A 461,373-nucleotide genomic window follows, 5' to 3' on the forward strand; every position below is an offset into this window, starting at 1 on the left:
GATATAGACTTGTCCAGATCCATCGATATGGGTAAATTTCAAAGCGTTTGAGACCAAGTTTTGGATCACCGAGGTTATCATATTAATATCAGCAAATACTTTGAGTTGGCTTGGCGTATTGTCGACCAGCTGTATATTTTTTTTCATTGCCAATGTAATCAACACATCATAAACAATACGCGTGACTTGCTTCAGTTCAAAATTAATCGGGTGATATACAAAACGTCCGCCTTCAGCCATCGCCCAATTCAACAGGCTTTCTAATAAGTTATATGTAGAGTTGGCGGTATCATGTAAGTAATCCGCGATATTCTGAATACTTGACTCATCTAAAGTATCTCGCTCTTGCGACAAAACTTCAGAAAAACCCAACAGACCATGGAATGGCGCACGTAAATCATGCGCAATAATTTGGAAAAATTTTGTTTTACTAAAATTTAAAGCGGATTGCTGTTCATATTGTTCTTTAAGCTCTTCATTTTCTAGCCGAATTTCTATAATCCGAATAATGCCCATCGCGAATTCATGGACTAATTCTAATTGTTCCTCTACAAATGCATCTGTTTCGTTATCAAATAAGATAAGTTGACCAATCGAAACCCCATCATCCAACTTGAGATCATAGGCGATCACTCGTGAATGATTCACACCCAATGCACGAATATGTTGTGAAAATTTTAAATAATTTTCATGTTTCGCGCCCAATGAGCTACTGCCATTAAAGTATTTCAGCAAAGTTGCGTCTTTTTTCGCATGAAATGCTTTAAAACCTTGTGGTGATGAGTGCCAAATATAAGGCTCATCATGAAAAGCCAAGATTCCAGATTCGGCAAGCAACAGACCACGAGCAAACTTCAATAATCCCTCAACCTGACTTTTGGGCGTAAAGACCCCCAATAGCAAGGACAGTTTGCAAGCACTAAGCTGATCTGCTTGATCGACTTCTATTAATTCTAATTTCATGCTTGAATCCATACGGAAAATTAATACTCAATAATCCTGAATTAATGTCGAATGATGGAGTATATCTATTATTCTAAATAAATCAGTTAGTCCAAAAAAGTCAGTTACTTACCAACCCTTTCTGAAGAGGTACAAAAATCATTCAGATAGTGATTAGACTAATACATTAAATTACGGATAGAAAGAGATTTTATATCATTTAATTTTTTAAAAATCACAGGCAATAAAAAACCCCAAGGCTTAAAATGCTTGGGGTTTTTTAGAATTTGGTCCCGAGGGTCGGACTCGAACCGACACATCATCTCTGATAGTGGATTTTGAATCCACCGCGTCTACCAATTTCACCACCTCGGGAAAGGTTGTGATCCGTATATTAGCGATTTTATTTTTCTTGTCAATAATATGTTTAGACAAGTGTTTACTTTTAAATCAATAGCTTTGTTTTTGCTGTATAAATCATCAATTTCAACGCCAAAATAAAAAAAAGATTATACTAGCCACAAATTTTTTTGCTGTTTAAGCCTTATTTCATGATGCAACTTTCAGATTTTAATTTTGAACTCCCTGACCAATTGATCGCCCGCTATCCTTTAGAAAGTCGTAGTGCTTCTCGTCTTCTACACCTCAAAGCCAATGGTGAATATCAAGATCTACATTTCACCGATATTATCGACCTGTTTGATGAAGGTGATCTCTTGGTGCTGAATGACACCAAAGTGATGAAAGCACGACTCAAAGGCAAACGTGCCACAGGTGGAGCAATTGAAGTGCTGGTTGAACGAATGCTCGATCAGCATGTTGCACACTGTCATATTAAATCAAGTAACTCCCCTAAAGCTGGCGCTGAACTGTTTATAGGCGTCGATGAAGTTAAGGTAACGGTAACAGGCCGTCATGAAAATTTATTTGTGGTTGAGTTTTCGCAACCGATATTAGAAGTCTTAGATCAATACGGCGCACTTCCTATCCCGCCTTACTTCAATCGTGAAGCTGAAGAAATTGATACGGTTCGTTATCAGACAGTATTTAATGATCCCACCAAAATTGCCAGCGTAGCAGCGCCAACAGCCAGTTTACATTTTGATGATGCCTTACTCTTAAAGTTGCAAGAAAAAGGCATCCAACGCACATTTGTAACTTTGCATGTGGGTGCAGGGACATTCTTACCTGTACGTACTGATGATATTGAAAATCATATTATGCATAGCGAATGGTGTGATGTGCCTGAAGCAACAGTTCAACAGATTCGTGAAACACAAGCTCGCGGCAATAAAGTGATCGCCATTGGTACAACTGCAACGCGCGCATTAGAAAGTGCAGCTCAAGCCTGTGGTGGTAAAATTGGTGCTTGGACGGGTGATACGCAAATTTTCATTTATCCTGGTTATCAGTTCTGTGTCGTGGATCGTTTAATTACCAACTTCCATTTACCTGAATCTACTTTACTGATGCTGGTTTCAGCACTGTCTAATCGCGACAACATCATGAATGCTTATCAACATGCCGTGGACAGCCAATACCGCTTCTTTAGTTATGGCGACGCCATGTTAGTCGACAAAGCTCAGCCATCAAGCTAAATAAGCTAGAACATCATCCCGCCGATCAATACAATAACGGCTTCGTCTAAAAAATTTAAATCCGTAGACTTTGCAGCGTATTGTTCGGCAAATGATATTCGTCGACCAAACATGAGTTGAATAGCATGTTTGGAATGACTCACTTCAAAAAAATATAAAAATAGATACACACTAATTTTAAGCTTGGTTGCACCATTTCCCCCGCTCTTTAGGTTATTTCTAAAGGCTATTTGTACGTTGAATGGTGTATTACTTAGATAAAATTTTAATGATATTGCAAATTTTCAAAATAGCGATGAACTCAGATTTACTTTAGCGAGTCGATAATCCACAATTACCTTCAGCACCTACATAAAACAACTAAAATTGAGATATCAATGTTTGATTTAAAATTTAGCCAATCTGAGTATTTAGCAGATTTAAAAACCGCTTTATTGCATGAATTTGATGCTTTATATCTTAAGTATAATGATCAGCAAATTTATGCATTTGCTTTAGTCTTGAATACGCTATTGGTTGCTCAATATTCTACAGTTTCAACGCAACAAAGTTTATTAAACGAAGTGGAAAACAAGCATCAATATTTGGCTGAAAATGATAAGTGGAATATAGATAAATGGCAGTATCGTGCTCAAACTCAGCAAGGCTTAGCGCTATTTACCCGCAAGATGAGTGAGTATTTTCAACAAACGCGTTTTAACTCTACACAAAATAATCTGAATGACCGATTTAATGACAATGCATTAAATTTTTATATCCAAGGCTTATTGGAAGTAAAAGAGACGATTTTAAAAAAGTATCAGATCGCAGCAGAGAACATTACTTTTGTGGTTCATTTGCCAAGTAATTCTCAAATTGCATTGACCTCTTTAGTTCAGTTAAATACCCCCTCTTCCGATCTTTATGAAGCGATTGCCAATTTAAAATCCAGCTTAGTCTCGAAAGGTAAATCGACGACTTATTTAAGTCAAATTGATAAAGAAGTATTAATTGATTTGGGCCAAGCTTTAGAAATTGAACCTTATGATGATTTACAGGTCGCACAGCAAGCCTATTTACTGACTTTGGAACCCTATTTTTTAGAAACCAGTTCTTCTATACAGCGTTTGATTAATGATATCGCAGCGATGGATGCAGGCGTATTGGTCATGACCAAGTATGAAATTCAAGATCGTATTCAGCAACTTCTTGCTTAACTCAATCTTATATTCAGTCTTATATTCAGTCTTTCATTCAGGTTTTATTTAATTCCTCATTCAGTTCTTTATCTAATTCACTATTTAATTTTTTATTTAATTCTTTATTTAAGCATTCGCTCAGTCGCTTAAGCGTGATCTGTCTTAAAATTCAAAACATAGCTTATTGTAATTTTTCTAGCATATGATGCCATTATCTAGGAAAATAGAGCACTTTACCGCAATCAATCAGCGAACTGTTTTTTCGCCTCGATTTGGACATTTTATGAAGTTTGAAAAATTAGCGCAGTCGGGCCGTGCCCGTCGTGGTCGCTTAACCCTTGAGCATGGTGTGGTTGAAACACCAATGTTCATGCCTGTTGGTACCTATGGTACAGTCAAAGGTATGCTCCCGCGTGATATCGAAGAGATTAAGTCTCAAGTCATTTTAGGCAACACTTTTCACTTGTATTTACGTCCAGGTTTAGATGTCATTAGAGAACATGGCGGCTTACACGGTTTTATGAAATGGAATAAGCCCATTCTGACCGATTCAGGCGGCTTCCAAGTGTTCAGCCTAGGCGCAATGCGTAAAATCAAAGAAGATGGTGTGACTTTCCGTTCTCCAATCGATGGTTCAAAAGTGTTTTTATCTCCTGAAATTTCCATGGATATTCAGCATACTTTGAATTCTGATATCGTCATGATTTTTGATGAATGTACGCCTTATCCTGCAACACATGAGGAGGCGCAAAAATCGTTACAACTGTCATTGCGTTGGGCAAAACGTTGTAAAACACAACATCATGAAGTACTGAAAAACCGTAATGCGTTGTTTGGTATTATTCAAGGTGGAATGTACGAAGATCTTCGTGAAGAATCATTGAAAGGTCTACTTGACGTTGGTTTTGATGGTTATGCGATTGGCGGACTTTCAGTCGGTGAACCGAAAGAAGAAATGATTAAGGTACTGGATTATTTGCCTGAGCAAATGCCAGCAGATAAACCACGCTACCTAATGGGTGTCGGCAAACCAGAAGATATCGTAGAAGCTGTTCGTCGTGGTGTGGATATGTTTGACTGCGTCATGCCAACGCGTAATGCACGTAATGGTCATTATTTTGTGACAGATGGTTTGGTGCGAATTCGTAATGCCCAATATCGTCATGATCAAGGACCTCTTGATCCACATTGTGATTGCTACACATGCACCAACTTCACCCGTTCGTATTTATTCCATTTAGAAAAATGCGGTGAAATGCTTGCATCTATGCTGGGTACGATCCATAACTTACGTTATTACCTACGTCTTACAGAGACCATGCGTGATGCTCTAGACAATGGTACATTTGATGCATTTGTTGCAGATTTTTATGCACGTCGTGGCTTAGAAGTCCCGCCTTGCCCACAAGATTAATTCAACAGCATTTGCGCTGAAGAAAAAGACAGGGTAAATTGCAGAACAAGTCAATTTACTGTCATGTCTTTGATATATTTTTTTTAATTTAGGAAATTGAAATGAGCCTTTTTATTTCTACAGCACATGCTGCTGGTGAAGCTGCACAACAACCGAGCATGATTGCAAACATTTTAATGATTGCTGTATTCGTTGCAATTTTTTACTTTCTAATTTGGCGCCCTCAAGCTAAACGCTCAAAAGAGCACCGTACCCTTGTTGAAAGCTTAGGTGTAGGTAGTGAAATTGTATTCGCTGGCGGTTTAATGGGTCGTATTATTAAATTAGAAGGTGATTTTGCGGTAGTTGAATTGAACCGTGGCAACGAGGTGAAAATTCAACGTGCAAGTGTTATTTCAGTGCTTCCTGAAGGTACTTTAAATAATCTTTAATCAAAATTAGTCGTGCGAAAGTACGACTTTTTCATTTTAAGAAGAAATCGAATGCGTTATTCAGCATGGAAATATTTACTGATCCTCGTTGTATTGGTGATTAGTACTTTATATGCCCTGCCAAGTTTGTATCCTGATGAACCTGCTGTTCAAATATCTGGCGCCAAAGCAGGGACTCTCATTGATGAGACAGTGATTCAAAAAGCAGAGCAAATATTAAAAGCAGATGATATTAAGTCTCACGATAATAGTTTCACTAAAAATGCAGCATTGCTTCGTTTAAGTTCATCTGAAGAGCAACTCAAAGCAAAAGACTCGCTTAGACAAGGTCTAGGTGATGATTATGTTGTTGCTTTAAACTTGGCGCCAACCACACCAGATTGGTTACAAAAAATTGGCGCTAAGCCAATGAAACTCGGTCTAGATTTACGTGGTGGTGTTCACTTTCTACTTGAAGTAGATATGGACAAAGCCATTGCACAGCGCATGGAGACATCCGCTTCTGATCTACGTCGAGATTTTCGAGATAATAAAATCAAGTTCAATAGCTTGTCTTTGAACAACGATACGATCACAGTGCAATTTGCCAACGCGCAAGACCGTTCTGCAGCAATGGATCAATTGCGTCGTGAAGGCAATAAATACACGCAACAAGCGCTTGCATCAGAATCAGGCGCAACACTTCGTCTGACTTATAACGATACGACCAAGCAAGAAATCCAATCTTATGCACTCAATCAAAACTTAACGACATTACGTAATCGTATTAATGAGTTAGGGGTTGCAGAAGCATTAGTACAAACTCAGGGTAGCAATCGTATTGTTGTAGAGTTACCTGGTGTACAGGATACAGCTGAAGCGAAACGTGTATTGGGTCGTACTGCAAACTTGGAATTCCGCTTAGTTTCTGATTTAAATGATCAATACATGGGTAATGGTCAAGCGGTTCCACCGGGTACTGAAGTCTTCGCTTTTGAATCTTTAGACAGTGGTCGTGAGTTACTTTTGAATCGCAACCGTATTTTAACGGGTGAACGTGTTCAAAATGCCTCTTCAGGCTTTAGCCAAGACAGCGGTGGTGCTGAAGTAAATATTACTTTAGACACAGCTGGCGGCAAGCTGATGTCAGATGCAACGCGTGGCGCAGTCGGCAAACGTATGGCTGTTTTGTTTATCGAAAATAAACAAAAAATTAGCTACGTTACTGATCCTGCGACTGGTACACAAACTGAAGTACGTACTCCGTTCACTGAGTCTGTCGTGATTAATGCTGCGACCATTCAAGCTGTACTGGGTTCACAATTCCGTATTACAGGTCTAGATTCACCACAAGAAGCGGCTGAACTGGCATTGATGCTTCGCGCAGGTGCACTGGCTGCGCCGATGTACTTCGTTGAAGAACGTGTCATTGGACCAAGCTTAGGTCAAGAAAACATTGATAAAGGTGTTTTGTCGACTCAACTTGGCTTCTTATTGGTCGCGATTTGGATGGTGGTGTTCTATCGCCTCTTTGGTTTGATTGCAAACGCTGCATTGGTGATTAACCTTGCCATGATTCTAACGGTCATGTCTTGGATTGGTTCATCACTTACGCTTCCAGGTATTGCCGGAATCGTCATCAGTATTGGTATGGCAGTCGATGCCAACGTTCTGATTTGTGAGCGAATACGAGAAGAAATGAAATGGGGTGCCTCGCCCAAACAAGCCATCGTGGCGGGTTATGACCGAGCTTACAACACTATTTTTGACTCGAATTTAACCACATTCTTGGTTGCATTTATTCTGTTCGCAATTGGTTCTGGTCCTGTAAAAGGCTTCGCTGTAACCTTAATGATTGGTGTTGTGTGCTCTATGTTCACTGCCATTACGGTAACGCGCGGTATTGTACAGATCATCTATGGCAAACGTCGCAACTTGAAAAAGTTGAGCATATAAGGAGATCGAAGATGACTGATATGACTCAACCAGATGAAAAAAAATACGGCCGTGAAGACAACGAACGTGTCATAAACTTTATGAAGATCGCTAAACCAGCGGCGATCTTCTCTATTATTTTAACCATTGTCAGTGTGTTCTTTATCGCAAACAAAGGTTTAAATCTTGGTTTAGATTTTACTGGTGGTATTTCAGCAGAACTGAATTATCAACAACCGGTAAATGCCTCTGATGTAGTGAAAACACTTGATCAAGCTGGCTTCAAAGATGCTGTTGTACAAACGCTCGGTAGCACGAAAGACCTCTTGGTGCGTATGCCTGAACAAGATGTTGCTGTTGAAGATCTAAGCAATGCGATTACTAAGGCCGCTCAACTACCCAATAACGCAGCTGAAGTCTCAAAAGTTGATGCTGTGGGTGGCCAAGTTGGTAATGAACTCTATCTTAAGTCTGCGGGTGCTGTTGCATTAGCACTTTTGATTATGTTGATTTACGTCACCATTCGCTTTGAGTTCAAATTGGCTATTGGTGCTGTACTGTCTTTATTCCACGATATTGTGGTGACTTTGGGTATTTTTGCATTAATGCAATGGCCTTTTGACTTAACAGTATTGGCTGCCCTGCTTTCTATTATTGGCTTCTCGCTCAATGATAATATCGTGGTCTCGGATCGTATCCGTGAAAACTTCCGTAAGATTCGTGGCGCTACGCCTGTTGAAGTCATTAACATTGCTTTAACCGAAACCTTACGTCGTACTATTCACACCTCTATGACCCTCATGCTTGTGGTACTCGCGATGATGTTTGTCGGTGGTGATGGTCTAAAATGGTTCTCCATCGCGATGTTCATCGGTATCTTTGTGGGTACTTATTCTTCAATTTATATTGGTACTGCTTATGCACTTTGGCGTGGTCTAAACCGTCAAGACTTTATTGTGCAAGTAAAACCAGAGTTTGAAGAAGAAGAGGTCGTTTCCAACGATCTTCCCCGATAACGTTTGAACCTTTCATTAAAAAAGGCCCATCATAAGATGGGCCTTTTTTTGTATGAACTTTTATTATTTTTTAAATTTTAAATTCATCTCAATCTAATCAGCAACAATACAGTGATTGCTACAACCATCATTGCTTTTTTAATGTTCGATCATTTCAATCTGCGTCTTGGCCTGATCTGGTGAAAATTGATCTACTCGCCATGCGACAGTAAGAATACACCCTTGAATACAATAATTATAATATAAAAAACACCCCAATGAATCATGTTCAAAACATCCTGAACGATGCATGGGATGTAAATTGGTATTGATTTCATTCATCGACATTCGAATCCCTAAACCACTAGCTTTCAATATCGCCTCTTTGGTGGTCCAGACTCTAAACCAGTAGTTTGGATCGCACTCCAAATCTATCCAAATTTCATATTCTGTTGGATGAAAAGCATGTTTCGCTAAGGCGTCAAAGCGTACTTTACGTTTTAGCTCTTCAATATCCACCCCCAAGTCTGAAATACTATTTGATGTCGCCAAAACATAAAAATGCTGACTATGACTGTGGTTTAAAAATAAATTATTAGAATCTTTTAAGTGATATGTATTTAAATTATCTATTTCAAAGCTATCAGTTTTTAAACTTCCTGTTTTTAAACTGTCTATTATCGAAATTTCAGTTTTTAAAAAAGGCTTCCCATATTCCGTTTTGGCAAAATCATCATTAGTGATAGTTTCATTCAGCTGTTGACTGAGTAATTGATTACGATAGTTATATATTGCATTTTTACGAGCTAAAATCTGTAACTTGCGCTCTAATTTCTGATCATCTTGGTAAAAATGAGCGATAGCAGCGAGATCAATCCTTATCTGATGCTTCATATAGATCCATTGATTTGAGCGTCTTTCCATATATTAAAATAAAAAAACCCAAAGATCACTTTGGGTTTTTAATTTTGCACATTCAAGCCAGATAAACTTAGCGTTTAAATTTCTTTTCTGCTTTTTTAAATTTCTGTACATAACGACGCTTACGCGCTGCAATACGCTCATCCATAACCGTCTTACGACCTTCAAATGGATTTTCAGAGGTTTTAAATTCGATACGAACAGGTGTTCCTTCAAGCTTATACACTTTACGGAATACATTTTCTAAGTAACGACGATAGTCCGCAGGCGTTTTATCAACTTTATTACCATGTACCACAATCGTCGGTGGATTTTGTCCACCCATATGCGCATAACGCATTTTAATACGACGACCACTGATCATTGGTGGTTGATGTGCTTCAGTTGCATCATTCAAAATCTGTGTGATTTTCGCTGGAGATACTTTTAAATGCGAAGAATCAAATGCACGGTGAATCGATGGATACATCTCACCCACACCCGTACCATGCAAAGCAGAAATCAAATGTACTTTTGCCCATGGAATGAAGTCAAAACGTCGATCGATATCTAATTTACATTGCTTACGATCATAATCGCTCATGTTATCCCATTTATTAATGGCAATAACCATGGCACGACCCGCTTCAAGCGCATAACCAATCAAATGTAGATCTTGCTCAACCACGCCTTCACGCGCATCTAGAACAACGACAATGACGTGTGCATCTTTAATCGCTTGTAAAGTTTTAACGATTGAGAACTTCTCAATCATTTCATCGACCTTACCTTTACGACGTACACCAGCGGTGTCAATTAACGTGTATTTACGACCATCACGTTCAAACGGAATATAAATTGAATCACGTGTCGTCCCTGGTTCATCAAATGCAACAACACGGTCTTCACCCAATAAGCGATTTACAAGTGTTGATTTACCCACGTTCGGACGACCAATGATCGCTAAACGCAATCCTGTTGCTTTGTCATGCTCATCAGCATCGCCATCTTCTGGAATGTCGATCAACACATCTTCAAGCATTTGAGACACGCCACGACCATGACTCGCAGCAACTTGCATGGGTTCACCCATACCAAGTTTGAAAAACTCAACCAAAGCAGCTTCAGCGTGTACACCGTCTACTTTGTTGGCAACCAAATACACTTTTTTACCCAGTGTACGAAGTTCACGTGCAATATGCTCATCTGATGCCAATAGTCCAGCACGAGCATCCACTACAAATATAATAATATCTGCTTCATTAATGGCAGTTTTTGATTGCTCTGCCATATATGAATCGATACCGCCTTCATTTTCGCCAATACCCCCAGTATCAACAACGATGAAAGACTTGTTTTGAAATACAGCATCACCATATTTACGGTCGCGCGTCAGACCGGCAAAGTCAGCAACTAGCGCATCACGACTTTTTGTAATTTGGTTAAATAGCGTTGATTTTCCGACGTTCGGACGACCAATGAGCGCAATTACGGGTTTCATAGATTAACCTTTATTCAAGATCAGCCAACTCAAGTGGCCAGAACATCAGAAACTGTGGAAGAAATATAGGTAAAATACCTGAATAAAAAGCTCGGGGTCCGAAAAAATCAAAGACCCCGAGGCTAAATCATAAAATTTGATAACTAGTCTAACATAAGCAGAAGAAAAATTAACGATTCTGCCAAATGCTTAATGCGCCAGTTCGTGTCGCAACATAAAGTTGATTATCTAAAACACGTAGTGAACGTACTTCACCACTCGTTTTAGAACGACCAATAATGTTTCCAGACGTCGGATCAATCATGTGCAAAACACCATCAAGATCTCCGACCAGCAACTCTTGGCCAAGCATGACAGGATTACTTAAATTTCGGTTCAATAATTGATCATTTGTCCATATTTTCTGGCCAGTAATCAGATCATAAGACACCAACTGACCATCAGTTTGGCTGACAAAAACTTGACGGCCTGAAACTTCTGGACGTGTAATACTACTTGTATCTTCACTCCACACCACACGTTGTGAAGCAAGATCTGTCACAGTCACTTGACCTTGGTAACTCGTCGTCACAACAAACTGACCTGCAACTGTCGGTTCAGCATCGATATCAATCAAACGTTGAATATCAGAACGACCATCGCTCACAGCCACACGGCGTTGCATACGAAGTGTTCCAGACAAACTGTCTATAGCGTATAAATATGCATTTGAAGACGCAACGAGCACTGTATTCGGATCTAGAGTAACCGGTGACGCTTGACCACGTAAGCTAAATTGCTCACCGGGTAATTTATACGTCCAAACTTGCTGACCAGACTCGTCTGCAAGACCAAACGTTGTATTGTCATTGGCAACGACAACGACACGTCCAGATTGAATCAATGCAGAGCTGATTAATGAACCTGAAAGTTGAGCTGTCCATTTTTGCTCACCTGAAGCTTGGTCAAGTGCAAAAATTTGGCCTTTTTTATTACCAACAACCACAATACCATCAGCGGCAGTCACACCTGAGCTTAAACCAATTTTACTGATTTCATTTTGCCAAAGGCGATCTTTACCCCGATAAGCACTTACAGTGCCCTTTTTAGGGTCCAGAATAAATAAAACGCCACCATCTTTTGCCATCGTCAAACGTAATGGATCAGCAGCATCAGTCGCAGAAACTTTTTGAGAAAACACTTGAACCAAGCTTGTAGATTGCTCAAGTTTCGGTAGCGGATTAGGCTTAACTTTTTCTACTTTAATTTTATTACTTGAACAGCCAGCAATAGCTAATGACAAAATTGCTAAGGCAAACGGTATTTTATACTTTCTTTGCATTAAGACTCATCCATTTTTTGGGCCGCTACGGGACGATTTAATTGAGGCTCATCCATTTGAACTTCAACGATTGGGCGCTCAATTTCAGGATCATCCACTAATACGCCAACACTTTCGAGTTTAATTTGTAAAATTTGACGTTCTTGTTTAGATTCAATCAAATGATTCCACGCGTTCTGATATGCTTTTTTCGCATTTTCAATATCATTTTTTGCTACATAAATATCGCCACGTGCTTCTTCTATTGTGGTTTTAAATGCAGGCAATGTCGCAGTTGATAAGGTTTTAAATGCTTCATCAAATTTTTTCTGCGCCAGTTGTGAATCAGCTAAACGAATTTTTACAATTTGCTTTAAGCCTTCATCATCGAGTTGACTATTTTCAACTTTTTTCAGTTCACGCTCAGCTCTTGCATAATCTTTTTGATCATACGCAAATTTTGCCATAACCAACTGCGTTTGCAAGGCATGTACTGAATCTGGATCTTCTTTCACGATCTTTTCTGCAGATGCAGTTAGAGCAGCAGCAAGTTTTGGATCTGCCTCTGCTGCTCTAACCTCATCCATAAACAACTGAACTTTCGCTGTGTTAATTTGATTTTCAGCCAAAGTTTTCTTTTTCCAATATTCCCAGGCAAAAAAAGCGATCAATACAATAAGTACAATTGTGACCATGGCAGAGCCATATTTCTTAAACAATGACTTTGCACTATCAAGTTGCTCTTCACCACTCATTGCACTCATGTAACTGCCCTTTCCTTATATTTGGATTATTTTGAAGAAATTTTATCAATGATAAACGGAACAATATCCGCAATCGCGACTTCAGTTTGTTCCGCAGTCGCCAATTCTTTAACCAAGAAATGACCCGCTTCAAGTTCACGCTCACCTAAAATCAATGCAAACAAAGCACCTGACTGATCAGCTTTTTTCATTTGTGACTTCATCGAACCTTGTGAACCCGTTTTCAAACGAATAGCGCTATTTGCAGTATCGAGTTGATCACGGATTTGTTCGGCAGCAACCAATGCCTGACTTTGAGTCGCAGCATCTGCAAGTAGGAATACATCACATTCACGAACTGGAGTATTGTCACCCACTTGTTCAAGAAGTAAAAGTAAACGTTCCATACCCATTGCAAAACCGACCGCAGGAACTGACTGTTCAGGCTTTGCTTTTAACTGCCCCACAAGTCCATCATAACGACCGCCAGCACACACTGTGCCTTGTGATCCTAAATGTGTTGTAATCCATTCAAATACAGTTTTATTGTAATAATCTAAACCACGTACCAATTTTTGGTTGATAACAAAACGGATACCCGCATCGGTCAAATACTGTTTCAACTGATTGAAATGCGCTAAAGTTTCTTCACCCATAAAGTCATGAAGTTTCGGTGCATTCTCAAGAATTCGCTGAGTACGAGCATCCTTCGAGTCCAGAATACGCAGTGGATTAGTCGTCAAACGACGCTGTGAGTCTTCATCTAGATCTGCTTGATGCGCTGCTAAAAACTCAACCAATGCGGCACGATATGCGGCACGTTCATCTGACTCGCCTAATGTATTCAACTCTAATTGAACTTTATCAGCGACACCCATACGTTTCCATAAACGCGCTGTCATTAAAATCAACTCAGCGTCCATATCTGGCGTACTAACACCAAATGTTTCTACACCAAATTGATGGAACTGGCGATAACGACCTTTCTGTGGTTTTTCATAACGGAACATTGGACCGACATACCAAACCCGCGGTGTAGAACCACGAAGTAAGTTATGCTCAAGCATCGCACGTACACAACCTGCAGTTCCTTCAGGACGCAGGGTCAAAGACTCAGGTGGATTACCTTTGTCTAAGAACGTGTACATCTCTTTTTCAACAATATCGGTCGCATCACCAATTGAACGCTTAAATAGATGCGTTTGTTCAACAATCGGCAAACGGATTTGTTGATATCCATAAGCATCCATTAACGATGCTAAATGTTGTTCTAGACGTCTCCACGCAGATGTTTGCGTTGGGAGAATGTCATTAAAACCTTTAATTGCGACAATTGAACTCATGACTTATAACTTACTCAAAACTTGTACGAATAATCTCTTTAGATTTAGCTTCTTCGAGCTCGATAACTCGTTGACGAACCATCGTTTCGATTTCGTCAACCAGCTGGTTAGTATCGATTAAATGGCTTTTCTCACCATTTTTATAAACCAATGAACGCGGGGCTGCACCCACAATACCAATATCAGCTTCTTTGGCTTCCCCTGGTCCATTCACTTTACAACCAATGACAGATACATCCATCGGTGTACGAATATCTTCTAAACGCTCTTCCAAAGCCTGCATCACTTTAATCACGTTAAATTCTTGACGTGAGCAACTTGGACAAGCAATAAAGTTAATCCCATTAGAACGAAGTCCTAATGATTTTAAAATATCAAAACCAATCTTCACTTCTTCTTCAGGCTCAGCAGCCAATGAAATACGCATGGTGTCACCAATGCCATCCATCAACAAACCACCCAAAGCAATCGCCGACTTAATCGAACCTGTACGGTAAACACCCGCTTCAGTTACGCCTAGATGCAATGGATTGTCAATTTGAGCCGACAATAAACGATACGCATCCATCGTCAAAAATACATTCGATGCTTTAACTGAAATTTTAAATTCGTTGAAATCTAAACGGTTTAAAATATCAATATGTCGCATCGCAGATTCAAGCAATGCGGCGCCCGTAGGTTCGCCATATTTCTTTTGAATGTCTTTTTCCAATGAACCAGCATTTACACCAATTCGCATTGAAATATCATTATGGCGTGCAGCAGCAACAACTTCACGAATTTTCGCTTCCGAACCAATATTACCAGGATTAATCCTTAAGCAATCTGCACCCAAATCTGCAACAGCCAATGCAATCTTATAATCGAAATGAATATCTGCCACCAAAGGAACAGTTACACGTTTACGAATTTCACCAAATGCAACAGCGGCCTCCATTGATGGAACAGAAACCCGCATAATATCTGCACCGATATCTGCACAACGTTGAATTTGCGCAACAGTTGCATCGACATCACAAGTTTCAGTATTGGTCATGCTTTGAATACTGATCGGAGCATCACCACCTACATACACCGAGCCAACACGAATCTTGCGTGTTGGGCGGCGTTTAATTGGATTTACGATCATTCTATGCTTCTACTCTCTGGTCCATTAACGAGATAAACGGAATTCTGCTTTACCGTTTACTGTATATGGAGACAATGAAATACTTTCGTTATTTAGGCTCAGTGATACTGCTTGCGCATCATCCAAACGAATCTGGAACGGTGTATCACCCGTTAAACTTAACGGTGCTGACTGACGACCAGTAGCCAACACTTTACCGTTACTATCCACAATATGAACAGACGTTGGGCGAGTAAACGCCAATGTCATTTGATCACCAGATGCAGGCACAACGACACTCGCATTGCCATTATCCAAAGTCAATACCTGCACTTCATTTGCTTGTGCAGTATTTGCTTCTTTTTGACTATCTTTACCCGTCCACTTTTGAATGCTTTCAATCGCTAACCAAACCAATGCAATCACCAGCAAACCGATCAGAATGCGTTTCAACCATTTACGATTACGCTCAGTATTCGAACCTGAAAGTTTCCCCATAATTTTAATTGGAGAGTTATTCAATGCATGATTCGGCAATAAGCCTGTATCATTTTGATAAATTTCATCAAAACGCTGAATAATCGTAGTTGCATCTACTTTAAGATATTTCGCATAAGAGCGGTAATACCCTTTAATAAAGGTTGCTTCTGGCAATCCAGTATATTCATCTTCTTCGAGTAATTCTAAGATACGTAAGGGCACATTCAAATTTTTCGCCACTTCGCTTAATTCACAATTTTGTGAAATACGAATTTGACGTAAATACTCACCTGGACGTTGAATATTTCCTAAAGCATTAGGTGCTAGGCTTGAACCACTAGGTTGCTGTGAATTAGGATTTACTTCCATACGGCCTCAGTACTGTACTGTAATTGCAAATAACGTTGAAATTCTTGACTGTTAGGGAATTGCGTTCTCAGCTTACTCACCAAGACATACATTCCCGTTTTATCATCATTGGCACGCGCAATACGTAAACCAACCCAAAGTGCTCTTGCACCTTGATTTTCTTGACCGACAATACGAACAAACTGTTCATAAAGTTGACGTGCTACAAGGAAATTCTTTTGTAGATAAAAAATTTCAGCTAACTCTATCATTGAAACGCTTGAATCACGGTTCGCTTGCAGTGCTTGTTTGAATGATTTTTCAGCATTCACCCGATCACCCTGTAACAGGTAAATACGGCCTAGATTTTCGAGCGCTTTAAAACGTTGATCATAACCCAGCGTGCTGCCAGCAATATTAAACTGTTCAATCGCCTCATTGTAGCGTTTTACTTGATATAAATATGTTCCATAATTATTACGCGCTTGTGCATTTTTAGGTTCAATCGAAATTGCACGCTTAAAATAAGCATCTGCTTTGTCTAAATTGATTTGGCTGCCTTCTTGTTGTAGTAAAACACCCATCATCATATTACTTGTCGAATCGCGATCGTCGACTTTAAGCGCTTGATCCAAAACCCGTTTTGCAGAGTCCAAATCACCAGTGCGAATATACTCAGCAGCCATTTGGGTCCGGACTTTGACAGATTTTTCTGGATCTTTTTTAACAATAGTGCCTGAGCCTGTGCTCTGACACCCTTGTACAACCCATGCAGATAAACACAGTGCGGTCATAGCAACCATTTTTTTATACATAGGTTTTCTCAATGCCGCCCCCTTAAAATGCTCTTATAAACATTTAACCTTGTGATCGTAAAATCACATTTTTTTCTTCAACTTTCTTTTTCCACTGTTCTGCACGACGGGTACGATCTGCAACTTGACCCACCAATTGACCACAAGCTGCATCAATATCATCACCACGTGTCTGACGAATCGTACACACAAAACCAGCATCAGACAAAGTTTTTTGAAAAGAAATAATCCGATTTCGGCTTGAACGACCATAAGGCGCGTGCGGGAATGGATTAAATGGAATCAAATTAATTTTACTTGGCAAGTTTTTGAGCAGCTTAATCATTTGCTGCGCATGTTCAGGATGATCATTCACCCCATCCAACATCACATATTCAATCGTCACATGTTTACGTGCACTTTCATTACCATCTTTGGCAATATAACGCTGACATGCTGCAATGAGTTTTTCTAATGGATATTTTTTATTAATCGGAACCAATTCATTACGCAACTCGTCATTCGGCGCGTGAAGTGAAATTGCAAGCGCAACATCAATATCTTTAATCATTTGATCAATTTTAGGCACTACACCAGATGTTGAAAGCGTAACGCGACGCTTTGACATACCATAGGCGAAATCATCCAACATAATGCGCATTGAATGAAGCACTGCATCATAGTTGAGTAACGGCTCACCCATGCCCATCATCACCACGTTGGTAACTGAACGCTCGCGATCTACGACAGGCACATCTTCCATATAGGAATAGTTAGCAACCCATAACTGACCAATGATTTCAGCTTGGTTTAAATCACGTTGGAAACCTTGCTTACCTGTCGAGCAGAATGAACAATCCAGTGCACAACCGACTTGTGAGGAAATACATAAAGTCTTACGTGAACCCGTTTTATGTTCAGCAGGAATCAGAACGGTTTCAACCAAAGAGCCTTCGCCATCACCAACACGGAACACCCACTTACGTGTACCATCTTTTGAATAATTACGGTGCACCACTTCAGGTGCAGAAATCACACACAATTGCGCTAATTTTTCACGTAATTTGCCAGACACATTGGTCATTTCGGCAAAATCAGTCACAAAGAACTGATGAATCCATTTCATCACCTGACCAGCACGGAATTTCTTTTCCCCGATCTCTTCGAAGAATTTTTCCATTTGCGGACGTGACATGCCCAATAAATTCACTTTCTGCACAGCATCAACTTGAACAGGACGAGTAGATGATGGCTGTTGTTCATCTAAATTTACGGATGAAGCGACAACTTCAGAATTCATGAGTATTACCTAGACCATGTCGTGGGATGAAAGTTTTTGCTCAATAATCGAGCAATAAAAATGATAGAGAATAAAAAACCAGATAAGGATTATATCACTTATCTGGTTCGAATACTGCGAATTAACGAGTACGTGGAGCAATCTCAGTTTGAGCGAAGAAGTAGTTAACTTCACGTTCAGCTGATGCAACAGAGTCAGAACCGTGAGCAGCGTTTTCATCGATGCTTACAGCGAAATCTGCACGGATTGTACCAGGAGCAGCTTCTTTAGGATTTGTCGCGCCCAAGATTTCACGGTGAGCAAGAATCGCGTTTTCGCCTTCAAGAACAGATACAACTACAGGACCAGAAGTCATGAATGCAACTAGGTCAGCAAAGAAACCACGTTCTTTGTGCTCAGCGTAGAAGCCTTCAGCTTCAGCTTGAGTCAAATGCTTCATTTTAGTCGCAACGATTTTAAGACCAGCTTTCTCGAAACGAGCAAAGATTTCGCCGATGTTATTTTTAGCAACTGCGTCTGGTTTTACGATAGATAAAGCGCGTTCGATAGCCATGATTGGCTCCTTAGGTCAAATTGACATGAAAATTTTGCGCATTATACCGAATAATGGGCTATTTTTAGCGTTTGATGTGTAAAAAAAAGATTTTTTTCACATTTAGAATTAACGTGCCTCGTCAATCCAAGCCATTTGAATACCTTCAAGCAAACCTTCAGTCGATTTCTCTGGATCATCACCAAACTCAGGCAATGCACACACCCATGCGTGAAGGTCTGTAAATCGAATCCATTGTGGGTCTACATCAGGATGTGCTTCATATAATTCGATTGCTATATCTAAAGTATCTGTCCAACGTAAAGCCATCTCTCTATCCTAATCAATAACTCATCATTTGACCGGCTATTTTATCAAAAAGACCAAGTTCGCGCATGCTCTTATTACACAGTCTCAACCCACAATGAATAGAGATGTATTTGTCGGTTTTTTAAAATGCTGATCTAAGATTAACCATGATAAAACAGCAAAATGGTTATCTAAAAATCTTCATCAAAAATCTATAAACAATAAACAATAAACAATAAACAATAAACAATAAACAATAAACAATAAACAATAAACAATAAACAATAAACAATAAACAATAAACAATAAACAATAAACAATAAACAATAAACAATAAACAATAAACAATAAACAATAAACAATAAACAATAAACAATAAACAATAAACAATAAACTACATATAAAAATCTATAGATAAATACCGAGTATTGGCGCTGTTAACACAACCCCTGTAGCAACCAAAGCACCAATCAATGCACCAACAATCACATCAGTCGGATAATGCAAGCCCAGTACCATGCGCGATAAAGCAACCAATACGGTAAAGGGCAACATCACCACCAACAATAATGGCTGAATATAACCAAATACCACTGTCCCCATCACAGCATGTAAGGTGTGCCCAGAGGGAAAGCTAAAATGATCTAAAGGATGCTCTCCCAAACGAATGACCTGATGGACTTGATACGGTCTAGGTCGTATTGTTTTTACTTTTAAAACCTTGTATATCGCTGTACCTACCGATCCTGCGACGATGAGGTAGATAATTTCAAGGCTATATTGGATGCCTTGGGTGAACCAAATGATGGCCAACATGCAATACCAAAATGGGCCATCTCCAAGACGACTAATCATTTTAAAAAATAACGCGATACTCTGCGTATGTGAAAGATTATTGAGATAAAGACAACCTTTGAGATCAAGGTCAAGTATTCTTATTTTAGTATTCTTAAAGTTCATTTCACCTACTCCAATAGGTTTATGCCGTCAGTTCAGTCTCCTGTACGACACGATAAAATGCCTGCTCAAGCTGTTGAATACAATGATCCCATCCAACGCTTTGCACGTTTTTCATAGCCTGCCGCCCCATGGCATGCAAGATTTTAATGTCTGGAAGTTGTTGCATATTACGAATAAATTGTTGCTTATGACCCAATGGACAGAGCCATGAGGTTTCAACATCTAAGTGCAATTTAGCAGCTGCATAGTCATAGGCAACCACTGGCAATGCACTTGCCATTGCTTCTAATACCACATTGCCAAAGGTTTCCACTTGGCTTGCAAACACAAAAACATCTGAACTCGCAAAAACTTCTGCAAGTTGAGCCCCTTTAAGACTTCCGGTGAATACTACACCACTCTGCTGTGCTATTTTTTCTAAACGTGCGCGATCAGGTCCATCACCCACGATAATTAATTTTTGCTTTTTGCCGATTTTATTCTGCATCGACATATAAGTTTCAATTAAAACTTGAATCTCTTTTTCTGGAGATAAGCGCCCAACATACAACATGACCGTGGTTTTTTCACAAGCTCCCCACGATCTTCTCAACATTTCAGAACGAAATTGTGGTGAAAATTTCTCGACATCTACGCCCGTTTTAATCACTTCAATTGGACACGTCACGCCAAAGTTTAATATTGCTTCAGCGGTATCCTGACTTGGTACACAGGTGAGCTGAGTATTGTTATGAAACCATTTTAAATAACGCTGAATGGGTTTGAGTAAAAAAGCCAAATCATAAAAACGACTAAAATCATGAAAGGCTGAATGAAATCCACTGGTCACTGGAATATTTCTTGATTTAGCCGATTGCAACACAGCCAAACCCAAAGGTCCTTCCGTCACCACATGTATGAGATCTGGCATAAATGCATCAAATGCTTTCGAAACTTTAAGATACTCAGGCCAACCAAATTGCATTTGACTATATTTTGGAATCATCTGCCCATGCACAAAACATTCTTTATTTGGAGAGAAGTCCAAGCATTTTTCTTTTTGATAGGGTCTGACCAGTAGAATTTTATGTCCCATACGCTGCAAACCTTTACAGATTTGAAGCAAGGAAAGCGCCACACCATTTAATTCTGGCGACCAAGTTTCGGTGACAATGGCAATTTTTAAGCGCGGGCGTACAAGCCCTTCGACTACTCGTGCTTCTGAATGACCCATATTTTGACGTTTAAAATGAAAGCGACTGTTATCAAATAATGTCCTTCCTCTCGGTAATGCAGTGTCTATGATTCTCATCACCACAGCTCAATCTATTTCTTCTAATACTTGAGACTCTAATGGGCAATCATTTCATTATGATGATCATTTGATTAAAGTTCTGTCACAATTGCAGCACATTTAACATTTTTGAATAGATGTTTTTAAAAAAAACTGGCTTGTGAAAAACCAGTTCAAACCTTAAAACATGTGAATTAAGCTATGTTTAAATAAAAAACAACCGTGCTTCAGACCTTCATTTTCACTCTTCAAGCACTTTATTTAATAGTCCATTTTTAACTTGAAATAGTTGTCCAGCACCAAAATCAATTTGCTGCTTTTCACCATTTAAGTTTGGAAACCCGATAATTTTTTCGAGTTGTTTTGAACGCTGGAACTGTTGTGTTTTAGGGTTATACATCCAATAAATATAACGCTTATCCTCGACTTTACGGTCTTGCGATAAATCTGAAAGAATAATGTCATAGTAGCCGTCAAAGTTGATATCCATATAACCCACGCTATTTGGATATGCAGAAAAGCCCGTTAGTGTTTGTGCAACAGCTTTTGTGGTTTTATTGATCACATCCACACGAGTTAAAAGTTGCTCTTGAGCTTGGGTATCCGCTTTCACACCATGAAATTTAAAAACAAAAAGCGGTTTATTCATGACTTTAAAAGCAGGCTCAAACTGCACACGACTCACCAGATTATTTTGAATTGAAACCAGTTCAGTATTAAATATTCCAGTATTTGCATTCAGCACACCTGTTAATTGCATCGGCCCATAAGCGACTGAATCCAGTTCAGTCTTAAATGAGTCCATGGCAATTTGATCACCTTTTTGAGTACCTTTAAAACTCACTTTTTTATTCTCAATTTGGTCATACAATGTTGCATGTGGCTTAGTAACCCCTGCATAGAGGTTAAGAAAATAACGACCTTCAGGTGATTTAAGCATTCGCTGCATGGACACACGGACATCCGTTAAGGGCTTTAGCGCATTTGGTGATGTTGTGTTTTGAATTTCTGCATAGGCATAACAAGGAAGAGATAAAGCAGCGATACAGAATAAACTTTGGATGTTCATTATTAAACGATACTCAAAAAATAGATTTTGGTTAATTTAGCATAATGCTCTATTGCTCACTTTAAAAGAATATTCACTACAAGCATTATAAAATTTTAGACATCTTTCACACGTCATTTTTTAACTAAAAATTTACAATTATTATTTCGTCATCCTAATCCTCTAATCCTCTTGCAAAGGTTAAAGGCTTTTTGGTATTCCAGTTAATTTACATTTAATGAGCATTTTTGATTAATCTAAGAGATTTATTGTTTTTAAGATCATTTAGATGAGCATTTAAAAAATATCGATAAATCATGACAGCCTAAAGATTAAAGGGATCATTCAAGATTTACGCGTATCATTTTTTAGACATAAAAAAATGGAAAGCATTGCTTTCCATTTTTGTCAGGCGATTAACCTTAGTTCTTTTCTTTATCTACGATTTTGTTTGCTTGGATCCAAGGCATCATAGCACGTAATTTATTACCTGTTACTTCGATACCATGCTCAGCGTTTTGACGACGACGAGCAGTCATAGAAGGATAGTTCAACGCACCTTCATTAATGAACATTTTCGCATATTCGCCAGATTGAATACGTTTAAGTGCATTACGCATAGCTTCGCGAGACTGTTCGTTGATTACTTCAGCGCCAGTTACGTATTCGCCATATTCAGCATTGTTCGATACTGAATAGTTCATGTCCGCGATACCGCCTTCGAACATCAAATCAACGATCAATTTAAGCTCATGTAGACATTCGAAATACGCCATTTCTGGTGCATAACCAGCTTCAACCAAAGTTTCGAAGCCCATTTTAACCAATTCAACAGCACCACCACAAAGAACTGCTTGCTCACCAAAAAGGTCAGTTTCAGTTTCTTCACGGAAAGAAGTTTCGATGATACCTGTACGGCCGCCACCAACGCCAGAAGCGTAAGAAAGCGCTACGTTACGTGCATTACCAGAAGCGTCTTGATGAATCGCGATTAAGTCAGGTACACCTGAACCACGTTGGTATTCAGAACGTACTGTATGACCAGGCGCTTTTGGAGCGATCATGATTACGTCTAAGTCAGCGCGTGGCACAACTTGGTTATAAAGAATTGAGAAACCGTGAGCAAATGCAAGCGTTGCACCTTGCTTGATGTTTGGCTCAATCACTTCGCTGTAAAGTTGTGATTGGAATTCGTCTGGAGTCAAGATCATCACGACGTCAGCTTGCGCTACAGCAGCAGGAACTTCAGCAACTTTAAGACCTGAATTTTCAGCTTTTTTCCAAGAAGTAGAACCTGCGCGTAAACCTACAGTTACGTCAACGCCAGAATCTTTAAGGTTAAGCGCATGTGCATGGCCTTGTGAACCATAACCAATGATCGCTACTTTCTTAGATTGGATGATAGATAAGTCAGTGTCTTTATCGTAAAAAATTTGCATTGCTGTCTCCGCTAAAATGCTTTTTTGATTCCTTAAATAACGCAGAGATCATCTTTGATTCACTGCGTTAAACTCTCTTATAAATATTTAAAAGAGATTGAATTGGTTAAAATTAGAGTGTTAAAACTTTTTCGCCACGTGCGATACCAGAAACACCTGAACGCACAACTTCTAAAATGGTGTTCTCTGCCAAAGCATCAATAAAACCATCAATTTTTTCAGTCGTTCCAGCAATCTGAATCGTATAGGTTGTAGGCGTTACATCCACAACTTGACCACGGAAAATATCTGCTGTGCGCTTAATTTCACCGCGTGCCGAGCCCAATGCTTTGACTTTGATCAGCATTAACTCACGTTCAATATGTGGACCTTCAGATAAATCAACCACTTTTACAACTTCAACAAGTTTGTTCAGTTGTTTGGTGATTTGCTCAATCTTGTGATCATCACCATAAGTTGTCAGTGTCAAACGTGACATGGTTGGATCTTCAGTTGGTGCGACGTTTAAAGTCTCAATGTTGTAGTTACGTTGAGAAAACAAACCCACCAAACGAGAAAGCGCACCCGCTTCGTTCTCTACGAGAACAGAGATAATGTGTCTCATGCTGTACGCTCCCCTTTCGCTAACCACATATCTTGCATAGATTGACCTGCAATCAACATCGGATATACATGCTCTGAACGATCAACCATCACGTTAATAAATACGCATTTATCATTGATTGCCATTGCTTCAGCAAGTTTAGACTCTAGTTCATCTGCGTGATCAATTTGGATGCCCACATGTCCGTAAGCTTCCATTAACTTTGGAAAATCAGGCAATGAGTCTACATAAGAGCTTGAATGACGACCTTCGTAGTTCATATCCTGCCACTGTTTAACCATACCTAAAGCGCGGTTATTCAAGCACAAGATTTTGACATTTAAGCCATATTGTTTACAGGTTGAAAGCTCTTGGATACACATCTGAATCGACGCTTCACCCGTGATACATACCACTTGTTGGTCTGGATAAGCCAATTTAGCAGCCATCGCATAGGGTAAGCCTACACCCATGGTGCCGAGACCACCCGAGTTAATCCATTGACGTGGACGCGTGTAAGTATAGTAGTTCGCACCAAACATTTGATGCTGACCTACGTCAGACGTAATGATCGCCTGACTGTTGGTGATTTTATCCAAGGCCTTAACCACTTGTTGTGGCTTCATTACCCCATCAACGCCTGCTTCATAGCGTAAGCCATGAACTTTGCGCCATTCATTAATCTGGCTCCACCAATCCGCAATCACTTCAGGATTTGGCTTAGAAACATTGAGTTGTTTCAATTGGACCAACATCTCTTGAAGTACAGGTTCAACTGCACCCACGATTGGAATATGCGCCATGATAGTTTTTGAAATCGTTGCTGGATCGATATCAATATGAATTACTTTGGCATTGAGACAGAATTTTGCTGGGTTATTGGTTACACGGTCATCAAAACGCGCACCGACACACAAAATAACGTCTGCATTATGCATCGTCATATTCGCTTCATATGTACCATGCATACCCAACATACCAATGAATTGCTCATCATTACCCGGAAAAGCGCCTAAACCCATGAGAGTATTGGTCACAGGATAATTTAAAAGATGTGCAAGTTCAGTGAGCAAATGAGATGCATTACCTTGAACAACACCACCACCTGTATAAATAACAGGACGTTTAGCATTTAATAATTCATCAATCGCTTTACGAATTTGTCCCGTATGACCGCGATGTGGCGGTTGATACGAACGCATTTTTACTTTTTCAGGATATTCGTAAGCATACTTATCGACTGGATTGGTAACATCTTTAGGAATATCAACAACCACAGGACCTGGACGACCTGAAGATGCAATATAGAATGCTTTTTTAATAATGGCAGGAATTTCACTTGCATGACGCACTTGGAAACTGTGTTTTACAATAGGACGTGAAACACCAATCATATCTGTTTCTTGGAATGCATCTTCACCAATTAAATGCGACGCCACTTGGCCAGACAAAATCACCATTGGGATTGAGTCCATATAAGCAGTTGCGATTGGCGTTACGGTGTTGGTTGCGCCTGGACCAGAAGTGACCAGAACCACACCTGTTTTACCTGTTACACGCGAATAAGCGTCTGCCATATGACCAGCAGCTTGCTCATGACGTACGAGGTAATGGTTAATTTTCTCTTGCTTAAAGAGCGCATCGTAAATGTGTAAAACTGCGCCGCCTGGATATCCAAAAACATGCTCAACGCCTTCGTCCGCTAATGCACGAACAAGCATTTCACCACCAGATAAAAGTTCCAACGTATTCACCCTAATCTTATATTCACATCATTTATGGGAGACATAAACTGTGATTCATTCATTAATTTGTATGCACTGTTATAGCACACATATTTCCAGTTTTTGCCGTAATAAAAATTTTTTGGGCTCACAACCGTTTAAGTTGTGATTGCATAATCAACATGTTGGGATAAACATATTTTTGCGATTGCACCTACTCAGCTTAGAATAAGTGTTATTACGAGCTATGTACTTTATTCGAAGGGTGATCGAATAAAACATATAAAACTAAAGCAGCATTTTTAGTTATTTTAAGGCCCAAAGTCAAGGTTTGTCTTGCTCTTTTTATTGTTTATTTACCAAGCGAAGGTTTTTCAAACTATAACTTTTGGTTATATTACATATAAGCAAAAAATCAATTACTTACTAAGATTCTCAAATTCAAAAGTTTTATTGATAGTCAAATCCATCTGATTAAAATAAAATCAATTTAAGTAAAGCAATTTAAAATAATTCATATCATTCAAAGTGAAATTATTTTTTTATCAAATGACCAGCAAACCACCCGATTACGACGTACAGGTATGACTTATGAATCAATACAATCCTTTAAAAAGTATCGCGCTCTATGTCATTTTAACCAGCACGGCTATTTTTACGGCGAATCAGACTTTTGCTAAAGAATATTATAAGTGGGTCGATAGCAATGGCTCGACCCATTACACCGCCACGCCTCCACCTAAAGCAGCGAAGAAAAAAGGTAAAGTCGAAACCTATGGTTGGCAAGGTCAACCTGCAGCAACCCAAACCCCTGTAAATGTAAATCCACAACAAAGCAAAGAAAGTCAGAATCCATCTGGTCAGTCCCCGACCCAGCCAACGACACATGCAAGCACACGTGGAAATGTATCTGAAATTGATTCTCAGCAGCGCGAAGCAAATGAAGCCTTACAACGCAAGTAGTAATTACATATCACGACTAGGGATGGCTGCCACTTTTGACTGTCGTGTAAGAACTTAGTTTTATGATTAATTCAAAGCGCTGTTAATAATTTATTTTTTCATCATATTAAGTCCCGCAAAATTCACTTTTCACTGCATTTTGCGCTATGCTGTGCAACAAACTTTTCACCGTAATTCACTAATACGTTTATGACTACTCATATTGACCCTGAATATCAAGCTAGTGCGATTGAACCTCAAGTCCAACAAGACTGGGAAACTCGCAAATCATTCAAAGTTGCCGACACTGTAGAAGGTCCACGTCGTTATATTCTCTCGATGTTCCCTTACCCAAGCGGCAAACTGCATATGGGTCATGTGCGTAACTATACGATTGGTGATGTGATCAGCCGTTTTCATCGCCTTAAAGGTGAAACTGTCATGCAACCCATGGGTTGGGATGCCTTTGGTTTACCTGCAGAAAATGCAGCGATTGCACATCAAGTTGCGCCAGCAAAATGGACGTTTGAAAATATCGCGTATATGCGTGATCAGCTTAAAAAACTCGGTCTTTCAGTGGATTGGGATCGTGAATTTGCGACCTGTACGCCTGAGTATTACCACTGGGAACAATGGTTATTTGTACAACTTTATAAAAAAGGCTTAATTTACCGTAAATTATCAACGGTGAATTGGGATCCTGTCGACCAAACTGTTCTTGCAAACGAACAAGTTGAAAATGGTCGCGGTTGGCGTTCAGGTGCATTGGTAGAAAAACGTGATATTCCAATGTATTACTTCCGCATCACCGATTATGCACAAGAATTATTAGACGATTTAGACACCTTAAAAGATGGTTGGCCACAACAAGTCTTGACCATGCAGCGTAACTGGATTGGTCGTTCGCAGGGCATGGAGATCACCTTCCCATCTGCGAATCCTGCACTTTATGCAGATGATTTAACGGTATATACCACGCGTGGTGACACCTTAATGGGTGTGACCTATGTTGCGGTTGCAGCAGAACATCCTTTGGCACTGAAGGCGGCTGAGATTCAATCTGAAGCAGGCAACCCAAAATTGGCGACATTTATTGAAGAATGCCGTATGGGTTCAGTGGCTGAAGCGGATCTTGCTGTTGCTGAGAAAAAAGGCATGGCAACGGGCTTGTCAGTGAAGCATCCTGTGACTGGCGAAGAAGTCCCAGTTTGGATCGCGAACTATGTATTGATGTCTTACGGTTCGGGCGCTGTGATGGCTGTTCCTGCGCACGACGAACGTGATTTTGAATTTGCCAATAAGTTTGGTTTAAACATCAAACAAGTCATTAATGCCAAAGGCGCAGATGATGCAGCATTCTCAAGCACTGAATGGCAAGAATGGTACGGCTCGAAAGATGGCACATTGGTCAACTCAGGTGAATTTGATGGTTTAAATTTCCAAGCGGCATTTGATGCATTGATTGCGAAATTAGAACCACAACAATTAGCCAACACCAAAGTTCAGTATCGTTTACGCGATTGGGGTGTTTCTCGTCAGCGTTATTGGGGTTGCCCAATTCCAATGATTAACTGTGACACCTGTGGTCAAGTTCCAGTACCTGAAGAACAACTTCCAGTGATTTTACCGACTGACGTTGTGCCTGATGGTTCAGGTAACCCACTGAACAAAATGCCTGAATTCTACGAAACTAAATGTCCTTGTTGTGGTGCAGATGCGCGTCGTGAAACAGATACTTTAGATACTTTTGTTGAGTCTTCATGGTACTACGCACGCTTTGCTTCTCCAGATTTCCAAGGCGGTTTGGTTAAACCTGAAGCAGCGCAATCATGGTTGCCTGTGAATCAATATATTGGTGGGGTTGAACATGCGATCCTACATTTATTGTATGCCCGCTTCTTCCATAAATTGATGCGTGATGAAGGTGTGGTTCAAGGTAATGAACCGTTCACCAATTTGCTAACTCAAGGTATGGTTCTAGCTGACACGTTCTACCGTGAAGCAGATTCAGGTAAAAAGACATGGTTCAATCCGGCTGACATTGAACTTGAAAAAGACGAAAAAGGTCGCATTCTTTCTGCTAAATACAGCGGTGATGGTCAAGACGTTGTGGTTGGCGGTCAGGAAAAAATGTCGAAGTCGAAGAACAACGGTATTGACCCGCAAGCGATTATTGATCAGTACGGTGCAGATACCGCACGTGTATTTATGATGTTTGCCGCGCCACCTGATCAATCTTTAGAGTGGTCAGATGCAGGTGTTGAGGGTGCAAACCGCTTTTTAAAACGTGTTTGGCGTTTAACTACAGGTTTCCTCGAAAAGAATCATGCGGTAGCGAATTTAGATGCTGCAAATTTATCAAAAGATGCACAAGACCTACGTCGTAAAACGCATGAAACGATTCAGAAAGTGACCGATGATTTAGAACGTCGTCATGCGTTCAATACGGCCATTGCTGCATTGATGGAATTACTCAACGCAAGCAACAAGTTTGAAGCACAATCGGATAATGACGTTGCGGTTGAACGTGAAGCCATTACTACGCTTCTCATCTTACTCGCACCTTTTGCTCCTCATTTAAGTCAAACTTTATTGGCTGAGTTTGGGATTGAACTTACCTCAGCTTTACTCCCGACAGTGGATGAGTCAGCATTAACACGCAATACTCAAACCATCGTCGTTCAAGTGAATGGTAAACTTCGTGGCAAATTGGATGTTGCAGTAGATATCTCGAAAGAAGAGATCTTGGCACTCGCGAAAGCATTACCTGAAGTTCAACAATTCTTGACTGGTCCAACCAAGAAAGAAATTGTAGTCCCGAATAAATTGGTGAATTTAGTCGTTTAAAGCCTGATGAGATTCTCTCCTTTCGCGAGAGAATTAGTGAGAGCTCCATTGTCTCACCTTGCTCAGCTTAACCTTCGTCCTTTGCGAAAAGGTTGAGATGAGCAAGATTAAGGAATTAAAAACAATTCCCAAACAAAGCCCGTTGTTATTCAACGGGCTTTGACTTTACAATCTGATCTAGAAAATATAGATAAATCCCGATTTGGGAACGACAGAGGAAAACTCATGCATTTAGGCAAACGTTTAGCAGCAGTTGTTTTAACTTTGGGCTTTAGTGCAGGCTTAGTCGGCTGTGGTTTTCATTTAAAGGGAACGAATCCAACGGCGACGCCTTTGGTTTATACCAAGCTACAACTCATTTTACCTGCAACATCTTCAGAGCTTGAAAAGAAACTTAGCGTGTATTTAACCGCAACAGGTGTTCAACTGAGCAATGCTGAGGACGCGTATGTACTTCGCGTCTTGGACTATAAGCCTATTCGTCATGAGCTGAATGGTAGCTTAATTGAAGTTCTATTACGTTTGTCCGTGACTTTTCAAATCGAAGATCGTCTAGGCACTCCGATTACTGAGCCACGAACTGTAACTGCAACGCGTACTTATCAATACAATGTGGCGACTGTAAATACAGATGATCAGCAAAATAAATATCTAAGCCAAATTTTAATTGATGATATCGCCCAGCAAATGACTCGTCAGATTGCTGCAAATCGTCTTTCAAAAGCTCAACCGAATATCCAGTTGCCGATCCAGCAGAATGTTCCAACTGCTGTAACTGAAACTGAATAAGCTGTAACTATGAAATTAGATTATCTCCAAGCTTTAAAACGTGTAGATCAGGCGCGTGGTGCTTGGATTTTGCATGGTCAAGAACCGTTACTCGAACAGAACTTGATCGATGCCTTTCGTGAAAATTGGACTCAACATCAGATTGAGCGTGAACGCTACGACATCAATAATGTTGGGGATTGGAAAAATGTATTTAATGCATTAAATAGTTTATCGCTATTTTCCCAAAACTTGGCCATTGAAGTGCATGGCAACATAAAGCCAGATGCCAATACGCTCAAATTATTAAAAAACTATATTCAGCATAATGAACACAACTTATTGGTGATCATTATGCCGAAACAAGACAGCGGCAGTCTTAAATCAGCTTTTTTCCAAGTGGTCGAAGCCAATGGCGTCGTGGTTGCACTTACAGCAAACTATGCGCAAGATCGTCAGCGTATTTTGGCGCTTGAAGCTGACAAACTCGGAATCCAACTGGATCAAAATGCTTGGCAATGGCTCGAAGCACATCATGAACATAACCTTCTTGCCGCTAAGAACAGTTTGATGCGCGTTGCCGATACTTTCCCTGAGCAGCAGCATATCCAGATTGAGCATTTAGATGAGTGTCTTCAAGACCAGTCTCGCTATAGTACTTTTGATTTAAGTGATGCAATGATCCAAGGCAACTTGGCCCAATCGATCAAAACTTTTCAGTATTTAATGGAGTCTGGCGAACCCTATAGTTTAATTTTATGGACCATCAGCAAAGAAATGCGTTTACTGATGCAACTCTTTGAACAACCTCAAAATGCATTGCAATTGGGTATCTGGAAAAACAAAGTCAGTGTGTATCAGCAAGCTTTACGCCGTTTGAATCCACAACAATTCCTGACTTGGCCTCAGCTTCTATTACGTGTTGATGCTGCGATTAAAGGCAAAAGTAAAGAAAACCCTCAGCACTTAATTCAACAATGTATTGCAGAACTCTGTGGACGTACGCTATTCGCAGTCTAATCCTAAACAGTTAAAATTCACTGTCTCAACACAATATTCCTTATATCATTTTAAAAAATTCACTTTTTATCCTCAATTGAACCTTATAATTTGCATAATTTTTCAGTGTTTTCAATATAACCATGCAAAAAATAAAACCAGTAAAACTCATTATTGCAGTCGTGATCGCCATAGCATTGGCATTTTTAGCTTGGACTTTCTTTAAACCCAAAGATGACAAGCCACAATATATTAGCGCAGCAGTCACGCGTGGTGATATTGAAAACTCTGTTCTCGCAACAGGTGTACTCGAAGCAACTAAAATGGTGAGCGTCGGTGCACAGGTTTCAGGTCAAGTCAAAAAAATGTATGTTCAGTTGGGCGACCAAGTTAAACAGGGTGATTTGATTGCCCAAATTGATTCGGTCCGTCAGGAAAATGAACTGAAAACAGCAGAAGCCAGCATTAAAAATCAACTCGCTCAATTGACCGTTAGACAAGCCAATTTAGCTAAGGTTGAAGCCGAATATAAACGTCAACAAGCCATGTTCGCACAAGATGCGACCTCTCGCGCTGAACTCGAATCTGCGCTAGCAAGTTATAAAACGGCACAAGCTGAAATTATTGCAATCAATTCTCAAATTGAACAATCAAGATTAACGCTAGCGACCACCAAAGAAGATTTGGGTTATACCCGTATCGTTGCTCCAATGGATGGGACGATTGTGGCGATCGTGACCGAAGAAGGTCAAACGGTGAATGCCAATCAAAGCGCACCGACGATTGTTAAGCTTGCAACTTTAGACACTATGACGGTTAAAGCAGAAATTTCTGAAGCGGATGTAATGCGTGTTGAAAAAGGTCAAAAGGTGTATTTCACCACTTTAGGCAACAGTGAAAAGAAACATTATGCGACCTTGCGTCAAGTGGAACCTGCACCAAACTCGATTAACACTGAAACCAATAACAACTCAACCTCGAGTTCAAGTACGGCTATTTACTACAATGCCCTATTCGATGTTCCCAATGAAGATGGAAAATTACGTATTGATATGACGGCACAGGTTTATATCATTCTAGATGAAGCGAAAAATGCCTTAACCATTCCATCATCTGCGGTGCAAACCTCTAACCGACCGCAACGTCAACGTAGTGGCAATGCTCAGGGTGAACGACCAGAAAATACTGAACGTAAGAAAGAACAAAACAGCGAACGCGCTGCAAGCGATCGCCCAAAACGCTTAGAACTGAATGACCAAGAAAAACTTTTAGTCGATCAAGGTAAAGCCTCTGTCGCCATGGTTCGCGTATTACAAGAAGATGGAACTGTAAAACCAACATCTGTGTTGATTGGCTTGAATAATCGAGCAACAGCACAAGTTATCCGTGGTTTAAAAGAAGGTGATCAGGTTGTGATCGCAGATGGTTCTGACACTTCAAATGATGCCGCTAAACGTGGTGCCCGTGGTAATGCTGGTCCAATGAGAATGTAATCATGAATCAAAATCAGCAGCCTCTGCTTGAGGTGAAGAATTTGATCCGTGAATTCCCTGCGGGTGAATCGACGGTTCAAATTCTAAAAGGTGTAAATTTAGAGATTTATCCAGGTGAATTGGTTGCAATTGTGGGCCAATCAGGTTCTGGTAAATCGACCTTGATGAATATTTTGGGTTGCTTAGATAAGCCAACCCACGGTAGTTACAAAGTCAAAGGTCGAGAAACACGCGAACTTGAAGCTGATGAGCTGGCACAGTTACGTCGTGAATATTTTGGTTTTATTTTCCAACGTTATCACTTGCTGGGCGATTTGGATGCTGCCGGTAATGTCGAAGTACCTTCAATTTATGCAGGTGCTGAATCAAGCGAACGCCAAAAACGCGCTAAAGAGATTTTGACCGATTTGGGCTTGGGCGATAAAACTCAAAACCGTCCAAGTCAGCTTTCAGGGGGGCAGCAACAACGTGTTTCTATTGCACGTGCCCTCATGAATGGCGGTGACGTGATTCTTGCCGATGAACCAACAGGTGCTTTGGATAAGAATAGTGGTATTGAGGTGATGCGTATTTTACGTGAACTGAATGCCAAAGGTCATACCATTATTTTGGTGACCCATGATCATAATGTTGCTAAAAATGCCACACGAATTATTGAAATCTCAGATGGTAATATCATTTCTGATGAACCCAATATTCCTGAAACCAACGATGCTCCTCTAGAGAAGCAAGCTTTGGTTCGGAGCAACCAAAAGAAAATTTCGTCTTGGCGTTCTGCAGTTGATCGTCTCGGTGAAGCCTTCCGAATGGCGTTATTGGCTATGAATGCGCATCGCATGCGTACGTTCTTGACCATGCTCGGGATTATTATTGGTATTGCCTCTGTCGTCTCAGTAGTCGCACTGGGAAATGGCTCTCAAAAACAAATTTTAGAAAATATCAGTAGTTTAGGCACCAACACCATTACCGTTTTCCAAGGTCGAGGTTTTGGTGATAACTCCAGATCGTCTCAAAGTAAAACCTTGATTCCTGCTGATGCTGACGCATTATCGGAACAACCCTATGTCGATGGCGTAAGCCCTTCCGTCACCAGTAGTGTTACGGGGCGATTTAAAGACATTGAAGCTTCTGCAACGGTTAATGGTGTCAGTGAAGATTTCTTCTATGTGAAAGGATTAACCTTCCAATCTGGACAACCGTTTGATAAACAAAGCGTCGTTGAGCAAGCTCAAGATGTGGTGATTGATGACAATACCAAAAACACCTTCTTTACAGATGGAAGCAATCCAATTGGCCAAGTGATTTTATTGGGTAGCGTTCCAAGTCGAGTCATTGGTGTCATTGATGCACAAAAAAGCATGATGGGGAATAACGACAGTTTAAATGTATACCTACCCTACTCTACCGTCATGAGTCGTATGCTGGGTCAATCCAATGTACGTAGCATCATTGTGCGTATAAAAGATGAATACCCGAGTGCCGTTGCTGAAAATGCCATATTAAATCTTTTGGTTCAGCGTCACGGTGCTCAAGATGTTTTCACTCAAAATGCCGACAGTATTCGTGAAACCATTCAACAAACCACTGCCACAATGACCCTCTTAATTTCAGCTATTGCTGTCATTTCATTGGTGGTCGGCGGCATTGGCGTTATGAATATTATGCTTGTTTCTGTCACAGAACGTACACAAGAAATTGGGGTACGCATGGCAGTAGGCGCACGACAAAGTGATATCTTACAGCAGTTTTTGATTGAAGCCGTTTTGGTCTGTATTTTAGGTGGTATTTTAGGTGTGTTGCTCTCTTTAGGCATTGGTCAGTTGATCACACATTTTGCCGGTGGCACCTTCCAAATGGCTTATTCAACGACATCCATTATTGCTGCATTTGTTTGCTCAAGTTTAATTGGTATTGTATTCGGCTTCATTCCTGCACGTAATGCTGCACGTTTGAATCCTGTCGATGCGCTGTCTAGAGAATAATAAGGAAAATAAAATGCGTATGAACTTAACCAAACTAACAACGGTATTGATCTTAAGTGGATCGATGTTCGGCTGTGCAGCTATGGTCAAAACACCTTATGAACAACCGGGTGTTCAAATACCCAATAGCTTCCAAAATAGCAAAGCCATCCAGCAGCAAGTTCGTTCTGATGCCTATGCAGATCAGTGGTGGACCCTGTTTAATGATGCTCAACTGAATAATTTGGTCAATCAGGTCTTAATTGCCAACTCAGATTTGGCTGTAGCAGGTATTAATTTGCAACAGGCTCGTATTCTCGCGAGACAGAGCCAAAGTCAACAAGGTGTGCGCATAGGAAACGCAGGTGCATCTGTGGGACATCGTTTTAGTTTAGACGGGGATGGCGACTCTTCTAATGGTATTTCGCTGAACTATCCAGGCTTAAGTTATGAGCTGGATTTATTTGGTAAATTGGCGAATCAAACTGAAGCAGCGCGATGGGAAGCACTTGCGTCTGAACAAGATTTACAAGCCACAGCACAAAGTTTAATTGCGACCACAGCTCGCTTGTATTGGCAGTTGGGTTATTTGAATGAGCGCTATACGGTTGCTCAACAAAATCTTGCAAGTACCGAAAAAACCTATCAGTTGGTTCGCTCACAGTATAGTGCTGGTGCCGTGTCGGGTCTTGATTTAACCTCAGCTGAACAAGCTGTGCAAAGTCAAAAAGCAAACTTAAGTGAGATTGAGCAACAAAAAGTTGAAACACGTACAGCATTGGCCGTGTTATTACAGCAACCTGTACAACAGCTTAATATTGCTGAACCACAGCGACTGCCCCTCAATGCCTTACCTCAAATTAGCGCTGGTTTACCTGCGGATTTATTGTCGCGTCGTCCAGATTTAAAAAGTTCTGAACTGCGTTTGCGTAAATCTCTCGCAAATAAAGATGCCAATACAGCCAGTTATTATCCTTCTATTAATTTGACTGGAAGTATTACTACAGGTGGTGCCAGTACCTCATTGTCTCAAGTATTGTCCAATCCAGCTGCAATTTTAGGTGCTGGACTTAATCTTCCATTTTTACAATGGAACGATATGAAACGTGACTTGAAAGTGAATGAACTTGAGTATGAAAAATCTATTATTCAATATCGTCAAACCTTATATCAAGCGTTTGGAGATGTCGAAAATGCGCTTTCGGCATGTAATGAACTGGATAAGCAAGTGGCTTTACAAGAGCGTAATGTGCAATTGGCTGAAAAAACAGAAGGTTTAACCGAAGTCCGTTATCGTAATGGTGCCATTGCATTAAAGAATTTACTGGATGCACAAGCCACGACGCGTAATGCACGTTTGTCTTTGGTGCTCACCAAACAGAGTCAATACAATGCTTATGTGACGTTGATGCAAGCATTGGGTGGTAGTCCGATTCAGCAGTTGCCTTAATTGATTGAAATAAAAAAAGCCCGAAAGGGCTTTTTTAAAATGATTTAAATTAGATATACTTTTATCTATAGTTCCAACTTAGATAAGCCAGTGTTGTAAAAAAAGCAATCGCCAAGCTAAATAAAATCAATCCACTCAAAGCTATAACTAAAACCTGTGCCCATTTAAATATTAAAGGTTCAAGATAACGCTGTTTTCTTCTAGAATCATAAGCATCATCAATATCAATCTCACATTCTTTTTCAATTCGCGCAGGCCAGTTCGGGATTTTTGAAAAAATCAGTCCCATCCTTCTTAAAAATAAATTTGGCAACCAAAAAATACTATTCAAGGTCACTGACAACATATATCTTTCTTCTGGTCTTTTTTGTTGAACTCTTTCTACAATATCGTTAATCATGTAAACACGTTTAAAGGTTTCTTTAAAAGTTGGCTTTCTATTATAAACATCAAAAAACTCTGGAATAGCTGCATCAATCTTTTCTAAATCATCACCTTGCATATAGACTTTAAAGAACGCTAAATGCTGATCTATAAGCATAGGCTCATATTCAGGTGCTAAATATGGAAAAATTATTTCCTCTTCTACAATATTTTCTGAATTAACTACACTTCCTCTCAATTCAATTTCATCCCCCTCTCTAACAGCTGAAAAACGTAAATCCGCCCAATTCAGCTCAATGATTTTTTGTTGTTGCGGTGAAAAAGCATACACTTTTTGAGTTTTGCGGTTAAATCGAATCGGATAATGGGTATAACCAAATAAATCATATTTCGCCATTTGATAATTGGAATAAATGATATAAACAACACCTAATCCGATGATTAATATAAAAATACTAAACCAATAGACTTCATCTTGCCACCCTCCTGCGGCCATGATACAAAATAAAATTAAACCAAAGATACATACACCCCACATTGGAAGTGCCAATGCTGTGGCACGTCCACGAATAAACTCCCAACTGTCCATCACTTCCACAAAAGTAGAATTAAAACGAATTACTTGACGATGTGGATAAAGCTGCTCGGTTTTCAGATTATTTAGATCAATTTCCCTTAAACGCAATCGACCATTCTTATTCGGAACACCAATATTAAAAGGTAATTTCAGTGTGGTGAACTTGGTTTCGTAATCTTCTCTTAGTATTTGATTTTATTCTTATCTGTAGTTCCAACTTAAATAAGCCAGTCCTGCTAGAAATGTTATAAAAATACTTGTCCCTATTAACCAACCTATAAACAAAATTACTTTATCACTCGAACTAAATACCAATGGTGCAAGATGACGTTTTTTTCCTGTGGAGTCATAAGGATCATTACTATCAATCTGACATTCTTTTTCAATATGTGTGGGCCATTGAGGAATTTTTGATAAATATAGTCCCAGTCGCCTTATTATAATTAATGGAAATATAGCAAATGCAACACTCGCTATTCCATTATCTCGCTCCAAAGGACGGGTTTGTTGGATGATTTCCTCACCATCAAACTGCATATATACACGCTCAAAGCTCTCCTTAAAAGTTTCTTTTCTCTTATATATATCGAAATACTCTGGAATAGATGCATCAATACTTTTTAGATCATCACCTTCCATATACGCTTTAAAGAAAGCTAAATGCTGATCGACCAATTCTCTTCCATATATTTTTGTAATAAAAGGGAATATGATTTCTTCTTCTACTATATTCTCTGCATTGACTAAGCTTCCCCTTAATTCAATATCAAAACGTCCTTCTTGTACCGCTGAAAAACGTAAATCGGCCCAATTCAGCTCAATAATCTTTTGTTGTTGCGGTGAAAAAGCATACACTTTTTGAGTTTTGCGGTTAAATCGAATCGGATAATGGGTATAACCAAATAAATCATATTTCGCCATTTGATAATTGGAATAAATGATATAAACAACACCTAATCCGATGATTAATATAAAAATACTAAACCAATAGACTTCATCTTGCCACCCTCCTGCGGCCATGATACAAAATAAAATTAAACCAAAGATACATACACCCCACATTGGAAGTGCCAATGCTGTGGCACGTCCACGAATAAACTCCCAACTGTCCATCACTTCCACAAAAGTAGAATTAAAACGAATTACTTGACGATGTGGATAAAGCTGCTCAGCTTTCAGACTCTTTAGATCAATTTCCCTTAAACGCAATCGGCCATTCTTATTCGGAACACCAATATTAAAAGGTTGTTTCAGTGTGGTGAACTTGGTTTCGTAATCTTCTCTTAACATTTTTGGTTACTCGTAAATCTTCTCAAATTCAGTTTTTTCGGCAACTTGGGTCCAATTTTTACTTTTTTTACCCCATGCTGAAGCTTCCAGAAAATTACGTATTTCCCGTTCTTCTAAAAGATCAATCCCATAACTAATAACAATGGACACACCAATTAAAATTAAGCCCCAGTAGCCACCACGCAATCCTAACAATACACCTGAACCACGTATAAAAGCATGAGTCGTTAAAATAACTATAAAACCATTTGCAGTGTATAAACCTGTAATAAAGTATTTATCTTTTTGCCAAGCATTATATGCTTTCATCCATTCAACTACTGCTAAAAGTATCGCACCACCATATAAGCCAACTTTAGCTCCTAAAGCATATCTTCCTTGTAGTTTAACTAATGATTTAATCTCACCCAATTGTAAAATTTTCATTTGTAATTGACGATCTAATACATCCGCAATATTTCCAAATGTTGCTGCAATCACCCCAATAAAGCTAGTTCCCGTTTGCAGATTCACCCCTGTCGCCACGCCCTGAGTCGCACCAATTAGAGCAAGCGACTGCAAACCAAATGCAAATACACCAAAACCAAAACCTGTCCCTTGTCGAGCAAAAACTTTTTGGCTTTGCCTTTCCAACTGCCCCAATTGTGTGCTCTCTTCTAAAGCACCAGCCACTTTACTATCTGCGATGACTTGTCCAGAGCCTCTCACTGCGCCTTGCATAGCGTCACCAATTTGCGTTTTAGTCATATTGGGATTGATCTTGGCTAACTGTGCAGTATCCAAATGTAAAACCATATAAACTTTGGTACGCATTTTTCCTAAGCGATGAAAATTTACGTCCGTATTGAAATTTTCCAGTAAAGCTTTTTTTAGATTCACTTTAAACGCATTTTTAGCATTTTTCTTGGCTTGTCGAGATTCGGCCTCATCAAAGTTAATAGGTGAATCGCGCATAATCTGCTGAATAATATCGGTTAACTTTCCTGCGTATGCTTTAGTTGTTAATGTTTTTCCTGAAAAAACCTCAAAGCTTTTCATTGCTACTGTTTTTGCAGCATTAGGGCTTTCATTGGCTCGACCATGGAATACACGTGCAACTGTGCCACCGATTTGCTCGGAAAATATATCGATTTTTAATTTGATGCTTTCTTTAATCGTTTTTACCTGATTTCGATATTCTTTATGCTTGTCAGTACTGCTCTCATCAAAAAATTGCGCTCCTGCAAATGATAAAGTCGTGACCTGATTTTTACCCAAATAATCATTCACCGAGCTCACGTGATCTTGTAAAGTTTTAGAGTCAAATATAAAAGCTCTCAGTAAATAATTCTTCCGATTGTTATAATTGGCTTCCTGTAGCAACTCTGCAAAATATTTCGAACACAACTCAAGCGTGTCGGCATTACCAATAATTCGTGAATTAATGGTGATAAAATTACTCGCAGAAAATGGACTTTTATGGTCAAAACTATGTTCCATATAGTTGAGTAAAAGATCTGACTTCAGCCACTCAATATAAAACTCGATGATTGGCTCTATTTTTGTTTTTCCGTAATTCAATATTTTTTGTGCGTGTTGTTCTAGCCAATCATCCATGGCTTTTTGCTTGAGCTTATCGGAAAAACTATCTACCATGCCGAGAAAGCTTTTTTCATTCCACTGCTCATCAAACTCGGCATTAACCTCTTTGGTAAGTTTTACAATATCTTTTTCTTCAAAGTCAAAGAAGTTCTCCATATAATGTTTTCGTTTCAACATCATATTGTCATGCATGATTTCTAAGCTTTTTAGCGCTGTTTCTGCCTGATCTTCTGTAGGAAACAAAGGAACTCGAATATTTTCCTTATGTTTTTCAGGAACTCCGTCCATCATATTTTCGACACCATAGCGAAAAGCGTTACGTTCCCAAAGGTCTGAATATTTTTCACTATGTATTTTTGCTTTAACTAAACTTTTCAGCTTAATAATCTGTATTGTACTTTGATAAAGCCTTTCTTCATCGGGTGTTCTAATCTTTTCGGCTAAATAATTAATAATAGACAATGTATCTTCTAAAATCCCAATAGGATCATTTAACACAATCATTCTATGAAAAGATGTTACATAGGGCTCAGGAGGAGCATTTTCATCTAAAACTGGCTCTTCAGTTACTGGATCAACTATAGGTTTATTATTTTTATCAGTTTTTATGGCCCTAAATTGATATGAATCTTCACCTGTTTCAGTGTCATCCGAAAACTCAGCTGTTGCATTAAACTCAAATTTTTGAATATCTTTTAATAAATCAACCTCCCAAGGGATCATGCTCTGAACAGTTCTAAAATCTTTTGGCAAAACATTTTCAATACTAATCGTATAGTTATAATAATTTAGTTGATAATTAGTAGGATCAACAACATTGACTTGACTACATATTTCTTTACGTAATTTTTCATCTGTTTCAAATTGATTACAACTTTCTATACTAAGCTGATGTTTTGAATAAAATAAATCGACATTAGGTGAAACATCTTTATCGGGAAATAAATCCAATAACATCGCATTAGATTTTGACTGACCTCTAATAGTAGAAGGGTTTATAAAGCAAATATAGTCCTTTTCCTTAGGCTGAACCCCCATATTATCTTTATCTATTGCACTTATAAAACCGTTAGAATTGACATTATACGCTCGTATATACTTATCATTATAATGACTAATTTTCCATTTTTTCGCATAAGCATAAATATAGCCTTCATTTAGCCTTCTATAAACATAGGTTAATCCTGTAGGTAATGCAGGCAATTCATTAATAAAGAAATCATCAATTTTAAATTTTTCGGAGTGATCCGTTTTTAAAGCAACAGCTATTCGAACTGGATAAAATGAGCCTAAACGTTCACAAGTTTCACAACGTTTACGTAAATATTTATCTGATACTGTATTATCAGTCATTTTTCACCTCAAAAACTAAATATTGTTTTTCCATAAAATCTATCAAAAGCTGAAATTCAGCATTTTTTCTGGAAAATTCTTTTATTTTGGAATTAATTTGATCAAAATTTTTGAGCTGTATCCTAGTCTTCAGATTAGACTTCTTTGAGCAAAATTCTAAAGCACTTATTTCAAAAGAGTGACCCATTAAATCAAATGACCAGCAATCAAAAACTGAACGATATCGCTCCACCCATCGACCAATATTCGGATTCAAAATTTGATAATCTTTAAACATATATAAATGCACTAGCACCCGTGGATCATAGAATCGAAAAAATGTATTTTTATTTATAAGCATCAATTCTGTTAACTGTTCGGCCAAGTCATCTAAATCTAAATCACTCTTGATCAGGTTTTGCACCAAAGCCATTTGATCAAATTTATTGATATATTCAGTTTGCTCTAATAAATAAATATTTTCATAATAATCTTGTAGTAAAGCTGGATTCATTGAATCAACATGTATCAAAATTGGAGCAATCTCTCTTTCTTTAAATACATTAATTGCTAAAATTTTATACTTAACTTTTTCACTCTCATAAATATGTAATAAATTTCTAAATAAATACTGATCATATAGTATGTAATTAAATTTTTGAAACTCCTCGAAGTTAAGCTTATTTTTAATCATTTTATACTCAAACCAGCTTTACCAGTTGAGGCAGCATCTTTCATTTTATATTCACAATCTTGTAGTTGAGGTAAGTCTAATATTGTTTCATCTATATTATGACCTTTGATAAACTTATGCTGCCCCGCCTTCGCTTCAAACTTCCCACCTGTCGTTGGAAACACCCCTGAACCATTCAGTTTTACTTGAGAACCACCGGCGGTTAAATTAATTTCCTTTGGACTGGTGATATAAACTGTATCCTCAGTGGAGATAATCTGTATCCCTTTACGCGCGATCACATCTAGCGCATCACCTTGCGCTTGAATCTCAATCTTGCCTTTAGCTGCATACAGTCGTGCACCTTCTTGTGCTGCAAATAGACTGATCTTTTGGCTCGCATGCCCAATCAGAGACTTTTGCGTGGAAATGTTGATGCTATCGCCCGCACTGTGACTGATCTGACCATCTGCTGATATATGAATATCTTCATTGCTGCTGAGCCCGATGGAATTCGGCGATGCTAAAAGCATAACGGCAGACTTAAACGCATCGGCTTTGGCTTGATCTTCTTTTGCCAGATTTTCGATAAAGCCTTGGATTTTTTCAAGCACTTCAAGCGGATCCGTCTGCTGATTCTTAGCCATTTCGCTTAAGGCTTTACTGTTGTTTAGACTGCTTTCAAGTTGGCTCTTCGCTTCTTTGGCATCAAGGTGCATGCCTGTCGCTTGGTCTTGTTTGTGCGTGCTGAGAAGTAAGCCTTGCCCTGCTCGTATTCCACCCCATTGGTCGGTTCTGAGTTCGAAGCCTTCTCCGCGCCCTTCGCTTTCTGCGGTTTCTTTGGGATGGCTGAGGTTACCGAGGTTGAGCTGGGTTGCGCCATGGCTGTTTTGCAGTTGGGTGCTGATTTGTCCAGTGGTGTCGTCGAATCTGAGTTGGCCAAAGCCTTCGCCTTGGACTTCTTTGGATCTTATTCCTGCCAGTTTTTTGGTGTCTGGCAGTTGGCCTTTGGTATCGAATTTGGTCGGGCTGCGTTGGGCTTCGTGGATGCGTCCCACCACAAATGGACGGTCGATGTTGCCGTCGAAGAAGTCGATGACCACGATTTCGTTAATGCGGGGTAGGAAGCGTGCGCCGTAGCCTTCGCCTGCCCATGGGGTGAGTACATCGACCCATGCAGAATCTGCATCGTTGTTGTTGGACCCTGCCCCACCATCGGCTTGGTTGTCTTCTGCTCGGGTGAATAGGAAGCGAACTTTGACGCGGCCCCATTCATCAACATGTATTTCTTCGCCTGCGGGACCGACCACTTTGGCACGTTGTGGGTGTGCTGCTGGGCGGTGTTCCAGTGGGTTGTATTCTGGAACGGTGGTGATGTTGCGTCGTTGTAGAATCAGGGTGTTGTTTTGGCGTTCTTCGTTGTTTTGGTTATTCCGAAGTGTCCATTGGCTTTGTTGTAGCAATTGGTTGATTTGTTCGTTCAGATCTTTCGGCAGGTTGTTTTGGTTGTAGTAGTGTTTGCCGGTGATCAGGAATTCTTTGTCTGAGCCACTGTGTTGGTCTATTTCGGGGTGTTCGCTCAGTTCGAACCAGTAGCCGACTTGGCTATCTCGTACTGTGGAGTTGGCCGTGAATTGTTTGCTTTGGGCATCAAAGTAGTGGCTGAGGTTTTGGTTGAGCTTTTCGATTTGGCTGTTGTTGGAAGCGGTGGCTTGGTCTTCGCCTTTGAGGTCTTGTATCCATGCCGGGCTAAAGTGCCATGCTTGTTCGAGGCCGAGACTGGCGTTGTCTTGGTTGTTGCTGTGTTGGTGTTTGCTTTGGACTGTGCCTGCGCCTTCTTCTTGTTCGAGCACATCGGCTTGCCAGCGTTGTACGTGTACGGCTGTCGGTTGTAGTGTGCGCTGTCCGATGAAACTGGTGATGCTGTCTTGTTGTTCTGTGGCACTGCTGCGGTGGAAGCGGATGTTGCGGCGTTCGAGTGCAGCGTATTGGCTGTTGTCATCAATTAAGCGGAGTTTTTGTGCTTCGATCGGATGCGATGAGTTGCTGACGTAGGCTTGGGCTTCGTCAATCAGCCAGTTGATGCCTTCACTGCGCATGAGGCGTGTCAGGAAGTCGTAGTCGCTTTCGTTGCTTTGCATGATGAAAGGACGGATGTCGTATTGGTTTTTAAGTCCACTGAGGTCTAAGCTTAAGCTAGAAGCAAACAGTGGGCTTTTTTTCTGCCACTCTTGGAACAGGGTTTCAACCACATCTACCGCAGATTTGTTCATGAATACGCGGCTGTTACGGCGTTTGTGCCACAGAGCGGTTGGGTCTGATAGTGTTAGTTTGTAGAGGGTCAGTGATCCATCGCTTTGGCCTTGTGCGGCTGCGGTAATAATCCCTGTAGTGCGAAAGAGTGTGCCTTTGTCGGTCACTTGGTCTATCGCCACTTGGCTGCCAATGAATTGTTTGAGTGGGATAGTCGCATCGGTCGACAGACAGATCAGCTCTGCCGTTGAACCTTGGTTCAGTGCGTGTTGTCCGTCTATGCGTTGTAGAAAGACGTCGCTGTTCAGCGCAGGATTAGAAAATTGTACGTGTAGTGCACGTTTTTGAGCGCTTAACCCCAATTGCTCTAGTGCCGAAAATATATTGGCAAGCATAATTATTATCTATATCAAAGAAAGTTTTTAATCCCCTTCATTTAAACAAAAAACCCCTAAAGGAAATAGGGTTTAAATCACCTAAGTTGTTTAAATATGTAAAAAAGTCGACACTCTAGTGCCGACTTTCTATTCATTGTTACTTTTTAAACTCATTTCTTAAACGTAGTGTTTAAAATGCGTCCTAATCAAGCATTAACTCTGCGCTCATACCCACAGTATTAAAGCCTGCATCGACATACATGATTTCACCTGTAATACCATTTGCCCAAGGAGAGCATAGGAATAATGCAGCATTACCCACATCTTCAATGGTCACATTGCGTTTTAGTGGTGAAATTTTCTCATTTACATCCAGCATTTTACGGAAAGATTTAATGCCTGAAGCTGCCAAAGTACGGATTGGACCTGCAGAAATCGCGTTCACACGAATTCCTTCTGCACCTAAGCTTGTCGCCAAATAACGTACGCCCGCTTCTAAAGATGCTTTTGCCATACCCATAACGTTGTAGTTCGGCATAACACGCTCAGAACCTTGATAAGTCAACGTCAATAAACAACCTTGACGTACTTTCAGCAATGGTTTTGCAGCACGAGCCATGGCAATAAAGCTATAAGCACTGATGTCATGCGCGATTTTAAAACCGTCACGATCGGTAACATCGGTAAAGTCACCATCTAAAGTATGTGCTGGCGCAAAACCAATTGAATGAACTACACCGTCCAAACCATCCCAATGCTTTGCAAGTTCTACAAACGCTTGGTCAATGTCAGCATCTACAGCAACATCACAAGGAAACACTAATTTTGAACCAAATTGTTCTGCAAAATCGTCTACACGTTTTTTTAATTTTTCATTTGGATAGGTGAATGCGAGTTCCGCACCTTCGCGATGTAACGCTTCTGCAATACCAAAAGCAATCGATAATTTGCTTGCAATACCTGCGATTAAAAAACGCTTACCCGCTAATAATCCTTGTGCCATGTGACTCTCACTCAAAAATAATTTTCATGTATGATGCCAAGTCTAAAGCATTTCTGAAATTGCATAATGCGCCTATTTTTAATTTATTTTAAAATCTAGATTCAATCCACGTCTGCTTCACTCTTTTTATGCTGATCGAAACAGCATAAAAAAGACCAAGCGAATAATCACTTGGTCTTTGATATCTTGGTCTTTAATACATAGCTATTTTTTTGATAGATATGGTTTTTTTGGTAGATATCGTTTTTTGATAGCTTAGGATTGACCTATAACGATTTAGGTAAATGCAAAATCAGTTAAATGTTGAACCAGCTGAATGCATTACGCTAAATAAATCGAATTAATCATCACTTAAAAAGCCAATTAAACGTAAGAATGAAAAATACATCCACACCAATGTCGCCAGTAATGCGATACCGCACAACCATTCCATTGATTTAGGTGCTTGCTGGGCAGCTGCAGACTCAATCAAATCAAAATCTAAAATTAAGCTTAATGATGCAATCACAGCAACGAATGCCGCAAAACCAATCCCTAACCAATTATTTTCAAAAACATATGGAATACTAGAAGCAAAAGCCAAACTCATGATGAATTGCACAACAAAAACCAAGGCAATGGCAATTGAAGCTGAAATAATGACCGATTTAAATTTTTCAGTCGCACGAATGATTTTCGCGCGGTACAAGCCAAACATCACCAAGCTGGTGATAAAGGTTGCCAATAATGCTTTAACAGGAACACCCGGATATTTCATTTGGAAAATCATTGAAATACCGCCTAGAAATGCACCTTGAAACAATGCATACGGAACCGCTAAAGTCGGTGCAGTATTGGGTTTAAATGTGGTCACTAGAGCCAAAATAAAACCACCAATAGCACCAACCAGTGCTGCGCCATACGCAATCGACATATTCATGGTCAATAGACAGTATAAGAACACCGCAATACCAACGACTGCTGCAATAACTGAGAGCAAAACTGATTTTTGGATTGCGCCTTGAACCGTCATCGGTTGGCTCAAATCACTATAGGTTTCAACGCGGGTTAAAATAGGATTATTACTTTGCATAATTTTTCTCTTTTAATTGAATTCAAGCGCCTTAAATCAGGTCTATATCACTAAAACCATGTCTAAATTACTAAACAATCATGGAAGATATTTTGATATTTCATCATGGATTGAGTATCGAGCCTAATTCTTTTTGTAATCTATATTTATTCTTTTGCGACTCATCTTATTTAATTCATCGCAGATCTAAGTACATTTCAATTGATAACGGACATCCGACGCACATTTAGACGTACTTCTCAATCAGATCTGACCTCTGTTTTAAACCAATCAACACACAAAATATACCGCGAAATTTTGAAATTAAAAAGAGACTCTGATATCTCTTTTTAATTTAGTCATTTTAAACAAATTTAAATTGCTTAAATGAGGTACTCATTAGAAATGAAAAATTAAGCATTCGATATAAAGAAATATTGACGATAGTATTTTAACTCAGCGATTGAGTCACGAATGTCATCCATCGCAAGATGCGAGGCATTTTTCTTTAAGCCACTCATAATCTCTGGACGCCAGCGTTTCGCCAACTCTTTAACAGAAGACACATCCAAATTACGATAATGAAAATACTGTTCCAACTCAGGCATTAAACGATGCATAAAACGACGATCTTGGCAGATTGAGTTACCACACATCGGAGACGTTTTAGGGTCTACCCATTTTTTCAAAAATTCAATAGTCTGTTGTTCAGCATCTTGTGCTGTCAACTTACTACGGCGAACACGTTCGATTAAGCCAGACTGACCATGTTGTTTGGTGTTCCACTCATCCATCGCATTCAAAGTAATGTTCGATTGGTGAATGGCAAGCACTGGACCTTCAGCGAGAATATTTAAGTTGTCGTCAGTGACAATCGTCGCAATTTCGATGATTTTGTCATTATCTGTATCCAAACCTGTCATCTCAAGGTCGATCCAAATTAAGCGTGTATCAGGCGTGCTGCTCATAAACTACAATCTTATGGGTTTAAATAAAGATCAATACTAGCAAATTAAACAGATCTTGGCTGTAATTCCCTTGCTCATCATGCTATTTTTGCCTTCTTAATTTCATGGTTTGATCAGGTTATGAATGGCTTTAATTCGTAAACGTCGCTTAACTGAACAGCAGCAACGCCGCATTCAGAAACAACATAAGACACGTCAAGAAGACTTAGATACGTCTGATGACTTAGAAGGTCTTGTCGTACAACATTATGGACGCCAACTCGAAGTACAAGCACTTTCAGTTCCCCAAGAGCATCCTATTCAACCTGAAGTGAAAGACGGTGAACCTGATCCGTTCTGGAAACCGATTGAACTCGGTAGTGTTTGGCGTTGTCACACACGTACCAATCTAGAACTTTTAGTGACGGGTGACCGAGTTAAATGGCAAGCAGACCCAAATACGGGCTTGGGTATTATTACCGCCATTCAACCGCGTCGTTCTTTACTGACACGTCCGGACCGTTATCACAAAGTTAAACCTGTTGCAGCGAACATCAGTTTGATCGTGATTGTGATTGCACCCTTACCTGAACCTGCTCCAACACTGATTGACCGCTATTTAGTGGCCTGTGCAGATGCAGATATCCCTGCCTTATTGGTGCTCAACAAATGCGATTTGTTGCTGGAAAATGATGATCCTCGACTCAAATTGGTCGAAGAATATCAATCTCTGGGTTATGAGGTGATGCTCACACAAGCCAATAGTGATTTCTCTGAACTTAAAACACGTTTAGACAATGAAACTGTTGCATTTGTGGGACAGTCTGGTGTCGGTAAAAGCACCATGATCAATGCCATCGTTCCGGATGCCGCGCAGAAAACCAATATTATTTCAGAAAACTCAGCTTTAGGTCAGCACACCACCACGTCTACACGCTTAATTCGTTTTGGTGAAAATGGTGCTTTAATTGACTCTCCAGGAATACGTGAATTTGGTTTGTGGCATTTAGATTACGACAAAATTGACCACGGTTTCCCTGAGATTTCAGCGTTCATTGGACATTGCCAATACCGTAACTGTACCCATACGCATGAAAAACAATGCGCAATTAAACAAGCGGTTGTAGAGAATAAAGTTTTAGCCCGACGTTTAGACAGTTATTTACGCTTGGTCGATGAAATTACTGAGGCGCAACAAAAAAATTAGTTTTCTTTGTGAGAAGCCTTGAAGCAGTGATTTTGATCACCATATATATACGCTATACTCAACGCAGTTTTTAATTTGTAATTAGGTGATTTGTGGAACGTTTGTTCGAATTTATGGGGAATCACCCCTTTTTGTTTGCAATTTTAGCCGCTTTAATTGTGTTGTTCTTCGTGTTTGAAGGTCAACGCAATGGTCGTAAAATTTCACCACAATCACTGGGCATTTTAGTGAAAGCTAAAAATGCGATGTTGATTGACCTACGTGATGCCAAAGATTTTCGTGAAGGTCATGTCAGTGGTAGCCGCAACATTCCATATAGCCAAATTTCGAGCCATATTGAAGAATTAAAAACTGCAGATCGTCCTTTAGTGTTCATTTGCAACTTAGGTCAAGTCGCAGGTACTGCACTTCAACAAGTAGGTCATGCAGACAGTTACCGCTTAGACGGCGGAATCAGTAACTGGAAAGCACAAGGTCTACCATTGGTTAAAGCGAAGAAAGCTTAAGGAATATTTAATATGACTGCTCAAGTGACTGTTTATTCAACTAATATGTGCCCATACTGTGTTCGCGCTAAACAGCTTTTAGAACGCAAAGGCATTGAATACAAAGAAGTTAACTTATCTAAAGAAGCACCGGAAGTACGTCTTGAACTGATGCAAAAGACGAATTATCGTACCGTGCCACAGATTTTCATTAAAGAACAATTCATCGGTGGTTTCGACCAACTTTATGCTTTAGAGCGTGAAGGTAAACTTGACGAATTATTGGCATAAATCACTTTTTAAAATTGAAGGAATAAAGAATGAGTGAAGAACAACAAGCTCAACCACAACTTGCATTAGAACGTATTTACACTAAAGATTTATCTTTTGAAGTACCTGGGGCAAGTGTTTTTACCAAAGAATGGCAACCTGAGTTGAACATCAACTTATCTTCTGCTGCAGAAAAAGTTGATCCAACCCATTTTGAAGTCTCTTTGAAAGTGGTTGTTCAAGCGACTAACGCGGGCGAGACAGCATTTATTGTCGATGTAACTCAATCGGGTATTTTCTTGATCGATGGTGTTGAAGAAGAACGTCTTCCTTACATTCTTGGCGCTTACTGCCCGAACATTTTGTTCCCATTCCTTCGTGAAGCGGTAAATGACCTTGTGACTAAAGGTAGCTTCCCTCAATTGCTTCTTACGCCTATCAATTTTGATGCGGAATTTGAAGCAAATCTGCAACGCGCTCAAGGCGCTGATGCTGAAGGTCAAGCTTAAGCTTTATTGCTTTCAAAAAACCACAGTCTTGACTGTGGTTTTTTTATCTCTTATTTTATCCTTAAAGTCATTCAAAGCCTTTTTCTAATTTATTGCAACTTATTCTGTCCATTTCTACTTCAACATTAATACAATAAAAATCGAGAAAAATATGCCCTTTACCGTACTGCATTTGGGAATAGGCACCAGCTTTAAAGCAGTTCAAACTCAGCGATTCAGTTTGATGATTTTTGCAGGTACTCAAGTTCTCATGGATATCGAGCCTTTGATGGGGCTTATTTTAAAGTGGAATACCTTACATCTTTATACGCATAATCTTTTAGGTGCATTACTGATAGCAGGACTTGCCACTATATTGGGACGTCCAATCAGCCAATTTGTTTTAGAAAAATTAAGCATTAAAAATTGTAAAATCACATGGAACGTAGCATTGTTTAGCGCTTTTATCGGCAGTTTCAGCCATATTTTATTGGATGCACTCATGCATCAAGACATGTATCCATTCTTCCCACTGAGCATGAAAAATCCTCTGCTTGATCTGATCAACTACAAGGCAATTTTTTGGGGATGCATTCTGAGTATTGTGATTGGACTGATCATTACCATCCTAAGACTGAGGCAAACCCAGAATCAATCAGCAAAACCATAGACTTTGAATAAACGAAAAAAAGGAAAAAGACCGCTTAAAGCGGTCTTTTTTATGGCTATATAAATAGATTAAACAGGCTTAATCTTCTGTGTGATCGCATCATGAATCGCTTCAACCAATTGCTGAGCAATCTCCTGTTTTGATGCTTTCTCCAAATCACGTTTTTCAATGCGATATTGATCGGCAAAAAAGACCGTCATGGCATTTTCATCAGAAGCAAAACCAATGTCTGCACGAGACACATCATTACAGGCAATCATATCGAGTTTCTTGGCAACCAATTTGTCTGCCGCATAAGCTTCAACATTATGGGTTTCAGCAGCAAAACCGACCATAAATGGACGCTGATCTTGCTGAGCAATGGTCGCCACAATATCTGGGTTTTTAATCAAAGATACTGCAAGCTCATCGCCTGCTTTTTTAATTTTCTGCTCTGCAACCTCTGCCACGCGATAATCCGCCACTGCTGCGGTTGCAATGAAAATATCGCAGCCATCTTGAAGCTGCTGCATACTCAAATCAAGCATTTGAATTGCAGAAGATACATTTTTACGGCGTACGCCGTTTGGCGTATCTAAAGTAACAGGTCCTGAGATCAAGGTGACTTTTGCGCCAGCCGAATAACAAGCTGCAGCAATCGCAAAGCCCATTTTACCGGTACTGTGATTGGAAATATAACGTACAGGATCAATTGCTTCACGCGTTGGCCCTGCCGTAATCGTGACGCGTTTTCCGGCCAAAAGACCGAATTTTTCTGCAATGGCACGCTGTGCTTTGTGGAAGTATAGACGTACTTGTTCAGCTAAATCTTCAGGTTCAGGCATACGTCCGAGCCCGACATCACCACAAGCCTGCGAGCCCGCATCAGGCATAATCACATGCACACCATCTTCAACCAAGGTGTTCAAATTACGCTGTGTTGCTTTTGCTGCCCACATTTGTTGATTCATCGCAGGTGCAACCCAGACAGGCGCTTGAGTCGCCAAATATAAGGTGCTCAGCAAATCATCTGCTAGCCCTGCTGCAAATTTAGCAAGCGTATCGCAGCTGGCTGGTGCAACTAAAACCAAATCTGCCCATCGAGCCAATTCGATATGCCCCATGCCTGCTTCAGCTTCAGTATCTAAAAGCTCAGTATGCACAGGGTTTCCAGATAAAGCTTGAAACGTCAGTGGCGTGATAAAAGCCTGTGCGCCATGGGTCATCACCACACGCACATTAAAACCAAAATCCTTTAAACGACGTACTAAAATTGCACTTTTATAAGCAGCAATTCCCCCTGTTACAGCAAGAATAATATTTTTATTGGAAAATACACTAAGATCGAAACTCACGATCAGGCCACCTTTCTATTGCAGTCGGGCTCACAATAGCATTAAATATTCTGAGACCCAAGTTAGAAAATGAAAACTAAAATAACTGATAAAATTCGAACAAATAACTCTTGAGAATAAGAATGAATCAATCCATAAAACAATGGCCTGAACATGAGCGGCCTAGAGAACGATTATTACAACAAGGACCACAAAGTCTTTCAGATGCAGAACTCTTGGCGATATTTCTGAGATCCGGTTCAAAACAGCATTCGGCCGTTGAGTTGGCTCGGGTTCTAATACAACATTTTGGTCATTTAAATGCGGTATTCGATGCATCGCTGAATGAAATCAGTCAATTTCATGGAATCGCCAACACCAAGTATTCGCAATTAATGGCGGTAAAAGAACTCGGACGGCGTTATTTAAAACATCATGTTCAGCAGAATACAGATTTGAGCCGTTCTGACCTCATTCGAGATTATTTACGTTATGAATTAATTGGTGAACAACAAGAAGTATTTGCCGTGCTATGTCTCGACGCGCAGCTACGCAAAATCAACTTCAAAAAGCTTTTTTTTGGTTCAATGAATTATTGTGATATATCGATCAACCAATTATTAAGACACGCGATTCATCATCAGGCAACAGCCATCGTCATTACTCACAATCACCCTCAAGGAATCGCTCAACCTTCACAAGAAGATCTGCAATTGACGCATAAAATTTCTATGGCCTGTGAGCTTTTAGAAATTAAACTTATTGATCATTTAATTATTTCATCTGAACAAAGCTATTCGTTTGCAGAACATCGACAGCTTAAATAAAGTACCAGATGAAATTATTTTAAATTTATAGGTTTAAAAGCACAAAGTGGATTGACAAGCGGGATCGAAGTCGAGAAGATCAATAAAAAATGATAGATCCAACTCAATGATAGTTCGTGACCAAAACGACACGCTAAAACTCTTATTTTCATGGCGTGGCACCATTCTTCCTAAAGTTTTACCCCCTCTCGGTTTGGTTATGTTGATCTCTGCAATTGTGGGTGGAATTGAGTACATCAATCTCTACCGCTTCCCAGAAATTCCTTTGGTGGGTTTTACCCTCATTGGCGTCGTACTCTCTATATTTTTAGGATTTAAAAATACTGCTTGTTATGACCGTTGGTGGGAAGCACGCAAATTGTGGGGCAGTTTAATCGCCAATGCTCGTCACTTTGATCGTGACTGCCGTATTTTACCGCAAGGTCGTCGTGAGCGTGTGATTCAACACGTGATTGTCTTTGCCAACGTGCTGCGTGATCGCTTGCGCCATCAAACTGTAAGTCCAGATGTTTTACATCAAACCAGTGGGATGAGTCAGCAAGCATTGACTCAATTATATCAACAGGCAAATGCGCCTCAATACACCTTGAGTTTGATTCAATGGGAACTCATGCTGGCTTTAAAAGAAGGTGAAATTTCCGATATTATTTATACCCAAATGAATCAGCATGTCACGGACTTAAGTTTAGTCCAAACGGGGTGTGACCGAATTGCGACGACGCCTCTGCCATTTGCCTATTCTGTCCTACTGAATCGTACTGTTTATTTCTTTTGTTTTTTATTACCCTTTAGTTTGGGCTCTGTATTGGGTTTAGCAACGCCTTTATTGGTGGGGATTTTGGCATATACCTTCTTAGGTCTTGATGCACTCAGCACCGAAATAGAAGAGCCTTTTGGTACACAAAGTAATGACTTACCGCTCGACTCTATGGTCAGAACGATTGAAATTGAACTTTTAAGCACTTTGGGTAAACCAACCCCACCGCCGATTCAAGCGCAGGATCATAATTTACTTTAGTGCGAATTGATAAAGTGTCGATTTAAACTATGGATTGATAAAGTATGAATTTATAAAATATGAATAAATAAAATCAAAATTTTCCAAACGGATTAAGACATCAAACTATCGACGATGTCTTCTCGTCTCCTCAGATAGATGTAGAGAGGGAGAGAGTTATTTAAAACTCTCCCAAATCCCCACTTGGCCTTGCTTCACTTTTGGAATATTCCCAAGCTTAATCCAAGGCATATTGTCGCCATGAAAATCACTACCCACAGAGACTTTTAAATTAAACTGCTCAATCATGCGGTCTACCATCTGACGGGTTGACGCGGGTTCAATTGCAGGCGGCAATTCAATCGCATCGCCGCCATGGGTAGCAAACAATTCAATCAAATAACGGACATTGGTCGCAGATAAATCATAGCGAGTCGGATGTGCCAAAACCGCAAAACCTTCACTCTGATGAATCACATCAATGGTCTCAGCCAAACCCAAGCCATCAAATTTTACGTATGCTTTTTTACCTTCTTTGATATATTTATCAAAAGCTTGCTGAGGACGCGCAACGATTCCTTTTTCGACTAAGGTTTTCGCTATATGTGTTCGCGTAATTCGATCAGGTTCATGATCCACCTTAGCCAATACATCTTCATAAATATCGACATGAATCAGTGGTGTGAGTAAATCGCAAATTTGCTTTGCGCGTTCAGCCCGAATCTTTTTCTGTACGGACAAAAGTTGCGTTAAAGGTTCAGGATTTTGCATATTGAGTGCAACGATATGAACACCATAACTTTTTTGCGTACTGGGTCTAGACCATTGACTGGAAATTTCAACCCCAGAAATAATTTGAATGGGTTGATTTTTTGCAACAATTTCAGCCAATGGCAAACCATCCATGCTATCGTGGTCAGTCAATGCGAGCGTATGTATGCCTTTTTCTAGCGCTGCCTGCACCAATAGTTCTGGCGAAAATGTTCCATCAGAAATATTACTATGTGTATGTAAATCTACGCCTTGCATCTCTTATACTACCCATCCACCTGAATAGAATAGATACTTTAACATGAAAGCACTTTTAGACTTTGTGCCACTCATAATTTTCTTTTGGCTCTATAAAACCGTAGACCCAAAAGATGCACAACATCCTCTACTACAATGGATTGGCTCTACAGGTGGTGTCGATAACAACAATATTCTTGTGGCAACCACAGGATTAATCATTTCCATGTTAGTGGTCTATGGTGCATTGTTCGTTCGTCAAAAATTCCATCTCGATAAACAGCAATGGATTGTTTTGTTCATGACCGTTATTTTCGGTGGCATTACCTTAATGCTCAGCGATGATTTTTATATTCGTTTAAAAGCCGCGATTTTAAATTTTGTTTTTGCAGGTGCTTTTCTCGTTTCACCTTATTTTGGCAAAGAGCGTAAACCTTTAATTCAGCGTTTATTTGGCCCTATTCTCAATTTAAGTGTTCAAGGTTGGAAAAAACTAAACTTCGCTTGGGCAATCATGTTCGTTGGCATGGCATCACTACACATCTTCTTTGCATTTATCTTTATGGAAGGAAAATATTGGGGTGAATTCACTGCATTTGGTGACATGATTGTGATGTTTTCCTTTATCATTATTCAGTTTATTATTTTGCGCAAATACTTCAAAACTGCAGAAGAATAATCTGATATCTACTTGCTTATAATGGAATAAAAAAGCCCATGCCTTTATTTGTGATTACTTGTACCGACCATGAAGGTACATTAGAAAAACGTCTTGCCGTTCGTCCTCAACATTTAGCTCGTCTAGAAAAATTGGCAAATGAAGGCCGTGTGATTGTCGCAGGTGCGATGCCTAAAGATCGAGATGATTTAAGCGCTGGTTTTTATGGCAGCACCTTAATTCTTGATTTTGACAGTCGTGCAGATCTGGATCAATGGTTAGCAGATGAACCTTTTCTAAAAGAAGGTATTTACGCGCACATCGATGTTAAACCTTTCAACAAAGCGCTTCCTCATGAAAACTAAGCACGGTTTACTCATCGCATCAATCTTGTTATGCCTGTGTAGCGCGAATACTTTGGCTGAAACACCCGTGCCTGCGGTTACGCCAGCAGCTACAACTGCCACAACAACTACAGCGATTGTAGATGCAAACGCAGCACCTGCTAAACCCTTAACTGCAGAACAAATTGCTAAACAAAAAGCAGCACAAGAAGCCAAAGTAAAAGCCTTAGTGAAAAGCCAAGAAACACGTTTACAGCAATTAGAAAAAGCTAATCTTGACGCTCTATCTCAAAACCAAGAACTACAGCTGAAGAACGATAATCTAGGTGTGCAAGTTCAAGTCTTACAAAGTGAACGAAGTGCGCAAATGTTTTTATACGGCGCAGCAACCATTGCTGTCGGTATGTTTTTGGGATTTCTTCTTGCCAGTTATATTTATACCAAACGTCGCCGTCAGTGGTAATCCACTGACGTCTATTTTATAAAACTGACGTCTATTGTTAAAAGAAGGTCCACCATCTTGCTGCAAAGTATTCAAACGGCCGATCTCGAATGGAAAAGTATCGATGGAATTGAAATTCCATACGCTAAACAGTTCGGAGACATCTACTTCTCTCAAGATAATGGTCTGCTCGAAAGCCGTCACGTTTTCCTCAATGGAAACGATCTTGCCACCCGCTTAGCAGGACTTTCAGATTATGCTTATTTTCATGTGGGTGAAACAGGATTCGGTACAGGACTTAACATTCTTGCACTCTGGCAACTCTGGCAACAAGTACGACCGAATAATCACAGTAGACTCCATGTCACCACAGTCGAAAAATTCCCATTATCTAAAACCGATTTAATTCGAGCATTAAAAGTTTGGCCTGAACTTCAATCCTTGGCTGAGCAACTCATTCAACAATATCCCCTTCCTATCGCTGGTTGTCATCGCTTATGCTTTCCAGATGAGCGTTTTAGTGTCGATCTTTGGTTAGGCGATGCGCATGATATCTTCCCCATCATTCCAAAAAGCTCAACGATTCATGCGTGGTTTTTAGATGGATTTGCACCATCATGTAATCCAGACATGTGGGAAGAACATATTTTAAAAAATATAGTTCGACTCTCAAACATTGGAACGACCTTCACGTCTTTTAGTGTTGCAGGTGTATTGAGGCGTGGTCTTCGACAACAGGGTATTTCTATAACACGCCCTCGCGGTTTTTTACACAAACGAGAAATGTTAAAAGGTGTTTGGGAGTTGCCTCTCTCATCGACAACACATTCTATAGAAAATAGTGATGAATCATCGCTACCGATACAAGGCGAACAGAAACAGCGCCAAATTGCGATTATAGGCGCAGGAGTGGCCGGTTTAACATGTGCCTATGCATTTGCACAACGTGGACATCAGGTGACGATTTATGACCAATGTGAAGCATTATCGGGTGCATCTGGAAATCCACTTGCGCTTTTAAATCCAAAACTCAGTCCAGTTGAACAAAGCTCAGAACATTTAATGACACTGGCATGGCAACATGCTTTAAATCATTATTCTCATTTTCGAGCGTTTCGCCCCCTCATCATCAATCAACTTGCTCTTAAAAATTCAAGTGAGCTCCTGGGTCTGGCTCAGGAATATCCTGAACATGTACTGCATACTCAATCCCATTCGGCTTTAGAGATTAAAACATCATTTCCAAGTTTAGCATTGAACCAAGCTGGCTCGATTTCACCACATGAGCTTCGTGATCAAATTCTTGAACATCCGCTGATTGAATTTAAACAGGCTCAAATTGAAAAAATTGAAAAATGTGAAAACGAACTTTTAGCACTTATCGATGTAGAACAGAATAGTCTCGGAAGATTTGATCATGTGGTCGTCTGTTGCGCTAATGCCAGTCATCGCCTGTTTGAACATTATCCAGTATTAAAGCCGATTCGAGGACAAGTCAGTTGGCTGAACAATCAACATCAGCCGCTCGATTTAAAGCATGCATATAGCTATGGTGGTTATTGCATGCAATTAGATGCTGAGCATTTAATCTTAGGGGCTTCTTTTTATCCAAATCGAAGTGATACTGAAGTCTTACTGGAAGACCATCAACATAACCGAAAGTTGATCGAGGAAGTTTTCCCTGAATATTCAAAACAGCTTGCACCTCTTGAAGCGTGGCAAGGACGTGCGTCAGTTCGCGCACAAAGTTTAGATTATTTCCCTTTGGTCGGGAAAATGCAGGAAGACGCTGAGATTTATACTTTTGCAGGTTTGGGTTCCAAGGGTTTTTTATTCTCACCGCTTTGCAGTGAGGTCTTGGCAGCGATGGTTTTAACTGAAGCCTGTCCTGTACCCATGAAGTTAATGCAGAAATTGGATGTAAAACGATTTGTTAACAAAGCCAAAGTAAAGAAGCCGTACTTTAAGGCCAAACCTAAAAATGAAATTGAGTAATTTTTTATTTATGAATATTTTTTAATATTTTTTAATATTTAGTTCTAAAAAAGCGCCTAACGGCGCTTTTTTTTGCTTATACGTCTTGCTGAATAAGCGTTCCACCTGCTTCACGAACAGCACGTGTCCCTCCCATCAGCACCACATAATCACGTGAGCTGTCAAAACCTTCTAGCTTTTCAGCTGCACGTGGCGCTTTACTTCCACCACCACATAATATGTATATCGACTGATCCGATGCCACTTGAGTCAAACTTTCTGCAGTTAAGCTGTCTATGGGCTGATGCTGTGCCCCCTTAACATGCCCTTCAGCATAGGCTTTTGAATCGCGAACATCCCAGATAATTGCATTTTCTGGGAACTCAAATGTCGTAATTTCTTGTTTACGGATCATTGTGCACTCCTTTGATGTAAACAACACTTGGCAAATGAAGAAAACATCCCTAGCATCTCAGATATTCTTTCCCTTTGTAAAGGTCTAAACCATGCCTTCTTTCGATATTGTTTCAGAATTAGAGATTTTTGAAGTAAATCATGCAGTTCAAAACACTGAAAAGGAGATCGCAACACGATTTGATTTCCGTGGACATGATGTAAAAATTGAATTGAGTGAAAAAAACAAAGAAATTAAAATCACAACGGAAAGTGATTTCCAATGTGAACAAGTTTACAGCATGCTGGAAAATCACTTTTTTAAACGTAAAGTCGATATTCAAGCCCTCGATCCGCAAAAGATGACGGCTTCGGGTAAAAACGTGATTCAAGTGATCAAATTAAAAGATGGACTTGACTCTGATACCGCAAAAAAAATTAATAAAGCCATTAAAGAAAGCGGCATCAAAGCGCAATCTTCTATCCAAGGTGATAAGATTCGTATCACCGATAAAAAGCGCGATACATTACAACAAGTTATGGCTTTTTTAAAAGAACAACAATTTGGTGTTCCACTACAATTTAACAACTTTAAGGACTAATTGTTCTTAATACTCAACATAGGAATGGATTATGGCTCAAGGCAATCGTTTATCTAAACTGGTTAAAGCAACGTCTAAATTTCCGCAAGGAATTCGTAGCACCTTATGGAGTAAAGCTTTCGGCCGTGTCGTTCCTATGGTGGGTTCTGCTAAAATTCGCTATTTAGAAGTCACACATTCCAAAGTTGTTGTCAAAATAGAAAACCATAAAGCCATGCAAAACCATATTGGTCAGCTTCATGCGTGTGCAATGGCACTTATTGCAGAAACAGCCACTGGATTTGTTACCGGTATGAATGTTCCTGACAGCTCTATCGTTTTAATCAAAAGCTTAAAAGTTGATTTTAAGCGTCCAAGTAAGGGCGCCATGACTGCAACGGCAACCATTAGTTCAGAACAGCAAAAACAAATGCAAGAGTCTGAAAAAGGCGAAACATTGGTACAAGTCATCGTTTCGGATGAATCAGGTGAAGAACCCGTGCAATGTGAAATGCTCTGGGCTTGGGTGTCTAAGTCCTACCTGAAAAATAAATAATTGTAAATAAAACTTACTTTTAGGTAAGTGCAATGGTTACTTTATTCTGACTAAGCATGCACAAATTCACGCTATTTAAACTTTCATTCATTGCTCAATATAGTTTGTACAATTCAAATACGACTGAGCAATGTGATGAAAAAAATAATTTTAGCGACCGTTTTACTGTGGAGTTTCCCTGCGCTCACTATGACGCAGGCAGCTGAAGCTAAACGTGTCAGTATCGCTGATCAAAATCAGCAAACAGAGATAAATAAAACAGAGATAAATAAAAAAATTGTCACTGATTTTTATGAAGGTGTATTTCTTAAACATCAAGTGAAAGAATATGCTGACCGCTATATTGGTAGTCAGTACATCCAACATAATCCACATGTGCCCGATGGAAAAGAACCTTTTGTAAATTATTTTACTCAGTATTTTAAAGAAAAACCGCAAGCGAAGAACTCCATTAAACGGGTGATCGCTGATGGTGATCTTGTCGCACTGCATGTGCACTCAGTGCAAAACAATCAAGATCTAGGTGAAGCTATTGTTGATATTTTCCGAGTAGAAAATGGAAAAATTGTCGAACATTGGGATGTGATCCAACCGATCACAATATCAAGTGCAAATACCAACACCATGTTTTAAAAAACTTAAAAAGTCCTTAAAAAGCAATTAACAAAAAAAAATCCCAAAGTTCTTGGGATTTTTTTTATTTAAAGGACCTAAGCCTCTAAAAATTTTTGCTTAATCTCTTCAGGGATTTGACGTTTTGCACCTTTCACATCCACTGCAACAAATGTAAAGACACCTTCAGTGACTCGCTTTGCAGGGCGTGAACTATCATGACTGTCCCATACCTCAATTTGCATTTGAATTGAGGTATTACCCAATTTTAAAATTTTGGTATAACAGCTAATGACATCCCCGACTTTGACTGGCACCAAAAACGTCATTTGATTAATTGAAATGGTTGCACAGCGTCCTTGGGTATAACGCTCTGCATGAATTGCACCAGCCAAATCCATTTGTGAGACAATCCAACCACCAAAAACATCCCCACTCCAGTTTGTATCAGCAGGCATAGCAATGGTTTGAAGGGATAAAGTACCTTCTGGTTTTACGAGAGAATCTGACACGTTTACTCCAAATATTGGCGATTATGAATGAGCAGCTAATTGCTGATCCAACCATTCTTGCAATTGATTAGCACGAAGTGCGCCGCTTATTCTAGCAATTTCAGTGGTTTTATTCATTAAAACCAAAGTAGGAATACTGCGTATATTAAATGCACCACTCAATCTTGGATTTGCTTCTGTATCTATTTTTGCAAAAACCACTTTAGGATTTGTTTTTGCCACTTCGGCAAAATGAGGTGCCATCATTTTACAAGGACCACACCATTCAGCCCACAAATCAACCAAAATTGGTAAATCACTGTTCGAAACGAAGTGACTAAAATTTTGTTCATTCAACTCAATTGGCTTCAGTGGAACTAAAGATTGATGACATTGACCACAAGCAGGTTGAACATCTAACTTTTCTTCTGGTACTCGATTTTTTGCACCACATTCAGGACATACAATAATCATAGATCAATACCTATCTGTTGATTTAAGAATTCTAATTGAGTTGCGAGCGCTTTTTCCAACCAAAGTCCATGATAAATGTCAAAATGTTCCATTTCCCATTCATGATATTGTACATATGGTGCAATATTGGTCGCTGCCTGCCGACTTACCGCAATTGGCGTCAATTGATCTTTCTTTGCCGCAATCATCAAAACTTGAATATTAATACTCCGCACGGATGTAATCGGACGGAAACGAATTAAGTGAAATAACGCTCTTGCAGGTACTTCTCCACTCCAAAAATAATCAGGATTTACAATCGACATAAATCCCTGATAACTGTCTGAAGTCGGGAAAAAACTTAATGCATAAGGATGTACAACGGGTAAAGTTTTGGCTTCGAAACCAACTTTAGACGCCATGTAATCTTGACTCGATAATTTCAGCGCCTTAGGTAACTGTTGCATGGGATAAGATTTCGCTGACTCAGCTCCATCTACAAATGGAATTTGTACCATGACAGCTTGGATATTTTTGAGTTCTGATGCAAGTTCGAGCACATAGCCTCCACTTAAACCTGTTCCCCATAAAACTAACCGATGTTGATCTAAGTAATTGAGTTTAGAAACATGGGAGATCATCGTATACCAATCTTCTAATTGGTGTTTGATTGAAACCAACTCTCGGGGATGGCCTGTGCTTCCTCCCCAAAATCGGTAATCAAATAAGATGACTGCATAACCAGCTTGAGCAAAACGTTGGGCATAGCGAACTAACTTGAAATGACGCAGCGCTGCAAAGCCATGCGCCATAACAATCACCGCAGGTTTTTTTATATTTTTAGGCTGATAAATATCAGCAGCAATCAAATCCTTGCCACTTTGTACATACAGCGGTTCAACTGTATATGCGTACATACACGCTCCATTCTATTTGTTTCATTATATTCGTTTATTGAGTCATTTTTTTTGAAATATTGTGTCTAACTCAACGTAAACCCAAGTGAGATGGTATGATATTAACATAATCGTTTTAAAAATTTTTGGGAGTGGCATATGAGCGAGAATGTTGGCTTTGCAGGTCAAATTAGTCCTGAACACTTAACTCAAGTTGTCGAAAAAGGCTTTAAATCCGTAATTAATAACCGTCCAGATATGGAAGGTGGTCCTGAACAACCGACGAGTGCGAAAATTGAAGAAGAAGCGCGTGTTCAAGGTTTGGATTATGTGTATCAACCTGTAGTTGCAGGTCAAATTACTGAATTAGACGTTCGCACATTCGCAAATCATTATAATGAGTTACCAAAACCAATTTTAATGTTCTGTCGCACGGGTAATCGCTCCAACAACCTTTATCAACTTGCAAAACAAATGGATCTTTTGGATGACTAAGCATTTAATCCAATTATTTTTTTCATTGGTTTTATTCACATCAGCGTCAATGTGCATGGCTGATGTTCCATTAAGTGCAGCCTTAAATGAAAACATCAGTGTGACTGGACAAATGACCACAGACAAATTTAAAGCCTTGATGCAACAAGGTTTTAAATCCGTGATTGTAAATCGACCAGATCATGAGCAAGGTAATCTAACTTCAGCCAATGAATTGCGCGGTATAGCAGAAAAATCACGCATCAGTTTAATTTACCAACCTGTTAACTCTGGTCAAATCTCTGAAACGGATGTTCAGGAGTTTGCTAAATATTACAACAGTCTACCGAAACCTATACTCTTGGTATGCAAATCTGGTAGTCGTTCAACGGTATTATTTAATCAGGCAAAATCTGCGGGATTATTAAATGAATAAAATTTTATGGGTATTCGTGTGTGCCCTTTTGATCACGAGCTGTACATCAATGAACGTCAGACCGACTGTTGGTGTGAGTGTAGGTTCAACGATATAACGATATATCGTCATCGAAACCTAAATAGGCGCTTTTTGCGCCTTTTTTTGTGTGCTATCTTTACAGAATATTAATAATATTTTACACAAGTGATAATTTTAGGATTTATTTCATGAAAATGTTAAAAGGGACGTTTGCGCTGGCATTTATGGGTTTATTAACTGCCTGCGGGGGGGGATGGTTATTATGGACAAGATCAAACACCACCAGTCACAGAAACACCTGAAGAATCGACTACGCCAGTAGATCCTCAAGCGACGCTCGCTGCACTCAAAAAAGAAGGGAAATATTTGTTCGGACAAACAGATGTTAATGCAATGGGTTATATAGATCATGCACTTGACACCTATACGCAAGGAATTTTAAAACTTACGCAAGATCTCCGTTCAATCGACTTAAGTAACCAGACCAATAACAGAAAAGCAAGATGCTTCCCAATGAGTTCTGTTGATACACGTGCATGTTATGTCTTTAATGGTAATGAAATTAAAGCTCTTCTTGGCGATCAATATACCACATGGGATTTTGACATTAGCAATGAAGATGTTCGTAATATTCGCCTCAAAACAGCTGATGTATCACCGAGTGTTGAAGATTATATCGGTCAAACCACTATTTACATCTTTGAAAATGAAAATCCACAGAAAAATTTTCAAGATATAACCATCAAGGGCTCTTTTTCATATCCATTTGCTCAAAGCATGGGTTTACAAAAACGTTTTATTCTCATCAATGCTGAAACCAGTGATTTTAATTTACCTGGAGTAAATAATGAAGATCAGATTGGTGCACTGAGTATTTATAAAGTACCTGGAACAATTGACTTCTATGTGACAGAAGCGGGTTCTGGCTTTAATACATTAATCAATGACAATACCAACGTATCCTTTGCCGAACCTGTTAACTTTCGTATAAATTCAGAACTGGGTGTTGCTCCAAGCACCTATCAAATTGATCAAAATGGTATTCAGTCCCTCAATCTCCCCGATGTTGAAATTGAAGGTACACGTGTCGAGCACACACCACCAACACTGAATGATCAGAAATTTATAGGTAAAATTTATTTGGAAGGGAAAAATATTTTTAATTTTAAAGATGCTGGAAATGGCAGCACATTAAAGTTTGATCACATTTTCAATACTGTAAATTATAAGGGTCAATCTACAATTAAAATCAATCAAGTTGAAACTCGTTTAGATGCGCCAAACAACCTTAGATATTAAATGTAAGGAATTGAAAAAAAACCTTCATTCATGAAGGTTTTTTTATATATTGGATAAAATAGTCTGATTTATTCAATATGTACGACATCATTATTATTGGTGCAGGCTCTGCCGGCATTTCCGCATATAAAGAAGCAATTAAACACACACAAAATATTTTAATCGTCAATGATGGTCCTTGGGATACAACCTGTGCACGTGTCGGCTGCATGCCCAGCAAGGTTCTTATTTCTTCCGCAAATCGAATGTATGACATTCAACATACTGAAGGTCTTGGCCTAAGCGTTAAAAGTGAAATCGATACATCTCAAGTGATGGTACATGTTCAAAAATTGAGAGATCGATTTACCGCAGCCACGGTTAAAGATGTAAATAATTGGCCCACTGAACACAAAATTTCAGGTAAAGCTTCTTTTGAAAATAAAAACACCATTGTCGTCAATGGAATTAAGTATCAGTCTAAATCGTTTATTATCGCTGTGGGATCTACACCGACTTATGACCAAGCATGGAAAGATGAACTAGGTGATCGTTTAATTACCTCTGATCAAATTTTCGAGTTAGAAACCTTACCAGCATCAATTGGAGTAGTTGGCAGTGGTGTGATCGCTATTGAACTGGCTCAGGCTATGCATCACTTGGGCGTTAAAACAACGGTATTTGCGCGTAGTCGAAAAGTTGGCGCATTAAGTAGCCCTTCTTTGCAAGAACTCGCGCAGAATATTCTTAGCAAAGAATTAACAATAAAATTTGAAGTCCTTCCTGAACAAGTCCAAAAGACTAAAGATGGACTAACTATTCAATATATAGAAAATCAGGAAAAATGTAGCATCGAGGTTGAATATTTATTGGTGGCAACAGGGCGTCGTAGCCATTTAGATACGCTTAATTTATCCAATGTATCGGAATCATTTAGTGATTTGAAAAACTTAGCTGTCGATACTCATACAAAACAACTTGCTGATCTTCCAATTTTTATCATTGGCGATGCATTTACATCAACACCGCTTCAACATGAGGCATCTCATGAAGGACGAGGGGCTGTTCATAATTGCTTAAATTATCCTCAACTGCGTAATTTAAAAACATTAACGCCAATTGGTATTGTTTTTAGCTCGCCAGAAATGGCTTCTGTAGGTCAAAATCACAAACAACTTAAACAAAGCAATATCGACTTTGTGACTGGTTTTGTTTCTTATGAAAAACAAGGTCGTGCTTTAGTTTTGGCTAAAAATAAAGGCGCTGTTGAAGTTTATATTGATCGGAAAACACGTCGAATTTTAGGTGCTGAATTATTTGTAGCTTCAGCAGAACATATGGCTCATTTGTTGGCTTTAGCCATTAGCCAAGAATGCACTTTAGATGATCTGCTTGATCAGCCTTTTTACCACCCCACACTTGAAGAAGGCTTAAGAACAGCGCTTAAACATGCAAGACGGCAGCTTGAGACCAAGAAATAACCAAGCTGAAAATTAAAAGTTAAACTTTTTAATGCGAATAAATAGAATCCCGATTTTTCGGGATTTTTTTATTTGTTCTGGTTCATCTGGATTCTTTGGAAAATATTCATCTAAATGCTCAATCTTAGATTTTCAGATCAATCAAAAGAGTAATTCAAAATTAAAATCAGTTTTAAATTCATTTTAATAGTTTTATTTTTATTTTCCCCATAAAAAAACACCCCCTTCGTTAGAAGGGGGTGTTTTAGAATTAATGAGCTGGCGATGACTTACTCTCACATGGGTAACCCCACACTACCATCAGCGCGAAGAGGTTTCACTTCTGAGTTCGGGAAGGGATCAGGTGGTTCACTCTTGCTATTGTCGCCAGCACAACTGTTTATGGATACTTGCATTGGTCTTATTTAGATGCCAAAGCTTTCTACCAAAAGAGTTATTAACAGAACTATATTTGAGTTGCAGTTTAAGGACTAGCTTTCACTAAATCAAGGTTTTTGTATCAATTAGATCAACAACACCAACTGTTTGGGTGTTGTATAGTCAAGCCTCACGAGTAATTAGTATTGGTCAGCTTCACATATCACTATGCTTCCACATCCAACCTATCAACGTTGTAGTCTTCAACGGCTCTTTAGAGGACATATAGTCCTAGGGAAATCTAATCTTGAGGTAGGCTTCCCGCTTAGATGCTTTCAGCGGTTATCCCTTCCGAACATAGCTACCCGGCGATGCGACTGGCGTCACAACCGGTACACCAGAGGTTCGTCCACTCTGGTCCTCTCGTACTAGGAGCAGATCCTCTCAAATTTCCAACGCCCACGGTAGATAGGGACCGAACTGTCTCACGACGTTCTAAACCCAGCTCGCGTACCTCTTTAAATGGCGAACAGCCATACCCTTGGGACCTGCTTCAGCCCCAGGATGAGATGAGCCGACATCGAGGTGCCAAACACCGCCGTCGATATGAACTCTTGGGCGGTATCAGCCTGTTATCCCCAGAGTACCTTTTATCCGTTGAGCGATGGCCCTTCCATACAGAACCACCGGATCACTAAGACCTACTTTCGTACCTGCTCGACTTGTGGGTCTCGCAGTTAAGCGCGCTTTTGCCTTTATACTCTACGCGTGATTTCCGACCACGCTGAGCGCACCTTCGTACTCCTCCGTTACTCTTTAGGAGGAGACCGCCCCAGTCAAACTACCCACCAGACATGGTCCTCGCTCCAGATAATGGAGCAGAGTTAGAACCTCAATATTACCAGGGTGGTATTTCAAGATTGGCTCCATCGCAACTAGCGTCGCGACTTCAAAGCCTCCCACCTATCCTACACAAGTAAGATCAAAGTTCAATGTCAAGCTGCAGTAAAGGTTCACGGGGTCTTTCCGTCTAGCCGCGGGTACACCGCATCTTCACGGCGAATTCGATTTCACTGAGTCTCTGCTGGAGACAGCGCCCCCATCATTATGCCATTCGTGCAGGTCGGAACTTACCCGACAAGGAATTTCGCTACCTTAGGACCGTTATAGTTACGGCCGCCGTTTACTGGGGCTTCGATCAAGAGCTTCGCTTACGCTAACCCCATCAATTAACCTTCCAGCACCGGGCAGGCATCACACCCTATACGTCCACTTTCGTGTTTGCAGAGTGCTATGTTTTTAATAAACAGTTGCAGGGGCCTGGTTTCTGTGGCTGTCAACCGCTCAAACCGCAAGGGTTATCACCGTCGACAGCGTACCTTCTCCCGAAGTTACGGTACCATTTTGCCTAGTTCCTTCAGCAGAGTTCTCTCAAGCGCTTTGGTCTACTCGACCTGACCACCTGTGTCGGTTTCGGGTACGATTCCTGTGTAACTGAAGCTTAGAGACTTTTCCTGGAAGTATGGTATCAGCCACTTCGCTAGTAAACTAGCTTGCTATCAGCTCTCAGCATAGAGCACCCCGGATTTGCCTAAGATGCATGCCTACAGCCTTTCACCTGGACAACCAACGCCAGGCTGACTTAACCTTCTCCGTCCTCTCATCGCATTACACAGAAGTATTGGAATATTAACCAATTTCCCATCGACTACGCCTCTCGGCCTCGCCTTAGGGGTCGACTCACCCAGCCCCGATTAACGTTGGACTGGAACCCTTGGTCTTTCAGCGAACGAGTTTTTCACTCGTTTTGTCGTTACTCACGTCAGCATTCGCACTTCTGATACCTCCAGCAGACTTCTCAATCCACCTTCATCGGCTTACAGAACGCTCCCCTACCACTTGCAATAAATTGCAAATCCGCAGCTTCGGCATATAGTTTTAGCCCCGTTACATCTTCCGCGCAGGCCGACTCGACTAGTGAGCTATTACGCTTTCTTTAAAGGATGGCTGCTTCTAAGCCAACCTCCTAGCTGTCTATGCCTTCCCACATCGTTTCCCACTTAACTATAATTTTGGGGCCTTAGCTGGCGGTCTGGATTGTTTTCCTCTTGACTACGGACGTTAGCACCCGCAGTCTGTCTCCCGGATAGTACTCATTGGTATTCGGAGTTTGCATCGGTTTGGTAAGTCGGGATGACCCCCTAGCCGAAACAGTGCTCTACCCCCAATGGTATTCGTCCGAGGCGCTACCTAAATAGCTTTCGGGGAGAACCAGCTATCACCAGGCTTGATTAGCCTTTCACCCCTATCCACAAGTCATCCCCTGGCTTTTCAACGACAGTGGGTTCGGTCCTCCAGTTAGTGTTACCCAACCTTCAACCTGCTCATGGATAGATCGCCTGGTTTCGGGTCTACACCCAGCAACTAAACGCCCTATTAAGACTCGATTTCTCTACGGCTCCCCTATTCGGTTAACCTTGCTACTGAATGTAAGTCGCTGACCCATTATACAAAAGGTACGCAGTCACCGGACGCAATGCCGGCTCCCACTGCTTGTATGCATGCGGTTTCAGGATCTATTTCACTCCCCTCACAGGGGTTCTTTTCGCCTTTCCCTCACGGTACTGGTTCACTATCGGTCAGTCAGGAGTATTTAGCCTTGGAGGATGGTCCCCCCATATTCAGACAAGGTTTCACGTGCCCCGCCCTACTCGACATCATCATATAAGCCCTTTCGTGTACAGGACTATCACCCACTACGGTTGCACTTCCCAGAGCATTCCACTAGAACTTATATGACTTAATGGGCTTTTCCCCGTTCGCTCGCCGCTACTAAGGGAATCTCAATTGATTTCTTTTCCTAAGGGTACTGAGATGTTTCACTTCCCCTCGTTCGCCTTGCATGACTATGTATTCATCATGCAATACCTACCTTATGGTAAGTGGGTTTCCCCATTCAGAAATCTCCGGATCACAGGATATTTGCCGCCTCCCCGGAGCTTATCGCAGGCTATTACGTCTTTCATCGCCTCTGACTGCCAAGGCATCCACCACATGCACTTAATTACTTGACTATACAACCCCAAACAGTCGATTGTTCTTACAAGCAGAACATTCAACATTACAGTTTGACGCACTGTGAATTTAATCACCGTACAGCTTCAATCTAATTCATATACCAAAACGCTTGATTCAGTTAATCGCTAGTTTCTCAACATTCTATCTCAATACAAACATGTCACTTGCGTGTCACATTTAAATGTCAATTTAATGTTGAGCCTTAAACAATTTATTTCAACTCAAATATATTCTGTTAATGATTTTTCTAGCCTTCGTCAGGTCTAGAAACTGTGATAAATCACAGAACTTAATAAACTCAAACCAATCAACGGTTGATATTCACTAAGTTCTATAATTTCTCAGCTTATTCACTTAAAGTGAATGGTGGAGACTAACGGAGTCGAACCGTTGACCTCCTGCGTGCAAAGCAGGCGCTCTACCAACTAAGCTAAGTCCCCAGCTTATCATATAGATCGACGTATCTTTTTATCTGCTCACTCTAATGAATTTCTTCATCTTCGTTAGTTAGACTTGGTGGGTCTGACAAGACTTGAACTTGTGACCCCACGCTTATCAAGCGTGTGCTCTAACCAACTGAGCTACAGACCCTCAGATACATCTTCATGAAGAACAACTTGTTGTGGATTCTTACCGATCGTCAATCTTTCGTTAAGGAGGTGATCCAGCCGCAGGTTCCCCTACGGCTACCTTGTTACGACTTCACCCCAGTCATCGGCCACACCGTGGTAAGCGTCCTCCTTGCGGTTAGACTACCTACTTCTGGTGCAACAAACTCCCATGGTGTGACGGGCGGTGTGTACAAGGCCCGGGAACGTATTCACCGCGGCATTCTGATCCGCGATTACTAGCGATTCCGACTTCATGGAGTCGAGTTGCAGACTCCAATCCGGACTACGATCGGCTTTTTGAGATTAGCATCCTATCGCTAGGTAGCAACCCTTTGTACCGACCATTGTAGCACGTGTGTAGCCCTGGTCGTAAGGGCCATGATGACTTGACGTCGTCCCCGCCTTCCTCCAGTTTGTCACTGGCAGTATCCTTAAAGTTCCCGGCTTAACCCGCTGGCAAATAAGGAAAAGGGTTGCGCTCGTTGCGGGACTTAACCCAACATCTCACGACACGAGCTGACGACAGCCATGCAGCACCTGTATCAGAGTTCCCGAAGGCACCAATCCATCTCTGGAAAGTTCTCTGTATGTCAAGACCAGGTAAGGTTCTTCGCGTTGCATCGAATTAAACCACATGCTCCACCGCTTGTGCGGGCCCCCGTCAATTCATTTGAGTTTTAGTCTTGCGACCGTACTCCCCAGGCGGTCTACTTATCGCGTTAGCTGCGCCACTAAAGTCTCAAAGACCCCAACGGCTAGTAGACATCGTTTACGGCATGGACTACCAGGGTATCTAATCCTGTTTGCTCCCCATGCTTTCGTACCTCAGTGTCAGTATTAGGCCAGATGGCTGCCTTCGCCATCGGTATTCCTCCAGATCTCTACGCATTTCACCGCTACACCTGGAATTCTACCATCCTCTCCCATACTCTAGCCAACCAGTATCGAATGCAATTCCTAAGTTAAGCTCAGGGATTTCACATTTGACTTAATTGGCCACCTACGCACGCTTTACGCCCAGTAAATCCGATTAACGCTCGCACCCTCTGTATTACCGCGGCTGCTGGCACAGAGTTAGCCGGTGCTTATTCTGCGAGTAACGTCCACTATCTCAGAGTATTAATCCAAGTAGCCTCCTCCTCGCTTAAAGTGCTTTACAACCAAAAGGCCTTCTTCACACACGCGGCATGGCTGGATCAGGGTTCCCCCCATTGTCCAATATTCCCCACTGCTGCCTCCCGTAGGAGTCTGGGCCGTGTCTCAGTCCCAGTGTGGCGGATCATCCTCTCAGACCCGCTACAGATCGTCGCCTTGGTAGGCCTTTACCCCACCAACTAGCTAATCCGACTTAGGCTCATCCATTAACGCAAGGTCCGAAGATCCCCTGCTTTCCCCCGTAGGGCGTATGCGGTATTAGCAGTCGTTTCCAACTGTTGTCCCCCATTAATGGGCAGATTCCTAAGTATTACTCACCCGTCCGCCGCTAGGTCCAGTAGCAAGCTACTTTTCCCCGCTCGACTTGCATGTGTTAAGCCTGCCGCCAGCGTTCAATCTGAGCCATGATCAAACTCTTCAGTTTAATATTGCTTAGTGCCTTAAAGGGCACCAATCTTGGCTCATCAATTTTCTGACAAATATTTCTCAAATAAACTTCGAGTAATTTCTACCATCAATCAATGAAAATAATTTCGATCAATCAACCAGTAAAAATCCACACAAGTTGTTCTTCATAATCTCTTAATGATCTTCTTGCTGATTCGTCACCAGCAAGCTAGGTCGGCTATACTACTCTCTTTCTGAGAATAGTCAACAGGTTTTGCTCATTAATTTTAAACTTCTTCAAAACACTAAAGATTTAAACCTTTCAGCTAAATCCTTGTTTCTCAACAAGTTTTAATCAACATCACCGCCGATGGATGTGCATTCTACAGCATTTCCTACACCGCACAACCCCTTTTTTTATTTATTTCTCAAAAATACGTTTAACTGTTTATTTTTTCTTCAAAATAGGGATTTTCTTTACTTTTTAAGTGTACAGGGCACTGAACTGGCCACCATTTCGCTATTTTTTGCGTGACTATTCTTCTCTTGCCACTTTAAAGGACGACAATCGATGTATTCACAGTAGCCACTTTCACCTGCTTCCTCAACGCCATCAATAACAACTTTATACTGAAAACTTCCCACATAGCCCGCTGCTAAACCAAATTTAAAATCACCACGGCTCTGTCCATAGATATGAATACTTTTACTGGCATTTTTAAAATTCCATTCAAACTCCCGAGGTAAGTACATATCCTGCTGATTCGGTGTCGTCACTTTTGGATAAACACGATGCACTTTAAAGTAGACATTTTCATCAAACATTTCAGAAGTATTATTGGTTAAATCTCGAAGGTAGATTCTAGACTGCATAATCTGATTAAAATTATTTCGAATCTGTGCAAGAAGCAATTGTCGCTGATGGCTTAAATTTATAATTTGATAGGTGAAAAAGCATAAAGGTAAATAAGGCAAATTCATTGCGCGTGCATATTCAAAAGCACCCAAATGATTGATCGAATACTTTTGCCCTTTATAAACAATATCACCCTTGCAATGACACATCAGCGACCAGTGATCAAAAAGTCCAAATTTAAACTTGGTAAAATGTGAAATAATCGGCTTGGTTTCTATTTTTAGATTTACCGACAATTCATCATCATTTCGAATCAATTGAAAATGGGGAATATGCCCTCTAAGACTTTCGCGATCAGCAAATTGGAACTGCTCATCCCCGAATGTACAATCATCAGCAATAGAATAAGCATTAAAATGACCCAACATATGCGGGCTTATACTACTGATTAGAGATACGGTATCTAAAGCACTATGTTTAATAGCAGATTGATTACGCAGCATAGGCGCATTGGGCTGACCAATGATGGTCAAAAAATTAAAATAGTGTAATGGTGCGGGTAATCCAGGAATCATCAATCCTTGATGAATAATTTTAAATCTTCCTTTAGGCCCATGATATTTAAGCTTAAAAGAAAACTGAGCTTGATTCAGTTGTTTTGAGTCATCGACCAAATTCATTAACAACTGCATATCAAGCTCCTTTTATTTCATATTATTTTTAATCTAACCTACCCGCTTGCGTGCCATAAAAGTTGTCACGAACCCTGATAGTGCGTAGATAATTGAAATGACTAAAATACCAACAGGAATATTATAGGTCACTGCTGCAAAAATAAACACAATGATTGGTAACACAGCAAACGGTACACGTTTTCTTTCTACCGTTTTAAATGAATAGTATTTAATATTCGATATCATCAACAAACCAACAGCCACAATCAATACGGCATTGATCACTTGTATACCACGTTCACGAAGTTCAAATATTTCAGGGAAGTCAATGCCGACCCAAACCAAAGAAATGATCATGACCGCTGCCAATGGACTAGCAACACCAATAAAGTATCGTTTATCCACGACTGCAATTTGAACATTGAATCGTGCTAAACGGAATGCCGCACATGCGGTATATACAAAACACGCTGCCAGACCAATGCGACCTAAATCATGCAAGCTCCAGCTATACATTAAGATCGCAGGTGCCACACCAAATGCCAGCATATCTGACAATGAATCAAACTGCTCTCCAAATGGACTTTGTGCACCAATAGCGCGTGCAACACGACCATCCAATCCGTCAAACAAGGCTGCAATAAAAATGGCATAAATTGCTTGGGTATATTCCCCATTCATACTGGCAATGATCGAATAAAAACCTGACAACAATGCCGCTGTGGTGATGAGATTTGGCCATAGATAGATTCCACGACGTTTAACCTTCTGCCCTTCTTGGGTATGTTCCTCTTCTTCCACTTCAAAAGTAATACCATCAAAACCTGGTACATCACGTGTAGAAGATTCGCTTTCAGGTTTATTTATATTTGTCATGTAATCTATCCTAACAGTAGCCTTATCTTTTTAATTTATTCGCCAACCAACCAACGTACCGCAGCATGTCCGCCATTTTCAGTCATACGCAAATGTGGGAACAACCATTGCAATGCTTCATCTGCATCTTCTGAGAATTTCCATGGTGGATTAATCACCAGTAAACCACAACCATTTAGTCCAACTGGCGTATCATCAGGCCATACACATATTTCGCATACCAACTGACGACGAATACCTGTTTTCATCATTTTCTTTTCAAAACGATCAATCATTGCGCGATCTTTAATTGGATACCATACAGCAAAACAACCCGTCGGCCATTTACGATGTGCAACTGTAAGTAAATCGACCAATTGTGGGAAATCTTTTCGTTCCAATTCATAGGGTGGATCAATCATCACCAAACCACGTTTTTCTTTCGGTGGAATCACACCAAAAAGCCCTTCATAAACATCACGCTCATGCAAACCTGCACGGCGATCACGAATGTTCATATAAAGCTGCTGAAATACATCTTTTTGCATTTCAAAAATAGTCGCTTTATCCATATCACGCATGTTTTCTAATGCAAACCATGGTGAACCTGGATAAGCACCACGACCTGATCCTTCACGCATTTTTTCAACAATTTTTAAATATTGCTGTACGCCTTCAGGTGCATTACGGATAATCGAATCATCCAGTTTGACCAAGCGATGAATACCATTTAAAAACTCACCAGACTTTTGTGCTGCTGACGTTGATAAATCATACTTACCCGCACCACCATGTGTGTCTACATAGTGATAAGGTTTGTCTTTTGCATTCAAACGATTCAAGATTTGAAGCAATAAAATATGCTTCATTACATCTGCAAAGTTACCCGCATGGAAATGGTGACGGTAATTCATGTTTCTTTAATTCCTAATATCAACTGCTATTTTAGCATGAAAAATAGTTTCATTCCGATGCTTATCTTGCTCTAGAATAGTTCTCCTTTTTCATATCCTATTATCTGGTTTTGTGTATGGACAGTGTTCTACTCCCAAATTCATGGAATATTGAGCAAATTTTGGATGATTTAGATCAACAGGGTTTCGCTCTCATTGATCATGCCTACCCAACCGATTATGTAAAACAATTGGTTGAAGAGTGTAGTTTGCATTTAAATCATTTTCGTGACGCGGCAGTCCAGAATGGCGTAATTAGTAGCATTCGTAGCGACCATATTTTGTGGATTCATGCAGGATTAGAAAAAGCGCAACAACACATTCAGGCGCTAAAAGCGCTCAGTAATGAACTTAATCGCGCTTATTATTTAGGGATTAAAGATACAGAAGCGCATTTTGCCTGTTATAACGCAGGAGAATTTTATGCCTTACATCGGGATAACCCGCAAGGTAAAAATGGTCGTGTTATTTCGACCGTCTATTATTTACATGAAAATTGGCAAGATGATTGGGGCGGCGAATTACGCTTACAGGATAAAAATGATCAATGGCATATTATTCAACCCAAATCGAATCGCATTGTTATTTTCCAAAGTGATTTATTGCATGAAGTGATCCAAGCGCAACAACAACGTTTATCCATTACTGCTTGGCTACGTAACGACAATTCAATTCTTTGACTTTAAATTTATAAATGCATCCTCATATATAGGCTATTCATAGATGAGGATGTCACCGATGCGCGTAGACACAAAACAAATTATTCAACGTATTGGTGAAACTGATCAGCTGTATTTAGAAGGCAATACTCCCCAACTTGCGCTGGAGCGTGCAGATTTACGTTTATATTTGGTTACGCTGAGCAACCTTCGTCAGGAGCAAGTATATTTTCTGCAAGAAGCCGTTGTGATCTTGGAGCAAGGCAGAGTTGAATTTGATGAAATGCCAATGTCTGTCTATATGGATTTGTCATTATATTTAGCTAAAGCGTATATGATCTATTATGAGATCACCAAAGAATTACGCTTTGCTTTGATTACTCAACAAATTTTGAAACCCATTGTGAGCGATGAGTACGGCGACGTGTATTTCTTTTTAGCTTATGCGGCTATTTCTAAAGCAGAACTTTCAATGACGCGACATTGGCTGACCAAATACGGTAAAACAGCTGCTTTTGATGCATCACTCCTGCAAGAACATCCTGCGTTCCAAGCCTTACATACAGAAACTTGGTTTATACAATTAATGAGGATTAAATTGCATTAATTTAATTCTTATTTGATTTTTCCTATTTAAAAAAAACGCCCAATTTGGGCGTTTTTTTTCAGTAAGCCGCTTGTGCAAATATACAAAAGAACCTCTTACAACAATGCTAAATGGTTTGAATGCTGTTCCTAGAAAAAGACTCGGATTTAAAAATGCAAGTCAGATTCTCTCTTCAGTTACTCTCTAGTAAATTAATGTTAAACTTTAAATGCTCATCTAAAAATATAAAATAAAAATGGTGTAATTATAAAATGCTAGACTTTAGAAATATAAAGACAATATCAATCATTGGTGGTGGAACAGCTGGTTGGTTTGCCGCATTAACATTAAAAAAAATGTTCGATTCCAATATCACCGTTCAGCTTATTGAATCCCCTCAAATTGGCATAGTCGGTGTTGGTGAGGGAGGCTTAATCAATTTAATTCAAGCTTTGAATAATTTAAACATTCCTACTAGCGAGTTTATGTTAGAAACAGGAGCTTCATTTAAATGGGGTTTTTGTTATGAAGGATGGCGTACCGGACTCAAAGATGATGAATATTATCATCTGTTTACTGATCCGAAAGTGAGACCATTTTCCCTCAATTTTGATGGATTCTATCCAGAAGTCTGTTCGATCATTTCTCAACATATTCCCCTCAGTAATGTTACGCCTGCATTCAGTGCAATCAGGAATAGAGTATCTCAGTCTGAGGCAGCTAAAATTTTAACCCATGGTGATCAAGGAATAAGTTCTTCATTACACTTTGATAGTCATAGAGTCGCAAAATTTTTGGCTAAAAAAGCAGAAGAACGAGGCGTCAGCCATATACAAACAAAAGTAAAGGATATTTTATTTGATGAGCAAGGAATGGCAGAAAAAATAGTGACTGAAAATGGCGTGATTGATACCAATTTCATCATTGATGCTTCTGGATTCTCTCGATTCATTATTGGACATAAATTAAAAAGTAACTGGAAGTCATTCAAAGAATATTTATTATTAGACTCGGCCATTCCTTTCCATATTCCACATCAAAATAATCAACCAGAATTGGTTACACGTGCAACGGCAATGAAAGCTGGATGGATGTGGCAAATCCCTTTAGTTGAAAGAATTGGTGCGGGTTATGTATTTAATAGTGAATTTACTTCAGAAGAAGATGCAATAAAAGAAGTTGAAAATTATTTTGATTTTAAAATTGAACCGCAAAGAACTTTAAAATTTGAACCAGGACATTTTGAAGAAGTTTGGCAAAAAAATGTCATGGCGCTAGGACTATCATCTGGTTTTGTCGAGCCATTGGAAGCAACATCGATAGGTCAAATGCTCGAGCAGCTGAGGATGTTTGAAAATGTCGTTACAAAGAGTGGTTTAGTGGTCTCTGATTTAAGCATAGCGCAATTTAACCAAGCAAATGAAGCGAGTTGGCAAGGGATCAGAGATTTTTTACGTATGCATTATGATTGTCCACGTATAGATACGCCCTTTTGGAAAAAAGTAAATGAAACACCTTATCCGGAAAGTTATAAAGCTATAAAAGAAGTGTTTATGCAAAGGTGCCCGCGAACTGAAGATATAAAAGGATATGCTCAACATGGATGGAATGGTATTTTCCATGTCATCAATTGGATCTATGTAGCGCAAGCTTTGGGATTGATTTCTGCAGAGATGAATTAGTGCTTCTAACATCCAAAATAAATCAGTAGCATAAAATAATTATAATTATTCATAGACTCTCAGATGGCATGCAACAAAGATAAATATGGGTAGGTGTTAAGATGCGTTAGCATTATTTTTTCGATCGATCAAAGTCAAAGTTGCACTGTTCAACCACTGAATAAATGTATAAAAATTAAATAAATCCTTGTTTTTAATTCTTTGTTTTTAATTCCTTATACAACCAAGCCGTTTTATCTCAAATACTCATTGAAGATCATAAAAAATGGTGCCTAGGCACCATTTTTTCAACCAATTTTAATCAAACAGATTTTAGCCAATTGTGATTTGATGATTTGCAAGTAAGGTTTCCAAATCTGTACGTACATTATTTAGTGTCGCTAATGTTGTATAGTTTATTCCACCAACTGCACCATCTCGGTCTATACCAATCACGCTATTATTACCCACTTGAGTAACACTAATATAGTTAGCAATCGTGTCACCTGTATCGATAGTCGCTACACCATTAATATAACGTGCAGCACCATCGAGATCGGCTGTATAACCAACCAATAAATCTTTGATATCAATGATATCTGCATTAGGCGTAGCCTCAACAGTTCCAACCGTGAATCCATTCACTATATCTGAACCATTTCCACCCGTTGCATCAGCATTATTAAGCAGCTTATACATCAGCGTGTCTTGTCCACCTTTGCTTAAGTCAAAAATATCATTCCCACCACGGCCATCAAAATAATTATTCAGTGCATTACCTGAGAGTGTATCAATACCCGATCCACCTGCAACACCTTCAATATTTTTCAGCGTGACAGTACCAAAGCCAGTATTTTGTGCTGTTAAAATAGACAGATCGACGACAAGTGGCGTGCTACCTGCAAGTTTATAATCAATGATATCTAAACCACCGGTATTGCTCCATGATTTAATACCAGAAATCGTGGTGGTACCACCTGAGCCATTGTAGATATCATTACCTAAGGTCGCAAAGAATGTATCATTATAGCCCGTACCCACAATGCCATTACCCTTATTGGCATTAGCAACATTGTCGGCCGCCTCAGTGGTCAATACATAGGCATGATTCGCTTCTTTTGCTTTCAAGCCAGCCCATGCAGTATTTACAATTTCAACTGTATTACTTCCAACACTCGTGACACCACCAACATCCGCTGCAGCATTATTTTTCTGGCGCAATATCACTGCACTATATGTTTTTGATGCATCTAAATTATAGAAATCAACAATCCCTGTGCTGTCATTGGTTTGGTTACCAGATTGAGCATTGATCATTTGAGTAGAAACAACACGTCCTGTCGCCTCATCAACCAATTGAACTGTATTACCATATAAAGAATTAATCCCTTCTTCATCCAATATTCTTAAATGAATACTGGTTCCATAAGCGACATTGTTTTTATTCTCAATATAGGTGGTTTGTCCTTTAACAGTGAACGCCAATAAGTCACGATCACCATCCCAATCTATATCAATCGCTACCGCACCTGTCACTGGACCACTATTCGTTCCAGAAACAGCACTTGTACCAATCGTCGTTTTACCGATTTCTGTTAATAAATTAGTGGTTGTAAAGCTCACCACGCCCGCAGCAGTGGTATTGGTATATAAGTTAATTGGACCTGTATTATCTGCATTAGCTACGCCACCACTATTTCCCATTCCCGGCAATTCGATAACATCCATCTTTCCATCATGGTTCCAATCTAATGCTATAGAGGCACCACCAGCGACCTTATCACTAAATACATATTTTCCAGCAGCAGTAGGATTACCAATCCCATCACCATTCGGATCACTAAAGATTAATTTACCTGCTCCATCATTGAAGTAGATACGACTTGCATATTCCTCAGCAGTGTAGTCGGATCTTGAGGGAGCAGTATCACTTTCACTACCACGACCCAAGAACAGATCCATGTAACCGTCACCGTTGAAGTCAGCCCATGTCATTGCGACACCGTTACCAATGCCTGGATCATCATCTGTACCACGCTGGAATACGTTGTCGATAATCTGATCAACGTTCCAAGCCTCTGTATTTGTCCCTTTTGCAATTACAAGTCGCGCATTATTGTCGCTTAATGCACCAGAAGATGAAATTCTAGAACCATCTGCAACAATGTTTTGGCTATGCATTGCAAAGTCAACAATACCATCATTGTTAATATCTACCCCAGATAACTCCATATCTGGCTGGGATTGATCAGGTCCAATAGGCTGACGATCAGCAATTGTGGCGTAATCCGTTGCAAAATGACCATCCTTTGACATTCCAAAAACAGTTCCATCATTATTCAAAACAATTTGAGAACCGTATCCACCTCTAATTGCACTATCATTAGGTGTTTGGTCACCTATAATCATATCAACCAAACCATCACCATTTTTATCAATAGCCATGATCCCACCATACCAACTCCAAGTATTGGCGCTATCAGGTGTATTTACATCTCCTGCGAATCCCCCTGGTTGACCAGTACTCGGAAACGCACCTACTTGATACGCTGTATACGTCGTTCCGTTATAATAGAACATTTGTTGACCATCATCGTATCTATTATCAACAGCAAATAGATCCATCAAACCATCACGGTTAAAATCAATAAATGTCGCATTTTGAACATAATTTTGCGTGTCATAACCTCTGCCACCATCATTACTCTGAATAGCAGTACTGCTAAAGCTTCCAAGTGTTGAAGATGATGTCCCATTTGCATCCAGCATCGTTTGGTTCGTATGAATTCGCCATACACCTTCTTGACCAATCGTGACTGCTGTTCCTTTTTGATCTGGATCACCACCACCCGCACCAACTGTTACAACAGGTGTAGGAGCAACCACTAATTCATTTGCAGTATCATCCTGAGTGATGACCAATCCAGTCGCTTCTTTTAAGGTTGCAACAACATTATAGGTGCCTACAGGAAGAGCTTTATCATTAGGAATTTGCACATACCAAGTGTTATTTAATGCATCAATAACAACTTGACCCGTTTGAGAGGAGTAAGTCTGACCATTCACCGTCACTTCAAGATATTCACCTGGTAGAATTTTAAAACCAGTTGATCCACTAATAATAGGGGTAATATCTAAGGTATTTTGAGTATTGATATTTACTGTTAAATCAATGTTAATCAATAAATTATTACTTTGCGGACCAAGATTCCCAGCCGCATCAACAACGCTCGCATAATAGGTATATGATTGACCATCACTTAGATTAGAACTGATCTCATAAGTCCATGCTGTTCCAACTGTATTTGCATATCCTAATAAACTTGTATTTCCACCATTCACCTGATAAACAGCAATTTGTTCACCAGCTCCTAAGGTAGAATTTACGGTGCCGTTTAATACGGGAGTACGGTCATCTGTTGTTGAACCCGTGTTAAAGTTACCTGTCATTCCACCAACGTCATCGGTATAGTTTGTGATTGTGACTAACTGAGTCGGTGCCACAGTATCAATCACAATCGCTTGAGTATCTGTGCTTCCAACATTACCAGCATCATCAACAACACGTGCTAGATAACTAAAGTTAGTGCTATGAACGGTAGCATCAACCAAACTCCATGTCGTACCTGCTGTGATTGCATCAATCCAAGTCGTACCACCATCATTAGATACTTGTACTTTTTCTCCAACACTCAAAGCAGTCGTTAACGTACCACTGACAGTCAAGGTCGTATCATTCGTTAAAAAGTCAGTGCTAGATATACCTGTATCTGTACTAATTGCAGAGATCTGAATCAGGTTTGAAGCACTAGGAGCAGAAGTATCTACAGAAATTGCATAGTTATTCGATACTAAACCTTGGTTGCCGGCAGCATCTTCTAAGCTTGCTGCGTAGATATACGTATTACCATCCACAAGTCCAGCATCTGCAAATATCCACGTTGTACCTGTGACTATTGCTGTACCTACCTTGACACCATCACGATACATCACAACAACTTCGTCTGAGCCTAAAGTCGCGCTAATCGTTCCTTCAATACTCGGTGTTACATCATTTGTTGATCCGTTATTCGCAACAATACCTGTTTGTGGAGCAAAATTATCAATGACTTGAGTAATGACCGTCGTTTGTGTTGGTGCATCAGTATCAACCGTAATCGTATACGCAGCTGATGCTGGGCTTTGATTACCACCTGCAGTTTCAACTCGTGTTGTATAGACATAGGTATTGCCATTGCTCAAACCACTGTCATTAAATGCCCATGTGGTTCCTGTAACTGTTGCTGTTCCTATCACGACATTATCACGTAATACAACAACGGTTTCCGTGCCCGTAAGTGCTGTTGCAATCGAGCCTGTCAATTGCGGGCTGATGTCATTGGTCGCGCCATTATTCGCAACCACTCCTGTTTGTGGTGCAACATCATCAATAACCGATAAGATCTGTACCGATTGGCTTGAACCACTGGTATCCACAGAGATTGCATAGTTATTCGACACTAAGCCTTGGTTGCCCGCAGCATCTTCAACTCGCGCTGTATAGGTATAGCTTGAACCACTCGCCAAGCCAGCATCCGCAAATGTCCATGTTGTACCTGTGACTGTTGCTGTACCAACTTTGACACCATCACGATATATCGCAACAACTTCGCCTGAACCCAAAGTCGCGCTAATCGTTCCTTCAATGCTTGGTGTATCATCATTGGTGAAGGCACCATTGGCAACAGTACCTAAACCTGGTGCTACGTTATCCAGCACAGTCGTAATGATCGTTGTTTGTGTTGGCGCATCAGTGTCAACCGTAATCGTATACGCAGCTGATGCTGGGCTTTGATTACCACCTGCAGTTTCAACTCGTGTTGTATAGACATAGGTATTGCCATTGCTCAAACCACTGTCATTAAATGCCCATGTGGTTCCTGTAACTGTTGCTGTTCCTATCACGACATTATCGCGTAATACAACAACGGTTTCCGTGCCCGTAAGTGCTGTTGCAATCGAGCCTGTCAATTGCGGGCTGATGTCATTGGTCGCGCCATTATTCGCAACCACTCCTGTTTGTGGTGCAACATCATCAATAACCGATAAGATCTGTACCGATTGGCTTGAACCACTGGTATCCACAGAGATTGCATAGTTATTCGACACTAAGCCTTGGTTGCCCGCAGCATCTTCAACTCGCGCTGTATAGGTATAGCTTGAACCACTCGCCAAGCCAGCATCCGCAAATATCCATGTTGTACCTGTGACTGTTGCTGTACCAACTTTGACACCATCACGATATATCGCAACAACTTCGCCTGAACCCAAAGTCGCGCTAATCGTTCCTTCAATACTTGGTGTATCATCATTGGTGAAGGCACCATTGGCAACAGTACCTAAACCTGGTGCTACGTTATCCACCACAGTCGTAATGATCGTTGTTTGTGTTGGCGCATCAGTGTCAACCGTAATGGTATAAGAGTTCGATATACCACCTTGGATGAATGCTGCATTTTCTACATATGAGGTATAGGTATAATTTGATCCAGAACTCAAACCAGTATCATTATATGTCCATGTAGTTCCTGCAACTGTCGCTTTTCCAAGCACTACACCATCACGTAGAACGATCACACTTTCACCAACATTCAACGCCGCACTAATCTGCCCCTCAATCACTGGTGTCGTATCATTGGTCGCGCCGTTATTTGCAACGGTACCAATTTGTGGCGCGAAGTCATCTTGCACCGCAATAATTGTTGTAGTTTGTGTTGGACCACCTGTCTCAATGGTTACATTATAATTTGATGAGCTATTTCCTGTATTGCCAGCTGCATCTTCGACACGTGCTGTATATGTATAGCTTGAACCACTCGCTAAACTACTATCTACATAGGTCCAAGTCGTATTGGTCACTGTCGCTGTGCCAACTTTAACCCCATCACGATAGACTGCAACAACTTCACCTAAGCCTAATACCGTACTGATCGTACCTTGTAGCTCTGGGGTGGTGTCATTTGTCGTACCACCATTGGCAACAGTACCTAAACCAGGTGCTACGTTATCCAGCACAGTCGTAATAACCGTTGTTTGTGTTGGCGCGCTGGTATCGACAGAAATACTATAATTGCTAGAAATCGCACCACGATTGCCAGCGCCATCTTCTACGCGTGCTGTATAAATATAAGTACGACCATCGGTTAAACCAGCATCCGCAAATGTCCACGTTGTGCCTGTCACTGTTGCAGTTCCAACGACTGCTCCATCACGTAATACTACAACTTGCTCACCGCTGTTCAAAATAGCACTGATGGTTCCACCAAGTAATGGTGTCGTATCATTAGTTGCTCCATTATTCGCAACAATTCCTAAGCCTGGTGCTACATCATCAGTCACTGTTGAAATAACGACCGATTGGGTTGGTGCACTCGTATCTACAGTAATTGAATAGTCATTCGATACCAAACCTTGGTTACCAGAAACATCTTCTACTCGTGCTGTATAAACATAATTTACGCCATCAGCCAAGCCGGTATCTGCAAATGTCCAAATCGAATTGGTCACCGTTGCTGTACCCACTTTACCCCCATCACGATAGACCGCAACAACTTCACCTAAGCCTAACACTGTACTGATCGTACCTTGCAGTTCTGGGGTAACATCATTGGTTACGCCACCATCTAAAACATTTCCAATTTGTGGTGCTACGTTATCAACAATATTACTAATGACTACCGTTTGTGTTGGCGCGATGGTATCGACTGAAATACTATAGTTGGTAGAAATCGCACCACGATTGCCCGCCGCATCCTCTACGCGTGCTGTATAAATATAAGTACGACCATCGGTTAAACCAGCATCCGCAAATGTCCACGTTGTGCCTGTCACTGTGGCAGTTCCAACGACTGCTCCATCTCGTAAAATAACAACTTGTTCACCGCTGTTCAAAACAGCGCTGATGGTTCCTCCAAGTAATGGTGTCGTATCATTGGTTGCTCCGTTATTCACAACATTACCTAAGCCTGGCGCTACATCATCGGTTACTGATGCAATAACGACAGATTGTGTTGGTGCTATGGTATCCACAATCACTTGTATCGGATCACTGTGCTCACTGCTATTCCCCGCTGGATCGGTGATCGTATAGCGAATTTCGTGTGAACCTTCAGGAAGTGGATTAACAGGCGTTAATGTTCCTGTATTTGGATCATAGATAGACGGAACTTTGACACCATCGACGATTAAGTTTGGTGTTTCACCTGTGGTGATTGGACCAAGAATAATTCCAGGTGTGCTGTCATCCGTCGCTGTGCCACTTGAGAATGTGCCTTGTTTGTCACCTTGATTGTCAATGAAGCCTTCTGGGCTAGTGGGCTTCGTCGGTGCTGTGGTATCCACAATCACTTGTATCGGATCACTGGGCTCACTGCTATTCCCCGCTGGATCAGTGATGGTATAGCGAATTTCGTGTGAACCTTCAGGAAGTGGATTAACAGGCGTTAATGTTCCTGTATTTGGATCATAGATAGACGGAACTTTGACACCATCGACGATTAAGTTTGGTGTTTCACCTGTGGTGATTGGACCAAGAATAATTCCAGGTGTGCTGTCATCTGTCGCTGTGCCACTTGAGAATGTGCCTTGTTTGTCACCTTGATTGTCAATGAAGCCTTCTGGGCTAGTGGGCTTCGTCGGTGCTGTGGTATCCACAATCACTTGTATCGGATCACTGTGCTCACTGCTATTCCCCGCTGGATCGGTGATCGTATAGCGAATTTCGTGTGAACCTTCAGGAAGTGGATTAACAGGCGTTAATGTTCCTGTATTTGGATCATAGATAGACGGAACTTTGACACCATCGACGATTAAGTTTGGTGTTTCACCTGTGGTGATTGGACCAAGAATAATTCCAGGTGTGCTGTCATCCGTCGCTGTGCCACTTGAGAATGTGCCTTGTTTGTCACCTTGATTGTCAATAAAGCCTTCTGGGCTAGTGGGCTTCGTCGGTGCTGTGGTATCCACAATCACTTGTATCGGATCACTGGGCTCACTGCTATTCCCCGCTGGATCAGTGATGGTATAGCGAATTTCGTGTGAACCTTCAGGAAGTGGATTAACAGGCGTTAATGTTCCTGTATTTGGATCATAGATAGACGGAACTTTGACACCATCGACGATTAAGTTTGGTGTTTCACCTGTGGTGATTGGACCGATAATAATTCCAGGTGTGCTGTCATCCGTCGCTGTGCCACTTGAGAATGTGCCTTGTTTGTCACCTTGATTGTCAATGAAGCCTTCTGGGCTAGTGGGCTTCGTCGGTGCTGTGGTATCTCCATCATTATTATCTTTATTTCTATTACCAGCCCACCACAATATTCCACCAGCTGTAGCAGGAATAAAAGCCCAAGCTAAGGGTCCAGCATAAGTATCGCTGTAAAGAAGTGGCTCAATACTTTCAATATAACCATATGTTATATTTTCTAATAATGCTCCATTTGCATCGGTAAACTGTACCCATAAAAGTTTATGTTGATCGTCTTCCAGAACTAAACTATTTTCAAACTGCTTGTCACCATTGTTAAAGAAATTCTCTATAACAATTTGTTCTCCAGTTTTAAGTGTAACAATAGCATCAGTGCCATTTTTTTCTATTTTAAGTACATCATTTTTATTTATCTTGAGGACAACAACAGAGGCTTCAGATAGAGCAACTTTGCTTCCCTCGGTTTCCGTTAGTAAATTATGCGTTTCTTTAGAGATTACTTTTATTTTAGGCATTTCATAGCCCTCCAGGGCTTTTATCTATTATAATAATGTGAACCAGTTGACCATAATGACCAAACTTGTGAAATAAATTACCATATTGTGCAAAAAAAAATCTCAGAACCTCAGACGAAGTGCAACTTGCTTCCGACCAAAAGTAGTTAAAATTACGCAATAAACGATGCTTGGTTGTCTAAAAGAGGAAAATAAGAGAAAGAAATGAGATTTCCACCTTATTACGGCCAGGTTCTTCAAAATGCTCTATTGTTTTTTGACTATGAGGATTAGCGTCTACCATCACTCGTGAAATCATAAGAAATAAATTTCGACAGCGTTGTTTTGCACAACATGCTCAAAAAAATCAAAATCTAGGCATGCTTGTTATCGATATAAAATTGACTTTTCGACATAGCGTGAAGTCGAAAGTATCTCAACCTTCAATCCAGTCCTGATTAAAAGTATCTTTCAAGTGAATATTAAGACGTGTCCTCATTTGGCATTGCACCCAAAAAAACAAGCAAACTAAAAACAAGACGACTTTAAAATTGTGAGCTAACGTCTCAATATGAGTTGCAATATCTCGGAAATACTTTAAGTGGGCGAAAACTTTTTCAACTCATGTATATATTGCAAAGAAGATCAATCATTTAAATAATGCTCAAATAAAAAAGACTCGGATTTAAAAAATCCGAGTCTTTTTTATTTCTGATGAGCTAAGCGTTCTAAAACGTCAGGTGTTTTATTTCAAACGCTAAGCTGAATTTTTTTTGAACGTTCTTCTTTAATGCTCATTTACTCTTAAATTAAGCCAATTGCAGTTTAGAAGAATCTAAGTGCAACTGTTGATTCAGCTCATCCACCCAAATAGCCCAATCATCATCTTGCACCAAATGGCTAATCAATAAAGAACGTTGAGATTTATTCCAAAATGGAGCGTCATGCAATGACACATTGGCAGCCAACTGATGGGTTCGCACGTATAGTTCAATCGCGGCAGCACTATTGGCAAGTCCAAGCTGAGAAAATAGTAATTCCAAGGATGGTTGGTGTTGTTTGAGCATCTCGCCCTCCTTATCAATTATATTGTGTATTCTTATTCATCAAATTTATTATAGATTCATCAAAAAACCTAGCGATTGGCGCTAGGTTTCTTGTATCAAATTGTGTTGTTATTTTTCTGCACCATCTTGTTGATGTAGCAAAGCATTTAAAGTATCGACTGGAATCGCCCATTCGTCATCTTTTTTCCAGTGTTCAATAATAAAGTCATGTTGATTTTTAGACCAGAAACTCGCTTTGTGTAAAGGTGTGTTTTGGTCTAACTGATGTTCTTCCACAAACTTTTCAATAGCATCTTGATCTGAATCTAAACCAAGTTGTTCAAATAACAATTCCAAGGTCGGCTGTTCATCAAACATTGTCTACTCCTCTGATCCATGATTGTTTCAACCATAAAATCCTAACCTGTTCAGTTTAAATAATCAGCTATTCACTTGGCGTGTTCATGTTATTTTTTGTAGAAGTTATTATTTTTTATCAATAAAAAAAGCACTCCAAGAAGAAGTGCTTTTTTCTAATCTAATCGTTTAAGATCAAATTATTTAATCATGTCAGCAATTGCTGCACGTTCTTCTTCAAGTTCATTTAGCGTGAAGTTGATACGCTCACGGCTGAACTCATCGATTTCAAGACCTTGAACGATTTTGTATTCACCGTTTTCAGTTGTCACAGGGAAACCGAACATCACACCTTCTGGAATACCATAAGAACCGTCAGAAGGGATACCCATTGTTACCCATTCTCCGTTTGTGCCAAGCGCCCAATCACGCATATGATCGATCGCAGCATTTGCAGCTGAAGCAGCTGAAGATAAACCACGTGCTTCAATAATCGCAGCACCACGTTTACCAACTGTTGGAAGGAATGTATTTGCATTCCAATCTTGGTCGTTGATCATGTCTTTAACGCTTTCGCCGTTGATTGTAGCAAAACGGTAGTCAGCATACATTGTAGGAGAGTGGTTACCCCAAACAGTAAGCGTTTTGATATCTTTAACTGCTTTACCAGTTTTAGCCGCAATTTGAGATGCAGCACGATTGTGATCAAGACGTAACATCGCTGTGAAGTTTTTCGCTGGAAGATCTGGAGCAGATTTCATTGCGATATAAGCATTCGTATTTGCAGGGTTACCAACAACTAGAACTTTCACGTCACGGCTAGCAACTTCGTTAAGTGCTTGACCTTGACCGATGAAGATTTCACCATTTACTTTTAATAAATCAGCACGTTCCATACCAGGACCACGTGGACGTGAACCTACTAACAACGCATAGTCAGCATCTTTAAATGCAACTTTAGGATCATCAGTACCTACCATACCTTCTAAAAGAGGGAATGCACAGTCTTGAAGCTCCATCATTACGCCTTTAAGCGCTTGTTGAGCTTTTTCGAAAGGAACTTCTAATAATTGCAAAATAACTGGTTGATCTTTACCCAACATTTCGCCGCTTGCGATACGGAAAAGTAAGCTATAACCAATTTGACCTGCAGCGCCTGTAACGGCAACACGAACGGCTTGCTTCATCTAATTATCTCCATAGAGGATATTCAATGCGATTAAACAGTTGTTCCATTTAATCTAAAAAACATAAACGCCAAGATTGTACTCCAATCATTCACGCTGTGCATGAAAAAGAGCTTGAATTTCAACAAAAGTATAATAGGAAAAATGAATAAAAAAGAATAAAAGCCTAGTAAGCGCCTTTGATGGTTATAACGCTTGGGCATGTCGTTGTCATTTGACTTGGGCATTGTTTATATCGCCCCTTGGTCGTATAGCATACATGGATATCAGTCAGCATCGCTGCACCTTTATGCTTTTGACAACTAAAACGGATCGCATCTTTTGTTAAACTTGGGTTTAGTTTTAAGAATTGATTTCGGAGCGATACTAATGTCATATCCTTAGTTCCCATGACACTTAAATCATTTGGAATTTTGAGCTGTTCTGCCTTCTTAATAATATCTCTAAAATACTGACTGGCGCTTAAAGGCACACAGCCTCCGATGTTTGCCCAGAGGGAATGACGGGCATACTCATCAGGCATCACACTGGCCACCACTTTGGATTGTAACGGCGATAACTTTGCAGAAGATAATGTCGCACAATCGCTTTGATTCGTCTCTGGCATCAAACCCACAATATTGAGAGAGTAGCCTTCTAAGCATTTACGTTTTTTCTTCAGTGAACTATCAATTTCGCAAACAGCAGGTGTCATCTGAATCGTCATGACATAGCCTTTTAAACCCACTGGCGAAGCAAAAACCTGAGTGACTGCCAAAGCACTACCAACACTAAATAATATTAATGCGGAATAGCGCTTGAAAGAAACTCGATTTTTAAATTGCATATAAACCAGACATCCAATGCTTAATTTGATTTAAATTGGCTCATCAGGGCGTACTACGTGTGGGTATGGTCGGCATACGACTCTCAATAGCTTGAGGTCCTTGACCTAAAATAACGCCATAATGCGCTGCATTTGTCATCACTTTTTTCACATAATCGCGCGTTTCATGTAAAGGAATAGACTCTGTATATTGGTCTGAAGCAAGGCTTTGAAACTCTGGTTGCCAACGACGTGCCCGAGTTAAACCCGCATTATAGCCAGCTGTCGCCAATACAGGATTATTACTTAACATCCCCTGAATCATCGAAAGATAATAGGTTCCATAACGAATATTTGTATTTGGATCTGTTAAAGCAGCAGGGTTATAGGTTTCACCCATTTTACGTGCTACGTCTTTCGCTGTTGCCGGCATAATTTGCATTAAACCACCTGCACCAACATGAGAGCGCGCAGCCGTCACAAAACGACTTTCTTGACGCATCAGACCATAAGCCCAAGAAGGATCAACACCCGCATTATTGCTGTGGGTAATCACTAAACCTTGATGCGGTGTTGGATAACGATAATGATAATTGTGCTTGCTAGACGTTCGTTCAGCCGCATAAATGGCACGATCATACCAACCCATTTCAGTTGCACGTTTGGCCGCTGCCAACAATAGGCCATCATCATTTTTCAAATAGGCCTGTCGTACCGCCCAATTCCATTCACGATTGATATAATTATCGGGTGCACTAATATTTTTTAAAGCAAAAGCACGGCGAAAATGAATGTCTTGATTTAAACGCTGTAAATCGCCACCTGAAGGTTCTGAACGATCTTTCGCTTCATTGTATCGAATACCTAAATGATCTTTCGCTAACAGATTGTGGTACTCATCGCCAGCCGCAGCTAAACGCTGGTATATTCCCTTTGCCGCTTGCTTAGAGGCAGGATCAGCTCTGTTTTCAGACGCTCTTGCCAACCAATATTGCCAGCGATCTTCTTGTTTTTGAGTCACACTCATCGCATCTATCGCACGTATCACACTTTCCCAGCTTCCAAAACGAATCGCCTGACGCGCATAAATTTCAGATTCTTCAGGTGTGAAAGGCACACCATAACTTGCATCAAAACTATTTAAAACGTCACGATTAAAATTATTTTTCATCACGGTCGTACCCCCGATATACGCCACGGTACGATGAATGTACTTTGCGACATCAGTGGGTACACCTTGAATCAACTTAGGTACTAACTGTAAAGCAGAATTCAAATCTGAATCTGCCGTACGTCCCAAGGCATAGACCATATACGCATAATCTTCGTTATTGTTTTTAGGCGCAGACCACAGGTAATTTAATGGATTGGCTTGAATTTGATTTAATTGTGCTAAAGATAAATTTAAACCGATGGTTTGCGCTGTTGCAATCGCCTGCCCTGCTTGGCCTGCTCTTAACTGCGCATACATACGCTGTTGACGATCAGACGTTGTGAGTAGAGGACTGGATAACATCAAGCGCCCTAAACCTGTGCATGATTCAGGCTGAGAATCCGTTTGCAACCAAACATTTTTATACTCTGCATACACCAATACATCACCCGTCTTTGCACGAACTTGTGCAACTGCACAACTTTCTGCTTGGTCTGCATTGGTCACGTATTGCAAAACAGGTTGAGCTGTCGCGAAATCTGCCTGTTTCACTTTTTCTTCGACGTAATCGGCTGACAATTTTTCTGCCATCGCAGATTGTGGATAGCGCTGGGCAAAACTGATGATACTACTTGCGGGTTGAAAACCTAAATTACTGTTCAGCATCCAATATTCTGGATAATACCCCAATGCGTCACCCTGCATCGCTGCTCGATACTGTTCAAGTTGACTGACATCGCCAGCATTTGCAAACCTTAAAGCGTCATTAAATTGCGTTTCAGCTGCATGCACGGCTGGAAAACTGGATAAAATCATGAGCCCATAGAAATATGATTTCAATGGCTTTTGTTTCAAAGTTTTTTTTAACACGCGTTTATTCTCAACTTTTTGACCTGCTGCCAGTACAACTGATTTGCATATTTCACGCTGAAGGAAGAGCGTTACAATACTTTCGCTCATTGTAATAAGACTATTGAATGGGTTCTGTTCTGTTATGTAAACTGCTGATTCAATTCTATTATTTTAAACCAATTTTCAAGTGTTTGGGTGCGATCATCTCATTTTTTTATTTATGCATCATTACAGCTGAAATACTGTAAAATATGCGGCTTTTAAAGAATCAGATATACTTCTGTTTCTGTTCTTTCGCTTTATTCCCCTAATATAGGATAGGAGCCTTCATGACGGTTCAAACCTTCATTCCCAATAGTGCCCAAGCTGCCTCAGAAAACACTGTAAACCAGCCACAGCACACCCCTGTTATCGATGCAGCAATTAAAAAACTGTATATTGAAACGCAAGGGTGTCAGATGAATGAGTATGACAGTCATCGTATGGCAGATCTTTTAGGTGATTCGCACGGTTATGTACTCACGACTGACCCAAAAGATGCAGATATTCTGCTGATGAATACCTGCTCGATTCGTGAAAAAGCACAAGAGAAAGTTTTTTCTGAACTTGGTCGCTGGCGCAAACTAAAAGAAAAAAATCCAGACCTTATTATTGGTGTTGGTGGTTGTGTTGCATCTCAGGAAGGCGACAATATTCAAAAGCGTGCAAACTATGTGGATATGATTTTTGGTCCTCAAACACTGCATCGTTTACCTCAAATGCTTGATCAGCATTTTGATCAAATCGAAAAGCCTAAAAAAGATAAAATTAAGCTGATTGATATTTCATTTCCAGATATTGAAAAATTCGATTTTTTACCAGAACCTCGTGTCGAAGGTTATAAAGCTTTCGTTTCAATCATGGAAGGTTGCTCAAAATATTGTTCATTCTGTGTGGTTCCATATACCCGCGGTGAAGAAGTTTCACGTCCTTTAGATGATGTATTGGCCGAAATTGCAGGTTTGGCTGAAAAAGGTGTTCGTGAAATTTCACTTCTGGGTCAAAACGTCAATGGCTACCGTGGTGAAACCTTTGAAGGCGATATTTGTACTTTTGCAGACTTATTGCGCTTGGTAGCAGAAATTCCGGGTATTGGTCGTTTGCGTTATACCACGTCTCATCCACTTGAATTTAATGATGACTTGATTGAGTGTTATCGTGACTTACCACAAATGGTGTCTCACCTCCATTTACCAGTGCAAAGTGGTTCAAATGACATCCTTCAAGCGATGAAACGTAATCACACCATTGATGTCTATATCGATAAAATTGCGCGCTTGCGTCAAGTTAGACCGGATATGCATTTATCTTCAGATTTCATCATTGGCTTCCCTGGTGAAACCGATGCGCATTTCGAAGAGACTTATCAGTTTATTCAAGATCTAGATTTCGATCATTCTTATAGTTTTATCTATTCAAAGCGTCCGGGTACGCCTGCATCTGAACTTCCAGACACCATTCCTGAAGTGATCAAAAAAGAACGATTGGCCAAAGTTCAAAAATGGATCAAACGTTCAAGTATTGATAAAACGGATGAAATGAAAGGAACAATTCAACGCGTATTGATTGAAAAAATTTCTGATAAAGATCCTAATTTATTGGTCGGTACAGCAGACAATACACGTTATGTAACATTTATTGGTGATGCGTCTTGGCTTGGACGCTTTGCGGAGATTGAGATTACAGAGATTAAGACCCTAAATTTAGTTTATGGAGAACTCTTGAATCTTGAGCCTGACGTGGCGTAATGTAAGGGGATAGATTTTACTTTCATAAAAAGGATATCTCTTGACTACAGCGATTAGACGTACCGTAGCTTTTCCTGGAATTTCGATGGACCGTTTGAAAACGATGCTTGGCGCATACAACGGTCATTTGAAACAAATTGAACAACGTTTAGATGTCAAATTAAGCCACCGTGGAGATAGTTTTTATGTCGACGGTGGTATCGATGAAGTTGAGAGAGCTGAATTACTTTTACAGCGCCTCTATGAAGAAACTGAAAGTTCTCAAGTATTGAGTGCTGATGTGATTCACTTAATGATTCAGGGCAGTCAGACTGACCGTGAATTTGTCGTGGGAAATGATCATCACACGCTCGAAGATGTTTGGCTACAAACCCGCAAAGGTCGTATCAACCCCCGCGGCGCCAATCAAAAAAGATATGTTCAGCAAATTTTAGAAAGTGATATCTCCTTTGGTATTGGCCCTGCGGGAACTGGTAAAACCTATCTCGCAGTTGCAGCTGCCGTCGACATGCTCGAACGTAATGAAATTCAGCGCATTCTTTTGGTTCGCCCAGCGGTAGAAGCAGGTGAAAAACTGGGCTTCCTTCCTGGTGATTTAAGTCAAAAAATTGATCCCTATTTACGTCCACTTTACGATGCTTTGTATGAAATGCTCGGTGTTGAAAAAGTCGCAAAATTAATTGAGCGTCAAGTGATTGAAGTTGCTCCACTTGCTTATATGCGTGGACGTACACTCAATCACTCCTTCGTCATTTTGGATGAAGCGCAAAATACCACACCAGAACAAATGAAAATGTTTTTAACGCGACTGGGTTTTGGCTCTAGAGCGGTCATTACTGGTGATATCACGCAAGTCGATTTACCCCGTGGTCAACAGTCGGGTCTTTCTCATGCTTTGCGCGTGATTGAGGCAATCAAAGAAATTCATATCACTCACTTTCACTCCCGAGATGTGGTCAGACATCAGCTGGTACAAAAAATCGTAGAAGCCTATGAGGGATGGGACAGTGAGCAAAACCGTTTAAGTGCTCAAGGCCGTGCTGAACGTAAGGCACGCCAAGACGCGTTAATTCTCGAAAATGATGCTGCTGCCGATGCACAACATCAGTCGATCACCCAAGAAAATGATTAAGGACAAGTCTTGAAACTTAGCCTCTCCTTGCAACAAACGTTTGAAGCACCTGAATTGGTGCTCAAACGTGCTTATGTTAAAAAAGTAATTGAATGCACTTTACGTCATATCGAAACGCAGTCTAATTGTGAAATTGGTATTGCCTGTGTCGATACGGCTGAAAGCCACAAACTCAATCTGCAATATCGAGCTAAAGATAAACCGACCAACGTTTTATCTTTTTCAAGTGATTTACCTGATGAAATGGCTGCGGTTCTCGACTCCTTCCCGATTGGTGATTTGGTCATTTGTATTCCTGTCGTTTTAGATGAAGCACTGCAACAGCATAAAACGCCGCTTAATCATTTTACCCATATGTTGGTCCATGGCACTTTGCACTTAATGGGTTATGATCATGAAACCTCAGATGAAGATGCCGAAGAAATGGAAGCTTTAGAAATTGAGATCTTAAGTAAATTAGGTTTGGATAATCCCTATTCCATTGAAGAACACGAATTGGAAAAAACCAATAATTGATTAAGCCTGTCTTACTCTCTCTAACGCGTGTTTTGAGAGAGTTTAGCGCTTAAGTTGCTGCTCAAGAAGGATATAAACGAGATTTATCACGGCGCTTTAAAAATTTTATGGATATTTTCAAGTCGAAGATTTAATATTTTTAAAACGTTACTTAGATCGATGGATCAAATATTTCCATTTAACATCTACTCAAAAAAATTTCGAATTAAAAATGATAAGCACTTTAGAAAATAAGATTTGAATTACATTTTGATATGCATATTTATCTGATCTCAACTTAATTCAGCTAGACTTCCTAAAGATAAAATTATAAATTTATTTAAAAATCATAAATATACATCCAAATACTGCAAAAAATATTTAAAAATCTAAAAGATGATCTTTACTCAACGAACATATTCGATTGGCATTTTTTACTGACATGAATTAGACAATTCAGCCAATTTAATTTGTATTCAATCCGCTAGAATTACTCTTAACGTGCGCGCTATAATTTTTATCAAACGCCGTTATGACTAAGAAAAACATAATTTTACTCGGTATAAACGATCAATTTGTATAAAATGTTATCCTTAGATTTCCAATCTATTTTACGACTTTGACTAGAAAAAATTACATTCTATTAAGAAGTAATGGAACTTCACTTATGCCACCGCTCTTTAAAAAAATTGTTAAACAGTTTCGTAAAGCCTATCAAAAGGCTGAAGGTTTTATAGAAGAAGAACGTGAATTTCCTGTTTCTCAAGTTTTTTTAAATGCGACTTTTAAACGATTTGTAACAGACAACGTCAAAGTTCTAGAAGATCTGCATGCAGATTTGCATGATGACTGGCTACGACTCTATGCCACCCTCAATGTAAGTGGTCTTTATACGACAGTTTCCGTCGATCTTAAATTAGTTCAAATGGAACTCAATAAAGATATGCAGTTAATTGTTTTTGAACAAATCAGTGAAACCGATGTCATTGAGGCTAAGTTTCAAAAATGGTGGATGAAAATTGCGTTTAACTCGGCAATATTTTTCTATCAAAAAGTATTACGCAAAGATCCACTGGGTATGATTTTACAAAAATTTGAAGTTATTACCGTCAAAGATGAATTACTCCACCTTGATTTAAATCGCTGGTTAGGTGATAACCGTTCAATCATGGAAACATTGAATAAAGTGCACGTCAATCACGCAGAATTACGCGAAACTGAATTAGTTGTGGTCGGTAATGTAAACCTGATGGCTGTGTTCAGTAAAGTGAATCAAAGTGATGACGATGAATTTGAAGATGATGATCTTGATGAGAAAATTAGTCCGATCAAGCAAAAGTAAGCGCTCCCCTTCATACATCGCCTTACGTTAAAATTTAATACACAAATTCACAGAATCTAAGTAAATCTTGATTATTCCTACTTATTTAGAAGGCATAATCATCTTAACGTTCTAAAAGCAGTATTTTTGCGAAGGATATACATATGGCGGTTAAACAGTTGAAAGCATTCACTCTCGTTGCAGGTGTGACTACAGCCTTGTTATCTACAGCTTATTCAAGTCAAGTACTTGCCATGAGTCCATTCCAAGCAACATATCAATTTGCCTACAATGGTAAAAACTTAGGTTCTGCAACTCGTACTTTGAAAAAATCGGATAATACTTGGAATTATGTCTTCGCAGCGAAAGCTGGTGCAATTGCATCTGCGACAGAAACCAGTAATTTCAGTTTAAATAACGGACAAATTAGCTCTGAAAATTTCAGTCGTACCAGTAAAATTTTAGTTCACAATAACACCATGAACATTAAGTTTAATCCATCTGCAAAAACCATTACCACATCTAAAGACAAAGAGAATCGTTCTTTTGCATGGAAAGCTGGTGTATTGGATGAGTTAAATGCTGAATTACAGATTCGAGAAGATTTGAAATCTTCAGGCTTAAAATCAACTTATTGGCTTGCAGATGCCAAAGAAGTAGAAGCCCGTAAATTTATAAAACAAGGCAATGAACAAGTTAAAACCAACTATGGTACTTTTGATACCGTTAAAGTGGTTATGAAACACGATAAGCCAGGACGTGAAACAATTTTTTGGTTAGCACCGAAATTAGACTACCTTCCAGTGAAAGTGACTCATGAAGATAAGAAATCATCTTATGGTTTATTATTGACTGGATATAAGGGATTAAGCAATTAAGGCAATTTTTTACTTGCTTTTTTACAGATGCTTTTTAAAATACGTCTTTGCTTAAAAAGCATCTGCCCTTAGAGGATTCTCCCGTGCACGCTCTAGAACAGAAAATCTTAAACGAAGGTATCGTTCTATCTGATCAGGTTTTAAAAGTCGATTCTTTTTTAAACCACCAAATTGACCCCGTCATGATGCAGCAAATTGGACAAGAATTTGCACGCTTATTTAAAGATGCGGGTATTACCAAAATTATTACGATCGAAGCGTCAGGTATTGCTCCTGCAGTGATGGCAGGTTTAGAACTTGGCGTTCCTGTAATTTTCGCACGTAAATATCAGTCTTTGACGTTAAAAGATGACCTTTATCGTTCGAAAGTATTTTCATTTACCAAACAAACTGAAAGCACTATTGCGATTTCTAAAAAGCATATTTCTGAGACAGACAAAGTTCTAGTAATCGATGATTTCTTAGCAAATGGTCAAGCTGCACTCGGTCTTGCAGATCTCATCCATCAAGCGGATGCATCTGTCGTCGGCATTGGGATTGTGATTGAAAAATCATTCCAACCGGGTCGCGAACTATTACTTGAAAAAGGTTATCGTGTAGAGTCTTTGGCTCGCGTGAAATCACTTTCAAATGGTACTGTAGAATTCACTCGCGATTGATCTCCGAATTGTATAAAGAGAGCGCTTTAAGCGCTCTTTTTTATGAATAGATTTCTTACTTTAATTAAAAATAGATTTACAAGTCATATCAATATTTATCAATGCATTTCAGTTAAGCTTATAAAAATATGATCATTTTGATAAGACGATCAATCTCAATTGATGCGATTTATAGTAGGCTTTCATCTATTTTTAGTGTTGTTATACAGACTTAAAGCTAGAAGAAGCATTTGAATACTATAGTAGCAATGGAAAAAGCTGATGGAACACAAAATAGTTTGTCCAAAATGTGGTGCGCATGAAGTGGATATTCGCAACCATGAACAACTTTTACAAAAAACAGGCGGTGTATTACTCTCTGCGGCAGGAACAACAGCAGGAACTGTGGGTGGTGCTGCGTCTGGCGCCTCTATCGGTGCAGCTATTGGCACCGTGGCTGGTCCATTAGGGGTCATTATGGGCGGGACCATTGGTACTTTCGTTGGCGCGATCAGTGTCGGTATAACGGGAGGCTTTTTAGGTCATCGTTTTGGTAAAAAAGCAGGTGTGATTGTAGATCGGAATGTTTTTTTAGACTACCAATGTCAAAAATGCAAACACCGTTTCGCAGATAAAAACATTCAAGGCGATCAAAAAGAAAATTAATATTATTTTCTTGTTTGTAATTTGCATAAAATTTTAATTCGCATAAAAAAGTGAGCCATTTAAGCTCACTTTTTTATTGATCTCTTTTTTTTGATTTCTTTTTGATTGATCTCTTTTTAGATTTATAGCCTACTCTTTCATGAGTAGCTGAGTATTATGTATATAGATTAATCTCAATTCGATTGTAATTTTTTTACCACCTCACCGAGTCGTTTGCCTTGTTCCTGACACAGCAGTTTTTCATCTTGGCTTAAACCCAAGTCATGTCTTGGACCGCTCACATGCGTCGCACCATACGGCGTTCCGCCTGTTTTGGTGTTGGATAAAGCCGGATGTGCATTGGTTAAGCCCAAAATCATCATACCATGATGAAATAATGGTGGCAGCATCGTGAGCAAGGTACTTTCCTGTCCGCCATGCATGGAACCTGATGAGCTAAATACACATGCTGGCTTATTGTGCAAAGCACCATTCAACCAAAGACTCGTTGTTTGATCCAAAAAATATTTCATTTCGGAAGCCATATTGCCAAATCGTGTAGGCGAACCGAGTGCCAAACCTGCGCAATTTTGTAAATCTTCAAGCGTACAATAAATATCCCCTTCCTCTGGAATACTTGCTTCCGCTTGAGTTACGACAGTCGAAATATTGGCTACCGTTCGGATTTTAACGTCGACTCCTGCAGTCTCAACACCATCTGCAATCAAATGCGCCATTTCTTTGGTCGCGCCATATTTACTGTAATAAAGAACCAAAACATAAGGTTGCATATTTTTATCATCTAATGAAAAAAGAAAACTATACGGTAATTTTCAATATTTTTGGGTAAGCTGTAAAGCAAAGTGCAATAAACTTAACGAATAACAATGGGAATAATCACTTTATGATGGCATTACTCAAAAAGCTCCCTTTCTATAACAAGACATGGTTTCAATTTCTTATTTTTGTGCTTCGGCGCTTTGAAGCCAATAATTGTAGAGAACAAGCAGGTTCACTGACTTACACGACCCTATTTGCTGTCGTCCCCATGCTAACAGTTTTCCTCGTTATTATTTCTTCCATTAAAGCTTTAGAGCCTGCGCGACAACAATTACAACAGCTTATTTATAGTAATTTTTTACCTAAAACCAGCATCGCTTTTGACAAAGCCTTAAATGCCTTTACAGATAACTCAAGTAACTTGACCATTATTGGTGTGTTATTTCTATTTTTCACCACAGTGATGATGCTCACCAGCATTGAAACAGCATTTAATCGAATTTGGCGGGTGAAAGAAACACGAAATGGCATTATTGGATTTATGCGTTATTGGACGATTATTTCTTTAGGACCTATTTTATTGGGTAGTGCCTTTGTTATTTCATCTGCACTCGCGTCATTAAATGTCCTAAGTAATAATTTTGCTGGTTATGAAGTAGATGGAGCTGCCCTTTTTTGGCTCATCTCCTTTGGTTTAACTGTCGTGGGTTTTTTTACTTTGTATTGGACGATTCCAAATCGTTCTGTGCCTATACGCGCCGCAATGATCGCTGCTGTTTTCAGTGCAGTCACCTTTGAATTATTAAAAAATCTATTTGGTTTTGTCATGACCAACTTTACCAGCTATCAACTGGTTTACGGCGCATTTGCAGCGATTCCTATTTTCCTGTTATGGATTTTCCTTTCTTGGAACGTCATTCTATTAGGTGTAGAGATCAGTTATGCATTAACTGCATTTCATACGGGTAAAACCCAAACAAGACACCCAGTACTGATGCTACTCGACATGCTTGAACTGTTTTATCAAAAGCAAAAACAAGGTGAGACTGTTTCAGATGAAGAAGCATTAAATATTTTAGGACGTGGTGAAATTGGTCGCTGGCCGGCTTATGTTCGTCTTTTGGTCAAGCAAAATATCATTCAAAGAACGGATAACGATCAATATGTCTTGGTCCGCAACTTAGATCATCTCGATTTTTGGACATTTTATAAATCGCTGCCCTATACCTTACCCGATAAAGCAGATGTATTAAATTTGCATGAAGATGACGTGTGGATTCAACGTATTGGACCTGCTCTTATCGAATCTGATGATTATTTATCTGCAAAATTATCTGTTCCTCTTTCTACGATTTTGGATTCTAAATAATCTAAACAGCATGAAAAGTTCTATGTAATATTTAAAAGACCGCTTCATGCGGTCTTTTTTATTCACTAAGAATATAAAGAGAATTTAAAACCGTAAATTTCAAAATTTATCTTTCTGCGATTTAATATTCTGCAAAACTAATCTTCAATAAAATTAACATTCAAAGTTTAATTCAATTTCTATAGATCATTTGATTTCAAAGGTAGATTTCCAACAAACCACAGCACCCAAAGTCACTAAGGACGTACCCACCCAAAAACTGAATTGAGGATAAACGCCTAAAATAAGCATCGACATAAGCGTGGATAATATCGGCATAAAGTAAGTGGCCAAGATCAACAATTTCATATTTCCATATTGGAGACTTTGATTCCAATGACTGTATGCAATACCAATCAGACAGCCCAAAACGATAATCGTGAACCACAAACTACCTGTAGGAATGATAAAAGATTCCTCGATGATCCAATGTACCATCCACAACATGACTGCAGTCACAACAAAAAATAATGGCACGCCATTTTGCCCTTGAGCATATTTTTTGGTTAAAACACTGTAGGTTGGCCAAAGTAGCGCACCCACAAAAGCAAATAGATAGGCGATTGGATTTTGTTGAAGCGTACTGATCATTTTCTGCATATTCATGACATCGGGATTGACCACCAATACCAAACCAATGATCGCCAATAGAAAACCAACTACCACGGTCCAGCGATAATCTAATTGTTTTGCTAAAATTGAAAAAATGATCATTAATGGCGGCCACAAATAATTAATCATGGCGATCACCAATACTTGATCACGATTTTGTGACAAGGCGATCGAAACTAAAAATAAGATTTCATATCCTACAAATAAAGCGCCACAACCCCATAAATATGCTTTATTCATTTTCGATATTTGAGGTAAGCCCGTTACTACAACAATAAACAATGCGCTAAAACTATAAATCAGTGCTATGCCCTGTATAGGACTTAAAGTTTCTGTAATTCGTTTGACGATACCAACCAAACTCGCCCAAATGAGGATTGAAGAAAAACCTAAGCATGTATAACGCTGTTTGAAATTCACTTAGCACATCCAATTTTTATTCTTCATTTTTAAACCATGACTTTTTAATAGGTCTAAGACTTAAACCATTTTCTAGTTTTTTCAAATAGCCAGCATTAAAAATAAACCAGCATTAAAAAAGGGTGTTTAGAACACCCTCTTCCATAAAATACTTTAAATCATGTATTAGGCTTTTACTGAAGCATGCCAAATAAAGTCCTGTGTTTGACCTTTGAGTTTCATTTTCAATTGATCACCTGCCTGCAAGGCCCCAACACCTGCTGGTGTACCTGTCATCACAACATCACCGACTTCCAGTGTAAATGACTGACTCATATCGGCCAAAAGAGTGCCAATATCAAAAATAAGCAAACCTGTATTGCCTTGTTGGCGAATTTGATCATTAACCTCAAAGCTGTATTGAATATTTTTCCAATCAGGCACCTCTGTGAGATCCACCCAATCTGCCAGTACGCACGAACCATCATAGGCTTTTGCACGCTCCCATGGCTGACCTTTCTTTTTCAAATCATCTTGAAGATCACGTAGCGTAAGATCTAAACCCAAAGTTACAGCACCAATCGATTGAAGTGCTTTCATCGGATCAGTCTCACCTTTCAGAGGACGATCTATACGTAAGCAAAGCTCACATTCAAAATGACAATCCCCCCAAGTAGGATTCCACTCAATATCTTGGTCAAGCGGACTTAAGCTGCTCGGTGGCTTAATGAATAATACAGGACGATCAGGGATGGCATTTCCCAATTCTTTAGCATGATCTGCATAACTTCGACCCACACACACGATTTTTGACGGACGTATACTCATTTTTATTTTCTCAGCTCGCGACTTGATCTAGGTTGAACACAATGTAGATTAAACAAGATCTAGATTTAACAAAACAAAATTATTTATGGAATGTATTTTCAAATATCGTTTGGTCGGCAGACGTTTCAAAAGCACGTTTCGGGATAATCACGACAGTTTGATTTTTTAATTCAATCATATAGGTCAATTTACCCACCACGAACTTATTCACATCATTGTAATTAAAAGCTTGTTTAGGGCGACCGCTAGAAAACAACTCAGCTGAGTCCTGAAACAGATCGATGCCTTGTTCACTTTTACCAAATTGATATTTAACAAATTGGCGCTTAAACATCATCGGCAAGAACCAATAGCGCATGAGCATTTGTAATATGATGAAAAAGCCACCCAATGCAACATAGTAGCGACCTACACCATCCAGACCTAAATATAAGCCCCAAATCACAATAGCAACACTAACCAAGGGTGTTAAAAAGCGAGTCAGTTGCTTTTTACCAAATGTTGCTAATGCAAAGCCATCTTGTGACTCTTCCAGTGTTAAAAAATAACGAATAGATAAGGTAGCTTGGGTGTCAGACATAGGAAATTCAATAGATTTACAAACAAGTCATTCAAATATTACACTAGATTGAAGCTTTTAATTCATCAGTTTTTATCTTTTATATAATCTTATATAAGTGCGATTTACATTCCAACACTGTTGCTGGACTCTCATTCAATATTAAAATCGAAAGCATAAAAATGACACGTAAAAAATAATATCAAGGACGATTATGATCTATAAATTATGCAGCATATTATGTGTAGGCCTGATCAGTCTTCAAAGCATCACTCATGCAGCCATTGTCGCTTGGAAAGAGAATATTCCAAGTAGTTTGGCGCCTTTTCAAAACAATCCAAAGGTATTAGCTGATCTTACTCAAAATAGTATTTTTATTTATGCACACCCTACGACCAAAACATTTATACCGACCGCAAAGAATCAAAATCCAACTGTAAGTTTCACTTCTTCAGCATTGGTGGTGCCTGTGGGTGTTGAAAATGTAAGGAATATTCTAGAAAATTATCAGCAATATGTTGAGTTATTTCCCAATTTAAAATCAGCTAAAATCATTGAAAAGACAGATAATATTACCCAAGTCAAATATAGAGTTTCTATTCCGACGCCTATCCCTGTTTTAAACTTTAATGAAGATCTGACCTTTCAACATCAATTAACAGAAAACAGCCTCTCCAGTTTAGTGATTGATGCACCTATTCCTTATGGAATGGGAAAGTTTGAATGGTTCAGCTTAGGTCGTAATAAAACCCTGATCACGCTTACCCAGTGGAGCGATTTAAATCAGAGTAAAGGATTTCTAATAACCAAGATATTAAATGCAATTCCAGAAGTAAAACTCGGTATACCGACTGGCACCAATGCATTTATTTTAGAATCATTACGCAAACGATTGAATGACACACCAACAAACGCTTTAGCGGCCGGCCAGCTTCCACAGCAAACACTCAACTCAGCACAACTTGAAAAAATTACGCAAATAAGTCGAGCGTCTCAGTTACCTGTAAGTTTCATACACAGCCCAACTAGCGTTCCTTACCAGCACGGCGCTGAAAGTATGCGCTTTTCAACCACATATCATTACTATGATCAAACACCGCAACAACTCAAAAAATGGACTCAACCCAATAACTACAAAGCATTATTTCCAAGACAAATCAAAAGTATTACCACGTCTGCATTACAAAATAAAAGTCAAAATGCTGATTTTAAAGTGAGTGTGGGTTTAGGCGTCATTCAAATTCCCTTTAATTTTAAAATGAATTTCAATTATCCAACCGAGACGGAAAATAATTTTTATGCGAATGGCGGGGATTTAAAATATTTAAAAGGGAAAATGCAATTCACGCCACTCAATCAAGGGAGCTTATTAAAGATGACAACAGCTACAAAAATTGATAAATCTGCACCATTCCTATTAAGAGCGGTTCGTAGTCTTCCCTATCACGAGATGCTACCCGTAATTGGCGGTAATACTGTCTTTGCTCAAAAGATTAAATCGTCTAAATCATGATGATCAATGATAAAAATTCAGGCACAAAAAAACCGCAACATGTGCGGTTTAATCTAATTTTACATCTCTCGATGATCAAGTTGGTGCGCTCAGAGAGATTCGAACTCCCGACCCCTTAGTTCGTAGCCAAGTGCTCTATCCAGCTGAGCTATGAGCGCGACGTCTTGATGTGCTGCATTATATATGAATATTATTTTTTGTTAAGTGCTAATTTAAAAAAATACATTCAACCGAACACTAAGTAAGCACTTATCGTTTTATTGTATTAAAATTGAGTGAAGCCTCAAATATAGTCTGAATTGACTCAGACAAATCGAGACTTAATATGAATAGAGAATAACCTTAAATAAGAGTGAAATAATAAAGAATGAAATAAAAATTATTCACCAACTGTCTAAGCCGATTTTATTAATCTTTAGAAAACCATTATTAACAGAATTTTTCATGAGTCGTTTTTTAACTCATAAACTCACAATCAGTACTTCATCTTCTTAAGCTTCTAGAAAAGAGAGTGATTTTTTATTTGATCTTTCATAAGTCAAAAAATATTCATTAAGTGGTAATAAATTGATATGTAAAATCCCTTCTCCCTTTGGGAGAAGGTTAGGATGAGGGAATATTCATAATGATTGTGTTGTGTGAATAATGACTTTTGAAAGAAGTCTATTTATTCCTGATACTCATTTTAAAAGTACATCAATCATTTTTAGATTGATCAGTCATTTTTCAAATCAGTCATCTTTCAAAACGGTGTCTTTTTAATTACTCAGTGAATTGAGTTATTGCTGACTAAAATTTTAGTTGAAGGCTATTAGTAACCTAAACCGATCACCTAAACTAAAGATATACCAATGAATACACATCTTCCTAACGTGGCACATCTGATTTAAAACTAAATATCCAGATTTAAGTATTAAAGCTTATATCTCTAAACAAACGATAAATTATAGACACAAAAAAACCGCAACATGTGCGGTTTAATCTAATTTTACATCTCTCGATGTTCAAGTTGGTGCGCTCAGAGAGATTCGAACTCCCGACCCCTTAGTTCGTAGCCAAGTGCTCTATCCAGCTGAGCTATGAGCGCTTACTTGATTTGCTTTTCAGCTTCGTTACAACGATTTAACTTGATTGGTGCGCTCAGAGAGATTCGAACTCCCGACCTCTTAGTTCGTAGCCAAGTGCTCTATCCAGCTGAGCTATGAGCGCATTTCAAGTTTTTTCGTTGGCGGTGAGAGAGGGATTCGAACCCTCGGTGGGAGTTAAAGCCCACGCTCCCTTAGCAGGGGAGTACCTTCAGCCACTCGGCCACCTCACCGTAACGAGTCGCCATAATACAAACTTAGTCCCTACTCTTCAAGTCACATTTTCAAAAATATCGATTTTTTTGATCAATCATATATTTTTTATACGATTTGCTGTTTTTTTAGGACTTTTGCGGCTAAAAATGAGTAAAGCAAACAAGATAATTCTTTTTCATCTGTTAAAAATCAGCTTAAAGGACATTATTGCAATCATTTACGTGCAGTATGACGCGGCATGAATTATGCTAAACCTATCTTCTACATGAAGCCAAAGATATTATGAAAACCTGGATCGATCCTGAAGCTAAAGCAGAAGCTGAACGTTACGACAACCCTATTCCTAGCCGTATTCTTATTTTAGAAACGATTGAGAATAAAAAACAACCGCTGTCTCATGCAGACTTGGTAGAACATTTCGAAATTGCAGATCAGAAAAGTATTGACGCCCTCAGCCATCGTTTAAGTGCAATGGTTCGTGATGGTCAATTGATGAAAGATGGTTTTAAATTCCAACTCATGTCTGAACAACCTGTGCATGACGCAACCGTCTACATCAATTCAAAAGGATTAGGCTTAGCCAATCTTGATGGTAAAAAAGAAGAGATCTTGCTTGCAGAACGCGAATTACGCCAACTCTTCCATGGTGACCGCGTTAAAGTGCAACAAACATCAGTAGACCGTAAAGGTAAAGCTTGGGGTTTTGTAACTCAAGTCACCCAGCGTCGTATTAAACAAATCATTGGTAAATTGACAGAATATGAAGGCGAATACTTTATTCAGCCTGCAAATCCCAATTCGCATCAACCGATTACCTTAGAAAAAGAATTGATTGAACACGCCCAAGTCAAAGTGGGTGATTCACTTCGTGTGGAAATTGATGATTTTCCTACACGTGAAGAATTCGCTACGGGTCATATTATTCAATCTATGGCTGATAAAGCGGACACGGAAATTATCATTCCGCAAACCATTTTAGAATTTGGTCTGCCTTATGAATTTCCTGAGGCTTTGTTGCATAAAGATTTTAAAGACTGATCTTTCCTAAGCTGCACAAATTTAAGTGACAACTTGGGTGTGAGGGCGACCTAATTCTGTAAATTTATTTAACACGGCTATACGTGCATGGATTTCATTGACTTGGCTTTGAAAGTTTCTCGAACTGAGTTTATCGCCCAATAATTTGATGCAATGCATCTTAGTTTCGACCAAACTACGTCGATGATAACCAGACCACTTTTTCCACAGCGCTCTTCCTAGATGTTTGACTGTTTTCAATAATTCATTTCTCTCTAAAGATCCCAATTGCTTATCTTTCCATGGCCTTGCATTTTTTCTTGGAGGAATTACGGCATGTGCATGACGATCTGAAATCACTTGTCTACACAATTTCGTGTCATATGCTCCATCGGTATAGACAGAATCAATGCGTTCATCAAATGGGATTTGATTCAGCAGATCACCCAAAACTTGTGAGTCACTGACATTATTTGTTGTGAGCTGTACAGCTCGTATTTGTAAGGTTTTAGCATCTATCCCAATGTGCAGTTTACGCCATTGCCGACGATATTCAGGCTGATGTTTCTTGCGTTTCCATTCACCTTCGCCTAAAAACTTAAAGCCAGTTGAGTCTACCAATAGATGCAGTCCTTCATGACTTTTTTGATAGCTGATCGCAATATCAATCTGCTTTTGTCGTCTGCAAAGTGTGGAATAATCCGGTGCTGTCCAACTTAACCCACTAAGTTGAATAAGGCTTTGCACAAAGCCTGTGACCATACGCAAAGAAAGGCGAAAGATAGATTTGATCATCAAACAGCACTGAATCGCTGTATCAGAATAGGTTTGATTTCTTCCATGCTTAGCTTGTGGCTGAGCATACCATTGAGTCTGAGGATTGAACCAAATTGAAATATTTCCTCGCTTGATTAGAGCTTGGTTATAAGAGGGCCAATTCGTTGTGCGATAGATTTTGGATGCAGGCTTCTTCATTTGGAAATTATATTGCTAAAGAAGCCTTCAGGAATAGCTTTCTGCAACAAAGCCATTTCCTGATGAAGTGATTAAAGACGCAGAAAGTTTTAAAGAGCCGAATGCAAAAGATCGTGAAGGTCGTATCGATCTCCGTGATTTAGCTTTAGTGACCATTGACGGCGAAGATGCTCGTGACTTTGATGATGCCGTCTATGCTGAAAAACGTCCGGGTGGTGGTTACCGCGTGGTCGTCGCGATTGCAGACGTGAGTCATTATGTCCGTTTAGACAAACCATTGGATAATGAAGCGCAAGATCGTGGTACATCAGTGTATTTCCCACATTTTGTACTGCCAATGCTACCTGAAGCACTGTCTAATGGCTTATGTTCGCTGAATCCACATCTAGACCGTCTATGCATGGTGTGTGATTTGAATTTATCACGCGCCGGTAAAGTAACAAGCTATCAGTTTTATCCATCTGTAATGCACTCAAAAGCACGTTTGACTTACACTCAAGTGGCTGAGTATTTAGATGGTAAAAGTGATGCAATTCCAGAAGATCGCGCAGTGCGCAAGTCTGTCAATACGCTCTTCCAACTCTATCAAGTACTCAAAGGCTTACGTGCAGAACGTCATGCCATGGAATTTGAAACAGTTGAAACCTATATGACTTTTGACGACTTAGGCGGAATTAAAGAAATTCTGCCACGTAGTCGTAATGAAGCACATAAACTGATTGAAGAATGTATGTTGCTTGCCAACGTTGCAGCTGCTGAATATGCATTGAAAAATGAAATTCCAATGCTGTACCGCATACATGAGCCACCAGAGTTCTCACGTATTCAAAAAGTTCGTGATTATGTGAAGTTGTTAGGCTTAACATTCCCAGAACAACCGACGCAAAAAGATTACCAAGCTGTGATCGAGGCAACCAAAGACCGTATAGATGCGCCAAGCATTCATGCTGTTCTGTTACGTTCTATGATGCAAGCGTATTATGGACCGAACAATGCAGGACATTTTGGTTTGGCTTATGATGCCTATACGCATTTTACCTCGCCAATTCGTCGCTACCCTGACTTGTTATTACATCGTGCGATTAAAGCGCATTTAAAACAAAAGCCTTCACCGCTATCTGGTGGCGCTTTAGAAGAAGCGGGTTCACACTTCTCTGTAACTGAACGCCGTGCAGATGAAGCATCACGCTCAGTAACCACTTGGTTAAAGTGTCATTATATTAAACAGCATATTGGTGAAGAATTTGTTGGCACCATCAGTGCGACTGCTGAATTTGGATTGTTTGTCACGCTTAAAGATTTATATGTCGATGGTATGGTACATGTCAGCCAACTCGGCGATGATTTCTTTGTCTTTGATCAAGCCAGCCAAAGCTTAGTTGGACAAAATCGTGGTCAAACATTTAGTCTCGGTGATGAAGTCCGCATTAAGGTTGCAGGTGTCAATCTTGAAGAGCGTAAAATCGATTTCCAATTGATTCAACAGTTGTCACATGCAGGACGTCCTATTCGTAGTCGTGCACCGCGTGTTGCTCAACCAAGAGCAACCACCAAAGAGGAAGTCTTTAATAAACTTTTTGATGAACGCCCTAAATCAGCTGAAAATGAAACAGCTGAACGACCCGTTCGTAAGAAAAAACCAAAGACTAGTTCGACTGATTTCTCAAAGAAACCTGAGAAAAAGCCTGTTGTAAAATCGGCTGAAGCGAAAGCAAAAGACAAAGCTAAGAAAAAAGCAAAAGCCAAGAAAAAGAAATCTAATGCGAAACCAAAACCTGAGTAAGCATTGGATTGACATAAAGAGAGCTTAGGCTCTCTTTTTTTTAAAATTTATCTATAGCTTTTGTGCCAGGATGATCTAAAATCATTGTGTCTTGGGGACGCACAACTGAATTTAAAATTATAAACTTTCTCTTTATAAAAGCTTTTTCCTCTAGAGATCTAACTATTCTTAAATAATCCTCCTCATGCTTAATCTGGGTAAGTTTTGAGATATAAGAGTTTTTTTCAAGATCAGTGAGATCATCAGCATTTACTTTTAATAAATAATAGAAATAATTAGTCGATTCAGATACATATCGATTCACCATTAAGTTGTAACTTAAACTTGTCAATACCAAAAAAAGAACAATTGAACTGAGCAAAATATTAACATTTGAAAGAATTAATGTTTGTTTCTTTAAGTTGAGAGTTTCTTTTTCTAAAGCCACTAAGGAAAGCTGATTTTTTTCACTCAATACTTCTGTTTTTATATGTTTTCTACTTATGAAGCTTACCGTAATAATTATGATTGAAATAATAGAAAAAAATGCAATGCTAAGAGACATTAGAATATAAAGTACTTGTTGTTGGTAAAGTTGATCATTGCTGAGTGCTATTTGTTGATAAATAGTATGATTAAAGCTCAAAGAATAAGATGTAAACCAAGAAATTATTTTGTTAGAAAAAGAAGAAAAAATAGACGTAAAAATAGACATCAGAACTGTAACAATTAAACCAATTAATACATTACGTACAAGTTCATTATTATTTTTTAAATTCATCATTGATTCTCTTATATAAATAATTTCTTCTAAAATCGAAGCACTTTAATAAGCTTCATTTGCCCATAAATTATATTTCATTTTCTACTAAGCTTGTATTTACGGATTAACACCCTAACATATAAATATAACTTATTTAATAATTCGGCATAAATCTATGACATTAGAAAAGGCAACATTGCCTGTACCACAATTTTATCAAATTACCTTAGAACAACTTAAAGCTGATATTCAGCAAGTGATTGAAAATGGTCAAACCTTTATTGCCGAATTACAACAGGTCCCAGAAAGCGTTCAAGAACAACTGCAAATTTTAGAAAAAATCGATACTCTTGAAAATCAAATGAGTGAGTCTTGGGGCGTATTATCCCACCTCAATGCTGTTATGAACAACGCTGAAACACGTGAAGTTTATCAAGCACTTCTACCTAGTTTAAGCGAATACTATACTCAGTTGGGTCAACACACGGCGCTTTATCAAACCTATCAACACGTTCATGATGATGCTGTATTTACGACTCTTTCAGCAGCACAACAAAGTGCCATTAAATTAGCATTACGTGACTTCAAACTATCAGGTGTAGCACTCGAAGGCGAAGCAAAAAAACGCTATGCTGAAATTTCTGCACGTTTATCTCAATTGGGATCTGACTTTTCAAATCACGTTTTAGATGCAACTCAAGCCTATTTCAAACCCTTATCAGAAGAGCAACTCAAGGGTTTACCTGAAAGCAGCATTGAACTGTTAAAACAATACGGTCAGCAACGTGAACTTGAACAAGCCGTTGCAACTTTAGACATCCCCTCATACATCGCGATTATGACCTATGCGGAAGACCGTGCACTCCGTGAAGAGCTATTTAAAGCCTATACAACACGTGCATCAGATCAATCTGCACAACCAGAATTTGATAACACACTCGTTATGGAAGAAATTCTGAGTCTACGTCAAGAGATGTCTACGTTATTAGGTTTTGACAACTTTTCAGAATATTCATTGGCCAGCAAAATGGCGCCGAGCGTTGCAGCAGTAGATCAATTTTTAGTTGAACTTGCTGAACATGCTCGTACCCCAGCACAAAAAGAAATTGAAGAACTCAAAAGTTTAGCTGCCGAGCACGGCATCACAGAACTACAACCGTGGGATACCACTTACTATTCTGAAAAGCTAAGAGTTCAACAATTCAACTTGTCTCAAGAAGCCTTAAAACCTTACTTCCCGACCCCTCGCGTGATTCAGGGCTTATTTAAAATTGTGAACCGAATTTACGGAATCAACGTCGTTGAACGTGAGGCACCTGTTTGGCATAAAGATGCGCATTATTATGAGTTGGAAGATAACGGTAATGTTGTCGGCGGTTTTTATTTCGACTTATATGCCCGTAGTGGTAAACGTGGCGGCGCATGGATGAGCGGCTTCCGTTCAAGAATGCAAACACAAGAGGGTTTACAGAAACCGATTTGCTATATGGTCGGTAACTTCACGCCGCCAGTAGGCGAGCAACCTGCACTACTCACCCATGATGAAGTCATCACCCTGTTCCATGAATTTGGTCATGGTTTACATCACCTGTTAACTGAAGTGGATCATATTTCTGTGGCTGGAACCCATGGTGTGGCTTGGGATGCGGTTGAACTTCCAAGTCAATTCATGGAGTTCTGGGCATGGGACAATGAAAGTTTAGCGCTTATTAGCGAACACATTACAACGAAGCAACCACTTCCGGCTGATTTATTAAAAGCCCTATTGGATGCGCGTTTCTTCCAGTCAGGTATGCAAACTTTACGTCAAATTGAATTTTCATTATTTGACTTAGGTATTCATAAACAAAATCCTGCTTTAGATGCAACTAAAATTCAAGCAACGCTCGATGAGATTCGTCGTAAATTCTCTGTCTTGCCAACCACAGCGTATAACCGTTTCCAAAATAGTTTCAGTCATATATTTGCAGGTGGTTATGCTGCTGGCTACTATTCGTATAAATGGGCAGAGGTTTTAGCCAGCGATGCCTTCGATCGTTTTGAGAATGAAGGTATTTTCAACGTGGAAACGGGTAAAGAATTCCGTCAAGCTGTTCTTGCGGTCGGTGGTAAAGATACCGCATTAGATGCATTTATTCGCTTTCGTGGCCGCGAACCTAAAATTGATGCGTTATTACGCCACCAAGGTTGGACGACAACATCCAAAAGCGCTTAAACTAGAATACTTCATGAAATTAAGGTGAATTATTATGTCGATCAGACGTCGTTTCATTGCAGGCGCGAAATGTCCGAAGTGTGAAGCTATGGATCGAATTGTAATGCTCACCTCTGGCGATGCAGAATGGATCGAATGCGTTGAATGTGACTATGCTGAAAATAGACCGACACAGATAGAAGAACCCGCTGAACCTGAAGTGGCAGATGAAATTGGAGTCATTCAATTTAAACCCCGCTCAAAGTAAGATTTGTTCGTTTAATATAAAAAAGCCACCCTAGAACGGTGGCTTTTTTATATGGAAATATTGATGTCGAACTCTTGATATTGAACTATTGATGTTGAACTCTGAATAAAGAGTTCTTATTAGAAATTTTAATACAGAACAAAAATTCCTTTCTACATCACAAAACACCATAAGCACTCGAAAGTGCTTATGGTTTTGAGTTATCTCATTTTAATGCTTTTTATTAATGATACCATCCGAATAATTTGAAGATATACGGTCCATAAGCAACGATCAACATCGCAGGAATCATCACGATTAACGGCAAGATCCATCGTTCAAATCTATAATAGAACGACATTCCTCTAACTTCGGCATCAGCAGCAGCAACTTCATCATCGCCAATTGATTGCCTCGCCAATAGATGGTTCAAGGCGACTGGCGGCGATACATAACCCAACTCAAAGCCAATCAAAGCGATCATCCAGAAATGCACAGGATCGATACCATAACCATATGCAACTGGGGCCACGGTGGCAGAGATCAAGATCACAGCACCAAATGGATCCATAATCATCCCGACAAACACCATCAAACATACAATTAGTGTGATGACGATGTAGATATTACTAATATCTGTTGGGAAGTGTTCCATCAACTCGATACGCTCTAGATAACCACCAACACTCACAGAAAGTGCCATGAGAATCACAAGAGCACCGATATGTCCTACAGTTTCACTTGCAGAGAGATGAATCGACTGCCATAAGCTCACCTTACGCTCTGGATTATTCGGGCTATCTTGTTGTGCAATTTTCTCTGCAGGAAGCTTAGCCTTTTCTGCCTCTTTCTCGATTGAAACACTACTTAAGGTCGTATCCCAATGACCAACCGCTGCCAATGGCGCAGGTTGATGACGCAATTTTTCATATAACACCATGATCAGCAAAATGATTGGCATCATGACAGGTGCAGTAAACTCATTTAAGTTTGTCGCTAAAGCATATTTATAGAATAACCAAACGCTTAGGAATACTAAGATATAAGGTATGGTCGCTAAAAGCGCTTTACCTGAGCGTGGAATAGCTTCTGCTGGAGAGGCAATACGGAATTTCTGCTCAGCGAAAAATAAGGAAATAACCAAGAATAACGTCGATGTAATTAAGAATACATACAGACCATATTGATAAAGTAAATCTGTCGTCACTTCTTTATTCAGTGACGCCACAACTACAATCAATAAACATGGACGAAGTACGACACCTAAAGAACCTGACATGGCAGCTGTCGCTAAAGCAAACTGTCTACGACCTCCAGCATTCCAAACCTCTTTATAAATGATTGCACCCGCTGCAATCACGAAAATACCCGATGCGCCTGTATAAGCCGTAGGTAAAGCAGCCGCAAGAAGAATCAACCAAGTCAAGGTTTCTGGCGCTAAGTTCCAAGGTCTTAAAATATTTAGAAACTTATCGATAATCAGGGTTTGCTTAAGCAACATACCTGCCCAAATAAACAAAGCAAGATTCAGGAAGATCGAAGAGAACTCAACCAACTGTCCTAAATAAATTCCCTGTCCCATTGGATAATCCATCAGGAAGGTGAAATTAAATCCAGTAATGATGGCCATATAGGCATATAGCGGAATCGCTAAAAATGCTAATCCTAATTTACCTTCAGTTTTGGCTTCTTTCGGTATAAAAAATAAATGACAAATACTGATTAAGGTTAATATTGAAAATAGCGTCATCCACAGCCAATAGATGATATTCATTTCTAGCGTCGGCGGAACACCTGAATTAAGAACAGAGTTGTATTGACTGATTGAAGAACTGGTCAGGAAACCGTTACCCAACACCATTGCAATCGCATACACACGATAATCAATGCGACTACTTGGACCACGTAAACCAATATGATGAACTTTTAAAGTGGCTGTAATCGCAGCTAAAACCACCATAATGATAAGTAGCACAGCTTTATTGTCTGAGCCAAACTGGAAAATGCCAAAGAAGGTCGTTTCCATAGTACGATAAGGACGAATCGTTGGATGTTCATCCAAGTACTTGATCGAACGATCATAAAAGGCAAATTTTTCTTCGCAAAGTTGCTGTCCAGCCAGTACCGACTGACGCACATCTGCTTCAGAAGTTGTTCCAAAAATATCTGCGAATTCATTATTCGCATTACTTTCCATTTGAGTTTTTACAAGCGCATCAATATTCGCATTGCGATCACAGGATGGCGATTGTGGTTCTGCACGTAGAAAAGAATACTGCATTCCCGTCTTAGGATCACCATACAAGTTTTCACCCAAGCGCAACATCTGCCCATGGATCATTTCACCTGTACCAATGATCAATGTCAGTAATAGCAGGAGTAATATGGTAAATGCTGAAATCCACTCAGTCCAAATATGACTCAGTAGGCCCAATCCTGACTTTTTTTTAGTTGGTTTTTGCATTGTTTTTCCATTTTTATATATCCGCTATACGTCACGTGTACAGCTAATTATTGATGCTAAATCTAGACAATCCATCTGTCTAATATTTATCACCATTATCCTCTTTAGAATTTGCCTTGTTTTTAACTTTTTTATAATGACTTCTTTACTCATTTTATATAAAAAAATGTCAATTTAAGAATAGATCACTAATGATGATCATATCCTTAAGATTTGAATAGATCTATGTATGGTCGCTAAAATATTGTTAATTCTTTAGTATTTAAACCGTTTTTCAGATCACTCATATTCTTTGGTCCGCTTAATGGATGCTTGAGTTTTAAAATACTCATAACTCATATAACCAAGCGCAAGTATTGCTCCCCAAATTAATCCCAATAAATGCGCTTCGATCAAAACAGTGCTGCCGATGAGTTGACTGACCTCAAGTGAACCAAATATATTTTCCCAAATAATTTTAGCGCTGATTAATACAATCACTAAAAGTGAAAATTTACGTTCTTTCGAGAATTTTAAAAAATAAAGCGCCACTGCAATATATAAACCATGCAAAACACCTGAGAGCCCAGCATAAGCCTCAATATGACTAAAATAATAATAAAAACTTAGACTAATCAGTGGTGGTAACAATAATAATAAAATGAAGAGATAACGGGTTTTTACATGAGGAAAAATAAAAGGCAAGCAGGCAAAGGCGATCATATTTAAAAAATAATGAATCCACCCTACATGTACCCAATGCGCAGTCCACCAACGCCATATTTCTTCAAAAAAACTAAATCGCCAATAAATAAAGACATGCTGAAAAACTTGCAAGCTCGCAGAGATACTCATACATATTGCAATGAAAAGTATTTTTTTTAATAAAGTCTGATCTTGCATATTTCAGTCCCTCATATTGAGCCCCTCATATAAGAAAAGAAGAGCAGTTACTCTTCTTTTCTATGAAACACCACTCATTCAAACTTCAAATGTTTTGACCTATATCCTAATAGATTCAAAAATATTTAAAGTTATATTGTTAGCTACCTGCATCCGATGGAGCATCACCTAATGGTAAGTCTTCAAACAAATCATCATCTGCAGATGTACCTTTATCATCCCAGAATCGAGAGAAACCATCATCCGCTGTACGAACACCTGTATTTTCTGTCCAATAACGATCAGAAATAGCTTGAACCATTTGGCCTGCCATTCCATCCAACAGTTTAAACTCTGGATTTACCGGAACATCTTCAGCTCTTGATGCCGCATAAGACTTTAATGCATCGCGAATTTTTGCATCATCGCCACTTGCTTGAGCCGCAACTGCATACAACGCATGAGATAAGCGTACACCTTTTTGTTCACCAATCTGCATCGATTGTTTAAGTGTTTGGTATGGATCTGGTTTCCCTGCATCTGCACCTGGTAACAATGTCCAAATTACAGCGCGAGTTGCATTAGGTACGCCCCAAAATTTGGTATTGTCTAGACAAGTCATGCCACGCTCGACGATCGCGGCGATGTCTTTAGGAACATTCACCTGTCCACCAGAGCTAATATCATTGGTCATGGACTGAAGACCACTCAACATTCCAAGTAAGTAAACCGTTTGATCTAAATTAGTTCGCATCTTTGGACATGAATCGCCTAAAGTATATTTGTATTTAGACTGCCAGCGCTCTGCAAAAAGTTGATAACCCGTATATTGACGCTGTGATGCGACTGCTGCCCAACGCTTTTGTTCAATACGCGCATCTTGCGCCTCTGTGACTTGCCCTGCTTTTGCTGCTCTTAAATATCTAAGCTCCGCATTCAATGCATTATTTTCTGCACACATTCCTGCAGCAGAATACAAAAGCACTGCCATACGGGTAGGATCCGCTCCCATATCCTTGGTTGCCATAATCACTGGCGTTAAAGCTGTGCCCTGATTACATGCCATATCCGTATCACTCATCGCGAGGATCGGTGGAACAATATGTTTTTCACTGAAACCTAGTGCGATATTTGCCCCAGATTTAACTGCATACGAACAACCAGATAGAACACTGGTCGTGAATGCTGCGGTAAAAATCAATTGACTGATTTTATGGACTTTAGACATATCCTGTCCTCTATATAATAATTGTTTGAAATCCTTTCAATTTAAAATATCAGAATGATTATCTGATGAAAAGGAATAATACCCTCATTTCAATCTCTTAAGTCTGTCATTGATCGGATCATAAAAAATTGACCTGTTAATCTTATTATTCAAATTTTAGGCAAAAAAAAGTAGCATTGCGACGGTTCGGCGCAAGCTACTTATTAAACACAAAACCCTCGAAAGAGTTAATTTAGTTTAGATTTTTATGCTCTAATCGTTCCCTCAGCACAGTTCCTAGTCTCCCTACTATGATTGCCATAAATACGGCAACGACTAGAAACAACCACATTTGAATTTCAGTCATTAGAAATTTCTCATTTGCTGTTGGTATATTTAATGTACTGTAAAAAATAATAATTTCTAAAAAAATTGTTAGACAATCAATATTGTATTCATTCTAGTCGGACAGATTGATGATAAAAAGAGACAAAACATTCCAAATTATTGTTTTTTAATATAAATAAAAATATTGTATATAAGTTTTTTGTTAGACAATTAGTTTAGATTTATCCGTATCAACAGTTTTTTCCATGCTTTTTTATCGAGTTGATCCTTCCAAATCACAATATTTTTAGGTTTATCTCTCTCAAAATATAAGACGACATAAAAATAATGGTCAATTGTATTAGTTAAAATAGCACGTTGAATTTTGGATTGATTTCGATATTGAATGGACCATTCATCATATTCAAGTTGTTCAATTTTCTGCACATTAATTTTATTTCTATAAATAGACCAAACAAGGCACATCAATAAAAATGAAATCAACCACAACCAAAAACTGATTAAGACAAATAAAAGACTATTCATGATTAAAAAACAAATAAGCTGAAACACAGTCGCTATTCGACTGTGTTTCAACGCATAGCTTTCATTCACCATGTACATAATTTTTAAGTTTTTGAATAAATTCTCGCAACTCAGGACGTGGTGGTTCAGATACTTCCATAAACCAATCCAACAGATCTGGATCTTCTTGATCAACCAACTCTGCAAACATTAACTTTTCACTTTCATCTGCCTGAAAATAATATTGCTTTACATAGGGATCAAAATAAACATCAATTTCCTTTAAACCACGACGTGCACGATAGATGACTTTTCGTTCTTCTAGTGTGAGTTCATCGAACATTGTAATCCCCTAATCCTATTCAAACATATATTTACAAGTAGTTTAACCGAAGCAAAGCACATTATGTTTGAAATAATGTTCGACTGACCAAACAGCTCATTTTCAAGCTTTAAATGAGCATTCATCGCATTGTAGCAGTCTGAGATATGGCTTACTTTCAAACACAACCTAAGAACAGAAATGGATCTACACGTCATGCAAGCTGCTGCAATTCGCCCTTTAGCCAATATGTTGCCACGTAAATTATTAAATGCTGAACATGAAGCATTTCGTGAAACCGTACGAAAGTTTTATCAAAAAGAAGTCGTTCCAAATATAGAAAAATATGAGTCTCAACAACATGTTGACCGTGATCTTTGGAATAAAGCGGGTGAAATGGGTTTACTCTGCACCACCATGCCTGAAGAATATGGTGGCTATGGTGTGGATCGTCTTTACAGTATGATTTTAATCGAAGAACAAGCTTATGCGATGGATTCATCCACTGGCTTTTCTTTACACTCTGATATTGTCGCGAATTACTTAAATAATTTTGCCAACGAAGATCAAAAAAAGTACTGGCTTCCTAAAATGGCATCAGGTGAAGTCATTACAGCCATAGCCATGACTGAACCAGGAACTGGATCTGATCTTCAAGGGGTTCGTACTTCTGCTGTGCTTGAAGGTGATGAATACGTCATCAATGGTTCAAAGATCTTTATTACCAATGGTTACTTATGCGACATGGTGATTGTGGTTTGCAAAACAGGTAATAGTGAAAAAGGTTCTGCAAATTTATCCCTCTTTATCGTTGAAGCAAACCGAGCTGGCTTCTCAAAAGGTAAACCGCTCAATAAAATTGGTATGAAAGGTCAAGATACCTGTGAATTATTTTTTGATAATGTCCGAATTCCAAAAGAAAACTTAATTGGTGCTGAAGGCATGGGCTTTATTATGCTCATGAAAGAATTGGCATGGGAACGTATGTTGGTTGCTATTATTTGCCAAGCAGGTGCTGAAGCTGCATTTGCACATACTGTTCAATATACCAAAGACCGTAAAGCCTTTGGTAAAGCGATTGGTGGATTCCAAAACACTCGCTTTAAATTGGCAGAAATGCGTACAGAAATTGATTTTTGCCGCGCCTATTTAGACAGATGTATGGAGCTACAACTTGAAGGAAGCTTAGGTATTGACGCTGCAGCTGCAGCAAAATATAAAATCTCTGAGATGTTTTCAAAAGTCGTAGATGAATGCTTACAACTTCATGGTGGTTATGGTTATATGCTGGAATATCCAATCGCACGCGCTTATATTGATAACCGTGCTAATCGTATTTATGCAGGTACCAATGAAATTATGAAAGAGTTGATTTCACGCTCATTGTAAAACAGAATAAATAGAATGATTTTTGTTAAAGTCGAATTTTTCAAAATTGCGTTTGTTTAAAGTTGATTTTGCTTAAAATACATAAGTAAAAAAATAAAAAAAGGAGCATAACGCTCCTTTTTTTATTGCTTAATACACAAGGCTTAAGAGACGAGTTTTGGTTTACGTTCTGAATGTTTTTCTAATTTTGAAAATTTTAAAATTCCATCATTAAACTTCGCATTTTTAAGATCTTTACGATCCGTTAAATAGTTATGCGTTGCCATCCAGGGAGCTTTACTACCCTGTTTAGGTAATTGAGCCGCAGCACGTGCAATATAACCTGAACTCATCTCACCCATCACTGTTTCATCTAGGATTGCAGTATGGTCAGTAGGTGCAATCACTTCGTCAAAGCCATTTTTTTCCATATATTTAAACAAGCGACAAATATAATCGGCAACGACATCAACTTTCAGTGTCCATGATGCATTTACATAACCAATGACCATTGCCATATTAGGTATATCACTCACCATCACACCGTTATAAAGCATATGTTCGCTGGTATTGAGTGGTTTATTATCGATTGTTGCTTTAATACCACCCATAATTTGAATTTCAAGACCTGTTGCAGAAACAATAATATCGGCTTCTAAATGCTCTCCAGATTTTAACTGAATTCCCGTCTCAGTGAATTTTTCAATGTGATCAGTTGCAATACTTGCCTTACCTGCACGTAGAATCTTAAACAAATCACCATCTGGAACCACACATAAACGCTGATCCCAAGGGTCATAACTTGGTGTAAAGTGTTTCATATCCACTTTACCCTTCAGTTGTACTTCAACTGATTTCAACAACAAGCTGCGTACCAATTTAGGTTGGCTTTTTGACAAGGCAAATATCGCGCGTTGCAAACCAATATTACGTGCTCGAGTCAACTTATAAGCCATATCTTCTGATAAAAACTTACGCGACTTATCATAAACAAAATCAATAGAAGGTACTGAAGCGATATAGGTTGGTGAACGTTGTAACATCGTCACATGTCCCACACCCGTTTTTGCTAGCGCTGGAACGAGTGTAATCGCTGTAGCACCACTTCCAATAATGACGACTTTTTTGCCTGCATAATCTAGATTTTCAGGCCAAAATTGTGGGTGAATAATTTGACCTTTGAACGCTTCTTGATTCGGAAAATCAGGCTGAAATCCTTGATCATAATTATAATAACCTGTACACCCAATCACAAAATTGGCAATCCAAGTTTGTATTTTTTGTTGAGCATCTTCAATCTGAACAATCCATTTCTTTATCGAAGAATCATAGTTTGCTGCCAGTACCCGATGTTCAAAATGAATTTTATCTTTAATATTATATTCTTCAACCACTTCACCCAAGTATCCTTTGATTGAAGCGCCATCTGCAAGGACATTGGCTTTTTGCCAAGGTTTAAAATTATAACCAAAAGTAGACATATCTGAATCGGAACGTATGCCCGGATATTTAAAGAAATCCCAAGTCCCGCCATAACTTTTACGACGTTCAATAATGTCATAACGACGATTAGGATTATTTTTAGTTAAATGCGCTGCAATACCAATTCCTGAGATACCAGCACCAACAATAAGAATATCAACTTGCTTTTCCATTTTTTTTATTACCTTTATTAATACATTTTTATTTAAACATATTTTTGACAATACACAATGTCAAGTTTGTATTTTTTAACTTTTATTTATATCATTTTGGGTCAAAATCAAAAATTGTCAGACAATAAAAAAGGTCGACTAAAAGTCGACCTTTTTTGAACAACAGAAGTTATTCATACGAAATTATTTAACTTCGCGATCTACTAGCTCAACGTAAGCCATCGGTGCAGCATCACCTGCACGGAAGCCCGCTTTAAGAACACGTAGATAGCCGCCGTTACGTTCTTTATAACGAGGGCCAAGAACTGTAAATAATTTACCTACAGTTACTGCTGAACGAGTACGAGCAAACGCTAAACGACGGTTTGCTACAGAATCGACTTTAGCTAAAGTGATTAAAGGCTCAGCAACACGACGTAATTCTTTTGCTTTAGGAACAGTTGTTTTAATTAACTCGTGTTCGAACAAAGAATTAGCCATGTTTTGGAACATCGCTTTACGATGACTGCTTGTACGGCCTAATTTCACACCACTATTACGATGACGCATGGTGATAGTCCTACTTAATTAACGGCTACGATAGGCAAAGCGATCGTCCATGCGTAAACTAGCTGGTGGCCAGTTTTCTAAACGCATTCCGAGTTGCAAGCCTTTCGAAGCCAGAACATCTTTAATCTCAGTCAACGATTTTTTACCTAAGTTAGGAGTTTTTAATAACTCAACTTCAGTACGTTGAACAAGATCACCGATGTAGTAAATATTTTCTGCTTTCAAACAGTTAGCAGAACGAACAGTAAGCTCTAGATCATCTACTGGACGAAGCAATATTGGATCAACTTCTTCACGAGGTTCTTGAGCAACTGGAGCTTGATCTTTCTGAAGATCAACAAAAATTGCAATTTGTTGTTGCAAGATTGTTGCCGCTTTGCGGATTGCTTCTTCTGGATCAACAGTACCATTTGTTTCAAGATCAATGACCAATTTGTCAAGATCCGTACGTTGTTCTACACGAGCATTTTCAACTGTGTAAGACACACGCTTGATAGGGCTATAAGAAGCATCTAACTGTAAACGACCCACAGGGCGAGTTTCGCCTTCTGGGAAACGTGAGTCAGAAGTCTCATATCCACGACCTTGAACAACTTTCAAGCGCATTTTTAATGAGCCTGATGCACTTAACGTGCCGATCAAATGTTCAGGGTTAATCACTTCAACATTATGAGGTAAACGAAGGTCAGCTGCAGTTACGTCACCTGCCCCTTGTTTCTCTAATGTTAAATATGCTTCATTTTGATCGAACAGCTTAATAGACAATCCTTTAAGGTTCAGCAAGAGCTCGACGATGTCCTGCTGCAAGCCTTCTAAAGTACTGTACTCGTGCTCGACGCCTTCAATCTCTACTTCTACCACAGCAGCGCCAGGTAGAGATGATAGAAGGATACGACGTAAAGCATTACCTAAGGTGTGACCAAAGCCACGCTCTAAAGGTTCTAGAATCACTTTTGCCGAGGTCCCGCTTGCCGCTTCGACCTTGATCGCTTGCGGAGTTAGAAACTCGTTTGCAGTACGCGTCATTATTGCTACCTCAAGGATTATTTAGAATACAATTCAACAATCAAGCTTTCATTGATTTCAGCAGGTAAATCAGAACGATCTGGTGCAGATTTGAATGTACCTTCTAACTTAGTATGGTCAATTTCCATCCAAGCAGGAGTTCCACGCTGAGCAGCTAATTCAATTGCGTTCTTAATACGTAATTGAGACTTAGAGCTCTCATGTACTGCAATCACATCGCCCGCTTTCACTTGAATAGACGCGATGTTAACACGACGACCATTCAAAGTAATGCTGCGGTGAGATACAAGCTGACGAGCTTCTGCACGTGTAGAACCAAAGCCCATGCGATAAACAACGTTATCAATACGGCTTTCAAGCAATTTCAACAAGTTTTCACCTGTTGCGCCTTTAACACGAGCAGCTTCTTTGTAGTAGTTACTAAATTGACGTTCTAACACACCGTACATACGACGTACTTTTTGTTTTTCACGTAATTGTAGTGAGTACTCAGATTGTTTGCTACCACGAGCTCCGCCGTGTTGGCCAGGAGCTTTCGCATGTTTTTTTGTCTTAACATCAAACGGTTTAACGCCTGACTTAAGTTGCAGGTCTGTCCCTTCGCGGCGAGAGAGTTTGCATTTTGGACCAATATAACGAGCCATGAATGATTCTCCTTAGACGCGACGTTTTTTAGGTGGACGGCAACCGTTGTGCGGGATTGGCGTCACATCGGTAATGCTGTTAATTTTATAACCCACTGCACCTAAAGCACGTACCGCAGATTCACGACCTGGACCAGGACCTTTTACAAGGACATCCAAGTTTTTCAAACCGTAGTCTAAAGCTGCTTTACCAGCAACTTCAGCAGCTACCTGAGCAGCGAACGGAGTTGATTTACGTGATCCACGGAAGCCTTGTCCACCAGAGGTAGCCCAAGCCAGTGCATTACCTTGACGATCGGTAATAGTCACAATGGTGTTATTAAAAGAAGCGTGAATGTGTGCAACACCTTCAGAGACGGTACGAGTGACCTTCTTGCGTGCGCGTGTATCTTTAGCCATCTTTTAGCTTCCAGAAATCTTATTTCTTAATCGGTTTGCGCGGACCTTTACGGGTACGTGCGTTAGTTTTGGTGCGTTGTCCGCGGACAGGCAAGCTGCGACGATGACGAAGACCGCGGTAGCAGCCTAAATCCATTAAACGTTTAATGTTCATGGAAATTTCGCGACGTAAATCACCTTCGGTCGGAACCTTAGTAATTTCTGCACGAATCGCATCAAGCTGAGCGTCATCTAATTCGCGAATCTTAGTAGTAGTAGCGATACCAACAGCCGCTAAGATGTTCTTAGCAGTATGGCGACCAATACCAAAGATATACGTAAGAGAGATAACAGCATGCTTGTTATCCGGAATGTTTACACCGGCAATACGAGCCATTCACTTTCTCCAAAAAGGCAGTAGATATGATCAACCGCCCGACAAAATCTTGAGGGGCGGATAATAACCTAATTAGCCTACTGAAATCAACAGGTCTTGATTAGATTAACCTTGACGCTGTTTATGACGAGGTTCTGCGCTGCAAATTACGCGAATAACCCCATTACGACGGATAACTTTACAGCTACCACAAATTTTCTTTACAGAAGCTTGAACTTTCATAATGAAACCTTTCTAAGTGCGCTTATCCTTTCGGATGAGCAGTCGTTTTACTCATTAGTGTTTGATTATCATATTGACGTGAAGTGAGATGGGCCTGTAGCTGAGCCATAAAGTCCATCACAACAACGACTACGATTAACAGTGATGTTCCACCCAAATGAAATGGAATACCAAAAGAACTTTGCAGTACCATCGGCATTAAACATATAACTGTAATATAAATCGCGCCAATAAAAGTTAAACGACTAAGAATATGATCTAAATAACGAGCAGTTTGCTCACCTGGGCGTATACCTGGTACATATGCACCGCTGCGCTTTAAATTCTCTGATACCTCTTTAGGACTGAACACAAGTGCAGTATAGAAATAACAGAAGAAAATAATTAACGCACCGAAGAGCACTAAATACAAAGGCTGACCAGGCGATAAAACTAATGCCAAATCTTGTAGTGAACGCTTTACAATTCCTGCGCTTGGATCAGCACTGCCTAACCATTGACCTAAACTTGCAGGGAACAACAATAATGAACTCGCGAAAATTGCTGGAATTACCCCTGCCATGTTAATTTTCAATGGCAAATGAGTCTGTTGTGCAGTAAATACTCGACGACCTTGCTGCTTTTGAGCATAGTTTACAGGTATACGACGTTGTGCCTTTTCAATGAACACAATAGCTGCCAAAACAGCCAAAGATAACAGACCAAATATAGCAATACCAATCAAGCTAGACTGACCATTTTCCACAAGGGTAAATGATTGAATAACCATGCTTGGCAAACCCGCCACAATCCCGGCAAAAATGATCATAGAGATACCATTACCAACACCACGTTCGGTAATTTGTTCTCCTAACCACATTAAGAACATGGTACCTGCAACTAATGACGTTAGCGCTGGAATATAAAAAGCTAAACCTGACGTAAAGGTAATCCCTTGACTAATCAGACCAGCACACATCCCGATACCTTGCACGATTGCAAGAAATAACGTGCCGTAACGCGTATATTGGTTGATCTTGCGCTTACCCTGCTCGCCTTCTTTCTTTAATGCTTCCAGCGAAGGAACCACCGAAGACATCAACTGCACAATAATAGATGCAGAGATGTACGGCATAATTCCTAACGCAAGAATGGACATTCGTTCCAATGCCCCACCAGAGAACATATTAAACAAACCAAGGAATGTACCTTGATTTGCATTAAAAAAACGTTCTAAAGCGACATTATCAATACCTGGCAGCGGAATATGCGCTCCTAGCCTAAAGACAACCAATGCACCAACTAAAAACATTAATCGGCGTATGATTTCACGATATTTCACGTGAAATGGCTGACCCTTCATCATGTGAACATGACCAGCAGAACTAGGAGACATAGACACTCGCGATTACTCCTCGACTTTACCGCCAGCAGCTTCTAGAGCAACTTTAGCGCCTTTAGTCAATGCAACACCTTGAACAGTGAATGCACGAGTGATTTCACCAGAAAGAACGATACGCGCACGAATCATATCTTTACGTACAACATTCGCAGCTTTTAAAGTTTCAAGTGAAACAATATCACCTTCAACTTTATTAAGTTCTGATAAACGTACTTCAGCCGTTTTCAAAGCCAATTGGCTAGTGAAACCGAATTTTGGTAAACGACGGTACAATGCAGTTTGACCACCTTCGAATCCTGGACGAACACCGCCGCCAGAACGTGAAGTTTGACCTTTCACACCACGACCACCAGTCTTACCAACGCCAGAGCCGATACCACGACCTTTACGTATATTATTACGTTTTGCACCTTCAGCAGGTGCTAGTTCATTTAAACGCAGAGTCATGGCTTACTCCTCTACACTAACCATATAGTAGACTTGGTTGATCATACCGCGGTTAGAAGGTGTATCTTGCACTTCTACTGTATGACCAATACGACGCAGACCTAAACCTTTCAAGCTCAGTTTGTGATTTTTCAAACGATGAGAAGAAGATTTAGTCTGGGTAACTTTAATCGTTTTCATGATTGATTACCCTTGAATTTGTTCTACTGAAAGTCCACGTTTCGCAGCGACTTTCTCAGGAGAAGTCATATCACGCAAACCTTTGAAAGTTGCGTTAACTACGTTAGCAGCATTAGTAGAACCATAACATTTTGTCAACACGTTGTGTACGCCAACAGCTTCTAGAACTGCACGCATAGCACCACCAGCAATTACACCAGTACCTTCAGAAGCAGGTTGCATGTAAACGCGGCTTGCACCGTGACGAGCATTAATAGGGTGTTGTACAGTACCGTTAACAAGTTCAACGGTAATCATGTTACGACGTGCAGCTTCAAGTGCTTTAGAAATAGCAGCTGGAACTTCACGTGCTTTACCACGACCAAAACCTACACGACCATTACCATCACCAACCACAGTCAATGCTGTGAAAGAGAAGATACGGCCACCCTTAACAACTTTGGCTACACGATCAACGGCAACCAGCTTTTCAACAAGACCTTCGTTTTGTTCAACTTTAGCCATGATTAGAACTCCAAGCCGTTTTCACGAGCAGCATCAGCCAAGGCTTTGATACGACCATGATATTTAAAGCCAGAACGGTCAAATGCAACCTTAGTTACGCCAGCCGCTACAGCACGTTCTGCGATTAAAGCACCAACTTTAGTAGCTGCATCAACGTTACCGGTAGAACCGCTACGTAAAGATGCATCTAAAGTAGAAGCTTGCGCTAATACTTTGCCACCATCTGCTGAAATTACTTGAGCGTAGATGTGACGCGGAGTGCGGTTTACACACAAACGAGTCGCACCCAATGCACGGATGTGCAAGCGTGTGCTTTTCGCACGACGCAAGCGGGTTTGTTTCTTTTCGTTCATTAGAACCTCGCGCCTTATTTCTTCTTAGCTTCTTTACGAAGAACAACTTCATCCGAATAACGAACACCTTTACCTTTATAAGGCTCTGGCTCACGATAAGAACGGATATTTGCAGCTGCTTGACCCAACAAATGTTTGCTTGCTGATTTCAAAATGATTTCAGTAGCAGTTGGAGTTTCAGCAGTTACACCTTCAGGAAGTTTGTAATCGATTGGATGTGAAAAACCTAGGTTAAGATGAACAACGTCACCTTTAACCGCAGCTTTATAACCAACACCGATCAGTTGTAACTTACGTTCGAAGCCTTCACTAACACCTTTAACAAGGTTGTTAAGTACAGCGCGAGCTGTACCAGCTTGCATCCAAGCGTCTTTCGACTCTTTAACTGGAGCAACTTGAAGATTACCTTCTTCCTGTTTAAGCTCGACCAGCGCATGCAGGTTGAAAGACAATGTACCTTTAGTGCCTTTCACTTCGACCTGCCGGCCGTTCTGAGTAACTGTTACACCGTTAGGTACAGTTACTGGGGCTTTAGCCACACGAGACATGAGGAATCACCTATTAAGAAACAAAAGCAATAACTTCACCACCGATGCCCGCAGCACGTGCAGCGCGATCAGTCATGATGCCTTTGCTTGTAGAAACAATTGCAACACCTAAACCTTGCTTAACGCTCGGAAGTGCATCTTTACCGCGATACTGACGTAGACCTGGACGGCTTACGCGTTTCACAGTTTCGATAACTGGTTTGCCTTCGAAATACTTTAATGTAATTGTCAAAGTAGGTTTGCCGTCATTTTCAGCTACTTCTACATTTGCAACATAACCTTCAGATTGAAGTACGCTAGCGATAGCAACTTTCAACTTCGAGTTAGGCATAGAAACAGTTTGTTTCTTAGCCATTTGTGCGTTACGAACACGGGTTAACATGTCGGCAACGGTATCTTGCATACTCATCTAGTCGCTCCTTACCAGCTTGCCTTAACAACGCCCGGTACATCACCTTGCATTACTGTTTCACGTAATTTGTTACGGCTTAAGCCGAACTTACGGAAGTAACCATGAGGACGACCAGTTAAACCACAACGGTTACGTAAACGTACTGGAGATGCATTACGTGGTAATGCTTGAAATTTCATCATCGCTTCGAAACGTTCTTCGTCTGATGCATTAACGTTTGCAATAATTGCTTTTAATTCAGCACGTTTTGCAGCGTATTTAGCAACAGTAGCTTCGCGTTTCAATTCGCGATTAATCATACCTTTCTTAGCCATATCGACCTCTTATTTGAACGGGAAGCCGAATGCACGCAATAGCGCACGGCCTTCGTCATCGGTGCGAGCAGTCGTAGTAACGGTAATATCCATACCACGAATACGATCAATCTTATCAAAGTCGATTTCAGGGAACATGATCTGTTCCTTTAAACCCATTGAATAGTTACCACGACCATCGAATGATTTCGCAGAAAAACCGCGGAAGTCACGAATACGAGGAATCGCAATAGAGATCAAACGGTCTAAGAATTCGTACATACGTTCGCCGCGTAAAGTAACTTTACAACCAATCGGCCAACCATCACGGATTTTGAAACCAGCGATAGATTTGCGAGCTAAAGTAAGAACTGGTTTTTGACCAGCAATTGCTTGCATATCTGAAAGAGCGCCATCTAACAATTTTTTGTCAGCTGATGCAGCACCAACACCCATGTTGATGGTAATTTTAGTAATGCGAGGAATTTCCATCACATTCTTAACGCCCAATGTTTCTAACAATTGAGCTTTAAGTTCTTCGTTATAACGTGTTTTAAGTCTGGCCATAGCCTAATTCAACCTATTACTTCGCTACCGCCACTGATTCACCAGTTGACTTGAAGATGCGAGTTTTCACGCCTTCAGTTACTTGGTAACCAACACGGTCAGCCTTTTGGGTTGTAGCATTAAAAATTGCCACGTTAGAGATATGAAGCGTAGCTTCCTGTGTAACGATAGCGCCTTCAGCACCCGTTGCACGGTTCGGCTTCTGATGCTTCTTCACCAAGTTGAGGCCTTCAACCACAACACGGTCAGTAGAAACAGACAAAACAACACCTTGTTTGCCTTTTTCTTTACCTGCGATCACAATTACTTGATCGCCTTTTTTAATCTTAGCCATGATTGCCTCTATTATAGAACTTCAGGAGCCAATGAAATGATTTTCATGAACTGTTCAGTACGAAGTTCACGAGTCACTGGTCCGAATATACGAGTTGCAATCGGTGCTTTGTTGGTGTTCAAGATAACTGCAGCATTATCATCAAAACGGATCACAGAACCATCTGAACGACGAATACCAAATTTCGTACGAACCACAACCGCATTCATCACGTCGCCTTTTTTAACACGGCCACGCGGAATAGCTTCTTTTACAGTAACTTTAATAATGTCGCCAACAGAAGCATAACGACGGTGTGAGCCACCAAGTACTTTAATACATTGTACGCGGCGAGCACCACTGTTGTCTGCTACGTCGAGCATACTTTCGGTTTGAATCATTGCCCTACTCCAAAACCGAGCAACACCGGTCGAAATTTCGAAAGGCTCAAAGAGTACTCGAAATTGACCGATGATGCAACAGAAACGTCTAATTACTCAGCAGCTGCTTCAATTACTTCAACTAAAGTCCAAGACTTAGTTTTAGAGATTGGGCGGCTTTCTTTGATTGTTACAACATCGCCAGTTTTAGCTGTGTTGTTTTCATCATGAGCGTGTAATTTTGTTGAACGGCGAATTGATTTGCCATACAACGGATGTTGAACGCGGCGTTCGATAAGAACAACGATAGATTTTTCCATCTTGTCGCTTACTACTTTGCCTGTTAACGTGCGAACTGTTTGCTCACTCATTGTGCGTTCCCCTGTTTTTCGGTAAGGAGGGTCTTAATACGAGCAATAGTCTTACGAGTAACTGCAACTTCGTGCGATTTACCCAATTGACCAGTTGCTTTAGCCATACGAAGACGGAATTGGTTAAGCTGTTGCTCATCAAGCAAAGCTAGCAATTCTTCTACCGACTTTTCACGTAGATCTATAGTTTTCATTACATTACCGTCCGAGTCACGATAGCCGTTTTAAACGGAAGCTTAGCAGCAGCAAGCGCAAACGCTTCGCGCGCTAACTCTTCGCTCACACCGTCCATTTCGTACAGGATCTTACCTGGTTTGATTTCACAAACCCAATATTCCACAGAACCTTTACCTTTACCCATACGAACTTCTAATGGTTTTTCAGTAATTGGTTTGTCAGGGAATACGCGGATAAAGATTTTACCACCACGTTTAACACGACGGCTAATCGTACGACGCGCAGCTTCAATTTGACGTGAAGTCATACGACCACGGCTAATTGCTTTAAGTGCGATAGTACCAAAAGATACCGTGCTACCGCGATGCGCTAGACCAGTGTTACGGCCTTTCTGCACTTTACGGAATTTAGTACGTTTAGGTTGCAACATGGATTATTCTCCTTTTTCAGCAGAACGATCATTGCGACGACCACGACGCTCCTGACCTTCACCACGACCACGACCGCGCTTAGCTGGACGTTCGTCAGCAGGAGCAGGGTTCATGACTTGTTTCATGCCACCTAAGATCTCGCCACGGAATACCCAAACTTTTACACCAATCGTACCGTAAGTAGTTTCAGCGCGAACAGATGAGTAATCGATGTCAGCACGAAGTGTATGCAAAGGTACACGACCTTCACGATACCATTCAGTACGTGCAATCTCAGCACCACCTAGACGACCAGAAACTTCGACTTTAATACCTTTAGCACCAGCACGCATAGAGTTTTGAACCGCACGCTTCATAGCACGACGGAACATTACACGTTTTTCTAATTGAGAAGCGATTGCTTCACCAACTAGACGAGCGTCTAAATCTGGGCGATCAATTTCATTGATGCTTACTTGTGCAGGAACACCCATAATAGATGTTAATTCACGTTGTAATTTCTCAATATCTTCGCCTTTTTTACCGATAACGATACCAGGACGAGCAGTGCTAATAGTTACTTTAGCAGCGCCTGTAGGACGTTCGATAAGAATATGGCTTACCATCGCATTCTTAAGTTTTTTATTCAAAAACTCACGAACTTGAAGATCTTTAAGCAAATATTCAGCATATTGTTTCGGACTCGCATACCAGTTAGCGTTATGACGTTTCACAACACCTAGGCGGATACCGATTGGATGAACCTTCTGACCCATATCAAACCCCTACCTTAACGGTAATGTGACAAGTACGCTTAGTAATACGATCTGCACGGCCTTTAGCACGTGGCAAAATACGTTTAAGGCTAGTGCCTTCATCAACGTAAATCGTAGAAACTTTAAGGTCGTCTACATCTAAACTGTTATTATGTTCAGCGTTTGCAATTGCAGATTCCAATGCTTTTTTAACAATCACTGCAGCTTTTTTGTTGCTGAAGTTCAAGATATTAAGCGCGTGAGCAATAGATTTGCCACGGATTAGATCTGCAACCAAACGAGTTTTTTGTGCCGAGATAGCGGCACCGCGTAATTTAGCAGTAACTTCCATCATAGCACCTTAACGTTTAGATTTCTTGTCAACACCGTGACCACGATAGGTACGAGTTGGCGCGAATTCACCGAGTTTATGACCAACCATATGTTCAGATACAATCACCGGAACATGGTTACGACCATTATGGACAGAAATTGTTAAACCAACAAAATCCGGGAGGATCATCGAACGACGCGACCAAGTTTTGATCGGCTTACGGTTATTAGCCGCGATAGCCGCTTCAACCTTAGCGAACAAGTGCGCATCGACGAATGGGCCTTTTTTCAGAGAACGAGGCATTGTCAGATTCCTTTACTTGTTACTTAACGCGACGGTCGCGAATGATCATCTTAGTCGTACGCTTATTGGTACGTGTTTTGTACCCCTTAGCTTTTTGACCCCATGGGCTTACAGGTTGAATACCTTTGTTACGCCCTTCACCACCACCATGTGGATGGTCAACTGGGTTCATCGCCATACCACGAACGGTAGGACGAACACCACGCCAGCGAGCTGCACCAGCTTTACCGAGTGAGCGAAGGTTGCTTTCTTGGTTAGAAACTTCACCAAGAACTGCACGGCATTCAACGTGAATTTTACGCATTTCGCCTGAACGTAAACGAACAATAGCGTAAGAACCGTCACGACCCAACAACTGAACTGAAGTACCAGCAGAACGAGCTAATTGCGCGCCTTTACCGATTTTAAGTTCGATGTTGTGAAGAGTAGAACCGATAGGCATGTTGCGAAGTGGCAAGCAGTTACCTGGACGAATTGGAGCATCGTTACCAGACTGTACTTTATCACCAGCGCGAAGGCCTTTAGGAGCGATGATATAACGACGCTCACCATCAGCATACAAAACTAAAGCAATGTGTGCAGTACGGTTAGGATCGTATTCGATACGCTCTACAGTTGCAGGAATACCATCTTTGTTACGTTTAAAGTCAACTAGACGGTAATGCTGCTTATGACCGCCACCAACGTGACGAGTCGTAATGTGACCGTTGTTATTACGACCACCTGTACGTTTTTTAGCTTCAACCAACGGTGCATAAGGCGCGCCTTTGTGAAGATGGTCGTGAACGACTTTCTCTACAAAGCGACGTCCTGGAGACGTTGGCTTACATTTTTGAATAGGCATAATTCTCGTCCTTATTCCGCTGTGCTTTCAGCGGTATCGCCCAAGTCAGCCATTTCAACATCTTGGCCAGCTTTCAGGGTGACGTATGCTTTTTTAACATCAGAACGACGTCCTAATGTTTTACCAAAGCGCTTAGTCTTACCTTTAGTGATAGTCGTGTTAACTTTAACAACTTCTACACCAAACAATTGTTCAACTGCTTTTTTGATTTCAAGTTTGTTTGCGTTAATAGCAACTTTAAAAACTTGAACACCAGCAGCCTCACCTAAAGCTTGTGCTTTTTCTGAGAATACAGGCCCTTGAAGGACTTGATAGATACGTTCGTTGTTCATCCGAGTTCTACCTCAATTTTCTTAGCAGCAGCTACAGACATAACAACTTTGTCAAACGCAATCAAGCTAACAGGATCGATTGTTGCAGCATCAACCACATCTACATGTGGAATGTTGCGTGCAGCAAGATACAAGTTCTCATCAACAGCATCTGTAACGATCAACGCGCGAGTTGCGTTTAAGTCGTTAAGCTTTGCAAGCAATTCTTTAGTTTTTGGAGCTTCAACAGAAAACTCTTCAACTAAAACTAAGCGATCTTGACGAACAAGTTCAGCTAGGATGCATTGCATAGCACCGCGGTACATTTTACGGTTTACTTTTTGAGACCAATCTTGTGGGCGCGCAGCAAAAGTTTTACCACCACCAACCCAGATCGGGCTACGAATAGAACCAGCACGTGCACGGCCCGTACCTTTTTGACGGAATGGCTTACGACCACCGCCAGATACATCACCACGTGATTTTTGAGCTTTAGAGCCTTGACGACCACCAGCTAAATAAGCTGTAACAACTTGGTGTACAAGAGCTTCGTTGAACTCACGTCCAAAAGCAACTTCAGACAATTCAACAGCAGAGCCGGAAACAGTATTTAAATTCACAATATTTCCCCTCAAGCCTTGATCGTAGGACGAACAGTAACGTCACCACCAGTAGCGCCAGGAATTGCACCCTTAACAACTAGAACTGAACGCTCAGTATCGATAGACACAATTTCAAGACCTTGAACTGTTACGCGTTCAGCACCTAAATGGCCAGCCATTTTTTTGCCTTTGAACACGCGACCAGGTGTCTGGTTTTGACCAGTTGAACCTAGAGAACGGTGAGAAAGTGAGTTACCGTGAGTCGCATCTTGAGTACGGAAGTTCCAACGCTTAACACCACCTTGGAAACCTTTACCTTTAGATTGACCAGTTACGTCAACAACTTGACCAACTGTGAACAATTCAACAGTAAGCGTACCGCCAACTTCACGACCTTCAAGATCAGCTTCTGTAGCACGGAATTCTTGAACTAAACGACCAGCAGCAACACCCGCTTTAGCGAAGTGACCTTTCTGAGGATTAGTTACGCGAGATTCGCGACGTTCACCAGTAGTGATTTGAATCGCTTGATAACCATCAGTTTCAAGCGTTTTGATTTGAGTGATGCGGTTAGGATCAACCTCAATCACTGTAACAGGCACAGAAACACCAGCATCTGTAAAGATACGTGTCATACCGCACTTGCGACCGACTAAACCAATAGCCATGTGCATAAACCTCTAAAAAAGCGGCTTAATTAACTTAGAGTGTTAATTAACCGAAAGTCTTAACCCAATGCGATCTGAACATCAACACCAGCTGCAAGATCCAACTTCATCAATGCATCAACAGTTTTATCTGTAGGTTGAACGATGTCGATCAAACGTTTGTAAGTGCGGATCTCATATTGGTCACGCGCATCTTTGTTAACGTGTGGTGATGTTAAAACGTTAAAACGTTCGATGCGAGTTGGCATCGGAATAGGACCACAAACTTGTGCGCCAGTACGTTTTGCTGTTTCTACGATCTCTTGAGAAGATTGATCAATTAAACGATGATCAAAAGACTTCAAACGGATACGGATTCTCTGGTTAGACATACCAGTAAACTCCAAGCCAAAAATATAAAGAATCACCCATGACGCATCTCCCCTCATATAAAACAAGGTGAGTGTCAAAGGCAGTGAAAATCACTAAGGTCATGATCGATGCCATGACTGTAACGACCTAAACAACACAATCGGTCGTTTAGCCCTTAATATTTAAGGGTCGCTTATTATAGCGATTGTTTAACCGTTAAGCAAACCTATTTGGTTAAATTATTTTATTATTGCCAACTCTCTGACTTAACTCACTGTTTATTTTTTAATCTTCATTTTTAGGATTTAAAACATAGTCTATAGCTGAGTTGAGTAGTGAGTTCCCGGGTGCAAACTGATCAGTTTTAGACTTTTTTAAAATATCGATTTGTTGAATAAATTTGGTTGAAAATTGCTGCTCATGCTCTTCGTTATCAATAAATGCGGAAAGTACTTGTGGTGTAATTTCTGGGTGAAATTGAAATCCCAATACATTTTTTCCAATCTGATAAGTTTGATTACTACATACTTCATTCTCTGCCAAACGAATTGCACCTTTAGGAATTTCAAACGTTTCACTGTGCCATTGCATAACTTGAATTTCATGCGGCATTTGAAAGAGATCTTGAGACACGAATGGACTTCTTTTGACAGCTGTCCAACCCAACTCTTGCTCTTTATTACGACTTACATTCGCACCGAGGGCATGTGCAATCAATCGCCCACCCAAACATAATCCAATGGCTGGCTTCCCTTCAGATAAATATCGTCGAATCCAACGCTTTTCAGTTTTAAGCCATGGGAAATTCACCTCATCATTAACACTCATAGTTCCACCCATGATCAGCAGCAGATCGACTTCATCTATACTCGGCAGCGCTTCAATTTCCAAAGATTGTTCTATGGGAAGTGCAAAGAATTCTGTCGCGCTAATCTGTGCATTGAGGGATTTTAGATAGTCATAGCAACTCCCAAAACCCTCACCTGCAATATGTTGAAAATAATGAACCTTTAAATTTTTCATCAAAGCTTTACCTTAGTTTTATTATATTATTCTTGTGCTTGCAAAATTGAAGCCAATAAAATCGTTCAATATATTTCTAAACAAATGATTGCTTTAATTAACAGGATAATTGTGTTTTCTTACACTCATCATATTTTTAATTTATGGGTTGTTCGTGAAATATAAGCCCCACACTTCTTTGATACATGCGCCTCGCAAAGCACCTCAATTTATTTCAACGATCCAACCCCCTATTTATCGTGCTTCGACGATTATTTTTGAAAACACCGATGCGCTTTTTAATCGTCATTGGACAGATGATTATGATTATAGTTATGGAACACACGGCACACCGACTACTTTCACTCTAGGTGACAACATTGCACAATTAGAAGGCGGTGAATATTGCCTCCTTGCACCAAGTGGTTTGTCCGCCATTAACTTGGTGAATAGTTGCTTTTTAAGTCATGGAGATGAAGTCTGGGTATCGGACAATATTTATGGTCCAAATATGGAACATTTACGTAGTCTCGAATCCAAATATGGAATAGTCGTAAAAATCTACAACCCGATAGATGTGACGAGTTTTCAACCTTCCGCAAAAGCCAAGCTGATTTGGCTTGAAGCTGCGGGTTCTGTCACCTTAGAGTTTCCGGATTTAATTGGCCTCGTAAACAAAGCCAAAAGCCTTCAAATATTGACAGCATTGGACAATACTTGGGGTGCAGGTTTAGCCTTTAATGCATTTAGTTTTCGTAATAAAATTTCGAGTGAGAAAAATTCTAAGGGGGAAAGTTTTGGGGATGAACATATTGATAGTGAAAATTTGGCGGTGGATATCACTGTCCATGCATTGACCAAATATCCAAGTGGCGGCGGCGATATTTTAATGGGATCAATCGTGACCCAAAATAAAACGCTTCATCACGCTTTATTTCGTATGCATGCTTTGCAAGGCATCAGTATCTCTGGTGACGATGTCGCCCAAATCCAACGCAGCTTGGCCTCTATGCCTTTAAGGTATCAACATCAATCACAAAGCGCCCTCAAGCTAAAAGACTGGTTAAAAGAACAAGTAGAGTTCAATCAAGTTATCCACCCTGCCGATGAGTCATCACCAGGCCATAAGTATTGGAAAGAGATTTGCCAAACACAACAAAGTGCTGGGTTGGTCAGTGTTATTTTCAATGAAAAATATAATTTGACGGATATCCGTTATTTCTGCGATAACTTAAAACTATTTAAGCTTGGATTCAGTTGGGGAGGTCCGTTAAGTCTCGTTATGCTATACAACCTCAATGACATGCGTCAGCTTAAAAACTCACATTTACAACCCGGTTTATTGGTTCGTTTTTGTATCGGACTAGAAGAACCTGAAGACTTAATACAAGATATAGAAAACGCGCTCAAACAACTTCGTGAGCACAAAAACAAAGAATAACCATATAAAACTAGGAAGAACAATGGGCACACCAATTATTATCGCAAAGAAGACAGCAAACACTCTGCAAGATGTCGTTTTACATTCTCAACTCGCCAACCGACATGGCTTAATCGCAGGGGCTACAGGTACAGGTAAAACAGTCACCTTAAAAGTTCTAGCTGAAAGTTTTTCAAGAATTGGAGTTCCTGTGTTTTTAGCAGATGCCAAGGGAGATGTTTCAAGCCTTGCCAAAGCCGGCGAATCTAATCCAAAATTTGATGAACGTATCAAGAGCTTAAATATCGCATCCATTCCTTTCTCAGCTTCACCTGTGGTGTTTTGGGATTTATTTGGAGAACAAGGTCATCCCATTCGTACCACAGTCTCTGAAATCGGCCCCTTACTCCTTTCACGTATGCTTAATTTAAACGATACGCAAGAAGGTGTGCTATCCGCTGTTTTTCGTATCGCAGATGATCAAGGTTTATTGCTGATTGATTTCAAAGATTTAAAATCAATCATTAGTTATGTCAGTGAACATTCCGCAGACTTTAAAGCTGAATATGGCAACCTCTCTCCAGCAAGTCTCGGAGCTATTCAACGCAATCTCTTAGCACTAGCAGATCAAGGTGGTGATCAGTTCTTTGGTGAACCCGCTTTAGATATTATGGATTTCATCCAAACTGACGCTGAAGGTCGTGGCAATATTAATTTATTGGCTGCAGATAAATTGATGAATACGCCAAAACTATATGCCACTTTTTTACTCTGGATGTTGTCAGAACTGTTTGAGCAACTGCCAGAAGTCGGTGACATGGATAAACCCAAACTGGTGTTTTTCTTCGATGAAGCACATTTACTTTTTGATAATGCAAGTTCTGCTCTGCAAGAAAAAATTGAACAAGTGGTCCGTCTGATTCGCTCCAAAGGTGTAGGGATTTATTTTGTGACACAGAATCCTCTGGACTTACCAGAAAGTGTTTTGGGACAATTGGGAAATCGCGTTCAACATGCGCTTCGAGCGTTCACCCCCAAAGATCAAAAGGCTGTCAAAACAGCAGCAGATACCTTTAGAGCCAATCCAGAATTTAAAGTTGATCAGGTCATTACTGAGTTAGCCGTGGGCGAAGCGCTCATTAGCTGTTTAGATGAGCAAGGAATACCACAGATTGTAGAACGTGCTTGGATCATGCCTCCACACTCCTCCTTTAGCCCAATTGATATAGAAAAACGCAAAGAGTTGATGCGTCAAAGCATCGTGGCTGGCATTTATGACGATGTCGTTGATCGTGAAAGTGCTTTCGAGTTACTTCAAAATAAAGTTGCTGAACGCCAACAACAAGCTTTGCAAGCTGAGCAAGAAAAAGCTCAAGCAAAAGAACAAGATCTGCTTTTAAAGCAACAATTAAAAGAAGATGAGGCATTGGCCAAGCAGCAAGCCAAGGAACAAGAACGCATTGCACGTGAACAACAGAAAGAAGCTGAGCGCAGCGCCAAACAACGTGAAAAAATAACGCAAGATATTGTAGGTACATTTGCAAAAAGTGCTGCCCGAAGCCTCGGTGGAACAACAGGCCAAAAAATTGTGAGAGGCCTACTCGGCTCTCTCTTCGGTAAAAAATAATCACCTCTTCATTTACATCCAAATAAATCAAAATATGGAATATTTTTATATTCCATATTTTTTTTAAGGAATTTATTATGACGCTATTGTATTTTAAAATTTAAAGATGTATTTTTAATACACCTTTTAAAACAGATTTCAACGCCATGAATCCACAGCATATTGAACTCATCAAAAATACGGTTCCAGTTCTTCGAGAAAATGGGGTCGCACTTACAGCTTATTTTTATGCGCGTATGTTAAAGAATAATCCAGACTTAAATAATGTATTTAACTTAGATCATCAAAGTACGGGCCGCCAATCACGTGCTCTTGCATCTGCGATATTGGCTTATGCTGATAATATTGAAAATCCAAGCGTTCTTGCTAAAGCCATTGAGCACATTACAACAAAGCATGTCAGCCTCGATATTCGTCCCGAACATTACGCTATTGTTGGTGAAAACCTCCTGCACTCGATCAGCGAAGTATTAGATGTTCCTATGCAATCAGATCTCATTGCAGCATGGGAAATTGCCTATACTCAACTCGCTGAAATTTTAATTGGCGTAGAAAAACAGAAATACACAGATCTTGCAGCTCAACAAGGCGGATGGTCAGGATGGAGAGGCTTCGTGGTTTCCAATATTGAAAATAGAGACAACGGAAAGCGCTTTACCCTAACACCTCAAGATAAACAACCCGTCACACCTGCTGAAAAAGGTCGTTTTATTTCAGTAAAAGTAAAAGTTCCAAATCACAGCTTAGAGCAACCGCTACAGTTTATATTTTCAGAAGATCAAATAGATCAGCACTATACTTTTGAAGTGAAAGCTGAAGATAAATCCTCTGAGTTTTCAGTGGCAAATATTTTGTTAAATCACTATCAAGTCGGTGATACTGTCCAAGTAACAGCACCGGTTAAGTCATAGTTTAAACTGGGCTTCATCTATACTTAGCCTGAATATTTTGTTTTTAGAATCTTTCAGGCTAAGATTATATGAATTAAACTCTATGACCCATTATGCAGCTTAATAAATTTTCAGACTATGCTTTACGGGTGTTGATGTTCGTCTCTAGACCACGAGAGACTCCCTATACGATTGCAGAAATTGCGGCTAAATTGGAAGTTTCAGAAAATCACTTGGTTAAAGTGGTCCACTTCATGTCCAAAAAAAATTGGCTGATCACCACGCGTGGTAAAGGTGGAGGCATTCGCCTTAACCCCACAGCTCTAACCTTGTTTTTAGGTGATATTTTAAGAACGCTGGAAGCGGATGATCACATTGTGAATTGTGATACCCCTCCTTGTGTTCTACGCCAGCACTGCGGTCTAAAAGGTATTTTAGATCAAGCTGTTAATCAATTTTACAATCACCTCAACCGCTATACTTTGGCAGACGTCCTCAGCCAACCACCCATCATAAAAAGCGCACTCAATTCCACCATCCCCCTTCTCGAACTTTAAAAAGAGCTTTGAAGAACCTTTACAAAGTTCGCTTGCTTTAGCGACTTCCTTTATAATGCATGTTGTTAGATCATTTTATTGAAGTTGAGTTATGCATCGCAGTAGTGGAAAGTCTAAGAACTCTAAGACATCAAACGCACCTAAACAAAAGATTAGCTATGAAAAAACGGTTGATCCTGCGATTTCAGAGTATGGTATCTCAGCTTTAAATTGGTTACGACGTGCCGAATTTCTTATGAGCGCACCAAAGCTTAGTATCTGTGTCGAAGATACAGGTTATGAAGTTGCTTTTGCTGGTCGTTCAAACGCAGGTAAATCAAGTGCAATTAATGCCTTAACCAATCAAAAGCAATTGGCTCGTGCATCTAAACGCCCTGGTCGTACCCAAATGATTAACTTCTTTAGCTTAGGTAATCCTGACCAACGCTTAGTCGACTTACCGGGTTATGGTTATGCCGCTGTACCCGAGGCAATGAAAATTGTTTGGCAAAAAGAATTAGAAAATTATTTAATTCATCGACAAAGCTTGCAAGGCTTAGTGTTACTCATGGATATCCGCCATCCACTGCAACATTTTGACGTGATGATGTTAGAATGGGCATATTCACGTAAACTATTTGTCCATGTACTTTTAACAAAGTCAGATAAATTAAATCGTGGCCCTGCCGCTAAAGTGCTGCAAGAAGTTCAAAACTCATTGAAAAAAATGAAATTAAACTTCTCTATCCAATTATTTTCTTCACTTAACAAACAAGGCTTAGAAGAATTAGCCAGTGTTATGGGTGGTCGATTGAATTACACCCTAGAACACAATAATCTTTTTGATCTCGCGAATATTCCAGAAGCATCTGATGTTGATGTTGATGTTGATGTTGATGTTGATGTTGATGTTGATGTTGATGTTGATGTTGATGTTGATGTTGATGTTGATGTTGATGTTGATGTTGATGTTGATGTTGATGTTGATGTTGATGAGCAAGATTTAACAGAAGAAAAACAACGATCAGATCACTAATTTACATTGTTTGACAATAAAGTTCATCATTTGATAACGGATTGTCCCCTAATGCTAATAACATTTGGGGACTTTTTTTTATACTGAATTTAATGATCACAAAAAAAGTTAAGGAATGTGTGATGAGCTTATTATCAAAATTTAAAAATAGTCGGATTGGATCTTCTATTCAATATCACATTAAACCGCGTAAAGTTAAATTTGAATGGAAAGATACACCCATCGACTGGATTCCTGGCCAGCCTTTTGCCAGCTATTTTATTAACGAAATTAATAATATCCTCCCTGAAGGAGAGTTTTGGTTTTGTCGCCTTTATAACAAAGTACTTCCCCAAATTACTGACGAAAAATTAAAAGAAGATGTTCGGGCTTTCATTCGTCAAGAAGCGATGCATGCGCAAGCACATAATTCTGCAAATAAAGAATATTTAACGCTGCGTAATATCGATATAGAACGTAATTTAAAAATCATGGATTTCTTATTCGGCAAAGTATTGGCAGATAAACCATTGGGTATTCCTGTTCCAAAAATATTAAGCCATCAATGGGATTTATTTCGCTTAGGTATTATTGCTACAGTTGAGCATATGACCTGTGTTCTGGGTAAATATGTTCTGTATAACAACACTTGGGAATCTTTAGGCGCGGATCCAAATATGCTTGATTTGGTGAAATGGCACGGCGCTGAAGAGATTGAGCATCGTACTGTTGCTTTTGATCTATATCGCCATTTGGGTGGTGGCTATATCTCACGTTATTATCAAAGTATTATCGTGATCATTGGCGTTATTACGCTATGGGTCGATGGTGCTGCGCATATTATGGGACAGGATCCTCGTTATCAATCCGTTAAACCAAGTGTATTTAAACCTTGGATTTGGCGCGAATGGTATCGTATCGCACAAGAAAACAATAATATTCTTCCAAGCCCATTTTGGCTTATTTCACAACAACTGGGTTATTTGACCCCTTGGTATGATCCAGTCCATGAGGCCAAAACTGAAGACGCTATTGCATACTTAGATGAATCTCCAGCTGCAAAACGCGCTGCTTTAAAAGTTGCATAAAGCAAAAGCCTTTGACCCAGACTAAAAAATGCCACTTCACGTGGCATTTTTTTGTGATTTATATTTTATCTTTTTAAGTTTAATCTCAATAGCAAAATTTGATTCAACCACTGCGCTCTAAAGCATCTTCATCTTCTTTGGTAAAACGATCGACAACCACACTAATCATCATATCCCCTTGAACATTCACCACAGTTCGCACTGTATCAAGCAAACGATCGATCGGAAGTAGAATCGCAATCGCTTCCGCAGGCAAGCCCACAGATTGCAATACCATAATCATCGTTACCATACCTGCACTTGGAATCCCCGGTGCACCTAGTGAAGCAATCATGGCTGTTGCACAGACGATCAACTGCTGTCCGAGCGTTAAATCCAAACCCATCAAGTTTGCAATAAACAGAGCCGCTGCAGCTTCATAAAGCGCAGTGCCGTCCATATTTAATTGTGTGCCCAGCGGAATGACAAATCCTGCCGTTGCTGGACGCACCCCTAAATTCTCTTGTGCACATTTCAATGACAAAGGCATCGTGGCTGAACTAGAGCTGGTTGCAAATGCGGTAATTAATGCGGTACGTGCCCCTTTAAAAAAGGTCACTGGATTCATCTTGCCAAAGATCCATAACAACAGAGGTAAAACGACAATACCGTGAAAAATGGTTGTGCCTGTGACCACGGCAGCAAACTCTGCCAAACGACTTAAAACAGATAAATCCTCTGTCGCGATAAGCTTCGCCAATAATGCAAAAATACCAATCGGAGCAATTTTCATCACCCAACCAATCATCAGCAACATAATTTCAAAAAATTGCTGACTTAAGTCTTTTACTGTCTTGAAGCGTTCACCACCTTTCACCAGTGCCACACCAATCATTAACGCAAACAGCACTACAGCCAACACATTACCTTCAGCAAAAGCCTTAAATGGGTTGATCAATGTATTTTGGATAAAATTGGTAAAAAATGATGAAGCCGTTAAAGTATCAGGGGTTTGATGTTGTTGCATCGCATCTTGAAACAACGCGATATCGACGCCTTTGCCTACACCGAATAAATGAGCACACGCCAAACCTAAAATGAGCGCCAAAGTCGTTGTCGTTACACAACAAGCCAGTGTGATTTTCCAAGTTCTACCCAGCTGACCGCCTGTTTGTAAATTCGATACCCCGACCACGATTGAACTAAAAATCAGTGGAATCAAAAGTAACTTTAACAAACCAACAAAAATACTACTGGCCAGACTTAATCCATAAACGCTGCCCGCAAAAAATTGCGTGTCTGGAAATAGATTGAGTAAAAAACCATAGGCCACACCCAAGACGGCGGCAATTAAAATTTGGGTATTTAAACTCATTTGCACTGCTTTTAAGAATAGATAATCGCCACTACTATGCCATGCCGGTTCAACATAATCGATATTAATTTGTCACAAGCTCTGCTGATATTCTGCAATTTCATCTGTATAGCCAAGCATTGCGAATGTAAGACATCGAGTCAATTTGTTCCACTTATGCTAGACGATTAGATCTCTTCCATAAGTCGAAACATGATCAATGAGTGGTCATAAATTCATACGTAAAAATCCCTTCTCCCTTTGGGAGAAGGTTAGGATGAGGGAAAACTCATGATGAGTCTGTTGTATGAATAATGACTTTTGAAAAAAGTCCATTATATGAAAAAAATTATAGAGGATAATATTTCGAATAAATCCAAATTGAATTAAATCGATCTAAACTTTGGCTCATTACATTATTCAAGAATAGGTTTTATGATGATCAATGTTTATCGCTTTTTCGATGCATCTAGATTTGCTCTTCATTTATATTTTTTTTACTTCTATAATTTTTGCATTTCGCTTGAGAAACGAGTAAATAAAAAAGAGCCGGATTTTAATTCCGACTCTTTTTTTTGTTGTTAATAACTAATTCTTCTAGTGCTGAAGAATAAGCTCTATTTTGACTATTAAATATTATTGAGTTTCAATTTCTCGAATGCGGATTAAACCTTCTTGAACGGTGCTACAGACTAACTCTCCGTTCTGCCACATACGACCAAAATTCAAACCGCGCGAACTTGCTGTCACCGTGGCATCCATATCATAAAGCATCCACTCATCTGCCTTAACAGGCTTATGGAAATAGATTGCATGATCAATACTGGCACATTGCACACTTGGTGTTAGATAATTAACTCCATGAGGCTGCAGCGCTGTGGTCATAAATGAATAGTCTGAATAGAAAGCAACAATTGCTTGATTCAGCGAAATATCATCAGCAAGCGTCTGATCAAGTTTATCATATGTTTTCATATAGAACGCATTTGATGGCGCTTCAGGTTGTGGCTGAAAAGGATTAGACAAATTAACAGGTTTAATTTCTACCTGTCTTGGGCGCATAAATGCTTTACGAATATTTTCAGGAATAAAGTTAATCAGATTTTCTTTTAACTCTTGTTCCGACTTTAACGTTTCTGGTTCTGGATAATCAGGCTCAGCAATTTGATACTCCAGCCCATCTTCTGGTAATGCAAACGACACCATTGCAGAAAAAATAGTTCGTCCATGTTGAATTGCACGAACTTGACGACTTAAAAAGCTTTTACCATCACGAAGTTTATCAACCTCATAAATAATCGGGGCATTAACATCACCACCAAATAAGAAGTATGCATGCATGGAATGTACAGGACGGTCCGCAGTATATGATGCTGCACGTAATGCCTGAGCCAACACCTGACCACCAAAGACTCGTTTACCGACTAGGTTTCGACTTTGTCCACGAAAAATATGCTCTTCGAGCTTTTCCAATGTTAATAAATCAACAAGATCTTGAGTTAAATCGTTCATAACCAACCTTTCTTTTCGTGCATCAATATCGATTCTATTGAAAAAATATTTTTCAAATCGAGATGAGCATACGCTTCAATTTGTCTATAGTGCCATAAAAGCAAAGCAAAAAACTAAAGTTTGACTGACTGTATTGTCATAATCTTTATTTGGTATAATCAGCCAAAATACGATTATTAACGATAAAATCTGCCAAATATTATGTAATTTGTTAGAAAATGACATATTGTTTTGTGCACAGATTTCAGAAAATAATTGCCCTTATTCGCTTCAATGCGTTTTTTGTCTTTGGCTAGGAGTTTTTATGTCCAAGAGTGGCTTTGGTCAAATGTATCGTCGGCTTTCGAGTAAGCTGCTTGACCTAGTAGTAACACCGCATGTTCTTGGAGAGGTTCCTACAGAAAACCCATCTTCAGACACTCCAGAATCATCTGAAAAGCAGCAAAAAGTTGTTTGCTATGTTTTACAGAACTATTCCCGTAGCAATGCTTTAGTGGTTGATGGTGAAACACGCCGCTTAAAACTCACACCTGCATTGGATCCTTTGGTTATAGGGGAACATGAAGAAAAAGTTGCTGTGCTATTTTTACAGCATCACGATGAGACCAATTTATTAAATCCGTCTCAACATGCCTTTCCTCCTCGTTTAATACGTTTTATCGAGCTTTTAGACAAATACCCTGAAGCGGATATCGAATTGGTTCCTGTAAATATCTTATGGGGCCGTTCGCCAGACAAAGAAGATTCATTATTTAAACTTTTATTTACGGATACTTGGGCGACGCCGAGCACCGTTAAACAATTGGTGAATATTGGTTTGCATGGTCGTCAGTCTTTCCTAGAATTCCATGAACCTAAATCATTACGTTCATTGGTGAATCACGCTAGAGAAACCTACCCGAATCTGTCACCAGCCACGTATATCATCAATCAGTTAAATGATTATTTAGACCGTCAAAGAGAAGTCGTGTTAGGGCCTGACTTATCTGACCGACGTAACGTGATGCAATCTTTGATTAAATCTCAAGATGTTCAAGATGGTATCCGTAAAGAAAGCATTCGCTCTAAAATCAGTATGATTGAAGCTGAACGACGTGCCATTAGTTATGTTAATGAAATTGCGTCGGATTATTCTCATTCCGCTGTACGTTTTGCTGAGCAAGCATTAACACGCCTGTGGACACAACTTTACGATGGTGTTGAAGTGCATAACTTTAATACTGTCCGTGAGTTGGCCAAAGATTATGAGATCATTTATACCCCATGCCACCGCAGCCATATCGACTATTTATTGTTGTCGTATGTGATTTACAAACGTGGAATGATGGTGCCTTACATTGCGGCAGGTGATAATCTCAACATGCCTTTCGTGGGGCAATTACTGCGTGGTGGCGGCGCATTCTTTATTCGTCGTACTTTCCGCGGAAATGCACTCTACACCACCGTATTCAAAGAATACCTGTATAGCATATTGTCTCGTAACACGCCTTTAGAGTACTTTATTGAAGGTGGTCGTTCACGTACTGGACGTTTACTTCCTCCAAAAACTGGCATGCTTGCAATGACAGTTCACAGCCATTTACGTGGACGTGCTAAACCGATCGCGTTCGTTCCAACCTACTTTGGTTATGAGCGCTTGATGGAAGGTGCAACCTACGTCGGTGAAATGAATGGCAAACCTAAAGAGTCAGAGTCTATCTTTGGGATCATCCAGACCTTACGCAAAATTGAACGTATTTTTGGTAAAGTCTATGTCAATTTTGGTGAGCCCGTATTCTTAGATGACATGTTAAAACAACATGGCGCTGAGCATATTAAGATTGATAAGAATGATGATGCCATTCCACAAGAAGTGTCAGATGCAGTTAACAGTTCTGCAAAAGCGATCTTAGAGAACATCAACCGTGCGGCAGTGATCAATCCTGTTTCGCTACTTTCTCTGATTTTGCTGGCAACAAACAAGCACACCTTAGATGAAGAAATCTGTATCAAGCAACTTGATACCTATCGTGATCTATTAACCGCTTTGCCTTATGACCACCGCATGCAAGTGACGCCATTATCAGGCAAAGAAATTATTGCTTATGGTTTAAAGCTTAAACTCATTAAGCGTGTGAAACATGTGCTTGGCGATATTATTGCCATTGAAGACAATCAAGCGGTTTTGTTGACTTATTTCCGCAATAATATTCTGCATGCTTTTGTTTTACCTTCATTGATTGCATCAATGGTTGAGCACAACGGTAAAATCAAAAAGTCAGATTTGGTTAATGTAATTCGCACTCTCTATCCATTCTTAAAAGCAGAATTGTTCTTAAAATGGCAAGAAGATGAGTTAAACGAACAGATTTGTAGTTATGTCGATGCTTTAGCACAAGCGAAACTCATCACGCTTGATGATGAGGAGATGCTCTACAGCCCTGCCCCTAACTCAGAAGATCACAATCAATTGGTTGTTTTGGCTGCACCTGTTATGCAGAGTATCGAACGCTATTACATGACGCTCGCTTTAATTACTCAACGCGGTTCAGGAAATATCTCAGCCAAACAAGTTGAAGATCTAAGTCATTTGTTGGGTCAACGCTTATCAGTCTTATATGAATTCAACTCACCTGAGTTCTTTGATAAAGCGTTATTCCAAAGTTTCATTCGTGTACTGACTCAACAAGGTTATATTCGTACCAATGATGAAGGTGCAATTGTATTTGATGATGCATTTAAAAATGTAGCTCAGTATGCTGACCTTGTTTTAGATGACGTTACTTTACAAATGCTTCAACACATCACGACTTTTACTGATGAAGAGCTTAAAGATGCTTTAGATGCGATGGCGGCTCAACAAGCCAAAAAACGTTTGAAGCGTAAGAAGAAGTAATTGCGAAGACTTGTTCCCTCTTCATTTTGGGAGGGAACAAACATTATATTTCAGTATTTTGAAATAGAATTATTATCAGCTGTCTCGTAATCATTGTCATTTTTCTTTGATATTACAATCATAATCAGTATTCATTATATTTAAGAAGAATTCGAAAATGAATAATTTATCAAAAAATTCTCCAAAAAATCCCTTAATTAAATCTTGGTTTGGATTTGTTTTAGGTGCAATCATTGTTGGGATTAGTCTAGTAGCCTTAACAATGAATTTCACTATTTCTGGGCTCTTAAGTACATTGGGCTTCCTATGTTTTTGGTATCCGTGGAGCCAAATCACAGGCTGGAATAATCCAATAAAGATTTTTTTCAAAGCGAACGATCAAGTAATGAGTAAATCGATTACATATTTAGCACTGATTGCAACACTACTCTTGATAAGCTCAACTGTTCTACGTTTAATGAATATAGCTCACTAAAATATCATTGAAGACAATACTGTCTGTAATACCTTCAGCTTTAAATGCATCCGTGCTTGCAAAGACATGTAGGCTTATAAATAAAGCTACTGAGTAGATCTCTTTCATAAGTCGAAAAATGATCATTGAGTGGCCATACATTGATAGGTAAAAATCCCTTCTCCCTTTGGGAGAAGTTTAGGATGAGGGAATACTCATGATGAGTCTGTTGTATGAATAATGACTTTTGAAAGTAGTCTAGTGTATAAAAAATAAATCTATTTTGAGCAATCAAATTTAACTTCTTTTCAAAAAATGTCAGCTAGTTCTTTACGTCATTTAAACGTTTGAGCAATAAGAAAGAAGCACAGATGACAAATTAATAGTGCTAAGATTTTTTATTGTTTTTTTGGAGTACTTTTTATGAGATTGATATTGGCGTTAATTTTACCTTGGTTAGTGTTTTTCACCATAGGTCGCCCAATTGCTGGGATTATTTGCTTGATTTTACAAATCACTGTTTTAGGTTGGATACCTGCTGCGATTTGGGCTGTGTATGCTTTATCTCAATATAAAACAGATCAGAAAATTAAAAAGGCTATGTTATAAAAATACTACACTTCCATTTTTGATTTAATAAAAGATTAGATTAATTCCTACTCTGTGATTAAGATGACAATTTACTCAGCGGATAAGTTGGTGAAATTCATCTTGTACTACTATCATCGTAAAAATACGTTAAAAGCCCACTTAACGGTGGGATTTTTTACAGTTTGTATAATTCGTATTATTTTAATTTAGTGTACTGGTTAAAAGCTTTAATATTAAAATATTAATTTAATATCAAAAGAAAAGTAAAAAAGGAATAAATTTTGTCACCAGATATAGCAGAAATAATATTTAAAATACTAGTTGTTTTATCAGCAAGTGGTATTATTTTTTGGTTGATTTATATGACCATTAAAGATAAATCAATCTATGAGTTTTCAAAAGAAAATCAGAGATTCATCGTTTATAATTTATTGATTTTTAGTGGTATTTTTGCCATTTTTGATTTTACACCAGCTGATTCATCTGATTTAAGAAAAATAGATCAGTATTTAGAGAAAGCGAAAAAAGAGAAGAATCAAGATTTAGTATTAGCAATCAAAAAAATTAAAATGCAGCCAAAAATCACCATGAAAGATAAAAAATATATTGATAAATTAGTAGAAAAAGATATCTAGTAAAAGATTTTTATAAAATAAATCTTCATTTAACATGATAGATATCATCCAAAGAAACAAATTTGTATAAATTGGATTTTCAATTCTTAATAGATTTTATTGGTATATCATATCAAACCTGCTCAAAAATAAGCCGACATGTATTTGAATCAATTTTTGAGGATATTTTGAGATTATTTAAAATGATTTAATCATTGAAAAAACTATAATTTTCAAAATTAGATTTCGCACAAAGCGTATTATATTAATTTTAGAAATCCTTATAAATCTGTAACTATAATTCCTAAAGTAAGTGAGTAAATTGGAATGAATATTAAAATTTTAGAATCTCACTACCTTAATTCACAAACAAATCAACTTTTACAGCAATATTTGACTAAGCATCATTTACCTAAGAAAGGCTTCTATCATGTTGTTGCGATAAGGGATCAGACGATCCTTGCTTTAGGAATGCTTTATATTAATAAGACACATCCTTATCGTGACTATATTTTATTTCATAAGGAATAAGACTATTTAGATGTTAATCTATTCTCAAGTTTGATTAAATTTTTGGAAAAGAACTCCAAAACACATAAATTACAGATGTTAGTCAATTCTAGAGATTCTCACATACAGGATTTATTCGAATCACATGATTTCTACATCGCCAGAACGACTTATTGGATTGAATTAAAAAAGTTAAATGAATTGGTCACTGATACAACAATAAAAACTAAAAGTTTAAATCAGATGTCTGTAGATCAATGGATAGAATTTAAGAAGTTATTCTACATTAACTATAGTCGATATCATGAAAGTGTTAATCGTTTAGCTCATGGAATTTCTCCTGATCAACTGTTCGCAAATTTAGACAATATAAACTTAGTACGATCAAGAATCCTCTTAAATAGTAATTATGATCTCTGTGCTTACATGCTGATTGGCAACTCAGAAGACAATTTAATAGAAATTGCATATATAGGTGGGATATTCGAAGAACATCTAAATGACTATTTCGTCTTTTTTTATCATGAATTAGTGACATTACTCAAAGAATATAAAACTATTTATTTTGAAGCTGATGATTCTGACTTTTATATTTCTGCATTAATGCAAAAATATAATTGTGATGTGACAAATTCATTTTACACATTTATTAAAGATATAGAGCAATAATTATTTACTCTTATTATTTTCCAAATTTCACCATGACCACTTTAAACTTTATTTAATATAATGGACGTTATGCGAACTCTAATCTTAAAATTCATTATTTTTCAGAAACTTAATCATTTTACATAATCTCAAATCATCCCCAAAAACCGACCTCGACACATGTCAGTTTTTTTTGAGCAGCTTTGATATCTTTTGCCTATGGTTTTGGTTGAATATCGATCTATTTTTAAAATAAGAAGTTCTTCACAAATTAATTTAGAAACAACTTCATAAGCTGCTCATCAATGTATTCATCACCATCTTTCAATGCTTTAAATTCGATTCCATAAACTTCAAAGTTGAATTTTTTATAGAGTTTTACAGCCTTAAAATTATCACTAGCAACGGTAAGTAGTATTTGTTCTATATGTTGCTTGGCGTAATTGATAACAGTCCTAAGCAGCTCATTAGCGACTCCCAGGTTTTGGAATTCAGGGATAACAAAAACACTAGATAGATAAGCTTTATGAGACATTTTAGCGACACCTTCTTTCGTTAGTGTGGCTAAAGCAATCATTTGCTCTTCATTATAGACGCCGAAGACAATCGAATTATTTATGCAATCTTGGAAAAAACTTAATGGTTTTCCAATTTCTATCTCATAGTTAGACCCAAACATTTTAGGTGCTATTTTTAGAGCTAAGAGTCTAATAGTTCTAAAATTAATTACGTCATTTAATGTTAAAATTTTGATAGTATAGTTCATCTTGTTTTTGATATATTGAAGTTTAGTCCATCATATCAAAATCCAGATCCACACGTAAACGGAAGAGTGCTATATGCGTTTTGCATAAGAGATTTTATGTTAAATAGGGGGATTAAGATTCTCTAAATTAACAATTAAATTCAACAATATTGTCTAAGCTTGGTAACATTTTTAAAAAATTCCCCCACTCTTTGATAATTTTATAAAAGCATTCAAAACTCATATTTTCATCATATTTAGTATCATTATATCCCCAATAAATCAAAACATTTGTCTTAGTTATTTCCGCTCCCCAAGCATGAAATGCCCACATGTCATAGTAATTTAATTCACCAGTTGAAATTTTTTTAATTTCAATTAGTCCTTCATCTACCCAATTGCTTAAACATTTTAATCCATGACCTTCGTCATGATTTAAAAAATTGAATATTAACCCTTTAAAGTTATCGGGTGCATCATAACTTTTTTCTTCTGGAAATAGGTCACCGTCATTCCATCTGTCTATCCAAAAAAATTTTACTTTCATTTCTTTCATTTATTAGAATAATAATTAAGTTTCCCTAAAATTAACATAATACACGTTATGCGAACTCTAGAGTTTATCTTTATTTAATTCAACTGTTTATCACTACTATTGAAGACCACTTATCGCTAGGTGGGCTTTTTTTAATGACTCTTACCGTTCCACGCTGCTCATCTCATCAAATATCCACATATTTATTAAGTTAATTTTAACAAATATTATTTTAGTGAGTTTGCCAAACTTTCATATTTTAATATAAACCCACTCTCCAACATCCACTCAGCAAAAACTCTTTTTCCAGATTGTTTCTGACTTTCTAACACCAATTCAGGTAAGTCCAATTCCCTCTGAATTTTTAAAATCATTTCATGCAAAGGCGTAGGTTCATTATTACTACAAATATATGATTTTTGAGGATGTTCCACGTGAATCAGATGGGCTAAGAAATTTGCTAAATCATCAATATGAATTCGATTTGACCAATGAATATTTGGATAAGATTGAGTAACTTTAGCAAGTTTAATCATACGAGCAGAAGATCCCGAGTAAATACCTGTTGGTCTTACCACTATACATTCAGAAGGATAGGCACTTTGCCAACGTCTTTCCATTTCCAACAACAACTCACCCTGCGCATCGCATGGAATTGGTATCGAATGATCATCAATACGTCCGCCTTGATTTTCTCCATACACACGCGTTGAAGAAACCACAATCACCTTTTGAACAGGATGACCTTTTAAAGCATTAACAAGGGGTTCGACTGAGTCCACATAAGTTTGTTGATATAATTCCAAAGAGTTTTGGTTGACATCATATCGTGGTGCGAGCAAGACATATACAACATCGATAGGTGCAACATTAGATAAATCAATTTGATGAACATTTTGAATCAGATGCTGAGCGAAATCATCTGTTTTATGGCTACGACTAATTGTGGTAATTTGGTGCTGTTGCTGAAATAATGAATAAGCAACACGTTGGGATGTTTTACCGTAACCGACAAATAAAATATGCATCAAATCACCTAATGATTATCCATTCAAACAATGAACTACTAAGTTGAGGGGACATGGCTGCAGTCCATCAATTGCAAGGGGTTGGAAATGCCTCTGCTGCTTTACTCGAAAAGCTCAATATTTTCACGACAGATGATTTACTTTTTCATTTGCCCCGTGATTATGAGGATCGTAGCACTATTATCCCGATGAACCAACTGACTGTGGGTCGTAGCTATTTACTTGAAGGTATTGTGGTTTCGATAGACATGCCGCCTGGTAAACGTAAATCTATGGCGATTTTATTACAGGATGATTTTGCCAAAGTCACATTACGTTTTTATCATATTTATAAGGCGTTAATGGACCGTGCAAAATCAGGAAATCGACTCAGAGTTTTTGGAGAAGTTCGTGTCGGTGCACGCGGTCTAGAAATGTATCATCCTGAAATTCAACTCATCAGTGAACACACTCCATTACCTCAAACATTACTCACAGCAATCTATCCCAGTACAGATGGATTAACGCAAGCTAAATTTAGAGAATACGTTAATCAAGCCTTACAACAACACAGTAATGATTTACCTGAGTTACTACCTGAAAAATTTACCAATGGTTATGCACTAAAACAAGCACTGGAATATATTCACCACCCTCCTGTTGATGCCAATATGCTTCAGTTAGCGCAAGGCATACATCCTGCCCAACAACGCCTAATTTTTGAAGAACTCGTTGCACATCAAGTCAGCTTACTCATGCGTCGTGCTTATATTCAACAAATTTCAGCACCTTCTTTTTCTCCAAGTAAAACATATGCTCAACAAATTTTGTCGACTCTACCATTTGAAATGACCAATGCTCAAAAAAGGGTTTCAAATGAAATTGTTAAAGATTTAAAACAAAACAAACCAATGCTGAGATTAATACAAGGTGATGTTGGCGCAGGTAAAACCTTAGTTGCAGGAATCGCTGCATGTCATGCCTTAGAAGAAGGCTGGCAAGTGGCGATGATGGCACCGACTGAAATTTTAGCGGAACAACATTATCTCAATTTCAAAAAATGGTTTGAACCTTTAGGTATCAACATCTCTTGGTTATCTGGCAAACAAAAAGGCAAAGCTCGTACTGCTGCTGAACTCTGTATTAAAGATGGTTCTGCCCACTTAGTGGTGGGAACACATGCGCTTTTTCAAGAAAGTATTGAATTCGCTAAATTGGGTTTGGTGATTATTGATGAACAGCACCGCTTCGGTGTCGATCAGCGTCTCGCTTTACGCAATAAAGGTGTTAATAATACTACACCGCATCAATTAGTGATGACCGCGACCCCTATCCCCCGCACGCTCGCAATGTCTGCTTATGGTGATTTGGATACCTCTGTGATAGATGAGCTTCCTCCAGGTCGTACGCCCATTCAAACTGTCACGATTCCACTCGATCGCCGTGAAGAAGTTTTAAACCGTATTGCTCAAAATTGTGCTGAAGGTAAACAAGCGTATTGGGTTTGTACCTTGGTTGAACAGTCTGAGACCTTGGACGCGCAAGCAGCTGAAGCAACATATGCCGAAATTAAAGAAAGATTCCCCCATCTTAATATCGGTCTTGTACATGGCAAAATGAAAGCAGTCGAAAAACAGTTGGTCATGCAGCAGTTTAAAGACAATGAATTACAACTGCTGATTGCCACCACCGTGATTGAAGTGGGTGTAGATGTCCCCAATGCCTCAATTATGGTCATTGAAAATGCTGAACGTTTAGGTTTATCTCAACTTCATCAGCTCCGAGGCCGAGTTGGCCGAGGTGCAACCGCAAGTTTTTGTGCTTTGTTATATAAACATCCACTGTCACAAAATGGGCAGGAACGTCTTCGCACGATGCGTGAAACCAATGATGGCTTTCTCATTGCTGAAAAAGATTTAGAAATACGTGGTCCCGGCGAGTTATTGGGAACGAAACAAACGGGTGATATGAGATTTCGAGTTGCAAAATTAGAGCGAGATGATCATCTATTGGCACAAGCACACTTTGTGGCCGCACAAGTATTAAAAGACACCCCACATCAAGCGGAAGCCTTACTGAAACGTTGGTTACCCAATGCGCCTAGGTATGCTTATGTTTAAACTGTATAAACTGACTTAGACTTTAATTAATATTTGGATGATGAAGTCGTTTTAAAACTAAAAGCTTAAGGCTATTGATATCGCTTTTTTGTGGGCTTGCATTGAATTCTATCTGTAAAGATTTGAATAAGAGTCACCTGTATTAATCAGATTATCTTTCAAAATTTTTGTCGCTAAAATCACCCAAACTCATTCAATTAAATTAACATAAACAAATATTCTAATAAAAATAATGATAGAAACTCATGTTTATTCATCGCCTCTTACAATCAAGCTTTCAGCGGATCATACCCTGCCAACTCTGTGGTTTAGATTTACAACAATCACATTCCTTGTGTCGTGATTGCTGGTCAGAACTCCCGTGGTTCAAGCAGACCATCGAACGAAATGAAAGAGAGATCCTGGTTGCTTTACATTACGTATTTCCCATCGATAGAATCATTCAAAAATACAAATACGAACAACAGCTGCATTATCAGACATTTTTATTCAACACCTTAACCCAATTAAGATATAAAAAATTTCAAGCGATTGTGCCTATGCCGATTTCTGCTGAACGCTTGGCTTCGCGTGGTTATAATCAGATGCTGATTATTGCAAAGCTTCTCGCAAAGCACTTCAATGTCGAGGTATGGCAACCCGTAATACGCTCGGCACAACATGCTCAAAAAGGCCTATCACGAGTTGAACGATTAGAAAATATTGAACAGTAATTTAAACCGATTCATTCTGAGCGACGAAAATTTAAAAAGGTATTGATCATTGATGATGTCGTGACCACTGGTAGTTCTGTACATGCTTTGGCGCTGGCACTTGAGCGCTTGGGTTGCCATCAAATACAAATCGCCTGTGTTGCAGCAGCAGTCTCATGATCTAAATTAAAAACGCTTCCTAAAGACAATGAATCATTAAAGAAAAAATAAAAATACGACTTAAGCCAACACCATATTTAAATATTTTTGGCACCATGGAATGACGATTTCAGTGGTTAATGGTGCTAAAAACGCATCTTGATTGCTTAAATTAATCCATTTCATTTCTGCTATTTCACCATCGACTTTGGGTTCACCATCAAAACTCACCTGATACAAATAACTCACCAATAAATGATTAGGCTCGTTGGCAGCAGGTGTTTCGAAACGTCCAATAAATTGGTCAATGGATGCATCAACACCAATCTCCTCTTTAATTTCACGTAACATGGCCTCATCTGGTGCTTCATTTTCCTCAAGCTTTCCGCCGACTTGCATAAAGTATTGAGTATTTTGTTTACGAACCAAAAGCAATTGATTCTGATCATTTACAATGATTGCTGCCGCAACAGTGATGGTTTTCATGTATCAAGTTTCACCAAGTTCTCACGATCTTTCACACCCCATTTTGGTTCAGGCGCCTCATAATTTTCAAAGATATCTAAGATTGATTCAATAGAATCACGATTGATCAGCGCATCATTAAAACGACTGCGGGTAAATTCTTTATCTGTTGTTAATTGAATAAATTGAATTAAATGATCATAGAAACCTTCAACATTCAAAAAAGCACAGGGTTTTAAATGAATGCCCAACTGAGCCCAAGTCCATTGCTCAAAAATTTCCTCAATGGTCCCAGCACCACCAGGCAATGCAACAAAACCGTCAGACAAATCTGCCATCATGGTCTTGCGTTCATGCATATTTTTTACAATATGCAATTCGGTTAAATGTGGATGTGCCAATTCACGATCAACTAAACCTTGTGGAATAACACCAATGACTTTAGCACCAGCTTCTAAAGCACTGTCAGCGACGATCCCCATCAAGCCTGAACGACCACCACCATAGACAAGTGTTTGTCCACGACGAGCTATTTCCAAGCCTGTTTTTCTTGCTGTTTCTGCAAAAATAGCATCTGAGCCTAATGTCGAACCACAAAATATGGCGATAGCTTTCATACAAATTAACCTTTTGAATTGTGTTGTGCCTTAAAACTAGACGATATCTGATTTTTTAAAATATTTAGTTAAGTAATCAGTTCTTTTTCGTAGCATCCTTGTCTAAAATACATGCATCACTATCAATCAAAACTGCGCAAAGGAGAAAAGATCAAATGCTTGAAGCCTTTTACGCCACAGAGCGCGGTAGTTTGGAAGATGCAACTATTAATGGAGGTTTCGACTTACATCCAGAATTGGTATGGGTCGACCTTATTGCACCTTCACAAGAAGAACAAGAATGGATACTAGACGCCTATAAACAAAATTTACCTACTCTAAAATCATTAGAGGATATTTCATCCTCTGCACGATTCTATCGTGATGATGATGGTATTTTACATATCAGCACATATTTTTTAACTAAAAATAAAAATTATCAAGCTGAGGGCGACCCTGACGATACATCAAATATGTTAGGTACGGTTCAAACCGTCGCTTTTATCTTACACAAAGATCGCTTATTTACCTTACGTGGCGAAAAGCTGGTGGCATTTAGAGCTTTCCGTGCACGCGCACGTCGCAATGATTACGATATTGAGTTTAAAGATCCCACTTGGATTCTTTTGGGCCTACTTGAGGCAAAACTCGATGAACTTGCGGATATCTTAGAAGATATCCACAAAGATCTAGAATCCTATTCAACTGAAGTTTTGAATGTACGACATCGTGAACAGACGCTTGACCTCGATGACATGATTACGCGACTTGCGCAAAAAGAAGATATGCTTGGAAAAGCGCAACTTTGCCTCATCGACTTAAGACGTGTTTTAACCTTTTTATCTCGTCCACGTGCTTTGGGCAGTCATATTTATGATGCTGATATTCGAGAGCTTAGTGAAGATGTACGTTCATTGGTTGAGCATGATGCCTTTCTCTTCCAAAAGGTTCGCTTCTTACTGGATACAACGTCTGGATTCATTAACACCGAACAGAATGACACGATTCGTCGATTCTCGATTTTACCGAGTATGCTTGCGCCACCGATGCTGATTGCCAGTATTTATGGCATGAATACAGATATATTGCCTTTTGCACAAGGCAGTACCAGCTTTATTATTGTCAGTATAATTTTATTTGTATTCCTGGTCGGACCATTAATTTACTTCCGTTGGAAAAAATGGATTTGATTTTCTGTCATTGCGAACTCTTCAATCAGAATTTTAAAAAGATTTTTTTTAAGTTTGGAATATAAAAAAAGCACTCTAGAGTGCTTTTTTTATATCGACGATAAACTTCAAACAAAGATGTTTATATCAATTTCAAATCATCTTCCAAATGACAAGATTGGATAATCTTGATCATTTTTTCAGGTACAGCTTTAAAATGTAAGCTTTGAGTATCAGGCATCTGTCTCAACCATTGAACCAAAACAGCCAAAGCCAAAGTACTTCCCTGTTCAAGTTCAGCTAAATTGACCACCAATGGATATTGGTTTTTTTCTCGAATGAGCGTCAAACCATCTTGATAGTATTGTTCAGCATTGTCGTAATTAATTTTACCCGACACCCACAACTCTTGTTGGTTGAAACAAATCATGCGACACCTATCATTACAATTTACTATTTTTTATCGACAGCGGCTTCAGCATCAGGCTTGAAGTTAGTGATTGCTTTATCAATATCTCCGCCATTTCGTTTTACAGTTGCAGCGAACTGGTTACGGAACTGTAGACCTAAATCAATTCCTGAAACGTTAATATTGCGAATTTTCCATTCACTACCTTTATCCGTCAACTGGAATGAAACAGGAATTTTTTCACCCTTATTGTTGAAATCAATCGTCACGACAGGGTTTGCGCTCGTTGACGCTTTATATGGACGAATCGTATAGGTTTGATTGCTAAACTTAGAAAAAGCACTGCCGTAATTCTCAATCAGTGTTTCACGGAAATTTTTCTCAAACTGTGCTCGTTGAGCTGCATTACTATACTGACTCGTCGCATAAGTGCCCATCACAATACGAGTAAATGCTTGTGAATCAATATACGGGTCAAGATTCTGACGAACAATGGTTTTAACAGCGTCAGGGTTATTTTTCAATTTTGCCTGATCTGCTTTCAAACGAGAAATCAGATTATCAGCCACTTTTTTTACAAAAGCGGGTGGTGTTTCTGTAGGTGCCGCAAAAGCTGTAGTTGCAATCATTGCAGATAGAATACTTGTTGCAACGGCTTGTTTAACTAATATTTTCATTCAAATTTCCTCAATATTTTATTCAACAAACGATGTTTGAGTATCGGTTGCTTCAGATGATGTCTCTTTCGCACCAGTATCTGTTTTGGTATCACCTGCACCACCTGTAACGAATTTAGAAACCAAGTCTTCAATTTCCATCGTACTTTGAGTGTTGCTAATCTGATCACCACGTTTCAAATAGGTCAAACCGCCACCTGGGACAATTTTCAAATATTTTTCACCTAAGAGACCATTTGTTGCTACCATTATATAAGCATCTTCATCAATATTTGTGATGGAGTTCATGTTCGCTATGAGTTGCTTTTCCATTTCTTTTTGTTGCTCTGGCGTTGCAGATTCATAGTCAACACTGTAGCGAAGTTCTTCAATCGCGCCATCTTGGACCAATTTCAATTGTTCCGCATTAAATGACGTTAACTGCCCATCTAAATTAATTTTTACTGTTGCTAAGCGCGTTACAGCATCTAGCGTGATTGACTCAACCTCACCAACCTTAACGCCACTTAATGCAACTTTAGCGCGTGGTTTAATCCCATTAACGTTATCAAAAGTTGCTGTCATGCTATAGCTATCTTTTAAGTTTGTGCCAGCCAAACCACTGACTTTCATCGCTAGAAAAAATAGAGCTATACCAAATAAAATAACGAAAATTCCGACTGCTAGCTCACTAGTACGTGATTTCATTAAACACCTCCGAACATGACCGCAGTCAAAACAAAATCAAAGCCTAAAACACAAAGTGAAGAATATACGACTGTACGTGTTGTTGATGTCGCAATACCCTCAGACGTCGGTTCACAGAAATATCCTTGATAAACCGCGATCCAAGTACACAACAAAGCAAAAACAAAACTTTTTATAATAGTGCCATTTAAGATATCTTTAGAGAATTGCACGGTATTTTGCATACCACTCCAATACGATCCTTCATCCGCGCCGAGGAAGTCGACACCGACCATTTTACCGCCCATAATTCCAACTGCTGCAAAAATTACAGCCAACATCGGTAAGCTAAAAATACCTGCCCATAGACGCGGTGAAATAATTCGTTTGAGTGGATCAACACCGATCATTTCCATACTGGACAATTGTTCAGTTGCTTTCATCAGCCCAATTTCGGCAGTCAAAGCTGAACCCGCTCGACCTGCAAATAACAGTGCAGCGACAACTGGTGCAAGTTCGCGTAGTAAAGTTAAAGACACCGCAGCGCCTAACATCGCTTCACTACCAAAAGTCACCAGAATGCTATACATCTGCAAACCCAGCACAGCACCAATGAATAAACCAGAAACCACGATAATCAATAATGACATCACACCGACACGGTACATTTGGTAAAGAAATAACTTTACCCCTGTCCAAGTCGGCATGGAAAATAAAATCTGTAGCAGCATCAAAGCTGCAACGCCGATTCCACGAACACGTTCAATAACGCGTCTACCTAATAAGGCGATTGCATTCATGAACGCACCTCACCACTTAAATATGCTTGATGGCTGAATTGATAATCTACAGGACCTTCAACTGAACCGGTCAAAAATTGACGTACAAAAGGAGAAGAATGTTCTTTTAGTTGCTCAGGCGTACCTTCACCTTGGACCTTCCCTTCTGCAACCACGTAAATATAATCTGCAATAGATAAGGTTTCAGCAACGTCATGCGACACAATAATCGTAGTCAAGTCCAAAGCTTCTCTTAATGAACGAATCAAGCGAGACAAAACACCCATAACAATCGGATCTTGTCCTGCAAATGGCTCATCATACATAATCAGCTCAGGATCGAGCGCAATCGCACGTGCCAAAGCGACACGACGGTTCATCCCGCCTGATAACTCAGAAGGCATCATTTTTTCCGCACCACGCAGACCAACTGATTCAAGCTTTAAAGCCACCAGTTCTGCAATGAGATGTTCTGATAATTGAGTATGCGCTCGTATAGGAAAAGCGACATTTTCATAAACTGACATGTCAGTAAATAAAGCACCACTTTGAAAAAGCATTCCCATACGTGCACGAGCAGCAAATAATTGCTGTCTAGACATATCTGCAATATTCAAACCATCTAGCAAAACTTCACCATAATCTGGGCTTAACTGTCCGCCAATTAGACGTAATAACGTTGTTTTACCTGTGCCAGATGGGCCCATAATGGCTGTAATTTGGCCACGTCGTATTTTTAGATTGACATTATCATAGATGATACGATCGCCACGATTAAAGCTTAAACCCTTAACTTCAATAAAGGTTTCACTATCTCGATGTAATTGATTATTCATAGCTGAGCGTATTCCTGCAAATTATCAGCTCGCATACTATACTCTGAAAAGGCTGAATGAAGATGTTATTTATTTATAATGACGAAGAATATCGATTGTATCATTATTAGTCATTCTTATTAAACTTGAGAATTCTTATAAATTAATAATCGCATCAAATAACATTTTTTAATTTTGAATATTACTATCTGATTTTTGAATTTTTCTAAATGATTTAAAAATATCTTTAAAAAATCATACTATATAGAAAATAACTAAGATTCAGAATCAACAAAATAGAGAATAGATAAATCATCATCGCTCCTATTAAACTTTGAAAAGACCCATGAGAAACGTGAAAAGTGTTCATAATTTACTTTTTGTTTTAACAATATGACATAGTTAACAGTTATATTAGCATATTGAGATTTCTTAGCAATAAAAAAACCAGTCAAGTGACTGGTTTTTTTATATCTTTATGAATTAGTCGTTAAATTTACGACGTGGACGTTCTTCACCGCCTTCACGACGTGGACGATCCGGGTTGAATTCACGCTTAGGACGTTCATCAGTACCGAAAGTACGTTTAGGACGATCATCAAAAGAACGTTGTGGACGATCACCAAAACCGCCTTCACGACGTGGAGCTGGACGATCACCGAAATCACGTTTTGGACGGTCATCAAACGAACGTTGTGGACGATCACCGCTAGGTTTGTAATCTACACGATTACCGCGATTGTCATCATTCGAACGTGGTTTATCAGAGAACGAACGTTGTGGACGATCACCATAACCGCCTTCACGACGTGGAGCTGGACGATCTGAACCAAATTCGCGCTTTGGACGGTCATCGAAAGAACGTTGCGGACGATCACCAAAACCACCTTCACGACGTGGAGCTGGACGATCTGAACCAAATTCGCGCTTTGGACGGTCATCGAAAGAACGTTGTGGACGATCACCAAAACCGCCTTCACGACGTGGAGCTGGACGATCTGAATTAAATTCACGCTTTGGACGATCATCACCGTAAGAAGGACGCTCGCCACGAGGCTTGTCATCGAAACTACGTTGTGGACGATCACCGCGAGGTTTGTCATCAAAAGAACGTTGTGGACGATCACCACCACGACCGCCGCCAAAACCGCCACGACCGCCATCACGACCACGACCACCGCCGAAACCGCCACGACCGCCATCACGACCACGACCGCCGCCATCACGACTACCGCGTGCAGGAGGTGGAGATGGCTCAAGGCCTTCAATTTCAGATACATTTAAACGTGCATCTAAGAAATCTTCTAAAGCACGAATTTTACCGCGTTCACGGTAAGTTGCTAAAGTGATTGCTTTACCTGTACGACCCGCACGACCTGTACGACCGATACGGTGTACATAGTCTTCGTTCTTCATAGGAAGACCGAAGTTAATAACGTGTGAAATTGTTGGTACGTCAAGACCACGAGCAGCAACATCAGTTGCAACTAAGATTTTCGCACGACCTTCACGAATGCTACGTAAACGGCGGTTACGTACAGTTTGTGGCATAGCACCATGAAGCGCAACAACTGAAAGACCAGCTTCAGCAAGCTCTTCAGCCAACATATCTGTATCTTCTTGAGTTGAAGCAAATACTACAGCTTGATCAACGTCTTCAGCGCTCAACCAATGTGTAAGTAATTTTTTCTTGTGTTCAAAGCCATCAGTCCAATGCAATGTTTGAGTGATGTCCATATTTGTAGAGTGACCAGTTTCGATCGCAATACGTACAGGCTCATTCATCATACGTTCAGCAAGGGTAATAATACGACCCGCGAAAGTTGCAGAGAACATTAATGTTTGTTTACGGTTGTTCGCTAAATCACTGATTGCTTCTAAATCTTCAGAGAAACCAAGATCAAGCATACGGTCTGCTTCATCTACGATTAAAGCATTGACTTGATCAAGTTTGATTTGACGACGGTTAACTAAGTCAAGTAGACGACCTGGAGTCGCTACAACAACTTGTGCACCTTTTAATTGTTGGATTTGCTTACCAAAAGGCATACCACCCATAATTGCAGCAACACGAACACCTTTCATGTGGCGTACAAGTGCAATTGCGTCTTGGCTTACTTGTTGAGCCAATTCACGTGTAGGGCAAAGCACTAAAATATTTGGTGCAGTAACAGCACGCATACGATCTTTAAATGAAGAAAGTGTGTCTTCATTTGTCGTTAGATCATTTAATGTCGGTAGTAAGAATGCAGCTGTCTTACCTGAACCTGTTTGGCTCGATACTAAAAGATCTTTACCTTCTAAAGCAGCAGGAATAGCTTGCTCTTGAACAGTAGTAGGCGCAGTAAAGCCTAAAGTTTGTAGTGCTTGTTGAAGTGATTCGTGTAGTGGAAAATCAGCAAAAGTCTTGCTCATAGAGGTATTCACCCTTATATGGGTGCTCCATTAAATATATAGTCTGATGGACATCGGCAAAAAGCGGCACAGCAATAATCGCTGAAAATATAAAAATCAGCGGCGATCCGAGAACGACGATGCGTATAACGCACATTTGATAACAGCCGCAACCTGAAGGAATCGCTTAAGCGATTGGGTGGGGCGCGAAATATTGTCCTCTCTTGGGACCGGACGCGCATACACAATATAGAAGAGAAATGTTCAGGTAATGAACGAAATTTAGTGCGTGGGCGGATTATAACAGAGTTTAAAAAAATGTCACGCGGTTTAATCCATTTTTCCACTTTATTATTGTTATCGAGAGAATTTTAATTTTTACCCATCGTAAAAAAAGCCTCGAATACGAGGCTTTTTTTATTATAGATCAATCTATTGCTTATTTAGCAGCTTCGCCCCAAGCTGGAACAACAGCTTGCATCAAAGGCTTTAACATTTTCATTGAACATGCCAATACTTGACCATTGTTCATTGAATCTGAACCACCGCGTGCATCTACTACAGTACCGCCCGCTTCTTTCATAATTAACTCGCCTGCAGCGATATCCCAAGGTTTCAAACCAAGTTCAAAATAACCATCAAAACGACCAGCAGCGACATAAGCTAAATCTAATGCAGCAGAACCTGTACGGCGATATTGTGCACCAGCTTGTGTCACGTTCAACAATGATTCGAAATGGTTTTTAGCGTAAGAAACAATTTCACCATTACGTTTTGCACGGTAAGCATGACCTACAGATAAGAATGTATTTTCTAAACTGTCTTTCACATTTACACGAATACGACGTTGGTTCATCATTGCACCGCGACCGCGGCTTGCAGAGAATAACTCATCTTTCACAGGGTCATAAATTACACCGTGTTGAGTTACGCCTTTATGCTGAACAGCAATAGAAATACAGAAATGAGGAACACCATGAATGAAGTTTAATGTACCGTCAAGAGGATCAATCACCCAACACCAATCGGCATCGTGACCATTACCTTCTTGCATACCAAATTCTTCACCAAGAAAACTGTGGTTTTTATAACTCTTCTTAAGAGTCGCAATCGTCAATTCTTCTAAATAACGATCTACGCGTGTAACTGGTCCATCAATACCTTTTTCTTCAACTTGTAGATCAAGTTTATGACGATTCTGATGCGCTTTTAAAAGCTCTTGACCAACTGTTTGAGCCGCACGCGCAGCCATAACCACCATAGGTTCCATTGAACATACCCACTACATATTTGAAGAAACTGATAAAGAATAATGCATAAAAGCGCCCATATTCTATCAAATACAGACGCTTTTAGGGAGAAAAACTTTCTAAAATTTTAGTCGTACGACTTTAAACCAATTGCACAAGCTTGGCCCATGCTTGGGAAATCGACTTTTCAATGCCTTTTGCATCCAAGCCGCAACCTTTCAACATTTCATTGTGGCTGGCTTGAGCCAAAAAGCGATCTGGTAAGCCCAAATTCAATATTGGTTTTACAATTTGTGCTTCAGCTAAAAACTCATTAACGGCACTTCCCGCACCCGCCATCACTGCATGTTCTTCAATGGTGACAAACAAATGTGTAGCGTCCGCAAATTGACGAATGATATTTTCATCCAATGGCTTAACATAACGCATGTTAATCACACGAACTTCAATATCAAATTGTTGAGCTAGTTGTTCAGCTGCTTCAACAGCAACACTGACTCGGCTACCAAAAGCGAGCATTGTGATGCCTTCATCAGAACCCATATTGAGTTCTGAAACGACCTCTGCTTTACCTATCTCAAGTTGTGTTAATTGTTGTTCAATCTCTACGCCTAAACCATTTCCACGCGGATAACGTACCGCAGCTGGACCAGGATAATGATAAGCAGTATGCAGCATTTGACGACACTCATTTTCGTCTTTAGGTGCCATAATCACGATGTTTGGTACAGTGCGCATAAAGGCATAATCATAAGCACCTGCATGCGTAGGTCCATCTTCACCCACCAAACCTGAACGATCAATACCAAATGTGACATCTAAGTTCTGTAAAGCTACATCATGAATGAGCTGATCATAGCCACGTTGTAAGAATGTGGAGTAAATAGCAACAACGGGCTTTAATCCTTCACATGCCATTCCCGCAGCTAAGGTTACGGCATGCTGTTCTGCAATCGCGACATCAAAATATCGTTCTGGAAATTGTTCAGCAAACTGCACCATGCCTGAGCCTTCGCACATCGCGGGTGTAATTGCCAACAAACGTTGGTCTTGTTCAGCTTCATCACACAACCACTGACCAAAAACATCTGAGTATTTAGGCGCTGCATTAACTGCTGCTACAGCATTAAGCTTTCCAATCGCATGATACTTAATTTGTTCGGCTTCAGCTGGTGCGAAGCCCTTGCCTTTTTTGGTATAGACATGGATCAAACGAGGACCTTTGCGTTTTTTGATCGCATGGAAGGCCTGAACCAACTGATCGACATCATGCCCATCAAACGGTCCAAAATAGTCAAACCCGATTGCTTTAAATAAGTTGTCAGCAGCATCTGTTGCTGAACAGTGTAAGCGTGATGTAAAACCCCACTCTGGATAATCTTGTAGGTACGCTTCGCCGAGTTCATTAATATGAACGGACTGACCTTTTTCCCAAATTGCAGCCAAATGCTTTGCAAACCCACCAGTGCTACATGAAATTGACATATCGTTGTCATTCAATACCACCATCAAATCTGCTTGATGTGCGACTGCATCATTCATCGCTTCAAAGGCCATGCCCGCAGTCATAGCACCATCCCCGATAATGGCAACAACATCACATGGATCTTTTTGATAACGACGCGCCAATGACATACCTAAACCAGCAGAAATAGCTGTAGACGAATGTCCCACCCCAAAAGTGTCAAATTCTGATTCTTCACGTGTAGGGAAAGCAGCCAATCCATTTTTAGAACGTATGGTCGTGAGCTGCTCACGGCGACCAGTTAAAGCTTTGTGCGGATATGCCTGATGTCCCACATCCCAAATTAAACGATCTTTAGGCGTGTTAAAGCAATAATGCAAGGCAACTGTTAATTCAATCACCCCTAAATTTGCGCCAAAATGCCCGCCACTCTGCCCTGCAGCATACAAAATGAATTGGCGCAGTTCATCTGCAACTGTAACCAATTGGTTTGCCTCCAGCTTACGTAACTGTGCTGGATCATCAATCATGTCCAACAATGGCGTAACTGGCCGTTGAGTAGGTATTTCGGTATACAACATATGTGGCAATGCCTTCTAAAGCCTGGCAAATCCTAAGCTAGGTAAAATGGGTTAGCTCAATCTTTTGTAACAAAAGATCGAAAAAAATCACCTTCAATCAACCACATTATATTGGCGTGTTATCAAGCAATTGCTTAATTTGGCGTTGTTAGGTCTTTAGATTATCCTGAATAACCCTAGTACTTATCAACTATTATCGTGTGCTTTATACAAAAAAGAAAATCTTCTGTGTAAATTTGCACAAGGATATACCACTAATGTCAAATCATTCAGCTATACTTTAGCCAATATACAAACATGTAATGGATTCATCTGTGTCTATAGAATTTGTCGCGACTTCTCATTTACCAACTGCTTTTGGTGATTTCAAAATCACAGTTTTCCAAGACCCAGAAACTGGTGAAGAGCATGTTGCTCTTTCTAAAGGTTTAGATACGCCACCAACCGAACCTGTATTGGTTCGAGTTCATTCTGAATGTTTAACGGGTGATGCCTTTGCTTCACTCAAGTGCGATTGCGGGCCACAACTTCAAGCTACACAAAAAATAATTAATGATGCAGGCCAAGGTATTATCCTCTATTTACGCCAAGAAGGTCGTGGTATTGGTTTAACCAATAAAATTCGTGCCTATGCCTTACAAGATCAAGGTCATGACACCGTAGATGCTAATTTAATGTTAAATCTACCTGCAGATGCACGTCGTTACGACATGTGTAGCATTATGCTCGATCATTTGCAGGTCAAAGAAGTCAAATTAATAACCAATAATCCACTCAAAATTGCTGCTTTAGAAGAACAAGGAATAAATGTTGTCGACCGCGTACCGCTCACTGTTGGCCTCAATCCTTTCAATGAAGAATATTTAAAAACCAAAAATAAGCGTATGTCACACATGTATCAAAAAGACGATTTCTAATTTAAATTTTAAATTAATGGGCTGAGTTATTGTGCCGCTCAATAAATTTATAAATTGAAAGACAATCCCTTACTTTCTTTATGTATTTATGTTTTGATAGCATTAAACCCATTCAATTTGCCCTGATATCAAGAGGAGCATCATGCAGAATCCAACTTCAGCTGATATACAACGCGTACGTGACTTTCTCCTCGATTTACAAGCCCGTATCTGTTCGAGCTTAGAGCAGCAAGAACTAGCAGGTGGTGGAACTGCAACATTTGAAATTGATGATTGGCAACGCCCAGAAGGCGGCGGCGGTCGCTCTCGTGTTCTACAAAATGGCACGGTCATTGAAAAAGGTGGTGTGATGTTCTCTCACATCAATATTTCAAAGCTCCCTGCTTCTGCGACCGAACGCCATCCACAAATTGCGGGTGCAAAAGCTCAAGCCATGGGTGTATCACTGGTCATTCACCCCAAAAACCCGAACGTGCCTACATCGCATGCCAATGTCCGTTTATTCGTTGCAGAACCAGAAGGACAAGATCCAATCTGGTGGTTCGGAGGTGGTTTTGATCTCACGCCATTCTATCCAAATGACGAAGATGTTTTATTTTGGCATCAAACAGCACATGATCTTTGCGCACCTTTTGGTCAAGACGTTTATGCTCATCATAAAAAATGGTGTGATGACTACTTCTACCTTAAACATCGAGACGAACAACGCGGTGTAGGTGGCTTATTTTTTGATGATTTAAATCAGTGGGATTTTGAAACCTGTTTCCAATACATTCAAGCTGTAGGAAATGGCTATCTAGAAGCAATATTGCCCATCTTTAAGCGCAATCAGGATAAAGCCTATACTGAAGCGCAACGCGACTTTCAAATTTATCGTCGTGGCCGTTATGTAGAATACAACTTAGTTTATGATCGCGGTACACTCTTTGGACTGCAAACAGGTGGGCGTATTGAGTCTATTTTAGTGAGTCTACCGAATTTAGCAGGTTGGTCTTACCGTCCTGAATGGGATGCTGATTCTGCAGAAAAACGTTTATCTGACTATTATCTAAAACCACAAGATTGGCTAAAAGAACGCTCTTCATCGACTTAGACTTAACACTTTGAAAGTAAAGCTCTTTTTTCTTTAAAGAGCTTTACTCCCTCCCCATTTTCAACTCTCTACCAATTTATGAGTTTTCCATTCATCGATTTAAGAATTTTCCGTTCATCAACTCTATAAATTATTCTGTTGTTAAAATAAGACGACTCTATTAACATGCCGACATAAGTTGTGACATTAAAAGAACAGCACTTAAGTATTATTTAAGACTGAATGACGTACACTTGCTTATATTCACATAGTCGTTGAATCCGAATATTAATGTATGCATTGATGATTTAGATTCACATCAGGGAAAACACAATGCATATTAAAAAAATGAATTCAACTGGAATGATCTTCTGGTTGCTTGTTATCACTTTGCTCAGCGCAATATCTACTACTATTTTTTCTGAAAGTTTTATTAATGAAAGTTTTGGCTATAGTTTAATGTTCTTCGCGATCATCGGTTTAAGCTTAAATATTATTCATATCTGCTTACATGCAATCTTGGATATCTGTAATCCCAGCCATTAAAATCGATCATAAGTATTAAAGCACTGAGTACTCAAATTACCTTTAGATATCAGCCCATTTGACGTATATTTATGAGCTTTTCAGCACATGGACTTCGCGTAATGGCTAAACTATTTGCCGTGATTGGCAATCCGATTGAACAGTCAAGATCTCCTGAATTACATCAAGCATTTGCGAAAAAAACAGGAATTGAGCTTACTTATAATAAACGCTTTGCTGAATTAGATGCATTTGAAACAAGTGTTCATGATTTTTTTCAAAATGATGGTATAGGAATGAATGTCACCGTTCCTTTCAAAGAACGCGCATTTTCACTGTGTAAGCAGCTCACCGAACGCGCTCAAATCGCCAAAGCTGTAAATACTTTATGGATGCAAGATGGCTTGCTCTATGGAGATAATACCGATGGTCAAGGATTAGTTGAAGCGATCAAAGCGCTCGAATGGCCTTTAGAAAACTCGACTATTTTGATCATTGGCGCAGGCGGTGCAACTCGTGGTGTCATCTACCCTCTGGTACACGCTGGTGTAAAAAAAATTGTGATCTCCAATCGTACCATTGCTCGTGCTGAACAGCTCGTTGATGATATTCAAGACGCTGTTCCTCAAGCAGAACTTCTAACATGTGGACTTGATCAACTCGAAGGTCAGTTCGATATTATTATTAATGCGACTTCTGCGAGTCTCAGTGGCGATGCACTTATTTTACCTGTTGAACTTACATTCAAGCATGCCTATGAAATGGCCTATGGCAAACCATCAAGTTTTATCCAACAAGCTCAGCAACGTGGCGTTCCCTGTTCGGAAGGTTATGGCATGCTAATTGGTCAAGCGATTGAGGCCTTTAGTATTTGGAATGGCGTGCGTCCAAATTTAAAAGATTTCCTCTAAATAACGCCATCATTTAATCTCTTCATATTCCGTATTTGAAACAAATGTATCACTTTAACGTGCTACATTTGTTGAATAGCGTCCGAGTAATGAGGCACATAAAATCGTGATTATTGATTTAAGTGACAGTACACTTGTAAAATTTAAAAATTAAGCATCCAACCAAAATATACTTTTAGCTAATTACAAAAAATTACTAAGACATTGTTTTTATATAAAATATAATAAACACAAAAGGTTCAAATTAATTTTTAGTCCAATTATTTCATTTTCAGGTTTAATTTTTAAATTAGCTTTTCTGACATTCATTTCTATAACTCTTATCAATGTTTTTTTAGTTATTGAGCCCATAATCTTATTATCGAATAAATATTTTCTATATTTTAAATTAGGAAAAGTTAAATGCCAGCATATAAAGCGCCCGTACGTGATATTCGTTTCTTAATGAATGAAGTTTTTGACTATCCAGGCCATTTCAAAACTCTAAGCAATGGCGAAGCTGCTGATTCAGACACGGTCAATATGATTATTGATGGTGCAGCAGATTTTTGTGAAAACATTCTTTCTCCATTAAATCAATCTGGTGACGAAGAAGGTTGTCATTTTAAAGACGGCGAAGTTACCACCCCGAAAGGCTTTAAAGAAGCATATAACCAATTTGTTCAAGGTGGATGGCAAGGTCTGTCTTATCCTGAAGAGTTCGGTGGTCAAGGCTTACCGATGTCTTTAAATCTTGTTAAATCTGAGATGATGGGAACGGCAAACTGGTCTTTCACCATGTATCCGGGTTTAAGCATGGGCTGTATGAACACCATCATGCAGTTCGGTACTGAAGAACAAAAAAATATCTATATGCCACATTTGACTGCAGGAACTTGGTCAGGAACGATGTGTCTTACAGAGCCACAATGTGGTACGGATCTTGGGCAAATCAAATCTAAAGCTGAACCTGTATCAGGCGATACTTACAAGATTTCAGGGACCAAGATTTTCATCTCTGCCGGTGAGCATGATCTTACCGAAAATATTATTCACATCGTATTGGCACGCCTTCCAGATGCCCCTCCAGGCACCAAAGGTATTTCGCTCTTCATCGTGCCTAAATTCCTTCCAACTGCAGATGGCGGTCTTGGTGAACGTAATCCTGTAACGTGTGGCTCTATTGAACACAAAATGGGTATTCGCGCATCTGCTACAGCTGTGCTTAACTTTGACGATGCGATCGGTTACCTAATCGGTGAAAAGCATAAAGGTTTACATGCAATGTTTACCTTTATGAACACAGCACGTATCGGTACGGCAGTTCAAGGCTTAGCACATGCGGAATTGGCTTTCCAAGGTTCACTTCCTTATGCTAAAGAACGTATGTCTATGCGCGCGCTTTCAGGTAAAAAAGATCCAGAGAAAGTAGCAGATGCGATTATTCATCACGCTGATGTACGTCGTATGCTCATGACTCAGAAAGCCATTGCTGAAGGCGGTCGTTCAATGATTTATCATGCTGCTCAGTTGGCTGATAAAATGACCGATGCGTTGCTACAAGGCGACCAAGCGAAGTTCGACGAATATGATGATAAATTGGGTTTCTACACACCAATTCTAAAAGGTTTCTTAACTGAACTTGGTTTAGAAGCTGCAAATCACGGTATGCAAATTTTCGGTGGTCATGGTTATATTAAAGAACATGGCATGGAGCAAATCGTTCGTGATGCTCGTATCGCAACGTTGTATGAAGGAACAACAGGCGTTCAAGCTTTAGACTTAATTGGTCGTAAAGTACTGTTGTCTTCTAAAGGTAAAGTGGTTCGTGACTATACTGCTGAAATTTTAAAATTCTGTGGTCAACATGCGCGTAATAAATACATGCGTCGTTTTGCATGGGATCTAACGAAAGCATGTGCTCAATGGAATGCTTTAACTGTCCGTATCATGCTTGCTGCACGTAAAGACCGCGATATTGTTTCGAGTGCTTCTGTTGATTTCTTAATGTTCTCAGGCTACGTGATGATGGCGTATTATTGGGCACAACAAGCGGCTGTTGCCTCTGCAAAATTAGCTTCAGGTGATGGTGCAGAAACAGTTGAATTCTATAAAGCTAAAATTAAATTAGCAGATTTCTACTTTGAACGTATCTTGCCTCGTACTCAAGGGCATGCAGAATCAATGGTTAATCCAGCGAAAACGTTAATGTCTTTAGATGCTGAGCATTTTAGTTTTGATTACTAAGTACTAATGACTAAGTTTTAGATTAAAGACCGCTAAGGCGGTCTTTTTTATTCAACTGAAATAGATAAGATTGGATGACCTATGTTACAGATTGCCAGTAAAGAAGATTTCCTTGTTTTAATTGAAATATGGGAACGCGCTGTCAGAGCAACGCATGACTTCCTCCCTGAAGCTGAAATTAATGAACTAAAACCATTAATTTTAAATGAATATTTTCAGCATGTATTACTACACAAATATGTAAAAGACGGAAAAATTGTCGGTTTTATTGGTACAAGCCCTGATAATATTGAAATGTTATTCATTGAACCCGACTTTAGAAGTCAAGGGATTGGTAAAGTCCTCACTCAGTTTGCTATTAAAGAACTCAATATTCAAAAAGTGGATGTTAATGAGCAAAATTCACAAGCTATTGGTTTCTATCAAAAGCTTGGATTTAAAGTTATTTCAAGATCTGAACTAGATGGACAAGGAAAAGCCTATCCTCTTTTACATTTACAACACAAAGCTAATATTTAGCACTGTTTATTTTACTTAATCTTTGCTATTTAATTTTTCTCTCAATATTCTTCTTTAGATACTGAGCATTTTAGTTTTGATTACTAAGTACTAATGACTAAGTTTTAGATTAAAGAGCGCTGAGGCGGTCTTTTTATTCGCTTAGAATAATTCCCTAAGATGGTAGATAATATTGGATGCTTTACCGATATTTTTCGATAAGGAGTTAAGTCGATGCATATAAACAATAATGACGATGAATCCTACTATGCTGTAATCTTTTCATCTGTTCGAACTAATGGCGATCCTGGTTATGAATTAATGGCCGCTGCAATGATGGAACTCGCTCAAAAGCAAGCTGGTTTTTTAAGCGTAGATTCAGCTCGAGAAGATATCGGTATAACGGTTTCTTACTGGACATCTCTAGAATCAATCAAAAATTGGAAAGCTCAAATCGATCATACCATCGCGAGAAATCGGGGTAGAGAGCAATGGTACTCATCTTATACAGTACGAATATGTAAAGTCGTTCATGAGTACTCTTTCATCAAATGATTGTTTCAATAAATGACTCGTTCATAAACAAGACCATCGATAAACAAGCTTGAATAATGAGTTCTTATGGCTTATCACCTTACAAATTTCCAATGCAGCAAAGAACAAGTCTAAATTTATAAAAACTCTTCCAAAACTGAGTTTAGAAATACATGCCCCTGCTCAGTGCAGGCCAATCTTGACTCATCTGCTACTAAAAGTTTTCGTTGACGTAATGATGTCAAGACTTCATCAAGTTCATATAGGTCACAGCCTGTACGTGTTAAATAAAACTGTGCATCTACACCATCATTTAAACGCAAAGCATTCATCATAAATTCGAACGGCATTTCATCCGCTTCAATCTTTTTAAACTGAAGATGATCTGCTGGCACTTTGGCTAAATAATCTTTAGGTAAGCGTGTTTTCTGGAAGCGGTAAACGCCATCAGGTTGCGTCACTTTACCGTGTGCACCCGCCCCAATCGCTAAATAATCACCAAACTGCCAATAATTTAAATTATGAGCCGATGGTAATTCTTTACGCCATGCAGATACTTCGTAATTGATAAAGCCATTGGCTTTTAAATACTTTTCACCCTGTTCTTGAATATCTTCTAAGACTTCATCCATGGGTAAAACGGGCTGCGTCCGAAAAAATACAGTATTCGGTTCGATGGTTAATTGATACCAAGAGACATGAGTCGCTCCATTTTCCACCGCCATTTTCAAATCAAAAAGCGCTTGCTCTAAAGTCTGCTCAGGAAGTCCATGCATCAAATCAACATTAATACGTTTGAAGCCTGCCTCAGTCGCTAAATGAATCGCTGAAGTTGCGTCATCATGGCTATGGATACGACCTAATTTTTTTAAATGTTCTGCGTTAAAACTTTGTACACCGATGGATAAACGGTTAATGCCTGCATCTAGATAAGCAGCAAATGGATCATGTTCTACCGTACCTGGATTTGCCTCTAAAGTAATTTCACAATCATCTTCAAACGGAAGAATCTGCTTCAGTTGGTCAAACAACCAGACATAACCCTGCGCTGAAATAAGTGAAGGCGTTCCCCCACCAATAAAAACACTGTGAATCTGACGCCCTTGTGCAAAATCCACTTGAGTCTTAAAGTCTTCAACCAAAGCAGTTAAATATTCCTGCTCTAAATCCAAACTTAATTCACCATTTGGCACTGCATGTGAATTGAAGTCGCAATATGGACACTTACGCACACACCATGGCATGTGTATATATAGAGAGAGCGGAACAGATACAGGATTTAAATCAACCAAGGAACAAGCTCAAACAGGCAAAAAACTATTTTAACATGTCTACATCACAACACCGCATACTTGTACTGATTTTGCTTTAGACTCAAAATAAATCTATAAGAAGGTCATATAAATGATGAAAATATCGAGCCAATTATACGTCTTTATTCCGCTTGCTTTTGCGATTGGTGTCGCCATGACTTTTCAAACGGTCATTAACACCCAACTGAGGGAATATTTACACAGTCCAATTCAAGCTGCCTTTTTATCGTTTTTAATTGGTACAATTCTGTTGGCTTTTTTGGTTTATTTTCAATCTCCACCTAAACCAAGCTTCCAATTATTATCTCAAATTCCTTGGTATTTGTGGTTAGGCGGTTGTCTGGGTGTGTATGCCATTAGTATGAGTATTTATGCTGCACCCAAATTAAGTTTCCTAACCCTATCGGGTTTAATCATTTTTGGACAGATTGTGATGTCGATGCTGGTGGATCATTTTGGCATACTTGGCACTGAAAAAACGGCGATTAATTGGCAACGCTTTTTGGGTTCAATCACCATTATGATTGGGGTTATTCTGACCTTACAACGTTAATGAAAAACAACATTAATGAAAACGTTCTCTCTGTTATATGAGTATTTTTTGTGTCGACAATCGTAAGTACCCGCTTTGAACTTAAACATCTTTTTCAATTAATGATCCCGATTTTGATCACACAATTTTCTCAAGCTGGATTGGGCCTAGTCGACACCATCATGGCGGGGCATTTATCCGCCACTGATTTAGCAGCAATCGCTGTGGGTGTGGGCTTATGGATTCCCATCATGTTACTTTTCAGTGGCATTATGATTGCGACTACGCCTTTGGTCGCTGAAGCAAATGGTGCGAGAACCCCTGAGAAAATTGCCACGATTGCTCGCCAATCTTTATGGATTGCATTAATTTTAGGCATCATCGCAGGCATTATTTTACAGCTAATGCCGCCTTTATTGCCTTATTTGGGTGTGCCTGAAACATTAATCCCCAAAGCCAGTTTGTTTTTGCATGCGATTGGTTTTGGTATGCCTGCAGTTACCATGTATGCGGCTTTGCGTGGTTATTCCGAGGCATTAGGACATCCAAGACCTGTAACTGTTATTAGCTTATTGTCTCTTGTTGCATTGGTTCCACTAAATTTCCTGTTCATGTATGGCTGGGGTCCAATCCCTGCGCTTGGCAGTGCGGGATGTGGTTTTGCCACTGCAATTTTACAATGGATCATGCTGTTCACTTTAGCCACCTATATTTTCAAAAGTAAGTCTTATCAAAAAACGCAGATTTTTACGAAGTGGGAAGCATTAGATCGCTACTGGATCAAACGTATTTTAGCGTTAGGCTTACCCATTGGTTTGGCTATTTTTTTCGAAGTGAGTATTTTCAGTACCGCCGCGATCGTCATCAGCCCCTTGGGTGAAACCACAGTCGCTGCACACCAAATTGCGATGTCTGTCACCTCACAATTGTTTATGATTCCGATGTCACTAGCGATTGCACTCACTATTCGAATTGGTTTGTATTATGGTCAAAAAAATATAGCAGCCATGCGACGTGTACAACTGATTGGTTTAATCACAGGAACCGTTTTAGCTTTTGCGACAATGGCACTCATTTGGTTTTTCCGTCCTGAAATTGTCTCGATTTACACCACCGATTTAGGTGTTTCCCAAGTTGCCATTTATTTGCTCCTATTCGCCATGGGATATCAACTTATGGATTCATGGCAAATCAGTGCCGCAGGTTGTTTACGTGGTATGCAAGATACCAAAGGTCCAATGTGGATTACGATGATTGCATATTGGCTCATTGCCTTCCCAATCGGCTTATATCTCGCTCGCTATACAGATATAGGTGCGCCAGGTGTGTGGATCGGACTGATTATCGGTTTGAGCATTGCTTGCGTGTTATTACTTATGCGCCTTTATAACAATAATCGTAAGTTAGACAAAAAGTTTAGTTTAGGAGAACAATCTTAACTTCACCATCTATTGAATCGTCATCTATTGAATTGTTATCTATTGTGTCGTCATCAATTCAGTCGTCATCTAAGCCATGTATATTAAAAATACATGGCTTTTTTTGATTGTTGCTTTGTGTCTTCATTGTTGCAACAAACACTTAACAATTTAAAGTAGGCATTCCGAGTAGAGTCGCCTATGATAAATTTAGAAATATAAAAGATTTGAGGATTTTTCTGAATGTCAAAAAGTGCGAGCTCTCCCGGCCGTCGTTTTATGAAGCTCGCAGGTATGACTGCAAGCATTGCGACTAAAACAGTATCAAATTCCATTCGTAATTTTAATGCGGATGATGATCAAAAAAATGAAGCTCGAACTAAACTTTTTCAAGACATTGGACTACAGATTGCAGACACCTTGGGAGAAATGAAAGGTGCTGTCATGAAGGTTGGTCAGATTGCCTCACAATATAAAGATATTTTCCCTCCTGAAGTTGCAAAGGCGATCGCAAAACTACAGCGCCAAGCACCACCTATGCCCTTTCATGAGATCAAAAAACAAGTGGAAGTAGAATTAGGAAAACCGCTTAATCAGACATTCAAGCATTTTGAAGAACAACCTTTTGCTGCTGCCTCTATCGGACAGGTTCACAAAGCGATTTTAAACAATGGGCAAGAAGTTGTCGTTAAAGTTCAATATCCTGGTGTCGATCAAGCCTGTGAAAGTGACTTAAAACAAGTTCGTTTGGCCTTGCGCTTGATGGGCGTATTAAAGATCGATAAAAAACTGCAAGATCGTATATTTAAAGAAATCCAAGACAGTTTACATGAAGAATTAAACTACGAAATTGAAGCACAAAACTTACAAGTATTTCGTACCTTCCATGCTTCGCTCGATCCTAAAATCATTATTCCTCAAGTGTTTTCTGAGTATTCAAGTCGTCGTGTACTGACGTTAAGTTTGGAAAAAGGTGAAAGTATTGAAACTGCAAGTACTTGGGATTTAAATGTTCGCAATGAAATTGGACGCCGCCTTATTCGTGCTTTAGGTCAAGAAATGTTTTATTTAAAACGCTTCCATTGTGATCCTCACCCAGGAAACTTTGCTTTTAAAGAAGATGGTAGTGTCATCATTTATGATTTTGGTGGGGTTAAAACATTATCGACCAACCTTGTTGATCGCTTTAAAAAACTGGTTCAAGCTGGCCGAAATCATGATATTGAGACGATAGAAACTTATCTCATTGAACTCGATGCACTGGCAGAAAAAGAGAAATTCCCTAAAGAACTTTACATCTCCTGGTTAGACGTTTTACTGCGCCCTCTTACCAAACAGTATGATTTTGCAGAGAATTCAGCACATCACGATGGCGTTCTTCTGGTGAAAAAATCCTTAAAATATTGGGACACATTCAAGCCTTCACCCGATACATTAATGGTTAATCGTACAATTTCAGGACATTACTGGAATTTGATTCATTTAAAAGTGAATGACAATTTAATCGATCTTTTTGAAGAACTTGTGCCACCTGTTAATTAACATATCAAATTCACTGAACATCTCAAATTTATTAGACAGATTAAAATTTAGATTGAATGATTAAAAAAAATATACTGCTTATTATTCGTTATGTTATATTATAACATATCATTTAGTGTGAGCAGTATTACGATGCGTTCTAACATTCATCCATTTTATCAAGACGTCCTTTTTCACGACACCAATGCAGATACCTACTTTGTGATCGGCAGCACAATGCAACCCACACAAACTCGTGAATACCAAGGTAAAACATACCCTTACGTTACTTTAGATATTTCAAGTGCCTCACATCCGTTTTATACTGGTGAAGTGCGCCAAGCCAGTAATGAAGGTCGAGTTGCGAGCTTTAATAAACGTTTTGCACGTTTCAAACGTTAAGAACATTAGGAACATTAGGAACATTTATCTTTCATTGATTTTTTTAGATATATTTTTGTGTCGAAGCTTAAGCACTTTACTCCAGCTTAAGCTTCTTTTTTTTCATTTTACATTTAGAAGATATTGAAAAATGTAAAAGCCAATCGCTAAAAATATCACACCTACAATCAAGCTAGAAAGCGCATAAACAAGCGCGATGATGATTTGTTCATTGCGAAGCAATTGAAAGGTTTCCAAACCAAAACTTGAAAATGTAGTAAAACCGCCCAATACGCCAACCATAATAAAAAGGCGTGTCTCTTGTTGCAGAACGGGGTATTTCAATGTAAACGCAAAGAAAATCCCAGCCAACAAACAGCCAAGTACATTGACTGACCATGTCGCCCATGGAAATAATAATTGTGGTTTAGACAGCCAAAGGCCTACCCCATAACGTAAACACGCTCCGATCGCACCACCACAAGCAACAAAAAATATATTCATCAATGCTAAGAACTTTTAGAAATCACCCATCACTTTAAATGTTTTTTATACTGTTGTACTAGTCCAATATTTTGTCTATCGATCAATTTTTTAAAGAAATCTGAGAATCAGTCATTTGGGATTTAGATATAATAATTTTTTAGTTAATATGATGCCAATTTAAACGAAAGGAAATTTCTCATGGCACAAGCTTTATTAGCACAATTACAGTCAGGTGAAGCTCAGTTTTCAGATGTTATTGCTCATATTGATGCTCATTTTAATCATATACCAACCGCATTTAAAAATGGCCTTCAAACCAATGCTGCGACTGAAAATCAAGGCAGTGCGAAAGTATTTTCTTTCGCTCAAATCAATGGCTTAAATCCAGCGGATACTTTAGCTTTATTCGCAGAACATTATGCATCTGTACTGAATACCCCTGAAGGTTCAGATCATCAGAATATTCGTCAATTCATGCTCAATGGTTGGAATGGTATTCAGTTTGATGGTAATGCATTAAGCGCTAAATAAATTTGAATGCTAAAAAAGGGAGCTTCAAGTTTCCTTTTTTATTCACTTTAGATAAATTTCATTCACGTTAATCCACACGCATTCAAATTATGGCCATTGATCGTGTTGTGGCAACCCATCACAAATCGTTTCCCACTCTGCTTTATCTAAGACAAAAATATGTTTTGATGGGCGATGCTGAATCGCTGTATCTAATGTCCCTATGCGCAATCTATAAAATTCTGGTGTCGTGGTTTTAATACTGAACAGCGGTGATCCACATTCACTGCAAAAACATCGCTGAGTTGTTTCTGAGGATGGGTATTTTTTGAGTAAATTGCCACCTTGAATCAGTTTAAAATCTTTGATTCGCACTCCAGCGTTGGTAGCAAAAGCAGTGCCGTTGGCCTTACGACACCTCTGACAGTGACACTGTAAAATTTCTCCAATCTCACCATGAATTTCATAGCGAATACCACCGCATAAACAACTACCTGTATATTTATTTTGCTTGCTCATGGTCAGCTTCTTTTCTCAAGAATTTAACTTAGCCTAACACATAGATTTTGATCATAAATGACAAATCGGTAGCGTTTATTGCGATAAAAATTGAATGACGCCCTCACCCGCAGCACGCCCTGTCGCAAAACAAGCCGTCAGTAAATATCCTCCTGTTGGCGCGTCCCAATCCAACATCTCACCACAGCAAAATACATAAGGATTTGACTTTAAAGCTAATGATGAAGTTAATGCCTCACGCTTTATACCACCAGAACAACTGATCGCTTCCTCAATTGGACGAAAACCCGCTAAATCAATACTTAAATTTTTGATTTTTTGTGCCAAAACCAGCGGATCATTCCATACTGACTTATCAACGACTTCCCTGACTAAATTTGCTTTAGCTGTGTCTAAACCAGCTTTACGCCAAATATTACTCACACTTTGCTTTTTAGTCGGTGCTAATTTTTCAGCCAATTGCGCTATAGTGACATCGGGTAATAAATCTAAATGAAGTTGCATCGTGCCTTGCTCTTTGAGTCTTTGTCTCAACGCACGACCTTGCTTATAAATTAAACCACTTTCTAAGCCATAATGGGTAATGACTATATCACCTGAAGATTTTGACTGCCCCTCAACCCATGCTTCCACACGTTTTAAAGGCGTGCCAAAAACAGGTTGCATAAATTGAGACCAAACTCGCTCTACCCCCGCGTTACTGGCTTGAAATGGCTCTAACTCAGAACTATCAACCCAATCTCTCCATGCGCCATCACTGCCCAATTGAGACCAAGAAACAGCGCCACACGCCAAAATAATGGCATCAAAATGCAGCTGTTGACTCTCATTACTGGTTAAATCTTTTACGACTAATTGACTCGACTTTAAAGACACCACTTGATGACGATAATGAAATTGAACTCGATCCGCAGCCAATCTTTTTAGCCAAGCACGCAATAAGGGAGCAGCCTTCATCTCCACTGGAAAAACCCGACCAGAAGAACCAATATAGGACTCAATGCCTAGATTTTTCATCCAGTTTTGAATCCAAACAGCATCCCACTGCTGAACCCATAGCTTTAACCATTCATTCTGATCATAACGTTGAATAAAATGATCAAATGGTTCAGCATGCGAGATATTCAGTCCTGTCTTTCCAGCCATAAGAAACTTGCGCGCAGCAGTGGGCTTTTGTTCGTAAACATGGACTTCGATATTTTGCGAACTCAATACTTCCGCAGCCATTAAGCCTGCAGGTCCCGCACCAATAATTGCGACCTTTTTCATGGCTTTATTCTGCATTTCCATCTTGAATCTTAATTTCTGCCACTAAATTTTGATTTTGTCCTTCCAAGGGTAAAAACTGATCAAAACGTGTCGGATAATGTTCAGGCTTAGTGATGACTAATTGTTGACACAATTCACCACGTTCTAAATATTTCACTTCAAAATGGGTTCGAGCAGAGTCACTTTGAATCACCTGCTTCTCAAAAGGTAATTTCCAAACATTCAATAACTGTTGTTCTGCCTCATCAATATAAGATGGGATATTGCTCGCCAAAGTCACTGTTCCGTTGTCGGCCAATCTTGAAATCAGAAATTCAAAAAATGGCATATTTAACCATCGTTGAGCGGGGTTATGCGGCTCAGGATTAGGGTATAAGATAAAAAAATGTTGCACTTGTTTTGGAAATAAAGCGTGAACCACCCAAGGTATTGCATCCGCATGAATAGGAGAAAGATTTTGCTGAGCTTCTATTTGATGTTGTTTTTGCATTGCCAAAAACTTTTCACGGGTGCGTTCTATTGCATATAACTTTTGTTCTGGTTGTTGAGTCGTAAAAAGCAGGGCATGTTTACCTTTTCCAGCTCCAATTTCAACACAGATCGGTTCATTAACGATCTTTTGGAAATCACGAGGTGCATGCATACGCTGTGCTTGAAATTGACGAATCGGCATAATCAGATCAAACTAAGGAAATCGGCATAAGTCTAACAACTCTAGATGACTTTGCCTATTTTGTTCGTATGATAAGATTCTAATCTTGGAGCTGAAAATGCAACGTACATTTCCCTGTCCACGTTGTGGAAATCCCAGTAAATGGGCTGAAAATGAATTTAAACCTTTCTGTTCTGAGCGTTGTAAAATGATTGATTTAGGGGCTTGGGCAAGTGATCAATACACGCTTCCAACCGAAGACTCGCCACAATCAGAAGATCCTAATTTTTAAGACTTGATTCTATTGATTTATGAAATGTAATTATTAGGTGATGAATATTGCTGTGAGATGGACCATTAAAAAACAAAGTCATACTTCATGAAATTTCCTCTTTTAATGCAAATACTCATCGGTCTATTGGCCTTACTGAGTTGTGTTTTTATTGTGCTTGCACTTTATCATGCAGACTATACCCTGCTTATTATTGCAGGCTTATTGTGTCTGGTGTGTATGTTACTGAAAATACAACGGTGAAGGTTCATTTGCGAATGGGTTTAAAGAGCTTCTCAAAGTTAAGAAGCTCTTTAGAGAAAGCTTAGCCCGCTTTACTTGCTACAAAGGGATTATGCTTCTTTTCATATCCAATCGTGCTGATCGGTCCATGGCCAGAAATAAATTGTGTTTCATCTGGCAAACTAAAACATTCACGTTGAATCGAATCTAAGAGCTGCTGATGATTTCCGCGCGGAAAATCAGTACGGCCAATTGAACCTTTGAATAACACATCCCCAGTCCATAATAATCCGTGATTTGCGTTATAGAACATCACATGACCTGGGGTATGGCCTGGTGCAAAACGAACTTCAAACTTTTCCTCGCCTAGAGTCAGCACCTCGCCTCCCTCAAGCCAAGAGTCGACCACAACTGGCTCTGGTTTTGGGAAACCGTAGCGTGCAGATATCTCTTGAATCATATCCAGCCAAAAAGCATCTTCTTTGTGTGGACCAATCACTGGTACATTCCATTCATTCACCAATGCACCTACAGCACCAGCATGATCGAGATGACCGTGAGTAAGCCACAACGCTTTTACGGTTAAACCTAATTCCGCTACCTGTTGTTTCAATTTTTCCACATCACCACCCGCATCAATTAAGACGGCTTCTTTCGATTCTGTATCCCAAAGAATGGAACAGTTTTGAGCAAAGGCTGTAACAGGAACAATTTTAACTTGAAGCATATGGCAACCCTAAGAATCTTGTGAATGGGATAGATTAAACTTTAAAGCATTTAATTGCGCTTCAATGCATTGACTGAGTAGTTGAATATGTAATTCATCTGTATTTAATGCAGGAATATAAGCATAAGCCTGACCGCCTGCATTTTGAAATGTTTCCTCATTTTCAACTGCAAGCTCTTCAAGTGTTTCTAAACAGTCTGCAGAGAACGCAGGACTCAAAACTTGAACAGATTTAATGCCTTGGCTGCCCCAATCCATCAATGTTTGATCGGTATAAGGTTTCACCCATTCTTGCTTACCAAAACGAGATTGGAAACTAATCGCCCATTCATTGGCATTTAAACCTAAGCGTGCTGCAACCTGCGCAGCTGTTTCACGACAACGGTCTGCATAGGGATCACCTTTATCTGCATAAGGTTGCGGAATACCATGAAAAGACATCAATAATTTTTCTGGTTTTCCATGTTTCGCTTGATAGTTAAGCACACTCTGAGCAATCGCTTCGATATACATTGGATGCTGATAATAATCACGTAATACGGTTAAGCCCGGTAAGTTTCTTTGCTTCAGCACCCATTTCGAGACTGCATCGTAAAGAGGTCCTGTCGAGGTTGCAGAATATTGAGGAAAAAGTGGAAATAAAATAACGTGATCTTGTGGATTATGCGTCAAATCCTCCAAAACTTTATGGATACTTGGGTTTCCATAAGTCATAGCTGGAACGATCTTTAATTCAAAATCATGATGATGATCAGCGAGTTTTTCTTTTATAAGTTCAACTTGCTTAAATAAAATTTCTCGCATTGGAGAATCTTCATTCCATACCTGTGCATAAGCTTTCGAAACATATTTAGGTCGAAATGGCAGCACAAAACAATATAGAATAATTTTCCATAAAAAAGCAGGGATCTCGATAACACGTTGATCTGACAAAAATTGTTTAAGGAACTGCCGAACAGCTTGTACCGTTGGTGCATCGGGCGTACCCAAGTTTGCGACAATGACCATAATTTTCGGTTTAGATCCAGACATTATTTCCACTTTATAAAGTTTAAAATATAAAAATACTTTAGCAGAATCTCGAAAGAACTGTATCAAAATTACATCAATTTAAATGAGTTTTAGATGCCCCTCAAGATGTCCTTGAGATTTAATAGCCAGATAAAATTGATCTGTCACTTTCCATAACAGTCGTTGTCGATCATCACGCCCAACAGGAACAATCCAATCATTGTGTCTCATCTGTTGTTTAATCATATGCAATGAACGCACATTAATTTGTGAGCGAGATACCGCATGAGCACGTGGTATCTGCTTTTGAGCATCTTTCAAACCTGTTTGATTTAAATAATGATTCAAAACCTTAGAAAAATATTCTTCTGGAGTCGCTTGCTTAAACTCTTGCGATAAAACGTTCAACACTTCACACCAAGTCATTTCACGTGTAAGAGTCAAGTCTTGAAAATTACCGTCTTGATAAACGTGTAAGCGATAATTAAAACACAAAATATCACTCACCGTCACACGCGGTAAACTTAAAAAGGGATCTGACTCAGTTTGAGCATGACTCATTTTTGCCCGAGTTAATTGTGATTTTAAATGATCGATTTGATCTTGAAGCGTTTGAATACTGTGCGGACGAACCCAGCCAGCGACAGGATAACGCTCTAACATTTGCGGTAAATAGGACCGTATTGCCAATTCTAAATCGCGTAGAGAGTGATAAGTAACGACTTGTTCGACTTCTTTTTGGAGTTGATTTCTAAACTCGTGAAAACGACTTTTGAGTTCTGGCGTATTTTCTTGTAGTCCGTCTTCTCTGGAATCTGGATCATCGTGCATAAAAACAATAATCGGTTTTTGCTTGGTAACTGCATAAATATATTCTAAGTGTAAATAACTGACACCAGAAACTGAGCGCTCACCATACTGGCTGCCCAATAACAGTAACACATAGTCACAATCATCAATTTGTCGTCGAGCAAAAGCGGTACTCATCGGGGTTCTTTGTTCTAATCCCCACGAAAAAAAACCCATGCCAATCAGCGTTTGAGATGCAATCAGCCTTTCAGGCTGCATCTCTTTACCAGAAGTTGTTATAAAAACTTGGTAACGCTTATCGAGCATAATTTAAACTTTCCTTTATATTGTTATATTGCCCAGCCCAGCTAGCCCAGAATATGATATTCGGTCTTTAATGCCCTGTTGTTTTTTATACTAAAATCGTCTCCATGCTGAACTAATTAATATAATTTTTCAACTAAATTTTCGACAGACCATTCAACTTTAGAGCCAATCAAATGATAAATAATCGGCTTTAAATCATCGGCATTTTGCCCACTCACTACACACTTTATTTGCTTAGTCATCTTATGCTGAGTGGTTGCAGCCAATTGATGCTTAATTAAAATGCGCGAGGTTTGTCTCGCAACAGCCATTCCCGAATCAATTAAACTAAAGTTTTCACCATACAATGATTTAATGGTGTCTTTTAAAAATGGATAATGTGTGCATCCAAGCACCAGAAAATCGATTTTTTGCTCAACAACAGGTTCTAATATCTGTTTAAGAACTGCTTTACACGCTTCACTGTCGCCTTGCCCTGCCTCAACAAAAGGCACCAAATCTAAACTGGTGACTGGAAGTACTTTAACGCCCATAGGATCAGCAAAATTACGCATGACCTCTTTCAGCAATTGACCTCGAAAAGTGGCGGGTGTTGCCAACACCGCAACAACCTTTGATTGTGTTCCAAGAACCGCAGGTTTTAATGCAGGCACCAATCCAATGATTGGAAACCGTTCGCCATAATGCGCTCTTAAATAATCTAAGCTAAATGCTGAAGCCGTATTACACGCGACGACAGCCGCTTTACACCCCTGTCGATATAACCACTCTATCGCTTGCGCAGTTAACTCTCGAATACTTTGATCGTCTCGTGGACCATAAGGAACATGTGCTGTATCGGCATAATAAATAATGCGTTCATTAGGTAAATAATGCGCAATTTCTAATGCAACAGACAGACCGCCAATTCCTGAATCAAAAATACCTATCGGCGCATCAAAAGATGCATTTGGCATAGGATCAATTAAAGGAGATAGCGGGAGTATGGCAGTCATCAGCTACGGATACGAGTTAAATGAGATATGCAAAGCTTAAACCTCAAGTCCCTAATTGCAAGTCAAAATTTCCACTTTTTAACAACAGAATTGATTTAGATTGTTCATTTTCGATCAACTCGCCCATTTCGACCAAATGGAAAAATGTAGAACGTTGAATTAAAGCATTTATACCAAATCTGATATGTACATAAGGTCTTAACTCACCAGCATATTCACGCATAAAAATCGGATGATCATGATCAATAATCACAACATCTTGATTGGTGGTTGTCATTTGAATATAAGTTAAACCGTCTAATTCAAATCGATCCACTTGATTGACCAATAGAGGTTCATCTTCTACTTCGATCTCGATCTGTTCAACTGGCGTTTTTAAATAGAATTTTCCGTTTTCCTTCCAAAGCACTGTTGAAAATAAATCGAGTAGGCTTTGTCTTTTGATTAATTGACCTTCGTGCCACCATTCACCATTGGCTTTTACCTTCAGATCCATTGTTCCACAATGCTTAGGCTGCCATTGTTCCAGAGGTGGTATTGACCTTTTGTGACTTAACTGTGCATCTTTTAGGTATTGTGCGATATTCATTATGTTTTTATCATCTGATATAAGTGAATCATTCGTCGATGATGTAGAATCATTTTGTTTTATCATAGTTTATACCTAGCTGACGAAAAATAAAGCGACTCTGCCAATTGGCTTGATCATGGATTAAAACTATACTAGCGCAAAATATATATAAGGTACGATATCAAATTGTACCTATGACTTAAGAACACTCATGGCAGCACCGCACAGGATTTCGGTTGCCACCCTTAACTGTATGAGGAGTCCTTTATGGAACACATCGAACGTGAATCGATGGAGTTTGATGTCGTTATTGTAGGTGCAGGCCCTGCGGGTCTTTCTGCTGCAATCAAAATTCGTCAACTTGCAATTGAAAATAACCTAAACGATTTATCTGTTTGTGTCGTCGAAAAAGGCTCTGAAGTGGGTGCGCACATCCTTTCTGGTGCTGTACTTGAACCGCGTGCAATCAATGAACTCTTTCCAAATTGGAAAGAAGAAGGTGCGCCGCTCAATGTACCTGTGACTGAAGATAAAACCTTCTTCTTACTTTCAGACACGAAATCTCAAGAAGCGCCGCACTGGATGGTACCTAAAACCATGCACAATGACGGCAACTATGTCATTTCATTAGGTAACGTCGTTCGCTGGTTAGGAACGAAAGCTGAAGAGCTTGAAGTTTCAATTTTCCCAGGTTTTGCTGCCTCTGAAATTCTTTATCATGCTGATGGCACGGTTAAAGGTATTCAAACTGGTGATATGGGCGTGGGTAAAGATGGCGAACCAACGCATAACTTCACACCAGGTTATGAGCTTCATGCGAAATATACAATTTTTGCTGAAGGTTGCCGTGGACATTTAGGAAAACGTTTAATTTCTCAGTTCAATCTAGACCAAGATGCTGATCCACAGCACTACGGTATCGGGATTAAAGAACTATGGGAAATTGATCCTGCGAAACATAAAGCAGGAACAGTGATGCATGGTGCTGGCTGGCCTTTAAATGAAACAGGTTCATCAGGCGGTTGGTGGCTCTACCATGCTGAAAATAACCAAGTAACGCTGGGTATGATTGTCGACTTGTCATATCAAAACCCGCACATGTATCCATTTATGGAAATGCAACGCTGGAAAACACATCCGCTAATCAAGCAATTCCTTGAAGGTGGTAAGCGTATTTCTTATGGTGCGCGTGCAGTTGTTAAAGGTGGTTTCAACTCACTGCCTAAACTAACTTTCCCGGGTGGTTGTTTGATTGGTGATGATGCAGGTTTCTTAAACTTTGCAAAAATCAAAGGTTCACATACTGCAATGAAATCAGGAATGCTGGCTGGTGAAGCAGTATTTGAAGCTATTGCTGCGGGGACTGAAAAAGGCGGTGATCTTGCTGTTGCGCGCGTTTTAGAAGGCGAAGATTTCTTCGTAAAAGAGCTTACCTCTTATACTGATAAATTTAATAATAGCTGGCTGAAAGAAGAGTTATATAACTCTCGTAACTTTGGCCCTGCGATGCACAAATTTGGTCAGTGGATGGGTGGTGCTTTTAACTTCATCGACCAAAACGTTTTCAAAGTACCATTTACATTGCACGATTTAACTCCTGATCACAGTGCGATTAAAACTGTAGATGCCGTTAATTTCAAACCGAACTATCCAAAGCCAGACAATAAACTGACTTTTGATCGTTTGTCTTCAGTTTTTGTTTCAAATACTGTGCATGAAGAAAATCAACCTGCTCATTTGAAACTCACTGACCCGTCTATTCCGGTCAATGTGAATTTACCGAAATGGGATGAGCCTGCACAGCGTTACTGCCCTGCTGGTGTTTATGAAATCATGGAAAATGATGATGGTTCGAAGCGTTTCCAAATTAACGCAGCGAACTGTGTACACTGTAAAACCTGTGACATCAAAGACCCTACGCAAAATATCACTTGGGTCGTACCTGAGGGTGGCGGTGGTCCGAACTATCCAAATATGTAATTAGTATCTGAATATGTAATTTCGACTTAAGATTAAATAAACCCGCTTATGCGGGTTTATTTAAATCCATATAAAAAATTTCTTCATTTTTCTAAAGATTAATATTGAACTTATTATCGTTCCAATGAAAAAGTTGATCATAAACTTAATACAATTCAATCAAACCGAATTTAGATTAACTCTACTAACATTCTGTATTTAATTTGCCTCTTAAATTATCAGTAAATTTTAATTGTTCTGATGCTTCCTTAAGTTCAAGCTCTAAATTATCAGTAGCGATTTGTTCATGTATCGGATGAAGTTTTTTATCGACTCTTCTACCTTTCCAACTACGATTAGGCTCATATACGGTACGCTGTCTAAAATAACTAAATGGCTCTAAATTCGCTACAAAACCGTATTTTGAATCATGTATATAGTTTGAGTAAAAATCTACTATTTCCGGATTTACATCTTTTTCCCAACTTTCTAATTCCCAATCATCAATATCAACTAGCATTTCATAGAGTTTAAATGCTGGATAGAAAATTCTAAATACGTTTTTAATTCCCCGAATATTAGATTGATCAAATGTAGTATAGTTTCTAGTCCATTTAACACGTTCTACTTCAGTAGCCATATCAGCTGGTCCTGTTGGTAATCCAAAACTTTCATCTCTGGCAATTTGACTGACAGATCTTGATGCATTAGCTTGCTCAATATTTGCTTCTTTTATAAAATTCTGTCTTCTACGATGTAATGTTCCATAAGCACCATAGTATAATTTCATATAATTCTGGATATCTGTTTCTGTATGCCCTGTAGTGGCACCAACTTGTTGCTTTACAACATCAAAGAGCTTTTGAGTTTTCTGTTCAATTTTAAACTCTTGTTCAAAGAGTCTAATCTGTTCTTTTTCTAAATTTAAATAATCAAAAATTTTAACGTTCGCTGAAACAGCACTTTCCAACATATGCTTTAAAGGAACTCGTGCAAAATTATTACTTAATTGTTGAGAGTTAGGCTGATAGCCACCCCCAACGTCTGAGTGCATACCTGGATATACAACTTCTTTCCATGTTCTTGAATTCGCTAACTTCCCATCTTTTCGAATCAAATCAACTGGAAAAGAAAATCTTAATTCATTACCCGCAACTAAATGCAAACAATTTTTTACTCTTGGATCTACCACCATATCACGCCCTCTAAAGCTAAGCTTATTCGGCAAATTGGTTGCTGGCAATCCAAATGATGCGACTGTATCGAAGAGACCTAAAAATTGAATATCTAATGGAGTTTTCTCAGATTGGCCTGCTAAATCATATTTCAAACTCAAATCCTTGGTTTCTGTATTCCAAATCATCTCATTTGAAAATACTCGAGCTAAAGATGCTCCTCGAGAAAAACCAAATATGGATAAATTAATTTTTTTAATTAAACGATGTTGACTTAAGTTAGCATCAATTTTAGCCGTAGCTTCTATTTTACGTTGTTCTACCTGTGGCTTTAGTGTCGCTTCAACTTTTTCAATTTTTTGTTTTAAGACTGTAGATAAATGACTACTAATTTGATCTTCACCATATTCTAATCGTCGAGCCCCACCTACTCCTGTCGCCCCACCAGTAGGAAAAGTATCCTGAGACTTCGCAATTTGCTTGTCAACCCAACTACTAGTTTCACCATTAAATGGCGTCCCCACTCCTGAGATATAAATTGGATGACTTAACTTTGTTAGCGTCTTCATACGCTGCATTTCAAAGTTACTATAGGACTGTGCATTACGCCACAATTTTGCAGGATTAGCTAACTTAGCAATCTTTTCATCATTTTCTAAGTTATTTCCTGTACCATCAAAAAACACAGAAAGATTCACTACATCAGCACAATCCTGTTTTGATTCAGGTGCATGATTACTAACATCCTGATTGCTATTTTTTATTTTTTGCAATTCATTAATCATAAATCTACCTTATTTTTTTTCTTTTGCATTTAACTCATCAATTAATTTTGATCGCCACTCCATACCTTTTGCAGTTGCATCTGGGAGATCATTTGATAGAGTAATTTCAACACTATCATCTGGGTACAAATGCACTGCTAAGTATTTTTTCCCTTTTAAGTCTTCTCTAGTTAATTGAGGAACATTAATTGCTTTATGTTCTTTATAACTATTTCCCTCTCCCCACTTTATATACTGTGGCCCTACAATCACAGCTGAACGCTTAGTTGCCGTACCTAATCCTCCCCCAACTTCTTCACCATTTAATTCAACAATGTAGGGAATATAACTTGGATTATATCCATAGGAAGTCGTAGTTAATACATAAGTCTTAGCAGAACCTGTACTACAACCGGCCACTCCTAAGGCTAAACCGATGGGTAACATTACAATTTTTTTAAAAATATTCATACAATGAGCCATATTAATTTTTAGGAATTTAAAACACTGTCAAACTTAAAAACAACTAATCCATTCTATGCAAACACATCATTAAGTCACTAGCCAGCTTCTGTTGAAATCTCTATCTCTTCCATAGCTTGATCCATTGTAATCTTTTTAGCTTTGACATTTAAAAGGCTACTTTGCAACAGCTTATTAATTTCAAAATTATCCTTATAAATTAAAGTTAAACATATGAAATTTAAAATATCTCTTGTTCCATTTAAAGTATATTCTCGCGCTTGTGATATTTTTTCAATTACATATTGATAAAGATCCCATTCATTAAAAGCTTCTACCAAAAAAGGATTATTTAATTTTAGATAGTAAATTAAATGATCTGGGAATGTTGCTTCTACCATTAAGGCTTCTTGATGCGCACTAAATTCAAAAGAGTTACGCCAATCGTAAAATCTTCGTAACTCACTCTCGCCTTTACCATCTATCTTATGTAATTGACTTAAACGATCCCAATACCACCAACTATAAATAGGTCCCAATAATATTTTTTTCTGTTCAGGAGACAATACTTGTTGTTTAACATATAAGGTCTTATCTGTTGTTTGACCAACTAGCGTTCCAAGAATTGCTGGATCCCAAAATGCCAAATACATTTCGAGTCCGCCTTCAAATTGAACATTCGTAAACTGCCTCAAATGTGTATATAAATCATCAAAACTTAATGCGCTGATAATTAAAGTCATCTTAGGCGTGCCAACGACTCTTCTATTAATATACTGCCACACAGATTCATTTGAAGAATAAATCAATTGTATTAAATGTGGTGAAATCTGAGCTGCTTTATCACCAGCTGCTTCAGTCAATAAATTACGACAATTTAAATGAGCATATTTTTTTAAAAAAAAACTGTCTTGAGCAGCATCTGCTAAAGTATAAATAAAATAATCTTTGATTTCTTCTGACTGAGAATTTTCCAAAAAAAGTTGAAGATCTGGGTGTAATAAATTAGACATTTATAATCCATCCCCCTTATTCACAAATGCCCCGCGTTGGCTTGCTCTACGTGCTAAACATTCCCAACAAACACTTTGAGGGAAGAAGGGTAAGCTCATACTTACTTGAGCACCTGGAACAAATACATGCTGCCCAGCCTTCGCCTCAAATTTTCCAGCCGTCGTTGGCAATACTCCGGCACTACTAATTTCAATCTGTGAACCACCCGCAATCAATACGATTTTTTTACTGGCTTTAATTTCAATTTTGTCTTCTGTTGAAATAACCTGTACAGATTTACGAGCGATTAAATCTACACCATCACTCTGCGCTTGAATTTCAACATTTCCTTTAGCTGCATATAGCCTTGCACCTTCTTGCGCTGAAAATAAACTAATTTTATTTTCAGCGTGTGCAATTAAACTTTTTTGAGTACTAAAGTTGATGCTATCACCTGCATTTGAATTTAAATGCCGATCTGCCGATAAATGAACATCTTGATTTGATGCTAAAGCAATACTATTCGGAGTGGCCAATAACATTAAGGCTGACTTAAATGCATTTGCCTTACTTTTACCACCTTCAGAAGAGTCCGATTCAAGATTAGAAACAAATGATTTTAATTGATCTAAATTTTCCAAAGGATCCGTCTGCTGATTCTTAGCGACTTCACTTAAGGCTTTACTGTTGTTTAGACTGCTTTCAAGTTGGCTCTTCGCTTCTTTGGCATCAAGGTGCATGCCTGTCGCTTGGTCTTGTTTGTGCGTGCTGAGAAGTAAGCCTTGCCCTGCTCGTATTCCACCCCATTGGTCGGTTCTGAGTTCGAAGCCTTCTCCGCGCCCTTCGCTTTCTGCGGTTTCTTTGGGATGGCTGAGGTTACCGAGGTTGAGCTGGGTTGCGCCATGGCTGTTTTGCAGTTGGGTGCTGATTTGTCCAGTGGTGTCGTCGAATCTGAGTTGGCCAAAGCCTTCGCCTTGGACTTCTTTGGATCTTATTCCTGCCAGTTTTTTGGTGTCTGGCAGTTGGCCTTTGGTATCGAATTTGGTCGGGCTGCGTTGGGCTTCGTGGATGCGTCCCACCACAAATGGACGGTCGATGTTGCCGTCGAAGAAGTCGATGACCACGATTTCGTTAATGCGGGGTAGGAAGCGTGCGCCGTAGCCTTCGCCTGCCCATGGGGTGAGTACATCGACCCATGCAGAATCTGCATCGTTGTTGTTGGACCCTGCCCCACCATCGGCTTGGTTGTCTTCTGCTCGGGTGAATAGGAAGCGAACTTTGACGCGGCCCCATTCATCAACATGTATTTCTTCGCCTGCGGGACCGACCACTTTGGCACGTTGTGGGTGTGCTGCTGGGCGGTGTTCCAGTGGGTTGTATTCTGGAACGGTGGTGATGTTGCGTCGTTGTAGAATCAGGGTGTTGTTTTGGCGTTCTTCGTTGTTTTGGTTATTCCGAAGTGTCCATTGGCTTTGTTGTAGCAATTGGTTGATTTGTTCGTTCAGATCTTTCGGCAGGTTGTTTTGGTTGTAGTAGTGTTTGCCGGTGATCAGGAATTCTTTGTCTGAGCCACTGTGTTGGTCTATTTCGGGGTGTTCGCTCAGTTCGAACCAGTAGCCGACTTGGCTATCTCGTACTGTGGAGTTGGCCGTGAATTGTTTGCTTTGGGCATCAAAGTAGTGGCTGAGGTTTTGGTTGAGCTTTTCGATTTGGCTGTTGTTGGAAGCGGTGGCTTGGTCTTCGCCTTTGAGGTCTTGTATCCATGCCGGGCTAAAGTGCCATGCTTGTTCGAGGCCGAGACTGGCGTTGTCTTGGTTGTTGCTGTGTTGGTGTTTGCTTTGGACTGTGCCTGCGCCTTCTTCTTGTTCGAGCACATCGGCTTGCCAGCGTTGTACGTGTACGGCTGTCGGTTGTAGTGTGCGCTGTCCGATGAAACTGGTGATGCTGTCTTGTTGTTCTGTGGCACTGCTGCGGTGGAAGCGGATGTTGCGGCGTTCGAGTGCAGCGTATTGGCTGTTGTCATCAATTAAGCGGAGTTTTTGTGCTTCGATCGGATGCGATGAGTTGCTGACGTAGGCTTGGGCTTCGTCAATCAGCCAGTTGATGCCTTCACTGCGCATGAGGCGTGTCAGGAAGTCGTAGTCGCTTTCGTTGCTTTGCATGATGAAAGGACGGATGTCGTATTGGTTTTTAAGTCCACTGAGGTCTAAGCTTAAGCTAGAAGCAAACAGTGGGCTTTTTTTCTGCCACTCTTGGAACAGGGTTTCAACCACATCTACCGCAGATTTGTTCATGAATACGCGGCTGTTACGGCGTTTGTGCCACAGAGCGGTTGGGTCTGATAGTGTTAGTTTGTAGAGGGTCAGTGATCCATCGCTTTGGCCTTGTGCGGCTGCGGTAATAATCCCTGTAGTGCGAAAGAGTGTGCCTTTGTCGGTCACTTGGTCTATCGCCACTTGGCTGCCAATGAATTGTTTGAGTGGGATAGTCGCATCGGTCGACAGACAGATCAGCTCTGCCGTTGAACCTTGGTTCAGTGCGTGTTGTCCGTCTATGCGTTGTAGAAAGACGTCGCTGTTCAGCGCAGGATTAGAAAATTGTACGTGTAGTGCACGTTTTTGAGCGCTTAACCCCAGCTGATCTAAGACTTTGTAAATACCATTAATAAAGCTTTTCATTGGCACAATTAATTATATTTTAATAATTTGTTTGCATTATAAACAAAAAATGCGGTCTAAACTCAATAATCAATTCTGATTTGTAAGCAATTTGTATTAAAGCTGATAAGAGTTAATCAGTACCGATCAAAACCGATTTGATCGGTTTTTAAATACACCTTAAGTCCATACTTTCTATAGCAGATATAACTGCTATCCTTTTTGAACCAGATAGTGGAATTCTTTATGTCCATTTTCATCCAATACTTCTTCTTGCAACAATAAATCATGTCCTAAGTGCAGACAGAATTTTGGAATATCCCAAGACGTTGAATTATCGGTGGCAAAAACTTCGACAATATCACCAGATTTTGATTTACGAATTGCTTGATGCAACATCATCACAGGCTCAGGACAACGCAGACCACGGGTATTTAATTGCATCGTAGGGATAGGTGATGACTCAGACATCATTTGACTCATAAACGTTGAATTCCGCATATTTTAGCACAGCTTGATTCAACAATTTTCAATGCGCTAAACGCATATCAACTTCTGTCTATAACCGACGAATTAACGACTGAACCTATCATTCATCTACGCTTCACTTTTATAGATAGACATCTGAATTTTCTACGGTATGATAAAAATTAATTTTTTAGATAGCATCTGCAGGAAAGGTCATGCACGAGGAATCAGGTCCATCATGGGGTATGCGTGGTTTACGCAAATGGTTAGGTACAGCACCAGAAACCCGAGATGAACTGTTAAAATTAGTACAGGATTCACGTCGTTTACTCGAACCCGATACCGTTGCAATGCTAGAAGGAATTTTTGAGCTTCCAGCAACAAAAATTCGTGAGGTGATGACCCCTCGGACTGCAATGGTAAGCTTACAAGAAGATGATGAATTACTTGAGATTTTAGATGTTTTGATCGAATCAGCTCATTCCCGCTTCCCTGTTTTCTCTTCCAACCAACCTGACAATGTCGTTGGTATCTTATTGGCGAAAGATTTACTGCCATTTTTAAAAGATCGTGATTCTAAAATCACAGTGCATGCGCTTATGCGTCAGCCGATATTTGTTCCAGAAAGTGCGCGTTCAGATCAAGTACTACGTATGTTAAAAAACACACAAACGCATATCGCGATTGTGATTGATGAATATGGTTCTACATCGGGTCTCGTCAGTTTAGAAGATATTTTAGAAGAAATTGTCGGCGAAATTGAAGATGAGCACGATACACAGGACGAAGAAGCCAATTATATTGTTCCAGATTTGACTGCGAATACGACTCACACATGGTTAGTACAAGCACTTACACCAATCGAACATTTTAATAATATTTTAAATGCTGATTTTTCTGACGATGAAGTAGAAACTGTCGGCGGTCTATTGCTTCAAGAAATTGGCTTAGTGAGTGATTTACAAGGTCAAGTGATTGAGCTTGATCATTGGGAGTTTGAGATTATTGAAGCAGATGTCCGCACTATTCATCTAATTCGAGCTGTACGTAAATGAGAACACACTTTGACAAGCTGTTAAATTCCTCACAACAACAAAAACAGCTGCCACTGATCTATGCATTGATTATTGCCTTAGCTGCCGGTGCTGTATTTAGTTTTGCCCTCGCCCCTTTTCATTGGTGGTGGTTAGCCATTCTTTCTCCTGCATTACTGTATGCGACATTACACAATCGGACTGCTAAGCACGCTTTTGCGATCGGTTTAGCATATGGTTTTGGCTTGTGGTTTGTCGGCGCTTTTTGGCTTTATACTTCAATTCATGAGTACGGCGATACAAGTGCATTTTTAAGTGTGTTGATGATTGCGATCATGGCCTTGGTCATGGGGCTTTTTTCTGCACTACAGGCTTGGTCATATCGACGATTCTTTCCTCAAACACCATTAACCTTTGCACCCATTTGGGTCTTATTCGAATGGTCAAAAACCTGGGTTTTCACAGGCTTCCCTTGGCTGTTTGCAGGCTATGCATTTACAGAACGTTTTTTAGACAGTTACGCGCCCCTTTTTGGTGTCTTTGCCGTTTCATTTGTGGTTATTCTACTGGCATCGGCATTCGTTGAAATTTTACGTCGACGTTTTATCTGGATTATCCCTTCTGCGGTAGTACTGTTTGGTGCTTGGGCTGTTTCTCATATTACTTTTGTAGAACCAAAACCTGAGAAGCCACTTTCAGTATCGCTCATTCAAGGGAATATTCCTCAAGATTTAAAATGGCTTACAGAATACCAAGTTAAGACCTTAGAAATTTATGCTCAGCTCAGTCGTACAGAATGGGGCAGAGATTTAATTGTTTGGCCTGAATCTTCGATTCCGCTTTTTCAAACCGATATAGAGCCATTCTTAAAAGCAATGGATGAGCAAGCCAAGAGTACCAATACCGCATGGGTTACAGGCATTCCATATTGGGATATTAAAGAATCACAAGTTCAAGACTATCCACTTTATTATAATGCCATGATGGCTTCGGGAGCTGAGGCGTCAGGATTATACAAGAAGCAACGCTTAGTACCTTTTGGAGAATATATTCCACTTTCAGGTTTATTAAGTTGGGTACTCCCTGCCTTACAAAATGATCCATCTATGAGTGGCTTTTCTCGTGGTGCCAATGATCAAAAACCATTTTCAATTCATGGTCATGCTTTGGCTGCAGCAATTTGTTATGAAGTGGCTTATCCAAACCTCACGCGTCGTAATGCGGCACAAAGTGATTTCTTGGTGACCGTCTCTAATGATGCTTGGTTCAAAGGAACAGCTGGACCGCTGCAACATTTACAAATGGTTCAGATGCGTGCTAAAGAAAATGGACGCTGGTTTATACGTGCGACCAATACAGGCGTTACCGCTTTCATTGATCATCATGGACATATCGTTTCACAAGCACCTATAGACAAAAAAGCCGTTTTACGTGGTGACTTACCCGCTATGCAAGGTCAAACATGGTACAACCGCTTTAGTGATTGGCCTATTTTAGGATTTTCTGTACTACTGCTGATATTAGGTTGGCTTTATCGCCCTCGAATAGTTGACGTTAGTTTTAAATCCCGTCGCTAGAAAAGATATCGCTGTACTTTGTATGAGACTTTAAGTAGCTATATCTCAACAGACGTAAAAAAACCGAGCCATTGTATGCTCGGTTTTTTTATGCACAACTTACTAGAGCTTGGTTTGATTTTTATCCGTTAATTCTGCTCAATGCCGTTTATTTAAAAATTCGTTTTAAGATCGATTTTAAGCTTTAAAATTGAGTCGCCAAATAAGACATCATCACAGCCAAACTCAACATCGGAACATAACAATAAGCTTTAACCATCGTCTGTTCGAATGTAGACTGATCTAAAACCTTTAACTTTTGTACCGTAACTTTTAAAGCACTAAAAAAACTAATAATTACAAATGAACTAAATACACTCATTGCCATAAAGCCAATCATGATTTGACTACTTTCTTCTGCGCTTGCCCACAACTGCATGAAGAAATGGCTTAAAGGTAAAAGGCTTAATACGAGAAGAACGGATTTGAGCATCGACCAATGAAAATGGTTGATTTCATCTGATAATAATAATGCTTTCATCTTACTCCCCTGCATAAAAAACCATCGTTGTACGATCTATTATGCAAGCTTTAAATAAAATAAAAAGTCTAAATTAATCCATAATTTAACTTTGTTGTAACCATTAAGTATGGGAATAATTCTTATTATTAATCTTAACTAGCAATATTAAACTATATTTATATATTTCAATAATTTATTAATAAAATATAAATAAGAAATATTATCACTTCACTTGTAATTTATTAATTCAATCAAGTGAAGTGATTAATACCATCATTCTTCAATTAGAATGGTTTTCATTTATTATGGTGTATAGAAAATATCAGCATCATTTCCTTCACCACCTTGTTTACCATCGGCACCGAAAGAATATAAATCAAATGCACGACCTTCTGATCCTGGAATCACATATTGAAGATCATTATCCCAACTGTCTTTAGGATACCCACCTTTCACATAACCACCAGGCAACCAGTTTTTTGCAGCGGCAGGCTGATTAACCAAAGCATCTAAGCCACCATCTTGCATAGAAGGATATTGATTGTTATCTAACTTATATTGATCCAAAGCACCAGCGACACCTTTTAAAGTAATACTCGTCGTATCCACTTTGGCTTTTTCACCACGGCCCATGACATTTGGTACGATTAACGCGGCTAAAACGCCTAAAATTACAATCACCACCATGACTTCAATCAAAGTAAAACCAGATTGTTTTTTTCCATTCAAATGACGTGTCTTTTGCTTTTGCATGTATTTACTCACTTATACATTCATTATAAAAATTGTTTGAAATCACTTTAAATCATATTGTTCATATTGACGATTGGCAACATCACTGCAATAACGATCACCAAAACGATACCTGCCATAAATACCAACATCAAGGGTTCTAATAATGCCAGGAGTGTCGAAATCAAAGTGGTCACTTCACGGTCTTGCATTGTGGATGCCCGATCTAGCATTCGATCTAATTCGCCAGAAGCCTCGCCACTTTTAATCATTTGCACCATCATCGGTGGGAAATAACCACAACGCTCTAGCTGTGTCGCCAAGTTTCCACCTTCGGTAACTTTTTCTGCGGCAATATTGACCGCATCACGAATTACCCAGTTATTGCTGACCGCTGCGGCAATTTTTAGCGCATCGACTAAAGGGACACCAGACTGTGTCAAGATCGATAACGTACTCGAAAATCTTGCAGCATTGATTCCTCTTGAAAGTTTCCCTAACAGAGGTAGTTTCAAGGTCAGTCGATCAAAGGCATAGTGTCCAGCAGAGGTACGCAGAAAACGCAGTAATAAAAAAACACCCAAGGCAGAGAAAACAAGCACAAATGGCCAAGCTTGACGAATAAAATCACTGGATTTCATGAGCGCGACTGTAATCCACGGCAATGCATCTTTACTTTGATCAAATGTTTTTACAATATCAGGGACTACATAGGTCATGAGTCCCATCACGATGGCAAAAGACATCAGCATTAAAATAATCGGATAAACCATCGCAGCTTGAATTTTCTTTTGCATCGCGAAACGATTTTCAGTGTAATCTGCCAATTGGTCTAAGATTAGATCTAAATGCCCTGAACGTTCTCCTGCTGCAATGGTGGCAATATACAAATCTGGAAAGCGTCCAGATTGCTGCATGCCTTGTGCCAGTGAATGACCTTCCATTACTTTTGAGCGTACAGATGACATCAGGTTTCTTACATGTGCTTTTTCACTTTGCTTAGATACAGCCCTTAGGCCTTCTTCTAAAGGAATACCTGCAGCGACGAGCACCGACAACTGACGGGTCATCAATGCCAATTCATAGGCGGTGAATTTCTTTTGAAACCAGCTTGAACTTTGATTTTTATCTTTTTGCTCTACAGCATCAACTTTAACGGGAATCCATTGCTTGTCCCGCAGTTGTTGGCGAATTTGACGTGCTGAATCACCTTCAAGCACGCCCTGTCGCTGCTTCCCTGATACATCTATGGCAGTAAATTGATATGCAGGCATTATAATGCTCTAGTTTTCCTAAATTTTCCGTCTTGAGTGTTGCCTAAGACCCATATAATCATTCATATTTAAGCTTATAAATGAGCACTCACTTTATCATAAGCATTTCACAACCACGATAAATTTTCATTTTGTTGAGCCGAATACTATATATGACAAATATTGCAGAATTAAGCCAATCCATCTACAGAGTGCGTGTTGCAGTACCTGTGCACCTATATGACTGTTTTGACTATAAAGTTTCTGCAGAAGAATATCAAAAGATTGAAGTCGGTGCTCGTGTCTTAGTGTCTTTTGGTCGTCAAAATTTAGTAGGAATCGTCACAGAAAAACTGGCCTTAAACGCACCCATCGATCCTCGTTTTCAATTGAAGCATATTACTGAATTACTCGATGATCAGCCGATTATCAATGATACGGTTTTAAAATTAGTTCGTTGGGCGGCTCAATATTATCAATTCCCCTTGGGTGAGGTCATGCATGCAGCTTTACCTGCATTATTACGCCAAGGTAAACCGTATAATCTATTGGCGCGCACATGGAGAGTTTTAGACACTCAAGCAGAAGCCAAACTTAAACGCTCTCTCAAACAGCAAGAAGCGTATAAAATTTTAAGCTTACACCCCTTAGGCACAGCTGAAACAATTTTAAATTTAAGCGGTATTGAAACGTCAACGTTAAAGGCCATTGAAAAAAAAGGCCTCATACGCTGTGAACTTGAGGCACAAAATTTCTTACCTGAACCTGTGCAATTGGCACAAATGCCATTAACCGCCAATCCAGAACAAAAAAATGCCATTCAGACTATTTTAAAAAATACTCAAAAATATCATGCTTTTTTATTGGATGGTCTGACGGGTAGTGGCAAGACCGAAGTTTATTTACAGGTCATGCATGAGGTTTTAAAACAAGGTAAACAAGTTCTGGTCTTGGTTCCTGAAATTGGGTTAACGCCGCAAACGATCAGCCGCTTCCAGTCGCGTTTTCATTGCAATATTGTGTTATTGCATTCAGGCCTCAATGAAAGTAAACGCTTACAAGCGTGGCAATATGCACAAACAGGCAAAGCTTCGATTATTTTAGGTACGCGCTCTGCGATTTATACCCCAATGCCGAATTTAGGCTTGATCATCTTAGATGAAGAACATGATCTCTCCTTTAAACAACAAGAAGGTTTCCGTTATCACGCAAGAGATGTGGCCTTATATCGTGCATTTTTAGAAAATTGTCCTGTCATTTTAGGTTCAGCTACACCGAGTATGGATAGCTTTTATTTGGCAGAACAAGGCAAATTGGAACGGATTGAGCTCAATCACCGAGCAGCGGGCGCAAGTCTGCCAAAGATGCATCTGATTGATTTAAAAATTGCTAAAAAACAACATGGCATCAGTGAATCACTGATTAAAGAAATACAGGTTCGTTTAGATAAAAAGGAACAAGTTTTAATCTTCCTCAATCGTCGGGGATATGCACCTGTTTTGATTTGTGAAAGCTGTGCGTGGCAGGCCAATTGTCCTCATTGTGATGCCCATTTCACTTTGCACAAAAAACCGTATGAACATTTACACTGCCATCATTGCGGAACCATTAATCGCTTACCTGATGCATGTCCGCAATGTAATCAACCCAACCTAAAACCGATCGGAATGGGAACAGCCAAAGTTGAAGAAAGCTTAAATGAGCTTTTTCCTGAACATAAAGTGATTCGAGTGGATCGCGACTCGACCAGTCGTGTAGGTAGTTGGCAAAAAATTTACGATCAGATTCATACTAGTGAACCGATGATTCTTTTGGGTACACAAATGTTGGCTAAAGGACATCATTTTCCGTATGTAACGCTTGTGGCCATTCTGGACATCGACTCTGGTCTACTCAGTGTTGATTTCCGTGCAACAGAGCGTACAGCACAATTAATTATACAAGTGGCTGGACGTGCAGGTCGTGGTGAAAAGAAAGGTGAAGTCTACTTACAAACCCTAAGGCCCGATCATCCATTACTTAATACATTAATTCAAAAAAATTATCGTACTTTCGCCAAAGAAACTTTACGAGATCGTCAAGCGGCATTATTGCCTCCTTGCCGTTATGCTGTTTTATTACGTTGTGAATCTAAAAACCAAGATGATAATCAAAAGTTTTTGACTGAAATGACGCAAATGTTAAGACAACATACAGAAAATTTGATTGATATCTGGGGGCCTATTCCAGCCCCAATGGAGCGCAAAGCTGGACGCTATCAAGCGCATGTCGTTTTATTGTCTACCGACCGTGCCAAAATGCATTTCTATATTCGTGAATGGTGGCAAAACGTTTTACATTACAAACCATCAGGCATGAAAGTCACCATCGATGTCGATCCGCAAGAGTTAAGTTAAACCGTGAATCCAAGCCAATCTAATCATGTAAATAATGAATACTGTACTTGGAGAATATGTAAATAGAGAATATTTTAAGTGATAGATATTTTTTTGGTGAGTATTTTAAGTGGCGGAAATTTAAATGGTGTACGCTAAAACGCATATGACTAGATCTCTTTCATAAGTCGAAAAATGATCATTGAGTGGCCATAAATTTATACGTAAAAATCCCTTCTTCCTTTGGGAGAAGGTTAGGATGAGGGAATACTCATGATGAGAGTGTTGTATGAGTAATGACTTTTGAAAGAAGTCTACTGTTTTATTTAACTCAGGTTTCTTTAATTCAGAATTGAAATTTAGAATTCTAATTTAAGATTACACTTTAGGATTATGATTCAAACTTGTGATTCAAACTTGTGATTCAAACTTGTGATTCAAACTTGTGATTCAAACTTAAGACTCAAAGCCCCAACTCCAAATTACAATCCACATAGATCAATAATTATATAGGATCAAGCAATGTCACTTTTGTTACAAATTACCATTTTCTTAGGTGCTGCTTTAATTTTGGTGCCTTTAGGTAAACGTTTTGGCATTGCGACCGTATTGGGCTATTTGTTTACCGGTATTTTACTGGGTCCTAGTGTTTTAAATATTGCACGTGATGCCGAGGCCATCATGTATCTCGCCGAATTTGGCGTGATCTTGCTCATGTTCTTGATTGGTTTAGAGCTTCGACCACAACGACTTTGGCAAATGCGTCATTCAATATTTGTGCTGGGTAGTGCACAAGTACTCATCACAGGTATCGTGTTGATGGGAACCATCTGGCTGCTCTTTCAACAAAGTTTATCGGCCAGCTTTGTGATTGGTTTTGCACTGGCACTTTCCTCTACAGCTTTTGTTTTACAGTTACTCTCAGAAAACCAACAATTAAACTCGACGCATGGTCAGCAGTCTTTTTCCATTTTATTGTTTCAAGATATCGCAGCCATTCCCCTCATCGCCCTCATTCCACTCCTTGTCGGTGAACAGTCTACTCATCACGGTATAGCGTACTTTGCTGCGGTTATAGCGACCTTTACGGGTCTATTTCTGTTTAGTCGTTATGTGATGCGTCCATTTTTTCGATTTATTGTTAAAAGTGGTGCAACAGAACTCATTACTGCGGCAGGATTGTTTATTGTGATTGGCGTCGTGACCCTCATGGATGTCCTCGGCATTAGCACGACTTTGGGTGCATTTTTAACAGGTGTGTTACTTGCTGATTCAGAATTCCGTCATGAGCTCGAAGCCAGTATTACGCCATTTAAAGGGTTATTACTCGGTCTGTTTTTTATGACTGTGGGAATGAGCACGCCTTTAGGCTTGATCGTAGAAATGCCGCTATTAATCGTGGGTGGTGCATTCTTATTGATTGCGATCAAAGCAATCATCATGCTTTTGGTCGCCCGCTATTATCAATATGAGTGGAAACAAAGTTTATTGATTGCAGTCAGTTTGGCTCAGGGCGGAGAATTTGCGTATGTGGTCTTGGCAGTCGCACATAGTGAAAAAGTACTGACTCAGGCGATATTAGAGCCCGTCACTCTGATCGTCACCTTGTCTATGGCGCTCACCCCTATTCTATTTTGGACCATTAACAAATGGATCATTCCGCTATTTGAACAAAAATCACAGCATCAATATGATGATATTCCTGATACCACCAGTACCATGATCATTGCAGGTTTTGGACGTGTGGGTCAGATTGTGGCCAGATTAGCGCATATGCAAGGGCTGCCTTTTACCGCAATAGACAACAATCTAGAACGGATTGAGTTCGTACGAAAATATGGAGGAACACTCTATTATGGCGATGCAACTCAACCCGATATATTACGTTCTGCAGGTATTCAGCATGCCACTGTTTTTGTTTTGGCGATCGATGATGTTGAAGTGTCAATGAATGTTGCACGTCATATTAGACTGAACTATCCCTCATTATTATTGGTGGTACGCGCACGAGATCGTTACCATATGCATCTACTGAAAGATCTCGGAATTGAGTACATTTGGCGAGAAACTTATTTATCCTCTTTGGGAATGGCATACCGTACGCTCTGCCTCATGGGCATCGATGAACAAGACGCCAAAACAAGTATTGAAATATTTCGTGACTACGATGAAAAGTTATTGGCCGAGCAACAGCGTATTTATACCGACGAACAAAAGGTATATGAAAGCTATCGTAACTTTATCTCTGAACTTGAACATCTGTTTGAAAGTGATGCTAAACAACGACTCAACAATGAGATGGATGAACAGCCAGATCGCTTTGATGTTTTGCGTCATTCGAGCTTAGCGCACGCAAAACAGACATCAGATCAAATTAATGTTTGTCGTGATGAAGAAAATTGACTTGTGATTTAGAATATAGTCACCATTTATGCAGGGATTTGGAGAATTTTATGTCTGATTTACGTCAACGTTTTTTTATTGAAGATAGTCCTGTTCGTGGTGAAGTGGTTCATCTCGAAGAAGCACTACAAACGATTTTGTCACAACGTGACTACGCGCCTGCGATTCAAATTCTCTTAGGTGAAATGCTCAGTGCAACTGCTTTGCTTGCAAGCACCCTTAAAATTAAAGGACGTATTAGCCTCCAAATTCAAGCCTCTGGCAGTTTAAAATGGGCTATGGCCGAGTGTAATCACTTAGGCGAAGTTCGTGGTCTCGCAGATTATGAAGACAACGATCTTTTTAACCAAGCCGATGATAGCAGTACGGTTTTGTCCACCTTAGTCAATCCTGTACTGTTTATTAATATCGAGCCTGAGTTTGGTGATCGTTACCAAGGTATCGTCCCTTTAGATAAACCGAACTTAGCTAAATGCCTCGTGCAATATTATGATTTGTCTGCACAAATCCCAACACGCATCGTATTGGCAAGCTCGAATCAGCGCGCTGGCGGCATACTCATCCAATTATTACCAAGAAATAATGAGGATGAACAACAACGTGTCGATGAAGACATCTGGCCACGTTTGACCATGTTGACTGAAACCTTAAAAGCAGAAGAGCTGACTGGTTTAGATGCACAAGAAATTTTGTATCGTTTATACAATGAAGAAGAAGTACGTTTACCTGAGGTTGAACCTTTAAAGTTCGGCTGTACATGCTCTAAAGAACGTTGTGCAACTGCTTTAGAACAAATTGGCGTGGACTCAGTACGTGAAACACTCGAAGTGCAAAATCCAATTGCGATGGATTGCCAGTTTTGTAGTGCCCAATATCGTTTTACTGCTGAAGAAGCATTGGGAATTTTTGGAAAGCACCTCAGCTAGTTTACTCACGCATTATTCTTGGCTTATTATCAGAACATCTTAAGTTGTCATTAGATCAACCTAGATTCGTATTTAGATCAAAAGAGTAAGCAATCTCTTACTCTTTTGATCTACTCACAAACATGCAATTGATCACATTTTTGATTAAAAACATGAAGTCAAAATAATAATAAAATCAAACTGTTCCCTGCAAAGCCTTAGCCCTTCTATATGTAAAATTTTGAAACAATTAATCACGAAGTCATCATATTGTAGTCTTAAAAAGTCTGTCCATAATGATTAAAACATAATCAATGGTCATTATATTTCAATGGCAAAAAATTATTATCAAGAACTCGGTTTACAGCGCAGCGCAACAGCTGACGACATCAAAAAAGCGTATCGTAAACTCGCTCGCAAATATCATCCTGATGTCAGTAAAGAATCTAATGCTGAAGAAATGATGCAAAAGATTAATATTGCTTATGACACATTAAATGATCCTGAAAAAAGAAAACAATACGACTTTGAACTTGATCATCCTCAAGGGGCTCAAGGATTTTCGGGTTCATCTGGTTTTGGCTCTAATTCAACCAATGCCAACAATCAACGAGCGGATAACTTTAGTGGTTTTGAGGATTTATTTGGTCGCTTTGGCCAAGGCTTTGGTGGCGGTAATCATTATTCAGGGCAAAACAGTTATTCCAATTCAAATCGACCTTTTCGAGGAGAAGTTCAACACGCCATTTTAGAGCTTGATTTAGACGTCGCATTTCATGGATCAACCCAAAATATCACCTTACAAATCCCCACTTATAATGCTTACGGCGAAGCTGAAGTACAGCGTAAAACCTTAGAAGTTAAAATTCCAAAAGGTATGAAACAAGGGCAACAAATTCGTCTAAGCCAGCAAGGTCAGTCCGGCATAAATGGTGGTGAAGCTGGCGATTTATATATCGAAATACAGTATAAAAAAAGCCATAACACCCGTGTTGAAAATGCGGATATTTACTACAGCATTGACATTAGTCCATGGGAGGCTGCATTGGGCCAGAACATTGAGGTCATGACACCCGCAGGCAAGATCAATGTGTCCATTCCTCAAAATACGGTTTATGGCAAACAACTGAGACTGAAAGACAAAGGTATTCCGAGCAAAGTTCCGGGACATTTATATCTCATTTTAAACATCGTGTATCCGAAAGCCGAAACTGAACAACAGGTGAATGCTTATGAAGATTTTGCCAAAGCATTTACACACTTTAATCCTCGATCTAAGTAAAGGAGTACTGAGATGGCGACGATTCAATATCGTGAAATCATCAAAAATGGATGTCTAGAAGCTGAAATTGTGGACGAACACTATATTTTTGATTTACATCATTTTGCTCAAGCTTGTGGGCAAAGCCCTGAATGGGTAGTACAGCTTTTAGAGTACGAAATTTTACCTGCACGAACTGATACCAGAATTCATCAGTTCTTTGGAGAGGAATTGACCCGAGCGAGACGCGCTTATCGATTACAACGCGATTTTGAAGCGAGTCTTTCAGCTGTTGCTATGATGCTTGATTTGATTGATGAAGTTCAGCAACTACGAAATCAGGTGAAATATTCATCTTTCAATCAATCTTAAGCTTAAAAGATTGAGTCATATTTTATGTGCAATATTATTTAATACGCTATTTACAGCATATGACAACACCCTGAAGATTTTTCATCGTGATGAATCTTCTCCCTTCTTTTTTAAATCTGAAATGAGGTAGACAAATCGACCATGAACACAAAAATCATGAATAAAAAACTGAAAAACATGTTCCCTGAACATCGCGAGTTAATGCAAACCCTGCTACAAGATGATCCTCATTTTGCAAAAATGATGATTGATCATGATGAATTAGACCGTCAAATCACTCAATTAGAACAAGATCCAGTCAATCTAATTAATGAAGATATTGAATGTCTAAAACGTAAAAAGCTTAAACTGAAAGATTCACTTTATTCAATATTACTCAAAGCATCAGTTGATTAAATTACGGCCGTCTCTGTAACACCGTTATTTAAACTTGGTCATTTTTTCAACTTCTTTTATGGTGTGTTTAATGGGTTCATAGTCCAAGAACCAAAAAAGATTCACGTGTTGATCTTTGTGTTGTTGTGCCAACATATCCATCACACTACGTTCTCCACGTCCGACCAAATGACGGCGGTAAAAGAAAATAATCAACACGATTGTACAAATCAACATTGCCGCCATCATAATCCAAAAACCGCTGGGATCTTTCAGACCTGGAATCAACTCAAAATTCATTCCATAAATGCCTGTAAGCAATGTCAGCGGTGCAAAAATGGCGGTAATGATCGCAAGAATCCGCATATTTTCATTGGTTTGATTGGCAATGGCTGAAAAATGCAAATCCATTGCAGCCTGTATTGCACTGCGTAATCGAGTAGTATGCTTCTGAATCCGCTCAATATGACTGGACAAATCATCCACTCTCACCAACATAATATCTTGCTTATCCGCTTTTTTCTTTGCCTTCAACTGTGGGTAATTTTCAACGATTTCATCTCTGAGTTCTAAGAGCGCTTCAATTTGTTCTTCACACAAATTTTCCATTTGTTGAAACGCCATATTTTCTTGTAATAATTGATTCCACTGGGTAAAGCGTCTATGCCCTTGCAATAAAGCCTGTTGCCAAAACTCAACACGACGCGTTAAAGGTAAGCGTAAATCTAGATAACCATCGACCATACTATTTAATAATCTTAGGGAGAGATCCAAAGAGTTTGAGGCTAATTTTCTAGGTTTATTTTGTTCTTCGATTGGACGACATACGATGGTTTCAGTACGCTCGATATATGCTTCAATCGCACGGTTTCCGACTTCTCTAACGGTGATTAAAACTTGTGAGCTTAGAATAAAGCTGATTGGTGTAGTCGCAAGACCGAAGACATTTTCATGAATTTCTAAGGCATTTTCACCCGTGTTAATTTTATCATCAGGCGTAATTAATTTTCTAAAAATTAATAAATTATAATCATCCATCGCATCAAACACGCATGGATGTTCTAAGTTCAGAATATCTCGTACGTGATATTCATTGAGCATGATTTGCGTATTTTCAAAAATCTCTTTTTGCCACTGTTCGGAGCGATGAATCACATCTGTCCGAGTAGAGTCGACCCATATAAACTCAGGTTCTTTTTCTGCTAAACGTACTTTCGTCACATAAGTATATTGTTCGGCGGTATTTAAATAAAAATAATAAATTTGCATATGAATAATGAATTATTGGATAAATGCGTAGCGTCATCATGACATAAAAAAGTCCGCATTAAGCGGACTTTTTTATTTGAAACACAGTCGATTAAGCTTGAGCTTGTTCGATATCTTTCATCGTTAATTTAATACGACCACGGTTGTCAACATCTGCAACCTGTACTTTAATTTCTTGACCTTCAGTCAATACATCTGAAACGTTCGCAATGCGTTCGTTAGAGATTTGAGAGATGTGAAGTAGACCATCAGTACCTGGAAGAATGTTGACGAACGCACCGAATTCAACAATACGAATGACTTTACCCATGTAAATCGTACCTGGTTCGATTTCAGCAGTAAGCGCTTGGATTTTAGCAACCGCAGCAGCTGCAGCCGCTTTAGTTTCACCAAATACGCGAACTGTACCGTTATCTTCGATATCAATTGCAGCTTTAGTTTCTTCAGTGATCGCACGGATGGTTGCACCACCTTTACCAATCACATCACGGATTTTATCCGGGTTGATGTTGATCACTTGGAATGTAGGCGCATGCATCGAAATTTCAGGACGAGCGCGTGAAATCACTTGATTCATTTCATTCAGGATGTGCATACGACCCGCATAAGCTTGGTTCAATGCAGCTTCCATGATTTCTTCAGTGATACCTTCGATCTTGATATCCATTTGAAGCGCAGTAATACCGTTAGCAGAACCAGCTACTTTAAAGTCCATATCACCTAAATGATCTTCATCACCCAAGATGTCAGAAAGAACTGCAAAACGCTCGCCTTCTTTCACTAGACCCATTGCGATACCCGCAACTGGTGCTTTCAATGGCACACCTGCATCCATAAGTGACAATGAAGCGCCACATACAGAAGCCATAGAAGACGAACCGTTAGATTCAGTAATATCAGACACGATACGAATCACATACGGGAAGCGATCAGCTGGTGGTAGAACGGCTTGAACACCACGACGTGCCAAACGACCATGACCAATTTCACGACGTTTAGGACCAGATTCACGACCTGTTTCACCGACAGAATATGCAGGGAAGTTGTAATGCAACATGAAGTTATCAGTTTTCGTACCTGATAATGTATCAACCATCAATGCATCACGAGTATTACCCAAAGTCGTTGTAACTAACGCTTGAGTTTCACCACGTGTGAATAATGCTGAACCGTGTGCACGACCCAATACACCCACTTGTACGTCAATGCCACGAACAGTTTTCGTGTCACGACCATCAATACGTGGCTTACCTGACAAAATATTGTCACGTACAGTACGGTATTTTAAGTCTTCAAATAATTCGTTTACTTCGTCAGCAATACCCGTTTCGTCATTTTCAGGAACGAATTGAGCCACAGCTTCAGCATGTAGTGCATCAAGAGCCGCATAACGATCTTGTTTCACAGCTACAGTATAAGCTTCAGAGATTTTAGCTTCGAATGCTTCTTTTAATTGACCTAAAAGTGCTTCGTTTTTGCTTGGTGCAACCCAAGTTGATTCAACCGCACCAGCAGCTGCAGCAAATTCTTTAATCGCTTGGATTACGATTTGCATTTCGTCATGACCGAAAAGTACAGCGCCTAACATTTGGTCTTCAGAAAGCTCTTTCGCTTCTGATTCAACCATAAGTACAGCAGCTTCAGTACCCGCAACAACAAGATCAAGATCAGATTCTTTTAACTGTTCGTGATTTGGGTTGAGAATATATTCGCCGTTGATCAAACCAACACGTGCGCCTGCAATCGGACCACGGAATGGAACACCCGCGATAGACATTGCAGCTGAAGTACCGATCATCGCAGCAATATCAGCATCCATCGTTTTATCAGAAGATACAACGGTCGCTGTTACTTGGATTTCGTTATAGAAACCTTCTGGGAACAATGGACGAATTGGACGGTCGATCAAACGTGAAATTAGAGTTTCAGACTCAGATTGACGGCCTTCACGCTTACCATAACCACCTGGGATACGACCCGCAGCATATTGTTTTTCTTGGTAGTTTACGGTGAGTGGGAAAAAGTCTTGACCTGCTTTTGCTTTAGGCTGAGCTACGATCGCAACAAGAACAGTCACGCCGCCCATTGTAATCACAACAGTGTTGGCTTGACGCGCAACACGACCTGTTTCTAAAACAACAGTATGTTGACCGTATTGGAATTCTTTACGAATAATATTAAACATCGACATGTTTTATTTTTCCTGATTTTATTCTAGTGGAGACCCCTAAGGTTTGACATTCACACCATTGGATTTAAATGACAAAGCTTAGAAGCCGACCTCACTAGACAATTTAAATACTCATATTGAGTAAAACACGAATTTGAAACACAAAGAAGGAGCGAAACATCGCCCCTTCTCTTTTATCTAGACAAATCTAGACAGACTCTAACTCTCAGTAATAAAGCACTTAACATGCGATATTCCGAAAATAAAAGTTTAATCGAATTAACGACGTAAACCTAAAGCAGCAATCAATGCAGCATAACGACTAGTATCTTTACCTTTAAGGTAATCAAGAAGCTTACGGCGTTGGTTAACCATACGAATCAAACCACGACGGCTATGATGATCGTGTTTATGTTCTTTAAAGTGACCTTGCAAATCATTGATTTGAGCAGTCAATAAAGATACTTGAACTTCTGGTGAACCCGTGTCATTTTCAGCGCGAGCGAATTTAGCGATGATCTCTGCGCGATCTGCATTTGTTAAAGCCATTCGATTTCTCCGAGATGCTTATAAGATAAGTTTTTGATACAAATCAATTTTATTCTTCAAAACAAAATTGACTGCCGTGCATCACTACAGCAGTGGACTATTTTAAAGGATCGACCCTCAAATTGCAAAGTTATCCGCCTTTAATTGAGCTTGCATAATTATCGCCTAAGATATGGCAGTTAAGATACTGACTTAAAATAACTAAAAAGGCATACTAGCTTTCAATAAAAAAAATGAAACCTGGAACAATCGTGAAATTACTTTCTAAAAATACATATTATGTCCCTGAAGATTTAAAGAGCATTAGCACCTCAAAAAATGAAGTTAATCCTGAACTCGGGGGTATGACTCAAGAACAAATTGATAAAATTTGGCAAAGCGTAGAGTCGTTATATAAAACAGGCAATCATCCGATGATAAGCATGTGCCTAAGACGTAAAGGTCACATCATGATCAATCGAAGCATAGGTTATAGTCGAGCTCATATCGGGAAAACTGCAGATTCTCATGATGTCATCGCAACGCCAGACACACCTGTTTGCTTATTTTCAGCCTCTAAAATGATCAATGCCATGTTGGTTCACCTACTGAATGAGCAAGGCGAAATTAATTTACTTGATCCAGTAAGTCGCTATATTCCAGAATTTGCAGCCAATGGAAAACGTCGCGCTACGATCTTTCATTTACTCTCGCACCGAGGCGGTATTCCTAAAATTGAAACGGATGTGACACCTGAGCTTTTATTCGATCGCGAAGCAATATTAAAATTATTATATGCAGCAAAACCAATAGCTCGTGCAGGTTCGCAACTCTCTTATCACGCAGTTACGGCAGGTTATATTTTAGGTGAATTAATTGAACGTGTAACTGGACAGGATATTCGTGATTTTCTGCATAAACATATTGAAAAGCCGATGGATATGCCATTCTTTAATTATGGTTTAAAACCTGAATATCGCGATCAAGTGGCTTTGAGTTATCCTACGGGAATGCATCCAAAACTCGGTACAGACCAGTATTTAAATCGCGTTTTGGGTGGTGGCTTACAATTGGCAGTCGATGTTACCAATGACTCACGGTTTATGGATACTGTTTGTCCTGCGGGAAATATCTACACATCTGCAGAACAAGCCAATCGTTTTTTTGAAATGCTACTCAATGGTGGTGAGTATCAGGGCAAAAGAATATTAAGCCCTGAAACCGTATTTCGTGCTACTTTACCTACATCCAATCTCACGATTGATCGCACCTTACTTGCACCAATGCGCTATGCCCTTGGCCCAATGTTAGGGAGTAATCCTATTGGAATTTTTGGCCCGAATACAGGACAAGCTTTTGGTCATTTAGGCTTTTCTAACATTTTATGTTGGGCAGATCCTGAACGTGATATCAGTGTTTCTTTTCTAAATACAGGTAAGTCTGTCATTGGCACACACCTACCCGCTTTAGCCAATGTGCTTTATCAAATTTCAAAGCAATGCCATAAGACACCAAAACCTCAACGCCGCTCACTCTTTGGTTCATCGCCACTCGAGTCCAATATTGTGTAATGTTTATTTTAAACGTTGCCTTATTCAAGTCTTCGCTTCAACAGTTTTTAAATAACTCCACATAAGAAAAGCCCCTAGGTAAACTTAGGGGCTTTTCTTTACGCTGTAGGTTCTTATGTTTTAATTATAATTATGTTATTTATTTTTTATTATGGGTTGTTGTAAAATTGTTATTAATACGGTCCTTGTTCTTAAGAGTTTCTATTCCCTATGCACAGATTATGCACAATTAAAAAATAGCAAGCAAGTCACACTTTTCGTATAAATGTGTAAGCATATTCGTACACTTTGTAGACTGTGTATATAAACTGCAATCATTAGACATAAAAAAGCCCTGTAGTCTCTCCCAAAACTACAAGGCTTAGCGGCTGTAAATTTCCTCTTTTTTACTTACTTCTTGTAAGTTCGCAGTCTCTCGACTCTCATTATTATTATTAGCGATTTTATTCAACTTTCCGTGTTGAACACTTTATGTAAGCAATCATCGCAAAAAAACAACAGAAGCTCTATGCGGCAATATCCTTAATCTGTGTACGCTATTGCTTACAAAATTATTTGAACAGAGTTAACTGTTTGATAAAAATAAGCTATTCATTTTATTGACCAATCCGCCCGACCTTACTGTTTTAATAGTCAATGATTGCGAAAATGCATTACGGTTTGCCAAGATACTTACTACAGATTTTGCACGCGTTATCGCGGTATAAATCAGCTCTTGACTTAACAGTTTTGTAGCAGACTCATCCAACACGACTGCTGTATGAGTGAACTCGGAACCTTGCGATTTATGAATAGTCAAAACAAACGCAGTTTGAATCGATTTAGGCAATCGAGTCGCAGGCAACCACTTGTCTAAACTGGGGAAATACACTTCAAATAAACCGCTTTGAGTACGATGTTTAAAACATATTCCAATATCACCATTGGAAAGTCCAAGTTGATAATCGTTATAGGTCATCATCACAGGTCGACCGATATACCAATCCCCTTGTTTATTCAGCATGGGGAACTGAGCCAAGAGAGTACTTTGTATTTCGCTATTGATTCGATCTAAGCCAAATACACCATGACGAACAGCAGTCAAAATTCGATAATCATCAAAAGCATTGATGATGTTGTGTATTTTATCCTCTTGATATTCACACTCAATATAGTCTTTTAAAGCCTCTATATAGCGCTGATAACCCCAACTCAATTTTAGATAATAATCATTCAATTGTTGTGCTGGTATATGTTCTGGTAAATATTCAAGTTGAACGATATCTTGCATACCATGTTTTAATTGAACTTTACTGATTTGAGATGCTGGAACGACATCTTGTTCAAATGCATCTAAAATATCTGAGGAAACAAAATCTAAGGAAGCCCTAGCGGAAATATCAGATTGATGTTGCCGTTGTATAAATTGTGCGGTTAAACCAATCATTGCCCCTTCTTTAAAACGGCGACTGGTCTTTAAGTTGACATGATTATCTTTTAAAGCATCGACTTGTTGTAAATCTGCCAGTACCGCACCGACATCCACTGACGCCAGCTGATTGGCATCGCCTAATAAAATTAAACGACAGTGATCTGGAATCGCTTCCAACAATAAAGTCGCCAAGTTTAAATCCAGCATCGACGCCTCATCGATGACGATGATGTCATAAGGCAACGGCTGTTTTAAGTTAAAACGCGGTTTGAACTGTGTACCCAAACCCAATAAGCGATGAATTGTGAAAGTATCTTGTTGTTTTAACTGATCGGATACCAAACCCAGTGCATTCAGCTTTTCATCTGCAAATGATTTTTGCATGGCTTCCTGCATACGCTGTGCGGCTTTACCCGTAGGTGCTGCCATCGCAATTTGAATATCTGGTGTTGATTGACTTAATACAGCAATGATTCGTGCCAGCGTATAGGTTTTACCTGTACCTGGACCACCTGTAATAATATTTAGCGACTGCTTAGCGACCATACTTAATGCATTTTTTTGATATTCATCTTCAAGCAAATGCGCATAGGGTTGAATATCGATTTCGGTCAATTGCTGTTGTTTTAATCGTTTAACTTGAATAGACAAACGCTGTTCTAATCCCCAATAACGATATAAATATAAATACTCATCATCATAAACAAAAGGAGCAACTTCCTTTTCAGCCTGCTCTGCACTGATCATAAAATGATTTAATAACTCAATGCTTTGTTCGGTTCGCGCAATACAACTATCCCCTTGCAATGTCGCCAAAAGAATTTGCTCAACCAATTTAATTGAATTTTCATCTATTTTCACACTGAGCGATGACTGTTTTAAGATAAATTCAGCCCAAGATCTAATCCATTGCGGTGTCTGATTCTCAAGATGCTGATTATTTTCCACACAGTTATCCTCAAAGTTATAAACATGGTTTTAAACACGATTATCCACAATCTAAAATATTGTTTAATATCTAATTATCTCAATAAGTCACGCTATTTTGATGGATTTATCTTCAGCAAAATAACCTAAAATAGCATCAAGTCTTAAAATAAATTCATTTTCAGGCTTCCAATAAAAATATCCTTGCTCTGGCTGCCCATTCATTCCTCGTAAATATAGATACGTTGCCCCACCCAAATCACGCTGCATATCGTAATCTAGCAATTGGACTTTGAGATAACGGTGTAATGCAACCAAGTAAAGTGCTGCCTGAAGCCAATAACTTGCATGTGACATACTGTCTTTGATTGCACTATGACGATAATTTTCTTGGCTCGTACCCAAAAAATTACTCTTATAATCGGCGATGTGATATTGCTGACCATCAAAATAAACAAGGTCAATTTCACCTTTTAAATAGCGAGCAGAATTGGCTTCTTTAAATTCTGGCATAACAATACCGTACTCACCGAAAAGTTGATGAATCCTTTGAATCGCTAACACCCGATCTGATAAGGCTAAATAAAAAGGAAACTCGACAAGATGTTGTTGAGGACCCAGCGCAATCAACTGAAAATCATTAAAAATAGGCGTCGTTAAGACATCCTTCAACCATTGCAACATGAACTCAATACATAATGCGTCATGATCCGAATGTTCTGGAAAGGCCTTTTGGCTTTTTTCAATTAATTCATGTCTTAAAATGGAATATTCATTTTTAAAACGGCGCTTAATCTCCACTGCCCAATTTGATGAATTCTGAAAATCTAAATATTCAAAAATTTCATGTAAAAAATTACCCGCCACAGTCCCCATGGGGAAATGAGCTTTAATCCACGCAATAGGCTGCTGATTTTCGACGACTTCAGGAACGGAAAGCGTGATTTGTGATTCATCTTCTGCGCCGCCTTGTTCAACCTCAAGTACGGCCAGCGCATCTTGTATTTGTTGACGCGTCAAATGCTGTGCCAAATAACTGAAACTGGTTTTACTGCGCGGATAAAAGCGTTGTGTTGGAAATTTTTGAGCAACGATATCTATTTTCGATTCACTCACTGCTACTTTTATTCGTTGCGGTTTTTCCAATAAGAGAGGTTCTTGCATACTCGAAGGATGTTGAAAAGCATCAGCACCATGACCTCGCCAAAAAGCCAAGCCTGTACTAGATGTACCTTTGCTATCGCTCATCATCGCGTAAACCCGATGACTCGCCCGAGTTAAAGCCACATACCACAAGCGACGATGTTCAGCGAGATTCCGCTCGTTATGTTGTTCAATAGCGGTATCCTCTAAAGCTTGAGGATCATTAATGGCAACTACACGGCGTTGCTCTAATTGTCCTGTTTGTAAATTTTGATTTTCAGCTTTGGAAAAATTCAGGGTTTTATTCATTTCTCGAACTGGGCTATCTGCACCCAATAAAAATACGATTTTAAATTCCAGGCCTTTAGACTGATGAATCGTCATCAACTGTACGCCAGCATCATTCGATAACTTACGTTCCATTTCCCATTCGCGCTGTAAAGGCGTTGTCAGCTGTTTCAAATACCAATGATAAAGATTTTGAGCACCTGGATAGCTTTCACTGTGTTGACTTAACACTTCTGTCAGATGTCTGAGATTAACCACCGTACGTTCATTATCACGACTTTGTCGATCGACTAAATTTGTCCAAATGTTGAATTGATTAAGTGCATATTGCCAAGCGGTTAAAAAGCCTTGTTGCAACCAAAGATTACGAATGAGATCAAATTGTTCAATATAAGCACTTAAACCATCCGCTTGAAGCTCTAATTGAATGAGTTGCTGCAAATTAAAACCCATTAATCGGCTCAATAAAGCACGTTTGATTTTCCCTTCATCAAAAGGATGCATGATCGCAGTCAGCATTGCGCCAATATCACGCGCCACTTGGCTCTCAAATACACTTCTTTTAGAGGGCCGGTTGACTGCAATTCCAAGAAACTCTAAAGCGGACTGCACTTTGTCCAATGCGGAATGATTTTTAGATAGCACCGCCAGATCACTTTCGATGAGTGGACGATTTTGATCGTCTCCAAAACTCAACGTTGTTTGAATCGCTTGATTCAATAATTCACGGATTTTCCAAGCCACTTGCTCTGCTTCAGTTTCTTTTTGTTCCAGCTGCATCCAACGTAATGGCGCTGGATTGGTTTGCTGCATATCGATGAGCGCTGGATGAGGACGATGACCTGCCTGAACGGGCATATAGGTCACCTGCTCACCAAAATCAGGTTGCCGTTGAAATAATGCATCCACCACTTCAACCAAAGGCTGGACGGAGCGATGGTTTTCAATCAAGTTATAAGCATGACCCGATTTTCCAAAGACATCTTGATGTGCTTTTAAGAAAGTCAACATATCTCCACCACGGAATCCGTAAATGGCCTGTTTACGATCACCCACCATGATCATACAACCTTGAGAGATTCGGTTTGGATGACGCCAAATTTGTGCCAACATATCATCTTGGTCTTGGTTGGTGTCTTGAAACTCATCAACCAAAATCAAGGGATAACGTGCATGCACATAACTGGCAAAACGTTGGCCTTGCTTACCCTGCAACGCTTCTGCCAATGTTCGAATTTGTTGCGCAAAAGTTGTTTCCCCTTTTTGTTGTAAGACTTGGGGCAAACGTTTTTTGACTTCATTTGACAGATGATATTTAAGAAAGCTGTCCAACTGATCTAAATCAAGATGTAGCTTATCTACCGCCATACAAAACATTTTTAATGTCTGAATCACCGTATGATTTTCAAAACTGGCGAGTACATCTTCAGGGCATTTATTGAGGACCTTTCCAGTAGAAAGATCCTTAAGTGCTTTGAAAGTCTGAGCAAATTGCGGGGAAAATATTGCGTAAATATCTTGCTGTTTTATTGCATCGATAAACTTCGCTAAGCTTTGTTCAAGCAAGGTTTGCATTCGTGCAGCATCGCGCCATTTTTTTGCGACAACTTTCGAATACTGTCCCTCTGCCAAATAATACTCAGAAAGCGTTTGAACCTGTGCTAAATCCAGTGCTTTGAACCGCGCTATTTCCGCTTCAAATTCTTTAAGATTCAGTACTGGCGCTTTGACCTCTTGAAAATAAGCCGAACTAAAATTCAAGCTGCTTTCAACCACCGCCACATAGGCGTCTTGAGACTTGAGTTTTTTATTTAACAGTAAGTAATCAATCGTCGGTTGAGATTGCAGCTGAATCCACTCACGTAATACATCATGAATCAGTTGATAACTATACTGTTTTGCATCATCGGTAATCGTGGCATATTCAATCTTGCCACTTTCAAAAGCAAACTCGCGTAATAGTTTCTGACTAAAACTGTCTAAGGTCCCCACAAATAATTCATCCAGCTGATCGATGACCAACTTGAGTCGCTCACATGCATAACCAATTTGACTCGAAAAATGCTTTAATAAAACTCGATATAAAGGATCGGTGGTTTGATCCGCTTTAGAGAATATCTCAGCTTCGGTCAGCTCACGACAACTTTCAAAAAATTGCTGCGTCTCGACCAAACGAAGACGAACGCGGCTTTTGAGTTCAGCTGCGGCCTTCCGTGTAAATGTCGTTGCAATGATCTGATTCGGTAAATATTTTTCTAGTAAAATCCGAACCATCAAGCTGGATAGCGTATAGGTTTTTCCTGTTCCTGCAGACGCCTCAATCCAATGTAAACCTTCGAAGCTCATGTCAATAATCGGTTGGGTCGAGACTTGATTCGATGTCATCTTTTAGTCCTCCACCGCTTCTTGATAAACCTCAATGGGATGATACAGATCATAAGCGTATTGATCACATGCATACTTTAATAGCGCCGTTGCGTCTTGATCTTGTAGAATAAATTGCCAATCTCGATGCTTTTTGCTCCATTCCATATCACTCAAAGAAAAAGTTAAGTAGGCATCGCTTTTATCCCATTCTTTTTGCAGATCAGCAAAGTTTGCGATCTTCGCACGACCCTCTTCATCCTCTACCCAATCAAGAGTTTTATCTTTTTCTGACAAAATATGAAGCAATGCAGCAGGCAAAACCAAAGGTTCTTTTTGTGCATAGTCATAAGCACTCAACCAAGCGTGTAAATATTGTTTGGCTTGAGCGGTAGTCAAACCAGTATTAATGATCGTAACGTCACTAAAAATGGCGATTCTCTTTAAGGATTTTGCGCGCTCATCTTCCAAGTTTAAATAACTCACCCAGAGTAAATATTCCAACCATGTTTTAACTCTTCTTTTGGCACGAGCACCCGAAGCGACCAAACTCACCCACTCGGTCACCAGCAGTTTCGGTAGGGTGATATTCATGACCAAATTTGGTCTAATACGCCATTGGCGCTGCGTGGTTTTGGTTACTTCAGAAGCGTATTGGTACAGCCGTTGTTTTAAGCTGTCTTGTTCTGCCAAACTCATTTCTAAAGTACTATGCTGCACCTTTCCGACAGGCAATCGGTCCTGTAAAACGCGACGATCAATCTGTTCATTTGGATCTTGCTGTTGTAGAAAATCACGGATGGCGTAGCGTCCTAAACCATCTAATACGATGGGTTCATCAAGATCGGGGATATCTTGAGATTTTAAATTTTCGATGCCTAATGTTTTCAAATAAAGCCGCGCCGGGAAGGTCATGTCCTGAATCCATTGCCCAGCGTCCAACACCACTAGCTCTTCTGAAACCACATCAAAAGGTTGATTCACCCAAGCTTGTCGATGTCCGTCGTTATGTAATAGTCGTTGTGCAACATCAAACCAATGATCTTGATAACGTAACGGCACACTTGAGCTAAAACCCGCAGGGTCAAAGGGTTGTAATGGATGTATTTGATAAAGTTGTTGAATGTTTTTAGGCACATCAATGCCATCTTTATTCACCAAACTGACGATCTTATTTTGGTTTTGATGATCTTGGTTTTGATGATCTTGGTTTTGATTATCTTGATTGGTTTCTTCGTGAATTTCTGAAAGTATAGTTTGAGCATCAGCCTGTAGTTGCGCATCATCTACGCGACTAATATAGGCTAAATGACTGATCAATTCTTGCAGTACGCTTGAGGGTTCTCGAACCTCCCCATCACTCACGTCAAAGCCATTATAAAATAACCACAGGTTATCTTGAGCCAATAAAAGTGCATCTAAAAATGCGCCCTGATCATCTTCTAAACGTGAACGATCACCCAGTTGTGGCTTGAGCAAACTCATCAAATCAAAAGGTAATTGAGTATTACGATTCGGAAATTTACCGCTGTCTAAATTCAGCATGACCATTAATTTATAAGGCACAGGTCGGATGTGCCCCATCTGACTAAAGGTAATCAGTCCTGTCGGTAGCGCTTGTTCTAATTGACTATCTAAAGTGCTTTGAATTTCTTCTAAAATATAGGGCAGTGGCAATTGAATATTATAGAGGTCGGATTGCTCAGGATTCTCTTTGTCATAGTTATAAGACAACGTCAGCATGGTGTACTGCTTTTTAACAATTTGATGAATGCTTTGTAGCGCATCTACACCAGCGAGCTGGAATTCTTCTATATCTCGTTTTAAGATATCTAACCAATACTCTACAGGCTTCCGCTGCCCTAATTCGTGTAAAGTCATCCAATCACGACGCTGTTCAAAGTCCTGATAAATATCAATCAATTTTGAAATCAGTGCAAAGTCACTAGAGAGAACCTGTGCAAAACTTAAAGTCTCATCAAACACTTGGTGTTCTGGTACAGCTACACCCAAAGCCAAACGGTCTAAAGCAAATTTAAAACTATAACGATAATCCGTGTCCTCCTGACTCAAACTCTGGCTTAAATGAACTGCATCTAAGCCACGTTTAAAGCCCGCCTGGATTAGTAATTCAATCATGCGTTCAGTCGTTTTGACATCTAAATCATAACGAATTTGCGTCGCCGTTAAATTGAGCCAATCTGCAAAATCTTGCAGACTAAAGCGACCCGATACTAAGTTAATTCGTCCCAATACAGCACGCCAAGCGTTATTGGCGTCTAATTGAGTAACACCCGCAATTTTAACCGGTAGAAAGACACCATTGGATTGACTACTTTGCGTAAAAACACTTCGAATCAAAGGTTCCATCTGCTTTAAATCAGGCGCGATCACTAAAATATCACTTGGTCGACGTGGATTTTCGACACTGCCTTGCGACAACCAATGCAGCAATTGATCTTTGAGTACTTCAAGCTGTCTTAAGCCTGAATGGCAGACATGGATTTGAATCGATTGATCTTGCGGATCAAGCTGATAACCTTGAAATTCAGGTTCGACCAAATACAAAATATCAGACTGTAGTTTGCCCAACAAATGGGTCGGATACTCATCGACAAAAGCATCAACCCATTGCCCTTCTTCACCAGAAGACAAGTTGGATAAAATCGAAAAATGGTCTCGCGCTTGTTTACCAAATCGCGTCAATAAAGGATGTCTAGACTCTCGGACTTCAGCATTAAAATTCAAAGTGAACGCTTGGAAAAATTGCTCAATTTTTTCATCTGTGGCTTTCGGATTTTTAGCAATAAACCGCTCTTTCACGCTTAAGTCGTAACGTTTTTTCCAATTCGGATCGACGCTATCCGCCCAATATTCCTGTGAAGGGTTGTAATGTAAAATCAAAACATCCAAATACTGTCCCAATCTGCGCAAGAACTGTAATTGCGCAGGTGGTAATTCTAATAATGTAAAAACAATGACTTGTGTAGGCAATGAACTCAAAACATCTACGCGTTTGTGCTCATCATCCATAATGGCCCAAAACTCAGTATCAATACTTTGCATCTCAATGAAATCATCATGAAAAGTATGTTGCCAAAGCCAGCGTTGCCATTGCTCAAGTTCTTGTGCTTGATTGAATTTAAAACTTTGATCTTGATCCGAGTTTAAAGGGAATAAATGCTCTATATCTAAATGCTGATTTGCGCCCCATTGAGCCAACCAATTGCTCGGGCATCGACATAAGCCTTCGCAGTTTTTAAGACAATCGCCACGATATTGCATGTAGTTTGCAAACAGTTTCGATACTTGTTCCGAAACCCAATACAACATACTTTGCTTTTTTAGCTGCTTCTCTACACTGTGTTCTAACTGCGCAGCACTGTCATAAATACGTTGCACAATGGCATATAAAGGATGCTCATGATCCAGTTGATTATTTTCGTGTTCAATAAAGGTTTTTAAGGTCTGATAGATACGCCACTTCATCATTAATCGTGGAATATTGGCTTTACGGACATGGTCTTTGTCCTCCAAAACCTGCTGATAACAAAACCATTGAAAGCCACGTATTCTTTGATGAAACTGGTTGTTGGCACTAATCCCCTGCTGCTCGGCGATCGTTTGCGTCAGCCATTCTTGAATCGCGGAGCTGGGCACCACAAAATGCTGGGTTTTAAGAACGGTAAAAGGATTCTTGGACGGCTTATTGATACTGTGTAATACGCCTTGTACCAACACTTGAATTTGCTGGCTTTGAATAACATGAATCCCCATACACCCTCTTTGTATAACGCGCTTAACAATTTAGTTCAATCAAGTACAAAAACCATAAACATAAATTTACTATACATCTTAAACTGAGTATGTCACTTTTACCGCTTAGACTTCATAAAACTTTCATAAAACCATGTGTCTATACAGCATTTTATGCAGAAAAAATCAAATATATATTTAGGTGTTAAGCAATGAAAATAGATAAAATTCCAGACTCGATTGATCCTAATTTAGACTTGGAACAGATTCGTGCCGAATGTCTGGATTTGGTTAAAAAACGCTCTTATGTGTCTGCAGGTGTCGCGGTTATTCCCGTTCCCTTTCTCGATGTAATGATTGATATTGGCATGCTGTCAATCATCATTCCAGAAATTAATGCGCGCTTTGGTTTATCACCTGAACAAATCAGTGTTTATGATCCAAAGACCAAAAAAATACATTGGAATGAGCTGCGTAAACGTGGCTTCGAATTTTCTGGTTTAGTCGCTGCCAGAACTGCTGCAAAAATGTCTATCAACAATGTCGCAGCGAAGGTACTGACCAAACAGGTGACGAAATTTATTCCACTGGGTGGTTCAATCATTGCCGCAAGCTTAGGCTACATCGTGATGAAAAAAGTCGCAGAAGCTCATGTTGAAGAAAGTTATAAACTTGCAAAAAGCATTCAACTAAAGCAAACAGCCACTGTCGTTAGTTAATTTTTTTAAATAACGCTGACAAATAACGCTGAAGCGTTATAACTTTCAAAGAGCGGATAATGGATCCGCTCTTTTTTCATCTGTTCATTCGCCTGCTCATTAGTGTGTTAATTAATCAGCGAACACCCCCTCACCACCAACAAGAAATTAATCTGCTTTTAACTGTTTTAAAAGCGCTTTTAAAATCTGTATACGAGCCGAGTATTTATCATTGGTCGCAATCATATACCAAGGCGCATATTCGGTATGGGTTCTTTCAAGCATATCCGCAGCAGCTTTTAAATAATCATCCCAACGCTCGCGATTTCGCCAGTCTTCAGCCGTAATTTTAAAACGCTTATGTGGTGTTTGTTCTCTGGCTGAAAATCTGAGTTCTTGCTCATCCTGACTAATGGCTAACCAAAACTTAATCACGACGGTATTGGTATCTGATAGATTTTTTTCAAAACGATTTATTTCTTCGTATGCCCGTTTCCATTCAACATCTGTCGCAAAACCTTCAATCCGTTCGACCAAGACACGTCCGTACCAAGACCGATCAAAAATAGAAATCGTTTCATGCTCTAACATTTTATTCCAGAAACGCCATAAATAAGGACGCGCAAGCTCATACTTTTCGGGAGCAGATATGTTGTAAATTCCGTATTCACGCGGATCTAACTTTTTCACAATTCGCTTAATTGCCCCACCTTTTCCTGCGGCATCCATTCCCTCAAAAACAATAATCGTATTACGACCTTCTACCCTGAGTGCATTGGCTACTTTTTTAGTGAGTTTTTTTAATTCTTTTTTATATTCTTGTTTCTCTAATACGTCCACACTCGGTTGTAATAACTGCTCAGGAATAGGCGCTTGTTTCCACTTGTTTCGAACTTTCACTGGATGATTGGGCAGGTTTGTTAAATGCGTTAAAACATGTTCAGCAAAATGATAGTCGCGTTGCTCTTGATCTTCACAATCAATAATGTGCCAGTCATCGGTAAATTTATTGCGTAGTCGTTGCACATTGTCATATTGTTTTTTATTGCGCCAATCCAAACCATGTAATTTGTGCCAGCGTTGCTCAGAAGCATCCATTTTGTCTAAGCGTTTTTGTAGAGACTTCCAAGACAAATCAAACCAAACTTTAATCACATCAACATGATTATTTTTCAGATCTTGTTCAAAGGCCTGCATCTGCTTAACGTAAGACTCAAATAAAGTGTCATCAAACGGCTTCGACACATGCAAGGTTGTTGCCAAGAGATCACTATACCAATTACCAAATAAGATAATCATCTGACCTTCAGCAGGAACAAAACGAGTATAAGGCTGCCAAAAAGCCACATGATTGTTAATCAAATTTGGTGGATCAGCTTTAACACGTAAGTATCGTGGATCAACCCACTCACGGAGTTGCTTCACGGCTTCGCCTTTGCCTGCAAGCTCAATTCCACTGACTAAAATCATTAAGCTTTTCGCATTTTTTTTATTACGGGTATCTTTTAACGCATATTGAGCTTCGATTAATTTAAGATTTAGATCTTCAATATCCAGAGCCTCTTCATTTTCAGTCGGAGCTTTAGTGGACTTTGAATCCATTGGCTTTGAATCTTTAGTCGATTTTTTAGTCGATTCTTTTGTTAAGTCACTTTGCTTCGCTTTTAACTCATTTTTATTTAACTCTTTTGGCTTTAACTCATTTGGCTTTAAATCAGTCGACTTTAACTCGAGACCTGCTTGCTGTTCACTCACACTTTTCTCTGGCATATTCTTCTCTGATTATTCTATTTTTCTCAGTATACTCAAGTCTGTCTTGTTGCGGCATCTGGCTGTACAAATTATTGCAAATGTTATGAAGTCTGTCCGTTAAGATCAGACCTGACTTATTTTCAAACAGTTTAAGCTTGATTTGTCATAGCGCTTTTCTGCTACGGCAATTATGCTTGATCAGGTAAAAATACATTGAGCTTCAATATGTCCAAACTTGCTGCATTAGACCAACTTTTAGAACAATATAAACAATTAAGTTATCACTCAGATCCAGTCCTGAAACAACGATTACATGAAGCTCAAAATTGGCTCAAAAATCGTATCCAAAAAACGCATCAAGATTTATTCAATGAGCCTAAGCACATATTGATGGCACATTATTTTATCAATCGTCTCTATGGTGGAGCTGAGTTTGATGATCTGGCTTTGCAAATAGAACGCTTACTCAAGTACGCACACAAAGCTGAAAAAATTATTCCTGAAAATGCCATTAAAACTGGCCTCAAATCTGTCGGTCTTGCTGTATTGGCGATGGAGCTTGATGAGCAAGTTGCGAAACAACTTTTAAAAGATTATCCCGTGGATAAAATCATTGATGATGAAATAATGCGTCTCACCTTAATAAAAGTCGATCAAGCACATGCACGACGCCAACAATTGGACATGTTGGATGAATTAGGGATCAGTTTAGATAAATATATGCGTTCTTTCATTATGCATACCGCTTTTAAAATGTGTAAAGGCACTGCCAGTAAATATAAGTTCGAGCTTATGTATGACTTTATTGGTGAGGGATTTGTCGCGATGAAACCGATGAAGTCAGCTGCGACATTCATTGCTGTCTTCACTGAAAAAGAGCGAGTGATTATTGAAAATGTACATGCGGGTAAAACCAATCCATTTAGCATTTAATGTTAAATACACATAAGTATGATTTGATTCTCCGAGCTGGTGGTTCTGCAGTATTTTGCTCGTTAAACAAACGTATCTGACTCATTAAGATGACAAATACGATCTAATTTAGCTTATTTTAGATCTGTTGTTGTTGAATCAAAATTCAATCATTTTAATTTTTCTGTATATTATTCATATCAATTGCATGATCGACACTGTAAAAAACGAAAGAATCTGTCATCATGCTTCTTCTCAAAGATTTACTATTATTTGTGTTCAGGAGTGACTCGAATGTCGAATGAAAACCAACAGCCTAATGCTCAAACTGAGTCGGCAAATAACACAGACAAAGTCAGTCCTTTCTTAACTGAACCACTTCCTCAAGGCGTACCACAAGGCCAGCAGCAATCACTCCAACAAACACTGACGGATTCGCCTGTAAGCAGTCATGTGCCTAAATACAATTTACCTCGTGGTGCAAATACTGGAAATGTCGGTGAAACCACACATTTCGGTTTTAAAACAGTCAATAGCGAAGAAAAAGCACAAAAAGTGGCAGAAGTATTCCATTCTGTAGCCAGCAAATACGACATCATGAATGACTTGATGTCATTTGGTATTCATCGTTTATGGAAACGTTTTGCGATTAATATGTCAGGTGTACGTCGTGGTCAGCACGTTCTTGATATTGCAGGCGGCACAGGTGATTTAGCCAAAGTTTTTAGCCGTGAAGTCGGACCAACAGGCCATGTAGTACTTTCTGATATTAATGAGTCTATGCTCAATGTCGGTCGTGATCGTTTAATCGATGCGGGTTGTACCAATGTGGATTTCGTTTTAGCCAATGCTGAAACCTTAGAACCATTTGCAGATAATAGTTTTGATTTGCTCACGATTTCATTTGGCTTGCGTAATGTGACGGATAAAGATGCCGCTTTAGCCTCTATGTACCGTGTATTAAAACCAGGTGGTCGTTTATTAATTTTGGAATTCTCTAAACCAATTTTTGAACCGTTTTCAAAACTTTATGATTTATATTCTTTCACAGCTTTGCCGATCATGGGTAAAATTATCGCCAATGATTCAGAAAGTTATAAGTATTTAGCTGAATCTATTCGCATGCATCCAGATCAACGTACCTTAAAAGGTATGATGGAAAATGCCGGCTTCCAAAACTGTGATTATCATAATTTAACCGCAGGTGTTGTCGCTGTTCATCGTGGCTTTAAACTTTAAGTCTTGGTCAAAGGATTTATTATGTGGTCAATCCTTGCACTTGGTGCAGCTGAACGTTTTATTCATCAATGTATCAATTTGGATGCGATCACTCGCATTCAACTGAATACGTTACAAGGCAAAATGCTTCGTGTAGTGATTGACTCACCTCAGCTTTCAGTTGATGTATTTTTTGATCATGAAAAAGTCCGTTTAGAACCCACAGTCACTGGACATAGTCTAAAGCCTTCGATTTTTGAACAACGACCTTTTGATGCTGTTCAAGTCATCACAGATGCTGACGCAACATTGCGTGTCGAAAATTTTGTTGAATTAATCAAACTTCTCATGGCTGATGATGTGGGTAATATTCCCTTGCAAGGCGATTATCACTTGCTTCAGAATATTCAAAAAATCATACAACATACTGAACCAGACCTTGCCTCAAAACTGAGTGATTGGGTCGGTCCGAACTTAGCCAGCCAAATAGGCAAAATTCAAATCGCGCCCAAGCAAATTCTGCGCTCATTAGAAAGTCATGTTTTTTTTGCAAAAGACTTTATTAAAGAAGATAGTGGTTTATTTGCAGCACGTTGGCAAATGGATGATTTAAATCAAGACACGCGTCAATTGAAACAAAATATTGATCGTCTTGAAGCAAAAATATCACAACTTCAGTCTCAATTTAATCTCACATAAAATTAGGTAAGTGCATTTATGATTCCGCATATTAGACGTTTAATCGAACTTTGGCGCATCGCGGCGCACTACAGACTCGACACGTTACTTCCTGCGGAAGACATACCTGCAAAAGCGCGCCCAATTTTTAAATTTATTCACATGCATCCTGCTGCATGGTCAAGTCGTGAGCGTAAAAATCCGCTCAAACTGAAAGAAGCTTTAGAGGATATGGGCCCTCTTGCAATTAAATTGGGTCAATTGCTTTCAACTCGTCGGGATTTGATTCCACCTGAATTATTACAACAACTGGTTTTACTGCAAGATCGCGTGAAGCCTTTTGATAATAATGTCGCAAAAATGCGGATTCAGGAATCATTTAAAGCCGATGTAAATACGTTGTTTGCTCGCTTTGACGATCAACCTCTTGCTGCAGCCTCCATTGCGCAGGTTCACACTGCAGCTTTACATGATGGTCGTGAAGTTGTTGTTAAAGTCACACGTCCGAACATTTATGCTCAAATTATTGAAGATTTTGAAATTTTAGAATGGTTAGGTGCTTTTCTTGAAAAACGATTAGAAGCAGCACGCGCACTACATCTATCCGAAATCATTCAAGACTACCGTCAAATTATTCTTAATGAATTAGATTTGAGTTTAGAGGCAGATAATACCCGTCGTATGCGTCATTACTTTACAGGCTCTAGCATGATGTATGTGCCTGAAGTCTATATGGACAGTAAAGATGTCATGGTGGCTGAACGTATTAGTGGCGTGCCTATTTCAGATCTTGAAACCTTTGATCGCTTAGGGATGAATCGTGCAGACTTGGCTGAAAAAGGTTTAACTATTTTCTTCACTCAGGTTTTCCGTGACAACTTCTTTCATGCAGATATGCATCCCGGCAATGTCTTCGTAGAAACCATTAATCCAAGTCATCCACGCTTTATCGCATTAGACTGCGCCATCATGGGCGAGTTGTCTAAACATGACCAAATGACCATTGCACGTATGCTTTTGGCAGTCATGAACAGTGATTTCATGCAGTTAATCTTGATTGTTCATCAAGCAGGTTGGATTCCACCGGGTACTGATCAAGATGCGCTTTCGCGTGAAATGCGCCGTACTGTCGGTCCAATGGTGTCTAAGCCAATGCATGAGCTAGACTTCGCGGGAATCTTATTGCAAGTCATGGATATTGCACGCCGTTTCCATTTAGAAATTCCGCCACAGCTTATGCTTTTATTGAAAACCTTGGTGCATGTTGAGGGATTAGGTACTGACTTATATCCAGAACTTGATATTTGGAAACTTGCTAAACCCATCTTAACGGATTGGGTTAAAGCGCAAATGAATCCACAAAAGAATATCAAAGAACTTGGGCAAAAAATTCCCGATCTACTTTTAGGTGCACAAGATCTTCCTACGCTATTAATAGATAGCTTAAATGGTTTAAAAAATCAGTCTGCATGGCACGCAAAACAACTTAATGAAATTCAAACCATGCGCTTAGAGATGGAACACCAGCAAAAACGTAGCTGGCTCTTCGGTAGTGTGATCGCTATTGTACTGACCATTGCCATTATTGCGCCTTGGTATATATCAATCATTTTTATTCTCGTTGCCAGTCTCATCTCAGTTTGGCGAATAATTAAATAATTTATTTTAGATCTTCAATTCTTAAATGAAGTGCAACAAAGATTAAATTATTGGCAGGAAGCAAGATGAGATTGTATTTTGCTTCCGACCGATCAAAGTCAAAGTCAAAGTCAAAGTTGCATGATGAACTATACTCATCTTACTCAAGAAGAACGATATCAGATTTATACCCTGTTACGTGAAGGTTTTTCCAAACGCTATATCGCTTGGTGTTTAAATCGTTCACCAGCAACTATCTCTAGTGAAGTCACTCGAAATAAAGCTAGAAATATGGTTACTTCGCTAAACATGCACATAAAGTCGCTTTAAAACGTCATCGCTCCAATCCTAAAAGAATCCCATTTCATATTTGGGCGCTTGTCATTTCTTACCTAAACCTACAATGGAGCCCTGAACAAATTGCTTCTCACGTAGCGGTCTGTCTGCATTCTATTTACAGGTTTATAAAACAGAATAAAAGCAATGGTGGCGTGCTTTTCCACAACCTACGTTTCAGAAATCAAAAGAAAGAGGAAATATGGTTCTCCTGAAACCCGCGGTCAACTCACTCATCGTAAAAGCATTCATGAAAGACCGCATGAGGTTGAGCAACGGACTCGCTTTGATGACTTGGAGATAGATACGATCGTAGGTAAAAATCATCAACAATCTTTAGTTTCAATTGTAGATCGAAGAACAGGCTATCTTTGGCTAACAAAGTGCAATACACGTAAGGCTGAAGACATCAGCAGAGCGACCATCAATTTACTCCCCCCCATCAAAGACCAATTGAAAACAATAACTGCAGACAATGGCAAAGAATTCAGTTTGCATGAGCATATTGCTCAAGAACTTGATTTGGATTGGTATTTCGCAGATCCCTACAGTGCTTGGCAACGAGGTACAAATGAAAACACCAATGGATTAATCAGACAATACATAAGGAAAGGTAGTGATTTAAATCATTACACGGATGAGTATATTTCAGAAATCACTCAACGTTTGAATCAACGCTCAAGAAAAAGACTCGGCTTTAAAAGTCCGAGTCAGGTATTATGCCGACAACATGGTGTTGCACTTCAAACGATAATGTAAGTTGATAAAGAGATTTATTATTTCTAGGCTATTAATCTCAAGTTTTTTTGCAAACTTGTCTAGAAACTTTCTAATCTAAAGTTTTTCTGATTTAACGTTTTCTATCTTTTGACAGCCATCAGTCTCTCTCAATTAATTCCTATACTAGTCAATTAAAAAAAGCGCCTTGTGGCGCTTTTGATATGTGTATCAAGGTTGTTTTAAGTATGGCCATGCCGCTTTGAGATAAATGAACATTGACCAGAGCGTTAAAATGACTGCGGTATACAGCAAGCCATACGCGACCAGTTCAAGAGGTTGCCAGTTCAATAAAAAAACTGAAATCGCAATCATTTGAAATGCGGTTTTATATTTCCCAACGGTAGACACAGCAACATTGGTACGTGCACCGAGTTCTGCCATCCACTCACGCAAAGCAGATACCGTAATTTCACGTGAAATAATTACAATTGCAGCGAAGGCCATAGAGATTGTCGGCTCCCACTGTACAAGTACAATCAGTGCCGCCGCCACCATCAGCTTATCTGCTACTGGATCTAGGAAACGACCAAAAGCAGAGGTCTGATTCAGCGTGCGAGCCAAGTAACCATCGAACCAATCTGTAATCGCAGCGACCACAAAAATTGCTGTAAGCACGATATGACGGGTCATACTGCCTTCTTGAACTGCCCCAATTGCTGGCGGCCAATAGGCGATAATTAAAAATACAGGAATTAACGCAATACGAGCTAGCGTCAAGATGTTCGGAATATTCAGGATACGACCTGTAGACATAGACACCGCCAGTTTGTCCCCTAATGCTTAAAATTCAGCAATATAACTTGAGCTTGGATATTTTCAACTCGCCTACTTTAAACGATTCATTATCTGCTGTCGACTAGGCAAAGATGGTCACTGTTTGTCTTGAAATCGCAATAAGTTGATCATTTGCATTCCAAATATGTGCATATTCAGTCGCGTAGCCATTTTCTGCATGGTCTGTAAATACTTTATATTTAAACCAATCTAGACGTTGAAATTCATCATTTCCCAGTAAAGTGACATACCAAGACAAGGAACTGCCTGGTGCAGGTGTCTTTAAAACAGGGAAAACACCTGCGGGCCAAATATCCAATAATGCTAAAAATTCAGCTATGCTCATTTTACCATTTGGAAAATTTTGCTCTGAAAATCTAAACCAACCACCGAAATCTGCTTGTGGACTCGCTGAACAAGGATATCCACCTTCTGCCCAAGCTAAATCGAAGTTTTGATAACACTGCGGCATTAATGGATGATAAGGCAGTTTATTTAATTGCTCAGGTGCGGGATAAGACGGCGCTTGACGTTGTTGTTGGACATTTAGAATGGAGTTCCGTTCAGAGCCAAAGCTTGCGAGCATAATGCTCATTACCTGATGATCTTGCCAAATCCGTGCTTCAACGGAAGTCACCGACTTTCCCTTACGAAGAATCTCAACGGTGACTTTGACTGGCTTTTTTTCTTGAACAGGAGCAACGAAAGTAACACTCACCGTCAATAACCGTTTCTGCGCATCGTCTATAGCCCAAATTGCCTTGTGTAACATCATTGCAGTGGTTAAACCACCAAAGATGGTTCGCCCCTGTAACCAACCTTCAGGAATATCAACACTTTCTTTTTGTTCTAGGTCTTTAAATAGCTGACTAAAAGGCATAAAAAAAGCTCAATGATTAATTTTCATCAAGCATGATTTAATTCATCCTAGAGGTAAATGATCAATGACTCGTGGGTCAATGATCATTTATGCAAATTAATGAAATCAATTAAACACCAAAGCAGGATTAGAAAACATCTAAATTCAGTGGCAAAGGTTGGCCTAACCACGTAGCTTCTTTGGTATGTGCTAAATATTCATTGTCAATTAAGGGATGAATCAAGACGGATAGATCAAGCGGACTAGAAGCAAGAAGCGACTTGATTTGTGGCAATATAGTTTCATCAAATGCCAATTGAAACATGGGCTTGGTATGTGGTCCCACCAATTTTTGATGGATGCGGCCATACTTCACTGCCTCACCAAAGGCTTGCTGTAATTCTGCGTATAACAGTTCAATCGCCTCAATTTGAGGCAAATCGAAATAAACATGAGCATGATATTGCATAAATTCCTAACATCCAAAAACTTTAAAACTGACATCTAAACAAATACAAAAACAAAAAATAGCTTTATTCGACAACCATTTATTCATGCAAAATTTTATAAACTGTTCTCGCCATCACACCGCCTAAACCGGGTACCAACTTCAAATCATTTTCAGAGGCTTTAAGCACGCCTTGGATTCCCCCGAAATGGGTCAATAAATCACGTCGACGTTTCGGGCCAAGACCAGGAATTGCCTCAAGCACAGATTGACCACGGCGCTTATCACGCTTAGCACGATGCTTGGTGATTGCAAAACGATGCGCTTCATCACGCACCTGCTGAATTAAATGCAAAGCTTTATGGTCTTCAGGCAATTGAATTTTTTGACCATCGGTAAAGTGTAAAGTCTCCAAGCCAGGTTTTCGACCCTCACCTTTAGACACACCGACCATAAATGCATCTAGCCCCAGATCTTTCATCACATCCATCGCCATATGTAGCTGCCCTTTACCGCCATCGATCAGCAATAAATCTGGCAACATTGCTTTTTTATACCGACGCGTTAACGCTTGGCGCATCGCAGCATAGTCATCACCGCCAGTAATATCCTCAATCGAAAATTGGCGATAGTCTCGTTTTCTGACCCCGCCTGAATCAAAAACCACACAAGAAGCGATGGTCGCCTCGCCCATGGTATGCGAAATATCAAAACACTCGATTCGATCTACGGGACGACCTAAAACCAACTCCAACTGATGAAAGCGTTCATTTAACTCAAAATGATTGGCCAACTGGCCCTTTATCGCATGTTGTACATTCATATTGGCCAGTTCAAGCCATTCGGCACGAGTCTCTCGGACACTGTGCTTCACCACAACTTTCTTGTCAAAATGCTGATACAACGCGGCTTGCAAATCAGTACGGTCAGGAATTTCCACATTGACAATCAATTCGGTTGGAACCTCATCGGCCACTTGGAAATAAAAGTTCGCCATAAAATCTGACAGCATTTGTCCCAAATCACCGCCCAACATATCTGGAAAATAACTTTTCCCACCGAGCATTTTACCGTTACGCACATGCATAATTTGTACGCAGGTCACACCCGCAAGATAAGCAATGGCCAAAATATCGGCCTCACCTTTGACTTTATAAATCGCCTGTTGAGTCTGCACATCTCTTAAAAGTGCCATACGATCACGGAAAAAAACTGCTTTTTCAAATTCTAAAGCTTCAGCGGCAGTTTCCATTTTGCTGATTAATTCTTGATTTAGCTCTTTAGTATCACCCTGTAAAAAACGAATCGAGTTATCCACATCATCTTTATAGTCTTGTGGAGAAATAAGACCGACACACGGTGCAGAACAACGTTTGATTTGATATTGCAAACAGGGACGCTTACGCTGTGAAAAATAGCTGTTTTCACACTGACGAACGTTAAATAATTTTTGTAAAACCACCAAAGTATCCCGTGCATTATAAGCACTGGGATAAGGTCCAAAGAACTTCCCTGCCTGATGTTTGCCTTTGCCTCGACCACTGGCAATACGCGGATAGGGCTTATCGCTCGATACGAAAATATAGACATAAGACTTATCATCACGCAACATAATGTTGTAGGGCGGACGATGCAGCTTAATCAGATTTTGTTCTAACAATAAGGCTTCTGTTTCTGAACGAACCACTAAGGTCTCGATATTATAAATACGAGCAACCAAGGCCTGTGTTTTAGGGTGTTCAATCGTTTTTACAAAATAGCTCGAAACACGATTTTTAAGATTTTTGGCTTTGCCCACATATAACAATTCACCGCCTTTACCCAACATGCGGTATACGCCGGGTAATGTGGTCATATTGGCTAAAATCTTTTCAATATTTTCTCGTGCGTTTTCGTTCACAATGGACTTTTAAAAGATGAGATATAGAAATGATGGGGTATTTAGTGTCTATTTCCAAGTCTAAGATTGTGTCTATGAGTCAAATACTGACGCAGTCTTTCAAACTTAAATCATTTCTCCATTAAATAAGGATTAAATACTTTTAAATCATCATTAAATACTTTGATTTTCGAGCAGCCAAATCTATAACTTAAACCATAGATGCGGACTCTTTTAGATCGCATTCGATGTATGCGACATAAAGCTATATTTTTTATGATGATTAAAATGAGCTGACTCTAAGCTAATTTATACTAAACTTCTTTCAAACCTCTTTATTCACACCACACACTCATCGTTAGTACTCCCTCATCCTAATCTTCTCCCAAAGGGAGAAGGGATTATTACAAATCAATTTTTTGCTAATAAATGATCATTTTTGGACTTATGAAAGAGATCTACTGTTTTTATATGGCATATATGGTTGGGTTAATTGCGTAAATAAAACAAGATAAATATGCTTTACTCAAGTTTAAGTGACAGATGTTTAGAATCTTTAAAATCTATTGCTCAAAACTAAAAAACGCCCAATAAGGCGCTTTTTATCAATCTGGAGGATCATCTGTTCAACGATTCTAACCATAAAACCTTAAGAATAATTATTCAGTAATTGAATTGATTTATGAGCAGTTGGATTGAAAAAATCACATTTATTTTTTAAGAGTTCTAAATTTAAAACTGCTTCTTGATACTCAATTGTATTTGAATCATTTCGAGCTGCCAATCGTTGCGCTTTTTCAGCGACTTGTTTCGCTAACTCACGCTCTTCAAAGTCCAACATATCGCCTTGATACACCGTACCATCGATATTCACAAATACAATGTCTTCAACTAGGCCAAACTGATCATACACACGATAGTATTTCCAAGGATATCCAGCCCAATTTCCAGTGACCGTTTTAATTGTATGCCCTCTCATCGTTGCATCAGCAAAAACACTCAAATGCTCTTTACCAACACGATCCGTAAAGCCATTGTCTAAATTAAAGATAAAATCATCGTATCCCACTTGGACTTGATTAAATTTAATTTCTTTATCTATCTTTATAAGGCTCCCTTGAGGTGAGATTTTTACTCGTTGATAACAAGCAGCACCTTGAGGAAATTGGAAGGCGGTTTTGTTATATAGCTGCTTTGCTTTCGTCCCCTCAAACTTAAGATTCACATCATTCGTGTTTTTAAAATATGACGTAAACCCAGGAAATACCCCATCGTAAACGTCTTTATTGGCTAAATCGATTTTTTCCAAAACTTCAATTTTTTTGATTCCTGGCGCTTCACTAGACAATACTCGATTAGCGCTTAATAGCTCTATTGACGTATCTAACCATTGATCATTGTAAATTTTATTGGGCGTCAAGACATATTTTTCCTTACCAAGCGGAACATAAAATTTCGTATTCGGGACGACCCCATTCACAAAAGAATAGTATTTAAACCTTAAATCCTCCGCGACATGGACCAATGTCTGCGTTAAATCCGGATTTTGAGGTTTTGAACCCTGAGTTGATTGATTCGCGTTTGAACCTTCGCCACCACTACCGCCGCCGCCACAAGCACTGAGTACTAAAGCAAAGCTACTTATAAGCAACGCTATTTTTATATTTTTCATTATGTTTATTACTCTAATTTATCGTATATTTTTTCAGCAAAAAATCATATCGATTTAGTTTAAAAAACTCAACTGATGTTTAAGAAATATTAAACAATTTATCACTCAGTCATTTATCTAGATAAAACTGCAAAATCTGCGTATCCATTATTGTTCTTAAGTCACGTTTAAAGACGTTAAGAATGTACGTCTAAAATTCTTTTTTTTCTTCAACTGACTTTTTTGACAAATTTTAATGTTCGAAAATGCTTGTAATTGAGGGCCACTCCCCGATATAACCTAGTAGGCTTTAAATTAAAATGCCAATTGAAACAAAAGCTTTATATTCTTTAATTTGAAATAATAACGAGCGAGCGTATTACGCCTCAAGGTTTATGTAATAAAAATAGATGACCCTTGCGTCACGGCTTGATACAACTTGTTATGTTCTTTTTCGATATAGTTATCGTAAGATTAGCGAAGTATAAAGTGCGCAGGAAATACGCGCTCGCTTCAAAACATCAACTTAGAAGTCCTCCAAAAAAGGGAGATCAGGGCATGATCCACGCTGGCAATGCCATTACCGTCCAAATGCTTTCGGACGGAATTGCAGAATTCCGCTTTGACTTACAAGGTGAGTCGGTTAATAAATTCGACCGTGCAACAATTGACGATTTCAAAGCTGCAATTAATGCAGTTCAATCAAACGCAGAGATCAAAGGTCTTATCGTTACGTCTGGAAAATCAACATTTATTGTTGGTGCCGACATTACTGAATTTGGTGAAAATTTTGCTTCAGGTGCAGATAAAATTGTGGAATGGGCAATGCCTGTTCACGATATTTTTAATGCATTTGAAGATTTAGACATTCCTAAAGTTGCTGCTATCAATGGTATCGCTTTGGGTGGTGGTTTCGAAATGTGTATGGTCTGTGACTATCGTGTGATGTCAGACAAAGCACAAGTCGGTTTACCTGAAGTTAAACTGGGCATTATTCCAGGTTTCGGTGGAACAGTTCGTTTAAGCCGTGTGATTGGTATCGATAACGCTGTTGAGTGGATTGCAACATCTGCAAACAAACGTCCAGATGCTGCTTTAAAAGATGGCGCAGTAGATGCTGTCGTTTCCGCTGACAAGCTTCAAGAAGCGGCTATTGATCTGGTGAAACAAGCGATTTCTGGTCGTTTAGACTGGAAAAAAAAGCGCCAAGAAAAACTAGACCCGATTAAGTTAAATCCATTAGAACAAATGATGGCATTTAACTCTTCTAAAGGTGTGGTTCTTGCAAAAGCAAATCCAGCACAATATCCAGCACCAAAATTATTGCTTGATTCTATGCAAGCAGGTTCAAGTTTAGACCGTGCAGGTGCATTGCGTGTCGAAGCTGAACATTTTGCAAAAGCAGCGATTACCCCACAATCAAGTGCATTGATTGGTTTATTCCTCAATGATCAAGTGGTTAAGAAAACCTCTAAGCGTTATGAAAAAGGCGCTCATCCTGTAAACCAAGCGGCTGTATTAGGCGCAGGTATCATGGGTGGTGGTATTGCGTATCAAGCTGCCAGCAAAGGTACGCCAATTATCATGAAAGATATTGGTAATCCACAACTTGCATTGGGTATGTCTGAAGCGAATGGCTTGTTAACCAAACAAGTTGAACGCAAACGTATGACTCCTGCAAAAATGGGTGAAACCCTTGCACGTATCCGTCCGACTTTAAGCTATGACGAGTTTAAAGAAGTCGATATCGTGATTGAAGCGGTGACTGAAAATCCAAAAATCAAAGAAGCTGTATTAAAAGATACAGAAAGCAAAGTTCGTGATAACACGATCATTGCATCGAACACGTCAACGATTTCAATCACACGTCTTGCGAAAGCATTACAGCGTCCTGAAAACTTCGTCGGCATGCATTTCTTTAACCCTGTTCACATGATGCCATTGGTTGAAGTGATCCGTGGTGAGAAGACTTCTGATGAAGCGATTGCAACAACTGTTGTGCTTGCTCAGAAAATGGGTAAAACCCCGATTGTGGTAAACGACTGCCCTGGTTTCTTGGTGAACCGTGTGTTGTTCCCTTACTTTGGTGCGTTTGACCTGCTTCTTAAAGATGGTGCAGATTTCCAACAAGTCGATAAAGTCATGGAACGTTTCGGCTGGCCTATGGGTCCTGCGTATCTCATGGACGTGGTTGGTATTGACACTGGTGTACATGGCTCAGAAGTGATGGCGGAAGGTTTCCCTGATCGTATGAAGCCAGATTACAAAGGTTCAATTCAAACCATGTATGAAGCGAAACGTTTGGGTCAGAAAAACGATATCGGTTTCTACAAATATGAATTAGACCGTAAAGGCAAGAAAGCCAAAAAAGTTGATCCAACGGCTTATGACGTAATTGCTTCTGTCGTTACTGGTGAAAAACGCGAATTTGATGCGCAAGAAATCATTGATCGTATGATGCTTGCTTTCTGTAACGAAACAGTTCGTTGTTTAGAAGACAAGATCGTCGCAACGGCGTCTGAAGCAGATATGGCGATGATCATGGGTGTCGGTTTCCCTCCATTCCGTGGTGGTCCAGCGCGTTATATCGATCAGACAGGTGTCGCTGAGTATGTTGCGCTGTGCGACAAATATGCTCACCTAGGTAAAGCTTATGAAGCGCCACAAATGTTGCGTGACATGGCTGCTAATAACACTAAATTCTACGGTTAAGGAGCAACGTGAATGGCTACTTTAAATCCACGTGACGTTGTCATCGTTGATGGCGTGCGTTCAGCAATGGGTAAAACCAAAAATGGTATGTTCCGTAATGTTCGTGCCGACAATTTATCTGCTGAACTAGTACGTGCATTGGTTGCTCGTAACCAATTTGATACCAATGAAGTTGAAGATGTGGTCTGGGGTTGTGTAAACCAGACACTTGAACAAGGTATGAACATTGCGCGTAATATCGCATTACTGGCTGACCTACCAAAAACTGTTGCGGGTCAAACCGTCAACCGTCTTTGTGGTTCATCGATGCAAGCAATTCATACTGCTGCTGCTCAAATTGCAACAAACCAAGGTGATATTTTCATCATCGGTGGTGTAGAGCATATGGGCCACGTTGGTATGATGCACGGTATTGATTTAAACCCTCAAGCCTCTAAGCATTATGCTAAAGCATCGAACATGATGGGCTTAACGGCTGAAATGTTAGGTCGTATGAACGGTATTACGCGTGAAGAACAAGATGCCTTTGGTGTTGAGTCTCACCGCCGTGCATGGGATGCAACTCAATCAGGTCGTTTCAAAAATGAAATTATCGGCATTGAGGGTCATGATGCTGAAGGTAAACTTCAATTGTGCGATATCGATGAAGTGATTCGTCCAGATTCAAACATTGAAGCTTTTAGAGCTTTGCGCCCTGTCTTTGATCCTAAAGGTGGTACGGTAACGGCGGCAACCTCTTCTGCATTGTCTGATGGTGCATCTGCTATGTTGTTGATGTCTGCTGAACGTGCTCAAGCTTTGGGTCTTAAGCCTCGTGCGGTCATTCGCTCTATGGCGGTTGCAGGTTGTGATGCTGCGATCATGGGTTACGGCCCTGTTCCTGCTACGCAAAAAGCACTTAAACGTGCTGGCCTGTCGATTGCAGATATTCAAACATTTGAACTGAATGAAGCATTTGCTGCACAAGGTTTGTCTGTTCTTAAAGGCTTAGGCATTTATGATCAACAAGATCGTGTGAACTTGAATGGTGGTGCGATTGCTTTGGGTCACCCATTGGGTTGTTCTGGTGCGCGTATCACGACTACGCTTCTAAACGTTATGGAGCAACAAGATACTCAAATTGGTCTTGCGACCATGTGTATCGGTTTGGGTCAAGGTATCGCGACAATTATCGAACGTGTTTAATTATTAGATATGTGAGAAAAATAAACCTCGCTTAATGCGGGGTTTTTTATTTCTTAGATTATCTTTTTAATTACAAAATAATTTTATAATTAGATGAAAAAGTATATAAATATTAGTTTCAAAAATGCACATAATTGCATATGATTCATTAGAACTACTGAACATAAAACATAATAAGAGTTGCTATGAAAAAAATATTTGTTCCACTTTTTGTAAGTTTATTATTGGCTGGATGTGCAACCACTCAAATGTCGCCTGAAACTCGTAACCAATATAATCAGATACAAACTGCCCTAAAATCTGCGCCCGTCGCCGTTTTAATCAATCCTTGCTTGTTGACGAATGAATTGGGTAAAGACTTAATTTTGGCTGAACCATCGCGACTGAGCAGTGATAAATTTCTTGAAACTTTTAATCAACAGCTCAATCAGCAAGGTATAACAATCGGTAAGAGCGCTGCACCTTTTATTTGTGCCTTAATGCCTGAAGAGCAAATGAAAAAGTATGATTTTCAAGCTGATTCAATTACAAAAAGAGCGCCGATAAGTACCTACCCTTTATTGAATCAGACGGGCTCTACTTTAACTACTGAGCAGCAAAATGCAGTTTTCGCATTGAATCAATTTTTTATGAAATATAACTCAGTTGAGCTCGCCAATCTGAAAAATAAGAATGCTCCAGCTGCACTTCCTGAGCTAGATCAAGCGACTTTAGATATTTTGAAAAACTGGTCTGCATCTGAATATTTATTTATTATCAATATTGATGGTTTGGACGCTTCAATGGGCTCTAAGTTTGCTATGGGTGCATTAAGTGCGGGTGTGACCTTGGCTACGCTAGGTATTGGTGGTGGTTTAGTCACTGCTTATATGCCTCAAGAAGGTCAACAATATACCGTTAGACTTTTTGATCTGAATAAAAAACAATTTATATGGACTAAAAGTGCTTTGCTTAAAGGAAAAGTTTTCTCAACGAAGAATCACTCTCTTGAAGCCAAGAACACTTTAGATCCTTTATTTGAATTAAAAATCAAGTGATTTCAATAGAACTTGAGTAAGCATTTTTTAAAAATCAATCGAACGTGTTTAATTCTTAGATATAAAAATAAACCCCGCTTAATGCGGGGTTTTTGTTATATATTAATAAGATATTTATGTATATTAGACCTCTTTCATAAGTCATTTTTTACTCAATTCCATGTTATAAATTCCAGCAATTAAATTGAATCTTAAGCCGAGTCTTTTTCCTCTATTTCGGTAACGTTCAGCAAGTATTTTAAAATGCTTCAGCGCACCAAAAACATGTTCAACAAGGATTCTTCTTTTATTGATTTCTCGATTGTACTTTTTAAGTTCAGGATCTAATGTACAGCCTTTTTTTGCTTTCAACGGAAGCAAACTGTTTGCGTAAATATTATGAATACCCTGATAGCCTTTATCCGCTAATAGAAATGAATTCTTAGGAATTAAATTTAAGTTTCTTTTGAATAACTCAAAATCATGCACCGCACCTTTACACATACATAAACTGAGTATTTCTCGTGTTTTAGCATGAATAATCGCTTGTACTTTAAACGTATGCATCTTTTTCTTACCGCTATAGCTTTTCTTCTGTTTTTTTGGGCCTTTGAATGGGTATTTCTGTTGCATCGATGATGACAACATTCCAATCAATGCCTTCACCTTGAGGCAAATCCTTCGGTAAATTAAAAAGATTAGACTGGATTAAGCAGTCTTCAACATGCCGAACAATTCTTGAAGCCGTCAGCTCTGAAACACCATAACTGGTCGCAACATGAAATAAGGTTCGATATTCACGCCAATAGCTTAGACTCAAAAGAACTTGATCTTCTAAGCTTAATTTAGCGGGTCTACCCGTAGTTGGTAAATGCTTTTTCAATTGCTCAACCATTAAATAAAAAGTTGAGTATGAGATGCCTGTATAACGCTTAAACTGCGGATCAGAAAGCTTTTTTGAGTCGATATATTTCATACTGAAATTATGCATCAATTTCACAAAGTTAAGGGTACATATAATCACCAAGAAGATGACTGTTTTTTGAGTTATGAAAGAGATCTATTATTCTTTTAGTAATATTTAACTGGGGAATATCTCGTGAATGATGAAAAGTTTTTAGAAAAAAAAGAACATATATTTATACTGCATATAACTTAACATTACATCCACATCTAACACCTCAAGTATATGTAGATTTTTTTGAGTTTGTTTTTAAGAAAAAATTCTTTTTACCTACTGGATATAGAGCTTATCATCTTGCACTACATGAAATTAATTATTTTGATAAGGACGATAAACTTAAAGGTTTTCAAGGTGCTTTAGTAAGATTTGAAAATTTAATGCCGACTCAATTTATTGACTTAGAGACTGGTAAAACTCCTGAAAACTGGAGTTTGGATATAGCATCTAATATAAAATATAAACCTACATTCTTTTATTTTTCTTTTTATCCAGAGCCACATAAAATTATTTTTGAATTAGAAAATGAGAAATCAACAATTAGCTACAACGTCGTTTTACAATTTTTTAAAAGAGTTCTCTCAAGTCCAGATTTCAAAGAGAAATTTAATAGTGGGGAAATACATACATTATCATCAAAGAAGAATGTAAAAAGTATTTTGAAAAACCGAAAACTAAAACATATTGAATTTTTAGTTACAAGACCGAATCCAGATATATTTGATGATTTAGTAGATGAAGCAATTTCCGAATATTTAGAGGATCAAAAAGCAAAAAATATGACTATTTCCTTAACTGCACAAGATGGAAAATATTTAAAAATTCAACAAAATACCGAAAAATTTGGTATCGCTGCAGCAGAAAATGGTGAAGTTAAAGCAATAATTGAAAATGATAGCCAAAGATCTGAAGAGATTAGTACAAAAAAATTTCCATTAAGCTCTCCTCAAATTTTTCAGAAAAGTGTAACTATAAAAAATAGATTAAAATTCATGTCTGAAAAGATTATTCCAAAACTTAGAACTAAAAAGGTTTAAATAATGTTAAATTCTTTCAGGGATTACTGGACAAGCTATGGCGGATTTAAAGCTATTTTCCAATCCTCATATTTCTGGATAGCTTTATTCATAACAGCTATCTCATTTACAACTTGGTTGAAAAATGATTGGCATACAATATTTATTGGAGTTTTTCCAAGTCTTTTAGGTTTTTCACTAGCAGGCTATGCAATTTGGCTTACATTAGGTGATCAAAGATTAAAAGAAATTTTAATCAAGAAAAAAGTAAATAATATTTCTGCATTCTTAGCTATAAATGCAAGCTTTGTTCATTTTATTATATTACAAGTATTAGCATTCATTGGACTTTTTGTTTTACATACTAACTCCATTAATACTCTTGTAGATATTATTAATCTAAGTAGTTGCAAATTATTTTATAATGTATATTTATTAGACCTCTTTCATAAGTCATTTTTTACTCAATTCCATGTTATAAATTCCAGCAATTAAATTGAATCTTAAGCCGAGTCTTTTTCCTCTATTTCGGTAACGTTCAGCAAGTATTTTAAAATGCTTCAGCGCACCAAAAACATGTTCAACAAGGATTCTTCTTTTATTGATTTCTCGATTGTACTTTTTAAGTTCAGGATCTAATGTACAGCCTTTTTTTGCTTTCAACGGAAGCAAACTGTTTGCGTAAATATTATGAATACCCTGATAGCCTTTATCCGCTAATAGAAATGAATTCTTAGGAATTAAATTTAAGTTTCTTTTGAATAACTCAAAATCATGCACCGCACCTTTACACATACATAAACTGAGTATTTCTCGTGTTTTAGCATGAATAATCGCTTGTACTTTAAACGTATGCATCTTTTTCTTACCGCTATAGCTTTTCTTCTGTTTTTTTGGGCCTTTGAATGGGTATTTCTGTTGCATCGATGATGACAACATTCCAATCAATGCCTTCACCTTGAGGCAAATCCTTCGGTAAATTAAAAAGATTAGACTGGATTAAGCAGTCTTCAACATGCCGAACAATTCTTGAAGCCGTCGGCTCTGAAACACCATAACTGGTCGCAACATGAAATAAGGTTCGATATTCACGCCAATAGCTTAGACTCAAAAGAACTTGATCTTCTAAGCTTAATTTAGCGGGTCTACCCGTAGTTGGTAAATGCTTTTTCAATTGCTCAACCATTAAATAAAAAGTTGAGTATGAGATGCCTGTATAACGCTTAAACTGCGGATCAGAAAGCTTTTTTGAGTCGATATATTTCATACTGAAATTATGCATCAATTTCACAAAGTTAAGGGTACATATAATCACCAAGAAGATGACTGTTTTTTGAGTTATGAAAGAGATCTATTAAGTACACATGTATTTAATCTAATTGTTTTTTTCTTATGTATATATTCAATTCTTGCAATGCTGGCAGCAATATTTGGATTATTTAATATAGCTAAGGCTATGGATAAAATACAAAATAAATAGATGACCTTTAATTCCCATTCAAATTATTACGCCATTGATCACCAAATAATTGACTCATCCGTTGCTCATCAAATCGGATCTCTAACGGAGCACCGTTGCGTATTCCTTCCAACGCTCTTTCACGATTAATCCCTAAAGGCTCAAGCATTCTAAACAATCCAGAATTCGGGTCAGAAGACTGTAAACCTGATGCGACAGCCAGCACATATTGCTGCTGTAAAGGTGACAATTGACTGAGGTCAGGCAATGCCGTTTGAGGCTGAACATTCAATGCAGAGGGATTGCTATTAAACACGTTATTTTGAATATCCTGTTCTTGTTTAATGATCTGATGCTGTAAAGAACGACGAACTTTATCATCTTCCTGAAAAGGTTGAACCGTCGTTAAAACCTCATTCCGCAATTCAGCATCTGCCATCACCTTAATGGTCGGGAGCGTGGCAACATCTTCTGCATAGGCATAAGAAAAACCACCACAGAACATCATGCTGGCAATCAAACAAGCTTTGGTCGTATTCATAGCTATACCCTGAATTGAATCACACTAAAAAACGTGAATTTAGAACGCATTTTTAGCAAGAAAGATAAGAACCCTATGTATAGGCTACAACGATCTTGTCTACGATTCATCAAGGCTCAGATAGGCGGTAAAGCCATGAAAATCATTTTTTCACAAACTGAATATATTAGATCTCTTTCATAACTCAAAAAACAGTCATCTTCTTGGTGATTATATGTACCCTTAACTTTGTGAAATTGATGCATAATTTCAGTATGAAATATATCGACTCAAAAAAGCTTTCTGATCCGCAGTTTAAGCGTTATACAGGCATCTCATACTCAACTTTTTATTTAATGGTTGAGCAATTGAAAAAGCATTTACCAACTACGGGTAGACCCGCTAAATTAAGCTTAGAGGATCAAGTTCTTTTGAGTCTAAGCTATTGGTGTGAATATCGAACCTTATTTCATGTTGCGACCAGTTATGGTGTTTCAGAGCCGACGGCTTCAAGAATTGTTCGGCATGTTGAAGACTGCTTAATCCAGTCTAATCTTTTTAATTTACCGAAGGATTTGCCTCAAGGTGAAGGCATTGATTGGAATGTTGTCATCATCGATGCAACAGAAATACCCATTCAAAGGCCCAAAAAAACAGAAGAAAAGCTATAGCGGTAAGAAAAAGATGCATACGTTTAAAGTACAAGCGATTATTCATGCTAAAACACGAGAAATACTCAGTTTATGTATGTGTAAAGGTGCGGTGCATGATTTTGAGTTATTCAAAAGAAACTTAAATTTAATTCCTAAGAATTCATTTCTATTAGCGGATAAAGGCTATCAGGGTATTCATAATATTTACGCAAACAGTTTGCTTCCGTTGAAAGCAAAAAAAGGCTGTACATTAGATCCTGAACTTAAAAAGTACAATCGAGAAATCAATAAAAGAAGAATCCTTGTTGAACATGTTTTTGGTGCGCTGAAGCATTTTAAAATACTTGCTGAACGTTACCGAAATAGAGGAAAAAGACTCGGCTTAAGATTCAATTTAATTGCTGGAATTTATAACATGGAATTGAGTAAAAAATGACTTATGAAAGAGGTCTATTCATATTATTTTTAAAGATTTAACGAAATGTGTCATTTTAAGCTTGAATTGTTATCTTTTACTGCATCTGCACGTTCGCCTCTCGAATCGCTCAGCAATCCTCGACTCAAGCGACAAAGAATGATTAGAGAAAAATATCCAATAAAGCGCACATTGAGCCAAGAAAACGAGTTGAAATGATCCGTTTTCTCAGCAAGGTTTCGCAAAATTATTTATCTTCTCCACTCAGAACCTGTGCATTCTGTTTTCTCATTTCGTCGGTATTTGACTGTAATTTTAGAATGTCCTTATAGAGTGAATTAAACTGTTTCACTTGTTCATCTTTCAAAAATAAAAAGGTCTTCCCTTTTCTTTTCCATTCATGCGATTTGAGTAAGGCAAACATAGATTGTGCTTTTTGATAGATCTCTTGTTCTATCTTTAACAGATCATTTTCATCTTCCTGTTCACGACTATGAATCAGTTTTTCCTTCATTGACTGGCGCAGTGTTTTATTAATATTTAAAGCATCCACTTTGGTGACAGCGGCCGTATAGGTCTGCTGTTGTTTTTCTTGGTATTCGGTCATGGCCTTTTGGACATCTATCAGCATTTTTTCAGTTTGTTGATAGCTATTTTTTTTATCTTCATCAAATCGTTCAGCACTTAAGAAATGATTCCATTGGGCTTGATCCAATTGACGTAAGTAATAATTTCGCGCTTCAATATTTTCCACCCAATAGTTCAAGATGAATTCTGACATGATTTTATAATCACCTTGCAGACGAGAGTCCGGCACCTCAAAATCTAAAGGTTCTTTCCAATCTCGGGCTTGCACATATAATTTTTCTATTTTTTCCGACATGACAATGTCAAACATTTGTCGGTTCGTTTCCGTTTGTTGTTTATTTTTTTGATAGAGAAAGTAGCCACCCAATGACAGCATTATCATCACAATCAGAATTAAGATACGGCGCATACACAGCTCCAAATTCAAAAAAACGTCGAATTATACCCACGTCATACTTTTGAGTTTATTGTTTAAATGTTTTTATCGAGCAATATTTAAACAATATATAGCATATACATTTGAGATATCTAAATTTTCATCTCTTTAAACGTATAACTTGAATTTCGCAGCAGGCTTTAAAACGCTCAACACAGCAGTTTTAAGGTGGATACGAAATGTCACCTCTAGTCGTCGCTTCAAACCGTTGTATACATAAATCGATCCTTTTCAAATTTAGATTCTTTCCCCTCTCTTTCTAATATCTTACTCATATTTCGCTCGTATCTTTATTTCTAGCCACTTCTTTGCTCGTTATTTTAAATATCAGAATTAAGCTTTTATTTGACTAAATTTGCTCAGTTTCAGATCTAAAACAAAGTGTTTTATGTTTAGCGCTTTAATTTTTGAACATTCACCCGCACTATATGTGTGATTAAAGTCTTATAGAGAATGAACATGCGTGTTGATATTTGGTCTGATGTGGTTTGCCCATTTTGCTATATTGGCAAAAAACGTTTAGAGAAAGCAGCAATCCAAGCTGGTATTGAACTTGAAGTGCATTGGCATAGTTATCAGTTAGATCCTAATGCTCCTCAACGTCAAGAAGTGTCGAATACTGAACGTCTTGCTGCAAAATATAACCGCACTGTGACTGAAGTCGAAGAGATGCAACGTAATATTGCTCAAATGGCAAAAGACGAAGGTATCGAATTTAATTGGGAACAAGCCAATTCAGGTAATACTTTTAATGCTCATCGTATAATCCATTTGGCACAAAGTCAGGGTTTGGGTTCGGAAGCAAAAGAAGCATTTTTCTTTAGCTACATGACTCAGGGTTTAGCTATTGGCGAACGTGAAACGCTGGAAGATGTTGCAGCGCGTATTGGGCTGAATCCAGTTGAAGTAGATAATGTTCTAGACTCTGAAGAATATTCAGAATTTGTTAAATTTGATGAAGAAGTCGCACGTGATCAACTCAAAGTCACTGGTGTACCGTTCTTTGTATTTGATCAACGCGTCGCTTTGGCGGGTGCTCAACCTGTGAATATTTTCAAAGAAGTGCTCGAAAAAGCATTGGAAAATAAACCAGATGTCGATCCAGCTGAGCAAGAGCAAACAGCTACAACCGATGAATCTAGCGAAGCGCCTGAAAAATAATGTAATAGCTCCGTCTATAAAACATTAAAAGTGTAAGTCAAAAAATCCTCTCATGAGGATTTTTTGATCACGCTTAAAAGATGAAGTTTGTTTAATACTTAATTTTAATCACTTAAATACAATCAGATAGCCCATAAAAATAATGAGAGGTTGCGCTGAAAATATTTCAGTCGAAATAGAGTGAACTCATTCCAGCCTTGCATAATTTACATCCACACCACAACAACAAACAAACTGTTGCACCATTGAGGACGAATCTTTGTTTTCATATTCCTTTGACTGATCAGATCTAAGCTCAGATGTAAGTTCAGATCTAAGATTGTATGCAAGTTGCATTTAAATCACTTTAGCTTAAATCAATTTAACGTAGAGGGAATTCAAATGACTCATTCATCTCATCCAACGCATCTTCATGATGAAACTCAAACGGGTTCATCAAATTCTAATCAAAAACATGATCAATTAAAATCACGCTTTTCACCAACAGTAAAAGGTGCATTGATTGGCGCAGTTGCTGGTAGCGTACTTCCTGTATTTGGCACCATCAGTGGTGCTGTGATTGGGGGTATTTCAGGTAAAATTTATGAAAAAAGATGTGCGCGTGCAGCGACATAAATTTAGTTAATCCTATTCATAAATTCAGTTAAATCCAGTTAAAGAGATCACTTGAATTCGATAATAGATTAAATTTAAATCTTAGGCTTTTCACTTCACTGGATATGAATAAGGAGAAACAATATTCATCTGATGAAACTTCTCTTCAGATTAAGCTTCTCTCCTGCTTAATGCGTTCATCAGAGTGAATAGTTTAATTTATTAAGATTAAAACAGAACCTTATGACTCAATCCTTTGGCTCAGCTTGTTTTCAAGCTGAGCCAACGTTGTTTTAAGCTTTAATTTTCTGTTTATTTTTAGGTGTTTGGAGTTTGATGCGTTCTATATATTTTAATTCTCTTTTTTTTATTCCTCTTTTTATTGATCCCCTATCTACTCTGAATTTACTTCGATCACTCGATCATTTAAATCTCCGCTTAAATATTGTTTTTTTTATAAAGCCTCCTTTTTCTTTTTTAAATATTCCTTCTCTTTAATAAATTAAAAAGAAGATTGAACGACAATAAATCGATATGCAAAAATTCCTTCATCCTCTAAGATAAGGCGAGCATCAAAGAATACTCATTTTAACTTTGCTATATAAAAAATGACGGCTGTAATACGTCTAATTTCATGAATTAAATAGATTCTATAAAAATTATTCCGTTATTTTTCTCGTTCTCAAAGATGTGTCTTAGATCACTAAATACATATTTTTCATTTCATTTTGATTTCATTTTTGATAAAAGTAATCAAGTTAGCTTGATGCCAACTTTTTAATTTAAAAAAACAATATTTCAATATGACTCGGTATGAGTAATTTTGGAGCTTATTTAGGAATAAATAGAAGTCACATGAATAAATTTAAAATAAAACCTGCACCATATGCATTCTCTATTTTTTTTATATGTGGTTTTTATACGGCGACAGTGTCCGCTGCTGACACTCAAAATCACGATGCAATTAATGCTGATTCAATCCATCGTAACAATACGATAGACATCAGCGCTTTAAATTCGTCAAATAGCGTCATCACTGAACAAAATTTACAAGATCAAATCTATCTTAAACAGAATATAGATGCTCCAGCCAATGGTTTGGGCTGGCTCAATTATGTCCCTCGTATGATCGACTCTACGCCCACCTTTTTTCGACAAGAGTCTAACGATAAAACTCTTCCGCCTACGGCTGAAACTGAAAACATCTCTTGGGCTGATCGTAAACAAAAATCGATCCGTGATTGGGCTGATCGTACAGCTCAACGTATGGATGGCTGGTTTGGTACAGCAGATCCAGAAAAACCTGCAAACGCGACGCTGAGAGTGATTTTAGATAATGATTGGAATCGTCATGACGGATATGAGCTGAAACCACGTATTCGAGGCAAAATTAATTTACCGACGCTTGAAAATAAGTTAAGTGTGGTCTTTGGTGATGATTCTCTAGACAATGAAATTGACAATAACATTGCGATTATTAATGAAAATCCAGCTGGCGATCCCAATAAGCAAATTGACAGTAAGCGTATTCGAGATGACAACAGTTCTATCGCCTTACGCTGGTCGCAATTGTCTAAAAAATTACCCTTCGACTTAGATGCTGACTTAGGTATTCGTTCAGGCGATGATGTGTATGCACGTTTAAAAGCAAAAAAAGATTGGGACTTAGGCAATGATTTTTCTGTACACGCAGAACAAATTTACCGCTACGGCATAGACAGTGAAAACTATTTACGTACTAACTTAGAACTGACTCACGCTCGACCAAATCAAGCCTTTATCTCGAATCAACTGTTTTTAACTTATGCAGATGAACAAGAAGATGATTTAAATTGGGATAACCGTACCTACCGTCAGCATCAATTTTTTCACGGCAATCGTTTCAACTACGGTATGTATGTCGGCGGTTTTTATAATAATAAGGACGACTTAAGTATGAACAGTTGGGGGCCTTTTGTCTCTTGGCGCCAGCCTGTTTTACGTGAATGGTTCTTTGTTCAAGGTGATCTTAACTATTTTAATGACGATCGTGAAGATAGAAATCACTATGCCCGTGCACTCGTCCGTTTAGAAGCTATTTTTTAACATTTAAACGATAATCTAAGAATAAAAAAAGCCCATCTACTGATGGGCTTAAATCATTCAACATACGCATAATTAAGACATCGTTAAGAGACAGCAACAACTTTAGATAAAACAACACGATCATTGCGCACGATACGTTCTTTCTTTACGGCTTGCTTCTCGTCTTGCTTTTGAACTTTAGACGATGAATGGCTCACACGGTCGTTACGCACTGCACGCTTGTTGTCTACAAAAGGATTAATGTCATATTGAGGGATGCCCTTACTGACAGAAACACGATCATTACGCGTTACTTTTTGAGTATCTGCAGCAAATGCAGAAGGAATAACACTTACGATCATCACAGAACTCAATGCAACAGATAACAATGTTTTCATTCATAAACTCTCAAAACCTGATGATTGGTATTATAGATTGTTTTTAACAAAACGATATGTTTTTTAGATTAAAACATGGACGTAATTATTTATCATAAACATCGGGAAATTGAATTAAATATGATCAATTAAAAAAACCTCCCGAAGGAGGTTTTTTCTGAACTGTTCTAATCTTATTTTAATAACAAACTATTGATACGTTTTAGGTATTTAGCAGGGTCGCTCGGTAATCCACCTTCAGCAATTACGGCTTGATCAAAAATCACATTGGCCAAATCATCAAATTGTGCAGAACCATCCAGTTTTTTCACCAAAGGATGTTCCGGATTAATTTCTAAAATTGGTTTGCTTTCAGGCACATCTTGACCTGCTTGTTTTAACATACGAATCAATTGTGGTGATAACGCACCTTCACTGGTCACAAGACATGCAGGTGAATCCACTAAGCGAGTTGTTACACGTACTTCAGAGGTTTTGTCTTTAAGAGCATCGCTTAACTGATCCACCACAGGCTTAAACTGTTCTGCAGCAGCTTCTAACGCCTTCTTCTCTTCAGCGTCTTGTAAATCACCTAAATCAACTGCGCCCTTAGAGACATTTTGCAGCGGTGTACCATCAAACTCATGAACAAACTCCATTGCCCATTCATCAACACGATCGGTCATGAGCAATACTTGAATGCCTTTTTTCTTAAACAATTCAAGCTGTGGAGAGTTTTTTGCAGCAGCAAGACTATCTGCAGTAACGTAGTAAATCGCCTTCTGCCCTTCTTTCATCGCCTCTTTATACGCAGCGAAAGTCGTACTCACCTCATCACTGGTTGAAGTCGCAAAACGTAATAGTTTTAAAATACGGTCGCGGTTGCCCATGTCTTCGCCCAAACCTTCTTTGATCACAGAACCAAATTCTGTATAGAAAGTTTTGAACTTCTCTTGATCTGCGGCATCTTCAGACTTCGCCAATGCATCCAAAGTGGTCAAGACACGACGCGCATTACCTTCACGAATGGTTTTCACATCACGACTTTCTTGTAAAAGTTCACGACTGACATTCAGTGGTAAATCTGCACTGTCGACGACACCTTGTACAAAACGTAAGTAGTTTGGAATCAGATTATCTGCATCATCCATAATAAACACACGTTTTACATACAGCTTAATGCCTGCTTTTGCTTCACGAGTGAAAATATTATGTGGCGCCTTACTTGGAATATAAAGTAATTGCGTATATTCAGTACTGCCTTCCACACGGTTATGAGCCCAAGCCAGTGGTGCTTCATAGTCATGACTTAAATTTTTATAGAACTCAACATACTGCTCTTCTGTGATTTCAGACTTAGATCGAGTCCACAGCGCACTTGCTGAGTTAATGGCTTCCCATTCATCCGTTTTAACGTATTGACCTGGTTTAGTTTCTTCACCTTCGACCGCTTCTTCTTGCTGCCAAATTTCTTTTTGCATCTCAATTGGCAAACTGATGTGGTCTGAATATTTATTGATAATTTGTTTTACTTTGTGTGATTCTAAATACTCAAGTGCATCATCACGCAAATGCAAAATAATGTCTGTTCCACGTGAAGCTTTTTCAATTTGAGCGACTTCAAAGTCACCAGTACCTGAACTGATCCAACGAACACCCTCAGTAGCTTCAGTGCCTGCACGACGTGACTCAACCGTAATTTTTTCAGCAACGATAAAACCTGAATAGAAACCTACACCAAATTGACCAATCAATTGCGCATCTGATTTTTGATCACCAGAGAGTTTTGACATAAAGTCTTTGGTCCCCGATTTAGCAATCGTACCCAAGTTATCAATCGCTTCTTGCTCGCTTAAACCAATACCGTTGTCTGAAATTGTGATGGTTTTATGGTCTTTATCCAAAGTGACACGAACATGAAGTTCTGGGTCATTTTCGTAATATTCTGGATGATTAATCCCTTCAAAGCGCAATTTATCGCATGCGTCAGAGGCATTGGAAATTAACTCACGTAGGAAAATTTCAGGATTTGAATACAGTGAATGCGTCACCAAATGTAAAAGTTGAGCTACTTCAGCCTGAAAACTATGTTTTTGTGAAGGCTGTTTGTTTTGGTCACTCATAAATCACTCCTTAAATTTAACGACAATCTAATCATTAAGACATTTTGTTGAAAATCTTGAGTCAAATCTTTCCATATCTCAATTCACTATCCTTTGATTTTGAATAATAAAAAGCTTCAGAAATATGACGCAAGAAATTTATTGATTGCCTTAGAAATGGAGTGATTAAAAAAAATTTCAATAGTGAAATTAAAAAAAAATTAAAATGGACCTTGGTGATAGATTCGATTCATATAAATTTCTAATTTTTGCTGACGCATTTTATAAACATCAATCAGACAATTCACATTATCCTGACACTGATTACGGAGTTGCAGCCATTTGACTTGTTGATCTTGAATCTCACCGCGTGTGCCCATAGGGACCAATTTACGAACGATATTATAGGTGGTCGCCATTTTTACATCTTGATCATTTAAAATACGATGCTCACAAATCGCGTGTTCTGTGATTGTATTCGATTTATCGCAGTTGAAGCTTGCAGCTTGACTCAGTGGAACGCCCCCACATATTACAAGGATGATTAAAATCAATGATTTCATATCAAAACACAACCTACATTATTTAGAGTAGATTAGATTGAATATGAAATCACTGACAGACAGATTCAGCACTCTTTTGGTTGTTTTTTGTTTCTTTATCAGCGTGTTTAATGTTGAAAAGAATGAATATTCATTTGTTTTCCGAGTACAAGATGCTCTTAAAACCTCACACTATAGCCCAGCGTATACACCAAAGGATTCACTTTCAAAGTCCCGATCTCTTTACCATCTAAGGTTACATCACTTTCGACTTGTGCATATCGAACATCCGCAAATACTCCCCAATTGGTCGCATCGGCCGGTTGAAAATTAAAACCCAATTGTCCTGCTGTACCATAAGTCACATCTGCTTCCAACTTTGAGTTACTGCCCCTTAGTTTTTCATCCCAAGGGACTGCAACGGTTAAACCAAGCCCAATATACGGTGTAAAGCGAGTGCTATTTTTAAGATGGTATTTCGCTGTAATGGTCGGTGGTAAATGTTTAAATTCAGCAGCTTCAACACCATCCAGTTGAATATCGTGTTTAAAAGGAGCAACAGCGAGCAAGAGCTCAGCCGAAAATGGCGAATCACCAAAAAAATACTCGACTGAAGGCGTTAAATTAAACTCATAACTCACATCTGCTTTCGCCCCTGCAAGTACACCATTATTACTGTTGGGAGCGAGTAAGCTCGTGCCTAGTTTTAACTGCCAATTTCCTGCTTGCGCAGTAGAGATTATTCCTAAACCTAACGCGAATATCACGACTATTTTTTTATAGCTTATTTTTTGATACGACATGTTTTACCTCAATCATTTTTATCATTATCAGATGAATTATTTCTTTAAATCATGCCTATACCATCGCATTGACTTAAGAAATTTGTATTGAATCAATCTAAACGGACAGATAAAAATGTGAAAATAATCATTTAACATTTGTATATCGAAATTTAATTATTAAAATTTAAGTGATAACTAAAAATAAATTACAGCTAAATCAAGCTTGAGTCATTGATGTATTTATATATCGCAAAACTCGGCCGATTGACCGAGTTTTGCTTAAAACTTAAAACTTAAAACTTAAAACTTAAAACTTAAAACTTAAAACTTAAAACTTAAAACTTAAAACTTAAAACTTAAAACTTAAAACTTAAAACTTAAAACTTAAAACTTAAAACTTAAAACTTAAAACTTAAAACTGTAGCCCAATGTATAAATAACAGGATCAATCTTTAAATTAAATTTAGCATGATCAAAATCTTGCGTGAGGGTAACTTCTGGATTTAATTTGGCATAACGTACATCAGCAAATACGCCCCAATTTTTTGCATCAGCAGGTTGGAAATTAAAACCAACTTGACCTGCAAAGCCGTAATCCTCTTTTACTTTCTGTGCTACGCCAGTCTCATCCCATGCGATAAAAGCAGTCGCACCGACACCGATATAAGGCGTAAAACGCGTTGAATTTTTAAAATTATATTTTGCCGTTAATGTCGGTGGTAGATGTTTGATATTCGCTACTTTATTTCCATCCAGTAACACATCGTGGCTTACTGGCGTCGCCAAAAGTAGCTCCGCAGAAATATAGTCATTAAAGAAATATTCAACAGAAGGTGTAAATGCTAATTCACTATCTGCTTTCACATTTCCCAGGGCTGTTTGTGTATCATTGCTTGGCGCAATTGCAGATCCGCCCATTTTTATTTGCCACTGACCAGCCATAGCACTGCTTGAAAAAGCGATCAAAGAAATAAGCGTAATTTTTTTAAATTGAGTTAAAAACATAGAATAATATTCAAGTAAATTTATATTAAGATTTATCATAAACTCGTATTCTTAAATTATGCAATAGCATTAAATATATCATTTATTTTTTATTTTCAAACTATTGTTTTATATATCTATTTAATTAAACCAAGCATTAAAGTTGGTTTTAAACCCAAGTAAAATACTCAAGAATAAATAACCATATTAATTGAATAATACAGAATAAAACCAAGTAATTTAATCTGATTTATAATCATTTAAAAAACAAAAAAGGCGATTATAAAATCGCCTTTTTATCTTTTATATTGGTATTAAAATATGCTTTAAAGCACCATTGCTGCGATCCAACCGAACACCAGCAAAGGAATATTGTAATGAATAAATGTCGGAATCACACTGTCTCTTATATGATCATGCTGGCCGTCCATATTCAAACCAGATGTCGGACCCAAAGTCGAATCTGAAGCAGGTGAACCTGCATCACCTAAGGCAGCAGCAGTACCAATAATCGCAATAGTCGCTGCGGGACTAAAACCAAATTGAATACATAAAGGGACATAAATAATGGCCAAAATCGGTACAGTGGAGAACGAAGACCCTATACCTAAAGTGATGAGTAAACCAATCAACAACATGAGAATAGCAGCTAAAGCTTGGCTATTTCCAATCCAATTTGCAGAAGCCTCTACCAATGCAGGAACTTGATTGGTCGCTTCAATCACTGATGCAAAGCCTTGCGCTGAGATCATAATAAAGCCAACCAAAGCCATCATGCGCATACCGCTGATAATCACGTCATCAGCTTCTTTCCATTTAAAAATACCTGCGCAACTAAGGATTGCAACCCCGACCAATCCAGCCAAAATCATTGAATTTGAATAGAGCTGAACGCATAGTGTCGCGATCACCGCAAAACCTGCCATCCATAACGTAAAGGTAGAGATTTGAGGCGGTGTATTCTGTTCTAGATTGACCATTTCACCTGAAATATTTTGAACTTTTTCATCGAAATGTGTATTTACATAATCACGGGGTTTGCGATAGGTAAAAAAGATAGCAATCAATAAACCAAGGAACATCCCAGATACAGGAATGGCCATTGCAGCAGGGATTTGAGCATAACTAATTTCAAAACCATAAGGCTGACCAAAAGTATTGATGTTTTGACCCAAAATATCGTTCAGGAAAATAGCACCAAAACCGACAGGCACCATCATGTACGTCGCGCACAAACCAAAGGTAAGTAGACACGCCACTAAACGACGATCCAATCTTAAATGATTAAATACACTCAATAAGGGTGGAATTAACACAGGAATAAAGGCGATGTGCACTGGAATTACGTTTTGTGAAGCAATCGCAGCTAAAGCGATCGTCGCAAACATTACGTATTTCACTCTAAATTGTGCTTTTTGGTCAGCCCCGCCTTTTAAATTTTTAATTAATTTATAAGCCAGTAAATCGGGTAAACCTGATCGAGCTAAAGCCAGTGCGAATGCACCAAGCACACCGTAAGCCAATGCGATTTTCGCACCGCCACCCAAGCCTTTATCAAATGCTTCTAATGTACCTTGCAAGCCAAGTCCAGCAAGCAAACCACCTGTTAATGCGCCAATAATTAAGGCAAATACAACAGGAACACGGGCTAAGGATAGTCCGAACATGACTACGATAGCAGCTATAATTGCGATCATATGAAAAGTGGTTTTAAAAAAAATGCAGTTTAACAGAGATTAATCTTTTACATGAGTTCAACTGTCTAATTATTTTTTTCAAAACCTTTACTGCTTTATATGCTTATAACGCTCGTATTTCTATTATTTAGAATGTTTAAGCGCATAAGATTTGACGTATTCAGCGATTTCCTCAGAACGACTTAATACCGCCCAGTGATTCGCATCGACATCTACACGCTCGAAGCTCTCAGCCCATTTCGGTATTTCGTCAATGAGTTCAGGGCTTACAAAATTATCTCGCTTAAGTACCACTGCTTGTACAGGACAAATCGCATGACGCTGACGTGGTCGTGTAAGACGTGGAATAAAATTAGCGCGATATAAACCAATACCGTATTCGCCATCTTTCGAAATATTTTCGTTCAGTGGCAAATCCTTGGACTTTTCGAGTTGGTTTAACACCATTCCCCAACGTTCTGCATTAAAGAAATGCCAAATGGTCGGTGCTAAAATCGGGAGTTGAAAAGCAACGATGTACCACGATTTAAAAAGTTGTTTAAAGAATTTTGATTTTTCATGTTTAAGCTGGTTGCGCATCCAAAATGCAGCATGGTCCAAACAGGGTCCAGAAATCGTTGTATACGATAAAATACGATTTTCAAATTTAGGCTCGGTCACCGACTCCCAACTTTGAATAGAACCCCAATCATGCGCTGCAAGATGGAAGGGACGACTTGGCAAAAGTTGATTCACCACACTTTCCAAATCTAAAGATAACTGAGGCAAGGCATAAGCTTTGATTTTCTTTGGAATACTCGACTGCCCTGCACCACGTACATCATAAGTAATAACGTAAAAATCTTGAATCAGATATTCAAGCATAGGTTCCCACACCTCTTGATTATCTGGATAGCCATGGACTAAAACTAAGGCAGGATTTTGATGATCACCCCAGGTCTTTGCATACAGTTTTTGTTGATCTTGAGTATTAATCCAATGTGATTCAAATTGCATGATTTTCCCACCTTATCACTTTAGCGATTGACCGCTTTATTCGCTTTATAAAATTTATGATCAATGTATGGATGTTTTATGTACTTTAGTATGCAATGTCATAGGATAAAAAAAATTGACCTAAATGAGCATTTTAAAGAAGTTAGTGACAATCCCATTTATTTCTAAATATATGATCAATAGCTTTGCACCTTTTGTTGGTGCAGGTATTTCATTGGATAAAATTGATCTTAAAAATCATCATATTCGCGTTAAGATGCCGCTCACTCGCAAGAACAAAAATATTGTAGGTGTTCACTTTGGTGGCAGTTTATATGCAATGGTTGATCCATTTTATATGACTTTATTAATGTACCACTTAGGTTCATCCTACATCGTTTGGGATAAAGCTGCCTCTATTGAGTTTTTAACACCTGGTCGTGGCACCGTATATGCTGACATTCGAATTGATCAATCAGAAATACAAACCATCCAGTCTCTGGCAGATAATTTTGCCCCTGTGTACCGTAATTATGTTGTCAATATTGTGGACGAGTCTGGCCTAAGAATCGCAGAAGTTCATAAAACGGTTTATATTCGCCGTAAGAAACCCCATGCGACACGCGTAAAATAAGCGCTCGTAAGCGCTTATTTTGTTTTCAATTTATAAAATAATTTATAAAACTATGAAAGAGGTTCATGTGTCTCTGTTTAGCGTTTGTTTTGCTCAATCGCTGCACCAGCACCGCCACCAAGTGCACCGCCAATAGCAGCACCTGAGTTACCACCAAAGATACTTTTACCGACAGCAGAACCAATGGCACCACCGACACCACTATAGGTTGCATTACGATCTGAACCATTTTGCGTTTTACTGCCGACCGCTGCACCACCACCACCACCGAGTGTTGCGCCTAATCCACCACCGACATTATTCCCTACGCCACCACCAACAGCTCCACCAACTGCAGCTGCACCAATGCGTTGTTGATTCGGTGTCATACTTTCACAACCTGCCAAAAGCATTGTAGATATTGTCGCCATCGCCATGACCGCTGTTAACTTTTTCATGAGCTTATCCTTGTATATCTATACTATTGCTTCAGGATAACGCGAATTTCAATATTGAAATTGAATTTAGTGTTACAGCTGAAGGCACATATGATTCATTTTGTAAAATGAATGACGCAAATGAAAACTGATCAATTTTAATTTTATTGACTCGTTTACTCAGTCTCTTCAAACACGACAATATCACGTGTCTTGACGCCATTTTCACTCATCACTGCATGACTCACTTTCTCTTTCATGACATCATTTTTTTGTAGTTCCAATTGTAAGTCACGACGGATCGGCTTTTCACCTTTTTTAAACTCAACACCTGAAGCATCAATAGTGGTGATTTCAGAAATTTTTTCACCACCTTGTTTTAGCGTACTATTGAGCTCAATTTTTGAAGTCGGTACGATTAATCCGCCTTTTTTAATCACCGGATTCGACATTTCTTTTTCTGAAAATGTTGATTCTCCATTTTCCAGAATCACATTGCGTACCACGATATCTTGGCCCTTATTGGATACTTCAAAAATTGTTGCTTCTACAGTTCTAACAGGTGCCTGTCCTTTTACCGTACGAATAATTTGAGTTTTCACTATCGGAACAATGCCCTTGTCTTCAACTAAAATTGAATTTGGCATGGGCTTCGCTAAAGCAAAAGATGACAGGCTTGCACAGATCGTTAATGCCAAAATATTTTGTGTAATTTTCATTCTATCCCCTTGAATTTATCATTCGAAAAATAATGTTATATTAAATTAAAAAAGCTTAATAATCCTTACTATATGAATATTTCAGTAGATATCATAGCTTTATCATTGTTTATTTTTCTCACAATATAATCCAAAAAAAAAGCCACCCGAAGGTGGCTTTTTTATTTCAAGTCAAACTTAGAACTGGTCTTCGTTTAAAGCTTGTGAGAATGCTTGGTCAACATCAGAGAAGTCATTTACCAGCTCATGCTCTGCAGCTTCAGCTTCTTGACGACGACGCTCTAAGTGATAAGCCAAACCTGTACCCGCTGGGATCAGACGACCTACAACTACGTTCTCTTTCAATCCACGTAATTCATCTTCTTTACCTGTTACAGCCGCTTCAGTTAACACACGTGTTGTTTCCTGGAACGATGCAGCAGAGATAAACGAATCAGTAGAAAGCGATGCTTTGGTAATACCCATCAATAGACGTTCAAATTTCGCTGGGAATTTGCTTTGCGCATTTACAGCTTCATTTTCGCCAACAACACGGATGTAATCGACTTGCTCGCCTTTGATGAAGCTCGTATCACCACCGTCAGTGATATCAACTTTACGAAGCATTTGACGTACAATGACTTCAATATGCTTGTCGTTAATTTTTACACCTTGTAGACGGTATACATCCTGAACTTCGTTCACGATATAGTTTGTAAGCGCAACTTCACCTTTCAAACGTAAGATGTCATGTGGGTTTTGTGGACCGTCAGAAACAGTCTCACCACGGTTCACATGCTCACCCTCGAACACGTTCATGGTACGCCATTTTGGAATAAGTTCTTCGTAGATCTCAGAACCATCATCTGGCGTAATCACAAGACGATTCTTACCTTTAGTCTCTTTACCGAAGCTCACAACACCTGAAATTTCAGCAAGAATTGCATGCTCTTTCGGTTTACGTGCTTCAAATAAATCCGCAACGCGCGGAAGACCACCGGTAATATCACGTGTACGTGAAGTTTCTTGTGGTACACGTCCAATAACATCACCCACACCAATTGTTTCGCCATCACGGACAGTCACAATCGTGCTTTGTGGGAAGAAGTAGAACTGCTCACCACCATCCGTTGTATCCAATACAATTGCAGGACGTAAATCTTTACCTGACGCAGGACGTGAAGTCACTGGTAAGATTTCGATTGTCGACATACCTGTTGCATCATCAGTTTTCGTGGTTACAGTTACGCCATCAGCAATTTGACTGAAACGAACTTTACCAGCAACTTCCGTTACAAGTGGATGTGTATGCGGATCCCAAGTCGCTACGATGCCGCCAGCTTCCACAGATTGTCCATCTTTAATGATGATTGACGCACCGTAAGGAAGTTTATAACGCTCGCGCTCACGACCGATATGATCTGCAATACCAATTTCACCTGAACGTGAAACAGATACTAAATGACCTTTCGCATGTTGTACTGTTTTCACATTGTGGAAACGTACTGTACCGCCGTTACGCACTTGTACACTGTTTGCAGCAGATGTTCGGCTTGCAGCACCACCAACGTGGAATGTACGCATGGTTAACTGTGTACCTGGCTCACCAATCGATTGAGCAGCCATTACACCCACAGATTCACCAGGGTTAACCAAGTGACCGCGAGCAAGGTCACGACCATAACATTGTGCACATACACCAAATGTTGACGCACAGTTAACAACTGAACGTACTTTCACTTCATCCACACCGTTATCTTCAAGGTAAGTTGCAAGCTTCTCGTCGATTAATGTGTTACGTGGAAGAATGATTTCATCAGAACCTGGTTTCTTCGCATCTTCAGCAAGTACACGACCCAATACTCGAGTACCCAAGTTTTCGATTACATCGCCACCTTGAATAAACGGAGTCATCACTAAACCATCTAATGTGCCGCAATCAGATTCAGTAATCACTAAATCTTGTGCAACATCGACTAGACGACGTGTTAAGTAACCTGAGTTCGCTGTTTTAAGTGCTGTATCGGCCAAACCTTTACGTGCACCGTGTGTTGAAATGAAGTACTGAAGTACTGTCAAACCTTCACGGAAGTTCGCTTTAATAGGCGTTTCAATGATCGAACCATCTGGTTTTGCCATCAAACCACGCATACCAGCCAACTGACGAATCTGTGCTGCCGAACCACGGGCACCCGAGTCAGACATCATATAGATTGAGTTGAATGATTTTTGCTTCTCATCTTCACCCTGTTTGTTTTTAACAGTGGTGAAAGACAAGTTGTCCATCATTGCTTTCGCTACTTGGTCGTTTGTACGCGCCCAAATATCGACAACTTTGTTATAACGCTCGCCCGCAGTTACGAAACCTTGCTCAAATTGTTGTTCGATTTCACGAACTTCAACTTCAGCTTTTTCAATAATTGCATATTTAGCTGGCGGAATAACCATGTCTTCCATACCCACCGAAACGCCTGAACGTGTCGCTTGACGGAAACCTAAATACATTAATTGGTCAGCAAAGATAACGGTATCTTTAAGACCCAATTTACGGTAGCAAGAGTTAATTAACTTAGAAATGTTCTTTTTGGTCATTTCAAGGTTAATTTGTTGGAAATCCATACCTTCAGGTACAACTTCCCAAAGTAAGCAACGACCAGGTGTTGTATCAACAATAATCGTTTGTTGCTCACGCTCACCATCTTCATTGATTACAGTTTGATGTACACGTGCTTTAACGCGAGCGTGTAAATCAACTTGACCTGTTGCAAGTGCACGGTTTACTTCGTGAGTATCCGCAAACACCATGCCTTCGCCTTTGACATTGATCGCATCACGAGTGATGTAATACAAGCCCAACACAACGTCTTGAGACGGTACGATGATTGGCTCACCGTTCGCTGGAGACAAAATGTTGTTGGTCGACATCATCAACGCACGAGCTTCTAACTGAGCTTCAAGTGTTAATGGCACGTGTACCGCCATTTGGTCACCATCGAAGTCGGCGTTAAACGCAGCACATACGAGTGGGTGAAGACGGATTGCCTTACCTTCAATTAGGGTCGGTTCAAATGCTTGAAGACCCAAACGGTGAAGTGTAGGCGCACGGTTCAACATCACTGGATGTTGACGAATTACGTGAGCTAAAACGTCCCAAACTTCTGGAGTTTCGCGCTCAACCATTTTCTTCGCAGCTTTAATGGTGGTTGCTTGACCAGACGCTTGTAGTTTCGCAAAAATAAATGGTTTGAATAATTCAAGTGCCATTTTCTTTGGAAGACCACATTGGTGAAGACGTAAAGTTGGACCTACAGTAATAACCGAACGACCAGAATAATCGACACGTTTACCCAACAAGTTTTGACGGAAACGACCCTGTTTACCTTTGATCATATCTGCCAAAGATTTAAGTGGACGTTTGTTCGAACCTGTAATCGCACGACCACGACGACCGTTGTCTAACAATGCATCTACAGATTCCTGCAACATACGTTTTTCGTTACGTACGATGATGTCAGGTGCTGAAAGATCAAGAAGACGTTTCAAACGGTTGTTACGGTTGATCACACGACGGTAAAGATCGTTCAAATCAGAAGTCGCGAAACGACCACCTTCAAGTGGTACAAGCGGACGAAGGTCTGGCGGAAGAACTGGAAGTACAGTCAACACCATCCATTCAGGCTTGTTGTTCGAATCGTTAAATGCTTCCATCAACTTCAAACGTTTCGATGCTTTTTTAAGCTTCGTTTCTGAAGTTGTGTTTGGAATTTCTTCACGAAGACGCGCAATTTCATTTTCAAGATCAATATCTTTCAACAAATCTTGAATTGCTTCAGCACCCATTTTAGCGCTGAATTCATCACCGTGTTCTTCTAATGCAGTGAAGTATTCTTCATCGTTTAGAAGTTGGTATTTCTCCATTGGAGTCATACCAGGATCTGTCACGACATATGATTCGAAATACAATACACGTTCGATATCACGTAGCGTCATGTCTAAAAGAAGACCAATACGAGATGGTAATGATTTTAAGAACCAAATGTGCGCAACTGGTGAAGCAAGGTCGATATGACCCATACGCTCACGACGTACTTTAGCCGTTGTTACTTCAACGCCACATTTTTCACAAATGACGCCTTTGTATTTCATACGCTTGTATTTACCACACAAGCATTCAAAGTCTTTTACTGGACCAAAAATTTTGGCACAGAATAAGCCGTCACGTTCTGGTTTGAACGTACGGTAGTTAATAGTTTCAGGCTTTTTAACTTCACCATGAGACCATGATTTGATCATTTCTGGTGACGCAAGACCAATACGGATACGATCAAATTCAATTGGTGCATGACCATCTGAATCCGTCTTTTTGCGCATGATATCGAGCAAATCTTTCAATTTTTTTCTCCGTGTGCCGACAAGATTTTCACTTTTCGGCTGGGTCACAAATATTGTTTTTTAACTGAGAAACCCTCCCTCAATCCCTCCTTTTATTAGGAGGGAAGTTCCGACGCTTTCGAGTCAAAACTCCCCCTTTCGCAAAGGGGGCTGGGAGGATTCAATGGTTACTTAGTCACCATTTTTCAGCTCAATGTTGATACCTAAAGAACGGATCTCTTTAGTCAATACGTTGAACGATTCAGGCATGCCTGGATCCATATAATGGTTACCATCTACAATGTTTTTGTAGATACGGGTACGACCTTCAACGTCATCCGATTTAACAGTTAGCATTTCTTGAAGCGTGTAAGCTGCGCCATATGCTTCAAGTGCCCAGACCTCCATCTCACCGAAACGCTGACCACCGAATTGTGCTTTACCACCAAGCGGTTGCTGCGTTACTAGAGAATAAGAACCAGTAGAACGCGCATGCATTTTGTCATCAACCAAATGGTTAAGTTTAAGCATGTACATATAGCCCACTGTTACTGGACGGTCAAAACGCTCACCCGTACGACCATCAAACAATACTGTTTGACCTGTACGTGAAATACCACCAAGCTCAAGTAGTTCTTTGATTTGCGATTCTTCAGCACCATCAAATACTGGTGTAGCTAAAGGCACACCACTACGCAAGTTTTTAGACAACGCCAAGATTTCTTGATCTGTTAAGCTATCAAGATCTTCTTGCTCTCCACCAACTTTGTTGTAAATCTTGTCTAAGAATTCACGAAGCTCAATAACAGTACGTTGCTCTTGAAGCATCTTGTCGATTTTATCGCCAAGACCTTTTGCAGCCATACCTAAGTGAGTTTCTAGAATCTGACCCACGTTCATACGTGATGGTACACCCAGTGGGTTCAACACGATATCAACAGGTACACCGTTTGCATCATGCGGCATGTCTTCTACCGGTAAGATGTTTGATACTACACCTTTGTTACCGTGACGACCCGCCATTTTATCACCCGGTTGGATGCGACGTTTAACAGCCAAGTAAACTTTAACAACTTTTAATACGCCAGTTGTAAGTTCATCACCTGTAGAAAGTTTGCGTTTTTTCTCAGCAAATTTCTCATCAATTTCAATGCTCTTCTCTTTCAAGAACACTTGAATTTGCGTTAAACGTTCAGCAATTGCTTCATCAACAGGTTGAATTTCGAGAAGATCAACAAGTTCAAGCGCAGACAACACGTCATCAGTCAATTTGTCGCCACGTTTAGTCGTGCCGCCACCATTTGACTCTTGACCCGTCAATAAACGAATTACACGTTCACGAGCTGCTTCTTCAAAGATTTTGTATTCTTCTTTCAAATCTTTACGGTAAGCATCGAGTTGAGCTTTCTCAATCGCTTGAGCACGTTCATCTTTCTCAATGCCATCACGCGTAAATACTTGAACGTCAATAACTGTACCTTTAGTGCCCGATGGAACACGTAAAGAAGAGTCTTTCACGTCAGCCGCTTTCTCACCGAAGATTGCACGTAGCAATTTTTCTTCTGGTGTTAATTGCGTTTCACCTTTAGGTGTTACTTTACCAACAAGAATGTCACCCGCAGTCACTTCAGCACCGATGTAAACGATACCTGATTCATCAAGCTTAGATAGTGCAGCTTCACCAACGTTAGGGATATCGGCAGTAATTTCTTCCGAACCTAATTTAGTATCACGTGCAACACATGACAATTCTTGAATATGAATCGACGTTAAACGGTCTTCTTGAAGTACACGCTCAGACAATAAGATCGAGTCTTCGTAGTTGTAACCATTCCACGTCATGAACGCAACGCGCATGTTTTGACCCAATGCAAGCTCACCGCCATCTGTAGATGGACCATCAGCCAATACATCGCCACGACCAACTTTATCACCCATATTGACCAAAACTTTTTGGTTAATACATGTGTTTTGGTTTGAACGTGTGTATTTGATTAGGTTGTAGATATCTACACCTGCTTCACCCGCAATCATTTCGTCTTCATTCACACGAATAACGACACGAGAAGCATCTACAAACTCAATACGACCACCACGACCAGCGATTACACATACACCTGAGTCATGTGCTACGTTTGCTTCCATACCTGTACCAACAAGCGGCTTGTCAGCAATCAACGTAGGTACAGCCTGACGTTGCATGTTTGAACCCATCAATGCACGGTTGGCATCATCGTGTTCAAGGAATGGAATCAATGACGCAGCAACAGAAACAACCTGTTGCGCAGATACGTCCATATGCGTCACTTTTTCAGGTGGCATACGTACGAAATCACCTTGGTGACGAACAGATACGAATTCTTCTGTTAAATTACCGTCTTTATCTAAACCAGAATCGGCCTGTGCAATCACAGTACCTACTTCTTCAATTGCAGATAAATACTCAACGTCCATGGTTACACGGCCGTCAATAACTTTACGGTATGGTGTTTCTAAGAAACCGAAATTGTTTGCTTTTGCATACACAGACAATGAGTTGATCAAACCAATGTTTGGTCCCTCTGGTGTCTCAATCGGACAAACACGACCATAATGCGTTTGATGTACGTCACGTACTTCAAAGCCTGCACGTTCACGTGTTAAACCGCCGGGCCCAAGTGCTGATACACGACGTTTGTGTGTAATTTCAGACAATGGGTTGTTTTGGTCCATGAACTGTGACAATTGGCTTGAACCAAAGAATTCTTTGATTGCAGCAGCAACTGGTTTCGCATTGATCAAATCTTGTGGAGACAAGTTATCTGTTTCAGCTTGGCTTAAACGCTCTTTTACAGCACGTTCAACACGAACTAGACCAACACGGAATTGGTTTTCAGTCATTTCACCAACTGAACGAACACGACGGTTACCCAAGTGATCGATATCGTCGACTTCACCTTTACCGTTACGGATTTCAACTAATGTTTTTAATACATCAATGATATCTGCGTTCGAAAGAATACCTTCAACTTCACGCGACTTCTGATCTGTACCCACTTCGTAAGGACGACCCAAACGACGGTTGAACTTCATACGACCCACTGGAGACAAGTCATAACGTTCAGAAGAGAAGAACAAGTTGTTGAATAAGTTTTCAGCAGCTTCTTTTGTTGGTGGCTCGCCTGGACGCATTACTTTGTAGATTTCTACCAATGCTTGTTCACGGCCTTCGGTCGTGTCCGCACGTAATGAGTCTGCAACAAATGAACCACGATCGATGTCATTGGTATAAAGCATGTTAAATTGCTTAACACCACCTTCAGCCAATTTCACCATGACTTCATGGCTTAATACTGTATTTGCTGCAATAACATCGCCATTATGCAACTTAATATCTTGCGCAATAATACGCTCATATAAGTATTCATCAGGAACTGGGAGCTTCGTTAAGCCAGCAGCTTCCATTTGACGCACATGACGCGCATTAATACGTTTACCTTGCTCAACGATCGCTTTGCCGTCGTTGTCCAAAATATCAAATTGAGCCATTTCGCCACGTAGACGTTCAGGCACAAGGTCAATCTGGTAGCTACCCATATCAAGGTATACAGGAACTTTTTCATAGAACATGTCTAGAATTTGTTCATTGCTGTAGTTAAGTGCACGTAAAATCACGGTCGCAAGAAGTTTACGACGACGGTCAATACGAACAAATACTAAGTCTTTCGCATCAAATTCAAAATCTAACCATGAACCACGGTAAGGAATAATACGTGCTGAATAAAGCACTTTACCGCTTGAGTGAGTTTTACCTTTATCATGATCAAAGAATACGCCCGGAGAACGGTGTAACTGAGATACGATTACACGCTCAGTACCGTTAATCACGAATGTACCATTTTGTGTCATGAGTGGCATTTCACCCATATACACTTCTTGTTCACGTACATCTTTAATCGATTTTGTTTCGCGATCTTTAATGATCAAACGAATTTTAACGCGCATTGGTGCAGCAAAAGTTGAGCCGCGTAGAATACACTCGCGTACATCAAATTCTGGTTTACCAAGGCTATACTCAACGAATTCTAATGCAGCATTCCCAGAATAGCTTTCAATTGGAAAAACTGATCGAAATGCAGCTTGGAGACCGATATCTTCGCGATTTTTGGGTGTTTTGCCGTCTTGCAAGAATGTTCTGTACGAGTCGACTTGAATCGAAAGCAAGTACGGAGCATCCATGATAGTAGGCAATTTACCAAAATTCTTACGGATCCGTTTCTTTTCGGTATATGAGTATGCCATCTGGAGTCCTCGGAAAGTAAACTAAACCTGCCTGCAGAACAGGTCTAGAAGGAATTACGCAGGTCGATATGACCACCACTTTGTTCAAATGCTGCAATTTTCAGTGGTATTAAAACGCTTAACAATATTTTTAAACATGGAAAAATATTGGTAAGCGTTTGATTTTCATCAATTATTATAAGAGTGATGCTTTTTGCATCACGTTAACAAAAATCGAGCCGATTATTGTAACGCAAAAAGGCTGATGACCCAAGAGCCATCAGCCAAATTTCGGGATCAATTTTGAAATTGATCCCTGGCTAAATTACTTAACAGTAACTGTAGCACCAGTAGTTTCAAGCTTAGCTTTAAGTTCTTCAGCTTCTTCTTTAGAAACGCCTTCTTTAAGAACTTGTGGAGCGCCTTCAACTAAATCTTTAGCTTCTTTCAAGCCAAGACCAGTAACTTCACGAACTGCTTTAATTACAGCAACTTTGTTCGCGCCGAAAGAAGTCAATTCAACATTGAATTCTGATTGCTCTTCAGCAGCAGCAGCAGCAGGACCTGCAGCTACAGCAACTGCAGCAGCAGATACGTTGAATTTTTCTTCGAAAGCAGAAATAAGTTCTACAAGTTCAAGAACAGTTTTTTCAGCAACTGCGTTTAGGATTTCTTCGTTTGTTAAAGCCATGAGAGTAACTCCAAATGGGTATTGAATGGTGTGTGAGTAGATTTAAGCTTCTGTAACTTCTGGAGCTTCGTTTTTCTCTTGAAGCGCTGTAAGTAAGCGACCCAATTTCGAAATAGGAGCCTGAAGAACAGATGCAAGCATAGTAAGCGCTTTCTCTTGGTTCGGAAGATTCGCGATAACGCCAATTTCTTCGCCTTGATAAAGTTTGCCGTCAAATGCAGCAGCTTTTAATTCAAATGCTTTGTTAGTTTTAGCAAATTCTTCAAATAAACGAGCAGCAGCGCCCATATCATCTGCAGAAGTTGAGAAAGCTAAGATTGTTGGACCAACGAGGTTGTCATTCAAAATCGCGAATGGCGTATCTTGAAGAGCACGTTTAGCTAAAGTATTACGTACAACACGTGTAGCAACACCTAGTTTACGAGCTTCAACACGTAGAGTCGTTAACTGCTCTACTGTTAAACCTTGGTAGTCAGCAACAACAGCAGCAAATGCAGTAGAAGCGATTTCAGTCACTTCAGCTACGATCTGTTTTTTGCCTTCGATAAGAAGAGCCATTGTAAAACCTCCTAACGGTGATTTATGTGCTTACGCGAAGCACACTCCCAATTCGTTAACTCATTGCTGAGCTAACACGCGGAGGATGAACAAATCACACCACCGCGTCTACGCAGGCTGGAAAATTAAGAGGAAAGCATAAAACTCCCCTCGCCTGCGGTCTTTGACGCTGATAAACAAAAATTTATCAATTCAAAGTTTGCCTAAGTTTGCAAAATACGTCGAAGCGTTTCTTGCGTAAGTTTTAAAGCAGCGCTTTAAAACTTACTCAGGGCTTTAAAATTCTGTAATAAGTCGAGACTTATTTAGAAACGTTAGCAACATCAACAATAAGACCAGGACCCATAGTAGAGCTCAAAGTGATCTTTTGGATGTAAACACCTTTAGAAGTAGCAGGTTTTGCTTTCTTAAGGTCAGCGACAAGCGCTTCAACGTTTGAACGAATAGCTTCAGCAGTGAAACCTACTTGACCAATCGCAGCGTGGATGATACCACCTTTGTCAACACGGTAACGTGCTTGACCAGCTTTAGCATTTTTTACAGCGCCAGCTACGTCAGGAGTTACAGTACCTACTTTAGGGTTAGGCATTAAACCACGTGGACCAAGAATCGTACCTAGCTTACCCACAACACGCATAGCGTCAGGTGCAGCAATTACAACATCAAAGTCAAGGTTACCCGCTTGAATGCTTTCAGCAAGATCATCAAAACCAACGATGTCAGCGCCTTCAGCTTTAGCAGCTTCAGCAGCAGCGCCTTGAGCAAACACAGCAACACGTACAGTTTTACCCGTACCTGCAGGAAGTGTAGTCGCGCCACGAACAACTTGGTCAGATTTACGTGGGTCTACACCCAAGTTTACTGATACATCTAGTGATTCTTTGAATTTAACAGCTGGAAGGCTGTTAAGGATAGCAACCGCTTCTTCCAAAGAGTAAACTTTTTGAGCTTCAACAACAGCAGAAATAGCTTTTTGACGTTTCGTTAACTTAGCCATGCTTATAGCTCCACTTCCAAGCCCATAGAACGCGCAGAACCAGCAATGGTACGTACACGTGCGTCTAAATCAGCACCAGTTAAATCTGGTTCTTTAGTAGTCGCAATTTCTTCCAATTGAGCGCGAGTCAACTTACCAACTTTAGTTTTGTTAGGTACAGCCGAACCCTTTTGGATACCAGCAGCTTTCTTAAGAAGAATAGCAGCAGGAGGAGTTTTCATGATGAATGTGAACGACTTATCGTTGTACACAGTGATCACGACTGGAATTGGAAGACCAGCTTCAAGTTTTTGTGTCGCAGCATTGAATTCTTTACAGAATGCCATGATGTTCACACCACGTTGACCTAGTGCAGGACCAATCGGTGGAGATGGATTCGCTTTACCAGCTGGAACTTGCAGCTTGATATAGCCGTCAATCTTCTTAGCCATTTCAAATTACCTCTGGGTGCAAACGCCGTTAGGCTCCCCAATGATTTCTAGTAACGATATCGTTACAGCAACAATGCCCGATCTATAAAAATCGGGCGTTTTCAACTCACTCAAATTAAACTGATTTTTCGACTTGACGAAATTCCAATTCAACTTGCGTTGGACGATTAAAGACATTAATCGTCAACGTTAAACGTGATTTTTCGTACTGAACTTCTTCCACCACACCTTTAAAGTCTGTGAATGGACCATCAGTAACGAGTAATTCTTCGCCAGGCTCAAACATCGTCTTAGGACGAGGTGCTTCACCTGTGTTGCGTACACGAGCAAGAATTGCATCAGCTTCTTTTTGCGTAATTGGCGCAGGTTTTTCAGCCGTACCACCAATAAATCCGAGCACTTTTGGACACTCTTTAACAATGTGCCAAGTGTCGTCATTCATTTCCATTTCGATTAACACATAACCTGGAAAGAACTTACGCTCTGATTTACGTTTCTTACCATCCTTCATTTCCACTACTTCTTCAGTAGGGACGAGGACTTCACCAAAGCTTTCGGCAACAGCGCTACGCTGGATTCGATCATTAAGCGAACGTAACACTTGTTTTTCATAGCCTGAATAGGCATGAATAATGTACCAACGTTTCATAGCTCTTTTACCCGATTATAAACTTCATCAACCAACCAATAACGTAATCAAAACACCATAAACCAATGGCTGCGATTACAACGACAAGTAGCACTTGCCATGAGGCGGTTACTGTTTCCTGCTTTGTTGGCCAAACGACACGACGTAATTCGATACGCGAATCTTTAAGCAAACTCACAAAGCCTTTGCCTTGATGGGTGGCGTATAATAAACCTAAAGCCACAACGATACAAGCCAAAATTACCCCAACACGCACCCAGACACTATTTGCCGGGATCCAATATGCTGGAAGATGTTGATTTACCATAAATGCACCAACGATTAATATTAGTGCAATAATCCATAAAATCACGTCGACTGGTGAACCAGAACGAACGACTTCAGCTGAATTGTTTCTTTGGGGGATTGGCGCTTCGCTTAATGCGTCACGCGATTTATCATTCGACATTTTTGTACTCGTCGCAGGATTCGCGAGTTATTATATGACCAGTTTAGCCAGCATCAAGCTTTTTATTAAAAAATATTTGGCAGGTCAGGACGGACTCGAACCGCCAACATTCGGTTTTGGAGACCGACGCTCTACCAATTGAACTACTGACCTATAAATAAAGCCGAGAATCTAGACGCTCGGCTTTAGTTTCAAATTCTATTATAGAGTGACTTTCGCAACTACACCAGCACCAACTGTACGACCACCTTCACGGATCGCAAAACGTAGACCTGGGTCCATTGCGATTGGGTGAATAAGCTCTACTGACATTTCTACGTTGTCACCAGGCATAACCATTTCAACGCCGTCTTGAAGTGAGATCGCGCCAGTTACGTCAGTTGTACGGAAGTAGAACTGTGGACGGTAACCGTTAAGGAATGGAGTATGACGACCACCTTCTTCTTTAGAAAGTACGTATACTTCTGCATCGAATTTAGTGTGCGGCTTAATTGCACCTGGTTTAGTCAATACTTGACCACGTTGAACGTCTTCACGCTTAGTACCACGTAGAAGAACACCACAGTTCTCGCCAGCACGACCTTCGTCAAGCAATTTACGGAACATTTCAACACCAGTTACAGTAGTAACTTGAGTATCACGGATACCTACGATTTCAACTGATTCGCCAACTTTAACGATACCAGCTTCAACACGACCTGTTACTACAGTACCACGACCAGAGATAGAGAATACATCTTCGATTGGCATCAAGAATGCTTTATCGATAGCACGTTCTGGTTCTGGAATGTAAGAATCAAGCGCTTCAACAAGTGCAACTACAGCTGGCTCGCCGTATTGACCTTGGTCACCGTTAAGTGCTGCAAGAGCAGAACCACGGATGATAGGCGTGTCATCACCAGGGAAGTCATAAGTAGAAAGAAGTTCACGAACTTCCATTTCAACTAATTCTAGTAATTCTTCATCATCAACAAGGTCACACTTGTTAAGGAATACAAGAATGTAAGGTACACCAACCTGACGAGATAGTAGGATGTGTTCACGAGTCTGTGGCATTGGACCATCAGTCGCAGCACATACAAGAATTGCACCATCCATCTGAGCAGCACCAGTAATCATGTTTTTAACATAATCGGCGTGACCTGGGCAGTCTACGTGCGCGTAGTGACGAATTACAGAATCGTATTCTACGTGTGAAGTATTAATGGTAATACCACGTGCTTTTTCTTCTGGTGCAGAGTCAATCGCAGCGTAGTCTTTAGCTTCGCCACCGAAAGTTTTTGCACAAACAGTCGCGATAGCAGCTGTTAAAGTTGTTTTACCATGGTCGACGTGACCAATTGTGCCCACGTTTACGTGTGGCTTATTACGTTCAAACTTAGCCTTAGCCATAAGATCTTCCTCGTTTACATCGAACACAATTCTAAGATTGCTCAATATCGACCAATCGCCTAAAAAATAGACACCCTTAAATACTTGAAAAGCAGACTAAAAAGCCTGCTTTATTTAAAACATTGTAGAAAAATCTACTAAACTGTATATCTGGAGCTCTTATCGAGATTTGAACTCGAGACCTCTCCCTTACCAAGGGAGTGCTCTACCACTGAGCTATAAGAGCATTAAAATATTCGATGGAGCGGGAGACGAGGGTCGAACTCGCGACATGCAGCTTGGAAGGCTGCCGCTCTACCAACTGAGCTACTCCCGCATATTGGTACAACCACAAAGTATCGAACTTTTAAATTGGTGGTGAGGGAAGGATTCGAACCTTCGAAACTTTCGTAGCGGAGTTACAGTCCGCCCCCTTTGACCGCTCGGGAACCTCACCATTTACACTTACTATCAGTGTTATTCTTTTACTCTGCTCACTCAACATTCTAAGATGGTGCCGGCACACGGATTCGAACTGTGGACCTACTGATTACAAGTCAGTTGCTCTACCAACTGAGCTATGCCGGCGTTTCTTAGTGTTTCGTACGTTTCGTATCGGAACGGTGTGCAGTTTAGCAAAACTCTGAATCCTTGCAAGTGTTTTTTTGAAAAAAAAGCCTAAATACTTATAAAATCAAACCGTTTGATGATAATTCAACCGCTTTGATCACTGCGCGAGCTTTTATTTGAGTTTCAGCCCATTCTGACTCTGGGTTTGAGTCAACAACCAAGCCTGCTCCTGCTTGAACATAGACCTTATTTTCACGAATCACACAGGTTCGAATGGCAATGGACATATCCATTTCACCATGCCAGCCCAAATAACCTACCGCTCCACCGAAAATGCCACGCTTAACAGGCTCAACTTCATCAATAATTTCCATGGCACGGATCTTAGGTGCGCCTGAAAGCGTTCCAGCAGGAAAAGTCGCCTTAAACACATCTAAAGCGTCAACACCATCCAAAACCTCACCCTGAACATTCGATACAATATGCATCACATGTGAGTAACGCTCGATGACCATTTGATCGGTTACTTGCACTTTACCAATTTTAGAAACACGTCCAACATCATTTCGTCCTAAGTCGATCAACATGAGATGTTCAGCAATTTCTTTCTCATCTGACAGCAACTCTTGCTCAAGCGCCAAATCTTCCTCTTTGGTTTTACCACGAGGGCGTGTGCCTGCCAGTGGTCGCACTGTGGCCACACCATTTTCCAATCGAGATAAAATCTCAGGTGATGAACCCACAATATGGAATGGCGTATCATCCAATAGCGTATTCCCTTGAACATGGAACAAATACGGCGATGGATTAAGATGTCTTAATGCACGATAGACTTGTAAAGCATCACCATCGAAGTCCGACACCATACGATGCCCTGGCACTACTTGCATTACATCACCAGCACGAATGTATTCTTTGACTCGAGCAATCGACTCGATGTACTTCTCTTTACCCGTCAAAGAGACAAAATGAGGTGCAGTATGCTTCTTGGCTTGCAAACTGACTGGCTTTGCCAGGATCGCCTCAATCTCGTCCAGCTTGGCTTGTGCTTTAAGATAAGCATCCTCTTCTTGCGTATCTGCATGCACAATGATGAATAAAGTATCTTTTAAGTTATCAAACACCACGACCGTTTTAGACAACATCAACCACAGGTCTGGCAATCCAACAGGATCTGCTGCAGGCACATTTTTAAGTCTTGGCTCAATATAACGTACGGCGTCATAGCCTAGATAGCCAACAAGACCACCTGTAAAACTTGGTAAGTCTGGCAATTCGTCTTTATTTGGCACTTTAAATTGCGCCTGAAAATCTCGAATATACTGAAATGGATCAGCACACGGCTGGGTTGAAACCAAACCCTCTGTATCTTTGATGGTCAGCTGCCCTGCATTACAGGAAAAAACCGTCGACTCACCCAAACCAATAATGGAATAACGGGCCCAATTTTCTCCGCCTTCAACCGACTCAAACAAATATGCTTGTTGATCTTTCTTTATTCGAGCAAAAACAGAAAGTGGCGTTTCAGTATCAGCCAAACGCTGACGATAAACAGGAATAAGGTTATAACCTTGTGAGTGTAGTTGTTGAAATTGGCTTGCTGTGGTCATGAGGAATTCTCTTCAGTTTTCAATAATACGCGATAAATTTTTTACACTCATTTAGCGACGCCATCGAAAAACACTCTTACTGTTCATCCCTCTTCCTTCTTATACAAAATTTTGCGACTTAGCTTAATAATTTAACATTCATAATGCTAATTTGATCACAATGACTTGATTACGCTAATTTAATAGCGCTAATCTAACAAATCTTCCAAGTTATCGACGATTTGCTGTGGCTGACATAAACGAATATCTTCGCCATGATTATAGCCATAGCTAACCACAATACAATCAATACCCGCACGTCGAGCAGCTTCAACATCATTGCTTGAATCACCAATCATTAAGGTCTTCTCAATGCTTGAGTTAAATGCTTCAACACAATGCAATAAGGGCTTTGGATCAGGCTTTCTGACTTCAAAACGATCACCACCAATGACATCGGCAAAATAGTGACTCATATCCAATTCATCTAAAATTTTTCTTGCCGGAATTTCGGGTTTATTGGTCACACAAATCAGGGTTTTTTGATGCTGTTTTACCCATGCTAAAAACGTCAAAATTCCGTTAAAGGGCTGAGTATCAACACAAGGATCGGCATTATAAATTTCCAAAAACGTATTCAACAACAATTGATGTTGCGCTGGATCTACCACACCAGTCACGTGTTTGAGTACACTTTCACAAAATAGAGAAGTGCCCTTACCAATCCATGTACGAACCTGTAGCTCACTCACACTCGGAAGCTCAAGCACACCTAGACTAATATTCATTGCACGATATAAATCAAATGCAGAATCGACCAATGTTCCGTCTAAGTCAAAAAGTATTAAATCACGCTGAGCCAATCGGGCAATATTCATTCTTTATCCTTAAAACATAAAAGGCATGCGATTGCATGCCTTAACCACATGATTTTGCAAATCTTAATTTAAAAGATACCAAGCAAGGAGTGCCACGACAATAAGTACAATTAATGCCATCAAGCCAACTGAAGCATTCTTTTGTGTTTCTTCCTCTTTAGTCGAGCAATGTTCAGGCACATCAAAATTTACTGAATCTTTTACCACAGGTGTGACATTACTCAGGTCCACACCTTCTGGTAGTGGCGCTGGCTTAGGAATACCTATGCCTTGTGGCATACCATCACGATCCAATGAAACAGAAGCATCACGCTCTTTTAGATCCAAAATCCCCTGATCCACCATTGTTTGAGACGGGGTTTTTTCAGGTGCTGTTTCTAAAGACACTGACTGAGATTGCGCTGATTCTGAAGTTGCGATTGCTTCAGCAGGCTGTTGAATCACTTCGTCAGCAACTTTCACAGGCTCAACCAAACTGTCTTTTTGTTCGTCAAGTTGAGCATTTGACTGAATATCAGGCTCTGCAGCCAACGTCACAGCTTGCGTTTTTTCATCGTTTACATTCGATTGAACTGGCTCAGCGACTATAGACTTTGCAGCACTTAACGGCACTGCTGGCTCTAAAACTGAAAACTTATGCGCAGCAAATTGAACGATATCACCTTGCTTTAATAAAGTTTCATTTTCGATACGCAAATCATTCACAAAAGTACCGTTCGAAGATTTTAAATCTTGAACCCACAGTGCATTATCTTTGAGTAAGAATGCAGCATGACGGCGTGAAATATCTGCAGATTGAATGAGCAAATCAGCATCTTGATGACGCCCAACCAACATGTCACGCTCGATACTAACTTCTTTCCCTGTAAATTCACCTGTAACTGTCTGCAATTTCCAAGTCATAATGCCCTACCCATTACTCAATATTGAATTCCAAATAATCTTAACATGGTCAATGCATATTTCTATGTTCTGACTGTTAAGAAGCTGGTCGAATCGTTGTCGTCGTCACCGTATTTTTTGTTTTTTCAATAGATTCTTTAGGCTCAACTGACTGCTGTTTTAGCTCTGGCTCAATCGCAACAGGTGTTGTAACCGCAGTTCTAGTATTGTCCACTATCGCTGTAGGTACGCGCTGATACTTCGCAGGCTTTTCAGGAGCTTTCACCTTGGAGGTTAAAGGCAATCGAGGCTGATAAACATCTTCTACATTTTCCGGTAACTTAGCAAAACTACCATCTTTATCCATTGCCAATTGCAAACTATAAAGTCGGTCATATTTTTGCTGCGTTAAACGTCTTGAGTTCGGACTATCACCTACAATCGTAGGATGTATAAAGACCAACAAATTTCGTTTTTCTGATGATTTATTATCGCCTCTAAATAAACGTCCAATGCCGGGAATCGAACCTAAACCGGGTACTGAGTTTTGACTATAAATACTATTATCCGCAATCAACCCCCCCAATACGATCGTTTGCCCATGTTCGGCCATCACAGACGTTTTAATCGCTCGCTTGCTGGTCACCAAATCTTGCGCTTGCCCTTTATCTCGAGCTACAGCAGAGACTTCTTGTTCTACCTCTAATCGTATCGTTCCACCTTCACCGACATGCGGGATTACTTTTAAAGTAACACCGACGTCTTTACGCTCAACAGAAGTATAAGGATTAATATTACCCCCTGAAGTCGCTACAGAGCCTGTAACAAAGGGTACATTTTGACCGACAACGATATACGCCTCTTCATTGTCCATCGTCACAATAGACGGCGTAGAAAGCAGATTAGACTTGGTATTGGTTTTCAAAGCCTGAATGAGTGCACCGTATAATTTACGTGAACCATTGGCCCCCTCTTTATAATCACCAATACCAATCACAGATCCAACACCATTGGAGTTGCCTTGCAGTGCCGCACCCAAACCAGCTGTCCCACCAGCCAAATACCCAGCGGCAAGATCAGCGATTCCAGCACCAACATTTGAGAAGTTAATTAAACCAATACCACTGCTGAGATCGCCCATTGCCCACTGCACGCCTAGCTGTTCAGCATCATTCCCTTCTACTTCTATAATTGCAGCTTCAATCAATACCTGCTCACGACGCATATCCAGCTGCTGAATAGCAGACTCGATTTCCCTCATAAGTTGAGGCTCGGCCTTAACCACCAAAGCATTCTGCGAGTTATCTGCAATGATACTGACGCCATTTGAATTAAAGCTTGTAATATTGTTTTGATTATTCTGATTAGAACTCCCCCCGTTTAAATTAATTGCAGGGGTCGAAATACTGGAACTCCCTGTCGTGGAGTTATTGCTAGAATTTGAATTATTAAATGAGCTACTCGAGTTATTAGATGAGTTATTCGAACCAGCGTTGCTACTTGAGTTAACTGCTTGGCCAGTCACTAGACCTTGTAATATTTCTGCCAAACCTTTTGCACTGGCATACTTCAGTTTAAATACTTTCAAGCCACCCAAACGATCAGCTGAAGGCACATCCAGCATTTCAACCATTTGACGAATGCGCTTACGGGTTCCCGTATCACCTTTAATGATAATACGATTGGTGCGAGCATCTGCAATAATCCTCACGCGTGAACCCGACATATCTTTAGATGATCCTGTTGAAGACATAGTTTCCAACAAGGCAATCACTTCTTCAGCTTGGCTCGACTGTAACGTCACAGCCTCAATATCATTTTGCCCTGTACCATCCAAATTTCGAATCAAGGTTTCTAACTGAACAATATTGCTCGCACGATCAGACACAATTAATGCATTCGTCCCTTGAATCGCCGCCAAGTGAGCGAACTGAGGCATCAAAGGTCGTAATGCTGGAATTAAGTCATTCGGATTGGTGTTTTCCAACCAGATAACACGCGTCACCACCTGATCACCACGAACATTTTTAGATGCGTCGTAAGGAACACCTGAGTTTTTTACATTACTATCAGGCACCAAACGAATCGTATTTCCTGAAGGAACAGCCACAACACCGTTGACATTCAATACACCTAAAAATAATTCATAAACTTCATTTTTATTCAGCGCTTTGTTTGAAATGACCGTAACATTACCTCTGACTCGCGGATCGACTGCAAAATTCTTTCCAGTAATATCTGCAACTTCATTAATAAATGCGGTGAGATCAGCATCACGCAGATTGATTTTCCAAGTCTGTGCATGAGCAGACATACTCGCAGCCGCTAAAATAGGTGCTGCCGCGACTAAAGCCCAAAGCGAACGATGCTGATTCAAAAAATCCATAATTTATTATATTTCCTAAATTTGTTGGTCATACTGCGTACTTATAAATCTTGTTGAAAGGTCATCACTTGATCACCTCGTTTCACTTCGATTTTCACTTTTCCAGACTTTTTAGCTTGTTCTAACAGCTGTACGTCTGTTTGTCCTTGACCGACTGCTTGCCCATTGAGAGAAAGAATGCGATCCCCAGCGCGTAAACCCAGTTTATTCCGTAAAGCAGCGGGAGTTTGCTCTGTCACTTCATAACCTTGGCCACTATTGGTATTTACACCTAGATTCTTTAAATATTGTTCACGATCTTCTTGAATTTTATCAATTGCTTGCCCCAATGCATTTTGATTTGAATTTTGTACAGGCGCAACAGAGTTGGAAGAATTATACGTATTCGGTTGAGTTTGAGCAGAGGATGCTGGCAATACGGACTGGTTTAAATTATCAATACCCTTAAAACGCAATTCTCGTTTAGCCCCATTACTCTGACTCAACACCACATGATCCCAGAATACCTCAGAGAGTTGATAAGAACTATTCTCTAAATTCTGCCCCACCATAAAACGATCCGCAACATCATTCACTTTAATCACTGCGGATGAATTTGAATAAGGTGATCCAATCACCACACCCTGTAAAACCAATACTAAATTAGAATCTTCATTTGATGCTGTTGCACCCGCTTCTTGAAAAAGCGAGAAACTTGATATATTCGGAACTTGCGCTTGTTTCGACCCCAAACTTATTTGTTCAGCTTGAATCACTTGGGGTGGTGCAATCACTAACCAAAAAAATGAGGCCAATTTCCAACACAGAACCAAAATCAAAAATAAGAGCACGACTGGTGCCAGACGCTCTGAATGCTCCCAAGAGATATGGCTAAATTTTTCTTTAAGTTTATTCACCAAGCGCTCCATTCATCAAAGGCTGTCTAGAGCTAACCACAAAGGTATCTAATCCTGCTTTCCCATCATAAGAAGGAACATTGAGTAATAGCCGCTGTGTCAATTGGACATCCAACATCAAACTTGAGTCTAAACTTAAATGAGCGATTTTTTGATTCCGTTGATCTTGAATATCAAATTTCAGACGTCCTGCATCATCCGATATCGAACCCACAAGTGATGGCATATTCATTCGCTCTTGTCTTTGCGCGAATTGATAAACTAAAGCACCGCCACCCCATTGCATAGAACCGTCTGCACGACTAAAACCTACATCTGATTTATAATTAAACTGCACATCATTCAGCTGGATTTGATTACTCGGCCACTGCCAATCCACTAGACTTTTCAGCGTCTCAGGAGCAATTTTACCATTCATATTCTTAACTAAAATCTTCTTTCCAAATCCATAACCCAATACTGTATTTAATTGTGTTTGGCCGCTATAAATTTCTAAATTTGCTCCAAGACGGAGTAAAATCAAATCCAATGGTCTTGTTTTCCACGCAACAGAACCACGTAGACTCCCACTCTGCCAATCTGCTTCGCCGTGCCAAATATTTCCACTGACATTTTTAAGCACCTGATTATTTTTATAAAATTTTGAAATAAGCCAAGATGCTGGAATTTGCAATAATATAAAAATGAGAAATGCAATGACAGCTATACCCCACCACACCATTACTTTCGATTTTTTAATCATTCAGCACTTACCATAATTGTCATTTATTATTCCTTAAGAGATGAAAAGCATCTCCAATCGCTATTATGCATATATTTTCAACATCTCCAATTTTCTTATAAAAAAAACCAAGCGATTTCGCTTGGTTTTTTCGATCTTAGATATTTTTGATGACAAAGAGATGAAATTAGATAAGAAAATCTTCTAATTTCGCACCTTTCTCTAATTCAGCAACCAACCAACGTGGTTTTTTTCCACGTCCAGTCCAAGTATCAGCCGTGTTATTTTTGTTGCGATAACGAGGTTCTACAGCCTTACGCGTGGTTTTTTTACGCTTGTGAGAACCATATTCAATAAATTGCTCTAAAGTCATACCTGCAGTTTCAGCAATTTCTAGAATCTGATTATAAGCATCTTCAACAGCTTGCTCTTTCTTTGATTCAATTAATACAGCCGCTTCTGCTGTTAATTTCTTTAACTCTTCAACTGATAGATTACTAATATCCGGCATTACACATACTCCATACATAAAACTGTTTAAAAAATTAAAATAATTATTAGGGAAATACTTAGACATGGAACTAAGCTTTGATGAAACCGCACAAAATACGATTTAAAAACCTCTTTAATTTATCATCTTTAATTTATCAATCGGATTAAATAAAAGAATCGAATAAAAGAAATTCACAAAAGCCATCTAATATATTTTAATTATATCAATTACTGATTACTAGATTATCTTGATATACATAAATCAACAAAAAATAATCTAAGTATTTAGTCTTATATTAACGCTCTATCTACAGTTTTCTCAAGCTGAATAATATTTTCTCGAACAGTTTGTGGAATTAACGCTTTTTTCATATCATTTTTATTCACAAATACAACAACAGCCTCTCCTGCTGCAACAAGACACTGTTGATTATGGCTGTATAAATAATATTCCATTCGCATTGCTGAGTTTCTGAGCTCAACAACACATGCACCTACTTCAAGCGTATCAGGATAAAATACTGGCTTAATATATTTACACTGACTTGATGCAACCACAGTATTAACATCTAATTTTAATATATTAAGCTTTTCAAAATAAGCAATGCGTGCACTTTCCATATAACGGTAATAAATGACGTTGTTTACATGCGCAAAGGCATCCATATCACCCCACGCTACCTTTTGTTCATATATCACTGGATAATTCTTCAAGCTCTGCATAAAAAACTCATATTTTAACTTGTAAAAAATTTACATCATTTTCAAAAATAGCATTCAATTGTTGAATTAAAAAAGCATCACCATTGAGTTTCGATTTTATTCTTAAATAACTCATCATAATATTATCAGGATATAATACGAGCAGTGCTTCTGCTTCTATTTCACGATTTGTTTCCATATAAATATACCAAAGTGAAAAAGCAAAAACTGGCAAACTTGGATACTTATTTTCTAATTGTTTAATCTGCTCTTCAATTTCAAAATAATCTGGGTTTTGTTTTAATAACTGTTGCTGAAACCAAAGGAAAAAAACCTCCTGATCAAAGTTTTCTTCCAAAAGCTCTAATGCCAGTCCACGATGATATTCAGCCATTTCAGGTATGCGTGATAATATTTTTAACCAGAGTTTTCGAACATCATATTCCGCAATATGAATTTGTGCTTGTTGATTCTGATAGCGTTGAATCAATAACTGCCATTCATCAGTAGAGGCATCATCAAACTCAATTAATAATTTTGATAACCAATTCGTTTTAGCTTTTGTTTCTAAATGTCCAAATTGAGTTGAGTGTAAATATAGCCATGGGAATTGCACCGCAAACATGCCCCATAACTTATTTAATTTTTGATAATAAATATCCTTCAGCTCTGCCAACCATGGAGAAAGCTCATGACCATGTAAAAACTCTAAATGCGTAAGTGCCTGTTGCCCATCTTGTTTTTTTAAAAAAATTTCAATGCGCTGAAGTTCAGCCAATTCAAAAGCATCCGCGGGACTGGTTTGCAATTGCTTTAATGCCTCATCTAAATGCTCATTCATATACAAAACACGAGCATCCACCACTTGCTTTAATAATCCTGAAGACTCAAAAACAGGCTCTAAATAAGCCTGCTGCTCAGCGGCACCATCAAGCACCCAGAGCACTCCTAGCTTTTCAAAAATATGCAAACCATTAAAATTAACCACTTGCTGAATTTTTCTTTTTTCACGGTTGAAATAACGCTTAAGGAGTTTCCAGGAAACTTGAAAAACTAATCCAAACAGTAAAAATGTAAAACTGACAAACCAAACATTGGTTTGAATTTGCACACCACGCCAAAGGGCATAAACATATCCGACACCATTGTCATAGCTGAGTACGCTGAGTATGGCTAAAAGCAGTAATGCAATAAAACTATAAACTAAAAAAATGGGCTTCATCGCACTACTCCAAAATTGCGGCAGTGTTTAATTTTAGGATAGGCTGCATCTGAACTTGCTGCAAAGTTTGAACTTTTTTCTTGAGTTGTTGGCTATTCTGGTCTGGCAAAGTATTTAATTCGCTAACAATTAACTTTAATATTTTTTGATATTCTAAAAATTGTCCTCTGAGCAAAGACTGCTGAGCGGATAATAGTCGCAACTGCACTTCTTTTAAAATCAGTTTACGATTGATTAGCGCTGTTGATTGCCGATCTACAAAATCAACCTTGAACCATTTTTGCCAAAAAGAATCCGTCGTATTTGAATATACTTTTAAATCTACATTATTTTCTTCTTCATTTAATTGTTGTTCAATCTGTACCAATAAACCATTCAATTGTTCTATTTTTACATTTCGAGCTAATACATAACCCTGAATTGCCTTACGGTCTTGCTCAACTGCTTGATGCAATGCATTCTTCAATGTTTCAGCAATATCATAAGCTTCTACATTAAAATCAAATTGATTTAACTGTTCTAAAGCATATACATATTGTTGTTGCTCTAAAGCAAACTGTACCAATTTAAGTTGTTGTTTCAATAACTGACTTGGATTTAATAAAGAATGATCACCCGCTTTTTGATCTGGAGAAATACTCTTCGAGTGACTTGTATTGTCTGGAATTGCTGTCCGCTGTAATCCAATTAACTGATCGTTTAAACTGGCATTCCTCTGCTCGGCCTGATGTAAATCTGTCTTAATATCTACAAGCTGATTCGATATCAAATAATTGTCATAACTTAATTTTGCGAGCCATAACACGACGAATACAATCAACAGATATAAAAATTTCTTCATAATGTTTTTCGCCAATGATGAATACTTTTAAGAATTGTTTGAGGATTTAAATCTACCAACTGGCTGACAGCATAATCTTGTTTTAGTTTTGCTTTATCGTGAACGAGTAATTGATATAAGCGCTCACCCAATACTAAATAATGGCATTTAGAGAGTAATTCAGGAGCATGCCGACAAAGCATAAGCCAATTTTTCCAACTGGCTTCACTACTGATACACACCCAATAAGGCACTTGCTTGAGTCTCTCTTTCTCAATCAAATATGCTGATATTTCTGGAAATTTCTGGATCGTTTGTTCAGGACAATAACGCTCATATAGAACGAAATTTAAGATGCTGATGTCTTTCGACTGCAACTCTTGCATCATAAACTGACGACCGCCCTCACCCCGCCAAAAAGCAATATTTTCAATCCCATTCAATGTATTGAAAATAGATAAACTCAGCATCCCTTCGGAGGTTTCAACTTCAGGTATTGCACTTTCCACACCATATTGCGCCAACGCAGCAGCAGTCGTTTTCCCTACCGCAACCCATTGAATATGTCTTAAAGCACAGATATCCAATCCCGCAAGCTGTAAATATCGCATTCCAATATCAACAGCTGTTGGACTCACAACCACGATCATACTTGCATCGGGAAGTGCTTGATAATTGAGTCTTAAGGTCTCATCAAAAGGTTTCGCTCGAAGCGCTAAAACAGGCAATTCAATGACATTAAAATCTGCTTGCTCCAAGCATTGTGTCAGTGCTTTGGCGCGATCGGGTGGACGCGTATTAATAAAAATCATTAATGCTCATAAAGTGCTTTAAGTAACTCACCAGCACCCTGCGCTAATAATTTTTTACCCAGCTCTTCACCCAAGACTTCAGCTTGATCAATAGATCCTCTGACTTGATCAACCAGCAAAGTCGAACCATCAACACTTCCTACTCGCCCCTCAAGAACCAATTCAGCACCCTGAAGAGTCGCGAATCCAGCGATCGGCACTTGGCAACCGCCTTCTAGATATGCATTAAAAGCACGTTCAGCACGCACACAAGCATTTGAGTCAGCATGCATTAGAGGTAAAATCAAAGACAAGACATTTTGATCATTACTGCGACACTCTAAACCAAGCGCACCCTGCCCAACTGCGGGCAAACTCACTTCTGCGGTTAATGTATGTCGAATACGTTCATGCAGACCTAATCTTTTTAGGCCAGCACTTGCCAAAATAATGGCATCATATTGCCCCGCATCCAATTTTGATAATCGCGTACCCACATTTCCGCGTAGATCAATAACATCTAAATCTGGGCGTTGTTTCAAAATTTGGCTTTTTCGACGTAAGCTAGATGTTCCTAATTTTGCGCCCCGTGGTAAATCTTCAAACTTAACATACGTATTTGAAACAAAAGCATCAAATGGGTCTTCTCGCTCACAAATCACTGCAAGCTCTAAACCTTCAGGCAGTTGCATAGGTACATCTTTCATAGAATGCACTGCAAGGTCTGCACGACCGTCCAACAGAGCCGCTTCTAATTCTTTTACAAACAGTCCTTTACCACCAATTTTAGCTAAAGGCGTATCCAGAATTTTGTCACCCTGAGTTACAAACGTAACCAACTCAACCTTTAATCCAGGATGTAGAGATTCCAATCGTTCACGAATATGCTCAGCTTGCCAAAGAGCAAGCGGGCTCTGACGTGTTGCAATTTTTAAGGTGTTCATCATTTTAGTACTGCCAAGCATTAAACACCCTAAACTTACCCTGCTATCCTAAAAATGCAAGTAAATTATTTTGATGATCAGAATTTTTCCAGCTTAGAAGTTCTGCATGCGCTCACGCAGCATTGGCAAATGACGACGACTCACCGCTAATTTTTCATTGAGTTCTCGACAACGAACTTGATATTGTCCAGACGCAACTAACTCTAAACCATCTAAATAATCTAAAGAAATAAGTGCATTACGATGAATCCGAATAAATTTATTGGCAAATTCTTGCTCTAAATCTTTCAAGGTTTCATCAATCAATACGCTGCCGTTTTTATGCCTTACTGTGACATATTTTTGATCTGCTAAAAAATAGTAAATATTTTCTATCGGAATCAACTCTAAACCACGGTAAGTTTTTGCAGCAATTTGCTGTCTTTGTGCTTTCTCTTCCATACGTTCTTTTTGTTCTAAGTTAGACAGTTGCGCTTGTGTAAAGCGGGTTAAATTTTCTAATACGTTTTCTAATTCTTCTTTAGCGATGGGTTTAAGTAAATATCCCTTCGCTTGAGATTGGATTGCAGTTAATGCATGCTCATCATACGCTGTACAGAATATCACAGCAGGCATTGGATTCATGGCAGTTAAATAACGTGCACATGTTAAGCCATCCATTTCTGGCATCTTAATATCAAGCAATACCACATCAGGTTCATACTGTTGTACATAATCAATTGCTTGCTGTCCATGCTCTGCAGTAGCGACGACCTGATGGCCCAATTGAGTCACCATTCGAGATAACCTTTCGACCGCAAGAGGTTCATCATCGCAGATTAAGATATCCATCTTCTCTCCTTGCCTAAGCTAACCTCAATTATTTTAATATGTTAACTTAATATTTTTATTTATATTGGTATTGAATGAAGGTCGTAAAAATTCCACTTCCTGCATGAGTGCGAAACTGCACGGCGTAACCAAAATGTGCTTTCAATCTCTGTTTTACATTTTCTAATGCGATACCATTGCTATCCCTCCGCCCCATTCTATCCTGTATATAGGGGTTAGTAATGACTATAGTGACTTGATTTTGCAATATTTCAACCAGTATAGCGATCTTTGCACCTGTGTGATTTGGCTCAATACCGTAAAAAATACTATTTTCGAGTAAAGGTTGCAAAGTTAAAAGTGGAATGCTCACGTTTACCAATTGCTCAGGATGTTGAATATTCCACTCTACATTGAGTCTCGAACCCAAACGGACACTCTCTATGGCTAGATAATGTTTGCAAAGTTGAATCTCTTCTTTAAGCGTAACCAGTTTAAGCTCCTGAAAACTCGCTCTAAAAAGACGTGAAAGATCGATCAACATTTGTTCAGCACGATCAGGATCACTGCCGATCAAACTCACCACACTATTTAAACTATTAAATAAAAAGTGTGGATGAATCCTTGCTTGCATCGCTTGAATACGCGCATTAAGTTCACTCTTTTGTTGCTTCAACCACTCACCACGCGTATAGATATAACGCATTCCAAACGCGCCAAGTAAGACCGCATAACCCAAGTGTAGAAACACCTCATCAAACACAATCTGCAACGATAAATTTTGTAAGGAAAAATTACTCCCCCAGTAAAATAATATATTCAGACTGCAGGTCGTGATCAAAACAATCAATTGTAAAAGCAAAAAACCAGCAATCATCGCGACAAATGCGTTTAATCTTTGCCAAAAATTACGTACAACATCTAATACAGCGATAAAAACCAGCATCGTCCAATTAATATACAGCATATGGATAATGACGTTCTGTAAATCTAAGGCAGACCAAGCTCCAACCTCGGCGAGTGACAACAATAGCGATAGAAATATACTTGCGATAAATAATTCTACTAAGTATTGCCATTGCCAGATACGGATAAAAAAATCGGAGTGCATAGGTTGCTTTTGGGTTTTTAGATAAGTTTCCTCATTCAACTCTTCGGCAAGCGAGGCTGAATTTGCTATACTCTTGGCAAAATTACTGCCTTTAATTTTATTGAGCCGACATGACCACATCTTCTAATTCCTCAAATCCGTCACAAACTCAAACCTCAGGTATGTGGGGCGGTCGCTTTTCTGAAGCAACAGATGCTTTTGTTGCTGAATTTACAGCATCTGTTCAATTTGACCAACGCTTTTATAAACAAGATATTGCAGGTTCGATTGCACATGCAACTATGCTCGCAAAAGTAGGTGTTTTAACCACTCAAGAACGTGATGATATTATTAATGGTTTAAACAGCATCAAGACTGAAATTGAAGCTGGTCAATTTGAGTGGCGTATTGATTTAGAAGATGTGCATATGAACATTGAGTCACGCTTGACTCAGCGTATTGGTATTACAGGTAAAAAACTTCATACAGGTCGCAGTCGAAATGATCAAGTAGCAACCGATATTCGTCTTTATGTGCGTGATGAAATCGATGCCATTTTACAGTTACTCGAAAAATTACAAAAAGGGATTCTGGGTTTAGCCGCTAAAAACACCCAGACAATTATGCCAGGTTTCACGCATTTACAAACAGCTCAGCCTGTGACTTTTGGCCATCATTTAATGGCATGGTTTGAAATGTTAGTGCGTGACTCTGAACGTTTAATTGACTGTCGTAAACGTGTTAACCGCTTACCTTTAGGATCAGCTGCACTTGCAGGCACAACTTATCCAATTGAACGTGAATACACAGCAGAATTACTTGGTTTTGAAGGTGTTTGTGAAAACTCTCTCGATGCAGTATCTGATCGTGATTTCGGTATTGAGTTTAATGCTGCTGCCTCTTTAATCATGATGCACTTATCACGTATGTCAGAAGAAATGATTCTTTGGGCATCTGCTCAATTTAAATTCGTTAATATTCCAGATCGTTTCTGTACGGGCTCTTCAATTATGCCCCAAAAGAAAAATCCTGACGTGCCTGAACTTATTCGTGGTAAAACCGGCCGTGTTTATGGTGATCTCATCAGTCTATTAACACTCATGAAAGGTCAACCGTTGGCGTATAACAAAGACAACCAAGAAGACAAAGAACCATTGTTTGATGCGATTGATACTGTCCGTGGTTCACTCATGGCATTCGCAGATATGATTCCTGCACTTGTGCCCAATATTGAAATCATGCGTGAAGCAGCTCTTCGTGGATTCTCTACAGCGACTGACCTTGCAGATTACTTAGTGAAAAATGGCGTTGCATTCCGTGATGCACATGAGATTGTCGGTAAAGCTGTTGCGCTTGGCGTTCAGGAAGGCAAGGACTTGTCTGAATTAACCTTAGAGCAACTTCAACAATTCTCAGATTTAATCCAAGCCGATGTATTTGAAAAAGCATTGACGCTTGAAGCTTCGGTCAATGCACGTAATCATATTGGTGGTACTGCACCTGCGCAAGTGGAAGCTGCCATTGAACGTGCTCACATTCGCCTTGAAAAACTTTACGCTTAAAAGGATTAAATAGATGTCTAGACAAGTATTTTGCCGTAAATATCAGACTGAAATGGAAGGTTTGGACTTTGCCCCATTTCCAGGTACAAAGGGTCAAGAGTTTTTTGACAATGTGTCTAAACAAGCGTGGCAAGAATGGTTAAAACACCAAACGACGTTAATCAATGAAAAACGCTTAAACGTGTTTGAACCCGATGCGAAAAAATTTTTAGAAGAGCAACGTGAAAAATTCTTCACCAATGACGCTACTTTAGAAAAAGCTGAAGGCCTAAAGCCTGAATTGTAATATGAGCTATGAGGGCGTGATACAAAGGTGTAAAACGCCCACACCTCTCACACACCATTGCTCAACTCAAAGAAAAGAGCATGTTCGTTGGTTTCTACATTTGTGAGAGTAGTTCGAGCATTAGAAATCTTTCATCAATCAAAAAAATCATTAAGCGGTAATGAATTCATATGCAAAATTCTTCCGTCCTTTGGGAGAAGACTTGAATGAGGGATTACTGATGGTGAACTTGTTATGTAAGAAATGACTTATGAAAGTAGTCTATTAAAAAGAGTCTTTACGCAAGGCTCTTTTTTAATTTCTAGATACTTTTCTAGATACTTCTCATAATAAATATCTCTACTAGGTTAAGATTAAAAGCGAATATGTAGGTAAGCACATATTAATGCGTTTTTTAAAACGATATTTTTCACTTGAAATCTCATTTTTTGCTTTATCCAATAAAAATTGCTTAAAATATTTCTATATTTAGATGGCGATAAATACACCAATTTCAGACTCAAATAATTCGTATATTTTTTAAATTAATACTTATAAATCAAAAACAATTTTTTAATTTACACTAAATAACAGTAATTACACAGAGTGACACAATTCTGTTGGTGAATATTACATTCTTTTATATTATATTAATTACATCACAAATGATTGCGTTAATGCTTAATCTAACACAATTGATAATATCTTACTGATTACTCAGTTTTCCTTCCTAGATTTCCCCCAAAATCTAGGAATTTTTTTGTCTTTTCCACTCTCATCCTCATCAAATATTTTTTTCCGATTCAAATCACTTTGCATTTAAATCATGTTTTGCGAACCTCTGCGCTGAAAATATTCATGATTTCTCATTCAGAAATGCAAAATAGCATCATGCATTATAAAATTGCGATTAGTAAAATGATCGTGCTAAAAAAAGCTCCCATTTAATCGGAGCTTTTATTAGTTGAGTCGAGTATTAGTGATTACTCGTGCCTTGTACTTTTTCTTCAATCTCTTCAACACTGGTGTGACGTACATCAAAACCTTTTGCCATATAAATCACTTGCTCTGAAATATTTCGAGCATGATCACCAATACGCTCCAAAGCACGTAATACCCACATCACATTCAACACACGTGATATATGGCGAGGATCTTCGATCATATAGGTCATTAGCGTTCGTGTTGCAGACTGATATTCACGATCAATATCAGCATCTGCAAGCAATACTCTAAGCGCTTGTTCTGCATCTACTCGTGCAAAAGCATCTAAAGCATCATGAATCATGACTCGAACTTGATTACCAATATGCCGTGTCTCCATATAACCTCGTGGAGACTCGCCTTCTTCACATAAATTTTGTGCAATACGTGCAATTTTAGCCGCTTCATCACCAATTCGCTCAAGGTCTGTATTTGCTTTACTCATCGCAATCACCATACGTAAGTCGCTGGCAGCAGGATGACGGCGCACCAAGATAAGCGTTAAACCTTCATCTATTTCACGCTCATAGCGATTGACCGTATTGTCTAGAAACTGCACATCGACTGCTAAATCCGCATTGGTGTCTAAAAGTGCATGAACCGCATTTGCCACTTGCTGTTCAACCAAACCACCCATGGTCATAAATTTCGTATGAACATCCTGTAAATCTTCATTAAATTGTGAAGAAATATGATGGCTTAACACAGGGTTATTTGAGCTCAAAATTGAGATACTCCACAATTAATGCGATATATTTTTCCGATATTAAATCATAGTCATGATGAACCTTTGATGACAGATTTAAACTTAAAAATATTATTTATAGATCAGCCAAGCATTCATTCGTTCTAACTCTTGTTCATCTAACTGCCCAACTGAAGCCTTTAATCTCAGTACATTCAACACATAATCGTATTGCGCATTGACAAATTCTTGTTGCGTCGAAAATGAATTACGTTGCGCCAATAATACATCAACCATATTCTTTAGACCTTCATCATATTGGGCTTTTGAAGCTTGAGCAACCAAAGCTGATGATTCCATTGCCGCTTTTCGTGCTTGAATGCTGGCTTGATCTGTTTCTACCTGTAAAAAAGATTTCTTTACATCAGTATTGGCTTTACGAATGGCTGCATCAAGCTGGGAATCTGACTTCTTCAGATTTACCGTGGCTTTTTGAATACTTTTTTGAGTACGTCCACCTGTATATATATTCCAATTCATCTCGACGCCCACTTGATCAAACTGACCATCCCCTGACACTAAGGTTTTTGGGCTTTGTTGATTTTGCCCGTAGGTTGCAACAGCATCAATTTGTGGGTAAAGAGCCGCCTGTTCAACTCTACGTTGATCATTGGCATATTGTTGTTGAATCTTGGCTTGCAAGATATCTAAGTTTTGACTTTGTGCCAGTTTATTCCAATCACTCAGTGAATTTGGAATCGGTTTTTGATATTGAAAGTCATCACGTAACACAGCAAGCTTATCATTGTAAGGGCCTATCAATTGCGCCAATTGCTCTTGTGCAAGAATAAGCTGTACACCCGTTGCAATACGATTCGCACGCGCATTTTCATATTGTGCATTGGCTTCACTCACATCACTTTTTGCAACCAAGCCCTCTCGCAATTTAGCATTCATCATGTTTAATTGTTCAAGCAATGCTTTTTCTTCCTGCGCAATAGTCAGGGTTAACGCTTGTTGTCTAAGTACGTTAAAATAAGTTTCGGCGACATTTAAGATATGTTGTTGCTTCTGTAGTTTCAGTGTGACTTCGCTCAATTGAACCGAGGTTTTCACTTGCTTATAGCCTTGCCATGCATCCAGACGAAAGAGCGGTTGACGTGCTGTAATTGCGATTTGTTTGGTCGTTGAGGTTTCCGCGATTAAGTCAGCAGAATTGAATCCCACATTTGGACCTGAACTTTTACCCACATCTTGATTCTTACGCGCCACACTGCCAGAAATAGTCACTGTAGGTAAAAGATTCCCTATTGCCAAACCTAAATTCAATTGATCTGCTTGATATTGGTATAAATTGGCTTGCCAGTTTGGATCAGTCGTTTTAGCTCGCTCATATGCTTCAATTAAATTTAAAGCAAAGCTCATCGGACTCAGAATAAATAAACTTGCGGCAAATAAGGTCTTTTTTATCATTTCGGTTCGCCCAAGCATTTAAATAATGGTGTAAATAAGCAAATTTTAAAACGGTAGCTTACTTTTTTCGTATGTTTTTTATTATTTTGAATTGAATTCAATTTTCACACTCTTCTAAATTAGTCAGACTAGGGTCTATAGATCCATTCATTGTATTTAATTAACTCTAATTTGCGAATGAAATACAAATTATTTCATTCGTTTATACAAAAATAAGTGAGAATTAGCTACTCCTGAATATCGCACTCTTTTTATTTAATTTGACGGTACAATGAATCTTACGAATTTATCTTACAAAGCTTGTACAACTTTCATCATTGTGATCATGTGTAACATGCTCATTGCTTGTCAAAAGCCGCTGCCTGAAGAAATACGTATCGAGACAAAAAAAATAGAAGAGCAACAGAGTACTACGCCAGATTTAAATTTAATTTGCAAGCGTTTACAGGATGAAATGAAATCGATTTCGTCACAACGTACCACCTTTGCCTTACAACAAATTAATCAAGATATTCGACTCTGTTTGCCACTCATGTCCTTCAATGAACAAAAAGAGTTAATGCATCTAGCAGATCAAATGTATGTACAATTTCTAAAAATAGATCGGACCCCAGAACAACAAAAAGCATTTGATTTATATGCTCACGACGAATCTCAATACCCAACGATTCAACAAAGCCATTTTGAAAAACTACATATTCGTGATCAGTATCTATTACGCCATAAAGGTCAAGCGTATATTGATTTTGTCGACACTTCCCACAATAAATCTAGTTATAAGCGCAATGCTTACTATCTCGCAAAAGTATTTGCACCCTATTTCCCTGAAGCAGAAAAAAACTTCATGCAAATAATGGCATTACATAACCAAACTCCAGTATTTAAAAAGAATAGTATTCTCATCACACCTGAAGAAATTAGCTCACGTGCCCAAATGTGGGAAAATTATATTAAGAATTACCCAGACTCTAGTTTCAAAAATGATGCGCACTATCTCCTACAGGTCTATACCAGCTTGTTGTTTGTCGGTTTAAAGGATTCTCCTGTCTCATCCCATTTTGATAGTCTTGATGATATTCAAATCTCTAATCTGAATGAAATCGAACGGTTATCTCATAATAAAAATAGCCGTTTAGCGGACCAAGCCAGATTATTTTTAGACTACATCGGCATGACACCAAGGCAAAGACAGGCTGCTCTTTCAGAACAATCAAATGCAGCCATAAGCCATGACCCTACCGAGCAAATCAAACACTACTTAAATTTAAAAAGTTTTAATTTTAGTCAGCCACAGAAGCGTGATTGTTTTAGTGATGCAATTTGTTATGACAATGACTAATGATTTATTTTTAAATTTTTTGGGATATTTATCTCAGATGAATAAATGCTTAATATTTTTAAATTGCTCAACATTTAATAAAATGGTTTGATATTTTTAAAACAGCATACTCATGATTTTGTATGAGCAATCGTCAAAACAGCATTACCAAAGCTTAAACAACATGTTCTTCTATTCAATATTTCTTTTTGTACTCAATATCTCTTTTATTAGCCAACTATAAATCAACAACTCTGCTCGCACTAAACATCTCTTCTTACCGCAACCAAATAAAATACTTATCGTATAAAACAAGCATGATATTCAAATTTCTACATTAAACATTAAACATTGACCAATAGACTTCTTTCAAAAATCATTATTCATAAAACAGACTCATCATGAGCATTCCCTCCCTAACCTTGTACCAAAGGGAGAAAGAATGTTTACGTATAAATTTATGGCCACTCAATGATCATTTTTCGACTTATGAAAGAGATCTAATGATCAGATTTTCTAATTTTCTTCATTTCTAAATTTGCCATCTTTCAACTTAAACAAACCTGTCTTAAATAAAACTTTAGCGCTCTTCTGAAAACAGCTCATCACGCCTAACAAGGCGTAAATATCTACTCAGATGAAATGCCATTTCTTATTCATTACACCTTTTTGGTGCAGGTATTTTATATCGCTCAAACGTTCAGCTTTAAGCAACTATCTGTGTTAAAATCCAGCAATCGCTTGACGGAGCGCGAGTAATCGCTCGCTGAGATCATCTAAATGTGAAGACATTTGAAGATGAGTACCGTTGAACCTGATCAGGTTAATACCTGCGTAGGAATCAAGCCATCTAAAAACCAAGTCCTCTTTTATCTTCTTTGATAAAATGCCCTCGTTTTTGGTCGTGCTTGATTCGTTGATGTCATTTCATAAGGATCATTGCAATGAACCAATTAACGAATCTCACTGCTGATGTATCAGCTCAACATGAACAAGATGCGAAAGATCTCACTCGAATTCTTCCTGCCTCTCAGAAAGTTTATATTCAAGGTTCACGTCCCGACATCCAAGTTCCAATGCGTGAAATTGTATTGTCAGACACCCCAACATCTTTAGGTGGTGAAACCAATGTGCCGATCATGGTCTATGACACTTCAGGTGTTTATACCGATCCAAATATTAAGATCGATTTAAATAAAGGCCTCCCTTCCGTTCGTGAAACATGGATCGAATCTCGTAACGACACCGAAGTTTTAGATACATTAAGTTCACAGTTTGGCCGTGATCGACTTCGCGATATTCGCACTGCCGATATTCGATTTGCGCATATTCAAAAGCCCCGCCGGGCAAAACACAATCATAATGTGACGCAGATGCATTATGCAAAAAAAGGCATCATCACTCCTGAAATGGAATACATTGCAATCCGCGAAAATCAACGCCAACACGATACTGTGGATATGCGCCAACATCCTGGGCAAAATTTTGGTGCGCATAATCTCATGGAAATTACTCCTGAATTTGTGCGTAAAGAAGTCGCCGAAGGTCGTGCCATCATCCCAGCAAATATTAATCATCCTGAAATTGAACCGATGATTATTGGACGTAATTTCTTGGTAAAAATTAATGCCAATATTGGGAACTCAGCCTTGGGTTCAAGTATTGATGAAGAAGTCGCTAAAATGACGTGGGCCACACGTTGGGGGGCTGACACCATCATGGATTTATCTACCGGTAAAAATATTCATGAGACCCGTGAATGGATTATTCGAAACTCACCTGTGCCGATTGGAACTGTACCTATTTATCAAGCACTAGAAAAAGTCGATGGCGTTGCTGAGGATCTCACTTGGGAAATTTTCAAAGACACTTTAATTGAACAGGCTGAACAGGGTGTCGACTATTTCACCATTCATGCTGGTGTACTTTTAAGATATGTTCCTATGACTGCAAACCGTCTCACAGGTATTGTGTCACGCGGTGGTTCAATCATGGCTCAGTGGTGTTTAGCGCATCATGAAGAGAATTTTCTCTATACACATTTTGATGATATTTGTGAAATCATGAAAACTTATGATGTTTCATTTAGTTTAGGTGATGGTCTACGTCCAGGGTGTATTCAAGATGCCAATGATGAAGCACAATTTTCAGAACTTCGCACTTTAGGTGAGCTTACTCATCGTGCCTGGGAACACGATGTTCAAGTGATGATCGAGGGACCGGGTCACGTCCCGATGCATATGATCAAAGAAAATATGGATCTGCAATTAGAAGTGTGCAAAGAAGCGCCATTTTATACCTTAGGCCCTCTCACCACAGATATTGCACCAGGTTATGACCATATCACTTCAGCCATTGGAGCTGCGATGATTGGCTGGTATGGAACAGCCATGCTGTGTTATGTCACACCGAAAGAACATTTGGGTTTACCCAATAAAAAAGACGTTAAGGATGGGATCATTACTTATAAGATTGCAGCTCATGCTGCAGACTTGGCCAAAGGACATCCTGGCGCACAAGTCCGCGACAATGCTTTATCCAAAGCACGATTTGAGTTTCGATGGGAAGATCAATTTAACTTGAGCTTGGATCCAGATACTGCACGTTCTATGCATGATGAAACCATGCCTAAAGAGGCGCACAAATCAGCACATTTTTGTTCAATGTGTGGTCCAAAATTTTGCTCGATGAAAATTACGCAAAATGTGCGTGAATATGCGCAAAAAAATAAATCTGCGACCTCGCAAATAATGACAAATCAAGATGTTGAATTAGGTCTCAATGCAATGAAAGCAGAATTTCATCTCCATGGACAAAAGTTGTATCAGAAGCTGTAATTAGACAAAAAAATTGTTGTCTTTCTACATTTCTAAGTTAGGATGAAGTGAACTTATTTCATCCTAACTTAAGCGAATGAAAATTTTAGAACAAGCGACTTATAACAACAATGATTTTGAAATTCAGTCTCGTGAGAATTTATATAAAGGCTTTATTGAAATAGAAAAAGTCGCTTTAAGACATCAACTTTTTAATCAATCTGAATATACAGCGCTCATTCAGCGTGAATTGGTTCACCGCAAAGAAGCGGCAGGTGTATTAATTTATAACGATCAACTTCAACGTTTTGCACTCATTGAACAATTTCGAGTGGGTGCAATTGATGACCCTATTTCCCCATGGCAACTTGAAATTATCGCAGGTGTGTTAGATGGCGATGAATCACCAGAAACTTGCATTCGTCGTGAAAGCTTAGAAGAATCAGGATGTGAAATAGACAAGCTAGAACATCTTTTTAGTTTTTATCCTTCAGCTGGGGCCTGTGACGAAATCTTTCATCTTTATGTGGCCCATGCAGAACTGCCAGAACACGGTGGAGTATTTGGTATGCCAGACGAGGGTGAAAACATTCAGCTCCATATCATCGAGTATCATCAACTGCCCGCATTACTCTCGTCTTCACGACTTCGTAATGCCCCAGTGATTATGGCTTTGCAATGGTTAAAGCAGCATATCGCAACGTGCTCACAGACTTGAGGACATACGATGATTCCATTCAAAAAAGCCAATGCTCATGAAAAAATAATTATCCAAATTACAGATACACATTTAATGGATGATCCTGAGAAAACATTTGTTGAAATGAATCCAGAGATCAGTTTTCATGCTGTGATCGAAGATGTTTTAGAAAAATATCCTGACATTGACGCCATAATTCATACGGGCGATTTAGCACAAGTTCCACGACCTGAGACCTATGCGCGCTATCAGTCTTATATGCGTCAGTTCAATATTCCTTTTTATCAAACGCCCGGCAATCATGATGATATAACGTATTTTCCTTTTGTATCACCAGACCCGATTCCTGCGATAATTAACGTGGGTGATTGGCGCATAGTATTACTCACTACAGCGGTTCCCCATAAAATAGATGGCTGGATTCAGCCAGAGCAATTGAGTCATCTTAAAATAATATTAGAGCAGAATAAGCAACATCCGATCTTGATCGGTTGTCATCATCATCCTTTGGAAATGAAATCGAGTTGGATTGATCATCATAAACTTAAAAATACCGAAGAGCTGACCGAAATATTAGCCACTTTTAATAATATCAAGACTGTGGTTTGTGGGCATGTGCATCAAGATTCATTGAATGTTTGGCGACATATTAAGTTTTTATCGACGCCTTCTACCTCAGTACAATTTAAACCGTTGAGTACTGAGTTTGCTTTAGATGACATCGCGCCAGGTTATCGAAGCCTCCTACTTAAAGAGAATGGTGAGTTTGAAACCAAGGTGCATCGCGTACAAAAATTCCGACAAAAATTTAACAAAGAAATTTCAGGCTATTAGCTTTTCTTTTCAACAGTTATAGATTAAGTTATCTGACCGAAAGGATTGATCTAATCGTGTAATAGATATTCATTGCTTTCATCTTGGATCAAATATCTATATGATGACGCCCCCAACGGAATGTTCTGTGGGAAGCGATAAAAACACTTGCATATCACCATATTTTTTGCGTATAGATGTATGCATATGATGAGGAATGCCCTGTATGGCGAATGACAACCAAAATCAAGTCTTGGAAGAAACCAACGTGGTTGCTGCGAAACGTGTACGTAAGACGAAACCAAAGGCGTCTGAAGGTGGTAAAGCAGCAAGTCTATTTGGCATTGATCCTTATCAGCCTAAGAAAAATGAAGAATACATGTCTGATGGTCAGCTTGAACACTTCCGAAAAATCTTATTGGCCTGGAAAGAAGATTTAATGTCAGAAGTGGATCGTACTTTAAATACGATGCAAGACGAGAACACCGCGTTACCTGATGTAAATGATCGTGCCACTCAAGAAGAAGAGTTTGCGATTGAATTGCGTACGCGTGACCGTGAACGTAAATTGATCCGTAAAATTGAGCAGTCAATTGATGCAATCAAAAATGATGACTACGGTTTCTGTGAAACTTGTGGTATCGAAATTGGTTTACGTCGTTTAGAAGCTCGCCCAACAGCGACCCTTTGTATTGACTGCAAAACTTTAGCAGAAATTAAAGAGAAGCAAAATAACGGTTAATTGTGACTGTTGATCATTTCTTGGCTGAGCCTAGCTCAGCTCATGCGCAGCAGCGAAACGATGTTTCGCAAATACGCTACTCAGGTCGGTTCGCGCCATCGCCAACCGGCCCTTTGCATTTCGGCTCACTCATAACAGCCGTTGCCAGCTATTGTGATGCAAAGTTCCATCAGGGTCGTTGGATTGTTCGTATTGAAGATACCGATATTCCACGCATCTACCCTGACAGTGAACAGCATATTCTCAGTAGTCTTGATGCGTTCGGATTTGAATCCGATGACACTATTATTTATCAAAAAGATCGTCTCGATTTATATGAATCTGTTTTAGATCAGCTCCAATCTCAAGATCTCATTTACGCCTGCCAATGTACTCGAAAAATGCTGGGTTCTAATCACATCTATGCAGGGACTTGCCGTGATTTAAATCTGCCATTCATAGCACGTGCCATTCGCGTTAAAGTGCGCAATCAATCCATTGGTTTCAACGACATTCTCCAAGGTCAGCAGTGTTCGAATTTATGCACCGACTTAGGTGATTTCGTTTTAAAAAGACGTGATGGCATTATTAATTACCAACTGGCCGTTGTGGTCGATGATTATTTACAAGGTATTACTCATGTCGTGAGGGGTGCTGATCTTTTGGACAATACTGCACGTCAAATATGGTTGGGGCAGTTGCTCGGTTATCCACCTTTAACGTATATGCACCTGCCTTTAGCTATGAATAAAGATGGCACTAAACTGTCAAAACAAAATTTAGCAGCGGCACTCGATATCAAACACGCGTCACAATTACTACTCGAAGCTATTCTTGCATTGGGACAACCTGCTGTCGATCTAGATCAGCCACAGCGTATGTTGCTTCAAGCTGTTGCGCAGTGGCAACGAAATTTGATTCCAGCTGGTACTCAAATTCAAGGAACATTTATTTAAGCACTATTTGTTCAAGCCACATTTATTCAATGAGCGTTTGTTTAAGCGACATTTTTAAAACCGTGTCATGATTACAAAGATCACTTGTGTCTGAGATAGAAATATCTTTCAATAGATTTTTATGATGATATTGAGCTTATGTTTTTTATTTTTGGTATCGGCCCGAAAACGCTTAAAACGGATAAAGGACAGTTTCACTGTCCTGTTTGTAAAAGCTATAGCACTTATGAGATCAAACAGCAGCGCAATTATTTTTCTTTATTTTTTATTCCTCTTATTCCGCTCTCCAAAGCCAAACAAGGTCAAGTGGTATGCTTAAATTGTGGAACACATATGCCGCCGATGGTGCTACATAATCAGTCATAACACCATCAGCATAGACGTATAATCATTGCCAGAACCGAAGCATTTAGAAGCTTGATTCTTCTTTGGTTGGATTCTTCACTTGCGTGGTGGAATCAATCTTCAACATCAAACTAATCATCACAGCACACATAATTAAAGATGAACCCCCGTAACTAATAAACGGTAAAGTTAAACCTTTAGTCGGCAAAACACCCATGTTCATACCTGCATTCACGATAATCTGTAATAAGAAAATAATACTGATACCGTAAGCCAAATAACCTGCACGTAAGTATTGGTGACGTAAAGCACGATGGCCAATTTTCACGCAGGTTGCCACCATTAAAAAGGATAAGCCTAAAACAACAGCGATACCTGCCAAACCAAACTCTTCAGCTAAAATTGCCAACATAAAGTCAGTATGTGCTTCAGGTAGATACGACATTTTTTGAATACTATGGCCTAACCCTACGCCAAACCATTCACCACGACCAAACGCCATAAGTGCGTTGGTTAATTGATAACCTGTACCCAATGGGTCAGCCCAAGGATTTGTGAACGAAATTAAACGCTCGAAACGATAAGGTTCAAACACCACCAAGAATACAAAAGCCGCTAAAATAGCGCCCAAAGCAATACCAAATTGAATCAGCGGAGCACCCGCCAAAAAGAAAACACCGAGCATAGTGAAAGCAATCACCACCGTTGCTCCCAGATCAGGCTCTGCAATAATCAGTCCCACGGTCAAAAGCATGATAACGCCTAAACGTATCAAACCCTTCACATTACTGCGGACTTCTTCAGAGCGACGAACCACATAATCCGCTGTGAATATTGCCATCATCACTTTGGCAGCTTCGGTCGGTTGGAAGGTAAAACCAGCAACACGAATCCAACGAGTCGAACCATTGACTTCTGAACCGATCAGCAAGACTGCGACCAATAAAGCAATGGTAATTAACCACAACGGAAATGTATTTTTGAACCAAACATTCAAAGAAACACGATAAACCAATAAAGCAGCAAAAAAAGCCACCACAATTGAAATTGCATGTCGAATGACATAATGGAATGGACTTTCATGCAATCTCTCTGCATATGGCATAGATGCAGACCCAACCATGACCGTTCCAATACACAGTAAAGCGATTACACAAAAGATCAGAACATTCTTTGTCGTCATCTCTTCCGGAACTTTAGGAAGCCACCGGTTATATGCTTGTGAAAATTTTTCAATTGCCGTCTGAGTTAACCCAGCCATATCGTCTTCCTTATTATTTTTAATTCAGTTCATTCACAAGATTAACAAACTGACGTCCACGTTCAGGGTATCCGCTAAACATATCAAAACTTGCACATGCTGGAGATAACAGAACCACATCGTTGCTTTGAGTGTGTTGTTGACATAGCATCACCGCCTCTTTTAAAGATTGCGCATGTAAAATACTTGTCGTATCTTTAATAGCCTCTTCAATTAACAGACGATCCTCACCAATCAATACCGCTGTTTTGGAATATTGAGATAATGAGTCGCGTAATGCTTTAAAATCTTGGCCTTTACCTTGACCACCGAGAATGATCGCAACTTTTGCGCCTTGAGACTCAATTGCTGCACCTAAACCATCTAAAGCCGCTAAGGTCGCACCAATATTGGTACCTTTAGAATCATTATAATAGCGTACGCCCTGCACTTCTTTGACAAATTCACAGCGGTGCTCTAAACCCTTAAAGGTTTTTAATGTTTCCAGCATCACATCTAGAGGCAATGAAATAGCTTCGCCTAATGCCAAACATGCCAAAGCATTGGCAATGTTATGCAAGCCTTGCATATACATGTCTGTACTTTTCAACAAGCGCTCACGACCACGTGCCAACCAAATCGTGCCATCCAAATCACGTAATACACCAAACTGATTCATATCAGGTGCATTTAATCCAAAGCTTTGCATTGGGGTCGCATCTGGAACCAATGGACGGGTTAATGAGTCATCGCGATTATAGACAACTTTTTTTACACCCTGAAAAATACGATGCTTCGCCGTATGATAGCCAAACATATCGCCGTGACGATCTAGATGATCTTCACTTATATTTAATACGACAGCCACTTCTGCATTGAGATGAGATGTTGTTTCAAGCTGAAAACTCGAAAGCTCTAAAATATAAAGATCTGGATCATCGTTGGTTAAATCCAAAGCAGGTCGACCTAAGTTTCCGCCAACCGCAACTTTCACCCCTGCATCTGCTGCCATCAATCCAATCAATGTGGTCACTGTGCTTTTCGCATTTGAACCAGTAATTGCAACGATGGGTTTGTCTGTCATACGGCGTAAAATTTGAATTTCACTGACGACAGGAATACCTTGGTCGATCGCAGCTTGAATTTCGGGTTGTTTAGGATCGAGCCCAGGACTAATAATAATTTCTTCTGCTTGTAATAATAAGTCTTGGTCAAATTGTCCAAAACTGGTTTGTACATCTGCTGGGATTTGATTATGCCCAGGTGGGACAGCTCGAGAGTCTGTTACTGCAACACGGTAGCCTTTTTCATGCAAGAAATTGACTGCTGAAACTCCCGATATACCTAGCCCAGCAACAACTTTTAATCCACCACGTTGTATTAACATTTTGCCCCACCAGCATGTATTTTTTAAAATCTACAAAATGTTAGCACTTTGCCGTTTTGATTGCTTTTTTTGTTTCGTCTTTCAAACATTATTTTTGTGTCAGACCGTAAAAAGCCGTCAAATTTGACGGCTTTTTAACACACTGCTAAAACATGTTGGAATTAGTGAAATTAAATTATTTCCATTTCACTGCTTGAACTTCTACTTTTTGAGCAGATTTTGGACCATCCTCTTGTGCATCACAGCCACAGTTTCCACCACAACCTGCTGCCGCAGCTGGTTTTAGCCAATTTCCAACTCTCATCCAGCCTCGACTTGTACATGCCGTCGACAATAAAGAAAAAAATGAGTTTGATGTCTGCGGGAAAACTTTCTTAAACACCACCAATGCGCTCCATAGCACTAGAGCAGCGACAATCAATGTTTCAACCATTTCAATCTCCTGATTTTTTATCCAATGTTTACTGCATAAAACTCAGCGCTACGTTTAAACCGCTTTGAAGCGAACTTAAAACCACTTTTAAAAATGCTCATCTACTCAATGTCATTTTTCAACGTTTAGCTTAGGTTTGCACTGAGCTAAGGTTGGCACTGAGCTTAAATTTGAACTGAACTTAAGCCCAGTAATGTGTCGCAACCTGATAAGTCAAGTAAGACATGAGATAAGCCAAACCAAATAAATAGGCTGTCATAATCCCAACAGTTTTCCATGAACCTGTTTCACGCTTAATGGTTGCCAAGGTCGCCAAACAATGGGGTGCATAAATAAACCAAACCAATAAAGACAAACCTGTTGCCAACGACCAACCTAAATCGCCACCACCACTAATGATGCTAGACAAACCTTCGGTCATTGCATCTTCATCTACAGCAGATAATGCATAGACGGTACCCAATGCAGCCACGACAACTTCACGCGCTGCCATAGCAGGAATCAAGGCAATACAGATTTGCCAGTTGAAACCAAGTGGCGCAAAAATTGGTTGGATCAAATGACCTAACATACCTGCCAATGAATAATCAATCGCGGGCAAAGTCGCACCTTCTGGTGGTTGCGGGAAAGTACACAAGAACCAAAGAATGATCGATAAGGCAAAGATAATGCCACCGACACGTTTTAAGAAGATTTTCGCACGGTCAAGTAGACCGATGAAAACACTTCTAATATCTGGAAAACGATAACTCGGTAATTCCATCAATAAAGTGTGCTGAGATTTGTCCTTTTGGAAAAACTTCATCACAAATGAGACCGCTAAAGCGCTCACGATGCCTGCCATATATAAAGCAAACAACACTAAACCTTGTAAATTAAAGATACCCCAAACGGTATGTGCAGGTATAAACGCTGCAATCAATAAGGCATATACAGGGAGGCGTGCTGAACACGTCATTAACGGCGCAACAAAAATGGTGGTTAGACGATCACGCGGATCTGAAATACTCCGGGTTGCCATAATCCCAGGAATGGCACAGGCAAAGCTTGAGAGTAGTGGAATAAAGGCACGACCAGAAAGTCCTGCTTTAAACATTAACTTATCCAGCAAGAATGCAGCTCGTGGCAAATAACCCGACTCTTCTAATACCAAAATAAAGAAGAATAGAATTAGAATTTGCGGTAAGAACACCACGACACCACCAGCACCCGCAATCACACCATCGACCACTAGACTGTTCAGCATAGGATGCGCAATCCAACCACCGATCACTTCACCCAACCAGCCAAAGAAAGTTTCAATACCATCCATAAAGGGTGCAGCCCAAGCAAATACAGCTTGGAAAACCACAAACATCATGACAGCAAGACTGACTAGACCTAAAACGGGATGAAGGAAAATTTTATCTAAAAAGTCTGAACGCTTATCTTCTTGCTCAACAAATTGCACCACATCATTCATGATGATTGAGATTTGTTGATGATGATCGCCCTTTAAACCACTAAGCTCAGTATGCGGCGTGGCATACTTACCTTGCTCTAAGGCATTCATCAGATTTTCAATGCCAGAATTGCGCACTGCAACAGTTTCAACAACAGGAATACCGAGACGCTGAGCTAATTTTTGACTATTAATTTGGATACCACGACGGCGAGCCTCATCCATCATGTTAAGCACCAACAGCATTGGACGACCAAGTTCGATCATTTCCAAAACCAAGCCCAAATGTAAGCTTAAGTTGGTTGCATCAACAACACACAAGAACGCATCTTGTTGTCCTTCTTCGGCAATTTTGCCCTGAACAACATCACGGGTGATCGCTTCATCTGGACTGGTTGCATTTAAGCTGTACGTTCCAGGTAAATCGAGTACGCGTACTGCCTGTGCAGATGGCAGCTTAAAATGACCTACTTTACGTTCAACAGTAACACCCGCATAGTTTGCAACTTTTTGGCGTGTTCCTGTTAAATGATTAAATAATGAAGTTTTACCACAGTTAGGATTACCAACAAGGGCAATACGTAAGGCATCGCTCATGCCGTGACTCCCGATTCTATTTCAATTTTTTCAGCTTCAATTTTACGTAATGCGAAACGCGTAAATCCGATTTGAATTAAAATAGGATCACCACCAAAAATACCTTTTGTAATCACTTGAACAGATGTACCGGGGATAAAACCCAGCGTTTCCAAGCGACTTGCTACAAGATCGGGTTGAGTTTGTGTATCTTGTGAATGACGATTCACTTTCACAATGACACCTTTCTCCTTCACTTTTAAATCAGATAAACGCACCGTCGTGTTCCTAAATACTTTTGCACAGTATACAAACAAATGAGAATAATTAACAAATAAGGTTTAGTTGCAACTTGGGTTCTTTTAACACATCGACATGACTTTAAAATTACACTAAAGTGAGCCGAGTCGAATTACTCCATTGATTTATTAATAGAAGTTTTGTACATCATGTTAAATAAAAAACCACGTATTCCGACTGCAGTCATCATACCCCCTGAACTCTCTTTTTTGCAGAGTTTTAGAGATTATCTGATCGCTCATACTGTGAGCCCTCATACGCGCAATGCATATTTATCCGATTTAATTCAATGCAGTATTTCTGTAAACAAGGTCATGACCGAATGGAATCATGATGACATTTCAGATGTCTTAATTGATCTGACCAAACAAGGTAAAAGTCCCCGTTCGATTGCACGCGCACTGTCAGCCCTACGTTCGTTCTTTAAATTTATGCGTGAACAAAACCTACGCTCGGATAATCCAGTTGAAGCCCATAAAACACCAAAACTAGGTCGCGCTTTACCTAAAGATTTATCTGAAAAGGATGTTGAGGCACTAATTCACGCCCCTGATACCAGTACTGCACTCGGCTTAAGAGATCGTGCAATGTTTGAAGTGCTCTACGCTTGTGGTCTGCGTGTCAGTGAGTTAATCAATCTCAGGATCGATCTGATTAACCTCAATCAAGGTTATTTAAGAATTCTTGGAAAAGGCAATAAAGAACGTTTGGTTCCTCTAGGGCAAATCGCAGCTGAATGGATTGAAAAATATATCAATGAAGCTCGTCCAGAATTATATAAATTCGCCACTGATTATTTATTTTTAACTCAACAAGGCGCCATCATGAGTCGACAAAACTTTTGGTATGCGATTAAACGTTATGCCCTGATTGCGAATATTCAGAACGACTTATCACCTCACACCTTAAGACATGCTTTTGCCACACATTTACTCAATCACGGCGCAGATTTACGTGTTGTTCAAATGTTACTGGGTCATAGTGATTTATCGACGACACAGATCTATACACATGTTGCTCAAGTCCGTATGCAGCAATTACACGCCAAGCATCATCCTCGCGCTTAGAAATATTTCTTTGTAGAAAATGCTTCAAATGTCAATCTGGTGTCGTTCATCAAGATTTCATTATTCTGTTAATTTTTTTGTTATGCTAACGCACTACAAAATAATGTTCAAAACTTAAAGGGTTGTTTATGCACTTTACCCGTTCAAAATTAGCCATCATGTCAGTACTCTCAGCCAGCCTAATGATAACGGCTTGCTCTAACTCAGAAAATGCTAAAAAAAACAATGATGGAACTTTAACTGCGACTGCACCAGCCACAGGTCAAGCTTCTAATCTCACTGAACGTAATGCACAACAACGTTTGATTAAAACTTTAGAAAAGAACTTCAAAACGGCCAATATCAATGCCAAAATTATTGATATCAAACCCACTGAATTAGCCAATATCTATTGGGTAAACTTGGAAGGCATGGCACCCGTCTACACCACCAGTGACGGTCAATATATTATGCAAGGTGATCTTTTACGTTTAGGTGATAAAACAATTATCAATGTAAATGACGCTTTTCAATCTGAAATCAGCAAAAAATTACTCTCTGAATTGAAAGTAGAAGACCTGATTGTTTATCCAGCTCAAGGGAAAACAAAGCATGTTGTCTATATCTTTACTGACATTAGCTGTCCGTATTGCCACAAATTACATGAACATATGGCTGAAATTAACAGTAAAGGTATCGAAGTTCGTTATATTGCTTGGCCACGTGGCGACCAATTCATTCCTGCAATGGAAAGTGTTTGGTGTAGTAAAGATCGTAAAGCTGCTTTTGCCCAAGGTATTGCAGGCGTTGAGCTACCACCTGCATCTTGCAAAAACCCAGTACGTGATCAATATCAAATCGGCTTAAACATGGGTGTGAATGGAACGCCTGCAATTTACAGCATGGATGGACTTTATCTCGGTGGTTATATGACTGCAGATGAAATATTAAACCGTTTAAATAACTAATATTAATAGGTTAAATTACTGTTTTTTATACATTGAGATTAAAGTAGATTTGCCTAGAGTCTGGCCCATTTTTTAGCTATGATCTAGGCTGAATAAAATTTGTTATCTATTTTTGGAGTGTGACGTGAAACCAGTTCGTCTGGCTATACTCGGTCTTGGGACCGTAGGTGGTGGAGCCCTTAAACTATTACAAGAAAACGCTGCTGAAATTAGACGTCGCACCGATCGAGAAATTCGAGTTACCCATGTCGGTACTCGCCGTCCACGTCCAGATCTAAACCTTGCAGACTCAGTCAAACAAAGTTCTGATTTGATGGACATCGTGCGTCAACCTGATGTTGATGTCGTGGTCGAAGTGATGGGCGGAATTCATCCTGCTTATGAAATCATCATGGAAGCCATGAAAAATGGTAAGCACATTGTTACAGCGAATAAAGCATTACTCGCTGAACATGGTACTGCACTGTTTAAAGCGGCAGATGAATATAAAGTGCAAATTGCCTATGAAGCAGCTGTTGCTGGTGGTATTCCGATTATCAAAGTTATTCGTGAAGGCTTAGCTGCCAATCGTATTGACTGGTTAGCCGGGATCATCAACGGTACGGGTAATTTCATTCTTTCAGAAATGCGTGAAAAAGGCCGTGCTTTTGAAGATGTACTTAAAGAAGCACAAGAGCTAGGTTATGCAGAAGCAGACCCAACTTTTGACGTTGAAGGTATTGATGCTGCACATAAGCTTACCTTATTGGCATCAATTGCATTTGGTATTCCACTTCAGTTTGATAAAGTCTTCACTGAAGGTATCAGCAAAATTACTGCACAAGATGTTAAGTATGCTGAGGAATTAGGCTTCCGTATCAAACATTTAGGTATCGCCCGTCGTGCTGAAACAGGCATTGAACTTCGTGTTCATCCGACTTTGATTCCAGCAGAAGAATTATTGGCAAATGTAAATGGCGTTAAAAATGCTGTTTTAGTCCAATCAAATGCTGTGGGTCCAACATTGTATTACGGCGCAGGCGCTGGTGCTGGTCCGACTGCATCGGCAGTTGTGGCAGATATTGTCGATATTGTTCGTGACATTCTCTATACAGAAGATGGTGCGGGAACAATTCCACAATTAGCATTTGAAAACTTATCTGACTTACCTATTTTAAGTCGTGAAGAAATGACGACTGGCTATTACATTCGTATTAATGCAGAAGATCAAAACGGCGTACTTGCAGATGTCACCACGATTTTAAGTCGTGCAGGTATTAGTATTGATGCGATTATGCAACAGCCTCGCTTAAAAGACCTCATTCCGATTGTGATTTTGACTGATCCAATCAAAGAATCGATCATGGATGAAGTGCTTTCTCAGATTCAAGCTTTACCTGTCATTCATGGCGAAATTGTGCGAATTCGTTTAGAATCGCTTGATAATTAATCGGTTTGAGGGGAGAATTCCCCTAGCCAAGCTCTACATACAATTGGAACATCCTCATGTCGAATCCAAATCGTTATACTGGTTTAGTTGACCGTTATCGCGACCGTTTACCAGTATCTGCTACAACTCGTGCAATCTCTTTAGGCGAAGGTAATACGCCACTGATTAAGCTTGAGAATATTCCTGGCATTATTGGTAAAGATGTTGAAATTTATGTGAAGTACGAGGGCTTAAACCCGACTGGTTCATTTAAAGACCGTGGTATGACCATGGCTGTCACCAAAGCCGTAGAAGATGGCTCTAAAGCGATTATCTGTGCCTCTACGGGGAACACTTCTGCTGCTGCTGCTGCGTATGCTGCTCGTGCAGGCATCAAAGCATTTGTCCTTATTCCCGAAGGCAAAATTGCTATGGGTAAAATGGCGCAAGCAATGATGTATGGTGCGATTACCATGCAAATCCGCGGTAACTTTGATGATGGTATGCGTCTGGTTAAAGAAGTCGCTGATCAAGCACCAGTGACGATTGTAAACTCAATCAATCCATATCGTTTACAAGGTCAAAAAACCATTGCTTACGAAATCGTTGAAGCACTTGGCCGTGCACCTGATTACCACTGCCTACCTGTTGGTAATGCAGGGAACATCACTGCGCACTGGATGGGCTATACAGAAGCCATTGCGAATCAGCCAAAAGAGCAGTTTGAAGCTGTAATTTATGATGCTGAAACAGATCAGTTTACAGGTCCTAAGCCTGCTGGCTTGCCAATTATGGCAGGTTACCAAGCTTCAGGTGCTGCACCATTCTTACGTGGTGGTCCAGTTGAAAACCCTGAAACAGTGGCTACTGCGATTCGTATTGGTAATCCACAAAGTTTTAATCATGCTAAAGCTGTAGTGCGTGATTCGAATGGTTGGTTTGATGAACTCACAGATACTGAAATTCTTGAAGCACAACGCCTTCTTTCAATGTACGAAGGTGTGTTTGTTGAACCTGCTTCTGCTGCTTCTCTTGGCGGTGCAATCCGTGACATTAAAACAGGCAAAATTAAAGAAGGTTCAGTGATTGTTTGTACGGTTACAGGTAATGGTCTTAAAGATCCTGATACTGCAATCAAGCAATGTGCTGATGCTGTGATGTTGTCTATTGATGCGACAATGGCACAAGTGAAAGAGTCAATTCTTTCTAATATGTAATGTATTCAGAAAACAAAAAACCCTGCACTTGCAGGGTTTTTTTTTATAAAGATAAGAATATAGATAAAGAATAAAATATTCTTAAATTCGTTTCGGCAACTGACTTGCCCAATTCATCAAACGTACAGCATCATCATTGCGCGCCTGAGTGTTGCTCGCCCCAAGTAGAACAACTACAGCAGGTCGTGAATTTAGAGTGGTATGCATCACGACACAGCGTCCTGCTTCATTAATAAAGCCAGTCTTGGAAATATTAATATTCCAACCACCATTACGGACTAAAGAGTTTGTATTATTCGATTTCAAGACGCGATATCCTAAATTGAAATCGTAGCTGGCAGTTGTTGAAAATTGACGAATCAAACCATATTGTGAAGCTGCACTCACCAAAATACCCAAATCACGCGCAGAAGCCACATTACGTGGATCTAAACCACTTGATTCAGTGAAGTAACTTGCGTTCATACCCAATGAGCGTGCTTTGGCATTCATCGCGGAAACAAAGGCTGTACGACCCCCTGGATAAGTACGTGCAAGTGCCGCAGCAGCTGGATTTTCAGACTTCATGAGTGCAAAAAGCAAAGCTTCCGCTCGATTCATCGAATCTCCTGCACGTAAGGTTGAGCTTGAATTTTTTCCACCAGCCCCAGCAAAATCAATACTTTGTAATGTAATGTTTTCAGACATATTCAATTTTGCATCAGCGATCACAACCGCTGTCATCAATTTAGTCACTGATGCAATTGGTAAAGCAGTATTGGTATTTTTACTGAATAGAACTTCACCCGTTTGTGCATCCATCACCAAAGCGGCGCGTGCATTTACAGAAGGCTGATTACTATAACTACTGGTGTCTAAAATACGAACCGTTTGCGATGTTGGATTTTGTGCTACAGCGCCATTTGACTTACGAATCGTAGTGGTAACCGTCGTTGTCGCTTGAGGTGTTACTTCTTCAAAAGATGTGGAACTGTCACTATTTAACAATTGATTAACATCTTCTGATGACCAATTGATAGAAGCTTGCCCTGTTGTATTAGGCGAAATATTCACAAGTTCTGCAAAGCTCAATGAGCTTAAACTGAGTAGTACCGATGCGCTCAGTACTTTCATTAACGTTTTTCTAGAGTTTTTCACGATAACTTACTCATCTCAGGGAGGTTTTTTGCTTCATTGCCAAACACCTCAAATATGACTTACATTTACACGCAAACGTGATTAATATTAAACCACGTGATTATGCACAATATTTTTAGTAAAGATTAGGAATAGGATTGCTATTTTTGTTACCACAATGCAAGTTATTTTTGCATCATGTAACAAAAAACTTGCGTTTTGAAAAATTTTAGGAGGTGTATGTGATCACAGTTTTAGTCGTAGATGACCATGAGTTGGTTCGAACTGGTATTTGTAGAATGCTAGAAGACCAATCAGATATTCAAGTCATTGGACAAGCTGAATCAGGAGAAGATGCCATTAGCTTGGTCCGTCAACATCATCCTAACGTCGTTCTTTTAGACGTCAACATGCCAGGCATAGGCGGCGTTGAGACCACTCGACGTTTACTGCAAACAGCGCCAAATACCAAAGTTCTTGCCGTCAGTGGTTTGGCTGAAGAGCCTTATCCATCATTATTATTAAAAGCGGGTGCTCGTGGTTACATCACCAAAGGTGCGCCAATCACAGAAATGGTGCGTGCCATTAATAAAGTCATGCAAGGCGGCAAATATTTTAGTGCCGATATTGCTGAACAATTGGCAAGTTCATATTTATCCGATACACAAACTTCACCTTTCGATGCACTGTCAGAGCGTGAAATGCAAGTGGCGATGATGGTTGTGAACTGCATTAGTGCACAAGAAATTTCAGATAAATTATTTGTAAGTGTGAAGACTGTAAATACGTACCGCTATCGTATTTTTGAAAAATTAGGTTTGGACAGTGATGTGAAATTAACGCATTTGGCGATTCGTTATGGCTTGATCAAACCTTAACTTGAGCTGAGTTTTCAATGATGTCTATCGTCTCAATACCAATCTACCAGACTATTTATCGTCTTGGTTCATTGTATGCAAGTTATCGATTAATAATTGCCCTCAGTTTAACGCTTATTTTTAAACTCACAATGGACGTGAGTATTGAAGATTATCAATATCCAAATCTATATTTTTACACGCTGATTGTTTTTACATTTTGTAGCTTATTACAGATTATATTTCTTAAATATTTTCCGCATGTAATTGGAAAACAATTTTTAGCATTGTTTTTAATCGATTTAATTTACTTAAGTTCACTGACTTTCGCGCTTGGAGGACCGAATATTGCGATTGGCTTATTGTTTGTTATCTCGGTTTTTATTTCAAATTTTTTACTCAGTAAAAATCAGGCGCTTTTTATCACCTTAATTGCGGTTATTTGCGTAATTTATCAACAAATTGTGGGTAGCCTATTTACTGATACCAGCCTCAATAATATTAGTAATAGTGCCTTACTGGCTTTTTTATTTTTTGTGGTCTACGCCATTGGTCAGTTTTCCATCCAACGCTTTCGATTGATGGAAACATTGAATACCTTACAAGCCAATGAACTATTTCAACTTCAAAATATTAATCGATATATTCTAGAACAAATTGAAATAGGCTATTTGGTTTTAGATGATGAATTCAAAATTATCGTAAGTAACCCCGCAGCCTGCACATTACTCGGCATTTCACCGCTCTATGTCAATGAAAAATTTAATCTTGCCAAAGTTCATCCCGATTTATATGAAATTTTGAATCATTCTACAAATTTAGACGGCGAGCGTTTTAAATTTGAATCACAACAAAGCTCATACTTGATGGATGTGCGCATTCAAAAATTAATTGTGCCACATCAAGCTCTGACACTCTTAATTTTAGAGGATTCTCAAAAATTAAATCAGAAAGTTCAGAAACTGAAGCTCGCTGCATTGGGACAATTAACCGCCAGTATTGCCCATGAAATCCGAAATCCATTGGCTGCGATTGTACAGGCCAATGAACTTAATCAAAATCTGGATTCGGAACAAGTCTTACTCAATCAAATCATCTCAAAACAAGCACTGCGTATCGATAAAATTATTAAAGATACCTTGGGTATGGTCAATAATAAAAAAACAAAAACCAGTCGAATTGATCTCAATACTTTTTTTAACGATTTAATTCACAATGATCTTCATGACGTCAAACATCAAATTAAAATTCAAATCGAACAAAAAATTTACGTTTATTTTGATGAGTCACAATTAAGCCAAGTACTCATTAATCTTATTCGTAATGCAATTCGCCATAATTCAACTCATGCCGATTTTATTAGCATAGATATTTTTAATGATGACCATCATAGCTTTATAGATGTCATCGATTATGGTAAAGGTATTGATAAACATAATTTATCTCAAATTTTTCAACCATTTTTTAGTACCGAAATCAATGGAACTGGTTTAGGATTATATTTATCTCAAATTTTTTGTGAGGCCAATGAAGCCACACTGAATTATATCGAGCAAGAACACGCAGGCGCATGCTTTAGAATTGCATGCCAAAGAATAGCTTAATTTAGAGTTGAGTTTTTTGGGGATATGGGCAAACAACCTTTAGTCTTACTGGTCGATGATGAGCCAGATTTATGTAAACTCATGCAAATGAGTTTGTCGCGTATGGGGATCAAAACCCATATGGCCCACCACTTAAAGCAAGCGAAAGATTTCTTTGATGAGTATCGATATGATGCATGTATCACCGATTTTAATCTGCCCGATGGTAATGGTTTAGAACTGATTCGTTTCGTCACACAAAATTATCCTAAAACACCGATTGCGGTACTGACTGCCTATGCAAACATGGAATTGGCCATTTCTGCACTAAAATCTGGTGCCTTTGATTTTGTCAGCAAACCCATTAATCAGCAGCATTTACAACAACTTGTAATTAAAGCACTGCATATTCCTCCAGTCGATCAATCACAAGGCCTAAAACCCTTAGAAGAAACTTTACTCATGGGTGAATCTGAGCAAATAATACAATTGAGAGAGTCGATAAAAAAAATAGCACGCTCCCAAGCGCCCGTCTTTATCACAGGCGAATCAGGTACTGGAAAAGAAGTGGTTGCAAAGCTCATTCATCAGCTCAGTAATCGCGAAAATGGTCCATTTGTTACCATCAATTGTGGCGCTATTTCTGAAGAGCTGTTAGAAACTGAATTGTTCGGCCATACCAAAGGGTCTTTTAGTGGTGCAACTGAGGACAAGCTCGGACTCATTCAAGCCGCAGATAGCGGTAGCCTTTTTTTAGATGAAATTGCTGAATTATCTTTGCCTATGCAGGCTAAATTATTACGTGCAGTCCAAGAAAAGAAAATTAGACCATTCGGAAGTGATAAAGAAATAGATGTTGATTTTAGAATTATTAGTGCCAGCCATCAAAATTTAGAAGATTTGGTGCAGCAAGGTAAATTTAGACAGGATTTATTCTTCCGTATTCATGTCATGGATTTATTCATTGCGCCACTGCGCGAACGACAAAGTGATATTTTAATTTTAGCTCAACATTTTATTCAAAAAATATGTGCCGAATGGGGTATAGAACCCAAAACACTGACGGATGAAGCCAAACAGTTTTTACTCCAACATCGCTTTTCAGGCAATGTGCGTGAGTTGAAAAACATGCTTGAAAGAGCAATTACATTAACAGATGATGTAAGGGTTGATCGAAATCACTTTGCTGCACCTAAACCTAAAACTCCTCACGAACAGCCATTATCGACTCATGTGGCGCACAAAAATGATGAACAAGCCGTTTCCACCAATGCGCCCTCAAAGATACCCGAGGAAGGCTTAGAGCAATATTTAGAGAAAGTTGAAAAAGAAGTCTTAATCAATGCACTCAATATGACACATTGGAATAGAACAATGGCTGCAAAAAAACTCGGTATGACCTTTCGTTCTTTGCGCTATCGTCTAAAAAAGTTCGGACTGGATACAGAGGACTAATCTGTTTTTGGCTCTATGCTTGATTCTTTGATTCTTTGATTCTTTGATTCTTTGATTCTTTGATTCTTTGATTCTTTGATTCTAGTATTTGGGCAGTATCTATAAAAATTATAATTTTGATTTTAATAAAAGTTCTGCAACATCATTTACATAACTTTCTTCTTTCATTTCTATCGGCCATACGTATTGAATATTCGGTTGGATCCCTTGCCCTTCAATATTACTTCCTCTCGGAGTCAGATAATGTGAAACCGTCATTTGTAATGCCGCACCATTTTCTAAAGGGAATAATTTCTGTACAACCCCTTTTCCATAGCTTTTTTCACCAATAATCACTGCACGTTTATGGTCCTTCATTGCCGCAGTAAAAACCTCAGCAGCAGAGGCCGAACGCTGGTTAATCAATACGCCTAATTTTATGTTTTCAAACTCATCACCGGGTAAAGCTTGAAATTGCTGGTCACCCTCAGAGCGGCTTTTGGTAGAGACAATTAAGCCTTGATTGAGAAATAAATCGGCTGTTTCAACAGCAGAAGACAGTAAGCCTCCAGGATTATTTCGTAAATCAATCAATACCGCTTTCACGCGTTGAGTTGGATATTCGTCAATATAACGTTTAATTTCACTGGCTGTGTCTTGCTGAAAGACTTTCACTTTTAAAACCAAAACTTGATTGCTCAGTAAGGTCGACTGAATGTCAGCAACATCTAGTTTTTGATTACGTACGATGGTGAGAGGTGGGCTATTGACGTTGAGCTGTAATTGAATTGTGGTCCCGATTGACCCCTTCAGCAAGTCATCAATCTGACCTTCATTCCGATTTTTAAGCTCTTTATTATCAATCTTATAAATCGTAAATCCATTTTTCAAACCCAATTTAAAAGAATCTGAATCTTCTTTAAGATTATGAATATGCCATTGTGACTTCGCTGAATCAAAGACTAAATCAAAGTCAACTGTGGCTAAATCACCTTCAGTATATTGCAACAATTGACGATAATCTTCCGCAGATAAGTATCTCGAATAGCGATCTAAACCAGAGACTAAACCTTGGATTGCTTGAAGAAATAGAGCGTCATCAGATTTTTCACTGACATAATTCGATTTAACGGTTCCATAAATCTGAACAAATTGTTGTATCGATTCGATTGGAACTTCAGAAGTGTTTTCAATGATTTCTTCATCAAAGCCTAAGTCTACCGAAGTCTTATTTTCCGCAGACCAAACTGAATGATTCATTCCTAACAACAAAGCTGTTAGCAAAACGCGATATGTTAAAGTTTGAATCATTCAGACGTCCTTATTTTTCTTTACCTATGCTGTTAAATTCACCAAATTACGACCTTTCATTTCTGCAGGTACAGGTAATTTCATGAGTGTTAATAATGTCGGTGCAACATCAGCAAGTACACCACCCTCAGCAATCGTTGCTGGAGTCGGTCCAACATAAATAAACGGCACATGTTCCGTTGTATGCTGAGTATGAACTTGCCCACTCACATAGTCTTGCATTTGCTCAACATTACCATGATCTGCGGTAATCAGCATATGTCCTTTTTGCGCCTTCACTGCCTCATAGACACGACCAAGACTCGTATCTACAGCCTCAACCGCTTTCACTGCTGCATCAAAGACACCTGTATGACCGACCATATCACCATTGGCATAGTTCACCACCAACAAATCAAACTCGCCTGATTGAATTGCAGCAACCAACTCATCCGTCACTTCATAAGCACTCATCTCAGGTTTTAAGTCATACGTAGCGACGTTTGGAGATGGGATAAGAATGCGTTTCTCACCCGGATATTCATCTTCACGTCCGCCACTAAAGAAAAATGTCACATGTGCATATTTTTCAGTTTCAGCAATTCTCAGTTGAGTCTTACCTAAATTAGAAAGGTATTCTCCTAGAGAATTCACAAGTGCTTGTGGCATATAAGCGACAGGCGCATCTATGCTCGCTTGATAACGAGTTAACATGACAAATTTAGCTAAATTTGGCACGGTTTTACGTTCAAAACCTTCAAAGTCTTTTTCTACAAATGCTTTGGTAATTTCGCGTGCACGGTCAGCACGAAAATTCATAAAGACAACGCTATCACCATCTTGAATACGAATCGCATCACCAATACGTGTTGCCTTCACAAACTCATCAGATTCACCCGCTGCATAAGCAAGTTCAAGCCCTTCAACTGCAGTTGCTGCTGTTCTTTCAGCTTCACCTTCTGTGAGCAAGCGATAGGCTTGTTCAACACGATCCCAACGATTGTCACGATCCATTGCAAAATAACGACCGATAAGCGTCGCTATACGACCTTGACCTGGGTATTGAGCAAATAAAGTATCTAATTTTTCTAAAGACGGTTCGGCGCTTTTAGGCGGAGTATCACGTCCATCCAAAAATGCATGAAGATAAACTTGAGCACCACGCTTTAATGCCAGCTCAGCCATAGCAACAATATGGTCTTCATGGGAATGCACTCCACCTTGTGAGAGCAAGCCCAAAATATGCAAAGGTTTGTTATTGGCCTTGGCTTTTTCAACCGCATCGACCAAGACTTCATGTTCAAAGAAATCACCCGTACGAATATCTTTGGTGATACGCGTAAAGTCTTGATACAACACACGACCTGCACCGAGGTTCATATGGCCAACTTCAGAGTTACCCATTTGACCATCTGGTAAACCAACGTCTTCACCTGAACCAGAAATTAAACCATGCGGATGATTGTTTTTCATTGCAGTCAAATTTGGCGTTTTTGCTGCTAGAAATGCATTATCCTGTACCGCTTCACGATGACCCACACCATCCATAATCACCAGTACGTGTGGAGTTTTGCCAGCAGTTGCATCCGTCATGATTTACACTCTTTCGTCTATACATTAATCGTTACATCTTACCGAATTTTTCGCTAAGACTCTATCTGTACGCGATGGCTTTAAATTATCGCTACCATCTAAATTTCAATTGAATCAAATCTATTGAATCAAATGTATTGAATCTTAAATTTTTGAATTTTTTGCGTTTATCGTGCCCGATACAATAAATAACTGCCTACTGCGAACATGAGCAATATAGGCAAGAAAACAAACCATGCTGGCGATGGCGAATAGACCAAACTCGCATAACCCAAGAAATCCTGCACATAGTAAAATCCAAGGCCAACAAATAGTGCAATCACCAATCTAAAGCCCATGGATTGTTGACGTAATGGTCCAAAAATAAATGAACAGGCAATCAATACCAATGCCAGTAAAGCGAAAGGTGCGCTTACTTTTTGCCAAAATGCCAATAAATAAGTTTTCGGTACTTGGCTATATTCATGCATATAACGCATAAAACTGATCAATTGACTTGGCGCCAAATCCTCAGGATCAATGGTGACCATGTGCACATATTTCGGTTGTAATGCCAGCGCTAAATCTTGTTCTGTGGTTTGAATTAGTTTTGAAGGACCTTCTGGAGAAATATCCATTTGGGCGGCATTGGTCAGTGACCATTGGCCATTTTGAACAAACTGACCTTGTTGTGCATCTAATACTGAATTTAGACGGTAATCTTGATCAAAATCGAGCATTTGAACATTCTTTAACTGACCTTGCGCATTTGCATAATCAATATAAATAAAGCGCTGCCCTTCTCGTGTCCAATATCCTTTTACTTCACCCAGTTCTGCCGCACTACGGTGCTTTTTAACACTTTCTGCTTGCTCACTGGTATGTGGAATAACATATTCACTTAATAAGAATGAAAGGACGACCAACAACATTGCTGAACGCATCACCCAACCCACGATACGCCACAGGCTAATTCCTGATGCGCGCATCACGATTAATTCACTGTTGGATGCTAATGTTCCTAGACCCAGAACCGCACCAATCAAAGCTGAAATAGGTAAAATTTCATATAGGTATTGTGGTGCACCCCAAAGTACATACAATAATGCTTGCCAAGCACCATAATCGTCCGTCAGATTGCCCAGCTCTCCCATATAGGTAAAGAGCACTTGTAGCGCAGACAATATAGCCGTCGCCCCCAACATAGCGAGCCCTGTGGTTTTAGTCACATGCTTGGCGACAATTTTACGTGCTAACATTATGATCTCGCTCGCCCGATTCGTTTTTTCAATTTCGGGGCTAGTTTTTGTTTTCTAGAAAAAATTGCAGCGGCAATCGCATAGACCAGAAGTACCGCAGGGTACGCCCAGATTCCGATTTCATCTTTACTGATACGCGTTTTGATTGCCATGAGCGCTACGATCAGACTGGCAAAAATTAATAATGCTGGGAAGAGTTTTAAATAACGTCCTTGACGTGGACTGACCTCAGACAAGGCTGTTGCCAGCATTAAAGCAACAATCAACGTAAACGGTACAAATATACGCCAACCGAGCTCACTCGCCACCACAGGATCATCACGGGTTTCGATTAATTTAGCGATCGGCAATGCTTCAACTTCGCCACTCTCAAATTTGGCTTCCTTATCGCTTTCTAAGCGTAAACGATAAGCTTCAAATTCAGTTTGACTATACTTCGGACTATTTGGAAAAATTTCATAACGTCGACCAAGGGTTAAATCCACCACACTTGCCGTTTTATCTTCCATTTCTACACGCGTCGCCTCTTTTGCCAAAATCATGACATCAGGCTTGCCTTCAGTATCAGCACGTTGGTAAAAAAAGATATCGGTTAAATTTTTGCGATCTTCGGACAGTGAGCCGGCGTAAATCGTGTAAGGACCTGAAGAAATAAACTCTTTGGGTCGAACCAAGTCAAAACCAGATCGAACCGCTTGGCTCGTGGTTAATGCTTCAAACTGACGAATACCCCACGGCGCCATCCACACCATCAGTAAGGTTTGTATAACCATAAAACCGACAGTAAGCGGCACAAGTAAACGTGCGAGTTGGTTCCGACTCACACCACTGCCATTTAAAACAGCCATCTCGTGATCAACGTATAGTCGACCGAACACCAACATTAAGCCGATGAAAAAACCCAATGGTAGAATAAGCGTGAGAAATTCAGGAAGTCGGTAACCAATAATACTAAATAGAATGCTGGCATCTAAGCGGCCTTGAGCTGCCACACCAAAATACTTGATCAAACGCCCACCCATCATAATGAGCGTGAGTAAAGAAATGACAACCAGTGAGGTCGACAATACTTGCTTGACGAGATAACGTCTTATAATCAAAGTAATCTTCCAAAAATTGGGTTAATTCGGCTAGCGCTAGTTTACCTGAATGTTAAAAATATAAAACCTCATTGAAATTCTATCATTGGTAGTGGTTCAATGGTTTAATGATTTAAAACGTCTCTATAGGCACATCTAAAACATATGAAACTTACGCTTAATACCTCATTTCAAAAACAGTCTTCTAGCCAACATTTATTGATTTTAGTCGATTCAAATTCGATTCAAAATGCTCAAACGACTTACCAAATCAATGATTTTCAACAAGCAATTGATGCGACTCAATTTAAAGCAAGCCTAAACGAAAGTTTGCCATTGATCGGAAAAATTGCAGACCAACCCAACAGTGCGCTACTTGGCATTGGTCAAGCAGCAGATTTAAAAGCTGTGCAATTAGCAAAAATTGCACAAAGTATTATCAAAGTGTCACAAAAAAAATTCAAACAAATTAGTGTTGATATTTCAGCTCTACCGCAAGATTTACATTACTTATTTGCTTTGAGTTTAACGCAAGCTGCTTATGCTTATGATGAATTCAAATCTAAAAAGAATGAGTTTATCTTGGATCAAGTAGATTTGATTTCCACACAATCAAACTTAAATGAAGCTCAATTAAATCTCATTACCGCGATTGAACAGGGTCAAAACAAAGCCCGTGACTTGGCAAATTGCCCGCCAAATATTTGCTTCCCTGAATATTTAGCAGAACAAGCACTTGAATTGGCTGCTGAATTTCCAGACCTCGTTAAAGTAACTGTACTCAATGAACAAGAAATTGCAGATCTAGGCATGAATGCCTTCCTTGCAGTAAGTAAAGGTTCAGACCGTCCAGGACGGATTATCACGATTGAATATAAAGCCAATCTTGAGCAATCGCCTGTTGTATTGGTGGGTAAGGGTGTGACCTTTGATACGGGTGGTATTTCACTTAAGCCAGGCCTAGGCATGGATGAAATGAAATATGATATGGGCGGTGCAGCGTCAGTATTGGGTACCATGCGTGCGCTTTGTGAAGCCAATCTTTCTATTCATGTTGTCGGTGCAATTGCCGCTGCTGAAAATATGCCTTCAGGTCATGCCACTCGTCCAGGTGATATTGTCACCACAATGAGCGGTCAGACAGTAGAAATTTTAAATACTGATGCTGAAGGTCGTTTGGTACTTTGCGATACGTTAACCTATATCAAGCGTTTTAACCCAGAGTTGGTGATCGATATTGCGACCCTGACAGGCGCATGTGTCGTTGCACTTGGTTCAGTATTAACAGGTTTATTCAGTCCTGATGATGCCTTAGCTCAAGAAATTTCAACTGCTGGGGAACAATCTTTTGACCGCGTATGGCGCATGCCCGTGATCGATGATTATCAAGAACAGCTCGACTCACCTTTTGCAGATATCGCCAATATTGGTGGTCCAAAAGCAGGTGCGGTAACCGCTGCATGTTTCCTTCAACGCTTCACCCGTGAATACCGTTGGGCACATCTAGATGTTGCTGGTACGGCGTGGACTTCAGGTGCAGCTAAAGGTGCAACAGGTCGCCCCGTTCCTCTTTTGGTTCAATTTTTAGCAAATCGAGCTCATGGCTAAAGTTAGTTTTTATTTATTTGAAAAAAGTCCTGAACGACAAGTGGAAAGCACTTGTCGTTTATGCCGTAAAATTTTACGGCAGCAGGCTAAAATTTGGATTTACTGTCCAGACCAAGATATTCAGCGTGAGTTAGATGATCGACTGTGGAGTTTTGATCCGCAAAGTTTTTTAACTCATGGTATCGACCAACAGTCTGCTGCCATTTGTATTTCTGCGGATCTGCCAGATTCATCAGACTGGATTATTTTTAATTTTAACAATCAAGCTCTTGAACATGTTTCGCAAATTAGTCACATTATCGAAATTGTTGAAAATGATGAAGCGGCTAAACAGGCAGGTCGTGAAAAATTTAAAACTTATCGTCGATTAGGCATAAGTCCTCAAACTCACAAGTTATAATCAATGATTCATCCTATTGAATTGAAGTGTTAAAAGGAGATGCGTGGTGACACTAAAAGTGGGGCAAGATTTTAAGAAGCGTTGGCTCAATGCACCCGATGCTGTACGCCATGCATTTCTAGATGACCTCAGTCGCATCAATGACTTACTCCATCCTGATAGTGAAATTCAAGTCTGGTTGGAGAATGATCAACGTGCTCAACAAGTAGCGCAGTTAAAAGTTGAACAGGCATATGCTGAAGAAAAAGCCCGTCTAATCGAAGAAGCTCGTGTGCGTAAGCAATTGGCTTTAGAAAAGGCATTGGCTGAAAAGCGTGCCCAACAACAAGCTTATGACCAAAGTTTACTTCAAGATGAAATGCAACAGTTTCAACATCAAACCACTGTTCTGATGCAGTTACGTGAGACATTAGATCTTGAAATATCAGATTATAGTACGCGTTATACTCAGAACCCTTCAAAAGCTGTTGCTCAAAATAAGCCTAAAGAAAGTCAACTTTCTGATGACAAAATAAAATCTGAATTGGAAAGCTTACGTTTAAGACTGGAACTCGAAGCAGAAAACTTGATAGAAGAATCTGTTCAGAGCTTTACTGCAAAACTCAAAATTGCAGCTGAAGATGAGATTTCTTATATCTTAAAACAGTCGAATCTTAACTAAGACTCAGCTTTAGCTTGTCATCGAAATGAAATATTTTTATTGGACAATCGGAATGTAATTTATACATCAATGTATAAATACACATTTCAGGATGATAAAAATGGATCTCACACAACTCGTTTCAGACCGTATATCCGCTTTGAATGTTGGTGAAAGTATTACGATCAGTGTTCAAGAACTGTTGATTAGTCGTACTGACTTTCAATCTATCGCTTTATTTTTATTAAAAGAATCTAAAAACGGAATGTTTTCTATTTCTTCTTCGCAACAATCGTCAGGGTTGGAACGTACTTCTTTGACGATCAATAAGAATTAATCAAAATGATTTAATTCCATCTAAAAAAAGCCCTCTCTCGGGCTTTTTTTGTTTTTAGCATATTGATCAATGCTGCACTTTAAAGTCGTCTTTTTAATAGCCGTCTTTTTTACATTCGTCTTTTTATGTTTTGTTTTCAAATTCTGTTTTTTTAAATCTGTTTTTCAAAATCCTTTTTCAAAAATCATGCTCTCAAAAATAGTCTAAAAAATTTGAGAGTAAATTACCCATTCCATAGCCCACACCTAATAATAAGACGATCCAAATCCAGCCACCTAAAACATTATAAAACATAAAAATAGGATAACGCATATAACCAGACCCAGCTGCAAAAGGTGCAAATGACCTCACAAAAGGAATAAAGCGCGCCATGAGTATGGTCTTGCCACCATGTTTTTCGAAGTACTGCGTTGTTTTAAGGACGTACTCTGGCTTAAACCATCGCGTATGCTGGCTAAAATATTTTAAACCCAATAATCGACCCGTATAGTAATTGACCGAGTAACCCAATACAGAAGCAATAAAGAGCATGATGCACATATAGTGTAAATGGATTAATTCTGTGGTTGAGCACATCGCGCCAATGGCAATCAGCAGACTATCACCGGGTAAAAAGAACATAAATACCGAACCTGTTTCGGCAAATATGATCAGAAATAAAATCGCGTAAATCCACAAGCCATAGTTTTCGAGTAGCGTCGGTAATAACTGCTCCAGATGGAGTAAAAAATCAATCATTGTTACGAATCCGTAGCATATTATTTTTCCGCTCTAGCAAAAATTATTTCTTCAGTTTTAAATTATTGCTTCTGGTTTGAAAAGAAATTTGAAATGAAAACAGCCTAATTTAATTAGGCTGTTTTCTATTTTAGTCGCTTTTTAACGTAAAAATCCATTCGCAGCTAAAAAATCCATACTTAACTTAGACTCGGACTTTTGTTCAGCCGCTTTATCTCCAAGTAAAAGTCGCTCGATATAACGCGCCAGAATGTCGACTTCCAGATTGACTTTTGCACCTGTTTTCCAAGTGCTTATATTGGTCCGTTCAGCAGTATGCGGAATCAAATTTAAGCTGAGCACATTACCGCGTAAGTGATTAATGGTTAAACTAATTCCATCTACAGTAATTGAGCCTTTTTCAGCTAAATATTTGGCAATTTCAACGGGTGCTGTCACTTCATAGTAAAGTGATCTAGCATCTGTGCGCACAACCGTAATTTCACCCACAGCATCGACATGCCCACTGACAATATGCCCACCAAAACGAGTGCTTGGCAACATCGCTTTTTCAACATTAACAGGCTGTCCAACTTTCCATTGCGATAATGTAGAACGGTTTAAGCTTTCTCTTGAAACGTCAGCCGCATACCAATTTTCGCCCCAGTCGATCACTGTTAAGCAAATACCATTGGTGGCAATCGAATCACCTAAATGCACATCAGACATATCCAGATCCGTTTGAATACGTAATCGAATGTCTCCACCTACACTTTGCAGACTTTCAACCTGACCTAAACTTTCAACAATGCCTGTAAACATGAGCAATCTTCGCTTTATGATTTCAATTCACTATCGCAATATACATTATTTGAATATTCATAATGTTATTTCACATAGCCTTTCATTTATAAAATTAAAATTATAGAAACACCAAAGGCTGTCTCTTTTAAAACAACCCAGCAAAAATATTTGCTGAGCTGCGGCATTCTTCAATGGTTTTATTCTTTACCACAGATCCAATTGTGTTGCGACGCTGGCCGTATCGACACCACCTAATTCTGCATAATGGTGTAATTGTCCCAATAGCTGACGAATCGGTGGGCCAGATTTAGCATGTGTGTCGGTAATCACAATAAACTCAAGTACACGAGCACGTTCAGACTGGCGTTGTTTACTCACGCGATAACGGGGCACATCTTGAGTCAATAAAGTTACGCGACCCCGTTCCAGATTGGCTTTGAGCAAATCACCTGCCTCAATATTTCCATCTGTTGAATAACTGGTCAAAATATAACGCGCCTTGATCGTACTTAATAATTTTTCATACGCTTCTTTGGCATATTTAGCAGAGTTATACGGACTTGGACGTTCTTTACGCCAAGCACGGTCAATTCCGCTCTTATAACCCTTGGTATCTGGTGTAGGTAAATCATTCTGATCCCACAAAGTTAGGGCATTCAGGACATGATAATTACTGCTATAGGCATGTTGATTATACGGCGGATCTAAGTAGGCAATGTCTACCTCAAAACTACTCATTTGATTGGCAAGATGCTGAGCATCTACACACCACACTTCAGCCATCGGAACTTTAGGTTCACCTAACTCACAGAAACGACTAGGCGATAACCACATTAATGATTCAATGCGTTCTAATGCGGTTTGGGTCTTACCTCCCCAACCATGGTGAAAGCTTTTAAAAACGCCACTTGTATTACTGACAAAACTGGCTGAATACAAAAGCGGTGCCAACAAAGCACTCATTTCAACATCATCAATCGCGCCTTGTGCTTGCCATGCTGCTATTTGCTGACGCATGGCATCGATCCGCATCCCATTACGGCGTTTAAAGAAAAGACGATCTCGTGCTGGATCATAAATTTCGTCGTTTCGTGGACATAAATTGTGTGTAACCCAACCGTTGACTTCAGGTAAACGATTTAGATAATCGATCGCTTTTTGATAGCCACCCAATTCTTTAAATGCGGGTGCATCGGTACAAGACAGAATCGCATTATTCAAGGCATGACTGTAGGGTTCCCAATCATTGGCAATCACACGGTAACCATTCTGACGGGCTAAACGTGAAACCACGCCACTGCCTGCAAAAAAGTCAGCAAAGATCGGGGCACGACCATTTTTTTTATTTAAGGTTCCCGTACTCTCAAGCGCTTCCAAAATCAAATGCAAGAGGCGACGTTTATTCCCCAGATACGGTACAAGTTGATTAAATAAGTATTCATCTGTGGTGCGTGCCGAATGACGGCGTTTGTGATAAACGGTTGACTCTGAATTCATAATGACTCTTGAGTAGGGATTAATTTTAAGCGAATGTCTTCACCCAATTGAGTGACCTCTTTCAACTTAAAATGAAGCTGTTCTGCCATGGTGACAAAATCGGCATTGAACATAGCACGTGCAGATTGTCCGAGAAAGGTCGGCGCAACATAGCTGATCATTTCATCGACTAATTTCTCATGCAAAAATGCACTTGAGAGTGTTGCGCCTGCTTCTACAAGCACATCATAAATATGAAAATCTTTTAAAGTTTTTAAGAGTTCTGATAAGGACTGAATTTCGAGTTGAATCACACCCAAGCTCGCCAATTCAGGTCTAAATGGTCCCATCACCATAACGGTATCGGGTTGTTGTAAAATTTTTGCATTCAGTGGTAATCGACCTTTTCGGTCTAAAATCACTCTTTTCGGTTGAGAAATATTTTTAACTTCGGTGTCGTCAAGTTGACGAACATTCAGTTGAGGGTCATCGGCTAAAATCGTTTCAATACCCGTCACGATAGCACCAGAAATCGCGCGCCAATGTTGAACATCATGACGTGCCTCAGTGCCAGTAATCCATTTGGACTCGCCTGAAGCCATCGCTGTACGCCCATCCAAACTAGAGGCAACTTTTAAACGCACATAAGGTATGCCCATTGCCATGGCTTTTAAAAAACCTAAATTCAACTGCTGCGCTTCAACTTCACATACACCTAACTCAACCTCAATACCTGCTTGACGCAAAATATCTAGGCCTTTACCCGCAACTAAGGGATTAGGATCTGCACATGCCACCACAACTTTAGAGATACCAGCTTCAACCAAACCCTTTGCACAAGGTGGCGTACGACCATAATGCGCACAAGGTTCTAAAGTCACATAAGCAGTCGCACCTATAGCCTGCTCGCCTGCCTCACGTAAAGCAAAAACTTCCGCATGCGGTTGGCCAGTCTGAGGATGAAAACCCGTACCGACCAAATGTCCATCTTTTACGATGACACAGCCCACGTTCGGATTAGGTTTAGTCGAATACTGCCCTTTTTTTGCCAATTCAATAGCACGCTGCATCCAGAGACGATCTTGTTCAGATGAAATGGGTGTTAAATCAGACATATTTTTCCTAAACAGATATTTTTAGCAGAGATTAATGCTCTTGGCCACGATGCTGCATTTGTTCAATTTGACGACGAAATGCTTCAACATCTTGGAAATCTTGATAAACCGATGCGAATCGCACATAAGCCACGTGATCCAGTGCAAATAAAGACTGCATGACGATCTCGCCAATGGTTCTGGAACGTACATCACGCTCACCTAAACGGCGAATTTGCAATTGAATATCACTTAATACGGTTTCAATTTGTTCTTGTGTCACAGGACGTTTTTGTAAGGCATGCATGAGTGAACGGCGTAATTTAGCCTCATCATAAGGTTCATTTTTACCATTAGACTTGGTCACTCGTGGCATCACCACTTCAAAACTCTCAAAGGTGGTAAAACGCTCATTACAACCAATACATTCACGTCTACGTCGAATCTGACAGCCTTCCGCGGCTAAACGAGAGTCGATAACCTTACTATCTGCGGCGTTGCAAAATGGACAGTGCATAGCGTTTTAATTGGACAGTTTATATTTAACTTAGTGTAGCAAAAATTCAATGTAATGTTGAGCTTTCAACCATATATAGAAAAAAAGCAGCCCAATTGGGCTGCTTCATACCATATATTGATTATTTTATTTTTTAATCGACACGTTCGCCATGCTGACTTAAATCGAGACCCATGCGTTCATCATCAGATTCAACACGAATTCCAATAATCAAATCAATCACTTTAAGAATGATAAATGTACATACTGCGGAATACGCAATTGTCGCAAGAACACCTTCAACCTGAACCCACAATTGAGACATCACATTGACTGGAGCAGCATCACCCATGATGAATTCGCTTGCAAAGAAAGCCGTTAAAATCGCCCCGACAATACCACCGACACCATGTAAACCAAATGCGTCCAAAGAGTCGTCTGCTTTTAGTGCGCGTTTTAGTGCTGTAATTCCCCAGAAACACACCACACCACCAATCAGACCCATCGCAAGTGCGCCACCAACGGTGACAAAACCAGCTGCAGGCGTAATCACCACTAAACCTGCAACTGCACCAGATGCAGCGCCCAGTACCGACGCTTTTCCGCGTACCATTCTTTCTGTAATTAACCATGAAATTGCAGCAGCGGCAGCAGCGACTTGAGTCACGACAAGTGCATAACTTGCTGAACCATTTGCGCCTAACGCTGATCCACCATTGAAGCCGAACCAACCCACCCAAATCAAACTCGCACCAATGACGGTAAGTGTTAAGTTATGTGGTGCCATTGATTCTTTACCCAGACCCATACGTTTACCCAGCATATATGCAGCCACTAAACCTGCTACACCTGAGTTAATATGAACAACGGTACCACCAGCAAAGTCGAGCGCACCATCGGCACCTAACCAACCACCACCCCATACCCAATGCGTAATTGGCGCATAAACAACAATTACCCAAACCACAATAAAGGCGATGAACGCACTAAATTTCATACGTTCAGCAATCGAACCACTAATAATGGCTACGGTAATGATTGCAAAAGTCATTTGGAAAATAACAAATAGAATTTCTGGAATAGTTCCCGTTAAGGCTTCTGTGGTAATCCCTGAAAGCATAAACTTATCTAAGCTTCCAATCAGAGCATTTCCCTCTCCAAAAGCGAGCGAGTAACCGATCACAACCCAGACTATACTCACGACTGCAGCAGCAACGAAACTATGCGCCATTGTGCTTAAAACGTTTTTCTTACGTACCATACCGCCGTAAAAAAGCGCCAAACCTGGAATGGTCATAAGCAAGACCAATGCGGTGGACACTAAAATCCAAGCCGTATCACCTGTATCTAATTTTGGTTCTTCTTCTATAGCAGGTGTTGATTCAGTTGGAGCCAGAGCAGCTACAACTTCACGAGAATCTGTAGGAGATGTTTCAGTTGCAACAACTGTCACATCTTCCAGAGTAGGTGTTGGTTCTGTGACAGCGTTTTCAGCCCATGCAACAGAACCACCTAAAAGTGCGCCGGACAAACTCAGCGCAAGTAGCATCTTATTCATTCGTATCCCCCAACCTAGTTTTTCTGAGTTATTGGCTACTCAGCAAACTTCATGCCAAATTAAACAGCATCTGCACCAGTTTCACCTGTGCGGATACGGATCACTTGCTCTAAGTTCGTCACGAAAATTTTTCCGTCACCAATTTTGCCAGTGCTTGCTACACGAGTAATTGATTCAATGACTGATTCAACCATTTCATCGCTAATCGCGATTTCAATTTTTACTTTAGGTAAAAAATCAACCACATACTCAGCGCCACGATAAAGTTCAGTATGACCTTTTTGACGACCAAAACCTTTAACTTCAGTCACGGTAATACCTTGAACACCAATCTCAGAGAGTGCTTCACGCACGTCATCTAATTTGAATGGTTTTACAATTGCTGTTACGAGTTTCATATTGTTTTCCTTCGGCTTTTTCCACCAGTAAGGTTTTATGTTCAAATTTCGTGCCAAACTCCCTAAAGGTTGGGGGTATTAGTCGGTTAAAGCACGAACGTCTTTATACCCTATTTTATACGTCATAATTAATTTAAGCTTTAAAAATCATACAATTTTCAGTGATTTTTTTTATATCAATTATTGGAAAACCATATCTTAATCAGTAAACACTAGGGGCATAATAAAAGCGATGTTACACTGTAAAAAATGAGGATATATTCAGAGTCAGTTATGATAGAAACGTTACTACAAGCGATTTTAGAGCAAGTTGAACAACCCAAAAAAGATTTAGAACACAACTTACGCGCATTATTACAAGAGACAGTTACGCAAATGGACTTGGTCTCACAAGACGAGTTAGAGCGCCAAAAAACAGCACTTCAAAATGCCAATGCACGATTAAATCAACTTCAAGAACAAATCAAAGCTTTAGAAACAATGATTTCTCAAAAAAGTTAAAAAAAGCACCATAGAGGTGCAATAAAATTATAAAGTGATTAAAAATAAAGCAACTTATAAAAATAATAGGTCTACCCAATGTCTTTTGCCAAAATTTATACTCGAGGTTTGCTTGGTCTTCATGCTCCATTAATTGAAGTTGAAGTTCATGTCAGTCAAGGCCTACCCTCTTTGACGATTGTCGGCTTAGCAGAAGCGGCTGTACGTGAAAGTAAAGATCGCGTGCGGTCTGCCATTATTAATAGTGGTTTTCAGTTTCCAACCAAACGCTTAACCATTAATTTAGCCCCAGCAGATCTTCCAAAAGATGGCTCACGTCTTGATTTACCTATCGCTTTAGGAATCTTAATTGCCTCAGGTCAATTGCCAGAAAATAGTACAGATGAATTTGAGTTTATAGGCGAGTTGGCTCTAGATGGCCAATTAAGAGCAGCATCTGGTACCCTAACCATTGCCATGGCATGTCAAACGGCACATCATCAACTGATGTTACCAACGTCAAATGCTGAGGAAGCAGCTCAACTGCCTGATTTTAAAGTTTTTGCAGCCTAAAATCTCAAACAGGTCTGTGAACACTTTTCAAAAACGCACACAATTGATGCATTTTCATCCAACTGTACACTCAAAAAAAATGAATATAAATCTGATCTTGCAGATGTTAAGGGGCAGCTTAGACCCAGACGCGCTTTAGAAATTGCAGCGGCAGGAGGACATTCAATTTTATTTAAAGGCCCTCCTGGCACAGGCAAAACTTTGTTGGCCTCGCGCTTGTCGAGTATTTTACCTCCGCTGAATGCTCAAGAAAATTTAGAAGTCGCCAGTATTTATTCTATTGCCAGTGCACAACATCAATTTGGACAACGTCCCTTCCGTGCACCCCACCATACTGCTTCTGCAGTGGCTTTGGTCGGTGGAGGTTCACACCCTAAACCTGGTGAAATTACCTTGGCGCATTTGGGCGTTTTATTTTTAGACGAACTGCCTGAGTTTGATCGAAAGGTGTTAGAGGTTCTAAGACAACCCTTAGAGTCTAAAGAAATCGTTATTTCCAGAGCTTCAAGACAAATTACTTTCCCTGCTAATTTTCAATTTATTGCTGCGATGAATCCTTGTCCGTGTGGTTATGCGTTTAATCAGGACACTCGCTGTCAGTGTTCGGCAGAATCCATCAAACGTTATCAAAATCGAATCTCGGGACCATTGCTCGACCGCATCGATTTACATATAGATGTGCCACCTCTCAGACCGCAAGATCTTCAAGACACCAAGCCAGTTGAAAACTCTGAAACGGTTAGACAACGAGTGATTCAAGCTTATGATTTACAAATGGCGAGACAGGGTTTTTTAAACCAAGCCCTATCTCCACAACAATTGGAGAAATTTGTTCATTTGGACGATGCCGCTCAGCATATTATGGCAACTGCACAACAGCGTTTAAATTTATCTGCACGGGCATATCACCGCATTTTACGTGTTGCACGTACCATTGCAGATTTGGCTCAAAGTGAAGACATTCAAATCAGCCATTTAACTGAGGCATTGTCTTATCGAAGTCAGCAAGCCTGAAAGTTGAACATCAAGATTGCGAAGAAAAAAAGACGACTTAATGTCGTCTTTTTTGAAAAAATTATATTACGAGATTAAAAGTCATATTTCAGACCCAATACCACTTTATTTTTTTGTTTTACATCATTACGGTCATAACCACCCACAATGAAATTCATATTTGCCGTCACACCAGTGTCAGCCAAGGCTTTACTTACCCCAATATCGAAATGACGGAATCCAAAGCTTTCGCTGGTTTCTTTAATAAAGTCTCCTGATTTTCTATAAGCATATAATCCAAGAGCGGTATCTAGACTAAAATCTTTCGGCAAAGGATAGCTATATGATGCTTTGAAATAAGTATCACCTGTATTTCCCCATAAAACGTCTTCAAGCAAAGTCTGAGCAGTCAAGTCGATACCTTTGTAATTTAGACCCAACATAGTTTCAAAACCATTTGCATTACCTGTACCTAAATCATAATAATAGTAATAGGTGAAACCAGCGGTATAGCTTAAATCATCATTAATTTTACCGTTATAGCCTGCATAGAAATCATTTTCGAATTCGTTTCCATTCTCAGAGCCATAATCTAGTGTTGAACCCCACCAGCCAGCATAGAAACCTGATGCATGGCTATAATCTAAACCACCTTGAATGGTCGCATTTTTATTTTCAGGTACTTTTGTAATACCGCGTAAATTATAGCTAGAAAGTACACCAATATTGCCAGATATCGAATGATCAGAGGCTGGTGCTTCAGCAAATGTAAGCGTTGATGCTGATGCTGTAACGGCTAGCCCTAATGCTTTTAATGTAAATTTCATACTGATGAATCCCCCACATCGTTTTCCGATCGTTTTGGTTAATTTTTTTGACTCAACAGATAATTAGCAATTGCTATGCCAGCTTTTTAAATTTGAAAGATTTAGAAGTTCTCATGATTCAAAAAATTTAAATAAAATATTGTTTTAGCTATTATTTTTAATAATAAAAATTTAATAGCACTTGCTTTGGTTATGATGAAGCGATCACTTTTAAAATGAATAACAAGGGTTCAGCAATTTACATACATTTTTAAATCTCATTACATTTCGCTTCTTTTTAAGGCTATTTTTTAAACAAATTATTAAAATTTGCATAAAAAAAGTGCATATCCGAGAATATGCACCTCACATTTTAAATATGTTTAAAAGGAATAATTGACTGCGAAGACCAAATGTTCATCTAGATCTTGATTAAGTCGATCTTTAATACCCCAGATATAATCCAAACCAATAACCACACCAGAGTCAACTAAGGGCATGCTCAGACCGACTCGGGTTTCATTGAACAAGAAATTTTTCTCTGTTTGAACCAGACTATTGTCCCGATGATCATTGTAAATTGAGGCGACAATGCTTGTATTGAGCAAAATATCATAGAACAAAGGATGACTATAGCCAGCGCCTAAATACATATCGCCAGCATTGCCATAATTCGCATCAGACAAAGCAATACCCAAATTTAGACTTAAGTTTCGATAATTTAAGGTGTTAAGCCACTCTGTACCCGTACTACGACGACGTTCAGATCGATCATCATTATATGAGCTGCCACCATTATGATATACAAAGGCTGTGACTTGAGTCCGATATGTGAGCGCCTCATTAATCTCTTTTGTATAACCAATACCAAAGTCATGTTCAAAACCGTGATCTTTGTTTATATCGGTAGAGTCATAATCTAGCGTTGAACCCCAATAATTTAAATACACACCACTCTTGTGCTCATATTTCAAACCCGCTTGAAAAGTGATGTCATCGTTTTCTACCCCGCCACGATATATATATTTAGTCACCGCTCCAAAATTACCTGATATTTTTCCTTGCGAAGAATCTTCATTTTGCACTTGAGCAAAAACTGACGTGGTCAACACACTTATTACTAACGCTAACCATGATTTTTGCAGAGAGAATTGCATAAACTTCCTTTGATATTGCGTTTACATTTTCATGAGCGCAGATCATAAATGTTTTTTTCTTTTTGGTATATTTTATGACCCCTCTCAATTTTTGAATATTAAATAAACCACTACTTAATGTCGTAAAACAAAAGTTATCCTGTCATTTTTTTTAATTTTTTTGACAAGTTACAACTAATTTGTTAAAAAAAGATCTTTCACATTTTTTTAGTAATAAAATTAAGCTCATGTATTATTTAGAAATAATTTATAGTCATCTATAAAATTGATCATTTTTAGCGAAAATTGTTCTATATATACCAAGATCGCATAACGTTTTGATGAAATAAAATGAATAATAAAAGAAGTTTTGTTATACATTATGTATACAAATATTCACATCAACCCCTAATTTTGTATGAGGCGCTCTCCCAATGCAAAAATCAAAAAAATTAACATTGGTATTACTTATTCAAGCTGCTTTAATTTCTACAGCTTATGCAACCGAACAAAGTGAAGCAAAAGGCTTTGTTGAAGGTGCTGAAGGATCAGTATTATTCCGCACTGGTTATTTAATGCGTGATAAAAAAAATGGCGTTGAGGATACAAGTTCTGCAGCTCAAACGGCTATGGTTAAATTAGAATCTGGTTTCACCCAAGGTGTCGTCGGTTTTGGTGTAAATGCAGTCGGTGACGCATCATTTAAGCTGGGTAAAAATGGACATGCGGGTAATGGCATGATTCCAACATATGACCAAAATAATGCTGATGGAACCAAAAATGCCTATGATCATTGGGCTCGTGGTGGTGCAAGTATAAAAGCACGTATTTCAAACACAACTGTTGAATACGGTACTCAAGTTCTAGATATTCCTGTTTTAGCGAGCAATACAGCACGTTTAGTACCTGAATATTTCACTGGTGTACTCGCAAAAAGTCGTGAGATTGAAAACTTAGAAGTGCTTGCTGGTAAATTCACCAAGAACCAATACTCAGATCAAATCTCGACTGACAGCAATAAACTGGATAGTGCAATTGTTTGGGGCGCGAAATACAAATTTAATGATCAAATTAACGCATCTTATTATGGTACAGATATAAAAGATCGCTTAGATCGTCATTATTTGAATGCGAATTACGCACACCAATTGGCAGACAAAAGTACTTTAACTTATGATTTCAGTGGTTATCGTACTCAGTGGGATGCAAAACCAGATGGTTCAGCTTATACCTACTCGCATACGTCTAATGATTTGAATAACTTAAGCAACAACATTTGGGCACTTTCTGCTACTTATAATACAGGCCCACATAACGTCATGGTTGCTTACCAACAAAACACAGGCAATACGGGTTACGATTATGGTTTAGGCCGTGGTGTGGGTGATGGTCAACAAACCATTTATATGCCGAACTCATACTTATCTGACTTTATTGGTAATGATGAAAAATCTGTGCAACTTCAATATACCTATGACTTTGGTGCGATCGATATTCCTGGCTTATCTTGGACATCCGCTTTTGTTTACGGCTGGGATATAGATGTGTCAGCAGGCCAAGTTAATCGCGCAATTTTAGCTACAGATGATGCGCAAGAACGTGAATTCTTTAACCAAGTGAAATATACCGTTCAATCTGGTTTTGCGAAAGATGCAAGCTTACGTGTACGTCACTCTTACTACCGTGCAAGTGATGACTACCAAAGTGCTTATATCGGTGATACCAATGAATGGCGTATCTGGTTAGATATTCCTGTGAAATTATTCTAATTTCTTAGAAATATCTACATAAAAAAACCTGCACAATGTGCAGGTTTTTTTATGACTCAAAGCCAAATAACATGCAGTTATTTATTAGCTTCTTGATAAGCAGCGATTGAGCTTAAAACTTCTTTCTTCGCAACATCAGCATTTTCCCAACCACTTAACTTCACCCATTTTCCAGGCTCAAGATCTTTGTAGTGTTGGAAGAAGTGTTCAATTTGGCTGATCAATAATGGTGGAAGATCTGTATATTCTTGAACATCTTTATAGATTGGTGTTAATTTTTCATGCGGAACAGCGACTAATTTCGCGTCTACACCACCGTCATCTTCCATATTCAATTTACCCACTGGACGGCAACGAATCACTGAACCAGGCTCAACTGGATATGGTGTTACCACCAACACGTCTAATGGGTCACCATCAAGAGATAATGTATTTGGTACATAACCGTAGTTTGCTGGATAGAACATTGCTGTACCCATGAAACGATCTACAAATAACGCGTCTGAATCTTTATCGATTTCGTATTTGATTGGCGCTGCATTTGCAGGGATTTCGATAATTACATAGATATCATTTGGTGCATCTTTACCCGCAGGGATATTACTGTAGCTCATAGCAAACTCTTTAACTGTGTAGTGTTCAGTGAAATAAGGGCGATTATAACGCTTTATCAAGCAATCAGCATTCGATTATACAATTTGCACAATAAAATTAGGTATCGTGTCATCAGATTTATACTTAAATATGTTGGCCGAGATTATTTTTTTAATTTTTCGATTAAATTGTTCTTGCCACAATGAATAATAAAAAAACCGGACAGGCCATAGAAAGGAACCAAATAATTGATCTGAGTGTAGAAAGATTACATAAGTAACAAATCCCATAGATCAACCTTAAAACCAAATATGCAATGCCCAACAGCATGGTCAGGCCTTGGTTAATCACCATATATTCAGCCATCAAAATAGCTGCGATAAACAAAGGTAAGCTTTCAAAACTATTTTGTTGCACGGCATTGGCACGAGCCGCCAAGCCTGAAGTTTTAGCTAAAAACTCGCGCGGATTTTGGTTATCTTTAAGATTAAAACCACCCGTCATTTTAGCGAGAATTGTAAAACCATATGGCATTAAACAGGCAATTAAAATTAAATAAATGATGCCATCAATCCCATGCATGAATTTTATATCCAATAAATTATTTTCTGACCTATCATAGCATGATGTATATGCGATAATTTTGGCTAAATTATGGTGTTTTTGAAAATGAGAGTGAAGATGGCATGACAAATCCCGACCAGAAAGAACTGTTTAATGTATTTGATCAACAGCGCCAACATCAAAAGCAAGTGGATCGCGTTCTCTATATTGTTCTTCCGATCATGGCTTTTTTACTCAGCGTAATTTGCGCCAATATGAACTGGCAATCCACCATCGGAACTTTTCTTGCCCTACTGATTGCCTTTTTTGCGGTCGGTATTAAACGTCAAAATAAAGCGCTATGGTTGACGATTATTGCAGTTTATAGCCTCGTTGATATCTATTTTAGTTATGCAGGACAGCTCCCACCTTCTGCAGTGGGTCGCCATATGGGAACCATGCTGACTTTTACTGGAATTTTAGCGATTGGGCGTCCTTACTTCGACCGTTGGCTGATGAAGTCATAAGATCAACCATAAAAAAGCTGATAAAAAAAGCGCTTAAAAGCGCTTTTTTTACTAAATGGTCTCAGTATTACTTACGTAAATCTTTACGTAAGATTTTACCAACATTTGATTTTGGCAACTCATCCATAAACTCTACATAACGAGGACGTTTATAGCCTGTTAAGTTTTCTTTAGCGAAAGCTAAAATCTCTTCAGTGGTTAAAGAAGGATCTTTTTTCACGACAAAGAGTTTAGGAACTTCTCCAGATTTTTCATCCGTTACACCAATAGCTGCAACTTCTAATACTTTCGGATGCGTTGCAATGACTTCTTCAATTTCAGATGGATAAACATTAAAACCTGAAACTAAAATCATGTCTTTTTTACGGTCTACAATTTTAAAGTAGCCTCGTGTATCCATCACGCCAATATCGCCAGTACGGAAATAACCATCTTTAGTCATCACCTTTTCTGTTTCATCAGCACGGTTCCAATAGCCTTTCATCACTTGCGGGCCACGAATCGAAATTTCACCTTGCTCACCTTGTGGTAAGTGATTTCCTTCGTCATCTAAAATGGCAACATCAGTCAGTGGCAATGGAATACCAATTGTACCGCTGAACTCTTCAGATGCCGGTGGGTTTGCCGTTGCAATTGGTGATGTTTCAGAAAGACCATAACCTTCGATAATATTGGTACCGGTGATCTTTTTCCACGCAGCTGCTGTCGAAGGTAAAACTGCCATCCCTCCGCCCATCGCCATCACTAATTTACTGTGATCTAACTGTTGAAACTCTTCGTTATGAACCAAAGCATTGAAGAGCGTATTTACTGCTGGGAAGAAACCAGGTTGGTATTTGCGTAATTCTTTAATCACTGCAGGTAAATCACGTGGATTCGGAATCAATACGTTGGCTTGACCTTTATACATACCGTATAAGGCACAAACCATGAACGCAAAAATATGATACAGCGGTAAAGCACAGAAGATACGGTCATCTTTCCCACCATCTTGCTTACCAAATTTACTTTGGAAAATACCATCTGCTTGCATTAAGTTTGCAACCAAATTGCGATGGGTTAATTCTGCGCCCTTAGATACACCCGTTGTACCCCCTGTATATTGCAAAACAGCGGTATCACTCAACGTCACTGATGGACGTTTGTAATTGTTCGGATTTCCTTTTGCCATCGCAGCATTGTATGTGAGATGACCTGGAATGTTCCAAGCAGGAATTTGTTTACGCACTTTACGTAATACAAAATTCACCAAAGTCCCTTTTAAAGTGCCCAACATATCGCCGACTGAAGCAACAACCACATGCTTAACAGGCGTTTTACCAATAATCGCTTGGTACACTGAGGCAAAGTTTTCAATAATCACTAAAACTTCTGAACCAGAGTCATTCAATTGATGCTCTAATTCACGTGTTGTATAAAGTGGATTGACATTGACCAACACTAATCCTGCACGGAATACACCCAGTGCAACAACAGGATATTGTAAAACGTTCGGCATCATCACAGCGACACGTGAACCTTTTGCCAAACCTAAGCTTTGTAGATATGCGGCGAATTGACGGCTAGCCAAATCAAGTTCACTAAACGTTAACGTTTTATCCATAAAAATAAATGCGTCACGTGAGCCAAATTTTTGGAAATTACGCTCGAAAATATCAATTAGAGAGGTATTTTCCGGTGGTAATTCTACAGTTTCTGGAATTCCAGTCTTTTGGTATTCTGCTAACCAAATCTTATCCATAACGCCATACTCTCCAATTATTAATCCTTGGTTTAAACTGTTCTTTTCAATACTGAGCATTGTTCTAACTTTTGTTGCTCAATAAAGCATCCATCTTCTCGAATACGCTTTATATATAACGTATTTCAGACTATAGATGCTAGTTTTATCTTTGAATGAACAGTTTATTTGCTTTTTGATAACCTCGTGGTAGTAATTGACCTTTTGTCGCACGGGCACCAACATACTTTTTAAGATCATCACCTTTCAGCTTTAACTGCTGCTGCCCAGCAACCACATGAATTGTCTCATTTAAATTAAGAGTAACTATCGAGGTGATAGATTCACCCTTCTCTAATTGTATCAATTTATTACCCTTGCCTTTATTGAGCGTTGGTAATCCTGACAATTCCGTAATCACTAAGCGTCCTGCAGAGCTTAGCACAGCAACATGCGTACTTTCTTCAATCACATGTAAGGGTAATGCACGTGCACCTTCAGTCATACTGAGGAATGCTTTACCAGCTTTAGCGTTGGTATCTAGTTGTTTAGCTTTGGTTTTGAATCCATAACCAGAGGTGCTGACAGCCAATAAATCAGCTTCATCATCTGCAATTAAGATCTGCTCAAAACCAATACCATTGGCTGGTGATAATTTTGAACTGAGTGGTTCGCCCAAACCACGCGCTGAAGGTAAGTTATTAATCGCAAGTGAGTAACTTCGTCCTGCTTCATCCATAAGATAAACTTTCTGATTCGATTTACCTTGTGCATGGCCTAGGTATTTATCACCTGCACGGAAGTTAGCATTTTCAGGATTGACGTCATGACCTTTGGCACAACGAATCCAACCCGCTTCAGATAAAATCACGGTAACGGGTTCAGCAGGCATTAAATCTTGTTCACTAATAGCAGAGGCTTCAGCACGTTGCACGATCGGTGAACGTCGGTCATCACCAAAACGTTTTGCATCCTCTTTCAGTTCATTGATGATCAAGTTTTTAAGTGATTCAGGATTTTCCAACTGTTCACGGATAATTGCCGCTTTTGCTTCTAACTCTTCTTGCTCACGACGTATTTCCATTTCTTCAAGTTTAGCCAAATGACGTAACTTGAGATCTAAAATGGCTTCAGCTTGAATTTCATCAATACGAAAATGAGCAATTAATTCTGCTTTAGGATGGTCTTCTTCTCGAATAATACGGATAACCTGATCTAAATCGAGATAAGCAATTAAAAGACCTGCCAAAATATGCAGACGTTTTTCAATTTTATTTAAATGATATTCTAGGCGCTTCGTCACAGTGTTCTTACGAATTTCGATCCATTCTAAAAGAATTCTACGAATCGATTTAACTTGCGGACGGCCATCGGCACCAATCATATTCATATTGACACGATAACTGGTCTCTAGATCTGTCGTGGCAAATAAATGGCTCATGACCGCTTCAGCATCAATACGATTTGATCGTAAAATAATGACAAGGCGTGTTGGATTTTGATGGTCTGACTCATCGCGTACATCACTGACCAATGGCAACTTTTTAGCCGTCATTTGATCTGCAATTTGACTAATAATTTTTGAACCAGACACTTGATAAGGCAAATCTGTAATCACGATTTCATTTTTTTCAATCGTGAATACTGCGCGCATACGGTAACTTCCACGACCTGTACTTTGAATTTTTAACAATTCATCAGGAGGCGTGATAATTTCAGCTTTCGTCGGTAAATCTGGCGCAGGAATATATTCTGAAATTTTTTCATCCGTTAAATTCGGATTGCGAATGAGAGCGATAGTTCCTTTCACAACTTCACGTAAGTTATGCGGCGGAATATCGGTTGCCATCCCGACCGCAATACCCGTAGTACCATTCAATAAAATATTCGGTACTCGTGCAGGCAAACTCACAGGCTCTTTCATTGAACCGTCAAAGTTATCTTGCCATTCGCACGTGCCTTGACCTAATTCAGACAACAGCACTTCACTGTATTGCGATAATTTTGCTTCGGTATAACGCATCGCTGCGAAAGACTTAGGATCATCTGGCGAACCCCAGTTACCCTGACCTTCAATGAAAGGATAGCGATAACTAAAAGGCTGAGCCATCAGCACCATTGCTTCATAACAAGCATAGTCACCATGCGGATGGTATTTACCCAATACGTCACCAACAGTACGCGCAGATTTTTTTGGCTTTCCACTGTGTTTAAGACCCAGCTCACTCATCGCATAAACAATACGACGTTGTACCGGTTTAAGTCCGTCACTAATATGTGGTAAAGCACGATCCATAATGACGTACATGGCGTAATTCAGGTAAGCTTGTTCAGTAAACTCTGCTACAGAACGGTTCTCTGTTGCTTGATGCGCAAGGCTTGTCATAAAACCATGAAATCCTAATGAATGAATGTATATTAATGTCTATGCTAGTCTGAGACACTTCGAAGAACAAGCAATCTTAGACAGATTGTAATAAATAAAAGTATAAAAAAATGATGCCCAGTTCGTTTTAAGTTTTTTCTAGTATCTAATTGTATCCATTTAATTTATTTGAATAAATATTAAACAGAACAATTCAAAACATTCCCGTTTTATCCAGTTTAAAGTTTTCAATTAGCGATGAAAGAAGCCATGCTACGCTGAATAAATTTCAATCACAACGTGCGCAACTTCATCCACACTGAACTGTCTAATGAACAATAGCTTTAATCAAATATTTACATCTCTTTCTCAAAATAGTCAAAACCTATTCAAAACTTAGGTTTAAGACTCAGAAATATTTTGGGAATTTAAAAATTTCAGATTTATCCATTCATCAAGTTCTAGTACATACTGGACTTATGCTTGTATAACATGCTTGATTGATGAGAATGTACGACATAATGCTTCGATATGATACTTTTGAAATACTAAAAGTATCATATCGACATGACCGATATAGGTCTCATAATCGTGTGCATAACGATAACCTAAATTGGATTTCAAACGTATTAAATTGAGACCTCAACGACGTTCATTAATAGTTCTTCAATAATTCGTCAAAACTTCTTCAATAATTCACCAAAAGTGCTCAACTCCAAAAATAAAAATGGGCTTAACGAAGCCCATTTTTATGTCTATACAGTTAATGCACCTTTTACATCCCAAGTGACTCTAAGGTTTTGCCTTTGGTTTCCTCTCCGAGAACCACAATGACAAAGGCCACAGCCAACAAGACAGCAGTAAACATAATAAAAACATGACTAAATCCGTTCTCTGCCACCATCATATGCGTCACCACCAATGGTGCTACGATGCCGCCAATACGACCAATGGCAGCTGCCCAACCTGAACCAAATGCACGAATATTAGTCGGATATTGTTCAGGTGTATACGTGTATAAAACACCCCATGCGCCCAAGTTAAAGAATGACATGAGGCATCCCCAAAACATGATCATCGTGACTGTTTCTGACTGCCCGAAGAAATAAGCCGACACAGCACAAAAACCAATAAATCCAGCCAACGTGGCTTTACGACCTAATTTTTCGACCAACCATGCTGCGACGATATATCCGGGGAGTTGGGCCAAAATCATCACCAAAACATATTCGAAAGATTGCACAATGGTATAGCCCTCTTTCACTAACAGACTCGGTAACCATGTGAAAATGCCATAGTACGAATACACAATCCCGAACCAAACCAACCATAACATTAGACTTCGACGTGCGAATCCACCCGTCCATAACTGACGAAATGAAATATTTTTTTGATTCGATACTGGTTTGACCTCAATCGTTTCAATGACTTCAACACCACACTGACGTTCTATTTTTTGAACCAATGCGTGTGCTTCTTCAATACGACCACGATTAATCAGATAAGGAATAGATTCAGGTACTTTCTTTAATATGACAAACACATAAAGTGCAGGTAATCCACCCAATAAAAATGCCATATGCCAATCAAATTTTGGAATCACGAAATAGGCCACTAATGCCGCAACCAACCAGCCCAGTCCCCAAAAACTTTCTAAAAGAACAATAAAACGACCACGCACATGAGCGGGTATATATTCACTAACCAAGGTCACAGCTACAGGCAACTGGCCACCAAGACCTAAACCGACGATAAAACGAAAGACCAGCAACCACGTTAAATTCGGCGCAAAAGCACATGCAGCCGTAGCAAGACTGTAAATGACCAAGGTTCCAGCAAAGACAGCCTTACGTCCAACTTTATCAGCTAAGGCACCTGAAAAGACCGCACCTAATGCCATCCCAACAAAGCCAATGGACACCACCCAGCCTTTTTCAGCAGGCGTCATGGACCAATCTTCTGCCATTTTTGCCAATATAAAGGCAATCAGACCTGTATCCATAGCATCGAACATCCAACCCAATCCGATCACCCACAATAAAGTGTAATGAAATTTACCAATGGGAAGGCGTTGTACGCGTGAGATTAAATCCATAGCAAGCTCTCTTTTAACGACGTTGCAGGTGCTGCACGTGGGGCATAGTTTTGATCATCAAAGGGGTTGTTCTGTCTATTTTTATACGCTTTTTTTAGACAAATAACCCAGCCTTTGATCAGGTCATGGGCCTTCTTGAAAAAAATCCATTCTTAATTTTCATCTCGAGATGATGCGGAATGTTCATCATCACCTTTATAAATAAATTTAGGCATCTCTAAACCGAAATAGATCGCGATGCATCGTAATGAAAAACCAAAAATAAGCGTCGATACAATGGTAATGTCTTGCGAAAAACCGACTTGAATGCAACACCAGTAAAAAATAACAGCGACAAATGAAATACTGGCATACAATTCACGACGAAAAACCAAAGGCACATCATTACAGAGAATATCGCGCAAAATACCGCCTGAGACGCCAGTCAGTACGCCAGCTACCGCACACACGACAAAACCCTGTTCCATTTGAATCGCAATTTGACAACCAATAATGGTAAAACCAATTAAACCGAGTGCATCTAATAATAAGAATATAGAGCGTAAATGGCGCATCCATTTCGCAATAAAAATGGTAAATAACGCGGCACAGCAGGTTAAAACAAGATATTCAGGATGTTTAACCCAAGTTAAAGGGTAATGTCCCAATAAGACGTCTCGAACTGAACCGCCCCCCAGCGCAGTGACGCAAGCGATAATGATGACACCAAACCAATCCATACTACGCCGACCAGCAGACAACGCTCCAGTCATGGCTTCTGCCGTAATTGCGATAATATAAATAACAGTAAGTAACATCGCCCTTCTTCCGGTGAGGGTAATTGATGCGCATTATTCTAAGTTAAATATAGAAAAAAACTACACAAATTCTGCACAACATTGCTTAAATTTTTTAGCCGAGCCACAAATGCATGCTTGTTTCATTGTAATTTTCTGATCAGTGGTCGGGTCTAAGAAATACCAGACGTCTTCAAACCGTACGAAATGTGATACTTCGTGATGTATTTGATCCTGTTGACCGTCATGATAATGGGCTTTGAATTCTACTAAAGCGTGGTTTTTATCCAGCTTTTCTTGCGTGCGTACAATCTCTAATTTTAACCATTGATTCGACTGAGCCCAATCTGAAATAGCGGGCATATCTAAATGCTTTTGTTGTCCAAGAGCCGTCGTTGACAAAATATAATCGACCTTATTTTTTGCAAAAGCACTAAAACGTGACTGCATCAATTGTTGTGCTGTTTCTGCTTTCTTTAAGCCTAAATGCAAAGGCTCACAACAAGTTGAATAAATCGCAGATCCGCAGGGACAAGCATGTTCAGACATATTTTTTCCAAAAAAATAGCACTCTCTAGAGTGCTATTTTAACCAATTTTGGACGTTATTTTAGACTTTGTTTTAGCCTAAAATCACTCAACCGTATCATTCGGAATGATATGAACCTTGTCGATTTTATGCCCTTCCATCGTGACGACTTCAAAGATATAACCTTCAGCTTCAAACTTTTCACCATTTTCAGGTAAATATCCCAAGTGGAATAAAATATAACCCGATAATGTTGAATATTGTTCAGACTCATCGACCAAATTACGATTCAATAATAAAGAAATATGTCGAATATCTGTCGAACCTTCCAGCATCAGTGAACCATCCGCTAAACTTTCAGCAGCTGCTTCCAATTCACTTTCATGCGGGAATTCCCCTGCGATTGCTTCCAAAATATCGATTGGCGTTGCAATCCCTTCTATTGAACCATATTCATTTAATACAATCGCCATTTGCAATGGTGCTTGACGAAGCTGCTCCATCACCATTAACACTTGTGCACTTTCATGCACAATGACAGGTTCACGAACATGCTTTTCAAAATTAAACTGACCAAACTCGATAAAATCTTTCAAGATATTGTGGGTTAAGACTACACCCTCAATATTATCTAATTCACCATGTGCCACGATTAAACGTGAATGTTTCATACTTAAAATTTGAGTCTTGATGGTCTCAATATCATCATTTAAATCAATCCATTCAAGTTCAGGCCGTGGCGTCATCACAGATTTTACAGGACGTTCTGAAAGACCCAATACGCCTTGCACCATGACACTTTGATAAACCGCATTTTCATCTGAGAAAATTTCATCGGCCAAGGCTTGTGTTGCCAAGACATCTTCATTGCCATGAGTGTTGTTTTCAGTCGAAGTATTACTTTTACCGCCCAACATGCGCATAACAGCAGACGCTGTACGAAATCGCAAATCATTGGTAGTGACTGTTTTTTCTTGGTTACGGCGCATCAATTGATTTAAGAATTCAATCAATACCGAGAAACCAATTGCAGCGTATAAATAACTCTTCGGAATGTGGAAGCCAAGACCTTCAACAATCAGTGAGAAACCAATCATCATTAAGAAACAGAGACATAGAATAACCACTGTCGGATGTTTATTGACGAAATTCATCAAGGCTTTAGAAGCCCAAAGCATGATTCCAACTGCGATAATCACAGCAATCATCATCACAGATAAATCTTTCACCATGCCTACTGCGGTAATGACACTGTCCAAAGAGAACACGGCATCTAAAACCACAATCTGTACAATGACCATCCAGAAAATCGCATGGGCTGGATTTTCGTCTTTGACCACCACCTTACTTTCAAGTCGCTCATGTAATTCAAGCGTACCTTTCATCAGCAAGAATATCCCGCCGAAAATCAGAATCAGATCTCGGACCGAAAAAGGGTGATCGAAAAGATGGAAAATAGGATTGGTTAGCGTGACAATCCAAGCGATAGATGCGAGTAAAATCAGTCGCATTACTAAAGCCAAAACTAAACCGACAACACGTGCTTTTTCACGCTGCTCAGGAGGTAGTTTTTCAGCCAGAATAGCAATAAATACGAGGTTATCAATTCCGAGAACAATTTCTAAGATGATTAATGTCGCTAAACCTATCCAAGCAGATGGATCTGACATCCATTCGAAAATCATGAGTCATGCCCTCTCATCATCACACTCGTATACAGAGTACGATGTTTCAAGTTGCAAGAGATTTTGGAGTTATTGTAAAAAAACTTAGTTAAATCAATATTAGATATTTTAGAGCGACGACTATCACTACTCATATTCAGTTATTTGTTGTCAAACAGATTCTCAGTATAGAAAAGATTCTACTCAAATTCACTCTTTTTTCGATTGATACCAACTGGATTTAGTCATTATTTTTGTTAATTGCTACAAATCATTGCAAAAAATTTCCATTATTTACATGCAGTTGTCACTATTCTTTCTTAGAGTATAATCAAATAGACAGTTCACAGAGAAGGTGAGTTTTAATAAATGAATACAACACTTCCAAAAGATTTTAATGAAAACATGCGTGTAGAAAATGTAAATACTGAAAATACCTCAACAACAAATCAACAAACATCAAAACATAGCCAATCAGCATCTAAGTTAGCCACTCAATCTCTTATTGCACTTTATTGTGGTTCACGTTCTGGCAACAATCCAATCTACAAAGATAAAGCGATCGCCTTAGCTGAGAAAATTGCAAAACATGGTATGGGCATTGTTTATGGCGGTGCAAGTATCGGTCTCATGGGACAAGTTGCAGACAGCGTCATTGGTCAAGGTGGCGAAGTGGTCGGTGTTATTCCTGAATTTATGCTGGATTATGAGATTGCGCACAGCACTTTGACGGAACTACACATCGTAAAAACCATGCATGAAAGAAAAGCCATGATGGCTGAACGTGCCTGTGCCTTTGTTGCCTTACCAGGCGGACTCGGAACCTTCGAAGAAATTTTAGAAATAGCCACATGGGGACAGCTGGATCAGCACCAAAAACCTATGATTATTTATAACGTCAATGGTTTCTATGATGCATTAATTGCACAATTGGATCATGCTGTTCAAGAAGGCTTTTTGCCGCCGCAACATCGTGCAAAAATCATTATCTGCAATCATTCAACAGAAATTTTAAATGCAGTTTCAAATTTAAAAGCCCCAACAAATTTTGTGGTTTGACCTATGCGATTTAATTGAGATGACTTAGGTTATTTAATTTAATTTAATTTAATTTGATTTGATTTGATTTGATTTGCTTAGTCTAAGGTTACAAGGCCAAACAAAAGCGAGCACTTGGCTCGCTTTTTATTCTCTCAAAAATCTTATTTCAAATTAATTTGATAAACAGCTGTTGAACCGCTGACTTCATTGCCGACCACCAGCAAAGGCTGACCATTTGAAGAGTCCTTTGCAGGAATAAATACTAAACCTTCAGGCCCTAAATCACCCGCCTTACCTGCTTTAATGTCTGTCGTCGTGGCATTAAACTGACGTGGATTTATATATTGAATAAATTTCGGTGATGCTGGCGTAGAAACATCATAAACCATGACCCCACCCACCCGCTCTAAACCTACAAAAGCAAATGTTTTCGTGCCAATTTTACCTAAAGTGACACCTTCAGGCTCTGGACCTTTATTGTCACTACGGTTATCTAATCCTGCTTCTTCATGATTAAAGTTAAAAATTTCAGGATGGTTTTTCGCAATATGTTGTTCAAAATGATCGCCTGAATCCCAAACCAAATCTAAACCTGTATTCGTCGTATTTTCAGTCCAAATACTGAATGAACGCGCACCAAAACTGTATAAATGATCATAAACCAAGTTGCCACGAGCATTCAATTTAGGCGAGCCATCGGTATTTTTTTGATAACCTTCAGTCCAGGTAATATTCAGACGACCTAAATTAAAATCTTCACGACAAGCACCTGCATCAGCTTCTTTCGCACCACAGTATGCAAAGTTGTCAGGATTCAGTTCCGCACCTTTCGCCAATAAGCGTAATTGTGGCGGCAAATCATCGCCTTGACGACGATCGAAGCCATCAACATGAACCAAATGCTTAACTCTAAACTCTTCAACAAAACCTTTGGTCACATCACCTTTAGCATTCGGATCATCTTTAAGCTTAGCACCCCAATAAAGGTCTTCACCTTCACCCCATGCACGTGCGTCGCCTTCATTTGCAGTCACAATGTAGGTTTTACCTGCAACTTCGTAGCTGGCAATCGCATCAGGCATATATAAACCACGTACATTCGCCCAAGGTTTAATCTGAATTGCAGGCTTTTCTGTTGCCTTTCCAGCAATCACTTCATCGACATCGCTAACGTCCATGCCTTGATTAGCCAAACCATGGTCTTTATAACCCAATGGATAAACCGCTAAAACTTTGGCTTGCTCAACATCAACTTTTGCCAAGGCATTATTCTCTTGCAAGGCTACCCATGCCGTTTTCCCGTCTGCACTTAAGCTAATATATTCAGGCTCGAAGTCCTGTGCAGCACTGGCTTTTGGACCAAAGATACGAATACCTTGATTACGTAATACCTGTTCTTGACCATTAAATGCTTTGAAATCCGCAGTTTTAACTGTTGGTTTTTTGGGATCTTTAAAGTTAATGATACTTATCGAACCTTCAGGATCAATTTGATAGTCATCTGATGGTTCACCTTCATTGGCCACTAAAATCGTGTTGCCATCTGCCGAGAAAGTCAACATATCTGGCAATGCACCCACATTGACCTGACTGATAAAACTTAAATCACTGGCTTTAAAAAATGCCACAATTCCTAGATCTGTTTTTTTCTCAGCTTGAACTGCAAGTGCCACCACACCATTTTGCACCGCAACACTATTTACTTCAGAATTGCTTAAATAGGTTTTTGCATCTAAAGAAGCTAAATATTTCGGTACTTTTGGATCAGCCATATCGAGAACATCAACCACACCCTTTTGTGCATTCACCACAAATAGACGTTTGCTTGCTGCATCATAAGCAGGAATTTCTGCAGCACTGGCTGCAAAGACGCCAGTTTCATAGCCACCAATACGTGCTAATTCAATGCTCTCAGGCGTAATTTCTTCCACCACTGGCGGTTCAACGAATGCAACCTCGTCATTATCATCATTACATGCAATCATACCCACAGACAACAACGCCAGCATCAATGCCGTAAATTGAGTTTTCATAATTCCCTATTTTTTAGATATTTGAATTTTGTGACTAACTTATAAACAAAGCATGTCAAAACCATGACGTTTTAATGTCACTTACATGACAAAGGTAAAAACATTGGTGCTGAAACTTTTGCTACAATATTTTGAGCTAAGTTGCTTTAAAATATTCAAAAAATGCAAATACTGACCTATGAATTTAGAAACCTCGCATCAAGCCTTACAACCTGAATTTCGACTTTTGGTTTTATTGGTGTCGCTTGGCTTTTTTATGCAGGGTTTAGACACCACAATTATCAATACTGCAATTCCTGCAATAGCCAAAAGTTTGAATGAAAATCCACTCAATATGCATAGTGTTGTTGTGGCTTATGTACTTTCAGTTGCAGCCTGTATTCCATTGAGTGGCTGGTTGGCAGATCGTTTTGGCGTTAGGAATACTTATTTTTCAGCCATCATCATTTTTACGCTTGCATCATTGGGTTGTGCATTTTCAAATAGTCTCAATCAACTGCTTTGCTTCAGAGTTATTCAAGGTATTGGTGGTGCGCTTCTACTCCCCATCGGCCGTTTAGCGATGCTAAAAATTATTCCAAGAACACAGTTTTTAGCAGCCATGAGTCTCATGAGTTTGGCGGGTTTAATTGGTCCTCTCATTGGTCCAACGCTAGGTGGCTGGTTAGTTGAATATATGACATGGGAATGGATTTTCTTGATCAATCTACCCATTGGTTTAATCGGCGTTTTAGTCACCTTTAGAGCCATGCCCAATGTAACTGAACCCAATGTTGCCCGTTTTGACTTCCTAGGATTCTTGCTCTTGGTTGTCGCAATGGTCGGTCTCGCACTTGGTATTGAAAACTTTTCCAGTCCTGACTTAAGTCTTTGGTGGAGCACTGGATTAATCATCATTGGTTTGTGCGCTGTTGCTTGGTATGCCTTTCATGCGCATACCCATCAGAATGCATTATTTAGATCAAAACTTTTTAAAAATAAAATTTTTGCGATTGGAATCGTCGGTAATTTCTTTGCTCGTTTAGGCGGAAATGCCATGCCCTTTCTGATGCCGTTAATGCTGCAAGTCGCTTTTGGTTTTGAACCATTTATTACGGGTTTATTAATGATACCAATCGTCTTAGGCTCCTTGGCATCTAAACCCATCATTAGACAAATTATTCAACGCTTTGGTTATCGTAAAGTACTTTTGGTGAATACCTTATTGGTTGGTGCTTGTATAGCCAGCTTCTCACTCAATACGGCTGACACACCTACATGGCTTAGAGCATTACACTTCTTTATTTTCGGGATGCTGAACTCGCTACAATTTGTGTCAATGAATACTTTGACCTTAAAAGATTTACAGCAAGAAGACGCCAGTAGTGGTAATAGTTTTTTGTCCATGATTATGATGCTTTCGATGAGTATTGGCGTGGCTTTGGCGGGTACATTGATCAACGTCTTTACTGTTTATTTCGGCGCAGCACAAATCACCGTTGCATTTCATAGCACACTGCTTCTATTAGGTGCCATCAATCTTATTACAGCATTTATTTTTTGGCACATCCCCAAAAATACAGTGACTTAATCTAAACGCGAATAACGGAATGATCATGGTCTGTTTTCCGAGATCACGGTATGATATTCCAAATACTAAAACACTTAAAATGCCCCGATGTCTAAATCCAAAGTCACTCAAAAAAAAGCTAAACCCAAGCTGATCTTAGCTGCGACGATTGGCTTCGTTTCATTAGGCTTAAGTGCCGCTTTGGTTTTTTTCTTGTTTTTCATGCATTCACCAGCATCTGCTCAAGAATATCCAATTAAAGGTTTTGACGTTTCACATCATCAAAAGAACATACTCTGGCAAAAGATTTCACCTAAAGAATATAAATTTGTTTATTTGAAGGCGACAGAAGGCGGTGATTTTAAAGACACCAAATTTCAAGAATACTGGTTAAAAGCCCGTGAACAAGGACTTTTAGTGGGTGCATATCATTTTTATCGTTTATGTCGAGATGGCAATATACAAGCGCAAAACTTTATTGAGACTGTCCCGATTAAAACAGATGCTTTACCCCCTGTTATTGATTTGGAATATGACAGTAATTGCATCAACACTTATTCAAAAGAGCAGTTATTGGCCGAGATTCAAATCATGCATGATCGATTGAAAAATCATTATGGAAAGCAGCCGATGTTCTATATTTCTAAAACTTTTTATAACATTGTGCTGACGGGTCAATTTGAAGATGTTCCACTTTGGGTTAGAGAGTATCAAGGAAAACCAATATTATCTGGTGATCCTAAATGGCTCTTTTGGCAACATACCAATCAAGGCTCAATGAAAGGAATTAGTACGAAAGTTGATCTCAATGTATTTAATGGCAATGAAAAACAGTGGGATAAATTCTTAGAAAAAAATCAAATTAAATGAATAAATAAATAATGATTTGGTTTTTACTTTTATATGTTGATTCAAAGCAATAGGACGATTTAAATATTATTTTTCAAATAACTTTAAACCGTCCTATTGCTACGAGATCCCTTTCATAAATCGAAAATGATCACTGAGCATTAATAAATGGTTAAAAAAGTCTTTATCAGTCTTGGATAAGGTTAGACTATATAAGTCACCACCTATTCTTTTTCGACATTCCAACTCAGAAAGAATCAGCTAAACTAATCAAGAGTGAAACGTCACCGACCCGATAAATGAGAAAAATCATTCACATCGATATGGATGCGTTCTATGCATCAGTCGAACTATTAGAACGTCCGGATTTGAAACACTTGCCTGTGGTGATTTCAACTCATCATCCGCGCGCTGTAATCGCTGCTGCTTCTTATCCAGCACGTGAATTTGGACTTCGTTCTGCTATGTCTATGTCACAAGCATTAAAACGTTGTCCTCAAGTCATCGTACTTGAACCAAATTTTCAAAAGTACAATCATTTCTCAGATAAAATTCATAAAATATTTCAGCAATATACAACAACAATAGAACCTTTATCATTAGATGAGGCATATCTAGATGTGACTGAAAATTTAGCGCTTATTCCCAGTGCAACAGAAGTCGCCATGCGGATTCGTCATGATATTTTCAATTCAACAGGTCTTACAGCCTCTGCGGGTGTTGCTCCCAATAAGTTTCTCGCTAAAATTGCTTCTGATTGGAATAAACCCAACGGTATCTGTGTCATTAAACCCCATCAAGTACAACACTTTATTCAAGATTTAGCCTTAAAGAAAATTCCTGGTGTAGGTAAAGTGATGCAAGCAAAATTGCAGGCTTTACAACTGCATACATTGGGTGATTTACAACATATTGAAGAAGCTGTTTTGATTCATCATTTTGGCAAATACGGCAAACAACTGTATTTATTCGCACAAGGAATCGATGAACGCCCTGTACAAACTGAACGAAAACGTCAGCAAATATCCAAGGAAACCACTTTCGATCATGATTTAAGTTTGACGCAATGTCAGCCGTATTGGAGTCATCTAATTGAGCGTGTCTGGCAAAATTTAGACAGCAAGGGTTTGCAAGCCTCTGGTGTTACGGTAAAACTAAAATTAAAAAATTTCCAAATTTTACAACATAGTAAAAGCTTTAAACACGCTTTAAAATCAAAAGATGAAGTTGAGCAAGTTTTATACTTACTCCTCTCTGAAATGAATATTTATGAGAACTATCAATTCCGTTTGATTGGTATTGGTGTCTATCAATTATCAGAGAATCAACCTGAGACTCAACTCAATCTTTGATAATCTTTGGTAATCTTTGATAGTAAGCATGCTTAGATGGGTATTTTTTGGTCAAAAGAATATAAATTCAACAAATATTACTCGCAAAACTATTTTTTTAGCGTAATCTAAATCCCGCAATACATTACCCATGTATATGCTGAGATGACCAAAGAAGACCTATATCTTTGGCATACCAGTCCTGCGGTTGGCGTGACAATCCATCCGAATATTGCAGGACCCTCTGATATACCTCATGGGCTCTCTCTCCGTATGCAAACCGCAAAACCTCTTTCAGATGTTCAAGAAAAACGTGCGCGTAAAGCAGCACTCAGTAGTTTTATCGGCGCAGTTGTCGATTGGTATGACTTCTTACTCTATGGCATCGTTGCCGCACTTCTCTTTAAAGATCAATTTTTTCCCAGTATTGATGGCAATATGGGCACCCTCGCAGCACTCGCAACTTTTGGCGTAGGTTTCCTATTTCGTCCTTTGGGTGGTGTTGTTTTTGGTCACTTCGGTGATCGAATAGGTCGTAAAAAAATGTTGGTGATCACCGTCATCCTGATGGGGATCGCAACCATCGGCATTGGCTTATTGCCTAATTTTGACAGCATTGGCTGGTGGGCCCCTGTATTGTTGGTTTTTTTACGTGCAGTGCAAGGTTTTGCCGTAGGTGGCGAATGGGGCGGAGCAACCCTTATGGCTGTTGAGAATGCGCCTGCCAATAAAAAAGCGTTCTACAGTAGTGGCGTTCAAATTGGCTACGGTGTGGGGCTTGTTCTCGCCACAGGTGCGGTCTCGATTGTGATTGCCGTCTTTGGTGAAGTTGCTTTTGCAGAATGGGCATGGCGTATTCCATTCATTGCCAGTGCTGTACTGCTCTTTGCTGCTTTTTGGATTCGCCGTGGACAAGATGAGTCGCAAGAATTCATTGAAAACGTGGTTGAAGCCAACGACAAACCTAAAAAACTTCCCATTTTCCAAGCCGTCAGCAAACACCCAAAAGCATTTTTATACATTATTGCCTTGAGAATGGCTGAACTCTTAACAATGTACATTGTGGCAAATTTTGCCTTGAATTATTCAACCAACAACTTGGGTATGGATAAGCAATTCTTTCTTAATATCACGTTAATGGTCGGTGCGATTAGCTGTATCACAATTCCATTTTTTGCATGGATTTCTGACAAAATCAATCATAAAAGTATGTGTGTTATCGGTGGTTTGATTGGAGCAATGGCGGCTTATCCATTTTTTATGGCTTTAGAGTCTCAAAATACTTGGATGATCGTCATATTTGCGATTTTATTGGCCAATGTTGCTCATGATATGGTGGTCAGTGTACATCAACCTATCTTCACCTCATTTTTCGGCACTGAATATCGCTATAGCGGCGCAGGTGTCGGTTATCAAGTCGCGAGTATTGTTGGGGGTGGTTTCACTCCGATGATCGCCGCAGCATTGGTCATTTGGGGTAATGGTTCTTGGCAATTTGTGGCATTATATTTAGCCGCAGGCTGCTTAATTACTGCATTGGTTGCCGCGATTATGCCGAATACGAGTCAAAATCAATCGGCCTAAGCCATCGTCACGTATTCATTTTTTATCAATAAGGTGCCTTTAAAGCACCTTATTGTTTTAAGCTTTCATTTTTCATTTCGTAATTTAACGTCTGCTGTGCGTTATTTTCATAAACTTCTAACGTTTAGAAGTGATTTTGCAACACTACGCTGCTCATACAATACCTTATTCATCAATCCCCCACTTTGCAGATTTAAAGTGGCTGACGTAAACTAGGCGCAAACTTGTTATTTAGAGCATTCGCATGACTGTACAACGTTTACACGTCGCAAAACGTTTTTCTGAAGTTGCAATTTCGGGAAATTTGGTTCATTTAGCTGGTCAGCTGGCTTCAGATACAAGCTTAGATATTAAGGGTCAAACCCAACAAACTTTAGATTTTATTGATCAATTTTTGGCAGATGCAGGTACTGATAAAACTCACATTTTATCTGTGATGATTTTTATTAAAGATATTGAAAATAATTATGCAGGCATGAATGAAGTCTGGGATGAATGGTGTTCAGATATCCAAGCATTGCCACGCACTTGTGTAGAAGCAAAAATGTATACGCCTGATGTTTTAGTTGAAATGACGGTCGTCGCAGTCAAACCATAAATTTAAAAATAAAAGCATGTTTAAACATGCTTTTTTATTACTTAGGTTATCGTTCAAAACTTTCATTTATTTTTAAATTATTTTCAACCAATAATAATGGTCACATCTCTCATCATGCATGCGCATTTTCAACCATACATCCGATGTTTAGCCACATGAATATCAGCATAATCGCCTAAGTTTCTCACCTTATTGATATCGGAAACCTCGAGCTCTGGTATACCCTGACCACCCACACCATCTCCCAAAAAATCATCTCTTAATTGCTGATATTCAGGCACTCGATCATAACGAATCACTCGATAGCCTGCAGAATCGAGCAATGCATCTTGATCTATGGATGATTTAGAACGATGTAAGGTCGTGACATCCCCTAAAGCCACCACTGCAATCACATGACAATCTTTGTCCAAGACCACAAAATCAGCAAATAAATTTTCATATTTACGTCGCGTTCGAGGAAATTTAGTCGTCAAAAGAGCGTCAAATGATACGTGCGCAAAAATATTTGCCTGAGGTAAAATTTCTTTCATTCGAATAAAAGTCATATATTCAAACGTATTAAATACAGCTCTTTGCCTGAGTGCACTATCTGAAGGTTGTTTAGTGCTTAATCCTTTGTAGGCAATAAGTAAAATGATTGCGAGTATTACAATACTGGCAATGATCATCATGTTCATTGTTTCAGTCCTTATGCATATTTTTATAATTCATTTATTGTGTATACAAACACAATATTTTTTATTTTTTGATTTGAGCTTATCGTCCAATTGAATTCGCTCAGTCAATTTCTCATTCCATTGAGATACTTTTTTAAACATTGGTGTATGGCTTAAACTCTGATTTCATTGGACATAAACAATGAACCGTACACAAATAATGAACCGTAAATAAAGCTTTTTTTTAATTCATTTAATGGAAATTTTGGATAAACTCAACAACTTATGCGCAAAATCTTCATCATAAAAAGATGTTTAAAATCATTTAACTTTTTATATATAACCTATATATATCGAATTTAATTTTTAAATACAACTTTTCCTGACGAAAAACCAAAGCTTTAAAAATAGCTTTAAGTATCACTTAATTAGTAAGAGGTACAACAGGCAAGTTTTGTAATAATACTTATCAACATGTGAAAATAAGTTATCCACAAAAAAGAGGACGGCTAGCGTCCTCTTTTTATCACCCAACTATTTAAGCTTTGGATTTATTCTTACTCTTCGGTTTAGCTGTATGCGGTCGTTTTGCATCCCCTGTTTCACGTGGAGGCAAACCCGTATGTTGTGTCAAAATTTGACCGCGTTCAGGACGTTTTTTGGTATTCGATGGACGACCTTGGCTCGCTTTACTATTACGTTCAACATTCTCAGCGCTACGTTTTTGTGAATCACCTGCAACAGTTGAATTCTTTTTACGTGCTGACTGATATTGACCTTCTGTACCTACAGGCTGATACGTCGGAATCAAGTGATGCTTCGAGTTACCGATTAAATCAGCACGACCCATTTCTTTCAAAGCTTCACGCAGTAATGGCCAGTTGTTTGAATCATGATAACGTAAGAAGGCTTTGTGGATACGACGACGTTTATCCCCTTTCACGATGTCTAGATTTTCAGTATAACGTGCCACTTTCGCTAGCGGATTTTTACCCGTGTAGTACATGGTGGTCGCTGTTGCCATCGGTGATGGATAGAAGGTTTGTACTTGATCGGCACGGAAACCATTCTTTTTCAACCAAATGGCAAGATTCATCATGTCGTATTCAGTCGTACCTGGATGCGCAGCAATGAAGTAAGGAATCAAATATTGCTCTTTCCCTGCTTCTTTACTGTAACGATCAAACATTTGCTTAAAGCGGTCATAACTACCAATACCCGGTTTCATCATCTTCGACAATGGACCTTTTTCGGTATGCTCAGGCGCAATTTTCAGATAACCGCCGACGTGGTGTTGAACCAATTCTTTTACATACTCAGGGTTCAATACCGCAAGGTCATAACGTAGACCTGAACCAATCAGAATCTTTTTAATACCTTTTAATGACCGTGCTTTACGATATAACTGGGTCAATGGTGCATGATCGGTCAATAAGTTCTGACACACACCTGGATACACACATGATGGCTTACGGCAATTTTTTTCAATTTCAGGATCATTACAATGCAAACGATACATGTTTGCTGTTGGTCCACCTAAATCCGAAATAATGCCTGTAAAACCAGGTGCTGTATCACGAATTTTTTCAACTTCACGTAAAATCGATTCTTCAGAACGGTTTTGAATAATACGACCTTCATGTTCTGTAATAGAACAGAACGTGCAACCGCCGAAACAACCACGCATGATGTTCACAGAGAACTTAATCATATCAAATGCAGGGAAACGTGCATCACCATACGAAGGATGTGGTAAACGCGCATATGGATATTCAAACACGTAATCCATTTCTTCAGTGGTCAATGGTATCGGTGGTGGGTTTAACCACACATCACGTTCACCATGTTTTTGAACCATTGCACGCGCATTACCCGGGTTGGTTTCTAAATGCAAAATACGATTCGCATGCGCATATAAAACAGGATCAGCTGACACTTCTTCAAATGCAGGTAAGCGAATAACAGCCAATTCACGTGGTGGTAATTTGTGTTTAATGGCTTTTGATGCAGGCTGTAGACGAACAATCTGTGTGTTCGCATCTAATGTATCACCTTCACGAATAATCGGATTCGCAACATGTTCTTTTTTGAAACCTTGGTATTGCGTTAGGCTATCTTCTTTATCTTTCTCAATCTCACAACCTTCTAGATCTTCGGTCATGACATAAGGGTTGATAATTGCATCGACACGTCCAACGGTATCGACATCATTCGAGGCAATTTCAACAAATTTAGCTTTAGACGCACGATTGTATTTATTTACAATAAATGCAGTACCACGTACATCTGTAATCTCGTGAATTTTCTCTCCACGTGCCAAACGATGCATGATCTCAGTAATTGAGCGTTCGCCATTACCGTACATCAATAAATCGGCTTTTGAATCCATAAGCACTGAACGACGTACTTTATCAGACCAATAATCATAGTGCGCAATACGACGTAACGACGCTTCGATACCACCTAATAAAACAGGTACATCAGGATAAGCTTCACGTACACGCTGACAATACACAGTTGCCGCACGATCTGGACGCTTATTCGGTTGGTTATCTGGTGAATATGCATCATCCGAACGGATTTTACGGTCAGCCGTATAACGGTTGATCATTGAATCCATATTACCTGCGGTCACGCCCCAAGCAATATTGGGTTTACCCAAGACTTTAAATGCTTCAGCGGAAGTCCAATCCGGTTGTGCGATAATACCAACACGGAAACCTTGTGCTTCTAAAGTACGGCCAATGATGCCTGAACAAAATGATGGATGATCAATATAAGCATCACCACAGACCAAAATAAAGTCACAGCTGTCCCAACCGAGTAAGTCCATCTCCTCGCGTGACATCGGCAAAAATGGTGCAGGTTCAAAACATGATGCCCAATATTTGTCGTAATCAAACAACGCAGTTGGCGCTGTCTGAGCAGTATAAGCTGTAGACATGGTAATTAATCTCGATTGGCAGATGGCGATCGGGAGAGATCTAAGATGAAAGCCGAGTATTTTAACATGAATCATACTCAGCTTGCTTGTCTAAAAAACAAACAATTGCAACAACTTAACATTCTTTCGTTAAGCGCTTTAATTCTGAACACTTTGAATGAGTTAAAACACTTCGTTTCATATAAATTTTAAGATATAGAGAAAGCGTTAAATGAATGGCCATTAAGATTAAAGCTCAAATAAACAATTTTTATTTATTATAGAAGTCTGAAACTTATTAAATCGATAAGAATCAGAGCATTCTTATTTTGATTTATCACCATTCAATACCATGTATTCATCCATTTAAGCTTAAGCCTAAGAATGAAAACTCACTAGACTTCTTTCAAAAGTCATTATTCATACAATACACTCATCATGAGTATTCCCTCATCCTAACCTTCTCCCAAAAGGAGATGGTATTTTACCTATCAATTTATGGCCAATACAGATCATTTTTCGACTTATGAAAGAGATCTGCTATTTATCAACATTAAATGATAATCAAACGATTAAAAAAAATTAATAAATATAGGTACTAAAAAATAATTTCTGCATGAAAACTGATACAAAGCTTAGCGAATGAACGACATTACTTACGCTAAATCTTGATAGTGTAAATAGGAAATCTTAAGCGAGCACGGTGAATATTATGTCAAAAAAAGCATTATTTATTACATCGAATCAAGGTGTTGAGCAGGATGAGCTGATTAAATCTCTACAGTTTTTACAGTCAAAAGGGATTGAAGTTATCCATGCTGCTGAAACTAAAGAAGACGTACAATCTGTAAAAAGTGATAAAGAACCCGCGACGCGATATACACCCCACACCACACTTGCTCAAGTAGCATTTGAAGATTACGACATTTTGGTGATTCCTGGTGGCACTGTAAATGCCGATCAGCTTCGTATTAATCAAGATGCTCTAAAAATTATTCAATATTTTAGTGATCAGCAAAGACCGATTGCTGCCATTTGTCATGCACCTTGGGTACTGATCAATGCTGAACGGATTAAGGATAAAAACCTTACTTCTTATCACAGCATCAAGCTAGATCTGCAAAATGCAGGTGGGAAATGGGTCGATGGAGAAGTTCATCGTTGCAACACAGGCGGTTGGCCTTTAATCACCTCACGAAACCCAGATGATATTTCTGCATTTAATCAAGCCATTCTCAAAGAATTAGAGACTTAAGAGTCTTTGTAAGCGAATGCTTACATCGAAAGCTTCCCTTGTCGGCTTTTCTCCCCTGCTGATTTTGGCTAATCTTTAGTTATCAGGAAACAGGACGTTTCCCAAACAAAAAACAACAATAATCAGTTTGAGCATCGGGACGTGAGATTAGACAGGAGTCAAATCTAAATCACCAATACGAAGAAAAGCCCATCAGGATGATGGGCTTTTCTTTATTCGCACTTTACTCATAGTTTATTTATAGATTTTAATCACTTAAATACTTTTTAAATAATCAATAATTGCACTATTCTCTGCCATTTCGGCAAGTTGTAGCGCTGTATATTCACTTTTATATTGAACATCTGCACCTTTACTCACTAATAATTTAACGACTTCTAAGTTGTCATTTTCAGCAGCAGCTTGTAAGGCACTATAGCCTTCATCATCAGTTTGATTTACATCAACACCTTGCTCAAGTACTTTTTCAACTTCAGTAACTTCGCCAAGTGATGCCCAGTAAACAAGCTCAGGAAGATGGAGTTCTTCGTCATCTTCAGGGATTGGGGAGATTGAGTTGAGTTTCATTAAATACACCTTAGATTATTTATGAAATATTGAGCTATATCTTGCCATAAGTTCTTCTTCTGAACGTCCCAAAATATTTGATAATTTTGTGTAATCAGGCGAAGGGTTCTCTTTTAAAAATAATGTTATGTCATCATTATTACTAGAGTCATATTTTAAAATAAAACCGTAGCTCTTTATGAGTTTTAAATTTATTTTATCTTTTGCCACATTAGGGAATTCATTTAAAATTTATGAAATTCTATAATTAGATCATCCGTAAGTCTCAATGCCCGCTCAGTTAGATCTATAAGAACTGCTAAATCACTTTGATTTGCGTACTCTTCAATTTGTGTATCTACTAAATCAATGTATGAAGTGTTTTGCTTGCTAGCAAGCATTATCTGTATTTTAACCTGCTCATTAAGATTATTTCGTGACTGCCACATGGATATTAAACTTGAATAGTTAGAAAATAATGTTCTTAAGTATGGAATGTTAGACCACTTTCCTATTTCAGCATCTGATATAAAAACCAACTCATGATAATTAAACTTATAATTTTGATCATTTATCAATATAGTAGGAACACCAAATACTCTTTGATATGGATCACTATTCAAACGATTATAATAATTAAATTTTATTGCAACTTAGATTATCGTTTGAAGTGCAACACCATGTTGTTGGCATAATACCTGACTCGGACTTTTAAAGCCGAGTCTTTTTCTTGGACGTTGATTCAAACGTTGAGTGATTTCTGAAATATACTCATCCGTGTAATGATTTAAATCACTACCTTTCCTTATGTATTGTCTGATTAATCCATTGGTGTTTTCATTTGTACCTCGTTGCCAAGCACTGTAGGGATCTGCGAAATACCAATCCAAATCAAGTTCTTGAGCAATATGCTCATGCAAACTGAACTCTTTGCCATTGTCTGCAGTTATTGTTTTCAATTGGTCTTTGATGGGGGTGAGTAGATTGATGGTCGCTCTGCTTATGTCTTCAGCCTTACGTGTATTGCACTTTGTTAGCCAAAGATAGCCTGTTCTTCGATCTACAATTGAAACTAAAGATTGTTGATGATTTTTACCTACGATCGTATCTATCTCCAAGTCACCAAAGCGAGTCCGTTGTTCAACCTCATGCGGTCTTTCATGAATGCTTTTACGATGAGTGAGCTGACCGCGGGTTTCAGGAGAACCATATTTTCTCTTTCTTTGATTTCTGAAACGTAGGTTGTGGAAAAGCACGCCACCATTGCTTTTATTCTGTTTTATAAACCTGTAAATAGAATGCAGACTGACTGCTACGTGAGAAGCAATTTGTTCAGGGCTCCATTGTAGGTTTAGGTAAGAAATGACAAGCGCCCAAATATGAGATGGGATTCTTTTAGGATTGGAGCGATGACGTTTTAAAGCGACTTTATGTGCATGTTTAGCGAAGTAACCATTTCTAGCTTTATTTCGGGTGATTTCTCTAGAGATCGTTGCTGGTGAACGATTTAAACGCCAAGCGATATAGCGTTTGGAAAAACCTTCACGTAACAGGGTATAAATCTGATATCGTTCTTCTTGAGTAAGATGAGTATAGTTCATGATGCAACTTTGACTTTGGTCGGTCGGAAGCAAAATGCTATCTCATCTTGCTTCTTTCCAATAATTTAATCTCTGTTGCACTTCATTTAAGAATCTAAGCAATTAAAGATTGATGTATTTCATCACCTAATAATAACCATTTATTTATAATATCTAATTTTAATTTTTCGGCAACTATACTTTCTTGCCTTCGAAAAAAAATATGCTAGTAAAGCTCCCATAAAAGAAGAAAAAAAGGCCATTGTTATAGGAAAAATATACTCCTTAAAATAATTTGTCTCTTGCTTTAAGGATGAGATTGCCTCTATTAATCCTTTTATATCTTCCATATACAAGATTTCTTATTGAATTATTAAAGATCTTATAGAATCCAGACATAAAAAAACACCCCCAACTCTCATAGCAACGCTAATCGGGTTGGGGGTGTTTTAGAATTAATGAGCTGGCGATGACTTACTCTCACATGGGTAACCCCACACTACCATCAGCGCGAAGAGGTTTCACTTCTGAGTTCGGGAAGGGATCAGGTGGTTCACTCTTGCTATTGTCGCCAGCACAACTGTTTATGGATACTTGCATTGGTCTTATTTAGATGCCAAAGCTTTCTACCAAAAGAGTTATTAACAGAACTATATTTGAGTTGCAGTTTAAGGACTAGCTTTCACTAAATCAAGGTTTTTGTATCAATTAGATCAACAACACCAACTGTTTGGGTGTTGTATAGTCAAGCCTCACGAGTAATTAGTATTGGTCAGCTTCACATATCACTATGCTTCCACATCCAACCTATCAACGTTGTAGTCTTCAACGGCTCTTTAGAGGACATATAGTCCTAGGGAAATCTAATCTTGAGGTAGGCTTCCCGCTTAGATGCTTTCAGCGGTTATCCCTTCCGAACATAGCTACCCGGCGATGCGACTGGCGTCACAACCGGTACACCAGAGGTTCGTCCACTCTGGTCCTCTCGTACTAGGAGCAGATCCTCTCAAATTTCCAACGCCCACGGTAGATAGGGACCGAACTGTCTCACGACGTTCTAAACCCAGCTCGCGTACCTCTTTAAATGGCGAACAGCCATACCCTTGGGACCTGCTTCAGCCCCAGGATGAGATGAGCCGACATCGAGGTGCCAAACACCGCCGTCGATATGAACTCTTGGGCGGTATCAGCCTGTTATCCCCAGAGTACCTTTTATCCGTTGAGCGATGGCCCTTCCATACAGAACCACCGGATCACTAAGACCTACTTTCGTACCTGCTCGACTTGTGGGTCTCGCAGTTAAGCGCGCTTTTGCCTTTATACTCTACGCGTGATTTCCGACCACGCTGAGCGCACCTTCGTACTCCTCCGTTACTCTTTAGGAGGAGACCGCCCCAGTCAAACTACCCACCAGACATGGTCCTCGCTCCAGATAATGGAGCAGAGTTAGAACCTCAATATTACCAGGGTGGTATTTCAAGATTGGCTCCATCGCAACTAGCGTCGCGACTTCAAAGCCTCCCACCTATCCTACACAAGTAAGATCAAAGTTCAATGTCAAGCTGCAGTAAAGGTTCACGGGGTCTTTCCGTCTAGCCGCGGGTACACCGCATCTTCACGGCGAATTCGATTTCACTGAGTCTCTGCTGGAGACAGCGCCCCCATCATTATGCCATTCGTGCAGGTCGGAACTTACCCGACAAGGAATTTCGCTACCTTAGGACCGTTATAGTTACGGCCGCCGTTTACTGGGGCTTCGATCAAGAGCTTCGCTTACGCTAACCCCATCAATTAACCTTCCAGCACCGGGCAGGCATCACACCCTATACGTCCACTTTCGTGTTTGCAGAGTGCTATGTTTTTAATAAACAGTTGCAGGGGCCTGGTTTCTGTGGCTGTCAACCGCTCAAACCGCAAGGGTTATCACCGTCGACAGCGTACCTTCTCCCGAAGTTACGGTACCATTTTGCCTAGTTCCTTCAGCAGAGTTCTCTCAAGCGCTTTGGTCTACTCGACCTGACCACCTGTGTCGGTTTCGGGTACGATTCCTGTGTAACTGAAGCTTAGAGACTTTTCCTGGAAGTATGGTATCAGCCACTTCGCTAGTAAACTAGCTTGCTATCAGCTCTCAGCATAGAGCACCCCGGATTTGCCTAAGATGCATGCCTACAGCCTTTCACCTGGACAACCAACGCCAGGCTGACTTAACCTTCTCCGTCCTCTCATCGCATTACACAGAAGTATTGGAATATTAACCAATTTCCCATCGACTACGCCTCTCGGCCTCGCCTTAGGGGTCGACTCACCCAGCCCCGATTAACGTTGGACTGGAACCCTTGGTCTTTCAGCGAACGAGTTTTTCACTCGTTTTGTCGTTACTCACGTCAGCATTCGCACTTCTGATACCTCCAGCAGACTTCTCAATCCACCTTCATCGGCTTACAGAACGCTCCCCTACCACTTGCAATAAATTGCAAATCCGCAGCTTCGGCATATAGTTTTAGCCCCGTTACATCTTCCGCGCAGGCCGACTCGACTAGTGAGCTATTACGCTTTCTTTAAAGGATGGCTGCTTCTAAGCCAACCTCCTAGCTGTCTATGCCTTCCCACATCGTTTCCCACTTAACTATAATTTTGGGGCCTTAGCTGGCGGTCTGGATTGTTTTCCTCTTGACTACGGACGTTAGCACCCGCAGTCTGTCTCCCGGATAGTACTCATTGGTATTCGGAGTTTGCATCGGTTTGGTAAGTCGGGATGACCCCCTAGCCGAAACAGTGCTCTACCCCCAATGGTATTCGTCCGAGGCGCTACCTAAATAGCTTTCGGGGAGAACCAGCTATCACCAGGCTTGATTAGCCTTTCACCCCTATCCACAAGTCATCCCCTGGCTTTTCAACGACAGTGGGTTCGGTCCTCCAGTTAGTGTTACCCAACCTTCAACCTGCTCATGGATAGATCGCCTGGTTTCGGGTCTACACCCAGCAACTAAACGCCCTATTAAGACTCGATTTCTCTACGGCTCCCCTATTCGGTTAACCTTGCTACTGAATGTAAGTCGCTGACCCATTATACAAAAGGTACGCAGTCACCGGACTCAATGCCGGCTCCCACTGCTTGTATGCATGCGGTTTCAGGATCTATTTCACTCCCCTCACAGGGGTTCTTTTCGCCTTTCCCTCACGGTACTGGTTCACTATCGGTCAGTCAGGAGTATTTAGCCTTGGAGGATGGTCCCCCCATATTCAGACAAGGTTTCACGTGCCCCGCCCTACTCGACATCATCATATAAGCCCTTTCGTGTACAGGACTATCACCCACTACGGTTGCACTTCCCAGAGCATTCCACTAGAACTTATATGACTTAATGGGCTTTTCCCCGTTCGCTCGCCGCTACTAAGGGAATCTCAATTGATTTCTTTTCCTAAGGGTACTGAGATGTTTCACTTCCCCTCGTTCGCCTTGCATGACTATGTATTCATCATGCAATACCTACCTTATGGTAAGTGGGTTTCCCCATTCAGAAATCTCCGGATCACAGGATATTTGCCGCCTCCCCGGAGCTTATCGCAGGCTATTACGTCTTTCATCGCCTCTGACTGCCAAGGCATCCACCACATGCACTTAATTACTTGACTATACAACCCCAAACAGTCGATTGTTCTTACAAGCAGAACATTCAACATTACAGTTTGACGCACTGTGAACTTAATCACTGTACAGCTTCAATCTAATTCATATACCAAAACGCTTGATTCAGTTAATCGCTAGTTTCTCAACATTCTATCTCCATCCAAACCTGTCACTTGCGTGTCACATTTAAATGTCAATTTAATGTTGAGCCTTAAACAATTTATTTCAACTCAAATATATTCTGTTAATGATTTTTCTAGCCTTCGTCAGGTCTAGAAACTGTGATAAATCACAGAACTTAATAAACTCAAACCACTCAATGGTTGATATTCACTAAGTTCTATAATTTCTCAGCTTATTCACTTAAAGTGAATGGTGGAGACTAACGGAGTCGAACCGTTGACCTCCTGCGTGCAAAGCAGGCGCTCTACCAACTAAGCTAAGTCCCCAGCTTATCATATAGATCGACGTATCTTTTTATCTGTAAAGTTCGCAGAGTGGTGGGTCTGACAAGACTTGAACTTGTGACCCCACGCTTATCAAGCGTGTGCTCTAACCAACTGAGCTACAGACCCTCAGATACATCTTCATGAAGAACAACTTGTTGTGGATTCTTACCGATCGTCAATCTTTCGTTAAGGAGGTGATCCAGCCGCAGGTTCCCCTACGGCTACCTTGTTACGACTTCACCCCAGTCATCGGCCACACCGTGGTAAGCGTCCTCCTTGCGGTTAGACTACCTACTTCTGGTGCAACAAACTCCCATGGTGTGACGGGCGGTGTGTACAAGGCCCGGGAACGTATTCACCGCGGCATTCTGATCCGCGATTACTAGCGATTCCGACTTCATGGAGTCGAGTTGCAGACTCCAATCCGGACTACGATCGGCTTTTTGAGATTAGCATCCTATCGCTAGGTAGCAACCCTTTGTACCGACCATTGTAGCACGTGTGTAGCCCTGGTCGTAAGGGCCATGATGACTTGACGTCGTCCCCGCCTTCCTCCAGTTTGTCACTGGCAGTATCCTTAAAGTTCCCGGCTTAACCCGCTGGCAAATAAGGAAAAGGGTTGCGCTCGTTGCGGGACTTAACCCAACATCTCACGACACGAGCTGACGACAGCCATGCAGCACCTGTATCAGAGTTCCCGAAGGCACCAATCCATCTCTGGAAAGTTCTCTGTATGTCAAGACCAGGTAAGGTTCTTCGCGTTGCATCGAATTAAACCACATGCTCCACCGCTTGTGCGGGCCCCCGTCAATTCATTTGAGTTTTAGTCTTGCGACCGTACTCCCCAGGCGGTCTACTTATCGCGTTAGCTGCGCCACTAAAGTCTCAAAGACCCCAACGGCTAGTAGACATCGTTTACGGCATGGACTACCAGGGTATCTAATCCTGTTTGCTCCCCATGCTTTCGTACCTCAGTGTCAGTATTAGGCCAGATGGCTGCCTTCGCCATCGGTATTCCTCCAGATCTCTACGCATTTCACCGCTACACCTGGAATTCTACCATCCTCTCCCATACTCTAGCCAACCAGTATCGAATGCAATTCCTAAGTTAAGCTCAGGGATTTCACATTTGACTTAATTGGCCACCTACGCACGCTTTACGCCCAGTAAATCCGATTAACGCTCGCACCCTCTGTATTACCGCGGCTGCTGGCACAGAGTTAGCCGGTGCTTATTCTGCGAGTAACGTCCACTATCTCAGAGTATTAATCCAAGTAGCCTCCTCCTCGCTTAAAGTGCTTTACAACCAAAAGGCCTTCTTCACACACGCGGCATGGCTGGATCAGGGTTCCCCCCATTGTCCAATATTCCCCACTGCTGCCTCCCGTAGGAGTCTGGGCCGTGTCTCAGTCCCAGTGTGGCGGATCATCCTCTCAGACCCGCTACAGATCGTCGCCTTGGTAGGCCTTTACCCCACCAACTAGCTAATCCGACTTAGGCTCATCCATTAACGCAAGGTCCGAAGATCCCCTGCTTTCCCCCGTAGGGCGTATGCGGTATTAGCAGTCGTTTCCAACTGTTGTCCCCCATTAATGGGCAGATTCCTAAGTATTACTCACCCGTCCGCCGCTAGGTCCAGTAGCAAGCTACTTTTCCCCGCTCGACTTGCATGTGTTAAGCCTGCCGCCAGCGTTCAATCTGAGCCATGATCAAACTCTTCAGTTTAATATTGCTTAGTGCCTTAAAGGGCACCAATCTTGGCTCATCAATTTTCTGACAAATATTTCTCAAATAAACTTCGAGTAATTTCTACCATCAATCAATGAAAATAATTTCGATCGATCAACCAGTAAAAATCCACACAAGTTGTTCTTCATAATCTCTTAATGATCTTCTTGCTGATTCGTCACCAGCAAGCTAGGTCGGTTATACTACTCTCTTTCTGAGAATAGTCAACAGGTTTTGTTCATTAATTTTAAACTTCTTCAAAACAATAAAGATTCAAACCTTTCAGCTAAATCCTTGTTTCCCAACAAGTTTTAATCAACATCACCGCCGATGGATGTGCATTCTACAGGATTTCAGATCAGTTGCAACCCTGTTTTTCAAAAAGATTTATCATGTGAATACTAAATAATCTTAAATATTCATAAGTTTATGATTATTATATATTTTTTATTTTAAAATAATTTTATTATTTATTTTGCTCACCCAAATAAGCCAAAATCATTATGCTGAGTTCCGCCTTAAGCTGTTGTTCTGATATAAGAAAATCATTATTACTGACATATCTCATCATCGTAAATAGAGTGCTATTGATGATGACAAACGATTTATGTTTAAGCGTTTCGAAACTCCAATGCGGATAAAAGCGATTAAATACATATAAACCAACTTCAAAAAAATGTTTTTCTAAAATCTTCGCCGCTTCAGAGTTGTTATATCCATGCCAATGTTTGAGTACTTCAATAAAAAATCCGTTGTCTTCTCGCATAACATCAAAACCAAATTGCAAACTGCTATCAATCAGTACTTTCAATTCGATCTGTTCTTGAGATATTGAAAGTTGCTTGAGTGCCAAGCCCAAGTTTTCACTTTTACGGCGTAAAAGCTCCAATATGATCTGATCTTTATTTTCGAAGTATTGATAGATAGATCCAACACTCACCCCTGACTTTTCAGCAATTTTGGGTGTGGTGACTTGAACTAAGCCATATTCAGCGACACATAACTGAGTGGCTTGCAAAATACTATCTACCACTATTTTCGCGCGTTGCTGTTGTGGTCTTTTTCTCATATACAGCTCAACCTGAAATGCGAATTGAATGCGAATAAATATTCATATTATTCTTTGGTTAAACAATAACCAGGCTGACTCCAACATGTCAAATTTAAAAATACCGAAACGCTTAGCGTCATTTGAAAGAATGCAAAAGAGCGATTTGATCTCTAGAGTATTAAACAAATTTACAGATCAAAACTTTATTCCCAGTTATGACGACTACTTGGCCTTAAACCAAAGTATGCACACTGGCGATATCGCCATGGATACGGTAATGGCGTGGGTGATGACCAACCCCAGAGTACATCGCAAATATTTCGAAACAGCACTTTATCAGGGCTTGGATCAACTTCCTCATGAGATTCCAGAGCTAACAACATTTTTTAAGTTGGTCGAAACGCCCCCAGCGTGGTTTGATCCTGCCAAAATAAAAGCATCTATTCAATTTACACATCGTTTGGGTACCAACAGCACATTTATACTCCGCGATTTAGCGTTAATGACAGGTTATCAATACCCAGGTTTTAATCAGCCACTCATATTGACTGGTGCGCTCAGTAAATTTGCAGGAAAACGTTTAGCAGAAACCCATAAATGGTGGCTCGACGTCAATAAAGAAAATAGTTTTGATCGTTTTAATGATGGATTCACGTCGACTATTTTTGTTCGCTTTATTCACGCATTAGTGCGTTATCAACTGAATAAATCCGCCGAATGGGATCATGAGGTTTGGGGTGCACCCATTAATCAATTCGATCAAGCCTTAACAAATATTGCATTTAGTGGTGTATTGCTCTTAGGTGTTCGGGGAATTGGCATCTTTCCCAATAAAACAGAAGTAGAGTCGATTATGCATTTTTGGAAATATGCGGGTTGGTTGATGGGTGTAGATGAACAATGGTTAGTCGACAAAGAATCTGAAGGTTGGAAATTACTGCAATGGATGAACTATGCGCATCCAAAAGTCGATGACAGTAGCCGTAAACTTGCTGTGAGCTTATCTAAAGAGCCTTTTGAAAGAGAATATAAACGTTTTAATCGTTTTTTACAGAAGAAAGCTTATCGTAACCATTTGGACCTGACTCAACTGTTTCTGGGTCGTAAGAAAATGAAGAATCTCGGCCTTCCTCCCCGACCTATTGCCTGGTATCCAATCTATCTCATGGCCAAAAATACGGTGATTTACAACAGCGCCAAACAAATTCCGAAATTAGATTTATATTTGCAAAAACATGGGCGAATGCAACAAGAACAGGCTTTAACGTTGTATCAAAATGCAGGAAAACAATTAGCAAGCATGCAACAATAAATCAGAGCTTCACGATGGTGCTTTAAGATCATTAGATACTTATTTTGATTTTAAGGCACTATTTTATTGTAATTTAAAATTATTCTATTGTTTCTAAGTTCTGCTAGTCGACGTATACACTTCAATAGATCAGCGATCATCTCTAGGTATTAATAAACGAGGTATTAATAAGCTAGCTATTTACAAACTGGCTTGCTGATAAGCTCTCGGTTAAAAAAATACCCCTATTACCGCTGTCGTGGCATCAATAAACTTTGGAAAAGCCAGTCGCAGAAACCACCATGATAAAACAGTGATTTCTGCGTGATTAAAATTCTATAAAATCAATCTATAAAATATTAAATTTTTTAAAACTTCATGCTGATCCGTGCCCAATAATTACGACCTGTATTATTGAACTGTTCTGTTGCTGCTAAGCCAGTTCCAGCATCACCTAGTTTATTCAAATGTTCGGTATAGGTTTTATTGAGAACATTGTCCACCCCGACCGAAAGATCAACACCATCAACAAGATGATAAGTTCCATTCAAAGATAATGTACTAAAGCCTGCACTTGGTTTTATGTCATAGCCTACGATATTACCTTGATTTTGACTGATTCGATTCTGTCCATCGACGACACGCCAAAATGCACCCAAAGTGTAGTTATCTTGAATATAACGTAGATTGATTCGACCTTCCAAAGGTGAGATTTGCGGTAACGGCGTATTGTCTGTGGTGTTTCTACCCCATGCATACATCGCGCTTATATCCGCTTGAATAGCATCACTAAATTGATAGCCTATCCCTGCCTCAGCCCCAGCAATGGCCGCATCTACATTTTTTGCGCCAGCACTAAAAGATGAACCATGACCATGCCCGCCCATACCCGTACTCGGATGGTCATGATAGCTCATGAGAATAAAGTCTTTTACCCATCCCGCATAGCCCGACACCCATGAACTATAAGCACCATGTGAATGCTGATAACCCAAATCAAGTTGTATGGTTTTTTCAGTATCTACACCATTAAATGTATTTACAGATCCAGCATTGCCATGTTTGGGGCTGTACAACTCCCAATAATCAGGCATACGTTCCACGAACCCTATACCAATGTATGTCTTACCGTCATCATGTTCGGGATGGCTATTTTCAAAACGAATAAAACCACTGGCTAAGGTTTTATCTAACTTCAGATTAAAACCTTTATCGATAGAGTCTTTGCGTAAATCTTCAACTTTCACTTGATCGACGCGCGCACCTGTAACCAGCTTATTCTGCTCACTGAGTTGATAACTTAACTCTCCAAAACCACCATAAGAGTTGAAGTGCATATCTTCAGTTGTTGGCATATTCATGGTTCGAGAAACCATACCGCCAGCATGTTTATTGTTTTGTGTATCGAGACCTGTGATCAGTTGGAATCGGTCCCACTCCTGTGTCATTGCAACTCGTCCATTCAAAGTACGGCGTGTCACTTGCATAGAGGATGGGTTAGGCACCATACCTAAACTCATATCATGCGTCATCGGTGGTTTACGTAAGCTAAAGTTATCCATGACATGATCATTAAAACTATAGTTCACTTGTGCTTCAACTTTTTGAATAACATCAGTGAGATTTTTTTTCTCAAAGCGCAAACCTAAACTGTCTCGCTTAAATTGAGAACCATCCATGCTTCGTCCAGCATATGCTGCTTCACCATCAGCCGTACCACCCGTGAGTTCGAACCACGTATTTTCATCTGGTGTCCAACCCAGAGCCAAGTCTGCATTCCAGCGTTCCCAGTTTGAATGCACTGAAGTTCCATCACCATCTTGATAGTCATTGGAAACAGATCGATTGGTATTTAAACGGACATACTTTTGCTCGTCGCCAGCTGCGACCTCAACATTCTGATCTAAACGTCCAAATGACCCTGCTAAAACACTGACTTGACCACGATAGTTTTTATCTTCAGTGAATTGCTCAGATTTTCGTTTAAATTGAACCGTTGCAGCAGATCCCGTATTGGCAAACTGAACCGTCTGAGGTCCTTTAATGACGGTGATTTCATCATAACTTTCAGGTGAAATATAGGATGTTGGCGAGTCCATTCGACTTGGACATGCGCCTAAGTTTTCAGTGCCGTCTGTGAGTATTTTAATACGTGAACCAAACATGCCACGGAACGTTACATCACTATTGGTCCCGCCACTCGTTACAGCGTTAAATCCAACAATACTTTGTAAATAATCAGCACCATCCGTTGCAGGAATAGGTTGAATCGGCTGTTTAGGATCAGCTCGTACGATCAAACCATTAGCGTCGTTACCCTGATGCGCTGTTGCGACAATAGGTGCAAGACTTTGTGCCATTTTGACTGGCATCGTTTCTTGATTCTTTATGATTGCCGTTGCATCTTCAACATTGGCAAAACTTAGAGGTGAATAAAAGGCAACACAAATTGCAGCCGCAAGAGGCTGTAAATAAAATTTAGGCTGAGCCATGAGTTTATCTCACTTAATACATAAATATGAACTGCTTTTCAAGCAGCACAAGCTCTGGAGTCAATAAAACCCAGATCTATACATTTCATTTATGCAAAAAGCGGTGGCGCACGTCCTTGCGGCAAAAGATACAGGCGTTGCAGTAAGAAATAGACATGATTAAATGCTTCTTGAAACGCAATCAGACGTACTTGAATACGAATCAACACTTCTTTGACATGCAACTCAGGGGGTAAAACCAAATTACCAAACACCGTACAGTATTGGCATTGATGGTTGGCATCGTGATGATCATGATGCGAAGTAGAAGCATCCGCTGATAAAACAACTGAATGTTCTTGGTGAGAATGATGCTGATGTTCGGCAACGCTATGTGATTCAGAAAATTGCTCAGAAGTTATCTGAACAAATGCATTCGGCGGCTGAAATAAAGCACGGGTGATCGTTTCACAGACCGGAGCAATTTGATATTGCTTTGGTAGTAAAGGCTGTAAAAAAACAGCAATCTGTAAAAACACTGCTATAAAACTAAGCAGAAACCCGATGCGTAACAAATAAACAGCCTCAACTTATTTAATCTTTTCAATAGCGCTATACCTGAGTATAACAAAGCCCAATTGAAATTGGGCTTTGTTAAAATCTATTTGCGATTAACGTTTTACAGCGACTTTTTCTTTTTGACGCTGGCGCTCAGCTTTAGCAAGTTTTTCACGTGCACGCTGACGCTTAAGAGGCGATAAGTAATCAACAAATAGCTTGCCGTTTAAGTGATCCATTTCATGCTGGATACACACTGCAAGTAAGCCATCGGTTTCAATTTCAAATGCTTTGCCTTCTAAGTCAATCGCATTGATTTTGACACGTGACGGACGTTCAACTTTATCGTATATTTGAGGTACAGATAAACAGCCCTCTTCATACGATAGGGTATCTTCAGTCAAAGGTGTAATTTGGGGATTAATAAACACCATTGGCTGATTTTTTTCTTCAGATAAGTCCATGACAATTAACTGAATATGATGATCCACCTGAGTTGCAGCCAAACCGATACCTGCTGCTTGGTACATCGTTTCAAACATATCTGCTGCAAGGTGACGAATTTCATCCGTTACCTGTGCGATAGGTTTTGCAATGGTACGTAGGCGCGGATCTGGGAAACTCAGAATAGGTAATAAGGCCATGCGGCTCCTCATTGGCTATGCCATTGATCTTAAAAACTAAATGAAGTTTACGCTTCATTAAATAATACGTGTAATATGCATATTATAACGCAAATGGACACATAATTTTAGGGAATTATGATAATGAAAAAGGTTTTATATAGCCTGGGACTTTTCCAAGCTAAGGGGTTAAAAAAACAATGTCTTGCAGTGGCCCTATGTTTAAGTGCTGGCTTCATGACAACTCAAATCACACAAGCAAGTCCAAATATAAGCCCACCCGCATTAAAATCTAGCGCCCCACATGTGTATGTTGTAAAAAAGGGAGATACTCTGTGGGATATCTCGGGTAAATTTTTAAGTAAACCTTGGCGTTGGCCTGAAATTTGGGCATCAAATAAACATGTCAAAAATCCACATTGGATTTATCCAGGAGATCGACTACTTCTCTGTACCTTAGATGGTCGCCCACTTATTGGTAAAGATGAGGGCGATGGTTGTGAGGGTGTCATCCGACGTCATTTGGGTGGAGTTACGCTTAAACCACAAGTTCGCGTAGAGTCACTGAATAATACCATTCCAATCATTCCATTGGCGCATATTCAGCCTTGGTTAGATCATAGTATTGTCGTTGCTCCAGAATCTATACAAAACACACCTTATATTTTAGGCACTGCAGATAATCGTATTGTCGCAGGACAAGGTCAAACTGTTTATGCGCGCGGTCAAGGTATTTCATTAGGTCAATCTTATGGTGTTTATCGTGAAGGTAAACCGTATATTTTCATCGATCAAAATGGCAAAAAATACAATGCAGGTTTAGAGCTCACTGAAGTCGCTTCTGCTACAGCAGTGGCCGATGAGAATAATATTGCAACCCTAGAACTGACCAAAAGTTTTAATGCTGAAGTACGTCGTGGTGATTACGTCTTACCAAAATATGATGCTAATTTGCCAAGTTTATTCTATCCAGCAACCAACACAGATATTGTTCCAGATGGCAAAATCATTCGTGTCATGGGTTCTATTGGAACGGCTGCCCAACATAGTGTGGTAAGTATTGATCGAGGTGCGCAACACGGCTCAAAACAAGGTCATGTGCTCAGTGTCTTTCAACAAGGTGAAGTGATCAAAGATCCTAAAACCAATGAAGTGGTCAAGCTACCAAGTCAACGCGTTGGCAATGTCATGATCTTTAAAGTGTTTGATCAATTGAGCTATGCCTATGTGCTAGATAGCACCTTACCGATTAAAGTGGGTGCAGAATTAAAACCATCACCAATGACTGAAAATTAAAAGGTAATGCGCATGTTAAATGAGATCTCTGAAGTTCAGTTAAGCTACATCAAACTTTGGTATCTCGTTCAACATTCTCTTTCTTCATTTCATAAAGTCATTCAACATTTTGGATCTGTTGAAAATGCGGTTCAGCCCAAACATTTAAATCGTTGGGCTGAACTTAATATTCATAAAAATCATATTCAACGTGCGACTGATTTTTCAAGTGTTACGGGGCAATTTCAATTCAACCAATGTTTGGATAAAATTAAACTGCATACAGATTTCATTCTGCTCGATATTGAAGATGATTATCCCAAACAACTCATGCCCTATACAGATCGCCCACCTATTTTATTTGGTCAGGGAAATTTACAAAATTTAAGCCAAGCCCAACTGGCGATCGTCGGCAGTCGCAAACCCAGTCCGCATGGCAAACAAGTCGCCTTTGATTTTGCTTTTTACATGAGTCAAAAGGGCTTTTTTATCACCAGTGGCCTAGCCCAAGGCATCGATGAAGCGGCACATTTAGGTGCGCTCAAAAACCAACGTACTATTGCTGTGATTGGGACAGGATTAGATCAGGTTTATCCTAGCCAAAATCGCAGCTTACAACAAAATATATTAGATCACTCAGGAACTGTTATTTCCGAATTTCTTCCTGAAACCAAACCTCTCAAACATAATTTTCCTCGACGGAATCGAATTGTGAGCGGCTTAAGTCTGGGCGTTTTAGTTGCTGAAGCAAAACTTGAAAGCGGTTCACTCATCACAGCACAAGCAGCGGCGAATCAAGGTAAAACTACATTCGCCATTCCGGGTCATATTTACAGTGAATTTCATCAAGGCTGTCATCAATTGATTCGTGAAGGTGCGATTTTAGTGGATCATCCTGAGCAAATTATTGAGGATCTAGCTTTACCTGCGCAATGGCAACATCAACAAAATCAGCCTTTAACTAAAATAAGCAGTATTGAAGCGCAAGAAATAAGTCCGCAGATTCCTCAGCATCTTTATAAGATTTACCAACAATTAGATTGGGTGGGCCAAGATTTAGATCAGTTAGCTCATGCACTCAATTCTGATACGGCGCAATTAACGGCAGCCCTCATGGAGTTAGAGCTTATGGGGTTTGTTATTCAACAATCAGGACTATTTCTACGTTGCCGTCAGATTAATTAAGGTCCACAATAACGATTTAGACTGCAAAAGGTGAATTGTTATGCTTACAACCTCAGTTGCTGAGGCTGCTCAATGTTTAGCGCAAGGTAATGTTTTGGCCTATCCAACAGAGGCAGTATGGGGCTTGGGGTGTGATCCTTTCAACGAAAAAGCGTTTCATGAAATACTTCGCTTAAAACAAAGACCGATTGAGAAAGGCGTTATCTTATTGGCAGGTCAGCTCAGTCAAGTTGAGCACTTATTGGTTCGCCTTGATCCAGAAATCCGTCATCAAGTCATTGAAAGCTGGTCTAATCTGTCCAATCAAGATCGCGCAACGACATGGCTACTGCCCGCAGATGAACATATTCCAAAATGGATTAAAGGTCATCATCCTAAAGTTGCCGTGCGCGTCACCAACCACCCTCAATGTATTGCCCTTTGTAACGCATTTAATGGATTTATCGTTTCAACCAGTGCCAACCCTGCTGGTTTAGAAGCTGCCCGATCAATTCAGGAGGTAAATCACTATTTTGGTCATCAATTAAATTATCTGAATGGTGATTTGGGACTGAGTCAAGAACCCAGTAAAATTATCGATGCCATAACCGGTGAGATCATTCGTGCTTAAAATCTGTTTGGGTTTTTGTATTTTTAAATTGAAAAAACACCAAATTTAAGACAAAAAAAAGCTCAGTCAAAAAAGGGAGACTGAGCATATAAATGGATGTGTAATCACACCCAGAGGGTTCATAAATCACGAAGCAAACCACATATAAACTGAAAACAGTGGATGATTTGCGATAGCGCTATTATGCAACATATTAATTTGATGTACAAATTCTGACTTTTTCTTTAAAAGTCGATATTTTTATAAGTTACCTCTATATTTGTTTTACCAATATATTTAAGTGATTATTTTTATTTAATTAATATGGATATTTTTACTCAACATTAAGACCTAATAACAATAAGTAAAAAAATAATCCTAAAAATATTTTTTAAGAATATTGTGCCGTTTGTTTTATTTTTAAACAAAAATAAAACAGGACTTATATTTTTTAATATTTTTTCAAATCCGCCTTTGAGCTAAACCGACACCTAACAAGATCACAATACCGCCAATCGTATGATAAATCGTCCAAGCCTCATTAAGCCAAATATAAGCAATGATGGCTGTAAAAATAGGCATCAAATTCATAAAAATACTGGTTTGGTTTGGTCCAATGCGTTGCACAGCCATCATCCACACCAAAGGTGCCAATATTGAAGGAAAAATCCCTGCATATAAAACGCTTGCAAAATTATCAGATTGGATTGGATCTAAACCCAAGACCATCACAAAGGGCACATGATAAATAATCGCAAAACCGATTTGTATGTATAAGCTGATCATCAAAGGTAATTTGAGCTGCCATTTCTTTAGAAACACACCATAAAATGCATAAAAGAAAACAGCGATGATCATCAGCACGTCACCCCAATGACCTGCGAGATTCATCAGGCTTTCCCACCGCCCCTGACTGATCACATACAGTAGACCCGCAAAGGACAAGATACTGCCAATCACAGCAAAACGTGTTGGAATTTCTTTTAAGATAAGAATGGACACAAAGATGGTGAAGATCGGAATAAAGGCATTAATGATGCCCATATTGGTGGCTGTCGTATAATGCGCTGCTGTATATGCCAGTCCTTGATATAGAACCATGCCGCACAGACTTAAGAAGGCCAATTGCCAAAGATGAGGCCGAATGAGTTCACGCTGTTGCCAAACTTTTGGAATGATAAAAGGTGTCAAAATGGCAAATGCAATTAACCAGCGATAAAAACTGATACTGACTGGAGAAATATAATCTGCAACATAACGTGAAATTGCAATATTAAAAGACCAAATTAAAACAGCGATTACAGGCAAAGCCAGTGCCCAACTTAAATGCTTATTCTGAAGCCTCATTCAATAACAGTCCTTTTAATACTCATCTTTTACGTGAAAATCACGTCATTCAATTTTATTTTTTTCATGATAAATCCATCATCGTCATTAATGATGTTTCTAATTACCATATAGATTATAAAAAATAAAACAAGCAATCAAAAGCATATAATTAAGATACATTTCTCATATTCTGCAAAGCTTATCTACAAAAACACCATAGACCGCCAATTGTTGCTATGCGAGTTTATAAGCAGAGCGAAAAAATTAACGACACACTGTTTAGCTATGAGATTAGCTAGTTAGTTATGAGATTAGCTAAAAAGTTAGCTAGAAAAAAGTTAAACACAATCGTCATTTACCTACTTAAAAAATAAAGAGGATTAACATGAAAAAATTACTATTAGCATCAATGTGTATGACCACTTTAGCATTAGCTGCATGTGATAAAAAACCGAATGAGAATACTACGGCCGTTGCTGAAAAAAATGATACTCCAGCAATGACAACCCTAAGTAACAATGTCATGGCCGATATTAAAACTGATTTAGCACAATTAGAAATGCTGTCCAATACCAAAGCACAAGAAGCACTCAGCTTCCAAACTGAAGTGACTCAAGCCGCTCAATCAGGTGATCAAAAAGCCTTAGAAGGTGTTGTCGATAAAATGGAAAAATATATGGATACGTTTAATGACGATCTTGATGCATTAAAAATCAAAAGTACTGAAGCCTCTAACTTAAGAGAAAAAATGAAACAGTCAAATGAGTTAGGTGTAGAGCTTGCAGAAGCTGGTATTGAAAAAACTCCGAATATGGAAAAAATAAATGAACTTCAAAAGAAAGGTGTTGAACTACAAGAGTCAATCTTGAAAGACATGCAAGATTTACAAAGTAAAGTCAACATGGCAGCTTAAATGACAATCTAAAATACCTTTAAAATAGCATTTTATGGGTTAAGTCAAAGAACAGGCATATCGCCTGTTTTTTTGTACTTGAACTGATGCAGATGAAATGAAACTTTGCTTGAGTCTTAAGACAAAGCACGTTAAAACATTATCCATTCAGTTCATTTATTTAGGAATTCAACATGGCTTCAATATTTAATATTCCAGTACAGACGATTCAAGGTGAACAAATCGATCTTAGCCAATATGCAGGCAAAGTTCTATTAATTGTAAATGTTGCTTCTAAGTGTGGATTAACACCGCAATATGAAGGCTTACAAAAACTTTATAACGAAAAGAAAGCAGATGGATTAGAAATTTTAGGCTTTCCTGCGAATAATTTCCTTGCTCAGGAGCCTGGAACAGACGAAGAGATTCAAGCATTTTGTTCTTTAACCTATGACGTGGATTTTCCTCTCTTCGCAAAAATCTCTGTTGCAGGAGATGATAAACATCCTTTGTACCAAACATTGACTCAGGCAATTCCAGAGCGTCTTGGTGAAGGTCCTTGGTGGAAAGATTTAGTCGATTATGGTTTAACACCGAATCCTAAACCTGAAGTGCTCTGGAACTTTGAAAAATTTCTAGTGAATAAGAAAGGCGAAGTTGTCGCTCGATTCGCACCAGATATCACTGCAGATGATGAACGTATTGTTAGTGCAATTCAGGCTGAACTTGCAAAATAAGCACCAGTATATTCAGCCAAATCTATAATATACATTGTAGATTTGGCCTTTAATGAAAAATCATCACCCATGTCTTTCAACAACAAAACTCGCAAAGTCTTAAAAACGACACTCTCAACAGCATTGTTCGATATTCCTTCTTCAATTTATCCATTTTAAACCTGAATTTCACTCATGCTGATGCAAAGCCCACACTTTAAAACATAGATTTGTTATGACTTTGCAACAATCTATTTTAACTCCACAGTTAGTCTCTATATTTCAATTAATGCTGTTATAAAGTTTGTTAAAGTCATGAAAAAGCTGATTCAAGGAGCATTGCTCCCCTTCACTCTCTTCGCATCCGTCATATTGGTGATGGGTTGTGATAGCAGTTTTCAAAACTCAGTTGAAAAAGATGAAAATACCGCTCAATCCACGTCAACAACATCATCTGAACTCAATACAAGTTCAGAGCCTCAACAAGCTCAAGCTGATTTAAAAAGTGGCAATTATTTCTACATTGCTCGTGATGTTGCAGACATGCAGTTAAAAGCAGGTGAATATTTAGGTCAACTTCAAAACGCACAAGATGAACTTAAGCAGGCAATCGACTTAAAAGATCATCAAGCCTTACAAGCTTCAGCAAATAACTTACAGCAACAACTTAAAGGGCTTGAATCCACATTAAATGGGCTTAATCTAAAAAGCCAAGAAATTGATCAAATTCGTCAAAATATTTTATCGATCAACCAACAAGCTTTGGCCTCTCCTTTTTTAAATGGTGAAGTGGATTTAAGTAAAGTTGATTTTAAGAAGATCGAACAGCAAATGGGTTCTATTCAAGGCGAAATGTTTAAGTTGGTGACTTTATTTGCGCCAGGTTCAGACAGTGCAAATGATGAAAATCAATCCATCGAAGAATCAAACGAAAGTTAATTTTTAAAGATGTTGTTCACTATTTTCAAGATTCATCTATCAAAAGATACATCTATCAAAATTGAAACAGATAGAATCAGGTCATATTACATTCGCGATCTGTCCCATAAGCACGTTTAATATCTTGTTTAAATCGTGCTTTGGCAAAACGATAATTATTCGGTAAATAGAGCGTCAATCTGGTTTTATTTTGCTGTACTTTTTCCAATGTCGCCTTATGCAAATAATGATCATTTGGCGTTCGGGCAAATAATGTGACCTGTTCTAAATGCTCTTCAAGTAAATTATCGGTATATACAAAATTTTCATAATTAGAGAAAGCTATACAGTACTGATAAGCTCCTTTAAGGTTTTCATACGCGGTCAAATAAGGAATGTCCAGCACTGCACTCATTCCATTTGCATAGGATTCAGCAACCAAAATGGCTTCGGTAGGTTTGGTTGGCTCCATAACATAATGGCTTTGACATGCATTTAAACCACCAACAACTGTCATCAAAAAGAGTGTTACCGTTTTTTTATATTTAAATTTCAAAATTAAACCTATTATCCTGATTATATTTATCACTTCCGCTCTAAGGCAGCATTGTATTTTCACAGCTTAACAGACATAGTTTAATCGCTTACATCTATACTTTGGACAAAGACAGAAGATGCAACTTATCATTTTTACTGGCGTACAAGCGTCTGGTAAATCGAGCTTTTATCTACTCAATTTATCACATCTTCATCTTAGAATAAGTTTAGATATGTTGAAAACTAGACATCGGGAAAATATCATTTTTGAAGCATGTCTCGCGTCTAAAACAAAGATGGTCATTGATAATACCAACCCAAGCAAACTTGACCGCGCCCGTTATATTCAACGCGCTAATGATGCTGGCTTTGAAGTGATTTCGTATTATTTTGAAACAGATTTAGCCAGTACATTACAAAGAAATAGTCATCGTGAAGGCAAAGCTAAAATTCCTGAAGTCGGGGTTAGGGCGACGTTTAAAAAATTAGAAGATCCAAGTCGAGATGAAGGGTTTGATGCATTATTTAAGGTTAAGATTATCGGAAATGGTGAGTTTGAAATTCTTAGCAATGACTAATGTCACCCCTAAGTCATGGATACGATAAAAGACCGAAACAATGAAAGAAAGCCATCTTATAGATAGCTTTCTTATGAATATTTTAACTTTTAGAATGAATATTCTTCATTAAAATCTCACTTCATTTAAATCTAGAAAGATTTAACTCTTCTTCACCACGACCAGTTTCTTCTGTACGAACTCTTTAAATCCATCAATCGACAGCTCGTGCCCATAACCTGAATTTTTCACCCCACCGAAAGGTAATTCTGGTGCTGTATCCGTAATCCAATTGATCCAGATCATCCCTGTTTCAACACGTGATGCTAGCTTTTTCGCTCGTTCGATATCAGTCGCATGAATCACACCACCGAGACCATAATTGGAGTCATTGGCAATTTCAACAATGTCATCATCATCCTTCGCGATATAAATTTGTGCAACAGGCCCAAAAAACTCTTCATACCAAGCTTCATTGTCACGAGTGATATTTTCTAAAATGGTTGGCTCATAGAAGTAACCCTCGTGTTCTACTGCTTTTCCACCGACAACTAAAGTTGCACCTTGCTGAACTGCTTTATCGACCTGTTTCACTAAATTCTTTAAAGCATTTTCTGATGACAATGGACCAAGTGTCGTTTGACGATCAAGCGGATCACCGATTTTCAATTGCTTAAATGCAGCGACTAAGCCTATTTTAAATTGATCAGCGATTTTCTCATGTAAAATAAATCGCTTAGCAGCAGTACAGACTTGTCCCGAATTATTCACACGCGCTTGGCAGCCCAATTGAATTGCACGCTCTATGTCAGCATCGTCCAATACAATAAAGACATCATTCCCACCTAACTCAAGCGTCGATTTTTTGAGATATTTACCTGCTTGTTCAGCGACTGCACTACCCGCACCTTCAGAGCCTGTTAATGCAACACCACGTACGCGTTTATCCGTAATAATATCGGCGACTTGATCGCTACTAATAAATAAGTTGGTCCATACACCTTTGGGTGCATCCGCTTCTAAGATCAACTTTTCAAAGGCTTCAGCACATTGCGGCACAATACCTGCGTGTTTAGCTAATACTGGATTTCCGATCGCACAGTTTGGTGCAAATACGCGCATCAGCTGATAAAACGGAAAATTCCAAGGCTCCACCGCCATAATGATACCCAGTGGATGATGCTCCACCCACGCTTCACCGTGATCTGTTTTATAAGGAATAGGTGCTAAGAACTCTTTAGCATTCTTTGCATAATATTCTGCGATCGCAATACAGCTATCAATTTCGCCTTCACTTTGCTCAATCAATTTACCCATGTCTTGCGTAATGAGTTTTGCCAGTTCTGCTTTTTGTGACTCTAAATTTTTCGCTAATTGATTCAACACATCTATTCTTAACTCAACGTTTTGAGTCCAGTCTAATTTGAGTATTTGTGCTGCTTGATTGAGTGATTGTTGAATATCTTGTTCTGTGTGGGATTTATATTCTTTCGTTTTTTGATTGGTAAATGGGTTAATCGATTGATACGTCATAATTTTTCCCTTATTAATCAAAAATAATGATTCTGTCGTGTCTCCAGCTTTGAAAGTTCTCGCCTTGAAAAGACTAATATTGAAGCGAAATAAATACAGCTTTCTACTATGCAGACACGTATCCAGTGAACTTAAACTATCATTTATTTTTTTAACTTCGGCTTATCTTTACAGTTTGGTTCAAAACATTACTGAGAGAGGGTAAAAATCATGTGGAGATGAACAAATAATATTGAGCTTTTATGCGAGTTATTATTATCTTTTGAAAAATAATTTTTTTGCAAATACCTATTTTAGTTGTAGTTAAAGTTTTGAAAAATTAATAAAAAAACCACTCTCTCGGATGGTTTCTTCAATCTCAAACCATCGCTTATTGAGCGCGATTTTTGATTTTTCGGATCGTTTCCAACTGAGCAACAGTTTCTGACAAGACAGCAAGTGCAGCAGCTTCCAAATCACATTTTTATTTTTTACAGAAATTATCAAAGCTTAAACAAAACACAAAGCGCTTTATTAAAACCATTGCTCATGCGTAACAAGACCATATGCTCAAAAAACAACCAATTAAAGTAGAAAAATAGCAAAAGATAAACAGAATTATTGTACAAAGAATATAGATTAATGACCTAATTATTTCATTCATTAACTAGCGAAGAATTAATTTGATTACGTGATAGCATTAAAAAAAATTAAATCAAAACCATTGGATTCAATGAATAGTCTAATCAATAAGAAGATGGATTGTCCGAGAATACAAGGTTCTGTCGCATAAAGGAGAGATTGAGCTACTATAACGCTTACATTACCCAGTTGATGTAATTGCACAATGCGTTCGATGGTATTTGGCATATTCTTTAAGCCTGCGTAATTTAGAAGAGATGATGGTAGAACGAGGAATCAGATTCGATCATTCAACATTGGATCGTTTGATTCTAAAAATCACGCCAATATTCAATAAGCTCGTTCTTCGATTTAAGAAGCCTGTACAGCAGTTTTGGCATATTGATGAAACCTATATCAAAATCAAAGGAACATGGCATTACTTATATCGAGCCATTGATTCAGCAGGTAAAACGGTAGACTTCTTATTGACTCAACGTCGTGATACCAAGGCTACTTATCGATATTTAAAAAAAGCGATCAGCAAACATGTTAGTCCTATTCGAGTCATTCTTGATAAAAGTGGTGCAAACAAAAAGGCAATCGATCATTTTAATGTTGGATTTACTCAATGTAAGCCGATCACCATTAAACAAAATAAATACTTAAATAACCGAATAGAACAAGATCATCGATTTATAAAGAAAATAGTGAGAGCTAGGCTCGGCTTTAAATCATTTAGATCGGCCCAGATTATTTAATCTGGAATAGAGTTAATGCATATGATGAGGGAAGGACAGTTTGATTTTAGGGGATCAAGTGATTCCATAGGATCATTGTATCAATTCGTTAGCAAAGACAAGAGTTTAGCCAAATTATTAAAACTTCAATTCCTTAGTGCGACAGAACTCTTTGAAATATGGCTAAAATCATATTTTAAAACATCGAGCTATTTATTGCGTAGTTGTATTTAATAATACAAACATCATTTGTATTTTTTTATAAACTCAATGCGCTCTTTGCTCATATCAATTTGGCATTGTATTGCATCAAAATGACTTTCACGACCATAGTTTGCTTCATCTACTACGCATTTTCTTTCTTTTTTTATCACCCAACTACGTTGTAATTGTTGAAGTTTATTCATTTTATTCTTTTTTAAAATCGCCATTTTGTTCTTATAAGTCGTATTAAGTTTCTTATCAACATCTTTAAACTCATCAATATAACAACCCAAAATATCATTGTGAATTGTGCTGTTTGGAACACACTTAACCTGAAAATCGGTATCGGCGAATACTAAAGTGCTACCGAATAACATCATTAAAATGAAAAAATAAAATTTTCTATTCATAACAATCACACTTAAGCCCTTTTTCAAATATATCTGCTTCATCTCTGCGTCGCTTCCCTACACCGCTGTTTCCTTTCGGTCCTGTTTTATTCCAAAGTTTAGACATATCTCTAAAAATATCAGGAATTTTTTCGGGACTATTTGATTCTAAGGCTTCTTTAATTTGACGCATATGTTTCCGTGTTGTTCCGCCATTCTTTGGTTCTGTTAATCCTGGTCCACGATTAAATACCAGCGAAAGTAAAACACCTTGGCAATGAGGATGAAGCTTTAACGCATTAGGATAAACGGAAAGCGTCTGGTTGGCATATCTTGTCTTAAGCACTGTAGCCAAGTGCAGACCTTTTTCCTTTGTAATTGTTATATCTAATAATTGTGGGACTAAAGCCTTAGCGGAAGCTCCCTTTTTTCCTTGGGCTTTTAACAATCTCTGAATCTGAGCTTCAGTATAAAAAGGCGTTAGATCGGCTTTAATTTGAGCTTCTGATTGTTGACCGAGATCATAACCAATCGCTAATGTTACACCACTAAGATCATCACCCGGCTGATAAGGCTTAGGTTCAAATTTTTCATATTCTAAAATTTTCTTCCACATCTCCATTGAAATGACATACGGACCGGGTGATGAATTAAAAGTAACAGTTTCTACAACACATTCTGGTGGACAAGGTTCTTTTTTCTTATCTGCCACTAAACTGTTGCTTGTATTTGATTGAGTGTTAGTAGACTGTAAGCTATAACGATTTGAGGTTCCCGAACTTCTCCCCCCTGCATCACCGACAACATGAGATTGTTGAGGTAATATTTTCGCCCCACAGGTCAAAGAATCCCCTACAAAAGCGACTGCCTTACCATCAAAAATGATATGATCATTACTTTTAATGACAGTAGACCAACACTTACATTTAGGGCAGAAATGTCCATCGCTAGCTCGAACAAAATTATTACCTTGTTGAGAACTTCTTAATTGAGTAGAAGGGATAATCCCACCGTGATCCGTCGGTGCATTGTTAATCGCAAAACCTTTCATTATCCCAGTCCTTAAAATTTAGTCATGACTAAGAAAATTCTTAGATGTTGGTTGATCTTTAAAAATACGGATTGTGATTGCTGTAATAGGACTATCAACAATTTCGTCACCGTTTTCTAAACGACTACCCACCAATGCCACAGAAGCCCCCTCAACAATACAGACCTCCCCGGCACCCGAAATAATTTTTGAAGTTGTGCCATCAGCATAAATTACATTATCTCCTACACGACCAATAGACACCCCCTTAACTTTCAAAATATCAGAAGAAGCTTTTAGTAATCCGCCTTGTTTTGTTTTAGCTCCATTCACAGCCAAATGATAAATCGTATGAGGCTTATTATCGTAATAATGCTGTTCAGCTTGAATTATTTGTTCAATGTCTTCTTCAGACATTTTTTTTATTTGTTCAATAGGCAATTCATGAAAAAAAAATAGGACTTGTCATTTTTATATCCTTTAAATTATTGTGACCAAATTAGCATAAAAAAATGGCTCTGTCGCATTAAGAATAGTTTGAGCTGCTATTGAATTTTAAAGAAGCTTAACATGTCATTTTCCAGTGCATTTAAACGTTTACATTATCCAACTGATATGATTGTACAATGCGTTAGATGGTGTTTGGCATATTCTTTAAGCCTGCGTAATTTAGAAAAGATGATGTCAGAATGAGGAATCAATTTTGATCATTCAACATTGCATCGCTGGATTCTAAAAATCACACTAACATTCAACAAGCTTATCCTTCGATATAAGAAGCCCTTACAGCAGTTTTGGCATATTGATGAAACCTATATCAAAATCAAAGGAACATGGCATTACTTATATCGAGCGATTGATTTAGCAGGTAAAACGGTAGATTTCTTGTTGACGAAACGTCATGATACAAGGGCTGCTCATAGATTCTTTAAAAAAGCAATCAGTAAACATGCTTGTCCAATTCGAGTTACTTTTGATAAAAGTAGTACGAACAAGAAGGCGATTGAATATTTTAATGTTGGATTTACTCAATTTAAGCCGATTAGGATCATACAAAATAAGTATCTAAATAATCGAATAGAACAAGACCATCGATTTCTAAAAAAAAGAGTGAGAACTATGCTCGGCTTTAAATCATTTAGATCAGCCCATATTATTTTATCTGGAATAGACTTAATGCATATGATGAGGAAAGAATAATATGATTTTAAGGGATTAAGTGATTAAGTGATTAAGTGATTAAGTGATTCCATAGGATCACTGTATCAATTTGTTAGCTAAGACAAGGGTTTAGCCAAGTTATTTCGACTTCAATTCCTTAATGCAACAGAACCAAAAAAAACCACCCTCTCGGGTGGTTTCTTCAATCTCAAACCATCGCTTATTGAGCGCGGTTTTTGATTTTGCGGATCGTTTCCAACTGAGCAACAGTTTCTGCCAAGACAGCAAGTGCAGCAGCAGTGTCCAACTCGCTCTTTTGATTTGCAAGCAAAGCTTCAGCGTTTTTACGCGCTTCAATAATTGCTGCTTCATCTAAGTTTTCGGCACGAATTGCAGTATCTGCAAGAATCGTAACGATATGCGGCTGAACTTCAAGAACACCACCCGATACATAGATTAACTCTTCTGTACCGTTTTCCAACAGAACGCGGATCGCGCCCGGTTGAAGCAAAGTTACTAACGGAGCATGGCCAGGCATAATACCCAACTCACCGCCAGCACCCTTCGCAATTAGCATAGTTACAGTGCCAGAGTACAAAGACTCTTTTACACTTACAACGTCACATTGCATAGTCGCCATGAGAATCTCCTAAATTAGAGCAGCTAATTAAAGTTTCTCGGCTTTAGCAATAACTTCGTCAATACCACCAACCATATAGAACGCTTGTTCTGGAATGTGATCGTATTCACCAGCTAGAAGACCTTTAAAGCCACGAATCGTTTCTTTAAGAGATACTAATTTACCAGGTGCACCAGTAAATACTTCAGCTACGTGGAACGGTTGAGAGAAGAAACGTTGGATTTTACGCGCACGGTAAACAACCAATTTATCTTCTTCAGCCAATTCGTCCATACCAAGAATTGCAATGATGTCTTTAAGCTCTTTATAACGTTGCAAAATGTTCTGTACAGAACGTGCAATTTCATAATGCTCAGCACCAACAACTAATGGATCAAGCTGACGTGAAGTTGAGTCTAGTGGATCGATCGCTGGGTAAATACCAGAAGATGCGATGTCACGGCTCAATACAACAGTTGCGTCTAAGTGAGCAAATGTTGTTGCAGGCGATGGATCTGTTAAGTCATCGGCAGGTACGTATACCGCTTGGATTGACGTAATAGAACCAGACTTAGTCGATGTAATACGTTCTTGAAGAACACCCATCTCTTCTGCAAGTGTAGGCTGGTAACCTACTGCAGATGGCATACGACCTAGAAGTGCTGATACTTCAGTACCTGCTAGTGTATAACGATAGATGTTATCTACGAACAATAGAACGTCACGGCCTTTACCGTTTTCGTCTTTCTCGTCACGGAAATATTCAGCCATGGTCAAACCAGTCAACGCTACGCGTAAACGGTTACCCGGTGGCTCGTTCATCTGACCGTAAACCATTGCTACTTTGTCTAGAACGTTAGAATCTTTCATTTCGTGATAGAAGTCATTACCTTCACGAGTACGCTCACCAACACCAGCAAACACAGATAAACCTGAGTGAGCTTTTGCGATGTTGTTGATCAATTCCATCATGTTTACAGTTTTACCAACGCCGGCACCACCGAACAAACCAACTTTACCACCTTTCGCGAACGGGCAAAGTAAGTCGATGACTTTAATACCAGTTTCTAAAAGGTCAGTAGATGCTGCTTGTTCTGCATAAGAAGGTGCTGCACGGTGAATCGGTAAACGTGCTTCAGTTGCTACAGGACCTGCTTCATCGATAGGGCGTCCAAGAACGTCCATGATACGACCAAGAGTTGCTGTACCTACTGGAACAGAAATCGGTGCGCCAGTGTTGATGACGTTCAAACCACGTTTAAGACCTTCAGTAGATCCCATTGCGATTGTACGAACTACACCATCACCAAGTTGTTGCTGAACTTCTAAAGTAGTTTCAGTACCGTCAACTTGGAGAGCGTCATAGATCTTAGGAACGTTATTACGTTCAAACTCGACGTCGATAACCGCGCCGATGATCTGAATGATACGACCGCTACTCATTGCTGTCTCCTCAATTCAAAATAATGTTAAACGGCAGCGGCACCACCAACGATCTCAGAAATTTCCTGAGTAATCGCGGCTTGACGCAGCTTGTTATAAATAAGTTGTAGGCTCTTAATGATGTCGCCTGCGTTATCCGTTGCAGCTTTCATTGCAACCATACGCGCAGACTGCTCACATGCGATGTTTTCAATCACACCTTGGTACACCACAGACTCAATATATCGAACCAACAAACCATTCAGAAGCTCTTCAGCTTCAGGTTCATAGATGTAGTCCCAACCGTATTGACGGTTAAGAGACTTGTCTTCTTCAGCAGCAGCCAAAGGAACAAGTTGTTCGATTTTTTGGTTTTGAGTCATGGCATTGACAAAGCCGTTTGACACTAGATAAATACGATCTAACTCGCCTTTATCATAAGCATCCAACATCACCTGTACAGAACCAGATAACTGTTCAAGACTTGGTGTATCACCGACATTCGTCGTTGCACCAAGAACTTTACCGCCGTAGTTTTTAAAAAACGAAACCGCTTTTTGACCAATTAAAGCAAATTGAACTTCAATTGACTGCTCTTGTTGCTGCTGTACATGCTTAACAACTTTCTTGAACAAGTTAATGTTCAAACCACCTGCCAAACCACGATCTGAAGAAACAATGATATAGCCAACGCGTTTTACAGGGCGTTCAACCATATAACGGTGTTTGTATTCAGGGTTCGCTTGTACTAAGTGAGCAATTACACGGTGCATATTTTCGGCATACGGACGGCCCTGAGCCATGCGCTCTTGCGCACGACGCATCTTAGAAGCTGCTACCATCTGCATCGCGCGAGTAATCTTCTGCGTGCTTTTGATACTAGCTACTTTGGCGCGAATTTCTTTTAAATTTGCCATACGCTAAACCTAGTATTCGAAGGCCCTTTCGAGCCTCCGAAGGTTGATTCCGTGAACCAAACTTAACTAAAGCTTATCTTAGTAAGTTTGAGTCGCTTTAAAGCTTTCAATACCTGCTTTGATTGCCGCTTCGATATCTTTGCTATAGTTGCCAGTGGTATCGATTTCTTGCATTAACGCAGCATGTTCTGAACGGAAGTAAGAAACTAACGCAGCATCAAAGTCTACGATTTTCTTCACTTCAACGTCAGTCATATAACCTTCGTTAGATGCATAGATTGAAACAGCTTGGTCAGCAATTGAATATGGAGCATATTGTTTTTGCTTCATTAATTCAGTTACACGTTGACCATGTTCAAGTTGCTTACGTGTTGCTTCATCAAGATCAGAAGCAAACTGAGCAAATGCTGCCAATTCGCGGTATTGCGCCAAAGCGGTACGGATACCACCAGACAATTTCTTAATAATCTTCGTTTGAGCAGAACCACCAACACGAGATACAGAGATACCCGCGTTCACAGCAGGTCGAATACCCGCGTTGAACAATGATGTTTCTAAGAAGATCTGACCATCAGTAATCGAAATTACGTTAGTCGGTACGAATGCAGATACGTCACCCGCTTGAGTTTCAATAATCGGTAATGCAGTTAATGAACCAGTTTGGCCTTTAACTTCACCGTTAGTGAATTTTTCAACGTAGTCAGCAGATACGCGAGAAGCACGTTCAAGTAGACGCGAGTGAAGATAGAATACGTCACCTGGGTACGCTTCACGACCTGGTGGACGGCGTAAAAGCAATGAAATTTGACGATACGCAACAGCTTGCTTAGACAAGTCATCATAAATGATAAGCGCGTCTTCACCACGGTCACGATAGTATTCGCCCATTGTACAGCCAGAATACGGAGCCAAATACAACATTGCTGCTGGATCTGATGCACCTGCTGCTACAACAGTTGTATACGCCATAGCGCCAGTTTCTTCTAGCTTGCGTACTACGTTAGCGATAGTCGATTGTTTTTGACCAATTGCTACGTATACACATTTAATGCCAGATTGTTTCTGAGCGATGATCGCATCGATCGCCATTGCTGTTTTACCAGTTTGACGGTCACCAATGATCAACTCACGTTGACCACGGCCTACAGGGATCATTGTATCTACTGATTTATAACCAGTTTGTACAGGTTGATCCACTGATTGACGCCAAATTACGCCTGGTGCTACTTTTTCAACAGCATCAGTTAATTTTGCATCAATTGGGCCTTTACCATCAATTGGGTTACCCAAAGCATCTACTACACGGCCTAAAAGTTCTGGACCAACCGGAACTTCTAATACACGACCTGTGCAACGCGCTTTTTGACCTTCTTGAAGGCTTAAGTAGTTACCTAAAACAACGACGCCCACTGAATCCTGTTCTAGGTTCAGTGCCATACCAAAAAGGCCGCCGTCGAATTCGATCATCTCACCGTACATTGCATCAGCAAGACCGTGAATACGCACAATACCGTCGGAAACCATAACAATGGTTCCTTCGTTCTTTGCGGTTGCGCTGGTGTCCAGATCGCCGATACGCTGTTTAATGAGCGCACTGATCTCGGATGGATTCAGTTGTTGCATTGCGCTATACCTCAATCTTTAATTAAGTTCAGTCTTCGTCTACGCAGCTATTTTCAAGCAATATTACGCAAGAAGACGAGTCCGCATTTTTTCAAGCTTGTTAAGCGCAGAATCATCTATCACTTGGTCGCCTGCACGAATAACAACACCTGCGATTAACGCTGGTTTAACTTCAACAGTCACATCTACTTTCGCATTAAAACGTTTTTCTAATGCAGTTTTAAGCAGTTGCTCTTGTTCAGCATTGATTGGTAATGCAGTTTCAATCACTACATCAACAACATTGTTATTCTGTGATTTAAGCAGTTCGTACTCTGTTTCAATTTCAGGTAAAAGCGCCAAACGATCATTTTCAGCAAGCAATGTCAAAAAGTTTGACACAGCTGCGGTTTGATCTTCGCCTAAAATTTTTGCAAAAAGACTCACCTGCTCTACAGGAGTAAGCTCAGGGCGACTCAAGTAAGCGGAAAATGCTTCATCTTGCACAGCAGCACTAAGCACTTGTAACACATTAGACCAATTGTCAGTTGCACCTTGCTCAGAAGCGAAAGCAAATGCTGCTTTTGCATACGGGCGTGCTAACGTCAAGAATTCAGCCATAATCGCCTCGCTTAAAGTTTAGCAGCCAGCTGAGTAAGCATGGCATTGTGAGCTGCTTCATCAACTTGTTGGTTCAGAATTTTCTCTGCACCAGTCACTGCCAAAGCAGCTACTTGTTGACGTAATTCTTCGCGTGCAGAATTGATTTCTGTATCAACAGCTTCTTTAGCCTGTTGACGAATACGCTCACCTTCAGCAGATGCTTGGGTACGAGCTTCTTCAACCAATTGCGCACCACGACGGTTCGCTTGTTCGATCAATTGAGCCGCTTGTGCTTTCGCTGCATCAATTTCTTGCTTAACTTGCGCTTGAGCATCAGCAAGATCTGCTTTTGCTTTTTCAGCTGCATTTAAGCCATCAGCAATACGGCGCTGACGTTCACTAATCGCATTGATTAGTGGTGGCCATACAAACTTCATGCAGAATGCGACGAAAATCGCAAATGCAATCGCTTGGCCAAACAATGTGAGGTTGATATTCATTGCAATTCCTCAAATAGTTGATTTCGGAATTTAGCGAATTAAACCAAGCCAGCTAACAAAGTTGTGAACGGGTTAGCAAAGATGATGAATAAGCCAATACCAACACCAATCATAGGCACAGCATCAAGAAGACCTGCGATTAAGAACATACGTGTTTGAAGTTGTGGAGCCAATTCAGGTTGACGAGCTACAGCTTCAAGGAAACGACCACCTAAAAGACCAAAACCGATCGCAGTACCTAAAGCACCAAACGCGATTAAAAGAGCAGCTGCAACAGCAGATAAGCCAACTACTAAATCCATGAAAAAATCCTCAAAGGTTGAGTTTAAATCAAACAAAAAAACTTTAGCTCAACCACTCAATGTGGTCGAGCAATATAATTAATGCTTTTCGCTAGCCATACTCATATATACGATAGTCAACATCATGAAAATGAATGCTTGTAAGGTAATAATAAGAATATGGAAAATAGCCCACGGCACAGACAATGCCCATTGAATCCAGAACGGTAATAACGCGATCAGAATGAAGATTAACTCACCTGCATACATGTTACCGAACAGTCGCAGTGCCAATGAAATTGGACGCGCGATAAAAGTTACTAATTCGAGTAAAATATTGACTGGAATTAATAAAGCTTTTAAAAATGGGTTACTTGGGTTAAATGGGTTAAGTGCAAATTCTGCACCAAATCCGACAATCCCTTTCTCACGAATACTATAGAAAATAGTCAACGCAAATACTGATAACGCCATACCTAAGGTAACGTTTGGATCAGTCGTTGGAACAATTTTGAAGTAAACATGGTGAGGATCCATACCAAATACGTTTGCACCGATCAATTGAGCTGTATACGGGATAAAGTCAACTGGGATTAAATCCATTAAGTTCATGAGGAAAATCCACACGAAAATGGTTAATGCTAGTGGTGCAATTAAGCGTGATTTGCCATGAAATGTGTCGCGGACACTTGAGTCAACAAACTCGATAATCATTTCAATTGCAGACTGGAGCTTGGTAGGAATACCAGAGTTTGCAGCTTTCGCTACACACCAGAATAACAAACAGAAAATAACACCAAGGCCGATTGACCAACCCATCGAATCCAAGTGTATAGCAGTGAACCCCATCTCTTTCGCTTCTTCAGCAGTCTCAGCTAACTTCCACGAGCCGTCTGGCATTTTGCCATACGTCATGTTGGTTAAGTGATGCTGAATATACTCAGACGAGGTAAGGGTATGTTCGTCAGCAGCCATAAATCACACCTGGTTAATGTCAAATACTAAATTAGAGTTAACGAATATCGCGTGCTGCTTGATATCTCGTTAATCTTCTAAAAAACTTTTCAATTTTTGTTGCGACTAAACTCATTTTGATAGGCGTGACGCCCAAAATGGAGCGACCCACGTCATGGTCTGAACGAGTATAAAACCACAAAACAATGCCCCCGCTGACAACGGTTTGACATTGATTAAAATCAAAACGAATCCAACAATCACTATTGCAAACTTACCGAGCAAACCCCGATACATATTCGAAAGAACCTGTTTCGAAGCTCTTGCACCTGCAGCTCTGAACGACTGCCATGAAAAATAACAACTGGCTAGCCAACACACAAGTGCACCTAAAGCTGCACTCAAAGCCGCAGTCGAGTCTTTCAAGACCCACGCTACCAAGGCTGAAACAGGTATCATACACGCTTGCAAGATGACCAAAGCTTTCGCTAATCGTCGGTCAATCAAGCGACTAGTTCGGCTCATTTTTTACTCACTTACAGCATTTATGCTTGACAAGTTTAGCTGATGATTATTTTTAATCGCAGGCATTATAGAGTTACCCCCCTAAACATGCAATCTTTTCCCGACCTTAGTCAGGTATTTTTAAATCTTTGATTGCTGTCGATATATACAATAATCGAGCACTTTTACGTCATTTTTACTGTTTTTGTACGCAAGTTCGTGTCATTTTTGCTAACACTTGCCAAGCAACTACAAAACTATCATGTTTCGAAAAGCTTTCATCTACTGCTTGAAAGTTCACGTTTCCAAGCTTATTAAACTGATTTTCATTAGCACTTGATTCTGCCAGCAGACACATCTTGGTTTTTGGACGGTTATCATTTAAATATTTGATTTGCGCAATGGTTGGCGCCATGTTCGGATTTTCCGTGAGTGATCCCGCAAACTTGAGATTAAGCGGTCGCTCTAAATATTGATACGCATCATGGAAAGACCAATATGGTTTAACTTCATTGTTCTTTTGTATTTGCTGCGAGATTACAAACATTTCACGAGCAAACTTCTGTGCATTCTGCCAGTAAAGCGCTTTTTGCTCAGGATATTGTTGTGAGCGCAATGCAGCGATAAAGAAGCCGATGCGGACAGCATTATTCGGTTCTAACCACACATGCGTATCGATGGTGTCTTTCAAAGCAACACCACGATTGTTACGTAATGGCATGGTTTGCAAAATACCAGAATCAAGTAGCGCAACAGCATTGCTATTTTTATTCAGTACGCTACTTAAAGGTGCTTCATGAGCCTTTCCGACCCATATGACCAATGAAGCATCTTGAATCATTTTTCGATGCGCAGGAGTAAGATGGACATCATGCCCAGTCTGATTTTCAAGAAGTAGTTTCGGCACCTCCACCCCTTTTGTAATTTCTTTCGCGATCAGATAAATCGGATGAGTCGAAATCACCAAAGGAGCTTGGGCAAAGGTGTTCATCCCCAACAAAGACATGAAACAGAAAGCCATAAAGCGCAACATAAAGAAGAATACCACTATAAATTTCATGTTATAATATAACAATTAGTCAAAAATGCCTATGCTGTTCGTAAGTTGTTCTTGCTTCATGGTAGTATTGAATGATAATTCTGTTTTTCTTTTTATCAATCTTTGAGGTCGACAATGAGCGTATGTTCGCATGTACATCATGATACTTTACACGGCGTGCACGATCATCCGAATGTTGAAATTCGCCTTATTGAAGCTGAAAACCAATGTATAGCGACGGGTGCACGTCTAACGCCTTTGCGAAAAGAGGTTTTAGAACTGATTCTAAATGCATCTGGTCCAGTCGGTGCTTATGAACTTTTAGCCAAATTAAAAGGTAATGCTGAACGTACAGCTGCGCCTCCGACGGTATATCGAACTTTAGATTTTTTATTAGAAAAAGGCTTTATTCATCGCCTCACTTCGATCAATGCTTACATTCCGTGTTGTCACCCGCGTGAAGGTCATCAAGCCGCATTTTTGATTTGTACAGAATGCAATACTGTAAAAGAAGCCTCTGCTTTGGGTCTGATCCAACAACTTGACCATTTAGCAAGTTCTGATCAATTCAAAGCACATCACAGTATTATTGAGATTTCAGGATTATGTCAGCAGTGTTCGAATTAGTTTCAACGCCTACATTGGTTCATCTAGAAAAAATTAATGTAAGAATTGATGAACGTGACATTCTCAAAAATGTTGATTTTTCAATTCATCCCAAAGAAATAGTCACGCTAATTGGTCCAAATGGTGCAGGTAAATCAACACTTATCAAAGTCATCTTGGGCATCGTAAAACCAAATTCAGGTAAAATCAAAACCAATAAAAAGCTAACTTTGGCCTATGTACCTCAAAAGTTTAACCCCTCTCACAGCCTACCCTTGCGCGTTAAAGATTTACTCGGACTTGAAAAATGTGATCCCGCAGTAAAAGCTGAAATTATTCGTGATACGGGCATCGCAAAATTACAAGATTCGAAAGTACAGCAACTTTCAGGTGGTGAGAGACAACGTGTCCTTTTAGCGCGTGCTTTATTACGTCAACCCGACTTACTGGTCCTTGATGAGCCGATGCAAGGTTTAGACATTCAATCCGAAGCTGAGCTTTATGATTACGCTCGGAGCTTACCAGAGCGTTATAATTGTTCAATTCTGATTGTTTCGCATGATTTACAGTGGGTGATGCAAGGGACACAACGTGTCATTTGTCTCAACAAACATATTTGCTGCAGTGGCTTACCCGAAAGTATTCAACAACATCCAGAATACCAAGCAATTTTTGGCACCAATCGCGCTTTTTATCAACATCATCATGATCATTGCGGTCACGGTGATAGCGCGCAGCCTTGCCAACACGACTCTCGTCCACATATTCACCCTGAACCGGAAGCCTAAACCATGATGGAATGGTTACAACTCCTATTACCTGCATGGATCATGGGTACGTTTTTGGTGTTTTTAACTGCCCCACTCGGCTGCTTAATGCTGTGGCGAAGAATGTCTTTTTTTGCTGATACGATGGCACATGGCACATTACTCGGTGTCGCAATTGCAGGCGTACTTACCCTCCCCCTCTGGCTGGGTGTCACCTTTACAGCTCTTTTATTAGTAGCGGTACTGTGGGTACTACATGATCCTCGTCTACCCAATGATGCACTCTTGGCACTCTGCTCAGCGACGCTGTTATGTTCGGGTTTATTACTGATTCAACATTTGCCCAGTTTAAGACCCGAGTTAATGAGTTATTTGTTTGGTGATCTACTGACCATTTCATGGTCAGACTTACCTGTCTTTGCCTTCGTGATTATTGCTGCGCTTAGCGTACTTTATTACAACTGGAAAGCTCAAATTCACATCGCAATCGATCCTGACATGGCCATCAGCGAAGGTGTCAATTCAAAATGGCAGCGCTTGATTTTCATGTTATTACTCGCGCTTTTTACTGTTTTGGCATTACGCGCTGTAGGATCTTTATTAATGGGCGCACTGCTGGTGATTCCCGCATTGACAGCTCGATTACTGGCACACTCACCGAAGCAAATGGTGATCTGGGCATTTATCGTCGCTCAAGTGGGCGTAACTGTAGGTTTGTGGTCAAGTGCTGGCTTAAACATTTCGACTGGCTTGAGTATTGTTCTAACCATGTCGATCTTATTTACCCTCATTTTCACTATTCAAAAAGTTAAAAAATAGCGTAAACATCTTCATTTTAAAGCGGCGTTAATCGCCGCCTTAAAATGTTGAGATACATCTTGATCATTTAACTATTTTCGACGCATTGCCCATATTCTTAATAAAGATTGAATGATTCAGCCTTAATAGAAATATACAGCCCATATCCTGCTATCGCGATCAGCATGAAACCACACAAGCCCAATACTTTCGGATACAGCGTACTTTTAGACAAGTTATTGAACGTGAAATAAACCACAGACAAAGTTAAAAAATCCAGAACAATCCATGCCACCACCAGAATCATTAAACTGGTATTGATATTAGAATGAATGCCAATAAATTGCGGAAAGAATGAAGAGAAAAAAATAATATCTTTAGGATTCGATATTCCAACCAAAAAACCTTTTCTTAAACCACCTTGAATTGGAGTGATCATTTGGATGTTTTGAGAGTTGTTTTGAGAATTACTTTTAGACTTACTTTGAAAGACCTCTCTTAATATTTCATAGCCCAAATAACCAATATAAAAACAACCTAAGACCTTAATGGTCAGAAAGATCGTTTCATTAATGTTGAGCATGCCTTTTAAAATAAAAATGGACAGTGCAATCAAGATCAGAGAGGCTAGATTAGTCCCAACAATGGTTTCTAATGCCTTTTTATAACCACTTTTTAAGCCTGCGCTTGCCACTAAAATCATGACTGGGCCAGGACTTGCAATCATGATGATCACGGTAATGACATAGGCATAAAACTCAAAATAATTCACTCAAAACCTCAACTCTTTTCTTAATTATTATCTTGGTGCAATTTCAAAAATCTAATTCACTCAAAATAATTCACTTAAAACCAATTACTGATGAATCATACTGAGTAGACCAGCCGCACCTGTAAATAAAATCGCAAAAGTACGATTCATCATTTTTTGTTGTTTTGGCGATTTTAAAAGTTTTAAAACTTTCGCAGCTAAACCTGTATAGCCAGCCATTACAATCAAATCAATCGTGATCATCGTCACTGCCATAACGACATACTGCGTCCATTGCGGTTTAGAAAGATCTAAAAACTGAGGTAACACGGCCAACAGAAATACGATGGCTTTCGGATTACTCATATTGATCAAGAAACCATATATGACTAATTTTGATGCAGGCTTATTCGAAAATGTCTGAGCTATTTCAATCGCTTGAACAGGAGCATTCCACTGCAAATAAGCCAAATATAATAAATACGCGACACCAAACCATTTTATGGCTAAAAATGCCCATGGCGTAGTTGCAAACAACACCCCCACACCTGCTGCGACAATGCCGATTTGAACGACTAAAGCGAGTTGTAGACCTATTGCATTCCAATAACCGTGTCTGAAGCCATAATTCAAGCCACTCGACATAGACGCAATTGCACCCGCACCTGGAGAAATACTAATAATCCAGCAGGCCAACATAAAAGCAAACCAAATTTGTAGAGACATTGATAGTGAGAAGGCTAATAATTTCAAAGAGAATTATATGACTATTCTCGTTTTAAAGTCGTAATTTTTGCTCTAGAAATATCATATTGGTCTGTTCACAACCCTGCGCATCAGGCACAATAAGCAGAGCCGCGCAGGAAATTATAATTTTTCAGGAGCCATGAATGACTGCCCAATCTGTAATTTTACCATTACCCTCAGATCATGCTCGCTTTATTACTTTGCGTTTAAAAGATTTAACAATTGAACAATTAAAAGAACAATTGGCCGCACTCTTTACTGCACGTGATCGCTTAATCACTCAACATCCTAATGCACAAATTAAGACTGCTGTGGCATTTGGTCCTGAACTTTGGGCTCAACTTTATGATCAAACGCCAATTGGTTTTAAACAATTAGATCCAATCGCAGGCTCTTTCAATATGCCCGTCGTTCCTGCTGATGTGATTATTCATATCGCAGCACAACGTACAGATATTTGTTTTGCTTTAAGCCAAGCCTTTTTTGACGGTATTCAAAATCAAGTTGAAGTTTTAGACGAGCGCGTTTGCTTCCGTAATTTTGATGGTCGTGATTTAACTGGCTTTATTGATGGTACTGAAAATCCTCAATTTCCAGATGATCGTGCTGAAACAGCGCTACTTGGTGTAGAGGCAGGTGTATTCGCTGATGGCTCTTTTGTATTTGCTCAACGCTATGCACATGATTTAGAGAAATGGAAAAAATTAAAAGTTGATGCTCAAGAACACGTGATTGGTCGTACTAAATTAGAATCAATCGAGCTTGATGATGATATAAAACCTGAGAATGCTCATACTGCTCGTGCTATCGTTGAAGATGGACAAGGTGAAGAAATGGAAATTCTACGTCACTCACTTCCATATGGTGATGGCCACGGTGATCAAGGTTTATTCTTCATTGCTTATACTAAAAATTTGAGTATTTTGGATGAAATGTTAAAACAGATGTTCGGTACATCTGGTGATGGTATTCATGACCGTTTACTTCATTTTGTTACAGCGGTAGACGGAGCTTACTTCTTTGCACCAAGTGAAGAGTTGCTGGAAGAAATTTTGGAAGGGTAAATAAAAAGCCGACGAGAGTCGGCTTTTTACTATTTATTTATTTCAGCTAAATCTAATCCTACATTTTCACAGCCTAGTGTCGCAGAAATACATTTTAAAGAATTACTTAAATCCACTTTAAATATACCCACTCTATCATTACTTGCATACTTTATATTTGCTAAGTAAGTATAAATTCCCTTTTTTGAATTAAATGTAAATTGATCTCCAGATAATAAATTCAGTTGTTTCCCATCTAATTCGCTTTCAGAATTCAAAACAGAAAATGCCGAAAATTTATTCGAATTTATATTATATACATAGGTATTTACTGTGAAACTTCTGAATGGTTTTTTTACATAATCAATCGTACTATTATCACGAACTCTAAGAGCAATAATATTTTTATCGTGATAGAGTAAATTAAAATCAACATTTGATTTTAGAGAAGTTGTTGTCTTAAATAAATTATAAATTTTGTCATTATTCAAAATTTGAACACCATATTTTTTTAATGTATATTTTTTACCCGCTTTATTATTTTCAATATCTCCAAAATCTGTTAATTTTATTTTTATATTTTTACTAATAACCGAGTAATTATTAAAAGTATCTATAAATTCTACTGGTGCATTTATTTGAATACTATCTTGATTTGTATCATTCCAACTATTGATTGATTTTGAAAATCCAATAGGAATAATTAAATTAATACTCAAAAGCAAACCTAACGCTTTAATATTTTTCATGAATTTTCTTTTTCCAATAGGCTTTACTGCATACAGATTTAAAAGATTAGACTTATACGAAGCTAATCAAATTTAATATTTAACTTGGGGATGAGATCGAATTTTTTATGTATTAAGTGCTATTAGTATAGACGGATTCAATTGTCCATTTAAAAAGGTCTGATCTAGTAAATCACTAATTACCTGTGAATCGCTGAAATTACTTGTGATGATCTTAACAGACCCTATCTGCAAAGTTAAAGTGTCTATGTCAATATACAGTTATACCAATGGTTGCTGTATTTTGAATGATATTACTCATGCTTTTCTTTACCATAAATTAACACGAATCACGAATAAGAAATTGACTTGAAAAATAATGGGACTAGGGCCATGAGTTGAGGTTCCACACCAAACCTTATACCCTATTCCTGATGTTCAATAGTACCGAATTATTCTGCGTAATTGATGACTTTTTTCTTAAATTTGAAGTAACTTATTGGAAATTTCTAAAATAAAGCTATCGCAATTTAACCCAAATCTTGGTCAAGGAAGCGAAAACTATTCATATTGAAACATAAACATGATTTTAATCATAAAAAAGTCTACTCTTTACTCTGATAAAGCTAAAAATTAAGCATGAAACTATATTTATACGAAGATTTTAAAGGAAAATTATTATCCGCGATTCTTGTTAATAATATATAAATTTCAAATGTTTAAGCACAACCTTCCATCAGAGTAAGATTTTCGTTACCAATGCTAATCGAAGTAATGACTTTATCTTCAACATCGTATCGTGTTCCGACTTTCTTTGATGCATCATTCCATAAGATCAAAGCATAATCACCTGATTCACCATAAGGATTTTTGATTTGCTGTAATAGTTTTGATTCATGTTTAGCATAAATTTTTTCCTCATCTTCACCTACATTAATATCAGTATATGAGCTAATATTAATGTCTTTTGTAGAGATAACCGATATTTTATCATTAATAATTTGAAACTGGACATCAGTCTCTAATCCATTATTCGCAAAATAACATTCATTAATTCTACTGTCTTCAATCTCATCTAGTTTATAGGATGATGCTTTATCGTTTATTTTTAATCCTGCATAACTATCTTTGGAAAAGCTACTTTGGTTTGATGTAACTTTATCAACTTTATTATTAATAGAACAAGCAGTTAGTATTATGGTACCAACTAAAAATAAAATTAAATAGTTGAATTTTTGAGCATTTAATATCATCAGACTTCCTCAACTAAAGGTGAAAAATCATGAAGATGGACATGATTATGATGCCCACTCCATGATTTAGAATATGGTAATAGTTTATTATTTTTAACTTTAACAGGGTTTGATCCAAATAGTTTATATCCAAATTTATATAATTCATTTACGAATGCAACATTTTTATCCCAGTCAAAGTGGTTATGTGAGGTATAAGTCTTCTCTGTCATATGCCTATTATTAATTGCAATATATCTAAAGTCACCATTTTCACCATTAAGATGAGAAACACTCTCCCCAGGTGAACCATCCTGACAACTAAACCCCGAACCAGTATATTCAGCATACCCTAGATTAAACATTGCACCCAAAACTGCCGAAAGCGCAAGTCCAGATATATAATATCGCCCATCATCACTTACAATTGACCATTTATAACCAATATTTCCTTTTTTATACTGACTATGCTTTCTTTGATCTATTAAATATATCGATCCCTTACCTTTCCCCCCTTTGAAGACCATCTTGGAGCAATATTAAATTTGGATTTCCCTAAATTATGTGTTGTTCCATTAGCTTCATAATAAATAAACTCAGCATAACCCGTAGCCGCTCTATTTTCTCTCTTAATCTTCCCATCATTATAAATATGATAGCGCGTTGAATCACTTGTCGGAGAAGACTGATTACTAGCACTGATTTAAAATTTATCACTATTTTCCGTATGTGTATTTTGCTATATTGCTTTAGGAGAAGAGTCGGGTTTGTTCGCTGATGGCTCTTTTGTATTTGCTCAGCGCTATGCACATGATTTAGAGAAATGGAAAAAATTAAAAGTTGATGCTCAAGAACACGTGATTGGTCGTACCAAATTAGAATCAATCGAGCTTGATGATGATATAAAACCTGAGAATGCTCATACTGCTCGTGCTATCGTTGAAGATGGACAAGGTGAAGAAATGGAGATTCTACGTCACTCACTGCCATATGGTGATGGCCACGGTGATCAAGGTTTATTCTTTTGCTTATACCAAAAATTTGAGTATTTTGGTTGAAATGTTAAAACAGATGTTCGGTACATCTGGTGATGGTATCCATGACCGTTTACTTCATTTTGTTACAGCGGTAGACGGAGCTTACTTCTTTGCACCAGGTGAAGAGTTGTTGGAAGAGATTTTGGAAGGTTAAATAAAAAAGCCGACTAGAGTCGGCTTTTTTTAATTAAATAATTCTGAAATAAATTCTTTCATCCTGAGAACATACTCCATAGAATACTCCTGAATAATTATTATTTGGATCTAGATGACTCATATATGACTTACAATCTAATAAAAAAGTATTGTCTTTCTGTTTTTCCAAAATAATTTTCTGTGTTTGATTAAACGAATATTTATCATAATATTCATTAAGATAATAAATACTTTCTTTGAATGTTGATGATTCAATATCTTTAAAAGAATCGCCACCACCGATTGGATTCATCTTTCCATAAGTCTGAAATATTTTATCAACGTTAAAAATTAATTTTTCACTACTTTGAGACGACGTTAACTTTGCCCATCCCATCTCTATATTTTCAGCCATAATATTTTTATAAAAAATTTCATATTCTTTATCATCCTTTTTTATAAAAAATTCATCTTGCATAGGATCATAAGCATTGAAGACAAAATTCCCATGAATAATGCTTGGCTCTAAAACAATACAATTATTTTTCATATCACATTGCTTAAAAGCATAATAAAAAATATCTTTTTTATCACTTTTTGAACCATCATTACTTTTAGGCTCCTTTATAATGACATCTTTTTGCTGATCGTATCCATTACAACCTGCTAATAAACCAAATATTAAAAACGAATAATAAAATTTCATTGTATGATCTCAATATGCATAGCGCCCTCACCTTTAGCATCACCAGGAATAAATCCTGATATTTTTTCTTCAGATTTAGCTTTGATACATACTTGTTTAAATTTTTTACCTAATTCACTTAGATTTGTATTACTACCGAATCCATTACTATTCAAACCTATATCAACTACGTTAATTTTTTTATACTGCTCTTGAGATACACAATGTAAAGATACTCTCTGCCCTTTACTCTGTAATTCTAAAATTTTTTCTACCATTTTTTCCAATGTAGCATCTTTAGATAAGCCTCTCTTCTTACACTCATCACGTACTCTTTTCACAGCCTCTCCAGCTGCAGCATAATTAATGGTTGTACTATACATTGCATTAGCTTGGGATTCTGGCGTCCTGATAGTACTAGTTATAAGAATTCCTCTCATTCCTGCTTCTTTTGCAAGATAAGCTAATACATTTTTTGTTTTTTGACTAACTATATCTTGCCTCCATTTTTCAGCTACACCGTTAAATCCTACACTAATTCCCTCTACACCTGCCGGAATACTTGGTTTATCGATTTTTAAAACAAGAGTCTGTTTTGACTCACTAATCACTATACTACCTTGCTTCGTCTGCGTGCCAGAAACAAGACTATAAACATTAACCTCTTTACCAATTAGACCTTTGTGTTTTTTAATCCCATTACCATCTTGACCAGAAGTATGATTTCTTTTTTTCCCGTCATATTCCAACACATAAGAAATACCACTCTCCAATTGATTGGTCTTTTTATTGATCGTACGTATTTCAAACTCACCATCACGATTGATCATTTTAATTGGATGACCATTGCCCCCCCGAATGTCAGCTTGACTTATAGGAGCTGTTTTATCTTCACTCACCTTTTGAGTTTTAGGTTCGGATTTAGGTTGCTCTTCCGTTGTAGTTGTTGGTTTTTTCGTAGCTGTAGAAGCTGTAAGCACATCTTGACGCTCATATTTTTCTCTTATGAGATAGGTATATTCAAGTATTTGTGAATCAAGCACCTTATCAGGCACCACTACATTCCCTTGAGGGAGAGTTAATTTGATTTTTAAGCCAGCCAGACCTGTCAATAAAATTAAGCCATTCACGTCTGTAACCTTAGGTTTTTGTTGCCCTCGATAGTGCGAAATCACATAATAATTAGACATAGCTTTAGATTTATCGTGATTAAATAGTTTGATTCGAATTTTAACTAAAGGTAATTTCACCACTTGAGTCTGTTCATTATTGACTAAAAATTCAGTAACTTTTTGAGAAAAGTCCCCCTTAGCACTACTTACAAAAACTTCAAGCTTCTGCCCCCTCTCTGCTGTAATTTTTTCTTCTCCCTGACCATTAAGCATATGTTCTTTTAAATTATTTTTATAACGAATTGCATATTTTAAATCAGGTATTGCCTTAGAAGAATCTCCTTCAATAATTTGAATTTTAAAGCTTACATCATTACTTTGAGCTGTCGCTGTAGTTGTTGGAGCAGGTGAAGGACTATTAGCAACATTCACCTCTTGATGTTTAACGTTATTTACTGAAGGATTTCCTTGATGTTCTTCAAGTTTATCTGCAATAACAGTGGAACTTTGCTGTACTTTAATATTAATTGTGCCTTTAACCACAGGAATACGAGCAGGCACGATAATATTATTTTTTTTGAAGCTAATATTGCCTTGTGGTTTGACGACCATTCCAACAATCAACCCTTCTTGAGTCGTTTTCTTTTTTAAGTAAGTCTCTCCATCTAGTGAAATTTCCACTTCTTTATCTCGATATTTATCACCATTTTCTTCTAAAATTGCTGCATTGACGATGTTGCAGTATCCTTCTGACTCGGCAAGTGCTATCGCTCTACGGAACGTACGACCACGAGGAATTTCCAATAAATTATCAGCATATTTGGGATTAGTGGCGAATTTTTTTGCTAACGCGTATACTTCTTTTTCATGATTTCCTCTAACACCATCACTAAAATATTCTTTATAGAATGATTGATTGAGCAGCCAGACAAAACGGTCTTCTAAGGATTCTACATAATCCACATATACACGAAAGTCCGCCTCTTCCATATAAACTTGACCTGTTTTAGCGTTAACTTCAGGCACTGTGAAACGTTTGACAGGCTTACCTTCCCATCCCCCACCAGCTTTTTTAATATTAAATAAATTATATGTACCTGGGAGTACTTTTTCCCCCCAACCTGTTTCTTCAATAAGTTGAGCCATTATCGTTTTCCAATGTACATCATATCGAAACGCAATTTTTCGAACTGGGCAATACAGTTTGGCAGCAAAGTTCAGCTTATCCTCATAGGTATAGGCCATTTTATTTAACCTCGACTAGATATTTTTTCAACTTTTTCTGATCAACAATTAGACCATTGTCAAAATTATTTTTTCCAGTGCATGACATATCTATATATTTTTGATGATTATTAATCAAAAATTTTTGATTAATAGCACAACTCCAATCTCTGTTATAAATTTGATCTTTCAGTTTAGTTCCCTTTTGATCAAAGGTAGTTGCATAAATAAGTGACTGTGCTAAAGATTCAACCGATGTAGTGGTTGTCTGAGACAACACATAGAATTTGTTATTACTATATAAACAATCATGAATAATCGTTTCATGAAATAATTTATTGATAAAAAATTCATTAAATTTTTTATCATTTCCAAACTGAATAAATGATTTATCTGCTGGAATTGAGTCATCAAATTTTTGCTTAAATTGACATAAATTACGCTGTTCATCATTTGCTGCAAATGAGTACATAGGTAGAATTAAGAATGGAAATAACAAAAATTTATACGATTTCATCATTCTCATCCTCATCAAAACAATCACAATCTACATGCTCATATTCACTTTCATCTAAACTTGCAAATAAATCATCATCAGGTTCACATACGCTAATAAATAATGTCCCTTCATCATTTTTTTGAGCATCCAGAAATTTAAATTCTATTTGATCTGACTCATCTGAAAATAAACGGTTTGTTCTAAACTCTTCATCAAGTTCACTAACATACTCAAGATTTTTTGTACGATTAATAAACTTATAAACCAACTCAGTATTTAAAAGATTTTCTGGTATTAAATTTTTAAAATCGATACGTTTACTAAATATTCCACTTTCAGGCATTTTAGGTAATTGAGCATTCACAGTAGCTCCTCCTGTAAAAAGATGCTGCCCTGCTTTACTCTCAAACTTACCACCAGTGGTACTAAATACACCGCTCCCATTAATCTTCAGTTGCGAACCACCAGCAGTCAGTACGATTTCTTTTGGACTCGTGATTTCAATCCTGTCTTCCGTCGAGATTAATTTAATGACTTTTCGAGCAATAGCCTCGATTGCGTCATCCTGTGCTTGAAGTTCAAGTTTTCCTTTTGCTGCAAAAGCTCTTAATCCCTTTTGAGCTGCAAAAAGACTGATCTTATCTTGTGCATGACCAACAATGTTTTTCTGAGCACTTAAGTTAATCGAGCCTTGTGCACTTTCCGCAATATCTTGTGAAGCTTGTAAAATAATATCCTCAGGTGTCGTTAAGGCAATTCCATTGGGGGATGCCAGTAACATCAAAGCTTGTCTAAACAGTTTTCCTTGTTCTTGTTTTTTATCATCCTTACTACTTTCTAGACCTTGAGTATAGCCTTCCATAAAACCTTGTAAGGAATTAAAAGCCTTTGAGGGCGTAATATCAACACCCTTCGCATTTCCAAATCCAGCACATGAAATGAGCCATTTTTCATCAGTAATATCAACATTTGCAATGGCTTGACCCACAGCTTGTATGGCTTGAAAAGGATTATCCTTTATGCCACCTTTAATACTCGCAAATTTACCTTTAATTAACTCTGAACCATGTTCTTCGATATTCTCAATAAACTCTTTTAAGTTATCTAAAACATCCCCTGCATTACCTAAGTAATCATTAAATTCATCTACGATACTTTTACTATTACCACCCAAAGCACCTATTTCCTGAATAAATCCACCACAATCTTTGAGTGCATTTAATGGATCATTCGCTAAACCATTTTTAAATAAATTAACACTCGATTGCATAGCCTGAGCGGTACTTTTCAACTCTAAAGATTGAATAAATTTAGGTAAGCGACTAAGCACATTTAATGAATCTGTCTGTTGCTTCACCGCAATATCACTCAGCATTTTCATGCTTTGCTCACCTTGACTCAACAAAGATTGAGCCTGAGCTGCCTCTAAATGATCTGCTATGGCATGTTCTTGTGCATATGTTGAAATAAGCATGCCTTTTCCAGCGCGTACTGCACCATAGGCATCGGTTCTTAACTCAAAACCTTGACCTCGACCATCACTCTTTTCTTTGTCTTTGGGATGACTAAGATTACCCAAGTTCAGTTGCGTTGCAGCATGACTACTTTGCAGCTGAGTACTGATTTGCCCAGTCGTATCATCAAAACGTAATTGGTTAAATCCAGATCCACCCACTTCAGCAGAGCGAATTCCACTGAGTTTTTTGGTCTCAGGTAACTGACCTTTTACATCAAACATTGTTTGATGACGTTCAGCTTCATGTAAACGTCCAATCACAAATGGACGGTCAACATTGCCATCAAAAAAGTCAATCACCACAATTTCACCAATACGGGGGTGAAATCTAGATCCATACCCTTCACCCGCCCATGAGGTCAATACATCAACCCAAGCTGAGTCAGTATCATTGTCATTTGCTCCTGCACCACCATCATGGCCATGATCATCGGTTCGAGTAAAAACAAAACGAACTTTGATTCTTCCCCACTGATCCACATAAATGGTTTCACCTTCAGGCCCGACAACTTTGGCTCGTTGTGGATAGGCATTTGGACGGTGTTTTAATGGATCATATTCAGGAACAACCGCAACCTTACGCCGAATGATGAATAATTCATTGCCTTGACGCTCTTCAGTTTTTATATTTTGCCAACGACTTGATTCTAAAAGTAATTCAATTTGGCTATTTAAATCTTTAGGTAAATTATTTTGATTGTAAAAATGCTTTTCTAAAATTAAAAACTCTCGATCAGAACCGCTATGTTGATCTATCTCGGGATGTCCAATAAATTCAAACCAATATCCGACATGAGCATCGCGAACACTGCTTTGTGCTGTGAAAAATTTTGACTGTAAATCTTGATATTGACTCAGTTGAGTATTCAATTTTGAAAGTTGAGCCGTGCTCGATGTGGTGGATTGGTCTTCACCCTTTAGATCCGTCATCCATGCTGGACTAATCGTCCAAGCCTGTTCAAGGCTTAAAGTTTCGTTATCTTGTTGATCACTATGAATATGTTTACTTAGACTTGAATCCCCTTGATCTTGTGCCAAGTTATCGGATTGCCAACGCTGAATCTGAATGGCATTTGAACGAATATTTCGCTGAGCCACTAAACTTGAGATCGTATCAAATCGCTCAGTCGCATTACTTCTATGAAAACGAACCTGTTGGCGTTCAAGTTTTTCAAATTGACTATTTTGATCAATTAATCGTATTTTTTGAGGCTGAATTTCGACCGTTGATAATGCTACCGTTTTCTCCGTTTCATCTATCAACCAATTAATGCCTTCACTCCGCCAAAGCCGTGTTAAAAAATCATAATCACTTTCGTTGGCTTGCATGACAAATGGGCGAATATCGTAATCGGATAATAGGTCTTTAGTCGACAACGTTAAACTGGCACTAAACAATGGACTTTTCGACTGCCACTCTTTAAAAATAATCTCGGTAATGTCGACCACGCTCTTATTCATAAACACACGACTATTACGGCGTTTATGCCACAGTGAACTTGCATCTTCGAGTGTGAGCTTATACACCGTTAAGGCCCCGTCACTTTGACCCTGACTGGCACCAGTAATAATACCCGTAGTGCGTGTAAGTTTACCTAAATCAGTGACTTGATCGACTGCAACCTGACAGCCTATGAATTGTTTAAGTTGAATATGCGCATTGGTCGAAAGACATAAGAGCTCCGCTTTTATACCTTGATTAATGACGTGCTGACCTTGAATCCGTTGAATAAACACTTGGCTATTTAAGTGTGAATTTGAGAATTGAATATGCAATGCCCGTTTTTGCAAACTCAGCCCTAAAACTTCGATCAAAGCATTGATATTTTTTTGCATTCTTATGCATCGTTGTTGTTATTTTATTGAAGTCTAAATCATATCCGGTTAAAAATCACCCAAATATTTGTTAAAAATATTAAAAAATAAAAAAAGAGGAAACAACGAGTTGCTTCCTCTTTTAATCGCTTAGTTCATCTCAATACATACTTTAAAAATAGGCTACTGATCAGAATAGTCCGCTTAGAAATAAACGTGTTTAGAACGGAATACGCTTATAACGACGGTATTCTGGTTTCCAGAAATTGTCTTCAATGCTTTTGAGGAGCAACTCATCACTTAATGGTAAGGCAACACCATCTGCAATCGCCGCTTGTGCAACCTTAAAGGCAATGATTTTAGAGACTTTTTGTAGATCATCTAAATCAGGCAATAAATCTGCATCTGGATCGTGTAATTTAGGTGAGCAGTCTGCTAATGCCATACTTGAAGCCATAAGCATGTTGTCTGTCACTCGTGTCGCCTGAGACGCGATTACCCCTAAACCAATACCAGGGAAAATATAAGAATTATTACACTGCGAAATATGATGAACTTTGCCATTATGAGTCACGGGTAAAAATGGCGAGCCTGTTGCAATCAGCGCTTTACCATCTGTCCAGTGAATAATATCTGCAGGAACAGCTTCAACACGTGATGTTGGATTAGAGAGTGGCAAGATAATCGGATGTTCACAGTTCGCAGCCAACGTACGAATAATTTCTTCTGTAAATAAACCAGGTTGGCCTGATACACCGATCAAAACTGTAGGCTTCGCATTCTTGACGACATCAAGTAATGAAATCATCCCATCCACATCAGCCCATGCTGAAACGGAATCGGTATTTTGTACCAGCTTACGTTGGAAATCGACCAAATTAGGTTGATTGTCCGTGATTAAACCAAAACGATCCACCATGTAAATACGTGCACGCGCTTCGGTATCTGTTAAACCTTCAGCAACCATCTGCGCAACAATTTGCTCTGCGATACCACAGCCAGCAGAACCTGCACCCAAGAATGCAACTGTTTGGTCTTTAAGCTGTTTACCCGCAGCACGACTCGCTGCAATCAAACTACCGACAGAAACGGCCGCTGTACCTTGAATGTCATCATTGAAACAGCAGTATTGATCGCGATATTTCTCCAATAAAGGCATCGCATTTTTTTGCGCGAAATCTTCAAATTGAATCAATGCTTTCGGCCAGCGACGTTTAACGGCGATCAGGACTTCATCTATAAAGTTGTAATACTCATCTCCGCTAATACGCGGTTGGTTCCAGCCCAAATAAATCGGATCATTTAACAATTGACTGTTGTTGGTCCCCACATCAATCGTAATCGGTAAGGTATACGCAGGGCTAATCCCACCACAAGCGGTATAAAGTGACAATTTACCGATTGGAATACCCATACCTCCGATGCCCTGATCACCGAGACCTAAGATTCGTTCACCATCTGTAATCACAATCACTTTTACATTGTTTTTATTCACATTTTGTAAAATATCATCGATATGTTGACGATCTGGATATGAAATAAATACACCGCGATGACGACGATAAATATCTGAGAAACGTTGGCAAGCTTCACCGACTGTTGGCGTATAAATAATCGGCATCATTTCCGATAAATGCTGTTCAATTAAATGGTAAAACAAGGTCTCGTTGGTATCTTGAATATTTCTTAAATAAATATGTTTATTAATATCATCATTAAAAGAAGTGTACTGTTGATATGAACGTTGATGTTGTTCTTCTATAGTCTCGATGACGTGCGGCAATAAGCCATGCAAGTTAAAATTCGAGCGTTCATCTTCAGTAAAAGCAGAACCTTTATTGAGTAATGGTAGCTCAAGTAAGGTAAAACCAGCGTAAGGGGTATAAAGCGGATGTTTAGTCGATAATTTTGCAGATGTCATTTCCAGTCTCATTCATTTGGCAGTTCGCCATAACTTCAGTCCAATTTGACTTCAGCACTTCTATATTCAGGTCATAGCTTAAGCCTATTTTTGGCCAATTAGATATTTAGAAAATTGATAATGATATTGCCACTATTTTTAATATTGATAAGTTAAGGTTTTTCGTTCATTTGGGTCTAAATATCACTTTTTTAAACTGCATTTTTCGCAATTGCGCTAATTTGTTAATTTTTACTGCTGCTTTAACATTATTAGATAAGATAGAACATAGACCTTATCCATGAAAAAAAACTAAATCTTTTAGATTATCGAGTAAATTATGAATATTTATTTTAAAGCACCTTGTGCGATCTTAGCTTTATCAGTGCTCTTTGCAACTTCAGGCTGTCAAAGCATTTCAGAAAAAACCTCAAAAGTAAGTGAAAAAGCATTATCAATGGTCGGTTTAGGTGAAAAAAAAGTGCCTGAAATCGATAAAAAAGGTGTAGTTGATATTAGTAAGACCACCTTAGAACAAATTGAAAAATTAACTCAAAATATGCCCGTTGGACAATGGGTTTACATCGAAAATGATTTACAAGGGATTTATAATTTACAAAATAAAGCCAAAGATGGCCATATGCTATTTATGCGTTTGAATTGTAAAAACACCTCACAAAAATCAGGTTTTTCCATTCAAAATGCCGAAGGCCAAGAGGTTTTAAAATCTAATGATCCACAGGCTGGTGCAATTCAAGTCCTGCTAGACAATAAAAATTACAGCAACCCTTTTGATCTGATCAATGCCAAGAAATCAGAAACCTTTAAACTCGAACTCAAGAAAGCCAAAGTAATCAAAGTATTTAATGCCTCAAAGCTTTATACCTTTGAAAATGGCAAAGCTGAATTATTGGATAAACCAGTAAGTTGCCATCTCTAACCATCTCTGTGGATGGTAGTGAATCATGCTTCCAGATTTTATAACCATCTGGTGAATATTAATTCAGCGGTGGTATGTTCACTAACTTTGCAGTCAATTTACGCACCAAAGGCAATAAAAATAACACGATAGGAAATGCAAATGCCCATGACAACATCCAGTTGTGAAACCAAAGTGCCATAAAACCCTCAATCCAGCCTAAATTACGCAGCATCGTAATCATGGAAATAATGCCACTCATTAAACATGACAAAATAAATGGGATGACCACCATTGCCCATTTGGCTGGAAGTTTTGGAATATTTCCAATAATTTTAGGTGTTTCAGCAGTCATGTTTAATGCTTAAAAAATAGAATTCGTATCATTTTACGCCGCTGTGTTTTACTTTTCTTCATTTAATTGATTTTTTACATCGAATAAGTTTTATTCAATACAAATGCATTCACCTAAAGCATCTTAAATTTGCTATATTTGCTGTTTTTCTGCGACATTAATTTTTAGATAAATTATGAATACGGCAATACAAGCAGCTCTCGATCATGCAGTTCAATCTCTTCAAACTGAAGGGGTTCTCCCATCCGACTTTAACAACAACGGAAACCTAACGCGTACTAAAGACCGAAGTCACGGTGATTTCGCGTCTAATATTGCGATGATCGCCTCTAAAGCTGCAGGTATGAAGCCTCGTGATTTAGCTGAAAAAATTCTTGCAGCACTTCCTGACGTTGCAGAGATTACGAAAGCTGAAATTGCTGGCCCAGGCTTTATCAATTTCTTCTTAAATGCAGACCAACGTTTTGCAGTATTGGATCAGATTCAAACACAAAAAAATCAGTTTGGTCTAACACAAGTTAATGCTGCTAAGAAAATCCAAGTTGAATTTGTATCTGCAAACCCGACGTCAAGCCTTCATGTAGGTCATGGTCGTGGTGCAGCATACGGAATGACGGTTGCAAACTTGTTAGAAGCAACAGGTGCAACAGTTGACCGTGAGTACTATGTGAATGATGCAGGCCGTCAAATGGACATCCTTGCGACATCAACATACCTCCGTTATTTAGAGTTAACAGGTCAAGAACTGGTTTTCCCTAAAAATGCGTATCAAGGCGATTACGTTAAAGAAATCGCACAAAGCATTATTGCTCAAGATGGCACTGCATATGTCCGTCCTGTTGCTGACGTCTATAAAGATGTTCCTGAAGACGTGCAATTTGCAGATGAGTTGGACAGTGAAGGCAATAAGGTTGTACTTTCTGGTGATAAAGAAAAGCACATCGACGGTTTGATCTTTAATTCGCAAGCACTCATTGGTACAGGTTACCGTGTGTTTTTACAAGCAGCGCTTAAAGCCATTCTTGATGATATTAAGGATGACCTAGGCGAGTTTGGTGTGACCTTCAACCAATGGTTCAGCGAAGAATCATTGACTGATAAAATTACTGAAGCACTTGAAACACTGGATCAGCGTGGCTTCTTGTATGAAAAAGATGGCAACATTTGGTTCAAATCAACTGATTTTGGTGATGAAAAAGACCGTGTAGTAAAACGCCGTAACGGTCAAACTACGTATTTTGCCTCTGACATCGCTTACCATTTAGATAAGTTACAACGTGGCTACACCGAGATCGTCGATATCTGGGGTTCAGATCACCATGGTTATATTGCACGTGTTAAAGCTGCAATTGATGCGTTGGGTTATGACTCTAAAAAATTAACCGTACTTTTGGTTCAGTTTGTAAGCTTGTGGCGTAGTGGCGAAATGGTTCAAATGTCATCTCGTTCAGGTCAATTCGTGACTTTGCGCGACCTGCGTAAAGAAGTGGGTAATGATGCTGCTCGCTTTTATTATGTGATGCGTAAATCTGAACAACACATCGATTTTGACTTAGATCTTGCAGTGTCTCAAAGTAAAGACAATGCGGTGTATTACATTCAATATGCGCATGCTCGTATTTGTCGTATGCTTGAAAAAGCGACAACCACAGCAGTTAATTTTGATGCTTTACACGCACGTGAATTCGCGTCTCGTTTGGATCTAGATACTGAAACTGAAATTCTGGCAAAACTTGCAGCTTATCCTGAAGTGATTGTACGAGCGGCGAATAGCTATGAACCTCATCAAGTCGGTAACTACTTGAAAGAGCTTGCAGCATTGTTCCATGGCTGGTACAACGAAAATAAAGTATTAGGTGATGATGCGGAATTAACCCAAGCACGTTTATTGTTATCGAGTAATGTTCAGCAAGTCTTACGTAATGGTTTAGAGTTACTTGGTGTTTCTGCACCAGAAAGCATGTAAATAGTGCTTTAGGATGCTTTTTAAAATTGCATCCTATTCAAATTGTTGAACAATGAGTGCTTTTATTCACGGTGTTTCGTGGTAAATATTACAAATCAAATTACATGGTTATAACAAGTAGCCATGTAATATTCAAAAATGAGAGGTTTCCACGTGTTTGGAAAGACGCAACGCGGTGTATCTGAAAGACCCAATAAGCCTAAAAAGTCTTTGATTCCCAAATGGCTTGGTATGCTTGTGCTTGTTTTAATCGTGTTAAGTTTTGCTGTAGCACTTATGCTATGGAAACCTTGGGAACCCGTTAAACCTCGTAGCAATGATGTGACTTCTGAGCATTATCAAGAAGAAACCAACAATGACTATCGTTTTTATGATTTGTTGCCGCAACAACAAGTGACACCGATTCCTGATCAGGCCGTTCCTGAAAATCAACAGGTCAATACTGCTCCTGTCATTGTTGAAGCGCCAGTGATTACTGCACCACCGACAACGGATGAAACGGGTTTAATTGAGTCAACAGAGCCAGTCGTTGCAGCAAAACCAAGTTTTATCTTACAAGTTCGTAGTTATCCAGATCCAGATAGTGCTGATGCTCGACGTGCGGAGATTATTCTCAATGGTTTGTCTGCAGATGTGATGAAAACCACTGAAGGCGGCCAGACATGGTATCGAGTTGTTTCTGGACCTTATGATTCACAACAAGCTGCCGTGATCGCACAACAAACTTTGCAACACAGCGGTATCGATTCAATTGTTGTGAAGCGATAAGCGCTTCTATCGTTATATATAGCTTTTTATCTTCTTTAAATAAAAACCATCGCAAGATGGTTTTTTTGATCCTGAAAAATGACTGAATGAAATCATGCATTTTCCAGTTGAACAGTATTGCTCATATTTCTTGAATATCATCGGACTTGAAGAATCGATAAAGCCAAAAGAATCATTATTATTTAATATATATAAATTTTTGCTCACTCACGCAGATGAGTCTTTATAAAATCATCAATCCATTGCGACACTTGGTGGGCATGTACTTTTGCTAAATCATGCTGTCCATCCTTCACAATTTTCAATGTTGAATATTTTAGTTTTGATTGTAAATACTGCCCTACCGCAACGGGACTAATAGAATCGGAATCCCCCCATAGCAATAAGACTGGACATTGAATATGCTGTAATTGATCATCTAAATATTCATGATGTTGAACAAACCAATCAGGCACGGAGAGGTCTTTTTGATAGGCAGTACGCCAGTCGACAACATCGAAGAAACTCATATCTATTCCCCCTGATGTTGCGACCAAAACCAGAGCTTGAATTAATTCTGGTTTTTGCAATGCCATTTGAACCGCAAAAATCCCACCCATTGATTGTGCAATCAACACAGTCGGTTCAACAATCTGACTCAGCACATGATTTTGCAAATCTTGAAAGCTTTGAACCTCAGGATTAGGCTCATATTCGCTAAACTCTGGATAAAAAATCACTTTTTTTGACCATTGCTCGGGCAATTTCTCCATCACGGGTTGCCAAAACTTTGTACTTCCAGATGCACCGGGAAGAAAAGTTAATTCCCTACAATTGCTTTCCACAATCATTGTTAAGCTCTATTGGTTTTTGTTCTTAGTCTTGAGTCAGAGTTACTTTTGACTCTAAGTTAGTTTTTACTCTGAGTCAGTTTTTACTCTGAATCAGTCTGTACTCTGAGTCAGTCTTTGCTTTTAGCCTTAGCACTTACATAATGAGGGCGTTGAGTAATTCTTTGAACGAATTTCTCAATGTTTGGATATTTTTTTCCCATACGTTCTTGGATCGCAATTAAAGGAAAACTCATTTGAATATCTGCAAAAGAAAACTCTCCAGCGAAATAATCATTATTTTTTAAATATTGTTCTAGAAACTCCACGTGTTCATTTAAACGAGGCTTCGTAAATCCATCTTGCACGCCATCAACAATTTTATTGGCCAGTGGTCTCACAATAAAAGGGACTTTGGGTGGAACCAAAGACAACACTAAAGTCATGACCAGTAATGGCATGAGTGAACCTTCTGCATAATGCATCCAATAATTATATTGATTTAAATCTTGAGCATTGGTCGGCTTAAACTTATTTTCAGCATCATAATTATGCTGTAAATAATCTAAAATGACCGCAGACTCTGCAACGGTCAAATCGCCGTCGGTTAGAATTGGGGCTTTACCCAATGGGTGTACAGCTTTGAGCTCAGGCGGTGCAGACATGGTCGGAAGACGCTTATAATGCTTGATCTGATAATCAACGCCTAATTCTTCTAATGCCCATAAAATTCTTAATGAACGTGATTGTTCTAAGTGATGCAATGTAATCATTATTTTCACCTCAGCTTTGAGCTTCGACTATAGCTTAGATTCATAAAAAAATGACATCCTGCTTTACACAAAATGTCATTTTATATACCGATTCAACACCATAAAAACGAAGCCATTTCACCTTTCCATAAAAAGCTATTTTGCTTTTATATAAAGGGCTCCATGAGCTATGTTTATATTTAGCGTCATATGTTTACAGTCTTATATTTAGAGCAATGTCGTCTTAATTTCTACACTTCGCAATAAAGTCTTGGTCACAGGTGTCTTTTGACAAATATCCAAAACTTTTTGCTGTAGCTCTGCTGAGAGTGGCTGAGCAAATTTCAAACGGCGCTCAATCCATTCTTGGCCTTCTTTATTGGCATTGAAATCAGCTTCAACTTGAAACTCACCCAAATCGATGTCTTTATGTTTGACATACATTCTTAAGGTAATCATGGTGCAAGAAATTAAGCCAGAACAGATAAAATCATAAGGCGCCAAACCTTGATCTTGACCACCAAATGATTCTGGTTTATCTGTTATTAATTGATGCTTACCACTCGTCACATCCCCTGACCAAGGCTCAGGACGTGTTTGAACTTTCGCATTTGCAATAATCGCCATGTTTTAATCCTTATTTTAAGCTCATTGTCATTTTTATCGCATTCGAACGCTTAAGTTCGGAATGCTTAATATTTGAATACTTAACGTTGGAAAACGAGAATTCAATGTTTATTTTGAAGCGCGCATACTGTCTGGAAATACAGGAGCTTCTAGACGTTTGCCTGTATACGATGGTATCGAACCGAAGCGTTCATTGCCATTCACCCATTGATCACGAGCAGTTTTCAATTCTTCTTGCGTACGACCCACAAAATTCCACCATAATAAAATCGGAGATTCAAACGGCTCGCCACCTAAGAGTAAAACACGGCTATTGGCATGGATGGTCACTTCAATTTCAGTCAACCCTGGCTCTAACACCACCAAATTATCCGAATCCAGATGATGCCCATTGATCACCGCCGTGCCTTCAAGCGCCATAAAACCATATTCAAATGCTGGATTAAGGGTGAGACGTGTGGTTACTTGCTCTGTCGCAGTCAGATCGACCCCCAATAAAGGAGTATGTACTTGTACTGGGGATGTGGTATTTAAAAACTCACCAACCAGAACTGTATATTCGACACCGTCTTTCTGGACCACGGGAAGCTCAGGATAATGTTCAAATTTAGGATCGATTTGCAGCTTATCGTCGGGTAAAGCAATCCAAAGCTGTGCCGCATGCATTTTTGTTTCTGAGTCTGGTGCAACTTCTGTATGCGAAATTCCACGACCTGCAGTCATTAAGTTCACTTGTTTGGGTTGAATCAATTGATCTGTCGTACCTAAGCTATCGCTATGTAACATGGTGCCTTCAATCATCCATGTAAAAGTCTGCAAACCTATATGCGGATGTGGCCCTACATCTAAACCATCGCCTTGTGGAAAACTTACAGGACCTGCATGATCAAGGAAGCACCATGCTCCAATGAGGCGTTTGTGACGGCTCGGTAGTGCACGCTTAATGACGGTGCCCTTGCCAATTTCTGCTGATCGGATTTGAAAGTCTTGTATAAATTGATTAACGTATTTTTCACAGTCATCTGAATGAGAAATTTCGGTGTAATTGGTATTGGTCATGTTCTTATCCTAGAAATCTTTAGCGCTGTTGATGTCGGCGCATTGCTTAACATCTTTTTATTGATCTTAGCGATTCGGCTGCATTTTACCTAGACCTATCTTAATACGATGAATACTAAAGATAGGACAATAAGTATTTTCATAGTAGAAATTTCATTCTTCTTCAAATATGATAAAAACATAAAATTGAAAAAAATTAATACTTTAAATATTTTTTAGGGGAAAGAAATGAAAATAAGATGTTTTACAAAAATTGATAACTTTTCAATTTTTAAAAATTTTGATTGGGCACAAAATCTTGGGATTGGAAATAATCAAACTTATGACTTTAAAGATATTAATATCTTTTACGGTCGGAATTACTCAGGAAAAACGAGCCTCTCAAAAATTGTAAGATCTTTAGAGAAAAAAGCTATACCTCCAAAATATGATAATCCCAACTTTAAAATTGAATTAGTTGATGAAACTACAACATCACAAATCACCCAATCTAATTTATCTACCTTTACTTACCCGATCCATGTTTATAACTCGGATTTCGTAAAAGAAAATCTAAAATTCATTCATGATGAAAATGCAAATATTGAATCTTTCTCGGTGACATTAGGTGGCGACAATCAACAGATTTTAGACCGTATCCAAGAGTTGAGAAATGAGTTAGGTTCAGATGAAGAAAATACTAGATCAGGAGTTTATCTAAATATTCATAATAAAAATAATGAAGTGAAAAATGCTATAGAAAATCATGGCTCTAAGACACGTAATTTGGAAAAGTTACTTACTGATAAAGCAACTCGTGGCTCAGAATCGATAAAATATCAACATAACCTTTTTGGTGAGATTAATTACAATATAACAAAGCTTAACAGCGACATCACTGAGGTTCAAACATCTAATTTTCAAGTTTTAACTGATGATCAAAAAACAGTAAAACTAGCGTTAGTAAAACAAACTGAATTACCCTCTCCGCCTGACATACCTAAATACACTTTAAACTTTTCTTCACTAGTTCAAGCAACAAATGAGACTTTAACGACCGTTGTTAATCTTAGTGGAAAAATTGAAGAATTAACAAGTAACCCTACACTAAACTCATGGGTACAAACAGGACATCAACTCCACCATGATCGGGACACTTGCGCATTTTGTAGTAACAAAATTTCAGAAGAAAGAGAACAAACTCTTAAACAACATTTCAATCAAGAATTCCAACTGCTTCAAAGCAGAATATCAAGAGGTATTCAGCTTTTAGATAATGATTTAGAGAGTGAAATATTAAAATTCACTTTAGAGGTTAATCCCTATTATCAACAGTATCACTCTCAGCTCTCAGCATTAAACTCAAATCTAGATTTTAAATTTAGAAAGCAAAAAGCATCGCTTAAACAACTAAAAGTAACACTCGAGCAGAAACATAAGAACCCTTTTATAGAACTAGGATTTATAAACCCACAAGATTATTCCCTAGAAATCACAACTATTCTTGAGCAAATTTCTGATATTAGAGATGAGTGTATTCAATTAAATAGTGACTTAAAAAATAAACAAGATGAAGCTAAAAATACTTTACGTCTAAATCATGTTTATGATTTCTTAAAAGTTAATAATTACTCCCAGTTCACTACTGATATAGAGGAGGCTGTCAAAGCTATTGCCCCATTAAAAACCGAGCTTGAAACGTTTACAGATCGAAAAGATAGAATTTTGTCAGAAATTGAAACTGAAAGAGCTAAATTAAAATCTGAAGGTGAAGCTTGTAGACGCATTAATGAAATTTTACAGCATGATTTTGGTCATCAGCATTTGAGTCTTGAGCCTATCGAAACTGCTAGGACAAATGGTCAATCCATAAAATTTGAGATACAACGCCTTAAAAATGGTGTTAAAACAAAAGCTCATAATTTAAGTGAGGGTGAATGTAGCTTGATTTCTTTTTGCTATTTCTTAGCAAAAGTCCAAGAATCTTTAAATAATGCTGAACAACCTATTATTTGGATAGATGACCCAATTTGTAGTTTGGATAGTAATCATATTTTCTTTATTTATAGTCTAATCAATGAAAAAATTTGCTTACAAGGAAAATACTCACAACTATTTATTAGCACACATAATCTCGATTTCCTTAAATATTTGAAAAGATTAAATACTAAAGTTATCAGAAGTGATAAAAATAAAGAATTACAAGTCAACAAATTTCTTATATCTAGAGAGGAAGAATTTTCTAAAATTACTCAGATGCCTAAATACCTTAGTGAATATTCAACAGAATTTAATTACTTATTTAAGCAAATTCATACATGCGCTAGTACAAATATTCTGACTGATGATAATCACTCTATGTTCTATAATTTCAGTAATAATGCTCGAAAGTTTATAGAAATATACTCTTTCTTTAAATTTCCTAATTATTTCAAATATGAAGACGAAAGACTAAAAATTTTTTGGAATGATGAGATTTATCGCTTATTTATAGGACGCGTAAATAATGAATATTCTCATTGTGCAGGCGTTTTAGAACGAGGTATGTCACTAATGGATGTACCTGAAATGAATCGAGTAGCCAAAGCAATTATTCATAAGGTAAGGGAAGACACTCAACAATATTCAGCTTTATTAGAAAGTATTAATGTTATTGATGATCCATTAAGCCGAATTGAATCACCAGCAGCTTAAATAAAAAAGGACGCTTAAGCGTCCTTTTTTAATAATTTTCTTTAGAAAATTATTCCCATTCAATCGTAGCCGGTGGCTTAGATGAAACATCATAAACAACACGTGAAACATCAGCAATTTCATTCATGATACGCGTTGAAATCTTATCAACCAAATCATAAGGAAGATGCGCAAAACGCGCTGTCATAAAGTCAACAGTCTCAACCGCACGCAGTGCAATCACCCATGCATAACGACGACCATCACCCACCACACCCACAGATTTAACAGGTTGGAATACAGCAAAGGCTTGCGCAGTTTTGTCATACCAACCACTTGCACGCAGCTCTTGCATGAAAATGTCATCTGCAAGACGAAGAATATCTGCATATTCTTTTTTCACTTCACCCAAAATTCGCACGCCCAAACCTGGACCTGGGAATGGATGACGATAAAGCATTTCGAAAGGTAAACCTAAAGTGGTACCTAAACGACGTACTTCGTCTTTAAACAAATCACGAATTGGCTCAACCAATTCAAATGCTAAATCTTCTGGTAAACCGCCCACATTGTGATGCGATTTGATCACGTGTGCTTTACCATTTTTCGTCGCAGCAGATTCAATCACGTCTGGATAAATCGTACCTTGAGCAAGGAAATTCACGCCATCAAGCTTACGTGCTTCTTCAGCAAATACGTTGATGAACTCACGACCAATGATTTTACGTTTTTTCTCAGGATCAACTTCGCCTTTAAGCGCAGTTAAGAAACGCTCTTCAGCATCGGCACGAATTACGCGGATACCCATGTTTTTAGCAAACATGTCCATCACTTGCTCGCCTTCGTTTAAACGAAGTAAGCCGTTATCTACAAATACACATGTCAATTGATCGCCAATCGCACGGTGTAAAAGTGCAGCCACAACAGATGAATCAACACCACCTGAAAGACCTAATAATACTTTTTGATCGCCAATTTGCGCACGTAATTGTTCAACACGTAAATCGATGATATTTTCAGAATTCCACAGGTTACGACAGCCACAAACACCGTGAACGAAGTTTGACAGTAATTCAGCACCCTTAGCCGTATGCGTTACTTCTGGGTGGAACTGGATACCGTAGAAACGACGCGCTTCATCAGACACCATTGCAAAAGGACAGCTAGGTGTACTCGCAGTGACTTGGAAGCCTGTCGGAAGAGCCGTCACTTTGTCGCCATGACTCATCCAAACTTTTAATTGGTCCTTCGTATCTTCAAGATCACCGATCAATTTATCGCGAACTTGAATATCAACTTCTGCATAACCAAACTCATGTACAGTACCCGGCTCTACTTTTCCGCCAAGTTGTTGTGACATGGTTTGTAGACCATAGCAGATACCCAGAACAGGTACGCCTAAGTTGAACACAACTTCAGGGGCACGTGGACTACCAGCTTCATAAACACTTTCTGGACCACCTGAAAGGATAATCCCGTTTGGGTTAAATGCACGAATGTCTTCTTCCGACATATCATATGCGTACATTTCTGAATAAACACCAGCTTCACGTACACGGCGTGCAATCAGCTGGCTATATTGAGAACCGAAATCCAAAATCAGGATGCGGTCTTCAGTAATTTGGGTATTGGTAGTCATGGCAAACAACTATGTAGGCAACGAATATAAGCGCGCTATTCTAACATTTTTCCAACCATTAATCACATGTGATTCCATAACGATATTTTTTTAATGTCACTACGCTTTTTAAGCATAAAAAAAGCTGACTTAAATAGAGTCAGCTTTTTTAAAATTATTGACCACGCTAAATTTTATTTTTCAATCACATGATCAATGCTTATTCTCCCTGCACCATGCAACATTAAGAAAAATAAGCCACCAGACATGGCGATATTTTTCATTAAATTTACAGCATCATCAGCGCCTGTATGGAAAATAAAACCTGTAAGTAAACTAAATATTGCTAAACCAAAGGCAGCAAAACGTGCTTGAAATCCGAAAAGTAAAGCCAAGCCTCCACCTAATTCAACTAAAATTGTTATGGGTAACATTATACCTGGAACACCCATAGACTCCATATAACCCACCGTAGCTTGATACGCAGCAATCTTACCCCATCCTGCTACAATAAAAATATACGCCATTAAAATACGAGCAATGAGGCTAATCACGGCATCTGCCTGAGTTTGATTTACGATGTTTTTAACGACTATATTCGGATTGAACATTTAGATACCTGTATTTTTATTTAAAATTTATGTTTAGAGAATAGTGGTCTTTATTATTCTAATAAATATCTAAATAACACACCCTGTGTTGCAAATTTGCAATGATAAAGCCAAACAGTAGACATTAATCGTTATTAAATTTAACTCATTTTATTACTGACATTGCGGGGTAGGACTGCTAGGATTTCTGCACACTTTAGTACAGTTTTTGCCTCATGGAATTGATCGATTTTATTTTACACGTAGATGACCATCTACTTGAATTTATAACAAATTATGGTATTTGGATTTACGGGATTCTCTTCCTGATTATTTTTGTAGAAACGGGCTTAGTGGTTATGCCTTTTTTACCGGGCGATAGTCTGCTTTTTGCTGCTGGTGCATTGGCTGCATCTACTGGTGCTATGGATCCATGGGTCTTAGGAGTACTGTTGTTTATCGCAGCCGTGTTGGGCGATACATTGAACTACCATATTGGAAAATATATTGGCCCGCGCGTTTTTGACATCGAATCACGTTTTATTAATAAAAAGCATTTGGTACATACACAGCAGTTTTTTGATAAGCATGGTGGTAAAACCATTATTTTTGCACGCTTTATCCCTTTTGCACGCACTTTTGCCCCTTTCGTTGCGGGTGCAGGCAGCATGAATTACAAATTCTTCCTGACCTATAATGTGATTGGTGCATTCTGCTGGATTTCGTCGTTTATTACTTTAGGCTATCTATTTGGCAATATGCCGATCGTGAAAGATAATTTCACTTACCTGATCTTCGGTATTATTATTCTAAGTATCTTGCCTGGTGTAATTGGCTTTATTCGCCATAAATTTTTCTCAAAGGAAAAACCAAATACGCTTTAAGCGCTATCGTAATTTACGGCGAAGAAGAATCAATGTGGTTCAACAAATGTGGCTCGACAAACGTGGTTCAATAATTGTAGTAAAGCGTTTAAAAGAAGCCAATAAATACAGGTAACATGCTTAATAACAACAACATTGCCGATCCTTTATAAACACGTTCGGCAGTGATTTTTGTTAAATTCCCCGCCAATACTTTGCGTCCAAAATAAATCCAAAACAATGCACATGGAATCAAACACACCGTAAAAATACTCAATATAAACATATAGTTTTGAAATGAGTCCCAAGTCGATGCAGGGAAAATGCCGACTGCAAATAAAATAGACTTTGGGTTTTTAATCGTAGATTTAAACAAGTGACTGCGAGCAATACTCTTATTTTTTAAACTGTGCTGTTTTAAATGTGACGTTTTCCAAAGATGGAAAGCAAGCCAAATCACATAACCAGCACTGACAATATGTAAGATATGGATCAATAAAGGCCACGTTGGCATCGTCAAATGAATCAATAAAGACCATATGCTAATGCCATAGATATAGCCCAATAGTTCAACTGGCACCAAATAAAATGCTTTTAACATGCCTTGGTGATGCGCTGCGCTCGCCAAATATGCATTGGTCGGTCCTGGTATAAGAAGTACCGCAATCACTGCAAAAATAAAGAGCCAACTTTCAACCATATAAACATCAGCGTGGACTAAAGGACGCACACCTTAAACGAAAATCAGAAAATAAGACAAGTTTTAAATATGAACAAAATGTGAATTTTATGTCATAACAAGTAATTAAATTTATCTAAACACTTGTTTTAATGAAAATATTTTTTGAAACATTTTTCTAGAGGTTGCCAATTGTTTGGTGTGACAGACATCACATATTGTTATTTCTTTGTATTGTCTGCCCGCTTCGGTACATTTGGACAATTTTTAAATTGTGCCGCTTGTGACAACGCATCTTGCTGACCATAAAGACGTGATAGCTCAGTATTTTTCGTATCTGAAGACTGTCCCATATTCACCGAAACAGAAGGACCTATTCCCCAGCCACCACGGCCCCAACCACCGCCTAAGCCAAGACCAACGCCCATGCCTGTACGTTTAGGCGTTTGTACACCAGCATTAATATATTGTTGAATACGATTAAACTCGGCACCGATTTGAACACAGTTTAAAGCTTGATATTGCGTCGGAGAAACATAGGTCGGCTTAACTGTAGTTGCACACGCTGAAAGTAAACTTACACCTAGGGTCAGTATACTTAAGCGGGCTATTTTAGAAGACATGATAGACATAACTTTCTCAATTTTATTTGCGCTCAATCTCATTGAACAATGATTGATAGGCCTGCGTCAATTTATGATCTGTATTTAAATAGATCAGTGGCATATTTTTATGATGGGACTCTTTCATAATTACAGAAGGTGGCAACATACTGTCCAAGACAGGCAGTCTCTCATCTTTTAATTGTTGTACCACCTCTCTTGGTAATTTTGCTTGTGCTTGAAACTGATTCACCACAATGCCTTCAATTTCTAACTGATCATTGTGATCATCTTGCGTTTCAATAATATTTTCAATTAAGGTCTTTAAAGCACGCTGCGAAAACACATCACAATCAAAAGGAATAAGCACCTTATGGGCCGCGATCAGTGCTGACAAAGTGAAAAAGTTAAATGCAGGTGGCGTATCGATATAAATACGATCATACCGCTGTGAAAGACTTTGAATCGCATCACGGAGTTTATAAATTTTATATTTGGACTCTAAAGCATGTTCTAAAGCCCCTAAAGATGGACTTGCAGGTAGAACATCTAAATTTTGAAAGGGCGATGCATGTATGTATGCATCAAAACCTTTATTTTTAGATTTTAAAATAGAGCCTATCGCACTACCAATTAATCCTTTGCTCGTGTTCCCCAATACATCATCGTAGAAGTTTTCAATATTCGGTTCTAATGCCGTTTTATCCATTGAATAAGTGGCATCATCGCCCAATAAATACTGACTCGAATTGGCTTGAGGGTCTAAATCAATCACCAATGTCTTTAAGCCATGATGTGCACTCATCGCCGCCAAATTGACCGCAATACTGGATTTGCCTACGCCACCCTTCTGATTAAACACGACACGTATGATCATAAGTCCCTCTACCCTCTACATCGTTATTATTTACTTATATGCAGTATAAGCGAGACCACATATAAGCAGAATAATCATGTCTAACAATTAACCAAAAGCAGGTTTAATTATAATTAAACCAATAATGGCAATAAAAGAAACAACGGTAATAAAGAGGCCCGCTTTTCGTTGTGCCAACGGAATCGTATTGTCTTGTTTATAGGTTTTAATGACAGATGAAATAATCACAAAAAATAATACAACTTTGGCATAGAACCACGGTTGCACTTGAAAGTTGTTCAAGCTCAATAAAATAAGCCCAGTCACCAGCATCAAGCTAAAGGATAAATGTTGTAAACCGACATAAAGCTTACGTCTTTTCGGATTAGGCTGATCGTTTTGCACCCCAACGAATAATGTCGTCGCTCGAAGTAGCAATACGACAATGGCAAGTGAAACACTCGACATATGAATAATCTTGATCAGTAAATGTGTATCCATAACACTCTCTTAATTTTTTGGCGCATGCGCACATTCAGGGCTTGCAGGCACAGAACCTGTCCATTCCGTTTCAATATAAGCATGAATGGCTAAAGCATGGATCTTTCCTGAGCTTAGTAAGTCTCCGGCTGCGGCATATACTTTCTGATGACGCTGTACCAAACGTAAGCCATTAAATAAATCACTCACAATACTGACTTTAAAATGAGACTCTTTGCCTGGGAAGTAGCCGCCATGTCCTGCTGACTCATTGATGATTTCTAAATACAAGGGTGAAAGCTGTTGTAAACGCTCATGCAATTGTTGCTCTAAAGTCACAAGACCTCTCCCAAAAATCTAAATTTAACGTGTATTCAGTATACCTTGTTCTTATTTAAAGGTTATAACTTGTGTTTCTGTATTATTTTTACTCTTGAATAAGAGCTGTATAGCGCTATTTTGAGCAAATCCCACACAAAATGCTTTAATTTTATGCAATTGAACTGAGAATTTACATAAAGTGATTGACCGTATTTTTTCATGCTGTATTATACACGGCATGCGGGAATAGCTCAGTTGGTAGAGCATAACCTTGCCAAGGTTGGGGTCGAGAGTTCGAGTCTCTTTTCCCGCTCCAAATTTTTTAGTGAAAGTTTTCAAAAAACTGCTCAATTGCGGAAATAGCTCAGTTGGTAGAGCATAACCTTGCCAAGGTTGGGGTCGAGAGTTCGAGTCTCTTTTTCCGCTCCAAATTCAAAAAGCCCTTATCGAAAGATAGGGGCTTTTTTCTTGTTGATTTTTAAGATTATTTTCTCATAAAAATTAAAATTTCTAGCTTTATAAAAGTACTAAATATTTTAGATAAATGTTTTCATAAGTTGACTGCGTGACCAAAAGTGACCAAAACGTGCCCTAGCCCATAATATACAGATCTATAGATTCATTATTTTGATATTTATTTTATTAGTTTCATTATCAATAATCAGGATAGTAAACTTCAAGAAAAATGAACTCCCTTCTTTTTCTCTATTTTAGTATTTTTAACTTCATATATTCCCAAGGTGACCAAATTTGGTCACCAAAAAATATTAAATAAAACAAATATTTAAACTCTATAATTATAATTCAGACTTTATTTTTCTTAAAAATCTTGTTCATCATTTTGCTTAATTTTTAATAAATCCCCCACTTCAACATTCAGTAATACGCATAACTTTTCTATGGTTTCAAAATCTATTCGAGTTGATTGACCATTATATAACTTATGTAGTGTGGTCTTACTCATCCCTGTCTCTCTAGCAACATCTGCTACTTTCATTCTTCGTTCTGCCAAAAGAACTGGCAAGTTACAAACTATCATTAATTACCACCATTGTGTAATAAAGTACTTGTATGATGTGTTAAATGCATTTATTATCGCATTGTGATCTTAAATAACATCATTGTGATACTTCATAAAAGGATACAAATATGAATCTTACTTATATTACTACAAAAGAATTGGCTGAACGAATCCATTATAACGAACGTACCATCCGTAATCAGTTAAAGGATAGCGTTTTGATTGAAGGTATTCATTACATTCGCCCTTTTGGTGGTCGCAAAATTTTATATGTATGGGAACGCATTGAAGAAGATATGACTAAAACCACTTTAGGCTCGCTACACAGCCTACAACTTCAGTAAGGGGGAACATTATTATGGCTGCTATTCGTACTAGATACGGTAAATTATGTGTCGATTTTCGATACTTAAACATCCGTTGCCGTGAAACAACAGCTCTTGAAGACAATGCTCAAAATCGCAAAAAGCTTGAAAAAGCGATTGAACGAATGGAGGCAGAAATCTTATTGGGCATTTTTGACTATGCTAAATACTTTCCAAAAAGTTCTCGTTTGAAAGAAATCAAAAACGCAGAAAACAGAGTAAATGAAATCAGCTCAAAAACACCTCTATTTTCTAAGTTCTGTGAAATTTGGTTCACTGATAAAGAAATAGAGTGGCGTACAAGCTACAAGGGAAAAATTCAAATTGTGATCAAAAAGTACTTAATCCCTTTTTTTGGTACAATTCCGGTTATTACTATTAAAAAGTCAGACATTCTTGGATTCCGTTCATCCCTCGCCAAAGTGACTCACGGGAAAAACCAAGAATGCCTTTCACCATCAAGAATCAACCAGATTATGATAGCACTTCGTATGATACTCGATAGTGCTGCAGAACGATATGATTTCGACAGCCCTTACAAGAATATCAAGAACTTAAAGCAAGGAAAAATTGAAGTCACGCCTTTTTCATTAAAGGAAGTACATGCAATTTTGGCCACAGTTCGTGATGATTTTAAACCTTATTACACTATTCGATTTTTCACGGGTATGCGCACCAGTGAGATCGATGGATTGCAATGGAAAAATGTGGACTTGCAACGTCGGGAAATCCATATTCGTGAAGCCTTGGTGAATGGGGAGCTGGGTGGAACCAAAACCTATGGTTCTGACCGCACAATCCAGATGAGTGACCGGGTTTATCAAGCCTTTCTGCAACAGAAAAGCTTAAATAATGGTAAATCAGAGTTTGTATTCTGTAATCGTGACGGTGGACCTCTCGATTACCGTTTGGTGAATAAACGTGTCTGGCATCCGATCTTGCGGTTACTAGGATTAAAGCCTCGTCGTGCTTATCAAACACGCCATACCGCTGCAACATTATGGTTATCTGCAGGCGAGAACCCGGAATGGATCGCACGCCAGCTGGGACATTCAACCACTGAAATGCTGTTCCGGGTCTATAGCCGCTACATTCCGAATGTTACGCGTCGCGATGGTAGTGCTTTTGAAGCCATGCTGGAGAGACTGAATACAGAGGAGCTTGCCCATGAACAGTAAAGCTTTCTTTGGCGGCGTAGTCGTTAGCCTAGAAGCAGATATGGTCGCGCGTGAACTCATTCATGAGTTACACATTCCTAAACTGCACAATCTGGCCTTTTTGCTGGAAATCAATAAATGCTTCGATGATCACCAGGCTTTAAGGCTTTGGCTACAACGACTGCTGGATGATGGGCAAGCCCATTACGATGATTTAGCCCGCCAGGCCCGCATCCGGTTAATGAGCCTAGTTCCCTAATCAAACAAATATATAAGGTCATCTAATTGATGACCTTAGCCCTTCTATACCTATAAAAAGGTGAAAATATGCATAAAGATATTTCAATTTGGATGCCACTCTATATTGGCGACTTACAGGCAAAATTCGCACGAATGACTGCAGAACAAATTGGTGCAGCACTGCTGTTAATGATGGATTTCTGGAAAAATGGTGCTATTCCTCATGATCTAGCGACGGTCTGCAGCATCACGAAATTACCGCAGCAGACCAAGGCTAAAACTTTGTTGAATACGCTGATGTCATTGGAATTGTTTGAAATCGAATCTGAACAGATTCATTCAAATTTTTTAACCAGTTTAAAAAGTCAGGCTTTACAAAATCAGCAGATGAAATCTGATAAAGCTAAAAATGCAGCACAAGCACGCTGGAATAAATCCGCAAGTAATGCTCAAGCATCTAACAAGCAAGTGCAAAAAAATGCTCAAGCATCCTCTGAGGATACCCCGAGCATTGCTCCGACCAAGCTCAAGCAATGCCCTTCATCTTCATCTTCATCTTCATCTTCATCTTCATCTTCAAATTTTGAAGAAAAAAATGAGAATTTTTTAGAAAATTCAAAATGGATTTAGGAGAACTACCATGAATACTATGCTTAAAACGCTCCAGATTCACGCTGAAGCAACGGAAACGCTTTGTCCCACCCATCATATACCCCTGATGGAAATTGCCGGTCACAGACTCTGTAAATTGTGTGCAAAAGAAACCGTTCGTCATTCACATGTAGCCTATGAAGATGAATTGCAGCAGCGCTTACTGCAGCAGAAAATCAAGAACTCAGGACTTAATAAACGCTACCTGGACTGTGGCTTCAAAAATTATGTGATTGCATGTCCTGCACAAGACAATGCAATCAAGCTATGTCAGGCCTTTGCACAACAGATTATTTCCGACCTTCATCCGAACCTGCTGCTCATCGGTACACCGGGTACAGGAAAGACCCATCTGAGTGCATCAATCATTCGCAACATTCTGCATAACAGTACAAAAACTGCACGCTACTATACCAGTGCAGAAATTGCTCAAAAAATGATGGACACCTGGTCAGATACTTCACGCTCTGAAAAAGAATTAATCGACCATTTTTCCAGTTTTGATTTATTGGTGATTGATGAATATGGCCTGCATGACCGGCATGAGAAACGTCTGGAAATGGTACATAAGGTTTTATATAGTCGTTATGACAACATGAAATCCACACTACTGATTTCCAATTTCACATTACAGAATATGCAGCGGGATTTAGGAGTTCGGTTATGGTCGCGGTTACATGAAAACAATTTAATTGTAGTGCCGTGTTATTGGGATGATCAACGAATAACCGGATAAGAGAACCCTTTACTCAAGCCAATTATCTTACTGAGATAGTTGGCTTTTTAGTTACTGAGGTTCCCAGAATAATGACCTTTATTATGTAAACTATAGACAAAATATTTCCAGAAGAAGGGATGAAATCCTTTCATTTTTAAGTTGAAGCTCACAAAGTCCATTAAGAATTGCCTTTATTAATATAATTACTACCTAATGGCTAAACTATTAAAATAAAGCACAAGCGATTCAACGACATAATTTGACGTATATAGTGATTATTTTTTTGAAAACTAACACTTCCAGATGTATCATCAAAATATAATCGTAGATTTAAGTAGAAGATGGTTTATTTAGACTTTGCTGCTTCGACCCCTTTACTCCCTTCTGTTAAAACCGAATTATTTCGTTCTTTTCAGGAAGATTACTCAAATCCTTCTTCAGCTCATCAAATGGGCCGATCTTCTTCTGATAAAATAGAAATTGCCCGTGAAAAAATTGCGGAGTCGATTGGAGCATATAAAAGTGAAATCGTTTTTACGAGTGGAGCATCCGAATCAAATAATTTAGCAATCAAAGGTTATCTACTTGCTAACACAAAAGCAGGTAAGCATATTATAACAAGCACTATCGAACATAAGTGTGTCTTATCTATTTGTAATTTTTTAAAAAAAGAATTCGATTATGAAATTACTTATGTTGCACCACAAGCAAATGGGATTGTAAAAGCACAAGATATTATTTCACATATGCGTGAAGATACAGCACTTGTCAGCATTATGCATGTAAATAATGAACTAGGATCTATTCAACCTATCAAAGAAATTGGCGATGCTTGCTTCAAAAAAAATATCAAATTTCATGTTGATGCCGCGCAATCATATCTAAAAGTAAAAATTGATGTAGATGAATTAAATATTGATTTTCTTTCACTTTCTGCACATAAAATTTATGGTCCTAAAGGTATTGGGGCTTTATATATCAGAGATATACGCGAAACTAAACTCCACCCTATTATTCATGGTGCAGGTCAAGAATTTGGATTACGTGGAGGCACTCTTGCAACCCCCTTAATTCTTGCTTTTGCCACAGCGGCAACTGACGAGATGTTATCTCAACATCAAGGATATTTTGAGGACTTATCAAATTATTTAAAAGGAAAAATTTTAAATTTAGGATGGAAATTAAATACGCCTGTCGAAAATGCAATTCCACATATCATTAACTTCACGGTACCACATTTAGAAAGTCAATTATTTATCGCTAACTCAAAAATTCTTTGCTCAAATGGATCAGCCTGTTCATCACTCAATGTAGAAGTTTCTTATGTCCTGAAAGAAATAGGACTCTCTACAGAAGAAGGACTATCTACAATACGAGTTAGTTTAGGTTTCACGACTTCAAAAGAAGATATTGATAAACTTTTGAGACACTTAATACATTAATTATACCTTTTACTTTGAAATAATTTTTTGGGACAAGAAAAAATGACTCTTGACTTTATAAGCTATTTAAATTCCTTACATAATTTAACGCCAGCTGGAGCAAATGCTTTAGCAGAATCACAAATAAATACGATATATTTTAATGAAATTTACTCAGAATTTCCTATTGTTCAACATATCTATAATCTGCTTACAAAAGATAAAAATAACATCATTATTATTACTGGACATGCTGGTGATGGTAAATCAACCATTGCATTTGATTTAATTAAACGTTTAGATGAAAAATTTCAGCAGTATACTTTTCAAAAACATGAATATTCAGAAAAATATAATTTAAACATCTTAAAAGATATGAGTGAGTTAAGTCTATCCGAACGGATAAAATGGCTCTCTCAAGCATTTAATGAAACAGACAATTGGTTGATTGTAAGCAATACAGGACCTTTACTTACTTCTATTACTGAATATCTAAAATCTATTGACTTAACACAAGATATTGAATCTGAAATTTTTAGTTTATTAAATAAAGAAATCTATATTTCTGATCAATTAGAAAGTTTAGACCATTTAAATTTAAGCCTCAACATTCACAATAAAAAGCTTTTCATTATCAATATAGCTAAATTAGACAATATTGAGGTTGCACTATCAATATTTAAAAAAATTATTCAACATAGCTCATGGCATGAATTAGTTGAAAGCCACCCTCAACATCCCATTATTCAAAACTACCTTTCTATCAAAAATAACATAGAAAATGTCATCCATAGTATACGTTTACTTTATTTATATTTACTCAATTATGAAAAACGTTTAACCCTTAGACAAATGCTTGCTCATTTCTGCGCATCATTGACAGGTGGTTTTCAACTTGAAGACTCCCCTATACATCCTATTATTTTCAGTGACTTATTTTTTGGATATCAAAACCATCTTCCATGGGAGAATGCATTTAAACTTCCTGCGATTCATTTACTTCATACATTAAACTTCGCAGGTTATCGCAGTTTAGAAATCGAAAAACTTATGGCTGATCTTAAAAATTTCGAAGGTATAACCCCATCCTTGCACAGCATAATCAAAAACTATATTCAAAAAGATCAAGATAGTGATATACATCTTTTTAAACCTGCTTTAAGACGTTTAATATTTATCTATAATTTATATCCAACCACATATACCAATGCTCAAGCACAATTTCTAGGATCCCCTAATATTGAAAAATATAGTGAGTGGCGTTTAGATACTCAAAAATTTATGGCCGAGGATGCTCGTCAAATTAAAAAAATGAGTTTGCAAGCTCTTAATTTATTTTTCAGCGGTATAAGTGAAGATAAATATTTAAACATTACATTAAAACGATCAGATAGTTCTATATTTCAAATCGCACAAATTAAAATTTGTAGCTTTATGGAAAAAGAATTTATTGTTAATTACTGTAATAATAAACAACAACCCTATTTAACTCTCAAAAAGGAAAATGAAGTCCGCTTAGAGTTAAGCTTACCTTTACTTGACTATATTCAAAATATTATTAAAGGTGATATCACAGAGTCTCTTACACCTATTTATAAAACTCAATTAGAACGATTTAAATTAAGTCTTATCGAGTATTCAGAAATTGATCATGAAGATGAAATTACGCTAGTACGTACTTTATCTAATGGTGATATTCAAGAGAATATTATTAAAATTGAATTAGACTTAAAACAAAATAAAACTTTAACTTTAGAGGATTAATTCGTTGAGCACTTTAAATACATATAGTTATTTTCCTAAGAAAAATACCCCCAATCAAAATCCCTCTAATACTGACAAAAAACCTAATATTGCCTTAGATATTTTTGGACGCCGATTTTATGCAGATCAAACACCAACAGAATATTTATCAGAATTTTTATTAGTTTTTAACTCAGCAAAAGCAGATGAAAATAAAAATACTTTTGGTGAAAATAGTTTTCAAGTGAATGATCAAACAACTCATTATTGCCCATCTACACGATTAGCATTAAAATTTTTTAGTTTTTTTAGTCAATCAAAATTAGAAACTCGTCATCCTGTACATCAAATTGAGTTTTTAAATGCGATTGAACAATTAAAGAATAGAATGAGCCCTTCTATTTCTGCGACAGAAAAAAATCAACTTGTACAAACTTTGCAAGCTTTACTTTATGGTTTTGTAGGTGTTGCAAAAAATCGAACGTGGTCAACTTACAATTTCCTGCCGATCACACCTATGCTATTAGGTCGTGAAATTACTTGGTCTCATACGACTGAAAACTTTAATGATTGGGAAGAGAGTACTGTAAAATTCTCACTCAGCGATCATAATTTCATGGCTCGTGGTGGTGAGGTTTTATTTTTACAATTAGGTTATCTGTTCTCAAATATCACTGAAAATACAGATTTCATTCAAAAAATGGCATCTACAGACCAGTATAAACATCTTGAATTTAATTTAGAGAGCCTACAACAACAACTTGAAAATGAGCTCAATAAATTATTCAGAAGTGAGACACAATCAATTGAAAAAATTTGTGATTTTATTGAAGATGCTCTAGAAGATTTCGACCTTCCAAAAGCAAAATTATCGCATGCAAAATTAGCAACCATACCCAAGAGCTATGTGTTTGAAGCATTTTTATTTGCAAACGAATTATTGTCATTATTGAAATCTAATATTAGTAAACTAGAAAAAATTGAATTATTACAACTACTTTGTGTGATGCAAGTTCTACGTTCTATTATGGCACGCTCAAGACAACTTGATACAACAGCCCATGAAACAAAAAACTTTCATGGTCATTATGCTTGGGTCGCTTGCTCACCGACAGCAATAACATCCGATCCTATTCGCAAATATGCAGAAAATTCTTATCAAAAAAGTGAAGAAATTATTTATCGAATTTTGCGCGCAGAAGGCAAAAAACATGGTGTCCAAGAAAGTGAATATACCAATATTGACAAACATAGTTTTGATGTCTTTAAAAAAATGGCTAAAACCATTGGTCTGGTGATTCCTATTACAGGTGGACATCAACGTTTTGTCTTGAATGCGAATATGATTCGCCTCTTTGTTTACACTTTAATTCCTGCTGGAAAACGCATTCAGATGACTGAGTTTTTAGCCAGAATTCAAACTCATTTTGCAATCTCATTTTTTGGTGAGCAATTACAAGAAGCTTTGCAATGGCAATATGAACAGTTAAGTGATCCTACAACTGATATTAAATTGAACTGGTTTGAGGAAAGCTTAAAACAATCAGGTTTACTGATCGAGTTATCAGACTCTGTTTCTATTGTAAAAAACCCTTAAATTTGAGAATAAAGATGAAAACCGACTTTTTTTTAGAGAGTTATAAAAACTTTTTAGTTAATACTATTCAAGAAAATTTTCTTAAAACCAATGAATTGAGGATTGTTACACAGAGCTTGATGCCTCATCAGGTTTTTACGATTTTTTCACATTTAAGTCAGGTATTTCCTTTACATGATCAGTTTAAGAGCTATTTTAAAGTTGCCCATGGACTCATTCATTATTGGGAAAATCAAAGCTTAAATCCTTTAGATCAACAAGCTTTTTCTGATTTACAAGAAAAGGGCTGGTTAGATCATGAAGATAAACTGACTTGGTATCGTAATCGTACGTTGAATGATGAACATGTTGATCAACTACTTATACTTTTAGTTGGTCTAGATCATACAACTGATAAAGGTGGGCTTTCTGATTTCTTTATCTGCGATGATGAAAAAATTTGGTTGTCTTTAGATAAACAATATCAAACTTGGTTAACTGCCGCCTTTGAAGACTTAGATGTTTATATTTCTGATACACAACTTCAGCAGTTTAATTCAACTATTCAACACATCAATCAATTGATCCCTTTAACTTTAAATCAACGTAGTCAATTATTGATACAATGCTTCTCAAGCATAGGGGATAATTCCGAATTCAAAGATATTTTTTCACATTTTTTCAAAGTACTTCCAAACATTGGGATTCCCTATTTAAATATCGAAAATGATCTCAAAACCTTTCAAAACAAAAAAGGCTTACAATATCTAAAAAATGCCTATGAATTTATTAGTCATGCTCGCTATAAAGCGAAAGCACGTAAAAAGAAAGATTATCAAAAAATCTATACGCATTTAAATCAAGATCCTTTTGAAGTTAAAGATATTGATGGTATTCATCATACTGAAATACATACTTATTTGAAAAATGTAGAATTATTTATTTTTAATGCTCATCCAGAAGCAAAGCACTACTTAAAACAAATTGATCTCCTACCTCTAGTAAAAGCATTGGGGCTAAAGGAGGAAAAAACGTCAGAACCTAAACAAAGTATTCCGCTTTACCGTGGTCATAGTCTTGAAGCTATTCAAAAAGGCTTACATTTTGCATTACAGCAATACCAAAAAAACTATGATTTTTCAGAAGTTACGCGGGTCAATATTGCGGTTAAAAACTTCCAACATGATTTATCAGATCATAATAATTCAGCACAGAATCTTTCTCATAAAGCACTTGCACGTGTACTATTACACGGTGCATTAGGTGGTATTGAAGAGCAAATCAATCATCTTGATTTAGGCTTTAATGAAGTCGAACTACATTTTTCACCTTTATTAACACCCGATGCACAAGACACAGTTGAATATTCTTTTAAAACAACCAATCCAGTTGTTTTATTTAAAATCACTATCTCGGGTGAAAAAGAAGAAGAATATGCCTTTAAATGGGCTTTTTCTGAGTATCAAGTCGAACGTATTCATGTCAGTTTAGCCAATATTTTACATCGTCATCTTCTCGCTTACTCTGACTACACTTTGCCTGTTTTTACTTTACCTGAACAAATTTTCAAAGCTATTTACTATGCAACTGATGAGCAAGAAGCATGTCGTTTATTAAGTTTAGGCTTAAATAACATGACTATATATGATGTATTCCATGACTTTTCTCTAGAAAACCATTCTGATATACAGCATCTTTGCATTGAATTAAAAGCAACATATATCCAATTTATTCAGAACTATTTAGATCATGGTCGTTATTTCGCACAGACCAAAGCGCATTTACTGATTACAGCCTATACGCAACTTTGTGAACGACTTAAATCTTTAGCAACTTTTGAAGCAAAAGAAATGATTGAGCGTGTCTATTATGCATTCTGCTTTGTAGAGCAATCTGAACGCCTTGACCTTCATAATATCAATCAAATTTTACTGTCAGCATTTCATCCAAGTGTGTTTGAACTTATTCAAGCGCAAACAAGATTTATTAATGAAGCTATTGAACTTACTCATCAAGAATCTGAAGATCTACCGAATGCCTTGACCTATGATCGCATTTGTAATCTTGCTGAAATTCAAGCACCATTATTGGCTTTAAAACAAAAGCAAGGCATCAGCACCCAAATTAAATCTTTCTCATGGCTTCATTTTATTGGTAGTGAACCTACAGGTGAATTGGACTTATCTATTCAGGCATTATTACAAGATGATGATATTGACGAAGATGATGATGTTAAAGAAATCGTTAAGAAAGTACCTGAACAAGACATTATTTATAATGTCTTGACTGATTACGCCTTAGCGAATCATCATGTTTGTAATGGCTTGAGAATTTTAGCCATCAATGTTTCTAAGTTATCAACGCTACTCTCTGGCTTACAACAGTATTTAAGCCAAGAGATTTTGAAAAATATAACATCCTCACCTTACTATACTGTACATTTAACCATTTATACCGTTGGTTTATCTCACTTAAATGCAGTGAACACCTTGCAAATCTGGCATAGTCATTTGCTTGATCAGTTTAGCAAACTAGATAAAAAATTAGATTTACGAATTAATCATTTTGTATCAAAACGTACAAATATTCAGCAAAGATTATTGGTTGACGCAAGCAAACAATTATATCCTTGGACAAGCTATGATCTCGCATTTAACTTTGATTTTCTGCAAGCTCAAGCAATTGGTAAAACTGAAGCAGCGCCAATCTATGAGTTTGACGCATCAGCAAATCGTTTAAATATTTATCCAATTATTTACTATCCGAAACCAACTTATCTACAAACGGCTGATCGTCGTCAATTACTCTTAAGTAATCGACGTATTCAAGTTCAATCTAAACACAGTGATTTAACTGCACGCCTAGAAGTCACCGATCGTAAAGATTCAGAACAATTTTTTGTTATTTCTGAAACTCAGTATGATGAAAATTCAAAACAGCTTATTGAACAATTACACCAAATGGCACAATGGGTGGTAAATATTGATCAGTATTTTGATCATCACTTACTGAAGTTACATCAAACCGAATATACTCATAAAGTTATCAGCTTTAGTTCAGGCTATGGTGCATATGGTGAACTTAATGTTACTGTTTCTGCAGACCAAAAAGCGCATGACCTATTAAAAACACAAATTCGTAGTCATCTCTCTGCAAACATGCCTTTTTTACGTGAAAGCAACTTAAAACCTCTCGTTGAAAAAATTACAGCATTAAATGAAGGCTTATCTGGTGTAGCTTCAATCAAAGCCATTTTAGGTGAATCAGAAATTATTCGTAATCTATACGGCTATGCTTTAACAATGCAAACAACACCGTGTATAGATTCATCTATACTTGAGCAATGGATTCCTTTAGATGCCTTCCCTCATTGGTTTAAAGATCAAGAGTATCGCCCAGATTTACTCAAAGTTTCATTACAAATGGATAAAAATAATCAACCCATCATTCATGCAAAAATTATTGAAGCAAAAGTAGGCGCTGGAATAGAAACTTTATTAACTAAAGCTGAAGCGCAAATAGAAGCAGGACTATTACATTTAAAGTACCTTTTCACGCCTATTCATGAAACACAAAAAAATCGTTATGATTGTCGCTATTGGTGGGGTCAACTCTATCGTGCAATTGTATTACGTTCTCAGCTTGACCGTGCGCAAGTCTGTTTAAATGATCTTAATATTGCGCTTGAAAAGCTGTCTGAAGGTGATTACCAAATTCATTGGTCTTCTGAAATTGTAATTTGCGATACAGAGACCAAACTAAACCTATCTAAATCTAAAGAGCTTTTCTTTACCCATGATTCACTGCATGGAAATGAAAAAAAATATCTTGTTCGTCAATATTCTGCCTTAAGCTTTGAGCAGGCTTTACTTGATGGTATAGATTTAGAATTCACTTATATAGATGACACTCAACAACCAACAGTAACTGAAAATACAGATCTTTTAGAACAAGAAGATATTTCAGATTTCAGTCAAGATAATACACAAGATCGAACATCAAGCTCTCATTTAGACTTAACTGATTTTCAAACAATAGATCATTCTGATACTTCGACAAAAATTTCATTAATGGTCAACATTGCTACAAATGAAGTGACTGAAGAATGCTCTCCCCTTCCACTTGTCAAACAAGATATTAGTTTTGGTACAACGGGGAAAATGTTGACTACTGTGAATTGGCCATTTCATCATAAACAATTAAATAACCGTCATATGCTGATTTTTGGCTCTTCAGGTTCAGGCAAAACCTATGCCATTCAATGTATTTTATCTGAGCTTGCTCGGGCGGGTTTATCATCCTTTATTGTAGATTACACAGATGGATTCTTGACGCATCACACAGAAAAAGTCTATCAAAAAGTATGTACACCTAAAGACTATTATGTGGTTGTCAATCCATTACCGATCAATCCATTTAAAACCTATAGCAATGAAATCGCTCCAGGAGTAGAGGTACAAGAAAAGGCTTTTAATGTTGCGACACGGGTAAAAAATATTCTCTGCTCTGTCTACAAAGATTTTGGAAGTCAGCAACAAGCCATTATTGATAAAGTATTAGAACAAGGTTTAGAAAAAAATCCTCAATATCACTTAACGGATTTCTTAGAAGATTTAGAAGCTGATAGTGCTCGTGGTGAAAGTGTCGCGAATAAAATCAGAACACTTGTCAAAGTGAATTGTTTTGATACAGAAGCATCCGAAAATTTATATGAAGATAAACTCCGCAATGAGTTCCCTGTGCAAGTCATTCAGCTCACTAACATACCTCGTGACTTACAAAGAATTATTACTGAATTTATTCTCTGGGATATTTGGGCTTATGTACAAAAACATGGTAGCAAAGATAAGCCTATGACTATTGTGCTGGATGAAATGCAAAACTTAGATCATGCACCAGATTCACCTATTGATAAAATGCTCCGTGAAGGGCGTAAATTTGGTATTAGCTTAATTTTAGCCACGCAAACAATCAGTAACTTTGATAAAGAGCAGAAAGATCGTCTCTTCCAAGCATCGACTAAATTATTCTTTAAACCTGCAACTACGGAAGTCGATAGTTTTGCCAAACTTCTTAGTCAAGTCAGCTCTGATTATAATGCAAATGATTGGCGTGACAGATTAAATAAGCTAAATAAAGGACAATGCTATTATTTAGGTTATGTCGAAGATCAACATGGTCACTTAACAGAAAAAATTACTCTTACTAACATCACCGCACTTGAGCAACGAGGTTTTAACATATGAACCTCACTTACAACTTTCCACAAACATTTAAATTAGAGCCTCTACTACTTGCTGAATTACTCATTAAAACTAATGAATGTCATATTTTACATGGCACGATACATGAAATTTCAGAGTTAACAGGTATTCCTACAGGCGCTAGTTCAGGAAAAGTTGAACCCACTATCGCCTATGGTTTTAGCAGTGGTTTACTTTCAGCTGAAAAAACACAAAGTATTTGGGCTTTAGAACTTACACCTTTAGCTAAAACTATTTTGCAAGAAGATAGCATGTTAAATGAAGATGTAAGTTTATTCATGATGCATTTAATGATGAATCGTGTTGACCCACAACAACCGCGAGAAGGTCTAAATTCAGCTTGGTTTGATGTCTGTATTTCTAGTAAATATCAAATTTCCGATACATTTTATTTAGATCAACTTGAACAATATATAAAAGATAAACGTGGTGACCAAAAATATCTGAATAAGCTTCTACGCCTCATTCTTACAAGCTATGATCAAAACAATGTAGATGCTCCTTTTTATAAAATCCCCGTATTTCAGGTTGAGCAAGCTCAAACACAACTTGTGATTAAACGCTTAACAGCACCTTTAGAATATAAATTTTTCCCTGCTTACAGTTCATTTTTATTTCTTGAATGGGATCGACTATTTTCATCACAGACACAAATTAGTTTTGATGATTTTTTGACACAAACCCGTTGGAATTTATTAATGAATTGGTCCAATAAACACTTTAACCGTTTATTAGATTGGATGGCAGAAAAAGGGTTTATACAAATCGATCGCCTAACAGGAAATGCTCTCATCCTTAAATTGGTTTCTACTGATCGTGTTTTAACAGAATTTTTTAGTGAGCTTGTGTAATCATGAAATTACAAGAATTAGTACAGTTTAATCAACAAAGTTTTTTCGAGGGTGCAGTACAACTTGGTTGGTTTCAAAATCGTATAGATCAAGCCAATATTGCAGCAGAATCATTTATTTTTCATGGCCCCCATTACCATGGTGCAGTCAATGAACAAGACCAACATTTACTTAAAGATACAGCTTCACTAGTTGTTGAACTCCTTGAAAGTCTTTCACTTGCAAAACAAGGGCGAGAAGATAATCCCTATTGGTTAGCAACTGCAGGTTATGGTGCGGGTAAATCACATTTAGCTGTTACATTAGCGACATTATTATCTAAACCTAATACACCTTTAGCACAAACAATCTTAACGCATATAGAGCGTGTAGATGCTACTCTCGGACAACGTGCAAAGTCCTGTTTTGAAACCTTTACAAAACCGAGCCTAATTATTGCCTTAGATGGCATGGGTAATTTCCATTTAGGCAATCAGCTTAACAAAGTGGTACTTAAGCAACTTGATATGCATGCGGTTGATGCTCAAGCTGTACGAGATTTATCACCACGTTTTAATAAAGCACAACGTTTTGTTGAACGAAGTTATCAAATTTATGCTGTAGAATTTCAAAAAAAATTAGCACAATTTGATCAAGCACAAATTTTTCAATTACTCACTGAAAATAATGAAGATGTTTACGCTGCTGTTGATCAAATTTTCTTGGATGTTACGGGCAGTGCAATCCCTGTAGATGGTCAAGAATCTGCACAAGACCTACTACAAACCTTATGTGATACCTATTGCGGTACAGATAAACCCTTTGAAAATATTATTTTACTCTTTGATGAATTTGGTCGTTATCTTGAATATGCTGCGGATCGCCCTGACCTTGCTGGTGATTCATCGCTACAGCAAATTTTCCAAGGTATTCAAGATAATGCTAATAAGATAAGATTTATTGGTTTTATTCAGTACGATTTAAAAACGTATCTAAAACGCTTTAATGCTAAAGATTCTAGACAATTACAACGCTATATCACACGCTTTGATACTGCCAATAAAGTACATCTTTCTTCAAATTTAGAAACTATTTTTGCCAATCTTATCCAAAAAGATACGCAAGAATTAACTCGCTTATTTCAACAATATCCAAGTGAAGATAACTTCCATCAATCTTGGTTACGTCTTGCACAGTATTTACCTAAAACTAAACTATACCCTGTCTGGCACGATGAAAATTTATTTAATCAAGTTATTGCAAAAGGTTGTTGGCCATTACATCCATTTGCAACATGGTTACTCACACGCCAAGAGCATACTGTACAATCACGATCAGCACTGACGTTTATCCGAGATTTACTACAAAAATCTGCACAATTAGATGTCTTCAGCCAACCTCAACTTTTCCAAGTTTCGGCTGCTGACCTTGTACATGATTATTTACTCGATGAAATGCTTGCAGCTGAACGTGATACAGGTGCAAATGTCATTGAAACATTGCAAACGCTCTTACAAAAATTTCATAGTGGTTTTCAAACCAATAACCCAAAAACCTTAACTGCTATTGCGATTTTAGAAACCCTAAAATTACGTCAACTCAATCAATCTCAAGCCAATGAAATTCTACAAGAATTGACTAATTTTGATGCAATTCAACTTCAAGAGCAAATCATGAGCTTGTCTGAGTTGGGTGCAACTGAGTGGAATTCAGACTTAGGGCGATATGAGCTCTTAACAGATGGAGCAAGTCGAGCGAGTTTCACTGCATGGATGAAAAAAACAGCTGCTCAATTCACACAACAGGATATTGGTGAGCTATTTATTAGCAAATCTTATGATATTGGCTTAGGTCAAATTGAATGTGACTTTGCACAAAAACGTAATATTTCAACTCCTGATTGGGTATTCCAACCCAAAAGCTATGTTGCCGAACAAATTTCATGTGAGAATTTAGAAATTCTGATTCAAGATTGGCAAAATAATATGACCTATAAAGATGCAAAAGGTCGTGTTATCTATATCTATCTCAATAGTCAGCAAGATTTAGAGCTATATCAAACCAAAATTCAACAAATGCTAGAAACAGTTTTAGCAAAATATAAATTAAACAAATTACCTTTCTTATTTTGCTATCTCAATGATCAAAATGATGAACTCCGTACTGCTTTAGCACGCCTGAAATCTTTTGAAATAATGTCTCCTGCTGATCAACAGCAATTTATGCGCTTTATACAAGAAGAAAAAGATGATGTGCTCACTGTACTAAAAAATACTTCATCAAAACTAATGAAACAAAAGGAATTTTTCTCACCTTACTATCCAGATTTACCTCTAGGCTTACTCAAAAATGTTGCAACAGCATTGTTTGAACATAACTATAAAAATACCATTCCTTTTGTTTTTGATGGCTTCCGTTTAAATACTGCAACAGCACCTTCGGATATTGCAGCACTCTTTAGTATTATGGTGAATCGCCAATTCTCTATTGCATGGTTACAAGGGCAAAAGACACCTTTACAGAACCGTTTTGACACCTTGTTTAAAAAAAATTGGCAAGCCGTAGATACCATGACGGGGAAATTTGCGCTCCCCCAACAACAAAATGTTAAAAGTTTATATAACTTTATAGAAACAACATTTGCGATTAAACCTGACTTAGATTTAAAAACGCTGTATCAAAAACTCGTGATGCCAAGTTATGGTTTAAATGACTGTTCATTTGCGCTCATTCTAGGTATCTACCTTGCGCAAGAAACACCACAATATAGAATCCTTCATCAAGGTAAGCCAAAGAATCTTGCTGAATGGCTGAACTTAGTTCTGAATAAAAAAACAGGGACTTTACTCAATTTAGATATTTTGGCACATACTCAATTACAAAAAATGGAAATGAGTACACGTGATGAATGGATTCTACTATTCAAGCAGTGGAGCCAAGAGTCAAATCCTAAGAAAATGATTGATATCTTTCAATCTATTGAAAATAAAAAGAAAGTAGACCCGATTCCGTTAGATTTAGAAATTCAATATAATTTGTTATTCGATAAATTCAAAACAACCTATGAAGAGCATAAGAAACAACAGGATAGATTTGATGCTACTTTTACCCAAATGCTAAGAGGTCTTGAAAGCTCAGATATCCGAGACTATAGCAAATTATTACAAGCAACTTCAGCTTTAATTAAATTTGCCAAAGACCTTGATCTCAAAAAAAGTCATATTGAATTACCAACAAAATCGACCTCTTTAGTTGAATACATTTCACAAGGCAAAAACACATTATCAGTCAAATTTAATCGTTTTTTTGATAATCTTGTTCTAACCTCACATCATGAAATTATCAACTTCCGTGAAAAATCGGAACAATATCAACGTGCTTTTATCACCTTACAAATGCAACAAGAGGCAAATAAAGTACAAGATAAAACAGCTCAACTGATTCAAAGAATTGAAGAAAAAGAACGTTTTAAGTATCTCTTGCAAGATATTGAGAGCTATATTCATACTTCACCAAATAAAACAATGAAAAAGAAAGAGCTTGAAACATTAATTAAAGAAGGTGATCGTCTTTTAATTGATATTGACAATAAACCCTCTATTTTTGATTCAGTACAAACCCTTGTTGAAAAACAAAATGGAATTCGGACTGTACAAAATGATTTTAGACAAAGAATTACTGATGTCAGTCAACAATTTGCAAATTTGTATGGTGGTTTTAATGAATTAAATGACCTCAAAATTCGCTTATTGGATGCTGAAGAATTATTAAAATTCTTTGTATCGACAGAGGAATATGAGGAAATTTTAAAAATCCAGAAACAGCTTCAATTCGCTTTTGATCGTACCCAATCTTGGATTACACAAGGTTTACCGAGTCAAAAAATGTTCGCTTTTTTAAATCAAACGATAGTTAAAGATCAGGAAGCTATGATGGCTTATTTGAGTGAACAACAGATTGATGCAGAGTGGGATTTTATTGAGGAAATTTTTAAACCTATTCGTGATGGCTATGTTAAAAAGGCACGATCAACAGCTGAACATTGGTTAACACAAACACAAAATGAACTTTCTTTCACACAGCAGGATATTTCTATTCTGCGGAAACTCGTTGACAAAGTTGAAGTGGCACCAGAAATTTTTGATGAAGATCAAATAATTCTTTTGCACTCTTTAAAGGATGAAATTCGTCATCAATTTAATCAATGTCATATGCAGATGTTCCAACGTTGGTTTGTGAATCTTGAAAGTGAATTTATGTCAACATCTCAAAATCAAACAGGGTTAATGCAATTACGTACTAAACTCAAAAATGTTCCCCACATAATTTTGCCATTATTAGATGAACAAGAACAAAAGATCATCACATTGCAAAAACAAATAGCTTCTGCTTTAGATCTTATTTCATTAGAAGATTTAGCTGAACGGATTAATACCCTAAGTCCAGACTTAAAACAAAAACTACTAAAAATGTTAAATTAAATAAAGCCCGTACTCAGCTAGATACTGAGTACGGGCTTTATATTATTTCTATCTAAATCAATATGAGACTGAGATTTTTATTTAGTACTAGCCTATTTATAACATGTTACACATGCCCCACCACCTTCAATATCATCATATACGGCATCCAAATCGACCATTTCGATTAACTGATCATCATGCAATATATTACGACGGCGTTTTTTCTTAAACTTTTCCATCTTTTTTTCATGGTCTGCTTTAATTTGAGCAATACGTTCAGGATCTTCAAGGGTACTTAATGGTGTGTCTTTTCCCATCCAATAATAGGTTTCACCATTCGCTGATTTGTCATCTTCAAACTGCTTCTCATACGCTTTTGCTTCTTCAAATTTTTCAGGATGGCGCTCTTTTAAACGTACCCATTCAATTTTCCGTTGATAAAAACAAAATGTGCACCCACTGCGCGAACGCCACTCATAATATTTTGGTAATCCTAAACCTGTACTTTCTAAGAGAGCAATAATATCTTGCTTCACTAAACCATCTTCAGCAAATGGCATCTTAGTCGTCAAATATTTTTGGGTAGGAACATATCCTTCACGCCAAGGTTCATCTGCACGAATACCAACATAGCTAATAATTTCATAGCCATCATCTAAAAATGGTTTAACCCACTGCTCAAATGGAACCAATTTCATCTGTACCGTACACCAACGTTGATGTCCTGAAGGTAGGAAATGATTGTATTCTTTTAACCAATAGTCAAAATCTTTATCAGAACCTAAACGCAAAATTGGCTTACCTAAATAAGACTCTAACTGATTAAGATATTCCATGACCTCAGGAAGTTCTTTTCCTGTGTCCGTAAAGAAATATTCGATATCTAGTTCAGGATAGTGATCTCTCATATATACCGCGAGAGCTGCACTATCTTTTCCACCCGAAAGACCAAGGACATGCTTTACTTTTCTGTCAGACATGTTCGCCTCCTTTCTCAGAATGTGCTAAATCTAGATACTCTTTTAATAATTCATATAAAAGAATCGCTTTAGTATCTTTATTTAAATCACGACTATCTAGATATTCTTTAAATGAACCTATCGCAGACGATACTTTTTCCTCTGTTTCGGATGTAATCCGTACATCTCGATTATATTCCTCAAAGCCTTGAGGCGTATTTACAATAATGGCTAAATGTTTTTGCTCATCCAACGTATTTAACTGAGGATGACCATTTTTGACAAAAAAGCAGAGTTGTTTAAATCGCTGTGTGTAATTTGGAATATTTTGAGATGCCTTCTTAAGACTATCATCTGTCCAATCTCGCTCAGGTATTTGAGATAATAATGTAATGATATTACTGAGCCATTGCTTAGATGCGTCATTACTCTTCATTAAATGAAAGGCAAATTTTTGTAACTGCCAATCCGCAGCAGAATGACTAATAATCTCTGCTTGGGCAAGTAGTTCAGGCGTCAAATTTCCTAATTCATGGATTAACTCAGCTTCAAATGTTTGTAATAAATGCGATTTTGCTTGATCTAATTCTAAAAACAAGTTGCTCATATCTGATTGAATAGAATCATTTTTTGCATGTTCAGCATCTAATAAGTCATATAAATCCTCAAATAACAACTTAAAAGGATCATCTGCCATTAAAATAGCAGCGCGCAATTTTTGTGTTTTTTCACTAAAAAAATTGGCATTACGTGAATGCTTAATCCATTTTGACTTTTTCATTAGTGCAGAAACAATGAAACGAGCTACTTGTAATGCTGAAGCCTCTATGGGTTTTCCATAATTTGCTTCAATACTATTTGCTAAAAGATTAATAAACTGTTGTTTCTCAACCTGACCTTTTACATATTTTACTGCGATTTCATGAGGACGTTTGATCAACTTATTGATAAATTCCTCATCAATATCACTAATAAAACGGAACTCATTCGTTACATCTTGATCATAAAATGCAAGAGTTTCTTTCTTAGCTTGCAATAAAGCGAGTGCAAATATAGGCAAAATACCCTGTGGTAAACCAAAAGGTGCAACCGTCCATTTTGCTTTCTCATAAAAGTCTGCAAGGGTAATTAAACCTTTATTTTCTTTAATAACCTTAAAACCGTTTTCCAACAGAATATGCGAATTTGAGTCTTTCGCCTCATGTGGCGTCGGAATTACAAAAGCCCATTCCTGTGTTTCACTATTCAGCTGATGAAGACCTAACCGCTTCAAACAAGATAAATAAATCGCTTTCTCAGCAGGAAATTTCTCAATACCCAGGTTTTCCATTTCTGGACTATGAAGCATTTTTTCTAAAAGCTTTCTTCGCCCAGAAGCTGCGGAACTTGAAATTTCATTTCTTACCACAAGTTCATTAAACATCTTTGGACATTGATCAAAAATTTTGTCAGCAAGTTCAGAAGCAATCACTGAAAGTTGCTTTTGGGCTTGTTTTTCACCTTGGTAGAACCACGTAGCAGACTCAAAAGCATGGTTAAACAAAAAGGTTAATTGTTGATAAATATAATCACAACGATGCTGATATTCTTTCTTCGCAACCTGATCAATCAATAATTTAGGCTGTTCTTTTACAATTTGCTGTAATACAAAAAGTTCTTTCGCCCAATTTTCAATCTCATTATAGTTATTTAAACTCGCGATCACTAAGTTTGAATGAGTTTGAGACAACTTCATCAATTGCCTATCTGTTAGTGAGCTTTCAGCAATCAATACAAAGTCCCTGTATGACTGATTACTTTGATGTTCTAACTCTGAAAATTGTTTTAGTTCATTCACATTATAAATAAGATATTGCCCCATCCAACGCATTATTCCTCTTTCCTGATAATGACGTTTCGCTAAAACAACATTTGCTTTATAACCTGTATATTGCAAATAATTTTGTTTTGGATTTAAGGTTTCTAGCTTGTCCTGAATTAACTGCTGCACATTTAAATCTGATGTCGTCACAACCTCATAGGATTGTGTGCTATTCCAGAAACTCAGAATTTTCCATTCTGTTAGTTGAGTTAAACATTCCGTGATGGCTTTAGTTTCTTTTTTACTCGCATAAAAACTAAAATTCAGCAAATCACGTGTTGGATATACGCCTAGGGACTTACCAAAAATATTCAACATCGCAATTGCTTTAATTAAATTTGAATATAATTGATTCTTAGCAATAGAAAAATTTTCTTTACTCGTTTTTTGACTCACTAAAGTCAAAGCTTGCTCAACAAGACTCCAAGCATGTCCTTCTTTAGAACTTAAAATTTGATGTTGTAAGTTATGACTTAGATAGTCCCATAAATCTACGATAGAATACTTTTGTTCCAATACTGTATTAGCATCTAAAAACTTTCTTAAACTATATGGTTCTGCTGAAAGTAAAAAGCTAAAAATACTGCGTTCATTTTGGCTAAAGCTACTTTTTGAAACAGCTCCAAGCAAAACAGTTGTAAGTGGATGCAAAGGCAATGCATTATAAAAATATTGTTTTACTTTTGGGCTATTTTCTAAGAGACGTGAACCAATAAATTTTTGAATTTGATCAATTAAATCATGATCATTTTTATCTACTGATTGAGGTATTTTAGCATCTGTTCTTTTTAGAGTTTTCGAAACTAAAGCAATTGATTCATCTAAGGATATGCGATAAGAAATATCGACATATCTACCTTGGATTTTTGCCCACTCTAAAGCAATTTGATGACTTAGGCCTTTTGCATAATCAGCAAATGATTGATGCAAAATACCAATAAAAATAAAAGGGCATTCAGGTTGAGATAAACGATTAATTTTTTCCGAAAGATCCTGAAAAAAATGTAAATTGCCAGAACCTCTTGCCAAAGTTTCTAGCAGTTTACCCATTTCATCTAAGATGAATAATGTTCCCGAGATTTTACCTTGTAACTCTGAAAATACTTGAATAATCCAATCTAAAAGTTGTGCTTCAGTTTCAGGATACTGTTCTAATAACATAGACTGTTTAAAATATTTTAATAATCCTGCAACCTGTACAGCATCAACTACTGAACGATAAAATAACTCAATTGGTGAGATAATACCTGCCACCGCTTTGATTATAATCCACGGTTTTTTTTCAATATTTTCAGTTTTAAATACAGTTTCTAATTTTGCTGACAATATGGGATCGGCAATCATTTTATTGACTGCATCACGAACATTTTGATCAGAATGTACAAAACCAGTCAAAATTGCAGCTAAGGTTGATTTTCCTGTACCGTAACTACCTGTAATCGTAAATGTAGAAGATTTTGAATCCACTACAGTAGCCAAAGCATTGTATGCTGTGCCATGGAAAATAATTTTATCAAAAAATTCTTTTGAAATATCTGTATCTAAACGCGTAGAAAGTAGATGATTCACATTAATTTGGTAGTATTGATTCAAATTAGTCGTTGACATCTTACTCACTCTCACTATAAATTTTTTCTAATAAATTATCTAAATCAAAAGCTTGAATATCTTTGCATGCTAAGCTTCTAATACCTAATGTGTCCGACCAAAAAAATCTTTCATCAAGTAATGAACATTGATTTAAATAAAAATCGATACCGATATTATTGATTCTAAATAAACGTCCAGGGCTTCCGGGCATAGTTAAAATACTATCGACACTAATCGTCGAAGTATTCTTAAAAAATGTTTGCCAAAAATCCACTAGACAGTATAAAAATACTTCAGGTTTTAAACTTTTTTGTTCAGTAAAATCAGACTTAAATTTATTAGCTTCCAAGTGATACAGTAAACCTAACTCATTTAAAGGAGAGATAAAACTATCTTCTCCTTTAAAGGTTTTGCTTAGTTTTTTCCCATAACAGAGTGCAAAACAATCAAAATCTTTCTGTAAAGTTGCAAGCGCAGGGATTTTTAAATTCTCTGTGTTTAACCAATCCATTAAATCTAAAATTAAATCATTTTTATCAAAAAACTGCTTATTTGAAAAATTGAAATACCATCGAGCAAACGTCAATTCTGAATAATTTTTTTGAATATAATAATGCAAAAGCCAGTTTGATACCGGTTTCTCTAAATAAGAATCATATAACTTAATAACTTTTGTAATGTCCGAAATGTACCTTTTTTTTTGATCACTAACTTTAAGCGGTTGTAAACCTGAAATTTCGGTCCAATATTTAATACTATTGACCATGTTTTTACCTACACCTAGGTCGACAACCAAATTTTCTTCATTTTTTTCTTTATAATCTAATGAATTATACGACTTATTAAGCCATCCATATCTTAATGCAAAAGTCTCATGACCTGAAAAGCGTAGTGTAAAACTCATAGTCTAGTCGTCTTAAAAACAGATTTACTGGAAGATTGTCTCCAGTAGCTTATACATCATTATAATTTTATTCAAGGAATAACTCCATTGATACGACACAACCTGTCTTCCTAAGCAGTACATTTAAGTATGAATATATTAATCCAAGATATTTATACATACGCTCTCACACAAGTAAAAAAAGTATGAAAGTCTACAGTAGGCCACTTACACTTTACTCACGACCAAAACATCTTAATATATTGAAAACATTTATAAAATAAATCCACCATCCCCACTGCTCATTAAAAAATTTAATCGCTAGATCGTATTAATATTATTAAACTTACTTCAATCCAAACCCATCCAATGTCGCTGGGTCAAAATTTTCATCAAACATAAACTCATCTACTCTCTCTTTTTTTAACGTCGCTAGGGTATAAAAGAAACATTTCTCACATAACTGCAACTCATATCTTTCCCCATCATGCGTGGAGCCATACCCCCAATTCGCTGATAAAGTTCCAAACTCCAGTTGCGTTAATTGATTACATACATCACATAGAACATCTGTAACGACTTCCTCCTGTTTCAGTTGTTTGATTTCCATATGCAGCTCCTTGTATCAATCAAGTTAAACTCATCTACATGTTTACTAAAAACTTATTCCTGTTTGGCTTTAATTACCATTAAAAATTGAGCTTAAAGCAAGTTGATATGCAATCCCGCACAGGCATTTCAAGGCAGCAGTACCAAAAACTGTAAAGTCAGGCCAATCCACGATTAGAGATCTTAGAAATTATTGCGGCAGAATTAAATGCTCAATTGATGCTCATTCCTGATGATAAAGTTTATTTAATTTACAGTCTCGACAAAAAGACTAGCCAAAAATAAAATACTAAAATTTCTCAAACAATTTCATCACATCATTTTCCGTAAGTTTCGCTTCGCCCTCATGATCGGCGCTTAGAATAGACTGTGCCAGTTCTGCTTTATTTTGCTGCAAGGCAATAATTTTTTCTTCTATACTTTGATTGGTAATCAGCTTGTACACAAATACCGGCTTGTCCTGTCCAATCCTCCATGCACGATCTGAAGCCTGATCTTCAGCAGCAGGGTTCCACCATGGATCATAGTGAATGACCGTATCCGCTGCTGTCAAATTCAAGCCTACGCCTCCAGCTTTAAGGCTGATTAAAAACACAGGCACTTGTCCAGACTGAAATGTAGTAATGACTTCATCTCGTTTTTTGGTCTTTCCAGTCAGTTTGACATAGCCAATTTCCGAGTGATTGAGTCGCTGCTCAATCAATTCCAACATTGAAGTAAACTGAGAAAAGATGAGAACTTTTCGTCCCTCTTCCACCATCGGGACGACCATATCCATCAACTGTTCAAGTTTGGCAGAATGTGCCTGCCCGGTTTTAACCGAATCCAGTTTCAGCAAACTAGGATGGCAGCACACCTGACGTAGTTTCAACAAGGCATCTAAAATTTGAATTTGACTACGTTTAAAGCCTTTTTCTGCCACAATTTTCTGAATGTTTTCCTGCATCGTGGCGCGAACAGCCCCGTATAGCTTGGATTGCTGTTCATTCATGTCAATATTGACTTCAATCGTGGTTTTTTCAGGCAATTCTTTGGCGACGTCAGTTTTCAAGCGACGTAAAATGAAGGGCTTAATCCGGTTCACCAGCTTTTGCCTTAACTCCTGATCACCGCGTTTTTCAATCGGATAGCGGTATTTTTTATTAAAGATTTCTTGTGAATATAAAAATCCTGGCATCAGAAAATAAAATAGTGCCCACAGCTCACCCAAATGATTTTCCATCGGGGTACCGGTTAGACACAGACGATGTCGCGCTTTTAATTGCCGTACTACCTGTGCAGCTTTGGCACGCGGATTTTTGATATTCTGTGCTTCATCCAAAATGAGTTGATGATATTCATATTGCTTCAGTTGTTCTTCATCTCTCGCCAGGAGCGGATAGGTGGTTAAAACAATGTCATATTGCGGAATCTGTTCAAAATACTGATGGCGGTCCGGCCCTTGTAGCAGCAGTACCTTGAGATCGGGGGTAAATTTCTGCGCTTCTTTGAGCCAGTTATGCATCAGCGATGTAGGTGCAACAATTAAGGCGGGGCTGTCCTGCAAATGTCCAGCCTGCTTTTCCATGAGCAAATGCGCTAAAGTTTGTGCTGTTTTGCCCAGGCCCATATCATCTGCAAGAATCCCGCCATGCTGGGTTTCCCTTAAAAACTGTAACCAGCCTAAGCCCTGCTGCTGGTATGGACGCAATTCCCCCTGAAAACCTTTTGGTGTCGGCAGTTGTTGCTGATAGCCTTGTTTGAATTTCTGTGCAAATTTCTGCAGCCGGTCACTGACCTGCCATGCCATCCCAAGATGATGCTGTACCTCCAGTAACTGACTCGCATCATAGCGATCGATACTGCGCTCTTCTTGCTGTAAAATGCTCCGCAGATGCAACAATACCGGCTTAATGTCCCTGGCGGATAGAGCCAAATCGGGTTGATCCACTGCAGTTTTCAGGGTAAAAATTTGACTGTCATTCAGATAACTAAAAGTCCGCGGATCAAGTAAATCAGGCTGCTGTTGTACCAAAACGGCAATGGCATCGAGCAGGTTATAGCAATTGCCTGCACTGTCCTGAACGGTCGCCCCGATATTGAACCAGTCCTGCTGGCTTTCAGATTCAGTGATGGAAATATTTAAATTTTCTACATATTGCAGCTTAAATGGGCTGTGTTCCAGATGCTCTATCCGCCACCCCATCAATTCAATTTGATTGATGGGCATGAGTTGCCTGATCCAGTCTCCATAGAAAGCCCAGACCATAGAGTCGAGACGTTGTTTATCCAGTTTTAATTGCTGGTCATTGCTCAGATCTTTCACCCACTCCAGTGATTTGACCAACAGCTGTAAACGCTGGATTGCCTGTTGTTCCTGAACAAAATCCCGAAGCTGTCGCACCATTTTGCCATGCTGCTCACCGATAAAACTGTCACCTGATGTACCCGCTTTTATTCGCCCGCCTGCATAGGAGAATTCAATTTCAGCACAAACAGACTCCTCCAATTTCCAATCAAATTTATCTAAAACACCAAAGCGTAAAATTGGCTGGGGGCTACCGGCAAGGACCTTAACACTCTGAATAGACTCAGACTGAGGCAGATTCTGCACGTTTGAATATTGATGAGTAATATGTTCAAACTCAGACAATAGCGCGGATGGAAGATCAGGCATCTGCAAAAAATGGTAGAGCAGATTTGCCGTATATTCACCATATAATTGACCCACCGTGTTCTGTCGAATATCGACATAACACGGTGGCTGGCTAGCGAGAATTTGAATATGCGGATTTGATTTTAAATCGAGTCGAATATCGCCATTGACCAATTCAATGTTTAAATGCTCCGTCTGTTTTTTGACACCTTGTTCCCATATAAACTCGATGTTGTACCCTT

General features: G+C 38.9%; 406 protein-coding genes, 16 tRNA genes, 6 rRNA genes, 11 pseudogenes and 1 riboswitch (2 of these 440 running past the window's edge). Of the genes and pseudogenes, 169 read left to right on the forward strand and 270 right to left on the reverse strand.

What is annotated here, in order from left to right; translation table 11 throughout:
• On the reverse strand, positions 1 to 963 hold the 5' portion of the coding sequence (locus tag V5M36_RS12980; protein WP_338559721.1) for a sensor histidine kinase. 312 nt of this gene lie to the left of the window's left edge; only the first 963 of its 1,275 coding nucleotides appear in the window; its start codon is at positions 961 to 963; its stop codon lies off the left edge, out of view.
• 267 nt (positions 964 to 1,230) lie between these two features.
• Positions 1,231 to 1,317: transfer RNA gene (locus tag V5M36_RS12985), tRNA-Leu, on the reverse strand.
• Positions 1,318 to 1,496: 179 nt separating this feature from the next.
• Between V5M36_RS12985 and queA the strand changes: the two genes are divergently transcribed.
• Entirely contained in the window at positions 1,497 to 2,540 is a 1,044-nt protein-coding gene (gene queA, locus V5M36_RS12990; RefSeq protein WP_338564220.1) for a tRNA preQ1(34) S-adenosylmethionine ribosyltransferase-isomerase QueA, read from the forward strand.
• Positions 2,541 to 2,545: 5 nt separating this feature from the next.
• On the opposite strand, the gene V5M36_RS12995 is transcribed toward queA, so the two are convergent.
• The gene (locus tag V5M36_RS12995) at positions 2,546 to 2,683 is read right to left on the reverse strand and encodes a hypothetical protein (protein ID WP_338559723.1); all 138 of its coding nucleotides are present in this window, start codon (positions 2,681 to 2,683) and stop codon (positions 2,546 to 2,548) included.
• 234 nt (positions 2,684 to 2,917) lie between these two features.
• Between V5M36_RS12995 and V5M36_RS13000 the strand changes: the two genes are divergently transcribed.
• The 5 genes from V5M36_RS13000 (at position 2,918) to secF (ending at position 8,493) form a co-directional block, all read left to right on the forward strand.
• Positions 2,918 to 3,736 (forward strand): DUF4303 domain-containing protein, encoded by an 819-nt coding sequence (locus V5M36_RS13000; protein WP_338559726.1) that lies wholly within the window; start codon positions 2,918 to 2,920, stop codon positions 3,734 to 3,736.
• A gap of 265 nt (positions 3,737 to 4,001) precedes the next feature.
• Positions 4,002 to 5,132 carry a tRNA guanosine(34) transglycosylase Tgt gene (gene tgt / locus V5M36_RS13005; RefSeq protein WP_338559728.1) on the forward strand — a complete coding sequence of 377 codons (1,131 nt, stop codon included), beginning with the start codon at positions 4,002 to 4,004 and terminating at the stop codon, positions 5,130 to 5,132.
• A 101-nt stretch (positions 5,133 to 5,233) separates the two neighbouring features.
• Positions 5,234 to 5,563, forward strand: a complete 330-nt coding sequence (gene yajC, locus V5M36_RS13010) for a preprotein translocase subunit YajC (RefSeq protein ID WP_338559730.1) — start codon at positions 5,234 to 5,236, stop codon at positions 5,561 to 5,563.
• A 51-nt stretch (positions 5,564 to 5,614) separates the two neighbouring features.
• On the forward strand, positions 5,615 to 7,498 hold the full coding sequence (gene secD / locus V5M36_RS13015) for a protein translocase subunit SecD (RefSeq protein WP_338559732.1): 1,884 nt from the start codon (positions 5,615 to 5,617) through the stop codon (positions 7,496 to 7,498).
• 11 nt (positions 7,499 to 7,509) lie between these two features.
• The gene (secF, locus tag V5M36_RS13020) at positions 7,510 to 8,493 is read left to right on the forward strand and encodes a protein translocase subunit SecF (RefSeq protein WP_338559735.1); all 984 of its coding nucleotides are present in this window, start codon (positions 7,510 to 7,512) and stop codon (positions 8,491 to 8,493) included.
• 138 nt (positions 8,494 to 8,631) lie between these two features.
• On the opposite strand, the gene V5M36_RS13025 is transcribed toward secF, so the two are convergent.
• From V5M36_RS13025 to V5M36_RS13105, 17 genes are all read right to left on the reverse strand, one after another.
• Complete coding sequence (locus tag V5M36_RS13025) at positions 8,632 to 9,366, reverse strand: 4'-phosphopantetheinyl transferase family protein (RefSeq protein WP_338559737.1); 735 nt, start codon at positions 9,364 to 9,366, stop codon at positions 8,632 to 8,634.
• 97 nt (positions 9,367 to 9,463) lie between these two features.
• Positions 9,464 to 10,873, reverse strand: a complete 1,410-nt coding sequence (der, locus tag V5M36_RS13030; RefSeq protein WP_338559739.1) for a ribosome biogenesis GTPase Der — start codon at positions 10,871 to 10,873, stop codon at positions 9,464 to 9,466.
• A gap of 169 nt (positions 10,874 to 11,042) precedes the next feature.
• Complete coding sequence (bamB, locus tag V5M36_RS13035) at positions 11,043 to 12,194, reverse strand: outer membrane protein assembly factor BamB (RefSeq protein WP_338559741.1); 1,152 nt, start codon at positions 12,192 to 12,194, stop codon at positions 11,043 to 11,045.
• Positions 12,194 to 12,937, reverse strand: coding sequence for a YfgM family protein (locus tag V5M36_RS13040; protein WP_338559743.1), 744 nt, complete (start codon positions 12,935 to 12,937; stop codon positions 12,194 to 12,196). Before V5M36_RS13040 ends, bamB begins: the two co-directional genes overlap by 1 nt.
• 26 nt (positions 12,938 to 12,963) lie before the next feature.
• The gene (gene hisS, locus V5M36_RS13045; protein WP_338559745.1) at positions 12,964 to 14,259 is read right to left on the reverse strand and encodes a histidine--tRNA ligase; all 1,296 of its coding nucleotides are present in this window, start codon (positions 14,257 to 14,259) and stop codon (positions 12,964 to 12,966) included.
• Between the two features lie 10 nt (positions 14,260 to 14,269).
• A complete protein-coding gene (ispG, locus tag V5M36_RS13050; RefSeq protein ID WP_338559747.1) occupies positions 14,270 to 15,388 on the reverse strand; it encodes a flavodoxin-dependent (E)-4-hydroxy-3-methylbut-2-enyl-diphosphate synthase in 1,119 nt (372 codons plus the stop codon).
• Between the two features lie 24 nt (positions 15,389 to 15,412).
• Positions 15,413 to 16,216, reverse strand: a complete 804-nt coding sequence (locus V5M36_RS13055; protein WP_338559749.1) for a helix-turn-helix domain-containing protein — start codon at positions 16,214 to 16,216, stop codon at positions 15,413 to 15,415.
• Entirely contained in the window at positions 16,207 to 17,010 is an 804-nt protein-coding gene (pilW, locus tag V5M36_RS13060) for a type IV pilus biogenesis/stability protein PilW (protein WP_338559751.1), read from the reverse strand. The genes V5M36_RS13055 and pilW overlap by 10 nt, the downstream gene beginning before the upstream one ends.
• A gap of 43 nt (positions 17,011 to 17,053) precedes the next feature.
• Positions 17,054 to 18,289, reverse strand: a complete 1,236-nt coding sequence (gene rlmN, locus V5M36_RS13065) for a 23S rRNA (adenine(2503)-C(2))-methyltransferase RlmN (protein ID WP_338559753.1) — start codon at positions 18,287 to 18,289, stop codon at positions 17,054 to 17,056.
• Between the two features lie 121 nt (positions 18,290 to 18,410).
• On the reverse strand, positions 18,411 to 18,842 hold the full coding sequence (ndk, locus tag V5M36_RS13070; RefSeq protein ID WP_338559755.1) for a nucleoside-diphosphate kinase: 432 nt from the start codon (positions 18,840 to 18,842) through the stop codon (positions 18,411 to 18,413).
• 108 nt (positions 18,843 to 18,950) lie between these two features.
• On the reverse strand, positions 18,951 to 19,151 hold the full coding sequence (iscX, locus tag V5M36_RS13075; protein WP_338559757.1) for a Fe-S cluster assembly protein IscX: 201 nt from the start codon (positions 19,149 to 19,151) through the stop codon (positions 18,951 to 18,953).
• A gap of 387 nt (positions 19,152 to 19,538) precedes the next feature.
• On the reverse strand, positions 19,539 to 20,090 hold the full coding sequence (locus tag V5M36_RS13080) for a phosphatase PAP2 family protein (RefSeq protein ID WP_338559759.1): 552 nt from the start codon (positions 20,088 to 20,090) through the stop codon (positions 19,539 to 19,541).
• A 19-nt stretch (positions 20,091 to 20,109) separates the two neighbouring features.
• Entirely contained in the window at positions 20,110 to 21,381 is a 1,272-nt protein-coding gene (locus V5M36_RS13085) for a glycosyltransferase family 4 protein (protein ID WP_338559760.1), read from the reverse strand.
• 223 nt (positions 21,382 to 21,604) lie between these two features.
• Positions 21,605 to 22,432, reverse strand: coding sequence for an XAC2610-related protein (locus V5M36_RS13090; RefSeq protein ID WP_338559763.1), 828 nt, complete (start codon positions 22,430 to 22,432; stop codon positions 21,605 to 21,607).
• Positions 22,433 to 22,833: 401 nt separating this feature from the next.
• Positions 22,834 to 23,850 (reverse strand): ketol-acid reductoisomerase, encoded by a 1,017-nt coding sequence (ilvC, locus tag V5M36_RS13095; RefSeq protein WP_338559765.1) that lies wholly within the window; start codon positions 23,848 to 23,850, stop codon positions 22,834 to 22,836.
• Positions 23,851 to 23,962: 112 nt separating this feature from the next.
• Positions 23,963 to 24,454: an acetolactate synthase small subunit gene (ilvN, locus tag V5M36_RS13100; RefSeq protein WP_338559767.1), complete on the reverse strand. Its 492-nt coding sequence runs from the start codon at positions 24,452 to 24,454 to the stop codon at positions 23,963 to 23,965.
• Complete coding sequence (locus V5M36_RS13105; RefSeq protein ID WP_338559769.1) at positions 24,451 to 26,178, reverse strand: acetolactate synthase 3 large subunit; 1,728 nt, start codon at positions 26,176 to 26,178, stop codon at positions 24,451 to 24,453. Before V5M36_RS13105 ends, ilvN begins: the two co-directional genes overlap by 4 nt.
• A 570-nt stretch (positions 26,179 to 26,748) precedes the next feature.
• Between V5M36_RS13105 and V5M36_RS13110 the strand changes: the two genes are divergently transcribed.
• The 7 genes from V5M36_RS13110 (at position 26,749) to V5M36_RS13140 (ending at position 36,617) form a co-directional block, all read left to right on the forward strand.
• Positions 26,749 to 27,120: a DUF4124 domain-containing protein gene (locus V5M36_RS13110; protein WP_338559772.1), complete on the forward strand. Its 372-nt coding sequence runs from the start codon at positions 26,749 to 26,751 to the stop codon at positions 27,118 to 27,120.
• Positions 27,121 to 27,309: 189 nt separating this feature from the next.
• Complete coding sequence (leuS, locus tag V5M36_RS13115; RefSeq protein WP_338559775.1) at positions 27,310 to 29,946, forward strand: leucine--tRNA ligase; 2,637 nt, start codon at positions 27,310 to 27,312, stop codon at positions 29,944 to 29,946.
• Between the two features lie 225 nt (positions 29,947 to 30,171).
• Positions 30,172 to 30,735, forward strand: a complete 564-nt coding sequence (locus V5M36_RS13120; protein WP_338559778.1) for an LPS-assembly lipoprotein LptE — start codon at positions 30,172 to 30,174, stop codon at positions 30,733 to 30,735.
• A gap of 9 nt (positions 30,736 to 30,744) precedes the next feature.
• Positions 30,745 to 31,734 carry a DNA polymerase III subunit delta gene (holA, locus tag V5M36_RS13125; protein ID WP_338559781.1) on the forward strand — a complete coding sequence of 330 codons (990 nt, stop codon included), beginning with the start codon at positions 30,745 to 30,747 and terminating at the stop codon, positions 31,732 to 31,734.
• Between the two features lie 122 nt (positions 31,735 to 31,856).
• Positions 31,857 to 33,206 (forward strand): MacA family efflux pump subunit, encoded by a 1,350-nt coding sequence (locus V5M36_RS13130; RefSeq protein ID WP_338559784.1) that lies wholly within the window; start codon positions 31,857 to 31,859, stop codon positions 33,204 to 33,206.
• A 2-nt stretch (positions 33,207 to 33,208) separates the two neighbouring features.
• On the forward strand, positions 33,209 to 35,188 hold the full coding sequence (locus tag V5M36_RS13135; protein ID WP_338559786.1) for a MacB family efflux pump subunit: 1,980 nt from the start codon (positions 33,209 to 33,211) through the stop codon (positions 35,186 to 35,188).
• A gap of 13 nt (positions 35,189 to 35,201) precedes the next feature.
• Complete coding sequence (locus V5M36_RS13140) at positions 35,202 to 36,617, forward strand: efflux transporter outer membrane subunit (RefSeq protein WP_338559788.1); 1,416 nt, start codon at positions 35,202 to 35,204, stop codon at positions 36,615 to 36,617.
• A gap of 61 nt (positions 36,618 to 36,678) precedes the next feature.
• On the opposite strand, the gene V5M36_RS13145 is transcribed toward V5M36_RS13140, so the two are convergent.
• From V5M36_RS13145 to orn, 8 genes are all read right to left on the reverse strand, one after another.
• On the reverse strand, positions 36,679 to 37,767 hold the full coding sequence (locus V5M36_RS13145; RefSeq protein ID WP_338564223.1) for a DUF6708 domain-containing protein: 1,089 nt from the start codon (positions 37,765 to 37,767) through the stop codon (positions 36,679 to 36,681).
• 12 nt (positions 37,768 to 37,779) lie between these two features.
• Positions 37,780 to 38,868: a DUF6708 domain-containing protein gene (locus V5M36_RS13150; protein WP_338559790.1), complete on the reverse strand. Its 1,089-nt coding sequence runs from the start codon at positions 38,866 to 38,868 to the stop codon at positions 37,780 to 37,782.
• A 6-nt stretch (positions 38,869 to 38,874) separates the two neighbouring features.
• Positions 38,875 to 41,802, reverse strand: a complete 2,928-nt coding sequence (locus V5M36_RS13155) for a toxin VasX (protein ID WP_338559792.1) — start codon at positions 41,800 to 41,802, stop codon at positions 38,875 to 38,877.
• A complete protein-coding gene (locus V5M36_RS13160; protein WP_338559795.1) occupies positions 41,795 to 42,475 on the reverse strand; it encodes a DUF4123 domain-containing protein in 681 nt (226 codons plus the stop codon). Before V5M36_RS13160 ends, V5M36_RS13155 begins: the two co-directional genes overlap by 8 nt.
• Positions 42,472 to 45,102, reverse strand: coding sequence for a type VI secretion system Vgr family protein (locus V5M36_RS13165; protein WP_338559797.1), 2,631 nt, complete (start codon positions 45,100 to 45,102; stop codon positions 42,472 to 42,474). Before V5M36_RS13165 ends, V5M36_RS13160 begins: the two co-directional genes overlap by 4 nt.
• Positions 45,103 to 45,286: 184 nt before the next feature.
• Positions 45,287 to 46,087, reverse strand: a complete 801-nt coding sequence (locus V5M36_RS13170) for an enoyl-ACP reductase FabI (RefSeq protein ID WP_338559798.1) — start codon at positions 46,085 to 46,087, stop codon at positions 45,287 to 45,289.
• A gap of 340 nt (positions 46,088 to 46,427) precedes the next feature.
• Positions 46,428 to 47,159, reverse strand: a complete 732-nt coding sequence (locus tag V5M36_RS13175; RefSeq protein WP_338559800.1) for a Bax inhibitor-1/YccA family protein — start codon at positions 47,157 to 47,159, stop codon at positions 46,428 to 46,430.
• Between the two features lie 392 nt (positions 47,160 to 47,551).
• Entirely contained in the window at positions 47,552 to 48,106 is a 555-nt protein-coding gene (gene orn, locus V5M36_RS13180) for an oligoribonuclease (RefSeq protein WP_338559802.1), read from the reverse strand.
• A 124-nt stretch (positions 48,107 to 48,230) separates the two neighbouring features.
• Between orn and rsgA the strand changes: the two genes are divergently transcribed.
• The 5 genes from rsgA to V5M36_RS13205 all read left to right on the forward strand — a co-directional run bounded on the left by rsgA (position 48,231) and on the right by V5M36_RS13205 (position 51,205).
• Positions 48,231 to 49,292, forward strand: coding sequence for a ribosome small subunit-dependent GTPase A (gene rsgA, locus V5M36_RS13185; RefSeq protein ID WP_338559804.1), 1,062 nt, complete (start codon positions 48,231 to 48,233; stop codon positions 49,290 to 49,292).
• A gap of 92 nt (positions 49,293 to 49,384) precedes the next feature.
• Positions 49,385 to 49,798, forward strand: coding sequence for a rhodanese-like domain-containing protein (locus V5M36_RS13190; protein WP_338559807.1), 414 nt, complete (start codon positions 49,385 to 49,387; stop codon positions 49,796 to 49,798).
• A gap of 12 nt (positions 49,799 to 49,810) precedes the next feature.
• Positions 49,811 to 50,068 (forward strand): glutaredoxin 3, encoded by a 258-nt coding sequence (grxC, locus tag V5M36_RS13195; protein WP_338559809.1) that lies wholly within the window; start codon positions 49,811 to 49,813, stop codon positions 50,066 to 50,068.
• Positions 50,069 to 50,097: 29 nt separating this feature from the next.
• Positions 50,098 to 50,556 carry a protein-export chaperone SecB gene (gene secB / locus V5M36_RS13200; protein ID WP_338559811.1) on the forward strand — a complete coding sequence of 153 codons (459 nt, stop codon included), beginning with the start codon at positions 50,098 to 50,100 and terminating at the stop codon, positions 50,554 to 50,556.
• Positions 50,557 to 50,707: 151 nt separating this feature from the next.
• Positions 50,708 to 51,205, forward strand: coding sequence for a DUF4184 family protein (locus V5M36_RS13205; protein WP_338559813.1), 498 nt, complete (start codon positions 50,708 to 50,710; stop codon positions 51,203 to 51,205).
• Between the two features lie 68 nt (positions 51,206 to 51,273).
• On the opposite strand, the gene coaBC is transcribed toward V5M36_RS13205, so the two are convergent.
• Positions 51,274 to 52,539, reverse strand: a complete 1,266-nt coding sequence (gene coaBC / locus V5M36_RS13210) for a bifunctional phosphopantothenoylcysteine decarboxylase/phosphopantothenate--cysteine ligase CoaBC (protein ID WP_338559814.1) — start codon at positions 52,537 to 52,539, stop codon at positions 51,274 to 51,276.
• 122 nt (positions 52,540 to 52,661) lie between these two features.
• Between coaBC and radC the strand changes: the two genes are divergently transcribed.
• Both radC and V5M36_RS13220 read left to right on the forward strand, forming a co-directional pair.
• Positions 52,662 to 53,345 carry a RadC family protein gene (gene radC, locus V5M36_RS13215; protein ID WP_338559816.1) on the forward strand — a complete coding sequence of 228 codons (684 nt, stop codon included), beginning with the start codon at positions 52,662 to 52,664 and terminating at the stop codon, positions 53,343 to 53,345.
• Positions 53,346 to 53,451: 106 nt separating this feature from the next.
• A complete protein-coding gene (locus V5M36_RS13220) occupies positions 53,452 to 54,363 on the forward strand; it encodes a bestrophin family protein (RefSeq protein WP_338559818.1) in 912 nt (303 codons plus the stop codon).
• Between the two features lie 156 nt (positions 54,364 to 54,519).
• Here V5M36_RS13220 and V5M36_RS13225 read toward each other — a convergent pair whose 3' ends face one another.
• Complete coding sequence (locus V5M36_RS13225; protein ID WP_338559820.1) at positions 54,520 to 55,371, reverse strand: PHP domain-containing protein; 852 nt, start codon at positions 55,369 to 55,371, stop codon at positions 54,520 to 54,522.
• 43 nt (positions 55,372 to 55,414) lie between these two features.
• Between V5M36_RS13225 and V5M36_RS13230 the strand changes: the two genes are divergently transcribed.
• From V5M36_RS13230 to mnmC, 4 genes are read left to right on the forward strand one after another with little or no spacing between them, the layout of a single operon-like run.
• Positions 55,415 to 56,029 (forward strand): inner membrane-spanning protein YciB, encoded by a 615-nt coding sequence (locus tag V5M36_RS13230; RefSeq protein ID WP_338559823.1) that lies wholly within the window; start codon positions 55,415 to 55,417, stop codon positions 56,027 to 56,029.
• A 38-nt stretch (positions 56,030 to 56,067) separates the two neighbouring features.
• Complete coding sequence (locus V5M36_RS13235) at positions 56,068 to 56,373, forward strand: YciI family protein (RefSeq protein ID WP_338559825.1); 306 nt, start codon at positions 56,068 to 56,070, stop codon at positions 56,371 to 56,373.
• Positions 56,363 to 56,815: a hypothetical protein gene (locus tag V5M36_RS13240; protein WP_445206276.1), complete on the forward strand. Its 453-nt coding sequence runs from the start codon at positions 56,363 to 56,365 to the stop codon at positions 56,813 to 56,815. Before V5M36_RS13235 ends, V5M36_RS13240 begins: the two co-directional genes overlap by 11 nt.
• Positions 56,816 to 56,872: 57 nt before the next feature.
• A complete protein-coding gene (mnmC, locus tag V5M36_RS13245; RefSeq protein ID WP_338559827.1) occupies positions 56,873 to 58,789 on the forward strand; it encodes an FAD-dependent 5-carboxymethylaminomethyl-2-thiouridine(34) oxidoreductase MnmC in 1,917 nt (638 codons plus the stop codon).
• A gap of 76 nt (positions 58,790 to 58,865) precedes the next feature.
• On the opposite strand, the gene V5M36_RS13250 is transcribed toward mnmC, so the two are convergent.
• Entirely contained in the window at positions 58,866 to 59,183 is a 318-nt protein-coding gene (locus V5M36_RS13250; RefSeq protein WP_338559829.1) for a rhodanese-like domain-containing protein, read from the reverse strand.
• Between the two features lie 91 nt (positions 59,184 to 59,274).
• Between V5M36_RS13250 and V5M36_RS13255 the strand changes: the two genes are divergently transcribed.
• The 3 genes from V5M36_RS13255 to V5M36_RS13265 all read left to right on the forward strand — a co-directional run bounded on the left by V5M36_RS13255 (position 59,275) and on the right by V5M36_RS13265 (position 60,931).
• Positions 59,275 to 59,763, forward strand: coding sequence for a YajQ family cyclic di-GMP-binding protein (locus V5M36_RS13255; RefSeq protein WP_338559831.1), 489 nt, complete (start codon positions 59,275 to 59,277; stop codon positions 59,761 to 59,763).
• Positions 59,764 to 59,794: 31 nt separating this feature from the next.
• Positions 59,795 to 60,298: a DUF4442 domain-containing protein gene (locus V5M36_RS13260; protein ID WP_338559833.1), complete on the forward strand. Its 504-nt coding sequence runs from the start codon at positions 59,795 to 59,797 to the stop codon at positions 60,296 to 60,298.
• A gap of 135 nt (positions 60,299 to 60,433) precedes the next feature.
• A complete protein-coding gene (locus V5M36_RS13265) occupies positions 60,434 to 60,931 on the forward strand; it encodes a nuclear transport factor 2 family protein (RefSeq protein ID WP_338559835.1) in 498 nt (165 codons plus the stop codon).
• A gap of 77 nt (positions 60,932 to 61,008) precedes the next feature.
• Here V5M36_RS13265 and V5M36_RS13270 read toward each other — a convergent pair whose 3' ends face one another.
• The 3 genes from V5M36_RS13270 to V5M36_RS13280 form a co-directional block, all read right to left on the reverse strand.
• Positions 61,009 to 61,368 carry an acyl-CoA thioesterase gene (locus V5M36_RS13270; RefSeq protein WP_445206334.1) on the reverse strand — a complete coding sequence of 120 codons (360 nt, stop codon included), beginning with the start codon at positions 61,366 to 61,368 and terminating at the stop codon, positions 61,009 to 61,011.
• A gap of 75 nt (positions 61,369 to 61,443) precedes the next feature.
• Positions 61,444 to 61,875 (reverse strand): thioredoxin TrxC, encoded by a 432-nt coding sequence (trxC, locus tag V5M36_RS13275; protein WP_338559839.1) that lies wholly within the window; start codon positions 61,873 to 61,875, stop codon positions 61,444 to 61,446.
• On the reverse strand, positions 61,872 to 62,771 hold the full coding sequence (locus V5M36_RS13280) for an alpha/beta hydrolase (protein WP_338559842.1): 900 nt from the start codon (positions 62,769 to 62,771) through the stop codon (positions 61,872 to 61,874). Before V5M36_RS13280 ends, trxC begins: the two co-directional genes overlap by 4 nt.
• A gap of 138 nt (positions 62,772 to 62,909) precedes the next feature.
• Between V5M36_RS13280 and V5M36_RS13285 the strand changes: the two genes are divergently transcribed.
• The 4 genes from V5M36_RS13285 to V5M36_RS13300 all read left to right on the forward strand — a co-directional run bounded on the left by V5M36_RS13285 (position 62,910) and on the right by V5M36_RS13300 (position 66,440).
• Entirely contained in the window at positions 62,910 to 63,245 is a 336-nt protein-coding gene (locus V5M36_RS13285; RefSeq protein ID WP_338559844.1) for a beta-lactamase hydrolase domain-containing protein, read from the forward strand.
• Positions 63,238 to 63,660, forward strand: coding sequence for a beta-lactamase hydrolase domain-containing protein (locus V5M36_RS13290; RefSeq protein WP_338559846.1), 423 nt, complete (start codon positions 63,238 to 63,240; stop codon positions 63,658 to 63,660). The genes V5M36_RS13285 and V5M36_RS13290 overlap by 8 nt, the downstream gene beginning before the upstream one ends.
• A 387-nt stretch (positions 63,661 to 64,047) precedes the next feature.
• The gene (locus tag V5M36_RS13295) at positions 64,048 to 64,980 is read left to right on the forward strand and encodes a hypothetical protein (protein WP_338559848.1); all 933 of its coding nucleotides are present in this window, start codon (positions 64,048 to 64,050) and stop codon (positions 64,978 to 64,980) included.
• 77 nt (positions 64,981 to 65,057) lie between these two features.
• Positions 65,058 to 66,440, forward strand: a complete 1,383-nt coding sequence (locus tag V5M36_RS13300; protein WP_338559850.1) for a dihydrolipoyl dehydrogenase — start codon at positions 65,058 to 65,060, stop codon at positions 66,438 to 66,440.
• Positions 66,441 to 66,696: 256 nt separating this feature from the next.
• Here V5M36_RS13300 and rrf (V5M36_RS13305) read toward each other — a convergent pair.
• From rrf (V5M36_RS13305) to V5M36_RS13340, 8 genes are all read right to left on the reverse strand, one after another.
• A 5S ribosomal RNA gene (gene rrf / locus V5M36_RS13305) occupies positions 66,697 to 66,811 on the reverse strand.
• 165 nt (positions 66,812 to 66,976) lie between these two features.
• Positions 66,977 to 69,871 (reverse strand): 23S ribosomal RNA (locus V5M36_RS13310).
• A gap of 368 nt (positions 69,872 to 70,239) precedes the next feature.
• A tRNA-Ala gene (locus V5M36_RS13315) sits at positions 70,240 to 70,315 on the reverse strand.
• A gap of 74 nt (positions 70,316 to 70,389) precedes the next feature.
• Positions 70,390 to 70,466: transfer RNA gene (locus V5M36_RS13320), tRNA-Ile, on the reverse strand.
• A 61-nt stretch (positions 70,467 to 70,527) separates the two neighbouring features.
• Positions 70,528 to 72,065: ribosomal RNA gene (locus V5M36_RS13325) — 16S ribosomal RNA — on the reverse strand.
• Together the 16S, 23S and 5S rRNA genes with 2 tRNA genes alongside form the textbook arrangement of a ribosomal RNA operon.
• Before the next feature lie 440 nt (positions 72,066 to 72,505).
• A complete protein-coding gene (locus tag V5M36_RS13330; protein ID WP_338559852.1) occupies positions 72,506 to 73,576 on the reverse strand; it encodes a DUF6670 family protein in 1,071 nt (356 codons plus the stop codon).
• Between the two features lie 33 nt (positions 73,577 to 73,609).
• Positions 73,610 to 74,434, reverse strand: a complete 825-nt coding sequence (gene pssA, locus V5M36_RS13335; protein WP_338559854.1) for a CDP-diacylglycerol--serine O-phosphatidyltransferase — start codon at positions 74,432 to 74,434, stop codon at positions 73,610 to 73,612.
• Between the two features lie 35 nt (positions 74,435 to 74,469).
• Positions 74,470 to 75,327 carry a 23S rRNA (adenine(2030)-N(6))-methyltransferase RlmJ gene (locus V5M36_RS13340; protein WP_338559856.1) on the reverse strand — a complete coding sequence of 286 codons (858 nt, stop codon included), beginning with the start codon at positions 75,325 to 75,327 and terminating at the stop codon, positions 74,470 to 74,472.
• Between the two features lie 116 nt (positions 75,328 to 75,443).
• On the opposite strand from V5M36_RS13340, the gene V5M36_RS13345 reads away from it, so the two are divergent.
• From V5M36_RS13345 to V5M36_RS13355, 3 genes are all read left to right on the forward strand, one after another.
• Positions 75,444 to 76,046 carry a 2OG-Fe(II) oxygenase gene (locus V5M36_RS13345; RefSeq protein WP_338559858.1) on the forward strand — a complete coding sequence of 201 codons (603 nt, stop codon included), beginning with the start codon at positions 75,444 to 75,446 and terminating at the stop codon, positions 76,044 to 76,046.
• A 58-nt stretch (positions 76,047 to 76,104) separates the two neighbouring features.
• Positions 76,105 to 76,632: a hypothetical protein gene (locus V5M36_RS13350; RefSeq protein ID WP_338559860.1), complete on the forward strand. Its 528-nt coding sequence runs from the start codon at positions 76,105 to 76,107 to the stop codon at positions 76,630 to 76,632.
• A 251-nt stretch (positions 76,633 to 76,883) separates the two neighbouring features.
• A complete protein-coding gene (locus tag V5M36_RS13355; protein ID WP_338559862.1) occupies positions 76,884 to 78,293 on the forward strand; it encodes a tryptophan halogenase family protein in 1,410 nt (469 codons plus the stop codon).
• Positions 78,294 to 78,605: 312 nt separating this feature from the next.
• On the opposite strand, the gene V5M36_RS13360 is transcribed toward V5M36_RS13355, so the two are convergent.
• The 6 genes from V5M36_RS13360 to V5M36_RS13390 all read right to left on the reverse strand — a co-directional run bounded on the left by V5M36_RS13360 (position 78,606) and on the right by V5M36_RS13390 (position 92,375).
• Positions 78,606 to 87,032, reverse strand: coding sequence for an Ig-like domain-containing protein (locus V5M36_RS13360; RefSeq protein ID WP_338559864.1), 8,427 nt, complete (start codon positions 87,030 to 87,032; stop codon positions 78,606 to 78,608).
• A gap of 788 nt (positions 87,033 to 87,820) precedes the next feature.
• A complete protein-coding gene (locus V5M36_RS13370) occupies positions 87,821 to 88,078 on the reverse strand; it encodes a DUF2789 family protein (RefSeq protein WP_338559866.1) in 258 nt (85 codons plus the stop codon).
• A gap of 108 nt (positions 88,079 to 88,186) precedes the next feature.
• Positions 88,187 to 88,435, reverse strand: a complete 249-nt coding sequence (locus tag V5M36_RS13375) for a DUF2789 family protein (RefSeq protein WP_338559868.1) — start codon at positions 88,433 to 88,435, stop codon at positions 88,187 to 88,189.
• A 179-nt stretch (positions 88,436 to 88,614) separates the two neighbouring features.
• Positions 88,615 to 89,601, reverse strand: a complete 987-nt coding sequence (locus V5M36_RS13380) for a malate dehydrogenase (RefSeq protein ID WP_338559870.1) — start codon at positions 89,599 to 89,601, stop codon at positions 88,615 to 88,617.
• A 166-nt stretch (positions 89,602 to 89,767) separates the two neighbouring features.
• A complete protein-coding gene (locus tag V5M36_RS13385) occupies positions 89,768 to 90,427 on the reverse strand; it encodes a ribonuclease T2 family protein (protein WP_338559872.1) in 660 nt (219 codons plus the stop codon).
• A 43-nt stretch (positions 90,428 to 90,470) separates the two neighbouring features.
• Positions 90,471 to 92,375: a lytic transglycosylase domain-containing protein gene (locus V5M36_RS13390; protein ID WP_338564227.1), complete on the reverse strand. Its 1,905-nt coding sequence runs from the start codon at positions 92,373 to 92,375 to the stop codon at positions 90,471 to 90,473.
• 365 nt (positions 92,376 to 92,740) lie between these two features.
• Here V5M36_RS13390 and miaB point away from each other — a divergent pair, with 365 nt between their 5' ends.
• The 7 genes from miaB to V5M36_RS13425 all read left to right on the forward strand — a co-directional run bounded on the left by miaB (position 92,741) and on the right by V5M36_RS13425 (position 99,328).
• A complete protein-coding gene (gene miaB / locus V5M36_RS13395) occupies positions 92,741 to 94,198 on the forward strand; it encodes a tRNA (N6-isopentenyl adenosine(37)-C2)-methylthiotransferase MiaB (RefSeq protein ID WP_338559874.1) in 1,458 nt (485 codons plus the stop codon).
• A 40-nt stretch (positions 94,199 to 94,238) separates the two neighbouring features.
• Positions 94,239 to 95,330 (forward strand): PhoH family protein, encoded by a 1,092-nt coding sequence (locus V5M36_RS13400; RefSeq protein ID WP_338559877.1) that lies wholly within the window; start codon positions 94,239 to 94,241, stop codon positions 95,328 to 95,330.
• A 9-nt stretch (positions 95,331 to 95,339) separates the two neighbouring features.
• Entirely contained in the window at positions 95,340 to 95,846 is a 507-nt protein-coding gene (gene ybeY / locus V5M36_RS13405) for an rRNA maturation RNase YbeY (RefSeq protein ID WP_338559878.1), read from the forward strand.
• 646 nt (positions 95,847 to 96,492) lie between these two features.
• Positions 96,493 to 97,167: a hypothetical protein gene (locus V5M36_RS13410; protein ID WP_338559880.1), complete on the forward strand. Its 675-nt coding sequence runs from the start codon at positions 96,493 to 96,495 to the stop codon at positions 97,165 to 97,167.
• 143 nt (positions 97,168 to 97,310) lie between these two features.
• Positions 97,311 to 98,024: a DUF3108 domain-containing protein gene (locus V5M36_RS13415; RefSeq protein ID WP_338559883.1), complete on the forward strand. Its 714-nt coding sequence runs from the start codon at positions 97,311 to 97,313 to the stop codon at positions 98,022 to 98,024.
• An 83-nt stretch (positions 98,025 to 98,107) separates the two neighbouring features.
• Positions 98,108 to 98,683 (forward strand): xanthine phosphoribosyltransferase, encoded by a 576-nt coding sequence (locus V5M36_RS13420; RefSeq protein ID WP_338559886.1) that lies wholly within the window; start codon positions 98,108 to 98,110, stop codon positions 98,681 to 98,683.
• Positions 98,684 to 98,944: 261 nt separating this feature from the next.
• Entirely contained in the window at positions 98,945 to 99,328 is a 384-nt protein-coding gene (locus V5M36_RS13425; protein WP_338559889.1) for a hypothetical protein, read from the forward strand.
• A gap of 173 nt (positions 99,329 to 99,501) precedes the next feature.
• On the opposite strand, the gene wrbA is transcribed toward V5M36_RS13425, so the two are convergent.
• The gene (wrbA, locus tag V5M36_RS13430) at positions 99,502 to 100,098 is read right to left on the reverse strand and encodes an NAD(P)H:quinone oxidoreductase (protein WP_338559891.1); all 597 of its coding nucleotides are present in this window, start codon (positions 100,096 to 100,098) and stop codon (positions 99,502 to 99,504) included.
• Between the two features lie 113 nt (positions 100,099 to 100,211).
• Between wrbA and V5M36_RS13435 the strand changes: the two genes are divergently transcribed.
• Positions 100,212 to 101,456 (forward strand): YihY family inner membrane protein, encoded by a 1,245-nt coding sequence (locus V5M36_RS13435; protein WP_338559893.1) that lies wholly within the window; start codon positions 100,212 to 100,214, stop codon positions 101,454 to 101,456.
• Positions 101,457 to 101,642: 186 nt separating this feature from the next.
• Here the strand turns inward: V5M36_RS13435 and yddG are convergent, their stop codons facing one another.
• The 3 genes from yddG to V5M36_RS13450 form a co-directional block, all read right to left on the reverse strand.
• Positions 101,643 to 102,527 (reverse strand): aromatic amino acid DMT transporter YddG, encoded by an 885-nt coding sequence (gene yddG / locus V5M36_RS13440; protein ID WP_338559895.1) that lies wholly within the window; start codon positions 102,525 to 102,527, stop codon positions 101,643 to 101,645.
• 165 nt (positions 102,528 to 102,692) lie between these two features.
• The gene (locus tag V5M36_RS13445; RefSeq protein ID WP_338559897.1) at positions 102,693 to 103,334 is read right to left on the reverse strand and encodes a fumarylacetoacetate hydrolase family protein; all 642 of its coding nucleotides are present in this window, start codon (positions 103,332 to 103,334) and stop codon (positions 102,693 to 102,695) included.
• Between the two features lie 79 nt (positions 103,335 to 103,413).
• A complete protein-coding gene (locus V5M36_RS13450; protein WP_338559899.1) occupies positions 103,414 to 103,914 on the reverse strand; it encodes a YcxB family protein in 501 nt (166 codons plus the stop codon).
• A gap of 193 nt (positions 103,915 to 104,107) precedes the next feature.
• Between V5M36_RS13450 and V5M36_RS13455 the strand changes: the two genes are divergently transcribed.
• Positions 104,108 to 105,406 (forward strand): SRPBCC family protein, encoded by a 1,299-nt coding sequence (locus tag V5M36_RS13455; RefSeq protein WP_338559901.1) that lies wholly within the window; start codon positions 104,108 to 104,110, stop codon positions 105,404 to 105,406.
• A gap of 81 nt (positions 105,407 to 105,487) precedes the next feature.
• On the opposite strand, the gene V5M36_RS13460 is transcribed toward V5M36_RS13455, so the two are convergent.
• The 4 genes from V5M36_RS13460 to V5M36_RS13475 all read right to left on the reverse strand — a co-directional run bounded on the left by V5M36_RS13460 (position 105,488) and on the right by V5M36_RS13475 (position 106,724).
• A tRNA-Arg gene (locus V5M36_RS13460) sits at positions 105,488 to 105,564 on the reverse strand.
• An 852-nt stretch (positions 105,565 to 106,416) separates the two neighbouring features.
• Positions 106,417 to 106,493 (reverse strand) — tRNA-Arg (locus V5M36_RS13465).
• 45 nt (positions 106,494 to 106,538) lie between these two features.
• Positions 106,539 to 106,615, reverse strand: a tRNA-Arg gene (locus tag V5M36_RS13470).
• 17 nt (positions 106,616 to 106,632) lie between these two features.
• Positions 106,633 to 106,724: transfer RNA gene (locus V5M36_RS13475), tRNA-Ser, on the reverse strand.
• Between the two features lie 265 nt (positions 106,725 to 106,989).
• On the opposite strand from V5M36_RS13475, the pseudogene V5M36_RS13480 reads away from it, so the two are divergent.
• A pseudogene (locus V5M36_RS13480) lies at positions 106,990 to 107,724 on the forward strand (ribonuclease R); the annotation flags it as partial.
• 42 nt (positions 107,725 to 107,766) lie between these two features.
• On the opposite strand, the gene V5M36_RS13485 reads toward V5M36_RS13480, so the two are convergent.
• Complete coding sequence (locus V5M36_RS13485) at positions 107,767 to 108,699, reverse strand: IS5 family transposase (protein WP_338559561.1); 933 nt, start codon at positions 108,697 to 108,699, stop codon at positions 107,767 to 107,769.
• A gap of 55 nt (positions 108,700 to 108,754) precedes the next feature.
• On the opposite strand from V5M36_RS13485, the pseudogene rnr reads away from it, so the two are divergent.
• Positions 108,755 to 110,482 (forward strand): annotated as a pseudogene (gene rnr / locus V5M36_RS13490) (ribonuclease R); the annotation flags it as partial.
• Positions 110,483 to 110,522: 40 nt separating this feature from the next.
• On the opposite strand, the gene V5M36_RS13495 reads toward rnr, so the two are convergent.
• Complete coding sequence (locus V5M36_RS13495; protein WP_338559903.1) at positions 110,523 to 111,245, reverse strand: hypothetical protein; 723 nt, start codon at positions 111,243 to 111,245, stop codon at positions 110,523 to 110,525.
• Between the two features lie 154 nt (positions 111,246 to 111,399).
• Here V5M36_RS13495 and V5M36_RS13500 point away from each other — a divergent pair, with 154 nt between their 5' ends.
• A complete protein-coding gene (locus tag V5M36_RS13500) occupies positions 111,400 to 113,439 on the forward strand; it encodes a M3 family metallopeptidase (protein WP_445206277.1) in 2,040 nt (679 codons plus the stop codon).
• A gap of 34 nt (positions 113,440 to 113,473) precedes the next feature.
• Positions 113,474 to 113,686, forward strand: coding sequence for a YheV family putative zinc ribbon protein (locus V5M36_RS13505; RefSeq protein ID WP_338559905.1), 213 nt, complete (start codon positions 113,474 to 113,476; stop codon positions 113,684 to 113,686).
• Between the two features lie 223 nt (positions 113,687 to 113,909).
• Here the strand turns inward: V5M36_RS13505 and V5M36_RS13510 are convergent, their stop codons facing one another.
• From V5M36_RS13510 to V5M36_RS13530, 5 genes are all read right to left on the reverse strand, one after another.
• Positions 113,910 to 116,129, reverse strand: a complete 2,220-nt coding sequence (locus V5M36_RS13510; RefSeq protein WP_338559907.1) for a TRAP transporter large permease subunit — start codon at positions 116,127 to 116,129, stop codon at positions 113,910 to 113,912.
• Between the two features lie 279 nt (positions 116,130 to 116,408).
• Complete coding sequence (rrtA, locus tag V5M36_RS13515; protein ID WP_338559909.1) at positions 116,409 to 117,011, reverse strand: rhombosortase; 603 nt, start codon at positions 117,009 to 117,011, stop codon at positions 116,409 to 116,411.
• Between the two features lie 139 nt (positions 117,012 to 117,150).
• Positions 117,151 to 118,218: a hypothetical protein gene (locus V5M36_RS13520; RefSeq protein WP_338559911.1), complete on the reverse strand. Its 1,068-nt coding sequence runs from the start codon at positions 118,216 to 118,218 to the stop codon at positions 117,151 to 117,153.
• 537 nt (positions 118,219 to 118,755) lie between these two features.
• Positions 118,756 to 119,070 (reverse strand): protein YgfX, encoded by a 315-nt coding sequence (locus tag V5M36_RS13525; RefSeq protein WP_338559913.1) that lies wholly within the window; start codon positions 119,068 to 119,070, stop codon positions 118,756 to 118,758.
• A 61-nt stretch (positions 119,071 to 119,131) separates the two neighbouring features.
• Complete coding sequence (locus V5M36_RS13530) at positions 119,132 to 119,392, reverse strand: FAD assembly factor SdhE (protein ID WP_338559915.1); 261 nt, start codon at positions 119,390 to 119,392, stop codon at positions 119,132 to 119,134.
• Between the two features lie 195 nt (positions 119,393 to 119,587).
• Here V5M36_RS13530 and V5M36_RS13535 point away from each other — a divergent pair, with 195 nt between their 5' ends.
• The gene (locus V5M36_RS13535) at positions 119,588 to 120,760 is read left to right on the forward strand and encodes an acyl-CoA dehydrogenase family protein (RefSeq protein WP_338564232.1); all 1,173 of its coding nucleotides are present in this window, start codon (positions 119,588 to 119,590) and stop codon (positions 120,758 to 120,760) included.
• A gap of 143 nt (positions 120,761 to 120,903) precedes the next feature.
• Here the strand turns inward: V5M36_RS13535 and V5M36_RS13540 are convergent, their stop codons facing one another.
• The 30 genes and pseudogenes from V5M36_RS13540 to V5M36_RS13685 form a co-directional block, all read right to left on the reverse strand.
• On the reverse strand, positions 120,904 to 122,394 hold the full coding sequence (locus V5M36_RS13540) for a flavin-containing monooxygenase (RefSeq protein WP_338559917.1): 1,491 nt from the start codon (positions 122,392 to 122,394) through the stop codon (positions 120,904 to 120,906).
• Between the two features lie 183 nt (positions 122,395 to 122,577).
• Positions 122,578 to 122,943: a 50S ribosomal protein L17 gene (gene rplQ, locus V5M36_RS13545; protein ID WP_067661602.1), complete on the reverse strand. Its 366-nt coding sequence runs from the start codon at positions 122,941 to 122,943 to the stop codon at positions 122,578 to 122,580.
• An 18-nt stretch (positions 122,944 to 122,961) separates the two neighbouring features.
• A complete protein-coding gene (locus V5M36_RS13550) occupies positions 122,962 to 123,969 on the reverse strand; it encodes a DNA-directed RNA polymerase subunit alpha (RefSeq protein ID WP_067661604.1) in 1,008 nt (335 codons plus the stop codon).
• 17 nt (positions 123,970 to 123,986) lie between these two features.
• On the reverse strand, positions 123,987 to 124,613 hold the full coding sequence (rpsD, locus tag V5M36_RS13555; RefSeq protein ID WP_067661606.1) for a 30S ribosomal protein S4: 627 nt from the start codon (positions 124,611 to 124,613) through the stop codon (positions 123,987 to 123,989).
• A 12-nt stretch (positions 124,614 to 124,625) separates the two neighbouring features.
• Positions 124,626 to 125,012: a 30S ribosomal protein S11 gene (gene rpsK / locus V5M36_RS13560; RefSeq protein WP_004281491.1), complete on the reverse strand. Its 387-nt coding sequence runs from the start codon at positions 125,010 to 125,012 to the stop codon at positions 124,626 to 124,628.
• Between the two features lie 19 nt (positions 125,013 to 125,031).
• On the reverse strand, positions 125,032 to 125,388 hold the full coding sequence (rpsM, locus tag V5M36_RS13565) for a 30S ribosomal protein S13 (RefSeq protein ID WP_004650467.1): 357 nt from the start codon (positions 125,386 to 125,388) through the stop codon (positions 125,032 to 125,034).
• A gap of 105 nt (positions 125,389 to 125,493) precedes the next feature.
• The gene (gene rpmJ / locus V5M36_RS13570; RefSeq protein WP_000867907.1) at positions 125,494 to 125,610 is read right to left on the reverse strand and encodes a 50S ribosomal protein L36; all 117 of its coding nucleotides are present in this window, start codon (positions 125,608 to 125,610) and stop codon (positions 125,494 to 125,496) included.
• Positions 125,611 to 125,632: 22 nt separating this feature from the next.
• On the reverse strand, positions 125,633 to 126,952 hold the full coding sequence (gene secY / locus V5M36_RS13575; protein WP_338564234.1) for a preprotein translocase subunit SecY: 1,320 nt from the start codon (positions 126,950 to 126,952) through the stop codon (positions 125,633 to 125,635).
• A 45-nt stretch (positions 126,953 to 126,997) separates the two neighbouring features.
• A complete protein-coding gene (gene rplO, locus V5M36_RS13580) occupies positions 126,998 to 127,438 on the reverse strand; it encodes a 50S ribosomal protein L15 (RefSeq protein WP_338559927.1) in 441 nt (146 codons plus the stop codon).
• Between the two features lie 3 nt (positions 127,439 to 127,441).
• Positions 127,442 to 127,618 carry a 50S ribosomal protein L30 gene (rpmD, locus tag V5M36_RS13585; RefSeq protein WP_005012961.1) on the reverse strand — a complete coding sequence of 59 codons (177 nt, stop codon included), beginning with the start codon at positions 127,616 to 127,618 and terminating at the stop codon, positions 127,442 to 127,444.
• 6 nt (positions 127,619 to 127,624) lie between these two features.
• Positions 127,625 to 128,122 (reverse strand): 30S ribosomal protein S5, encoded by a 498-nt coding sequence (rpsE, locus tag V5M36_RS13590; protein WP_086195763.1) that lies wholly within the window; start codon positions 128,120 to 128,122, stop codon positions 127,625 to 127,627.
• A 2-nt stretch (positions 128,123 to 128,124) separates the two neighbouring features.
• On the reverse strand, positions 128,125 to 128,475 hold the full coding sequence (gene rplR, locus V5M36_RS13595; protein WP_067661622.1) for a 50S ribosomal protein L18: 351 nt from the start codon (positions 128,473 to 128,475) through the stop codon (positions 128,125 to 128,127).
• Positions 128,476 to 128,489: 14 nt separating this feature from the next.
• Positions 128,490 to 129,023, reverse strand: a complete 534-nt coding sequence (rplF, locus tag V5M36_RS13600; RefSeq protein WP_338559934.1) for a 50S ribosomal protein L6 — start codon at positions 129,021 to 129,023, stop codon at positions 128,490 to 128,492.
• A gap of 13 nt (positions 129,024 to 129,036) precedes the next feature.
• Entirely contained in the window at positions 129,037 to 129,432 is a 396-nt protein-coding gene (rpsH, locus tag V5M36_RS13605; RefSeq protein ID WP_338559935.1) for a 30S ribosomal protein S8, read from the reverse strand.
• Between the two features lie 11 nt (positions 129,433 to 129,443).
• On the reverse strand, positions 129,444 to 129,749 hold the full coding sequence (rpsN, locus tag V5M36_RS13610; RefSeq protein ID WP_067762906.1) for a 30S ribosomal protein S14: 306 nt from the start codon (positions 129,747 to 129,749) through the stop codon (positions 129,444 to 129,446).
• Between the two features lie 9 nt (positions 129,750 to 129,758).
• The gene (rplE, locus tag V5M36_RS13615; RefSeq protein ID WP_067726643.1) at positions 129,759 to 130,295 is read right to left on the reverse strand and encodes a 50S ribosomal protein L5; all 537 of its coding nucleotides are present in this window, start codon (positions 130,293 to 130,295) and stop codon (positions 129,759 to 129,761) included.
• A gap of 16 nt (positions 130,296 to 130,311) precedes the next feature.
• Positions 130,312 to 130,629 carry a 50S ribosomal protein L24 gene (rplX, locus tag V5M36_RS13620; RefSeq protein ID WP_338559940.1) on the reverse strand — a complete coding sequence of 106 codons (318 nt, stop codon included), beginning with the start codon at positions 130,627 to 130,629 and terminating at the stop codon, positions 130,312 to 130,314.
• Positions 130,630 to 130,640: 11 nt separating this feature from the next.
• Positions 130,641 to 131,009 (reverse strand): 50S ribosomal protein L14, encoded by a 369-nt coding sequence (gene rplN / locus V5M36_RS13625; protein WP_067661634.1) that lies wholly within the window; start codon positions 131,007 to 131,009, stop codon positions 130,641 to 130,643.
• A gap of 92 nt (positions 131,010 to 131,101) precedes the next feature.
• A complete protein-coding gene (gene rpsQ, locus V5M36_RS13630) occupies positions 131,102 to 131,359 on the reverse strand; it encodes a 30S ribosomal protein S17 (protein ID WP_067661636.1) in 258 nt (85 codons plus the stop codon).
• Positions 131,356 to 131,553, reverse strand: a complete 198-nt coding sequence (gene rpmC, locus V5M36_RS13635) for a 50S ribosomal protein L29 (protein WP_338559945.1) — start codon at positions 131,551 to 131,553, stop codon at positions 131,356 to 131,358. Before rpmC ends, rpsQ begins: the two co-directional genes overlap by 4 nt.
• Positions 131,553 to 131,966, reverse strand: a complete 414-nt coding sequence (gene rplP / locus V5M36_RS13640) for a 50S ribosomal protein L16 (protein WP_338559947.1) — start codon at positions 131,964 to 131,966, stop codon at positions 131,553 to 131,555. The genes rpmC and rplP overlap by 1 nt, the downstream gene beginning before the upstream one ends.
• Positions 131,906 to 132,722, reverse strand: a pseudogene (gene rpsC / locus V5M36_RS13645) (30S ribosomal protein S3). Before rpsC ends, rplP begins: the two are co-directional and overlap by 61 nt.
• A 1-nt stretch (position 132,723) precedes the next feature.
• On the reverse strand, positions 132,724 to 133,053 hold the full coding sequence (rplV, locus tag V5M36_RS13650) for a 50S ribosomal protein L22 (RefSeq protein WP_338559950.1): 330 nt from the start codon (positions 133,051 to 133,053) through the stop codon (positions 132,724 to 132,726).
• Between the two features lie 9 nt (positions 133,054 to 133,062).
• On the reverse strand, positions 133,063 to 133,338 hold the full coding sequence (gene rpsS / locus V5M36_RS13655; protein ID WP_004281508.1) for a 30S ribosomal protein S19: 276 nt from the start codon (positions 133,336 to 133,338) through the stop codon (positions 133,063 to 133,065).
• 19 nt (positions 133,339 to 133,357) lie between these two features.
• Positions 133,358 to 134,182, reverse strand: a complete 825-nt coding sequence (gene rplB, locus V5M36_RS13660) for a 50S ribosomal protein L2 (RefSeq protein ID WP_116761960.1) — start codon at positions 134,180 to 134,182, stop codon at positions 133,358 to 133,360.
• Positions 134,183 to 134,193: 11 nt separating this feature from the next.
• Positions 134,194 to 134,514 carry a 50S ribosomal protein L23 gene (gene rplW, locus V5M36_RS13665; protein WP_067661648.1) on the reverse strand — a complete coding sequence of 107 codons (321 nt, stop codon included), beginning with the start codon at positions 134,512 to 134,514 and terminating at the stop codon, positions 134,194 to 134,196.
• Positions 134,511 to 135,113 (reverse strand): 50S ribosomal protein L4, encoded by a 603-nt coding sequence (rplD, locus tag V5M36_RS13670; RefSeq protein ID WP_338559956.1) that lies wholly within the window; start codon positions 135,111 to 135,113, stop codon positions 134,511 to 134,513. Before rplD ends, rplW begins: the two co-directional genes overlap by 4 nt.
• Before the next feature lie 11 nt (positions 135,114 to 135,124).
• Positions 135,125 to 135,763, reverse strand: coding sequence for a 50S ribosomal protein L3 (gene rplC / locus V5M36_RS13675; RefSeq protein ID WP_338559958.1), 639 nt, complete (start codon positions 135,761 to 135,763; stop codon positions 135,125 to 135,127).
• A 59-nt stretch (positions 135,764 to 135,822) separates the two neighbouring features.
• Complete coding sequence (gene rpsJ / locus V5M36_RS13680; RefSeq protein WP_004725677.1) at positions 135,823 to 136,134, reverse strand: 30S ribosomal protein S10; 312 nt, start codon at positions 136,132 to 136,134, stop codon at positions 135,823 to 135,825.
• 265 nt (positions 136,135 to 136,399) lie between these two features.
• Positions 136,400 to 137,140, reverse strand: coding sequence for a type 1 glutamine amidotransferase (locus tag V5M36_RS13685; protein WP_338559961.1), 741 nt, complete (start codon positions 137,138 to 137,140; stop codon positions 136,400 to 136,402).
• Positions 137,141 to 137,291: 151 nt separating this feature from the next.
• Here V5M36_RS13685 and V5M36_RS13690 point away from each other — a divergent pair, with 151 nt between their 5' ends.
• The 6 genes from V5M36_RS13690 to V5M36_RS13715 all read left to right on the forward strand — a co-directional run bounded on the left by V5M36_RS13690 (position 137,292) and on the right by V5M36_RS13715 (position 143,692).
• Positions 137,292 to 138,557 (forward strand): PLP-dependent transferase, encoded by a 1,266-nt coding sequence (locus tag V5M36_RS13690; protein WP_338559963.1) that lies wholly within the window; start codon positions 137,292 to 137,294, stop codon positions 138,555 to 138,557.
• A gap of 22 nt (positions 138,558 to 138,579) precedes the next feature.
• Positions 138,580 to 140,163: a helicase HerA-like domain-containing protein gene (locus V5M36_RS13695; RefSeq protein WP_338559965.1), complete on the forward strand. Its 1,584-nt coding sequence runs from the start codon at positions 138,580 to 138,582 to the stop codon at positions 140,161 to 140,163.
• 146 nt (positions 140,164 to 140,309) lie between these two features.
• Complete coding sequence (locus V5M36_RS13700; RefSeq protein WP_338559967.1) at positions 140,310 to 141,074, forward strand: globin domain-containing protein; 765 nt, start codon at positions 140,310 to 140,312, stop codon at positions 141,072 to 141,074.
• Between the two features lie 92 nt (positions 141,075 to 141,166).
• Complete coding sequence (locus V5M36_RS13705; protein ID WP_338559969.1) at positions 141,167 to 141,610, forward strand: RrF2 family transcriptional regulator; 444 nt, start codon at positions 141,167 to 141,169, stop codon at positions 141,608 to 141,610.
• Positions 141,611 to 141,701: 91 nt separating this feature from the next.
• Positions 141,702 to 142,625: a ribosome biogenesis GTP-binding protein YihA/YsxC gene (gene yihA, locus V5M36_RS13710; RefSeq protein WP_338559972.1), complete on the forward strand. Its 924-nt coding sequence runs from the start codon at positions 141,702 to 141,704 to the stop codon at positions 142,623 to 142,625.
• 122 nt (positions 142,626 to 142,747) lie between these two features.
• A complete protein-coding gene (locus V5M36_RS13715) occupies positions 142,748 to 143,692 on the forward strand; it encodes a metal-dependent hydrolase (RefSeq protein WP_338559975.1) in 945 nt (314 codons plus the stop codon).
• Positions 143,693 to 143,795: 103 nt separating this feature from the next.
• Here the strand turns inward: V5M36_RS13715 and V5M36_RS13720 are convergent, their stop codons facing one another.
• Together V5M36_RS13720 and V5M36_RS13725 are read right to left on the reverse strand one after the other, a co-directional pair.
• The gene (locus V5M36_RS13720; RefSeq protein ID WP_338559977.1) at positions 143,796 to 145,046 is read right to left on the reverse strand and encodes a dicarboxylate/amino acid:cation symporter; all 1,251 of its coding nucleotides are present in this window, start codon (positions 145,044 to 145,046) and stop codon (positions 143,796 to 143,798) included.
• Positions 145,047 to 145,661: 615 nt separating this feature from the next.
• Complete coding sequence (locus tag V5M36_RS13725; protein WP_338559980.1) at positions 145,662 to 146,537, reverse strand: acyl-CoA thioesterase; 876 nt, start codon at positions 146,535 to 146,537, stop codon at positions 145,662 to 145,664.
• Between the two features lie 304 nt (positions 146,538 to 146,841).
• Here V5M36_RS13725 and plsB point away from each other — a divergent pair, with 304 nt between their 5' ends.
• The 5 genes from plsB to V5M36_RS13750 all read left to right on the forward strand — a co-directional run bounded on the left by plsB (position 146,842) and on the right by V5M36_RS13750 (position 152,250).
• Positions 146,842 to 149,412, forward strand: coding sequence for a glycerol-3-phosphate 1-O-acyltransferase PlsB (gene plsB, locus V5M36_RS13730; protein ID WP_338559982.1), 2,571 nt, complete (start codon positions 146,842 to 146,844; stop codon positions 149,410 to 149,412).
• 157 nt (positions 149,413 to 149,569) lie between these two features.
• Complete coding sequence (locus tag V5M36_RS13735) at positions 149,570 to 149,887, forward strand: hypothetical protein (protein WP_338559984.1); 318 nt, start codon at positions 149,570 to 149,572, stop codon at positions 149,885 to 149,887.
• A gap of 402 nt (positions 149,888 to 150,289) precedes the next feature.
• Positions 150,290 to 150,475, forward strand: coding sequence for a YqaE/Pmp3 family membrane protein (locus tag V5M36_RS13740; RefSeq protein WP_338559986.1), 186 nt, complete (start codon positions 150,290 to 150,292; stop codon positions 150,473 to 150,475).
• Between the two features lie 263 nt (positions 150,476 to 150,738).
• Positions 150,739 to 151,092 (forward strand): hypothetical protein, encoded by a 354-nt coding sequence (locus tag V5M36_RS13745; RefSeq protein WP_338559987.1) that lies wholly within the window; start codon positions 150,739 to 150,741, stop codon positions 151,090 to 151,092.
• Between the two features lie 732 nt (positions 151,093 to 151,824).
• Positions 151,825 to 152,250, forward strand: coding sequence for a hypothetical protein (locus tag V5M36_RS13750; RefSeq protein WP_338559989.1), 426 nt, complete (start codon positions 151,825 to 151,827; stop codon positions 152,248 to 152,250).
• A gap of 250 nt (positions 152,251 to 152,500) precedes the next feature.
• Here the strand turns inward: V5M36_RS13750 and V5M36_RS13755 are convergent, their stop codons facing one another.
• From V5M36_RS13755 to V5M36_RS13765, 3 genes are all read right to left on the reverse strand, one after another.
• On the reverse strand, positions 152,501 to 152,995 hold the full coding sequence (locus tag V5M36_RS13755) for a GNAT family N-acetyltransferase (RefSeq protein WP_338559991.1): 495 nt from the start codon (positions 152,993 to 152,995) through the stop codon (positions 152,501 to 152,503).
• 127 nt (positions 152,996 to 153,122) lie between these two features.
• The gene (locus tag V5M36_RS13760) at positions 153,123 to 153,521 is read right to left on the reverse strand and encodes a hypothetical protein (RefSeq protein WP_338559993.1); all 399 of its coding nucleotides are present in this window, start codon (positions 153,519 to 153,521) and stop codon (positions 153,123 to 153,125) included.
• A gap of 215 nt (positions 153,522 to 153,736) precedes the next feature.
• The gene (locus tag V5M36_RS13765; RefSeq protein ID WP_338559995.1) at positions 153,737 to 154,537 is read right to left on the reverse strand and encodes an NAD-dependent epimerase/dehydratase family protein; all 801 of its coding nucleotides are present in this window, start codon (positions 154,535 to 154,537) and stop codon (positions 153,737 to 153,739) included.
• A 53-nt stretch (positions 154,538 to 154,590) separates the two neighbouring features.
• On the opposite strand from V5M36_RS13765, the gene recG reads away from it, so the two are divergent.
• Together recG and V5M36_RS13775 are read left to right on the forward strand one after the other, a co-directional pair.
• Positions 154,591 to 156,636 carry an ATP-dependent DNA helicase RecG gene (recG, locus tag V5M36_RS13770; protein WP_338559998.1) on the forward strand — a complete coding sequence of 682 codons (2,046 nt, stop codon included), beginning with the start codon at positions 154,591 to 154,593 and terminating at the stop codon, positions 156,634 to 156,636.
• A 245-nt stretch (positions 156,637 to 156,881) separates the two neighbouring features.
• Positions 156,882 to 157,508, forward strand: a pseudogene (locus tag V5M36_RS13775) (ComF family protein).
• Between the two features lie 60 nt (positions 157,509 to 157,568).
• On the opposite strand, the gene V5M36_RS13780 reads toward V5M36_RS13775, so the two are convergent.
• Together V5M36_RS13780 and V5M36_RS13785 are read right to left on the reverse strand one after the other, a co-directional pair.
• Positions 157,569 to 157,973, reverse strand: coding sequence for an NUDIX hydrolase (locus V5M36_RS13780; RefSeq protein ID WP_338560001.1), 405 nt, complete (start codon positions 157,971 to 157,973; stop codon positions 157,569 to 157,571).
• Positions 157,970 to 158,569, reverse strand: coding sequence for an LOG family protein (locus V5M36_RS13785; protein WP_338560003.1), 600 nt, complete (start codon positions 158,567 to 158,569; stop codon positions 157,970 to 157,972). The genes V5M36_RS13780 and V5M36_RS13785 overlap by 4 nt, the downstream gene beginning before the upstream one ends.
• Before the next feature lie 155 nt (positions 158,570 to 158,724).
• Between V5M36_RS13785 and V5M36_RS13790 the strand changes: the two genes are divergently transcribed.
• Entirely contained in the window at positions 158,725 to 159,738 is a 1,014-nt protein-coding gene (locus V5M36_RS13790) for a CorA family divalent cation transporter (protein WP_338560005.1), read from the forward strand.
• Between the two features lie 121 nt (positions 159,739 to 159,859).
• On the opposite strand, the gene V5M36_RS13795 is transcribed toward V5M36_RS13790, so the two are convergent.
• The 8 genes from V5M36_RS13795 to dxs all read right to left on the reverse strand — a co-directional run bounded on the left by V5M36_RS13795 (position 159,860) and on the right by dxs (position 168,753).
• On the reverse strand, positions 159,860 to 160,147 hold the full coding sequence (locus tag V5M36_RS13795) for an STAS domain-containing protein (RefSeq protein WP_338560007.1): 288 nt from the start codon (positions 160,145 to 160,147) through the stop codon (positions 159,860 to 159,862).
• Between the two features lie 23 nt (positions 160,148 to 160,170).
• The gene (locus tag V5M36_RS13800) at positions 160,171 to 160,803 is read right to left on the reverse strand and encodes an MlaC/ttg2D family ABC transporter substrate-binding protein (protein WP_338560009.1); all 633 of its coding nucleotides are present in this window, start codon (positions 160,801 to 160,803) and stop codon (positions 160,171 to 160,173) included.
• An 18-nt stretch (positions 160,804 to 160,821) separates the two neighbouring features.
• The gene (gene mlaD, locus V5M36_RS13805; RefSeq protein ID WP_338560011.1) at positions 160,822 to 161,490 is read right to left on the reverse strand and encodes an outer membrane lipid asymmetry maintenance protein MlaD; all 669 of its coding nucleotides are present in this window, start codon (positions 161,488 to 161,490) and stop codon (positions 160,822 to 160,824) included.
• Positions 161,490 to 162,269, reverse strand: a complete 780-nt coding sequence (gene mlaE, locus V5M36_RS13810; protein WP_338560014.1) for a lipid asymmetry maintenance ABC transporter permease subunit MlaE — start codon at positions 162,267 to 162,269, stop codon at positions 161,490 to 161,492. Before mlaE ends, mlaD begins: the two co-directional genes overlap by 1 nt.
• Positions 162,266 to 163,084, reverse strand: a complete 819-nt coding sequence (locus tag V5M36_RS13815) for an ABC transporter ATP-binding protein (RefSeq protein ID WP_338560016.1) — start codon at positions 163,082 to 163,084, stop codon at positions 162,266 to 162,268. Before V5M36_RS13815 ends, mlaE begins: the two co-directional genes overlap by 4 nt.
• A gap of 462 nt (positions 163,085 to 163,546) precedes the next feature.
• Positions 163,547 to 165,478 (reverse strand): DEAD/DEAH box helicase, encoded by a 1,932-nt coding sequence (locus V5M36_RS13820; protein ID WP_338560018.1) that lies wholly within the window; start codon positions 165,476 to 165,478, stop codon positions 163,547 to 163,549.
• Positions 165,479 to 165,896: 418 nt separating this feature from the next.
• A complete protein-coding gene (locus V5M36_RS13825) occupies positions 165,897 to 166,727 on the reverse strand; it encodes an inositol monophosphatase family protein (RefSeq protein ID WP_338560020.1) in 831 nt (276 codons plus the stop codon).
• 121 nt (positions 166,728 to 166,848) lie between these two features.
• Positions 166,849 to 168,753, reverse strand: a complete 1,905-nt coding sequence (dxs, locus tag V5M36_RS13830; protein ID WP_338560022.1) for a 1-deoxy-D-xylulose-5-phosphate synthase — start codon at positions 168,751 to 168,753, stop codon at positions 166,849 to 166,851.
• Positions 168,754 to 169,067: 314 nt separating this feature from the next.
• On the opposite strand from dxs, the gene ribA reads away from it, so the two are divergent.
• From ribA to V5M36_RS13865, 7 genes are all read left to right on the forward strand, one after another.
• On the forward strand, positions 169,068 to 169,670 hold the full coding sequence (gene ribA / locus V5M36_RS13835; RefSeq protein WP_338560024.1) for a GTP cyclohydrolase II: 603 nt from the start codon (positions 169,068 to 169,070) through the stop codon (positions 169,668 to 169,670).
• 142 nt (positions 169,671 to 169,812) lie between these two features.
• Complete coding sequence (gene hemF, locus V5M36_RS13840; protein WP_338560025.1) at positions 169,813 to 170,763, forward strand: oxygen-dependent coproporphyrinogen oxidase; 951 nt, start codon at positions 169,813 to 169,815, stop codon at positions 170,761 to 170,763.
• 312 nt (positions 170,764 to 171,075) lie between these two features.
• The gene (locus V5M36_RS13845; RefSeq protein WP_338560027.1) at positions 171,076 to 171,288 is read left to right on the forward strand and encodes a hypothetical protein; all 213 of its coding nucleotides are present in this window, start codon (positions 171,076 to 171,078) and stop codon (positions 171,286 to 171,288) included.
• Positions 171,289 to 171,389: 101 nt separating this feature from the next.
• The gene (aroE, locus tag V5M36_RS13850; protein WP_338560029.1) at positions 171,390 to 172,178 is read left to right on the forward strand and encodes a shikimate dehydrogenase; all 789 of its coding nucleotides are present in this window, start codon (positions 171,390 to 171,392) and stop codon (positions 172,176 to 172,178) included.
• Between the two features lie 402 nt (positions 172,179 to 172,580).
• A complete protein-coding gene (locus V5M36_RS13855) occupies positions 172,581 to 174,404 on the forward strand; it encodes an acyl-CoA dehydrogenase C-terminal domain-containing protein (RefSeq protein WP_338560031.1) in 1,824 nt (607 codons plus the stop codon).
• Between the two features lie 81 nt (positions 174,405 to 174,485).
• Positions 174,486 to 174,923, forward strand: coding sequence for a GNAT family N-acetyltransferase (locus tag V5M36_RS13860; RefSeq protein ID WP_338560033.1), 438 nt, complete (start codon positions 174,486 to 174,488; stop codon positions 174,921 to 174,923).
• A 213-nt stretch (positions 174,924 to 175,136) separates the two neighbouring features.
• Positions 175,137 to 175,457 carry an antibiotic biosynthesis monooxygenase family protein gene (locus V5M36_RS13865; protein WP_338560035.1) on the forward strand — a complete coding sequence of 107 codons (321 nt, stop codon included), beginning with the start codon at positions 175,137 to 175,139 and terminating at the stop codon, positions 175,455 to 175,457.
• A gap of 116 nt (positions 175,458 to 175,573) precedes the next feature.
• On the opposite strand, the gene hemW is transcribed toward V5M36_RS13865, so the two are convergent.
• On the reverse strand, positions 175,574 to 176,728 hold the full coding sequence (hemW, locus tag V5M36_RS13870) for a radical SAM family heme chaperone HemW (protein ID WP_338560037.1): 1,155 nt from the start codon (positions 176,726 to 176,728) through the stop codon (positions 175,574 to 175,576).
• Positions 176,729 to 176,840: 112 nt separating this feature from the next.
• Between hemW and V5M36_RS13875 the strand changes: the two genes are divergently transcribed.
• From V5M36_RS13875 to V5M36_RS13890, 4 genes are all read left to right on the forward strand, one after another.
• Positions 176,841 to 177,302 carry a DMT family transporter gene (locus tag V5M36_RS13875; protein ID WP_338560039.1) on the forward strand — a complete coding sequence of 154 codons (462 nt, stop codon included), beginning with the start codon at positions 176,841 to 176,843 and terminating at the stop codon, positions 177,300 to 177,302.
• A gap of 101 nt (positions 177,303 to 177,403) precedes the next feature.
• Complete coding sequence (locus tag V5M36_RS13880; RefSeq protein ID WP_338564236.1) at positions 177,404 to 178,720, forward strand: MATE family efflux transporter; 1,317 nt, start codon at positions 177,404 to 177,406, stop codon at positions 178,718 to 178,720.
• Between the two features lie 222 nt (positions 178,721 to 178,942).
• On the forward strand, positions 178,943 to 180,241 hold the full coding sequence (locus V5M36_RS13885) for an ABC1 kinase family protein (protein ID WP_338560041.1): 1,299 nt from the start codon (positions 178,943 to 178,945) through the stop codon (positions 180,239 to 180,241).
• 132 nt (positions 180,242 to 180,373) lie between these two features.
• Entirely contained in the window at positions 180,374 to 180,622 is a 249-nt protein-coding gene (locus tag V5M36_RS13890) for a type B 50S ribosomal protein L31 (protein WP_338560044.1), read from the forward strand.
• Positions 180,623 to 180,724: 102 nt separating this feature from the next.
• Here the strand turns inward: V5M36_RS13890 and crcB are convergent, their stop codons facing one another.
• Positions 180,725 to 181,105: a fluoride efflux transporter CrcB gene (gene crcB / locus V5M36_RS13895; protein WP_338560046.1), complete on the reverse strand. Its 381-nt coding sequence runs from the start codon at positions 181,103 to 181,105 to the stop codon at positions 180,725 to 180,727.
• Positions 181,106 to 181,285: 180 nt separating this feature from the next.
• Here crcB and V5M36_RS13900 point away from each other — a divergent pair, with 180 nt between their 5' ends.
• Positions 181,286 to 181,618 (forward strand): HopJ type III effector protein, encoded by a 333-nt coding sequence (locus V5M36_RS13900; RefSeq protein ID WP_338560049.1) that lies wholly within the window; start codon positions 181,286 to 181,288, stop codon positions 181,616 to 181,618.
• A gap of 87 nt (positions 181,619 to 181,705) precedes the next feature.
• Here the strand turns inward: V5M36_RS13900 and V5M36_RS13905 are convergent, their stop codons facing one another.
• The 3 genes from V5M36_RS13905 to V5M36_RS13915 all read right to left on the reverse strand — a co-directional run bounded on the left by V5M36_RS13905 (position 181,706) and on the right by V5M36_RS13915 (position 184,064).
• Entirely contained in the window at positions 181,706 to 182,116 is a 411-nt protein-coding gene (locus V5M36_RS13905) for a GFA family protein (protein ID WP_338560051.1), read from the reverse strand.
• 75 nt (positions 182,117 to 182,191) lie between these two features.
• Positions 182,192 to 183,400, reverse strand: a complete 1,209-nt coding sequence (locus V5M36_RS13910) for a TIGR03862 family flavoprotein (RefSeq protein WP_338564238.1) — start codon at positions 183,398 to 183,400, stop codon at positions 182,192 to 182,194.
• Positions 183,390 to 184,064: an SAM-dependent methyltransferase gene (locus V5M36_RS13915; protein ID WP_338564240.1), complete on the reverse strand. Its 675-nt coding sequence runs from the start codon at positions 184,062 to 184,064 to the stop codon at positions 183,390 to 183,392. The genes V5M36_RS13910 and V5M36_RS13915 overlap by 11 nt, the downstream gene beginning before the upstream one ends.
• A gap of 91 nt (positions 184,065 to 184,155) precedes the next feature.
• Here V5M36_RS13915 and V5M36_RS13920 point away from each other — a divergent pair, with 91 nt between their 5' ends.
• Both V5M36_RS13920 and V5M36_RS13925 read left to right on the forward strand, forming a co-directional pair.
• Positions 184,156 to 184,329, forward strand: a complete 174-nt coding sequence (locus V5M36_RS13920) for a DNA gyrase inhibitor YacG (protein ID WP_338560054.1) — start codon at positions 184,156 to 184,158, stop codon at positions 184,327 to 184,329.
• An 87-nt stretch (positions 184,330 to 184,416) separates the two neighbouring features.
• Complete coding sequence (locus tag V5M36_RS13925) at positions 184,417 to 184,572, forward strand: hypothetical protein (RefSeq protein WP_338560056.1); 156 nt, start codon at positions 184,417 to 184,419, stop codon at positions 184,570 to 184,572.
• Between the two features lie 61 nt (positions 184,573 to 184,633).
• On the opposite strand, the gene V5M36_RS13930 is transcribed toward V5M36_RS13925, so the two are convergent.
• The 5 genes from V5M36_RS13930 to V5M36_RS13950 all read right to left on the reverse strand — a co-directional run bounded on the left by V5M36_RS13930 (position 184,634) and on the right by V5M36_RS13950 (position 189,055).
• Positions 184,634 to 185,278 carry an MBL fold metallo-hydrolase gene (locus tag V5M36_RS13930; protein WP_338560058.1) on the reverse strand — a complete coding sequence of 215 codons (645 nt, stop codon included), beginning with the start codon at positions 185,276 to 185,278 and terminating at the stop codon, positions 184,634 to 184,636.
• 9 nt (positions 185,279 to 185,287) lie between these two features.
• Positions 185,288 to 186,310 carry a ferrochelatase gene (gene hemH, locus V5M36_RS13935; RefSeq protein ID WP_338560060.1) on the reverse strand — a complete coding sequence of 341 codons (1,023 nt, stop codon included), beginning with the start codon at positions 186,308 to 186,310 and terminating at the stop codon, positions 185,288 to 185,290.
• Between the two features lie 78 nt (positions 186,311 to 186,388).
• Positions 186,389 to 187,405, reverse strand: coding sequence for a DUF4062 domain-containing protein (locus tag V5M36_RS13940; RefSeq protein WP_338560062.1), 1,017 nt, complete (start codon positions 187,403 to 187,405; stop codon positions 186,389 to 186,391).
• Positions 187,406 to 187,521: 116 nt separating this feature from the next.
• On the reverse strand, positions 187,522 to 188,400 hold the full coding sequence (murI, locus tag V5M36_RS13945) for a glutamate racemase (RefSeq protein ID WP_338560063.1): 879 nt from the start codon (positions 188,398 to 188,400) through the stop codon (positions 187,522 to 187,524).
• 43 nt (positions 188,401 to 188,443) lie between these two features.
• The gene (locus V5M36_RS13950; RefSeq protein WP_338560065.1) at positions 188,444 to 189,055 is read right to left on the reverse strand and encodes a DUF1285 domain-containing protein; all 612 of its coding nucleotides are present in this window, start codon (positions 189,053 to 189,055) and stop codon (positions 188,444 to 188,446) included.
• A 183-nt stretch (positions 189,056 to 189,238) separates the two neighbouring features.
• Between V5M36_RS13950 and V5M36_RS13955 the strand changes: the two genes are divergently transcribed.
• On the forward strand, positions 189,239 to 190,951 hold the full coding sequence (locus tag V5M36_RS13955; RefSeq protein WP_338560067.1) for an electron transfer flavoprotein-ubiquinone oxidoreductase: 1,713 nt from the start codon (positions 189,239 to 189,241) through the stop codon (positions 190,949 to 190,951).
• 184 nt (positions 190,952 to 191,135) lie between these two features.
• Here the strand turns inward: V5M36_RS13955 and V5M36_RS13960 are convergent, their stop codons facing one another.
• The 5 genes from V5M36_RS13960 to tusA form a co-directional block, all read right to left on the reverse strand.
• Positions 191,136 to 192,890, reverse strand: coding sequence for a T6SS phospholipase effector Tle1-like catalytic domain-containing protein (locus V5M36_RS13960; protein ID WP_338560069.1), 1,755 nt, complete (start codon positions 192,888 to 192,890; stop codon positions 191,136 to 191,138).
• A gap of 9 nt (positions 192,891 to 192,899) precedes the next feature.
• Entirely contained in the window at positions 192,900 to 193,340 is a 441-nt protein-coding gene (locus tag V5M36_RS13965) for a hypothetical protein (RefSeq protein WP_338560071.1), read from the reverse strand.
• 89 nt (positions 193,341 to 193,429) lie between these two features.
• Positions 193,430 to 194,344, reverse strand: a complete 915-nt coding sequence (locus V5M36_RS13970) for a DUF4123 domain-containing protein (RefSeq protein WP_338560073.1) — start codon at positions 194,342 to 194,344, stop codon at positions 193,430 to 193,432.
• Positions 194,345 to 197,002, reverse strand: coding sequence for a type VI secretion system Vgr family protein (locus V5M36_RS13975; RefSeq protein WP_338560075.1), 2,658 nt, complete (start codon positions 197,000 to 197,002; stop codon positions 194,345 to 194,347).
• Positions 197,003 to 197,194: 192 nt separating this feature from the next.
• Positions 197,195 to 197,452, reverse strand: a complete 258-nt coding sequence (gene tusA, locus V5M36_RS13980) for a sulfurtransferase TusA (protein WP_338560077.1) — start codon at positions 197,450 to 197,452, stop codon at positions 197,195 to 197,197.
• A gap of 212 nt (positions 197,453 to 197,664) precedes the next feature.
• Between tusA and V5M36_RS13985 the strand changes: the two genes are divergently transcribed.
• Together V5M36_RS13985 and lnt are read left to right on the forward strand one after the other, a co-directional pair.
• Positions 197,665 to 198,504, forward strand: a complete 840-nt coding sequence (locus tag V5M36_RS13985; protein WP_338560079.1) for an HlyC/CorC family transporter — start codon at positions 197,665 to 197,667, stop codon at positions 198,502 to 198,504.
• Positions 198,501 to 200,060 (forward strand): apolipoprotein N-acyltransferase, encoded by a 1,560-nt coding sequence (lnt, locus tag V5M36_RS13990; RefSeq protein WP_338560081.1) that lies wholly within the window; start codon positions 198,501 to 198,503, stop codon positions 200,058 to 200,060. The genes V5M36_RS13985 and lnt overlap by 4 nt, the downstream gene beginning before the upstream one ends.
• 184 nt (positions 200,061 to 200,244) lie before the next feature.
• Here the strand turns inward: lnt and V5M36_RS13995 are convergent, their stop codons facing one another.
• The 3 genes from V5M36_RS13995 to gspF all read right to left on the reverse strand — a co-directional run bounded on the left by V5M36_RS13995 (position 200,245) and on the right by gspF (position 202,568).
• Positions 200,245 to 200,580, reverse strand: a complete 336-nt coding sequence (locus V5M36_RS13995) for a hypothetical protein (RefSeq protein ID WP_338560083.1) — start codon at positions 200,578 to 200,580, stop codon at positions 200,245 to 200,247.
• Positions 200,581 to 200,865: 285 nt separating this feature from the next.
• Positions 200,866 to 201,315, reverse strand: coding sequence for a type II secretion system major pseudopilin GspG (gspG, locus tag V5M36_RS14000; RefSeq protein WP_338560086.1), 450 nt, complete (start codon positions 201,313 to 201,315; stop codon positions 200,866 to 200,868).
• Positions 201,316 to 201,362: 47 nt separating this feature from the next.
• Complete coding sequence (gspF, locus tag V5M36_RS14005; protein ID WP_338560089.1) at positions 201,363 to 202,568, reverse strand: type II secretion system inner membrane protein GspF; 1,206 nt, start codon at positions 202,566 to 202,568, stop codon at positions 201,363 to 201,365.
• A 152-nt stretch (positions 202,569 to 202,720) separates the two neighbouring features.
• Here gspF and V5M36_RS14010 point away from each other — a divergent pair, with 152 nt between their 5' ends.
• The 6 genes from V5M36_RS14010 (at position 202,721) to V5M36_RS14035 (ending at position 210,259) form a co-directional block, all read left to right on the forward strand.
• Positions 202,721 to 204,943 carry a primosomal protein N' gene (locus V5M36_RS14010; RefSeq protein WP_338560091.1) on the forward strand — a complete coding sequence of 741 codons (2,223 nt, stop codon included), beginning with the start codon at positions 202,721 to 202,723 and terminating at the stop codon, positions 204,941 to 204,943.
• A gap of 501 nt (positions 204,944 to 205,444) precedes the next feature.
• A complete protein-coding gene (locus V5M36_RS14015) occupies positions 205,445 to 207,325 on the forward strand; it encodes a monovalent cation:proton antiporter-2 (CPA2) family protein (protein ID WP_338560093.1) in 1,881 nt (626 codons plus the stop codon).
• Positions 207,326 to 207,375: 50 nt separating this feature from the next.
• Complete coding sequence (gene hslO, locus V5M36_RS14020) at positions 207,376 to 208,251, forward strand: Hsp33 family molecular chaperone HslO (protein ID WP_338560095.1); 876 nt, start codon at positions 207,376 to 207,378, stop codon at positions 208,249 to 208,251.
• A 310-nt stretch (positions 208,252 to 208,561) separates the two neighbouring features.
• On the forward strand, positions 208,562 to 209,512 hold the full coding sequence (locus tag V5M36_RS14025) for a J domain-containing protein (RefSeq protein ID WP_338560097.1): 951 nt from the start codon (positions 208,562 to 208,564) through the stop codon (positions 209,510 to 209,512).
• A gap of 12 nt (positions 209,513 to 209,524) precedes the next feature.
• Positions 209,525 to 209,863 carry a chaperone modulator CbpM gene (locus V5M36_RS14030; protein ID WP_338560099.1) on the forward strand — a complete coding sequence of 113 codons (339 nt, stop codon included), beginning with the start codon at positions 209,525 to 209,527 and terminating at the stop codon, positions 209,861 to 209,863.
• A gap of 141 nt (positions 209,864 to 210,004) precedes the next feature.
• On the forward strand, positions 210,005 to 210,259 hold the full coding sequence (locus V5M36_RS14035; protein ID WP_338560101.1) for a YdcH family protein: 255 nt from the start codon (positions 210,005 to 210,007) through the stop codon (positions 210,257 to 210,259).
• 24 nt (positions 210,260 to 210,283) lie between these two features.
• Here the strand turns inward: V5M36_RS14035 and V5M36_RS14040 are convergent, their stop codons facing one another.
• From V5M36_RS14040 to rpsO, 3 genes are all read right to left on the reverse strand, one after another.
• Positions 210,284 to 211,507, reverse strand: a complete 1,224-nt coding sequence (locus tag V5M36_RS14040) for a magnesium transporter CorA family protein (RefSeq protein WP_338560104.1) — start codon at positions 211,505 to 211,507, stop codon at positions 210,284 to 210,286.
• A 91-nt stretch (positions 211,508 to 211,598) separates the two neighbouring features.
• On the reverse strand, positions 211,599 to 213,692 hold the full coding sequence (pnp, locus tag V5M36_RS14045; protein ID WP_338564242.1) for a polyribonucleotide nucleotidyltransferase: 2,094 nt from the start codon (positions 213,690 to 213,692) through the stop codon (positions 211,599 to 211,601).
• Positions 213,693 to 213,956: 264 nt separating this feature from the next.
• Positions 213,957 to 214,226: a 30S ribosomal protein S15 gene (gene rpsO, locus V5M36_RS14050; protein WP_338560106.1), complete on the reverse strand. Its 270-nt coding sequence runs from the start codon at positions 214,224 to 214,226 to the stop codon at positions 213,957 to 213,959.
• A 251-nt stretch (positions 214,227 to 214,477) separates the two neighbouring features.
• Here rpsO and V5M36_RS14055 point away from each other — a divergent pair, with 251 nt between their 5' ends.
• Complete coding sequence (locus V5M36_RS14055; RefSeq protein WP_338560108.1) at positions 214,478 to 215,776, forward strand: serine hydrolase domain-containing protein; 1,299 nt, start codon at positions 214,478 to 214,480, stop codon at positions 215,774 to 215,776.
• Between the two features lie 565 nt (positions 215,777 to 216,341).
• On the opposite strand, the gene recD is transcribed toward V5M36_RS14055, so the two are convergent.
• The 3 genes from recD to V5M36_RS14070 form a co-directional block, all read right to left on the reverse strand.
• Positions 216,342 to 218,135, reverse strand: coding sequence for an exodeoxyribonuclease V subunit alpha (recD, locus tag V5M36_RS14060; protein ID WP_445206278.1), 1,794 nt, complete (start codon positions 218,133 to 218,135; stop codon positions 216,342 to 216,344).
• Between the two features lie 87 nt (positions 218,136 to 218,222).
• Positions 218,223 to 221,930, reverse strand: coding sequence for a UvrD-helicase domain-containing protein (locus V5M36_RS14065; protein WP_338560110.1), 3,708 nt, complete (start codon positions 221,928 to 221,930; stop codon positions 218,223 to 218,225).
• Positions 221,931 to 221,933: 3 nt separating this feature from the next.
• Positions 221,934 to 225,686 carry an exodeoxyribonuclease V subunit gamma gene (locus tag V5M36_RS14070; protein WP_338560112.1) on the reverse strand — a complete coding sequence of 1,251 codons (3,753 nt, stop codon included), beginning with the start codon at positions 225,684 to 225,686 and terminating at the stop codon, positions 221,934 to 221,936.
• Between the two features lie 191 nt (positions 225,687 to 225,877).
• Between V5M36_RS14070 and V5M36_RS14075 the strand changes: the two genes are divergently transcribed.
• On the forward strand, positions 225,878 to 226,384 hold the full coding sequence (locus tag V5M36_RS14075) for a hypothetical protein (protein ID WP_338560114.1): 507 nt from the start codon (positions 225,878 to 225,880) through the stop codon (positions 226,382 to 226,384).
• Positions 226,385 to 226,531: 147 nt separating this feature from the next.
• Here the strand turns inward: V5M36_RS14075 and pap are convergent, their stop codons facing one another.
• Complete coding sequence (gene pap, locus V5M36_RS14080) at positions 226,532 to 227,965, reverse strand: polyphosphate:AMP phosphotransferase (RefSeq protein WP_338564246.1); 1,434 nt, start codon at positions 227,963 to 227,965, stop codon at positions 226,532 to 226,534.
• A gap of 375 nt (positions 227,966 to 228,340) precedes the next feature.
• On the opposite strand from pap, the gene V5M36_RS14085 reads away from it, so the two are divergent.
• From V5M36_RS14085 to V5M36_RS14110, 6 genes are all read left to right on the forward strand, one after another.
• Positions 228,341 to 229,048, forward strand: coding sequence for an FFLEELY motif protein (locus V5M36_RS14085; RefSeq protein ID WP_338560116.1), 708 nt, complete (start codon positions 228,341 to 228,343; stop codon positions 229,046 to 229,048).
• 273 nt (positions 229,049 to 229,321) lie between these two features.
• Complete coding sequence (gene ubiE, locus V5M36_RS14090; RefSeq protein ID WP_338560117.1) at positions 229,322 to 230,266, forward strand: bifunctional demethylmenaquinone methyltransferase/2-methoxy-6-polyprenyl-1,4-benzoquinol methylase UbiE; 945 nt, start codon at positions 229,322 to 229,324, stop codon at positions 230,264 to 230,266.
• Positions 230,267 to 230,287: 21 nt separating this feature from the next.
• Positions 230,288 to 230,944 (forward strand): ubiquinone biosynthesis accessory factor UbiJ, encoded by a 657-nt coding sequence (locus V5M36_RS14095; RefSeq protein ID WP_338560120.1) that lies wholly within the window; start codon positions 230,288 to 230,290, stop codon positions 230,942 to 230,944.
• 18 nt (positions 230,945 to 230,962) lie between these two features.
• On the forward strand, positions 230,963 to 232,582 hold the full coding sequence (locus V5M36_RS14100; protein WP_338560123.1) for an ABC1 kinase family protein: 1,620 nt from the start codon (positions 230,963 to 230,965) through the stop codon (positions 232,580 to 232,582).
• A 123-nt stretch (positions 232,583 to 232,705) separates the two neighbouring features.
• On the forward strand, positions 232,706 to 232,891 hold the full coding sequence (locus V5M36_RS14105; RefSeq protein WP_338560124.1) for a helix-turn-helix domain-containing protein: 186 nt from the start codon (positions 232,706 to 232,708) through the stop codon (positions 232,889 to 232,891).
• 153 nt (positions 232,892 to 233,044) lie between these two features.
• The gene (locus V5M36_RS14110; protein WP_338560127.1) at positions 233,045 to 233,656 is read left to right on the forward strand and encodes an IS30 family transposase; all 612 of its coding nucleotides are present in this window, start codon (positions 233,045 to 233,047) and stop codon (positions 233,654 to 233,656) included.
• A 189-nt stretch (positions 233,657 to 233,845) separates the two neighbouring features.
• Here the strand turns inward: V5M36_RS14110 and pgsA are convergent, their stop codons facing one another.
• From pgsA to V5M36_RS14135, 5 genes are all read right to left on the reverse strand, one after another.
• A complete protein-coding gene (gene pgsA, locus V5M36_RS14115; RefSeq protein ID WP_338560129.1) occupies positions 233,846 to 234,430 on the reverse strand; it encodes a CDP-diacylglycerol--glycerol-3-phosphate 3-phosphatidyltransferase in 585 nt (194 codons plus the stop codon).
• A gap of 103 nt (positions 234,431 to 234,533) precedes the next feature.
• Entirely contained in the window at positions 234,534 to 235,331 is a 798-nt protein-coding gene (locus V5M36_RS14120) for an acyl-CoA thioesterase (protein WP_338560132.1), read from the reverse strand.
• Between the two features lie 127 nt (positions 235,332 to 235,458).
• Positions 235,459 to 235,779: a DOPA 4,5-dioxygenase family protein gene (locus tag V5M36_RS14125; RefSeq protein ID WP_338560134.1), complete on the reverse strand. Its 321-nt coding sequence runs from the start codon at positions 235,777 to 235,779 to the stop codon at positions 235,459 to 235,461.
• Positions 235,780 to 235,858: 79 nt separating this feature from the next.
• On the reverse strand, positions 235,859 to 237,658 hold the full coding sequence (gene uvrC, locus V5M36_RS14130) for an excinuclease ABC subunit UvrC (protein WP_338560136.1): 1,800 nt from the start codon (positions 237,656 to 237,658) through the stop codon (positions 235,859 to 235,861).
• A 628-nt stretch (positions 237,659 to 238,286) separates the two neighbouring features.
• Positions 238,287 to 239,309 carry a hypothetical protein gene (locus V5M36_RS14135; protein WP_338560139.1) on the reverse strand — a complete coding sequence of 341 codons (1,023 nt, stop codon included), beginning with the start codon at positions 239,307 to 239,309 and terminating at the stop codon, positions 238,287 to 238,289.
• A gap of 537 nt (positions 239,310 to 239,846) precedes the next feature.
• On the opposite strand from V5M36_RS14135, the gene fadB reads away from it, so the two are divergent.
• From fadB to V5M36_RS14150, 3 genes are all read left to right on the forward strand, one after another.
• A complete protein-coding gene (fadB, locus tag V5M36_RS14140) occupies positions 239,847 to 242,000 on the forward strand; it encodes a fatty acid oxidation complex subunit alpha FadB (RefSeq protein WP_338560141.1) in 2,154 nt (717 codons plus the stop codon).
• Between the two features lie 12 nt (positions 242,001 to 242,012).
• Positions 242,013 to 243,185 (forward strand): acetyl-CoA C-acyltransferase FadA, encoded by a 1,173-nt coding sequence (gene fadA / locus V5M36_RS14145; RefSeq protein WP_338560143.1) that lies wholly within the window; start codon positions 242,013 to 242,015, stop codon positions 243,183 to 243,185.
• A gap of 185 nt (positions 243,186 to 243,370) precedes the next feature.
• A complete protein-coding gene (locus V5M36_RS14150) occupies positions 243,371 to 244,222 on the forward strand; it encodes a hypothetical protein (protein ID WP_338560145.1) in 852 nt (283 codons plus the stop codon).
• Between the two features lie 141 nt (positions 244,223 to 244,363).
• On the opposite strand, the gene V5M36_RS16115 is transcribed toward V5M36_RS14150, so the two are convergent.
• Positions 244,364 to 244,834: a transposase family protein gene (locus tag V5M36_RS16115; protein ID WP_445206279.1), complete on the reverse strand. Its 471-nt coding sequence runs from the start codon at positions 244,832 to 244,834 to the stop codon at positions 244,364 to 244,366.
• Positions 244,782 to 245,177: a transposase family protein gene (locus V5M36_RS16120; protein ID WP_445206280.1), complete on the reverse strand. Its 396-nt coding sequence runs from the start codon at positions 245,175 to 245,177 to the stop codon at positions 244,782 to 244,784. Before V5M36_RS16120 ends, V5M36_RS16115 begins: the two co-directional genes overlap by 53 nt.
• A gap of 161 nt (positions 245,178 to 245,338) precedes the next feature.
• On the opposite strand from V5M36_RS16120, the gene V5M36_RS14160 reads away from it, so the two are divergent.
• Together V5M36_RS14160 and V5M36_RS14165 are read left to right on the forward strand one after the other, a co-directional pair.
• Positions 245,339 to 246,199, forward strand: coding sequence for a DUF4747 family protein (locus tag V5M36_RS14160; protein WP_338564248.1), 861 nt, complete (start codon positions 245,339 to 245,341; stop codon positions 246,197 to 246,199).
• A gap of 3 nt (positions 246,200 to 246,202) precedes the next feature.
• Positions 246,203 to 246,673 (forward strand): hypothetical protein, encoded by a 471-nt coding sequence (locus tag V5M36_RS14165; RefSeq protein ID WP_338560149.1) that lies wholly within the window; start codon positions 246,203 to 246,205, stop codon positions 246,671 to 246,673.
• Here the strand turns inward: V5M36_RS14165 and V5M36_RS16125 are convergent.
• The 3 genes from V5M36_RS16125 to V5M36_RS14175 all read right to left on the reverse strand — a co-directional run bounded on the left by V5M36_RS16125 (position 246,632) and on the right by V5M36_RS14175 (position 248,178).
• On the reverse strand, positions 246,632 to 247,102 hold the full coding sequence (locus tag V5M36_RS16125) for a transposase family protein (protein WP_445206279.1): 471 nt from the start codon (positions 247,100 to 247,102) through the stop codon (positions 246,632 to 246,634). The genes V5M36_RS14165 and V5M36_RS16125 overlap by 42 nt on opposite strands.
• A complete protein-coding gene (locus tag V5M36_RS16130) occupies positions 247,050 to 247,445 on the reverse strand; it encodes a transposase family protein (RefSeq protein ID WP_445206267.1) in 396 nt (131 codons plus the stop codon). Before V5M36_RS16130 ends, V5M36_RS16125 begins: the two co-directional genes overlap by 53 nt.
• A 220-nt stretch (positions 247,446 to 247,665) precedes the next feature.
• Positions 247,666 to 248,178, reverse strand: coding sequence for a hypothetical protein (locus V5M36_RS14175; RefSeq protein WP_338560153.1), 513 nt, complete (start codon positions 248,176 to 248,178; stop codon positions 247,666 to 247,668).
• Positions 248,179 to 248,432: 254 nt separating this feature from the next.
• Between V5M36_RS14175 and V5M36_RS16135 the strand changes: the two genes are divergently transcribed.
• Positions 248,433 to 248,828: a transposase family protein gene (locus V5M36_RS16135; protein WP_445206281.1), complete on the forward strand. Its 396-nt coding sequence runs from the start codon at positions 248,433 to 248,435 to the stop codon at positions 248,826 to 248,828.
• Positions 248,829 to 248,841: 13 nt separating this feature from the next.
• On the forward strand, positions 248,842 to 249,246 hold the full coding sequence (locus V5M36_RS16140; protein WP_445206335.1) for a transposase family protein: 405 nt from the start codon (positions 248,842 to 248,844) through the stop codon (positions 249,244 to 249,246).
• Between the two features lie 226 nt (positions 249,247 to 249,472).
• On the opposite strand, the gene V5M36_RS14185 is transcribed toward V5M36_RS16140, so the two are convergent.
• Positions 249,473 to 250,222, reverse strand: coding sequence for a hypothetical protein (locus tag V5M36_RS14185; RefSeq protein WP_338560155.1), 750 nt, complete (start codon positions 250,220 to 250,222; stop codon positions 249,473 to 249,475).
• Positions 250,223 to 250,708: 486 nt separating this feature from the next.
• Between V5M36_RS14185 and V5M36_RS14190 the strand changes: the two genes are divergently transcribed.
• The 3 genes from V5M36_RS14190 (at position 250,709) to V5M36_RS14200 (ending at position 254,089) form a co-directional block, all read left to right on the forward strand.
• A complete protein-coding gene (locus tag V5M36_RS14190; protein WP_338560158.1) occupies positions 250,709 to 251,410 on the forward strand; it encodes a DsbA family oxidoreductase in 702 nt (233 codons plus the stop codon).
• Positions 251,411 to 251,791: 381 nt separating this feature from the next.
• Positions 251,792 to 252,025: a DUF456 domain-containing protein gene (locus V5M36_RS14195; protein WP_338560160.1), complete on the forward strand. Its 234-nt coding sequence runs from the start codon at positions 251,792 to 251,794 to the stop codon at positions 252,023 to 252,025.
• Between the two features lie 834 nt (positions 252,026 to 252,859).
• A complete protein-coding gene (locus V5M36_RS14200) occupies positions 252,860 to 254,089 on the forward strand; it encodes a hypothetical protein (protein WP_445206282.1) in 1,230 nt (409 codons plus the stop codon).
• An 83-nt stretch (positions 254,090 to 254,172) separates the two neighbouring features.
• On the opposite strand, the gene V5M36_RS14205 is transcribed toward V5M36_RS14200, so the two are convergent.
• From V5M36_RS14205 to V5M36_RS14235, 7 genes are all read right to left on the reverse strand, one after another.
• Positions 254,173 to 254,466 (reverse strand): hypothetical protein, encoded by a 294-nt coding sequence (locus tag V5M36_RS14205; protein ID WP_338560162.1) that lies wholly within the window; start codon positions 254,464 to 254,466, stop codon positions 254,173 to 254,175.
• A gap of 173 nt (positions 254,467 to 254,639) precedes the next feature.
• Positions 254,640 to 256,568, reverse strand: coding sequence for a molecular chaperone HtpG (gene htpG / locus V5M36_RS14210; RefSeq protein ID WP_338560164.1), 1,929 nt, complete (start codon positions 256,566 to 256,568; stop codon positions 254,640 to 254,642).
• Between the two features lie 200 nt (positions 256,569 to 256,768).
• Positions 256,769 to 257,110 carry a lysozyme inhibitor LprI family protein gene (locus V5M36_RS14215; RefSeq protein WP_338560165.1) on the reverse strand — a complete coding sequence of 114 codons (342 nt, stop codon included), beginning with the start codon at positions 257,108 to 257,110 and terminating at the stop codon, positions 256,769 to 256,771.
• 158 nt (positions 257,111 to 257,268) lie between these two features.
• Positions 257,269 to 257,892, reverse strand: a complete 624-nt coding sequence (locus V5M36_RS14220) for an OmpW/AlkL family protein (RefSeq protein WP_338560167.1) — start codon at positions 257,890 to 257,892, stop codon at positions 257,269 to 257,271.
• A gap of 387 nt (positions 257,893 to 258,279) precedes the next feature.
• Positions 258,280 to 258,879 (reverse strand): OmpW/AlkL family protein, encoded by a 600-nt coding sequence (locus V5M36_RS14225; protein WP_445206283.1) that lies wholly within the window; start codon positions 258,877 to 258,879, stop codon positions 258,280 to 258,282.
• 305 nt (positions 258,880 to 259,184) lie between these two features.
• Positions 259,185 to 260,555 (reverse strand): Na+/H+ antiporter family protein, encoded by a 1,371-nt coding sequence (locus V5M36_RS14230; RefSeq protein WP_338560172.1) that lies wholly within the window; start codon positions 260,553 to 260,555, stop codon positions 259,185 to 259,187.
• A 123-nt stretch (positions 260,556 to 260,678) separates the two neighbouring features.
• Positions 260,679 to 261,551 carry an alpha/beta fold hydrolase gene (locus tag V5M36_RS14235; protein WP_338560175.1) on the reverse strand — a complete coding sequence of 291 codons (873 nt, stop codon included), beginning with the start codon at positions 261,549 to 261,551 and terminating at the stop codon, positions 260,679 to 260,681.
• Positions 261,552 to 261,675: 124 nt separating this feature from the next.
• Between V5M36_RS14235 and V5M36_RS14240 the strand changes: the two genes are divergently transcribed.
• On the forward strand, positions 261,676 to 262,164 hold the full coding sequence (locus tag V5M36_RS14240; protein WP_338560177.1) for a DUF4442 domain-containing protein: 489 nt from the start codon (positions 261,676 to 261,678) through the stop codon (positions 262,162 to 262,164).
• Between the two features lie 77 nt (positions 262,165 to 262,241).
• Here the strand turns inward: V5M36_RS14240 and V5M36_RS14245 are convergent, their stop codons facing one another.
• The 30 genes from V5M36_RS14245 to V5M36_RS14390 form a co-directional block, all read right to left on the reverse strand.
• A complete protein-coding gene (locus V5M36_RS14245) occupies positions 262,242 to 262,601 on the reverse strand; it encodes a DNA transfer protein p32 (RefSeq protein WP_338560179.1) in 360 nt (119 codons plus the stop codon).
• Between the two features lie 155 nt (positions 262,602 to 262,756).
• On the reverse strand, positions 262,757 to 263,299 hold the full coding sequence (locus tag V5M36_RS14250; RefSeq protein WP_338560181.1) for a hypothetical protein: 543 nt from the start codon (positions 263,297 to 263,299) through the stop codon (positions 262,757 to 262,759).
• Positions 263,300 to 263,476: 177 nt separating this feature from the next.
• Positions 263,477 to 267,670 (reverse strand): DNA-directed RNA polymerase subunit beta', encoded by a 4,194-nt coding sequence (gene rpoC, locus V5M36_RS14255; protein ID WP_338560184.1) that lies wholly within the window; start codon positions 267,668 to 267,670, stop codon positions 263,477 to 263,479.
• Positions 267,671 to 267,841: 171 nt separating this feature from the next.
• The gene (rpoB, locus tag V5M36_RS14260) at positions 267,842 to 271,930 is read right to left on the reverse strand and encodes a DNA-directed RNA polymerase subunit beta (RefSeq protein WP_338560187.1); all 4,089 of its coding nucleotides are present in this window, start codon (positions 271,928 to 271,930) and stop codon (positions 267,842 to 267,844) included.
• A gap of 304 nt (positions 271,931 to 272,234) precedes the next feature.
• Entirely contained in the window at positions 272,235 to 272,600 is a 366-nt protein-coding gene (rplL, locus tag V5M36_RS14265; RefSeq protein WP_131291169.1) for a 50S ribosomal protein L7/L12, read from the reverse strand.
• A 42-nt stretch (positions 272,601 to 272,642) separates the two neighbouring features.
• Complete coding sequence (rplJ, locus tag V5M36_RS14270; protein ID WP_338560191.1) at positions 272,643 to 273,158, reverse strand: 50S ribosomal protein L10; 516 nt, start codon at positions 273,156 to 273,158, stop codon at positions 272,643 to 272,645.
• A 301-nt stretch (positions 273,159 to 273,459) separates the two neighbouring features.
• On the reverse strand, positions 273,460 to 274,155 hold the full coding sequence (gene rplA / locus V5M36_RS14275) for a 50S ribosomal protein L1 (protein ID WP_338560193.1): 696 nt from the start codon (positions 274,153 to 274,155) through the stop codon (positions 273,460 to 273,462).
• 2 nt (positions 274,156 to 274,157) lie between these two features.
• Positions 274,158 to 274,586 (reverse strand): 50S ribosomal protein L11, encoded by a 429-nt coding sequence (gene rplK / locus V5M36_RS14280; protein ID WP_004813566.1) that lies wholly within the window; start codon positions 274,584 to 274,586, stop codon positions 274,158 to 274,160.
• Positions 274,587 to 274,701: 115 nt separating this feature from the next.
• Complete coding sequence (gene nusG / locus V5M36_RS14285) at positions 274,702 to 275,235, reverse strand: transcription termination/antitermination protein NusG (protein WP_338560200.1); 534 nt, start codon at positions 275,233 to 275,235, stop codon at positions 274,702 to 274,704.
• 7 nt (positions 275,236 to 275,242) lie between these two features.
• Entirely contained in the window at positions 275,243 to 275,683 is a 441-nt protein-coding gene (secE, locus tag V5M36_RS14290) for a preprotein translocase subunit SecE (protein ID WP_338560202.1), read from the reverse strand.
• Positions 275,684 to 275,760: 77 nt separating this feature from the next.
• Positions 275,761 to 275,836: transfer RNA gene (locus tag V5M36_RS14295), tRNA-Trp, on the reverse strand.
• 48 nt (positions 275,837 to 275,884) lie between these two features.
• The gene (gene tuf, locus V5M36_RS14300; protein WP_338559447.1) at positions 275,885 to 277,075 is read right to left on the reverse strand and encodes an elongation factor Tu; all 1,191 of its coding nucleotides are present in this window, start codon (positions 277,073 to 277,075) and stop codon (positions 275,885 to 275,887) included.
• Between the two features lie 151 nt (positions 277,076 to 277,226).
• A tRNA-Thr gene (locus tag V5M36_RS14305) sits at positions 277,227 to 277,301 on the reverse strand.
• Positions 277,302 to 277,315: 14 nt separating this feature from the next.
• A tRNA-Gly gene (locus V5M36_RS14310) sits at positions 277,316 to 277,391 on the reverse strand.
• A gap of 36 nt (positions 277,392 to 277,427) precedes the next feature.
• Positions 277,428 to 277,511, reverse strand: a tRNA-Tyr gene (locus tag V5M36_RS14315).
• Positions 277,512 to 277,566: 55 nt separating this feature from the next.
• Positions 277,567 to 277,642, reverse strand: a tRNA-Thr gene (locus V5M36_RS14320).
• 98 nt (positions 277,643 to 277,740) lie between these two features.
• Entirely contained in the window at positions 277,741 to 279,234 is a 1,494-nt protein-coding gene (gene trpE, locus V5M36_RS14325) for an anthranilate synthase component I (RefSeq protein WP_338560204.1), read from the reverse strand.
• Between the two features lie 188 nt (positions 279,235 to 279,422).
• Positions 279,423 to 280,091: a phosphoglycolate phosphatase gene (gph, locus tag V5M36_RS14330; protein WP_338560206.1), complete on the reverse strand. Its 669-nt coding sequence runs from the start codon at positions 280,089 to 280,091 to the stop codon at positions 279,423 to 279,425.
• A 63-nt stretch (positions 280,092 to 280,154) separates the two neighbouring features.
• On the reverse strand, positions 280,155 to 280,994 hold the full coding sequence (locus tag V5M36_RS14335) for an FHA domain-containing protein (protein ID WP_338560208.1): 840 nt from the start codon (positions 280,992 to 280,994) through the stop codon (positions 280,155 to 280,157).
• A gap of 76 nt (positions 280,995 to 281,070) precedes the next feature.
• Positions 281,071 to 283,359 (reverse strand): type II secretion system secretin GspD, encoded by a 2,289-nt coding sequence (gspD, locus tag V5M36_RS14340; protein WP_338560210.1) that lies wholly within the window; start codon positions 283,357 to 283,359, stop codon positions 281,071 to 281,073.
• A 41-nt stretch (positions 283,360 to 283,400) separates the two neighbouring features.
• Positions 283,401 to 284,255, reverse strand: a complete 855-nt coding sequence (locus tag V5M36_RS14345) for a type II secretion system protein N (protein ID WP_445206284.1) — start codon at positions 284,253 to 284,255, stop codon at positions 283,401 to 283,403.
• A complete protein-coding gene (gene gspN / locus V5M36_RS14350) occupies positions 284,248 to 284,997 on the reverse strand; it encodes a type II secretion system protein N (protein ID WP_338560214.1) in 750 nt (249 codons plus the stop codon). The genes V5M36_RS14345 and gspN overlap by 8 nt, the downstream gene beginning before the upstream one ends.
• A 166-nt stretch (positions 284,998 to 285,163) precedes the next feature.
• On the reverse strand, positions 285,164 to 285,487 hold the full coding sequence (locus V5M36_RS14355; protein WP_338560216.1) for an H-NS histone family protein: 324 nt from the start codon (positions 285,485 to 285,487) through the stop codon (positions 285,164 to 285,166).
• A gap of 272 nt (positions 285,488 to 285,759) precedes the next feature.
• A complete protein-coding gene (locus V5M36_RS14360; protein ID WP_338560218.1) occupies positions 285,760 to 286,191 on the reverse strand; it encodes an acyl-CoA thioesterase in 432 nt (143 codons plus the stop codon).
• Positions 286,192 to 286,198: 7 nt separating this feature from the next.
• A complete protein-coding gene (locus V5M36_RS14365) occupies positions 286,199 to 287,392 on the reverse strand; it encodes a heme biosynthesis protein HemY (RefSeq protein ID WP_338560220.1) in 1,194 nt (397 codons plus the stop codon).
• A gap of 4 nt (positions 287,393 to 287,396) precedes the next feature.
• The gene (locus V5M36_RS14370) at positions 287,397 to 288,233 is read right to left on the reverse strand and encodes a hypothetical protein (RefSeq protein ID WP_338560222.1); all 837 of its coding nucleotides are present in this window, start codon (positions 288,231 to 288,233) and stop codon (positions 287,397 to 287,399) included.
• The gene (locus V5M36_RS14375; protein ID WP_338560224.1) at positions 288,230 to 289,024 is read right to left on the reverse strand and encodes a uroporphyrinogen-III synthase; all 795 of its coding nucleotides are present in this window, start codon (positions 289,022 to 289,024) and stop codon (positions 288,230 to 288,232) included. The genes V5M36_RS14370 and V5M36_RS14375 overlap by 4 nt, the downstream gene beginning before the upstream one ends.
• Positions 289,024 to 289,947 carry a hydroxymethylbilane synthase gene (gene hemC, locus V5M36_RS14380; protein ID WP_338564250.1) on the reverse strand — a complete coding sequence of 308 codons (924 nt, stop codon included), beginning with the start codon at positions 289,945 to 289,947 and terminating at the stop codon, positions 289,024 to 289,026. Before hemC ends, V5M36_RS14375 begins: the two co-directional genes overlap by 1 nt.
• Positions 289,948 to 290,040: 93 nt before the next feature.
• Complete coding sequence (locus V5M36_RS14385; protein ID WP_338560226.1) at positions 290,041 to 290,778, reverse strand: LytR/AlgR family response regulator transcription factor; 738 nt, start codon at positions 290,776 to 290,778, stop codon at positions 290,041 to 290,043.
• A gap of 55 nt (positions 290,779 to 290,833) precedes the next feature.
• Positions 290,834 to 291,988 carry a sensor histidine kinase gene (locus tag V5M36_RS14390; protein ID WP_338560228.1) on the reverse strand — a complete coding sequence of 385 codons (1,155 nt, stop codon included), beginning with the start codon at positions 291,986 to 291,988 and terminating at the stop codon, positions 290,834 to 290,836.
• On the opposite strand from V5M36_RS14390, the gene argH reads away from it, so the two are divergent.
• Together argH and V5M36_RS14400 are read left to right on the forward strand one after the other, a co-directional pair.
• A complete protein-coding gene (gene argH / locus V5M36_RS14395) occupies positions 291,979 to 293,409 on the forward strand; it encodes an argininosuccinate lyase (RefSeq protein WP_338560230.1) in 1,431 nt (476 codons plus the stop codon). The genes V5M36_RS14390 and argH overlap by 10 nt on opposite strands.
• A gap of 13 nt (positions 293,410 to 293,422) precedes the next feature.
• Entirely contained in the window at positions 293,423 to 293,695 is a 273-nt protein-coding gene (locus V5M36_RS14400; protein ID WP_338560233.1) for an oxidative damage protection protein, read from the forward strand.
• Positions 293,696 to 294,650: 955 nt separating this feature from the next.
• On the opposite strand, the gene phoU is transcribed toward V5M36_RS14400, so the two are convergent.
• Both phoU and V5M36_RS14410 read right to left on the reverse strand, forming a co-directional pair.
• The gene (phoU, locus tag V5M36_RS14405) at positions 294,651 to 295,382 is read right to left on the reverse strand and encodes a phosphate signaling complex protein PhoU (protein ID WP_338560236.1); all 732 of its coding nucleotides are present in this window, start codon (positions 295,380 to 295,382) and stop codon (positions 294,651 to 294,653) included.
• 93 nt (positions 295,383 to 295,475) lie between these two features.
• Positions 295,476 to 296,816, reverse strand: coding sequence for a multidrug efflux outer membrane protein AbuO (locus V5M36_RS14410; protein WP_338560238.1), 1,341 nt, complete (start codon positions 296,814 to 296,816; stop codon positions 295,476 to 295,478).
• 334 nt (positions 296,817 to 297,150) lie between these two features.
• On the opposite strand from V5M36_RS14410, the gene V5M36_RS14415 reads away from it, so the two are divergent.
• The 7 genes from V5M36_RS14415 (at position 297,151) to V5M36_RS14445 (ending at position 304,506) form a co-directional block, all read left to right on the forward strand.
• Positions 297,151 to 298,155, forward strand: a complete 1,005-nt coding sequence (locus V5M36_RS14415) for a hypothetical protein (RefSeq protein WP_338560241.1) — start codon at positions 297,151 to 297,153, stop codon at positions 298,153 to 298,155.
• A gap of 714 nt (positions 298,156 to 298,869) precedes the next feature.
• A riboswitch (TPP riboswitch) is annotated at positions 298,870 to 298,992 on the forward strand.
• Between the two features lie 86 nt (positions 298,993 to 299,078).
• Positions 299,079 to 300,971: a phosphomethylpyrimidine synthase ThiC gene (thiC, locus tag V5M36_RS14420; RefSeq protein ID WP_338560243.1), complete on the forward strand. Its 1,893-nt coding sequence runs from the start codon at positions 299,079 to 299,081 to the stop codon at positions 300,969 to 300,971.
• Between the two features lie 76 nt (positions 300,972 to 301,047).
• Complete coding sequence (locus tag V5M36_RS14425; RefSeq protein WP_338560245.1) at positions 301,048 to 301,668, forward strand: NUDIX domain-containing protein; 621 nt, start codon at positions 301,048 to 301,050, stop codon at positions 301,666 to 301,668.
• A gap of 12 nt (positions 301,669 to 301,680) precedes the next feature.
• Complete coding sequence (locus tag V5M36_RS14430; RefSeq protein ID WP_445206336.1) at positions 301,681 to 302,484, forward strand: metallophosphoesterase; 804 nt, start codon at positions 301,681 to 301,683, stop codon at positions 302,482 to 302,484.
• Positions 302,485 to 302,689: 205 nt separating this feature from the next.
• Positions 302,690 to 303,205, forward strand: a complete 516-nt coding sequence (dksA, locus tag V5M36_RS14435; protein WP_338560249.1) for an RNA polymerase-binding protein DksA — start codon at positions 302,690 to 302,692, stop codon at positions 303,203 to 303,205.
• 2 nt (positions 303,206 to 303,207) lie between these two features.
• Entirely contained in the window at positions 303,208 to 304,140 is a 933-nt protein-coding gene (gene gluQRS / locus V5M36_RS14440) for a tRNA glutamyl-Q(34) synthetase GluQRS (RefSeq protein ID WP_338560252.1), read from the forward strand.
• A 138-nt stretch (positions 304,141 to 304,278) separates the two neighbouring features.
• Positions 304,279 to 304,506, forward strand: a complete 228-nt coding sequence (locus tag V5M36_RS14445) for a zinc ribbon domain-containing protein (RefSeq protein WP_338560254.1) — start codon at positions 304,279 to 304,281, stop codon at positions 304,504 to 304,506.
• 43 nt (positions 304,507 to 304,549) lie between these two features.
• Here the strand turns inward: V5M36_RS14445 and ftsW are convergent, their stop codons facing one another.
• From ftsW to V5M36_RS14470, 5 genes are all read right to left on the reverse strand, one after another.
• Positions 304,550 to 305,746 (reverse strand): putative lipid II flippase FtsW, encoded by a 1,197-nt coding sequence (gene ftsW / locus V5M36_RS14450; RefSeq protein WP_338560256.1) that lies wholly within the window; start codon positions 305,744 to 305,746, stop codon positions 304,550 to 304,552.
• Between the two features lie 19 nt (positions 305,747 to 305,765).
• Positions 305,766 to 307,112, reverse strand: coding sequence for a UDP-N-acetylmuramoyl-L-alanine--D-glutamate ligase (gene murD, locus V5M36_RS14455; protein ID WP_338560258.1), 1,347 nt, complete (start codon positions 307,110 to 307,112; stop codon positions 305,766 to 305,768).
• A 175-nt stretch (positions 307,113 to 307,287) separates the two neighbouring features.
• Positions 307,288 to 307,545 carry a DUF6587 family protein gene (locus tag V5M36_RS14460; RefSeq protein WP_338560260.1) on the reverse strand — a complete coding sequence of 86 codons (258 nt, stop codon included), beginning with the start codon at positions 307,543 to 307,545 and terminating at the stop codon, positions 307,288 to 307,290.
• 181 nt (positions 307,546 to 307,726) lie between these two features.
• Entirely contained in the window at positions 307,727 to 309,583 is a 1,857-nt protein-coding gene (gene feoB, locus V5M36_RS14465; RefSeq protein ID WP_338560261.1) for a ferrous iron transporter B, read from the reverse strand.
• Positions 309,580 to 309,840 (reverse strand): FeoA family protein, encoded by a 261-nt coding sequence (locus V5M36_RS14470; protein WP_338560263.1) that lies wholly within the window; start codon positions 309,838 to 309,840, stop codon positions 309,580 to 309,582. Before V5M36_RS14470 ends, feoB begins: the two co-directional genes overlap by 4 nt.
• Positions 309,841 to 310,011: 171 nt before the next feature.
• Between V5M36_RS14470 and xerD the strand changes: the two genes are divergently transcribed.
• The 4 genes from xerD to thrC all read left to right on the forward strand — a co-directional run bounded on the left by xerD (position 310,012) and on the right by thrC (position 314,501).
• Positions 310,012 to 310,929 carry a site-specific tyrosine recombinase XerD gene (xerD, locus tag V5M36_RS14475; protein WP_338560265.1) on the forward strand — a complete coding sequence of 306 codons (918 nt, stop codon included), beginning with the start codon at positions 310,012 to 310,014 and terminating at the stop codon, positions 310,927 to 310,929.
• 128 nt (positions 310,930 to 311,057) lie between these two features.
• Positions 311,058 to 311,876 carry a DsbC family protein gene (locus V5M36_RS14480; RefSeq protein WP_338560267.1) on the forward strand — a complete coding sequence of 273 codons (819 nt, stop codon included), beginning with the start codon at positions 311,058 to 311,060 and terminating at the stop codon, positions 311,874 to 311,876.
• A gap of 124 nt (positions 311,877 to 312,000) precedes the next feature.
• Complete coding sequence (locus V5M36_RS14485; RefSeq protein WP_338560269.1) at positions 312,001 to 313,305, forward strand: homoserine dehydrogenase; 1,305 nt, start codon at positions 312,001 to 312,003, stop codon at positions 313,303 to 313,305.
• A gap of 56 nt (positions 313,306 to 313,361) precedes the next feature.
• Positions 313,362 to 314,501 (forward strand): threonine synthase, encoded by a 1,140-nt coding sequence (thrC, locus tag V5M36_RS14490; protein WP_338560271.1) that lies wholly within the window; start codon positions 313,362 to 313,364, stop codon positions 314,499 to 314,501.
• Positions 314,502 to 314,582: 81 nt separating this feature from the next.
• On the opposite strand, the gene V5M36_RS14495 is transcribed toward thrC, so the two are convergent.
• The gene (locus V5M36_RS14495) at positions 314,583 to 315,638 is read right to left on the reverse strand and encodes a serine hydrolase (protein ID WP_338560273.1); all 1,056 of its coding nucleotides are present in this window, start codon (positions 315,636 to 315,638) and stop codon (positions 314,583 to 314,585) included.
• Between the two features lie 221 nt (positions 315,639 to 315,859).
• Between V5M36_RS14495 and gacA the strand changes: the two genes are divergently transcribed.
• From gacA to V5M36_RS14510, 3 genes are read left to right on the forward strand one after another with little or no spacing between them, the layout of a single operon-like run.
• Positions 315,860 to 316,495 carry a response regulator transcription factor GacA gene (gene gacA / locus V5M36_RS14500; protein ID WP_338560275.1) on the forward strand — a complete coding sequence of 212 codons (636 nt, stop codon included), beginning with the start codon at positions 315,860 to 315,862 and terminating at the stop codon, positions 316,493 to 316,495.
• Between the two features lie 17 nt (positions 316,496 to 316,512).
• Entirely contained in the window at positions 316,513 to 318,078 is a 1,566-nt protein-coding gene (locus V5M36_RS14505) for a sensor histidine kinase (RefSeq protein ID WP_338560277.1), read from the forward strand.
• A 24-nt stretch (positions 318,079 to 318,102) separates the two neighbouring features.
• The gene (locus V5M36_RS14510) at positions 318,103 to 319,512 is read left to right on the forward strand and encodes a sigma-54-dependent transcriptional regulator (protein ID WP_338560279.1); all 1,410 of its coding nucleotides are present in this window, start codon (positions 318,103 to 318,105) and stop codon (positions 319,510 to 319,512) included.
• A gap of 108 nt (positions 319,513 to 319,620) precedes the next feature.
• Here V5M36_RS14510 and V5M36_RS14515 read toward each other — a convergent pair whose 3' ends face one another.
• The 4 genes from V5M36_RS14515 to lptF form a co-directional block, all read right to left on the reverse strand.
• On the reverse strand, positions 319,621 to 320,802 hold the full coding sequence (locus tag V5M36_RS14515; RefSeq protein WP_338560282.1) for a S41 family peptidase: 1,182 nt from the start codon (positions 320,800 to 320,802) through the stop codon (positions 319,621 to 319,623).
• A 24-nt stretch (positions 320,803 to 320,826) separates the two neighbouring features.
• Positions 320,827 to 322,374 carry a 2,3-bisphosphoglycerate-independent phosphoglycerate mutase gene (gene gpmI / locus V5M36_RS14520; RefSeq protein ID WP_338560285.1) on the reverse strand — a complete coding sequence of 516 codons (1,548 nt, stop codon included), beginning with the start codon at positions 322,372 to 322,374 and terminating at the stop codon, positions 320,827 to 320,829.
• A 167-nt stretch (positions 322,375 to 322,541) separates the two neighbouring features.
• Positions 322,542 to 323,612: an LPS export ABC transporter permease LptG gene (lptG, locus tag V5M36_RS14525; RefSeq protein ID WP_338560286.1), complete on the reverse strand. Its 1,071-nt coding sequence runs from the start codon at positions 323,610 to 323,612 to the stop codon at positions 322,542 to 322,544.
• A complete protein-coding gene (gene lptF / locus V5M36_RS14530) occupies positions 323,612 to 324,712 on the reverse strand; it encodes an LPS export ABC transporter permease LptF (protein ID WP_338560288.1) in 1,101 nt (366 codons plus the stop codon). The genes lptG and lptF overlap by 1 nt, the downstream gene beginning before the upstream one ends.
• Positions 324,713 to 324,856: 144 nt before the next feature.
• Here lptF and V5M36_RS14535 point away from each other — a divergent pair, with 144 nt between their 5' ends.
• From V5M36_RS14535 to V5M36_RS14550, 4 genes are all read left to right on the forward strand, one after another.
• Entirely contained in the window at positions 324,857 to 326,299 is a 1,443-nt protein-coding gene (locus V5M36_RS14535; protein WP_338560290.1) for a leucyl aminopeptidase, read from the forward strand.
• Positions 326,292 to 326,699 carry a DNA polymerase III subunit chi gene (locus V5M36_RS14540; RefSeq protein ID WP_338560292.1) on the forward strand — a complete coding sequence of 136 codons (408 nt, stop codon included), beginning with the start codon at positions 326,292 to 326,294 and terminating at the stop codon, positions 326,697 to 326,699. Before V5M36_RS14535 ends, V5M36_RS14540 begins: the two co-directional genes overlap by 8 nt.
• A 43-nt stretch (positions 326,700 to 326,742) precedes the next feature.
• On the forward strand, positions 326,743 to 327,360 hold the full coding sequence (gene blhA, locus V5M36_RS14545) for a cell division protein BlhA (RefSeq protein WP_338560294.1): 618 nt from the start codon (positions 326,743 to 326,745) through the stop codon (positions 327,358 to 327,360).
• Between the two features lie 100 nt (positions 327,361 to 327,460).
• The gene (locus V5M36_RS14550) at positions 327,461 to 327,676 is read left to right on the forward strand and encodes a hypothetical protein (RefSeq protein ID WP_338560296.1); all 216 of its coding nucleotides are present in this window, start codon (positions 327,461 to 327,463) and stop codon (positions 327,674 to 327,676) included.
• Positions 327,677 to 327,868: 192 nt separating this feature from the next.
• Here the strand turns inward: V5M36_RS14550 and V5M36_RS14555 are convergent, their stop codons facing one another.
• The 7 genes from V5M36_RS14555 to glnK all read right to left on the reverse strand — a co-directional run bounded on the left by V5M36_RS14555 (position 327,869) and on the right by glnK (position 334,219).
• Entirely contained in the window at positions 327,869 to 328,414 is a 546-nt protein-coding gene (locus V5M36_RS14555) for a VTT domain-containing protein (RefSeq protein WP_338560298.1), read from the reverse strand.
• 141 nt (positions 328,415 to 328,555) lie between these two features.
• On the reverse strand, positions 328,556 to 329,215 hold the full coding sequence (locus V5M36_RS14560) for a riboflavin synthase (protein ID WP_338560300.1): 660 nt from the start codon (positions 329,213 to 329,215) through the stop codon (positions 328,556 to 328,558).
• Between the two features lie 186 nt (positions 329,216 to 329,401).
• A complete protein-coding gene (locus V5M36_RS14565; protein WP_338560302.1) occupies positions 329,402 to 330,694 on the reverse strand; it encodes a DNA adenine methylase in 1,293 nt (430 codons plus the stop codon).
• The gene (gene ribD / locus V5M36_RS14570; RefSeq protein WP_338560304.1) at positions 330,691 to 331,788 is read right to left on the reverse strand and encodes a bifunctional diaminohydroxyphosphoribosylaminopyrimidine deaminase/5-amino-6-(5-phosphoribosylamino)uracil reductase RibD; all 1,098 of its coding nucleotides are present in this window, start codon (positions 331,786 to 331,788) and stop codon (positions 330,691 to 330,693) included. The genes V5M36_RS14565 and ribD overlap by 4 nt, the downstream gene beginning before the upstream one ends.
• Positions 331,789 to 331,819: 31 nt before the next feature.
• Positions 331,820 to 332,284 (reverse strand): transcriptional regulator NrdR, encoded by a 465-nt coding sequence (nrdR, locus tag V5M36_RS14575; protein ID WP_338560307.1) that lies wholly within the window; start codon positions 332,282 to 332,284, stop codon positions 331,820 to 331,822.
• 133 nt (positions 332,285 to 332,417) lie between these two features.
• A complete protein-coding gene (locus V5M36_RS14580; protein WP_338560310.1) occupies positions 332,418 to 333,821 on the reverse strand; it encodes an ammonium transporter in 1,404 nt (467 codons plus the stop codon).
• A gap of 59 nt (positions 333,822 to 333,880) precedes the next feature.
• Positions 333,881 to 334,219 (reverse strand): P-II family nitrogen regulator, encoded by a 339-nt coding sequence (gene glnK / locus V5M36_RS14585; RefSeq protein ID WP_067672810.1) that lies wholly within the window; start codon positions 334,217 to 334,219, stop codon positions 333,881 to 333,883.
• Between the two features lie 273 nt (positions 334,220 to 334,492).
• Between glnK and V5M36_RS14590 the strand changes: the two genes are divergently transcribed.
• Together V5M36_RS14590 and V5M36_RS14595 are read left to right on the forward strand one after the other, a co-directional pair.
• Positions 334,493 to 334,720 (forward strand): accessory factor UbiK family protein, encoded by a 228-nt coding sequence (locus V5M36_RS14590; RefSeq protein ID WP_338560314.1) that lies wholly within the window; start codon positions 334,493 to 334,495, stop codon positions 334,718 to 334,720.
• 78 nt (positions 334,721 to 334,798) lie between these two features.
• Positions 334,799 to 336,286 (forward strand): annotated as a pseudogene (locus V5M36_RS14595) (YifB family Mg chelatase-like AAA ATPase).
• Between the two features lie 74 nt (positions 336,287 to 336,360).
• On the opposite strand, the gene V5M36_RS14600 reads toward V5M36_RS14595, so the two are convergent.
• Positions 336,361 to 337,092 carry a TorF family putative porin gene (locus V5M36_RS14600; protein WP_338560317.1) on the reverse strand — a complete coding sequence of 244 codons (732 nt, stop codon included), beginning with the start codon at positions 337,090 to 337,092 and terminating at the stop codon, positions 336,361 to 336,363.
• 362 nt (positions 337,093 to 337,454) lie between these two features.
• Entirely contained in the window at positions 337,455 to 338,228 is a 774-nt protein-coding gene (locus V5M36_RS14605) for a TorF family putative porin (RefSeq protein ID WP_338560319.1), read from the reverse strand.
• Positions 338,229 to 338,641: 413 nt separating this feature from the next.
• Between V5M36_RS14605 and V5M36_RS14610 the strand changes: the two genes are divergently transcribed.
• On the forward strand, positions 338,642 to 339,976 hold the full coding sequence (locus tag V5M36_RS14610; protein WP_338560321.1) for an OprD family outer membrane porin: 1,335 nt from the start codon (positions 338,642 to 338,644) through the stop codon (positions 339,974 to 339,976).
• Positions 339,977 to 340,053: 77 nt separating this feature from the next.
• On the opposite strand, the gene ppa is transcribed toward V5M36_RS14610, so the two are convergent.
• The gene (gene ppa / locus V5M36_RS14615; protein ID WP_338560322.1) at positions 340,054 to 340,590 is read right to left on the reverse strand and encodes an inorganic diphosphatase; all 537 of its coding nucleotides are present in this window, start codon (positions 340,588 to 340,590) and stop codon (positions 340,054 to 340,056) included.
• Positions 340,591 to 340,753: 163 nt separating this feature from the next.
• Complete coding sequence (locus V5M36_RS14620) at positions 340,754 to 341,152, reverse strand: MAPEG family protein (RefSeq protein ID WP_338560324.1); 399 nt, start codon at positions 341,150 to 341,152, stop codon at positions 340,754 to 340,756.
• A gap of 104 nt (positions 341,153 to 341,256) precedes the next feature.
• On the opposite strand from V5M36_RS14620, the gene V5M36_RS14625 reads away from it, so the two are divergent.
• Positions 341,257 to 341,640, forward strand: a complete 384-nt coding sequence (locus tag V5M36_RS14625; RefSeq protein ID WP_338560325.1) for a hypothetical protein — start codon at positions 341,257 to 341,259, stop codon at positions 341,638 to 341,640.
• Positions 341,641 to 341,707: 67 nt separating this feature from the next.
• Here V5M36_RS14625 and V5M36_RS14630 read toward each other — a convergent pair whose 3' ends face one another.
• The 6 genes from V5M36_RS14630 to V5M36_RS14655 all read right to left on the reverse strand — a co-directional run bounded on the left by V5M36_RS14630 (position 341,708) and on the right by V5M36_RS14655 (position 350,809).
• A complete protein-coding gene (locus V5M36_RS14630; RefSeq protein WP_338564252.1) occupies positions 341,708 to 343,381 on the reverse strand; it encodes an AMP-binding protein in 1,674 nt (557 codons plus the stop codon).
• A gap of 145 nt (positions 343,382 to 343,526) precedes the next feature.
• Positions 343,527 to 345,746 (reverse strand): DNA topoisomerase IV subunit A, encoded by a 2,220-nt coding sequence (gene parC / locus V5M36_RS14635; RefSeq protein ID WP_338560326.1) that lies wholly within the window; start codon positions 345,744 to 345,746, stop codon positions 343,527 to 343,529.
• Between the two features lie 754 nt (positions 345,747 to 346,500).
• Entirely contained in the window at positions 346,501 to 347,820 is a 1,320-nt protein-coding gene (niaP, locus tag V5M36_RS14640) for a niacin transporter NiaP (RefSeq protein ID WP_338560328.1), read from the reverse strand.
• Positions 347,821 to 347,972: 152 nt separating this feature from the next.
• The gene (locus V5M36_RS14645) at positions 347,973 to 348,617 is read right to left on the reverse strand and encodes a trimeric intracellular cation channel family protein (RefSeq protein WP_338560330.1); all 645 of its coding nucleotides are present in this window, start codon (positions 348,615 to 348,617) and stop codon (positions 347,973 to 347,975) included.
• Between the two features lie 60 nt (positions 348,618 to 348,677).
• Positions 348,678 to 349,145: a YchJ family protein gene (locus V5M36_RS14650; RefSeq protein ID WP_338560331.1), complete on the reverse strand. Its 468-nt coding sequence runs from the start codon at positions 349,143 to 349,145 to the stop codon at positions 348,678 to 348,680.
• Between the two features lie 83 nt (positions 349,146 to 349,228).
• A complete protein-coding gene (locus tag V5M36_RS14655) occupies positions 349,229 to 350,809 on the reverse strand; it encodes a TerC family protein (protein ID WP_338560333.1) in 1,581 nt (526 codons plus the stop codon).
• Positions 350,810 to 351,157: 348 nt separating this feature from the next.
• Here V5M36_RS14655 and V5M36_RS14660 point away from each other — a divergent pair, with 348 nt between their 5' ends.
• Positions 351,158 to 351,847 (forward strand): LOG family protein, encoded by a 690-nt coding sequence (locus V5M36_RS14660; protein WP_338560334.1) that lies wholly within the window; start codon positions 351,158 to 351,160, stop codon positions 351,845 to 351,847.
• A gap of 143 nt (positions 351,848 to 351,990) precedes the next feature.
• On the opposite strand, the gene V5M36_RS14665 is transcribed toward V5M36_RS14660, so the two are convergent.
• Positions 351,991 to 353,862, reverse strand: coding sequence for a choice-of-anchor I family protein (locus V5M36_RS14665; protein WP_338560335.1), 1,872 nt, complete (start codon positions 353,860 to 353,862; stop codon positions 351,991 to 351,993).
• Positions 353,863 to 354,040: 178 nt separating this feature from the next.
• Here V5M36_RS14665 and mdtD point away from each other — a divergent pair, with 178 nt between their 5' ends.
• The 5 genes from mdtD (at position 354,041) to V5M36_RS14690 (ending at position 359,773) form a co-directional block, all read left to right on the forward strand.
• Positions 354,041 to 355,432 (forward strand): multidrug transporter subunit MdtD, encoded by a 1,392-nt coding sequence (gene mdtD / locus V5M36_RS14670; RefSeq protein WP_338560337.1) that lies wholly within the window; start codon positions 354,041 to 354,043, stop codon positions 355,430 to 355,432.
• Positions 355,433 to 355,519: 87 nt separating this feature from the next.
• On the forward strand, positions 355,520 to 356,281 hold the full coding sequence (locus V5M36_RS14675; protein ID WP_445206285.1) for a glycoside hydrolase family 25 protein: 762 nt from the start codon (positions 355,520 to 355,522) through the stop codon (positions 356,279 to 356,281).
• Between the two features lie 278 nt (positions 356,282 to 356,559).
• A complete protein-coding gene (gene dinB, locus V5M36_RS14680) occupies positions 356,560 to 357,612 on the forward strand; it encodes a DNA polymerase IV (RefSeq protein ID WP_338560339.1) in 1,053 nt (350 codons plus the stop codon).
• A 252-nt stretch (positions 357,613 to 357,864) separates the two neighbouring features.
• Positions 357,865 to 359,175 (forward strand): shikimate transporter, encoded by a 1,311-nt coding sequence (gene shiA, locus V5M36_RS14685; protein WP_338564255.1) that lies wholly within the window; start codon positions 357,865 to 357,867, stop codon positions 359,173 to 359,175.
• 244 nt (positions 359,176 to 359,419) lie between these two features.
• Positions 359,420 to 359,773, forward strand: coding sequence for a RidA family protein (locus V5M36_RS14690; RefSeq protein WP_338560340.1), 354 nt, complete (start codon positions 359,420 to 359,422; stop codon positions 359,771 to 359,773).
• 128 nt (positions 359,774 to 359,901) lie between these two features.
• Here V5M36_RS14690 and V5M36_RS14695 read toward each other — a convergent pair whose 3' ends face one another.
• Both V5M36_RS14695 and V5M36_RS14700 read right to left on the reverse strand, forming a co-directional pair.
• The gene (locus V5M36_RS14695; RefSeq protein WP_338560342.1) at positions 359,902 to 360,453 is read right to left on the reverse strand and encodes a DUF2726 domain-containing protein; all 552 of its coding nucleotides are present in this window, start codon (positions 360,451 to 360,453) and stop codon (positions 359,902 to 359,904) included.
• Between the two features lie 517 nt (positions 360,454 to 360,970).
• On the reverse strand, positions 360,971 to 363,376 hold the full coding sequence (locus tag V5M36_RS14700; protein ID WP_338560344.1) for a YgiQ family radical SAM protein: 2,406 nt from the start codon (positions 363,374 to 363,376) through the stop codon (positions 360,971 to 360,973).
• 691 nt (positions 363,377 to 364,067) lie between these two features.
• Between V5M36_RS14700 and V5M36_RS14705 the strand changes: the two genes are divergently transcribed.
• Positions 364,068 to 364,610 carry a type 1 glutamine amidotransferase domain-containing protein gene (locus V5M36_RS14705; protein ID WP_338560346.1) on the forward strand — a complete coding sequence of 181 codons (543 nt, stop codon included), beginning with the start codon at positions 364,068 to 364,070 and terminating at the stop codon, positions 364,608 to 364,610.
• 255 nt (positions 364,611 to 364,865) lie between these two features.
• On the opposite strand, the gene V5M36_RS14710 is transcribed toward V5M36_RS14705, so the two are convergent.
• The 9 genes from V5M36_RS14710 to V5M36_RS14750 form a co-directional block, all read right to left on the reverse strand.
• Positions 364,866 to 365,177 carry an ankyrin repeat domain-containing protein gene (locus tag V5M36_RS14710; RefSeq protein ID WP_338560348.1) on the reverse strand — a complete coding sequence of 104 codons (312 nt, stop codon included), beginning with the start codon at positions 365,175 to 365,177 and terminating at the stop codon, positions 364,866 to 364,868.
• A 15-nt stretch (positions 365,178 to 365,192) separates the two neighbouring features.
• On the reverse strand, positions 365,193 to 365,387 hold the full coding sequence (locus V5M36_RS14715; RefSeq protein WP_338560351.1) for a hypothetical protein: 195 nt from the start codon (positions 365,385 to 365,387) through the stop codon (positions 365,193 to 365,195).
• A gap of 422 nt (positions 365,388 to 365,809) precedes the next feature.
• Positions 365,810 to 366,757: an IS30 family transposase gene (locus tag V5M36_RS14720; protein WP_338560353.1), complete on the reverse strand. Its 948-nt coding sequence runs from the start codon at positions 366,755 to 366,757 to the stop codon at positions 365,810 to 365,812.
• Between the two features lie 440 nt (positions 366,758 to 367,197).
• A 5S ribosomal RNA gene (rrf, locus tag V5M36_RS14725) occupies positions 367,198 to 367,312 on the reverse strand.
• A gap of 165 nt (positions 367,313 to 367,477) precedes the next feature.
• Positions 367,478 to 370,372: ribosomal RNA gene (locus V5M36_RS14730) — 23S ribosomal RNA — on the reverse strand.
• Positions 370,373 to 370,740: 368 nt separating this feature from the next.
• Positions 370,741 to 370,816, reverse strand: a tRNA-Ala gene (locus tag V5M36_RS14735).
• Positions 370,817 to 370,865: 49 nt separating this feature from the next.
• Positions 370,866 to 370,942: transfer RNA gene (locus V5M36_RS14740), tRNA-Ile, on the reverse strand.
• Between the two features lie 61 nt (positions 370,943 to 371,003).
• A 16S ribosomal RNA gene (locus V5M36_RS14745) occupies positions 371,004 to 372,541 on the reverse strand.
• A gap of 469 nt (positions 372,542 to 373,010) precedes the next feature.
• Positions 373,011 to 373,613: a TetR/AcrR family transcriptional regulator gene (locus tag V5M36_RS14750; protein ID WP_338560354.1), complete on the reverse strand. Its 603-nt coding sequence runs from the start codon at positions 373,611 to 373,613 to the stop codon at positions 373,011 to 373,013.
• An 85-nt stretch (positions 373,614 to 373,698) separates the two neighbouring features.
• Here V5M36_RS14750 and V5M36_RS14755 point away from each other — a divergent pair, with 85 nt between their 5' ends.
• Positions 373,699 to 374,907, forward strand: coding sequence for an oxygenase MpaB family protein (locus tag V5M36_RS14755; protein WP_338560355.1), 1,209 nt, complete (start codon positions 373,699 to 373,701; stop codon positions 374,905 to 374,907).
• A gap of 347 nt (positions 374,908 to 375,254) precedes the next feature.
• Here V5M36_RS14755 and V5M36_RS14760 read toward each other — a convergent pair whose 3' ends face one another.
• The 3 genes from V5M36_RS14760 to def form a co-directional block, all read right to left on the reverse strand.
• A complete protein-coding gene (locus tag V5M36_RS14760) occupies positions 375,255 to 377,378 on the reverse strand; it encodes a TonB-dependent copper receptor (RefSeq protein ID WP_338560357.1) in 2,124 nt (707 codons plus the stop codon).
• Positions 377,379 to 377,467: 89 nt separating this feature from the next.
• Positions 377,468 to 377,932, reverse strand: a complete 465-nt coding sequence (locus V5M36_RS14765) for a DUF2946 family protein (protein ID WP_338560358.1) — start codon at positions 377,930 to 377,932, stop codon at positions 377,468 to 377,470.
• A 96-nt stretch (positions 377,933 to 378,028) separates the two neighbouring features.
• Entirely contained in the window at positions 378,029 to 378,559 is a 531-nt protein-coding gene (gene def, locus V5M36_RS14770; RefSeq protein WP_338560359.1) for a peptide deformylase, read from the reverse strand.
• Between the two features lie 123 nt (positions 378,560 to 378,682).
• Between def and V5M36_RS14775 the strand changes: the two genes are divergently transcribed.
• The 3 genes from V5M36_RS14775 to V5M36_RS14785 are packed head-to-tail and all read left to right on the forward strand — an operon-like array spanning position 378,683 to position 381,608.
• Positions 378,683 to 379,834, forward strand: a complete 1,152-nt coding sequence (locus V5M36_RS14775) for a LysM peptidoglycan-binding domain-containing protein (RefSeq protein ID WP_338560362.1) — start codon at positions 378,683 to 378,685, stop codon at positions 379,832 to 379,834.
• A 12-nt stretch (positions 379,835 to 379,846) separates the two neighbouring features.
• The gene (dprA, locus tag V5M36_RS14780; RefSeq protein ID WP_338560364.1) at positions 379,847 to 380,998 is read left to right on the forward strand and encodes a DNA-processing protein DprA; all 1,152 of its coding nucleotides are present in this window, start codon (positions 379,847 to 379,849) and stop codon (positions 380,996 to 380,998) included.
• A 40-nt stretch (positions 380,999 to 381,038) separates the two neighbouring features.
• Positions 381,039 to 381,608, forward strand: coding sequence for an L-threonylcarbamoyladenylate synthase (locus tag V5M36_RS14785; RefSeq protein ID WP_338560366.1), 570 nt, complete (start codon positions 381,039 to 381,041; stop codon positions 381,606 to 381,608).
• Positions 381,609 to 382,049: 441 nt separating this feature from the next.
• On the opposite strand, the gene V5M36_RS14790 is transcribed toward V5M36_RS14785, so the two are convergent.
• Positions 382,050 to 382,934, reverse strand: a complete 885-nt coding sequence (locus V5M36_RS14790; RefSeq protein ID WP_338560368.1) for a DMT family transporter — start codon at positions 382,932 to 382,934, stop codon at positions 382,050 to 382,052.
• Positions 382,935 to 383,301: 367 nt separating this feature from the next.
• Here V5M36_RS14790 and V5M36_RS14795 point away from each other — a divergent pair, with 367 nt between their 5' ends.
• From V5M36_RS14795 to V5M36_RS14805, 3 genes are all read left to right on the forward strand, one after another.
• Positions 383,302 to 383,829 carry a hypothetical protein gene (locus V5M36_RS14795; protein ID WP_338560371.1) on the forward strand — a complete coding sequence of 176 codons (528 nt, stop codon included), beginning with the start codon at positions 383,302 to 383,304 and terminating at the stop codon, positions 383,827 to 383,829.
• A gap of 173 nt (positions 383,830 to 384,002) precedes the next feature.
• Positions 384,003 to 384,545, forward strand: coding sequence for a glutathione peroxidase (locus V5M36_RS14800; RefSeq protein ID WP_338560373.1), 543 nt, complete (start codon positions 384,003 to 384,005; stop codon positions 384,543 to 384,545).
• Between the two features lie 294 nt (positions 384,546 to 384,839).
• Entirely contained in the window at positions 384,840 to 385,463 is a 624-nt protein-coding gene (locus V5M36_RS14805) for a hypothetical protein (RefSeq protein WP_338560376.1), read from the forward strand.
• A 76-nt stretch (positions 385,464 to 385,539) separates the two neighbouring features.
• Here the strand turns inward: V5M36_RS14805 and V5M36_RS14810 are convergent, their stop codons facing one another.
• Positions 385,540 to 385,959, reverse strand: a complete 420-nt coding sequence (locus tag V5M36_RS14810) for a hypothetical protein (RefSeq protein WP_338564258.1) — start codon at positions 385,957 to 385,959, stop codon at positions 385,540 to 385,542.
• Between the two features lie 157 nt (positions 385,960 to 386,116).
• Between V5M36_RS14810 and V5M36_RS14815 the strand changes: the two genes are divergently transcribed.
• Positions 386,117 to 386,557: an AAA family ATPase gene (locus V5M36_RS14815; RefSeq protein WP_338560379.1), complete on the forward strand. Its 441-nt coding sequence runs from the start codon at positions 386,117 to 386,119 to the stop codon at positions 386,555 to 386,557.
• A gap of 141 nt (positions 386,558 to 386,698) precedes the next feature.
• On the opposite strand, the gene V5M36_RS14820 is transcribed toward V5M36_RS14815, so the two are convergent.
• Positions 386,699 to 388,069: an NAD-dependent succinate-semialdehyde dehydrogenase gene (locus V5M36_RS14820; protein ID WP_338560380.1), complete on the reverse strand. Its 1,371-nt coding sequence runs from the start codon at positions 388,067 to 388,069 to the stop codon at positions 386,699 to 386,701.
• Positions 388,070 to 388,439: 370 nt separating this feature from the next.
• A pseudogene (locus V5M36_RS14825) lies at positions 388,440 to 388,532 on the reverse strand (F0F1 ATP synthase subunit epsilon); the annotation flags it as partial.
• Positions 388,533 to 388,887: 355 nt separating this feature from the next.
• On the opposite strand from V5M36_RS14825, the pseudogene V5M36_RS14830 reads away from it, so the two are divergent.
• Positions 388,888 to 389,427: pseudogene (locus V5M36_RS14830) on the forward strand (IS6 family transposase); the annotation flags it as partial.
• A 227-nt stretch (positions 389,428 to 389,654) separates the two neighbouring features.
• On the opposite strand, the gene V5M36_RS14835 reads toward V5M36_RS14830, so the two are convergent.
• The 3 genes and pseudogenes from V5M36_RS14835 to V5M36_RS14845 all read right to left on the reverse strand — a co-directional run bounded on the left by V5M36_RS14835 (position 389,655) and on the right by V5M36_RS14845 (position 391,501).
• Complete coding sequence (locus V5M36_RS14835) at positions 389,655 to 390,023, reverse strand: lysozyme inhibitor LprI family protein (RefSeq protein ID WP_338560382.1); 369 nt, start codon at positions 390,021 to 390,023, stop codon at positions 389,655 to 389,657.
• A gap of 742 nt (positions 390,024 to 390,765) precedes the next feature.
• Positions 390,766 to 391,056, reverse strand: a pseudogene (locus V5M36_RS14840) (PAAR domain-containing protein); the annotation flags it as partial.
• A gap of 15 nt (positions 391,057 to 391,071) precedes the next feature.
• Positions 391,072 to 391,501, reverse strand: a pseudogene (locus tag V5M36_RS14845) (PAAR domain-containing protein).
• Positions 391,502 to 391,749: 248 nt separating this feature from the next.
• Between V5M36_RS14845 and V5M36_RS14850 the strand changes: the two are divergent.
• The gene (locus V5M36_RS14850; protein ID WP_445206286.1) at positions 391,750 to 392,232 is read left to right on the forward strand and encodes an IS6 family transposase; all 483 of its coding nucleotides are present in this window, start codon (positions 391,750 to 391,752) and stop codon (positions 392,230 to 392,232) included.
• 181 nt (positions 392,233 to 392,413) lie between these two features.
• Here V5M36_RS14850 and V5M36_RS14855 read toward each other — a convergent pair whose 3' ends face one another.
• The 10 genes from V5M36_RS14855 to V5M36_RS14900 all read right to left on the reverse strand — a co-directional run bounded on the left by V5M36_RS14855 (position 392,414) and on the right by V5M36_RS14900 (position 400,628).
• Positions 392,414 to 392,833, reverse strand: coding sequence for a F0F1 ATP synthase subunit epsilon (locus tag V5M36_RS14855; RefSeq protein ID WP_338560384.1), 420 nt, complete (start codon positions 392,831 to 392,833; stop codon positions 392,414 to 392,416).
• Between the two features lie 27 nt (positions 392,834 to 392,860).
• Positions 392,861 to 394,255 (reverse strand): F0F1 ATP synthase subunit beta, encoded by a 1,395-nt coding sequence (atpD, locus tag V5M36_RS14860; protein WP_338560387.1) that lies wholly within the window; start codon positions 394,253 to 394,255, stop codon positions 392,861 to 392,863.
• 26 nt (positions 394,256 to 394,281) lie between these two features.
• On the reverse strand, positions 394,282 to 395,151 hold the full coding sequence (gene atpG / locus V5M36_RS14865) for a F0F1 ATP synthase subunit gamma (RefSeq protein ID WP_338560390.1): 870 nt from the start codon (positions 395,149 to 395,151) through the stop codon (positions 394,282 to 394,284).
• Between the two features lie 78 nt (positions 395,152 to 395,229).
• Complete coding sequence (atpA, locus tag V5M36_RS14870) at positions 395,230 to 396,774, reverse strand: F0F1 ATP synthase subunit alpha (RefSeq protein WP_338560391.1); 1,545 nt, start codon at positions 396,772 to 396,774, stop codon at positions 395,230 to 395,232.
• Between the two features lie 63 nt (positions 396,775 to 396,837).
• Positions 396,838 to 397,374 carry a F0F1 ATP synthase subunit delta gene (locus V5M36_RS14875; RefSeq protein WP_338560393.1) on the reverse strand — a complete coding sequence of 179 codons (537 nt, stop codon included), beginning with the start codon at positions 397,372 to 397,374 and terminating at the stop codon, positions 396,838 to 396,840.
• Between the two features lie 11 nt (positions 397,375 to 397,385).
• Positions 397,386 to 397,856, reverse strand: coding sequence for a F0F1 ATP synthase subunit B (locus V5M36_RS14880; protein ID WP_338560395.1), 471 nt, complete (start codon positions 397,854 to 397,856; stop codon positions 397,386 to 397,388).
• 38 nt (positions 397,857 to 397,894) lie between these two features.
• On the reverse strand, positions 397,895 to 398,158 hold the full coding sequence (gene atpE / locus V5M36_RS14885; RefSeq protein ID WP_338560397.1) for a F0F1 ATP synthase subunit C: 264 nt from the start codon (positions 398,156 to 398,158) through the stop codon (positions 397,895 to 397,897).
• A gap of 78 nt (positions 398,159 to 398,236) precedes the next feature.
• Complete coding sequence (gene atpB, locus V5M36_RS14890) at positions 398,237 to 399,112, reverse strand: F0F1 ATP synthase subunit A (protein ID WP_338560400.1); 876 nt, start codon at positions 399,110 to 399,112, stop codon at positions 398,237 to 398,239.
• A 111-nt stretch (positions 399,113 to 399,223) separates the two neighbouring features.
• Entirely contained in the window at positions 399,224 to 399,616 is a 393-nt protein-coding gene (locus tag V5M36_RS14895) for an ATP synthase subunit I (RefSeq protein WP_338560402.1), read from the reverse strand.
• Positions 399,617 to 399,791: 175 nt separating this feature from the next.
• Complete coding sequence (locus V5M36_RS14900; protein ID WP_338560405.1) at positions 399,792 to 400,628, reverse strand: metal ABC transporter solute-binding protein, Zn/Mn family; 837 nt, start codon at positions 400,626 to 400,628, stop codon at positions 399,792 to 399,794.
• A gap of 141 nt (positions 400,629 to 400,769) precedes the next feature.
• Between V5M36_RS14900 and V5M36_RS14905 the strand changes: the two genes are divergently transcribed.
• From V5M36_RS14905 to znuB, 3 genes are read left to right on the forward strand one after another with little or no spacing between them, the layout of a single operon-like run.
• Positions 400,770 to 401,261: a transcriptional repressor gene (locus V5M36_RS14905; protein WP_338560406.1), complete on the forward strand. Its 492-nt coding sequence runs from the start codon at positions 400,770 to 400,772 to the stop codon at positions 401,259 to 401,261.
• Positions 401,240 to 402,028 (forward strand): zinc ABC transporter ATP-binding protein ZnuC, encoded by a 789-nt coding sequence (gene znuC / locus V5M36_RS14910; protein WP_338560409.1) that lies wholly within the window; start codon positions 401,240 to 401,242, stop codon positions 402,026 to 402,028. The genes V5M36_RS14905 and znuC overlap by 22 nt, the downstream gene beginning before the upstream one ends.
• A 3-nt stretch (positions 402,029 to 402,031) precedes the next feature.
• Positions 402,032 to 402,826 (forward strand): zinc ABC transporter permease subunit ZnuB, encoded by a 795-nt coding sequence (znuB, locus tag V5M36_RS14915; RefSeq protein ID WP_338560411.1) that lies wholly within the window; start codon positions 402,032 to 402,034, stop codon positions 402,824 to 402,826.
• Positions 402,827 to 402,923: 97 nt separating this feature from the next.
• Here znuB and V5M36_RS14920 read toward each other — a convergent pair whose 3' ends face one another.
• Positions 402,924 to 403,577, reverse strand: coding sequence for a LysE family translocator (locus V5M36_RS14920; RefSeq protein WP_338560413.1), 654 nt, complete (start codon positions 403,575 to 403,577; stop codon positions 402,924 to 402,926).
• Between the two features lie 84 nt (positions 403,578 to 403,661).
• Positions 403,662 to 404,282 carry a LysE family transporter gene (locus V5M36_RS14925; protein WP_338560415.1) on the reverse strand — a complete coding sequence of 207 codons (621 nt, stop codon included), beginning with the start codon at positions 404,280 to 404,282 and terminating at the stop codon, positions 403,662 to 403,664.
• Between the two features lie 164 nt (positions 404,283 to 404,446).
• Between V5M36_RS14925 and V5M36_RS14930 the strand changes: the two genes are divergently transcribed.
• Positions 404,447 to 405,367, forward strand: coding sequence for a Dyp-type peroxidase (locus V5M36_RS14930; RefSeq protein ID WP_338560418.1), 921 nt, complete (start codon positions 404,447 to 404,449; stop codon positions 405,365 to 405,367).
• Positions 405,368 to 405,396: 29 nt separating this feature from the next.
• Here V5M36_RS14930 and V5M36_RS14935 read toward each other — a convergent pair whose 3' ends face one another.
• The 3 genes from V5M36_RS14935 to V5M36_RS14945 form a co-directional block, all read right to left on the reverse strand.
• The gene (locus V5M36_RS14935) at positions 405,397 to 406,095 is read right to left on the reverse strand and encodes a hypothetical protein (RefSeq protein WP_338560420.1); all 699 of its coding nucleotides are present in this window, start codon (positions 406,093 to 406,095) and stop codon (positions 405,397 to 405,399) included.
• 698 nt (positions 406,096 to 406,793) lie between these two features.
• Positions 406,794 to 407,327, reverse strand: a complete 534-nt coding sequence (locus V5M36_RS14940) for a hypothetical protein (RefSeq protein ID WP_338560423.1) — start codon at positions 407,325 to 407,327, stop codon at positions 406,794 to 406,796.
• Positions 407,327 to 407,833: a hypothetical protein gene (locus tag V5M36_RS14945; protein ID WP_338560426.1), complete on the reverse strand. Its 507-nt coding sequence runs from the start codon at positions 407,831 to 407,833 to the stop codon at positions 407,327 to 407,329. Before V5M36_RS14945 ends, V5M36_RS14940 begins: the two co-directional genes overlap by 1 nt.
• Before the next feature lie 222 nt (positions 407,834 to 408,055).
• Here V5M36_RS14945 and V5M36_RS14950 point away from each other — a divergent pair.
• Positions 408,056 to 408,497, forward strand: a pseudogene (locus tag V5M36_RS14950) (Dyp-type peroxidase); the annotation flags it as partial.
• Positions 408,498 to 408,530: 33 nt separating this feature from the next.
• On the opposite strand, the gene V5M36_RS14955 reads toward V5M36_RS14950, so the two are convergent.
• The 5 genes from V5M36_RS14955 to V5M36_RS14975 all read right to left on the reverse strand — a co-directional run bounded on the left by V5M36_RS14955 (position 408,531) and on the right by V5M36_RS14975 (position 417,250).
• Positions 408,531 to 409,184, reverse strand: coding sequence for a hypothetical protein (locus V5M36_RS14955; protein WP_338560429.1), 654 nt, complete (start codon positions 409,182 to 409,184; stop codon positions 408,531 to 408,533).
• Positions 409,181 to 411,520 carry a glucosaminidase domain-containing protein gene (locus tag V5M36_RS14960; protein ID WP_338560432.1) on the reverse strand — a complete coding sequence of 780 codons (2,340 nt, stop codon included), beginning with the start codon at positions 411,518 to 411,520 and terminating at the stop codon, positions 409,181 to 409,183. Before V5M36_RS14960 ends, V5M36_RS14955 begins: the two co-directional genes overlap by 4 nt.
• Before the next feature lies 1 nt (position 411,521).
• Positions 411,522 to 412,016: a hypothetical protein gene (locus V5M36_RS14965; RefSeq protein ID WP_338560433.1), complete on the reverse strand. Its 495-nt coding sequence runs from the start codon at positions 412,014 to 412,016 to the stop codon at positions 411,522 to 411,524.
• Positions 412,003 to 415,350, reverse strand: a complete 3,348-nt coding sequence (locus V5M36_RS14970; RefSeq protein WP_338560434.1) for a type VI secretion system Vgr family protein — start codon at positions 415,348 to 415,350, stop codon at positions 412,003 to 412,005. The genes V5M36_RS14965 and V5M36_RS14970 overlap by 14 nt, the downstream gene beginning before the upstream one ends.
• Before the next feature lie 199 nt (positions 415,351 to 415,549).
• Positions 415,550 to 417,250, reverse strand: a complete 1,701-nt coding sequence (locus tag V5M36_RS14975) for an NAD-dependent malic enzyme (protein WP_338560436.1) — start codon at positions 417,248 to 417,250, stop codon at positions 415,550 to 415,552.
• A gap of 319 nt (positions 417,251 to 417,569) precedes the next feature.
• Between V5M36_RS14975 and V5M36_RS14980 the strand changes: the two genes are divergently transcribed.
• The gene (locus V5M36_RS14980; RefSeq protein WP_338560440.1) at positions 417,570 to 418,169 is read left to right on the forward strand and encodes a hypothetical protein; all 600 of its coding nucleotides are present in this window, start codon (positions 417,570 to 417,572) and stop codon (positions 418,167 to 418,169) included.
• Between the two features lie 58 nt (positions 418,170 to 418,227).
• Here the strand turns inward: V5M36_RS14980 and V5M36_RS14985 are convergent, their stop codons facing one another.
• Entirely contained in the window at positions 418,228 to 418,503 is a 276-nt protein-coding gene (locus V5M36_RS14985; RefSeq protein ID WP_338560443.1) for a DUF2798 domain-containing protein, read from the reverse strand.
• Positions 418,504 to 418,678: 175 nt separating this feature from the next.
• Between V5M36_RS14985 and argS the strand changes: the two genes are divergently transcribed.
• Together argS and V5M36_RS14995 are read left to right on the forward strand one after the other, a co-directional pair.
• The gene (argS, locus tag V5M36_RS14990) at positions 418,679 to 420,469 is read left to right on the forward strand and encodes an arginine--tRNA ligase (protein ID WP_338560445.1); all 1,791 of its coding nucleotides are present in this window, start codon (positions 418,679 to 418,681) and stop codon (positions 420,467 to 420,469) included.
• A gap of 153 nt (positions 420,470 to 420,622) precedes the next feature.
• A complete protein-coding gene (locus V5M36_RS14995) occupies positions 420,623 to 421,237 on the forward strand; it encodes an SPOR domain-containing protein (RefSeq protein ID WP_338560447.1) in 615 nt (204 codons plus the stop codon).
• 203 nt (positions 421,238 to 421,440) lie between these two features.
• On the opposite strand, the gene V5M36_RS15000 is transcribed toward V5M36_RS14995, so the two are convergent.
• The 4 genes from V5M36_RS15000 to V5M36_RS15015 form a co-directional block, all read right to left on the reverse strand.
• Entirely contained in the window at positions 421,441 to 422,067 is a 627-nt protein-coding gene (locus V5M36_RS15000; protein WP_338560449.1) for an alpha/beta fold hydrolase, read from the reverse strand.
• Between the two features lie 110 nt (positions 422,068 to 422,177).
• Positions 422,178 to 422,819, reverse strand: coding sequence for a glutathione S-transferase (locus V5M36_RS15005; protein ID WP_338560452.1), 642 nt, complete (start codon positions 422,817 to 422,819; stop codon positions 422,178 to 422,180).
• Between the two features lie 207 nt (positions 422,820 to 423,026).
• Positions 423,027 to 423,425: an OsmC family protein gene (locus V5M36_RS15010; protein WP_338560453.1), complete on the reverse strand. Its 399-nt coding sequence runs from the start codon at positions 423,423 to 423,425 to the stop codon at positions 423,027 to 423,029.
• Positions 423,426 to 423,533: 108 nt separating this feature from the next.
• A complete protein-coding gene (locus V5M36_RS15015) occupies positions 423,534 to 424,484 on the reverse strand; it encodes a pirin family protein (RefSeq protein ID WP_338560454.1) in 951 nt (316 codons plus the stop codon).
• A gap of 228 nt (positions 424,485 to 424,712) precedes the next feature.
• On the opposite strand from V5M36_RS15015, the gene V5M36_RS15020 reads away from it, so the two are divergent.
• Complete coding sequence (locus V5M36_RS15020; protein ID WP_338560456.1) at positions 424,713 to 427,157, forward strand: AAA family ATPase; 2,445 nt, start codon at positions 424,713 to 424,715, stop codon at positions 427,155 to 427,157.
• Between the two features lie 49 nt (positions 427,158 to 427,206).
• Here the strand turns inward: V5M36_RS15020 and guaA are convergent, their stop codons facing one another.
• Both guaA and V5M36_RS15030 read right to left on the reverse strand, forming a co-directional pair.
• A complete protein-coding gene (guaA, locus tag V5M36_RS15025; RefSeq protein WP_338560458.1) occupies positions 427,207 to 428,775 on the reverse strand; it encodes a glutamine-hydrolyzing GMP synthase in 1,569 nt (522 codons plus the stop codon).
• Positions 428,776 to 428,948: 173 nt separating this feature from the next.
• Entirely contained in the window at positions 428,949 to 429,365 is a 417-nt protein-coding gene (locus V5M36_RS15030) for a DoxX family protein (protein ID WP_338560460.1), read from the reverse strand.
• A 215-nt stretch (positions 429,366 to 429,580) separates the two neighbouring features.
• Between V5M36_RS15030 and V5M36_RS15035 the strand changes: the two genes are divergently transcribed.
• On the forward strand, positions 429,581 to 430,228 hold the full coding sequence (locus tag V5M36_RS15035) for a DedA family protein (protein WP_338560462.1): 648 nt from the start codon (positions 429,581 to 429,583) through the stop codon (positions 430,226 to 430,228).
• Positions 430,229 to 430,316: 88 nt separating this feature from the next.
• Here V5M36_RS15035 and V5M36_RS15040 read toward each other — a convergent pair whose 3' ends face one another.
• The 5 genes from V5M36_RS15040 to V5M36_RS15060 all read right to left on the reverse strand — a co-directional run bounded on the left by V5M36_RS15040 (position 430,317) and on the right by V5M36_RS15060 (position 433,163).
• Complete coding sequence (locus V5M36_RS15040) at positions 430,317 to 430,907, reverse strand: LysE family translocator (RefSeq protein ID WP_338564260.1); 591 nt, start codon at positions 430,905 to 430,907, stop codon at positions 430,317 to 430,319.
• 200 nt (positions 430,908 to 431,107) lie between these two features.
• A complete protein-coding gene (locus V5M36_RS15045) occupies positions 431,108 to 431,509 on the reverse strand; it encodes a hypothetical protein (RefSeq protein WP_445206337.1) in 402 nt (133 codons plus the stop codon).
• Between the two features lie 22 nt (positions 431,510 to 431,531).
• Positions 431,532 to 432,365: a ParA family protein gene (locus V5M36_RS15050; protein WP_338560466.1), complete on the reverse strand. Its 834-nt coding sequence runs from the start codon at positions 432,363 to 432,365 to the stop codon at positions 431,532 to 431,534.
• Between the two features lie 87 nt (positions 432,366 to 432,452).
• A complete protein-coding gene (locus V5M36_RS15055) occupies positions 432,453 to 432,845 on the reverse strand; it encodes a SirB2 family protein (protein WP_338560468.1) in 393 nt (130 codons plus the stop codon).
• 9 nt (positions 432,846 to 432,854) lie between these two features.
• Positions 432,855 to 433,163 (reverse strand): BolA family protein, encoded by a 309-nt coding sequence (locus V5M36_RS15060; protein WP_338560470.1) that lies wholly within the window; start codon positions 433,161 to 433,163, stop codon positions 432,855 to 432,857.
• Between the two features lie 222 nt (positions 433,164 to 433,385).
• Between V5M36_RS15060 and V5M36_RS15065 the strand changes: the two genes are divergently transcribed.
• Together V5M36_RS15065 and V5M36_RS15070 are read left to right on the forward strand one after the other, a co-directional pair.
• Positions 433,386 to 433,461, forward strand: a tRNA-Gly gene (locus V5M36_RS15065).
• A 37-nt stretch (positions 433,462 to 433,498) separates the two neighbouring features.
• A tRNA-Gly gene (locus tag V5M36_RS15070) sits at positions 433,499 to 433,574 on the forward strand.
• A 391-nt stretch (positions 433,575 to 433,965) separates the two neighbouring features.
• Here V5M36_RS15070 and V5M36_RS15075 read toward each other — a convergent pair.
• Complete coding sequence (locus V5M36_RS15075; protein ID WP_004668076.1) at positions 433,966 to 434,184, reverse strand: helix-turn-helix domain-containing protein; 219 nt, start codon at positions 434,182 to 434,184, stop codon at positions 433,966 to 433,968.
• A gap of 110 nt (positions 434,185 to 434,294) precedes the next feature.
• On the opposite strand from V5M36_RS15075, the gene V5M36_RS15080 reads away from it, so the two are divergent.
• The 11 genes from V5M36_RS15080 (at position 434,295) to V5M36_RS15130 (ending at position 452,612) form a co-directional block, all read left to right on the forward strand.
• Entirely contained in the window at positions 434,295 to 434,510 is a 216-nt protein-coding gene (locus tag V5M36_RS15080) for a hypothetical protein (RefSeq protein ID WP_001054887.1), read from the forward strand.
• A gap of 14 nt (positions 434,511 to 434,524) precedes the next feature.
• Positions 434,525 to 435,709, forward strand: a complete 1,185-nt coding sequence (locus tag V5M36_RS15085) for a tyrosine-type recombinase/integrase (protein WP_338560473.1) — start codon at positions 434,525 to 434,527, stop codon at positions 435,707 to 435,709.
• A complete protein-coding gene (locus V5M36_RS15090; RefSeq protein WP_004732689.1) occupies positions 435,699 to 435,947 on the forward strand; it encodes a hypothetical protein in 249 nt (82 codons plus the stop codon). Before V5M36_RS15085 ends, V5M36_RS15090 begins: the two co-directional genes overlap by 11 nt.
• Before the next feature lie 68 nt (positions 435,948 to 436,015).
• Positions 436,016 to 436,558, forward strand: coding sequence for a DUF1376 domain-containing protein (locus V5M36_RS15095; RefSeq protein ID WP_191112471.1), 543 nt, complete (start codon positions 436,016 to 436,018; stop codon positions 436,556 to 436,558).
• 10 nt (positions 436,559 to 436,568) lie between these two features.
• Positions 436,569 to 437,315: an ATP-binding protein gene (locus V5M36_RS15100; RefSeq protein ID WP_338560477.1), complete on the forward strand. Its 747-nt coding sequence runs from the start codon at positions 436,569 to 436,571 to the stop codon at positions 437,313 to 437,315.
• A gap of 323 nt (positions 437,316 to 437,638) precedes the next feature.
• A complete protein-coding gene (locus V5M36_RS15105; RefSeq protein ID WP_004668067.1) occupies positions 437,639 to 438,739 on the forward strand; it encodes a cysteine desulfurase family protein in 1,101 nt (366 codons plus the stop codon).
• A 42-nt stretch (positions 438,740 to 438,781) separates the two neighbouring features.
• Entirely contained in the window at positions 438,782 to 440,482 is a 1,701-nt protein-coding gene (locus V5M36_RS15110; protein ID WP_338560479.1) for a hypothetical protein, read from the forward strand.
• Between the two features lie 4 nt (positions 440,483 to 440,486).
• Positions 440,487 to 442,058: a hypothetical protein gene (locus tag V5M36_RS15115; protein WP_004668062.1), complete on the forward strand. Its 1,572-nt coding sequence runs from the start codon at positions 440,487 to 440,489 to the stop codon at positions 442,056 to 442,058.
• A 14-nt stretch (positions 442,059 to 442,072) separates the two neighbouring features.
• Entirely contained in the window at positions 442,073 to 447,283 is a 5,211-nt protein-coding gene (locus V5M36_RS15120) for an ATP-binding protein (protein WP_338560481.1), read from the forward strand.
• Positions 447,280 to 448,152, forward strand: a complete 873-nt coding sequence (locus V5M36_RS15125; RefSeq protein ID WP_004668059.1) for a hypothetical protein — start codon at positions 447,280 to 447,282, stop codon at positions 448,150 to 448,152. The genes V5M36_RS15120 and V5M36_RS15125 overlap by 4 nt, the downstream gene beginning before the upstream one ends.
• A 2-nt stretch (positions 448,153 to 448,154) precedes the next feature.
• Positions 448,155 to 452,612, forward strand: a complete 4,458-nt coding sequence (locus V5M36_RS15130; protein WP_338560484.1) for a hypothetical protein — start codon at positions 448,155 to 448,157, stop codon at positions 452,610 to 452,612.
• Positions 452,613 to 452,704: 92 nt separating this feature from the next.
• On the opposite strand, the gene V5M36_RS15135 is transcribed toward V5M36_RS15130, so the two are convergent.
• From V5M36_RS15135 to V5M36_RS15150, 4 genes are all read right to left on the reverse strand, one after another.
• Positions 452,705 to 453,574, reverse strand: a complete 870-nt coding sequence (locus tag V5M36_RS15135) for a phosphoadenosine phosphosulfate reductase family protein (protein ID WP_004668057.1) — start codon at positions 453,572 to 453,574, stop codon at positions 452,705 to 452,707.
• A complete protein-coding gene (locus V5M36_RS15140; protein WP_004668056.1) occupies positions 453,567 to 457,022 on the reverse strand; it encodes a hypothetical protein in 3,456 nt (1,151 codons plus the stop codon). The genes V5M36_RS15135 and V5M36_RS15140 overlap by 8 nt, the downstream gene beginning before the upstream one ends.
• Before the next feature lies 1 nt (position 457,023).
• Complete coding sequence (locus tag V5M36_RS15145; protein WP_004668054.1) at positions 457,024 to 457,908, reverse strand: DUF4007 family protein; 885 nt, start codon at positions 457,906 to 457,908, stop codon at positions 457,024 to 457,026.
• Between the two features lie 325 nt (positions 457,909 to 458,233).
• Entirely contained in the window at positions 458,234 to 458,497 is a 264-nt protein-coding gene (locus tag V5M36_RS15150) for a hypothetical protein (RefSeq protein ID WP_004668053.1), read from the reverse strand.
• An 86-nt stretch (positions 458,498 to 458,583) separates the two neighbouring features.
• Between V5M36_RS15150 and V5M36_RS15155 the strand changes: the two are divergent.
• Positions 458,584 to 458,757 (forward strand): annotated as a pseudogene (locus V5M36_RS15155) (transcriptional regulator); the annotation flags it as partial.
• A 28-nt stretch (positions 458,758 to 458,785) separates the two neighbouring features.
• Here the strand turns inward: V5M36_RS15155 and V5M36_RS15160 are convergent.
• A protein-coding gene (locus V5M36_RS15160; protein ID WP_338560488.1) for a DEAD/DEAH box helicase crosses the window boundary here: on the reverse strand, positions 458,786 to 461,373 show its 3' portion. The gene runs 760 nt beyond the window's last position; the window shows 2,588 of its 3,348 coding nt (coding positions 761-3,348); its start codon lies beyond the right edge, outside the window; it ends in the stop codon at positions 458,786 to 458,788.

Source organism: Acinetobacter sp. KS-LM10, assembly GCF_036896575.1.
Lineage (GTDB): Bacteria > Pseudomonadota > Gammaproteobacteria > Pseudomonadales > Moraxellaceae > Acinetobacter > Acinetobacter avistercoris.

What these genes read in the sequence shown, in the direction of transcription:
- queA (WP_338564220.1), top strand. Translation starts at nt 1,497, where the DNA reads ATGCAACTTTCAGATTTTAATTTTGAACTCCCTGACCAATTGATCGCC.
- V5M36_RS13000 (WP_338559726.1), top strand. Translation starts at nt 2,918, where the DNA reads ATGTTTGATTTAAAATTTAGCCAATCTGAGTATTTAGCAGATTTAAAA.
- tgt (WP_338559728.1), top strand. Translation starts at nt 4,002, where the DNA reads ATGAAGTTTGAAAAATTAGCGCAGTCGGGCCGTGCCCGTCGTGGTCGC.
- yajC (WP_338559730.1), top strand. Translation starts at nt 5,234, where the DNA reads ATGAGCCTTTTTATTTCTACAGCACATGCTGCTGGTGAAGCTGCACAA.
- secD (WP_338559732.1), top strand. Translation starts at nt 5,615, where the DNA reads ATGCGTTATTCAGCATGGAAATATTTACTGATCCTCGTTGTATTGGTG.
- secF (WP_338559735.1), top strand. Translation starts at nt 7,510, where the DNA reads ATGACTGATATGACTCAACCAGATGAAAAAAAATACGGCCGTGAAGAC.
- V5M36_RS13025 (WP_338559737.1), bottom strand. Translation starts at nt 9,366, where the DNA reads ATGAAGCATCAGATAAGGATTGATCTCGCTGCTATCGCTCATTTTTAC.
- der (WP_338559739.1), bottom strand. Translation starts at nt 10,873, where the DNA reads ATGAAACCCGTAATTGCGCTCATTGGTCGTCCGAACGTCGGAAAATCA.
- bamB (WP_338559741.1), bottom strand. Translation starts at nt 12,194, where the DNA reads ATGCAAAGAAAGTATAAAATACCGTTTGCCTTAGCAATTTTGTCATTA.
- V5M36_RS13040 (WP_338559743.1), bottom strand. Translation starts at nt 12,937, where the DNA reads ATGAGTGCAATGAGTGGTGAAGAGCAACTTGATAGTGCAAAGTCATTG.
- hisS (WP_338559745.1), bottom strand. Translation starts at nt 14,259, where the DNA reads ATGAGTTCAATTGTCGCAATTAAAGGTTTTAATGACATTCTCCCAACG.
- ispG (WP_338559747.1), bottom strand. Translation starts at nt 15,388, where the DNA reads ATGATCGTAAATCCAATTAAACGCCGCCCAACACGCAAGATTCGTGTT.
- V5M36_RS13055 (WP_338559749.1), bottom strand. Translation starts at nt 16,216, where the DNA reads ATGGAAGTAAATCCTAATTCACAGCAACCTAGTGGTTCAAGCCTAGCA.
- pilW (WP_338559751.1), bottom strand. Translation starts at nt 17,010, where the DNA reads ATGTATAAAAAAATGGTTGCTATGACCGCACTGTGTTTATCTGCATGG.
- rlmN (WP_338559753.1), bottom strand. Translation starts at nt 18,289, where the DNA reads ATGAATTCTGAAGTTGTCGCTTCATCCGTAAATTTAGATGAACAACAG.
- ndk (WP_338559755.1), bottom strand. Translation starts at nt 18,842, where the DNA reads ATGGCTATCGAACGCGCTTTATCTATCGTAAAACCAGACGCAGTTGCT.
- iscX (WP_338559757.1), bottom strand. Translation starts at nt 19,151, where the DNA reads ATGGCTTTACGTTGGACAGATACTTTAGATATAGCAATCGAATTATAT.
- V5M36_RS13080 (WP_338559759.1), bottom strand. Translation starts at nt 20,090, where the DNA reads ATGAACTTTAAGAATACTAAAATAAGAATACTTGACCTTGATCTCAAA.
- V5M36_RS13085 (WP_338559760.1), bottom strand. Translation starts at nt 21,381, where the DNA reads ATGAGAATCATAGACACTGCATTACCGAGAGGAAGGACATTATTTGAT.
- V5M36_RS13090 (WP_338559763.1), bottom strand. Translation starts at nt 22,432, where the DNA reads ATGAACATCCAAAGTTTATTCTGTATCGCTGCTTTATCTCTTCCTTGT.
- ilvC (WP_338559765.1), bottom strand. Translation starts at nt 23,850, where the DNA reads ATGCAAATTTTTTACGATAAAGACACTGACTTATCTATCATCCAATCT.
- ilvN (WP_338559767.1), bottom strand. Translation starts at nt 24,454, where the DNA reads ATGAGACACATTATCTCTGTTCTCGTAGAGAACGAAGCGGGTGCGCTT.
- V5M36_RS13110 (WP_338559772.1), top strand. Translation starts at nt 26,749, where the DNA reads ATGAATCAATACAATCCTTTAAAAAGTATCGCGCTCTATGTCATTTTA.
- leuS (WP_338559775.1), top strand. Translation starts at nt 27,310, where the DNA reads ATGACTACTCATATTGACCCTGAATATCAAGCTAGTGCGATTGAACCT.
- V5M36_RS13120 (WP_338559778.1), top strand. Translation starts at nt 30,172, where the DNA reads ATGCATTTAGGCAAACGTTTAGCAGCAGTTGTTTTAACTTTGGGCTTT.
- holA (WP_338559781.1), top strand. Translation starts at nt 30,745, where the DNA reads ATGAAATTAGATTATCTCCAAGCTTTAAAACGTGTAGATCAGGCGCGT.
- V5M36_RS13130 (WP_338559784.1), top strand. Translation starts at nt 31,857, where the DNA reads ATGCAAAAAATAAAACCAGTAAAACTCATTATTGCAGTCGTGATCGCC.
- V5M36_RS13135 (WP_338559786.1), top strand. Translation starts at nt 33,209, where the DNA reads ATGAATCAAAATCAGCAGCCTCTGCTTGAGGTGAAGAATTTGATCCGT.
- V5M36_RS13140 (WP_338559788.1), top strand. Translation starts at nt 35,202, where the DNA reads ATGCGTATGAACTTAACCAAACTAACAACGGTATTGATCTTAAGTGGA.
- V5M36_RS13150 (WP_338559790.1), bottom strand. Translation starts at nt 38,868, where the DNA reads ATGTTAAGAGAAGATTACGAAACCAAGTTCACCACACTGAAACAACCT.
- V5M36_RS13155 (WP_338559792.1), bottom strand. Translation starts at nt 41,802, where the DNA reads ATGACTGATAATACAGTATCAGATAAATATTTACGTAAACGTTGTGAA.
- V5M36_RS13160 (WP_338559795.1), bottom strand. Translation starts at nt 42,475, where the DNA reads ATGATTAAAAATAAGCTTAACTTCGAGGAGTTTCAAAAATTTAATTAC.
- V5M36_RS13165 (WP_338559797.1), bottom strand. Translation starts at nt 45,102, where the DNA reads ATGCTTGCCAATATATTTTCGGCACTAGAGCAATTGGGGTTAAGCGCT.
- V5M36_RS13170 (WP_338559798.1), bottom strand. Translation starts at nt 46,087, where the DNA reads ATGGCACAAGGATTATTAGCGGGTAAGCGTTTTTTAATCGCAGGTATT.
- V5M36_RS13175 (WP_338559800.1), bottom strand. Translation starts at nt 47,159, where the DNA reads ATGCAAAGTAATAATCCTATTTTAACCCGCGTTGAAACCTATAGTGAT.
- orn (WP_338559802.1), bottom strand. Translation starts at nt 48,106, where the DNA reads ATGAGCAGCACGCCTGATACACGCTTAATTTGGATCGACCTTGAGATG.
- rsgA (WP_338559804.1), top strand. Translation starts at nt 48,231, where the DNA reads ATGGCTTTAATTCGTAAACGTCGCTTAACTGAACAGCAGCAACGCCGC.
- grxC (WP_338559809.1), top strand. Translation starts at nt 49,811, where the DNA reads ATGACTGCTCAAGTGACTGTTTATTCAACTAATATGTGCCCATACTGT.
- secB (WP_338559811.1), top strand. Translation starts at nt 50,098, where the DNA reads ATGAGTGAAGAACAACAAGCTCAACCACAACTTGCATTAGAACGTATT.
- V5M36_RS13205 (WP_338559813.1), top strand. Translation starts at nt 50,708, where the DNA reads ATGCCCTTTACCGTACTGCATTTGGGAATAGGCACCAGCTTTAAAGCA.
- radC (WP_338559816.1), top strand. Translation starts at nt 52,662, where the DNA reads ATGAATCAATCCATAAAACAATGGCCTGAACATGAGCGGCCTAGAGAA.
- V5M36_RS13220 (WP_338559818.1), top strand. Translation starts at nt 53,452, where the DNA reads ATGATAGTTCGTGACCAAAACGACACGCTAAAACTCTTATTTTCATGG.
- V5M36_RS13225 (WP_338559820.1), bottom strand. Translation starts at nt 55,371, where the DNA reads ATGCAAGGCGTAGATTTACATACACATAGTAATATTTCTGATGGAACA.
- V5M36_RS13230 (WP_338559823.1), top strand. Translation starts at nt 55,415, where the DNA reads ATGAAAGCACTTTTAGACTTTGTGCCACTCATAATTTTCTTTTGGCTC.
- V5M36_RS13235 (WP_338559825.1), top strand. Translation starts at nt 56,068, where the DNA reads ATGCCTTTATTTGTGATTACTTGTACCGACCATGAAGGTACATTAGAA.
- V5M36_RS13240 (WP_445206276.1), top strand. Translation starts at nt 56,363, where the DNA reads ATGAAAACTAAGCACGGTTTACTCATCGCATCAATCTTGTTATGCCTG.
- V5M36_RS13250 (WP_338559829.1), bottom strand. Translation starts at nt 59,183, where the DNA reads ATGATCCGTAAACAAGAAATTACGACATTTGAGTTCCCAGAAAATGCA.
- V5M36_RS13255 (WP_338559831.1), top strand. Translation starts at nt 59,275, where the DNA reads ATGCCTTCTTTCGATATTGTTTCAGAATTAGAGATTTTTGAAGTAAAT.
- V5M36_RS13260 (WP_338559833.1), top strand. Translation starts at nt 59,795, where the DNA reads ATGGCTCAAGGCAATCGTTTATCTAAACTGGTTAAAGCAACGTCTAAA.
- V5M36_RS13265 (WP_338559835.1), top strand. Translation starts at nt 60,434, where the DNA reads ATGAAAAAAATAATTTTAGCGACCGTTTTACTGTGGAGTTTCCCTGCG.
- V5M36_RS13270 (WP_445206334.1), bottom strand. Translation starts at nt 61,368, where the DNA reads ATGCCTGCTGATACAAACTGGAGTGGGGATGTTTTTGGTGGTTGGATT.
- trxC (WP_338559839.1), bottom strand. Translation starts at nt 61,875, where the DNA reads ATGATTATTGTATGTCCTGAATGTGGTGCAAAAAATCGAGTACCAGAA.
- V5M36_RS13280 (WP_338559842.1), bottom strand. Translation starts at nt 62,771, where the DNA reads ATGTACGCATATACAGTTGAACCGCTGTATGTACAAAGTGGCAAGGAT.
- V5M36_RS13285 (WP_338559844.1), top strand. Translation starts at nt 62,910, where the DNA reads ATGAGCGAGAATGTTGGCTTTGCAGGTCAAATTAGTCCTGAACACTTA.
- V5M36_RS13290 (WP_338559846.1), top strand. Translation starts at nt 63,238, where the DNA reads ATGACTAAGCATTTAATCCAATTATTTTTTTCATTGGTTTTATTCACA.
- V5M36_RS13300 (WP_338559850.1), top strand. Translation starts at nt 65,058, where the DNA reads ATGTACGACATCATTATTATTGGTGCAGGCTCTGCCGGCATTTCCGCA.
- V5M36_RS13330 (WP_338559852.1), bottom strand. Translation starts at nt 73,576, where the DNA reads ATGCAGTTGTTAATGAATTTGGTCGATGACTCAAAACAACTGAATCAA.
- pssA (WP_338559854.1), bottom strand. Translation starts at nt 74,434, where the DNA reads ATGACAAATATAAATAAACCTGAAAGCGAATCTTCTACACGTGATGTA.
- V5M36_RS13340 (WP_338559856.1), bottom strand. Translation starts at nt 75,327, where the DNA reads ATGAATTACCGTCACCATTTCCATGCGGGTAACTTTGCAGATGTAATG.
- V5M36_RS13345 (WP_338559858.1), top strand. Translation starts at nt 75,444, where the DNA reads ATGGACAGTGTTCTACTCCCAAATTCATGGAATATTGAGCAAATTTTG.
- V5M36_RS13350 (WP_338559860.1), top strand. Translation starts at nt 76,105, where the DNA reads ATGCGCGTAGACACAAAACAAATTATTCAACGTATTGGTGAAACTGAT.
- V5M36_RS13355 (WP_338559862.1), top strand. Translation starts at nt 76,884, where the DNA reads ATGCTAGACTTTAGAAATATAAAGACAATATCAATCATTGGTGGTGGA.
- V5M36_RS13360 (WP_338559864.1), bottom strand. Translation starts at nt 87,032, where the DNA reads ATGCCTAAAATAAAAGTAATCTCTAAAGAAACGCATAATTTACTAACG.
- V5M36_RS13370 (WP_338559866.1), bottom strand. Translation starts at nt 88,078, where the DNA reads ATGCTCAAACAACACCAACCATCCTTGGAATTACTATTTTCTCAGCTT.
- V5M36_RS13375 (WP_338559868.1), bottom strand. Translation starts at nt 88,435, where the DNA reads ATGTTTGATGAACAGCCGACCTTGGAATTGTTATTTGAACAACTTGGT.
- V5M36_RS13380 (WP_338559870.1), bottom strand. Translation starts at nt 89,601, where the DNA reads ATGAAGCAAGCCGTTCGTGTTGCCGTTACAGGCGCTGCAGGTCAAATT.
- V5M36_RS13385 (WP_338559872.1), bottom strand. Translation starts at nt 90,427, where the DNA reads ATGCAATTTAAAAATCGAGTTTCTTTCAAGCGCTATTCCGCATTAATA.
- V5M36_RS13390 (WP_338564227.1), bottom strand. Translation starts at nt 92,375, where the DNA reads ATGATTTTATCCAGTTTTCCAGCCGTGCATGCAGCTGAAACGCAATTT.
- miaB (WP_338559874.1), top strand. Translation starts at nt 92,741, where the DNA reads ATGACGGTTCAAACCTTCATTCCCAATAGTGCCCAAGCTGCCTCAGAA.
- V5M36_RS13410 (WP_338559880.1), top strand. Translation starts at nt 96,493, where the DNA reads ATGCCACCGCTCTTTAAAAAAATTGTTAAACAGTTTCGTAAAGCCTAT.
- V5M36_RS13415 (WP_338559883.1), top strand. Translation starts at nt 97,311, where the DNA reads ATGGCGGTTAAACAGTTGAAAGCATTCACTCTCGTTGCAGGTGTGACT.
- V5M36_RS13425 (WP_338559889.1), top strand. Translation starts at nt 98,945, where the DNA reads ATGGAACACAAAATAGTTTGTCCAAAATGTGGTGCGCATGAAGTGGAT.
- wrbA (WP_338559891.1), bottom strand. Translation starts at nt 100,098, where the DNA reads ATGCAACCTTATGTTTTGGTTCTTTATTACAGTAAATATGGCGCGACC.
- V5M36_RS13435 (WP_338559893.1), top strand. Translation starts at nt 100,212, where the DNA reads ATGATGGCATTACTCAAAAAGCTCCCTTTCTATAACAAGACATGGTTT.
- V5M36_RS13445 (WP_338559897.1), bottom strand. Translation starts at nt 103,334, where the DNA reads ATGAGTATACGTCCGTCAAAAATCGTGTGTGTGGGTCGAAGTTATGCA.
- V5M36_RS13450 (WP_338559899.1), bottom strand. Translation starts at nt 103,914, where the DNA reads ATGTCTGACACCCAAGCTACCTTATCTATTCGTTATTTTTTAACACTG.
- V5M36_RS13455 (WP_338559901.1), top strand. Translation starts at nt 104,108, where the DNA reads ATGATCTATAAATTATGCAGCATATTATGTGTAGGCCTGATCAGTCTT.
- V5M36_RS13485 (WP_338559561.1), bottom strand. Translation starts at nt 108,699, where the DNA reads ATGAAGAAGCCTGCATCCAAAATCTATCGCACAACGAATTGGCCCTCT.
- V5M36_RS13495 (WP_338559903.1), bottom strand. Translation starts at nt 111,245, where the DNA reads ATGATGAATTTAAAAAATAATAATGAACTTGTACGTAATGTATTAATT.
- V5M36_RS13500 (WP_445206277.1), top strand. Translation starts at nt 111,400, where the DNA reads ATGACATTAGAAAAGGCAACATTGCCTGTACCACAATTTTATCAAATT.
- V5M36_RS13505 (WP_338559905.1), top strand. Translation starts at nt 113,474, where the DNA reads ATGTCGATCAGACGTCGTTTCATTGCAGGCGCGAAATGTCCGAAGTGT.
- V5M36_RS13510 (WP_338559907.1), bottom strand. Translation starts at nt 116,129, where the DNA reads ATGCAAAAACCAACTAAAAAAAAGTCAGGATTGGGCCTACTGAGTCAT.
- rrtA (WP_338559909.1), bottom strand. Translation starts at nt 117,011, where the DNA reads ATGCAAGATCAGACTTTATTAAAAAAAATACTTTTCATTGCAATATGT.
- V5M36_RS13520 (WP_338559911.1), bottom strand. Translation starts at nt 118,218, where the DNA reads ATGTCTAAAGTCCATAAAATCAGTCAATTGATTTTTACCGCAGCATTC.
- V5M36_RS13525 (WP_338559913.1), bottom strand. Translation starts at nt 119,070, where the DNA reads ATGAATAGTCTTTTATTTGTCTTAATCAGTTTTTGGTTGTGGTTGATT.
- V5M36_RS13530 (WP_338559915.1), bottom strand. Translation starts at nt 119,392, where the DNA reads ATGTTCGATGAACTCACACTAGAAGAACGAAAAGTCATCTATCGTGCA.
- V5M36_RS13535 (WP_338564232.1), top strand. Translation starts at nt 119,588, where the DNA reads ATGCAAGCTGCTGCAATTCGCCCTTTAGCCAATATGTTGCCACGTAAA.
- V5M36_RS13540 (WP_338559917.1), bottom strand. Translation starts at nt 122,394, where the DNA reads ATGGAAAAGCAAGTTGATATTCTTATTGTTGGTGCTGGTATCTCAGGA.
- rplQ (WP_067661602.1), bottom strand. Translation starts at nt 122,943, where the DNA reads ATGCGTCATCGTAATAGTGGTGTGAAATTAGGCCGTACAAGCAGTCAT.
- V5M36_RS13550 (WP_067661604.1), bottom strand. Translation starts at nt 123,969, where the DNA reads ATGACGCGTACTGCAAACGAGTTTCTAACTCCGCAAGCGATCAAGGTC.
- rpsD (WP_067661606.1), bottom strand. Translation starts at nt 124,613, where the DNA reads ATGGCTCGTTATATTGGTCCAAAATGCAAACTCTCTCGCCGCGAAGGG.
- rpsK (WP_004281491.1), bottom strand. Translation starts at nt 125,012, where the DNA reads ATGGCTAAAGATACACGCGCACGCAAGAAGGTCACTCGTACCGTCTCT.
- rpsM (WP_004650467.1), bottom strand. Translation starts at nt 125,388, where the DNA reads ATGGCTCGTATTGCCGGTGTAAACATTCCGGATAACAAGCATGCTGTT.
- rpmJ (WP_000867907.1), bottom strand. Translation starts at nt 125,610, where the DNA reads ATGAAAGTTCAAGCTTCTGTAAAGAAAATTTGTGGTAGCTGTAAAGTT.
- secY (WP_338564234.1), bottom strand. Translation starts at nt 126,952, where the DNA reads ATGAAGGGTCAGCCATTTCACGTGAAATATCGTGAAATCATACGCCGA.
- rplO (WP_338559927.1), bottom strand. Translation starts at nt 127,438, where the DNA reads ATGACTCTGCGTTTAAATGAACTAGCACCTGCTGAAGGTGCAAAACGT.
- rpmD (WP_005012961.1), bottom strand. Translation starts at nt 127,618, where the DNA reads ATGAAAACGATTAAAGTTACCCAGACTAAATCTTCTTCTCATCGTTTG.
- rpsE (WP_086195763.1), bottom strand. Translation starts at nt 128,122, where the DNA reads ATGGCTAAAGTTGAACAAAACGAAGGTCTTGTTGAAAAGCTGGTTGCC.
- rplR (WP_067661622.1), bottom strand. Translation starts at nt 128,475, where the DNA reads ATGAACGAAAAGAAACAAACCCGCTTGCGTCGTGCGAAAAGCACACGC.
- rplF (WP_338559934.1), bottom strand. Translation starts at nt 129,023, where the DNA reads ATGTCTCGTGTGGCTAAAGCCCCAGTAACTGTACCTAACGGTGTAACA.
- rpsH (WP_338559935.1), bottom strand. Translation starts at nt 129,432, where the DNA reads ATGAGTATGCAAGATACCGTTGCCGACATGTTAACCCGTGTTCGTAAC.
- rpsN (WP_067762906.1), bottom strand. Translation starts at nt 129,749, where the DNA reads ATGGCTAAGAAAGGTATGATTAATCGCGAATTGAAACGCGAAGCTACT.
- rplE (WP_067726643.1), bottom strand. Translation starts at nt 130,295, where the DNA reads ATGGCCAGACTTAAAACACGTTATAACGAAGAACTTAAAGCTCAATTG.
- rplX (WP_338559940.1), bottom strand. Translation starts at nt 130,629, where the DNA reads ATGGCTAAGATTAAAAAAGGCGATCAAGTAATTGTGATCGCAGGTAAA.
- rplN (WP_067661634.1), bottom strand. Translation starts at nt 131,009, where the DNA reads ATGATTCAAACCGAAAGTATGCTCGACGTAGCAGACAACAGTGGTGCT.
- rpsQ (WP_067661636.1), bottom strand. Translation starts at nt 131,359, where the DNA reads ATGAGTGAGCAAACAGTTCGCACGTTAACAGGCAAAGTAGTAAGCGAC.
- rpmC (WP_338559945.1), bottom strand. Translation starts at nt 131,553, where the DNA reads ATGAAAACTATAGATCTACGTGAAAAGTCGGTAGAAGAATTGCTAGCT.
- rplP (WP_338559947.1), bottom strand. Translation starts at nt 131,966, where the DNA reads ATGTTGCAACCTAAACGTACTAAATTCCGTAAAGTGCAGAAAGGCCGT.
- rplV (WP_338559950.1), bottom strand. Translation starts at nt 133,053, where the DNA reads ATGGAAGTTACTGCTAAATTACGCGGTGCCGCTATCTCGGCACAAAAA.
- rpsS (WP_004281508.1), bottom strand. Translation starts at nt 133,338, where the DNA reads ATGCCTCGTTCTCTGAAAAAAGGCCCATTCGTCGATGCGCACTTGTTC.
- rplB (WP_116761960.1), bottom strand. Translation starts at nt 134,182, where the DNA reads ATGCCTATTCAAAAATGTAAGCCAACGTCTCCAGGACGTCGCTTTGTA.
- rplW (WP_067661648.1), bottom strand. Translation starts at nt 134,514, where the DNA reads ATGAACAACGAACGTATCTATCAAGTCCTTCAAGGGCCTGTATTCTCA.
- rplC (WP_338559958.1), bottom strand. Translation starts at nt 135,763, where the DNA reads ATGGCTATTGGTTTAGTCGGTCGCAAGTGCGGTATGACACGTATCTTT.
- rpsJ (WP_004725677.1), bottom strand. Translation starts at nt 136,134, where the DNA reads ATGTCTAACCAGAGAATCCGTATCCGTTTGAAGTCTTTTGATCATCGT.
- V5M36_RS13695 (WP_338559965.1), top strand. Translation starts at nt 138,580, where the DNA reads ATGGGCACACCAATTATTATCGCAAAGAAGACAGCAAACACTCTGCAA.
- V5M36_RS13700 (WP_338559967.1), top strand. Translation starts at nt 140,310, where the DNA reads ATGAATCCACAGCATATTGAACTCATCAAAAATACGGTTCCAGTTCTT.
- V5M36_RS13705 (WP_338559969.1), top strand. Translation starts at nt 141,167, where the DNA reads ATGCAGCTTAATAAATTTTCAGACTATGCTTTACGGGTGTTGATGTTC.
- yihA (WP_338559972.1), top strand. Translation starts at nt 141,702, where the DNA reads ATGCATCGCAGTAGTGGAAAGTCTAAGAACTCTAAGACATCAAACGCA.
- V5M36_RS13715 (WP_338559975.1), top strand. Translation starts at nt 142,748, where the DNA reads ATGAGCTTATTATCAAAATTTAAAAATAGTCGGATTGGATCTTCTATT.
- V5M36_RS13720 (WP_338559977.1), bottom strand. Translation starts at nt 145,046, where the DNA reads ATGAGTTTAAATACCCAAATTTTAATTGCCGCCGTCTTGGGTGTGGCC.
- V5M36_RS13725 (WP_338559980.1), bottom strand. Translation starts at nt 146,537, where the DNA reads ATGAACGATTTAACTCAAGATCTTGTTGATTTATTAACATTGGAAAAG.
- plsB (WP_338559982.1), top strand. Translation starts at nt 146,842, where the DNA reads ATGTCCAAGAGTGGCTTTGGTCAAATGTATCGTCGGCTTTCGAGTAAG.
- V5M36_RS13735 (WP_338559984.1), top strand. Translation starts at nt 149,570, where the DNA reads ATGAATAATTTATCAAAAAATTCTCCAAAAAATCCCTTAATTAAATCT.
- V5M36_RS13740 (WP_338559986.1), top strand. Translation starts at nt 150,290, where the DNA reads ATGAGATTGATATTGGCGTTAATTTTACCTTGGTTAGTGTTTTTCACC.
- V5M36_RS13750 (WP_338559989.1), top strand. Translation starts at nt 151,825, where the DNA reads ATGTCTGTAGATCAATGGATAGAATTTAAGAAGTTATTCTACATTAAC.
- V5M36_RS13755 (WP_338559991.1), bottom strand. Translation starts at nt 152,995, where the DNA reads ATGAACTATACTATCAAAATTTTAACATTAAATGACGTAATTAATTTT.
- V5M36_RS13760 (WP_338559993.1), bottom strand. Translation starts at nt 153,521, where the DNA reads ATGAAAGTAAAATTTTTTTGGATAGACAGATGGAATGACGGTGACCTA.
- V5M36_RS13765 (WP_338559995.1), bottom strand. Translation starts at nt 154,537, where the DNA reads ATGCATATTTTATTTGTCGGTTACGGTAAAACATCCCAACGTGTTGCT.
- recG (WP_338559998.1), top strand. Translation starts at nt 154,591, where the DNA reads ATGGCTGCAGTCCATCAATTGCAAGGGGTTGGAAATGCCTCTGCTGCT.
- V5M36_RS13780 (WP_338560001.1), bottom strand. Translation starts at nt 157,973, where the DNA reads ATGAAAACCATCACTGTTGCGGCAGCAATCATTGTAAATGATCAGAAT.
- V5M36_RS13785 (WP_338560003.1), bottom strand. Translation starts at nt 158,569, where the DNA reads ATGAAAGCTATCGCCATATTTTGTGGTTCGACATTAGGCTCAGATGCT.
- V5M36_RS13790 (WP_338560005.1), top strand. Translation starts at nt 158,725, where the DNA reads ATGCTTGAAGCCTTTTACGCCACAGAGCGCGGTAGTTTGGAAGATGCA.
- V5M36_RS13795 (WP_338560007.1), bottom strand. Translation starts at nt 160,147, where the DNA reads ATGATTTGTTTCAACCAACAAGAGTTGTGGGTGTCGGGTAAAATTAAT.
- V5M36_RS13800 (WP_338560009.1), bottom strand. Translation starts at nt 160,803, where the DNA reads ATGAAAATATTAGTTAAACAAGCCGTTGCAACAAGTATTCTATCTGCA.
- mlaD (WP_338560011.1), bottom strand. Translation starts at nt 161,490, where the DNA reads ATGAAATCACGTACTAGTGAGCTAGCAGTCGGAATTTTCGTTATTTTA.
- mlaE (WP_338560014.1), bottom strand. Translation starts at nt 162,269, where the DNA reads ATGAATGCAATCGCCTTATTAGGTAGACGCGTTATTGAACGTGTTCGT.
- V5M36_RS13815 (WP_338560016.1), bottom strand. Translation starts at nt 163,084, where the DNA reads ATGAATAATCAATTACATCGAGATAGTGAAACCTTTATTGAAGTTAAG.
- V5M36_RS13820 (WP_338560018.1), bottom strand. Translation starts at nt 165,478, where the DNA reads ATGAGCAAGACTTTTGCTGATTTTCCACTACACGAATCACTTCAACAA.
- V5M36_RS13825 (WP_338560020.1), bottom strand. Translation starts at nt 166,727, where the DNA reads ATGGAACCTATGGTGGTTATGGCTGCGCGTGCGGCTCAAACAGTTGGT.
- dxs (WP_338560022.1), bottom strand. Translation starts at nt 168,753, where the DNA reads ATGTTGTATACCGAAATACCTACTCAACGGCCAGTTACGCCATTGTTG.
- hemF (WP_338560025.1), top strand. Translation starts at nt 169,813, where the DNA reads ATGCAGAATCCAACTTCAGCTGATATACAACGCGTACGTGACTTTCTC.
- V5M36_RS13845 (WP_338560027.1), top strand. Translation starts at nt 171,076, where the DNA reads ATGCATATTAAAAAAATGAATTCAACTGGAATGATCTTCTGGTTGCTT.
- aroE (WP_338560029.1), top strand. Translation starts at nt 171,390, where the DNA reads ATGGCTAAACTATTTGCCGTGATTGGCAATCCGATTGAACAGTCAAGA.
- V5M36_RS13855 (WP_338560031.1), top strand. Translation starts at nt 172,581, where the DNA reads ATGCCAGCATATAAAGCGCCCGTACGTGATATTCGTTTCTTAATGAAT.
- V5M36_RS13860 (WP_338560033.1), top strand. Translation starts at nt 174,486, where the DNA reads ATGTTACAGATTGCCAGTAAAGAAGATTTCCTTGTTTTAATTGAAATA.
- V5M36_RS13865 (WP_338560035.1), top strand. Translation starts at nt 175,137, where the DNA reads ATGCATATAAACAATAATGACGATGAATCCTACTATGCTGTAATCTTT.
- V5M36_RS13875 (WP_338560039.1), top strand. Translation starts at nt 176,841, where the DNA reads ATGATGAAAATATCGAGCCAATTATACGTCTTTATTCCGCTTGCTTTT.
- V5M36_RS13880 (WP_338564236.1), top strand. Translation starts at nt 177,404, where the DNA reads ATGATCCCGATTTTGATCACACAATTTTCTCAAGCTGGATTGGGCCTA.
- V5M36_RS13885 (WP_338560041.1), top strand. Translation starts at nt 178,943, where the DNA reads ATGTCAAAAAGTGCGAGCTCTCCCGGCCGTCGTTTTATGAAGCTCGCA.
- V5M36_RS13890 (WP_338560044.1), top strand. Translation starts at nt 180,374, where the DNA reads ATGCGTTCTAACATTCATCCATTTTATCAAGACGTCCTTTTTCACGAC.
- crcB (WP_338560046.1), bottom strand. Translation starts at nt 181,105, where the DNA reads ATGAATATATTTTTTGTTGCTTGTGGTGGTGCGATCGGAGCGTGTTTA.
- V5M36_RS13900 (WP_338560049.1), top strand. Translation starts at nt 181,286, where the DNA reads ATGGCACAAGCTTTATTAGCACAATTACAGTCAGGTGAAGCTCAGTTT.
- V5M36_RS13905 (WP_338560051.1), bottom strand. Translation starts at nt 182,116, where the DNA reads ATGAGCAAGCAAAATAAATATACAGGTAGTTGTTTATGCGGTGGTATT.
- V5M36_RS13910 (WP_338564238.1), bottom strand. Translation starts at nt 183,400, where the DNA reads ATGCAGAATAAAGCCATGAAAAAGGTCGCAATTATTGGTGCGGGACCT.
- V5M36_RS13920 (WP_338560054.1), top strand. Translation starts at nt 184,156, where the DNA reads ATGCAACGTACATTTCCCTGTCCACGTTGTGGAAATCCCAGTAAATGG.
- V5M36_RS13925 (WP_338560056.1), top strand. Translation starts at nt 184,417, where the DNA reads ATGAAATTTCCTCTTTTAATGCAAATACTCATCGGTCTATTGGCCTTA.
- V5M36_RS13930 (WP_338560058.1), bottom strand. Translation starts at nt 185,278, where the DNA reads ATGCTTCAAGTTAAAATTGTTCCTGTTACAGCCTTTGCTCAAAACTGT.
- hemH (WP_338560060.1), bottom strand. Translation starts at nt 186,310, where the DNA reads ATGTCTGGATCTAAACCGAAAATTATGGTCATTGTCGCAAACTTGGGT.
- V5M36_RS13940 (WP_338560062.1), bottom strand. Translation starts at nt 187,405, where the DNA reads ATGCTCGATAAGCGTTACCAAGTTTTTATAACAACTTCTGGTAAAGAG.
- murI (WP_338560063.1), bottom strand. Translation starts at nt 188,400, where the DNA reads ATGACTGCCATACTCCCGCTATCTCCTTTAATTGATCCTATGCCAAAT.
- V5M36_RS13950 (WP_338560065.1), bottom strand. Translation starts at nt 189,055, where the DNA reads ATGATAAAACAAAATGATTCTACATCATCGACGAATGATTCACTTATA.
- V5M36_RS13955 (WP_338560067.1), top strand. Translation starts at nt 189,239, where the DNA reads ATGGAACACATCGAACGTGAATCGATGGAGTTTGATGTCGTTATTGTA.
- V5M36_RS13960 (WP_338560069.1), bottom strand. Translation starts at nt 192,890, where the DNA reads ATGATTAATGAATTGCAAAAAATAAAAAATAGCAATCAGGATGTTAGT.
- V5M36_RS13965 (WP_338560071.1), bottom strand. Translation starts at nt 193,340, where the DNA reads ATGAATATTTTTAAAAAAATTGTAATGTTACCCATCGGTTTAGCCTTA.
- V5M36_RS13970 (WP_338560073.1), bottom strand. Translation starts at nt 194,344, where the DNA reads ATGTCTAATTTATTACACCCAGATCTTCAACTTTTTTTGGAAAATTCT.
- V5M36_RS13975 (WP_338560075.1), bottom strand. Translation starts at nt 197,002, where the DNA reads ATGAAAAGCTTTATTAATGGTATTTACAAAGTCTTAGATCAGCTGGGG.
- tusA (WP_338560077.1), bottom strand. Translation starts at nt 197,452, where the DNA reads ATGTCTGAGTCATCACCTATCCCTACGATGCAATTAAATACCCGTGGT.
- V5M36_RS13985 (WP_338560079.1), top strand. Translation starts at nt 197,665, where the DNA reads ATGCACGAGGAATCAGGTCCATCATGGGGTATGCGTGGTTTACGCAAA.
- lnt (WP_338560081.1), top strand. Translation starts at nt 198,501, where the DNA reads ATGAGAACACACTTTGACAAGCTGTTAAATTCCTCACAACAACAAAAA.
- V5M36_RS13995 (WP_338560083.1), bottom strand. Translation starts at nt 200,580, where the DNA reads ATGAAAGCATTATTATTATCAGATGAAATCAACCATTTTCATTGGTCG.
- gspG (WP_338560086.1), bottom strand. Translation starts at nt 201,315, where the DNA reads ATGCAAAAGCAAAAGACACGTCATTTGAATGGAAAAAAACAATCTGGT.
- gspF (WP_338560089.1), bottom strand. Translation starts at nt 202,568, where the DNA reads ATGCCTGCATATCAATTTACTGCCATAGATGTATCAGGGAAGCAGCGA.
- V5M36_RS14010 (WP_338560091.1), top strand. Translation starts at nt 202,721, where the DNA reads ATGACAAATATTGCAGAATTAAGCCAATCCATCTACAGAGTGCGTGTT.
- V5M36_RS14015 (WP_338560093.1), top strand. Translation starts at nt 205,445, where the DNA reads ATGTCACTTTTGTTACAAATTACCATTTTCTTAGGTGCTGCTTTAATT.
- hslO (WP_338560095.1), top strand. Translation starts at nt 207,376, where the DNA reads ATGTCTGATTTACGTCAACGTTTTTTTATTGAAGATAGTCCTGTTCGT.
- V5M36_RS14025 (WP_338560097.1), top strand. Translation starts at nt 208,562, where the DNA reads ATGGCAAAAAATTATTATCAAGAACTCGGTTTACAGCGCAGCGCAACA.
- V5M36_RS14030 (WP_338560099.1), top strand. Translation starts at nt 209,525, where the DNA reads ATGGCGACGATTCAATATCGTGAAATCATCAAAAATGGATGTCTAGAA.
- V5M36_RS14035 (WP_338560101.1), top strand. Translation starts at nt 210,005, where the DNA reads ATGAACACAAAAATCATGAATAAAAAACTGAAAAACATGTTCCCTGAA.
- V5M36_RS14040 (WP_338560104.1), bottom strand. Translation starts at nt 211,507, where the DNA reads ATGCAAATTTATTATTTTTATTTAAATACCGCCGAACAATATACTTAT.
- pnp (WP_338564242.1), bottom strand. Translation starts at nt 213,692, where the DNA reads ATGTTTAATATTATTCGTAAAGAATTCCAATACGGTCAACATACTGTT.
- rpsO (WP_338560106.1), bottom strand. Translation starts at nt 214,226, where the DNA reads ATGGCTTTAACAAATGCAGATCGCGCAGAGATCATCGCTAAATTCGCT.
- V5M36_RS14065 (WP_338560110.1), bottom strand. Translation starts at nt 221,930, where the DNA reads ATGACATCGAATCAAGTCTCGACCCAACCGATTATTGACATGAGCTTC.
- V5M36_RS14070 (WP_338560112.1), bottom strand. Translation starts at nt 225,686, where the DNA reads ATGGGGATTCATGTTATTCAAAGCCAGCAAATTCAAGTGTTGGTACAA.
- V5M36_RS14075 (WP_338560114.1), top strand. Translation starts at nt 225,878, where the DNA reads ATGAAAATAGATAAAATTCCAGACTCGATTGATCCTAATTTAGACTTG.
- pap (WP_338564246.1), bottom strand. Translation starts at nt 227,965, where the DNA reads ATGGATTCAAAGTCCACTAAAGCTCCGACTGAAAATGAAGAGGCTCTG.
- V5M36_RS14085 (WP_338560116.1), top strand. Translation starts at nt 228,341, where the DNA reads ATGTCCAAACTTGCTGCATTAGACCAACTTTTAGAACAATATAAACAA.
- ubiE (WP_338560117.1), top strand. Translation starts at nt 229,322, where the DNA reads ATGTCGAATGAAAACCAACAGCCTAATGCTCAAACTGAGTCGGCAAAT.
- V5M36_RS14095 (WP_338560120.1), top strand. Translation starts at nt 230,288, where the DNA reads ATGTGGTCAATCCTTGCACTTGGTGCAGCTGAACGTTTTATTCATCAA.
- V5M36_RS14100 (WP_338560123.1), top strand. Translation starts at nt 230,963, where the DNA reads ATGATTCCGCATATTAGACGTTTAATCGAACTTTGGCGCATCGCGGCG.
- V5M36_RS14105 (WP_338560124.1), top strand. Translation starts at nt 232,706, where the DNA reads ATGAACTATACTCATCTTACTCAAGAAGAACGATATCAGATTTATACC.
- V5M36_RS14110 (WP_338560127.1), top strand. Translation starts at nt 233,045, where the DNA reads ATGGTGGCGTGCTTTTCCACAACCTACGTTTCAGAAATCAAAAGAAAG.
- pgsA (WP_338560129.1), bottom strand. Translation starts at nt 234,430, where the DNA reads ATGTCTACAGGTCGTATCCTGAATATTCCGAACATCTTGACGCTAGCT.
- V5M36_RS14120 (WP_338560132.1), bottom strand. Translation starts at nt 235,331, where the DNA reads ATGCCTTTTAGTCAGCTATTTAAAGACCTAGAACAAAAAGAAAGTGTT.
- V5M36_RS14125 (WP_338560134.1), bottom strand. Translation starts at nt 235,779, where the DNA reads ATGCAATATCATGCTCATGTTTATTTCGATTTGCCTCAAATTGAGGCG.
- V5M36_RS14135 (WP_338560139.1), bottom strand. Translation starts at nt 239,309, where the DNA reads ATGAAAAATATAAAAATAGCGTTGCTTATAAGTAGCTTTGCTTTAGTA.
- fadB (WP_338560141.1), top strand. Translation starts at nt 239,847, where the DNA reads ATGATCCACGCTGGCAATGCCATTACCGTCCAAATGCTTTCGGACGGA.
- fadA (WP_338560143.1), top strand. Translation starts at nt 242,013, where the DNA reads ATGGCTACTTTAAATCCACGTGACGTTGTCATCGTTGATGGCGTGCGT.
- V5M36_RS14150 (WP_338560145.1), top strand. Translation starts at nt 243,371, where the DNA reads ATGAAAAAAATATTTGTTCCACTTTTTGTAAGTTTATTATTGGCTGGA.
- V5M36_RS16115 (WP_445206279.1), bottom strand. Translation starts at nt 244,834, where the DNA reads ATGCAACAGAAATACCCATTCAAAGGCCCAAAAAAACAGAAGAAAAGC.
- V5M36_RS16120 (WP_445206280.1), bottom strand. Translation starts at nt 245,177, where the DNA reads ATGAAATATATCGACTCAAAAAAGCTTTCTGATCCGCAGTTTAAGCGT.
- V5M36_RS14165 (WP_338560149.1), top strand. Translation starts at nt 246,203, where the DNA reads ATGTTAAATTCTTTCAGGGATTACTGGACAAGCTATGGCGGATTTAAA.
- V5M36_RS16125 (WP_445206279.1), bottom strand. Translation starts at nt 247,102, where the DNA reads ATGCAACAGAAATACCCATTCAAAGGCCCAAAAAAACAGAAGAAAAGC.
- V5M36_RS16130 (WP_445206267.1), bottom strand. Translation starts at nt 247,445, where the DNA reads ATGAAATATATCGACTCAAAAAAGCTTTCTGATCCGCAGTTTAAGCGT.
- V5M36_RS14175 (WP_338560153.1), bottom strand. Translation starts at nt 248,178, where the DNA reads ATGAATACGACCAAAGCTTGTTTGATTGCCAGCATGATGTTCTGTGGT.
- V5M36_RS16135 (WP_445206281.1), top strand. Translation starts at nt 248,433, where the DNA reads ATGAAATATATCGACTCAAAAAAGCTTTCTGATCCGCAGTTTAAGCGT.
- V5M36_RS16140 (WP_445206335.1), top strand. Translation starts at nt 248,842, where the DNA reads ATGCATACGTTTAAAGTACAAGCGATTATTCATGCTAAAACACGAGAA.
- V5M36_RS14185 (WP_338560155.1), bottom strand. Translation starts at nt 250,222, where the DNA reads ATGCGCCGTATCTTAATTCTGATTGTGATGATAATGCTGTCATTGGGT.
- V5M36_RS14190 (WP_338560158.1), top strand. Translation starts at nt 250,709, where the DNA reads ATGCGTGTTGATATTTGGTCTGATGTGGTTTGCCCATTTTGCTATATT.
- V5M36_RS14195 (WP_338560160.1), top strand. Translation starts at nt 251,792, where the DNA reads ATGACTCATTCATCTCATCCAACGCATCTTCATGATGAAACTCAAACG.
- V5M36_RS14200 (WP_445206282.1), top strand. Translation starts at nt 252,860, where the DNA reads ATGAATAAATTTAAAATAAAACCTGCACCATATGCATTCTCTATTTTT.
- V5M36_RS14205 (WP_338560162.1), bottom strand. Translation starts at nt 254,466, where the DNA reads ATGAAAACATTGTTATCTGTTGCATTGAGTTCTGTGATGATCGTAAGT.
- htpG (WP_338560164.1), bottom strand. Translation starts at nt 256,568, where the DNA reads ATGAGTGACCAAAACAAACAGCCTTCACAAAAACATAGTTTTCAGGCT.
- V5M36_RS14215 (WP_338560165.1), bottom strand. Translation starts at nt 257,110, where the DNA reads ATGAAATCATTGATTTTAATCATCCTTGTAATATGTGGGGGCGTTCCA.
- V5M36_RS14220 (WP_338560167.1), bottom strand. Translation starts at nt 257,892, where the DNA reads ATGTCGTATCAAAAAATAAGCTATAAAAAAATAGTCGTGATATTCGCG.
- V5M36_RS14225 (WP_445206283.1), bottom strand. Translation starts at nt 258,879, where the DNA reads ATGTTTTTAACTCAATTTAAAAAAATTACGCTTATTTCTTTGATCGCT.
- V5M36_RS14230 (WP_338560172.1), bottom strand. Translation starts at nt 260,555, where the DNA reads ATGATCGCAATTATAGCTGCTATCGTAGTCATGTTCGGACTATCCTTA.
- V5M36_RS14235 (WP_338560175.1), bottom strand. Translation starts at nt 261,551, where the DNA reads ATGCAATTTGAATCACATTGGATTAATACTCAAGATCAACAAAAACTG.
- V5M36_RS14240 (WP_338560177.1), top strand. Translation starts at nt 261,676, where the DNA reads ATGAGCATTTTAAAGAAGTTAGTGACAATCCCATTTATTTCTAAATAT.
- V5M36_RS14245 (WP_338560179.1), bottom strand. Translation starts at nt 262,601, where the DNA reads ATGAAAAAGTTAACAGCGGTCATGGCGATGGCGACAATATCTACAATG.
- V5M36_RS14250 (WP_338560181.1), bottom strand. Translation starts at nt 263,299, where the DNA reads ATGAAAATTACACAAAATATTTTGGCATTAACGATCTGTGCAAGCCTG.
- rpoB (WP_338560187.1), bottom strand. Translation starts at nt 271,930, where the DNA reads ATGGCATACTCATATACCGAAAAGAAACGGATCCGTAAGAATTTTGGT.
- rplL (WP_131291169.1), bottom strand. Translation starts at nt 272,600, where the DNA reads ATGGCTTTAACAAACGAAGAAATCCTAAACGCAGTTGCTGAAAAAACT.
- rplJ (WP_338560191.1), bottom strand. Translation starts at nt 273,158, where the DNA reads ATGGCTCTTCTTATCGAAGGCAAAAAACAGATCGTAGCTGAAGTGACT.
- rplA (WP_338560193.1), bottom strand. Translation starts at nt 274,155, where the DNA reads ATGGCTAAGTTAACGAAACGTCAAAAAGCTATTTCTGCTGTTGTTGAA.
- rplK (WP_004813566.1), bottom strand. Translation starts at nt 274,586, where the DNA reads ATGGCTAAGAAGATTGACGGCTATATCAAGCTGCAAGTTCCAGCTGGT.
- nusG (WP_338560200.1), bottom strand. Translation starts at nt 275,235, where the DNA reads ATGAAACGTTGGTACATTATTCATGCCTATTCAGGCTATGAAAAACAA.
- secE (WP_338560202.1), bottom strand. Translation starts at nt 275,683, where the DNA reads ATGTCGAATGATAAATCGCGTGACGCATTAAGCGAAGCGCCAATCCCC.
- tuf (WP_338559447.1), bottom strand. Translation starts at nt 277,075, where the DNA reads ATGGCTAAGGCTAAGTTTGAACGTAATAAGCCACACGTAAACGTGGGC.
- trpE (WP_338560204.1), bottom strand. Translation starts at nt 279,234, where the DNA reads ATGACCACAGCAAGCCAATTTCAACAACTACACTCACAAGGTTATAAC.
- gph (WP_338560206.1), bottom strand. Translation starts at nt 280,091, where the DNA reads ATGAATATTGCCCGATTGGCTCAGCGTGATTTAATACTTTTTGACTTA.
- V5M36_RS14335 (WP_338560208.1), bottom strand. Translation starts at nt 280,994, where the DNA reads ATGACTTGGAAATTGCAGACAGTTACAGGTGAATTTACAGGGAAAGAA.
- gspD (WP_338560210.1), bottom strand. Translation starts at nt 283,359, where the DNA reads ATGGATTTTTTGAATCAGCATCGTTCGCTTTGGGCTTTAGTCGCGGCA.
- gspN (WP_338560214.1), bottom strand. Translation starts at nt 284,997, where the DNA reads ATGATTAAAAAATCGAAAGTAATGGTGTGGTGGGGTATAGCTGTCATT.
- V5M36_RS14355 (WP_338560216.1), bottom strand. Translation starts at nt 285,487, where the DNA reads ATGCCGGATATTAGTAATCTATCAGTTGAAGAGTTAAAGAAATTAACA.
- V5M36_RS14360 (WP_338560218.1), bottom strand. Translation starts at nt 286,191, where the DNA reads ATGCAGAGCTTGAAGAATTATCCAGTGATATATGAACAAAAGGTAGCG.
- V5M36_RS14365 (WP_338560220.1), bottom strand. Translation starts at nt 287,392, where the DNA reads ATGAAGCCCATTTTTTTAGTTTATAGTTTTATTGCATTACTGCTTTTA.
- V5M36_RS14370 (WP_338560222.1), bottom strand. Translation starts at nt 288,233, where the DNA reads ATGAAGAAATTTTTATATCTGTTGATTGTATTCGTCGTGTTATGGCTC.
- V5M36_RS14375 (WP_338560224.1), bottom strand. Translation starts at nt 289,024, where the DNA reads ATGATTTTTATTAATACGCGTCCACCCGATCGCGCCAAAGCACTGACA.
- hemC (WP_338564250.1), bottom strand. Translation starts at nt 289,947, where the DNA reads ATGAACACCTTAAAAATTGCAACACGTCAGAGCCCGCTTGCTCTTTGG.
- V5M36_RS14385 (WP_338560226.1), bottom strand. Translation starts at nt 290,778, where the DNA reads ATGGATATCTTAATCTGCGATGATGAACCTCTTGCGGTCGAAAGGTTA.
- argH (WP_338560230.1), top strand. Translation starts at nt 291,979, where the DNA reads ATGACCACATCTTCTAATTCCTCAAATCCGTCACAAACTCAAACCTCA.
- V5M36_RS14390 (WP_338560228.1), bottom strand. Translation starts at nt 291,988, where the DNA reads ATGTGGTCATGTCGGCTCAATAAAATTAAAGGCAGTAATTTTGCCAAG.
- V5M36_RS14400 (WP_338560233.1), top strand. Translation starts at nt 293,423, where the DNA reads ATGTCTAGACAAGTATTTTGCCGTAAATATCAGACTGAAATGGAAGGT.
- V5M36_RS14410 (WP_338560238.1), bottom strand. Translation starts at nt 296,816, where the DNA reads ATGATAAAAAAGACCTTATTTGCCGCAAGTTTATTTATTCTGAGTCCG.
- V5M36_RS14415 (WP_338560241.1), top strand. Translation starts at nt 297,151, where the DNA reads ATGCTCATTGCTTGTCAAAAGCCGCTGCCTGAAGAAATACGTATCGAG.
- thiC (WP_338560243.1), top strand. Translation starts at nt 299,079, where the DNA reads ATGAACCAATTAACGAATCTCACTGCTGATGTATCAGCTCAACATGAA.
- V5M36_RS14425 (WP_338560245.1), top strand. Translation starts at nt 301,048, where the DNA reads ATGAAAATTTTAGAACAAGCGACTTATAACAACAATGATTTTGAAATT.
- dksA (WP_338560249.1), top strand. Translation starts at nt 302,690, where the DNA reads ATGGCGAATGACAACCAAAATCAAGTCTTGGAAGAAACCAACGTGGTT.
- V5M36_RS14445 (WP_338560254.1), top strand. Translation starts at nt 304,279, where the DNA reads ATGTTTTTTATTTTTGGTATCGGCCCGAAAACGCTTAAAACGGATAAA.
- ftsW (WP_338560256.1), bottom strand. Translation starts at nt 305,746, where the DNA reads ATGGCTGGGTTAACTCAGACGGCAATTGAAAAATTTTCACAAGCATAT.
- murD (WP_338560258.1), bottom strand. Translation starts at nt 307,112, where the DNA reads ATGTTAATACAACGTGGTGGATTAAAAGTTGTTGCTGGGCTAGGTATA.
- V5M36_RS14460 (WP_338560260.1), bottom strand. Translation starts at nt 307,545, where the DNA reads ATGGTTGAAACATTGATTGTCGCTGCTCTAGTGCTATGGAGCGCATTG.
- feoB (WP_338560261.1), bottom strand. Translation starts at nt 309,583, where the DNA reads ATGAGCGATGCCTTACGTATTGCCCTTGTTGGTAATCCTAACTGTGGT.
- xerD (WP_338560265.1), top strand. Translation starts at nt 310,012, where the DNA reads ATGTTAAATAAAAAACCACGTATTCCGACTGCAGTCATCATACCCCCT.
- V5M36_RS14480 (WP_338560267.1), top strand. Translation starts at nt 311,058, where the DNA reads ATGCACTTTACCCGTTCAAAATTAGCCATCATGTCAGTACTCTCAGCC.
- thrC (WP_338560271.1), top strand. Translation starts at nt 313,362, where the DNA reads ATGTCGAATCCAAATCGTTATACTGGTTTAGTTGACCGTTATCGCGAC.
- V5M36_RS14505 (WP_338560277.1), top strand. Translation starts at nt 316,513, where the DNA reads ATGATGTCTATCGTCTCAATACCAATCTACCAGACTATTTATCGTCTT.
- V5M36_RS14510 (WP_338560279.1), top strand. Translation starts at nt 318,103, where the DNA reads ATGGGCAAACAACCTTTAGTCTTACTGGTCGATGATGAGCCAGATTTA.
- V5M36_RS14515 (WP_338560282.1), bottom strand. Translation starts at nt 320,802, where the DNA reads ATGATTCAAACTTTAACATATCGCGTTTTGCTAACAGCTTTGTTGTTA.
- gpmI (WP_338560285.1), bottom strand. Translation starts at nt 322,374, where the DNA reads ATGACGGATGCAACTGCTGGCAAAACTCCACACGTACTGGTGATTATG.
- lptG (WP_338560286.1), bottom strand. Translation starts at nt 323,612, where the DNA reads ATGTTAGCACGTAAAATTGTCGCCAAGCATGTGACTAAAACCACAGGG.
- V5M36_RS14535 (WP_338560290.1), top strand. Translation starts at nt 324,857, where the DNA reads ATGAAACTTACGCTTAATACCTCATTTCAAAAACAGTCTTCTAGCCAA.
- V5M36_RS14540 (WP_338560292.1), top strand. Translation starts at nt 326,292, where the DNA reads ATGGCTAAAGTTAGTTTTTATTTATTTGAAAAAAGTCCTGAACGACAA.
- V5M36_RS14550 (WP_338560296.1), top strand. Translation starts at nt 327,461, where the DNA reads ATGGATCTCACACAACTCGTTTCAGACCGTATATCCGCTTTGAATGTT.
- V5M36_RS14555 (WP_338560298.1), bottom strand. Translation starts at nt 328,414, where the DNA reads ATGATTGATTTTTTACTCCATCTGGAGCAGTTATTACCGACGCTACTC.
- V5M36_RS14560 (WP_338560300.1), bottom strand. Translation starts at nt 329,215, where the DNA reads ATGTTTACAGGCATTGTTGAAAGTTTAGGTCAGGTTGAAAGTCTGCAA.
- V5M36_RS14565 (WP_338560302.1), bottom strand. Translation starts at nt 330,694, where the DNA reads ATGAATTCAGAGTCAACCGTTTATCACAAACGCCGTCATTCGGCACGC.
- ribD (WP_338560304.1), bottom strand. Translation starts at nt 331,788, where the DNA reads ATGTCTGATTTAACACCCATTTCATCTGAACAAGATCGTCTCTGGATG.
- nrdR (WP_338560307.1), bottom strand. Translation starts at nt 332,284, where the DNA reads ATGCACTGTCCATTTTGCAACGCCGCAGATAGTAAGGTTATCGACTCT.
- V5M36_RS14580 (WP_338560310.1), bottom strand. Translation starts at nt 333,821, where the DNA reads ATGAATAAGATGCTACTTGCGCTGAGTTTGTCCGGCGCACTTTTAGGT.
- glnK (WP_067672810.1), bottom strand. Translation starts at nt 334,219, where the DNA reads ATGAAACTCGTAACAGCAATTGTAAAACCATTCAAATTAGATGACGTG.
- V5M36_RS14590 (WP_338560314.1), top strand. Translation starts at nt 334,493, where the DNA reads ATGATAGAAACGTTACTACAAGCGATTTTAGAGCAAGTTGAACAACCC.
- V5M36_RS14600 (WP_338560317.1), bottom strand. Translation starts at nt 337,092, where the DNA reads ATGAAATTTACATTAAAAGCATTAGGGCTAGCCGTTACAGCATCAGCA.
- V5M36_RS14605 (WP_338560319.1), bottom strand. Translation starts at nt 338,228, where the DNA reads ATGCAATTCTCTCTGCAAAAATCATGGTTAGCGTTAGTAATAAGTGTG.
- V5M36_RS14610 (WP_338560321.1), top strand. Translation starts at nt 338,642, where the DNA reads ATGCAAAAATCAAAAAAATTAACATTGGTATTACTTATTCAAGCTGCT.
- ppa (WP_338560322.1), bottom strand. Translation starts at nt 340,590, where the DNA reads ATGAGCTACAGTAATATCCCTGCGGGTAAAGATGCACCAAATGATATC.
- V5M36_RS14620 (WP_338560324.1), bottom strand. Translation starts at nt 341,152, where the DNA reads ATGCATGGGATTGATGGCATCATTTATTTAATTTTAATTGCCTGTTTA.
- V5M36_RS14625 (WP_338560325.1), top strand. Translation starts at nt 341,257, where the DNA reads ATGACAAATCCCGACCAGAAAGAACTGTTTAATGTATTTGATCAACAG.
- V5M36_RS14630 (WP_338564252.1), bottom strand. Translation starts at nt 343,381, where the DNA reads ATGGATAAGATTTGGTTAGCAGAATACCAAAAGACTGGAATTCCAGAA.
- parC (WP_338560326.1), bottom strand. Translation starts at nt 345,746, where the DNA reads ATGACAAGCCTTGCGCATCAAGCAACAGAGAACCGTTCTGTAGCAGAG.
- niaP (WP_338560328.1), bottom strand. Translation starts at nt 347,820, where the DNA reads ATGGATTTAATCTCACGCGTACAACGCCTTCCCATTGGTAAATTTCAT.
- V5M36_RS14645 (WP_338560330.1), bottom strand. Translation starts at nt 348,617, where the DNA reads ATGTTACTTACTGTTATTTATATTATCGCAATTACGGCAGAAGCCATG.
- V5M36_RS14650 (WP_338560331.1), bottom strand. Translation starts at nt 349,145, where the DNA reads ATGTCTGAACATGCTTGTCCCTGCGGATCTGCGATTTATTCAACTTGT.
- V5M36_RS14655 (WP_338560333.1), bottom strand. Translation starts at nt 350,809, where the DNA reads ATGATTTTCGAATGGATGTCAGATCCATCTGCTTGGATAGGTTTAGCG.
- V5M36_RS14660 (WP_338560334.1), top strand. Translation starts at nt 351,158, where the DNA reads ATGAATACAACACTTCCAAAAGATTTTAATGAAAACATGCGTGTAGAA.
- V5M36_RS14665 (WP_338560335.1), bottom strand. Translation starts at nt 353,862, where the DNA reads ATGAAAACTCAATTTACGGCATTGATGCTGGCGTTGTTGTCTGTGGGT.
- mdtD (WP_338560337.1), top strand. Translation starts at nt 354,041, where the DNA reads ATGAATTTAGAAACCTCGCATCAAGCCTTACAACCTGAATTTCGACTT.
- V5M36_RS14675 (WP_445206285.1), top strand. Translation starts at nt 355,520, where the DNA reads ATGTCTAAATCCAAAGTCACTCAAAAAAAAGCTAAACCCAAGCTGATC.
- dinB (WP_338560339.1), top strand. Translation starts at nt 356,560, where the DNA reads ATGAGAAAAATCATTCACATCGATATGGATGCGTTCTATGCATCAGTC.
- shiA (WP_338564255.1), top strand. Translation starts at nt 357,865, where the DNA reads ATGCAAACCGCAAAACCTCTTTCAGATGTTCAAGAAAAACGTGCGCGT.
- V5M36_RS14690 (WP_338560340.1), top strand. Translation starts at nt 359,420, where the DNA reads ATGACTGTACAACGTTTACACGTCGCAAAACGTTTTTCTGAAGTTGCA.
- V5M36_RS14695 (WP_338560342.1), bottom strand. Translation starts at nt 360,453, where the DNA reads ATGAACATGATGATCATTGCCAGTATTGTAATACTCGCAATCATTTTA.
- V5M36_RS14700 (WP_338560344.1), bottom strand. Translation starts at nt 363,376, where the DNA reads ATGTCTACAGCTTATACTGCTCAGACAGCGCCAACTGCGTTGTTTGAT.
- V5M36_RS14705 (WP_338560346.1), top strand. Translation starts at nt 364,068, where the DNA reads ATGTCAAAAAAAGCATTATTTATTACATCGAATCAAGGTGTTGAGCAG.
- V5M36_RS14710 (WP_338560348.1), bottom strand. Translation starts at nt 365,177, where the DNA reads ATGAAACTCAACTCAATCTCCCCAATCCCTGAAGATGACGAAGAACTC.
- V5M36_RS14720 (WP_338560353.1), bottom strand. Translation starts at nt 366,757, where the DNA reads ATGAACTATACTCATCTTACTCAAGAAGAACGATATCAGATTTATACC.
- V5M36_RS14750 (WP_338560354.1), bottom strand. Translation starts at nt 373,613, where the DNA reads ATGAGAAAAAGACCACAACAGCAACGCGCGAAAATAGTGGTAGATAGT.
- V5M36_RS14755 (WP_338560355.1), top strand. Translation starts at nt 373,699, where the DNA reads ATGTCAAATTTAAAAATACCGAAACGCTTAGCGTCATTTGAAAGAATG.
- V5M36_RS14760 (WP_338560357.1), bottom strand. Translation starts at nt 377,378, where the DNA reads ATGGCTCAGCCTAAATTTTATTTACAGCCTCTTGCGGCTGCAATTTGT.
- def (WP_338560359.1), bottom strand. Translation starts at nt 378,559, where the DNA reads ATGGCCTTATTACCTATTCTGAGTTTCCCAGATCCGCGCCTACGTACC.
- V5M36_RS14775 (WP_338560362.1), top strand. Translation starts at nt 378,683, where the DNA reads ATGAAAAAGGTTTTATATAGCCTGGGACTTTTCCAAGCTAAGGGGTTA.
- dprA (WP_338560364.1), top strand. Translation starts at nt 379,847, where the DNA reads ATGTTAAATGAGATCTCTGAAGTTCAGTTAAGCTACATCAAACTTTGG.
- V5M36_RS14785 (WP_338560366.1), top strand. Translation starts at nt 381,039, where the DNA reads ATGCTTACAACCTCAGTTGCTGAGGCTGCTCAATGTTTAGCGCAAGGT.
- V5M36_RS14790 (WP_338560368.1), bottom strand. Translation starts at nt 382,934, where the DNA reads ATGAGGCTTCAGAATAAGCATTTAAGTTGGGCACTGGCTTTGCCTGTA.
- V5M36_RS14795 (WP_338560371.1), top strand. Translation starts at nt 383,302, where the DNA reads ATGAAAAAATTACTATTAGCATCAATGTGTATGACCACTTTAGCATTA.
- V5M36_RS14800 (WP_338560373.1), top strand. Translation starts at nt 384,003, where the DNA reads ATGGCTTCAATATTTAATATTCCAGTACAGACGATTCAAGGTGAACAA.
- V5M36_RS14805 (WP_338560376.1), top strand. Translation starts at nt 384,840, where the DNA reads ATGAAAAAGCTGATTCAAGGAGCATTGCTCCCCTTCACTCTCTTCGCA.
- V5M36_RS14810 (WP_338564258.1), bottom strand. Translation starts at nt 385,959, where the DNA reads ATGACAGTTGTTGGTGGTTTAAATGCATGTCAAAGCCATTATGTTATG.
- V5M36_RS14815 (WP_338560379.1), top strand. Translation starts at nt 386,117, where the DNA reads ATGCAACTTATCATTTTTACTGGCGTACAAGCGTCTGGTAAATCGAGC.
- V5M36_RS14820 (WP_338560380.1), bottom strand. Translation starts at nt 388,069, where the DNA reads ATGACGTATCAATCGATTAACCCATTTACCAATCAAAAAACGAAAGAA.
- V5M36_RS14835 (WP_338560382.1), bottom strand. Translation starts at nt 390,023, where the DNA reads ATGAATAGAAAATTTTATTTTTTCATTTTAATGATGTTATTCGGTAGC.
- V5M36_RS14855 (WP_338560384.1), bottom strand. Translation starts at nt 392,833, where the DNA reads ATGGCGACTATGCAATGTGACGTTGTAAGTGTAAAAGAGTCTTTGTAC.
- atpD (WP_338560387.1), bottom strand. Translation starts at nt 394,255, where the DNA reads ATGAGTAGCGGTCGTATCATTCAGATCATCGGCGCGGTTATCGACGTC.
- atpG (WP_338560390.1), bottom strand. Translation starts at nt 395,151, where the DNA reads ATGGCAAATTTAAAAGAAATTCGCGCCAAAGTAGCTAGTATCAAAAGC.
- atpA (WP_338560391.1), bottom strand. Translation starts at nt 396,774, where the DNA reads ATGCAACAACTGAATCCATCCGAGATCAGTGCGCTCATTAAACAGCGT.
- V5M36_RS14875 (WP_338560393.1), bottom strand. Translation starts at nt 397,374, where the DNA reads ATGGCTGAATTCTTGACGTTAGCACGCCCGTATGCAAAAGCAGCATTT.
- V5M36_RS14880 (WP_338560395.1), bottom strand. Translation starts at nt 397,856, where the DNA reads ATGAATATCAACCTCACATTGTTTGGCCAAGCGATTGCATTTGCGATT.
- atpE (WP_338560397.1), bottom strand. Translation starts at nt 398,158, where the DNA reads ATGGATTTAGTAGTTGGCTTATCTGCTGTTGCAGCTGCTCTTTTAATC.
- atpB (WP_338560400.1), bottom strand. Translation starts at nt 399,112, where the DNA reads ATGGCTGCTGACGAACATACCCTTACCTCGTCTGAGTATATTCAGCAT.
- V5M36_RS14895 (WP_338560402.1), bottom strand. Translation starts at nt 399,616, where the DNA reads ATGAGCCGAACTAGTCGCTTGATTGACCGACGATTAGCGAAAGCTTTG.
- V5M36_RS14900 (WP_338560405.1), bottom strand. Translation starts at nt 400,628, where the DNA reads ATGTTGCGCTTTATGGCTTTCTGTTTCATGTCTTTGTTGGGGATGAAC.
- V5M36_RS14905 (WP_338560406.1), top strand. Translation starts at nt 400,770, where the DNA reads ATGAGCGTATGTTCGCATGTACATCATGATACTTTACACGGCGTGCAC.
- znuC (WP_338560409.1), top strand. Translation starts at nt 401,240, where the DNA reads ATGTCAGCAGTGTTCGAATTAGTTTCAACGCCTACATTGGTTCATCTA.
- znuB (WP_338560411.1), top strand. Translation starts at nt 402,032, where the DNA reads ATGATGGAATGGTTACAACTCCTATTACCTGCATGGATCATGGGTACG.
- V5M36_RS14925 (WP_338560415.1), bottom strand. Translation starts at nt 404,282, where the DNA reads ATGTCTCTACAAATTTGGTTTGCTTTTATGTTGGCCTGCTGGATTATT.
- V5M36_RS14930 (WP_338560418.1), top strand. Translation starts at nt 404,447, where the DNA reads ATGACTGCCCAATCTGTAATTTTACCATTACCCTCAGATCATGCTCGC.
- V5M36_RS14935 (WP_338560420.1), bottom strand. Translation starts at nt 406,095, where the DNA reads ATGAAAAATATTAAAGCGTTAGGTTTGCTTTTGAGTATTAATTTAATT.
- V5M36_RS14940 (WP_338560423.1), bottom strand. Translation starts at nt 407,327, where the DNA reads ATGATATTAAATGCTCAAAAATTCAACTATTTAATTTTATTTTTAGTT.
- V5M36_RS14945 (WP_338560426.1), bottom strand. Translation starts at nt 407,833, where the DNA reads ATGGTCTTCAAAGGGGGGAAAGGTAAGGGATCGATATATTTAATAGAT.
- V5M36_RS14955 (WP_338560429.1), bottom strand. Translation starts at nt 409,184, where the DNA reads ATGAAATTTTATTATTCGTTTTTAATATTTGGTTTATTAGCAGGTTGT.
- V5M36_RS14960 (WP_338560432.1), bottom strand. Translation starts at nt 411,520, where the DNA reads ATGGCCTATACCTATGAGGATAAGCTGAACTTTGCTGCCAAACTGTAT.
- V5M36_RS14965 (WP_338560433.1), bottom strand. Translation starts at nt 412,016, where the DNA reads ATGAAATCGTATAAATTTTTGTTATTTCCATTCTTAATTCTACCTATG.
- V5M36_RS14970 (WP_338560434.1), bottom strand. Translation starts at nt 415,350, where the DNA reads ATGCAAAAAAATATCAATGCTTTGATCGAAGTTTTAGGGCTGAGTTTG.
- V5M36_RS14975 (WP_338560436.1), bottom strand. Translation starts at nt 417,250, where the DNA reads ATGACATCTGCAAAATTATCGACTAAACATCCGCTTTATACCCCTTAC.
- V5M36_RS14980 (WP_338560440.1), top strand. Translation starts at nt 417,570, where the DNA reads ATGAATATTTATTTTAAAGCACCTTGTGCGATCTTAGCTTTATCAGTG.
- V5M36_RS14985 (WP_338560443.1), bottom strand. Translation starts at nt 418,503, where the DNA reads ATGACTGCTGAAACACCTAAAATTATTGGAAATATTCCAAAACTTCCA.
- argS (WP_338560445.1), top strand. Translation starts at nt 418,679, where the DNA reads ATGAATACGGCAATACAAGCAGCTCTCGATCATGCAGTTCAATCTCTT.
- V5M36_RS15000 (WP_338560449.1), bottom strand. Translation starts at nt 422,067, where the DNA reads ATGATTGTGGAAAGCAATTGTAGGGAATTAACTTTTCTTCCCGGTGCA.
- V5M36_RS15005 (WP_338560452.1), bottom strand. Translation starts at nt 422,819, where the DNA reads ATGATTACATTGCATCACTTAGAACAATCACGTTCATTAAGAATTTTA.
- V5M36_RS15010 (WP_338560453.1), bottom strand. Translation starts at nt 423,425, where the DNA reads ATGGCGATTATTGCAAATGCGAAAGTTCAAACACGTCCTGAGCCTTGG.
- V5M36_RS15015 (WP_338560454.1), bottom strand. Translation starts at nt 424,484, where the DNA reads ATGACCAATACCAATTACACCGAAATTTCTCATTCAGATGACTGTGAA.
- V5M36_RS15020 (WP_338560456.1), top strand. Translation starts at nt 424,713, where the DNA reads ATGAAAATAAGATGTTTTACAAAAATTGATAACTTTTCAATTTTTAAA.
- guaA (WP_338560458.1), bottom strand. Translation starts at nt 428,775, where the DNA reads ATGACTACCAATACCCAAATTACTGAAGACCGCATCCTGATTTTGGAT.
- V5M36_RS15030 (WP_338560460.1), bottom strand. Translation starts at nt 429,365, where the DNA reads ATGTTCAATCCGAATATAGTCGTTAAAAACATCGTAAATCAAACTCAG.
- V5M36_RS15035 (WP_338560462.1), top strand. Translation starts at nt 429,581, where the DNA reads ATGGAATTGATCGATTTTATTTTACACGTAGATGACCATCTACTTGAA.
- V5M36_RS15040 (WP_338564260.1), bottom strand. Translation starts at nt 430,907, where the DNA reads ATGGTTGAAAGTTGGCTCTTTATTTTTGCAGTGATTGCGGTACTTCTT.
- V5M36_RS15045 (WP_445206337.1), bottom strand. Translation starts at nt 431,509, where the DNA reads ATGTCTTCTAAAATAGCCCGCTTAAGTATACTGACCCTAGGTGTAAGT.
- V5M36_RS15050 (WP_338560466.1), bottom strand. Translation starts at nt 432,365, where the DNA reads ATGATCATACGTGTCGTGTTTAATCAGAAGGGTGGCGTAGGCAAATCC.
- V5M36_RS15055 (WP_338560468.1), bottom strand. Translation starts at nt 432,845, where the DNA reads ATGGATACACATTTACTGATCAAGATTATTCATATGTCGAGTGTTTCA.
- V5M36_RS15075 (WP_004668076.1), bottom strand. Translation starts at nt 434,184, where the DNA reads ATGATAGTTTGTAACTTGCCAGTTCTTTTGGCAGAACGAAGAATGAAA.
- V5M36_RS15080 (WP_001054887.1), top strand. Translation starts at nt 434,295, where the DNA reads ATGAATCTTACTTATATTACTACAAAAGAATTGGCTGAACGAATCCAT.
- V5M36_RS15085 (WP_338560473.1), top strand. Translation starts at nt 434,525, where the DNA reads ATGGCTGCTATTCGTACTAGATACGGTAAATTATGTGTCGATTTTCGA.
- V5M36_RS15090 (WP_004732689.1), top strand. Translation starts at nt 435,699, where the DNA reads ATGAACAGTAAAGCTTTCTTTGGCGGCGTAGTCGTTAGCCTAGAAGCA.
- V5M36_RS15095 (WP_191112471.1), top strand. Translation starts at nt 436,016, where the DNA reads ATGCATAAAGATATTTCAATTTGGATGCCACTCTATATTGGCGACTTA.
- V5M36_RS15100 (WP_338560477.1), top strand. Translation starts at nt 436,569, where the DNA reads ATGAATACTATGCTTAAAACGCTCCAGATTCACGCTGAAGCAACGGAA.
- V5M36_RS15105 (WP_004668067.1), top strand. Translation starts at nt 437,639, where the DNA reads ATGGTTTATTTAGACTTTGCTGCTTCGACCCCTTTACTCCCTTCTGTT.
- V5M36_RS15110 (WP_338560479.1), top strand. Translation starts at nt 438,782, where the DNA reads ATGACTCTTGACTTTATAAGCTATTTAAATTCCTTACATAATTTAACG.
- V5M36_RS15120 (WP_338560481.1), top strand. Translation starts at nt 442,073, where the DNA reads ATGAAAACCGACTTTTTTTTAGAGAGTTATAAAAACTTTTTAGTTAAT.
- V5M36_RS15125 (WP_004668059.1), top strand. Translation starts at nt 447,280, where the DNA reads ATGAACCTCACTTACAACTTTCCACAAACATTTAAATTAGAGCCTCTA.
- V5M36_RS15130 (WP_338560484.1), top strand. Translation starts at nt 448,155, where the DNA reads ATGAAATTACAAGAATTAGTACAGTTTAATCAACAAAGTTTTTTCGAG.
- V5M36_RS15135 (WP_004668057.1), bottom strand. Translation starts at nt 453,574, where the DNA reads ATGTCTGACAGAAAAGTAAAGCATGTCCTTGGTCTTTCGGGTGGAAAA.
- V5M36_RS15140 (WP_004668056.1), bottom strand. Translation starts at nt 457,022, where the DNA reads ATGTCAACGACTAATTTGAATCAATACTACCAAATTAATGTGAATCAT.
- V5M36_RS15145 (WP_004668054.1), bottom strand. Translation starts at nt 457,908, where the DNA reads ATGAGTTTTACACTACGCTTTTCAGGTCATGAGACTTTTGCATTAAGA.
- V5M36_RS15150 (WP_004668053.1), bottom strand. Translation starts at nt 458,497, where the DNA reads ATGGAAATCAAACAACTGAAACAGGAGGAAGTCGTTACAGATGTTCTA.